The 433,178-nt window shown below is 59.6% G+C and carries 378 protein-coding genes, 3 tRNA genes, 2 rRNA genes, 1 other RNA gene, 4 pseudogenes and 1 riboswitch (2 of these 389 running past the window's edge); of the genes and pseudogenes, 218 read left to right on the top strand and 170 right to left on the bottom strand.

Features of this window, described 5'->3' with window-relative positions; translation table 11 throughout:
• The 5 genes from PSH90_RS22270 to PSH90_RS22250 all read left to right on the top strand — a co-directional run.
• A 23S ribosomal RNA gene (locus PSH90_RS22270) occupies positions 1 to 484 on the top strand; it begins 2,410 nt to the left of the window's first position.
• 153 nt (positions 485 to 637) lie between these two features.
• A 5S ribosomal RNA gene (gene rrf / locus PSH90_RS22265) occupies positions 638 to 753 on the top strand.
• Positions 754 to 899: 146 nt separating this feature from the next.
• Positions 900 to 1,559, top strand: a complete 660-nt coding sequence (locus PSH90_RS22260) for a paraquat-inducible protein A (protein ID WP_150741809.1) — start codon at positions 900 to 902, stop codon at positions 1,557 to 1,559.
• Complete coding sequence (locus PSH90_RS22255) at positions 1,546 to 2,169, top strand: paraquat-inducible protein A (protein WP_056790346.1); 624 nt, start codon at positions 1,546 to 1,548, stop codon at positions 2,167 to 2,169. Before PSH90_RS22260 ends, PSH90_RS22255 begins: the two co-directional genes overlap by 14 nt.
• Positions 2,162 to 4,465 (top strand): intermembrane transport protein PqiB, encoded by a 2,304-nt coding sequence (locus PSH90_RS22250; RefSeq protein WP_016773187.1) that lies wholly within the window; start codon positions 2,162 to 2,164, stop codon positions 4,463 to 4,465. The genes PSH90_RS22255 and PSH90_RS22250 overlap by 8 nt, the downstream gene beginning before the upstream one ends.
• Positions 4,466 to 4,641: 176 nt before the next feature.
• Here the strand turns inward: PSH90_RS22250 and mksF are convergent, their stop codons facing one another.
• The 3 genes from mksF to mksB are packed head-to-tail and all read right to left on the bottom strand — an operon-like array spanning position 4,642 to position 9,450.
• On the bottom strand, positions 4,642 to 7,482 hold the full coding sequence (gene mksF, locus PSH90_RS22245) for an Mks condensin complex protein MksF (RefSeq protein WP_041480021.1): 2,841 nt from the start codon (positions 7,480 to 7,482) through the stop codon (positions 4,642 to 4,644).
• A complete protein-coding gene (mksE, locus tag PSH90_RS22240) occupies positions 7,479 to 8,180 on the bottom strand; it encodes an Mks condensin complex protein MksE (RefSeq protein ID WP_016773189.1) in 702 nt (233 codons plus the stop codon). Before mksE ends, mksF begins: the two co-directional genes overlap by 4 nt.
• Positions 8,170 to 9,450 (bottom strand): Mks condensin complex protein MksB, encoded by a 1,281-nt coding sequence (gene mksB, locus PSH90_RS22235; RefSeq protein ID WP_160768349.1) that lies wholly within the window; start codon positions 9,448 to 9,450, stop codon positions 8,170 to 8,172. Before mksB ends, mksE begins: the two co-directional genes overlap by 11 nt.
• Positions 9,451 to 9,692: 242 nt before the next feature.
• On the opposite strand from mksB, the gene PSH90_RS22230 reads away from it, so the two are divergent.
• Together PSH90_RS22230 and rimI are read left to right on the top strand one after the other, a co-directional pair.
• Positions 9,693 to 10,439, top strand: a complete 747-nt coding sequence (locus PSH90_RS22230) for an energy transducer TonB (protein ID WP_305383145.1) — start codon at positions 9,693 to 9,695, stop codon at positions 10,437 to 10,439.
• Positions 10,432 to 10,884, top strand: a complete 453-nt coding sequence (rimI, locus tag PSH90_RS22225) for a ribosomal protein S18-alanine N-acetyltransferase (RefSeq protein ID WP_039761243.1) — start codon at positions 10,432 to 10,434, stop codon at positions 10,882 to 10,884. Before PSH90_RS22230 ends, rimI begins: the two co-directional genes overlap by 8 nt.
• A gap of 120 nt (positions 10,885 to 11,004) precedes the next feature.
• Here rimI and PSH90_RS22220 read toward each other — a convergent pair whose 3' ends face one another.
• Positions 11,005 to 11,409 (bottom strand): serine kinase/phosphatase, encoded by a 405-nt coding sequence (locus PSH90_RS22220; protein ID WP_236168889.1) that lies wholly within the window; start codon positions 11,407 to 11,409, stop codon positions 11,005 to 11,007.
• 139 nt (positions 11,410 to 11,548) lie between these two features.
• On the opposite strand from PSH90_RS22220, the gene can reads away from it, so the two are divergent.
• On the top strand, positions 11,549 to 12,193 hold the full coding sequence (can, locus tag PSH90_RS22215) for a carbonate dehydratase (protein WP_039761245.1): 645 nt from the start codon (positions 11,549 to 11,551) through the stop codon (positions 12,191 to 12,193).
• Between the two features lie 9 nt (positions 12,194 to 12,202).
• Here can and PSH90_RS22210 read toward each other — a convergent pair whose 3' ends face one another.
• Positions 12,203 to 12,727 carry an SET domain-containing protein-lysine N-methyltransferase gene (locus PSH90_RS22210; protein WP_095181644.1) on the bottom strand — a complete coding sequence of 175 codons (525 nt, stop codon included), beginning with the start codon at positions 12,725 to 12,727 and terminating at the stop codon, positions 12,203 to 12,205.
• A gap of 174 nt (positions 12,728 to 12,901) precedes the next feature.
• Positions 12,902 to 14,074, bottom strand: coding sequence for a hypothetical protein (locus PSH90_RS22205; RefSeq protein ID WP_236168890.1), 1,173 nt, complete (start codon positions 14,072 to 14,074; stop codon positions 12,902 to 12,904).
• 217 nt (positions 14,075 to 14,291) lie between these two features.
• Between PSH90_RS22205 and PSH90_RS22200 the strand changes: the two genes are divergently transcribed.
• The gene (locus PSH90_RS22200) at positions 14,292 to 14,582 is read left to right on the top strand and encodes a nucleotidyltransferase family protein (protein WP_042609686.1); all 291 of its coding nucleotides are present in this window, start codon (positions 14,292 to 14,294) and stop codon (positions 14,580 to 14,582) included.
• A 60-nt stretch (positions 14,583 to 14,642) separates the two neighbouring features.
• On the opposite strand, the gene PSH90_RS22195 is transcribed toward PSH90_RS22200, so the two are convergent.
• Positions 14,643 to 16,061, bottom strand: coding sequence for a short-chain fatty acid transporter (locus PSH90_RS22195; protein ID WP_016773194.1), 1,419 nt, complete (start codon positions 16,059 to 16,061; stop codon positions 14,643 to 14,645).
• Between the two features lie 342 nt (positions 16,062 to 16,403).
• Between PSH90_RS22195 and PSH90_RS22190 the strand changes: the two genes are divergently transcribed.
• The 4 genes and pseudogenes from PSH90_RS22190 to PSH90_RS22180 all read left to right on the top strand — a co-directional run bounded on the left by PSH90_RS22190 (position 16,404) and on the right by PSH90_RS22180 (position 19,964).
• On the top strand, positions 16,404 to 17,717 hold the full coding sequence (locus PSH90_RS22190) for an MFS transporter (RefSeq protein WP_150638758.1): 1,314 nt from the start codon (positions 16,404 to 16,406) through the stop codon (positions 17,715 to 17,717).
• Between the two features lie 114 nt (positions 17,718 to 17,831).
• A pseudogene (locus tag PSH90_RS27630) lies at positions 17,832 to 18,560 on the top strand (PAS domain-containing protein); the annotation flags it as partial.
• Positions 18,540 to 19,148 carry a methyl-accepting chemotaxis protein gene (locus PSH90_RS27625; RefSeq protein WP_370695150.1) on the top strand — a complete coding sequence of 203 codons (609 nt, stop codon included), beginning with the start codon at positions 18,540 to 18,542 and terminating at the stop codon, positions 19,146 to 19,148. The pseudogene PSH90_RS27630 and the gene PSH90_RS27625, both read left to right, overlap by 21 nt.
• A 216-nt stretch (positions 19,149 to 19,364) precedes the next feature.
• Positions 19,365 to 19,964 (top strand): flavin reductase family protein, encoded by a 600-nt coding sequence (locus PSH90_RS22180; RefSeq protein WP_256811397.1) that lies wholly within the window; start codon positions 19,365 to 19,367, stop codon positions 19,962 to 19,964.
• A gap of 54 nt (positions 19,965 to 20,018) precedes the next feature.
• On the opposite strand, the gene ggt is transcribed toward PSH90_RS22180, so the two are convergent.
• The 8 genes from ggt to PSH90_RS22140 form a co-directional block, all read right to left on the bottom strand.
• Positions 20,019 to 21,851 carry a gamma-glutamyltransferase gene (gene ggt, locus PSH90_RS22175; protein ID WP_305381532.1) on the bottom strand — a complete coding sequence of 611 codons (1,833 nt, stop codon included), beginning with the start codon at positions 21,849 to 21,851 and terminating at the stop codon, positions 20,019 to 20,021.
• A 216-nt stretch (positions 21,852 to 22,067) separates the two neighbouring features.
• A complete protein-coding gene (locus tag PSH90_RS22170) occupies positions 22,068 to 22,316 on the bottom strand; it encodes a bacteriocin immunity protein (RefSeq protein WP_150638764.1) in 249 nt (82 codons plus the stop codon).
• 51 nt (positions 22,317 to 22,367) lie between these two features.
• A complete protein-coding gene (locus tag PSH90_RS22165) occupies positions 22,368 to 22,637 on the bottom strand; it encodes a bacteriocin immunity protein (RefSeq protein ID WP_076564114.1) in 270 nt (89 codons plus the stop codon).
• Entirely contained in the window at positions 22,634 to 22,900 is a 267-nt protein-coding gene (locus PSH90_RS22160; protein WP_252876894.1) for a bacteriocin immunity protein, read from the bottom strand. The genes PSH90_RS22165 and PSH90_RS22160 overlap by 4 nt, the downstream gene beginning before the upstream one ends.
• Positions 22,901 to 22,997: 97 nt before the next feature.
• A complete protein-coding gene (locus tag PSH90_RS22155; protein ID WP_076564112.1) occupies positions 22,998 to 23,273 on the bottom strand; it encodes a bacteriocin immunity protein in 276 nt (91 codons plus the stop codon).
• Positions 23,274 to 23,279: 6 nt separating this feature from the next.
• Complete coding sequence (locus PSH90_RS22150; RefSeq protein WP_305381531.1) at positions 23,280 to 24,527, bottom strand: S-type pyocin domain-containing protein; 1,248 nt, start codon at positions 24,525 to 24,527, stop codon at positions 23,280 to 23,282.
• Between the two features lie 226 nt (positions 24,528 to 24,753).
• Positions 24,754 to 24,830: transfer RNA gene (locus PSH90_RS22145), tRNA-Met, on the bottom strand.
• Between the two features lie 115 nt (positions 24,831 to 24,945).
• Positions 24,946 to 27,003 carry a methyl-accepting chemotaxis protein gene (locus tag PSH90_RS22140; RefSeq protein WP_305381530.1) on the bottom strand — a complete coding sequence of 686 codons (2,058 nt, stop codon included), beginning with the start codon at positions 27,001 to 27,003 and terminating at the stop codon, positions 24,946 to 24,948.
• Positions 27,004 to 27,435: 432 nt separating this feature from the next.
• Here PSH90_RS22140 and PSH90_RS22135 point away from each other — a divergent pair, with 432 nt between their 5' ends.
• Positions 27,436 to 28,653: an MFS transporter gene (locus PSH90_RS22135; RefSeq protein ID WP_039761258.1), complete on the top strand. Its 1,218-nt coding sequence runs from the start codon at positions 27,436 to 27,438 to the stop codon at positions 28,651 to 28,653.
• Positions 28,654 to 28,797: 144 nt separating this feature from the next.
• Here PSH90_RS22135 and ychF read toward each other — a convergent pair whose 3' ends face one another.
• From ychF to PSH90_RS22095, 8 genes are all read right to left on the bottom strand, one after another.
• Complete coding sequence (gene ychF, locus PSH90_RS22130) at positions 28,798 to 29,898, bottom strand: redox-regulated ATPase YchF (RefSeq protein ID WP_016773202.1); 1,101 nt, start codon at positions 29,896 to 29,898, stop codon at positions 28,798 to 28,800.
• Positions 29,899 to 29,920: 22 nt separating this feature from the next.
• Positions 29,921 to 30,505, bottom strand: coding sequence for an aminoacyl-tRNA hydrolase (gene pth / locus PSH90_RS22125; protein ID WP_016773203.1), 585 nt, complete (start codon positions 30,503 to 30,505; stop codon positions 29,921 to 29,923).
• Positions 30,506 to 30,676: 171 nt separating this feature from the next.
• Positions 30,677 to 31,279 carry a 50S ribosomal protein L25/general stress protein Ctc gene (locus PSH90_RS22120; RefSeq protein ID WP_056790308.1) on the bottom strand — a complete coding sequence of 201 codons (603 nt, stop codon included), beginning with the start codon at positions 31,277 to 31,279 and terminating at the stop codon, positions 30,677 to 30,679.
• A gap of 141 nt (positions 31,280 to 31,420) precedes the next feature.
• Positions 31,421 to 32,362, bottom strand: a complete 942-nt coding sequence (locus PSH90_RS22115) for a ribose-phosphate pyrophosphokinase (protein ID WP_003171603.1) — start codon at positions 32,360 to 32,362, stop codon at positions 31,421 to 31,423.
• 45 nt (positions 32,363 to 32,407) lie between these two features.
• Positions 32,408 to 32,482 (bottom strand) — tRNA-Gln (locus tag PSH90_RS22110).
• 37 nt (positions 32,483 to 32,519) lie between these two features.
• On the bottom strand, positions 32,520 to 33,371 hold the full coding sequence (gene ispE / locus PSH90_RS22105) for a 4-(cytidine 5'-diphospho)-2-C-methyl-D-erythritol kinase (protein ID WP_041480006.1): 852 nt from the start codon (positions 33,369 to 33,371) through the stop codon (positions 32,520 to 32,522).
• Positions 33,372 to 33,374: 3 nt separating this feature from the next.
• Positions 33,375 to 33,992, bottom strand: a complete 618-nt coding sequence (lolB, locus tag PSH90_RS22100) for a lipoprotein insertase outer membrane protein LolB (RefSeq protein WP_016773207.1) — start codon at positions 33,990 to 33,992, stop codon at positions 33,375 to 33,377.
• Positions 33,993 to 33,995: 3 nt separating this feature from the next.
• Positions 33,996 to 35,720: a tetratricopeptide repeat protein gene (locus PSH90_RS22095; protein WP_305381529.1), complete on the bottom strand. Its 1,725-nt coding sequence runs from the start codon at positions 35,718 to 35,720 to the stop codon at positions 33,996 to 33,998.
• A 182-nt stretch (positions 35,721 to 35,902) separates the two neighbouring features.
• Here PSH90_RS22095 and hemA point away from each other — a divergent pair, with 182 nt between their 5' ends.
• The 6 genes from hemA (at position 35,903) to PSH90_RS22065 (ending at position 41,262) form a co-directional block, all read left to right on the top strand.
• A complete protein-coding gene (gene hemA, locus PSH90_RS22090; protein ID WP_016773209.1) occupies positions 35,903 to 37,189 on the top strand; it encodes a glutamyl-tRNA reductase in 1,287 nt (428 codons plus the stop codon).
• A complete protein-coding gene (gene prfA / locus PSH90_RS22085) occupies positions 37,186 to 38,268 on the top strand; it encodes a peptide chain release factor 1 (protein ID WP_150638770.1) in 1,083 nt (360 codons plus the stop codon). The genes hemA and prfA overlap by 4 nt, the downstream gene beginning before the upstream one ends.
• Positions 38,269 to 39,099 (top strand): peptide chain release factor N(5)-glutamine methyltransferase, encoded by an 831-nt coding sequence (gene prmC / locus PSH90_RS22080; RefSeq protein ID WP_252876891.1) that lies wholly within the window; start codon positions 38,269 to 38,271, stop codon positions 39,097 to 39,099.
• The gene (locus PSH90_RS22075; protein WP_024014293.1) at positions 39,093 to 39,848 is read left to right on the top strand and encodes a molybdopterin-synthase adenylyltransferase MoeB; all 756 of its coding nucleotides are present in this window, start codon (positions 39,093 to 39,095) and stop codon (positions 39,846 to 39,848) included. Before prmC ends, PSH90_RS22075 begins: the two co-directional genes overlap by 7 nt.
• Positions 39,841 to 40,632 carry a glutamate racemase gene (gene murI / locus PSH90_RS22070; RefSeq protein WP_305381528.1) on the top strand — a complete coding sequence of 264 codons (792 nt, stop codon included), beginning with the start codon at positions 39,841 to 39,843 and terminating at the stop codon, positions 40,630 to 40,632. Before PSH90_RS22075 ends, murI begins: the two co-directional genes overlap by 8 nt.
• A gap of 111 nt (positions 40,633 to 40,743) precedes the next feature.
• Entirely contained in the window at positions 40,744 to 41,262 is a 519-nt protein-coding gene (locus PSH90_RS22065) for an acyloxyacyl hydrolase (protein ID WP_041480001.1), read from the top strand.
• A gap of 133 nt (positions 41,263 to 41,395) precedes the next feature.
• Here the strand turns inward: PSH90_RS22065 and PSH90_RS22060 are convergent, their stop codons facing one another.
• From PSH90_RS22060 to PSH90_RS22005, 12 genes are all read right to left on the bottom strand, one after another.
• Positions 41,396 to 41,701 (bottom strand): YkgJ family cysteine cluster protein, encoded by a 306-nt coding sequence (locus PSH90_RS22060; protein WP_024014290.1) that lies wholly within the window; start codon positions 41,699 to 41,701, stop codon positions 41,396 to 41,398.
• A gap of 52 nt (positions 41,702 to 41,753) precedes the next feature.
• Entirely contained in the window at positions 41,754 to 42,245 is a 492-nt protein-coding gene (locus PSH90_RS22055) for a DUF2878 domain-containing protein (RefSeq protein ID WP_150741822.1), read from the bottom strand.
• On the bottom strand, positions 42,238 to 43,503 hold the full coding sequence (locus tag PSH90_RS22050) for a cyclopropane-fatty-acyl-phospholipid synthase family protein (RefSeq protein ID WP_095181656.1): 1,266 nt from the start codon (positions 43,501 to 43,503) through the stop codon (positions 42,238 to 42,240). Before PSH90_RS22050 ends, PSH90_RS22055 begins: the two co-directional genes overlap by 8 nt.
• Positions 43,490 to 44,305, bottom strand: a complete 816-nt coding sequence (locus tag PSH90_RS22045; RefSeq protein ID WP_305381526.1) for a DUF1365 domain-containing protein — start codon at positions 44,303 to 44,305, stop codon at positions 43,490 to 43,492. The genes PSH90_RS22050 and PSH90_RS22045 overlap by 14 nt, the downstream gene beginning before the upstream one ends.
• The gene (locus PSH90_RS22040; RefSeq protein WP_305381525.1) at positions 44,302 to 45,549 is read right to left on the bottom strand and encodes an NAD(P)/FAD-dependent oxidoreductase; all 1,248 of its coding nucleotides are present in this window, start codon (positions 45,547 to 45,549) and stop codon (positions 44,302 to 44,304) included. The genes PSH90_RS22045 and PSH90_RS22040 overlap by 4 nt, the downstream gene beginning before the upstream one ends.
• Positions 45,546 to 46,328, bottom strand: a complete 783-nt coding sequence (locus tag PSH90_RS22035) for an SDR family oxidoreductase (protein ID WP_056790280.1) — start codon at positions 46,326 to 46,328, stop codon at positions 45,546 to 45,548. The genes PSH90_RS22040 and PSH90_RS22035 overlap by 4 nt, the downstream gene beginning before the upstream one ends.
• A complete protein-coding gene (locus PSH90_RS22030) occupies positions 46,325 to 46,747 on the bottom strand; it encodes a nuclear transport factor 2 family protein (RefSeq protein ID WP_071173575.1) in 423 nt (140 codons plus the stop codon). The genes PSH90_RS22035 and PSH90_RS22030 overlap by 4 nt, the downstream gene beginning before the upstream one ends.
• The gene (gene phrB, locus PSH90_RS22025) at positions 46,740 to 48,185 is read right to left on the bottom strand and encodes a deoxyribodipyrimidine photo-lyase (protein WP_305381524.1); all 1,446 of its coding nucleotides are present in this window, start codon (positions 48,183 to 48,185) and stop codon (positions 46,740 to 46,742) included. The genes PSH90_RS22030 and phrB overlap by 8 nt, the downstream gene beginning before the upstream one ends.
• A 16-nt stretch (positions 48,186 to 48,201) precedes the next feature.
• Positions 48,202 to 49,143, bottom strand: coding sequence for a MerR family transcriptional regulator (locus PSH90_RS22020; RefSeq protein WP_016773222.1), 942 nt, complete (start codon positions 49,141 to 49,143; stop codon positions 48,202 to 48,204).
• Positions 49,143 to 50,105 (bottom strand): DUF523 and DUF1722 domain-containing protein, encoded by a 963-nt coding sequence (locus PSH90_RS22015; RefSeq protein ID WP_041479992.1) that lies wholly within the window; start codon positions 50,103 to 50,105, stop codon positions 49,143 to 49,145. Before PSH90_RS22015 ends, PSH90_RS22020 begins: the two co-directional genes overlap by 1 nt.
• Positions 50,106 to 50,319: 214 nt before the next feature.
• Entirely contained in the window at positions 50,320 to 50,535 is a 216-nt protein-coding gene (locus PSH90_RS22010; RefSeq protein ID WP_076564097.1) for a TIGR02450 family Trp-rich protein, read from the bottom strand.
• Positions 50,532 to 51,518: an NAD(P)/FAD-dependent oxidoreductase gene (locus PSH90_RS22005; protein WP_041479990.1), complete on the bottom strand. Its 987-nt coding sequence runs from the start codon at positions 51,516 to 51,518 to the stop codon at positions 50,532 to 50,534. Before PSH90_RS22005 ends, PSH90_RS22010 begins: the two co-directional genes overlap by 4 nt.
• Positions 51,519 to 51,715: 197 nt before the next feature.
• On the opposite strand from PSH90_RS22005, the gene PSH90_RS22000 reads away from it, so the two are divergent.
• Together PSH90_RS22000 and hemH are read left to right on the top strand one after the other, a co-directional pair.
• Positions 51,716 to 52,618: a TIGR01777 family oxidoreductase gene (locus PSH90_RS22000; protein ID WP_236168901.1), complete on the top strand. Its 903-nt coding sequence runs from the start codon at positions 51,716 to 51,718 to the stop codon at positions 52,616 to 52,618.
• A gap of 13 nt (positions 52,619 to 52,631) precedes the next feature.
• Positions 52,632 to 53,657, top strand: a complete 1,026-nt coding sequence (gene hemH / locus PSH90_RS21995; RefSeq protein WP_305381523.1) for a ferrochelatase — start codon at positions 52,632 to 52,634, stop codon at positions 53,655 to 53,657.
• A 104-nt stretch (positions 53,658 to 53,761) separates the two neighbouring features.
• Here the strand turns inward: hemH and PSH90_RS21990 are convergent, their stop codons facing one another.
• Positions 53,762 to 55,036: a uracil-xanthine permease family protein gene (locus PSH90_RS21990; protein ID WP_016773229.1), complete on the bottom strand. Its 1,275-nt coding sequence runs from the start codon at positions 55,034 to 55,036 to the stop codon at positions 53,762 to 53,764.
• Positions 55,037 to 55,038: 2 nt separating this feature from the next.
• A complete protein-coding gene (upp, locus tag PSH90_RS21985) occupies positions 55,039 to 55,677 on the bottom strand; it encodes a uracil phosphoribosyltransferase (RefSeq protein ID WP_024014279.1) in 639 nt (212 codons plus the stop codon).
• A gap of 164 nt (positions 55,678 to 55,841) precedes the next feature.
• Between upp and PSH90_RS21980 the strand changes: the two genes are divergently transcribed.
• From PSH90_RS21980 to PSH90_RS21965, 3 genes are all read left to right on the top strand, one after another.
• Complete coding sequence (locus PSH90_RS21980) at positions 55,842 to 56,399, top strand: hypoxanthine-guanine phosphoribosyltransferase (protein ID WP_016773231.1); 558 nt, start codon at positions 55,842 to 55,844, stop codon at positions 56,397 to 56,399.
• Positions 56,400 to 56,578: 179 nt separating this feature from the next.
• Positions 56,579 to 57,058, top strand: a complete 480-nt coding sequence (locus PSH90_RS21970; RefSeq protein WP_071173567.1) for a hypothetical protein — start codon at positions 56,579 to 56,581, stop codon at positions 57,056 to 57,058.
• Positions 57,059 to 57,121: 63 nt separating this feature from the next.
• Positions 57,122 to 57,409 (top strand): PA4642 family protein, encoded by a 288-nt coding sequence (locus tag PSH90_RS21965; protein ID WP_041479985.1) that lies wholly within the window; start codon positions 57,122 to 57,124, stop codon positions 57,407 to 57,409.
• A gap of 138 nt (positions 57,410 to 57,547) precedes the next feature.
• On the opposite strand, the gene mqo is transcribed toward PSH90_RS21965, so the two are convergent.
• Both mqo and PSH90_RS21955 read right to left on the bottom strand, forming a co-directional pair.
• Entirely contained in the window at positions 57,548 to 59,056 is a 1,509-nt protein-coding gene (mqo, locus tag PSH90_RS21960) for a malate dehydrogenase (quinone) (RefSeq protein ID WP_024014277.1), read from the bottom strand.
• A 704-nt stretch (positions 59,057 to 59,760) separates the two neighbouring features.
• A complete protein-coding gene (locus tag PSH90_RS21955; RefSeq protein ID WP_039761314.1) occupies positions 59,761 to 59,994 on the bottom strand; it encodes a hypothetical protein in 234 nt (77 codons plus the stop codon).
• 205 nt (positions 59,995 to 60,199) lie between these two features.
• Between PSH90_RS21955 and PSH90_RS21950 the strand changes: the two genes are divergently transcribed.
• Positions 60,200 to 60,784, top strand: a complete 585-nt coding sequence (locus tag PSH90_RS21950) for a YajG family lipoprotein (RefSeq protein WP_039761315.1) — start codon at positions 60,200 to 60,202, stop codon at positions 60,782 to 60,784.
• 247 nt (positions 60,785 to 61,031) lie between these two features.
• On the opposite strand, the gene PSH90_RS21945 is transcribed toward PSH90_RS21950, so the two are convergent.
• Positions 61,032 to 61,238, bottom strand: a complete 207-nt coding sequence (locus tag PSH90_RS21945) for a hypothetical protein (protein ID WP_095181665.1) — start codon at positions 61,236 to 61,238, stop codon at positions 61,032 to 61,034.
• Between the two features lie 193 nt (positions 61,239 to 61,431).
• Here PSH90_RS21945 and PSH90_RS21940 point away from each other — a divergent pair, with 193 nt between their 5' ends.
• Complete coding sequence (locus tag PSH90_RS21940) at positions 61,432 to 61,710, top strand: hypothetical protein (protein ID WP_016770663.1); 279 nt, start codon at positions 61,432 to 61,434, stop codon at positions 61,708 to 61,710.
• A 132-nt stretch (positions 61,711 to 61,842) separates the two neighbouring features.
• Here PSH90_RS21940 and PSH90_RS21935 read toward each other — a convergent pair whose 3' ends face one another.
• The gene (locus PSH90_RS21935; RefSeq protein WP_041479984.1) at positions 61,843 to 63,009 is read right to left on the bottom strand and encodes a 1-acyl-sn-glycerol-3-phosphate acyltransferase; all 1,167 of its coding nucleotides are present in this window, start codon (positions 63,007 to 63,009) and stop codon (positions 61,843 to 61,845) included.
• A 138-nt stretch (positions 63,010 to 63,147) separates the two neighbouring features.
• On the opposite strand from PSH90_RS21935, the gene PSH90_RS21930 reads away from it, so the two are divergent.
• Genes PSH90_RS21930 through PSH90_RS21920 form a run of 3 tightly spaced genes read left to right on the top strand, consistent with a single transcriptional unit; the run spans position 63,148 to position 64,259 of the window.
• Entirely contained in the window at positions 63,148 to 63,330 is a 183-nt protein-coding gene (locus PSH90_RS21930) for a CPXCG motif-containing cysteine-rich protein (protein ID WP_041479983.1), read from the top strand.
• A gap of 9 nt (positions 63,331 to 63,339) precedes the next feature.
• Positions 63,340 to 63,600 (top strand): putative signal transducing protein, encoded by a 261-nt coding sequence (locus tag PSH90_RS21925; protein ID WP_041479982.1) that lies wholly within the window; start codon positions 63,340 to 63,342, stop codon positions 63,598 to 63,600.
• 35 nt (positions 63,601 to 63,635) lie between these two features.
• Positions 63,636 to 64,259: an SOS response-associated peptidase gene (locus PSH90_RS21920; protein WP_256809611.1), complete on the top strand. Its 624-nt coding sequence runs from the start codon at positions 63,636 to 63,638 to the stop codon at positions 64,257 to 64,259.
• A gap of 206 nt (positions 64,260 to 64,465) precedes the next feature.
• Here PSH90_RS21920 and PSH90_RS27620 read toward each other — a convergent pair whose 3' ends face one another.
• Positions 64,466 to 65,170 carry a methyl-accepting chemotaxis protein gene (locus PSH90_RS27620; RefSeq protein ID WP_370695149.1) on the bottom strand — a complete coding sequence of 235 codons (705 nt, stop codon included), beginning with the start codon at positions 65,168 to 65,170 and terminating at the stop codon, positions 64,466 to 64,468.
• A 198-nt stretch (positions 65,171 to 65,368) separates the two neighbouring features.
• Positions 65,369 to 65,428, bottom strand: a pseudogene (locus tag PSH90_RS27615) (hypothetical protein); the annotation flags it as partial.
• 1,430 nt (positions 65,429 to 66,858) lie between these two features.
• Here PSH90_RS27615 and PSH90_RS21910 point away from each other — a divergent pair.
• On the top strand, positions 66,859 to 67,677 hold the full coding sequence (locus tag PSH90_RS21910) for a M48 family metallopeptidase (RefSeq protein ID WP_305381521.1): 819 nt from the start codon (positions 66,859 to 66,861) through the stop codon (positions 67,675 to 67,677).
• 157 nt (positions 67,678 to 67,834) lie between these two features.
• On the opposite strand, the gene PSH90_RS21905 is transcribed toward PSH90_RS21910, so the two are convergent.
• The 3 genes from PSH90_RS21905 to PSH90_RS21895 all read right to left on the bottom strand — a co-directional run bounded on the left by PSH90_RS21905 (position 67,835) and on the right by PSH90_RS21895 (position 70,668).
• Entirely contained in the window at positions 67,835 to 68,419 is a 585-nt protein-coding gene (locus tag PSH90_RS21905; protein WP_016773243.1) for a TMEM165/GDT1 family protein, read from the bottom strand.
• An 89-nt stretch (positions 68,420 to 68,508) separates the two neighbouring features.
• A riboswitch (yybP-ykoY riboswitch) is annotated at positions 68,509 to 68,631 on the bottom strand.
• Between the two features lie 40 nt (positions 68,632 to 68,671).
• Positions 68,672 to 69,670 (bottom strand): class I SAM-dependent methyltransferase, encoded by a 999-nt coding sequence (locus PSH90_RS21900; protein ID WP_305381520.1) that lies wholly within the window; start codon positions 69,668 to 69,670, stop codon positions 68,672 to 68,674.
• Between the two features lie 32 nt (positions 69,671 to 69,702).
• A complete protein-coding gene (locus PSH90_RS21895) occupies positions 69,703 to 70,668 on the bottom strand; it encodes a 2-hydroxyacid dehydrogenase (RefSeq protein WP_305381518.1) in 966 nt (321 codons plus the stop codon).
• A gap of 240 nt (positions 70,669 to 70,908) precedes the next feature.
• On the opposite strand from PSH90_RS21895, the gene PSH90_RS21890 reads away from it, so the two are divergent.
• The 7 genes from PSH90_RS21890 (at position 70,909) to PSH90_RS21860 (ending at position 81,657) form a co-directional block, all read left to right on the top strand.
• The gene (locus tag PSH90_RS21890; protein ID WP_056790244.1) at positions 70,909 to 71,538 is read left to right on the top strand and encodes a LysE family translocator; all 630 of its coding nucleotides are present in this window, start codon (positions 70,909 to 70,911) and stop codon (positions 71,536 to 71,538) included.
• A 268-nt stretch (positions 71,539 to 71,806) separates the two neighbouring features.
• Positions 71,807 to 73,489 (top strand): fatty acid--CoA ligase, encoded by a 1,683-nt coding sequence (locus PSH90_RS21885; RefSeq protein WP_305381517.1) that lies wholly within the window; start codon positions 71,807 to 71,809, stop codon positions 73,487 to 73,489.
• Positions 73,490 to 73,826: 337 nt separating this feature from the next.
• Positions 73,827 to 75,716: a DUF1302 domain-containing protein gene (locus PSH90_RS21880; RefSeq protein WP_056790239.1), complete on the top strand. Its 1,890-nt coding sequence runs from the start codon at positions 73,827 to 73,829 to the stop codon at positions 75,714 to 75,716.
• A gap of 27 nt (positions 75,717 to 75,743) precedes the next feature.
• On the top strand, positions 75,744 to 77,108 hold the full coding sequence (locus PSH90_RS21875) for a DUF1329 domain-containing protein (protein ID WP_024014265.1): 1,365 nt from the start codon (positions 75,744 to 75,746) through the stop codon (positions 77,106 to 77,108).
• A 253-nt stretch (positions 77,109 to 77,361) separates the two neighbouring features.
• Positions 77,362 to 80,097: a LuxR C-terminal-related transcriptional regulator gene (locus tag PSH90_RS21870; protein WP_056790235.1), complete on the top strand. Its 2,736-nt coding sequence runs from the start codon at positions 77,362 to 77,364 to the stop codon at positions 80,095 to 80,097.
• A 63-nt stretch (positions 80,098 to 80,160) separates the two neighbouring features.
• Entirely contained in the window at positions 80,161 to 80,802 is a 642-nt protein-coding gene (locus tag PSH90_RS21865) for an MBL fold metallo-hydrolase (RefSeq protein WP_162245422.1), read from the top strand.
• A gap of 120 nt (positions 80,803 to 80,922) precedes the next feature.
• The gene (locus PSH90_RS21860; protein ID WP_041479972.1) at positions 80,923 to 81,657 is read left to right on the top strand and encodes an OmpA family protein; all 735 of its coding nucleotides are present in this window, start codon (positions 80,923 to 80,925) and stop codon (positions 81,655 to 81,657) included.
• A gap of 255 nt (positions 81,658 to 81,912) precedes the next feature.
• On the opposite strand, the gene PSH90_RS21855 is transcribed toward PSH90_RS21860, so the two are convergent.
• On the bottom strand, positions 81,913 to 82,347 hold the full coding sequence (locus tag PSH90_RS21855; RefSeq protein ID WP_016773251.1) for a YhcB family protein: 435 nt from the start codon (positions 82,345 to 82,347) through the stop codon (positions 81,913 to 81,915).
• Positions 82,348 to 82,491: 144 nt separating this feature from the next.
• Here PSH90_RS21855 and PSH90_RS21850 point away from each other — a divergent pair, with 144 nt between their 5' ends.
• The 3 genes from PSH90_RS21850 to zapE all read left to right on the top strand — a co-directional run bounded on the left by PSH90_RS21850 (position 82,492) and on the right by zapE (position 85,686).
• Positions 82,492 to 83,121, top strand: coding sequence for an alpha/beta hydrolase (locus PSH90_RS21850; protein ID WP_051600784.1), 630 nt, complete (start codon positions 82,492 to 82,494; stop codon positions 83,119 to 83,121).
• A 24-nt stretch (positions 83,122 to 83,145) separates the two neighbouring features.
• The gene (locus tag PSH90_RS21845; protein WP_305381516.1) at positions 83,146 to 84,501 is read left to right on the top strand and encodes a tryptophan--tRNA ligase; all 1,356 of its coding nucleotides are present in this window, start codon (positions 83,146 to 83,148) and stop codon (positions 84,499 to 84,501) included.
• A 90-nt stretch (positions 84,502 to 84,591) separates the two neighbouring features.
• Positions 84,592 to 85,686 carry a cell division protein ZapE gene (zapE, locus tag PSH90_RS21840; protein ID WP_252868275.1) on the top strand — a complete coding sequence of 365 codons (1,095 nt, stop codon included), beginning with the start codon at positions 84,592 to 84,594 and terminating at the stop codon, positions 85,684 to 85,686.
• 173 nt (positions 85,687 to 85,859) lie between these two features.
• Here the strand turns inward: zapE and PSH90_RS21835 are convergent, their stop codons facing one another.
• Positions 85,860 to 86,756, bottom strand: a complete 897-nt coding sequence (locus PSH90_RS21835; protein ID WP_163012735.1) for a GlxA family transcriptional regulator — start codon at positions 86,754 to 86,756, stop codon at positions 85,860 to 85,862.
• Positions 86,757 to 87,006: 250 nt separating this feature from the next.
• Here PSH90_RS21835 and PSH90_RS21830 point away from each other — a divergent pair, with 250 nt between their 5' ends.
• A complete protein-coding gene (locus tag PSH90_RS21830; protein WP_252868274.1) occupies positions 87,007 to 88,143 on the top strand; it encodes an acyl-CoA dehydrogenase family protein in 1,137 nt (378 codons plus the stop codon).
• Positions 88,144 to 88,299: 156 nt separating this feature from the next.
• On the opposite strand, the gene PSH90_RS21825 is transcribed toward PSH90_RS21830, so the two are convergent.
• On the bottom strand, positions 88,300 to 89,340 hold the full coding sequence (locus PSH90_RS21825) for an NADP(H)-dependent aldo-keto reductase (protein WP_039761359.1): 1,041 nt from the start codon (positions 89,338 to 89,340) through the stop codon (positions 88,300 to 88,302).
• Between the two features lie 244 nt (positions 89,341 to 89,584).
• Between PSH90_RS21825 and rplM the strand changes: the two genes are divergently transcribed.
• The 7 genes from rplM (at position 89,585) to PSH90_RS21790 (ending at position 94,474) form a co-directional block, all read left to right on the top strand.
• Positions 89,585 to 90,013 carry a 50S ribosomal protein L13 gene (gene rplM, locus PSH90_RS21820; protein ID WP_003228062.1) on the top strand — a complete coding sequence of 143 codons (429 nt, stop codon included), beginning with the start codon at positions 89,585 to 89,587 and terminating at the stop codon, positions 90,011 to 90,013.
• A gap of 14 nt (positions 90,014 to 90,027) precedes the next feature.
• On the top strand, positions 90,028 to 90,420 hold the full coding sequence (rpsI, locus tag PSH90_RS21815) for a 30S ribosomal protein S9 (RefSeq protein ID WP_003228056.1): 393 nt from the start codon (positions 90,028 to 90,030) through the stop codon (positions 90,418 to 90,420).
• A 273-nt stretch (positions 90,421 to 90,693) separates the two neighbouring features.
• Complete coding sequence (gene petA, locus PSH90_RS21810; protein ID WP_007917031.1) at positions 90,694 to 91,287, top strand: ubiquinol-cytochrome c reductase iron-sulfur subunit; 594 nt, start codon at positions 90,694 to 90,696, stop codon at positions 91,285 to 91,287.
• Positions 91,287 to 92,498, top strand: a complete 1,212-nt coding sequence (locus PSH90_RS21805; protein ID WP_016773261.1) for a cytochrome bc complex cytochrome b subunit — start codon at positions 91,287 to 91,289, stop codon at positions 92,496 to 92,498. Before petA ends, PSH90_RS21805 begins: the two co-directional genes overlap by 1 nt.
• Positions 92,498 to 93,280, top strand: coding sequence for a cytochrome c1 (locus PSH90_RS21800; protein ID WP_305381514.1), 783 nt, complete (start codon positions 92,498 to 92,500; stop codon positions 93,278 to 93,280). Before PSH90_RS21805 ends, PSH90_RS21800 begins: the two co-directional genes overlap by 1 nt.
• A gap of 146 nt (positions 93,281 to 93,426) precedes the next feature.
• Positions 93,427 to 94,044, top strand: coding sequence for a glutathione S-transferase N-terminal domain-containing protein (locus PSH90_RS21795; RefSeq protein ID WP_007961620.1), 618 nt, complete (start codon positions 93,427 to 93,429; stop codon positions 94,042 to 94,044).
• A 16-nt stretch (positions 94,045 to 94,060) separates the two neighbouring features.
• Positions 94,061 to 94,474, top strand: coding sequence for a ClpXP protease specificity-enhancing factor (locus PSH90_RS21790; protein ID WP_016773263.1), 414 nt, complete (start codon positions 94,061 to 94,063; stop codon positions 94,472 to 94,474).
• 153 nt (positions 94,475 to 94,627) lie between these two features.
• Here PSH90_RS21790 and PSH90_RS21785 read toward each other — a convergent pair whose 3' ends face one another.
• The 4 genes from PSH90_RS21785 to PSH90_RS21770 all read right to left on the bottom strand — a co-directional run bounded on the left by PSH90_RS21785 (position 94,628) and on the right by PSH90_RS21770 (position 98,071).
• Entirely contained in the window at positions 94,628 to 95,206 is a 579-nt protein-coding gene (locus PSH90_RS21785; RefSeq protein ID WP_024014250.1) for a BON domain-containing protein, read from the bottom strand.
• Complete coding sequence (locus PSH90_RS21780; RefSeq protein ID WP_008082788.1) at positions 95,203 to 95,796, bottom strand: phosphoheptose isomerase; 594 nt, start codon at positions 95,794 to 95,796, stop codon at positions 95,203 to 95,205. The genes PSH90_RS21785 and PSH90_RS21780 overlap by 4 nt, the downstream gene beginning before the upstream one ends.
• A gap of 101 nt (positions 95,797 to 95,897) precedes the next feature.
• Positions 95,898 to 96,260: a YraN family protein gene (locus PSH90_RS21775; protein WP_016773265.1), complete on the bottom strand. Its 363-nt coding sequence runs from the start codon at positions 96,258 to 96,260 to the stop codon at positions 95,898 to 95,900.
• A complete protein-coding gene (locus PSH90_RS21770) occupies positions 96,260 to 98,071 on the bottom strand; it encodes a penicillin-binding protein activator (protein WP_073473468.1) in 1,812 nt (603 codons plus the stop codon). The genes PSH90_RS21775 and PSH90_RS21770 overlap by 1 nt, the downstream gene beginning before the upstream one ends.
• A gap of 177 nt (positions 98,072 to 98,248) precedes the next feature.
• Here PSH90_RS21770 and rsmI point away from each other — a divergent pair, with 177 nt between their 5' ends.
• The 18 genes from rsmI (at position 98,249) to lpxC (ending at position 117,802) form a co-directional block, all read left to right on the top strand.
• The gene (gene rsmI / locus PSH90_RS21765; protein ID WP_016773267.1) at positions 98,249 to 99,154 is read left to right on the top strand and encodes a 16S rRNA (cytidine(1402)-2'-O)-methyltransferase; all 906 of its coding nucleotides are present in this window, start codon (positions 98,249 to 98,251) and stop codon (positions 99,152 to 99,154) included.
• Between the two features lie 73 nt (positions 99,155 to 99,227).
• Positions 99,228 to 99,581: RNase P RNA component class A (rnpB, locus tag PSH90_RS21760), an RNA gene on the top strand.
• A gap of 402 nt (positions 99,582 to 99,983) precedes the next feature.
• The gene (mraZ, locus tag PSH90_RS21755; protein ID WP_007917012.1) at positions 99,984 to 100,439 is read left to right on the top strand and encodes a division/cell wall cluster transcriptional repressor MraZ; all 456 of its coding nucleotides are present in this window, start codon (positions 99,984 to 99,986) and stop codon (positions 100,437 to 100,439) included.
• A complete protein-coding gene (gene rsmH, locus PSH90_RS21750; RefSeq protein WP_024014247.1) occupies positions 100,436 to 101,383 on the top strand; it encodes a 16S rRNA (cytosine(1402)-N(4))-methyltransferase RsmH in 948 nt (315 codons plus the stop codon). Before mraZ ends, rsmH begins: the two co-directional genes overlap by 4 nt.
• On the top strand, positions 101,380 to 101,673 hold the full coding sequence (gene ftsL, locus PSH90_RS21745) for a cell division protein FtsL (protein ID WP_016773269.1): 294 nt from the start codon (positions 101,380 to 101,382) through the stop codon (positions 101,671 to 101,673). Before rsmH ends, ftsL begins: the two co-directional genes overlap by 4 nt.
• Positions 101,673 to 103,412: a penicillin-binding protein 2 gene (locus tag PSH90_RS21740; RefSeq protein WP_174823877.1), complete on the top strand. Its 1,740-nt coding sequence runs from the start codon at positions 101,673 to 101,675 to the stop codon at positions 103,410 to 103,412. The genes ftsL and PSH90_RS21740 overlap by 1 nt, the downstream gene beginning before the upstream one ends.
• Positions 103,412 to 104,875, top strand: a complete 1,464-nt coding sequence (locus PSH90_RS21735) for a UDP-N-acetylmuramoyl-L-alanyl-D-glutamate--2,6-diaminopimelate ligase (protein ID WP_236168911.1) — start codon at positions 103,412 to 103,414, stop codon at positions 104,873 to 104,875. The genes PSH90_RS21740 and PSH90_RS21735 overlap by 1 nt, the downstream gene beginning before the upstream one ends.
• Complete coding sequence (murF, locus tag PSH90_RS21730; RefSeq protein WP_150741843.1) at positions 104,868 to 106,235, top strand: UDP-N-acetylmuramoyl-tripeptide--D-alanyl-D-alanine ligase; 1,368 nt, start codon at positions 104,868 to 104,870, stop codon at positions 106,233 to 106,235. Before PSH90_RS21735 ends, murF begins: the two co-directional genes overlap by 8 nt.
• Positions 106,235 to 107,317: a phospho-N-acetylmuramoyl-pentapeptide-transferase gene (gene mraY, locus PSH90_RS21725; RefSeq protein WP_016773275.1), complete on the top strand. Its 1,083-nt coding sequence runs from the start codon at positions 106,235 to 106,237 to the stop codon at positions 107,315 to 107,317. The genes murF and mraY overlap by 1 nt, the downstream gene beginning before the upstream one ends.
• Positions 107,318 to 107,322: 5 nt before the next feature.
• The gene (gene murD / locus PSH90_RS21720) at positions 107,323 to 108,669 is read left to right on the top strand and encodes a UDP-N-acetylmuramoyl-L-alanine--D-glutamate ligase (RefSeq protein ID WP_236168913.1); all 1,347 of its coding nucleotides are present in this window, start codon (positions 107,323 to 107,325) and stop codon (positions 108,667 to 108,669) included.
• Positions 108,666 to 109,883, top strand: a complete 1,218-nt coding sequence (gene ftsW, locus PSH90_RS21715; RefSeq protein WP_016773276.1) for a putative lipid II flippase FtsW — start codon at positions 108,666 to 108,668, stop codon at positions 109,881 to 109,883. The genes murD and ftsW overlap by 4 nt, the downstream gene beginning before the upstream one ends.
• Positions 109,873 to 110,943 (top strand): undecaprenyldiphospho-muramoylpentapeptide beta-N-acetylglucosaminyltransferase, encoded by a 1,071-nt coding sequence (gene murG / locus PSH90_RS21710; protein ID WP_016773277.1) that lies wholly within the window; start codon positions 109,873 to 109,875, stop codon positions 110,941 to 110,943. Before ftsW ends, murG begins: the two co-directional genes overlap by 11 nt.
• A complete protein-coding gene (murC, locus tag PSH90_RS21705; protein WP_024014243.1) occupies positions 110,936 to 112,396 on the top strand; it encodes a UDP-N-acetylmuramate--L-alanine ligase in 1,461 nt (486 codons plus the stop codon). The genes murG and murC overlap by 8 nt, the downstream gene beginning before the upstream one ends.
• Entirely contained in the window at positions 112,393 to 113,367 is a 975-nt protein-coding gene (locus PSH90_RS21700) for a D-alanine--D-alanine ligase (protein ID WP_016773280.1), read from the top strand. The genes murC and PSH90_RS21700 overlap by 4 nt, the downstream gene beginning before the upstream one ends.
• Before the next feature lie 4 nt (positions 113,368 to 113,371).
• Positions 113,372 to 114,238 carry a cell division protein FtsQ/DivIB gene (locus PSH90_RS21695; RefSeq protein ID WP_073473459.1) on the top strand — a complete coding sequence of 289 codons (867 nt, stop codon included), beginning with the start codon at positions 113,372 to 113,374 and terminating at the stop codon, positions 114,236 to 114,238.
• 15 nt (positions 114,239 to 114,253) lie between these two features.
• Positions 114,254 to 115,513, top strand: a complete 1,260-nt coding sequence (gene ftsA / locus PSH90_RS21690; protein ID WP_016773282.1) for a cell division protein FtsA — start codon at positions 114,254 to 114,256, stop codon at positions 115,511 to 115,513.
• 68 nt (positions 115,514 to 115,581) lie between these two features.
• Positions 115,582 to 116,778, top strand: coding sequence for a cell division protein FtsZ (ftsZ, locus tag PSH90_RS21685; RefSeq protein ID WP_016773283.1), 1,197 nt, complete (start codon positions 115,582 to 115,584; stop codon positions 116,776 to 116,778).
• 112 nt (positions 116,779 to 116,890) lie between these two features.
• Complete coding sequence (gene lpxC, locus PSH90_RS21680; RefSeq protein WP_007916984.1) at positions 116,891 to 117,802, top strand: UDP-3-O-acyl-N-acetylglucosamine deacetylase; 912 nt, start codon at positions 116,891 to 116,893, stop codon at positions 117,800 to 117,802.
• Positions 117,803 to 117,951: 149 nt separating this feature from the next.
• Here the strand turns inward: lpxC and PSH90_RS21675 are convergent, their stop codons facing one another.
• The 7 genes from PSH90_RS21675 to PSH90_RS21640 form a co-directional block, all read right to left on the bottom strand.
• Positions 117,952 to 119,460 (bottom strand): sensor domain-containing diguanylate cyclase, encoded by a 1,509-nt coding sequence (locus tag PSH90_RS21675; RefSeq protein WP_305381512.1) that lies wholly within the window; start codon positions 119,458 to 119,460, stop codon positions 117,952 to 117,954.
• 185 nt (positions 119,461 to 119,645) lie between these two features.
• Positions 119,646 to 121,004 (bottom strand): OprD family porin, encoded by a 1,359-nt coding sequence (locus PSH90_RS21665; RefSeq protein ID WP_370695108.1) that lies wholly within the window; start codon positions 121,002 to 121,004, stop codon positions 119,646 to 119,648.
• Positions 121,005 to 121,156: 152 nt separating this feature from the next.
• On the bottom strand, positions 121,157 to 121,378 hold the full coding sequence (locus PSH90_RS21660) for a hypothetical protein (RefSeq protein WP_016773285.1): 222 nt from the start codon (positions 121,376 to 121,378) through the stop codon (positions 121,157 to 121,159).
• Positions 121,379 to 121,677: 299 nt separating this feature from the next.
• Complete coding sequence (locus tag PSH90_RS21655; protein WP_305381509.1) at positions 121,678 to 123,042, bottom strand: heavy metal sensor histidine kinase; 1,365 nt, start codon at positions 123,040 to 123,042, stop codon at positions 121,678 to 121,680.
• Positions 123,032 to 123,709, bottom strand: a complete 678-nt coding sequence (locus PSH90_RS21650; protein WP_305381508.1) for a heavy metal response regulator transcription factor — start codon at positions 123,707 to 123,709, stop codon at positions 123,032 to 123,034. The genes PSH90_RS21655 and PSH90_RS21650 overlap by 11 nt, the downstream gene beginning before the upstream one ends.
• Positions 123,710 to 123,716: 7 nt before the next feature.
• A complete protein-coding gene (locus PSH90_RS21645) occupies positions 123,717 to 126,830 on the bottom strand; it encodes a multidrug efflux RND transporter permease subunit (RefSeq protein WP_305381507.1) in 3,114 nt (1,037 codons plus the stop codon).
• The gene (locus PSH90_RS21640) at positions 126,827 to 127,987 is read right to left on the bottom strand and encodes an efflux RND transporter periplasmic adaptor subunit (protein WP_305381506.1); all 1,161 of its coding nucleotides are present in this window, start codon (positions 127,985 to 127,987) and stop codon (positions 126,827 to 126,829) included. The genes PSH90_RS21645 and PSH90_RS21640 overlap by 4 nt, the downstream gene beginning before the upstream one ends.
• Before the next feature lie 406 nt (positions 127,988 to 128,393).
• Here PSH90_RS21640 and PSH90_RS21635 point away from each other — a divergent pair, with 406 nt between their 5' ends.
• Positions 128,394 to 128,633 carry a hypothetical protein gene (locus PSH90_RS21635; protein ID WP_016773292.1) on the top strand — a complete coding sequence of 80 codons (240 nt, stop codon included), beginning with the start codon at positions 128,394 to 128,396 and terminating at the stop codon, positions 128,631 to 128,633.
• A 134-nt stretch (positions 128,634 to 128,767) separates the two neighbouring features.
• Here the strand turns inward: PSH90_RS21635 and PSH90_RS21630 are convergent, their stop codons facing one another.
• The 5 genes from PSH90_RS21630 to norR form a co-directional block, all read right to left on the bottom strand.
• Entirely contained in the window at positions 128,768 to 129,517 is a 750-nt protein-coding gene (locus tag PSH90_RS21630; protein ID WP_252886781.1) for a YkgJ family cysteine cluster protein, read from the bottom strand.
• Between the two features lie 83 nt (positions 129,518 to 129,600).
• Positions 129,601 to 129,927 carry a hypothetical protein gene (locus PSH90_RS21625; protein WP_056790191.1) on the bottom strand — a complete coding sequence of 109 codons (327 nt, stop codon included), beginning with the start codon at positions 129,925 to 129,927 and terminating at the stop codon, positions 129,601 to 129,603.
• 144 nt (positions 129,928 to 130,071) lie between these two features.
• On the bottom strand, positions 130,072 to 130,554 hold the full coding sequence (locus PSH90_RS21620; RefSeq protein WP_252886780.1) for a GNAT family N-acetyltransferase: 483 nt from the start codon (positions 130,552 to 130,554) through the stop codon (positions 130,072 to 130,074).
• A 3-nt stretch (positions 130,555 to 130,557) separates the two neighbouring features.
• A complete protein-coding gene (locus tag PSH90_RS21615) occupies positions 130,558 to 131,460 on the bottom strand; it encodes a chemotaxis protein CheV (protein WP_016773296.1) in 903 nt (300 codons plus the stop codon).
• 579 nt (positions 131,461 to 132,039) lie between these two features.
• Positions 132,040 to 133,602 carry a nitric oxide reductase transcriptional regulator NorR gene (norR, locus tag PSH90_RS21610; protein WP_252868264.1) on the bottom strand — a complete coding sequence of 521 codons (1,563 nt, stop codon included), beginning with the start codon at positions 133,600 to 133,602 and terminating at the stop codon, positions 132,040 to 132,042.
• A gap of 163 nt (positions 133,603 to 133,765) precedes the next feature.
• Between norR and hmpA the strand changes: the two genes are divergently transcribed.
• The 10 genes from hmpA (at position 133,766) to PSH90_RS21560 (ending at position 142,792) form a co-directional block, all read left to right on the top strand.
• Positions 133,766 to 134,947, top strand: coding sequence for an NO-inducible flavohemoprotein (gene hmpA, locus PSH90_RS21605; protein ID WP_305381505.1), 1,182 nt, complete (start codon positions 133,766 to 133,768; stop codon positions 134,945 to 134,947).
• 222 nt (positions 134,948 to 135,169) lie between these two features.
• Positions 135,170 to 135,679: a disulfide bond formation protein B gene (locus PSH90_RS21600; RefSeq protein WP_041479949.1), complete on the top strand. Its 510-nt coding sequence runs from the start codon at positions 135,170 to 135,172 to the stop codon at positions 135,677 to 135,679.
• Between the two features lie 827 nt (positions 135,680 to 136,506).
• Entirely contained in the window at positions 136,507 to 137,448 is a 942-nt protein-coding gene (gene cyoA / locus PSH90_RS21595) for a ubiquinol oxidase subunit II (RefSeq protein ID WP_024014231.1), read from the top strand.
• Positions 137,449 to 137,451: 3 nt separating this feature from the next.
• Positions 137,452 to 139,482 carry a cytochrome o ubiquinol oxidase subunit I gene (gene cyoB / locus PSH90_RS21590; RefSeq protein WP_041479948.1) on the top strand — a complete coding sequence of 677 codons (2,031 nt, stop codon included), beginning with the start codon at positions 137,452 to 137,454 and terminating at the stop codon, positions 139,480 to 139,482.
• A 3-nt stretch (positions 139,483 to 139,485) separates the two neighbouring features.
• A complete protein-coding gene (cyoC, locus tag PSH90_RS21585) occupies positions 139,486 to 140,109 on the top strand; it encodes a cytochrome o ubiquinol oxidase subunit III (RefSeq protein ID WP_024014230.1) in 624 nt (207 codons plus the stop codon).
• Positions 140,109 to 140,444, top strand: coding sequence for a cytochrome o ubiquinol oxidase subunit IV (cyoD, locus tag PSH90_RS21580; RefSeq protein WP_011335842.1), 336 nt, complete (start codon positions 140,109 to 140,111; stop codon positions 140,442 to 140,444). The genes cyoC and cyoD overlap by 1 nt, the downstream gene beginning before the upstream one ends.
• Before the next feature lie 10 nt (positions 140,445 to 140,454).
• Complete coding sequence (gene cyoE / locus PSH90_RS21575; RefSeq protein ID WP_016773305.1) at positions 140,455 to 141,342, top strand: heme o synthase; 888 nt, start codon at positions 140,455 to 140,457, stop codon at positions 141,340 to 141,342.
• Between the two features lie 115 nt (positions 141,343 to 141,457).
• Positions 141,458 to 141,802 carry a hypothetical protein gene (locus tag PSH90_RS21570; RefSeq protein WP_041479945.1) on the top strand — a complete coding sequence of 115 codons (345 nt, stop codon included), beginning with the start codon at positions 141,458 to 141,460 and terminating at the stop codon, positions 141,800 to 141,802.
• Entirely contained in the window at positions 141,799 to 142,113 is a 315-nt protein-coding gene (locus tag PSH90_RS21565) for a DNA-binding transcriptional regulator (RefSeq protein WP_041479944.1), read from the top strand. The genes PSH90_RS21570 and PSH90_RS21565 overlap by 4 nt, the downstream gene beginning before the upstream one ends.
• A 187-nt stretch (positions 142,114 to 142,300) precedes the next feature.
• Complete coding sequence (locus PSH90_RS21560) at positions 142,301 to 142,792, top strand: RidA family protein (protein WP_016773306.1); 492 nt, start codon at positions 142,301 to 142,303, stop codon at positions 142,790 to 142,792.
• Between the two features lie 360 nt (positions 142,793 to 143,152).
• On the opposite strand, the gene PSH90_RS21555 is transcribed toward PSH90_RS21560, so the two are convergent.
• Both PSH90_RS21555 and PSH90_RS21550 read right to left on the bottom strand, forming a co-directional pair.
• The gene (locus PSH90_RS21555) at positions 143,153 to 143,854 is read right to left on the bottom strand and encodes a hypothetical protein (RefSeq protein ID WP_016773307.1); all 702 of its coding nucleotides are present in this window, start codon (positions 143,852 to 143,854) and stop codon (positions 143,153 to 143,155) included.
• Positions 143,855 to 143,988: 134 nt separating this feature from the next.
• The gene (locus PSH90_RS21550) at positions 143,989 to 144,915 is read right to left on the bottom strand and encodes a LysR family transcriptional regulator (protein ID WP_305381504.1); all 927 of its coding nucleotides are present in this window, start codon (positions 144,913 to 144,915) and stop codon (positions 143,989 to 143,991) included.
• A gap of 102 nt (positions 144,916 to 145,017) precedes the next feature.
• On the opposite strand from PSH90_RS21550, the gene PSH90_RS21545 reads away from it, so the two are divergent.
• A complete protein-coding gene (locus PSH90_RS21545) occupies positions 145,018 to 146,190 on the top strand; it encodes an aspartate aminotransferase family protein (RefSeq protein WP_305381502.1) in 1,173 nt (390 codons plus the stop codon).
• A gap of 123 nt (positions 146,191 to 146,313) precedes the next feature.
• On the opposite strand, the gene PSH90_RS21540 is transcribed toward PSH90_RS21545, so the two are convergent.
• The 3 genes from PSH90_RS21540 to PSH90_RS21530 all read right to left on the bottom strand — a co-directional run bounded on the left by PSH90_RS21540 (position 146,314) and on the right by PSH90_RS21530 (position 149,505).
• On the bottom strand, positions 146,314 to 148,233 hold the full coding sequence (locus PSH90_RS21540; RefSeq protein WP_305381501.1) for an alkaline phosphatase D family protein: 1,920 nt from the start codon (positions 148,231 to 148,233) through the stop codon (positions 146,314 to 146,316).
• A gap of 71 nt (positions 148,234 to 148,304) precedes the next feature.
• Entirely contained in the window at positions 148,305 to 149,039 is a 735-nt protein-coding gene (locus tag PSH90_RS21535; RefSeq protein WP_305381500.1) for a hypothetical protein, read from the bottom strand.
• A 100-nt stretch (positions 149,040 to 149,139) separates the two neighbouring features.
• Positions 149,140 to 149,505, bottom strand: a complete 366-nt coding sequence (locus PSH90_RS21530) for a hypothetical protein (RefSeq protein ID WP_041479936.1) — start codon at positions 149,503 to 149,505, stop codon at positions 149,140 to 149,142.
• 115 nt (positions 149,506 to 149,620) lie between these two features.
• Between PSH90_RS21530 and PSH90_RS21525 the strand changes: the two genes are divergently transcribed.
• Positions 149,621 to 150,370, top strand: a complete 750-nt coding sequence (locus PSH90_RS21525; protein ID WP_252876865.1) for a hypothetical protein — start codon at positions 149,621 to 149,623, stop codon at positions 150,368 to 150,370.
• Positions 150,371 to 150,404: 34 nt separating this feature from the next.
• Here PSH90_RS21525 and PSH90_RS21520 read toward each other — a convergent pair whose 3' ends face one another.
• Positions 150,405 to 150,734, bottom strand: coding sequence for a hypothetical protein (locus PSH90_RS21520; RefSeq protein ID WP_016773313.1), 330 nt, complete (start codon positions 150,732 to 150,734; stop codon positions 150,405 to 150,407).
• Between the two features lie 220 nt (positions 150,735 to 150,954).
• On the opposite strand from PSH90_RS21520, the gene PSH90_RS21515 reads away from it, so the two are divergent.
• Together PSH90_RS21515 and PSH90_RS21510 are read left to right on the top strand one after the other, a co-directional pair.
• The gene (locus PSH90_RS21515) at positions 150,955 to 151,173 is read left to right on the top strand and encodes a DUF6429 family protein (protein ID WP_305381499.1); all 219 of its coding nucleotides are present in this window, start codon (positions 150,955 to 150,957) and stop codon (positions 151,171 to 151,173) included.
• A gap of 171 nt (positions 151,174 to 151,344) precedes the next feature.
• Entirely contained in the window at positions 151,345 to 151,701 is a 357-nt protein-coding gene (locus tag PSH90_RS21510; RefSeq protein WP_095181806.1) for a hypothetical protein, read from the top strand.
• Between the two features lie 182 nt (positions 151,702 to 151,883).
• Here PSH90_RS21510 and PSH90_RS21505 read toward each other — a convergent pair.
• Positions 151,884 to 151,968 (bottom strand) — tRNA-Leu (locus PSH90_RS21505).
• 108 nt (positions 151,969 to 152,076) lie between these two features.
• On the opposite strand from PSH90_RS21505, the gene queA reads away from it, so the two are divergent.
• The 6 genes from queA (at position 152,077) to PSH90_RS21475 (ending at position 158,181) form a co-directional block, all read left to right on the top strand.
• Positions 152,077 to 153,141, top strand: a complete 1,065-nt coding sequence (gene queA / locus PSH90_RS21500; RefSeq protein ID WP_095181702.1) for a tRNA preQ1(34) S-adenosylmethionine ribosyltransferase-isomerase QueA — start codon at positions 152,077 to 152,079, stop codon at positions 153,139 to 153,141.
• A gap of 14 nt (positions 153,142 to 153,155) precedes the next feature.
• On the top strand, positions 153,156 to 154,271 hold the full coding sequence (gene tgt / locus PSH90_RS21495; RefSeq protein ID WP_305383144.1) for a tRNA guanosine(34) transglycosylase Tgt: 1,116 nt from the start codon (positions 153,156 to 153,158) through the stop codon (positions 154,269 to 154,271).
• Between the two features lie 43 nt (positions 154,272 to 154,314).
• Positions 154,315 to 154,653 (top strand): preprotein translocase subunit YajC, encoded by a 339-nt coding sequence (yajC, locus tag PSH90_RS21490; protein ID WP_016773317.1) that lies wholly within the window; start codon positions 154,315 to 154,317, stop codon positions 154,651 to 154,653.
• A 65-nt stretch (positions 154,654 to 154,718) separates the two neighbouring features.
• Complete coding sequence (gene secD, locus PSH90_RS21485) at positions 154,719 to 156,587, top strand: protein translocase subunit SecD (protein ID WP_016773318.1); 1,869 nt, start codon at positions 154,719 to 154,721, stop codon at positions 156,585 to 156,587.
• Positions 156,588 to 156,596: 9 nt separating this feature from the next.
• Positions 156,597 to 157,511, top strand: coding sequence for a protein translocase subunit SecF (gene secF, locus PSH90_RS21480; RefSeq protein ID WP_041479932.1), 915 nt, complete (start codon positions 156,597 to 156,599; stop codon positions 157,509 to 157,511).
• A gap of 121 nt (positions 157,512 to 157,632) precedes the next feature.
• Positions 157,633 to 158,181 (top strand): glycine zipper 2TM domain-containing protein, encoded by a 549-nt coding sequence (locus PSH90_RS21475; RefSeq protein ID WP_039761427.1) that lies wholly within the window; start codon positions 157,633 to 157,635, stop codon positions 158,179 to 158,181.
• A 243-nt stretch (positions 158,182 to 158,424) separates the two neighbouring features.
• On the opposite strand, the gene suhB is transcribed toward PSH90_RS21475, so the two are convergent.
• Positions 158,425 to 159,243, bottom strand: coding sequence for an inositol-phosphate phosphatase (gene suhB / locus PSH90_RS21470; RefSeq protein WP_016773320.1), 819 nt, complete (start codon positions 159,241 to 159,243; stop codon positions 158,425 to 158,427).
• A gap of 145 nt (positions 159,244 to 159,388) precedes the next feature.
• Between suhB and trmJ the strand changes: the two genes are divergently transcribed.
• From trmJ to PSH90_RS21365, 21 genes are all read left to right on the top strand, one after another.
• Positions 159,389 to 160,159, top strand: coding sequence for a tRNA (cytosine(32)/uridine(32)-2'-O)-methyltransferase TrmJ (gene trmJ / locus PSH90_RS21465; protein WP_041479930.1), 771 nt, complete (start codon positions 159,389 to 159,391; stop codon positions 160,157 to 160,159).
• 3 nt (positions 160,160 to 160,162) lie between these two features.
• Positions 160,163 to 160,939, top strand: coding sequence for a serine O-acetyltransferase (gene cysE / locus PSH90_RS21460; RefSeq protein WP_024014221.1), 777 nt, complete (start codon positions 160,163 to 160,165; stop codon positions 160,937 to 160,939).
• 240 nt (positions 160,940 to 161,179) lie between these two features.
• Entirely contained in the window at positions 161,180 to 161,671 is a 492-nt protein-coding gene (iscR, locus tag PSH90_RS21455; protein ID WP_016773323.1) for a Fe-S cluster assembly transcriptional regulator IscR, read from the top strand.
• A gap of 50 nt (positions 161,672 to 161,721) precedes the next feature.
• Entirely contained in the window at positions 161,722 to 162,936 is a 1,215-nt protein-coding gene (locus PSH90_RS21450; protein ID WP_305381498.1) for an IscS subfamily cysteine desulfurase, read from the top strand.
• 100 nt (positions 162,937 to 163,036) lie between these two features.
• Positions 163,037 to 163,423 (top strand): Fe-S cluster assembly scaffold IscU, encoded by a 387-nt coding sequence (gene iscU, locus PSH90_RS21445; protein WP_003227907.1) that lies wholly within the window; start codon positions 163,037 to 163,039, stop codon positions 163,421 to 163,423.
• A 34-nt stretch (positions 163,424 to 163,457) separates the two neighbouring features.
• Positions 163,458 to 163,781 carry an iron-sulfur cluster assembly protein IscA gene (iscA, locus tag PSH90_RS21440; RefSeq protein WP_003227904.1) on the top strand — a complete coding sequence of 108 codons (324 nt, stop codon included), beginning with the start codon at positions 163,458 to 163,460 and terminating at the stop codon, positions 163,779 to 163,781.
• An 8-nt stretch (positions 163,782 to 163,789) separates the two neighbouring features.
• Entirely contained in the window at positions 163,790 to 164,311 is a 522-nt protein-coding gene (gene hscB / locus PSH90_RS21435; RefSeq protein WP_056790165.1) for a co-chaperone HscB, read from the top strand.
• A gap of 50 nt (positions 164,312 to 164,361) precedes the next feature.
• On the top strand, positions 164,362 to 166,227 hold the full coding sequence (hscA, locus tag PSH90_RS21430; protein WP_305381497.1) for a Fe-S protein assembly chaperone HscA: 1,866 nt from the start codon (positions 164,362 to 164,364) through the stop codon (positions 166,225 to 166,227).
• Entirely contained in the window at positions 166,227 to 166,568 is a 342-nt protein-coding gene (fdx, locus tag PSH90_RS21425) for an ISC system 2Fe-2S type ferredoxin (protein ID WP_016773327.1), read from the top strand. The genes hscA and fdx overlap by 1 nt, the downstream gene beginning before the upstream one ends.
• 14 nt (positions 166,569 to 166,582) lie before the next feature.
• Positions 166,583 to 166,783, top strand: a complete 201-nt coding sequence (gene iscX / locus PSH90_RS21420; protein WP_252876856.1) for a Fe-S cluster assembly protein IscX — start codon at positions 166,583 to 166,585, stop codon at positions 166,781 to 166,783.
• 88 nt (positions 166,784 to 166,871) lie between these two features.
• Positions 166,872 to 167,297 carry a nucleoside-diphosphate kinase gene (gene ndk / locus PSH90_RS21415; protein WP_024014216.1) on the top strand — a complete coding sequence of 142 codons (426 nt, stop codon included), beginning with the start codon at positions 166,872 to 166,874 and terminating at the stop codon, positions 167,295 to 167,297.
• 28 nt (positions 167,298 to 167,325) lie between these two features.
• On the top strand, positions 167,326 to 168,474 hold the full coding sequence (rlmN, locus tag PSH90_RS21410) for a 23S rRNA (adenine(2503)-C(2))-methyltransferase RlmN (protein ID WP_003227893.1): 1,149 nt from the start codon (positions 167,326 to 167,328) through the stop codon (positions 168,472 to 168,474).
• Positions 168,475 to 168,486: 12 nt separating this feature from the next.
• Positions 168,487 to 169,245: a type IV pilus biogenesis/stability protein PilW gene (pilW, locus tag PSH90_RS21405; protein WP_252876855.1), complete on the top strand. Its 759-nt coding sequence runs from the start codon at positions 168,487 to 168,489 to the stop codon at positions 169,243 to 169,245.
• Complete coding sequence (locus PSH90_RS21400) at positions 169,245 to 170,264, top strand: RodZ family helix-turn-helix domain-containing protein (RefSeq protein ID WP_236168945.1); 1,020 nt, start codon at positions 169,245 to 169,247, stop codon at positions 170,262 to 170,264. The genes pilW and PSH90_RS21400 overlap by 1 nt, the downstream gene beginning before the upstream one ends.
• 3 nt (positions 170,265 to 170,267) lie before the next feature.
• Positions 170,268 to 171,377: a flavodoxin-dependent (E)-4-hydroxy-3-methylbut-2-enyl-diphosphate synthase gene (gene ispG, locus PSH90_RS21395; protein WP_016773332.1), complete on the top strand. Its 1,110-nt coding sequence runs from the start codon at positions 170,268 to 170,270 to the stop codon at positions 171,375 to 171,377.
• A 22-nt stretch (positions 171,378 to 171,399) separates the two neighbouring features.
• Positions 171,400 to 172,689, top strand: coding sequence for a histidine--tRNA ligase (gene hisS, locus PSH90_RS21390; protein ID WP_252876854.1), 1,290 nt, complete (start codon positions 171,400 to 171,402; stop codon positions 172,687 to 172,689).
• A 41-nt stretch (positions 172,690 to 172,730) separates the two neighbouring features.
• Positions 172,731 to 173,372, top strand: a complete 642-nt coding sequence (locus PSH90_RS21385; protein WP_056790153.1) for a tetratricopeptide repeat protein — start codon at positions 172,731 to 172,733, stop codon at positions 173,370 to 173,372.
• The gene (gene bamB / locus PSH90_RS21380) at positions 173,365 to 174,516 is read left to right on the top strand and encodes an outer membrane protein assembly factor BamB (protein ID WP_252876853.1); all 1,152 of its coding nucleotides are present in this window, start codon (positions 173,365 to 173,367) and stop codon (positions 174,514 to 174,516) included. Before PSH90_RS21385 ends, bamB begins: the two co-directional genes overlap by 8 nt.
• A 135-nt stretch (positions 174,517 to 174,651) precedes the next feature.
• Positions 174,652 to 176,124 (top strand): ribosome biogenesis GTPase Der, encoded by a 1,473-nt coding sequence (gene der, locus PSH90_RS21375; protein ID WP_024014210.1) that lies wholly within the window; start codon positions 174,652 to 174,654, stop codon positions 176,122 to 176,124.
• A gap of 291 nt (positions 176,125 to 176,415) precedes the next feature.
• Positions 176,416 to 177,564 carry a pyridoxal phosphate-dependent aminotransferase gene (locus tag PSH90_RS21370; protein WP_252876852.1) on the top strand — a complete coding sequence of 383 codons (1,149 nt, stop codon included), beginning with the start codon at positions 176,416 to 176,418 and terminating at the stop codon, positions 177,562 to 177,564.
• Positions 177,552 to 178,343, top strand: coding sequence for an amidohydrolase (locus PSH90_RS21365; RefSeq protein ID WP_122507799.1), 792 nt, complete (start codon positions 177,552 to 177,554; stop codon positions 178,341 to 178,343). The genes PSH90_RS21370 and PSH90_RS21365 overlap by 13 nt, the downstream gene beginning before the upstream one ends.
• Positions 178,344 to 178,519: 176 nt before the next feature.
• Here the strand turns inward: PSH90_RS21365 and leuA are convergent, their stop codons facing one another.
• The 3 genes from leuA to xseA form a co-directional block, all read right to left on the bottom strand.
• Positions 178,520 to 180,199: a 2-isopropylmalate synthase gene (gene leuA / locus PSH90_RS21360; RefSeq protein ID WP_016773339.1), complete on the bottom strand. Its 1,680-nt coding sequence runs from the start codon at positions 180,197 to 180,199 to the stop codon at positions 178,520 to 178,522.
• Positions 180,200 to 180,594: 395 nt separating this feature from the next.
• Positions 180,595 to 181,416: a peptidoglycan DD-metalloendopeptidase family protein gene (locus PSH90_RS21355; protein ID WP_305381496.1), complete on the bottom strand. Its 822-nt coding sequence runs from the start codon at positions 181,414 to 181,416 to the stop codon at positions 180,595 to 180,597.
• A 3-nt stretch (positions 181,417 to 181,419) separates the two neighbouring features.
• Positions 181,420 to 182,799: an exodeoxyribonuclease VII large subunit gene (gene xseA, locus PSH90_RS21350; protein ID WP_024014206.1), complete on the bottom strand. Its 1,380-nt coding sequence runs from the start codon at positions 182,797 to 182,799 to the stop codon at positions 181,420 to 181,422.
• Positions 182,800 to 183,018: 219 nt separating this feature from the next.
• Here xseA and PSH90_RS21345 point away from each other — a divergent pair, with 219 nt between their 5' ends.
• The 5 genes and pseudogenes from PSH90_RS21345 to PSH90_RS21325 all read left to right on the top strand — a co-directional run bounded on the left by PSH90_RS21345 (position 183,019) and on the right by PSH90_RS21325 (position 189,251).
• Complete coding sequence (locus PSH90_RS21345; RefSeq protein WP_305381494.1) at positions 183,019 to 183,786, top strand: sulfite exporter TauE/SafE family protein; 768 nt, start codon at positions 183,019 to 183,021, stop codon at positions 183,784 to 183,786.
• Between the two features lie 163 nt (positions 183,787 to 183,949).
• Complete coding sequence (locus PSH90_RS21340) at positions 183,950 to 184,498, top strand: sugar ABC transporter ATPase (protein WP_041479923.1); 549 nt, start codon at positions 183,950 to 183,952, stop codon at positions 184,496 to 184,498.
• A 105-nt stretch (positions 184,499 to 184,603) separates the two neighbouring features.
• A pseudogene (gene guaB, locus PSH90_RS21335) lies at positions 184,604 to 186,074 on the top strand (IMP dehydrogenase).
• Positions 186,075 to 186,154: 80 nt separating this feature from the next.
• The gene (gene guaA / locus PSH90_RS21330; RefSeq protein WP_016773344.1) at positions 186,155 to 187,732 is read left to right on the top strand and encodes a glutamine-hydrolyzing GMP synthase; all 1,578 of its coding nucleotides are present in this window, start codon (positions 186,155 to 186,157) and stop codon (positions 187,730 to 187,732) included.
• A gap of 306 nt (positions 187,733 to 188,038) precedes the next feature.
• A pseudogene (locus PSH90_RS21325) lies at positions 188,039 to 189,251 on the top strand (tyrosine-type recombinase/integrase).
• A 251-nt stretch (positions 189,252 to 189,502) separates the two neighbouring features.
• Here PSH90_RS21325 and PSH90_RS21320 read toward each other — a convergent pair.
• The 3 genes from PSH90_RS21320 to PSH90_RS21310 all read right to left on the bottom strand — a co-directional run bounded on the left by PSH90_RS21320 (position 189,503) and on the right by PSH90_RS21310 (position 192,868).
• Positions 189,503 to 190,381 (bottom strand): hypothetical protein, encoded by an 879-nt coding sequence (locus tag PSH90_RS21320; RefSeq protein WP_305381493.1) that lies wholly within the window; start codon positions 190,379 to 190,381, stop codon positions 189,503 to 189,505.
• A gap of 652 nt (positions 190,382 to 191,033) precedes the next feature.
• A complete protein-coding gene (locus tag PSH90_RS21315) occupies positions 191,034 to 191,843 on the bottom strand; it encodes a restriction endonuclease (protein ID WP_258603526.1) in 810 nt (269 codons plus the stop codon).
• Between the two features lie 83 nt (positions 191,844 to 191,926).
• The gene (locus tag PSH90_RS21310) at positions 191,927 to 192,868 is read right to left on the bottom strand and encodes a LuxR family transcriptional regulator (protein WP_305381492.1); all 942 of its coding nucleotides are present in this window, start codon (positions 192,866 to 192,868) and stop codon (positions 191,927 to 191,929) included.
• Between the two features lie 91 nt (positions 192,869 to 192,959).
• Here PSH90_RS21310 and PSH90_RS21305 point away from each other — a divergent pair, with 91 nt between their 5' ends.
• The gene (locus PSH90_RS21305; RefSeq protein ID WP_258603523.1) at positions 192,960 to 193,178 is read left to right on the top strand and encodes an AlpA family transcriptional regulator; all 219 of its coding nucleotides are present in this window, start codon (positions 192,960 to 192,962) and stop codon (positions 193,176 to 193,178) included.
• A gap of 126 nt (positions 193,179 to 193,304) precedes the next feature.
• Complete coding sequence (locus PSH90_RS21300; RefSeq protein ID WP_305381491.1) at positions 193,305 to 194,651, top strand: replication protein; 1,347 nt, start codon at positions 193,305 to 193,307, stop codon at positions 194,649 to 194,651.
• Positions 194,652 to 194,937: 286 nt separating this feature from the next.
• On the opposite strand, the gene PSH90_RS21295 is transcribed toward PSH90_RS21300, so the two are convergent.
• The 4 genes from PSH90_RS21295 to PSH90_RS21280 all read right to left on the bottom strand — a co-directional run bounded on the left by PSH90_RS21295 (position 194,938) and on the right by PSH90_RS21280 (position 198,407).
• Positions 194,938 to 195,258 (bottom strand): hypothetical protein, encoded by a 321-nt coding sequence (locus PSH90_RS21295; RefSeq protein WP_305381490.1) that lies wholly within the window; start codon positions 195,256 to 195,258, stop codon positions 194,938 to 194,940.
• A 2-nt stretch (positions 195,259 to 195,260) separates the two neighbouring features.
• Positions 195,261 to 196,739 carry a P-type conjugative transfer protein TrbL gene (gene trbL, locus PSH90_RS21290; protein ID WP_305381489.1) on the bottom strand — a complete coding sequence of 493 codons (1,479 nt, stop codon included), beginning with the start codon at positions 196,737 to 196,739 and terminating at the stop codon, positions 195,261 to 195,263.
• A 193-nt stretch (positions 196,740 to 196,932) separates the two neighbouring features.
• Positions 196,933 to 197,772, bottom strand: a complete 840-nt coding sequence (gene trbJ / locus PSH90_RS21285) for a P-type conjugative transfer protein TrbJ (RefSeq protein ID WP_305381488.1) — start codon at positions 197,770 to 197,772, stop codon at positions 196,933 to 196,935.
• 272 nt (positions 197,773 to 198,044) lie between these two features.
• The gene (locus tag PSH90_RS21280; RefSeq protein ID WP_258603518.1) at positions 198,045 to 198,407 is read right to left on the bottom strand and encodes a TraK family protein; all 363 of its coding nucleotides are present in this window, start codon (positions 198,405 to 198,407) and stop codon (positions 198,045 to 198,047) included.
• A gap of 303 nt (positions 198,408 to 198,710) precedes the next feature.
• Between PSH90_RS21280 and PSH90_RS21275 the strand changes: the two genes are divergently transcribed.
• The 3 genes from PSH90_RS21275 (at position 198,711) to PSH90_RS21265 (ending at position 200,754) form a co-directional block, all read left to right on the top strand.
• Complete coding sequence (locus tag PSH90_RS21275) at positions 198,711 to 199,082, top strand: CopG family transcriptional regulator (protein WP_305381487.1); 372 nt, start codon at positions 198,711 to 198,713, stop codon at positions 199,080 to 199,082.
• 86 nt (positions 199,083 to 199,168) lie between these two features.
• The gene (locus tag PSH90_RS21270) at positions 199,169 to 200,269 is read left to right on the top strand and encodes a hypothetical protein (RefSeq protein ID WP_305381486.1); all 1,101 of its coding nucleotides are present in this window, start codon (positions 199,169 to 199,171) and stop codon (positions 200,267 to 200,269) included.
• A 242-nt stretch (positions 200,270 to 200,511) separates the two neighbouring features.
• Entirely contained in the window at positions 200,512 to 200,754 is a 243-nt protein-coding gene (locus tag PSH90_RS21265; RefSeq protein ID WP_305381485.1) for a hypothetical protein, read from the top strand.
• 81 nt (positions 200,755 to 200,835) lie between these two features.
• Here PSH90_RS21265 and PSH90_RS21260 read toward each other — a convergent pair whose 3' ends face one another.
• Complete coding sequence (locus tag PSH90_RS21260) at positions 200,836 to 202,311, bottom strand: hypothetical protein (RefSeq protein WP_258603513.1); 1,476 nt, start codon at positions 202,309 to 202,311, stop codon at positions 200,836 to 200,838.
• Positions 202,312 to 202,914: 603 nt separating this feature from the next.
• On the opposite strand from PSH90_RS21260, the gene PSH90_RS21255 reads away from it, so the two are divergent.
• From PSH90_RS21255 to PSH90_RS21235, 5 genes are all read left to right on the top strand, one after another.
• Entirely contained in the window at positions 202,915 to 204,993 is a 2,079-nt protein-coding gene (locus PSH90_RS21255) for an ATP-dependent endonuclease (RefSeq protein WP_258603512.1), read from the top strand.
• The gene (locus tag PSH90_RS21250; protein WP_258603511.1) at positions 204,986 to 206,740 is read left to right on the top strand and encodes a UvrD-helicase domain-containing protein; all 1,755 of its coding nucleotides are present in this window, start codon (positions 204,986 to 204,988) and stop codon (positions 206,738 to 206,740) included. The genes PSH90_RS21255 and PSH90_RS21250 overlap by 8 nt, the downstream gene beginning before the upstream one ends.
• Positions 206,741 to 207,085: 345 nt before the next feature.
• Entirely contained in the window at positions 207,086 to 207,262 is a 177-nt protein-coding gene (locus PSH90_RS21245; protein ID WP_305381484.1) for a hypothetical protein, read from the top strand.
• 113 nt (positions 207,263 to 207,375) lie between these two features.
• Positions 207,376 to 207,705 carry a hypothetical protein gene (locus tag PSH90_RS21240; RefSeq protein ID WP_122576269.1) on the top strand — a complete coding sequence of 110 codons (330 nt, stop codon included), beginning with the start codon at positions 207,376 to 207,378 and terminating at the stop codon, positions 207,703 to 207,705.
• Positions 207,705 to 209,219: a hypothetical protein gene (locus PSH90_RS21235; RefSeq protein ID WP_263273938.1), complete on the top strand. Its 1,515-nt coding sequence runs from the start codon at positions 207,705 to 207,707 to the stop codon at positions 209,217 to 209,219. Before PSH90_RS21240 ends, PSH90_RS21235 begins: the two co-directional genes overlap by 1 nt.
• Before the next feature lie 322 nt (positions 209,220 to 209,541).
• On the opposite strand, the gene PSH90_RS21230 is transcribed toward PSH90_RS21235, so the two are convergent.
• Entirely contained in the window at positions 209,542 to 212,670 is a 3,129-nt protein-coding gene (locus PSH90_RS21230) for a membrane-targeted effector domain-containing toxin (protein ID WP_305381483.1), read from the bottom strand.
• Between the two features lie 100 nt (positions 212,671 to 212,770).
• Positions 212,771 to 213,475 (bottom strand): trehalose operon repressor, encoded by a 705-nt coding sequence (gene treR, locus PSH90_RS21225; protein WP_041479920.1) that lies wholly within the window; start codon positions 213,473 to 213,475, stop codon positions 212,771 to 212,773.
• A 235-nt stretch (positions 213,476 to 213,710) separates the two neighbouring features.
• On the opposite strand from treR, the gene treP reads away from it, so the two are divergent.
• The 7 genes from treP (at position 213,711) to tadA (ending at position 223,139) form a co-directional block, all read left to right on the top strand.
• A complete protein-coding gene (gene treP, locus PSH90_RS21220) occupies positions 213,711 to 215,153 on the top strand; it encodes a PTS system trehalose-specific EIIBC component (protein ID WP_041479919.1) in 1,443 nt (480 codons plus the stop codon).
• 118 nt (positions 215,154 to 215,271) lie between these two features.
• Positions 215,272 to 216,918: an alpha,alpha-phosphotrehalase gene (gene treC, locus PSH90_RS21215; protein ID WP_252886756.1), complete on the top strand. Its 1,647-nt coding sequence runs from the start codon at positions 215,272 to 215,274 to the stop codon at positions 216,916 to 216,918.
• A gap of 107 nt (positions 216,919 to 217,025) precedes the next feature.
• The gene (locus PSH90_RS21210) at positions 217,026 to 218,249 is read left to right on the top strand and encodes a carbohydrate porin (protein ID WP_252884795.1); all 1,224 of its coding nucleotides are present in this window, start codon (positions 217,026 to 217,028) and stop codon (positions 218,247 to 218,249) included.
• A gap of 50 nt (positions 218,250 to 218,299) precedes the next feature.
• Positions 218,300 to 220,828, top strand: coding sequence for a phosphoenolpyruvate--protein phosphotransferase (gene ptsP, locus PSH90_RS21205; protein ID WP_305381481.1), 2,529 nt, complete (start codon positions 218,300 to 218,302; stop codon positions 220,826 to 220,828).
• A 2-nt stretch (positions 220,829 to 220,830) separates the two neighbouring features.
• Positions 220,831 to 221,121, top strand: coding sequence for a PTS transporter subunit EIIB (locus PSH90_RS21200; RefSeq protein WP_252884793.1), 291 nt, complete (start codon positions 220,831 to 220,833; stop codon positions 221,119 to 221,121).
• 117 nt (positions 221,122 to 221,238) lie between these two features.
• On the top strand, positions 221,239 to 222,615 hold the full coding sequence (locus PSH90_RS21195) for a multicopper oxidase family protein (RefSeq protein ID WP_065616645.1): 1,377 nt from the start codon (positions 221,239 to 221,241) through the stop codon (positions 222,613 to 222,615).
• Complete coding sequence (tadA, locus tag PSH90_RS21190) at positions 222,615 to 223,139, top strand: tRNA adenosine(34) deaminase TadA (protein ID WP_305381479.1); 525 nt, start codon at positions 222,615 to 222,617, stop codon at positions 223,137 to 223,139. The genes PSH90_RS21195 and tadA overlap by 1 nt, the downstream gene beginning before the upstream one ends.
• A 130-nt stretch (positions 223,140 to 223,269) precedes the next feature.
• Here the strand turns inward: tadA and cmoB are convergent, their stop codons facing one another.
• From cmoB to lon, 4 genes are all read right to left on the bottom strand, one after another.
• Complete coding sequence (cmoB, locus tag PSH90_RS21185) at positions 223,270 to 224,226, bottom strand: tRNA 5-methoxyuridine(34)/uridine 5-oxyacetic acid(34) synthase CmoB (RefSeq protein WP_056790120.1); 957 nt, start codon at positions 224,224 to 224,226, stop codon at positions 223,270 to 223,272.
• Positions 224,223 to 224,966, bottom strand: a complete 744-nt coding sequence (cmoA, locus tag PSH90_RS21180; protein WP_016773355.1) for a carboxy-S-adenosyl-L-methionine synthase CmoA — start codon at positions 224,964 to 224,966, stop codon at positions 224,223 to 224,225. The genes cmoB and cmoA overlap by 4 nt, the downstream gene beginning before the upstream one ends.
• Positions 224,967 to 225,161: 195 nt before the next feature.
• Positions 225,162 to 225,554 (bottom strand): protease inhibitor I42 family protein, encoded by a 393-nt coding sequence (locus PSH90_RS21175; protein WP_024014192.1) that lies wholly within the window; start codon positions 225,552 to 225,554, stop codon positions 225,162 to 225,164.
• Between the two features lie 216 nt (positions 225,555 to 225,770).
• A complete protein-coding gene (gene lon / locus PSH90_RS21170) occupies positions 225,771 to 228,185 on the bottom strand; it encodes an endopeptidase La (protein WP_252878839.1) in 2,415 nt (804 codons plus the stop codon).
• A gap of 396 nt (positions 228,186 to 228,581) precedes the next feature.
• On the opposite strand from lon, the gene PSH90_RS21165 reads away from it, so the two are divergent.
• A complete protein-coding gene (locus tag PSH90_RS21165; RefSeq protein WP_041479908.1) occupies positions 228,582 to 228,770 on the top strand; it encodes a hypothetical protein in 189 nt (62 codons plus the stop codon).
• 206 nt (positions 228,771 to 228,976) lie between these two features.
• On the opposite strand, the gene PSH90_RS21160 is transcribed toward PSH90_RS21165, so the two are convergent.
• Complete coding sequence (locus PSH90_RS21160) at positions 228,977 to 231,388, bottom strand: glucose/quinate/shikimate family membrane-bound PQQ-dependent dehydrogenase (protein WP_305381478.1); 2,412 nt, start codon at positions 231,386 to 231,388, stop codon at positions 228,977 to 228,979.
• Between the two features lie 217 nt (positions 231,389 to 231,605).
• Positions 231,606 to 232,967 (bottom strand): carbohydrate porin, encoded by a 1,362-nt coding sequence (locus PSH90_RS21155; protein ID WP_056790107.1) that lies wholly within the window; start codon positions 232,965 to 232,967, stop codon positions 231,606 to 231,608.
• Positions 232,968 to 233,265: 298 nt separating this feature from the next.
• On the opposite strand from PSH90_RS21155, the gene PSH90_RS21150 reads away from it, so the two are divergent.
• A complete protein-coding gene (locus tag PSH90_RS21150) occupies positions 233,266 to 233,496 on the top strand; it encodes a VF530 family DNA-binding protein (protein ID WP_016773359.1) in 231 nt (76 codons plus the stop codon).
• A gap of 1 nt (position 233,497) precedes the next feature.
• Positions 233,498 to 234,136, top strand: a complete 639-nt coding sequence (locus PSH90_RS21145) for a Pr6Pr family membrane protein (protein WP_095181724.1) — start codon at positions 233,498 to 233,500, stop codon at positions 234,134 to 234,136.
• A gap of 121 nt (positions 234,137 to 234,257) precedes the next feature.
• Here PSH90_RS21145 and PSH90_RS21140 read toward each other — a convergent pair whose 3' ends face one another.
• Together PSH90_RS21140 and PSH90_RS21135 are read right to left on the bottom strand one after the other, a co-directional pair.
• Positions 234,258 to 235,043, bottom strand: coding sequence for a siderophore-interacting protein (locus PSH90_RS21140; RefSeq protein ID WP_056790103.1), 786 nt, complete (start codon positions 235,041 to 235,043; stop codon positions 234,258 to 234,260).
• Positions 235,040 to 235,615, bottom strand: a complete 576-nt coding sequence (locus PSH90_RS21135; protein WP_016773362.1) for a PadR family transcriptional regulator — start codon at positions 235,613 to 235,615, stop codon at positions 235,040 to 235,042. Before PSH90_RS21135 ends, PSH90_RS21140 begins: the two co-directional genes overlap by 4 nt.
• A gap of 494 nt (positions 235,616 to 236,109) precedes the next feature.
• Between PSH90_RS21135 and PSH90_RS21130 the strand changes: the two genes are divergently transcribed.
• From PSH90_RS21130 to PSH90_RS21110, 5 genes are all read left to right on the top strand, one after another.
• The gene (locus PSH90_RS21130) at positions 236,110 to 236,598 is read left to right on the top strand and encodes a CS1 type fimbrial major subunit (RefSeq protein ID WP_041479903.1); all 489 of its coding nucleotides are present in this window, start codon (positions 236,110 to 236,112) and stop codon (positions 236,596 to 236,598) included.
• Positions 236,599 to 236,711: 113 nt separating this feature from the next.
• Positions 236,712 to 239,234, top strand: coding sequence for a TcfC E-set like domain-containing protein (locus PSH90_RS21125; RefSeq protein ID WP_305381477.1), 2,523 nt, complete (start codon positions 236,712 to 236,714; stop codon positions 239,232 to 239,234).
• A gap of 4 nt (positions 239,235 to 239,238) precedes the next feature.
• The gene (locus PSH90_RS21120; protein ID WP_305381476.1) at positions 239,239 to 240,456 is read left to right on the top strand and encodes a hypothetical protein; all 1,218 of its coding nucleotides are present in this window, start codon (positions 239,239 to 239,241) and stop codon (positions 240,454 to 240,456) included.
• 44 nt (positions 240,457 to 240,500) lie between these two features.
• On the top strand, positions 240,501 to 241,244 hold the full coding sequence (locus PSH90_RS21115) for a molecular chaperone (protein ID WP_150638601.1): 744 nt from the start codon (positions 240,501 to 240,503) through the stop codon (positions 241,242 to 241,244).
• A gap of 33 nt (positions 241,245 to 241,277) precedes the next feature.
• On the top strand, positions 241,278 to 241,793 hold the full coding sequence (locus PSH90_RS21110; protein WP_305381475.1) for a fimbrial assembly protein: 516 nt from the start codon (positions 241,278 to 241,280) through the stop codon (positions 241,791 to 241,793).
• A gap of 91 nt (positions 241,794 to 241,884) precedes the next feature.
• On the opposite strand, the gene PSH90_RS21105 is transcribed toward PSH90_RS21110, so the two are convergent.
• The 3 genes from PSH90_RS21105 to PSH90_RS21095 all read right to left on the bottom strand — a co-directional run bounded on the left by PSH90_RS21105 (position 241,885) and on the right by PSH90_RS21095 (position 251,673).
• Positions 241,885 to 246,876, bottom strand: a complete 4,992-nt coding sequence (locus PSH90_RS21105) for a dermonecrotic toxin domain-containing protein (protein ID WP_305381473.1) — start codon at positions 246,874 to 246,876, stop codon at positions 241,885 to 241,887.
• Positions 246,877 to 247,062: 186 nt separating this feature from the next.
• Positions 247,063 to 250,182 carry a transglycosylase domain-containing protein gene (locus PSH90_RS21100; RefSeq protein WP_305381472.1) on the bottom strand — a complete coding sequence of 1,040 codons (3,120 nt, stop codon included), beginning with the start codon at positions 250,180 to 250,182 and terminating at the stop codon, positions 247,063 to 247,065.
• A gap of 1,032 nt (positions 250,183 to 251,214) precedes the next feature.
• Positions 251,215 to 251,673: a transposase gene (locus PSH90_RS21095; RefSeq protein WP_056790088.1), complete on the bottom strand. Its 459-nt coding sequence runs from the start codon at positions 251,671 to 251,673 to the stop codon at positions 251,215 to 251,217.
• A gap of 474 nt (positions 251,674 to 252,147) precedes the next feature.
• Here PSH90_RS21095 and PSH90_RS21090 point away from each other — a divergent pair, with 474 nt between their 5' ends.
• From PSH90_RS21090 to PSH90_RS21060, 7 genes are all read left to right on the top strand, one after another.
• A complete protein-coding gene (locus PSH90_RS21090; RefSeq protein ID WP_056790085.1) occupies positions 252,148 to 253,569 on the top strand; it encodes an amino acid permease in 1,422 nt (473 codons plus the stop codon).
• A gap of 237 nt (positions 253,570 to 253,806) precedes the next feature.
• The gene (locus PSH90_RS21085; RefSeq protein WP_095181734.1) at positions 253,807 to 254,169 is read left to right on the top strand and encodes a GtrA family protein; all 363 of its coding nucleotides are present in this window, start codon (positions 253,807 to 253,809) and stop codon (positions 254,167 to 254,169) included.
• A gap of 26 nt (positions 254,170 to 254,195) precedes the next feature.
• Positions 254,196 to 255,635, top strand: a complete 1,440-nt coding sequence (locus tag PSH90_RS21080) for a UbiA family prenyltransferase (RefSeq protein WP_056790362.1) — start codon at positions 254,196 to 254,198, stop codon at positions 255,633 to 255,635.
• Entirely contained in the window at positions 255,632 to 256,948 is a 1,317-nt protein-coding gene (locus tag PSH90_RS21075) for an FAD-binding oxidoreductase (RefSeq protein ID WP_305381471.1), read from the top strand. Before PSH90_RS21080 ends, PSH90_RS21075 begins: the two co-directional genes overlap by 4 nt.
• Complete coding sequence (locus PSH90_RS21070; RefSeq protein ID WP_041479891.1) at positions 256,945 to 257,685, top strand: SDR family oxidoreductase; 741 nt, start codon at positions 256,945 to 256,947, stop codon at positions 257,683 to 257,685. Before PSH90_RS21075 ends, PSH90_RS21070 begins: the two co-directional genes overlap by 4 nt.
• On the top strand, positions 257,682 to 258,644 hold the full coding sequence (locus PSH90_RS21065; protein WP_305381469.1) for a lysylphosphatidylglycerol synthase transmembrane domain-containing protein: 963 nt from the start codon (positions 257,682 to 257,684) through the stop codon (positions 258,642 to 258,644). Before PSH90_RS21070 ends, PSH90_RS21065 begins: the two co-directional genes overlap by 4 nt.
• Positions 258,645 to 258,665: 21 nt before the next feature.
• Positions 258,666 to 260,084, top strand: a complete 1,419-nt coding sequence (locus PSH90_RS21060; RefSeq protein WP_305381467.1) for a glycosyltransferase family 39 protein — start codon at positions 258,666 to 258,668, stop codon at positions 260,082 to 260,084.
• A 46-nt stretch (positions 260,085 to 260,130) separates the two neighbouring features.
• Here PSH90_RS21060 and PSH90_RS21055 read toward each other — a convergent pair whose 3' ends face one another.
• Positions 260,131 to 261,750, bottom strand: coding sequence for an FMN-binding glutamate synthase family protein (locus PSH90_RS21055; RefSeq protein ID WP_305381465.1), 1,620 nt, complete (start codon positions 261,748 to 261,750; stop codon positions 260,131 to 260,133).
• A gap of 275 nt (positions 261,751 to 262,025) precedes the next feature.
• A complete protein-coding gene (locus PSH90_RS21050; protein ID WP_056790069.1) occupies positions 262,026 to 262,496 on the bottom strand; it encodes a DUF4234 domain-containing protein in 471 nt (156 codons plus the stop codon).
• A gap of 214 nt (positions 262,497 to 262,710) precedes the next feature.
• On the opposite strand from PSH90_RS21050, the gene PSH90_RS21045 reads away from it, so the two are divergent.
• Genes PSH90_RS21045 through PSH90_RS21035 form a run of 3 tightly spaced genes read left to right on the top strand, consistent with a single transcriptional unit; the run spans position 262,711 to position 264,306 of the window.
• Positions 262,711 to 263,145 (top strand): NUDIX domain-containing protein, encoded by a 435-nt coding sequence (locus PSH90_RS21045; protein WP_305381463.1) that lies wholly within the window; start codon positions 262,711 to 262,713, stop codon positions 263,143 to 263,145.
• A 23-nt stretch (positions 263,146 to 263,168) separates the two neighbouring features.
• Positions 263,169 to 263,807 (top strand): LysE family translocator, encoded by a 639-nt coding sequence (locus PSH90_RS21040; RefSeq protein ID WP_305381462.1) that lies wholly within the window; start codon positions 263,169 to 263,171, stop codon positions 263,805 to 263,807.
• Position 263,808: 1 nt separating this feature from the next.
• The gene (locus PSH90_RS21035; protein WP_150638626.1) at positions 263,809 to 264,306 is read left to right on the top strand and encodes a GNAT family N-acetyltransferase; all 498 of its coding nucleotides are present in this window, start codon (positions 263,809 to 263,811) and stop codon (positions 264,304 to 264,306) included.
• Between the two features lie 130 nt (positions 264,307 to 264,436).
• On the opposite strand, the gene metR is transcribed toward PSH90_RS21035, so the two are convergent.
• Positions 264,437 to 265,354, bottom strand: coding sequence for a transcriptional regulator MetR (metR, locus tag PSH90_RS21025; RefSeq protein WP_016773382.1), 918 nt, complete (start codon positions 265,352 to 265,354; stop codon positions 264,437 to 264,439).
• Between the two features lie 216 nt (positions 265,355 to 265,570).
• On the opposite strand from metR, the gene PSH90_RS21020 reads away from it, so the two are divergent.
• The 3 genes from PSH90_RS21020 to PSH90_RS21010 all read left to right on the top strand — a co-directional run bounded on the left by PSH90_RS21020 (position 265,571) and on the right by PSH90_RS21010 (position 268,313).
• The gene (locus PSH90_RS21020; protein ID WP_056790057.1) at positions 265,571 to 266,605 is read left to right on the top strand and encodes an alpha/beta fold hydrolase; all 1,035 of its coding nucleotides are present in this window, start codon (positions 265,571 to 265,573) and stop codon (positions 266,603 to 266,605) included.
• Positions 266,606 to 266,712: 107 nt separating this feature from the next.
• Entirely contained in the window at positions 266,713 to 267,408 is a 696-nt protein-coding gene (locus PSH90_RS21015) for a hypothetical protein (protein WP_024014168.1), read from the top strand.
• Positions 267,405 to 268,313, top strand: a complete 909-nt coding sequence (locus tag PSH90_RS21010; RefSeq protein ID WP_122507766.1) for a hypothetical protein — start codon at positions 267,405 to 267,407, stop codon at positions 268,311 to 268,313. The genes PSH90_RS21015 and PSH90_RS21010 overlap by 4 nt, the downstream gene beginning before the upstream one ends.
• An 18-nt stretch (positions 268,314 to 268,331) precedes the next feature.
• Here the strand turns inward: PSH90_RS21010 and PSH90_RS21005 are convergent, their stop codons facing one another.
• The 11 genes from PSH90_RS21005 to PSH90_RS20955 form a co-directional block, all read right to left on the bottom strand.
• Positions 268,332 to 268,661, bottom strand: a complete 330-nt coding sequence (locus tag PSH90_RS21005) for a GlpM family protein (RefSeq protein WP_177327026.1) — start codon at positions 268,659 to 268,661, stop codon at positions 268,332 to 268,334.
• An 8-nt stretch (positions 268,662 to 268,669) separates the two neighbouring features.
• Complete coding sequence (locus tag PSH90_RS21000; RefSeq protein ID WP_231507471.1) at positions 268,670 to 269,947, bottom strand: sigma-54 dependent transcriptional regulator; 1,278 nt, start codon at positions 269,945 to 269,947, stop codon at positions 268,670 to 268,672.
• 44 nt (positions 269,948 to 269,991) lie between these two features.
• Entirely contained in the window at positions 269,992 to 271,893 is a 1,902-nt protein-coding gene (locus PSH90_RS20995; RefSeq protein WP_056790048.1) for an ATP-binding protein, read from the bottom strand.
• A gap of 228 nt (positions 271,894 to 272,121) precedes the next feature.
• A complete protein-coding gene (locus PSH90_RS20990; RefSeq protein ID WP_016773390.1) occupies positions 272,122 to 272,856 on the bottom strand; it encodes an amino acid ABC transporter ATP-binding protein in 735 nt (244 codons plus the stop codon).
• Positions 272,853 to 273,524, bottom strand: coding sequence for an amino acid ABC transporter permease (locus PSH90_RS20985; RefSeq protein WP_016773391.1), 672 nt, complete (start codon positions 273,522 to 273,524; stop codon positions 272,853 to 272,855). Before PSH90_RS20985 ends, PSH90_RS20990 begins: the two co-directional genes overlap by 4 nt.
• Positions 273,524 to 274,270 carry an amino acid ABC transporter permease gene (locus PSH90_RS20980; RefSeq protein WP_056790046.1) on the bottom strand — a complete coding sequence of 249 codons (747 nt, stop codon included), beginning with the start codon at positions 274,268 to 274,270 and terminating at the stop codon, positions 273,524 to 273,526. The genes PSH90_RS20985 and PSH90_RS20980 overlap by 1 nt, the downstream gene beginning before the upstream one ends.
• A gap of 201 nt (positions 274,271 to 274,471) precedes the next feature.
• Positions 274,472 to 275,386, bottom strand: coding sequence for a glutamate/aspartate ABC transporter substrate-binding protein (locus PSH90_RS20975; protein WP_095181779.1), 915 nt, complete (start codon positions 275,384 to 275,386; stop codon positions 274,472 to 274,474).
• A gap of 525 nt (positions 275,387 to 275,911) precedes the next feature.
• Positions 275,912 to 277,447, bottom strand: coding sequence for a glycerol-3-phosphate dehydrogenase (gene glpD, locus PSH90_RS20970; RefSeq protein ID WP_305381460.1), 1,536 nt, complete (start codon positions 277,445 to 277,447; stop codon positions 275,912 to 275,914).
• Between the two features lie 290 nt (positions 277,448 to 277,737).
• Entirely contained in the window at positions 277,738 to 278,493 is a 756-nt protein-coding gene (locus PSH90_RS20965; protein WP_095181782.1) for a DeoR/GlpR family transcriptional regulator, read from the bottom strand.
• Positions 278,494 to 278,588: 95 nt separating this feature from the next.
• Positions 278,589 to 280,091 (bottom strand): glycerol kinase GlpK, encoded by a 1,503-nt coding sequence (gene glpK / locus PSH90_RS20960; RefSeq protein ID WP_024014162.1) that lies wholly within the window; start codon positions 280,089 to 280,091, stop codon positions 278,589 to 278,591.
• A gap of 77 nt (positions 280,092 to 280,168) precedes the next feature.
• Positions 280,169 to 281,020, bottom strand: a complete 852-nt coding sequence (locus PSH90_RS20955) for an MIP/aquaporin family protein (RefSeq protein WP_016773396.1) — start codon at positions 281,018 to 281,020, stop codon at positions 280,169 to 280,171.
• 351 nt (positions 281,021 to 281,371) lie between these two features.
• Between PSH90_RS20955 and ybaK the strand changes: the two genes are divergently transcribed.
• Together ybaK and PSH90_RS20945 are read left to right on the top strand one after the other, a co-directional pair.
• Entirely contained in the window at positions 281,372 to 281,842 is a 471-nt protein-coding gene (ybaK, locus tag PSH90_RS20950; RefSeq protein ID WP_095181783.1) for a Cys-tRNA(Pro) deacylase, read from the top strand.
• A 99-nt stretch (positions 281,843 to 281,941) separates the two neighbouring features.
• The gene (locus PSH90_RS20945) at positions 281,942 to 282,724 is read left to right on the top strand and encodes a PhzF family phenazine biosynthesis protein (protein WP_095181784.1); all 783 of its coding nucleotides are present in this window, start codon (positions 281,942 to 281,944) and stop codon (positions 282,722 to 282,724) included.
• A 120-nt stretch (positions 282,725 to 282,844) separates the two neighbouring features.
• Here the strand turns inward: PSH90_RS20945 and PSH90_RS20940 are convergent, their stop codons facing one another.
• Together PSH90_RS20940 and argF are read right to left on the bottom strand one after the other, a co-directional pair.
• Positions 282,845 to 283,954, bottom strand: a complete 1,110-nt coding sequence (locus PSH90_RS20940) for an ABC transporter ATP-binding protein (protein ID WP_071173438.1) — start codon at positions 283,952 to 283,954, stop codon at positions 282,845 to 282,847.
• Complete coding sequence (gene argF / locus PSH90_RS20935) at positions 283,951 to 284,871, bottom strand: ornithine carbamoyltransferase (RefSeq protein ID WP_024014160.1); 921 nt, start codon at positions 284,869 to 284,871, stop codon at positions 283,951 to 283,953. The genes PSH90_RS20940 and argF overlap by 4 nt, the downstream gene beginning before the upstream one ends.
• Positions 284,872 to 285,276: 405 nt before the next feature.
• On the opposite strand from argF, the gene PSH90_RS20930 reads away from it, so the two are divergent.
• From PSH90_RS20930 to grxD, 3 genes are all read left to right on the top strand, one after another.
• On the top strand, positions 285,277 to 285,567 hold the full coding sequence (locus PSH90_RS20930; protein ID WP_041479870.1) for a hypothetical protein: 291 nt from the start codon (positions 285,277 to 285,279) through the stop codon (positions 285,565 to 285,567).
• Positions 285,568 to 285,702: 135 nt separating this feature from the next.
• Positions 285,703 to 287,808 (top strand): molybdopterin oxidoreductase family protein, encoded by a 2,106-nt coding sequence (locus PSH90_RS20925; RefSeq protein ID WP_252868211.1) that lies wholly within the window; start codon positions 285,703 to 285,705, stop codon positions 287,806 to 287,808.
• A 97-nt stretch (positions 287,809 to 287,905) separates the two neighbouring features.
• Entirely contained in the window at positions 287,906 to 288,247 is a 342-nt protein-coding gene (grxD, locus tag PSH90_RS20920; protein WP_016773402.1) for a Grx4 family monothiol glutaredoxin, read from the top strand.
• Between the two features lie 201 nt (positions 288,248 to 288,448).
• On the opposite strand, the gene bfr is transcribed toward grxD, so the two are convergent.
• Positions 288,449 to 288,922, bottom strand: a complete 474-nt coding sequence (gene bfr, locus PSH90_RS20915) for a bacterioferritin (RefSeq protein ID WP_016773403.1) — start codon at positions 288,920 to 288,922, stop codon at positions 288,449 to 288,451.
• A 196-nt stretch (positions 288,923 to 289,118) separates the two neighbouring features.
• On the bottom strand, positions 289,119 to 289,337 hold the full coding sequence (locus PSH90_RS20910; protein ID WP_003227725.1) for a bacterioferritin-associated ferredoxin: 219 nt from the start codon (positions 289,335 to 289,337) through the stop codon (positions 289,119 to 289,121).
• A 312-nt stretch (positions 289,338 to 289,649) separates the two neighbouring features.
• Between PSH90_RS20910 and PSH90_RS20905 the strand changes: the two genes are divergently transcribed.
• On the top strand, positions 289,650 to 290,252 hold the full coding sequence (locus PSH90_RS20905) for a peroxiredoxin (protein WP_003227723.1): 603 nt from the start codon (positions 289,650 to 289,652) through the stop codon (positions 290,250 to 290,252).
• Between the two features lie 74 nt (positions 290,253 to 290,326).
• Here the strand turns inward: PSH90_RS20905 and rnt are convergent, their stop codons facing one another.
• Positions 290,327 to 291,004, bottom strand: a complete 678-nt coding sequence (gene rnt, locus PSH90_RS20900; RefSeq protein ID WP_252868210.1) for a ribonuclease T — start codon at positions 291,002 to 291,004, stop codon at positions 290,327 to 290,329.
• Positions 291,001 to 292,047, bottom strand: a complete 1,047-nt coding sequence (gene pyrC, locus PSH90_RS20895) for a dihydroorotase (RefSeq protein WP_252868209.1) — start codon at positions 292,045 to 292,047, stop codon at positions 291,001 to 291,003. Before pyrC ends, rnt begins: the two co-directional genes overlap by 4 nt.
• A 160-nt stretch (positions 292,048 to 292,207) precedes the next feature.
• Here pyrC and PSH90_RS20890 point away from each other — a divergent pair, with 160 nt between their 5' ends.
• A complete protein-coding gene (locus PSH90_RS20890) occupies positions 292,208 to 293,122 on the top strand; it encodes an OmpA family protein (protein ID WP_041479867.1) in 915 nt (304 codons plus the stop codon).
• Positions 293,123 to 293,251: 129 nt separating this feature from the next.
• Entirely contained in the window at positions 293,252 to 294,469 is a 1,218-nt protein-coding gene (locus PSH90_RS20885) for an argininosuccinate synthase (RefSeq protein ID WP_007953201.1), read from the top strand.
• Between the two features lie 115 nt (positions 294,470 to 294,584).
• Here the strand turns inward: PSH90_RS20885 and PSH90_RS20880 are convergent, their stop codons facing one another.
• Positions 294,585 to 295,286 (bottom strand): hypothetical protein, encoded by a 702-nt coding sequence (locus PSH90_RS20880; RefSeq protein ID WP_252868208.1) that lies wholly within the window; start codon positions 295,284 to 295,286, stop codon positions 294,585 to 294,587.
• A gap of 466 nt (positions 295,287 to 295,752) precedes the next feature.
• Here PSH90_RS20880 and PSH90_RS20875 point away from each other — a divergent pair, with 466 nt between their 5' ends.
• Entirely contained in the window at positions 295,753 to 296,379 is a 627-nt protein-coding gene (locus tag PSH90_RS20875) for a response regulator transcription factor (RefSeq protein WP_016773408.1), read from the top strand.
• 88 nt (positions 296,380 to 296,467) lie between these two features.
• On the opposite strand, the gene PSH90_RS20870 is transcribed toward PSH90_RS20875, so the two are convergent.
• The 8 genes from PSH90_RS20870 to metG all read right to left on the bottom strand — a co-directional run bounded on the left by PSH90_RS20870 (position 296,468) and on the right by metG (position 303,267).
• The gene (locus tag PSH90_RS20870; RefSeq protein ID WP_041479865.1) at positions 296,468 to 296,647 is read right to left on the bottom strand and encodes a PA3496 family putative envelope integrity protein; all 180 of its coding nucleotides are present in this window, start codon (positions 296,645 to 296,647) and stop codon (positions 296,468 to 296,470) included.
• 107 nt (positions 296,648 to 296,754) lie between these two features.
• Positions 296,755 to 297,393: an endonuclease III gene (nth, locus tag PSH90_RS20865; protein WP_150741898.1), complete on the bottom strand. Its 639-nt coding sequence runs from the start codon at positions 297,391 to 297,393 to the stop codon at positions 296,755 to 296,757.
• Entirely contained in the window at positions 297,390 to 297,962 is a 573-nt protein-coding gene (locus PSH90_RS20860; RefSeq protein ID WP_252876829.1) for an Rnf-Nqr domain containing protein, read from the bottom strand. Before PSH90_RS20860 ends, nth begins: the two co-directional genes overlap by 4 nt.
• The gene (locus tag PSH90_RS20855) at positions 297,959 to 298,564 is read right to left on the bottom strand and encodes an RnfABCDGE type electron transport complex subunit G (protein ID WP_305381459.1); all 606 of its coding nucleotides are present in this window, start codon (positions 298,562 to 298,564) and stop codon (positions 297,959 to 297,961) included. Before PSH90_RS20855 ends, PSH90_RS20860 begins: the two co-directional genes overlap by 4 nt.
• Positions 298,561 to 299,544 carry an RnfABCDGE type electron transport complex subunit D gene (locus PSH90_RS20850; RefSeq protein ID WP_252886735.1) on the bottom strand — a complete coding sequence of 328 codons (984 nt, stop codon included), beginning with the start codon at positions 299,542 to 299,544 and terminating at the stop codon, positions 298,561 to 298,563. The genes PSH90_RS20855 and PSH90_RS20850 overlap by 4 nt, the downstream gene beginning before the upstream one ends.
• The gene (gene rsxB / locus PSH90_RS20845; RefSeq protein WP_305381458.1) at positions 299,531 to 300,535 is read right to left on the bottom strand and encodes an electron transport complex subunit RsxB; all 1,005 of its coding nucleotides are present in this window, start codon (positions 300,533 to 300,535) and stop codon (positions 299,531 to 299,533) included. The genes PSH90_RS20850 and rsxB overlap by 14 nt, the downstream gene beginning before the upstream one ends.
• Positions 300,532 to 301,101, bottom strand: coding sequence for an Rnf-Nqr domain containing protein (locus PSH90_RS20840; RefSeq protein ID WP_305381456.1), 570 nt, complete (start codon positions 301,099 to 301,101; stop codon positions 300,532 to 300,534). Before PSH90_RS20840 ends, rsxB begins: the two co-directional genes overlap by 4 nt.
• Before the next feature lie 114 nt (positions 301,102 to 301,215).
• A complete protein-coding gene (gene metG / locus PSH90_RS20835) occupies positions 301,216 to 303,267 on the bottom strand; it encodes a methionine--tRNA ligase (protein WP_252868203.1) in 2,052 nt (683 codons plus the stop codon).
• Between the two features lie 319 nt (positions 303,268 to 303,586).
• On the opposite strand from metG, the gene apbC reads away from it, so the two are divergent.
• Positions 303,587 to 304,681, top strand: coding sequence for an iron-sulfur cluster carrier protein ApbC (gene apbC / locus PSH90_RS20830; RefSeq protein WP_024014150.1), 1,095 nt, complete (start codon positions 303,587 to 303,589; stop codon positions 304,679 to 304,681).
• 132 nt (positions 304,682 to 304,813) lie between these two features.
• Here the strand turns inward: apbC and PSH90_RS20825 are convergent, their stop codons facing one another.
• Positions 304,814 to 305,572, bottom strand: coding sequence for an SDR family oxidoreductase (locus tag PSH90_RS20825; protein WP_095181795.1), 759 nt, complete (start codon positions 305,570 to 305,572; stop codon positions 304,814 to 304,816).
• A 163-nt stretch (positions 305,573 to 305,735) separates the two neighbouring features.
• Here PSH90_RS20825 and PSH90_RS20820 point away from each other — a divergent pair, with 163 nt between their 5' ends.
• From PSH90_RS20820 to groL, 4 genes are all read left to right on the top strand, one after another.
• Complete coding sequence (locus PSH90_RS20820; protein WP_122880719.1) at positions 305,736 to 306,461, top strand: HugZ family protein; 726 nt, start codon at positions 305,736 to 305,738, stop codon at positions 306,459 to 306,461.
• A 71-nt stretch (positions 306,462 to 306,532) separates the two neighbouring features.
• A complete protein-coding gene (locus tag PSH90_RS20815) occupies positions 306,533 to 307,009 on the top strand; it encodes an FxsA family protein (protein WP_016773418.1) in 477 nt (158 codons plus the stop codon).
• A 259-nt stretch (positions 307,010 to 307,268) separates the two neighbouring features.
• Positions 307,269 to 307,562 (top strand): co-chaperone GroES, encoded by a 294-nt coding sequence (locus tag PSH90_RS20810; RefSeq protein ID WP_007916610.1) that lies wholly within the window; start codon positions 307,269 to 307,271, stop codon positions 307,560 to 307,562.
• A gap of 50 nt (positions 307,563 to 307,612) precedes the next feature.
• Entirely contained in the window at positions 307,613 to 309,259 is a 1,647-nt protein-coding gene (gene groL / locus PSH90_RS20805; RefSeq protein WP_016773419.1) for a chaperonin GroEL, read from the top strand.
• A 189-nt stretch (positions 309,260 to 309,448) separates the two neighbouring features.
• On the opposite strand, the gene PSH90_RS20800 is transcribed toward groL, so the two are convergent.
• A complete protein-coding gene (locus PSH90_RS20800) occupies positions 309,449 to 310,192 on the bottom strand; it encodes a phosphatase PAP2 family protein (protein WP_236168285.1) in 744 nt (247 codons plus the stop codon).
• 207 nt (positions 310,193 to 310,399) lie between these two features.
• Between PSH90_RS20800 and colR the strand changes: the two genes are divergently transcribed.
• From colR to PSH90_RS20775, 5 genes are all read left to right on the top strand, one after another.
• Entirely contained in the window at positions 310,400 to 311,083 is a 684-nt protein-coding gene (colR, locus tag PSH90_RS20795) for a two-component system response regulator ColR (protein WP_041479855.1), read from the top strand.
• A complete protein-coding gene (locus PSH90_RS20790) occupies positions 311,073 to 312,356 on the top strand; it encodes a HAMP domain-containing sensor histidine kinase (RefSeq protein WP_041479854.1) in 1,284 nt (427 codons plus the stop codon). The genes colR and PSH90_RS20790 overlap by 11 nt, the downstream gene beginning before the upstream one ends.
• Positions 312,357 to 312,505: 149 nt before the next feature.
• Positions 312,506 to 313,174, top strand: a complete 669-nt coding sequence (locus PSH90_RS20785) for a class I SAM-dependent methyltransferase (protein ID WP_041480029.1) — start codon at positions 312,506 to 312,508, stop codon at positions 313,172 to 313,174.
• A 3-nt stretch (positions 313,175 to 313,177) separates the two neighbouring features.
• Complete coding sequence (locus tag PSH90_RS20780) at positions 313,178 to 313,894, top strand: lipopolysaccharide kinase InaA family protein (protein ID WP_041479853.1); 717 nt, start codon at positions 313,178 to 313,180, stop codon at positions 313,892 to 313,894.
• A 2-nt stretch (positions 313,895 to 313,896) separates the two neighbouring features.
• Positions 313,897 to 314,124, top strand: a complete 228-nt coding sequence (locus tag PSH90_RS20775) for a hypothetical protein (protein WP_041479852.1) — start codon at positions 313,897 to 313,899, stop codon at positions 314,122 to 314,124.
• A 177-nt stretch (positions 314,125 to 314,301) separates the two neighbouring features.
• Here the strand turns inward: PSH90_RS20775 and PSH90_RS20770 are convergent, their stop codons facing one another.
• From PSH90_RS20770 to PSH90_RS20730, 9 genes are all read right to left on the bottom strand, one after another.
• Positions 314,302 to 317,328, bottom strand: a complete 3,027-nt coding sequence (locus tag PSH90_RS20770) for a multidrug efflux RND transporter permease subunit (RefSeq protein ID WP_305381454.1) — start codon at positions 317,326 to 317,328, stop codon at positions 314,302 to 314,304.
• A gap of 13 nt (positions 317,329 to 317,341) precedes the next feature.
• Positions 317,342 to 318,490, bottom strand: a complete 1,149-nt coding sequence (locus tag PSH90_RS20765) for an efflux RND transporter periplasmic adaptor subunit (RefSeq protein WP_305381452.1) — start codon at positions 318,488 to 318,490, stop codon at positions 317,342 to 317,344.
• A gap of 255 nt (positions 318,491 to 318,745) precedes the next feature.
• Positions 318,746 to 319,846, bottom strand: a complete 1,101-nt coding sequence (locus PSH90_RS20760; protein WP_305381451.1) for a DUF1513 domain-containing protein — start codon at positions 319,844 to 319,846, stop codon at positions 318,746 to 318,748.
• A 14-nt stretch (positions 319,847 to 319,860) separates the two neighbouring features.
• Positions 319,861 to 320,925, bottom strand: a complete 1,065-nt coding sequence (locus PSH90_RS20755; RefSeq protein ID WP_252876822.1) for an imelysin family protein — start codon at positions 320,923 to 320,925, stop codon at positions 319,861 to 319,863.
• A 27-nt stretch (positions 320,926 to 320,952) separates the two neighbouring features.
• Complete coding sequence (locus PSH90_RS20750) at positions 320,953 to 322,380, bottom strand: di-heme oxidoredictase family protein (protein WP_305381449.1); 1,428 nt, start codon at positions 322,378 to 322,380, stop codon at positions 320,953 to 320,955.
• A gap of 277 nt (positions 322,381 to 322,657) precedes the next feature.
• On the bottom strand, positions 322,658 to 324,010 hold the full coding sequence (locus PSH90_RS20745) for an imelysin family protein (RefSeq protein ID WP_252868195.1): 1,353 nt from the start codon (positions 324,008 to 324,010) through the stop codon (positions 322,658 to 322,660).
• Positions 324,011 to 324,221: 211 nt separating this feature from the next.
• Complete coding sequence (locus tag PSH90_RS20740; protein WP_016773430.1) at positions 324,222 to 326,273, bottom strand: bifunctional diguanylate cyclase/phosphodiesterase; 2,052 nt, start codon at positions 326,271 to 326,273, stop codon at positions 324,222 to 324,224.
• 329 nt (positions 326,274 to 326,602) lie between these two features.
• On the bottom strand, positions 326,603 to 327,199 hold the full coding sequence (locus tag PSH90_RS20735; RefSeq protein ID WP_016773431.1) for a superoxide dismutase: 597 nt from the start codon (positions 327,197 to 327,199) through the stop codon (positions 326,603 to 326,605).
• A 176-nt stretch (positions 327,200 to 327,375) separates the two neighbouring features.
• Complete coding sequence (locus tag PSH90_RS20730; RefSeq protein WP_150637403.1) at positions 327,376 to 327,978, bottom strand: LysE/ArgO family amino acid transporter; 603 nt, start codon at positions 327,976 to 327,978, stop codon at positions 327,376 to 327,378.
• A 96-nt stretch (positions 327,979 to 328,074) separates the two neighbouring features.
• Between PSH90_RS20730 and PSH90_RS20725 the strand changes: the two genes are divergently transcribed.
• The 4 genes from PSH90_RS20725 to PSH90_RS20710 all read left to right on the top strand — a co-directional run bounded on the left by PSH90_RS20725 (position 328,075) and on the right by PSH90_RS20710 (position 332,011).
• Positions 328,075 to 328,962, top strand: a complete 888-nt coding sequence (locus PSH90_RS20725) for a LysR family transcriptional regulator ArgP (protein WP_150637405.1) — start codon at positions 328,075 to 328,077, stop codon at positions 328,960 to 328,962.
• A 99-nt stretch (positions 328,963 to 329,061) separates the two neighbouring features.
• Positions 329,062 to 330,054 carry an NAD(P)-dependent oxidoreductase gene (locus tag PSH90_RS20720; protein WP_252868194.1) on the top strand — a complete coding sequence of 331 codons (993 nt, stop codon included), beginning with the start codon at positions 329,062 to 329,064 and terminating at the stop codon, positions 330,052 to 330,054.
• A gap of 116 nt (positions 330,055 to 330,170) precedes the next feature.
• Positions 330,171 to 331,028, top strand: a complete 858-nt coding sequence (locus PSH90_RS20715; RefSeq protein WP_252868193.1) for an ATPase — start codon at positions 330,171 to 330,173, stop codon at positions 331,026 to 331,028.
• A gap of 134 nt (positions 331,029 to 331,162) precedes the next feature.
• Complete coding sequence (locus PSH90_RS20710; protein ID WP_095181439.1) at positions 331,163 to 332,011, top strand: cache domain-containing protein; 849 nt, start codon at positions 331,163 to 331,165, stop codon at positions 332,009 to 332,011.
• A 123-nt stretch (positions 332,012 to 332,134) separates the two neighbouring features.
• Here PSH90_RS20710 and PSH90_RS20705 read toward each other — a convergent pair whose 3' ends face one another.
• Complete coding sequence (locus tag PSH90_RS20705; protein ID WP_305381448.1) at positions 332,135 to 333,652, bottom strand: MDR family MFS transporter; 1,518 nt, start codon at positions 333,650 to 333,652, stop codon at positions 332,135 to 332,137.
• 78 nt (positions 333,653 to 333,730) lie between these two features.
• The gene (gene pobA, locus PSH90_RS20700; RefSeq protein WP_305381447.1) at positions 333,731 to 334,924 is read right to left on the bottom strand and encodes a 4-hydroxybenzoate 3-monooxygenase; all 1,194 of its coding nucleotides are present in this window, start codon (positions 334,922 to 334,924) and stop codon (positions 333,731 to 333,733) included.
• 175 nt (positions 334,925 to 335,099) lie between these two features.
• Here pobA and PSH90_RS20695 point away from each other — a divergent pair, with 175 nt between their 5' ends.
• Positions 335,100 to 335,990, top strand: coding sequence for a helix-turn-helix domain-containing protein (locus PSH90_RS20695; RefSeq protein WP_024014136.1), 891 nt, complete (start codon positions 335,100 to 335,102; stop codon positions 335,988 to 335,990).
• A gap of 130 nt (positions 335,991 to 336,120) precedes the next feature.
• On the opposite strand, the gene PSH90_RS20690 is transcribed toward PSH90_RS20695, so the two are convergent.
• Positions 336,121 to 336,297, bottom strand: coding sequence for a hypothetical protein (locus tag PSH90_RS20690; protein WP_016773438.1), 177 nt, complete (start codon positions 336,295 to 336,297; stop codon positions 336,121 to 336,123).
• A 218-nt stretch (positions 336,298 to 336,515) separates the two neighbouring features.
• Positions 336,516 to 337,421, bottom strand: a complete 906-nt coding sequence (locus PSH90_RS20685) for a LysR family transcriptional regulator (RefSeq protein WP_305381446.1) — start codon at positions 337,419 to 337,421, stop codon at positions 336,516 to 336,518.
• Between the two features lie 113 nt (positions 337,422 to 337,534).
• Here PSH90_RS20685 and PSH90_RS20680 point away from each other — a divergent pair, with 113 nt between their 5' ends.
• Both PSH90_RS20680 and PSH90_RS20675 read left to right on the top strand, forming a co-directional pair.
• On the top strand, positions 337,535 to 338,413 hold the full coding sequence (locus PSH90_RS20680) for an MBL fold metallo-hydrolase (protein ID WP_071173407.1): 879 nt from the start codon (positions 337,535 to 337,537) through the stop codon (positions 338,411 to 338,413).
• 45 nt (positions 338,414 to 338,458) lie between these two features.
• Complete coding sequence (locus tag PSH90_RS20675; RefSeq protein ID WP_252876816.1) at positions 338,459 to 339,073, top strand: NAD(P)-dependent oxidoreductase; 615 nt, start codon at positions 338,459 to 338,461, stop codon at positions 339,071 to 339,073.
• Positions 339,074 to 339,396: 323 nt separating this feature from the next.
• Here PSH90_RS20675 and PSH90_RS20670 read toward each other — a convergent pair whose 3' ends face one another.
• Positions 339,397 to 340,278: a LysR substrate-binding domain-containing protein gene (locus tag PSH90_RS20670; protein ID WP_305381445.1), complete on the bottom strand. Its 882-nt coding sequence runs from the start codon at positions 340,276 to 340,278 to the stop codon at positions 339,397 to 339,399.
• A 218-nt stretch (positions 340,279 to 340,496) separates the two neighbouring features.
• Here PSH90_RS20670 and PSH90_RS20665 point away from each other — a divergent pair, with 218 nt between their 5' ends.
• Both PSH90_RS20665 and PSH90_RS20660 read left to right on the top strand, forming a co-directional pair.
• Positions 340,497 to 342,134 (top strand): 5-guanidino-2-oxopentanoate decarboxylase, encoded by a 1,638-nt coding sequence (locus PSH90_RS20665; protein ID WP_305381444.1) that lies wholly within the window; start codon positions 340,497 to 340,499, stop codon positions 342,132 to 342,134.
• A complete protein-coding gene (locus PSH90_RS20660; protein WP_305383143.1) occupies positions 342,134 to 343,582 on the top strand; it encodes an aldehyde dehydrogenase family protein in 1,449 nt (482 codons plus the stop codon). Before PSH90_RS20665 ends, PSH90_RS20660 begins: the two co-directional genes overlap by 1 nt.
• Positions 343,583 to 344,013: 431 nt before the next feature.
• Here the strand turns inward: PSH90_RS20660 and PSH90_RS20655 are convergent, their stop codons facing one another.
• Positions 344,014 to 344,943 carry an AraC family transcriptional regulator gene (locus PSH90_RS20655; RefSeq protein ID WP_016773445.1) on the bottom strand — a complete coding sequence of 310 codons (930 nt, stop codon included), beginning with the start codon at positions 344,941 to 344,943 and terminating at the stop codon, positions 344,014 to 344,016.
• 397 nt (positions 344,944 to 345,340) lie between these two features.
• Between PSH90_RS20655 and PSH90_RS20650 the strand changes: the two genes are divergently transcribed.
• Entirely contained in the window at positions 345,341 to 345,694 is a 354-nt protein-coding gene (locus PSH90_RS20650; RefSeq protein ID WP_041479832.1) for a putative quinol monooxygenase, read from the top strand.
• Between the two features lie 43 nt (positions 345,695 to 345,737).
• The gene (locus tag PSH90_RS20645; protein WP_041479831.1) at positions 345,738 to 345,980 is read left to right on the top strand and encodes a hypothetical protein; all 243 of its coding nucleotides are present in this window, start codon (positions 345,738 to 345,740) and stop codon (positions 345,978 to 345,980) included.
• Here the strand turns inward: PSH90_RS20645 and PSH90_RS20640 are convergent, their stop codons facing one another.
• The 8 genes from PSH90_RS20640 to PSH90_RS20605 all read right to left on the bottom strand — a co-directional run bounded on the left by PSH90_RS20640 (position 345,981) and on the right by PSH90_RS20605 (position 363,258).
• Entirely contained in the window at positions 345,981 to 346,610 is a 630-nt protein-coding gene (locus PSH90_RS20640; protein ID WP_252876813.1) for a flavin reductase family protein, read from the bottom strand.
• A gap of 135 nt (positions 346,611 to 346,745) precedes the next feature.
• Positions 346,746 to 348,065 (bottom strand): MFS transporter, encoded by a 1,320-nt coding sequence (locus tag PSH90_RS20635; RefSeq protein ID WP_024014128.1) that lies wholly within the window; start codon positions 348,063 to 348,065, stop codon positions 346,746 to 346,748.
• A gap of 378 nt (positions 348,066 to 348,443) precedes the next feature.
• Entirely contained in the window at positions 348,444 to 349,772 is a 1,329-nt protein-coding gene (locus PSH90_RS20630) for a sigma-54 dependent transcriptional regulator (protein WP_252868184.1), read from the bottom strand.
• A complete protein-coding gene (locus PSH90_RS20625; protein WP_305381443.1) occupies positions 349,772 to 351,532 on the bottom strand; it encodes an ATP-binding protein in 1,761 nt (586 codons plus the stop codon). Before PSH90_RS20625 ends, PSH90_RS20630 begins: the two co-directional genes overlap by 1 nt.
• 84 nt (positions 351,533 to 351,616) lie before the next feature.
• Positions 351,617 to 354,277 carry an RHS repeat domain-containing protein gene (locus tag PSH90_RS20620; protein ID WP_305381442.1) on the bottom strand — a complete coding sequence of 887 codons (2,661 nt, stop codon included), beginning with the start codon at positions 354,275 to 354,277 and terminating at the stop codon, positions 351,617 to 351,619.
• Positions 354,278 to 354,331: 54 nt separating this feature from the next.
• Positions 354,332 to 357,058, bottom strand: a complete 2,727-nt coding sequence (locus PSH90_RS20615) for an RHS repeat domain-containing protein (RefSeq protein WP_305381441.1) — start codon at positions 357,056 to 357,058, stop codon at positions 354,332 to 354,334.
• Positions 357,055 to 361,536, bottom strand: a complete 4,482-nt coding sequence (locus PSH90_RS20610; RefSeq protein WP_305381440.1) for a SpvB/TcaC N-terminal domain-containing protein — start codon at positions 361,534 to 361,536, stop codon at positions 357,055 to 357,057. Before PSH90_RS20610 ends, PSH90_RS20615 begins: the two co-directional genes overlap by 4 nt.
• Before the next feature lie 198 nt (positions 361,537 to 361,734).
• A complete protein-coding gene (locus PSH90_RS20605) occupies positions 361,735 to 363,258 on the bottom strand; it encodes a fumarate hydratase (RefSeq protein ID WP_016773454.1) in 1,524 nt (507 codons plus the stop codon).
• 570 nt (positions 363,259 to 363,828) lie between these two features.
• Between PSH90_RS20605 and PSH90_RS20600 the strand changes: the two genes are divergently transcribed.
• Genes PSH90_RS20600 through PSH90_RS20590 form a run of 3 tightly spaced genes read left to right on the top strand, consistent with a single transcriptional unit; the run spans position 363,829 to position 366,635 of the window.
• Positions 363,829 to 364,935: a diguanylate cyclase gene (locus tag PSH90_RS20600; protein WP_041479822.1), complete on the top strand. Its 1,107-nt coding sequence runs from the start codon at positions 363,829 to 363,831 to the stop codon at positions 364,933 to 364,935.
• The gene (locus PSH90_RS20595; RefSeq protein WP_305381438.1) at positions 364,928 to 365,863 is read left to right on the top strand and encodes an iron-sulfur-binding ferredoxin reductase; all 936 of its coding nucleotides are present in this window, start codon (positions 364,928 to 364,930) and stop codon (positions 365,861 to 365,863) included. The genes PSH90_RS20600 and PSH90_RS20595 overlap by 8 nt, the downstream gene beginning before the upstream one ends.
• Positions 365,864 to 365,891: 28 nt before the next feature.
• The gene (locus PSH90_RS20590) at positions 365,892 to 366,635 is read left to right on the top strand and encodes an enoyl-CoA hydratase-related protein (RefSeq protein WP_095181452.1); all 744 of its coding nucleotides are present in this window, start codon (positions 365,892 to 365,894) and stop codon (positions 366,633 to 366,635) included.
• A gap of 170 nt (positions 366,636 to 366,805) precedes the next feature.
• Here the strand turns inward: PSH90_RS20590 and pyk are convergent, their stop codons facing one another.
• Positions 366,806 to 368,257 (bottom strand): pyruvate kinase, encoded by a 1,452-nt coding sequence (gene pyk / locus PSH90_RS20585; RefSeq protein ID WP_024014116.1) that lies wholly within the window; start codon positions 368,255 to 368,257, stop codon positions 366,806 to 366,808.
• A 172-nt stretch (positions 368,258 to 368,429) separates the two neighbouring features.
• On the opposite strand from pyk, the gene PSH90_RS20580 reads away from it, so the two are divergent.
• Both PSH90_RS20580 and PSH90_RS20575 read left to right on the top strand, forming a co-directional pair.
• Positions 368,430 to 368,816 carry a tol-pal system YbgF family protein gene (locus PSH90_RS20580; protein WP_095181453.1) on the top strand — a complete coding sequence of 129 codons (387 nt, stop codon included), beginning with the start codon at positions 368,430 to 368,432 and terminating at the stop codon, positions 368,814 to 368,816.
• A gap of 230 nt (positions 368,817 to 369,046) precedes the next feature.
• Entirely contained in the window at positions 369,047 to 369,406 is a 360-nt protein-coding gene (locus tag PSH90_RS20575) for a PilZ domain-containing protein (protein WP_236168306.1), read from the top strand.
• Between the two features lie 93 nt (positions 369,407 to 369,499).
• On the opposite strand, the gene PSH90_RS20570 is transcribed toward PSH90_RS20575, so the two are convergent.
• The gene (locus PSH90_RS20570; protein ID WP_095181454.1) at positions 369,500 to 369,877 is read right to left on the bottom strand and encodes a DUF6124 family protein; all 378 of its coding nucleotides are present in this window, start codon (positions 369,875 to 369,877) and stop codon (positions 369,500 to 369,502) included.
• A gap of 457 nt (positions 369,878 to 370,334) precedes the next feature.
• Between PSH90_RS20570 and PSH90_RS20565 the strand changes: the two genes are divergently transcribed.
• The 5 genes from PSH90_RS20565 to PSH90_RS20545 all read left to right on the top strand — a co-directional run bounded on the left by PSH90_RS20565 (position 370,335) and on the right by PSH90_RS20545 (position 388,949).
• Positions 370,335 to 373,535 carry a hypothetical protein gene (locus tag PSH90_RS20565; RefSeq protein WP_305381436.1) on the top strand — a complete coding sequence of 1,067 codons (3,201 nt, stop codon included), beginning with the start codon at positions 370,335 to 370,337 and terminating at the stop codon, positions 373,533 to 373,535.
• Positions 373,536 to 373,727: 192 nt separating this feature from the next.
• Entirely contained in the window at positions 373,728 to 376,937 is a 3,210-nt protein-coding gene (locus PSH90_RS20560; RefSeq protein WP_305381434.1) for a hypothetical protein, read from the top strand.
• A 150-nt stretch (positions 376,938 to 377,087) separates the two neighbouring features.
• Positions 377,088 to 380,732 (top strand): Tc toxin subunit A, encoded by a 3,645-nt coding sequence (locus tag PSH90_RS20555; RefSeq protein WP_256809031.1) that lies wholly within the window; start codon positions 377,088 to 377,090, stop codon positions 380,730 to 380,732.
• A gap of 65 nt (positions 380,733 to 380,797) precedes the next feature.
• Entirely contained in the window at positions 380,798 to 384,895 is a 4,098-nt protein-coding gene (locus PSH90_RS20550; RefSeq protein ID WP_305381433.1) for a neuraminidase-like domain-containing protein, read from the top strand.
• Positions 384,888 to 388,949, top strand: a complete 4,062-nt coding sequence (locus PSH90_RS20545; RefSeq protein ID WP_305381432.1) for an Ig-like domain-containing protein — start codon at positions 384,888 to 384,890, stop codon at positions 388,947 to 388,949. The genes PSH90_RS20550 and PSH90_RS20545 overlap by 8 nt, the downstream gene beginning before the upstream one ends.
• Positions 388,950 to 388,958: 9 nt before the next feature.
• Here the strand turns inward: PSH90_RS20545 and PSH90_RS20540 are convergent, their stop codons facing one another.
• Genes PSH90_RS20540 through PSH90_RS20515 form a run of 6 tightly spaced genes read right to left on the bottom strand, consistent with a single transcriptional unit; the run spans position 388,959 to position 395,657 of the window.
• A complete protein-coding gene (locus tag PSH90_RS20540; RefSeq protein WP_305381431.1) occupies positions 388,959 to 390,287 on the bottom strand; it encodes a DUF58 domain-containing protein in 1,329 nt (442 codons plus the stop codon).
• Positions 390,284 to 391,285, bottom strand: a complete 1,002-nt coding sequence (locus PSH90_RS20535) for a MoxR family ATPase (protein WP_305381430.1) — start codon at positions 391,283 to 391,285, stop codon at positions 390,284 to 390,286. Before PSH90_RS20535 ends, PSH90_RS20540 begins: the two co-directional genes overlap by 4 nt.
• The gene (locus PSH90_RS20530; RefSeq protein WP_305381428.1) at positions 391,282 to 392,445 is read right to left on the bottom strand and encodes a DUF4350 domain-containing protein; all 1,164 of its coding nucleotides are present in this window, start codon (positions 392,443 to 392,445) and stop codon (positions 391,282 to 391,284) included. The genes PSH90_RS20535 and PSH90_RS20530 overlap by 4 nt, the downstream gene beginning before the upstream one ends.
• Positions 392,442 to 393,980 (bottom strand): DUF4129 domain-containing protein, encoded by a 1,539-nt coding sequence (locus tag PSH90_RS20525; protein WP_305381427.1) that lies wholly within the window; start codon positions 393,978 to 393,980, stop codon positions 392,442 to 392,444. Before PSH90_RS20525 ends, PSH90_RS20530 begins: the two co-directional genes overlap by 4 nt.
• Positions 393,967 to 394,944, bottom strand: a complete 978-nt coding sequence (locus PSH90_RS20520) for a stage II sporulation protein M (protein WP_305381425.1) — start codon at positions 394,942 to 394,944, stop codon at positions 393,967 to 393,969. Before PSH90_RS20520 ends, PSH90_RS20525 begins: the two co-directional genes overlap by 14 nt.
• Positions 394,941 to 395,657, bottom strand: a complete 717-nt coding sequence (locus tag PSH90_RS20515) for an RDD family protein (RefSeq protein WP_305381423.1) — start codon at positions 395,655 to 395,657, stop codon at positions 394,941 to 394,943. The genes PSH90_RS20520 and PSH90_RS20515 overlap by 4 nt, the downstream gene beginning before the upstream one ends.
• 267 nt (positions 395,658 to 395,924) lie before the next feature.
• On the opposite strand from PSH90_RS20515, the gene sbcB reads away from it, so the two are divergent.
• A complete protein-coding gene (gene sbcB / locus PSH90_RS20510) occupies positions 395,925 to 397,355 on the top strand; it encodes an exodeoxyribonuclease I (protein ID WP_305381422.1) in 1,431 nt (476 codons plus the stop codon).
• A gap of 98 nt (positions 397,356 to 397,453) precedes the next feature.
• On the opposite strand, the gene mvaT is transcribed toward sbcB, so the two are convergent.
• Positions 397,454 to 397,831, bottom strand: coding sequence for a histone-like nucleoid-structuring protein MvaT (mvaT, locus tag PSH90_RS20505; RefSeq protein WP_016773476.1), 378 nt, complete (start codon positions 397,829 to 397,831; stop codon positions 397,454 to 397,456).
• Between the two features lie 337 nt (positions 397,832 to 398,168).
• On the opposite strand from mvaT, the gene purU reads away from it, so the two are divergent.
• On the top strand, positions 398,169 to 399,017 hold the full coding sequence (gene purU / locus PSH90_RS20500; protein ID WP_041479808.1) for a formyltetrahydrofolate deformylase: 849 nt from the start codon (positions 398,169 to 398,171) through the stop codon (positions 399,015 to 399,017).
• Between the two features lie 81 nt (positions 399,018 to 399,098).
• Positions 399,099 to 399,275, top strand: a complete 177-nt coding sequence (locus PSH90_RS20495; protein ID WP_016773478.1) for a hypothetical protein — start codon at positions 399,099 to 399,101, stop codon at positions 399,273 to 399,275.
• Here the strand turns inward: PSH90_RS20495 and PSH90_RS20490 are convergent.
• The 4 genes from PSH90_RS20490 to PSH90_RS20475 all read right to left on the bottom strand — a co-directional run bounded on the left by PSH90_RS20490 (position 399,259) and on the right by PSH90_RS20475 (position 404,214).
• Entirely contained in the window at positions 399,259 to 400,257 is a 999-nt protein-coding gene (locus PSH90_RS20490) for a lysylphosphatidylglycerol synthase transmembrane domain-containing protein (protein WP_137214015.1), read from the bottom strand. The two genes, PSH90_RS20495 and PSH90_RS20490, sit on opposite strands and share 17 nt — an antisense overlap.
• Positions 400,254 to 401,024 carry a polysaccharide deacetylase family protein gene (locus PSH90_RS20485; protein WP_305381421.1) on the bottom strand — a complete coding sequence of 257 codons (771 nt, stop codon included), beginning with the start codon at positions 401,022 to 401,024 and terminating at the stop codon, positions 400,254 to 400,256. The genes PSH90_RS20490 and PSH90_RS20485 overlap by 4 nt, the downstream gene beginning before the upstream one ends.
• On the bottom strand, positions 401,017 to 402,108 hold the full coding sequence (locus PSH90_RS20480) for a glycosyltransferase family 1 protein (RefSeq protein WP_305383142.1): 1,092 nt from the start codon (positions 402,106 to 402,108) through the stop codon (positions 401,017 to 401,019). The genes PSH90_RS20485 and PSH90_RS20480 overlap by 8 nt, the downstream gene beginning before the upstream one ends.
• 216 nt (positions 402,109 to 402,324) lie before the next feature.
• Entirely contained in the window at positions 402,325 to 404,214 is a 1,890-nt protein-coding gene (locus tag PSH90_RS20475; protein ID WP_041479805.1) for a methyl-accepting chemotaxis protein, read from the bottom strand.
• A gap of 186 nt (positions 404,215 to 404,400) precedes the next feature.
• On the opposite strand from PSH90_RS20475, the gene PSH90_RS20470 reads away from it, so the two are divergent.
• Entirely contained in the window at positions 404,401 to 405,888 is a 1,488-nt protein-coding gene (locus PSH90_RS20470) for a helicase HerA-like domain-containing protein (RefSeq protein ID WP_095181632.1), read from the top strand.
• A gap of 90 nt (positions 405,889 to 405,978) precedes the next feature.
• Here PSH90_RS20470 and PSH90_RS20465 read toward each other — a convergent pair whose 3' ends face one another.
• Entirely contained in the window at positions 405,979 to 406,434 is a 456-nt protein-coding gene (locus tag PSH90_RS20465) for a DUF721 domain-containing protein (RefSeq protein WP_095181464.1), read from the bottom strand.
• 309 nt (positions 406,435 to 406,743) lie between these two features.
• Between PSH90_RS20465 and secA the strand changes: the two genes are divergently transcribed.
• The 4 genes from secA to PSH90_RS20445 all read left to right on the top strand — a co-directional run bounded on the left by secA (position 406,744) and on the right by PSH90_RS20445 (position 412,582).
• Entirely contained in the window at positions 406,744 to 409,485 is a 2,742-nt protein-coding gene (gene secA / locus PSH90_RS20460) for a preprotein translocase subunit SecA (protein WP_305381419.1), read from the top strand.
• Between the two features lie 122 nt (positions 409,486 to 409,607).
• Positions 409,608 to 410,825 carry a bifunctional glutamate N-acetyltransferase/amino-acid acetyltransferase ArgJ gene (gene argJ, locus PSH90_RS20455; RefSeq protein ID WP_305381417.1) on the top strand — a complete coding sequence of 406 codons (1,218 nt, stop codon included), beginning with the start codon at positions 409,608 to 409,610 and terminating at the stop codon, positions 410,823 to 410,825.
• A gap of 180 nt (positions 410,826 to 411,005) precedes the next feature.
• On the top strand, positions 411,006 to 411,638 hold the full coding sequence (locus PSH90_RS20450) for a glutathione S-transferase family protein (RefSeq protein WP_305381416.1): 633 nt from the start codon (positions 411,006 to 411,008) through the stop codon (positions 411,636 to 411,638).
• Positions 411,635 to 412,582, top strand: a complete 948-nt coding sequence (locus tag PSH90_RS20445) for a Nudix family hydrolase (protein ID WP_305381415.1) — start codon at positions 411,635 to 411,637, stop codon at positions 412,580 to 412,582. The genes PSH90_RS20450 and PSH90_RS20445 overlap by 4 nt, the downstream gene beginning before the upstream one ends.
• A gap of 113 nt (positions 412,583 to 412,695) precedes the next feature.
• Here PSH90_RS20445 and PSH90_RS20440 read toward each other — a convergent pair whose 3' ends face one another.
• Genes PSH90_RS20440 through PSH90_RS20430 form a run of 3 tightly spaced genes read right to left on the bottom strand, consistent with a single transcriptional unit; the run spans position 412,696 to position 416,283 of the window.
• On the bottom strand, positions 412,696 to 413,280 hold the full coding sequence (locus PSH90_RS20440) for a cob(I)yrinic acid a,c-diamide adenosyltransferase (protein ID WP_252868159.1): 585 nt from the start codon (positions 413,278 to 413,280) through the stop codon (positions 412,696 to 412,698).
• Between the two features lie 3 nt (positions 413,281 to 413,283).
• Complete coding sequence (locus PSH90_RS20435; protein ID WP_252868158.1) at positions 413,284 to 415,320, bottom strand: ATP-binding protein; 2,037 nt, start codon at positions 415,318 to 415,320, stop codon at positions 413,284 to 413,286.
• Between the two features lie 45 nt (positions 415,321 to 415,365).
• On the bottom strand, positions 415,366 to 416,283 hold the full coding sequence (locus PSH90_RS20430; protein WP_305381413.1) for a putative 2-dehydropantoate 2-reductase: 918 nt from the start codon (positions 416,281 to 416,283) through the stop codon (positions 415,366 to 415,368).
• 140 nt (positions 416,284 to 416,423) lie between these two features.
• Between PSH90_RS20430 and PSH90_RS20425 the strand changes: the two genes are divergently transcribed.
• Positions 416,424 to 416,909 carry a YajQ family cyclic di-GMP-binding protein gene (locus PSH90_RS20425; RefSeq protein WP_016773491.1) on the top strand — a complete coding sequence of 162 codons (486 nt, stop codon included), beginning with the start codon at positions 416,424 to 416,426 and terminating at the stop codon, positions 416,907 to 416,909.
• Positions 416,910 to 417,060: 151 nt separating this feature from the next.
• On the top strand, positions 417,061 to 417,903 hold the full coding sequence (locus PSH90_RS20420; RefSeq protein ID WP_305381412.1) for a mechanosensitive ion channel family protein: 843 nt from the start codon (positions 417,061 to 417,063) through the stop codon (positions 417,901 to 417,903).
• Between the two features lie 225 nt (positions 417,904 to 418,128).
• On the opposite strand, the gene PSH90_RS20415 is transcribed toward PSH90_RS20420, so the two are convergent.
• On the bottom strand, positions 418,129 to 419,466 hold the full coding sequence (locus PSH90_RS20415; protein WP_016773493.1) for an OprD family porin: 1,338 nt from the start codon (positions 419,464 to 419,466) through the stop codon (positions 418,129 to 418,131).
• Positions 419,467 to 420,358: 892 nt separating this feature from the next.
• Here PSH90_RS20415 and PSH90_RS20410 point away from each other — a divergent pair.
• Positions 420,359 to 420,784: an HIT domain-containing protein gene (locus PSH90_RS20410; protein WP_252886704.1), complete on the top strand. Its 426-nt coding sequence runs from the start codon at positions 420,359 to 420,361 to the stop codon at positions 420,782 to 420,784.
• 3 nt (positions 420,785 to 420,787) lie between these two features.
• Positions 420,788 to 420,994, top strand: a complete 207-nt coding sequence (locus tag PSH90_RS20405) for a SlyX family protein (protein ID WP_041479795.1) — start codon at positions 420,788 to 420,790, stop codon at positions 420,992 to 420,994.
• Positions 420,995 to 421,057: 63 nt separating this feature from the next.
• Here PSH90_RS20405 and PSH90_RS20400 read toward each other — a convergent pair whose 3' ends face one another.
• Positions 421,058 to 421,660 (bottom strand): cold-shock protein, encoded by a 603-nt coding sequence (locus tag PSH90_RS20400; protein WP_016773496.1) that lies wholly within the window; start codon positions 421,658 to 421,660, stop codon positions 421,058 to 421,060.
• 311 nt (positions 421,661 to 421,971) lie between these two features.
• Here PSH90_RS20400 and PSH90_RS20395 point away from each other — a divergent pair, with 311 nt between their 5' ends.
• The 14 genes from PSH90_RS20395 to pal all read left to right on the top strand — a co-directional run.
• Positions 421,972 to 422,442 carry a Dps family protein gene (locus PSH90_RS20395; protein ID WP_041479794.1) on the top strand — a complete coding sequence of 157 codons (471 nt, stop codon included), beginning with the start codon at positions 421,972 to 421,974 and terminating at the stop codon, positions 422,440 to 422,442.
• A gap of 181 nt (positions 422,443 to 422,623) precedes the next feature.
• Positions 422,624 to 422,962, top strand: coding sequence for a ribbon-helix-helix domain-containing protein (locus PSH90_RS20390; RefSeq protein ID WP_024014091.1), 339 nt, complete (start codon positions 422,624 to 422,626; stop codon positions 422,960 to 422,962).
• 129 nt (positions 422,963 to 423,091) lie between these two features.
• A complete protein-coding gene (locus PSH90_RS20385; RefSeq protein WP_016773499.1) occupies positions 423,092 to 423,313 on the top strand; it encodes an FmdB family zinc ribbon protein in 222 nt (73 codons plus the stop codon).
• Between the two features lie 98 nt (positions 423,314 to 423,411).
• Positions 423,412 to 425,187, top strand: coding sequence for an aspartate--tRNA ligase (gene aspS / locus PSH90_RS20380; protein WP_041479793.1), 1,776 nt, complete (start codon positions 423,412 to 423,414; stop codon positions 425,185 to 425,187).
• A gap of 119 nt (positions 425,188 to 425,306) precedes the next feature.
• On the top strand, positions 425,307 to 426,053 hold the full coding sequence (locus PSH90_RS20375; RefSeq protein WP_024014089.1) for a YebC/PmpR family DNA-binding transcriptional regulator: 747 nt from the start codon (positions 425,307 to 425,309) through the stop codon (positions 426,051 to 426,053).
• Positions 426,054 to 426,208: 155 nt separating this feature from the next.
• Positions 426,209 to 426,736 (top strand): crossover junction endodeoxyribonuclease RuvC, encoded by a 528-nt coding sequence (gene ruvC / locus PSH90_RS20370; RefSeq protein WP_016773501.1) that lies wholly within the window; start codon positions 426,209 to 426,211, stop codon positions 426,734 to 426,736.
• Positions 426,737 to 426,850: 114 nt separating this feature from the next.
• Positions 426,851 to 427,459 (top strand): Holliday junction branch migration protein RuvA, encoded by a 609-nt coding sequence (gene ruvA, locus PSH90_RS20365; protein ID WP_024014088.1) that lies wholly within the window; start codon positions 426,851 to 426,853, stop codon positions 427,457 to 427,459.
• On the top strand, positions 427,460 to 428,521 hold the full coding sequence (gene ruvB / locus PSH90_RS20360; protein WP_024014087.1) for a Holliday junction branch migration DNA helicase RuvB: 1,062 nt from the start codon (positions 427,460 to 427,462) through the stop codon (positions 428,519 to 428,521). It abuts the gene before it with no gap.
• A gap of 127 nt (positions 428,522 to 428,648) precedes the next feature.
• Complete coding sequence (ybgC, locus tag PSH90_RS20355) at positions 428,649 to 429,116, top strand: tol-pal system-associated acyl-CoA thioesterase (protein WP_252868155.1); 468 nt, start codon at positions 428,649 to 428,651, stop codon at positions 429,114 to 429,116.
• Positions 429,106 to 429,801 (top strand): protein TolQ, encoded by a 696-nt coding sequence (tolQ, locus tag PSH90_RS20350; protein WP_008080223.1) that lies wholly within the window; start codon positions 429,106 to 429,108, stop codon positions 429,799 to 429,801. The genes ybgC and tolQ overlap by 11 nt, the downstream gene beginning before the upstream one ends.
• A 23-nt stretch (positions 429,802 to 429,824) precedes the next feature.
• Positions 429,825 to 430,277, top strand: a complete 453-nt coding sequence (tolR, locus tag PSH90_RS20345) for a protein TolR (RefSeq protein WP_160767866.1) — start codon at positions 429,825 to 429,827, stop codon at positions 430,275 to 430,277.
• Positions 430,277 to 431,353 (top strand): cell envelope integrity protein TolA, encoded by a 1,077-nt coding sequence (gene tolA / locus PSH90_RS20340; protein ID WP_305381410.1) that lies wholly within the window; start codon positions 430,277 to 430,279, stop codon positions 431,351 to 431,353. Before tolR ends, tolA begins: the two co-directional genes overlap by 1 nt.
• A gap of 17 nt (positions 431,354 to 431,370) precedes the next feature.
• Positions 431,371 to 432,651, top strand: coding sequence for a Tol-Pal system beta propeller repeat protein TolB (gene tolB / locus PSH90_RS20335; protein WP_164488347.1), 1,281 nt, complete (start codon positions 431,371 to 431,373; stop codon positions 432,649 to 432,651).
• Positions 432,652 to 432,703: 52 nt separating this feature from the next.
• On the top strand, positions 432,704 to 433,178 hold the 5' portion of the coding sequence (pal, locus tag PSH90_RS20330) for a peptidoglycan-associated lipoprotein Pal (RefSeq protein WP_003178634.1). It continues 23 nt past the right edge of the window; the window shows 475 of its 498 coding nt (coding positions 1-475); the start codon lies at positions 432,704 to 432,706; its stop codon lies off the right edge, out of view.

The raw sequence follows: 433,178 nt of genomic DNA, 5'->3' as shown, positions 1-433,178 counted from the left end.
GCTCAACGGATAAAAGGTACTCCGGGGATAACAGGCTGATACCGCCCAAGAGTTCATATCGACGGCGGTGTTTGGCACCTCGATGTCGGCTCATCACATCCTGGGGCTGAAGCCGGTCCCAAGGGTATGGCTGTTCGCCATTTAAAGTGGTACGCGAGCTGGGTTTAGAACGTCGTGAGACAGTTCGGTCCCTATCTGCCGTGGACGTTTGAGATTTGAGAGGGGCTGCTCCTAGTACGAGAGGACCGGAGTGGACGAACCTCTGGTGTTCCGGTTGTCACGCCAGTGGCATTGCCGGGTAGCTATGTTCGGGAAAGATAACCGCTGAAAGCATCTAAGCGGGAAACTTGCCTCAAGATGAGATCTCACTGGAACCTTGAGTTCCCTGAAGGGCCGTCGAAGACTACGACGTTGATAGGTTGGGTGTGTAAGCGCTGTGAGGCGTTGAGCTAACCAATACTAATTGCCCGTGAGGCTTGACCATATAACACCCAAGCAATTTGCTGACCTGAAAAGGCACCAGATTGCGGTGTGTGAAGACGAAACGAACCGAAAGTTCGAAGTTCACAAACACCAGCTGTCACATACCCAATTTTCTGAAGCGAGGCCATCTGGTCCCGAGTCAGTACCCGAATTTCTTGACGACCATAGAGCGTTGGAACCACCTGATCCCATCCCGAACTCAGCAGTGAAACGATGCATCGCCGATGGTAGTGTGGGGTTTCCCCATGTGAGAGTAGGTCATCGTCAAGATTAAATTCCGAAACCCCAATTGCGAAAGCAGTTGGGGTTTTGTTTTGCCTGCGAGAAAGTTTCAGCGCTATGGCGAACAAAATTGCACAGTTATTTTCGAACCAGAACACTAGAATAGCCCCATCTTTATCGGAGCCAGAGCCTGTATGTCAGAATCGGTTGACGCCCCCGGGCTGTCAGATTTACCGCTGGAAGACTTGATAGCCTGCCACGAGTGCGACCTGCTGATGCGCAAGCCGACACTTGCCCATGGTGAGAAAGCACTCTGCCCGCGTTGTGGTTATGAGTTGTACGCCCATCGCCATAACGTGGTGCAGCGCAGCCTCGCCCTGGTGATTGCCGCGTTATTACTTTACGTGCCGGCAAACTTTTTACCCATCATGCAACTCAATATCCTCGGGCAATCCTCGCAGGATACGGTCTGGAGTGGCGTAGTTGGCCTGTTCAGCACCGACATGCAAGGTGTGTCGATCGTCGTCTTCCTTTGCAGCATGGCCATACCGTTACTGAAGTTGTTGTGCCAGCTGTTTGTCCTACTGACGATCCGCTTCAATGTCAGCCGTAGTTATGGCTTGTTGCTCTATCGTATTTACCACCACCTCAGAGACTGGGGCATGCTCGAGGTCTACCTCATGGGCGTGCTTGTCGCGATCGTGAAGCTGGCGGATATGGCAGCAATTACCGTCGGCCTCGGGCTGGCATGTTTCATTGGCTTGTTATTGGTGCAAGTCTGGCTGGAGGTGGTGATGTCACCGCATCAGATCTGGCAGGCATTATCAGGAGAGGATGCCCATGCGGGCGATTGATGCGGGCATTCTGGTGTGCACCGAATGCCACGAGCTGAACAAGCAGGAAGCTGACGTCGACGAGCAGAGCTGTACCCGCTGCGGCGCGCAGGTTCACGCTCGCCGCCCCAACAGCTTGACCCGCACCTGGGCGCTGTTGATCACGGCAGCCATTATCTATGTTCCGGCGAATGTCTTGCCGATCATGACGGTCAGTTCTCTGGGCCAGGGTGAACCGAGCACCATCATGTCCGGCGTGATTGAACTGGTTCAGCACGGCATGATCCCGATCGCCACCGTGGTGTTCATCGCCAGCATTCTGGTGCCCACGTTCAAACTGGTTGGCATCGCGCTGCTGCTGTTTTCCGTGCAGCGTCGGCAGCCATTGTCGGCCCGTCAGCGTATCTGGATGTACCGTTTCATCGAGTTCATTGGCCGCTGGTCGATGCTCGATATTTTCGTGATCGCCATTCTCGTGGCGGTCGTCAACTTCGGCCGGATAGCCAGTGTCGAAGCCAATTTGGGCGCCGTCGCCTTCGCCTCTGTGGTGATTCTGACGATGCTCGCCGCAGTTACTTTCGATCCCCGACTGATTTGGGATAACACGGAGTCGGACGACGACCATGACTGATTTGCCTGTAGCGAAAACCCGACCGGCTTCGAACTGGTCGGCCATTTGGGTGCTGCCTCTGATCGCGCTGATCATCGGCGGCTGGCTCGGCTGGCGTGCTTATTCCGAGACCGGTATCGAGATTCAGGTGCGCTTTGAAAGCGGCGAAGGCATCCAGGCCAACAAGACTGAAGTGGTCTACAAAGGCATGCCGGTCGGCAAGGTCAAGACGCTCAAGCTCGACGATGAGGGCAACTCGAAAGGGGTGATCGCCACCATCGAAATGAACAAGGACGTTGAGCAGTACCTGAAGACCAGCACGCGGTTCTGGCTGGTCAAACCGAGCGTGACCCTGGCCGGTATCACTGGTCTGGAGACATTGGTCTCGGGTAACTATGTCGCGATCAGTCCCGGTGAAGGCGAGCCCGTGCGCAAGTTCAAGGCACTCGCCGAAGAGCCGCCGCTGTCCGACGCCAAGCCCGGTCTGCACCTGACCATCAAGGCCGATCGCCTCGGCTCGCTGAATCGCGGCAGCCCGGTGTTCTACAAACAGATCAAGGTCGGTCAGGTCAAAAGCTACGTGCTGTCCGAGGATCAGAGCACCGTTGAACTTAAGGTGTTCATTGAGCCGACCTACGCCAAACTGGTGCGCAAACATACTCGTTTCTGGAACGCCAGCGGCATCAGCATCGACGCTAACCTGTCCGGCGTGAAAGTGCGCAGTGAATCCCTGGCTAGTATCGTCGCCGGTGGTATCGCGTTCGCGACGCCGGAGAATCGCAAGGACAGTCCGGCGACCGATCCGAGCCTGCCATTCCGTCTCTATGAAGACTTCGACGCCGCCGCTGCCGGAATTCGCGTGAAGGTCAAACTCAGCGATTTCGAGGGCCTGCAGGCCGGTCGCACGCCGGTGATGTACAAAGGTATTCAGGTCGGCAACCTGAAAGCGCTCAAAGTCGATCCGGACCTGAACAGCGCCACCGCCGAGCTGACTCTGGATCCGTTGGCCGAAGACTATCTGGTTGAGGGCACGCAGTTCTGGGTGGTCAAGCCTTCGATTTCCCTGGCGGGTATTACCGGCCTGGAAGCGCTGGTGAAAGGTAATTACATCGCCGTGCGTCCGGGCGACAAAGGCGCTGCGCCGAAACGCGAATTCGAGGCGCGACCGAAAGCACCACCGCTGGACCTGCGTTCGCCAGGCCTGCATCTGGTGCTGTTCACTGACTCGCTGGGCTCGATCGATGTCGGCAGTCCGATTCTGTACAAGCAGGTCAAGGTCGGTTCGGTGCAGAGCTACCAGTTCTCCCGAACCAAGAAGCAGCTGGTCATCGGCGTGCACATCGAGAAGGAATACGAAAACCTGGTCAACGCCTCGACGCGCTTCTGGAATGTCAGCGGCATTACCCTCACGGGTGGCTTGACCGGCGGCATTCAGGTCAAAAGTGAATCTTTGCAAACCCTGATGGCCGGTGGTATTGCCTTCGAAACCCCACAAGCCAATGCGCCGTTGAAGAAACGTATCCCGCGTTTCCGTCTGTTCGCCGATCACGATGAGGCGAACAAGAAAGGTGCCGTCGTTACCATCAAAGTCGATCGCGCCGACGGTTTGAGCAGCGGTACACCAGTGCGTTTCAAGGGGTTGGACGTAGGCAAGATTGAAAGCGTCGATCTGACCGACGACATGCAGTCGGTGATCCTCACCGCTCGCATCACTGAAGTGCCGGAGAAGATCGCGCGAGTCGGCAGTCAGTTCTGGGTGGTCAAGCCGGAGCTGGGCCTGATCAAGACGCAGAATCTGGAAACGCTGGTCACCGGTAAATACATCGAAGTCCAGCCGGCGGCGAAGAATCTCGGCCCGCAGAAGAACTTCGTTGCCTTGGCCGAGGCGCCGGAAGTCACCAAGCAAGAAGCGGGTCTGAGTCTGGTGTTGAGCGCCGCACGTCGTGGTTCGCTTAAGCCTGGCGTACCAGTGACTTACCGTGAGATCACCGTCGGAAAGGTGACCGGTTATGAATTGGGCCAGACAGCTGACCGTGTGTTGGTGCACATCCTGATCGAGCCGAAGTACGCGCCACTGGTGCGTAGCGGCAGCCGCTTCTGGAACACCAGCGGCGTGGGCTTCGATTATGGGTTGTTCAAGGGCGTGACGGTGCGCACCGAGTCGCTGGAGACACTGATTCAGGGCGGGATTGCCTTCGCCACCCCGGATGGCGAGCGCATGGGCAATCCGGCGCGAGCCGAGCAGACGTTCCCGTTGTTCGACAAGTTCGAGGATGAATGGCTGACCTGGGCGCCGAAGATTCAGCTGGGTAAGTAGTGGCGCCTATTGAATAGCCTTCGCGAGCAGGCTCGCTCCCACAGGGGAACGCATTCCAATTGTGGGAGCGAGCCTGCTCGCGAAGGGGCCAGCCACATCAACACAAAATCCAGACCATAAAAAAGGGCCGCGATCTCATCAGATCGCGGCCCTTTTTTTGCTTCAGCTACCGCCGATCAAACCGCATCCAGCTCCGGCTCATCCGCCTGCACATTCAGCGTGGCCTTGACCACATCATGGCGGCGGATGTACTTCCAGTCCGCTTCATCGATGTAGATCCCGGCCGGGCCGCTGCCGCCTTCCAGGTCGATTGCGACACTGGCGCAGACCTGCGGCTTCACACTTGCGAGAATCGGCACGAAGCCCAGTTGCAGACTGGTTTCCAGCAGCGCCGCCTGGTTCTTCTCATCGATGTCCGCCGCCTCGTCGAGGTAGTACGGCAGACGCACGCGGCCGGCCAGATCGCGATCCATCAAGTGCAGCAACAAGTACATGTTGGTCAGCGCCTTGATGGTCATGGTCGTACCGTTGGAGGCCGCGCCGTCGATGTCGGTGTGGATGACTGGTTGACCGTTGACCTTGGTGATCTCGAAGGCCAGTTCGAACAAGTCCTTGAGGCCGAGCTGGTTGTGGTTCGCTGCCACCAGCCGCGCCAGATATTCCTTGGCCTCTTCGTTCTTGTTGTCCTGCTCGGCGCTCTGGCTGAGGTCGAACACCGACAGGGTTTCGCCTTCCTCATATTGCCCGGCGCTGTGGATGATCTGGTCGATGTGCTTGAGCGCTTCCTTGTTCGGTGCGAGGACGATGCGGAAGCTCTGCAGGTTGGAAACCTGCCGCTTGTTGATCTCGCGGTTGAACAGCGCCAGTTGATGCTCGAGGCTGTCGTAATCGCTGCGGATGTTGCGCAGAGTGCGGGCGATGTCGGTGACCGCCGCGCGCCGCGCCTTGCCGAGGGTCAGGGCTTCATCGGTGCGGTGCGCGTAAGCGTTGATCAGCAGCGATAGACGCCGCTCCATATCATCTTCGCTGTCGAACTTGGCCACACCTTTCAGACGCACCTGCGCATACAGCGCTTCGATCTGGCCATCGGCACGCAGGAGGCCCTGCCAGCTGTCCTGATAATCGTTGAGCAGCGGCAGCAGGTTGTCCATCGAATCATCGACCGGATCCATGAACGGCGTGCCGAACGGCAGATCCGCTGGCAGCAACTGACGACGACGTAGCGCGTCGTCGAGGGTGCGTTGCTTGGCCTCCATATCGGCGATCTGCCGGCCGACCAGTTGCAGCTTGGCCGACAGTTGCTGGACGCGCTCGGTGAACGCATCGCTGGAGCGCTTGAGTTCGTCCTGCGCGGCTTCCATCTGCGCCAGTTGCTCAAGCTTGTCGCTTTCTTCGGCGCTCAGCGTCTGGGTGCGACGGAAATCTTCCAGCGCCTTCTGTGCGTCCAGCACCTGCTGGTACAGCGCTTCGGTCTGGGTCTTGCTCGCGGCGCGGTCGGCGGCCACGGCCTGCTGGGTTTTCAGTTGCTTGAGCTCTTTTTCCAGACGCTCTTTCTGATCGCGCAACGCGGCGCGGTCAGCCAGAGCCTGCAAGGCAGGCGGCTCAATGTGCGAGATGTCGATCGACAGGCCCGGCACTTCGAAGCGCTCGCCCTTGAAGCCATCAAGAATCAGCTCGACCGATTTGACCCACTCACCGTTCTCGTCGAGGGTGATGCCGTGTTCACCCAGCGGCAGGCTGAAGAGCGCGCTGTTGAACAGGCGCATCAGGCGCTCGACGTCCTGCTGCGAGAACTCTTCGCGCAGGCGGGCGTAGCTGTTGTTGTCGGCGTGATCGAGTTGTTGCTTCACCGACTTCAGGCGTTTTTCCAGATCGCGCAGACGCTCTTCCAGATCTTCGGCGCTGAACTGACGCGACTGCGCCAAGGCACCGGCCAGTTCGTCGTGTGCATCCTTGGCGGCGAGCAATTGTTGCTCTAGCACTTTGACGTCATCGACCAGGGCAAAGCGGTTCTTCAGCACCGACAACTCGCCGAGCCAGCGCTGGATGCCGGAAATTTCCCGCTCCAGACGCATCAGTTCCTGAGTACCACCGCGTTGATCGTTCTGCAGATCGTCCTGCTCGCGACGGTAGTGCTCGGCCTGGATGGTCAGCTCTTCCTTGCGCGCCGTGGCGTAGTCCGACCAGGTGCCGAGCAAGGAATCGAGCAGCGGCGACAGGCGATGCAGTTTGCCGCGCAGCACATCGCGCTGTTTCACGCCGTTGGCCAGCGCTTCAACCAACGGGCCGGCAGCGACCAGCGAGTTGTAGTCCTGCTCCATGCGCCGCACATCGCGGAAGGCTTCTTCGCACGCGGCGATGTAATCGACGCTGCCCGAACGCAGGCTGTGTTCGAAGGCATCGAGGAACAGTTGCTTGAGCTTGGCCGCGGTGATTTCGCGCATGTGCAGCAGGTTGATGAACAACGCGCGGAAGGTCTTCAGGCTTTGCTCGCTGGTGGAGCGCAGCGGGATCAGGGTCAGGTCGAGCGGGATTGACGTGTGGCCGCCAACCAGCAAGCGGCGCAGTTCATCCGGCTTGAGTTCGTAGGCTTTCAGGCCTTCTTTTTCGAGATTGCTGAACAGTTCTTTCTGGCGCAGGCAGGTGTCGTTTTTCTGGTAATGCGCCAGGTCGAGCTTGCCGGCGTAGGCGAAGAACTGGTGCCCGAAACCGCCGCCCGGGCCGCGACCGACCACGCCGATCACGTGCGGGCCGTGGGGCAGGTTGACTTCGACGAGGATGTAACTGGTGTCGGAGGCGAAGTAGAAGCGCCGCGATTGTTCGAGGCTGTACTTGCCGAAGCTCATGTCCGACATGCGCGCCAGAATCGGGAACTGCAAAGCGTTGATCGACGCCGACTTGCCGAGGTTGTTCGCGCCGTAAACCGACAGCGGTTCTTCCAGCGGAAACAGACCGAGGCTGTAACCGGCGGTGTTCAAAAGGGCAAAGCGGCGGATGCCGTAGCGTTCCTGGCTCATGCATCGGACTCCTGTTCTTCGGCAATGGCGCGGGCCAGTGCGTCTTCTTCGCTTTCTTCTTCAAATTCGGAAAGATCGAGCGGATCGTCGGTTTCGAGGAATTTCGCTTCGGCTTCTTCGTCGATCAGCACCGGTGCCGGCAGCGGCAGAACGCTGTGCACGCTGGCTGCAAGGTCGCGGTCCTGTTGTACCGACAGGCACACGTCGAGGAAACGGTGCATCGGCGGCAGGAAGCGGTAGACGCCGTTTTCTTCGCCGGCAAAACCGAGCTGGGTCATGCGGCGCATGATCTTTTCTTCGAGTTCTTCAACAGTCTGCACTTCGGCCTGGATGAACAGGTCGCGGTACTTGTCCAGCAGCGACGGCAACTCTTCGCGGCCGAGGCTGCCGCCGTCGAGCACGGCAATCGGGTCGCGGCCCTGATCGGCCAGGTGCTCGACGAGGATGAAGGTGAACAGCGCCAGACGCTGGGCGGTCTTGTTCACCGCTGCGGCGGCCATGTCCGGCACGAAATAGTAGAAACCACGGGTGTCGCAGACCAGTTCAAAGCCCAGCGCCTTGAACAGCGTGCGGTACTGATCCTGGAAGTTCGACAGTTGTGCGTACAGCTCAGGATCACGGCGGCTGACGTGGTAACCCTTGAACAACTCGCGGAAGATCGGCGCCAGTTGCGACAGTTCGGAAAGATCAAGATGCATTTGGGATGCTCGCAGAATCCTCGGCGGCGGTATCGCTGGCCGAGAGCAGGGCGAAGGAGCGCAGGCTGACCTGGTGCTCGTGAGTATGGTATTCGCGGCGTTCCAGACGCTCGCGCTTGAAGCGTTTTTCCCGCGACAGGCGCGAGAACCAGTAAAGCAATTCGTCGGTGGCGCCGTCCGGTTCCTGCTCCAGCAGCCAGGTCATCAGGTCCGGCATCGGCAGGGACTCTTCGCAACGATCGACCATCTCGCGCACGGTGCGCGGTGCACGTGGGGCGTCGCCAGCCTTCTGGGTTTTGTGCGCCTTGGGGAAGCGCGCCGGTTTCGGCTCGAAACGCGCCAGCGCGTAGACGTAGGCTTCGACCTGACTGGCGCTGCCCAGGAAGGTGCTTTGCGGGCGGGTGAACAGTGGCATCGCCGCTTGCGGCACGGCGTCGATGCCTTTACGCCGGATCGCCGCCAGCGCCAGTGCGGCGCCACGGGTCACGGCGTTATGCCGACGCGCTTCTTCACGCAATGGCAGCAGCAGTTCGCGGGCATGGCGCAGGGTCAGTTGCGCGCTGGTCTGCATTTCGAGGATGCGTGCGTGGGTGCGCAGGAGCATGTCGTCATCGACCAGATGGCCGAGGCGCTGCTGTTCGCTGAGCATCTTCAGCAGCACGGTTTCGACCTTGCGCACGCCTTGCTCGAAGGCACCGTCGGCGTTGACCAGATCTATCATCGGCTCGACGTATTCGTCCCACGTCGCCAGGACTTCGGCGTAACGCTGACGCAGTGGAATCTGCCGGTCGCTGGTTTTCGCGCGTTCGGCCACGGCCACCAGGGCCTGTTCATCGTTGTCGAGTTTCTTCAGTACGTCGCGCACACGCATGTCGAGCAAACGCAACTGGCGCGCCAGATCGTTGCCGTCACGGACGTCGAAAGCGTCCTGGATATAACCGGCCAGACGCTCAAGGTGACGCAGGTAGGCTTCGATTTCCAGGCACAGACCGAGGCGGTGTTCGCGGCGCAGGTAGGCGAGGAAGTCGTGGATCTGCGCGTTGAGCTCGAAACGGTTCGGGCTTTTCGCCACCGGAACCAGAATATCGAGGCGAATCCACACGTCGAGCAGGCTGGTGATGTCCTGTGGCGTGCTGTCGAGTTGTTGGGCGGCCAGTTGCGTGCGCAGTTCGTTGAGGCTCAGGGTGCCTTGGTCGAAGTGCTCGCACAGTGGCTCCAGAAGTGCCCAGTGTTCAGCGAGGGCGCGCAAGACGCGCTTGGGTTCGATCATCGGAATGGCCGGCTGGTTGGCGATTAAAAGCGGCGATTGTACTGCATCACAGGCGCGGCGATTCACTCTCGGGACGGGCTGTCGCATTCTTTGGCCAAAGGGCAGCGGCGCAGCGCAGCGCGGGGTATCGATCAACAGCGAGCGATCTTGTGCGAAGGGCGGTAGAATCAGCGCACTTTCCGTTATCCACAAGTGGCCGACCTTTGCTTATCGAGTCCCGCCGCCGCGCCTATTTGAACGCCATGCAGGTGGTCAACTGGCTGCCGCGCACCGAACTGCCTTTCGCCGCACCGTCGCGGCCCGAGCTGCTGGAGATGCCCGAGCCCGAGCTCGAGGTACCGGTTGCTCCGGCGCCTCAGGCCGAAGCACCGGCGCAGCCTGCCGCGCGTCAGGTCGAGCGGCCGAAAATCGAAGTGCCGCGTCCGTCGCTGGCCAGTACACGCAACGGCGCCAAACCTGTGGAAGAGGTCGACGAGACGCCGGTGGTGGTGAAGCCTGCGCCAGTGCCGCCACCGCGTTTTGCCCTGCAACTGCTGCGCGCCGGGCGTTGCTTGCTGCTGGTCGAGTTACCCACAGGCGAAGCGTTTCAAAGTCGCGATCCGGCCTACCTGCTGCTCAAGGATATGCTGCGCGCCGCCGGTTTGCCGGATGCGCCGCAAATCGTCGGTGAACCTGTGCGCTGGCCGTGGCTCAATCGCGGCACGCTGGATCAGGGGCCGGAAGCGGCGCGCGACTTCGTGCAGGGTTTCCTCTCGGTGCAGATGGAAGCAGCACCCTGCGCCTGTCTGTGGCTGATCGGCCTGCCAGCGCTGAAGTTTGCCGGGGAAGCGGACGCCGAAGCGTTCAATAGTGAATTGCAGATCGAAGGTCTGGGCCTGGCCTGGGCGATTCCCGGTCTGGAACTGTTAATGGAAGAGCCACAGCGCAAGGCCGCTGTGTGGCAAGCCATGCGTCGGCTGATGGCGCGCTGGAAACAATCCGATGAGTGAGGCTGTAACCTTTCGCCCGATGACCGAGGCGGATCTGGACGCTGTGTTGAAGATCGAATACGCCGCGTACAGCCATCCGTGGACCCGGGGGATTTTTCTCGATGGCCTGGGCAAATACCAGATCTGGCTGATGTTCGAAGGCCAGCAGCAGGTCGGCCACGGGGTGGTGCAGATCATTCTCGATGAGGCGCATCTGCTCAATATCACCGTCAAGCCGGAAAATCAGGGGCGCGGGTTGGGCCTGACGTTGCTTGAGCATCTGATGTCGCGAGCGTATGCGGCTGAAGCGCGGGAGTGCTTTCTTGAAGTGCGCGACAGCAACACGGCTGCGTTCAAGTTGTATGAGCGGTATGGCTTCAACGAGATCGGCCGGCGTCGCGATTATTATCCGGCGGTGGGTGGGCGTGAAGATGCGGTGGTGATGGCCTGTACCTTGGTGGATTAGGCTCTGTAGGAGCTGCCGAAGGCTGCGATCTTATGATCCTGTTTTTGTAAGATCCAAAGCAAAATCAAAAGATCGCAGCCTTCGGCAGCTCCTACAGGGGGCGAATTTCAAGTCAGCGGATCAGCGCTTGCCATTCAGCGGATCCAGGTCCGCCAGTTCCGCTTCATCCAGCCCGTCACCGCCGCCGATGTCGTTTTCACTGACCTCGCTCAAATCCCAATCCGCCGGATTGCCCTCGCCAAGTTCATCGGCATCGCGCGCGCCGTCCTCGCGAATCAACGTTTCCGGGCTCAGGTCATCGTCGGTCGGCTGATGATCATCCACCGAAGCCCCGGTCATACCCGCCTCACGCACTCGCTCAGCCGGCATCAATTGTTCGCGTTCACGCTCGGGCAGCTCATCGCCGATCTTCGCGCTGGGCTCTTCGTCGTCGAAATCCAGCTCGTGCACCGAGCCCATGCGGTCTTCGTTATCGTCGATGGGTTCCGGTTGCACCGCATCATAAGGGCGTCGTGAATCAGTCATGGCAATTCCTCATACTGTGGGCCTTACTGAGTGGACTCACCAGGCGCGCGAGAATTCCAACGAAAACACTTGCGCTGGCGGCGTGACTTCGACGGGTGGTCGTCTATCAAACCTGCGCATCTTTCTTGAGGCCTTATCCATGCACGATCTACAAGACCTGATTGATAACAACGAGCGTTGGGCTGACGCGATCACCAAGGAAGACCCGGACTTCTTCGCCAAACTGGCGCGCCAGCAGACCCCGGAATATCTATGGATCGGCTGCTCCGACGCGCGCGTACCGGCCAACGAAATCGTCGGCATGTTGCCGGGCGATCTGTTCGTACACCGCAACGTCGCCAACGTCGTGCTGCACACCGACCTCAACTGCCTCTCGGTGATCCAGTACGCGGTGGATGTGCTCAAGGTCAAACACATCCTCGTCACCGGCCACTACGGCTGCGGCGGCGTGCGCGCGTCGATGCAGGATCGCCAGTTCGGCCTGATCGACGGCTGGCTGCGCTCGATCCGCGACCTGTACTACGAGAAACGCGAGGAGCTGGCCAAGCTGGCGACCGAAGAAGAGCAGGTCGATCGCATGTGCGAACTCAACGTGATCCAGCAAGTGGCCAACGTCGCGCACACCAGCATCATCCAGAACGCTTGGCATCGCGGACAGCCGCTGTCGATCCACGGCTGCATCTACGGGATCAAGGATGGCCGCTGGAAAAGTCTCAATACCACCATCAGTGGTTTCGAACAGTTGCCGCCGCAATACCGCTTGCGTCCGGTCGGCGCCCCGTAACCGAGGCGTTCAGTTACGGCCTGGATGCCGCCAGCGCTGTAAAAAGCGCTGGCCTTCAGGCGTGGGTGGATCGTCGTAACCGGTGATCCACCCACGGCAGCGCGACGAGCCGCAATCGCAGGCGAACTGGCGTAGCAGTTTGTCTTCGGTCGATGCGTAATCGATGCTCAAATGTTCGCCGCTGTGGATATCTTTCAAGGCCCACAGCCACAACTCGCTCATGTCGAGAAATACATTCGGATCGCAGGCGTGCTCGAGCACACCGCAAAAGCGCGGATCGTAAACGTGGATGCCGGTTTGCAACTGACGGGTCTGTCGACAGCGATAGGGCAGCAATTGCCCGGAAACCCGGCACATTCGGCTAATGCGCAGAAACTCGCGGCGCGCTACCACCGCCGTGGCCATGCCACGTTCGTCGTGGATAATCTGAAAGTCCTGGCAGGATGGGAAGCCCAGCCGCACCGGAAGTCCGGCGAACGGATAGATGCCTTCTGTGTCGCGCGGCAGGTGCCGGCCCATGGCTTGATTGTTCATAACGATCCTTGTTGTTGAGTGTTGCCTCCGGGTTGTGCCCATGCCTCGCCAGGCGAGGCATGATTGGATCCAAGCGTCGCGCAATTGAAGGTAGCGGTCTACTGTCAAACCTGACAGGCGCGATCACCGCTGGCCCGCGTCAGCATTGGCTGACACGGGGGACTCCAGCAGCGATTACAGAGTTGGTGCGGGCACGGCGGCCGCAGGCAGTGGCGCTTTCAGCTGTCGCAGTTGTGTCTTGACCGATGGCGTGGCGCACTTGGCAACCGCTTGTTCAGCGCTGAGGTTGCGGATCGAGGTATAGAACAACTCGCAGGTTTTGACCTTTTGCGTCACCTGCCATGTTTGTGTGCAACTGTTCAGCGTGGCCTGTGCATCGCTGCCCGGTTTGCTGCCCATCCCGGCCTGCCAGCAAGCCGCGCTCAAATCCTGGCCCATGACTTTCAGGCCCGCCGCGTCAGCCTTCGCCTGGGCATCGTCGCCGGTATAGCTTTTCGGATCGGCGGCGTACCAGATATAGCTCGGATGATTCGAGCCGAGCACCGGCACATTCACTCCTTCGGCCGGACTGATGCTCGCCAGCCCCAGCACCCCCACGGTCGGCCCGTATTGTTCCTTGATCCAGTTGCGCACCGGCGCCCCGAACGCAACCATCGGCAGCGTCGTGCCGCTGGCGGTCTGGCTGAACTGCTTGACCAGCGTGGTCTGGTAATCCTTGAAGTAGTCGTAGACGTCCTCCAGATCCCCGCCGGCATTGGACGGCGCGGCGATCGGCGCGATGTCGATGATGGTCTGGTAAGCCGGCGTCTGCCCGGCGGGGATGCCGTTATCGGTCAGCAACGTCGCCCAGCGATCGGTGGTGTTCGAGCGCAGATAGTCCTGCGCCTGGGTCAGCGAGTAGTCAGGCGGGAAGTGCAGCAACTCGACGCTTTTGCGATTTTCCAGGGCCATGCCCAGCGGCAGGAACAGATACCAGCTGTAGGCCCACTTGCCATCGGCATTGAGCTTGCTGGCGCCGGCATAAGCCAGGTCGCCGGCGTCGAGCAACGCCGACAGCGGCTTGTCATAGCCGTCCGGCACTCCGGTGATCTCGGCGTAGAGCTGATCGTTGTCGGTTTTCACCAGCACCTTGGCATCGGCGTAACCATCGCGCTGTACGCTCTGGCTCAAGTAATGAGCGACGGTCTGCTCCAGCGTCCAATTGCGAAAGCAGATCACGCTGCAATTGTTGGGGTAGGCGAAGAGGCGGGTGACGCGCTCGGTGCTGCCCAGTTTTACGTCGACATCGGCGTGGACGGCGGCGCTTAGCGTCAGTGCAACGAGGGTAAGTCCTGCGAGTTTGAACATGCTCAGATCCTTTTCAGCGTGGGTTCCCCTCGATTTGGGGGCGCTTCATAGTGGATCAGTGGTGTTTGACAGAAAAGCGGTTGAGTGTGGATTCTTGCCTGAATGCGGTATTACCCAAGCAGCGCACATATTGTTACGGCTGTGCCAACAAGCACGCTGCCTGGTGCGCGTCCGCACTGCTAGACTGCAGCGACATCGAATTTTCCAAGGGTGAGTCATGAAGCCTTCTACTGCTCTCGACATGCAAAGGTCCGCCGTCCGCGAAGTGATCGGGCGCTTTCGCGTGGCCAACCCGCGTGTATTTGGTTCAGCATTGCTGGGGACGGATCTGGACGGTAGCGATCTCGATCTGCTGGTTGACCCGCTGCCCGGCACGACGCTTTTTGATCTGGGCGGACTTCAGGTTGAGCTTGAAGACCTGCTGGGTGTTGCGGTCGAGGTGCTGACCCCCGGCGACCTGCCAGTGAAATTTCGTCAGCAGGTGCTTGATCAGGCGCGACCCGTCTAAAGCAGCGATCAAACCAAGTTTTGAGAGCACCTGCCCTTGAGCAGGTGCGTTTTTATCGACTTACGGCATCACCGGCGGCGTATACGCCAATGTCGTCCCCAGCGCCCACAACAACAGCAGCACCAGCGGCGTGTGCACCAGCAGTTGCACGAACGAAAAGCCTATCAAGTCCCGCGCCTTCAACCCGAGCACGCCCAGCAGCGGCAGCATATAGAACGGATTGATCAGGTTCGGCAGGGCTTCGGCGGCGTTGTAGATCTGCACCGCCCAGCCGAGGTGGTACTGCAGGTCATTGGCGACTTGCATCACGTAGGGCGCTTCGATGATCCATTTACCGCCGCCGGACGGGATGAAGAAACCGAGAATCGCCGAATACACGCCCATCAGCAGCGCATAGGTGTCGTGGGAAGCGATGCTGACAAAGAAAGTCGAGATGTGATGCGCGAGGGTTTGCGCGTCGGCGCCTTTGACCGTGGTCATCAGCGCGGCGATCGAGCCGTACAGCGGAAACTGGATCAACACGCCAGTGGTGGTCGGCACCGCACGGGCCACGGCATCGAGGAAGCTGCGCGGGCGCCAGTGCAGCAGCGCGCCGAGCATGATGAACAGGAAGTTATAGGTGTTCAGGCCGGAAATCGCGGTAATCGCTGGTTTGGTCGAGAACTCGTGAAACAGCCATCCTGCTGCGAGCAGCACCAATACGATGATCAGCAACGGGCTGTGTTCCAGCCATTCGCCGGGGCGAGTGCGCGGTTGCAGCGGCGGCAGGTTGAACGCCGGATCGATGCCGCAGGCCTTGGCGTCGCGTGCCGAATTCGGCCCGGGCGCGGTGGCGTAGGCGATGATGATCGAGATCACGATCAGCGCCAGCAGCATGACCCCGGATTGCCAGAGAAAAATGGTTTCGGTGAACGGGATTACGCCAGTGATCGACAGGATCGACGGAGGCAGGCTGCCCGGGTTGGCCTGCAACTGTGCGGCTGACGATGACAAGCCCAGCGCCCACACCGCGCCGAGGCCCAGGTAAGCAGCGGCACCGGCGGCGCGGTAATCCATCTTCAGATCGGTGCGGCGGGCGAGGGCGCGTACCAGCAGCCCGCCAAATACCAGCGACAGACCCCAATTGAGCAGGGAAGCGACCATCGAAATCAACGCTACCCAGGCCACGGCGGAGCGGCCGTTTTTCGGGATGCGTGCCAGTTTGTCGATCAGTTTGACTGCGGGCGGAGAGCTGGCGACGACGTAGCCGCCGATCACCACGAAGGCCATCTGCATGGTGAACGGGATCAGGCTCCAGAAGCCGTCGCCGAAGGCCATCGCTGCAGCGGTGGGTTTGGCGCCCATGGCCAGAGTGGCCAGCGCAACGATGATCACGGCCAACGCGGCGAATACCCAGGAATCGGGAAACCAGCGTTCGGCAAAACTGGAACAGCGCAGGGCAAAGCGCGCGGAGCGGCTATCTTCGATATCAACGGCCACAGGAAGTACCTCGGATTTTTTATGGTTATTTTGATCCGTGGGAGCAGTCGCCCGGCTCGACAGCCACAGAGAACCCTGTGGGAGCGAGCCTGCTCGCGAAGACGTCGGCACATTCAGCATCAGGTTGTCTGAACTGACGCTTTCGCGAGCAGGCTCGCTCCCACATGGGCGGCTGGTCGGTGTTGGCGTGGTCCCTTGGACAGGCGCTAACAGTAAATCAAGCGCCGCCCTTTTGTTGAGCAGGTTTTCGCAAACCGAGACTATGGTCTGACGGGTTGTCGATCCGTGCTTTTGCGTAGACCATGGGCGCCTTGGTTTTTGCCGATGCCTGAGTTCTTTGTCATGACTGCCAATTCTCCAGCCCGACCGGCGCCGTTCAGCCGTGCCGACTACAAGACCCTCGGCCTTGCTGCGCTTGGCGGGGCGCTGGAAATCTACGATTTCATCATCTTCGTATTCTTCGCGCTGACCCTGAGTCAGTTGTTCTTCCCCCCGGAAATGCCCGAGTGGCTGCGTTTGCTGCAAAGCTTCGGCATCTTCGTCACCGGTTATCTGGCGCGGCCGTTGGGCGGGATTCTGATGGCGCATTTCGCCGACCGTCTGGGCCGCAAAAAGGTGTTCAGCCTGAGCATCCTGATGATGGCCCTGCCGTGCCTGCTGATCGGGATCATGCCGACCTACGCACAGATCGGCTATTTCGCGCCCTTGCTGTTGCTGGCGCTGCGCATCCTGCAAGGCGCAGCGGTGGGGGGGGAGGTGCCGAGTGCCTGGGTGTTCGTCGCCGAGCATGCGCCTGTCGGCCATCGTGGTTACGCCTTGGGATTTCTGCAGGCCGGCCTGACCTTCGGTTACTTGATCGGCGCACTCACGGCGACCTTCCTGGCGCAGGTTTTCACGCCTGCCGAAATTCTCGATTACGCCTGGCGCTATCCGTTTCTGCTCGGCGGCGTGTTCGGCGTGGTGGGCGTTTATCTGCGCCGCTGGCTCAGCGAAACCCCGGTGTTCATGGCCATGGAAGCGCAGCGCGAGGCGCGGGTCGAGCTGCCGCTGCGCACGGTGCTGCGTGAACATCGTCTGGCCATGCTGCCGGCCATGTTGCTCACCTGTGTGCTGACCTCGGCGGTGGTGGTGTTCGTGGTCATCACCCCGACGATGATGCAGAAAACCTTCGGCATGACCGCCAGCCACACCTTCGGCCTCAGTGCCTTGGGCATCGTTTTTCTGAATATCGGCTGCGTGATCGCCGGACTGCTGGTCGACCGCATCGGCGCTTGGCGCACGGTCATGCTGTACAGCCTGTTGCTGCCGCTGGGCATTGGCGTGTTGTATGGCTGCCTGATCATGGGCGGCCATTGGATCGGCATTGCCTATGCGGTCGCCGGCCTGGCTTGTGGGGTAGTGGGCGCGGTGCCTTCGGTGATGGTCGGGTTGTTTCCGGCGCGGATTCGCGTGTCGGGCATTTCTTTCACCTACAACATTGCCTACGCCGCCTGGGCAAGTATCACGCCGCTGTTGCTGATTGGTCTGATGCCGTGGAGCCCATGGATCTGCGTGATCTTCTGTGCAGTGATGGGCGCGGTGGGGGGTGTGACGGCGGCGTATTTCGGTGCGCGCATGCCACGTACCGGACCGTGTCAGGCGGCCGGCGCTGCCTGATCCGCAAGCGCCGGATTATTTTCGACTGACGGGTCTGGAGCTGGCTTCAGAAAAGCTGCGCAAGGCCGATGGCAAGGTTGTATCCGCTAACTACCCTGCCATCGGTGCTTTCCCATGTTCAATAAACGCTTGAAGCAAGAGCTGGCCGCTCTGCGCGAAGAACTCTCCAGCCTTGTACAAGTGAAGGAAAGCCTGGAAAGCGAAATGCTCGCGCTGACCCTTGAGCCCGACGGGCGGATTCGTTCGGTCAACCAGAATTTTCTCGATGAAATGTTCTACAAGAGCCAGGACCTGATCGGCCGGGCAATCGAAGACATCGTGCCGGCCCACGTCAAAACCGACGAATTCCATCAGCGCTTCAAGAACTCGATGAGCCGTGGCGAGCATTTTGCCGGCGCCGTGCGCCTGTTGCGCGGCAATGGCGACGAGGCGTGGCTGCGTTCCATCGTGCAACCGGTACGCTCGTCCGATGGCCGGATCAGACACATTTCCTTCTACGCCAGCGACCTGACCCGCACCATCGAGGCCTCCCGCGAGCATGAGAACCTGATCGGTGCGCTGGTGCGTTCCACCGCCGTGATTGAATTCGACCTCAACGGCAATGTGCTCAGCGCCAATGATCGCTTCCTCAACGGCATGGGTTACAGCCTGGCGCAGATCAAAGGCAAACATCACCGCACGTTCTGCGCCCCGGAGGAGTACAACAGCGCCGAGTACCAGAACTTCTGGCGGCGCTTGAACAGCGGTGAGTTCGTCGCTGGCCGCTTCAAACGTATCGACAGCCATGGTCGTACGGTGTGGCTGGAAGCGTCCTACAACCCGGTGGTCGATGCCAACGACAGACTGTACAAAGTGGTGAAGTTCGCCACGGTGATCACCGATCAGGTCAACCGCGAGCAGGCGGTTGCCGACGCAGCGAGCATCGCTTACAGCACCTCGCAACAAACCGACAGCACCGCGCAACGGGGCACCACGGTGGTCACTGAAGCGGTCAACGTGATGCGTGATTTGTCGCGGCACATGCAAGCCGCTGGCGAAGGTATAGAGGCGCTGAACGAGCAGTCGCTGGTGATCGGCACGATCGTCAAAACCATCAGCGGCATTGCCGAACAGACCAACCTGCTGGCGCTCAACGCCGCGATCGAAGCCGCCCGGGCCGGCGAGCAGGGCCGTGGTTTTGCCGTGGTCGCGGACGAGGTCCGGCAACTGGCCTCGCGCACCAGCCAAGCGACGGACGAAATCGTCGGCGTGGTACGGCAGAACCAGGAAATGGCCCGCAATGCCGTGGCGCTGATGACCGACGGCAAGCTTCAGGCCGAACAGGGCCTGGCGCTGGCGGCGGAGGCGGGCACGGTGATCGTCGAGATTCAGGACGGTGCGCAGAAAGTGGTGGATGCGGTGGGGCAGTTTGCCAATCAGCTCTCTCACTGACACCGCACTGATCCCTCCCACGCTCTGCGTGGGAATGCCGCCCGGGACGCTCCGCGTTCCTTCGCTGGCGTGACGCAGAGCGTCACAGGATGCATTCCCGCGCAGAGCGTGGGAACGATCACCGAGGGGCAGCGCCGCATCTGCTCACTCCCACAGGTTCTGTGATTCTCCAGTGACAGCGCTACAATCGGCTCCTTTTCCTCCGGAGCAGATCCCATGAGCGTTTCCCACCGCCGTCCGGTGCCTCTGAACAAAGCCTACCGCCTGCTCAACCACGGGCCGACCGTGCTGGTCAGCGCCGCTCACGACGGCCAGCGCAACATCATGGCCGCCGCCTGGGCCATGCCGCTGGATTTCGAACCGCCGAAAGTCGCCGTCGTCCTCGACAAATCCACCTGGACCCGCCAGTTGCTTGAAGCCTCCGGGACCTTTGTGCTGAACGTGCCTTGCGTCAATCAGGCCGATATCGTGCAAACCGTCGGCAATACGTCCGGTCTGGAAATCACCCGCAACCAGGGGCACGACAAATTTCAGGCGTACGGCCTGCACACCTTCGCTGGCGAACAGGTTGAAGCGCCGCTGCTCGAGGGTTGTGTTGCCTGGCTCGAATGCCGCCTGCTGCCGGAGCCGCGCAATCACGAGCAATACGACCTGTTCCTTGCCGAAGTCATCGCCGCCCAGGCCGACGAGTGTGTGTTCAGCGATGGGCGCTGGCATTTCGAAGGGCAGGATGGATTGCGCACGCTGCATCACGTTGCGGGCGGGCATTTCCTGAAGATTGGGGACGGGGTGGATGGCAAGACGTTGGCGGTCTGATTTATTCCTGGGAGAAGGCCTGCTGCTCGACAGGCCTTTTTTCAATGCAGTGTTTCAGTCCCCCAACGCTTCTCCCTCACGCCGAGGATCGGCCCCCCCCGTCAAGGTCGCTTTGCCCTGCGCATCCTTCACCCGCACGATCGCTTGGGTGCCGCTGGTCATGTCGATTTCACTGACCGTGTGCCCTTTGTCTTTCAACGCCTGAATCAGCACCGGGCTGAACTGTCCCTGTTCCAGTTCGGTGGGACCGTTGCGGCTGCCGAAGTTGGGCAGGTTGATTGCACTTTGTGCATCGAGGTTCCAGTCGAGCAGGCCGATGGTGGTTTTCGCCACGTATTCGATGATTTGCGAGCCGCCGGGCGAGCCGACCGTGGCGACAAATTCACCAGTGTTGCGATCAAAGATCAGCGTCGGCGCCATCGACGAACGTGGGCGTTTTCCGGGTTCGACGCGGTTGGCGACTTTCTGCCCGTTCTCTTCGGGGATGAACGAGAAGTCGGTCATCTGGTTGTTCAGCAGAAAACCCTGAACCATCAGGTGCGAGCCGAACGCGGCTTCGATGGTGGTGGTCATCGACACGGCGCCGCCGAGGTCATCCACCGCCACCACTTGCGAGGTCGAGATACGCAACGGCGAGCGGTCCGGTGCATAGGCAACCTGCACGCCCGGCGGTGTGCCCGGTTTGGCGCTGCCCATGCTGCGCTCGCCGATCAGGCTGGCGCGGCTGGCCAGGTAGGCCGGATCGAGCAGACCGTTGACCGGCACCGGGACGAAGTCGGTGTCGGCCACGTATTGCGCACGGTCGGCATAGGCCAGACGTTCAGCCTCGGCGATCAGGTGCACTGCTTGCGGCACCGGTTCGATGCCGGCCGGCTTATCGGTTTTCGTTGGTTTGAGCGGGGTCAGCGACAGGCGTGGGGCGCGAGTCTCCAGCGCCTGCAACGTGCCGAGAATCTGCGCCACGGCGATCCCGCCCGACGACGGTGGCGGCATGCCGCAGACCTGCCAACGCTTGTAGTCGGTACACAGCGGCGCGCGCTCCTTGGCCTGATAACGCTGCAAATCGTTCAGCGACAGGCTGCCGGGGTTGGCGTGCTGTTGAACCCTGGCGACGATCTCTTCGGCGATCGGACCTTTGTACAGCGCATCGGCACCTTCGCTGGCGATACGTTTGAACACGGCAGCCAATTTCGGGTTTTGCAGGCGTGTGCCGACAGCTTTGACGCTGCCATCGTCATTGAGGAAGTACGCGGCCATGTCTGGCGACTGGCGTATCAGTGGATCGGCAGTCAGCAGCGAATGCAGGCGCGGGGAAATCGCAAAGCCTTGCTCGGCCAGTTTGATCGCTGGCTCAAACAGCTTCGCCCAAGGCAAGCGACCGTGTTGTCGATGCGCCAGCTCCAGCGCCCGCAATACCCCGGGCGTACCGACCGAGCGCCCGCCGATCTGCGCTTGCGTAAAGGCCATCGGTTTACCGTCAGCCTTCAGGAACAGCTTCTCGGTGGCCCCGGCCGGCGCCGTTTCGCGGCCGTCATAGGTGCGCACCTGCTTGCCATCCCACAACACAATCATCGCCCCGCCACCGATCCCGGAAGACTGCGGCTCAACCAGCGTCAACACCGCCTGCATCGCAATCGCCGCATCAATCGCCGAACCACCCTGACGCAACATCTCCCGCCCGGCTTCGGCCGCGAGTGGATTGGCAGCAGCGGCCATGTGTTTATTGGCATGACGGGTTTGCAGATCAGTGCGGTAACCGGAAGCGGCTTCCGGTGCCAGCGGCAACGAAGAAGAGGGCGGGGCGTTGCATGCGGTGAGGGTCAGAGCGCTGACAAGCAGTGTCAGGGCTGGCAGGTGAAAGCGCTTCAAGGGCTGGGCTGGAAACACGCGGGCTCTCCGTCCGTGGGGTAGAAGTCTTCGGGGACTTTATCGAGTGGGCCGGCGGGGTGCAAACTGCGTGGGGATTACAGCCCTCCCGCTCAGCGGCCGCGCCAATCGATCGGCCGAAAACGATGCCCTTGTGGGAGCGAGCCTGCTCGCGAAAGCGGTAGCTCGGGTGGTGCGATCTTCTTGAGAGTGATGCAGGGTTAGTGAGTCAGAAACTCATTGCTTGAAGCCCGGCAGACCATGGGTAGAGCGCCACTTTTTCACGATTTCGGTAATGCTCTCGGCTGTTTGTTGTTTCATATCCTCGGGCCAATAGATAAGGTCAGTGCCCGCTGGGTGCTCACACAGACGTACAAATTCAAACAACAGCGGATCGAGAATCTCGTCTGGGCTTGTGTTGGCTGCAAGAACAGATTGCACAAATTTCAAGAATTCTGCTTCGGTGTAGTCGGATATGTTAGTCATGACACTCCCAAGTTGTAGTTCCACAGTTACAAATGAAAAGGGCGGCAGGATTCATGTCTTGAACCCAGGTAGTCGATTCGCTTCGCGCCATGCCATGACTGTACGAGCTATTCCGGCAGATGTTGTATCTGCTCCGGGCTCGGGGTAGAAGATCAGGTCTGTTCCAGCGGGGTGGCCGGTCAAAGCCCTGAATTCCGCCAGCAATCTGCCAAGCTCCTTGTCAGACCCACTTCTGTTGACTGCTCTTATATTTTTCACGAAACAGATGAATTCTGATTCTGTGTAGTCAGCTATGCTTTGCTTGGTGCGTTTTCTTATCATTGCTTGAAGCCCGACAGCCCATGGTCACTACGCCATTTCTTCAATGACTCAATGATTCCCTGTGCCGAGTCATCGGCGCCATCTTCAGGGTAAAAAATCAAATCGGATCCTGTTGGGTGTCCACAAATCAAATTGAAGTGAAGAACGAGCTTGCTTTCTTCTTCTTCGCTCCCCTCATTTCCGATAATGCCCTCAAGGATGTTGATGAATTCTTGCTCGGTGTAATCTGACAAATCGTCTTTAATAAGGAATTCCGTTGCCATTGCCTATCTCATGCACGAATCTTGGATGTGTTGAGACGCAATAAATCGTGACAGCCAAAGTTAACTCGACGGCTCGAACCCTCAACGACACGATTTATCAAGAGCCTTTGAACCCCGGCAATCCCTGTGCTTCTCGCCAGTCCCTGACACTTTGCATTACCCCCACAGGGGAGTTATCAGCACCAGGCTCCGGGTAGTAGATCAAGTCCGATCCTGCTGGATGCTCGCTGATTGTCTCGAAGTGCGCCAACAGTAAATCAGCACGATCATCGTTTTCAGCTTCTTCATCCTCTTTCGCGAGCTCTTGTAGTAGCGCGACGAATTCGGCCTCTGTGTATTCAGAAATGCTGGCTTTTAATAAGGTGTCTTTCATATTTGCCTATTCACGCCGGTGTATATCGATATGGTTCCGAGGAGTATTTACTCGAAGGTTATCTAGGTCATATACGCCACCACCCTTGGATATTTTTTCGAGATGGTGAATTTCATAAGACTTTCTACCGCCGACTCTATCGGCTTTACGCACACGTGGCGCCTTACCCTTACGCATGCGACCAACATTCTGTTCAATCAACTCCCCCCCCGATGTTGACTCTGCAACAGTTTTCCAAAAGGTTGCTCTGAATGAGTCGAAGTTTTTGAATTCTCGTCCTCGTAGAGAGTTGGCAACGTCTGTTGGAATCGGAACCCCCACGTCCGAATCAGCCCCCGCAAGCCATATCCCCGCCACATCCTCTCCCACCCCCGTAACGATCCCAGGCGTCTGCCTCGCCGGCCTCGAATAAACCACATATAACGACTTCAGCCCGGTGTCCGCCGGGAACACCAGAATACAATCCTCGGCCGTTACATCCTCGCCCGGCAGTCCCTCAATCTGGCTATCGGTGTTGTCCGGGATCGGGTGGACGAGGATCGGGCCGAGTGCCTCACCGTGGTCGGGATAAACCAGCGGAGGCATCGACCCCAACGGCCCGCGCTGCGGCGTCCAGAGAATGGTGATGCCGTTGAGCTTGGCCTCCATGGCGGTCTTGTCGGCGTTCCACTTGACGTTCACCGTGCGTACGGCGTCGTCGCCAGAGGCGCCGGAGTGGATGCCGTAGACCCGCAGAACACCTTCGGCATCACGACGAAACTGGAAACGCACGCGCGTGGTGGCGCGGCTCATGCGGCGTAGTTCTTCGTCGGTGTGAAGCGTGCCGTCGGCCATTTTGCTCGGCAGCATTCCCAGCACAAAGACGCTGGCCGGCCCGCCGGCGCCACGGATGGCCCAGTTCAGGCGCTGTTGCAAAATCCCGCCGCCGGCCAGACGCCCCAAAGCCAGGTCAGCACCTATCGCCGTCGCGACCGCGGTACTGGCGGAGGGCATGAGCATGGCGCCGGCGACCATGATCTTGCCGAAGTTGCTGGCTGGCTCCTCGGCAGTGCCAGCGTCCGTGCGACACCAGTTGTCCGGCGTGCAGGACTTGGCAAAGACCCTGTCTTCGCGTGGCTTGGGCGCAGGCCACTCATCCTTCTCGATGTACACCGGCTCCGGCGCTTTCGGTGGAAGCAAAGTAAACCAGGCCCTGCCACCGCTATACGGATTTAATAACCAGTCATCGTCGAGAAGGTATTTGTATTGAGGCATGCCAACTCCCTGTATGGCGCTGAGTCGAGCCAGGGGAGCTTGTCGGTATAGGAGCGATTCGGGGAGAGAGCGACAGGTGGCTGATGCTACGAAAGATCCGTTTCGTACCAGAGATCTACTTTTTTCTTACGGAGGCATCTGAATTGCATGCAGGGAGCGGGAGGAAAAGGACTTTTCTCGAGGCATAAAAAAACGGCCTACCTTTCGGTAAGCCGTTTTTAGTACTTGGTGGCTACACAGGGACTTGAACCCCGGACCCCAGCATTATGAATGCTATGCTCTAACCAACTGAGCTATGTAGCCAAGTGGCGCGCATTATTCCCCTGAAATGGCAAAGCGTCAAGCGTAAATCGAAAATATTTCTTCCTGTTTTCAACTGCTTATCCTCCAGCCCCGAAAATCGGGGCCGGGGAGGGCGTCAGCGCAGTTGGAATCTGGCGGTATTGGCGCTCAGTGCCTCGCTACCCTGGCTCAAGGTGTCCGCCGCGAAGTTTACGGCGCGTGCGCCTTCGAGCAAACGCACCGCCGCTTGATCGACCTGCTGGATATTGCCGCTGACTTCGTCGGCAGTGCTGGCCTGTTCTTCAACCGCTGTGGCGATTTGCGCCAGGGTGTCGGTGACACTCTGTACGGCGCTGGCGATTTCTCCCAGGCGTTCGCCGAGTCCGGTGACTGCTTCGGCATCCGATTGCGCCTGACCACAGGCGGCTTCCATCAGGCTTACCGCTTCGTTGACCGTGGCGCGCAGGCTGTCGACGGTGCCGGCGATCTGCGCGGTGGACGATTGCGTGCGCTGCGAGAGGCTGCGCACCTCGTCGGCGACCACGGCAAAGCCGCGACCCTGTTCGCCGGCGCGGGCGGCCTCGATGGCGGCGTTGAGCGCGAGCAGGTTGGTCTGCTCGGCGACGCCGCGAATGGTATCCACGACCAGTTGAATCTGCTGGCCTTGCTCGCTGACCCGGCCAAGCGCGGCGGCGGTATCGTTAAGGCGCTGATTGAGCTGCTGAATGCTCGCCGTGGTGCGTTGGCTGTCGCGGCTGCTGTCGGCGGCGATGCGCCGGGTTTGCTGGGCGCTGCCGGAGGCCTGTTCGCAACTCTGCGCGACGCCTTGCGAGGTGGCGGCCAATTGCGTGGCGGCAGCGGCGATCTGGCTGATCTGCAATTGCTGCGCTTCGACTTCGCTCAGGGCGCCGCTGGAGTGTTGGTTGAGGCTGCGCACCGCGTTGCTCAACTGCGAGGTCTCGTGGTCGACGCCGAGCATGCTGCTGCGCAATTGCACCACAGCGACGTTGAGCGCGGTGCTGATCGCTGCCAGCTCATCGCGCCCCACCACCGGCACTTGCAGGCTCAGGTTACCGTCGCGCAAGGCTTCGGCGAGCAAGGTGATGCCGCTGGCGCTACGGCGGATCGAGGCTTGCAGGCAAACGAACAGGTATAACGCGGCCAACAGCAGGCAACCGAAGATTGCGGCGACAACAATGAACTGGCGGATCGCCGAGCTGTAATACGCATCGAGCCGCTGATCCAGCGCGACCAGGGATTGCTGGCGCAGGGAAGCGAGGTCGGTGAGCAGCGCGTCGAGGCTGCGTTCGAAGTCCTCTGGCTTGAGGTTGATGCTGCCGCCAAACACACCGTCGTCGAGGACTTTCAGGCCGCTGTCGAGGTGTTTCAGGCTGTCGTGATACTGGCCGGCCCAAGCTTGCAGCTCGGCTGGCAGACGCGCCTCCAGCAGGCCGGCGGTTTTCACCAGTTGCTCGCGGGCGTCACCAATGCGGCTGCGCAGGTCGCGCAACTGCAGGCGGCTCTGCAGGGTGAACTGACCGGAGACGACCGAAGCCTGGCCGACTGCGGCGAGACGGCCGACCCGCTCGATCAGGTCCGGCGCGTGCTGCGTGGAAATCTGCGTCAGCAGGTAGGTTTCCAGCCACGGTGCAAGGGTCAGGCGATTGTCCATGACGATCTGCTCGCGCAAGGCTTGCAGCGCGCCCAGGGCATTGGTGAAGCGGTCATAACCGTCCGGCCACCAGCCGACACTGCTCAGGCTTTTCGAATCAAGGCCATTGAGTGCGGTTTGCAGCGCCTGAAAGCGTTCGAGGATTGCGCCGTCGGCGCCTTGCTGGTTCAGGGCATTGCCCAGCTCGGTGGTGGCTTGCAGCACCGCCGGTTGCACGCCGTCGAAGGCAGCCATGGCGGCGAGGGTGGCCGGTGTCGGCTGACGATTGGTCTCGGTGGCGCGCCAGCGGGCGGCGCGGTCGCGTTGCGCGGCGAGCAGGTTGTCCAGCGCATCCAGCGCGAGCAGCTGACGCACGCCGGCACGTTCGCCCGAGATCAGATTGAGCTTCTCGCGATAGTCATGGCCGATCATCAACAGGCTGCCGGCCAGCGGCAGAATGAACAGCAGAAACAATAATTGGAATTTACCTGCGAAGCCAAACCGCCCCAGCAAATTGATCCCCGGTGAAAGGAAAGCCTGCATGCCTCATGACTCCTCTGGACACCACGCACCATTGGCGTGCATCGCGAACCTTTCGGCTGCGACCTGTGCCCTCTAAAAGGCCTCGAAAGTTCACCCTCGCCCGCTCTGTAGGCCGGCTCTGTAGCGAAACTTCCCATTGTCGAGCGCCTTTGTAAGGCGATCGTGTTCAAGGGCAGAAGCAAGGCAAGATTCAGACCATGGCGTTGCGCTATCACCTTCGCCACCAACGATCCCCTGTAGGAGCTGCCGAAGGCTGCGATCTTTTGACTTTGATGCTTAGAAGCAAGATCAAAAGATCGCAGCCTTCGGCAGCTCCTACGCGAGATAGGAATGTTGGTTAGTTAGCTGGCTAAGGGGATAGCGCTGGCGCACCGAAAAATGGCACATTGACGCACCTGCCTGCGGGCACCCATCTGCTGTCCGGAATTTTCCATGGCTATCAGCAACGTCCAGACCGCCGCTGCCTCGGCGACCGCTGCTCCGCAAAGCAGCCCCTTGGTGATGCGCATCATCGGCGCGGTGGCGCTGGCGCATCTGATCAATGACCTGATCCAGTCGGTGCTGCCGTCGATCTACCCGATGCTCAAGGCCAACTATGGCCTGACGTTTACCCAGGTCGGCCTGATCACCTTGACCTTTCAGTTGACCGCGTCGCTGTTGCAGCCGTGGGTCGGGTATCACACTGATCGCCACCCCAAACCGTGGCTGTTACCGGCGGGCACGGTGTGTACCTTGATCGGCATTCTGATGATGTCGGTGGTCGGCAGCTTCCCATTGATTCTGCTGGCGGCGGCGCTGATTGGTATCGGCTCGTCGACCTTTCACCCGGAAGCCTCGCGTGTTGCGCGGCTGGCCTCGGGCGGCCGGTTTGGTCTGGCGCAATCGACCTTTCAGGTCGGCGGCAATGCCGGCTCCGCGTTCGGCCCATTGCTGGCGGCGGCGATCATCATTCCCTTCGGCCAGGGCAATGTGGCGTGGTTCGGTCTGTTCGCAGTGTTTGCGCTGTTCGTGCTGTACCGCATCAGCCGTTGGTACGCCAACCACCTGAACCTGTTCAAGCTCAAGGCCGGCCAAGCCGCGACGCACGGCTTATCGAAGGGCAGGGTGACCAGTGCCTTGGTGGTCCTGGGGCTGCTGGTGTTCTCCAAATATTTCTACATGGCCAGTTTCACCAGCTACTTCACCTTCTACCTGATCGAGAAGTTCGACCTGTCGGTGGCGAGTTCGCAATTGCACTTGTTCCTGTTTTTGGGCGCAGTGGCGGCGGGGACGTTCTTCGGCGGGCCTATCGGCGACAAGATCGGGCGCAAGGCAGTGATCTGGTTTTCCATCCTGGGGGTGGCGCCATTCACCCTGATCCTGCCGCATGTCGATCTGTTCTGGACCAGCATTCTCAGCGTGGTGATCGGTTTCATTCTGGCGTCGGCATTCTCGGCGATCGTGGTGTACGCGCAGGAACTGGTGCCAGGCAATGTCGGGATGATTGCCGGGATCTTCTTCGGACTGATGTTCGGTTTCGGCGGGATTGGCGCAGCGCTGCTCGGGCATCTGGCGGATGTGCACGGGATTGAGTACGTGTATTTCCTGTGCTCGTTCCTGCCGTTGTTTGGTGTGTTGGCGATTTTTTTGCCGCGTACTAAAAAAGCTTGAGATCAAAAGATCGCAGCCTTCGGCAGCTCCTGCAGGGGATAGATGTACATCTGTAGGAGCTGCCGAAGGCTGCGATCTTTTAACAATCTTTCGGGCACAAAAAAGCCGCGTATCAAACGCGGCTTTTTCTTGTGCGGCTGTTGCTTAGACGTTGAAGCGGAAGTGCATCACGTCGCCGTCCTTGACGATGTAATCCTTGCCTTCCAGGCGCCACTTGCCGGCTTCTTTGGCGCCGGCTTCGCCCTTGTACTGGATGAAGTCGTTGTAGGCGATGACTTCGGCACGGATGAAGCCTTTTTCGAAGTCGGTGTGGATCACGCCGGCGGCCTGTGGTGCGGTGGCACCGACCTTGACGGTCCAGGCGCGGACTTCTTCGACACCGGCGGTGAAGTAGGTCTGCAGGTGCAGCATTTCGTAACCGGCGCGGATCACGCGGTTCAGGCCAGGCTCTTCCAGGCCCAGGGCCTCGAGGAACATGTCCTTCTCTTCGCCATCATCGAGCTCGGCGATTTCCGCTTCGATCTTGTTGCACACCGGAACGACCATGGCGCCTTCTTCTTCGGCGATGGCCTTGACCACGTCCAGGTGCGGGTTGTTCTCGAAACCGTCTTCGGCAACGTTGGCGATGTACATGACCGGCTTGGTGGTCAGCAGGTGGAAGCCCTTGATCACGGCTTTCTCATCCGCGCTCATGTTCTTCATCAGGCTGCGTGCCGGTTTGGCTTCGGTGAAGTGCGCGATCAGTTGCTCGAGCAGAGCCTTCTGAACCACGGCGTCCTTGTCACCGCCCTTGGCGTTGCGCGCGACTTTCTGCAGTTGTTTCTCGCAGCTGTCGAGGTCGGCGAAGATCAGTTCAAGGTCGATGATTTCGATGTCGCGTTTCGGGTCGACGCTGTTGGACACGTGGATCACGTTGTCGTCTTCGAAGCAGCGCACCACGTGAGCGATAGCGTCGGTTTCGCGGATGTTGGCCAGGAACTTGTTGCCCAGGCCTTCACCTTTCGAGGCACCGGCGACGAGGCCGGCGATGTCGACGAATTCCATGGTGGTCGGCAGGATGCGCTTGGGATTGACGATGGCCGCCAGCGCTTCCAGGCGCGGATCCGGCATCGGCACGATGCCGCTGTTCGGCTCGATGGTGCAGAAGGGGAAGTTCTCCGCCGCGATACCGGATTTGGTCAGGGCGTTGAACAGGGTGGACTTGCCGACGTTAGGCAGGCCGACGATGCCGCAATTGAATCCCATGGTGTTTCCCCTCGGGTAAAAGTCAGGCCTTCTGGCTGTGCAGGTTTTTCATCGCGCGGTTCCATTCCCCGGCGAGGATATCCGGCAGCACGCCGAGGGCAAAGTCGATGCTGGCATCGAGTTTTTCCTGTTCGGCGCGTGGCGCACGACCCAGGACGAAATTTGAAACCATACTGGCAACGCCCGGGTGGCCGATGCCAAGCCGCAGACGGTAGAACGTATTCTGATTGCCCAGTTGCGCAATGATGTCGCGCAACCCGTTGTGACCGCCATGGCCGCCGCCCTGCTTGAGCTTGGCAACGCCCGGAGGCAAGTCGAGTTCGTCATGCGCCACGAGGATTTCTTCAGGCTTGATGCGGAAGAAACCGGCGAGTGCCGCCACGGCCTGGCCGCTGCGGTTCATGTAGGTGGTGGGAATCAGCAGACGAACATCCTGACCCTGATGCGAGTAGCGCCCGGTCAGGCCGAAATATTTGCGATCGGCCACAAGATTCACATTCTGTGCGTGGGCGATGCGCTCAACAAAAAGGGCCCCTGCGTTATGCCGGGTCTGTTCGTATTCAGCGCCTGGATTTCCCAGGCCAACGATCAGTTTGATGGCAGTCACGATAGGGGCCCTTCCTTGGAGTGGTGGATAACATCGCCGCGATCGGGGAAAGCGGCGAAAGTGGACGAAAAATGCTCATTTACCATGGATGTAAACTCCGCGTTCTCGCCCGCTTTCTCGCTACGTTCCAGTCCGCGATGTTACTTGCTCACTCCGGCATGACAGAGTGAATTACTCTGCTTCGCCTTCTTCGGCAGGTTCTGCAGCAACACGTGGAGCGTGGACGTTGGCAACAGCCTTGTCATCGCCGTGTGCCAGAGCAACGAACTCAACACCTTTAGGAGCTTTGAGGTCCGACAGGTGAATGATGGTGCCGATTTCTGCTTTCGACAGATCGACTTCGATGAACTCAGGCAGATCTTTTGGCAGGCAGGTCACTTCGATTTCAGCAACAACGTGCGAAACTTCGCCGCCTTTCTTCACTGGAGCTTCTTCGCCAACAAAGTGTACAGGCACGATGGCGGTCAGTTTCTGGCCGGCAACAACGCGTACGAAGTCAGCGTGCATCACGTGGCCTTTGGCCGGGTGACGCTGCAGCGCCTTGATGATGACGTTCTGCTTGGTGCCACCAACGTTCAGCTCGATGATGTGGCTGTAAGCCGCTTCGTTTTCGAGCAGTTTGGCAACTTCTTTGGCCAGCATGCTGATGGATTCAGGGGCTTTGTCGCCACCGTAAACAACAGCTGGAACCAGAGCGGCGAGACGACGCAGGCGGCGGCTCGCACCTTTCCCCAGGTCGGAACGCACTTCAGCATTCAGAGTAAAATCGTTCATTTTGTATCTCCAAAATAGCCATGACCGAGTGGCGTTTGCGACCAGCGCCGAACACGGTATGGGCAAAAAAGCCCCGCCCCGACAGGAATGCCGGGGCGGGGCGCTTTTCGTCAACGAGACATTTCGCGAAGGGCAGGGCCCTTAACGGAACATCGCGCTGATCGATTCTTCATTGCTGATGCGGCGAACCGCTTCGGCAACAACCGGTGCGATATCCAGTTGACGGATACGTGCACAGGCTTGTGCTGCAGCGGACAGCGGGATGGTGTTAGTGACCACCAGCTCGTCCAGCACGGAATTTTCGATATTCTCGATGGCCCGGCCCGACAGCACAGGGTGTGTGCAGTAGGCAAAGACCTTGGCTGCGCCATGCTCTTTCAGGGCCTTGGCCGCGTGGCACAGGGTGCCGGCGGTATCGACCATGTCATCGACCAGAATACAGGTACGCCCTTCGACATCACCGATGATATGCATCACTTCAGAGTGATTGGCTTTCTCACGGCGTTTGTCGATGATCCCGAGATCGACGCCCAGCGACTTGGCAACAGCCCGTGCACGCACGACGCCACCAATGTCCGGGGACACGATCATCAGGTTTTCGAAGCGCTGATCTTCGATGTCATCCACCAGAACCGGGGAGCCGTAGATGTTATCTACCGGAATATCGAAGAAGCCCTGAATCTGGTCAGCATGCAGATCAACCGTGAGAACACGGTCGATGCCGACTACGGTAAGCATGTCAGCAACGACTTTCGCGCTGATAGCCACACGTGCGGAACGCGGACGGCGATCCTGACGGGCATAACCAAAATAAGGAATAACAGCAGTGATACGAGTAGCTGAGGAGCGGCGGAAGGCATCAGCCATCACTACCAGTTCCATCAGGTTATCGTTGGTCGGAGCGCAGGTCGGCTGAATAATGAAGACGTCTTTACCGCGAACGTTTTCATTGATCTCGGCTGTGATTTCGCCGTCGGAAAACTTGCCGACAGAGATGTCACCGAGAGGGATATGCAGCTGACGTACGACACGCCGAGCCAGATCGGGGTTGGCATTCCCCGTAAAGACCATCATCTTGGACACGCGCAGTACCTAGAGGCTGAGGGTAACCTGGATGAGTAGAGAAAATGGCAGGGGCGGCTGGATTCGAACCAACGCATGGCAGGATCAAAACCTGCTGCCTTACCGCTTGGCGACGCCCCTGTATCTGTTGCTTTCAAGTGCCGGGCACTTGATTCCTTTAGAGCAGACTTTGCAGCTTGCGATGCAACATCGAAACGTTGCTTCCTTTCGCTACAAACCCTGTAAGGGTCTCTGTCAGAAGGGCCGAGACTTTATCAGCTTCAGCTTTGCTTGGGAAGCCCCCAAACACACAACTTCCAGTTCCGGTGAGCTTTGCTTCGGTAAATTTACCTAACAAATCCAATGCGTTACGTACCTCTGGATAACGCCTTGCGACCACCGGCAAGCAGTCATTTCGACTGTTTCCCTCGGGAACGGGGCGCACTTTAATGGGCGGTGTGTTACGTGTCAACAAAGGATCGGAAAAAATTTCTGCCGTACTAACAGCGACTTGCGGCACGAGCACCAGATACCACGGTTCTTCGGGGTCGACCGGGGTCAGTTTCTCGCCAACACCCTCGGCAAATGCCGCATGGCCACGGACGAACACCGGTACGTCGGCACCGAGTGACAGGCCCAGTTCCGCCAGACGATCTTCATCCCAGCCCAGTTGCCACAAATGGTTGAGCCCGAGCAGGGTCGTCGCCGCATTCGAGCTGCCGCCGCCAATGCCGCCGCCCATGGGCAGGACTTTGTCGATCCAGATGTCGATACCGAGCGCGCAGCCGGACTGTTGCTGCAACATCTTCGCCGCGCGCACGATCAGGTTGCTGTCGTGGGGCACGCCGGCGAACTCGGTGTGCAGCTGAATCACGCCGTCATCGCGCACGGCGAAAGTGATTTCATCGCCGTAATCGAGGAATTGAAACAGCGTCTGCAATTCGTGATAACCGTCTTCACGGCGACCGAGAATGTGCAGCATCAAGTTGAGTTTGGCCGGCGAGGGCAGGGTCAGGCGTGCAGCGGTCATGCTTTATTGCCCCAACTTGCGCGGTTGCCAGGTTTTGATCACCAGCGTCACGTCAAGGTCGGTGCCGTGCAGCTTGATGCGCTCGGGCAGCCAATAACCATTCTGTTCGGTGTAGGCGGTGTATTCGACTTTCCAGCCGTCCTGCTCAAGGCTGGCCAGACGGCTGTCGGCGTCCAGATTCAAGCGACTCTTGCTTTCCGGGGCTGGCAGGCCGCGAACCCACCAGGCCAGATTCGACACCGGCAGTTTCCAGCCCAGCTGTTCTTCGAGCAGGGCTTCAGGAGATTGCGATTCGTAGCGGCCCTGGTTGGCGACTTCCAGTGATACTTTGCCCGGACGCCCGGTCAGGCGCGCCGCGCCACGACCCAGCGGGCCGGACAGGCGAATGTCGTAGTAGTCCTGACGCTGCAGCCAGAACAGCGTGCCGCTGCCGGAATCTTTCGGCGCGCGGATGCCGATCTTGCCGTCGATCTGCCAGCCATCGAGGCCGGTCAGTTGCTGTTTATTCGCCGCCCACTGGGCCGGGCTGCCGTGGCCCTCGACCGATTCGCGAGTGCCGAAACCCGAGCAGCCGGCGAGGAGGGCGATGAAGCTGAAAACAATAACGTGGCGCAAAAGCATGGTTTAAAGATTCTCGGATCCGGTCAGGCGCTTGATGGTGCTGCGCAGAATGGTGCTGTCGGGCTGATCCTTGAGGAACTTGCCCCACACTTGTTTGGCTTCGCGCTGATTGCCCTTGGCCCAGAGGACTTCGCCCAGGTGCGCGGCGACTTCGTGGTCAGGGAAACGCTCGAGCGCCTGGCGCAGGTATTTCTCCGCGTCGTCCAGATTGCCCAGGCGATAGTTCACCCAGCCGAGGCTGTCGAGTACCGCCGGGTCTTCCGGATTGATCTGGTGCGCCTGCTCGATCAGCGTTTTTGCTTCAGCGTAGCGGGTGGTGCGATCGGACAAGGTGTAGCCCAGCGCATTCAGCGCCATGGCGTTGTCCGGGTCGCGCTTGATGATCAGGCGCAGGTCTTTCTCCATTTGCGCCAGATCATTGCGTTTTTCCGCGAGCATGGCGCGGGTGTAGAGCAGATTGAGATCGTCCGGGTATTTCTGCAGCGCTTGTTGCAGAACTTTCCAGGCCTTGTCGTCCTGTTTATTGGCCGACAGGGTTTCCGACTCGATCAGATACAGCTGGATCGCGTAATCCGGTTGCTCGTCACGCTCGGCCGCCAGCTTGCTCTGCGCTTCGACGGTTTTGCCGTTGCTCATCAGGATATCGGCCTGACGCAGCTGTGCCGGCAGATAGTCATTGCCCGGGCCGACCTGGGCGTATTCGATGAGCGCGCCTTGCGGGTCATTGCGTTCTTCGGCAATCCGGCCGAGATTCAGATGCGCTGAATCGACGTGGCTTTCGCGAGCGATCAGGTCTTCCAGATAGCCCTTGGCCTCATCCCACGCCTCGGCTTCCAGGCACACCAGTGCCAGCGAGTAACGCAGTTCATCGTCTTCCGGGTATTGCTGAACGAGGGTGGAGAATTCGGCCTTGGCGTCGTCCATGCGGTCCTGTTCGACCAGCATGCGCGCGTAGGTCAGGCGCAGGCGCTTGTCTTCCGGGTATTTTCTGATGCTTTTTTGCAACAGCGGCAGCGCCTCGTCGCCACGGTTGAGCAATTGAAGCAGGCGCGCACGCAGCAGGATCGGTGCGATCTCGCCATCTTCCGGCGGATTGTCTTCAAGCAGAGTCAGCGCACCTTGATTGTCGCCATCCTGCTGCAACAGCAGAGCCTTGCCGAAAATCAGCTGATTGTTGTTCGGGTGGCGCTCAAGCAAACGGTCGAAGCTTTTCATCAGGCCGTTGCGGGTTTCCTGATCGGTGTCGGCGGCCGACAGCGCGAGGAAATCGAAATGGGTGTCGCCCTTGCCCTGCAGGACTTTCTCCATGTAGACCATGGAGTCGTCGTAACGCCCGGCGCGGGCCAGTTGCACGGCGGCGGCGCGTTGCGCTTCGAGATCGTCCGGGGCATTGCGGGCCCAGATCAGCGCGGTGTCGAGGGCCGGTTGATCGGCGCCCAGATATTCGGCGATGCGGAACGCACGCTCGGAAACGCCCGGATCCTGGGTGTTGATGGCCTGGGTCACGTAATTGTCCAGGGCAATGTCGAAACGATTGCGCTGGCCAGCGAGTTCGGCGCTCAGCAGGCTGAACACGGTTTCCTCGCTGAACGAGCCGTAAACCTTGGGCTTTTCAGGTGCGGGCGTGGTGTCTTCGACCGGCGGGGTGCCATCCGGCGCAACGGGCGCCATGGCCTGGCAGCCGCTGAGGAAGACAAAAGCGAGGAGCAACGCGGAAGATCTATTCATATAGGAAGAGGACGACTAACCTGCGGTCGGATCATCATGACACAAGCCTTCGGCCAAACATAACCGAGACTCAATTGTGGCCATTATAGGGGCTGACGATTGGGACAATAGTCAGCGGTAGTTGTTCTGAATCTTTCGAAGTAGGACAATTGCCGGCTTCACGTCACCATCAGCGACCTTGAATGGCCTTCCTTGCACTCGGTATTAACCACAAGACTGCTTCAGTAGACGTCCGCGAGCGCGTGGCCTTTACCCCTGAGCAGCTGGTGGAGGCCTTGCAGCAGCTCTGCCGACTGACCGACAGCCGCGAAGCCGCGATCCTCTCCACCTGCAATCGCAGTGAGCTTTATATAGAACAGGATCAGCTGTCGGCCGATGTCGTGCTGCGCTGGCTGGCCGATTATCACCATCTGAGCCTCGACGAGCTGCGCGCCAGTGCTTATGTGCATGAAGACGATGCGGCTGTTCGTCACATGATGCGCGTCGCCTCCGGGCTCGACTCGCTGGTGCTGGGCGAACCGCAGATTCTCGGTCAGATGAAATCGGCCTACGCCGTGGCCCGCGAGGCCGGCACCATCGGTCCGCTGCTGGGGCGGTTGTTTCAGGCGACGTTCAATGCCGCCAAGCAGGTGCGTACCGATACTGCGATTGGCGAGAACCCGGTGTCGGTGGCGTTTGCTGCGGTGAGCCTGGCGAAACAGATTTTCAGCGATCTGCAACGCAGCCAGGCGCTGCTGATCGGTGCCGGCGAGACGATTACGCTGGTCGCGCGCCATTTGCATGAGCTGGGGGTCAAGCGCATCGTCGTCGCCAACCGCACGCTGGAGCGCGCCAGTCAGTTGGCCGAGCAGTTCGGCGCTCATGCGGTGCTGCTCTCGGACATTCCGGCGGAACTGGTGCGCAGCGACATCGTCATCAGTTCGACCGCCAGTCAGCTGCCGATCCTCGGCAAGGGCGCGGTGGAAAGTGCGCTGAAGCTGCGCAAGCACAAGCCGATCTTCATGGTCGACATTGCGGTACCGCGCGATATCGAGCCGGAAGTCGGCGAGCTCGACGACGTTTACCTGTACAGCGTCGACGATCTCCACGAAGTGGTCGCCGAGAACCTCAAGAGCCGTCAGGGCGCTGCGCAAGCGGCGGAGGAGATGGTCTCGGTCGGCGCCGACGATTTCATGGTGCGCCTGCGCGAACTGGCGGCAGTCGATGTGCTCAAGGCCTATCGTCAACAGAGCGAACGCTTGCGTGACGAGGAATTGCAGAAGGCCCTGCGTCTGCTGGCCAACGGCGGCAACGCCGAAGACGTGCTCGGGCAACTGGCCCGTGGCCTGACCAACAAACTCTTGCATGCGCCCAGCGTGCAGTTGAAAAAGCTGTCTGCCGAAGGCCGCCTCGATGCGCTGGCCATGGCCCAGGAACTCTTTGCCCTTGAGGGCTCACCGGATAGTTTTTCGGATAAAAAACCGCAATGAAAGCGTCACTGCTCAACAAGCTGGACATTCTCCAGGACCGTTTCGAGGAACTGACCGCGCTGCTCGGCGACGGTGAAGTCATTGCCGATCAGGCCAAATTCCGCGCCTATTCCAAGGAATACGCCGAACTCGAACCGGTAGTGGCCGCCTATAAAAAGCTGCTCGGCGTACAAAGCGATCTTGAAGGCGCGCAGGCGCTGCTCAAGGATAACGACCCGGACATGCGCGAAATGGCCGTGGAAGAAGTTCGCGAAGCCAAGGAGTTGCTGGTCAAGCTGGAATCCGATCTGCAGCGCATGCTGCTGCCTAAAGATCCGAATGACGGCCGCAACGTCTTCCTCGAAATCCGCGCCGGCACCGGTGGCGACGAGGCGGCGATCTTCTCCGGCGACCTGTTCCGCATGTACTCGCGTTATGCCGAGCGGCGTGGCTGGCGGGTAGAGATCCTCTCGGAAAACGAAGGCGAACACGGCGGCTATAAAGAAGTCATCGCGCGCATTGAAGGCGACAACGTTTACGGCAAGCTGAAATTCGAGTCCGGCGCGCACCGCGTTCAGCGCGTACCGGCTACCGAATCCCAGGGCCGGATCCACACGTCGGCGTGCACCGTGGCGGTGTTGCCTGAGCCGGATGAGCGCGAAGCCATCGAGATCAACCCGGCGGATCTGCGCGTCGACACTTACCGTTCCTCTGGGGCCGGTGGTCAGCACGTCAACACCACCGATTCGGCGATCCGCATTACCCACATCCCGACCGGCACTGTCGTCGAATGCCAGGAAGAGCGCTCCCAGCACAAGAACCGCGCGCGGGCGATGGCGTGGCTGTCGGCCAAGCTCAACGATCAGCAAAACGCTGCGGCGGCCAACGCGATTGCCAGTGAGCGCAAGTTGCTGGTCGGCTCCGGCGATCGATCCGAGCGTATCCGCACCTACAACTACGCTCAGGGCCGGGTCACCGACCATCGCGTCAACCTGACCCTGTATTCGCTGGATGAAATTCTCGCAGGTGGCGTTGAAGCCGTGATCGAGCCGTTGCTGGCCGAATATCAGGCTGACCAACTCGCAGCGATAGGTGAATAAATGACCATCATCGCCAGCCTGTTGCGCGCTGCCGAGTTGCCGGACTCGCCGACTGCGCGTCTGGACGCTGAATTGCTTCTCGCCGCCGCACTGGGCAAGTCGCGCAGCTTCCTGCACACCTGGCCCGAGCGCATCGTGCCAAGCGAGGCTGCGCTGACCTTTGCCGAGTATTTGCAACGGCGGCGTAGCGGTGAACCGGTGGCCTACATTCTCGGCCAGCAGGGCTTTTGGAAGCTGGATCTGGAAGTCGCGCCGCACACGCTGATCCCGCGTCCCGATACAGAACTTTTGGTAGAGGCAGCCCTTGAGCTGCTGCCGGCAACCCCGGCCAAGGTCCTCGACTTGGGCACCGGCAGTGGCGCGATTGCTTTGGCTTTGGCCAGCGAACGCCCGGCGTGGAAAGTCACCGCCGTGGATCGTGTGCTTGAAGCCGTGGCCCTGGCCGAACGCAATCGCCAGCGTCTGCACCTGAACAACGCTACGGTGCTGAACAGCCATTGGTTCAGCGCCCTCGAGGGCCAGCGCTTCCAACTGATCATCAGCAACCCGCCGTACATTGCCGCCGCCGATCCGCATCTGGTCGAGGGTGATGTGCGTTTCGAACCGGCCAGTGCGCTGGTCGCCGGTGAAGATGGCCTCGATGATCTGCGCCTGATTGTTGCGCAGGCGCCGGATCATCTTGAAACCGGCGGCTGGCTGATGCTCGAACACGGCTATGATCAGGCCGAAGCCGTGCGTGATCTGCTGCTCACTCGTGGCTTTGAAGAAGTCCACAGCCGCACCGATCTGGGCGGCCATCAACGCATCAGTCTGGGGCGCCTGCCGTGCTGAATGATCAGGAATTGCTGCGCTACAGCCGGCAGATTCTGCTGCAACACATCGACATCGACGGGCAGCTGAAGCTCAAGGCCAGCCGCGTGCTGATCGTCGGCCTTGGCGGCCTCGGCGCGCCGGTGGCGTTGTATCTGGCGGCAGCGGGCGTCGGCGAGTTGCATCTGGCGGATTTCGACACGGTCGATCTGACCAATCTGCAACGGCAGATCATTCACGACACCGACAGTGTCGGCATGTCCAAGGTCGACTCGGCGCTCAAGCGCCTGGGCGCGATCAATCCCGAGATTCAACTGGTCGCCCATCGTCAGGCGCTGGACGCCGATTCCCTCGCCGCAGTGGTGGCGGCGGTGGATCTGGTGCTCGATTGCTCGGACAACTTCTCTACCCGTGAGGCGGTCAACGCCGCCTGTGTTGCCGCGCGCAAGCCCTTGGTCAGCGGTGCGGCAATTCGTCTGGAAGGGCAGCTGTCGGTGTTCGATCCACGGCGTGCCGAGAGCCCTTGCTACCACTGCCTTTACGGGCACGGCAGCGAAGCCGAACTGACGTGCAGCGAGGCTGGCGTGGTCGGACCATTGGTCGGTCTGGTCGGCAGCTTGCAGGCGCTGGAAGCGTTGAAGGTGCTGGTCGGCTTTGGCGAACCGTTGGTGGGGCGGTTGTTGCTGATCGACGCTCTGGGTTCGCGCTTCCGTGAGCTGCGGGTCAAGCGTGATCCGGGCTGCAGCGTCTGTGGCGCCCGCCATGCGTGAAGCGCCGATCGGCGTGTTCGATTCCGGGGTCGGCGGCTTGTCGGTCCTCGGCGAAATCCAGCGCTTGCTGCCCAACGAATCGCTGCTTTATGTCGCCGATTGCGGGAACATTCCTTACGGCGAGAAAACCCCGGAATTCATCCGCGAGCGTTGCAGCGTGATGGCCGGGTTCTTTCGCGAGCAGGGGGCCAAAGCTTTGGTGCTAGCGTGCAATACCGCGACCGTAGCGGGGGTTGCCGATCTGCGTCGCGATTTCCTCGACTGGCCGATTGTCGGCATGGAACCGGCGGTCAAACCGGCCGCAGCGGCCACACGAAGCGGCGTGGTTGGCGTCCTGGCCACGACCGGCACGTTGCAGAGCGCGAAGTTTGCCGCGTTGCTCGATCGCTTCGCGGCCGACATTAAAGTCATCACCCAGCCCTGTCCGGGACTGGTCGAACTGATCGAAACGGGTGATCTGCACAGCGCCGAATTACGCACTTTATTGCAAGGTTACGTCGCTCCATTGCTGGCGCAAAACTGCGACACGATCATTCTTGGCTGCACCCATTATCCCTTCCTCAAGCCGCTACTCAGGTCGATGATCGCCGACGATGTCAGCCTGATCGATACCGGAGCTGCCGTGGCCCGGCAGTTGCAACGCTTGCTCGCCGAGCGTGATCTGCTGGCGCAACGTCCGAGCCAGCCGGTGAAGTTCTGGACCAGCGGCGATCCGCAATCTCTCAGAAAAATCCTACCGTTGCTGGGCCAAACTGCGTCGAATGTGCAAAACTTCGACTTGTAAAAAAAATGTGAAATAACTAAAAAAACGCTGAACTTCTGACCAAGCGCGGATTTCTATAGCGACAGCAGCAACTAAAAACCAAACGATCGTTCCGGAAAAGGAAGTTTCAAAGTGAAGCGACTATTCTGCTTGGCCGCGATTGCGGCCGCACTGATGGGGCAAAGCATTACTGCACAAGCCGCTGGCGTTGAATTCGCCGTCGGCGGTACCAGCGATTCGACAATGACGTATCGCTTAGGCATGAATTTCGACTGGGACAAGAGCTGGCTGCAGAGCGACGTGGGTCGCCTGACCGGCTACTGGAGCGGTGCCTACACGTACTGGGAAGGTGACAAGACTTCCAGCAACAACAGCCTGTCGTTCTCGCCTGTATTCGTTTACGAGTTTGCCGGTCAGTCGGTCAAGCCATACGTGGAAGCGGGTATCGGCGTGGCGTTCTTCTCCAACACCGAATACGAAAGCAACAACCTGGGCGGCTCCTTCCAGTTTGAAGACCGCATCGGTGTCGGCCTGCGTTTCAACGGCGGCCACGAAGTCGGCATCCGCGCCACGCACTACTCCAACGCCGGCCTGTCCAGCGACAACGATGGTGTAGAAAGCTACGCGCTGCATTACACAATGCCGCTGTAATCCGCCTACGCGGAACCAACGTGGGAGCGAGCCTGCTCGCGAAAGCAGAGTGTCAGCCAATTCAAATGGTGGCTGACACACCGCCTTCGCGAGCAGGCTCGCTCCCACAGTTGTTTCTGCGCCGTCAAAGAAATCAGCGGTAGGCTGTAGCAATTCCCCGGCGCTCTTCGATGCACTCCGGCGCGCCCATTTCAAACTCGCGGCAAATCAGCGGGCGTCGTTCATAGATCGTGCACATCATGCTGTCGCGATCCAGCGCCGCGCACCAGCCGTCGTCCAGACGCAGCATCACTTCGCCGCCCCATTCATCGGTATCGATAAAGCGATCAGGCACGCCGGTGTCGGTGATCAGCATCACTTCGAGCTGGCAGCAGCACGCCGCACAGGTCGAGCAGGTGACCGCCGGTTCGGCGATTTGTGTGTGAGGGATGGTTTTCATCGTGGCAGTGTAAGGCAGTGATCGCCGTGGGTGTGAAAGCGCTGACGGACGCTCACGGCGCCAGACGCCGCGCCATCAAATGCAACAGTGGGAACAAGCCTGCCCAGAGCAGCCCGATGACGATCAGCGTCGATACTTCGCCGTAAGGGAAATGCACGCCGGCCAGGCGTCCGCCACCGTAGTACGACAACGCCCCGCCCACCGCGCCAAGTCCGCTGGCCAGCCACCATGGCCGCGCGCTCCAGGCCAGGCAGTGGCGCAACGTGGTGGCGAGCAGTGCCCATAGCAGCATCAGCCACAGCGGAATCAGCGGCGAGGCGTCTGCAAAGCGGAACACGTCGAGGTAACGCAAGACGCTGTCCACCGCCGTGCCGACAATCACCACGCACAGAATCAAACGACCTTCTGCCGCCCAACTGCTGATCCAGCGCAGATGTATCACCAGCGCCGCCAGTGCCAGCAGCAGCCACAAACTGTTGCCGCCAAGTACGCAGGCCAGCCAGCCGAGCTGAAACAGCACGGCATTGGCGATTCGCTCACGCATCGAAGCGCCCGAGCAGCGGCGCGGTCATCGCCGCCGGTTTGGCCAGCAGCAATTGCGCGGTGCCGATGGTGCGTTCGAGGAATCCGCCCTCGCAGTAGCACAGATAGAACTCCCACAAACGCAGGAAATAATCGTCGTAACCCAGTTCGCTCAGGCGACCATGGGCGAGGCGAAAGTTCTCGTGCCACAGGCGCAGTGTCCTGGCGTAATGCAGGCCGAAATCTTCCATGTGCAGCAGGTTCATGTCGGTTTCGCGGCCGACCACATCGAGCATCTTGTGCACCGAGGGCAGGGCGCCGCCGGGGAAGATGTAGCGCTGGATGAAGTCGACGCTGCGCTTGGCCTGTTCGTAGCGTTGTTCGCGAATGGTGATCGCCTGGAGCAGCATCAGGCCGTTGCTCTTGAGCAACTGCGCGCATTGCTTGAAGTAGGTCGGCAGGAACCGATGGCCGACCGCCTCGATCATCTCGATCGATACCAGTTTGTCGTACTCGCCGCTGAGGTCGCGGTAGTCCTTGAGCAGCAGGGTGACGCGGTCCTGCAAGCCCAATTGTTCGATGCGTTTGGCAGTGAACGCGAACTGCTCTTTCGACAGCGTCGTAGTGGTCACGCGGCAACCGTAATGCTGCGCTGCGTAAAGGGCCATGCTGCCCCAACCGGTGCCGATTTCCAGCAGGTGGTCGCTGGGTTTGAGCGCGAGTTTCTGGCAGATGCGCTCGAGTTTGTTCAGTTGCGCCTGTTCCAGGGTGTCGCTCGGCGAAAGGAACTGGGCGGCGGAATACATCATGGTCGGGTCGAGAAACTGTTCGAACAGTTCATTGCCGAGGTCGTAGTGCGCGGCGATGTTTTTCTGCGAACCCTTGCGCGTGTTGCGATTGAGCCAGTGCAGGCCTTGCACGAAGGGCCGGCCCAGACGCGCCAGGCCACCTTCCATGGCATCGAGTACATCGAGATTGCTGACGAACACGCGCACCACAGCAGTCAGGTCCGGCGAACTCCAATAGCCGTGGATGAATGCTTCGCCGGCGCCGATCGAGCCGCTACTGGCGACCATGCCCCACAGGGCCGGATCGAGCACATGGACTTCGCCGAGCAGAGCACTGCCCGGGGTGCCGAAAAGCATTTGTTCGCCATCCTCGACGACCATCAATTGTCCGTGTTTGAGCTGGGCCAATTGGCGCAACACGCCACGGCGCAGCAGCGAGCCGGTCAAACCGTTGGTGCTGAAGCGACCGAGCGGCAGGCTAGAGGATTTCATGGTGCGGCTCCTTCGGAGGCACAGTGGCGGTTTTAAAGCTGCCGTCGGCAGCCTGGTGAGGGAAGATCGGCGCGCGCTTGAGCAGCAGTCGCAGTGCTTGCCAATAAATCGCCAGAGCGGTTTTTGCGGTCATCCACGGGAAGCGCCGCAGATAGCGATGCAGGCTGCGACGATCGAGCGGTTCGCGGCGCAGATTCAGTGTGGCGTCGAACAGTTTCTCGCTGCCCTGCCAATCGGCCATGTGCACACCCAGGCTTTGCGCGGCCGGGCTGAAGCTCATGCGGTATTCGAGGTCGCGGGGCAGAAACGGTGAAACGTGAAACGCCTTGGCTACAGCAAAATGTTGGTGGAAATCCACCAGACTGGTCGGCGTCTGCGCCGGCAACACGTAATGAAAACGCTCGCGCCATGGCGTATTGGTGACTTCACAAACGATCGCCGCCAGTTGTCCGTCGGCTTCATGGCAGTAGAAGAAGCTCACCGGATTGAACGACAGGCCCCAACTGCGCGGCTGAGTCAGCAGGCATACCGCGCCTTGTGGTTCATGACCGATGGCTGCACCGACCTGCTGACGCACGGCGTCGATCAGGCGCATGCCCTTGCCGGTGAAGGCTTTGAGGTAATCGGTTTCGCGAAACGAGAAGGGCGCGAAACGACTGCGCCCCGCCAGCGGCGACAAGGCCAGCACGGCGTCCTGTTCGCTCAGGTCGAGATAGAGCAGGCCAATGCGGTAGCGGAATTCGTGGCGGCGCGGCGAAAAACGTCGGTGGCCAATCATGCCGCTATACAGTGCGCTGTTCACAGGGTTTCACCGAACGCGGCGGCCACGCGCAAGCCGCTGACCACGCCATCTTCATGAAAGCCGTTGGCCCAGTAGGCGCCGCAATAATGCGTGTGCTGCTCGCCATCGAGTTCGCCCCAACGGTTTTGCGCGGCCGCTGCGGCGAGGGTGTATTGCGGGTGGGCGTAGGTATAGCGGGCCAGCACTTTATCCGGGCTGATGCCGGCAGTCTGGTTGAGGCTGACGCAGAACGTGGTGTCGCTTTCGATGCCCTGCAGGATGTTCATGTTGTAGGTGACCGCCGCGCGGGTATGGCCGGCGCCGCCGAGGCGATAGTTCCAGCTGGCCCAGGCCAGTTTGCGCGTCGGCAGCAGGCGCGTGTCGGTGTGCAGCACGACGTCGTTGTCGGCGTAGAGCAGGGCACCGAGAATCGAACGCTCGGCGTCGCTCGGGTTGGCCAACAGCCTCAGAGCCTGATCGCTGTGACAGGCGAACACCACCTTGTCGAAATGTTCGAGGCCGGCCGGGCTGTGGATAACCACACCATGCTGATTGCGCTCGACGCGGCTGACCGGGCAGGTCAGGCGAATCCTGTCGCTGAACGAAGCGGTCAGCGGCGCGACGTAGGCACTGGAACCGCCTTCGATGACCTGCCACTGCGGCCGATCACTGACCGACAACAGGCCATGATTCTTGAAAAAACGCAGGAAGAATTGCAGCGGGAAATTGAGCATTTCCGCCATTGGCATCGACCAGATCGCCGCGCCCATCGGCACGATGTAGTGCAGGATGAAGCGCTCGCCGTAGCCGCCGGCCTTGAGGTAATCATCGAGCGTGGTATCGGCGGCGATGCGCAGTTCCACCAGGTCGCGCTGCGCTTCTTTGTTGAAGCGCAGAATGTCGCGCAGCATGCCCCAGAACCCCGGCGACAACAGATTGCTGCGCTGGGCGAACAGGCTGTTGAGGTTGTTGCCGTTGTACTCCACGCCAGTGTCCGGGTCGGTTACCGAAAAGCTCATTTCGGTCGGCTTGAACGCCACGCCGAGCTGGTTGAGCAAGCGAATGAAGTTCGGGTAGGTCCAGTCGTTGAACACGATGAAACCGGTGTCGATGGCGAACGATTCCCCGGCCACGCTGACCGGTACGGTGTGGGTATGCCCGCCGACCCAGTCACTCGCTTCGAACACGGTGATGTCGTGGCGGCGGTTCAGCAGGTAGGCGCAGGTGAGCCCGGCGATACCGCTGCCAATTACGGCGATTTTCATATCGGGTCCCGCTGCGGAGGGTTCTTGCGCACCATGCGTTTGCCGATCGCCAATTGCGCGCGGGCGGGCAGTTTCGACAGCGGCCACAGCGCGGCCATGAACAGTCCCGGAAAGGCAATTTCCAGCGGACGGTCCTTGAGTTTGGCGAAGATGTGCCGCGCCGCTTTATCCGCAGGCCAGCTCAGCGGCATCGGGAAATCGTTCCTCTCGGTCAGCGGCGTTTCGACAAAACCAGGGCTGATGATGGTGACTTCAATACCTTCATCCGCCAGATCGATGCGCAGCGATTCGAACAGGTAACGCAGCCCGGCCTTCGATGCGCCATAGGCTTCGGCCCGTGGCAGCGGCAGGTAAGTCACCGAGCTGGCCATGCCGACCAGATGCGGCGCGGTGCCTTTGCGCAACAGCGGCAGGGCGGCTTCGATGCAATAGCTGCTGGCGAGCAGATTGGTGCGCACCACATGCTCGATGATCGACGAATCGAACTGGCGTGCGTCGACATATTCACAGGTGCCAGCGTTGAGAATCACGCTGTCCAGCGATCCCCAGGCGTCGGCGATCTGCTCACCGATTTCGCGCACGGTCTGACTGTTGGTCAGATCGCCGGGCACCACCAGCACCTGGCCCGGGTAGCGCTGGGACAAAACCTTGAGCGGCGCGGCCGAGCGCGAGCTGACCGCCAGGTGTGCGCCGCTTTTCAGAATGTCCTCACACAAGGCTGCACCGATGCCACTGCTGGCGCCGGTCAACCAATACCGCCGTGGAGGTGTACGACTCATCCCATTCTCCTTTTCAGCCAGGCAATCACCCGGCCCAATATTGGCAAGTGTTCATACAGCAGCGCCCCGGCATCGAAATAATCCCGATGGCGATAAACCTTGTCGCGCCAGAGCAGGTGCGAGCAGCCACCGACCCTGATTTCCCGACCGTTGGCCAGGCGCGGATGGCGATAACTCATGACCCAGCGCAGGTAACCCTCACCTTCGCGGATCTGGTCGAAACCATGAAAATCGAAACGCAGATCGCTGACGTTGGCGTACAGCTCACTGAAGTAATCCCGCAGTTGTGCCAGGCCCTGAACTTCGTGCAGCGGATCGGTGAAATGAATGTCGTCGCTGTACAGCTCGCCGAGGCGATGCAGGTTGTCTTTGTTCAACCCGCAAAACTCGCGGGCGAAGCTGCGCAGGAATTCACTCATCGCTGCCGCCCACAGGCTGGCGCGACGGCAGGCTCTTGAACGCCGTCAGCGCACGCTCGCGTGAAGTGCTGAGATTAACGATCGGCGCCGGATAACCGGACACGCCGAACAGTCCTCCGGCTGCCGCCGGATTGTGCACTTCCTTCTTGTTGAGCCCGGCCAGTTCCGGCAACCAGTGCTTGATGAACACGCCTTCGGCATCGAATTTTTCCGACTGGCTCAACGGGTTGAAGATACGGAAGTACGGCGCCGAGTCGGTGCCGGTCGATGAGCTCCACTGCCAGCCACCGTTGTTGGCCGCCAGGTCGCCGTCGATCAGGTGGCGCATGAAAAAGCGTTCGCCCTCGCGCCAGTCGATCAGCAGGTTTTTGGTCAGGAACATCGCTACGACCATGCGCAGGCGATTGTGCATCCAGCCGGTTTCCAGCAGTTGACGCATCGCCGCGTCGATGATCGGCAGCCCGGTGCGTGCCTCCTGCCAGGCCTTGAGTTCTTCCGGCGCATCGCGCCAGGCCAGCGCTTCGGTTTCCGGGCGGAAGGCGCGATGCCGGGAGACGCGTGGATAGCCGACCAGAATGTGTTTATAGAACTCGCGCCACAGCAGCTCGTTGATCCAGGTCACCGCGCCGACCTTGCCGCTTTCGAACTCGCCCTGATTGCTTTGCAGTGCAGCGTGCAGGCACTGGCGTGGCGAGATCACGCCGGCGGCGAGATACGCCGACAATTGGCTGGTGCCAGGTTTGGCCGGGAAGTCGCGTTCGCTGCGGTAGTAGTCGATCTGCGCGTCGGTGAAGGTATCGAGGCGGCGTCGCGCCTCTTGCTCGCCGGCCGGCCACAGGGCGCGCAGGGATTCGCTCGGTGTGGCGAAACCTTTTACCGCCTCCGGAATTGCATCGCTGGCGATATCCAGCGCGGCCTGCTTGCCGGGTGCCTTGACCAGTGCCGGCATCGAGCGATGCAGGCGTTCGTAGCAGACTTTGCGAAACTGACTGAACACCTGGAAGTAGGTGCCGGTCTTGGTCAGCACTGTGCCGGGTTTGAACAGCAACTGATCCAGGTAACTGTGGAATTCGATGCCTTCGGCTCGCAACGTTTCGGCCACGGCTTCATCACGGCGGCTTTCGTGAACGCCGTATTCCTCGTTGGCGTGCACCGCCTCGACCTTCAATTGCCGGCACAGCTTGAGCAATTCTGCCGGTGCCTGATCCCAGTGCGGTGCGCTGCGAATCAACAACGGGATGTTCAGCGCGCCGAGGCTCTGGCTCAGTTCGCGCAAATTGCGCAGCCAGAAATCCACTTTGCACGGCGCATCGTCGTGCGCCAGCCATTGCTGCGGACTCAACAGATACACCGCCACGGTCGGGCCGCGAGCTGCGGCGGCCGCGAGGGCTGTGTTGTCACGTTGGCGCAAGTCGCTGCGCAGCCAGATCAGTTGCATGTGATTAAACCCATCATCAAATCAATCCGCGCTCGAGCAGCGCCTGGTGTGCGGCAAGCGGATCTTCAGCCAGGAACAGGTCGGCAGTCTGGGCGGTGCGTGCGGACAATTCGGTGTGGTGAATGTGCACCGTGGGGCCAGCAATCAAGGTCGGGCAATTGACGTTCGCCAGCAGCTTGGGCAGCTGCGCCAGTTGCATGGCTTTGCTCGAATACAGCAGCACGCCACGGGCTTGCAGATGCTCGACGGTCAGCGCCAGCTCACCGGCCGGCAGTGGCCAGTCGAACACTTGCACCGGGCAATCGGCACTGCTGATCAGCCATGCGCACAGCCACAGATGCGGCTCCAGCGGCAGGTCGGAATGATTGATCAACAGCAGCGGCGCCGAATGCAGCTGACGGTTGTTATGGTAGATGCGTGCGCCGAATTTGCTGCGCAACCAGGAAAAGAAAAACGTCCGTTCCATCTGCGCGCCGAACTGGCCCTGCCAGCGCTGTTCGAGCTCGGCCAGCAGCGGCATCAGCAATTGCTCGCACAACGTCCGTGGCGGATACAAGGCGATGGCCTGATTGACGCTGTCATCCAGCGCGCGCTCATTGAGCGAGGTGACCGCCGACAGCAACGTCTGATGCAGACGCTGCCAATCGTTTTCCACGGTTTCCGTGAAGGCCTGCGGCGCGTCGAGGAGAGGCTTGACCTGACTGACCGCAACGCCACGGTTGAGCCAGGTAAGGATGGCCATGATCCGCTGCACATGTTCAGCGCTATACAGTCGATGGCCCTTGGGCGTGCGCTGGGGCACCACCAACCCATAGCGACGTTCCCACGCGCGCAGGGTGATGGCGTTGACGCCCGTCTGCCGCGCGACTTCGCGAATCGGCAACCAGCCCTCGTCGAGGGCTTTCTTGAAGTCGGCGCCGAGGTCTTCCCGGGCGCTGCTGTCGGTTTTATCGTTCATTAGATCGCGTTTCGCAGACTGAGGTTTTCCGGATGCGGCTGCAGGTAAACCTGCTGCGCGATGTACGGGTCCGGATGGAGTCGAAAGTGATGTTTGAGCAGCGTCAACGGCACCACGAGCGGCACGATGCCCTGGCGGTACTGGCCGATGATCTGCTGCATTTCCTGTTTGTCTTCGGCGCTCAGCGATTGTTTCAAATAACCGCTGAGGTGCAGCAGCACGTTGCAATGGGTGCCGCGAGTGGCGCATTTCTTCAGCGCGGCCATCAGCTCGCTGAAATAGCGCGGGCCGAGTTCGGCGGGATCGCTGTCGGCCATGTTGCCGAGCATCTTGCCGAGGTTTTTGTATTGCAGCGGGTTGTGCGCCATCAGCAGGTACTTGTAGCGCGAATGGAACTCGGTAAGGGCGCGGCGGCTCAGACCCTCGGCGAGCACTTGCTGCCAGGCGCTGTAGGCCAGGACGCGGGTGATGAAGTTTTCCCGCAGCACCGGATCGTTGAGGCGTCCGGCTTCTTCCACCGGCAGATCCGGATGCTGTGCACAGAATGCCTGCGCATAGATCCCGCGTCCGCCACCATTCACTGGCGCGCCGTTGTCGTGATAGACCTTGACCCGTTCCAGCCCGCAGGAGGGCGACTGCTGCATGAAGATGTAGCCGGAAAGGTCCTGCAGCTCGGCGGCCATTTTCTCGCCGTACTCGGCCAGCGGCCTGGTTACGTTGATGGTCCGGTCAACGGTGCCGACTGCCTCGGGTTGTTCAGGGTCGCCGACCAGCCGAATCGGCTCACGGGGAATGCCCATGCCGATAGCAACTTCCGGGCACAGCGGGACGAAATCGAAATATTCGGTAAGGGTGCGGCTGCACAGCCGCGATTCCTTGTGCCCACCGTTGTAGCGCACTTCTTCGCCCAACAGGCAGGCGCTGATGGCGATCTTCGGCTTGGACAGGGAAGCAGTAGACATGAGCACCTCGAATCTATACCTGTACAGAGAGTTATCTCTGTACAACTTTTCCTCAGCATAGATCGATGGATGTACAAGTCAAATGATTTGTATAAGATTTTTCTACAGCGCTGAATATGTGGGAGCGAGCCTGCTCGCGAAAGCGGTGGGTCAGTCAGTGATTTCGTATCCGATACAGCGCTTTCGCGAGCAGGCTCGCTCCCACAAGGGAAATCTATTTCCAGCCCAGTAACCAGTGCTCGCTGTCTTTCAGCACCTGCCAATCCAGTCGCTCGCTACGCTGGGTCAGCACCGCCTGCAATTCAACTTCCAGCACCGTACCTTCCTCGTCGCGGATCAGTTCGGTGACCAGAAAATGTTTTTCGCGATTTTGCGGGTGGGCTGCTGTCCACTTCGACAGCAGCAATTTGCGCGGATTGATGCGATTCATTGCAGGTGTTCGTGCAAGCGACGTGCAGCCTCCTGACCGCTCAGCCAAGCGCCTTCAACGCGGCCCGACAGGCACCAGTCGCCGCAGGCGTACAAGCCCAGGTCGGCGTCGGCCAGCGTGGTCCACTCGTGGCCGGTAGCGGGGCGGGCGTAGAGCCAGCGGTGGGCGAGGCTGAAGGTCGGCGCAGGCATGGCGCTGTGCAGCAATTCGGCGAACGCACCGTGCAGATGTTCGATTACTGCTTCCTTGGAGAGGTCGATGTGTTGCCGGCTCCAGGCGCTGGTTGCATGCAGCACCCACGTGTCGAGAGTGCTGTCGCGCCCGGGTTTGCTGCGGTTGCGCGCCAGCCAGTCGAGCGGGCTGTCCTGCACGAAGCAGCCTTCGATCGGCGTATCGAGCGGGGTTTCAAATGCGAGGGCGACGGCCCAGGTCGGCTCCATTTTCACCCCGGCAGCGACGCCGGCAAGTTTCGGTGCGGCGGCCAGCAGCGCGGTGGCTTGCGGTGCCGGTGTGGCGATCACCACATGGCTGAAGGGGCCGTGGGTGCAGCCGTCGGCGTCCTGCAGATGCCAGTGTTCTTCGCCGCGATAGACCTCGGTGATGCGGCAGGCAAACTGCACGTCCAGGCCATCGAGCAGGCCACGGGTGATGGCGCTCATGCGCGGCGTGCCGACCCAGCGGGTCTGCTCGTCCGGCGACATGTTCAGTTGGCCGCCCTGGAAGGTGTACAGCTGCGGCGTCCACTCAGCGGCCCAGCCCCGGCTCTGCCAGCGCTGCACTTCGGTGACGAAGCGCCGGTCGCGCGCGGTGAAGTATTGAGCGCCCAAGTCCAGCGAGCCGGCGTCGCTGCGCTTGCTCGACATGCGCCCCCCGCTGCCGCGGCTTTTATCGAACAGTTGAACGGTATGCCCGGTCTCTGTCAGAGCCTGAGCGGCGGAGAGCCCGGCGATGCCGGTGCCGATGATTGCGATAGGTACAGTCATAGGGGCCTCGTTTACCTTTCTGTACAGACTACGCCGTCGATGAAACCTGTACAATTCTGTTTTTTGGTATAACTTCTAGCGTTCTCGTTCTGACAGCTTGGCCTATTGTTAAACCATAGAGCCTGCCCGATCGAAAAGATCCCTGCCTATAAAAATAGACTAGTGATCCGGGTTAAACGCCACGCGAGGAAGATGTCATGCACATATTGCTGACCGGCGGTACTGGTTTGATCGGACGTCAGCTCTGCCGGCACTGGCTGGAGCAGGGCCATCGGCTGACGGTGTGGAGTCGCCGCGCGGAAAAAGTCGCGCAGATCTGCGGCGCGCAGGTGCGCGGGATTGCCCGTCTGGAGGACCTCGGCGAAGAGCCGCTGGATGCGATCGTCAATCTCGCCGGCGCGCCGATTGCCGACCGCCCCTGGACCCATCGTCGCAAGGCGTTGCTGTGGAGCAGCCGCATCACCCTGACGGAAACGCTGCTGGCGTGGCTGGAAACTCGCGCGCAGAAACCGTCGCTGCTGATTTCCGGCTCGGCGATCGGCTGGTACGGCGACGGTGGCGAACGCGAGTTGACTGAAGAATCACCGCCGGGCATCGACGACTTCGCCAGTCAGTTGTGCATCGCCTGGGAAGAAACCGCCCTGCGCGCCGAAAACCTCGGCATCCGCGTGGTACTGGTGCGAACCGGTCTGGTGCTGTCGGCTGAGGGCGGCTTTTTGTCGCGGCTGTTGCTGCCGTTCAAGCTCGGGCTGGGCGGGCCTTTGGGCAATGGTCGGCAGTGGATGCCGTGGATTCACATCGACGATCAAATCGCCCTGATTGATTTTCTTCTGCACCGGAATCAGGCGAGCGGTCCTTATAATGCCTGCGCGCCGAAACCTGTGCGCAACCGCGAATTTGCCAAGACCCTGGGCAGTGTGTTGCACCGCCCGGCGTTCATGCCGATGCCGACCCTGGCGCTGAAAGTCATGCTCGGCGAGCTGTCACTGTTATTGCTCGGCGGCCAGCGTGCGACGCCGGCACGCCTGGTGGAAGCGGGGTTCAGCTTCCGCTTTACGGATTTACGCGCGGCTCTGGATGATCTCTCCAGCCGCCTCTGAAATAGGACGTTGCATGACCGATCACGCTTTGCTTCTGGTCAACCTGGGCTCTCCGGCCTCCACCTCGGTGGCCGATGTGCGCAGCTACCTCAATCAATTTCTGATGGACCCCTACGTGATCGACCTGCCATGGCCGCTGCGGCGGCTGCTGGTGTCGCTGATCCTGATCAAGCGTCCCGAGCAATCGGCCCATGCCTATGCCTCGATCTGGTGGGAAGAGGGCTCGCCGCTGGTGGTGCTCAGCCGCCGTTTGCAAGAGCAGATGACCCGCACGTGGAAACACGGCCCGGTAGATCTGGCGATGCGTTATGGCGAGCCGTCGATCGAAACCTGTCTGCTGCGTTTGGTCAAAGCGGGACATAAGAAGATCACTTTGGCGCCGCTGTACCCACAGTTCGCCGACAGCACCACGACCACCGTGATCGAAGAAGCCCGGCGCGTGCTGCGCGAGAAGAAACTCGACGTGCAGTTGTCGATCCTGCAACCGTTCTACGATCAGCCGGAATACATCGAGGCACTGGCCGCCAGCGCTCGACCACATCTGCAGCAGGACTACGATCATCTGCTGCTGAGCTTTCACGGCTTGCCTGAGCGGCATCTGAGCAAACTCGACCCGACGGGCAATCACTGCCTCAAGGGCGCCGATTGCTGCCAGGCCGCCTCGCCGGAGGTATTGGCGACCTGTTATCGCGCGCAGTGTTTCCGCACCGCCGCCGCCTTCGCCAAAAGCATGGGGCTGGCGGACGGCAAATGGTCGGTGTCGTTTCAGTCGCGCCTGGGCCGGGCGAAATGGATCGAGCCGTATACCGAGGCGCGGCTGGATGAACTGGCCAAAAGCGGGGTGAAAAAGATTCTGGTGATGTGCCCGGCGTTCGTCGCCGATTGCATCGAGACGCTGGAAGAGATTGGTGATCGCGGTAGGGAACAGTTCCGCGAAGCGGGGGGCGACGAGTTGGTGCTGGTGCCGTGCCTGAACGACGACCCGCAATGGGCCAAGGCGCTGGCCACGCTCTGCGAACGAGCGCCGCTGGCCCTTTAAAAACTTCGCGAGCAGGCTCGCTCCCACAGGGGAAATACATTCCAACCTGTGGGAGCGAGCCTGCTCGCGAATGCTATCTGTCAGGCGATGAAGATCTGAAAGCCTTAGATCAGCGGCTCATCCGCCTTCTTCTGCTTCCAGCCATCATTGCCCGGCAGGATCAGGTTCAGCGCAATCGCCACCACCGCGCACAGCGCGATGCCTTTGAGGCCGAAGTCATCAGGACCGGTGCCGGTGCCGACCAGCACGCCGCCGATACCGAACACCAGCGTCACCGAAACAATCACCAGGTTGCGCGCTTCGCCCAGGTCGATCTTGTGGCGGATCAGGGTGTTCATGCCCACTGCCGCGATCGAACCGAACAACAGGCACAGAATCCCGCCCATTACCGGTACCGGAATGCTCTGCAGCAGCGCGCCGAACTTGCCGATGAACGCCAGGGTGATGGCGAAGATCGCCGCCCAGGTCATGATTTTCGGGTTGTAGTTCTTGGTCAGCATCACCGCGCCGGTCACTTCGGCGTAAGTGGTGTTGGGCGGGCCACCGAACAGGCCGGCGGCCGTGGTGGCGATGCCGTCACCGAGCAGGGTGCGATGCAGGCCTGGCTTTTTCAGGTAATCGCGACCGGTCACGCTACCGACGGCAATCACGCCGCCGATGTGTTCGATCGCCGGGGCCAGCGCCACTGGAACGATGAACAGAATCGCCTGCCAGTTGAACTCGGGCGCGGTGAAGTGCGGCAGAGCGAACCATGGCGCTGCAGCAATTTTCGCTGTGTCGACCACGCCGAAATAGAACGACATGGCAAAGCCCACCAGCACGCCGGAAATGATCGGCACCAGACGGAAGATGCCCTTGCCGAAGACCGCCACGATCAGCGTGGTCAGCAGCGCCGGCATGGAAATCATCATCGCCGTCTGATAGTGGATCAGCTCGGTGCCGTCGCCGGCCTTGCCCATCGCCATGTTCGCGGCAATCGGCGCCATGGCCAGGCCGATGGAAATGATCACCGGACCAATCACCACCGGTGGCAGCAGACGGTCAATGAAGCCCGTGCCTTTGATCTTCACGGCGAGGCCGAGGAAGGTGTAGACGAAACCGGCCGCCATCACCCCGCCCATGGTCGCGGCGAGGCCGAACTGGCCCTTGGCGAGAATGATCGGCGTGATGAAGGCGAAGCTCGACGCGAGGAACACCGGCACCTGACGCCCGGTGACGATCTGGAACAGAATCGTGCCCAGACCTGCGGTGAACAGTGCCACGTTGGGGTCGAGGCCGGTGATCAGCGGCATCAGCACCAAGGCGCCGAAAGCCACGAACAGCATCTGCGCGCCGGACAGCACCGTGCGCCAGAGCGGATCGTTGAACTCTTGCTGCATGGTCACGCGTCCTTCTGCTTGGTGCCGAAGATCTTGTCACCGGCGTCGCCAAGCCCAGGAATGATGTAGCCGTGCTCGTTCAAGCGTTCATCGATGGACGCGGTGTAGATGGTCACGTCCGGGTGCGCCTGTTCGACGGCAGCAATGCCTTCCGGCGCGGCCACCAGGACCATGGCGCGGATGTCGCGGCAACCGGCCTTTTTCAGCAGGTCGATGGTGGCAACCATGGAGCTGCCGGTGGCGAGCATCGGGTCGATGATCATCGCCAGGCGCTCGTCGATTTCCGGTACCAGTTTTTCCAGATAGGTGTGCGCTTGCAGGGTTTCTTCATTGCGGGCAACGCCCACAGCGGAGACCTTGGCGCCCGGGATCAGGCTGAGCACGCCTTCGAGCATGCCGATGCCGGCACGCAGGATCGGCACGACGGTGATCTTCTTGCCGGCGATCTTCTCCACCGACACGGTGCCGCACCAGCCGGCAATGTCGTAGGATTCGAGCGGCAGATCTTTTGTAGCTTCATAGGTCAACAGGGCGCCGACTTCCTGAGCGAGCTCGCGGAAATTCTTGGTGCTGATGTCAGCGCGGCGCATCAGGCCGAGTTTATGACGGATCAGCGGATGGCGGATCTCGAGGATGGGCATGGGAAAGGCTCCGGCGGCGGGCAAAAAAACCGGCCTAGATTAATCTATCCGAGGGTGATGTCCTATAGGACATTCTGTACGTTAGTCCATAAGAGCTTGATTCGACCTCGCGGGATGCGTACCTTTGCCCGCTTTTCCAATTCCGCCAACCCCTGGAGAGCGCCATGTCCGCTGATCTCGAGCATATCCGTCAAATCATGCGAGAGGCTGACTGCCTGTACACCGAATCTGAAGTCGAGGCGGCCATCGCCCGCGTCGGTGCACAAATCAACGAACAACTGGCTGACAGCAATCCGGTGGTGTTCTGCGTGATGAACGGCGGCCTGATCTTCTCCGGCAAACTGCTGACGCATCTGCAATTCCCGCTGGAAGCGTCCTACCTGCACGCGACCCGTTATCGCAACGAAACCAGCGGCGGCGACCTGTTCTGGAAAGCCAAACCGGAAGTCTCGTTCATCGACCGCGACGTGCTGATCATCGACGACATCCTCGACGAAGGTCATACCCTGGGCGCGATCATCGACTTCTGCAAACACGCCGGCGCACGCAAAGTGCACACCGCCGTGCTGATCGACAAGGACCACGACCGCAAGGCACGTCCTGACCTGAAAGCCGATTTCGTCGGCCTGCCGTGCATCGACCGCTACATCTTCGGTTATGGCATGGACTACAAAGGCTACTGGCGCAACGCCAACGGGATTTACGCCGTTAAAGGCATGTAAGAACCTGCATTGCCCCCTGTGGGAGCGAGCCTGCTCGCGAAGGCGTCGTGTCAGTCAGCATCATTGAAAACTGACACACCGCTTTCGCGAGCAGGCTCGCTCCCACAGTTGTTTTTGTGTGTGCTGATCCTTGCGCGACAGCCATGCTAGAGTGCTCGGCCCCGCCCCCCGGAGCTGTCATGCGCCTCTTGATCCGCAGTCTCGCCGCCCTGTTGCTGTCCCTCAGCCTGCCGTTGTCCGCTGCGCCGATGCACAGCCAGTTCCTGCCGCCGGACGATCTGACCCTGCGCGACGCTGAACCCGAGCAGCAGCAACTGCTGCAGGTCAGCGAGTATTCGGTGGTGGTCGGTGCGCAGCGCCAGTCCAATCAGCAGCCGATTCCGGTCACCTCATCCTTGTTGATCCGCCTCAAAGGCAAATCGCTGAACAAGGGCGCGAGCATTTCTCAGGTGTTGGTGAGTTTCGACGGCGAAAGCAAAAGCCTGAAAAAACCGGCCTACGACGACAAAAGCAAAACCCTGACGCTGTTCTATCCGCTCGCTCAGTACCGCGTGGTGATGGATCTGCTGCGCAACGACACGGTGTATGTGCAGTTCCTCAGTTATGCCAATGGCCATATCTGGGCCGATCTTCATACCGGGGCGATTCGTCCGCGTTGAGCCGGGCGGTCGGGCAGGGGTAAACTGCCCGCCCCGTGTCATGTCTGCGAGCTGGAGTCGGCAATGCGTAAAGATAAGAAACAAGTGATTGGTGACGAGATCGGCGATGAGCAGATCAAGCTGTTCCTCGATTTTGAGCCGGTCGACGCCACTTCGCCGTCGCTGCACAAACTGATCAAGGCCTATCGCGGTTTGCGCATCGATGATTTCGAGCGCTTTCTGGGCTTCTTCGTTGCGGCGGGTTATGACGTTGATGGCAAGGATGAGCAGGGCAAGACCTTTGTTGACCTGATCGCCGATCAGCGCAACGCCCCGGACTACATCGAGCTGATCGAAAAGTCCCGCTCTTAAGATCAAAAGATCGCAGCCTGCGGCAGCTCCTACAGGGTGTAAATCAATCCCGTGTAGGAGCTGCCGAAGGCTGCGATCTTTTGCTTTTCAAGGCCATGAAAAAACGCCCCGATCGGGGCGTTTTTTCATGCCGCAAGATCAAGCGAAGCTTGGCGTCTCGCTGCTTTCTTCAACCAGTTCCAGGGCGATGTTGTTCTGCGTGTTGATCTTGCGATACAGCGCAGCATCGGTTTCCAGAACCTTTTCACGGGCCGGGAAGATTTCCGCGAGTTTGCTTGCCCACTCGCCTGACGCCTTGGCCGGGAAGCACTTCTCGATCAGTTCGAGCATGATCGAAACGGTCACCGACGCGCCTGGCGATGCGCCGAGCAGCGCGGCGAGGGAGCCGTCTTTCGCCGCGACCAGTTCGGTACCGAACTGCAGGATGCCGCCCTTTTTCGGGTCCTTCTTGATGATCTGCACCCGTTGGCCGGCCACTTCCAGGCGCCAGTCTTCGGCTTTCGCCTGCGGGTAGAAACGCCGCAGCGATTCCAGGCGCTGTTCCATCGATTGCATCACTTCGCTGACCAGGTACTTGGTCAGGTCCATGTTGTTTTTCGCCACCGCCAGCATCGGCCCGATGTTGCCGGCGCGCACCGACATCGGCAGGTCCATGAAGGAGCCATGCTTGAGGAACTTGGTGGTGAAACCGGCGTATGGCCCGAACAGCAGGGATTTCTTGCCGTCGACGACGCGAGTGTCGAGGTGCGGCACCGACATCGGTGGCGAACCCACGGCCGCCTGGCTGTAAACCTTGGCCTGGTGGTGCTTGACCACTTCCGGGTTATCGCAACGCAGCCACTGGCCACTGATCGGGAAGCCGCCGAAGCCTTTGCTTTCTTCGATGCCCGAAGCCTGCAGCAACGGCAGGGCCGCGCCACCGGCACCGAGGAAGACAAACTTTGCGTCGACTTCGCGGGTGTTGCCGTTGTTGACGTCCTTGATGCTGACGGTCCAGCCGGCGCCGTTACGCTTGAGGCCGGTCACGCGCTTGCAGTATTTGACCTGAGTGTCCGGGGCGCTGCTCAGGTGCTTGAGCAACTGATTGGTCAGGGCGCCGAAGTTGACGTCGGTGCCGTTCATCACACGGGTGGCGGCGAGGACTTCGTCGGGCGAGCGGCCCGGCATCATCAGCGGCATCCACTCGGCCATCTTGCCTTTGTCTTCGGTGTACTCCATGTCGGCAAACGCGTGGTGCTTGCTCAGGACATTGAAGCGCTCCTTGAGGAACGACACACCGCTCTCGCCCTGAACGAAACTAAGGTGCGGTACCGGACTGATGAAGGATTTGCACGAGCCGAACGTGCCCTTTTTGGTCAGGTACGACCAGAACTGCTTCGACACCTCGAACTGGGTGTTGATGTGCACGGCTTTCTTGATGTCGACGCTGCCATCGGCAGCCTGCGGGGTGTAGTTCAGCTCGCACAGGCCGGCGTGACCGGTACCGGCGTTGTTCCACGGATTGGAACTCTCGGCGGCGCCGGAATCCATCAGCTCGACGACTTCCAGCTTGATCGCGGGGTCGAGCTCTTTGAGCAGTACGGCCAGGGTGGCACTCATGATGCCGGCCCCTACCAGAACTACGTCGACTGCTTCGTTATGCGCCATTTAACGCGTCTCCCAAATCTGCAGCACCAAATTGTCGGCATGGCTGCCAGGCGTTCCAGGGCAGGTCAGTGGGCCCGGGCTATCCGTGGTCAGGTGGGCCATGTCCGAATCTTCGCAATTTTTCGCAACTTCGACGGATGCGTGCGGCCTGGTTTCAAGCGTTCCATGAACGCATTTTCGCGCAGGGCTGGCAATTCGACTTATGGTCGAGTCATCCGTTTTCGTGCAACCAAATCCGTAGCGGACAGGCTTCAGGCTCCGATGTTCGAGGTATACCCGGTCCTGTGTCGTTGGGCTGTTTCAGACGCTAATGGTGCATGTTCAGACGCAAAACTATTCATTTGCTCGCCACACTCTTGTGAAGTTGTGAAAACCCGTTTTTTTCACGCTCTTTTGAAGACGTGAACCTCAAAAAAGGGCTGCCTTGGCCTGGCACCTGCCCGCTAGGGCAAAACAACGCGGTGGCCGAGCGAATGACAGCTCTGCAGATTCGCGAAAAGCGGGTTTTTGCCGGAAGAACAGGCAAGCGCGCCAACTTCACTCGATCTGTGTGGGCGGCTCTCTGTGGGCGATTTTGATGTCGATGCATGCGCATTGACGCTGTTGCGGGGCCCGATCAGGAGACGTCCTTATAATCGGGGGGAGATTGTAGCGAAGAAATGCGCGCAGTTGCTCGTGTTTAATGACTTTTATTAGGCATCCGGTCAGATGCTCAACTGCACCTGACCCCGTGCGCGCATTTGTCGCGGTACGACCCGGGCGCTGGCGGGCAGCGGCTGGTTCAGCCAGGTCAGGCGGATTTCTTCGATTTCCACCCAGCCGTCGCCCATCGGTTGCAGGCTGCACTGCTTGAAGGCCTGGCAATGACCGTTGCGGTCGAGCAGGGCAAAGCTGCGATGCAGCGGGCGTGGGGCGAACAGCGAGATCAGATAACGCATGGCAGAGTTCCTTGAAGGAGGACTGCTGTGAAGCTTGCCGGTGGGCCGTGACGTCGCGGTGTATGGACGGTGAAGAATGTGTGACAGGAACCGCTTTCGGCGGGGTTTGTCAGACATTTCAGTATTCACTGTGCGACGCTGGTTACGCGCAGTGGCCCACCGCTATACTGCCGGCCTGTTTGTGCCTGATTCTGGAGAGAAGAGCATGTTGCAACGCCTGTTGTTCGGTTTGATCACTGTCGCCGGTTTGACCCTCGCCGGCTGCGCCCACAGCCCGCAACAACTGAATCCGGAGCCAAAGCTGACCACGCAATTGCCAGCGGTCGGTCGCGGCCAGCCTGTCATCGTGCGTGTGGTCGACGGTCGTCCGTCGCCGACCCTCGGTACCCGTGGCGGTCTGTATCCGGAAACCAGCGCCATCACCGTGCAGCGCGAGCAGATCCTGCCGAAGCTGCAGGCCCAGGCCGAAGCTGCCGTACGTCTGCTCGGCTTCACCCCGACCACCAGCGCACCTAACGCGCCGCAGCTGACCGTGACCCTGGCCGAGCTGAAATACCAGTCGCCGAAAGAAGGCATGTACGTGACCGAAGCCACCATCGGTGCGACATTCCGCTCCGACGTGCAGAACGCCAACCGCCGTTACAGCGGCCGTTACGGTGCGTCGCTGGACCAGCGCTTCGGCATGGCGCCGAATCAGGAGACCAATACCAAACTGGTCAGCGATGTATTGAGTGACGCACTGACGCGTCTGTTCAAGGACCCGACCGTGGGTCAGGTGCTCGCTGAGTAAGCTTGCGGCGAATATGAAAAAGCCCGGGGCCAGTGATGGTTCCGGGCTTTTTTGTGGATCTGAGATTTGTGTCGTATGGGAAATCGATTCCCCTCACCCCAGCCCTCTCCCGAGGGAGAGGGAGCCGATCGCGTGTGCTTCAAAACCTGAATTCGGCGCGGTATCTCAAGTCGGCGTATCTACCGCAAACACCTCGGTCAGTCCCCTCCCCCTCTGGGAGAGGGCTAGGGTGAGGGTCTTTTGACGTTCAGGCAGCCTGAGAATAGAAATCAAGCACGCTCACGCCAGTCAACAAATCTGTCTCGGGCAGGTCCGCATGCTGATGCCCGCCCAGCGCGCAATACACCAGCCAGTGCCGATCCTGCACGTTGAAGGCAAGGCTGCCGATCAGGCTTTGCTGGTCGTCGTAAGGAGTGATGAGGTACAGGCGATCCTGGTTTTCCGCGTGCAGCATGTCGCATTCCATTCGGGTTTCGAGGCGCGCAGGGTGAAGCATCCACGTGACGATGCCATGACACAGGACAGCCATCGGTCGATTGTCAGGTTATTTGTCGCAAAGGCTGGGGCAGGGCGTCAGGGTTTGGGTAGAATCCGCGCCGCGGTCGTCGGTCTGGCGTCTGCCACACCGGTTAAGTTCGAGGTCTGTGATGTCGCTGCACTTGATGACGCTGTTTACCGCCCATCCCGCCAAGTTGATCAACCTGCTGGCCTTGCTGCTGGCCTTTCCCGGCAGCTGGCTGCTGCACGCGACCCGCCGCCGCGAGCAACGCGCCCAGGCCAGTCTGGCGGCACAGCGCCAGGCGCAGCCCAATGCCGAGCCGATGCTCGATTGGGCGACGTTGCGCATGAACCGGTTTTTCTATCGCTTCGGATTTGCTTGCCTGGGCCTGGCTTTGATCGTCTCCTGGATCAGCACGCGCTTCTGAAAGCAAAAGCAAACCCTGTGGCGAGGGGATTTATCCCCGCTGGACTGCGTAGCAGGCCCCGTTTTTCTCAGGTAAAAACTTGGGAGCGCTGCGCACTCCAACGGGGATACATCCCCTCGCCACAGCCGTTGCCTACAGCGGCAGTCCAGCCTTGACCCGATACTGATTACGCACCGGCGTCGCATATTGCAGCACCAGATACGGACGATGCTCAGCGGGGCACGCATCCAGTCGGCTTTGCCATTCATCCTGCGCCTTGGCCAGTTCGTCAGCCGGGAACACCTCGGCCGCCGTCGGCACATTCAGTTGCGGATCGGCATCCGCCCACTGCGCGTACGCCAGATAATGCACCGGGAACAACCGGTAGCCGCCGAGAATCTGCTTGTCCATCTCGATCGCCAATTGCTTGGTGTCCTCGAACACCTCAGTGATCGGCGCGGCAAAGTTCACGTGCACGCGACCCTTGTAACCGGTGATGCCCTTCGCGATGCTCACGTCATCCTCGCCCGGCGCCTTGGCGTAGGTGCCGGTGGTGGCGCGGATGTAGAGTTCGCGGGCCTTGGCCTGGTCGCAGGGGTCGTACTCATAGCTGATCGACACCGGCGTCACGTTGAGCGAGCGGATCACTTCGCCGAACGGCTCGTCCTTGCGGCTCATGTGGAACATCTTGAGGATCGCCGACTCGGTGCGGTCGTCGCCGTCCTTGGCCCGACCTTCAGCCTGAGCAATCCAGATCGAGGCGCAATCGTTGCGGATCGAGTGATTGATGTACGCCGACAGCAATTGATACGCCGCCATTTTTTCGCGACGGCCGGTGATCGAACGGTGGACGATGAAGCTCTTGTTCAAGCGCATCAGGTCACTGACAAACGGCTTCTGCAGCAGGTTGTCGCCAATCGCGATGCGCGGCGTCGGCAGGCCGGCGTGGTACACGGCGTAGTTGACGAAGGCCGGGTCCATGACGATATCGCGGTGGTTGGCGATGAACAGGTAGGCGCTGCCGGACTTGAACTGCTCGACACCGGTATAGGTCACGCCGTCGGTGGCGCGCTCGATGGTGTGGTCGACGTAGAACTCGACTTTGTCCTGTAAGGTAGCCACGGAATTCACGTCGGCAAACTCACGACGCAGCCGATGGGCTATAAGAGGTTTGAGCATCCAGCCGAAGGCACCGGCAAAACGCGGGAAGCGGAAGTGGGTGAGGATATCTAGAAACGCCTTGTCGCCGAGCAGCCTTGCCAGTACCGCAGGTACTTCGCTGTCGTCGTAAGGTCGGATGGCATCGAATTCGCCCATCATGCTCTCTTGTTGGAAACGGCTAGGGTAAGTAAAGGGTTTGATCGAAAACCCGCGGGGCACGGTCTGAAAAGTAGCCAGACAAAAATAGCCCTGCAAATAGACCGGCGATTATACGCACAAGTCACTTGGGAGACCGCGATGCTGGAAGATGCACGGTATGAATGTCCGTATTGCGGTGAGGAAGTCGAGACCACGCTGGATTTGTCCGGCGGCGATCAAACGTATATCGAGGATTGCCAGGTGTGCTGTCGTCCGATCACCTTTGTCCTGCAAGTCCATGAAGACGAGTGGCATCTGGAAGTCTTCAGCGAAAACGAGTGAGGGCCGCGTATGCAGCGCATCTACGAACCGGCGAACCTGATGGAAGGGGAGATGCTCAAGGGCATGCTCGCCAACGAAGGAATCGAGGCGCACCTGATCGGCTGTGATCTGGTGGGCGGTACGGGTGAACTGCCGATCTTCGGCCTGCTCGGGCTGTCGGTGGATAACGATCAGGCCGAATACGCCCGCGAGCTGATCAACTTGTACAATGCCGCGCTGCCGCTGCACGGCGACGAACCGGAGAGCTTCCCCGGGACGCTGGTCTGTTAGGCTGGCGCTGGTTTTATTCAGAGTTATGTTGCCCCATGTGTGGACGTTATGCCCTGTTTCGCTGGAACCGCGACTTTGCGGCCCTGCCAGGTTTTCCCGCCGATCAACAGGCGCAGTGGAACATTTCCCCCAATGATTCGGTGTTGATGCTGCGTGCCGACGAAGGCGGCCAGCGCACGTTGGCCCGTGCGCGCTGGGGCCTGACACCGCCGTGGCTGACCGATCTGTCGAAGACCCCGGCCCATGCTCGCGCCGAAACCGTGGCCGAGCAGCCGATGTTTCGTGAGGCGCTGCGTCTGCGGCGTTGCCTGCTGCCGGCCAACGGTTTCTACGAATGGCGCGGCACCCAGCGCAAGCGACCGTACTGGTTGACGCCGGGGGAGGGCTCATCGTTGTTTTTCGCCGCGATCTGGGAAGCGTATCCGGTGCAGGAACAGGTCTGGCTGAGCACGGCAGTGATCACTCAATCGGCGGCGAGTCAGCGGCGACCGTTGATTCTCGATGAAGCGGGGCAGGCTGCCTGGCTTGATCCCGAAACGCCGCTGCATGTGCTGCAGGGGTTGCTCGCCAGTGAGCCGGCGGCGCTGCGTGAGCGGGTGTTGGCGAATCTGGTGAATGATCCGAAGTTGAATGGGCCGGAGTGTTTGACCCCGGCTTGATTTGCGTGGATCAAAATCCCCTCACCCCAGCCCTCTCCCGGAGGGAGAGGGCGCCGAATGGGGGATGCTTGAGAGGTACACCGACCTGAACGATCTGTTGTGAATCCATAATCGACTGTTTTTTTCAGGTCGATGTATAGCGCAAGACATCGCGGTCGGTCCCCTCTCCCTCCGGGAGAGGGCTAGGGTGAGGGGCTCTTGATCTTTCAGACTTTGAACTGATTGATCAACCGCCGCTGCTGTTCCGCCAGTTTGGTCAACCCGGCGCTCGCCGAACTCGATTCATCCGCACCGCCCGCCACTTCATTCGCCACCTGACCGATGTTGATCACGTTGCGGTTGATGTCGTCGGCCACTGCGCTTTGCTCTTCTGCCGCACTGGCGATCTGCGTGTTCATGTCGTTGATCACCGACACGGCCTGGGTGATCGTCTCCAGCGCTTCGGCCGCTTTCGCCGCGTGCTGCACGCTTTCGTCGGTGCGGTTCTGGCTGTCTTCCATGACGCGCACCACATCGCGGGTGCCCTGTTGCAACTGCTGGATCATGCTCTGGATTTCTTCGGTGGCCTTCTGGGTTTTCTGCGCCAGATTGCGCACCTCGTCGGCGACCACGGCAAAACCGCGACCCTGCTCGCCGGCTCGCGCGGCTTCGATCGCCGCGTTCAGTGCCAGCAGATTGGTCTGTTCAGCGATGCCGCGAATGGCAGTGAGGATGGCGTTGATGTTTTCGCTGTCCTTGGCCAGCGTCTGCACCACCTCGACAGCCTTGCCGATTTCCACCGCCAGTACGCCAATCGAATTCGAGGTGTCGCGCACGATCTGCATGCCCTGGCTGGCGGCCTGATCGGCGTGGCTTGCCGCTTGTGCGGCCTGCGTGGCGTTGCGCGCCACGTCCTGGGCGGTGGCGGTCATTTCCTGCACCGCTGTCGCCACTTGATCGATTTCGGCCATTTGTTTCTGCACGCCGATGTTGGTGCGGATGGCGATGTCGGCGGTGTGTTCCGAGGAATCGCTGACGCTCTGCACCGAGGTCACCACCTGGGTAATCATCGCCTGCAACTTCGCGAGGAAAGTGTTGAAGCCTTTGGCAATCGAGCCCAATTCGTCGCTGCGGTCACTGCTCAAGCGACGGGTCAGATCGCCTTCGCCCTGAGCGATGTCATCAAGCATGGCGACCATTTGCTTGAGTGGCCGCGCGATGCCGTGACCCACCAGCCAGATCACCAGCAGGCCGATGCCGGCGATGATCAGGCCGACCATGGCCATGCCGAAGGTGTCGGACTTGCGCTGGGCATCAAGATCAGCCTGGAGGGTTTGCAGATCGGCCATGACCGCGTTGAGCGGCAATTGCAGCATCAGCGTCCAGCGTGCGTCGGTCTGGCCGATGCCGAACGGCAGGTACAGTTCGATGCGGCCCTTGGCCTGATTCACCGCATAGGTGACCTCGTCGCGCTTGAGGTTGGCGAGATTGCTGGCCTGTTCGGCGTCGAGGATGTCGCTGACTTTTTCACCAAATTTGCTCGAGTCCTTGGTGTAGGCAACGATCCGCCCGTTGCCGCCGACCAGCGCCATTTCACCGGCGCCGCTGTAAAGCTTATGGTTGGCGGCGAGGAGCATGTCCTGAATGAAGTTCACCGAGAGGTCGGCGCCGACGATGCCCTGGAACGCGCCGTTGACCATGATCGGTTCAATGAACGAGGCGAGCATGACGATCTTGTCGCCGACCTTGTACGGTGCCGGGTCGATCACGCAGGGTTTCTTCGTCTCTTTCGAGCACAGGTAGTACTCGCTGGCGCGCACCCCGGTGGACAAGGTTTTCTGATCGTCGACATCGGCCAGTTTGTCCACGCCCAGACTGCCGTCGGTATTGCGGAACCACCACGGCAGGAAACGTCCATTGGCTGGATCGATACCGACCACGGCGCTGCCGATGTAGGCCGCGTCATTGTGGTCCAGTGCGTTTTTTTCCCAGCCGATGTAGGTGCCGAGAATCTTCGGGTTCTTTTCGACGTTTTCCTTGATCAGGCTGATCAGTTGTTCGCGGCTGATGCTCAGGCGCGGCTGGCCATCGGTGCCGGTTGTGCCGAGCAGGGCGTTGACGCGCACCAGGCCGCCAGCAATCAGCAGCGGCGCTTCGAGTTCGCGCTGGATCTGGCTGACCTGGGTCTGCGCCAGCGAGGTCAGGCGCTGTTCGATGACTTGCTCGAACTGCGCCTGGGTGCGCTGTTGCACCATTTCTTGAGTGCGAGCGCCGGAGAACAGCGCGTACAGCACCAGCGCCGCGACCACGCTGAGAACGATGGCGCCGGCCAGAGCGGCGACGGAAAACTGGATCGACTTGAACTTCATGGGAGCTCCGCACGCAAGAGGACAATCTGCGAGGGATTTATCGGCGGGGTGGGCGCGGCCATGAGAGACGCTGGTCGGAATCGCCGCGCGATGTCGCTGATGGATCGGTGCACGGCGGATTCAATGCGCGTTGAGGAATTTCCAGCCAGTCTTGCGGCCTTAGGTGGATGTACGCGCAATGCGTCCGTTGTATCTGGCGCCAATACAATTAGCCGCCTAGGATACGCCTCAGGTTTTCAGGGAGCTTTTGAATGAACAAGACATTAGTGGTAAGTGCTTTGAGCGCAGCGCTGTTGCTGGCCGGTTGTCAGTCGGTCAACACCACCAGCGGCGGTGCCGTCGGCGTGGAGCGCAAGCAGTACATGTTCAGCATGCTGTCCTCGCAAGAGGTGGACCAGATGTACGCGCAGTCTTATCAGAAGACCGTCGGCGAGGCGTCGAGCAAAGGTGTGCTGGACAAGACCAGCCCGGAAGCCAAACGCGTGCAGACCATCGCCAACCGCTTGATCGCCCAGGCGCCAACCTTCCGCCCGGACGCGGCGCAGTGGCAATGGGAAGTCAATCTGATCAAGAGCGATGAGCTCAACGCCAACTGCGGGCCCGGCGGCAAGATCATTTTCTACACCGGATTGATCGACAGCCTGAAACTCACCGACGATGAAATCGCTGCGGTCATGGGCCATGAAATCGCCCACGCCCTGCGCGAGCACGGTCGTGAAGCGATGTCCAAGGCTTACGGTATGGAGATGGCCAAGCAGGGCGCCGGTGCCTTGTTCGGTCTGGGCCAGGACAGCCTGGCGCTGGCCGACACCGTAGCCAACTACGGCATGACCTTGCCCAACAGTCGCGCCAACGAAAACGAAGCCGACCTGATCGGCCTGGAACTGGCCGCCCGCGCCGGTTACAACCCGAACGCGGCGATCACCCTGTGGGACAAGATGAGCAAGGCTTCCGAAGAAGCGCCACCGGAATTCATGAGCACTCACCCGGCATCCAGCAGCCGCATTGCTGCGTTGCAGGCAGCGATTCCGAAAGTAATGCCGTTGTACGAAAAAGCCCCGAAGTCCTGAGCCAATGATCGTTCCCACGCTCTGCGTGGGAATGCAGCCCGGGACGCTCTGCGTCCCATTGGAACGCGGAGCGTCCCTTGAGGCATTCCCACGCAGAGCGTGGGAACGATCCTTCAAATCCCCTCACCACAGGTTTTGGGTAGTTCAGTAGACGGGGTTAAACCCAGCCGCTGCTCTGCATCGCTTTATAAACCGCAACAATCGCCAGAATCATGAACGCCGAAGCCGCGAGGCGGCGGATCAGGGTCAGCGGCAGTTTCTCTGCGGCAAAATTACCCGCCAGTACCACCGGCACGTTGGCAATCAGCATGCCCACGGTGGTGCCGATGATCACCAGCCACAGTTCCGGATATTGCGCGGCGAGCATCACCGTGGCGATCTGGGTCTTATCGCCGATTTCCGCCAGGAAGAATGCGATCAGTGTGGTCAGGAACGGCCCGAACTTGCGCGCCGTGCTGGCCTCGTCGTCATCCATCTTGTCCGGGACCAGCGTCCACAGCGCCGTGGCGGCGAAGCTGGCGGCGAGGATCCAGTGCAGAACGGCGTCGGAGAAGAAACTGCCGAACCAGGCACCTACCGCACCGGCTGCTGCGTGGTTGGCCAGGGTCGCGGCGACAATCCCGGCGATGATCGGCCAGGGTTTGCGGAAGCGAGCGGCGAGAATCAGCGCGAGCAGTTGCGTCTTGTCGCCGATTTCGGCCAAGGCAACGATTGCGGTGGGAACGAGTAACGAGTCCAGCATCAGGGATTTCCTAAGGGGCGGGTCGACACGGCTATGACACGTACAGCCTTCCCGCCCCGGGTAAGGTGTGCGTGTCATAGGTCTTGTCAAACCCTGCGATCCGTCTGGTGCGGACGCTTGGGTCGCATACGCCATGATCTGAGGATCAAGTATGTTGACGTATGCCGGACGAGCTTGGCGCTCGTGGGAGACTACTCCCCTAGGACGGAGCGGATTCTGCCTAGGCAAATCCGATTGGGCAAGAACAAATTTTCAACCGCGCTTGGCCCGGTAAATCCGGAAACCATTGCCTTCAGCCTTGATCGCACACACGCCCAGGTGCTCCTCGATCAACGGCTGATACTTGAGAAAGCTGTTCGCCACAAGGCGCAGTTCGCCGCCGTTTTTCAGATGTTTTGCCGCTTTTCGCAGCAGGTTCTCCGTAGCGAAATAATCGGTGTGCACGCCGACATGGAACGGCGGATTGCTCAGAATCGCGCTCAAACCCATCGGCGCGGCATCGATGCCGTCGCCGGTCAGCACTTCCGCCTCCAGGCCGTTGGCGGCCAGGGTCAGACGGCTGCTGGCGGCGGCGAACGCGTCGACATCCAGCAACGTCACCTGATTGTGCGGATAGCGACGTTTCACCGCAGCCCCGAGCACGCCGGCGCCGCAACCGAAATCGAGCAGATGGCCGCTCGGCAGTTTGTCCAGATGCTCCAGCAGCAGGGCGCTGCCGCGATCCAGTCGACCGTGGCTGAACACGCCCGGCAAACTGATGACTTTCAACGGCCCTTCGGCCAGGGGCAGTTCGTAGGTCTGCGCAAGACTTTCCAGGGATTTCGCTTCAGGCGCATTGGCCACGGTGACTTGCCAGAGTTGGCAGTGCCGGGCGCTGTCGAGTTTGCGTGGCTTGCCGAACGGATTGAGCTGTTTGGATGCGCCTTCGATGCCGCTGCGTTTTTCCCCGACCAGAAACACCTCACGCCCGGCCAGACGCGACGCCACGGCGTTGAGGATGTAATCGGTCAGGTCCTTGGATTTGGGCAGAAACACCACAGCGCTGTCGAACTCACGCTCGGGCACGTTCACGCCGAACTGGCTGCGGCCCTCGAAACGCGCGTCCAGTGCGGCTTGGTCGCCAGCGTGCCAGCACCAGCCGAGCGCATTCGGCAGACGCCCGAGCAAATCATCGGCGGGCAGGCCGGCCAACAGCAGCGAACCCTGGAATAACTCGGCCTGACGAAGCAGTACTTCACTGCGCGGATCCATAACTGCTCCTTGAAAAAAAGTGCCGCAGTTTATCAACTGACGACCCGCAGCGCCTCACCGCTGAAGAACGCCTGGGCGTTTTCGCTCAGTTGCCCGACGATACGCTGGCGCGCCTCGCGACTGCCCCAAGCGTTATGCGGGGTGACGATCAGGCGCGGGATATCGGCGGCGAGCAGCGTATTGCCCTGGGTCGGTGGCTCGACACTCAACACGTCGGTGGCCGCACCGCCGAGGTGACCGCTGCGCAAAGCGTCGGCCAGCGCCTGCTCATCGATCAGGCCGCCGCGGGCGGTATTGACCACAAATGCGCCAGGCTTCATCGAGGCCAGTTCGCGGGCGCCGATGAAATGCCGGGTGTGCTCGTTGAGCGGGCAGTGCAGGGTAAGGGCGTCGATCTGCGGCAGCAGTTCTTCCAGCGGCAAGCGATCCGGCCGAGCCGGGCGCCCGGGAATCTGTCCGAGCAACACACGCATGCCGAACGCTTCGGCCAATCGCGCCACGGCGCCACCGAGCTCGCCATGGCCGAGCAGGCCGAGGGTTTTGCCTTGCAGTTCGACGATCGGGTAGTCGAGCAGGCAGAACTGTTTCGCCTGCTGCCAGCGGCCTGCGCTCACAGCTTTCTGATAGTCGGCCAGGCGCGTGGCGAGGTTGAGCAACAGCATGATCGTGTGTTGCGCCACCGACGGCGTGCCGTAAGCCTGGCAATTGCACACGGTGATGCCGTGAGCGCGGGCGGCAGTGAGGTCGACATTGTTGGTGCCGGTGGCGCTGATCAGGATCAGTTTCAGTTGCGGGTTGGCAGCCATTGCAGCGGCGTCGATCACGACTTTGTTGGTGATCGCCACACTGGCGCCGTGCAGGCGTTCGCTGACCTGTTCCGGCAACGTCTGGGCGAACAGCTGCAAGTCGCTGAAGCATTCGCGCAACGGACCGAGGTCCAGATCGCCGAGATCCAGCGAAGGGTGATCAAGGAATACCGCGCGGCGCGTGTTCGTCATCAACTGTACCTTTTGTGCTGTGAGCGGAGGGCGTACTCTGCCGAGCCTACCAGATGAAACAATTGGTTACTCGACACCGAGATGCCTTGAACTCTTGTGGGAGCGAGCCTGCTCGCGAAAGCTCTGGCCCAGTCAACATCTCTGTTGGCTTACCCAGCGCTTTCGCGAGCAGGCTCGCTCCCACAGGGAAAGCATTCGGCAATGAGTCCAGTGTGAACATTCGAATCCTGAGGAGCCCCCATGTACTGGACCGAGTTCTTGACCGTTGCCCTGATCCATCTGCTCGCCGTGGCCAGCCCCGGACCGGACTTTGCAGTCGTCGTGCGCGAGAGCGTGACCCACGGGCGCCGCGCCGGCACCTGGACCGCGCTGGGCGTGGGCTCGGCGATTTTCCTGCATGTCGGCTATTCGTTGCTCGGCATCGGTCTGATCGTGTCGCAATCGATCGTGCTGTTCAACGCGCTGAAGTGGGCCGCCGCCGCGTATCTGCTTTACATCGGCTTCAAGGCCTTGCGCGCGCAACCGGCGAAAACCGTCACCGATGACTTGCACCGGGAAACCGGCGTACGCACCGCGCGGGGCGCGTTTACCTCGGGCTTCGTCACCAACGGCCTGAACCCGAAAGCCACGCTGTTTTTCCTCTCGCTGTTCACCGTGGTGATCAATCCGCACACGCCGCTGGCCGTGCAGGCCGGTTACGGCGTTTACCTGGCGGTGGCGACGGCGATCTGGTTCTGTCTGGTGGCGATGCTGTTCAGCCAACACCGCGTGCGCGCCGGCTTCGCGCGCATGGGCCACTGGTTCGACCGCACCATGGGCGCGGTGCTGATTGCTCTCGGCGTGAAAATCGCGTTCACCGAGATGCACTGACCGGGCCGCGTTGTTCTCTTGCAGGAGCTGACGAGTGCAACGAGGCTGCGATCTTTTGATCTTGTCTTTTCATAAGCAAATCAAAAGATCGCAGCCTTCGGCAGCTCCTACATGGGCCATATCCAATTTCCAGATACCTGGGGTGCTGGCGCAAAGCTAGCATTTGTACGGCTCTGCAAATCATTCCTTTGGCTGATTTGACTGTCATGCTGGCGCACTAGAGTACGAATCTCTCCGCCAACACCGTGCAGTCAGAAAAGGGATTCTTATGTTGCAGACTCGGGTCATTCCGCCGGCCGATGGGGCCTACCAGTATCCATTGCTGATCAAACGGCTGCTGATGTCCGGCGCCCGTTACGAGAAAACCCGCGAAATCATCTACCGCGACCAGTTGCGCTACAGCTATCCGACCCTGATCGAGCGGGTTGCGCGGCTGGCCAACGTGCTGACGGCTGCCGGCGTCAAGGCCGGTGACACCGTGGCGGTGATGGACTGGGACAGCCACCGTTACCTGGAATGCATGTTCGCCATTCCGATGATCGGCGCGGTGATCCACACCATCAACGTGCGCCTGTCGCCGGAGCAGATCCTCTACACCATGAACCACGCCGAGGACCGCTTCGTGCTGGTCAACAGCGAGTTCGTCGGGCTGTATCAGGCCATCGCGCCGCAGCTGACCACGGTGGAGAAAACCCTGCTGCTGACCGATCTCCCGGAGAAAACCGCAGCGCTGCCCAACCTCGTCGGCGAATACGAGCAACTGCTGGCCGCTGCGAGTGCGCAATACGATTTCCAGGACTTCGACGAAAACTCGGTCGCCACCACGTTCTACACCACCGGCACCACGGGCAATCCGAAAGGCGTGTATTTCACCCATCGGCAACTGGTGCTGCACACCATCGGCGTGGCGACGATCATGGGTTCGATCGACAGCGTACGGCTGCTCGGCACCAACGATGTGTACATGCCGATCACGCCGATGTTCCACGTCCACGCCTGGGGTTTGCCGTACGTGGCGACCATGCTCGGGCTCAAGCAGGTTTATCCGGGGCGCTACGATCCGGAGTATCTGGTGGAGTTGTGGCGCAAGGAGAAGGTCACCTTTTCCCATTGCGTGCCGACCATCCTGCAGATGCTGCTCAACGCCAAAGCCGCGCAGAGTGCCGACTTCGGCGGCTGGAAAATCGTCATCGGCGGCAGCGCGCTCAATCGCAGTCTTTATGAAAACGCCAAGGCCCGTGGCATTCAGCTGACAGCCGCTTACGGCATGTCGGAAACCGGGCCGCTGGTGTCTTGCGCGCACCTCAACGACGAACTGATGGCCGGCAGCGAAGACGAGCGCACCACTTATCGGATCAAGGCTGGCGTGCCGGGGCCGTTGGTCGAAGCGGCGATTGTCGACGGCGACGGCAACTTCCTTCCGGCCGACGGTGAAACCCAGGGCGAACTGGTGCTGCGCGCGCCGTGGCTGACCGAAGGCTATTTCAATGAACCGCAGAAGGGCGCCGAGCTCTGGGCCGGTGGCTGGTTGCACACCGGCGACGTCGCCACGCTCGACAGCATGGGCGTGATCGATATTCGTGATCGCATCAAGGACGTGATCAAGACCGGCGGCGAGTGGATCTCCTCCCTCGACCTCGAAGACCTCATCAGCCGGCATGCGGCGGTACGCGAAGTAGCAGTGGTGGGCATCGCCGATCCGCAGTGGGGCGAGCGCCCGTTTGCCTTGCTGGTGGTCCGCGAAGGGCAGGTGATCGGTGCACGGGAACTGAAGGAACACCTCAAGCCGTTCGTCGAGCTGGGACACTTGAGCAAGTGGGCGATCCCCAGTCAGATCGCCCTTGTTACCGAAATTCCCAAGACCAGCGTCGGCAAGCTCGACAAGAAGCGCATTCGCCTCGACATCACCGAGTGGCAAGCCAACAACAGCACCTTCCTTTCCACACTTTGAGTGCCTGATGGCGCGCCGAAACCGGCGCGCCAGACCCACCAAGCAAGCGCTTGGCTTGTGAAATCGAAAAAATCAGCCATCCTTGCCCTGCCGACGTGTGTCGGACTGGCGAAAGGACTGTTCCAGAGTGGTTGGCGGCTGCAAATCACACTTTAGAGGGATCAAGCACTACCACCCGCTGGATATAGTCCGCTCAAGGACTTTTTAGAAACGGAGCACACGCACTGATCGGGGCGAGCAACTCTGGAGTGATTTCGGGCAACCCTGGCGCCCGGTCCTCCACAGCGTTTTTAAAAGTACTCACTGCCATAACAATAATGCACATGGAGTAGCGTCGATGACCTCAGTAAACCAGTTCTGGCGCCGGGCGAAACTGCCTCTGGCGGTCAGTCTTGCCTCCTCGCTCGCCGGGCCTGCATTCGGCGTCAGTTTCAACGTCGGTGAAATCGAAGGCCAGTTCGACTCGTCCCTGTCGATCGGTGCCAGTTGGTCTACTCAGAGCCCGAACAAGAACCTTATCGGCGTCAACAACGGCGGCCGTGGCCTGTCGCAGACTTCCGATGACGGGCACGCCAACTTCAAGAGCGGCGAAACCTTTTCGAAGATCTTCAAGGGCATCCATGACCTTGAATTGAAATACGGCGACACCGGCGTGTTCGTCCGTGGCAAATACTGGTACGACTTCGAACTGAAGGACGAGAGCCGCGAATTCAAGGACATCAGCGACAGCAACCGCAAAGAGGGCGCCAAGTCCTCCGGCGGGCAGATCCTCGACGCCTTCGTCTACCACAACTACGCGATTGCCGATCAGCCGGGCTCCGTGCGTCTGGGCAAGCAGGTAGTGAGCTGGGGTGAAAGTACCTTCATCGGCGGCGGCATCAACTCGATCAACCCGATCGACGTCTCCGCGTTCCGTCGTCCGGGCGCCGAGATCAAGGAAGGCCTGATTCCGGTCAACATGTTCTACGTGTCGCAGAGCCTCACCGATAACCTCTCGGCCGAAGCGTTCTACCAACTGGAATGGGACCAGACCGTCGTCGACAACTGCGGCACCTTCTTCTCCCAGCCGGACATCGTTGCTGACGGTTGCGACAGCAATCTGCGCGTACTGAACAAGCGTTCGCAGATTCCGGCGATCGCTTTGGGGCCGTTGGCCGCCAACGGTGTGAACGTCGACCAAGAAGGCGTGCTGGTGCGCCGTGGGCCGGACCGTGACGCGCGCGACAGCGGTCAGTGGGGCGCGTCCCTCAAATACATGTTCGAGCCACTCGACACCGAGTTCGGCGCCTACTTCATGAACTACCACAGCCGTGCGCCGATCTTCAGTGCAACCGGCGCACCGCAGTCGGTCTACAACACTGCCGCCGCGCTGCCGGGGCCGTTCGCCGCACTCGCACCGCTGCTGGTCGCGGGCAATTCGAATTACTTCATCGAATACCCGGAAGACATTCGTCTCTACGGCCTGAGTTTCTCCACCACCCTGCCTACCGGTACGGCGTGGAGCGGTGAGATCAGCTACCGTCCGAACGCGCCGGTGCAACTGAACTCCACCGACATCCTGTTTGCCGGCGTGCGTCCACTGGGCGGCGCGCTGACCAACGCTTCGTTGCTCACTGGCGTGCCGGGTCAGGACCTGCATGGCTATGAGCGCAAGGAAATCACCCAGATCCAGACGACCTTCACGCACTTCTTCGATCAGGTCATGGGCGCCAGCCGTCTGACCCTCGTTGGTGAAGTCGGCGCGACCTACGTCGGTGGCCTGGAAAGCCGTTCCGACAAGCGTTATGGCCGCGATCCGGTCTACGGTCCGGGTGAGTTGCCGGCTACTGGCACAGTCGATACCTGCGCCAACATCCTCAACAACAGCACCATCAACGGCGCAGGTCCCGGTTCGCCGCAGAACAACCGCAGCCGCAATTGCGAAAACGACGGCTTCACCACGTCGATGTCGTGGGGCTACCGTGGTCGGGCGATCTGGGAATACAACGACGTGTTCGCTGGCGTGAACCTGAAGCCGAACGTGGCCTGGTCCCACGACGTGAGCGGTTACTCGCCAGGCCCTGGCGGCAACTTCGAGGAAGGTCGCAAAGCGGTCAGCCTGGGCGTCGACGCCGAATACCAGAACACCTACACCGCGAGCCTGGCTTACACCAATTTCTTCGACGGCAAGTACACCACCGTGGATGACCGCGACTTCGTGGCGCTCAGCTTCGGCGTGAACTTCTAAGCACTGCATTTCAGGACGAACGAATTTATGAAAATAACAAAGAGTCTGTTCCACGCCGGTGTTCTGGGCCTGTCGCTGCTGGCGACCAGTGTCATGGCGGCGGTGCCTGCTGCCGAAGCGGATAAACTGGGCAAGAGCCTGACGCCGATGGGCGCGGAAATGGCCGGTAATGCCGACGGTTCGATCCCGGCCTGGAAACCGCTGCCGAAAAATGCCGGCAGCGTCGACAGCAAGGGCTTCCTGTCCAACCCTTACGCCAGTGAGCAGCCGCTGTTCACCATCACCGCCAAGGATGTCGACAAGTACAAAGACAAGCTTGCGCCGGGCCAGTACGCGATGTTCAAGCGCTACCCGGAAACCTTCAAGATGCCGGTCTATCCGTCCCATCGCGGCGCCACCGTGCCGGATGACGTGTTCGCCGCGATCAAGAAGAACGCCACCAGCACCAACCTGGTGTCCGGCGGCAACGGTCTGGAAAACTTCGATACCGCCGTGCCGTTCCCGATCCCGAAAACCGGTGTAGAAGTGATCTGGAACCACATCACCCGTTATCGCGGCGGCAGCGTGACCCGTCTGGTGACCCAGGCCACGCCGCAACCGAACGGCTCGTACAGCCTGGTGTACTTCCAGGATCAGTTCGTGTTCCGCGACAAGATGAAGGATTACGATCCGGCGAACCCGGGCAACATCCTGTTCTACTTCAAGCAGAAAGTGACCGCGCCGGCGCGTCTGGCCGGTGGCGTACTGCTGGTGCACGAGACTCTCGATCAGGTCAAGGAGCCGCGTTCGGCGTGGGTCTACAACGCCGGGCAGCGTCGTGTGCGCCGTGCACCGCAAGTGTCGTATGACGGCCCGGGTACTGCCGCCGACGGCCTGCGTACCTCGGACAACCTCGACATGTACAACGGCGCGCCGGATCGTTACGACTGGAAGCTCGAAGGCAAGAAAGAGATGTACATCGCCTCCGACAGCTACAAGCTCGACGATCCGAAACTGAAGTACTCGGACATCATCAAGGCCGGTCACATCAACCAGGACCTGGCACGCTACGAGCTGCGCCGCGTCTGGCACGTGGTCGCGACCCTGAAGGAAGGCCAGCGCCACATCTACGCCAAGCGTGACTTCTACATCGACGAGGACACCTGGCAGGCAGCGGTCATCGACCACTATGACGGTCGCGGCCAACTGTGGCGTGTAGCCGAGGCGCATGCCGAGAACTACTACGACAAGCAAGTGCCGTGGTACGCCCTCGAAACCCTCTACGACCTGCAGTCCGGCCGCTATCTGGCACTGGGCATGAAGAACGAAGAGAAGCAGGCGTATGACTTCGGCTTCACCGCCACCACCAGCGACTTCACCCCGGCCGCTCTGCGTCAGGATGGTGTTCGCTAAACCTGCGTAAACCCGAGGCCGCATCCTCGTGAAAACGCCCCGACCGGTTCGGGGCGTTTTTTTGCGTGCGGTTTCACGCCGCAGCTCCTACACGGATTCATCGTGGTCGCGATTGGTCGGTGATGCCGGATTTTGGCGGCGCTGTGTAGGCTTTTTGTAGCCATTTGTAGCAGCGACCTTCATTACCTCTTCGTTTAAGGCTAGGCTGCGGACCTCTGCAACGCCGCCAATCGCCTTCGAACAAGAGCCGGCCATGACTGATCTGTCCCCACTTCCGGGTCCCGCAAGCATCACCGTCGCAGCACTGGACGGGCGTTTTTTTCGCCCGCCGCTGCCTGATGGCTATGTCTTGCGGCCGCGCCTTTGCCAGCGTCTGCAGGCCGGGCTCGGAGGTCGGTTGCTGCTGGTCAGCGCCCCGGCCGGGTTCGGCAAAAGCTCGCTGGCAGTGGAGTTCTGTCAGAGCCTGCCGGCGCATTGGCAAAGTCTCTGGCTGGGCTTGAGTCCGCGTGACAGCGATCCCGGACGCTTTCTTGAGCGCTTGCTCGAAGGTCTGCAGGACTACTTTCCGGCCTTGGGCGCTGGCGCTCTTGGTCTGCTGAAAATGCGTCAGCGTCATCAGCCATTCGCTTTTGAAGAATGGCTCGACGGTCTGCTCGATGAGCTGGCGCTGCACCTCGATCCTGCTGCACCGCTGCTGCTGGTGCTCGACGACTACCACCTCGCTCAGGGGCCGGTGCTGGATCGTTGCCTGCAATTCTTCCTCAATCATCTACCCGATGGCTTGCTGGTGATGGTCACCAGCCGTCAGCGCCCGGACTGGCATCTGGCGCGTCTGCGCCTGTCGCGGCAGTTGCTCGAGCTGCACGAACAGGACTTGCGCCTGACCCACGACGAAGCCCTGACCTTGCTCGACCGCCACAGCAGCTCACTGCGCGGCGAAGCACTGGAAAGCCTGATCCAGCGCAGCGAAGGCTGGGTCGCCGGCCTGCGCTTCTGGCTGCTGGCGGTGGCCGAGGCGGGCAACGATGCCGCGCTGCCGCAAGCATTGAACGGCGGGGAAGGGCTGATTCGCGACTATCTGCTCGAAGAAGTCATCGATTGCCTGCCCGCCGAAGTGCAATCCTTCCTCTACGAAACCGCTCCGCAGGAACGCTTTTGCAGCGAGCTGTGCGACGCCGTCCGCGAAGCCCACGACAGCGCCGAGATCCTGCGCTTTCTCCTCGCTCACCAAGTGTTTCTGGTGCCGCTGGACGAGCACGGTCACTGGTATCGCTATCACCATTTGTTTTCTGACTTGTTGCGCAGCCGGCCGATCGCCCAGGCGATGGTGCCCAACGCTACCCTGCATTTGCGCGCCTGCCGCTGGTTCAATGCGCAAGGCCTGCTCGACGAAGCGGTGGAGCAGGCGTTGCGTGCCGGGCATCTCGACGTCGCGGCGAATCTGGTACAGAACCTGTCCGAAGAACAGCTGCTCGCCGAGCAGAACGTCGGCATGCTGCTGCGCTGGAAAATGGACTTGCCCGACAGCCTGCTGATCAGCACGCCACGGCTGATCGTGCTCTACAGCTGGGCGCTGGGGCTGGCCTGTCAGCTCGACGCCGCTGAAGAGCTGGCCAGCCATTTGAGCCGTTTCCTGCCGGCGCCTTCGGCCACCGCGCAAAAATCCATGCTGGCGCAATGGCTGGCGCTGAGCGGGATCATCGCTCGCGGGCGCGGCCATCGCGATTTGACCCTGCGTTATTGCAGTGAAGCGCTGGAGAGCCTGCCGGCCAAGCGTTATGGCCAGCGGCTGATGTGCCTGTCGACCTTGTCCAATCTGGCGATCGCCGACGGTGATCTGTGGCGCGCCCGTGGCCTGAACCGTGAATCCCTCGAGCTGGCGCAACGGGTCGGCAATCCATTATTCGAAGCGTTGGCTCACTACGACAGAGCTCGAGTCTTGCAATCGAGGGGCGAGATTCTGCGTGCGCTCGATGAAGTGCATCAGGGCCTGGAACGCTTGCGCGGTCTGTCGCCGCAACGCCTGTACGCTGTACGCGCGCGGCTGACGTTGTACGAAGGTTTCCTGCTGGCGATGCGTTTGCAGCCGCAAGCCGCACGCGTGCGTCTGCTGGCCGGCATTGGCGAGGCGCGCGCCTGTCGCGACATCAGCGTGCTGATCGGCCACTGCGTGATTGCCCGCCTCGACGGCGCCAGCGGCGAGTTCGCCAAGGCCTTCGCCGAACTCGCCGAAGCCGAACGCCTGATGCACATCTGGGACGTGCCGCCGATCTACTATCTGGCGATGATCACCCTGGTCAAATGCGAGCTGTGGCTGGCCCAGGGCCGGATTGATCTCGCCGAGGCGTGGCTTGCACGATTGGGCCAGACCTACACCGGCGAAAACGCTGCGGCGCCACCGGAGTTTCATCCACAGCTGCCGCTGCATGTGGAACTTCAACAGGCGCTGCTCGATGTGATTCAGGGGCAGCCTATGCTCGCCGAAGGGCGGCTGAACGTGTTGCATGAAAACGGCCAGCGGACCGGACGCCAGTTGCTCAGTGTGATGGCGTTGACGCAGAAGGTGGCGCTGTTGCTGTCGAGTGGACGCGAGCCCGATGCGCGCAAGGTGTTGAGTCAGACGCTGGAAGCTGCGGCCGGCGGCGTTTACCAGCCTTTTGATGCGCTGCTGAAAAACCATGCCGACTGGTTGCGCGGACAATTGCAGGCGCTCACTTGCAACGCGGTCGGCCAGCAATTGCTCACGCATTTTCCAACAGCCGCGCCACGCCCGGCCGTGGAAAGCTCCGCTACCGAACAACTCAGCAGCCGCGAACTGGCGGTGCTGCGCCTGATCGCCCAAGGCTGTTCCAATCAGGAAATCAGCGAGCAGTTGTTCATTTCCCTGCACACGGTGAAAACCCACGCCAGCCATATCAACAGCAAGCTGGGGGTCGAGCGGCGTACGCAGGCAGTGGCGCGGGCGAAGGCGTTGGGGTTATTGCTCTAGCGACGGTAAAATTCGCCATCGGCCGTTGCCAACGGCGTTGACCCTGTCCAGGATTTTTCCATGATCACGCCCAGCCCTGCGCTTATCCGCGAAACCTTCCCCGTCGGCCCGCTCCAGTGCAACTGCACGATCATCGGCGACCCACTCACCAAAAAAGCCATCGTCGTCGATCCCGGCGGCAACCCGGACCTGATCATGGCGCGCCTCGATGCCCATGGCCTGAAAGTCGTCAGCATCATCCACACCCACGCGCATCTCGATCACTTTCTCGCTTCCGGGCAGATGAAGGAGAAAACCGGCGCGACCCTGCATCTGCATAAGGAAGACCAGTTCCTTTGGGACAACCTTGAAATGCAATGCCAGATGTTCGGCGTGCCTTACACCCCGGTGCCGTCGCCGGATCGCTGGTTGAGCGATGACGAAGAACTCGCCTGCGGTTGCGGTGTGGCACTGCACACGCCGGGACATACACCCGGGTCCATGAGCTTTTGGTTTTCCGAGGCTAAGCTGTTGATAGCCGGCGACACGCTGTTTCGTCGCGGGGTAGGGCGCACGGATTTGTGGGGTGGCGATCAGGCGACCATCGTGCGTTCGATCAAGCAGCGGCTGTATACGCTGGACGAGGACGCAACGGTTGTCACCGGGCACGGCCCGGACACGCGTCTGGGTGATGAGATGCGCGAGAACCCGTTTGTGCGTGCCTGAATTTTTTGTCACGGGCAGCGGGCGGAATTTTTAGGCATTGTCATGATCCAACGCCCGCGCAGGTCCATTGATTGATCAGTGGCCGCTGCACCACAGAATGCAGAAAACCAGGAGCTCTCCATGTTCACCACGCGTCGTTTGATTATTGTCGCTACTGCCGTGGCCGTGCTGTCCGGCTGCGCCTCGCCTAATCCGTATGACAATCAGGGTCAGGCCGACGGTGGCTCGCAAGGCATGAGCAAAACCGCCAAATACGGTGGCCTCGGCGCGCTGGCCGGCGCACTCGCCGGTGCCGCCATCGGTCACGACAACCGTGGCAAGGGCGCCTTGATCGGCGCTGCTGTCGTCGGTGCCTCCGCTGCCGGCTACGGCTACTACGCCGACCAGCAGGAAAAGAAACTGCGCGCGAGCATGGCCAACACTGGCGTTGAAGTGCAGCGGCAGGGCGATCAGATCAAGCTGATCATGCCGGGCAACATCACCTTCGCCACCGATTCGGCGAACATTGCCCCGAGTTTCTACCAGCCGTTGAACAACCTGGCCAACTCGCTGAAGGAATTCAACCAGAACCAGATCGAAATCGTCGGTTACACCGACAGCACCGGCAGCCGCCAGCACAACATGGACCTGTCCCAGCGTCGTGCGCAGAGCGTGGCGACCTACCTGACCTCGCAAGGTGTCAGCGGTGCCAACCTGTCGGCCCGTGGCGCCGGCCCGGATAACCCGATTGCCAGCAACGGCGACGTCAACGGCCGCGCGCAGAACCGCCGCGTTGAAGTCAACCTGAAGGCGATTCCGGGCCAGCAGTATGGTGGTCAGCAGCAACAGCCGGGTACGGTGCAGCAGTATCCATAAGCGATTGCCTGAATGAAGAAATGCCCGATCCTGTGATCGGGCATTTTTTTGTCTGGGCAGTGCCGGCCTCTTCGCGGGCAAGCCCGCTCCCACCGGTATTGGCGGTGGCCACAAAGTCTGTGTTCCACACCTGACCCCTGTGGGAGCGGGCTTGCCCGCGAAAAGGCCAGTGTTGTCACCGCAAAATCAGCCGATACAAAAAAGCCCCCGGACAACAGCATTGTCCGGGGGCTTTTTGTTGGGCGCGAAACTCGATTACTTCTTCAAACCATAATGCTCATCAAGCATGCCAGGGGAATTTGGCGATTTCGGTGCGTAGTCACGCGGTGGCTCCTGATCGCGCGGTGGCGTCAGGCGTTCGCGAGGTGCCTGCGCTGCGTCGGCGTGCAGGGCGGCGATCAGGCGCTGGCGGGTCTGCTCGTCCAGGGCCAGACGATTGGCGCCCTCGGCGAGGTGGTCCTGCACTTCCTGATAGCTCTGGGTCAGTTTCTTGACCAGCATCGCTGTGCTGTTGAAGTGGGTGACCACTTCGTTCTGATAACTGTCGAAACGCTCCTGGATATCATCCAGTTGACGCTGCGTGCGGCTCGGTGCGGCGTTCGGCGCAACGCGCGCGATCAGGAATCCAATGGCGACACCCACAACCAGGGCAAGAGTCGGTAACAACCAAACTAAGAGCGAGTGTTCCACGAGTCCTTCCTCTATAAACGGCTTTGCTTTACGTTAACGGCTCGAACCTGCGCTGTATACCGCGATTCACTCGCAATAGATTGGCACAGACAATTTGCTAGACGAGTCGACCCGATTCGAGGTCACGGAGTTCCTCCCTTGCTGATGCGTGAAACCCCTGTAGTGATTGACGGCCCTGTCGGCCAAATTGAGGCTTTGTATCTGGATAACGAGCAGCCACGCGGCATCGCGCTGATCTGCCATCCGAACCCGGTGCAGGGCGGCACCATGCTCAACAAGGTTGTCTCGACCCTGCAGCGCACCGCGCGCGACGCAGGCCTGATCACCTTGCGTTTCAACTATCGCGGCGTCGGCGCCAGCCAGGGCACGCACGACATGGGCACCGGTGAAGTCGACGACGCCCAGGCCGCCGCCACATGGCTGCGGGAAAAACACCCGGATCTGCCGCTGACCCTGTTCGGTTTCTCCTTCGGCGGATTTGTTGCAGCAAGTCTCGGCGGCCGTCTCGAAGCCCAAGGCGTCCAGCTTGCCCACCTGTTCATGGTTGCCCCGGCGGTGATGCGTCTGGGCGAGCAGGATCAACTGCCGCAGCACGGCGGGTTGACCGTGATCCAGCCGGAAACCGATGAAGTCATCGATCCGCAACTGGTCTACCAGTGGTCGGAACAACTCCAGCGCCCCCATGAGCTGCTGAAAGTGGCAGAATGCGGACACTTTTTTCACGGCAAGCTGACCGATCTCAAGGATCTGCTGCTGCCGCGTCTCTCGAATTGATTGCAGTCTGACAAGCGATTACCCATGACCAACCGTACCCGCATTCTCACCGGCATCACCACCACTGGCACGCCGCACTTGGGCAACTACGCTGGGGCCATTCGCCCGGCAATCCTCGCCAGCCGCGACAGCCAGGCCGATTCGTTCTATTTCCTGGCCGACTACCACGCCCTGATCAAATGCGATGACCCGCTGCGCATCCAGCGCTCGCGTCTGGAAATCGCCGCGACCTGGCTGGCCGGTGGCCTCGATGTCGACCGCGTGACGTTCTACCGCCAGTCCGACATCCCGGAAATCCCCGAGCTGACCTGGCTGCTGACTTGCGTCGCCGCCAAGGGCCTGCTCAACCGCGCGCACGCCTACAAGGCCTCGGTGGACAAGAACGTTGAGACGGGTGAAGACCCGGATGCCGGCATCACCATGGGCCTCTACAGCTATCCGGTGCTGATGGCGGCGGACATCCTGATGTTCAACGCGCACAAGGTGCCGGTCGGACGCGATCAGATTCAGCACGTGGAAATGGCCCGCGATATCGGTCAGCGTTTCAACCATCTGTTCGGCCAGGGCAAAGAGTTCTTCAACATGCCCGAAGCGCTGATCGAAGAAAGCGTGGCGACGTTGCCAGGCCTCGACGGTCGCAAAATGTCGAAGAGCTACGACAACACCATTCCGTTGTTCAGCAGCGCGAAAGAAATGAAGGACGCGATCTCGCGGATCGTCACCGACTCCAAGGCCCCGGGCGAAGCGAAAGATCCGGACAACTCGCACCTGTTCACTCTGTTCCAGGCCTTCGCCACTCCGGCGCAGGCTGACGAGTTCCGCAGCGAACTGCTCGGTGGTTTGGGCTGGGGCGAGGCGAAGAATCGCCTGTTCCAGTTGCTCGACAACGAGCTGGGCGAGGCGCGCGAGAAGTATCACCAGTTGATCGAGCGTCCGGCGGACCTGGAAGACATCCTGCAGATTGGTGCGAAGAAGGCCCGGGCGGTGGCCACTCCGTTCCTCAACGAATTGCGTGAAGCCGTTGGCCTGCGTTCTTTCGTCAATCAGGTTCAGGTGGCCGCGACTACCAAGAAGAAAGCCGCGAAAGCCGCACGTTTCGTCAGCTTCCGCGAGGACGACGGCAGCTTCCGTTTCCGTCTGCTGGCGGCCGATGGCGAGCAATTGTTGTTGTCGCGCAACTTCGCCGACGGCAAGACTGCCGGCCAGGTGACCAAACAGTTGCAGTCCGGCGAGTCGCTGGATGTGCGTACTGATGACCTGAGCTTCAGCGTCTGGCTGGCCGGTGAGTGCGTGGGCGACAGCCCGGCGTTTGCCAGCATCGGTGCGCGGGACGCCGCCATCGAGGCGTTGCGCGTCGCGCTGACTCCAGCTCAAGACTGATCGGCGGCACGACCCGACCAAGGGCCGATTGCCATTCCCACAGGCCGTCGCTACAGTGACGGCCCGTTTTTGTTGCCTTGCTAACGAATTATGACGCCCCTAGAACGATATCAAGCTGATCTGAAACGCCCGGACTTCTTCCATGACGCCGCGCAGGAAACTGCTGTGCGTCACTTGCAGCGTCTGTACGACGACTTGATCGCCGCTGACCAGAACAAGCCGGGCTTGCTCGGCAAGCTGTTTGGCAAAAAGGATCAGGCACCGGTCAAGGGCCTGTATTTCTGGGGCGGCGTCGGTCGTGGCAAGACTTACCTGGTCGACACCTTCTTCGAAGCGTTGCCGTTCAAGGAAAAGACCCGCACGCACTTTCACCGCTTCATGAAGCGTGTGCACGAAGAAATGAAAACCCTGGGCGGCGAGAAGAACCCGCTGACCATCATCGCCAAGCGCTTCGCGGCCGAGTCGCGGGTGATCTGCTTCGATGAATTCTTCGTCTCCGACATCACTGACGCGATGATCCTCGGCACGCTGATGGAAGAGCTGTTCAAGAACGGCGTGACCCTGGTCGCGACGTCGAACATCGTGCCGGACGGCCTGTACAAGGATGGCCTGCAACGCGCGCGCTTCCTGCCAGCCATCGCGTTGATCAAGCTGAACACCGAGATCGTCAACGTCGACAGCGGTGTTGACTATCGTCTGCGTCACCTCGAGCAAGCCGAGCTGTTCCACTATCCGCTCGACGAAGCCGCCCACGAAAGCCTGCGCAAGAGCTTCAAGGCACTGACGCCGGAGTGCACGGCGGCGGTGGAAAACGATGTGCTGATCATCGAGAACCGCGAAATCCGCGCTCTGCGCACCTGCGACGACGTGGCCTGGTTCGACTTCCGCGAACTGTGCGACGGCCCGCGCAGCCAGAACGACTACATCGAACTGGGCAAGATCTTCCACGCCGTGCTGCTCAGCGGCGTCGAGCAGATGAGCGTCACCACCGACGATATCGCTCGGCGCTTCATCAACATGGTCGACGAGTTCTACGATCGCAACGTCAAGCTGATCATTTCTGCTGAAGTCGAGTTGAAGGATCTGTACACCGGCGGACGCCTGACCTTCGAGTTCCAGCGCACCCTGAGCCGACTGCTGGAGATGCAATCTCACGAATTCCTGTCGCGGGCGCACAAGCCTTAAACGGAGTTTCGGCGACAAAAAAGGGCCTGCGATTGCAGGCCTTTTTTATGCGCTGAAGTTTTTCCCTGTGGGAGCGAGCCTGCTCGCGAAAGCGCAGTGTCAGCAACGTCAATGTTGCAGGTAAGTACGTATTCGCGAGCAGGCTCGCTCCCACATTGGATCGCGCAGTTGAGTTACGCAGCCTGCTGAAACTGTTGCCGATACTGGTTAGGCGACAGTTCGGTGTGCTGGCGGAACAGTCGCGCGAAGAAGCTAGCATCGTCGTAACCGACCTCATAACTGATGGTCTTGATGCTCTTGCGCGTGCCCGAAAGCAGGCCCTTGGCCGTCTCGATGCGCAGGCGTTGCAAGTAATGCAGCGGCTTGTCGCCGGTGGCGGTCTGGAAGCGGCGCATGAAGTTGCGGATGCTCATGCCGTGCTCGCGGGCGACGTCTTCGAAGCGGAACTTGTCGGCGAAATGCTCTTCGAGCCACTGCTGGATCTGCAGGATGATCACGTCCTGATGCAGCTTCTGCCCACCGAAACCGATACGTCCCGGCGAATAGCTGCGCTGCACTTCGTAGAGGATGTCGCGGGCCACGGCTTGCGCCACGTTCGCGCCGCAGAAGCGTTCGATCAGATAGATATAGAGATCGCATGCCGAGGTAGTACCGCCGGCGCAGTAGAGATTGTCGGCATCGGTCAGGTGCTTGTCCTGATTCAGATAGACCTTGGGGAAACGCTCGGCGAAGGCATTGAAGAAGCGCCAGTAGGTGGTCGCTTCCTTGCCGTTGAGCAGTCCGGCTTCGGCGAGCCAGAACACCCCGGTGGCTTCGCCACACAACACCGCGCCGCGCGCATGCTGTTCGCGCAGCCACGGCAGGATTTGCGGATAACGGCCGCACAGCGTATCGAAGTCGTCCCAGAACGCCGGGAGGATGATCACATCGGCGTTTTCCAGGCCACCGTCGACCGGCATGACCACGTCGCTGAAGCTTTTCACCGGTTTGCCATCCGGGCTGACCAGGCGCGTTTCAAACGCCGGTGTCAGGCCGTGGCCCAGTTGTTTGCCGTAACGCAGGCTGGCCACATGGAAAAAATCCTTGGCTTGCATGAGGGTGTAAGCGAAAACCCGATCGATGGCCAGGATGCTGACGCGCCGCAAGGGCGGGGAGACGTGCTTAGACATAATTCAACTTTTGTTTTGTTTTTATAAGGGAAAGTGGTCACCAGACGGCTGGATCGTCTTATTTTTTGTCGGATGTGTCCAGTGTCCCGTAGCGGAAGCGGGGCTTAGTCTCTGAGAGCCGAATCCCTCCAACAACAAAGAAAGGTGCCGCATGATCCCTAGAACCCTGTTCAGCCCCGAGCACGAATTGTTCCGCGACAGTGTGCGAACTTTCCTCGAGAAAGAGGCCGTGCCGTATCACGCGCAGTGGGAGAAGCAGGGGCACATCGATCGCGCACTGTGGAACAAGGCGGGGGAGGCGGGGATGCTTTGTTCGCACCTGCCGGAAGAGTACGGCGGGCTGGGCGCGGATTTCCTCTACAGCACCGTGGTCATTGAGGAAGTCGGGCGTCTGGGACTCACCGGCATCGGCTTTTCCCTGCACTCGGACATCGTCGCGCCGTACATCCTGCATTACGGCAGCGAGGCGTTGAAACACAAATACCTGCCGAAACTGGTCTCGGGCGAAATGGTTACGGCGATTGCCATGACCGAGCCTGGCGCCGGTTCCGACCTGCAAGGGGTGAAAACCACGGCGGTTCTGGACGGTGACGAATATGTGATCAACGGCTCGAAAACCTTTATCACCAACGGCTTTTTGGCTGATCTGGTCATCGTGGTGGCCAAGACCGACCCCAAGGCTGGGGCCAAGGGCACCAGTCTGTTTCTGGTGGAGGCGAATACGCCGGGCTTCGAGAAAGGCAAGCGCCTGGAGAAGGTCGGCATGAAAGCGCAGGACACCTCCGAATTGTTCTTCCAGGACGTGCGCGTGCCGAAGGAGAACCTTCTCGGCCAGGCGGGGGCCGGGTTTGCCTATCTGATGCAGGAGTTACCGCAAGAGCGCCTGACCGTGGCGATTGGCGGCCTGGCCTCGGCTGAAGCGGCGTTGCAATGGACGCTGGATTACACCCGTGATCGCAAGGCGTTCGGCAAGGCGATTGCCGATTTCCAGAACACTCGCTTCAAACTGGCCGAAATGGCCACCGAGATCCAGATCGGCCGGGTCTTCGTTGACCGCTGCCTGGAGCTGCATCTGCAAGGCGAACTCGATGTGCCGACGGCGGCGATGGCCAAATATTGGGGCACCGACCTGCAATGCAAAGTGCTCGACGAATGCGTGCAACTGCATGGCGGCTACGGCTTCATGTGGGAATACCCGGTGGCCCGGGCGTGGGCGGATGCGCGGGTGCAGCGGATTTATGCCGGCACCAATGAAATCATGAAGGAGATTATTGCGCGGTCGCTTTGATGATCGTTCCTACGCTCTGCGTGGGAATGCCGCCGGGGACGCTCCGCGTTCCGCTGTTGAGGTAATCCGACTGGCCTCTTCGCGAGCAGGCTCGCTCCCACAGGGGATCACCGTACCTGTGGGAGCGAGCCTGCTCGCGAAGCCTTTGGCGGTCAGTTACGGCGCGGGATTCGGATGATCCTTGTGAATCGCCTCGATCCCGGCCAGCACTTCATCGGACAGTTTCAGATCAAAACTGGCAATGTTGCTGTCCAGTTGCTCAAGCGTCGTTGCGCCAATGATGTTGCTGGTGACGAAGGGTTGCTGGGTCACGAAGGCCAGTGCCATTTGCGCCGGGTCCAGACCGTGTTCACGGGCCAATGCAACGTAACGGCTGCACGCCGCTTCGGATTGCGGGTTGAAATAGCGGCTGAAGCGGCTGTAGAGGCTCAGGCGTCCTTTCGGTGGTCGGGCGCCGCCTTCGTACTTGCCGGAGAGGAAGCCGAACGCCAGTGGCGAATAGGCGAGCAGGCCGCACTGTTCGCGGATGGCGATCTCGGCCAAGCCGACTTCGAAGCTGCGGTTGAGCAGGTTGTACGGGTTCTGGATCGACACTGCACGCGGCCAGCCACGGGCTTCGGCCAAAGCCAGAAAGCGCATGGTGCCCCACGGCGTCTCGTTGGACAGACCGATGTGGCGAATCTTGCCGGCCTTCACCTGTTCGTCGAGGGCTTCGAGGGTGTCTTCCAGCGGCGTCAGGTTGGCTTCGATCTTGTGCTTGTAGCCCAGCTGTCCGAAAAAGTTGGTGCTGCGTTCCGGCCAGTGCAGTTGGTACAGATCGATGTAATCGGTCTGCAGGCGCTTGAGACTGCCGTCCAGCGCCTCGGTGATGTGCTGGCGGTTGTGGCGCAGGTTCTTGTCGCGGATGTAGTCGATGGTGTTGCCGGGGCCGGCGATCTTGCTGGCGAGGATCCAGTCGGCACGGTCACCGCGACTCTTGAAGTAATTGCCGATGTAGCGCTCGGTGGTGGCGTAGGTTTCGGCTTTGGGCGGCACCGGATACATTTCGGCAGTGTCGAGGAAATTGATCCCGGCTTCCTTGGCCCTTTCGATCTGGGCGAAGGCTTCAGCTTCAGTGTTTTGCTCGCCCCAGGTCATGGTGCCGAGGCAGATTGCACTCACGTTCAGATCGGTACGGCCTAGCTGGCGATAGTCCATCGGGTGCTCCTTGGGCAAAACAATCATAAAAGCAGGTTGAAAAATTTTTCGCAATCTGCATAATTGCCGACCTCTTTCTGCAGTGGAAGTGATGCGCCGCCGCCGAAGAATCTTGCCGTTGAACGGACGCGCCGACCCGAGCCCCCGAAAGCGTCTGTATCCGGCTGCCTTTGACTTGTCAAAGTACGCACTATTCAGTAAGATCCGCCGTCTTATTTACAGGCGGCCCCTGAGGCTATAAAGAATGAAAACTTTTACTGCTAAACCGGAAACAGTAAAGCGCGACTGGTTTGTCGTCGACGCTGCTGGTCAGACCCTGGGTCGTCTGGCCACCGAAATCGCGAGCCGTCTGCGTGGCAAGCACAAGCCTGAGTACACTCCTCACGTTGACACCGGCGACTACATCGTCGTCATCAACGCCGAGCAGATCCGTGTTACCGGCGCTAAAACCACTGACAAAATGTACTACTCCCACTCCGGTTTCCCGGGCGGCATCAAGTCGATCAACTTTGAAAAGCTGATCGCCAAAGCCCCTGAGCGCGTGATCGAGACCGCGGTTAAAGGCATGCTGCCTAAAAACCCACTGGGTCGCGACATGTACCGTAAGCTGAAAGTCTATGCGGGCGCTGCACACCCTCATACTGCTCAGCAGCCCCAAGAACTGAAGATTTAACGGAATAGTTCATTATGTCGGCGACTCAAAATTACGGCACTGGCCGTCGCAAGACCGCAACCGCACGCGTTTTCCTGCGTCCGGGTACTGGTAACATCTCCATCAACAACCGTTCGCTGGATAACTTCTTCGGCCGCGAAACTGCCCGCATGGTAGTTCGTCAGCCGCTGGAGCTGACCGAGACTGTCGAGAAGTTCGACATCTACGTCACCGTGATCGGCGGTGGTGTAAGTGGTCAGGCTGGCGCAATCCGCCACGGCATCACCCGCGCTCTGATGGACTACGACGAAACCCTGCGTAGCGCTCTGCGCAAAGCTGGCTTCGTTACCCGCGACGCCCGTGAAGTTGAACGTAAGAAAGTTGGTCTGCGTAAAGCGCGTAAGCGTCCGCAGTACTCGAAGCGTTAATTCCGCTTCCACGTTCAAAAAAGAACGCCCGCCTCCTCACGGAAGCGGGCGTTTTTTTATGCGTGCGATTTATCAAAGAATTGCGTTGTGACAACTTGCCACAGCCGTAGACCCCCTATACTCCAAGGCTTGAGGGGTTGAGCCCCGGGGAATTAACCTTGTCAGAATTGGGGGTTTTCATTACCATTCGGGCAAAATTTTTATAAGTAACATTTGATTTATTTAGTAGACGCCTGATTTAACAGGCCAAAAAAGCTGATGGGAGAGGACTGAATGAGCAATGACGGCGTGAATGCAGGCCGGCGTCGCTTCCTGGTGGCAGCCACATCCGTGGTGGGTGCTGCAGGAGCGGTGGGGGCTGCGGTCCCGTTCGTGGGGTCATGGTTTCCCAGTGCCAAGGCGAAAGCTGCCGGTGCACCGGTGAAAGTGAATGTCAGCAAAATCGAGCCAGGCCAGCAGATGATTGCTGAATGGCGCGGCCAGCCGGTGTTCATTGTCCGCCGTACCGAGGAAATCCTGGGGAATCTCAAGAAGATCGAGGGTCAGCTCTCCGATCCGACCTCCAAAAACTCCACGCAACCCACTTATGTCGACCCGGAAGTACGCTCGATCAAGCCGGAGATTCTCCTGCTGATCGGGATCTGTACGCACCTGGGTTGCTCACCGACCTTCCGTCCCGAAGTGGCACCTGCGGATCTGGGCAAGGACTGGGTAGGCGGCTATTTCTGCCCGTGCCACGGCTCCCACTACGATCTGGCTGGCCGCGTCTACAAGTCGCAACCTGCGCCTTTGAACCTGCCAGTTCCCCCGCATTCCTATGAGACCGATGACCTGATTGTCATTGGCGTCGATACGGAGAAAGCGTGATGAGCAAGTTCATGGATTGGGTTGATGCGCGCTTTCCCGCGACCAAAATGTGGGAAGACCATCTCAGCAAATATTACGCACCAAAAAACTTCAACTTCTTCTATTTCTTCGGCTCACTGGCGCTGCTGGTGCTGGTCAACCAGATCGTTACCGGTGTCTGGCTGACGATGAGCTACACGCCGTCGGCAGAAGAGGCCTTCGCCTCCGTCGAATACATCATGCGCGACGTCGAGTACGGTTCGATCCTGCGTCTGCTGCACTCGACCGGCGCTTCGGCGTTTTTCATCGTCGTCTATCTGCACATGTTCCGCGGCCTGCTCTACGGCTCGTACCAGAAACCGCGCGAGCTGGTCTGGGTGTTCGGCATGCTGATCTACCTGGCACTGATGGCCGAAGCGTTCATGGGTTACCTGCTGCCGTGGGGCCAGATGTCGTACTGGGGCGCCCAGGTGATCATCTCGCTGTTCGGCGCGATTCCGCTGATCGGCGATGACCTGACCCAGTGGATTCGTGGTGACTACCTGATCTCCGGAATCACCCTGAACCGATTCTTCGCCTTGCACGTTGTCGCGCTGCCGATCGTGATTCTCGGTCTGGTGGTGTTGCACATTCTGGCGCTGCACGAAGTGGGCTCGAACAACCCTGACGGCGTCGATATCAAGAAGCACAAAGACGAAAACGGCATCCCGCTGGACGGCATCGCGTTCCACCCGTACTACACGGTGAAGGACATTGTCGGCGTCGTGGTGTTCCTGTTCATCTTCTGCTTTATTGTGTTCTTCTTCCCGGAAATGGGCGGCTACTTCCTCGAAAAACCAAACTTCGAGCCGGCTAACCCGTTCAAGACGCCTGAGCACATTGCCCCGGTCTGGTACTTCACTCCGTTCTACGCAATCCTGCGTGCGGTGCCGGACAAGCTCATGGGCGTTATCGCCATGGGTGCGGCGATTGCGGTGCTGTTCGTGCTGCCATGGCTGGATCGCAGTCCGGTGAGGTCGATGCGCTACAAGGGCTGGATGAGCAAAATCTGGCTGGTGGTGTTCTGCATTTCTTTCGTGATTCTCGGCATCCTCGGCGTTCTTGCGCCGACGCCGGGGCGCACGTTGCTGTCGCAGGTCTGCACCTTCCTGTATTTCGCCTACTTCATTCTGATGCCGTTCTACACCCGGCTCGAGAAGACCAAACCGGTTCCGGAAAGGGTGACTGGCTGATGAAAAAGTTATTTCTTGCTCTGATTTTTACTGCGCTGCCTTCCCTGGCTTTTGCTGCCGGGGGCCATGGTCCGGAACTGGAAAGTGTCGATATCGACGTCTCCGACAAAGCCGCCCTGCAGGATGGTGCACGGACCTTTGCCAACTATTGCATGGGTTGTCACAGTGCCAAGTTCCAGCGTTACGAGCGCGTCGCCGATGACCTTGGCATCCCGCACGAGCTGATGCTGGAGAAGCTGGTGTTCACCGGTGCCAAGATTGGCGACCACATGAACATCGGCATGCAGCCGGCCGACGCCAAGACCTGGTTCGGCGCAGCGCCGCCGGACCTGACTCTGGTAGCGCGGGTACGTGGCACCGACTGGCTCTACGGTTACCTGAAGTCGTTCTACGAAGATCCGGCGCGTCCATGGGGCGTGAACAACAAGGTCTTCCCGAACGTCGGCATGCCTAACGTGCTGGTCGGCCTGCAAGGTCGGCAGGTCGTCGGCTGCAAGCAGGTGCAGATCGTCGAGGACGGCAAGAAGCAATACGATCCGCTGACCGGCACGCCGCTGACTCATGAAGCGTGTGATCAGTTGACCATCGTGCCGAAGTCCGGTGCTCTGAACGAAGAGCAGTTCGATGAGAGGGTCAAGAATCTGGTAACCTTCCTGGCTTACTCGGCTAACCCGGTTAAGCTGCAACATCAGCGCATCGGTACTTATGTCTTGCTGTACCTGGCGTTCTTCTTTGTGTTCGCCTACCTGCTCAAGCGTGAATACTGGAAAGACGTGCACTGATACGCTTCAAGCATTGCTGTTAATCGCGCGCGCCCAAGGGCGCCTCCGCTAAAGCAGGATCTGCTCAGTCAGACCCTGCGGGAGGTGCCCTCTGGGCGCGCGCGTTTTTCCGGTTCCGACAAATTCAACAAGCGAGGAGGATCGCCATGGGCGTGACCAATCGGTTGGCCTGTTACTCCGACCCCGCCGACCACTATTCCCACCGAGTGCGCATCGTGCTTGCAGAGAAGGGTGTCAGCGCCGAAATCATCTACGTGGAAGCGGGCCGCCAGCCGCCTAAACTGATTGAGGTGAACCCTTACGGCAGTCTGCCGACGCTGGTCGATCGTGACCTGGCGTTGTGGGAGTCGACCGTGGTGATGGAGTATCTGGATGAGCGTTACCCGCACCCGCCGCTGATGCCGGTTTATCCGGTGGCGCGGGCCAACAGTCGTCTGCTGATCCACAGGATTCAGCGTGACTGGTGCGGGCTGGTGGATCTGATTCTGGATCCCAAGAGCAAAGAGGCCGCACGGGTCGTGGCGCGCAAGGAATTGCGCGAAAGCCTGACCGGCGTTTCGCCGCTGTTTGCCGACAAACCGTTCTTCCTCAGTGAGGAACAAAGTCTGGTGGATTGCTGCCTATTACCCATACTCTGGCGTTTGCCGATTCTGGGTATTGAACTGCCGCGGCCGGCCAAGCCGCTGCTTGATTATATGGAGCGTCAGTTTGCGCGTGAGGCTTTCCAGGCGAGTCTGTCTGGTGTCGAACGCGATATGCGCTAAGGCTTAAGGAGCCGCTATGAACTCCAGTCGACCTTATCTGGTCCGCGCGCTCTACGAGTGGATTGTGGATAACGATTGCACCCCGCACATGCTGGTCAACTCCGAGTACCCGGCGGTGCAGGTGCCACAGGGTTTTGCCAGTGACGGCCAGATCGTCCTGAACATCTCGCCGAGTGCCGTGCGTCATCTGCACATGGATAACGACGTGGTCACGTTCGAAGGCCGCTTCGGCGGTGTTCCGCACAGTCTCTACGTGCCGATCAGCGCGATCCTGGGCATCTACGCCCGGGAGAACGGCCAGGGCATGGTGTTTGACCTCGAGTTGCCGATGGACGACGAGGAAGACATCGATCCGGATGACGACTCGCCGCCACCGGGCAGCGAGCCGCCACGTCCGAGTGGCCGGCCAAGCTTGAAGGTTGTGAAATAAAAAAAGGCGATCCGGATGGATCGCCTTTTTTGTGCCTGCATTGGTCGTGTAGGAGCTGCCGGAGGCTGCGATCTTTTGATTTTTAAAAGCAAGATCAAAAGATCGCAGCCTCGTTGCACTTGTCAGCTCCTACACAACTCCTGCGTAATCAGGTCAGTCGATGTATTCGAACAGCTTCACGATCTTCTGCACACCGGACACACCCTGAACCAGATTGGTTGCCTGAGTGGCTTCCTGTTTGGTCAGCAGGCCCAGCAGATAGACGATGCCATTCTCGGTCACGACTTTGATGCGCGAGCCAGGAATGCTGGCGTCGGTGAGCATCTGGGTCTTGATCTTGGTGGTCAGCCACGCGTCGTTCTGGCGCGCGAGCAGGGAGGACGGTTGCAGCACTTGCAGTTCGTTATGCACCTTCTTCACGCGCTGGACGTTGGCGGCGGCCTGTTCGGCTTTGGCCTTGAGGTCTTCGCGTGGCGTCTGGCCGGCGAGCAATACCACGCCGTTGAAGCTGGTAATGACGATGTGCGAGTCGTTGTCCAGTGCCGGATCGGCCTTGGCGATGTTCACGCCTGCTTTGGTTTCGATCAGCGAGTCGTCGATCTTGCTGCCGAAGGTGCGCGTGCCACGGTCGTCTTCGATCGGCGCTTCACGGCTGGCATTTACCACCGAGGTGCAGCCGCTGATGCCGAGGCACAGGGTCAAGGCCAGAAGGCCAAGGCGATTAGGGGTCATTCTTCACTCCCGAACAGTTGGCTGTCGATCAGATCGCAGAGGCAATGGATCGCCAGCAAGTGGACTTCCTGAATACGTGCAGTGACGTTGGCCGGTACGCGAATCTCTACGTCCTCGGGCAACAGCAGCGACGCCATGCCGCCGCCATCGCGTCCGGTCAAAGCTACGACAATCATTTCGCGATCATGTGCGGCCTGGATCGCTTGAATAATGTTCGCCGAGTTGCCGCTGGTCGAAATCGCCAGCAATACATCGCCCGGCTGGCCGAGCGCGCGGATCTGCTTGGAGAACACTTCGTTGTAGCTGTAATCGTTGGCGATCGAGGTGATCGTCGAAGTGTCGGTGGTCAGCGCAATCGCCGGCAGGCTCGGACGCTCGCGCTCGAAGCGGTTGAGCAGCTCCGAAGAAAAATGCTGGGCATCGCCGGCCGAACCACCGTTGCCGCACGAGAGCATTTTGCCTTCGTTGAGCAGGGCGTTGACCATGATCTGGCTGGCTTGCTCGATGTGCGGTGCAAGTACGTCCATCGCCTGTTGCTTGGTGTCGATACTGGCCTGAAAAAGCTGGCGAATTCGGGATTGCATGTCCATCTGTGTGACCTTAAGTGGCGCGGCTGTTCGGCACGTGAATGTGCAGCCGGCAAAGCAAAGAGCAAAATGTGTCGGACGAAAACGGGGCAGGGTGCAGGCGATCAACTGTCGAAAGCATTCTGCAACCAGTTCAGCTGATTCGGGTGGCTGTCGATTGCCACCACATCGAAGCGGCAGGGGGAATTGGCCCAACGCGACTCGCGCTGAAGAAAATACTGTGCTGCAAAGATCAGTTTCTGCTGCTTGCGCTCGTCGATACTGGCGAGCGCGCCACCCCATTGAGTGTTTTTTCTGTAGCGAACTTCAACGAATACTACTGTATCGCCATCAAGCATGACCAGATCAAGCTCGCCGCGTTTGCATAACCAGTTCTGCGCCAACAGGCGCAGACCTTGTTGTTGCAGATGTTCGAGCGCCTGGCGCTCGGCATCCTTGCCGCTTTGCGAGCGTGACCTGTCGGGCATCAGCGCGGGGTGTCCGGCAGGCGCTGCACCTGACCGCTGACGAACTGTGCCCACGGCAACTGGCGCACAACGCGCTGGGTCTGGGTCATGCCGAGGCTGCCCGACTGACCTTCGATGCGGCTGTCCGGCAGGGCCTTGAGTTGGCCCAGGCGCGGTGCCAGGCGATAGGCGTCGGCGCCCATGGCGTACAGGCGACCGAGGCTGCCATTGGCTTGCGGCCATTGCGCAGCTACTTGCTGGCGCAGCGGATCGCTGGTTTCCAGCAGCCATGGGGTTTCGCAGAAGCGAATGCCGTTCATGTCGTTGTACTGATTGACGTCGCCGCTGGCGCTGTAGACGTGGGAGGTCGCGTAGACCGGGACGTCACCGGCGTACTGGAAATTCAGGGTCGGCTTGATCTGCTGGGCCTGTTGCGGCGTGGCGGCCAAGAAGATGAATTCGATGTCCTGACGACGCGAAGGCTGCGCGGCGACATTGGTGCCGGCAACATTCTGCAGGCTCTTGGCGCGGGCTTCGCTCTGGCGCAGCTGGAACATGTCGGCAATCTGCTGGGCCAGTTGCACCGGCTGATCGACACGCTCGGTGGCAACGATGCTGCCGCCATTGGCTTGCCAGTCCTGGCTGAAGGCACGCAGGACGCGATCGCCCCATTCGCCCTTCGGTACCATGATAGCGGCGCGATGCAGGCCGTCGGCACGAGCGCGACGGGAAACTTCGCGAGCTTCGTCTTCAGCCGCCAGGCCGAACTGGAACAACTGCGCCGGGCCTTGCTCGCCTTCGCTGTAGTTCAGCGCCAGGGTGGTGATTGGCAGTTGCGGGCGAGTGCTCAGTTGCTTGACCAGTGGTTTTTCCAGCGGGCCGACTACCAGTTGCACGCCGTCAGCCTGAGCCTTGCGATAGAACTCGTCCATCGAAGTCAGCTTCGAGCTGTCGTAGAACTCGATGGCAGGTGGGTTCTGGCCGGCCTGTTGCGCCTGATAATGCGCGGCCATGAAGCCTTCACGCAGCGCTTTGCCGACCGACGCCAACTGGCCGTCCTGTGGCAGCAGCAGGGCGATTTTGCTCAGTGGCTGGCTGGCCAGTTCCTTGAGCTTGGTCAGCGGCAGCGGCAGGTTGATCGCCGCCGGGTGCTTTGGATTCTGCGCACGCCAGTTGTCGATCGCGGCTTGTTGCTGTTCCAACGTGCCTGCGGTTTTCACCGCTTGCGCCAGAGCCATCCAACCCCCGAGATCGTCGGTGTTGTTCGGTTGCAATTGATCGGTTGGCAGCGAAGCGATCAGGGTCCAGATCGCTTCGTGGTTCTTGCTCGCCGCTTCGCCTTCCAGCATCGGTGCGATGAACACACGCTCACGGGCAGCGGCCAGTGTCTGGCCATCGGCTTCAAGGGCGCGGGCGTGAACAGTGCCAGTGCGCACTTGCTGCTCTTCCGGCATTTCCCCGAGCTTCTGGAAGCTCGGATGGCTCAGGGCGGTCAGCGCAGCTTTCGGCTGATTGCGCGTCATGGCCAGTTCGGCGGACAGCGTATTGGCGAAAATCTGCTGGCCTGGCTTGAGTTGCTCCACCGGCACTTGTTGCAGGATTTGCGCGGACTGGCCGGCATTGCCTTGGCGGTAAGCCTGGTCCGCCGCGCTCAGGCGCAGCAGGGCGGCTTGTTCCGGGGTTTTAGCCTGCGCAGCCTGTTCGAGCAGTTGCTCGATGCTGGCGTCCGGAGTCCGTGGAAGTTCGCCAAGGCTGGAGGAAGGGGAGCTGGCACACGCGGCCAACAAGGCAGCGAGGCAGAGGGCAGTGAACAGCCGCAGGCAAGCGATCATGTAAGTGTTCCTGATACTCGATCAAATTAGCGTGGAATTGTACCCAAGCACTGGCCGGGGCGCGATGTTACTGGCGTGAATCGGTCAATTTAGCTGGAGTAAATGTTGCGGCAGCGCACAACCGGGCGAAAAACCGCACTCGGCGGGAGCGCATCGCAAGCCTCATGACGCGCTACAATGGCCGCTTTTACCGATCACGAGGTGTGCGCTTTGACTGCTCCAGGTCCTTTGAATTCCGCTGCTGGCTCGCTTTATGTGGTGGCGACGCCCATCGGCAACCTGGACGACATCAGCGCCCGGGCCTTGAAAATCCTGCGTGAAGTGGCGCTGATTGCAGCGGAAGACACCCGGCATTCGGCGCGCCTGATGCAGCACTTCGGCATCGGTACGCCGCTGGCCGCATGTCACGAACACAACGAACGGGATGAGGGTAGCCGCTTTATTACCCGATTGCTGGCGGGCGACAACGTCGCGCTGATCTCCGATGCCGGCACGCCGCTTATCTCCGATCCGGGTTATCACCTGGTGCGTCAGGCCCGTGCCGCCGGCATCAACGTGGTGCCGGTGCCGGGTGCCTGCGCTTTGATCGCGGCGCTGTCGGCGGCGGGATTGCCGTCCGACCGTTTTATCTTCGAAGGTTTCCTGCCGGCCAAGTCGGTCGGACGCAAAGCGCGTCTGGAAGCGGTTAAAGAAGAACCGCGCACGCTGATTTTCTATGAAGCGCCGCATCGCATTCTCGAATGCCTGCAGGATATGGAAGCAGTGTTTGGCGGCGAGCGTCAGGCTCTGCTGGCGCGGGAAATCACCAAAACCTTCGAAACCCTCAAAGGCCTGCCGCTCAGCGAACTGCGTGCGTTCGTCGAGTCCGACAGCAATCAGCAGCGCGGCGAGTGCGTGGTTCTGGTGGCCGGCTGGACGGCGCCGGAGTCGGAGGACGCGGTCAGCAGCGAAGCCATGCGCATCCTCGATTTGCTGCTTGAGGAAATGCCGCTCAAGCGCGCCGCCGCACTGGCAGCGCAAATCACTGGCGAGCGCAAAAACGTGTTGTATCAGGTGGCGCTGGATAAACAGAAAGGCGTGTAAGCCGTCGCCCATGGCGTTCCTGAGGGTTTTAGCGCTTGTTCTTCCGGCGCTCTGCCGTTAACCTTCGCGGCGGAGAGTCGATCGGACAGTCGCTGCCCTCTATGAAAATTAGGGGGGGGAGGAAAGTCCGGGCTCCATAGGGCGAAGTGCCAGGTAATGCCTGGGAGGCGTGAGCCTACGGAAAGTGCCACAGAAAATAACCGCCTAAGCGCGCAAGCGCCGGTAAGGGTGAAAAGGTGCGGTAAGAGCGCACCGCACGTCTGGCAACAGTTCGTGGCTAGGTAAACCCCACTTGGAGCAAGACCAAATAGGGTCCCAAGGCGTGGCCCGCGCTGGGACCGGGTAGGTTGCTAAAGATGTCCAGTGATGGCCATCGTAGACGAATGACTGTTCAAGACAGAACCCGGCTTACAGATCGACTCTCCACCTTTTTCTTTCCCTGCTTGAAACAAAAAAGACGCGGCTGTGTAATATCAGCCGGCCTGGTCTGAAATTCCGGCAGCGGCAAACGCGGTAATAGCCTTTTCCCACCCTGCTTCAATCAACAGCCGAAGCGCCTTTGTAATACCGAAAAAATCTTACTCTTAACAAACTACTTTAACTTTCGAGCGCAGCTTTCAGTGCTGCATCAAGTTATTGACCAAAACTTCACGTCAGATTCTCGTTGAGCCTCCTTTTACGTCGCTAAATCTCCGTTCTGTAAGGCTTTTCCTTTAATCCGCGCCTTGACGGTGTGGTGGGCGCATTCCTATAGTGTGCGCAAGTGGCGGAAAGTGGCATGAAGTGGGTTTTTTGAGCTCAAAACGATAAAAATTGGAGAAACGCTGACGTGTTTCGCGGAGCTAACGCTATCAGTCTCGATGCAAAGGGCCGTCTCGCCATGCCGAGCCGGTACCGTGACGAGCTCGATTCGCGCAGTTCCGGCCAATTGATCGTGACCATTGATGCCGTTGATCCGTGCCTGTGTGTCTATCCGCTCGATGAGTGGGAAATTATTGAAACCAAGTTGCGCGCACTCCCTTCGCTTCGCGAAGAGAACCGTCGCCTGCAACGTTTATTGATTGGTAATGCCGTCGACCTCGAACTCGATGGCAGTGGTCGTTTCCTGGTTCCGCCGCGTTTGCGCGAATACGCCAAGCTCGATAAGCGCGCGATGCTGGTCGGCCAACTGAACAAGTTCCAATTGTGGGACGAGGATGCATGGAATGCGGTATCTGCCGCTGACCTTGCTGCTATTCAACAACCGGGCGCGATGCCTGATGAACTGCGTGATTTGATCCTGTGACTATTGATAGCGGCTTTAACCACATCACCGTACTGCTTGACGAAGCCGTCGAGGCTCTCGCCGTACGTCCTGATGGCTGCTATCTGGACGGCACGTTCGGGCGCGGCGGGCACAGTCGGCTGATCCTCAGCCAGCTCGGGCCGGACGGTCGACTCATCGGATTCGACAAGGATCCTCAAGCGATTGCCACCGGGCAAACGCTAGCGGCCGAAGACGGCCGCTTTGTCGTTGTGCAGCGCAGCTTTGCCGAGCTCGGTTCGGTGGTTGCCGAGCAAGGCCTGACCGGCAAGGTCAGCGGCATTCTGCTCGACCTCGGCGTGTCGTCGCCGCAGCTCGATGATGCCGAGCGCGGCTTCAGTTTCCTCAATGACGGTCCACTTGACATGCGCATGGACCCGTCCCGTGGCATCAGCGCTGCCGAATTCGTCAACACCGCGCCGGTGGAAGAAATCGCCCGGGTGTTCAAGGAATACGGCGAAGAACGTTTCTCCGGGCGTATGGCCCGTGCCGTCGCCGAGCGCCGTGACATCAAGCCGTTCGAGCGCACCGCCGATCTGGCCGAAGTGCTGAAAGTCGCCAACCCGGCGTGGGAAAAGGGCAAGAACCCAGCTACCCGCGCGTTCCAGGGTTTGCGCATTCACGTCAATAACGAACTCGGCGATCTGGAAGCCGGCCTCGACGCCGCGCTGGAAGCGCTGGAAGTTGGCGGCCGTCTGGTGGTCATCAGCTTCCACTCGCTGGAAGACCGCATCGTCAAACTGTTCATGCGCAAGCTGGTGAAAGGCGAGGCCGACAACCTGCCGCGCAACCTGCCGGTTCGCCACGTCGCCTTCGAACCGAAAATCAAAATCCACGGCAAAGCGCAGACGGCCTCCGACGCCGAACTCAAAGCCAACCCACGTTCCCGTAGCGCCGTCATGCGTGTCGCGGAGAAGTTGCGGTGAGCAAGCTTTTCGCCAAACCACTGCCCGGCGGCAGCTTTCTGATGCTGCTGCTGTTTATCGGCGTGCTGTTTTCGGCCATTGCCGTGTCGTACAGCGCGCACTGGAACCGGCAGTTGCTCAACACCCTTTATAACGAACTGAGCGTGCGCGACAAGGCGCAGGCCGAGTGGGGCCGCTTGATTCTCGAGCAGAGCACCTGGACTGCGCACAGCCGCATCGAAGTGCTGGCCACCGAACAACTGAAGATGCACATACCTGGCGCGGCTGACGTGAAGATGGTGGCGCCATGATGAAACTCGAAGGCGCGCTGTTCCCATGGCGCTTCCGCCTGATGGTGGCGCTGCTCGGTCTGATGGTCGCAGCGATCTGCTGGCGCATCATCGACCTGCAAGTGGTCGACCGTGACTTCCTCAAAGGGCAGGGCGATGCGCGCAGCCTGCGGCATATTCCGATTCCGGCGCACCGTGGCCTGATCACCGACCGTAACGGCGAGCCTCTGGCTGTCAGTACCCCAGTGACCACGCTGTGGGCCAACGCCAAGGAAATGCAGTCGGCCAAAGAGAAGTGGCCGGCACTCGCCGCCGCGCTGGGCCAGAACCCGAAAGCGCTGAGCGAACGCCTCGAAGCCCAGGCCAACAAAGAATTCATTTATCTGGTGCGCGGGCTGACCCCCGAGCAGGGTCAGGCTGTGCTCGATCTGAAAGTGCCGGGCGTCTACGGCATCGAAGAATTCCGCCGCTTCTACCCGGCCGGTGAAGTCACCGCGCACATGGTCGGCTTTACCGACATCGACGATCACGGTCGCGAAGGCGTCGAGCTGGCCTATGACGAATGGCTGGCCGGGGTGCCGGGCAAACGACAAGTCATCAAGGATCGCCGTGGCCGGTTGATCAAGGATGTTCAAGTCACCAAGAACGCCAAGGCCGGCAAGCCCTTGGCGTTGTCGATTGACCTGCGTCTGCAATACCTGGCCAACCGCGAGCTGCGCAACGCGATCATCGAAAACGGCGCCAAGGCCGGCAGTCTGGTGATCATGGACGTAAAGACCGGCGAGATCCTGGCCATGGTCAACCAGCCGACCTACAACCCGAACAACCGTCGCAACCTGCAACCGGCGATGATGCGCAACCGCGCCATGATCGACGTGTTCGAGCCGGGTTCGACCATGAAAGCCATTTCCATGAGCGCGGCAATCGAAACCGGCCGCTGGAAACCGAGCGACACCGTCGAGGTGTATCCGGGCTCGTTGCAGATCGGCAAATACACCATTAAAGACGTGTCGAAGACCGAAGGGCCAGTGCTCGATCTGACCGGCATCCTGATCAATTCCAGTAACGTCGGCATGAGTAAAGTCGCCTTCGATATCGGCGGCGAAACCATTTTCCGTCTCGCGCAGAAAGTCGGCCTCGGTCAGGACACCGGCCTGGGCTTCCCCGGCGAACGCGTCGGCAATCTGCCCAACTACCGCGAATGGCGCAAGGCTGAAACTGCAACCTTGTCTTACGGCTATGGTATTTCCGTGACCGCGATCCAGTTGGTGCACGCGTTCTCGGCACTGGCCAACAACGGTCGTCTCGCGCCGCTGACGCTGATCAAAACCGACAAGATGCCGCAGACCACCCAAGTGCTGCCGGAAGCCGTGGCGAAAACCATGCAGGGCATGTTGCAGCAGGTAATCGAAGCGCCGCGCGGCGTGTTCCGTGCGCAGGTGCCGGCTTATCACGTCGGCGGCAAGTCGGGTACCGCGCGCAAGACTTCGGTCGGCACCAAGGGCTACGCAGAAAACTCCTACCGTTCGCTGTTCGCCGGCTTCGGCCCGATGAGCGATCCGCGTTACGCCATTGTTGTGGTGATTGATGAGCCAACCAAGGCCGGTTACTTCGGTGGTCTGGTGTCGGCGCCAGTGTTCAGCCGTGTGATGTCCGGCACCCTGCGCCTGATGAACGTGACCCCGGACAACCTGCCGACCACCCAACAGGCCAACGCCACCCCGGTCGTTCCGCTGAAAGCCAATGGAGGGCGCGGCTGATGTCATTAAGTCTGAACAAGATATTTCCCCACGCCGGCCACGATCTGTTGATCCGTGAACTGGCGCTGGACAGCCGCAACGTGCGCGCCGGCGACTTGTTTCTTGCCGTGCCCGGCGGCCGTTTCGATGGCCGTGCGCATATCGCCGATGCCTTGCAACGCGGCGCGGCTGCCGTGGCTTATGAAGTCGAAGGCGCCACCGTGCTGCCGATCACTGACGTGCCGCTGATTCCGGTCAAGGGTCTGGCGGCGCAACTTTCGGACATTGCCGGGCGTTTTTACGGTGAGCCGAGTCATCACCTGAACCTGATCGGTGTCACCGGCACCAATGGCAAGACCAGCGTGACCCAATTGGTCGCGCAGGCGCTGGATCTGCTCGGCCAGCATTGCGGCATCGTCGGTACGCTGGGTTCCGGTTTCTACGGCGCGCTGGAAAGCGGCCTGCACACCACGCCGAATCCGATTGCCGTGCAAGCGACCCTGGGCGACCTGAAAAAGGCCGGCGCGAAAGCCGTGGCCATGGAAGTGTCGTCCCACGGTCTGGATCAGGGCCGGGTCACCGCGCTGGCCTTCGACGTGGCGGTGATGACCAACCTGTCCCGCGATCACCTGGATTATCACGGCACCATGCAGGCGTACGCCGAGGCCAAGGCCCGGCTGTTCGCCTGGAATGACCTGAAGTGCCGCGTGGTCAACCTCGACGACGATTTCGGCCGGCAACTGGCGGCGGAAAAACGCGTGTCGCGTTTGATCACCTACAGCCTGCTGGATAGCAGCGCCTACCTGTTTTGCCGCGAAGCGCAGTTCGACGATCATGGCGTGCGCGCCACGCTGGTCACGCCGCAGGGCGAGCATCACCTGCGCAGTACGCTGCTTGGTCGTTTCAACCTGAGTAACGTACTGGCCGCAGTCGGCGCCTTGCTTGGCCTGGATTACGCCCTCGACGAAATTCTCAAAGTGCTGCCGAAGCTCGAAGGCCCGGCCGGGCGCATGCAGCGTCTGGGTGGCGGCACGCAGCCGCTGGTGGTGGTCGATTACGCCCACACGCCCGATGCGCTGGAAAAGGTTCTCACTGCGCTGCGCCCGCACGTCAAAGGCCAACTGCTGTGCCTGTTCGGCTGCGGCGGTGATCGCGATCGCGGCAAACGTCCGTTGATGGCCGAAGTGGTCGAGCGTCTGGCTGACCAGGTGTTGGTCACCGACGACAACCCGCGCACTGAAGATCCGGCAGTGATCTTCGACGACATCCGCGCCGGTTTCACCGCTGTGGATAAAGTCACTTTCGTCGCCGGTCGCGGCCAGGCCATCGCGCAACTTATCGCCGGCGCGACCGCTGACGACGTGATTGTTCTCGCCGGCAAAGGTCACGAGGACTATCAGGAAATCAACGGCGTGCGCCATGCCTTTTCCGATCTGGTCGAGGCCGATCATGCCCTGACCGCGTGGGAGGTGGCCCATGCTTAAGGCCCTGACACTCAGTGAACTGACCAACGTCCTCGAAGCCCGTTTGATCGGCGCTGATGCGAGTTTCGACGGCGTCAGCATCGACAGCCGTGCGATCCAGCCTGGTCAGTTGTTCATCGCCCTGACCGGCCCGCGTTTCGACGGTCATGATTATCTGAACGACGTTGCCGGCAAAGGCGCCGTGGCGGCACTGGTCGAGCGCGAAGTCGCCGACAGCGCGTTGCCGCAATTGCTGGTCAAGGACACCCGTCAGGCGCTGGGCCAACTCGGCGCGTTGAACCGTGCTGCGTTCACCCAGCCAGTGGCGGCGGTGACCGGTTCCAGTGGCAAGACCACGGTCAAGGAAATGCTCGCGAGCATCCTGCGCACGCGCGGTCCGGTGCTGGCGACCCGTGGCAACCTGAACAACGACCTCGGCGTCCCGCTGACCCTGATCGAACTGGCGCCGGAACACACCTCCGCCGTGATCGAACTGGGCGCTTCGCGTCTCGGTGAAATCGCCTACACCGTCGGCCTGACCAAGCCGCACGTAGCGATTCTGAACAACGCCGGCACCGCTCACGTCGGTGAGTTCGGCGGTCCGGAAAAAATCGTCGAAGCCAAAGGTGAAATCATCGAGGGTCTGGCCGCCGATGGCATCGCCGTGCTCAACCTCGATGACAAGGCCTTCGGTATCTGGAGGACCCGCGCTGCCGGTCGTCAGGTGCTGACCTTCGCTCTCAGCAACAGCGAGGCGAATTTCCACGCCAGCGATCTGGCCACCGATGCCCGTGGTTGCCCGGCGTTCAATCTGCACACGCCTGAAGGTAGCGAGCGCGTGCAACTGAACCTGCTCGGTACTCATAACGTCGCCAATGCCCTGGCTGCCGCCGCTGCTGCTCACGCCTTGGGCGTGTCGCTGTTCGGCATCGCCACCGGCCTCGGTGCGGTGCAACCGGTCAAGGGGCGCACCGTCGCGCAACTGGCAAAAAACGGCATGCGCGTGATCGATGACACCTACAACGCAAACCCCACCTCGATGTGCGCGGCCGTTGATATACTCGCCGGCTTTTCCGGCCGCACCGTCCTGGTGCTCGGCGATATCGGCGAGTTGGGCGACTGGGCGGAGCAGGGGCACCGCGACGTGGGCGAGTACGCCCGAGGCAAGGTTTCTGCGCTTTACGCGGTCGGGCCGAACATGGTCCACGCGGTAAACGCTTTCGGTGAGCAGGCGCAGCACTTCGGCACCCAGGCCGAGCTGATCCAGGCCCTCGCCGCCGAGCAGGACACAAACACCACCATTTTGATCAAGGGTTCGCGCAGCGCAGCGATGGAAAACATCGTTGCGGCTCTGTGCGGGTCCAGTCTGGAGAAACATTAATGCTGCTGCTGCTAGCGGAGTATCTGCAACAGTTCTACAAAGGCTTCGCGGTCTTCCAGTACCTGACCCTGCGCGGGATTCTCGGTGTGCTGACCGCGCTGGTCTTGTCGCTGTGCTATGGCCCGTGGATGATCCGTACTCTGCAGAACCGTCAGATCGGCCAATCGGTGCGTAACGACGGTCCGCAATCGCACCTGTCCAAATCCGGTACGCCGACCATGGGTGGCGCGCTGATTCTGTCTTCGATCGGCGTCAGCACCTTGCTCTGGGCTGACCTGAGCAACCGCTACGTCTGGGTGGTGCTGCTGGTGACCCTGCTGTTCGGCGCCATCGGCTGGGTCGACGATTACCGCAAAGTCATCGAGAAGAACTCCCGTGGCCTGCCGAGCCGCTGGAAGTATTTCTGGCAGTCGGTGTTCGGCCTCGGCGCTGCGATCTTCCTTTATATGACTGCCGCGACGCCGGTGGAAACCACGCTGATTCTGCCGATGCTCAAGGACTACAGCATCCCGCTGGGCGCCGGTTTCATCGTGCTGACCTACTTCGTCATTGTCGGTTCGAGCAACGCGGTCAACCTGACTGACGGCCTCGACGGCCTGGCGATCATGCCGACGGTGATGGTCGGCGGCGGCCTGGGGATTTTCTGCTACCTGTCGGGCAACGTGAAGTTCGCCGAATACCTGCTGATTCCTTACGTGCCGGGCGCAGGCGAATTGATCGTGTTCTGCGGTGCACTGATCGGTGCCGGCCTCGGTTTCCTCTGGTTCAACACCTATCCAGCGCAGGTGTTCATGGGCGACGTCGGTGCCCTGGCACTCGGCGCGGCACTGGGCACCATCGCGGTGATCGTCCGTCAGGAAATCGTCCTGTTCATCATGGGCGGCGTGTTCGTGATGGAAACCCTGTCAGTGGTCATTCAGGTTGCCTCCTTTAAGCTGACCGGTCGCCGCGTGTTCCGCATGGCGCCGATTCACCACCACTTTGAACTCAAGGGCTGGCCCGAGCCGCGCGTGATCGTCCGTTTCTGGATCATCACCGTGATTCTCGTCCTGGTCGGCCTTGCCACCCTGAAGCTGAGGTAGAACGAGTGTCTCTGATCGCTTCTGACCACTTCCGCATCGTTGTCGGCCTCGGCAAGAGCGGCATGTCCCTGGTTCGCTTCCTGGCGAACCGGGGCACGTCGTTTGCTGTGGCCGACACGCGGGAAAATCCACCGGAACTGGCCACGCTCAAGCGTGACTATCCGCACGTGGAAGTGCGTTGTGGCGAGCTGGACGTCGAATTCCTCTGCCGTGCCGACGAGCTCTACGTAAGCCCCGGCTTGGCGCTGGCGACTCCGGCCCTGCAAGCCGCCGCTGCCCGTGGCGTGAAAATGTCTGGCGACATCGAGTTGTTCGCGCGTTACGCGCGGGCGCCGATCGTCGCGATCACCGGCTCCAACGCGAAAAGCACCGTGACCACGCTGGTCGGTGAGATGGCGGCTGCGGCCGGCAAGCGCGTCGCCGTTGGCGGCAACCTCGGCACGCCAGCGCTGGACCTGCTCAGCGATGACGTCGAGCTGTACGTCATGGAGTTGTCGAGTTTCCAGCTGGAAACCACCGACCAGCTCAACGCCGAAGTCGCCACCGTACTGAACATCAGCGAAGACCACATGGATCGCTACAGCGGTCTGCCGGCCTATCACCTGGCCAAGCACCGGATCTTCCGGGGCGCGAAGCAGTTTGTGGTCAACCGTCAGGATGCCCTGAGCCGTCCATTGATCGGTGAAGGTCAGCCATGCTGGACCTTTGGCCTGAGCAAACCGGATTTCAAAGCGTTCGGCATTCGCGAAGAAGACGGCGAGAAGTACCTCTCCTTCGAATTCCAGAACCTGATGCCCGTGCGTGAACTGAAGATTCGCGGTGCGCATAACCAGTCCAACGCGCTCGCCGCATTGGCACTGGGTCACGCTGTGGGTCTGCCGTTCGACGCCATGCTCGCGGCGCTGCGCACGTTTGCCGGGCTCGAACACCGCTGCCAGTGGGTGCGCGATCTCGATGGCGTGGCCTATTACAACGATTCCAAAGCCACCAACGTTGGCGCCGCTCTGGCGGCCATCGAAGGCCTCGGTGCGGACATCGACGGCAAGGTCATTCTGATCGCCGGCGGTGACGGCAAAGGCGCCGAATTCAACGATCTGCGCGATCCGGTGGCGGCCAACTGCCGCGCCGTGGTGCTGATGGGGCGTGACTCCGACAAGATCGGCGAGGCCATTGGCGATGCCGTGCCGCTGATCCGCGCGACCTCGCTGGTCGACGCCGTCGCGCAATGCCGCGCAGCTGCCCAGCCGGGTGACGTGGTGCTGCTGTCTCCGGCCTGCGCCAGTTTCGACATGTTCAAGAATTACGAAGACCGTGGTCACCAGTTCGTCCGCGCTGTGGAGGAACTGGCATGAACTTGAGAAACATCATCAAGCCGTACCCGTCGCCGCTGATCACCGGGCGTGGCATCGACCTCGACTTCCCGATGCTCGCCGGTTGCCTGGCGCTGCTCGGCCTGGGCCTGATCATGATCGCTTCGGCGTCCACCGAAGTGGCGGCGGCGCAGTCGGGCAGTCCGCTGTATTACATGATTCGCCACCTTATCTATGTGGTGCTGGGTCTGGGCGCGTGCATTGTCACCATGATGATCCCGATCGCCACTTGGCAGCGCCTCGGCTGGATGATGCTGATCGGTGCGTTCGGCCTGTTGGTGATGGTGATCATCCCCGGCATCGGCCGCGAAGTGAACGGTTCGATGCGCTGGATCGGTTTCAGCTTCTTCAACGTGCAGCCGTCGGAAATCGCCAAGGTGTTCGTGGTGATCTACCTCGCCGGTTATCTGGTGCGCCGGCAGAAAGAAGTGCGCGAGAGCTGGATGGGCTTCTTCAAGCCGTTCATCGTCCTGCTGCCGATGGCGGGTCTGTTGCTGATGGAACCGGACTTCGGTGCCACCGTAGTCATGATGGGCGCGGCGGCGGCGATGCTGTTCCTTGGCGGGGTCGGGCTGTTCCGCTTCTCGCTGATGGTGGTGCTGGCGGTTGGCGCGGTGGTTCTGCTGATTCAGATGCAGCCGTATCGAATGGCGCGTCTGACCAACTTCGCCGACCCGTGGGCCGACCAGTTCGGTGCCGGCTATCAGTTGTCGCAGGCCTTGATCGCTTTCGGTCGCGGCGAGTGGCTGGGCGTCGGCCTGGGCAACAGCGTGCAGAAACAGTTTTATCTGCCGGAAGCGCACACCGACTTCGTGTTCTCGGTACTTGCCGAAGAACTGGGCGCCGTGGGTTCGTTGTGCACCGTCGCGCTGTTCGTGTTCGTGTGTATTCGCGGCATGTACATCGGCCTGTGGGCGGAGAAGGCCAAGCAGTTCTTTGCCGCTTACGTGGCTTACGGCTTGTCGTTCCTGTGGATTGGTCAGTTCCTGATCAACATCGGTGTGAACGTCGGCCTGCTGCCAACCAAGGGTCTGACCTTGCCGTTCCTCAGTTACGGCGGCAGCTCGCTGGTGATCTGCTGCGCCTGTCTGGGCCTGTTGCTGCGCATCGAGTGGGAGAGTCGAACCCACCTGGGCAGCGAAGAGATGGAATTCCAGGAGAGCGACTTCGCCGAGGAGCCGACTCATGGGCGCTAACGTATTGATCATGGCCGGCGGTACCGGCGGCCACGTGTTCCCGGCGCTGGCCTGTGCCCGCGAGTTTCAGGCGCGCGGCTACACCGTGCACTGGCTCGGCACGCCACGGGGGATCGAAAACGAACTGGTCCCGGCGGCAGGGCTTGAACTGCACCGGATCAACGCCAGCGGTCTGCGTGGCAAGGGCAAGCTGTCGCTGCTCAAGGCGCCGCTGATGCTGCTGAAATCGGTGTGGCAGGCGCGGGCGATCATGCGCCGTCTGAAGCCGGTGTGCGTGGTTGGCTTCGGCGGTTATGTGACCGGCCCTGGTGGTCTTGCCGCGAAACTGGCTGGCGTGCCGGTGATCGTTCACGAGCAGAACGCTGTCGCCGGCACCGCCAATCGGTTGCTGGTGCCGTTCGCCGCCCGAGTGTGTGAAGCGTTCCCCGACACCTTTACTCTGTCGGACAGCCGCCGTACCACCGGTAATCCGGTGCGCAGCGAGCTGTTCCTCGACACATCGCGACCGGCGCTGGCCGGGCGCAAAGCGCGTTTGCTGATCCTTGGCGGCAGCCTGGGCGCAGAACCGTTGAACAAATTGCTGCCTGAAGCCCTGGCCCAAGTCGCTGCCGACCTGCGCCCGGAAGTGTTTCATCAGGCCGGCAAAAACCACGATGAAGTGACTGCCGAGCGTTACCGCGCCGTGGGTGTGGAAGCGCAGGTGCAGCCGTTCATCAAAGACATGGCCCAGGCCTATGGCTGGGCTGACCTGGTGGTGTGCCGCGCTGGCGCGTTGACCATCAGTGAGCTGGCGGCCGCCGGTCTGCCCTCGATGCTGGTGCCTTTGCCCCACGCGATCGACGATCACCAGACCCGCAACGCCGATTATTTGGCCCGCGAAGGCGCTGCCTTCCTGATGCCGCAAAGAACGACTGGTGCCGCGGATCTTGCCGCGCGCCTGACAGAGGTCTTGATGCAACCGCAACGACTCGAAGCAATGGCCCAAGCGGCCCGCCGACTGGCCAAACCCGATGCCACCCGTAGCGTGGTCGATACCTGTCTGGAGGTGGCCCATGGTTGAGAATCAGAAAGCCATGCCACAACCGGAAATGCGCCGCATCCGTCGCATCCACTTCGTCGGCATCGGCGGCGTGGGCATGTGCGGCATCGCTGAAGTGTTGTTGAACCTGGGCTATCAAGTCTCCGGTTCCGACCTGAAAGCCTCGCCGGTCACCGAGCGCCTGGAAACCTTCGGCGCGCAGATCTTCATCGGTCACCGTGCCGAGAACGCCGCTACCGCCGACGTGCTGGTGGTGTCGAGCGCAGTGAACACGTCCAACCCGGAAGTGGCGACTGCCCTTGAGCGCCGCATTCCAGTGGTGCCGCGTGCAGAAATGCTCGCCGAGCTGATGCGCTATCGCCACGGCATCGCCGTCGCCGGTACCCATGGCAAAACCACCACCACCAGCCTGATCGCTTCGGTGTTCGCGGCCGGTGGTCTGGACCCGACATTCGTGATCGGTGGTCGTCTGAACGCGGCGGGCACCAACGCCCAGCTCGGCACCAGCCGTTACCTGATCGCCGAAGCGGACGAAAGCGATGCGAGCTTCCTGCATCTGCAGCCGCTGGTGGCCGTGGTCACCAACATAGACGCCGACCACATGGCGACCTACGACGGTGACTTCAACAAACTGAAGAAAACCTTCGTCGAATTCCTGCACAACCTGCCGTTCTACGGTTTGGCGGTGATGTGCCTGGACGATCCGGTGGTGCGCGAAATCCTGCCGCTGGTCAAGCGTCCGACCGTTACCTACGGCTTCAGCGAAGACGCCGATGTGCGCGCGATCAATGTCCGTCAGCAGGGCATGCAGACCTTCTTCACCGTCCTGCGCCCGGATCGCGAGCCGCTGGACGTGTCGGTGAACATGCCCGGCAACCATAACGTGCTCAACTCGCTGGCGACCATCTGCATCGCCACCGACGAAGGCGTCAGCGATGAAGCCATCGTTCAGGGCCTGTCAGGCTTCCAGGGCGTCGGTCGACGCTTTCAGGTCTACGGCGAGCTGCCGGTGGACGGCGGCAACGTGATGCTGGTCGACGACTACGGTCACCACCCGACCGAAGTTGCTGCCGTGATCAAAGCCGTGCGCGGTGGCTGGCCGGAGCGTCGTCTGGTGATGGTCTACCAGCCGCACCGCTACAGCCGCACCCGTGATCTGTACGACGACTTCGTCAATGTACTGGCCGACGCCAACGTGCTGCTGCTGATGGAAGTCTATCCGGCCGGCGAAGAGCCGATCCCTGGCGCCGACAGCCGCAAGCTGTGCAACAGCATCCGTCAGCGCGGTCAGCTCGACCCGATCTACATCGAGCGTGGCGTTGACTTGGCGCCGTTGGTCAAGCCGCTGCTGCGCGCCGGCGACATTCTGTTGTGCCAGGGCGCTGGTGACATCGGCGGTCTCGCGCCGAAGCTGTTGAAAAGTGAATTGTTCGCCGGCGCCGTGGCGGCGCCGGTCGAGGGGAAGTTGAAATGACTGCTGCCTACGCCAAGCTGTTCTCCACCATCGCGCCGAAAGACTTCGGCCGCGTCGCCGTGCTCTTCGGCGGCCTGAGTGCCGAGCGTGAGGTTTCGCTGAAATCCGGCAACGCCGTGCTCGAGGCGCTGCAAAGCGCTGGCGTCGATGCGTTCGGCATCGATGTCGGTGAAGACTTCCTGCAGCGTCTGCTCAGCGAAAAGATCGACCGCGCGTTCATCATTCTCCACGGTCGCGGCGGTGAAGACGGCAGCATGCAGGGCCTGCTCGAGTGCGCGGGCATCCCGTACACCGGCAGCGGCATCCTCGCCTCGGCACTGGCGATGGACAAGCTGCGTACCAAGCAGGTCTGGCACAGCCTCGGGATTCCGACGCCGCGTCACGCCGTGCTGTGCAGCGAAGCCGATTGTATTTCCGCAGCGACGGAACTGGGCCTGCCTTTGATCGTCAAACCGGCGCATGAAGGTTCAAGTATCGGGATGGCCAAAGTGAATTCTGCGTCCGAGTTGATCGACGCATGGAAAGCGGCCAGTACCTACGATTCGCAAGTGTTGGTCGAGCAATGGATTCAAGGTCCGGAGTTCACCATCGCCACCCTGCGTGACCAGGTGTTGCCTCCAATCGCCCTGGGTACACCGCACACATTTTACGACTACGACGCCAAGTACATCGCCAACGATACCCAGTACCGCATTCCGTGCGGGCTGGACGCGGCCAAGGAACAGGAACTCATGGAACTCACGGCCAAGGCCTGTGAGGCGCTGGGTATCGCCGGTTGGGGCCGGGCGGACGTGATGCAGGACGCCGACGGGCAGTTCTGGTTCCTCGAAGTCAATACCGCACCGGGCATGACCGATCACAGCCTGGTGCCGATGGCGGCGCGGGCTGCCGGTCTGGATTTCCAGCAACTGGTTCTGGCCATTCTGGCCGCCAGCGTTGAAGACGCAGGCGCAACAGAGGCGCGAGGTTAAGACCATGCAAGGCGCTCATCTCAGACATCAGCCACCCGCACCCGGCCGCAAGCCGGTGCCGCGGGGTGCCAGCCGAATGGTGGCGAAAGAGCCGATGTCCGCGCGCCTGCCGAAAGCCAATTTCGGCTTTCTGAAAAGCCTGTTCTGGCCGGTGCTGCTGGTGGCGCTGGGCTTTGGTACCTACGAAGGCGCGCAGCGTCTGCTGCCGTACGCCGACCGGCCGATCAGCAAGATCGCGGTGCAGGGCGACCTCAGCTACATCAGCCAGCAGGCGGTGCAGCAGCGGATCGCGCCGTTCGTGGCGTCGAGCTTCTTCACCATCGACCTCGCCGGTATGCGTACCGAGCTCGAGCAGATGCCCTGGATCGCCCACGCCGAAGTGCGTCGGGTGTGGCCGGATCAGGTAGTGATCCGCCTCGAAGAGCAATTGCCGGTGGCGCGTTGGGGCGACGAGTCATTGCTCAACAACCAGGGCCAGGCGTTCACGCCCAAGGAACTGGCGAACTACGAACACCTGCCGCAGCTGTTCGGCCCACAACGGGCTCAGCAGCAGGTGATGCAGCAGTATCAGGTGCTGAGCCAGATGTTGCGCCCGTTGGGTTTTTCGATTGCACGCCTGGAATTGCGTGAACGCGGCAGCTGGTTCCTGACCACCGGTGCCGGCAGTTCCGGCCCCGGCATCGAGTTGCTGCTGGGACGCGGCAACCTGGTGGAAAAGATGCGCCGCTTTATCGCCATCTATGACAAGACGCTGAAAGAGCAGATTACGAACATTGCGCGCATCGATCTGCGCTACGCCAACGGCCTCGCTGTTGGCTGGCGGGAACCCGTAGCGCCGACGACAGCCCAACCCGCTGTCGCAAAGAATTAAGAAGAGGCAGGACCCATGGCAAACGTGCAAAGCGGCAAAATGATCGTCGGTCTGGATATCGGCACCTCCAAAGTGGTGGCGCTGGTAGGCGAGGTCGCGGACGACGGCCAGCTGGAAATCGTCGGGATCGGTACGCATCCGTCCCGCGGCCTGAAGAAGGGCGTGGTGGTCAACATCGAATCCACCGTGCAGTCGATCCAGCGCGCGATCGAAGAAGCCCAACTGATGGCTGGCTGCCGCATTCACTCGGCGTTCGTCGGCGTGGCCGGCAATCATATCCGCAGCCTGAACTCCCACGGCATCGTCGCGATCCGTGATCGCGAGGTCAGCTCGGCTGACCTTGAGCGTGTGCTTGACGCCGCTCAGGCCGTGGCGATCCCGGCTGACCAGCGCGTGCTGCACACCCTGCCGCAGGATTACGTGATCGATAACCAGGAAGGCGTGCGCGAGCCACTGGGCATGTCCGGCGTGCGTCTGGAAGCCAAGGTTCACGTGGTCACCTGCGCCGTCAACGCTGCACAGAACATTGAAAAATGCGTGCGTCGCTGCGGTCTGGAAATCGACGACATCATTCTCGAGCAACTGGCCTCGGCCTACTCGGTCCTCACCGACGACGAGAAAGAACTGGGCGTGTGCCTGGTCGACATCGGCGGCGGCACCACCGACATCGCGATCTTCACCGAAGGCGCGATCCGTCACACCGCCGTGATCCCGATTGCCGGTGATCAAGTGACCAACGACATCGCCATGGCGTTGCGCACCCCGACCCAGTACGCCGAAGAGATCAAGATCCGTTACGCCTGCGCCCTGGCCAAACTGGCCGGTGCCGGTGAAACCATCAAGGTGCCGAGCGTTGGCGACCGTCCACCGCGTGAGCTGTCGCGTCAGGCCTTGGCCGAAGTGGTCGAGCCGCGTTACGACGAACTGTTCACCCTGATCCAGGCCGAGCTGCGTCGCAGCGGCTACGAAGACCTGATCCCGGCGGGCATCGTGCTCACCGGCGGTACGTCGAAAATGGAAGGCGCCACTGAACTGGCCGAAGAAATCTTCCACATGCCGGTGCGCCTCGGTGTACCGCATGGCGTGAAAGGTCTGGATGACGTGGTGCGCAACCCGATTTATTCCACTGGCGTCGGCTTGTTGATGTACGGCCTGCAAAAGCAGTCCGATGGAGTTTCGTTCTCCGGCATCGGCAGCCGCGACAGCTACAGCAGCGAAGAGCCTCAGGCGCCGCTGCTGGACCGACTGAAAAAGTGGGTTCAGGGCAATTTTTAAAAGCTTTACCGCAACACCGCTACAAACAGCAGTAGGCGAAAAAACTAGAGAATGTAAGGAGAGGGAAAATGTTCGAACTCGTAGACAACATCCCCGCAAGCCCGGTAATCAAAGTTATCGGTGTCGGCGGTGGCGGCGGCAACGCTGTCAATCACATGGTCAAGAGCAACATCGAAGGCGTTGAGTTCATCTGCGCCAACACCGATGCTCAAGCGCTGAAAAACATCGGCGCGCGGACCATCCTGCAACTGGGCACCGGCGTGACCAAGGGCCTGGGTGCCGGCGCCAATCCTGAAGTCGGCCGTCAAGCCGCTCTGGAAGACCGTGAGCGCATCGCTGAAGTGCTAGCCGGCACCAACATGGTGTTCATCACCACCGGCATGGGCGGCGGTACCGGTACCGGTGCAGCGCCGATCATCGCCGAAGTGGCCAAGGAAATGGGCATCCTGACCGTTGCGGTCGTGACCCGTCCGTTCCCGTTCGAAGGCCGCAAGCGTATGCAGATCGCCGACGAAGGCATCCGCATGCTTTCGGAAAGCGTCGACTCGCTGATCACCATTCCGAACGAAAAACTGCTGACCATCCTCGGCAAAGACGCAAGCCTCTTGTCGGCTTTCGCCAAGGCTGACGATGTACTGGCCGGTGCCGTTCGCGGTATCTCCGACATCATCAAGCGTCCGGGCATGATCAACGTCGACTTCGCCGACGTGCGCACCGTGATGAGCGAAATGGGCATGGCGATGATGGGCACTGGCTGCGCCAGCGGTCCGAACCGTGCACGTGAAGCTACCGAAGCGGCAATCCGCAACCCGTTGCTGGAAGACGTCAACCTGCAAGGCGCGCGCGGCATTCTGGTTAACATCACCGCCGGTCCTGACCTGTCCCTGGGTGAGTACTCCGACGTGGGTTCGATCATCGAAGCCTTTGCTTCCGAGCACGCGATGGTCAAAGTCGGTACCGTTATCGATCCGGACATGCGCGACGAGCTGCACGTGACTGTGGTTGCCACCGGTCTGGGCGCGAAAATCGAGAAGCCTGTGAAGGTCATCGACAACACCGTTCACACCTCCATGGCCTCGGCGCAGGTGCAACAACCGGCTCCGGCCCGTCAGGAGCAGCCAGCGGTTAACTACCGTGATCTGGACCGTCCGACCGTCATGCGCAACCAGGCTCAGGCCGGTGCTGCGGCTGCCGCGAAGATGAATCCGCAGGATGACCTGGACTATCTGGACATTCCGGCATTCCTGCGTCGTCAGGCCGATTGATGGAATGTATCAGGGCTATGAAGGTGATTGGTGTTCAGCAAAGGCATGGTCTGCTATCATCGCCAGCCTTTGTTGATACCAGTTCGCAATTTGCGCTGAAGCGGCCCAAGCCATGATTAAACAACGCACACTGAAAAATATTATCCGTGCCACAGGTGTAGGCCTGCATTCCGGCGAGAAGGTCTATTTGACCCTCAAGCCTGCGCCTGTCGACACTGGCATTGTGTTTTGTCGCGCTGACCTCGACCCTGTGGTGCAGATTCCTGCCCGCGCGGAAAACGTCGGTGAAACCACTATGTCGACGACGCTGATCAATGGCGACGTCAAAGTGGACACGGTAGAGCACTTGCTCTCGGCCATGGCTGGCCTGGGCATCGATAACGCCTACGTCGAGCTCTCCGCGTCCGAAGTCCCGATCATGGATGGCAGCGCTGGACCCTTCGTATTCCTGATTCAATCGGCAGGCCTGGAAGAACAGGACGCCGCCAAGAAATTCATCCGCATCCTGCGTGAAGTGACAGTGGAAGACGGCGACAAGCGCGCCACTTTCGTCCCTTTCGAAGGCTTCAAGGTGAGCTTCGAGATCGATTTCGATCACCCGGTATTCCGGGACCGCACCCAGAGTGCAAGCGTGGATTTTTCCAGCACTTCGTTCGTAAAAGAAGTCAGCCGCGCCCGTACCTTTGGTTTCATGAGTGACATCGAGTACCTGCGCAAGCACAACCTCGCACTCGGCGGCAGCGTGGAAAACGCGATCGTGGTCGACGCTGATGGCGTGTTGAACGAAGACGGTCTTCGTTATGAAGACGAATTCGTCAAACACAAGATCCTCGATGCGATTGGCGACCTGTACCTGCTGGGCAACAGCCTGATTGGTGAGTTCAAAGGCTTCAAGTCCGGTCATGCACTGAACAACCAGCTGCTGCGCAAATTGATTGAGCAGACAGATGCTTGGGAAGTGGTGACGTTCGAAGACGCCAGCACCGCACCGATCTCTTACATGCGCCCTGTTGCGGCGGTGTAAGTAAAAAACCTCTCTAGTTTTTTGAAGGCCATCCTCGGATGGCCTTTTTTTATGCCCTTTAAAAGATCAAAAGATCGCAGCCTTCGGCAGCTCCTACAGGGGAACGCATTCCAGATGTAGGAGCTGCCGAAGGCTGCGATCTTTTGACTTTAAACTGACACTACAACGCGATTGCGCCCGCCTTCCTTGGCCTGATACAGCGCCTTGTCCGCTGCAAACAGCAGCTGCTCCAGGGTCATCTCGCTCGCCGATGTCCATGTCGAGATGCCGATACTCACGGTCATCGACCGCTCAGCGCCTTCGACCCAGGGCAAGTTTTCCACAGCCTGGCGAATCTGCTCGGCGATCTGCTGCGCCCCGGCGCTGTCGGTCTCGGCGAGAATCACCGAAAACTCCTCACCGCCATACCGCGCGACCAGATCCGCCGGGCGTCGCACGTTCGCGGTGATTACCCTGGCCAGTTCACGCAACACCTGATCCCCAGCCTGATGGCCATGGCGATCATTGAAGGCCTTGAAGTGGTCGGCATCGATCATCATCACCGACAGCGGCTGGCCCGAGCGCTGGGCGCGGAACCATTCGTGGCGCAGGGTCTGGTCGAGCATGCGTCGGTTGGCAACGCCGGTCAGATCATCGGTGGCAGCCAGTTGCGCCAGTTCGCGTTCGGCGCGATGGCGCAAACGCAGTTCCCGGGCGAGCAGCCAGGTCAGCCACAACAGCCCCAGGCACAACACGCCGGTGGCGCCGCTGATCAGAATCGCTGTGCGGCGCCAGGTGCCGAACACCTCCTCGCTGGACAGCGCGACCATCACCGTCAACGGCAGATTGCCGACCCGCGAGTAGGTATAGAGCCGGCGTTGTTTATCCATGCTCGAGGTACTGGTGAAACTGCCGCTGCCATCGCGATCGTTGAGAATCCGCACGACGTTGGGGCGGTTGCCGAAGCTTTTGCCGACTGAATCGCTTTGCAGATACGGCTTCTGCGCGAGCAGCACGCCATCGCTGTTGATGATGTTCAATGTGCTGTCGGTGCCGATGTCGAGGCTTTTGAACAGGTCGTCGAAGTAGTCGAGTTTCAGCGACGCCACCGCTACGCCGAGGAATTCACCGGTCTGCGAGGAGATGCGCCGGCTGAAGCTGATGCGCCACTGATCGGCTTCTTCACAATCGCAACGGGTCTTGAACGGGCGGCTGATGAACATGCCCATGTCACGGTTGAACGCATGGGCGAGGAAATAATCGCGGTCGGCGAAATTGCCCGGTTTCGGTTCGATGCGCGAGGAGTCGGCGATCACCTCGCCATGCTTGTCGAGCAGGAGGATGTCGCCCTTGAAACGCGTGGTGGCAGAGCGATCGAACAGTGCCAGATGACGGATCTGCGGCGAGACGTTCTGCAGGTCGTCACGCTGGGCGGCGGCGATCAGGCCTTGCAGCGTCAGGTCGTACAGCTCGACGGTGCGCAGCACATCGGCGTCGATCAATTGCGCAATGGTCGTGGCGCGGCGCGTGGCGACTTCCTGCGCACTGGCGTACTCGCGGATCAGCAGGAAGGTGACGATGCACACCATCGCAATCACGGTCAGCAGACTGCCGAGGATCAGCAGGCGCTCGGGGCGACCGGTAAGGCCTGTGATGGAAGGCGTGCGGCTGGCGATCATGATGGGGAGCCGGTTGAAGTGGTTTCATAAGCTTAGTTGGGCTGACGCCGGACGAACCTGTGGGAGCGAGCCTGCTCGCGAAAGCGGTGTGTCATTCAACACAGATGTTGACTGACAATCAGCTTTCGCGAGCAGGCTCGCTCCCACAGGGTAGATCACAGGATCTGAAAAACGCAGCGCCGATCTTAGAAGACGTTGACCGGGTAGTCGATGATCACGCGGTATTCATCTGTATCCGAATCAATCGCGCCGTAGCCGTTGCCGCCACGGTTGGTGGCCCATTGCAGGCGCACCGCGAGATCCTTGGCCTGACCGCTTTGCACGACGTACTGCAAATCGATGTCGCGTTCCCAATGCTTGGCGTTATGGCCGTCGGCGCTGTACCAGCTGGAATAGCCTGGGCTGTTCGGGTCGGCTTTGGTCAGATCCACCGTGCCGCGTGAATAGGACAGCGCCGAGGTCAATCCGGGCATGCCGAGGCCAGTGAAGTCGTAAGCGTACTTGAGCTTCCAAGAGCGTTCGTTCGGGCCGTTGAAGTCCGAATACTGCTGCGAGTTGTCGAGGTAAACGCTGTCGCCCTGGCTGATGTAGTCGAACGGCGTGTTGCCGTTGACCCGCTGATAGGCGGCAGTGACGCTGTGGCTGCCGATGCCGACGGTGAGATGCGCGCTCCAGGTGTTGTTGTCGATATCGCCGAGCAGCGCATCACCGGTGTCTTGCGTGTGATAGAAGTGCAGGCCCGGGTTGAGGCTGACCAGATCGTTCAGTTGCCAGGTGTAGTCGAGGTCGTAGTAGTACTGGTTCCAGATGTCCTTGAGCTCGGACGCGTAAAGGCTGCTGGTCAGGCCCTCAACGCCGCTCCAGGCCACACCGGCCCAGTTCAGGTGGCGGCTTTCGTCACCGTCGCTGAGGGTGCCGTACGACGTACCAATTCGCGTATGACCGCTCTGGTTATACGGCTTGGTGAAACTGGCCTGGCCACCTTCGATCAGCCAGCCGTCGAAGCTGCGGTTACTCAGGCTGATGCCACGAAAGGTCTGCGGCAGCATCCGCGTGTCGCCGCCGGCAATCACCGGGTTGGTGAGGAACAGGTCACCGGCCTTCAGTTCGGTATCGAATGCTCGCAGCTTCAGGGTCCCGCCGGCGGTTGAAAACGAGCCCGGCGCTTTGCCGTTGCCGTCGCTGATCGGCAGGATGCTCGAACCGTCGGTCCCGCCTCCGCCATCGAGTTTCAAGCCGAGCATGGCATGAGCATCGACGCCGAAGCCGACCGTGCCTTCGGTATAACCCGATTCGAAAACCCCGAGAAAACCTTGCCCCCATTCAATGTTGTCGTCCGCCTTCTGCAAGCGGTTGCGATTCATGTAGTAGTTGCGGGCATTGAGGCTGAGGCTTGAGCCTTCGACGAAACCTTGTTCAGCGGGCTCGTCGGCGTGGGCGGCGGGAGCAATCGTTGCGGCAATTGCAATGAACAGCGGGGTGAGGCGGGCAGGGTAAAACACGTGCGGTGGAGCTCCTTGGGTCAGCGGGCCGCTCTGGTTCATGAGCGGCTTGATGTTTCTTGTTTTTTCAGACGCGCCAGACGGCTTTCAGACCACAACGAAAAAAGGCCGCTGAATGGCAGCGGCCTGGAGTGACGACGGTTGAACGGGAAGAGCCAAACAACCGCGTCGAGGGAAACCTTTCGCGGTGAGACTCAGCTGTCTTTCTCGAGCGCTTGAGCCTGGGAAGTAGCGGCCTGCGGGGATTGCGTCGCGTCTTGAGCCTTGGCCATCACTTCGGCCTGATGCTGATCGAATGCCTGTGCGCGCGCGACGTTGTGCGCCACGAACGCTTGCGATTCTTCAGCCATCGCCATCGGCGACAGGATCAATGAGGACAAAACGAATGCGCTGGCAATACCCATACTGTTGGACATCTTGAAAACCTTCTCGCTTGGCGAGTGCTGTTTGGTGCGGGCAAAGATAAGGTTGCCGAGGGTTGGGAAACAGCGCGATTTTCATAAATGACTGTTACAGCAAAAGCAAAGATCGGCACGGGTAACAACCCGGTCTGTGCGTGATGGTGGCCTGTGGCGAGGGGATTTATCCCCGTTGGGCTGCGAAGCGGCCCCAAGAATTCCAGCCTCAAAGATTCTTAGAGCTTGTGCACAGGATTTGCGACTGCTGCGCAGCCGAGCGGGGATAAATCCCCTCGCCACAGGGCTTGGCTGAGCATTCAGACCGGGAGATGGATGCCAAAGGTGTTCATGCCCCGATCACTGCGCACAAACACATCCCCGCCATGCATCAGCGCAATCGCCTTGACGATCGCCAGCCCCAGCCCGTGGTTATTGCCGCTGTTGCTACGCGAGGCATCGACCCGATAAAACCGTTCGAACAACCTCGGCAGATGCTCACTGGCAATCGGCGTCCCGGGATTGGCCACGCCAATGCTCACCTGGTGTTCTTCAACCTCGATGCGCACCTCGATCACCTGGCCCGGATCGGTATGCTGCACCGCGTTGCTGAGTAAATTGATCAATGCCCGGCGCAGGTGCGCGACCTCGATCTGCACTTGCGCATCGCCGCTGACCTGCACTTCAACCTGCGCGTCTTCAAGGATGAAATCCAGATAGTCCAGTGTCGTCGCCACCTCATCAGCCAATGACGTCGAGGTCAGTTTGGTCGCTTTATTGCCTTGATCGGCGCTGGCCAGAAACAGCATGTCGTTGATGATCGAGCGCAGTCGCTCAAGCTCTTCGAGATTGGATTGCAGCACTTCGAAATAGTGTTCGGCGGAGCGCCCGCGAGTCAGTGCGACCTGGGTCTGGCCGATCAGGTTGGTCAGCGGCGAACGCAGTTCATGAGCGACGTCGGCGTTGAACGATTCCAGCCGCGAATAGGCCAGTTCAACCCGTTCCAGAGTTGAGTTGAACGATTCGACAAACTGCTCCAGTTCCGGCGGCAGCGGCGACAGGCGCAAGCGTCCGGCGCGCAGTGGTGGGGCCAGACGCTGGGCTTCCTGCGACAGCTTGATCAGCGGTTTCAGACCAATGCGCGCCACCCAATAGCCCAGCGCCGAGGCCAGCAGCACCCCGACAATCGCCAGACTGATCAGGGCGATGAGCAAGTGATGCTGGGTCTGATGCAGCGTCTCGGTGTCGATGCCGATCATGAAGCGCAGCGGCGGGCGCTGGTCCTTGGCCGGGAACTGACTGACCAGCACTTTCAGCGGGTAGGGCTGATCGGGCAGTTGCAGATCATGCATGCCCAACGGGCCGTTGGTGGCCGCGCGAATCTGCGGCGTAAGGTTGCCGTACTCGTAGCGCGGATCACCGCTGCTGATCCAGAAGCTGATGCGCTTGTCTTCCTCACCGAGCAGTTTGAGCTTGTTGTTGATCTTCACCCAATGCTCCGGCGTGCCGTAACGGCCAACGGTGGATTCGAGCACGCTGTACCGCGCATCCAGCTCGGCTTCGGGCAACAATCCCAAGCCCTTGTCCACCTGTTGATACAGCGCGCCACCAATCAACAGAAACACCACCAGCGCCACCAGCGTGAACATGCCGCTGAGGCGCAAGGCAATCGAGTTACTGGACACCACGGCTCTCCAGCACATAACCCATGCCGCGAATGGTGTGCAGCAGTTTTTCGTTGAACGGCCCGTCGAGCTTGGCGCGCAGGCGTTTGATCGCGACTTCGACGACGTTGGCGTCACTGTCAAAATTGATGTCCCAGACCATTTCGGCGATTGCGGTCTTCGAAAGGATTTCGCCCTGGCGACGGGCCAGCACGCTGAGCAGGGAGAACTCTTTCGCCGTCAGGTCCAGGCGCGTGCCGGCGCGGGTGGCCTTGCGGCTGATCAGGTCGATCCACAGGTCGGCGATGGTCACTTGCAACGGTTCGTGGCCGCCGCTGCGCCGGGTCAGCGCTTGCAGGCGGGCGACCAGTTCGAGAAAGGAAAACGGTTTGCCGAGGTAATCGTCGGCGCCGTCGCGCAGGCCCTTTATCCGATCTTCGACGCGCTCGCGGGCGGTGAGCATGATCACCGGGGTTTGCTTGCGCGCACGCAATGCGCGCAGTACGCCGAAGCCATCGAGCCCCGGCAACATGACGTCGAGGACGATCACGGCGTAATCGCATTCCAGCGCCAGATGCAGGCCTTCGACGCCGTCGCGGGCAAGGTCCACGGTGTAGCCCTGTTCGGTCAGGCCCCGGTGCAGATAGTCCGCGGTTTTTTCTTCGTCTTCGATAATCAGAACGCGCATGACCGCCTCAGTCTGTGGTCGCCAGTGCCGTTGCGGGCGTTGGGGCTGGTGGGTGTGAGTGCCGGTGAAACAGCCGCTCGAGCCATAAGTATATGACCGGCGTGGTGAACAGCGTCAGCATCTGGCTGACCAGCAAACCACCGACCACGGCAATGCCCAACGGCTGGCGCAGTTCGGCGCCGGTGCCGTAACCGAGCATCAGCGGCAACGCACCGAGCAGGGCGGCGAGGGTGGTCATGATGATTGGCCGGAACCGGGTGATGCACGCCTCGAAAATCGCCTCCTGCGGCGGCAGACCGCGCTGGCGCTGCGCTTCAAGCGCGAAGTCGATCATCAGGATGCCGTTCTTCTTGACGATACCGATCAGCAGCACCAGCCCGATCAACGCCATGATCGAAAAGTCCTGGCCGCAGATCCACAGCATGATCACCGCACCCAAACCTGCAGCCGGCAGCGTCGAGATGATCGTCAGAGGGTGGACGAAGCTTTCATAAAGCACGCCGAGAATGATGTACACCGCCACCAGCGCCGCGAGAATCAGCCACGGCTGGCTGGCCAGCGAACTCTGGAACGCCTGCGCCGCGCCCTGGAAATTGCCGCTGATCGCGGTGGGCATGCCGATCTCGGCCTTGGCCTGATTGAGCTGAATCACCGCATCGCCCAATGCCACGCCAGGGGCGAGGTTGAATGACATATTGGCGGCGGGGAACATACCGTCATGGGCAATCGACAGCGGGCCGATGGTTGGCGCGTCAAATCGGGCCAGCGCCGACAGCGGCACCATTTCCCCACTGAGCGGCGAGCGCAGATAGAAATAGTTGAGGCTTTCGGCCTTGCCGCGTTGTTTGGTATCCAGTTCCAGAATCACGTTGTACTGGTTGACCTGGGTCTGGAATTCATTGATCTGCCGTTGGCCGAATGCATCGTACAGCGCCTCGTCGACATCGCTGGCGGTCAGGCCGAAACGCGCGGCGGCGCTGCGGTCGATGCTGATATGGGTGATGCTGCCGCCCAGTTGCAGATCGTTGGAAATGTCGCGAAACGCCGGGTTGCTGCGCAGTTTCTCGGTCAGGCGCTGGGTCCAGGTGGCGAGGGTCGCGCCGTCATTGCTCTTGAGTACGTATTGATACTGCGCACGGCTAGGGCCGGAGCTGAGGTTGATGTCCTGCCCGGCGCGCAAATAAAGGACGATGCCGGGGACTTTCATCAGTTGCGGGCGGATGCGATCGATGAACTGGCTGGCGCTGACATCGCGATCGCCACGTTTTTTCAGGGCGATCCAGAAGCGCCCGTTGGCGATGGTCTGGTTGCTGCCGGAAACCCCGACCGAGTGCGAAAACGCCTGCACCGCCGGATCGGCTGCAACGATTTCGGCCATCGCCAAGTGTTTTTTCACCATGTCGCCGTAGGAGATATCCGCAGCGGCTTCGGTGGTGCCGAGGACAAATCCGGTGTCCTGCACCGGAAAGAAGCCCTTGGGAATAAAGATGTAACCGGCAACAGCCAGCGCCAAAGATAAGCCGAACACACCAATCATCAATTTCTGATGATCGAGGGCGCGGCGCAGGCCTTTTTCGTACCAGCCGAGCAAGCGCTCGCTGAAACCCGGTTTGGCGCTGGCGTGATGCACCGGTTTGCGCATGTACAGCGCAGCAAGGGTTGGCGCCAGCGTCAGCGAGACCACCACGGAAATCATGATGGTCGATGTCGCGGTCAGGGCGAATTCCTTGAAAAGGCGCCCGACCACACCGCCCATGAACAACAGCGGAATGAATGCCGCCACCAGCGAGAAACTGATCGAAACGACGGTGAAGCCAATCTCGCCGGCTCCCTTGATCGCCGCCTCGCGCATATCGTCACCGGCCTCGAGATGCCGATGAATGTTTTCCACCACCACGATCGCATCGTCCACAACGAAGCCGACCGCGACGACGATCGCCACCAGCGTCAGGTTGTTCAGGCTGAAACCGAGGACGTACATCAGGGCGAAACTGGCGATCAGCGAGACACCGAGTACCGCCGAGACAATCAGCGTCGCCGATAACTGGCGCAGGAACAGCGCCATGACCGCGACCACCAGCAGGATCGCGATCAGCAAAGTGATTTCCACTTCATGCAGCGAGGCGCGAATGGTCTGCGTGCGGTCGATCAGGGTTTTCACCTGCACCGAGGCCGGCAGCATCGCTTCGAGGCCGGGCAGGGCGGCTTGAATGCGGTCGACGGTTTCAACGATGTTGGCGCCGGGCTGGCGGAAAATCACCAGATTCACACCAGGTCGATCTCCGGCCCAAGCCTGCACGTAGGCATCTTCCGCACCGTTGACGACGTTGGCGACATCGCGCAGGTGAACCGGGGCGCCATCCTTGTAGGAAACGATGAGCTCGCTGTAGTCCTCGGGGTGGAACAACTGGTCGTTGGTCGACAACGTGGAAATGCTCGACTCGCCGTACAACGCACCTTTGGCCAGGTTGAGGCTGGTCTGCTGAATCGCCAGCCGAATGTCGGCCAGCGTCAGGCCAATCGCCGCGAGTTTGTCCGCCGAGGCCTGTACTCGGATCGCCGGGCGTTGCTGACCGGTGATGTTGATCTGGCCGACGCCGTCGATCTGGCTGATCTGACGCGAGAGCAGGGTTTCCACCAGGTCGCTGAGTTCGGTGCCGGGCATTTGCGTCGAGCTGACGCTGAGAATCAACACCGGGCTGTCGGCCGGGTTGACCTTCTTCCATGTTGGCAGCGTCGGCATGTCCTTGGGCAACTTGCCGGCGGCGGTATTGATCGCCGCCTGCACTTCCTGGGCGGCGGTGTCGATGCTTTTGTCGAGAGTGAACTGCAAGGTCAGCAGAGTTGAGCCCAGCGCACTGCTCGAGGTCATCTGGGTCATGCCGGGGATGGCGCTGAATTGCACTTCCAGCGGCGTGGCCACTGAGGAAGCCATGGTGTCGGGGCTGGCGCCGGGCAACTGTGCCGAGACCTGGATCGTAGGAAATTCCGCTTCCGGCAGTGGCGCAATCGGCAAACGCGGGAAGGCAATTACGCCGACCAGTACCAGAGCGAACGTCAGCAAAATCGTCGCCACCGGGTGATCGATGCACCAAGTCGAGATGCCCTTGTGCGAGTTCATGGCTTGGGCTCCGCCTGCACCACTTGCGGCGGCTCACTCATGACTTGCACGCTCGACCCCGGCTTGAGCCGCGACTGGCCGTCGGTCACCAGTACGTCACCGGCGTTGACGCCTTTGATGATGTCCTGACCGCTGCCCTGATAAACCATTTGCACCGGCACTGCCTCGACCTTGTCGTCCTTCACGCGGTAAACGAAGTGTTGTTCGAGGCCTCGCTGTACGACGGTGGGCGGAACCACCAGCGCGTCTTTATCCACAGCGGTCTGAATTTTCACCGTCACCAGCAAACCCGGCCAGAGCTTCTGGCTGGCATTGGCGAATTCGGCCTTGGCGCGGATGGTGCCGGTGTTAGCGTTGATCTGATTGTCGATCAGGGTCAGCTGACCTTCGCCGAGCAGATTGCCGGTTTCGCCATCGGTGTCGGCGCCGATGTAAGCCTTGACCGGTGCGCGTTGCGGATCGCTGATCAGGCTCTGCAGGGTCGGCAGCATCTGCTGCGGCAGGGAGAACTCGACGGCGATCGGGTCGATCTGCGTGACGGTGAACAGGCCCTGAGTGTCGGTCATGCGCAGGAAGTTGCCTTCATCGACCGTACGAATGCCGACGCGCCCGGTGACCGGGGAGCGAATCTGCGTGTAGGACAGTTGCACCTGCGCCGCATCGATCGAGGCCTGATTGCCTTGCGCGGTGGCTTTGAGCTGATTGACCAGCGCTTGCTGCTGGTCGAAGGTCTGCTTCGACACGCCGTCGTCGACGCTGAGCAGTTTGTAGCGCTTGAGATTGACCAGCGCGACCTGCAACTGCGCCTGACTCTCGCCCAACTGCGCCCGGGCCTGATCGAGGCTGGCGCGGATCGAGCGGTCGTCAATGGTCGCGAGCAGGTCGCCTGCTTTGACCAGCTGACCTTCCTTGACCAGAATCTTCGTCAGAATGCCGTCGATCTGCGGACGCACCACCACGCTGTGCAGCGAGAGCACGGAGCCGATGCCGCTGGTATAGCGCGGCACGTCTTTTGCGCTGACCGTCACCACCCGCACCGGGATGGCAGTCGGTTTAGCCAGTTTGGCCGGCGCCGGTTTCAGCGCGAACCACAGGCCGGCGGCTGCCAGCAGAATCAGGAGAGTGGCCAGCAGGATTTTGTTTTTCTGGATGGACATGCGCGGCGCCGAAGTCTGGAGTTTGGGCAGATTGACCAGTTATAAACCGCTCAGGCGGTCGGCAGGGTGACGGCTGGCTGTCAGGATTGTCAGTTTCGTTTGTATAGATGGGGAGTAGCAGTGTGCGGCGATGCTCTTGTGTTGGATTCGCCCCTCACCCCAGCCCTCTCCCCAAGGAGAGGGAGCCGATTTGTGGGCTTTTCGAACCTGAGTTCGACTCGGTATCCCATGTCGGCGAACCTCGAGTAAACACCTCACCCTAACCCTCCCCAGGGCGAGGGTTAGGGTGAGGGGAAAACCGTTCAGCGCACGGTGCAAATCTTCAGATGCCGAGCCAGAGCGCACAGGTATACTGCGCGCCTTTGCGGCTCACTGATCGGGCCGACTTTTTGTTCCCGGAGCTTTTATGACTTCCCCGACCCAACCGCCGGTTGACGACGCTGTGAGCGACGTCCCGGCTGAAGTGGCTGATGCCAGCGAAACCAAGGCCGAGATCCCGGCGTTCAAGTTCCCGTTCAAGCCGGGCGAGCTGGCTTCGGCGAAAGGCTCGAATCAGCCGTGGTACAAGAATGGCGCGAAGAATGGCCACACCAAAACCCCGGGCATGGCGCCGCCGGGGACGCGTCGGTCGATGGGTAAGCGCTGACATCGGAAAGTGATGGTGCTTGTGCTGGCCTCTTCGCGAGCAGGCTCGCTCCCACATTGGATTTGTGTAGAACCCAAACCTGTGGGAGCGAGCCTGCTCGCGAAAGCGACATACGCTACAGCACAAATGTCAGATCAAGCCGCGCGCAATGAAATAAACGCATAAGTCTGCGCCGGTTCAGTCACCACCAGCCCACCCGCAGCCAGCACCTGTCCGGCCACGTCATCGCCGGACAAATGAAACAGCCATTCACTGGTTTGCGCCGCCAGCGGTTGCGCGCTCACTTGGTCGATCACTGCCGCAAAGGCATCCATGTTCGGCAAGTACGCGGTGAACCCGTCGCCCTTGAGCGCCGTGGTGCGAATTCCCAGGGTTGCGCAGATCGCATCCTTGAGTTTGATCTCATCCCGATCCGCCTGACGCGAACGCTGAATCAACTCAACCAGTTCCCGATCAACCAACTCGCCCCCCACAATCAGCTCCGGTCCCTGTTCCCAGGACTCCGGTGGGCAATCCTTGGCAGCAGGATTGAGCGGGATGTGCGGATTGATTTCCGCCGGGTAAATCCGGCACACCAGCGGGCGACGCTCGTAGATCCGGCAGCGCTTTTCGTCGTCAAGATTCCGGCAGGGGCCGACGTTGTAGGCGGCAAAGGTGATCGCCACGTGAGCATCAGTAGTGCCACTGCGGACCACCGCCGAACGGCGCTCGGCATGTTCGCGCTGTTGCGCTGGCAGCCCCAGGCCATTGCCGAGAAACGCCTCGGCCAGCACGATCACCTGACCGCCATCCGCCGCCCACATGCGGGCTTCGGCGAGCGTCAGCGGGACATGGTGATCGGTGCAGCATTTGCCGCAACCTACGCAGGAAAACGTCGTATTCATTGAGCGATCTGTCTTCAATCAGGGTGTGAAACGGTGGCGGAAAACCACCGCACAGGGCCGGGTCGAAGCAAGTTGTGCGCCATTCACTGAGGTTTGGCGGTCGGGCGAATCGAATCCCACTCGGTGACGTACGCGGTTTTCGACTGTTTGTTGTACAGGCACAGCTCGCTGCCTTGCTGGCCTTTCATGTGTTTTTGCGGGTATTGGCCTTGCAGCAGAACGGCGGTGTAACCGACGCGGTCGTCGAATTGCGCCGGTGTGCCGACCGGTTTGACGTTTTTCAGGCCGCTGGCCTTGGTGCAGCTGGCGAGGACGGTCTTGTCATAGGCAGCCCAGGCGTCGGGGCTGGAGGCATGGGCCTGGGAGGCGAGGGCGATGAGGCTGAGCAGCGCCAGGGTGATGGCTTTCATGGTTGGGGCATCCTTGGTTATGGCCAAGGTTGGAGTCTGTCGGATAGCGGAAGTTGCCAGTGCTGCCCTTCGCGAGCAGGCTCGCTCCCACAGTTTGAAATGCAATCCACCTGTGGGAGCGAGCCTGCTCGCGAAAGCGGTAGATCAGTCGGGCACAGGCTCGCGCCGAACCACAACCATCCCGGCATTTTCATACAACCGCCGCGCCCGCAGGTTGTCCTCCAGAACCCTTAAATCGACAAATCCCTCGCGCCGCTGTTGAAAGACGCTGAAGGCATGCAGCAACAACGCGCGTCCAAGCCCCCGGCCCTGCATTCGCGGGTGCACCACCAGATTCTTGATATACGCACTGGTCCAGCACTGCGCCACGCCCACCACACCCTCGGCATCGCGGGCGACGAAACACAGCGCTGGATCGTATTCAGGGTCGCTGGCAAAGCGCCGCTGCCAATCGTCCAGTGACGGCACTCGACCGCCACCTTCCAGATGTCCGAGGTACATCAACTGATGCACCGCCGGCGCCAGTTCCTCGCGGTAGACGGACAGCTCAATCCCGTCCGGCCACTGAGCATCCGGCAGAGGTCCACTCAAGTCGCGGCGCAGCAGAAAGCAAAACGTTTCGGCCAAGACTCAGTGCCCGTTGGCCGCGACGTGCTTGGCGGCTTCGATCAGGCGTTGGGTCAGCTCCGGCGAGGAGAACTTGGTCAGCACCGCGTTGGCACCGGCCAGGCGAGCTTTTTCACTGTTCATCGCGCTGTCGAGCGAGGTATGCAGCAAGACGTACAAGTGAGCGAAATCCGGGGTTTCGCGCAGGGTACGGGTGAAGGCGTAGCCGTCCATTTCCGACATTTCGATGTCGGAGACGATCAGATTGATCTGCTGCGCGGTGCCTTGCAGGTCGAGCAGGCAGTCGATGGCTTCCTTGGCACTGCGCGCGGTGTGGCATTGCAGGCCGAGGTTGCGCAGGGTGTGCACCGATTGCTGCAGCGCCACCTGGCTGTCGTCGACCACCAGAATGCGCGCGTTGCCGAGCACTTCGGCGTCTTCCATGGTCAGGTCGGTCGGCGCCATTTCGATCTGCGCCGGGGCGATGCTGTGGATGACTTTTTCGATATCCAGCACCTGCACCAGCGTGCCGTCCACCGAGGTCACGCCGGTGATGTAGGCGCGCGAGCCGCCGGAGCCGAAAGGTGGTGGCTTGATGTCGGTGGTCAGGCAATGGACGATCTTGCTCACCGCCTGCACATGCAGACCCTGCTTGGAACGGCTGACATCGGTGACGATCAGGCAGCCACCGTTGGGATCCTCCAGCGGCCGTTCGCCGATCGCGCGGCTGAGGTCGATCACCGACAAAGAGGCACCGCGCAGGGAGGCGATGCCTTTGACGTGCGGGTGCGACTCCGGCAGCTTGGTCAGCGGCGGGCAGGGGATGATTTCACTGACTTTCAGCAGGTTGATCGCCATCAGCTTGCCGCTGCGCAAGGTAAACAGCAGAAGCGAAAGTGAATCTGCGCGGGCTTTGGTGGAGGACATAAGAACCTTCTGTGGGGCGAGAGTGGAAATCGCCAGAAACCTTTGATGCCGTGTTATCGGCGTTAAAGGGGTGGGCTTTAGGTTAGTTGTCGGCTAGTCGGCTTGAGTTGATCGCTGTTCTCTCTATCACTGCCCCTCACCCCCAGCCCTCTCCCAGAGGTAGAGGGGGCCGACGCAGGTGTCTGGCGTTTTACACCGACCTGAACGACCGAGTCGATTATGGATTCGGAAGAAATCTTTCACGTCAGTGGAATTCTTCAATATCCCCCGATCAGTCCCCTCTCCCAGAGGTAGAGGGGGCCGACGGAGGTGTCTGGCGTTTTACACCGACCTGAACGACCGAGTCGATTATGGATTCGGAAGAAATCTTTCACGTCAGTGGAATTCTTCAATATCCCCCGATCAGTCCCCTCTCCCAGAGGTAGAGGAGGCCGACGGAGGTGTCTGGCGTTTTACACCGACCTGAACGACCGAGTCGATTATGGATTCGGCAGAAATCTTTCACGTCAGTGGAATTCTTCAATATCCCCCGATCAGTCCCCTCTCCCTCTGGGTGAGGGCTAGGGTGAGGGTGTGCTTTTAGCTCTTCATGCCTAGTCGTTTGGCCATCCGCCCAAGATTCGCCCGATCCACCCCCAACTCCCGGGCCGCACTTGCCCAGTTATCCTGATGACGCTCCAGCGCTGCACCGATCAACCGCCGCTGAAACTCATCGGTGGCACTGCGCAAATCACCACCGATCATCGGCATCACGTTGACCAAGTCTGCATTGGCAGGCGCAACCACGTTATCCACAACCTCACGGGGCAATTCCAGATCCGCCGCGCTCAGACTCAGAATCTTCGGCCGCACTTTGCAGTTACCCAGCGCCTTCAGCGCACTGCGCCCGATCAAATGCTCCAGCTCCCGGACATTCCCCGGCCAGGTGTAGGCCAGCAGCGCTTCCTGAGCATCACTGTTCAAGCGCAGGCTGTTGAGGCCCATGCGCGAGCGGTTCTGCTCGAGAAAGAAACCACTGAGCAACAACACATCACGCCCACGATCACGCAGCGCCGGCACTCGCAGCGGATACACGCTCAAACGGTGGTAGAAGTCGGCACGGTAGCGACCGCTGCGCACTTCTTCGGCCAGATCGCGATTGGTTGCCGCAATCAGCCGCACATCGACCTGATGCTCCTTGTCCGAACCCAAGCGCTGCAACTGACCGCTCTGCAGCACGCGCAGCAACTTGGCCTGGACCGTCAGCGACAGCTCGCCGACTTCATCAAGAAACAGCGTGCCGCCATTGGCCAGTTCGAACTTGCCACGCCGATCGCTGGTGGCGCCGGTGAAGGCGCCGCGCACGTGGCCGAACAGTTCGCTTTCGACCAGCGTGTCGGGCAGGGCGGCGCAGTTGAGGCTGATGATCGGTTTGTCGGCGCGCGCGGAGGCGGCGTGGATGGCTTGGGCCACGAGCTCTTTGCCGACCCCGGTTTCGCCGGTGATAAGAACAGTCAGATCGCTGCCACCGACAAGATTGATTTCTTCCACCAGACGTTTGTGCGCCTTGCTCTGGCCGATCATTTCGCGGTGCTGCTGGCCGCTGGCCTGGCGGTAGACCTCGGCGCGCTGATGCTCGTCTTCGGCGCGGTTGGCCAGACGTTCGATGCGTTCGGCCGCATTGACCGTGGCCGAGGCTAGGCTGGCGAAGGCTTGCAGGGCGTCGAGTTCGATCGGCTCGAAACGCTCCGGGTCCAGCGCGTCGAGGGTGATCAGGCCCCAGAGTTTTTCATCGACGAATAAAGGACAGCCGAGGCAGTCGTGAACTTCAAGATGATCGTCGAGGCCATCGACCAAACCGTCATAAGGATCGGGCAGGTCGCTGTCGGCAGCGAAGCGCGTCGGCCCGGCGCCGGCCAGCAGGATTTCAAAACGCGGATGCTCGCTGACCTTGAAGCGGCGGCCGAGGGTATCCGTACTCAAACCATCCACCGCCAGCGGCACCAATGATTCGCCATCCAGACGCAACAACGCGGCGGCATCGCAAGGCAGCAAAGCGCGCATGGCTTCGAGCAGGCGCCGATAGCGCTCGCCCTCGGGCAGTTCGCGGGAGAGGTCAGCGACCAGAGGCAGCAGGGCGGTAAGCAGGGATTTAGCGGTCATGGTTACGTAGTCAAAGAGACAAGGTGTAGTCGCGATGACTATACGTTCATTTGTGTCGAAATGACTATGAAGGTTTCAAGCTATTGAATTTAATAGATTAATTAGTTGGCATGAAAGCTGATATCCCTAAAGCAATCTTTCCAGAAAGCCCAGGAGTCACCTTATGCTTAGCGTCCAGGATCGTGCCATCGTCAAATCCACCGTGCCTCTGCTGGAAAGCGGCGGCGAGGCGTTGATCACGCATTTCTACCGCATGATGCTCTCCGAATACCCGCAGGTGCGCCCGCTGTTCAACCAGGCGCATCAGGCCAGTGGCGATCAGCCGCGTGCCTTGGCCAACGGCGTGCTGATGTACGCCCGGCACATCGATCAGCTCGACCAGTTGGGCGATCTGGTGGCGAAGATCATCAACAAACACGTCGCCCTGCAGATTCTGCCGGAGCATTACCCGATCGTCGGCAGCTGCCTGCTGCGCGCCATCTCCGAGGTGCTCGGCGAAGAGATCGCCACGCCTGAGGTGATGAGTGCCTGGGGCGCTGCGTACGGGCAACTGGCCGACATCCTGATCGGCGCGGAAGCCGCGATCTATGACCAGAAGGAACAAGCTGTCGGCGGCTGGCGCGGTGCGCGGGAATTCATCGTGGCGGCGAAGGTGCAAGAGAGCGCCGAAATCACTTCGTTCTACTTCGAACCGGCAGACAAAGGGCCGATTCTTGCGGCTGAACCGGGTCAGTACATCGGCATGAAGCTGATGCTCGACGGCGAAGAAATCCGTCGCAACTATTCGCTGTCGGCACTGGCCAATAACGGTCAGTACCGCATCAGCGTCAAGCGTGAACCGAATGGTCGCGCGTCCAACTATCTGCATGATCAACTGCACGTCGGCTCAAGCATTCAGCTGTTCCCGCCGTCGGGCGAATTCACCCTGGCGGCCAGTGACAAGCCGCTGGTGCTGATCAGTGGCGGCGTCGGCATCACTCCGACTCTGGCGATGCTGGAAGCAGCGTTGGCAACCGAGCGTCCGGTGCACTTTATCCACTGCGCGCGCAACGGCAGCGTCCACGCGTTCCGCGACTGGGTCGATGGGCTGGCGGCGCGTCATCCGCAACTCAAACGCTTCTATTGCTACGCCGAAGAAGATGGCGTCAGCCCGGCGGCGGACAAGGTTGGCCTGCTCAGCGAAGAACTGCTCGGCCAGTGGCTGCCGGCACAGCGCGATGTCGATGCGTACTTCCTCGGGCCGAAAGGGTTCATGGGCGCGATCAAACGGCACCTGAAAGCGTTGGGCGTGCCGGAGAAGCAGAGCCGTTACGAGTTCTTCGGCCCGGCTGCTGCTCTGGAGTGATCCGAGACCGAGTTGTCTCGTTCGCGAGCAGGCTCGCTCCCACAGGATTTGTGTCCGACGCAGATCCATTGTGGGAGCGAGCCTGCTCGCGAATCTTCTGCGCGCCGCAAAGCCATGTTGGTTAATCATTCCTTAACCGCTCTATCGTTTATTGCTCCGGTGTAGACTTGCGACAATTTCAGCCGCCGGCCGGCTGGACCATGGACTTACAAAGGAAAGGCAATGAGCGAGGAAACGATGCGGTTGGGGCGTGAGCGGCGCTATCTGGTGTTGCTGGGGATCATCTGCCTGGCGTTGATCGGCGGCGCACTTTACATGCAGGTCGTGCTCGGCGAAGCACCTTGCCCACTGTGCATTCTGCAGCGCTATGCACTGTTGCTGATTGCAGTGTTCGCCTTCATCGGTGCGGGCATGCGCAGCCGTCGCAGCATCACCGTGTTCGAGACACTGGTAGTGATCTGTGCGATTGCCGGGGCCGGTGTGGCCGGGCATCACGTCTATACGCAGTTCTATCCGGCGGTGAGTTGTGGCGTCGATGTGCTGCAACCGATTGTCGATGATCTGCCGTTGGCGAAAATTTTCCCGCTGGGCTTCCAGGTCGACGGTTTCTGCTCGACGCCGTATCCGCCGATCCTCGGCCTGTCGCTGGCACAGTGGGCGCTGGTGGCGTTCGTGCTGGTGGTGATTCTGGTGCCGTTGCTAACCTCGCGTAATCGAAAAGCGCTGCGCTGAGTCAACTTCTCGGCAGAGCGGCCGATAAACAAAACGCCCCGATTTTCGTTGATGAAAATCGGGGCGTTTTGCATTTCAGAGCGTTTGTGAAAACACCGTGACGAACGGCAATGAAGCGTGCGGCAAATGTGCGACATGTTGTCACACAGGGGCTGTCGCAGGGACTCGGGATGCGGCGGATTGGCCGCCTGTTACATAAAAACATTGGCCAGTTTTAGTGTTTTCGGGCTTGAGCACGGACGTACCAGAGCAGGCAGTTTTAACAGGCGCCGGCAGATGGACGAAGCCCTTGGAACATCGGGCTTTGCGCCGCTCCAGCGTTTGTAGATCGGGTGCAGAGCTGTCTGATTTGAGGCCGTTACGCTGGCAGATTTTGCCGCTTTTATTGAGAAACGCTTTCGATAACTTGCGCAACTTTTGCAAAAATGGCGATGGATTGTTGCTCTGAGTGATAAAAATTATTTCGGGATAAGACATGGTGTATAGGGCGCTACCTATCTACAATCGCCCGCACTGAATTCCCGACGCTGTTCAGCCTTTATCAAGGAACTGATCAGGAGGTCGGGTGTCGAGCGAGCCGCGAGGCTTTCGAGACACCCTGGTGTCGGTGCCTTTCCAATTTTCCGCACCAAATGGAATTGGTCTGTAACAAGGCCTTTGACCACGAATTCGAATAAGAACTGAACGCTGTCCCAAGGTTTTGTCGAGCGTGAGACGCGCGACGGGCGGCCCTTATTCAATCCAAAGAAAATGCCAACCCTTGGCAGGGTGAAGTGTTGGCGATCAAAACCCAACTGCATTGCGCAAGCTGCTTTAGAGGTCGTGAGATGAGTAAAAACAGGTACCCCAGATTACTAGGCCTAGTGCCGCTGCTCGGCACGTTGCTGCTGGGAGGCTGCAACATGACCTTGCTCAATCCAACGGGCCAGGTCGGCCTGGAACAGCGCAACCTGATCATCACCGCCACGCTGCTGATGCTGTTGGTCGTCGTGCCGGTCATCGTCATGACCTTCCTGTTTGCCTGGAAGTACCGCGCTTCGAACAAGAACGCCGTCTACACGCCGAAGTGGTCGCACTCGACCAAGATCGAAGTGGCCGTATGGACCATCCCGGTGCTGATCATCATCGCCCTGGGCTACATCACTTACATCTCGACTCACGAGCTGGACCCGTATCGTCCGATCGAGTCTGACGTCAAGCCGGTGACCATCGAAGTCGTCGCGCTGGACTGGAAGTGGCTGTTCATCTACCCGGAACAAGGCATTGCCACGGTCAACAAGATCGTGTTCCCGGCGCACACGCCAATCAACTTCAAGATCACCTCCGACGCCGTGATGAACTCGTTCTTCATCCCGGGCCTGGGCGGCCAGATCTACGCGATGGCGGGCATGCAGACCAAGCTGCACCTGATCGCTGACCGCAACGCTGAAATGGACGGTATCTCCGCCAACTACAGCGGTGCCGGTTTCACCGGTATGAAATTCAAGGCTATCTCCACCACTCAGGAAGATTTCGACGCCTGGGTAAGTGAAGTCAAGAAGTCGCCTAAACAGCTTGATCAGGCTGAATACGCGGCCCTGGCCAAACCGAGCCAGAACAACCCAGTCGAACTCTACTCGTCGGTCACGCCGAACCAGTTCCAGATCATCGTCGACAAGTACGAAGGTATGAAGCCGGGCAAGCCGCTGAAGCACGAGAAGAAAGAGAAAGAAGTGGCGGCCACGGATATTGACGCGGGTTCGCATTCAGCTGCCGGGGCAGAGGAGTAAACGATGTTTGGTAAATTAAGTTGGGAAGCAGTCCCATTCCACGAGCCGATCGTGATGGTGACCATCGCCATGATCGCCCTCGGTGGTCTGGCGCTGTTCGCTGCGATCACTTACTTCAAGAAGTGGACGTACCTGTGGACCGAGTGGCTGACTTCGGTCGACCACAAGAAAATCGGCGTGATGTACATCATCGTCGCCATGGTCATGCTGCTGCGCGGCTTTGCCGACGCGATCATGATGCGTACCCAGCTGGCCATGGCCACCGAGGGTTCGCCTGGCTACCTGCCACCTGAACACTATGACCAGATCTTCACCGCTCACGGTGTGATCATGATCATCTTCATGGCGATGCCATTCTTCACCGGCCTGATGAACCTTGCAGTGCCGCTGCAGATCGGCGCGCGTGACGTTGCGTTCCCGTTCCTGAACTCCCTGAGCTTCTGGCTGCTGGTGTCCGGCGTTGTGCTGATCAACCTGTCCCTGGGCGTCGGCGAGTTCGCCAAGACCGGTTGGGTTGCGTATCCGCCGCTGTCGGGTCTGCAATACAGTCCTGGCGTGGGTATGGATTACTACATCTGGGCGCTACAGCTATCCGGATTGGGTACGACGTTAACCGGGGTCAACTTCCTCGCGACCGTACTGAAAATGCGTACCCCTGGCATGAAACTGATGGACATGCCGATCTTCACCTGGACCTGCACCTGGGCAAACGTTCTGATCGTGGCTTCGTTCCCGATCCTGACCGCTACCCTGGCACTGCTGACCCTTGACCGTTACATGGATTTCCACATTTTCACCAATGAACTTGGTGGCAATCCAATGATGTACGTCAACCTGTTCTGGGCCTGGGGCCACCCTGAGGTTTACATCCTGATCCTGCCGGCATTCGGCATCTTCTCGGAAGTGATCTCGGCGTTCACCGGCAAGAAACTGTTCGGCCACCACTCGATGATCTACGCCTCGGGCGCGATCTCGGTACTGGGCTTCATGGTCTGGCTGCACCACTTCTTCACCATGGGTTCGGGTGCGAGCGTCAACGCCTTCTTCGGTCTGGCGACGATGCTGATTTCCATCCCGACGGGTGTGAAGCTGTTCAACTGGCTGTTCACCATCTACCAGGGCCGTCTGCGCTTCACCAGCCAGGTAATGTGGACACTGGGCTTCATGGTGACCTTCGCCATCGGCGGCATGACCGGCGTACTGCTGGCCATCCCGGGTGCTGACTTCGTGCTGCACAACAGCCTGTTCGTGATCGCGCACTTCCACAACGTGATCATCGGCGGTGCGGTATTCGGTTACATCGCTGGCTTCGCGTTCTACTTCCCGAAAGCGTTCGGCTTCAAGCTGCACGAAGGTTGGGGTAAAGCAGCGTTCTGGTTCTGGATCTCGGGCTTCTTCGTCGCGTTCATGCCGCTCTATGCACTGGGCTTCATGGGCATGACCCGTCGTCTGAACGCCACCACCAACCCTGAGTGGGTACCGTACCTGTACGTTGCCATGTTCGGTGCGGTGATGATTGCTGTGGGTATCGCCTGCCAACTGATCCAGCTGTACGTCAGTGTGCGCGACCGCAACAAGCCAGAGAACGTTTGCGATCACGGTGACCCGTGGAATGCACACACCCTGGAATGGTCGACCTCGTCGCCACCACCGTTCTACAACTTCGCTGTGCTGCCTAAGGCTGACTGCATCGACCCGTTCACCGAAGCCAAGGAAAACGGTACTGCGTACCAGCGTCCGGCCAAGTACGAGCCGATCCACATGCCGAACAACACCGCCACTGGCGTGGTGATGGGCGCGCTGTTGACCGTCTTCGGTTTCGCGATGATCTGGCACATCTGGTGGCTGGCGATCGCGAGCCTGGTGGGCACCGTCGTTTACTTCGTGATCCACGCTGCACGTGACGACCAGGGCTATATGGTTCCGGTTGAAACGATCGAGCGTATCGAAGCCGAGCAGCACAAGCGTCTGGTCGCGGCAGGGAAAATCCCGGCCAATGCCACCCGTGTTGAAACCTCGTTGGAACAGGCTTAAACCATGTCGAACTTAGTGACCAATGTTGGACACGCCCATGGTGACCATGGGCACGATGACCATCACCACGACTCGGGCGAGATGACCGTATACGGTTTCTGGCTCTACCTGATGACCGACTGCATTCTGTTTGCGTCGATCTTCGCGGTGTACGCAGTACTGGTAAACAACGTTGCCGGTGGCCCGTCGGGCCACGAGATCTTCGAACTGCCATACGTGCTGGGCGAAACCGCTTTGCTGTTGTTCAGTTCGATCACCTACGGCTTCGCCATGCTGGCGTTGTACAAGGGCAAGAAGCAGGCGGTCCTGGGCTGGTTGTTCATGACCTTCCTGCTCGGCGCGGGCTTCATCGCCATGGAGATCAACGAGTTCCACCTGCTGATCTCCGAGGGCTTCGGTCCTAGCCGTTCGGGCTTCCTGTCGGCGTTCTTCACCCTGGTCGGTACCCACGGTCTGCACGTTTCGGCCGGTCTGATCTGGATGGGCATCATGATGTATCAGGTCAACAAGCATGGCCTGACGTCGACCAACAAGACCCGTCTGAGCTGCCTGAGCCTGTTCTGGCACTTCCTGGACGTGGTCTGGATTTGCGTCTTCACCGTTGTTTACCTGATGGGGACTCTGTAATGGCTAATGCACACTCCCATGACAGCCACGATGCTGGCCACGGCAGCGTCAAGTCGTACGCCATCGGCTTCATCCTGTCGGTAATCCTGACCGTCATTCCGTTCGGTCTGGTGATGTACCCGACCCTGCCGAAGTCGACGACGCTGGCAATCGTTCTACTGTTCGCAGTGATCCAGGTGATCGTTCACCTGTATTACTTCCTGCACCTGGACCGTTCCATTGCACAGCGTAACAACGTGATCGCGTTCGTCTTCACGGCGATTGTGATCGTGCTGCTGGTTGGCCTGTCGCTGTGGATCATGTTCAGCATCCACACGTACATGATGGCGAAGTGAGGTAGACCCGATGTCGCTCAAGCACTTTATCCAAATCACCAAACCGGGGATCATTTTCGGTAACGTGCTTTCTGTGGCAGGCGGGTTCTTCCTGGCCTCGAAAGGGCATGTCGATCTGGCGGTGTTTCTGGCCGCCATGATCGGTACTTCCCTGGTCGTGGCCTCCGGTTGCGTGTTCAACAACTGCATCGACCGCGACATCGACCTGAAGATGGAACGCACCAAGAACCGTGTGCTGGTCCAGGGCCTCATCTCCCTGAAACTGGCCCTGGTTTACGCGACCATTCTGGGTGTTCTCGGCGTTGCCTTGTTGTACAAGGTGGCCAACCCGTTGGCTGCCTTGTTCGCAGTAATCGGCTTCATCATCTACGTCGGCTTCTACAGCCTGTACCTCAAGCGCAAGTCGGTTCACGGCACGCTGGTGGGCAGTCTGTCGGGCGCCATGCCGCCAGTGATCGGTTACGTTGCCGTGACCAACAGCTTCGACATGGCCGCACTGACCCTGCTGGTGATGTTCAGCCTGTGGCAGATGCCGCATTCCTACGCCATCGCGATTTTCCGTTTCAATGATTACCTGGCCGCATCGATTCCGGTGCTGCCAGTGAAACGCGGCATCCAAGTGGCGAAGAAGCACATCCTGCTCTACATCCTGGCGTTCCTCGTGGCGACCTTGATGCTGACCTTCAGCGGCTACGCCGGCATGAGCTACCTCGCCGTCGCCGCCGCCATGGGCATGTACTGGCTGTACATGGCCTGGACCGGCTACAAGGCAGTCGATGACACCGTCTGGGCACGCAAGCTGTTCGTGTTCTCGATCTTCACCATCACTGCGTTGAGCGTCATGATGTCCCTGGACTTCAAGGTGCCGACAGAGCTGCTGCTGACGTACGCGCCGTAAGGTTTGCAAGCTTCAGGAAAAACCCCGCACGTTGAGAGATGTGCGGGGTTTTTTGTTTATTCGAGCAGCGATTTGTTGATAGGCTGTCTATAGTCAAGCTGCTTATAGTTTGGCTATGCGAACAATCTTTTTTGAAACAACGATATTTACCAAAAGCGTTGGTCGCTATCTGACGGACGACGAATATCGAACATTGCAGAACTACCTTCAGAGCAATCCGCTTGCGGGCGATGTAATGCCTCGAACGGGTGGCTTCCGTAAGCTGCGCTGGGCTGATTCTCGCCGTGGCAAGGGAAGACGAGGCGGCTTGCGGGTTCTCTACTATTGGCTTATGAATGATGGTCAGTTCTGGATGTTCGCCATTTACGACAAAGATGAGCTTGAGAAGCTGACTGCCGAGCAAGAGAGGGCACTCAGGACAGCCATTGATAAAGAGTTGAAAAAACGAGGTACCCCATGAAAAAACGCGACCTGTTTGCAGAGTTAATGCAGGGCGTTGATGAGATGGCGGCTCAACGCGAGGGCAAGATCACACTGCGCAATACAGTGCTTGAGGACAAGCCTGTACCTGAAGTGGGCGCACAGGAAATTGTGGCTCTTCGAGAAAAACTGCATATGTCTCAAGCTGTTTTTGCCAGTCGAATCAGGACAAGTCCAAACACCCTTCGAAATTGGGAGCAGGAAAAGTCGAAGCCCAATGCTCAAGCAGCCTTATTGATACGACTGGTTGAAAAATTTCCAGATATGGTTGAGCGCTTGAACACTGTTTGAGCGCCGCTGAAGACCAGCTTGTGGTCCGGGGCATCCGAAAGGTTTAGGGCCTTTTGTTCCATCTACGCTGGTTGCACAACTTAGGCAAACGCCATAGATTTGGATCCAACCCCGACAGTAGTAGCTCCAAGCCATCCCCCGGTGCTCGACTGTCTCAACCCGTGCATTGATCAAAAGGCTGGGCGCAATGACCGAACGGATGACCTGCGATGAGCGTTTTATCGCCTTGGCCGAAGAACTCAACTATGACATCTATGGCGAGAACACCGCCGGTGGCAATTACGCGCCGCTGATCCGTCATCACGACGAGCTCTACATCAGCGGCATGGTGCCGCGGGTCAATGGCAAGATTCTGTATCCCGGTCGCGTGGGGCTGGAATTGAACCTCAAGGATGCGCAAGCCGCGGCGAGCATCAGCGCCATGCGTTGCCTGGCGCTGATTGTCGATGCGGTGGGTTCGCTGGACAAGATTCGTGCGTTGTTGCGTGTCACGGTGTATGTGAAGTCGACTGCTGACTTTGTGGACCTGAGCGAAGTGGCCAACGGCGCTTCGGATGTGTTCAGCCATGTGCTGGGCGATGCCGGACGGCATACGCGCACGACCATCGGCGTGTATCAGTTGCCGAAGAATGCGGCGATTGAAGTGGACATGATTGCGGCGTTGCATCCTTCGGCTTGAGGGGGGGGGTAGCGGTTTGCCCTCACCCTAACCCTCTCCCGGAGGGAGAGGGGACTGACTGAGGGGCTTTCAAGATATACGCCGACCTGAAATACCGAGCCGAACTCAGGTTTGAAAATCACACAAGTCGGCTCCCTCTCCCTCGGGAGAAGGGACTGACTGAGGGGCTTTCAAGATATACGCCGACCTGAAATACCGAGCCGAACTCAGGTTTGAAAATCACACAAGTCGGCTCCCTCTCCCTCGGGAGAGGGCTGGGGTGAGGGGCGACGATTTTCGCCTCCTCACGAATCACAAGCCGGACAACAAAAAGCCCCGCCTGAATCTCAGCGCGGGGCTTTTTTGCAAGTGCTTGGCAGATTACTGCGCCGCGATGCTGTACCCGTCAAACGCCGTCTGCTGCTGCAGCGCGGTGATGATGTTCTTGCGGTTCACCGCCTGTTCGGTACCGGCGTTATCGACGAAGGTTTCGCTTTCCAGCTCGGCTTCATCGCCTTCACCCACGAAGGTGAAACCGAGGAATTCCAGTGCCTCACGATCTACGTTCAGACGCGAACGCGGGGTGCGCATTGGCAGGGTCACGCTGGCGCCGTCCTTGCTGATGGTGAAGATTTCCACTTCTTTCTTCTTCGCAGCTTTGCTCTTGCCGCCGCTCGGATTGCTGATCGCCTGATGGGTCTGATTCAGCACCTTCAGCGCCAGGCCATAGACGATTTCCTGGAATGCCGGATCGTCCTTGAAGCTGGACAGAATGCGTCCGATCGAGAACTTGCTGCTCAGGTCTTCCAGCGCGGCAATATCGGCTGCCTCAGCGTCTTTCAGGCGCTTGAGTTCGCCCATCAGCTCGTACGCCTTGTCGTCATCAAAACTGTCATGCGCCTGACGGATCGCCGCACGCAATTCGCGGATCTGGTCGCTTTCGCGGGTCGACTGGAACGCGTCGAGGACCATCTCGCTGATGATTTTGGCTTGAGGCAGGTGTTGTGAAAGATTGATGGAGTTTTCGTATTCCGCTTTGGACGACTGGGTGACTACGGATTCAGCGGTGTTGAAATCGGACATTGAAATTTCACTACTTTTTAACTTGAGTTGAGGCGAGAAAGCACGAGGTCTTTTTCAGGCCGACTAATTTAGGGGAGCGGGGCGGCGTTGTCACGGAGCAACGGTCTGGTGGTCGGGATTTTTCCCGGCGTGCGTTATTTTCCGGGCATGGCGTCAGCGGGTTTCCCCCACGTACGCATCGCAAACTCGACAAAGCGTCTCAGCTTCGGCAGTCGATAGCGATCCTGCGCATACAACAGATGCATCGGCCTGCTCGGCGGTTGGTAGTCCGTCATTACCCTGACCAGTTTGCCGTCGCGCAGATCCTGTTCCACCAGCGCGTCGGGCAGCATCATGATGCCCATGCCGTTGCGCGCTGCCTGGTGCAAACCGGCGGAGCTGTTGATCAACATCGGCCCGCTGACGTCGACGAGGACTTCACCTTCCGGGCCGCTCAGACGCCAGCGTTTTTCCACCGATTGCCAGTCATCCCCAGCCGGGTAGGCGAAGGACAGGCAATCGTGTTGCTGCAAATCCTGTGGCGTGTGCGGCATGCCGCGCCGCGCGATGTAATCAGGGGAGGCGCAGACCGTCAGGGTGTAGTCGATCAAGGGCCGGGCGATCAGGTGGGATTGGTCGAAATTGCCCAGGCGGAATGCGACATCGAGGCCGTTCTCCAGCAGATCCGGACGGCTGTTGGTCAGCACCACGTCGAGTTTCACTTGCGGATACAGCAAGGAATATTCGCTGAGAGCCGGGGTCAGTCGTTCGACGCCGAAGGTCAGCGGCGCGGTGATACGCAGCAAACCGCGCGGCTCGTCCGACGCTTGTTCGGCAAGGCGTTCGGAGTCGGCCACCAAGCCAAGCACTTCCAGGCAGCGTTGATAATAGATGCTGCCGAATTCGGTCAGGCGCTGGCGGCGCGTGGTGCGTTGCAGCAGTTGCACGCCGAGCCGTTGCTCCAGCGCGCGCAGATGATTGCCCACCATTGTCGTCGACATTTCGCACTTCGCCGCGGCGGCCGTCATGCTCCCGGTTTCGACCACTTTGACGTAGACGCTCATCGACTGAAACAAATCCATTATCAAGCTCGGCTTTTAAATGATTGAAGTTTTTCCGGGTTTATCCAGCTCAGGTGGCTAACCATACTGCAAAAACACCGACCTGCAATGGAGTTTCACGTCATGACCGCCGCCCTGATGAACACCTACCAACCACTGGCCCTGAGTTTCACCAAGGGCCTGGGCACGCGCCTGTGGGATCAGGCGGGGCGCGAGTATCTGGATGCCGTTGCTGGTGTGGCAGTGACCAACGTCGGCCACTCGCATCCGCGTATCGTCTCGGCGATCAGCGAGCAAGCGGGGCTGCTGCTGCACACCTCAAACCTGTACAGCATCGACTGGCAGCAACAACTGGCCAAACGGCTGGCGGTGTTGTCGGGCATGCAGCGCGCGTTCTTCAACAACTCCGGCGCCGAAGCGAACGAAACGGCGCTGAAACTGGCGCGTCTGTACGGCTGGCGTAAAGGCATCGAAGAGCCGCTGGTGGTGGTCATGGCCAACGCGTTTCATGGCCGCACCCTCGGCACGCTGTCCGCCAGCGATGGCCCGGCGGTGCGGCTTGGCTTCAACGAACTGCCGGGGGACTTCGTCAAAGTGCCGTTCGGCGATCTCGCCGCGCTGGAGCAAATACAGCGCAAACACGGCGCGCGCATCGTGGCGATTCTGGTCGAGCCGATTCAGGGCGAAAGCGGCGTACAAGTCGCACCGCCGGGTTATCTCAAGGCCCTGCGCGACCTGTGCAATCGCCACGCGTGGCTGCTGATGCTCGATGAAATCCAGACCGGCATCGGCCGCACCGGGCAGTGGTTCGCCTTTCAGCACGAAGGCATCGTGCCCGATGTCATGACCCTGGCCAAAGGCTTGGGCAATGGCGTGCCGATCGGCGCCTGCCTGGCCCGTGGCCGCGCGGCCGACCTGTTCACCCCGGGCAGCCATGGCAGCACTTTCGGCGGCAATCCACTGGCCTGCCGGGTCGGCTGCACGGTGCTGGACATCATCGAAGAACAAGGCCTGCTGGCGAATGCGCGGGTGCAGGGCGCACGGCTGCTGGAACGCTTGCGCGCCGAATTGGCAGACAACCCGAACGTGCTGGCAATCCGGGGGCAGGGCCTCATGATCGGTATCGAACTGAAACAACCGGTGCGCGACCTGACGCTGATCGCTGCGCGGGATCACGGCTTGTTGATCAACGTGACTCGTGGCAAGACCATCAGGTTGCTCCCGCCGCTGACGATTGATGAGCGCGAGGTGGGGATGATTGTCAGAGGGGTTGGGCGGGCTCTGGCCGCACATTGATTGGTCTGCGCAAAACCCTGTGGGAGCGAGCCTGCTCGCGAAAGCGGTCGACTATTCACAGTAGATGTCGACTGAAATTGCGCCTTCGCGAGCAGGCTCGCTCCCACAGATCAGCGCATGGCTTTAGTCCGGCACATCTTTAAACTCCGGCGCCAGCATCCTCGTCTTCTCCGCCCCATTCGAGTTGTGCTGAACAATCTCGCTCGGCTGCCCCTGTTCATTGAAAAACACCTGTCCGATCCCCGCCGAATTCCACAACCGTTCCCCGGCCTCGGCATGTTCCGGCGTATACGGGACGATGCGCATCAGGCGGCGTTTGGTGAACCAGTTCAATGGCGAGCGCGGTGAGTAGAGCCAGCGGTTGAGGCGGTCGAACCATTCCAGCAGCGTTGGTGGGAATTCGTTCTTGATGCCGCTGCTGGTGATCTGCCAGATCCGTGGGCCGGCCTTGCGGTGGCGGATCAGGACTTCGTAGACGAAGGAATAATGCACATCGCCGGACAGCACCACGTAGTTCCCCGGTGTGCGCGAGTGTCGGAAAATGTTCAGGATCACCTGCGCCGCGCCGCGATGGGCCATCCAGTTTTCCGCGTCGACCAGCAGCGGATAACCGCACCAGCTGAACACTTTCTGCACGGTTTCAATCAGCTTCACGCCAAAGATCGGCGCCGGCGACACGATGATTGCCGAAGGGTGATCGAGCAGTTCCTGTTGCAGTTCGCTCAAGGCTTCCCAGTCGAGCAGGCCCGACGGTTGCTTGAGGGCCATCTCGCTGCGCCAGCGCCGGGTGCGCGTATCTATCACCACCAGTGCCGGACTGCTCGGCAACACAAAATGCCACTGCTGAAAACGCAGCAACTGATCAATCAGATCGTCCTGCACCGGCATGTCCAGATAGCCGTCGTCACCGCTGGCGCTCAGTTGCGCGGTCTGCTCCAGCATTCCTTTGAAAGCGTCCGGATTGTTGCCCCAGCCCTGACACAACAGATAAGCAATCAGCGCGTTGCCGATGATGCGTTTGGAGAACGGATGGCCGTAGGCGGTTTCCTCCCACTGCGCAGAAAGATTCCAGTCATCGGTGATGTCGTGGTCATCGAAAATCATCAGGCTCGGCAGATGCGCCAGCACCCGCGCGACGTTGCCCAGGCCCGTCTTGAAGGCATCGATGCGCGTCTGCTCGAGGTGGTAGCGCTTGCGGCGTTCCGGCGTCAGCGTCGGCGCGTTCGGATTGATCAGCGACCACGGCGTCGGCGACCACACCAGCATGTACATGGCCATGACTTCGGCGAACGTCACCAGATGGTTGTCGGCACTGCTGCTGGTGAAAATCGGCTTACGCGCGCCACCGAAAAATCGCTCGCGCAAGGTCTCGTTGCTCTCTAGCGCCGGTAACAAATCCGCACGGTGGTAGTAGCTGGCCGGGTGTTGGTAGAGCTTGGCGCTGTCGCTGACCACGGCACCGTCAAGGTGCTCATCGAACAGACCCAGACGCTCGATCAAGCCATGAATCGCCCGCAGCATCGGCCCGGCAACATCGTCGGCATAGACCTGATCACCGCTCATCATCAGCAGCGCCGGGCGCCGTTGCGCATCGGTTTCGTCGGCCAGCAATTGATCGACGCAGAGCAAACCGTCGGTTGCCGGATGATGTGGCTTGCGGCAGGAACCGTGGAGCAATTGATCGATCCGCGAACGCACGACGAGGTTCGCGCAGCTGGCACCAGGGTAAAGCAGATGAGGCGCCCACTCAGCCATACCGATGGCGTCGTCGATCAGCAGGTCGTAAGCGATAAACGTGTCGCAGGGCAGGGCGCTTTCAAGTTGAACGTCTATCAGATGCACGAACGCATGACGGCCTACGGCAATGACCGTGCATTTCTCTGAGTCGAGCGGAATATCTCCTACACCTTGCAGGTGCAAGGTCAGCGACAGTTCACGCGAGCCCACCAGCCACAGCACCACGCGCGTCGGCTCCAGCCGCCGCAGCAGCGGGCCGGCTAGTACAGGAGGCAGCGAGGTGAGGTCATCAGGTGTTGAAAACATCGAGGGCAAGGTTCAAGGCGCACAGGCCGGCGATGATAGCGCAGCCGGCGCCTTGATCCCTTAAATGAGTCTTAAGAGTCGGCTTTTTGCAGTTTCAGCGCCAGCAAACGCCATTCCCCAGCCGTCGCATCAACCCGTGGCAATTCCTGCACGGAGCAATCGAAACGGTAGGTGATATCGTCGCCATTCATGTTGCGCGCAGTGACGCTGTTGCTGAAGCTGTAGACCTGATCCTTGTAGCGATGACTGACCAGCGCTTTGCTGTCAGCAAAACGCGCCGAAGCGGGATAACGCAGGGTGCTGGTGACAAACGGGCTGCACATGACATACGCGATCATCGACTTGTCGGCCTGTGCGTCGCCGCGCAACTTCTTGTTCAGCGCGGCGAGGGCCATGCGACCCTCGTAGTCGCTTTGATTCAGCACCGTCTGTACCGCCATTGATTTCGGTGCCCGGCTGACGTTATTCGGCAACAGTGCGGAGTCCGGGGGGGAAGGCTTGTCATCCGCTTCGATGGCAGCAAAAACCGGCGCATCTTTCAGTTCGGTGGCGGGCGTGACTGCCTCGGCTTCAGGCAGTACAGAGGTCGACTCGACGACTGGCGTGTTTTGCGCCTGCGCCTCGTGATCGAACGACGAAGGAAACAGCGAAAAGGTGATCGACAACATCACCAGCCCGACAATGAACCCACCCGCCGCGCCAACGATGTTGCCGTAGAAAATGTTCCAGCTGCCGCGGTTCTTCACCACCCAGCGCCACATGAAACCCCAGACAGCGACGAACGCCAGAAAACGCAAAAACTCCATTTGATCCTTTCCTTACCTTTCAACAATCCAAGCGCGGCGCGAGACGATCAGCGAGCCCCAACGATGCGCGGCAAGATAGCAAAATAGACGCGCCGTCCGGCTACGGTTGCGGAAAATAATTCGCCGCCAGAAAAATCAACGTGACCATGCCGGCGGCAACGCCACAGACGCCCGCGAGCAGTTGACGTGCAACCGGATGCGCCGGCTGTCGACGCTTGGCGATCCACAACCACACACCCGCCAGGACGCCCGCGCTGGTCATGAACACCACCAGGCTGTTATGCAGTCCCGGCGCTGCCATGGTGGTGCCGAACAGACCGTCATAAAGCAGTGTGAAGACAATGCCCGCCACCACAGCGCTGCCCGCTCCGGCGAGGTTTGCCAACAACAGATTCCAGTGCCCACGCTGTCGCACCACCCAGAACCACATTGCCGCCATGACCACTAAACACAACACAGCATCCATCGGATCTCTTTCCTTGCCACGAGACAGAGGCGACAACTTGTTCGCCTGTTGAGAGTGGACGGAACGATAGCAAAATAGTAGCGTCGCGCCATGCCTTCTCTGTAATGGACTACCCATGTTTTCCACAACCCGTTTGCTGCAACTGCTCGGCGCTCTCACCCTTGCCGTCTCCATTACCCCAGCCTTCTGCTTCGCGAAAGAACACCCGCAAGCCAGCTGGGATTACTACCTCGCCAATTGCCAGCGGATGCAGGAGACAATCGCCGACGTCCAGAGCGGTCGCGTCTCCGCTGCCTATGCACTAACGTCCGGCCTGCAAGACAGCCTCGCCTCCATGAACGAGCGCCGCCTTAACCTGCTACCGCAACACCTCGACTCCAGCGAGTATGCCCACTGCGAAAACGTCGCGGGCCATGCCGAGGCAACCCTGGCCCAAGGCAAAGCCGAGTTCGCCGCGCAAATGCAACGCGGTGTGGAGGAGGGCCGAATTGCGCACCAGAACTCCCCCGCCTATCAACGCGCCCGTTCCCTCGGCTACAGCGACGTCGGCGACATCTCCTTCCTGAAACTGCACGAAGACACCGACGGCGAAGCCCGTCTGAAAACCATGCTCATCACCGTCGACGAAATCTGCGGCCAATACTTCCGCGCCACGCAATACGTGAAGCCGTATGTGATCTACACAGTGCGACCGTCGGATGGCGGCTGTGGCGAAGTGAAGCGTGTTGCGATAGTTGGCGGAGGGCAGCCAGAGAAGGGCGACTACATTGATCCCAATGGCGAATTTCAATACATGGGCTGGAAAAAACTGGTGGGCGCTGACGGCTTCCCAACAGATATTCGAGTGCTGAAAGCACGTCGCTGACAGGAGAGATACTGGCGTGGCTGTAGCGCGGCATTCAAAGAATGTCGCGCAGATACCCCTTCAGTGCGAGCAGCGGCTGCCCCAGCTGCTCCACCGACCGCGCCTGAGCCAACTCCGCCGACAACTTGCGCAACTCCCGCCCCAACGGCTTCTCGACCCCACCCAAGGCATCCAGCGCCAGGTTCAGGCATTCGTTCATCTTGAACTGAATGGCCTCGACATCGCCGCGTTTCACCAGTAACTCGAAAACGTCTTTCTGATAATCGCCCATGACCATGTCATCGCGCAGGATCGGGCTCAGGCCTTCTTCTTCGTAGGCGAGTTTGAGGGAGAAAAGGGCGACGGTTTCCAGTGAGGTTTCCATGGGGATGTCTGTCAGTGGAGTGAAGGGCTTGAGCCCGATGCGCGAAGTACCAGCGGAAGTCTATTTTGCGGGCGCGATTATACGGGCGGTCATCGCATGCGAGGCAACCAGCAATCGGCCATCTAAACTCTCAAGCTCGCGCAGCATTGACATCCACTTTGATACGACGCTTTGATTACAAAAACTGAACATCAGCGGAGTGACCATCATGGAATACGACATGAAACTGATCGACGACGCCGTCCTTGCTCTCCTGGCTGCCTATAGCTCCGACGACGGCAATGCGTGGAAGGGCTATGACTTCGAAATCATGAACCGCTTGCACGAACAGGGTTTGATCAGTAATCCGGTGAACAGGAACAAGTCGATATGGTTGACGAAGGAAGGGATGGAGCGGGGGCGGGAGATTGCTGGGCTGATGTTTGGGGCTAAGGAATAGGTTGGGCAAGCGTCCGATTCTGGACTTGAGCTGTTGCTCGGCAAAATGACGTCAGTTTTGGCCATGGCTCGCCATAGCGATATGCATACGATTGTCGTCGGTGCGGTTACACGCAGATCTGCAGACGAAACGGTAGCGAGTTACTGGATAAGGAATCGGAGGATTTTTGCATTGGGACATCATCTGAATGAACCACAACTGACTAGGGTCAGAGATGCCTTATCGGAGCCTTTCAATCATTTCCCCACTGATTACGACTACGTCGTTCGTCAGCTCAAGGGCGTTGATCCAGCGGTGCTCTACAAGATTTTTTATTCAGAAGTAGCACCAGTGTGTTTCACAAACATTGCTGCAGTTCTGCCCACTGTATGGACTGGGTTCGACCCTGATTGGCTCAGATCCGAGATAGAGGAGAGGCTCGCGGCGCGACGGCGCAATTGGTTTCGCAGGCAGTACGACAGATTATTGGTGCGTTGGTTGGAGTACAACTATGACTACATGTGGAAGGAGATAGCCTCTAGGCTATGAGGACGGTTGCATGCGGTTTGGTATTCCTCGATGGTAAAAGCCACCTTTTGTTTCACCTATGCGGTGATTCAGGTCGCTTCAAGCTCAATCGTCGGGCGGGGCTTTAGTGGTCGGCATTGCACCAACCACTTTCCACCAGACGAAAAAAAGGCCCTGCTTTCGCAAGACCTTTTTCTCTGTGTTGGTGCCCCGAGGGAGACTCGAACTCCCACTCCTTTCGAAAACGGATTTTGAATCCGCCGCGTCTACCAATTCCGCCATCAGGGCTCAATGGCGGCGAAGTATAGAGAGGTGATTACCGTTGGTCAATCACGTTTCATGGTCAATTTTCGATATTTCCGCTAGACTTTCCGGCCCTGCTAGACGAACCCCATCATGCGCGTTGCTGACTTTACTTTCGAGCTTCCTGATTCGCTGATCGCCCGCCATCCGTTGGCCGAGCGTCGCGGTAGTCGCCTGCTGACCCTTGATGGGCCGAGCGGCGCCCTGGCACACCGTCAATTCACTGATTTGCTTGAGCATTTGCGCCCGGGCGATTTGATGGTGTTCAACAATACCCGGGTGATTCCGGCGCGGCTGTTCGGGCAGAAAGCGTCCGGCGGCAAGCTGGAAATTCTCATCGAGCGCGTGCTCGATGCGCACCGTGTGCTGGCCCATGTGCGCTCCAGCAAGTCGCCGAAACCGGGTTCGAAGATCCTTATCGACGGCGGTGGCGAAGCCGAGATGCTCGCGCGTCATGATGCGCTGTTCGAGCTGGGTTTTGCCGAGGAAGTCTTGCCGCTGCTCGACCGTGTCGGGCACATGCCGTTGCCTCCTTATATAGACCGCCCGGATGAAGGCTCGGATCGCGAGCGTTATCAGACCGTGTACGCCCAGCGTCTGGGTGCGGTCGCAGCGCCGACGGCGGGGCTGCATTTCGATGAGCTGTTGATGCAGGCGATTGCTGCCAAGGGCGTCGAGACTGCGTTCGTGACGTTGCACGTCGGCGCGGGGACGTTCCAGCCGGTGCGCGTCGAGAAGATCGAAGATCACCACATGCACAGCGAGTGGCTGGAAGTCGGCCAGGATGTGGTCGATGCGGTCGCTGCGTGCCGTGCGCGTGGCGGTCGGGTGATTGCGGTCGGCACCACCAGCGTGCGTTCGCTGGAAAGCGCGGCGCGCGATGGTGTGCTCAAGCCGTTCAGTGGCGACACCGACATCTTTATCTATCCGGGCCGGCCGTTTCATGTAGTCGATGCCCTGGTGACCAATTTCCATTTGCCGGAATCCACGCTGTTGATGCTGGTTTCCGCGTTTGCCGGTTATCCCGAAACCATGGCCGCCTACAAGGCCGCCGTGGAAAACGGCTACCGCTTTTTCAGTTACGGGGATGCGATGTTCATCACCCGCAATCCCGCTCCAACTGCCCCTGAACAGACAGGCCCAGAGGAAACAGAATGAGTCGCGAATGTCGAATGTCCTTTGAGCTGCTGGCCACCGATGGCAAGGCTCGTCGTGGTCGCCTGACCTTTCCCCGTGGCACCGTCGAGACCCCGGCGTTCATGCCGGTCGGCACCTACGGCACGGTCAAGGGCATGCTGCCGCGCGACATCGTCGCCACGGGCGCGGAAATCATTCTGGGCAACACTTTTCACCTGTGGCTGCGTCCCGGCACTCAAGTGATCAAGGAACATGGCGACCTGCACGATTTCATGCAGTGGAAAGGCCCGATCCTCACCGACTCCGGCGGCTTCCAGGTGTTCAGCCTCGGCGCGATGCGCAAGATCAAGGAGGAGGGCGTGACCTTCGCTTCTCCGGTCGACGGCGCCAAAGTGTTCATGGGACCGGAAGAGTCGATGCAGGTGCAGCGCGATCTCGGTTCCGACATTGTGATGATCTTCGACGAATGCACGCCGTATCCGGCTGACGAAGACGTCGCGCGGGTATCAATGGAGCTGTCGTTGCGTTGGGCGCAGCGTTCGAAGAATGCCCACGGTGACAACACCGCAGCGCTGTTCGGCATCGTCCAGGGCGGCATGCATGAAAACCTGCGCATGCGCTCGCTCGAAGGCCTCGACAAGATCGGCTTCGACGGCCTGGCCATCGGCGGTCTGTCGGTGGGCGAACCGAAGCACGAAATGATCAAGGTGCTGGATTATCTGCCGGGCCAGATGCCCGCTGACAAACCTCGTTACCTTATGGGCGTTGGCAAACCGGAAGATCTGGTTGAGGGTGTGCGCCGCGGGGTGGACATGTTCGATTGCGTGATGCCAACCCGTAATGCCCGCAATGGGCATCTGTTCATCGATACCGGTGTGCTGAAGATCCGTAACGCGTTCCATCGCCATGATGAATCGCCGCTGTATCCGACCTGCGATTGCTACACCTGCCAGAACTTCTCGCGCGCTTATCTGCATCACCTGGACAAGTGCGGCGAAATGCTCGGCAGCATGCTCAATACCATCCATAACTTGCGCCATTATCAGGTGCTCATGGCTGGTTTGCGCGAGGCTATTCAACAGGGTACATTGGCCGCCTTTGTCGATGCCTTCTACGCCAAACGCGGACTTCCCGTTCCGCCTTTGGACTGAGTTTTCTGACCCCAAGATTCAACATTTGCAACTGGAGTGCTAAATGAGCTTTTTTATCTCTAACGCCATGGCTGACGCAGCTGCACCGGCTGCTGCAAGCCCAATGGGCGGCGGCTTCGAGTGGATTTTCCTGGTCGGCTTCCTGGTCATCTTCTACCTGATGATCTGGCGTCCACAGGCCAAGCGCGCCAAAGAGCAGAAGAACCTGCTGAGCAGCCTGCAGAAGGGCGACGAAGTCGTGACCACTGGGGGCATCGCCGGCAAGATCACCAAGGTTGCCGATGACTTCGTGGTTCTGGAAGTTTCCGACACCGTGGAAATGAAGTTCCAGAAAGGCGCCATCGCCGCCACGCTGCCAAAAGGCACGCTGAAAGCGATCTAAGAGCAACAACTTCTACTCAATCGACGGGGCGCGCAAGGCGCCCCGCGTTCATAACGGGCGGCGTGATGCTGAACAAATACCCTCTGTGGAAATACATTCTGATCCTGGCGGTGCTGGCGATCGGTCTGATTTATTCCGCTCCCAATCTTTACCCTGATGACCCGGCGATTCAGATCAGCGGCGCCAGCACGGCTCTGCAGGTCAATGACGCCGATCTGGCTCGCGTCAGCACAGCGCTGAAAGAGTCCGGCATCAACGTCAAGGCGGCCACGCTGACGGCTGGCGGCAAGGGCGGTCTGATCCGTCTGAGCAAGGCTGAAGACCAGCTGCCGGCCAAGGACGTAGTACGCAAGGCATTGGGTGATGACTACGTCGTCGCGCTGAACCTGGCACAGACCACTCCGCAATGGCTGCGCAACCTCGGTGCGCACCCGATGAAGCTGGGTCTGGACTTGTCCGGTGGTGTGCACTTCCTGCTCGAAGTGGACATGGACAAAGCCCTCGATGCACGCCTGAAAGTCTACGAAGGCGACGTCAAGAGCCTGCTGCGCAAAGAGAAGCTGCGCTATCGCAGCCTGCCGCAATTGGGCGGTGCCATTCAGTTGGGCTTCAGCGATGAAGATTCCCGCGAACAGGCCCGTGCGCTGATCCGCAAGAACTTCAACGATTTCGACATTGTTCCGGCCGACCTCAACGGTCAACCGGTGCTGCGTCTGGCGATGACCCCGGCCAAGCTGGCGGAAATCCGTGAATACTCCATCAAGCAGAACCTGACCACGGTACGTAACCGCGTCAACGAGCTGGGTGTTGCCGAACCGATCGTGCAGCGTCAGGGCGCCAACCGCATCGTGGTTGAGCTGCCGGGCGTGCAGGACACTGCCGAAGCCAAGCGTATCCTCGGCAAGACGGCCAACCTCGAGTTCCGTCTGGCCGCCGAGCCGGGCGCTTCGAAAGCCACTTCCGAGTCGTTCGAATTCCGCGAAGGCAACCGTCCGCCAGCGCAGATCGAGCGTGGTCTGATCATCACTGGTGACCAGGTCACCGACGCCAAGGCCGGTTTCGGCGAGCACGGCACGCCTGAAGTGAACATCCGTCTGGATGGCCACGGTGGCGAGCTGATGAGCCGCGCGACCCGTTCCAACGTCGGTCGCAGCATGGCGGTGATCTTCATCGAACAGCGTCCGGTCACCACTTACACCAAGCAAGTGGTCGATGGCGTCGAGAAAGACGTCGCGGTGCAGACGTTCAAGGAAGAGAAGAAGATCATCAGCCTGGCGACCATTCAGTCGCCGCTGGGTGCGCAATTCCGCATCACTGGTCTGAACGGTCAGGGCGAGTCGTCCGAACTGGCGCTGCTGCTGCGTGCCGGTGGTCTGGCTGCACCGATGTACTTCGCTGAAGAGCGCACAATCGGTCCGAGCCTGGGTGCTGACAACATCACCAAAGGTATCGACGCTTCCCTGTGGGGCATGCTGTTCGTATCGCTGTTCATCATCGCCATCTACCGCTTCTTCGGCGTCATCGCCACCGTCGCGCTGGCGGTGAACATGGTGCTGCTGCTGGCATTGATGTCGCTGTTGGGCGCCACGCTGACCCTGCCGGGTATCGCCGGTATCGTCCTGACCATGGGTATGGCGGTCGACGCCAACGTACTGATCTTCTCGCGGATTCGTGAAGAGATCGCCGCCGGCATGACTGTGCAGCGGGCAATCAACGAAGGCTTCGGCCGGGCATTTACTGCGATTCTCGATGCCAACCTGACCACCTTGCTGGTCGGCGGCATTCTCTTCGCCATGGGCACCGGCCCGGTGAAGGGTTTCGCAGTGACCATGTCCCTCGGGATCTTTACCTCGATGTTCACGGCCATCATGGTGACCCGCGCAATGGTCAACCTGATCTTTGGCGGGCGTGACTTCAAGAAGTTGTGGATTTAAGGGGCTGCCATGTTACGTACAATCAACTTCATGGGCGTTCGCAACTTCGCGTTCGGCGTCACCGTGTTGCTTACCGTCATTGCCTTGTTCAGTGTCGCCACCAAGGGCATGAACTGGGGTCTGGACTTCACCGGCGGTACGCTCATCGAGCTGACCTACGAGCGTCCGGCCGATGTCACCAAGGTGCGCGAGCAACTGGCGACTTCCGGTTATCACGAAGCTGTGGTGCAGAACTTCGGCGCCACTACTGACTTGCTGGTGCGCATGCCGGGTGAAGACCCGCAGCTGGGCCATCAGGTCGCAGACGCATTGCAGAAAGTCGGCGGCGACAACCCGGCGACGGTCAAGCGCGTCGAGTTCGTCGGCCCGCAAGTCGGTGAAGAACTGCGCGACCAGGGCGGCCTCGGCATGCTGCTGGCGCTCGGCGGCATCCTGATCTACCTGGCGTTCCGCTTTCAGTGGAAGTTTGCGGTCGGCGCCATTGTCTCGCTGATCCACGACGTGATCGTGACCGTGGGTATCCTCTCGTACTTCCAGATCACCTTCGATCTGACGGTGCTGGCGGCGGTGCTGGCGATCATCGGTTACTCACTGAACGACACCATCGTGGTTTTCGACCGGGTACGTGAGAACTTCCGTGTGCTGCGCAAGGCGACGCTGATCGAGAACATCAACATCTCGACCACTCAGACCCTGCTGCGCACCATGGCGACCTCGATCTCCACTCTGCTGGCGATCGCGGCGCTGCTGTTCTTCGGCGGCGACAACCTGTTCGGCTTCTCCATCGCACTGTTCATCGGTGTACTGGCGGGTACCTACTCGTCGATCTACATCGCCAACGTGGTGCTGATCTGGCTGAACCTGACCACCGAGGATCTGATTCCTCCGGCTAACACCGATAAGGAAGTCGACGACCGTCCATAACGGCCAGCGATTTTCCGGCTGTCAGCCAACAAAAGGCGCGAGTTGAACTCGCGCCTTTTTTTGTGCTCCAAGGCTGGGAGAAGCGCGGGCGCGTCCCGCATGTGATGGTCAGGAGGTTCATGTGAACAAGTCGTTGCTGGTTGGTGCGGTATTGGGTGCTGTCGGTGTCACAGCCGGGGGTGCTGTTGCCACCTACAGCCTGGTTAAAAGCGGCCCTGAGTATGCGCAAGTATTAGCCGTTGAGCCGGTCAAGACACAGATCAAGACTCCACGTGAAGTATGCAAGGATGTAACCGTGACGCGGCAGGCGCCGGTCAAGGATCAACACCAGATTCTCGGCACGGCGATCGGTGCCGTAGCCGGTGGTTTGTTGGGTAATCAGGTGGGTGGCGGTACCGGCAAGAAGATTGCCACCGTGGCCGGTGCAGTTGGCGGCGGTTATGCCGGTAACAAGGTGCAGGAAGGTATGCAGAACCGCGACACCTACACCACCACGCAAACCCGTTGCAACACGGTCAATGACATCAGCGACAAGGTCGTCGGCTACGACGTGCGTTACTCGCTCGATGGCAAGGAAGGCAAGGTACGGATGGATCGTGATCCGGGTAACCAGATTCCGGTCGACAAGGAAGGCAAGCTGATCCTGTCGCAGAATGAGCCGGGACAGTAAGGCTCCACAGTTGTGAAAAGAAGCATCCTGCGGGGTGCTTTTTTTGTGCTCGCGATTCAGGGCAGCGCGCGATTCTCACCTGTGGGAGCGAGCCTGCTCGCGAATACGGTCTAACAGTGGATATTTTCTTTGCTGACACGCCCCATTCGCGAGCAGGCTCGCTCCCACAGGGAATTGTGCTGTTTGGAATTGCAGACATAAAAAAAGCACCCCGTAGGGTGCTTTTTTGGTTTCGCGGAAAGCTTAGCGCTTCAGCGAGGCCGGCAGGTGCGGCTGGATCGCCGTCAGCACTGCCTTGAAGCATTTGGTGTTGCCGGCAACGATGTGGCCTTTCTCAAGGAAGTCGTGACCACCGGTGAAGTCGCTCACCAGGCCGCCGGCTTCTTGAATCAGCAGGGCGCCTGCAGCCATGTCCCACTCGGACAGGCCCGATTCCCAGAACGCATCGAAACGACCGGCAGCTACGTAAGCCAGGTCCAGGCTCGCCGAACCGGCGCGGCGGATGCCGGCAGTCTGGCCAACCAGGGCGCGGAACATGCCCAGGTAGTTGTCGAGGTTGTCCATCTGATCGTCACGGAACGGGAAGCCAGTGCCGAGCAGGGCGCCGTCGAGGCTGGTACGACCGCTTACGCGCAGACGACGACCGTTCAGTTGAGCGCCGCGACCACGGCTGGCGGTGAATTCTTCCTGGCGAACCGGGTCCAGAACCACTGCGTGCTCCAGGCGGCCACGATATTTGCAGGCAATGCTCACTGCAAAGTGCGGAATGCCACGGAGGAAGTTGGTGGTGCCGTCCAGCGGATCGATGATCCACAGGTACTCTTCGCCTTCGATGCCGGTGCCGGCGTGCAGGCCGGTTTCTTCACCCTGGATCGAGTGATTCGGGTAAGCCTTGCGCAGGGCATCGATGATTTTCTGTTCAGCGGCGCGATCAACCTCGGATACGTAATCCTTGGCGTCTTTTTCGTCGACCTTGATGGTATCCAGGCGCTCGATGGAGCGGAAGATCAGTTCACTGGCGCTGCGGGCGGCGCGCAGCGCGATATTCAGCATGGGCTGCATGGATGTGTCACCTAAGGTTGTTAAAGAAAGCCGCGCATTCTATCAGAACTTTTCTTCAGGTGAAGGACGCTGTTCGCTTTCATAGCTTAACGGTAGGCTGTTCTGTAAGATTTGCCCCCCTTTCCTGTGTCCGAGAGCGCCTCCCTTGCTGCAGAACATTCGTGTCGTCCTGGTCAACACCAGCCACCCCGGCAACATCGGCGGGGCCGCGCGCGCCATGAAAAACATGGGTCTGTCGCGACTGGTGCTGGTCGATCCGCGGGTCTTCCCGCACCACGAGGCCGATGCCCGCGCCTCCGGTGCCGGTGACATCCTTGAAAACGCGCAAGTCGTCGCCACCTTGGAAGATGCTCTGGTCGGCTGCAATCTGGTGCTCGGCACCAGCGCCCGCGACCGGCGTATTCCCTGGCCGCTGCTGGATCCGCGCGAATGCGGTAACAAAGTGGTCGAGGAAGCCGGGCAGGGCGCCGAGATTGCTTTGGTGTTCGGCCGTGAAGATTCCGGCCTGACCAACGAAGAGCTGCAGCGATGTCACTTTCACGTACACATCCCTTCCGACCCGACGTTCAGTTCGCTGAACCTCGGGGCGGCGGTGCAGGTGTTGAGTTATGAAGTGCGCATGGCCTGGCTGGCCGCACAGGGTCAGCCGAGCAAGGTCGAGAAAGAAGAAGTGGCCTCGGTGAAAAGCGCCGAGCTGGCGACCATGGATGAGCTGGAGCGATTCTATGAGCACCTGGAGCAGACGCTGGTCGCCATCGAATTCCTCGATCCGGAAAAGCCACGGCACTTGATGGCGCGCCTGCGCCGGTTGTACGGACGCAGCTCGGTCAGCCGGGCGGAAATGAATATTTTGCGTGGCATCCTCACGGAAACCCAGAAAGCGGCCCGTGGCGAGCTTCTAAAGCGGAAGGATTGAATGATGTTTGAGCGTTTGCGTGAAGATATCCAGAGCGTATTCCATCGAGACCCGGCGGCACGTAACGCTTTTGAAGTCCTGACCTGCTACCCCGGCATGCATGCGATCTGGATTCATCGACTGGCCGGCATGCTCTGGCGCAACGAATTGAAGTGGCTGGCGCGGCTGGTGTCGAACTTCGGTCGCTGGCTGACCGGGATCGAGATTCATCCGGGCGCCAAGGTCGGTCGACGTTTCTTCATCGACCACGGCATGGGCATCGTCATTGGTGAAACCGCCGAGATCGGCGACGACGTGACTATCTATCAGGGTGTGACCCTCGGCGGCACCAGTTGGAACAAAGGCAAGCGTCACCCGACGCTGGGTGATGGCGTGGTGGTCGGCGCTGGCGCCAAGGTGCTTGGCCCGTTCACGGTGGGTGCCGGCGCCAAAGTCGGTTCCAATGCTGTGGTCACCAAAGAAGTGCCGCCGGGCGCCACGGTGGTGGGGATTCCGGGGCGGATCATCGTCAAGACCGATGAAGAGCAGGACGCCAAGCGCAAAGCCATGGCGGAAAAGATCGGTTTCGACGCCTACGGTGTCAGCGAAGACATGCCCGACCCGGTGGCCCGCGCCATCGGCCAGTTGCTCGACCATCTGCAAGCGGTTGACGGGCGTCTGGAAGGCATGTGCGGCGCGCTGAAGGATCTGGGCAGCAATTACTGTGCGAAAGATCTGCCTGAACTGCGTGAAGAAGACTTCGCTTGCGTCAAAGGCAAGGACGAATCGAAAGCCGGCTGAACCGCGGCGCTGCTTTTCGCGAGCAGGCTCGCTCCCACAAGAGCAATGCATTCCAATGTGGGAGCGAGCCTGCTCGCGAAGAACGATCACGCGGTTCCGCTGGCTGTCCGCAGCCCGTCTTTGCTATAGTGCGCGCGCTCTTTTGCGGGTAAACCCGACTAAAGCACTAGGTCTTATAGTTGACTTAAATGCTCGGGAATTGCATACTCCCGCCCATTCCGAACTCCGTGGTAACTGTCCATGCGACTGACTACAAAAGGCCGATACGCCGTGACCGCCATGCTTGACCTGGCGTTGCACGCGCAGCACGGGCCGGTGTCTCTGGCCGATATCTCCGAGCGCCAAGGCATCTCCCTGTCCTACCTCGAGCAGCTGTTTGCCAAGCTGCGCCGCAGCAACCTGGTTTCCAGCGTTCGCGGTCCGGGTGGTGGCTACCAGTTGTCCCGCGACATGCAGGGCATCCAGGTCGCCCAGGTGATCGATGCGGTGAACGAATCGGTCGATGCCACCAAGTGCCAGGGCCAGGGCGATTGCCATTCCGGTGATACCTGCCTGACCCATCATCTGTGGTGCGACTTGAGCCTGCAGATTCACGAATTTCTGAGCGGTATCAGCTTGGCCGACCTTGTCACTCGCCGTGAGGTACAAGAAGTGGCCCAGCGTCAGGACCAGCGCCGTTGCAGCAGCAAGGCGCCACGCCTGGACAAGATTGAAGCGTCCGCCGTCGAATGACAGCCGAAGAGCTACCCGCGGCACGCCAGCCCTGATTTAGGAGATAGTCCATGAAATTGCCGATTTACCTTGATTACTCTGCAACCACCCCGGTTGATCCGCGCGTTGCGCAGAAAATGAGTGAATGCCTGCTGGTCGACGGAAACTTCGGTAACCCGGCGTCCCGTTCCCACGTGTTCGGCTGGAAGGCTGAAGAGTCCGTCGAAAACGCTCGTCGTCAGGTGGCCGATCTGGTCAATGCCGACCCGCGCGAAATCGTCTGGACCTCCGGTGCCACCGAATCCGACAACCTGGCGATCAAGGGCGCGGCACATTTCTACGCCTCCAAGGGCAAGCACCTGATCACCAGCAAGATCGAGCACAAGGCAGTCCTCGACACCATGCGCCAGATGGAGCGTGAAGGCTTCGAAGTGACCTACCTCGAGCCGACCGAAGACGGTCTGATCACCCCGGCAATGATTGACGCCGCACTGCGCGAAGACACCATTCTGGTGTCGGTGATGCACGTCAACAACGAAATCGGCACCATCAACGACATCGCTGCCATCGGCGAGATGCTGCGCGCCAAAGGCGTGCTGTTCCATGTCGACGCGGCTCAGTCCACCGGCAAGGTCGAAATCGATCTGCAGAAGCTGAAAGTCGACATGATGTCGTTCTCCGCCCACAAGACTTATGGCCCTAAAGGCATCGGCGCGCTGTACGTCAGCCGCAAGCCGCGTGTGCGCATCGAAGCGACCATGCACGGCGGCGGTCACGAGCGCGGCATGCGTTCCGGCACTCTGGCGACCCACCAGATCGTCGGCATGGGCGAAGCGTTCCGTGTGGCCAAAGAAGACATGGCTGCCGAAAACGTCCGTATCAAAGCCTTGAGCGACCGTTTCTACAAGCAGGTCGAGCATCTGGAAGAGCTGTACGTCAACGGCAGCCTGACCGCCCGCGTACCGCACAACCTGAACCTGAGCTTCAACTACGTTGAAGGCGAGTCGCTGATCATGGCGCTCAAGGATCTGGCGGTATCGTCCGGTTCGGCCTGCACCTCGGCGTCGCTGGAGCCTTCGTACGTACTGCGCGCCCTGGGCCGCAACGACGAACTGGCACACAGCTCGATCCGCTTTACCTTCGGCCGTTTCACCACCGAAGAAGAAATCGACTACGCCGCGCAGAAAGTCTGCGAGGCCGTTACCAAGCTGCGCGCTCTGTCGCCGCTGTGGGACATGTACAAAGACGGCGTCGATATCTCGAAAATCGAGTGGGCGGCACACTAACTATAGAAGCCGCCGGATACAGATCCTGTAGCGACGCGGCGTTAACGCAGCGCAGTTGCAGGGTCTCAAGAGCGGCCCTGATGAGTGAGGATTGAGAATCATGGCTTACAGCGAAAAGGTCATCGACCACTACGAAAACCCGCGCAACGTCGGCAAGATGAACGCGGAAGATCCTGATGTCGGCACCGGCATGGTCGGCGCTCCGGCGTGCGGCGACGTGATGCGTCTGCAGATCAAGGTCAACGACCAGGGCGTTATCGAAGACGCCAAGTTCAAGACCTACGGTTGCGGTTCGGCAATCGCCTCCAGCTCCCTCGCTACCGAGTGGATGAAGGGCAAGACCCTGGACGAAGCCGAAACCATCAAGAACACTCAGCTGGCCGAAGAACTGGCCCTGCCGCCAGTGAAAATCCACTGCTCCGTGCTCGCTGAAGACGCTATCAAAGCGGCTGTTCGCGACTACAAGCAGAAGAAAGGCTTGATCTGAATTTCAAGATTCGGCGACGAGTAAGGAGTCAACGATGGCTATCAGCATGACAGAAGCGGCTGCTCGACACGTGCGGCGCTCCCTCGATGGGCGCGGCAAAGGTGAAGGGATTCGTCTGGGTGTTCGCACCACAGGCTGTTCCGGCCTTGCCTACGTGCTGGAGTTTGTCGACGAGGTAGTGGCGGAGGATCAGGTGTTCGAGAGTCACGGCGAAAAAGTGATCATCGACCCGAAAAGCCTGGCCTACCTGGACGGCACCGAGCTCGACTTCGTCAAGGAAGGGTTGAACGAGGGCTTCAAGTTCAACAACCCCAACGTGCGCGGTGAATGTGGCTGCGGCGAAAGCTTCAACATCTGAGGCTGGTCGTGGGTATTCCTTGTCATTTTGCTTTATTCGAGCTGCAACCGAGCTTTCGCCTGGACCTCGAGCAGTTGGCCACGCGCTACCGTGAGTTGGCGCGCGGCGTCCATCCTGACCGCTTTGCCGATGCTTCCGAGCGCGAGCAGCGCTCGGCACTCGAGCAATCGGCGCGGCTCAACGACGCCTACCAGACGCTCAAGAGCCCGGCCCAGCGCGCACGCTACCTGCTGAAAATCAGCGGGCATGAAGTGCCGATGGAAGTCACCGTCCACGATCCCGAGTTTCTTCTGCAGCAGATGCAATGGCGCGAAGAGCTCGAAGATCTGCAGGACAGCGCCGACCTCGACGGTGTCGCGGTATTCAAGCGTCGTTTGAAGACTGCTCAGGAACAGCTCAACGAAAGCTTCGCAGCCTGTTGGGATGATGCAGCGCAACGTGAACAGGCCGAACGCCTGATGCGGCGCATGCAGTTCCTCGACAAGCTCACCTACGAAGTGCGCCAGCTGGAAGAGCGCCTCGACGATTAACCCAGCGCTGCCCTGATTGCACGCTGACAGACAGACAAGACCTGATCACCATGGCTCTACTGCAGATCGCCGAACCCGGCCAAAGTCCTCAACCGCACCAGCGCCGTCTGGCTGTGGGCATCGACTTGGGTACTACCAATTCGCTGGTCGCTGCGCTGCGCAGTGGTCTTTCCGAACCGCTGGCCGACGCCAACGGGCAGGTCATCCTGCCGTCCGCCGTGCGTTATCACGCCGACCGCGTCGAAGTCGGTGAGTCCGCCAAGCTGGCGGCATCCTCCGATCCTCTTAACACCGTGCTTTCGGTCAAGCGCTTGATGGGTCGTGGTCTGTCCGACGTCAAGCAATTGGGCGAGCAACTGCCGTACCGCTTTGTCGGCGGCGAATCGCACATGCCGTTCATCGACACCGTGCAAGGACCGAAAAGCCCGGTTGAAGTCTCCGCCGATATCCTCAAGGTCCTGCGTCAGCGCGCTGAAGCGACCTTGGGTGGCGAACTGGTTGGCGCGGTAATCACCGTTCCTGCCTACTTCGACGATGCGCAGCGTCAGGCCACCAAAGATGCGGCCAAACTCGCCGGTCTGAACGTGTTGCGTCTGCTCAATGAGCCGACCGCTGCTGCTGTGGCGTATGGTCTGGATCAACATGCTGAAGGCCTGGTTGCAGTTTATGACCTTGGTGGCGGTACCTTCGATATTTCCATTCTGCGTCTGACTGGCGGCGTCTTTGAAGTTCTGGCCACTGGCGGCGACAGCGCGCTGGGCGGCGATGACTTCGATCATGCGATTGCCGGCTGGATCATCGAGAGTGCTGGCCTGTCCGCCGATCTCGACCCGGGCGCACAACGCAATCTGCTGCAAACCGCTTGCGCGGCCAAAGAGGCTTTGACCGATGCGGCCAGTGTGGAAGTGGCTTACGGCGACTGGAAAGCGCAACTGACCCGCGAAGCCTTCGATGCGCTGATCGAGCCAATGGTCGCGCGCAGTCTGAAAGCCTGCCGCCGCGCGGTTCGCGATTCCGGTATCGAGCTGGAAGACGTCCACGCCGTGGTCATGGTCGGCGGTTCGACCCGCGTGCCGCGCGTGCGTGAAGCCGTTGCCGAAGCCTTCGGTCGTCAGCCATTGACGGAAATCGACCCGGATCAAGTGGTTGCCATCGGGGCCGCGATCCAGGCCGACACCCTGGCTGGCAACAAGCGCGATGGCGGCGAACTGCTGCTGCTCGACGTGATTCCGCTGTCCCTGGGGCTGGAAACCATGGGCGGGCTGATGGAGAAGGTTATTCCGCGCAACACCACCATCCCCGTCGCGCGCGCTCAGGATTTCACCACGTATAAAGACGGCCAGTCGGCCATGGCGATCCACGTGTTGCAGGGTGAGCGCGAGCTGATCAGCGACTGCCGCTCTCTGGCACGGTTCGAATTGCGCGGCATTCCGGCGATGGTGGCCGGTGCGGCGAAAATTCGCGTGACCTTCCAGGTCGACGCCGACGGTCTGCTCAGCGTGTCTGCCCGTGAATTGGGCTCGGGCGTTGAGGCGAGCATTCAGGTCAAACCTTCCTATGGTCTGACCGATGGCGAAATCGCCAAGATGCTCAAGGATTCGTTCCAGCACGCCAATGACGACAAGGTCGCCCGTGTTCTGCGTGAGCAGCAAGTCGATGCCCAGCGCCTGCTCGAAGCGGTGCAGGGCGCGCTGGATGCCGATGGCGAGCGTTTGCTCGACGCCGAAGAGCGCATGGTCATCGAACTGCAAATGCAGGAACTGGCCGAACTGATGAAAGGTACCGATGGCTACGCCATCGAGCAGCAGACCAAGCGTCTGTCGCAAGTGACCGATGCTTTTGCTGCCCGCCGCATGGATCTGACGGTGAAAGCCGCTCTGTCGGGGCGCAACCTGAATGAAATCGAGGATATCTGATGCCGCAGGTCATTTTTCTGCCCCACGAGAAGTTCTGCCCTGAAGGCATGGTGGTCGAGGCTGCGCCCGGCACATCGATTCTCGAACTGGCCCACGAACACCATATCGAGATGGAAAGCGCGTGCGGCGGCGTCTGCGCCTGCACCACGTGCCATTGCATCATCCGCGAGGGTTTCGACTCGCTGGAAGAGGCCGACGAGCTGGAAGAAGACTTCCTCGACCGTGCCTGGGGCCTGGAAGCGCAATCGCGTCTGGCATGTCAGGCCATCGTCGGTGAGGAAGACCTCACCGTCGAGATTCCGAAATATTCGCTTAACCATGCGGCCGAAGCGCCGCACTGACTGGTAAGACTGTCATGAGCTACGGTTGGAATGATGTTCAACGCATTGCAGAAGAATTGGCGGAAGCCAAGCCGGATGTAGATCCGGTTTATGTCAATTTCGTCGACTTGCAGCGATGGATCATGGAACTGCCTGACTTCGACAACACCTCCGGCTGTGTCGGCGAGAAGGTGTTGGAAGCGGTTCAGGCGCTCTGGATCGAAGAAGTCGACTGATCGTCCTCGCAGGTTAGGCAATACCAAAGAACCCGCGTATAATTCGCGGGTTTAATTTTTCGCAAATTACCGTTTCTGGAGTTACACCATGGCTGTTCAACGTACTTTCTCCATCATCAAGCCTGACGCCGTTGCTAAAAACGTGATCGGCAAGATCACCACTCGCTTCGAAGACGCTGGCCTGCGCGTTGTAGCTTCGAAACTGAAGCAACTGTCCAAAGCCGAAGCCGAAGGCTTCTACGCTGAGCACAGCGAGCGCGGTTTCTTCGGTGACCTGGTTGCTTTCATGACTTCCGGTCCGGTTGTCGTTCAGGTTCTGGAAGGTGAAAACGCTATCGCTCGCAACCGTGAGCTGATGGGCGCTACCAACCCTAAAGAAGCTGCTGCCGGCACCATCCGTGCTGACTTCGCTGAATCGATCGACGCCAACGCCGTTCACGGTTCGGACTCCGAAGCTGCTGCCGCTCGCGAAATCGCTTACTTCTTCGCAGCTACTGAAGTAACCACTCGCTAAGCATTGCTTGCAGAGTGAAGGTGAATCCATGACTACATCGACTGTTAAAACAAACCTGCTGGGTCTGACCCAGCCGGAAATGGAAAAATTCTTCGACTCAATCGGGGAGAAGCGTTTCCGTGCCGGTCAGGTAATGAAATGGATTCACCACTTTGGCGTCGATGATTTCGACGCCATGACGAACGTCAGCAAAGCCTTGCGCGACAAGCTCAAGGCCATTGCTGAAGTGCGTGGTCCGGAAGTGGTCAGCGAGGACATCTCCAGCGACGGCACCCGTAAATGGGTGGTGCGCGTGGCGTCCGGCAGCTGCGTCGAGACCGTGTACATTCCCCAGGGCAAACGCGGCACCTTGTGCGTTTCGTCCCAGGCAGGCTGTGCCCTGGATTGCAGTTTCTGCTCCACCGGCAAGCAAGGCTTCAACAGCAACCTCACCGCCGCCGAAGTCATCGGTCAGGTGTGGATTGCCAACAAATCTTTCGGCAGCGTCCCGGCTACCATCGACCGCGCCATCACCAACGTGGTGATGATGGGCATGGGCGAGCCGTTGCTCAACTTCGACAACGTCGTCGCCGCCATGCATCTGATGATGGATGACCTCGGCTACGGGATCTCCAAGCGCCGCGTGACCCTGTCCACCTCGGGTGTGGTGCCGATGATCGATGAGCTGGCCAAGCACATCGACGTGTCCCTGGCGTTGTCCCTGCACGCACCGAACGACGCATTGCGTAACCAATTGGTGCCGATCAACAAGAAATATCCGCTTAAGATGCTGCTCGAGTCGTGCCAGCGCTACATGTCCGCCCTTGGTGAGAAACGTGTGCTGACCATCGAGTACACCTTGCTCAAGGACGTCAACGACAAGCTTGAGCACGCAGTGGAAATGATCGAGCTGCTTAAAGACATCCCGTGCAAGATCAACCTGATCCCGTTCAACCCGTTCCCGCACTCCGGGTACGAGCGGCCGAGCAACAATGCCATCCGCCGCTTCCAGGATCAGTTGCATCAGGCCGGTTTCAACGTCACCGTGCGCACCACCCGTGGTGAAGACATCGACGCCGCATGTGGTCAATTGGTAGGGCAGGTGCTGGATCGCACCCGTCGCAGCGAACGTTACATCGCCGTGCGCGAGTTGAGCGCCGACAGCGATCTGGCACAGAACGCCGCGAACACTAACTAAGAGAGGATCTCTATGTCCCTGCGCTTTGCGCTGCTGTTGCTGTTGGCCAGCCTGTGCGCTGGCTGTGTCCTGTCGGGTGACTACAACCCGATGAAGACCAGCAAGGGCCGCGATGAAGCGCGGGCTGCCTACGTGCAGCTGGGGCTGGGCTATCTGCAGCAAGGCATGACCGAGCGCGCCAAGGTGCCATTGAAGAAAGCGCTGGAGCTGGACAGTTCCGACCCCGACGCCAATGCGGCCCTCGGTCTGGTGTTCCAAGCTGAAATGGAACCGGCACTTGCCGACGAGCACTTTCGCAAGGCCCTGTCCTCACGTCCCGCCGATGCGCGCATCCTCAACAACTACGGCAGTTTTCTCTACGAAGAACAGCGCTACAAGGAAGCCTACGAGCGTTTTGAACAAGCGGCCGCCGATACCCTGTATCCTGAGCGCTCGCGGGTCTTCGAAAATCTCGGCATGACCGCCGCCAAGCTCGGCCAGCGTGATCTGGCCCAGCAACAGCTGGAAAAAGCCCTGCGCCTGAATCGCCAACAACCGCGCGCATTGCTGGAAATGGCTGAGTTGTCCTTCGAAGACAGGCATTATGTGCCCGCGCGTGACTATTACGACCGTTTCAGCCAGCTCACCGAACAAAATGCACGTAGTCTATTGCTCGGCGTTCGGCTGGCAAAAGTGTTTGAAGATCGCGACAAGGCAGCCAGTTACGGTCTGCAATTAAAACGACTCTATCCCGGTACGCCGGAATATCAGCAATACCTGTCGGAGCAATGATGAAAGCGGCGCATCCCGAAGTTGTAGCAGCGAATCGCGTAAATCCCGGTGAGACCCTGCGCCAGGCCCGCGAAAGCAATGGCTGGTCGCTGGCCGAAGTGGCCCTCAAGCTCAACCTCACCGTGACGTCCCTGAGCAATCTTGAAGCCGGCGCTTTCGACAAGCTGCCGGGGCATACCTTCGCTCGCGGTTACATTCGCGCCTATGCCAAATTGCTCGGCATGGACCAGACCGTTCTGGTTCAGCAATTCGACCAGTCCACCGGCACCGATTCCCAGGGCAGCAACGTTCATGCCCTCGGTCGTATCGAAGAGCCGGTGCGCGTTTCCCACACCATTTTGCGTATCGTCAGCCTGTTGCTGCTGATCGCGGTCATCGGTGGCGGTTTCGTCTGGTGGCAGGATCAGACCTCGCAGCGCACCCGCGATCTGACCAGCCTGGCGCCTGAACACGTCGAAGTCGAAGGCGCGGACGGCACCACGCAGATCCACCCGATCGACGAGCCGGAAGATCAGGCTGTCGCCGAAAATCAGGCTGACAATTCGACATCGCTGGCCTTGCCGCAGTCGGAAACCAGTGCTGAATCCACCGGTGCCGAGTCCGCAGCGCCAGCAACCGAGCCGGCTGCCCCGGCAGTTGCGCCAAGCGCTCCGGCACCGACGCCTGCGCCAGTGGTGGCGGCTCCGGCCACTCCAGCGCCGAATGTCCCAGCGACACCTGCCCCGACCGCGCCGGTTGCTCAAGCGCCAAGCGCTGAAGCAGCTGCGCCGGTCGCCGGCGAAGGCCAGGTGCAGTTGCAGTTCACCGGCGATTGCTGGGCACAGGTGACCGATGGCCGTGGCAAAGTGATTTTCAGCGGCCTGAAGCATAAAGGCGACAGCGTGAGTGTTTCCGGCAAGCCGCCGCTCGCCGTACGTCTGGGCGTTGCCCGCGCGGCACAGGTCAGCTACAACGGCCAACCGGTCGATATCGCTCCGTTCACCAGTGGCGAGACTGCTCGCCTGAAGTTGGGTCAATAAGTCATGCACGGCGAATCTCCAATCAAACGTCGCGAATCGCGCAAGATCTGGGTCGGCAACGTACCGGTGGGCGGCGACGCGCCGATCGCTGTGCAGAGCATGACCAACAGCGATACCAATGATGTCGCTGCGACCGTGGCGCAGATCAATCGTCTGGAAGCCGCCGGCGTCGACATCGTTCGCGTCTCGGTGCCGGACATGGACGCCGCCGAGGCGTTCGGCAAGATCAAGCAACTGGTCAAAGTGCCGTTGGTGGCTGACATCCACTTCGACTACAAAATCGCCTTGCGCGTGGCCGAACTGGGTGTGGATTGCCTGCGTATCAACCCGGGCAACATCGGTCGCGAAGACCGCGTGCGTGCCGTGGTCGATGCGGCGCGTGATCGCGGCATTCCGATCCGCATCGGCGTCAACGCCGGTTCCCTGGAAAAAGACCTGCAGAAGAAATACGGCGAGCCGACCCCGGCCGCATTGGTCGAATCCGCGCTGCGCCACGTTGAACACCTCGAACGCCTGAATTTCCAGGACTTCAAGGTCAGCGTGAAAGCCTCCGACGTGTTCATGGCCGTCGAAGCCTACCGTTTGCTGGCGAAAGAAATTGTCCAGCCGCTGCACCTCGGCATCACTGAAGCCGGCGGTTTGCGATCGGGCACGGTGAAATCCGCCGTGGGCCTAGGTATGCTGCTCGCCGAAGGGATTGGCGATACTATCCGCATCTCGCTGGCGGCCGACCCGGTCGAGGAAGTGAAGGTCGGTTACGACATTCTCAAGTCTTTGCATCTGCGTTCCCGTGGCATCAACTTCATCGCCTGCCCGAGCTGCTCGCGGCAGAACTTCGATGTGGTGAAAACCATGAACGAGCTGGAAGGGCGCCTTGAAGACCTGCTGGTGCCGCTGGATGTCGCGGTCATCGGTTGCGTGGTCAACGGCCCCGGCGAAGCCAAGGAAGCCCATATCGGCTTGACCGGCGGCACGCCAAACCTGATTTACATCGACGGCAAGCCGTCGCAGAAGCTGACGAATGACAATCTGGTGGACGAGCTGGAAAAGCTGATCCGCCAGAAAGCGGCCGAAAAGGTCGAAGCTGACGCTGCCGTTATCGCGCGCGGCTGATCGAACGAATTAAGGAAATTTTGTGAGCAAGTCTCTGCAAGCCATTCGTGGCATGAACGACATCCTGCCCGAACAGACCCCGCTGTGGCGTTATTTCGAAGGCACTGTGGCGCGTCTGCTGGATAACTACGGTTACAAGCAGATCCGCATGCCGATCGTCGAGTTCACCGAGCTGTTCAAGCGCTCGATCGGCGAAGTCACCGATATCGTCGAAAAAGAGATGTACACCTTCGAAGACCGCAACGGTGATTCCCTGACCCTGCGTCCGGAAGGCACTGCGGCCTGCGTGCGCGCCGTGCTTGAGCACGGCATCACCGGCGGTGGTCAGGTGCAGAAACTCTGGTACATCGGCCCGATGTTCCGCCACGAGCGTCCGCAGAAAGGCCGTTATCGTCAGTTTCACCAGATCGGTCTGGAGGTGTTCAACCTCGACGGTCCGGACATCGACGCCGAGCTGATCATCATGACCTGGCGCCTGTGGGGCGAGCTGGGCATTCGTGATGCGGTCAAGCTCGAACTCAACAGCCTCGGCACCAGCGAATCCCGTGGTCGCTATCGTGAAGCCCTGGTCGAGTACCTCTCGGCGCACCACGACAAGCTCGACGAAGACAGCCAGCGTCGCCTGAAAACCAACCCGCTGCGCGTGCTCGACACGAAAAATGCCGACACCCAGGCCGTGCTGGTCGATGCGCCGAAAATGGCCGATTACCTCGACGACGAGTCCCGCGCTCACTTCGAAGGCCTGAAGGCGCGTCTGGATGCCGTCGGCATTCCTTACGTGCTCAACCCGAAACTGGTGCGTGGCCTCGATTACTACAGCAAAACCGTTTTCGAATGGGTCACCGACAAGCTCGGCGCCCAGGGCACCGTGTGCGCGGGCGGCCGTTACGACGGCCTGGTCGAGCAGATGGGCGGCAAGACAACCCCGGGCGTCGGTTTCGCCATGGGCATCGAGCGTCTGGTGTTGATGCTCGAAACCCTTGAGCAGATTCCGCAGGAAATTTCCCGTCAGGTCGACGTCTACCTCTGCGCCTTCGGTGAAGAGGCCGAGCTGGCCGGTCTGGCCCTGGCCGAACGGGTTCGCGATGAACTTCCAAACCTGCGCCTGCAAGTCAATGCCGGCGCCGGCAGCTTCAAAAGCCAGTTCAAGAAGGCCGACAAGAGCGGTGCGCTGTACGCATTGATCCTCGGTGACGACGAAATGGCCCAGCAAGTGGTAGGTTTCAAACCCCTGCGTGGCCAGGGCGAACAACAAAGCATTGCCTGGGATGCGCTTGCCGCTCACCTGGCCACCTGCGTCGTGCAGGGTTGAAGCTGTCTTAACAGCCGATTTAGCGATTAAGGAGTATTGGGGTGTCGAGTACCGAAGACGAACAGTTGGCGGATTTGAAGGACTGGTGGACACGCAACGGCAAACCTCTGGTCACCGGCGGCCTGTTGGCGCTGGTCATCGTGTTCGGCTGGCAGGCCTGGCACAAATACCAGAGCAACCAGTCGCAAGGCGCCTCGGTGCTCTATCAGCAATTGCTGGAAACCACGCTGACGCCTGACGGCAAGCCTGATGCCGCCCGCGTTGCGGATCTGGCCGGCAAGCTCAACAGCGAGTACGGCGGTTCTGCCTATGCGCAATACGGCAGCCTGTTCGTCGCCAAAGTGGCGGTCGACAGCGGCAAGCTGGACGACGCGGCAACCGAACTCAAAGCCATCGTCGACAAACCGGCCAACCCGGCGCTGGGCGAAATCGCCCGTCAGCGTCTGGCGCAGGTGCTGGGCGCGCAGGACAAGGCCGAAGACGCCCTGAAACTGCTCGACGGCGATGCCGACAAAGCGTTCCTGGCCACTCGCGAAGAACTCAAGGGCGACCTGCTGGTGCGCTTGGGCCGTACCGATGACGCGAACAAGGCGTATCAAAAAGCCAAGGCGGCACTGTCGGATGAAGCGGCGGTCGGTGGCCTTCAAATCAAGCTCGACGACCTGGCCAAAGGGGATGCGTGACGTGATCCGTTGGAAGCATGCAGCATTGCTGGCTCTGGCCCTTCTGGCCGCGGGTTGCAGCAGCAACAGCAAGAAAGAATTGCCACCGGCCGAACTGACCGACTTCAAAGAAGAAGTCGTTCTGCAGAAGCAGTGGAGCCGCTCGATCGGTGACGGTCAGGGCGAAACCTACAACATGCTGGTGCCGGCGATCGACGGTGACACCATCTACGCCGCCGATGTGACTGGTGTGGTGATGGCGCTGGATCGCAGCAACGGCGACGTGAAGTGGGACCAGGATCTGGAACTGCCTGTCTCCGGCGCCGTCGGCGTGGGTTATGGTCTGGTACTGATCGGTACGCTGCGTGGCGAAGTCGTCGCTCTGGACACCAGCAACGGTGAAGAGAAGTGGCGTGCCCGCGTCAACAGTGAAGTGCTCGCGCCGCCGGCCAACAATGGCGACGTGGTGGTGGTGCAGACCCAGGACGATCGTCTGATCGGTCTGGACGCTGCCACCGGCAACCAGCGCTGGGTGTATGACAGCACCCCGGCGGTCCTGACCCTGCGTGGCACCAGTGCTCCGCTGGCGACCAACCGTCTGGCCGTAGCTGGCCTGTCGACCGGTAAAGTGGTCGCGCTGGACATCTCCAACGGCGTGCCGGTGTGGGAACAACGCATCGCCATTCCACAGGGTCGTTCGGAGCTGGAGCGCGTCGTCGACATCGACGGCGGTCTGCTGCTGTCGGGCGGCACGCTGTACGTGGCCAGCTATCAGGGTCGCGTTGCGGCACTGGACCTGGAAAGCGGTCGTCAACTGTGGCAGCGCGATGCGTCGAGCTACGCCGGTATCGCTCAAGGTTTCGGCAGCGTCTACGTGAGCCTGTCCTCGGGCACCGTTGAAGGCGTCGATGAGCGTTCCACCACCGCACTGTGGAGCAACGACTCGCTGGCTCGCCGTCAACTGTCGGCTCCGGAAGTGTTCTCCAGCTACGTAGCTGTGGGTGACCTGGAAGGTTATCTGCATCTGCTGAGTCAGGTCGACGGTCGTTTCGTCGGCCGTGAGCGCATCGACAGCGACGGCCTGCGTGCCCGTCCGCTGGTGGTGGGCGACACGATTTATGTGTATGGCAACAGCGGCAAACTGGAAGCCCTGACCATCAAGTAACAACTATGCTTGGGGTTCATCCCCAAGCGGCCCTGCATCAGCAGGGTTTGCAGCGCCCCCGGGTGTTGCCCCGAGCACCAGCCGCTGCCTCGCAGCGGCTTTTGTATTTTCTGAAATAACGAAGTGGAGAGCCGCATGGTTCCCGTAATCGCCCTGGTGGGCCGACCGAACGTCGGCAAGTCCACCTTGTTCAACCGCCTGACCAGGACTCGTGACGCCATCGTCGGCGACCTGTCCGGTCTGACCCGTGATCGCCAGTACGGTGAGGCCAAGTGGCAAGGGCGTTCCTACATTCTGATCGACACCGGCGGTATCTCCGGTGACGAACATGGTATGGACGAAAAAATGGCCGAGCAGTCGCTGCTGGCCATCGAAGAAGCCGATGTGGTGCTGTTTCTGGTAGATGCCAAGGCCGGTTTTACCGCTGCCGACCAGATGATCGCCGAGCATTTGCGCAAACGTAACAAGCGTTCCCACGTGGTGGCCAACAAGGTCGACAACATCGACCCGGAAATGGCCCGCGCCGAATTCGCCCCGCTGGGCATGGGCCACGCGATCCCGATCGCCGGCGCCCACGGCCGTGGTATCACGCAACTGCTGGAAGCCGCCCTGAGCGAATTCCCGCGCGATGATGACGAGCCGGCTGAAGGTGAAGAGGAAGAAGTCGTTGCCGAAGGCGAGGAAGCCAAGCGCATTCCTGGTCCGAGCGAAAAAGACGGGATCAAGATCGCCATCATCGGTCGTCCGAACGTCGGCAAGTCGACCCTGGTCAACCGCATGCTTGGTGAAGACCGGGTCATCGTGTACGACCAGCCGGGCACCACCCGCGACAGCATCTACATTCCGTTCGAGCGCAATGAAGAGAAGTACACGCTGATCGACACCGCCGGTGTGCGCAAGCGCGGCAAGATCCACGAAGAAGTCGAAAAGTTCTCCGTGGTCAAAACCCTGCAGGCGATCAAAGACGCCAACGTGGTGATCTTCGTGATGGACGCCCGCGAGGGTGTGGTCGATCACGACCTGAACCTGCTGGGCTTCGCGATCGAATCCGGTCGTGCGCTGGTCATCGCGATCAACAAGTGGGATGGCATGACGCCGAGCGAGCGCGACTTCGTGAAAGTCGAGCTGCAACGTCGGCTGTTCTTCGTCGACTACGCCGACATTCACTTCATCTCGGCGTTGCACGGCACGGGCGTGGGCAACCTCTACGCTTCGGTGCAGAACTCGTTCAAGTCCGCTGTTACCCGCTGGCCGACCAACCGTCTGACCCAGATTCTCGAAGATGCGGTGGGCGAGCACGCGCCGCCGATGGTCAACAACCGTCGGATCAAGCTGCGTTACGCTCACCTCGGTGGTGCGAACCCGCCGATCATCGTGATCCACGGTAACCAGATCGAGAAAGTGCCGAAGTCGTACGTGCGCTATCTGGAGAACACTTACCGTCGTGTACTCAAGCTGGTCGGTACGCCGATCCGCATCGAGTTCAAGGGCGGCGAGAACCCGTACGAAGGCAACAAGAACACGCTGACCGACCGCCAGGTCAACAAGAAGCGTCGCTTGATGTCGCACAACAAGAAAGCCAGCAAGAAGCGCCGCGACAAGAAGTGATCCGAGGCCCTGCACAATTTTGTGTGGGGCTTTTGTGGCGAGGGGATTTATCCCCGATGGGCTGCGCAGCAGCCCCAAAACCTGTGTCCGCGGTGTATCAGTCAAACCGCATTCAACGGGTTTGCGACTGCTTCGCAGCCGGAACGGGGATAAATCCCCTCGCCACAGGATTGGGTTTGTTCAATGAGAGAAGGGCGCCGTTTGGCGCCCTTTTTTTATGGGCGCCGGATGGGCTATCCTCGGGCTCTCCCGCGCCGTCGTCAGAGCCGGGTGTTGAGCAGAGAACCCTCGATGATCACCAGCAAGCTGCCGAATGTCGGCATCACTATTTTCACGCAGATGTCTCAGCTCGCGGCGCAGACCGGCGCGATCAACCTGTCCCAGGGTTTCCCGGATTTCGACGGCCCGCAGTCGTTGCGTGATGCGGTCGGGCGGCATATCGCCAGTGGCCATAACCAGTATTCGCCGATGACCGGTTTGCCGGCGTTGCGTCAGCAGATCGCGGCCAAGATCGCGCGCAGCTACGGCGTGACTGTCGATGCCGATCATGAAGTGACGGTAACGCCCGGTGCGACTCAGGCAATCTTCTGCGCGATTCAGGCAGTGATTCACAGCGGCGATGAAGTCATCGTCTTCGATCCGTGCTACGACAGCTACGCACCGGCAACGGAGCTGGCGGGTGGCCGTTGCGTGCATGTGCAACTGAACCCGGACGATTTCACCATCGATTTCGACCAGCTCGCCGCGGCCCTGAGCCCGCGCACGAAAATGATCGTCATCAACACCCCGCACAACCCCAGCGGCGCATTGATCAGCCGCGCCGAGCTCGATCAACTGGCGGCGTTGATCCGTGATCGCGACATCTATCTGATCAGCGACGAAGTCTACGAACACCTGGTCTTCGACGGCGTGCCGCATGTCAGCGTGCTGGCCCATGAAGAGCTGTATCAGCGCGCCTTCGTGGTCAGCTCGTTCGGCAAGACGTACCACGTCACCGGCTGGAAAACCGGCTATGTCGTCGCCCCGCCAGCCCTGACAGCCGAACTGCGCAAGGTGCATCAGTACGTGAGCTTCTGTGGCGTCACACCGCTGCAATACGCGCTGGCCGATTACATGGCCGAGCACCCGGAGCACGTTGAAGAGCTGCCGGGTTTCTATCAGGCCAAGCGCGATCTGTTCTGCGATCTGCTCGCGCCGTCGCGCTTCAGTTTTACCCGAGTCACCGGCACCTATTTCCAATTGGTCGATTATTCGCAGATCCGCCCGGATCTCAATGATGTCGACATGGCCATGTGGATGACTCGCGAGCACGGTGTCGCGAGCATTCCGGTGTCGGTGTTCTACCAGAATCCACCGCAAGGCCAGCGCCTGATACGCCTGTGCTTTGCCAAACGCGAGGAGACGCTGCGTGAAGCGGCGGCGAAACTATGCGTGATCTGAGTGCATTGCCAGACCTGACTCTGGCGTTGATCCAGACCAGCCTGGCCTGGCACGACCGCCAGGCCAACCTCGAGCATTTCGAGCTGCTGCTGGAGCAGGCCCGGGGCGCCGATCTGATCATCCTGCCGGAGATGTTCACCACCGGATTCTCGATGGAATCGGAAACCCTCGCCGAAGCCGAAAACGGCCCGACCAGCAAATGGCTGCGGGCGCAGGCGGCCAAGTTCGATGCGGTCATCACTGGCAGCGTGATCATCCAGGCGGCTGACGGCAGCCATCGCAACCGCCTGCTCTGGGCGCGGCCGGACGGCGAAGTGCTGCATTACGACAAACGTCACCTGTTTCGTATGGCTGGCGAGCACAACCATTACACGCCGGGCGAGCGTCAGGTGCAGTTCGAGCTCAAGGGCTGGCGGATTCGTCCGCTGATCTGCTACGACCTGCGTTTCCCGGTGTGGAGCCGCGACGCGCAGGACACCGATCTGCTGCTGTACACCGCCAATTGGCCGGGCGCACGGCGTCTGCACTGGAACCGCCTGCTGCCGGCACGAGCGATTGAAAATCTCTGCTACGTGGCAGCGGTAAATCGGGTGGGCAGCGATGGCAAAGGCTTCGCGTATACCGGCGACAGTCAGGTGCTGGATTTCCAGGGCGAGACGTTGCTGGCGGCGGGGGAGGCGGATGGCGTGTTCAAGGTGATTGTGGAAGCGGCGCCGTTGGCGGCGTATCGCGAGCGCTTTCCGGCGAACCTGGATGCCGACACTTTCGAGTTCACCTGATACTCCCAGCGCCTGTCAGGACGCCTTCGCGAGCAGGCTCGCTCCCACAGGGAAATGCATTCCAAATGTGGGAGCGAGCCTGCTCGCGAAGGGGCCATAAAAGTCAGCCAGAAACCTGTAGGCAAAGAAAGGCCCCGGAGTTTGCACTCCGGGGCCTTTCGCATTTCAGCGGTCGATTACGCCGCTTTCGCCTCTGGCTGGCTCAGCGAGCGGTTCAGCGCGCTGAACAATGCCTTGAAACTCGCCGTGGTGATGTTTTCATCGATACCCACGCCGTGCACTGCACGTTCACCGTTCACCCGCAATTCGATATAGGCCGCCGCTTTGGCATTGGTGCCCGCGCCGATCGCGTGTTCGTTGTAGTCCATGATTTCCACCGGAATCGGCAGGCCGGCGACCAGAGCTTCCAGCGCGCCGTTGCCCTTGCCGCGCCAGTGCAGGTTGGTTTCGCCCTGACCTTTGCTGGCTACTTCGACTTCTACGGCGCTGTTGCCGTTTTCTTCCTGCAAACGATGGCTGACCAGCGCATACGGAGTGTTGGCCTGCAGGTATTCGCTGATCAACAGCGAGTGAATCTGCTTGGCGGTCATCTCCAGGCCCAGGCGATCGGTTTCACGCTGCACAACCTGGCTGAACTCGATCTGCATGCGGCGTGGCAGGCTGATGCCGTATTCCTGCTCCAGCAAGTAAGCGATGCCGCCCTTGCCCGACTGGCTGTTGACGCGGATCACCGCCTCGTAGCTGCGACCGATGTCGGCCGGATCGATCGGCAGGTACGGCACTTCCCACAGGGTGTCCGGTTTCTGCTGGGCGAAGCCCTTGCGGATTGCGTCCTGGTGCGAGCCAGAGAAAGCGGTATGCACCAGATCGCCAACGTATGGGTGACGCGGGTGCACCTGGATCTGGTTGCACTCTTCGACGACCTTGCGCACGCCGTCGATGTCGGAGAAGTCCAGCTCAGGGTCGACGCCCTGGGTGTACATGTTCAGCGCGACGGTGACGAGGTCGACGTTGCCGGTGCGCTCGCCGTTGCCGAACAGGCAGCCTTCGACGCGATCGGCGCCGGCCATCAGGCCCAGCTCGGTGGCCGCGACGCCGGTGCCCCGGTCGTTGTGGGTGTGCAGGCTGATGATCACGCTGTCACGACGGTTGATGTTGCGACCAAACCATTCGATCTGGTCGGCGTAGACGTTCGGCGTCGCGCATTCAACCGTGGCCGGCAGGTTGAGAATCATCTTGTGCTCAGGCGTCGGGTTCCACACCTCGATCACGGCGTCGCAGACTTCCTTGGCGAATTCCAGCTCGGTAGCGCTGAAGGTTTCCGGCGAGTATTCGAAGGTCCACTCGGTCTCCGGCTGCATGGCCGCGTATTTGACGAACAGCTTGGCAGCGTTGACGGCGATGGCCTTGATACCGTCCTTGTCCTGGTTGAAGACGATGCGACGGAAAGAAGGCGAGGTGGCGTTGTACAGGTGAACGATGGCTTTCTTCGCCCCGCGCAGGGATTCGAAGGTGCGCTCGATCAGGTCTTCACGGCCCTGGGTGAGCACCTGAATGGTGGTGTCGTCCGGGATGTGGCCTTCTTCGATCAGCGTACGCACGAAGTCGAAGTCGGTTTGCGACGCGGCCGGGAACGACGCTTCGATCTCCTTCACGCCGACCTGCACCAGGGTTTTCCAGAAGCGCAGCTTCTTCGCCGCGTCCATTGGTTCGATCAGCGACTGGTTGCCGTCACGCAGGTCGGAGCTGCACCAGATCGGCGCGGCGTCGATGGTCTTCGACGGCCAGGTACGATCCGGCAGGTTGATGACGGGAAACGCGCGGTATTTCGAAGACGGGTCTTTGAGCATGCTCATCGGGAAATTCCTTGTTGTCTGGGCCGAAAAGAGGCGGCCTGCCGGTTGAACGAATGTTCTTGGAAAAGCGTGGGACGAGGCGCAGCGATTCAGCCTGGCAGTCGTGCGCTGACGAGGCACAGGCTGCGGTGCTGGCGAAGCTGAATGAGGGTGTGAGAGGTTTTCATGGCTTCAACCCTAACCGCGAGGGGAAAGGATGGCAAGCAGTCGGAAAAAATTGAGAGGAATACCCGAAAAGCGGGGTTTTGCAGGAATTTATTGCGCTTTAGGCGGTGGAAGTTGTTGATGTTTGCGTAAGGCTAGATTGGGGCGCAATTGAGTTTTAGGAGATTCATTGAGTATGGCGGTGTTTTATAGGGCGCCTTCGCGAGCAGGCCGGTCGCCTCAACCCATATTCAAGGTTGGAAAGCCCCAATGAAAATCGCCGGATCCACCCGCGCGTCATTCAGGCTGACGTTCCAGTGCATATGCGGCCCGGTCGCGCGGCCGGTCGCGCCGACCTTGCCCACCACCGCGCCACGGGCCAGTTGCTGGCCGTTTTTCACGTCGATCTTCGACATGTGGCAGAACATGCTGATAAAGCCTTGGCCGTGGTCAACGAACACCGTGTTGCCGTTGAAGAAGTAATTGCCGATCAGAATCACCTTGCCCGCCGCCGGGGTCTTGATTGGCGTGCCCGCCGGCACTGCGAAATCGAGGCCGGCGTGAGGATTGCGCTCTTCGCCGTTGAAGAAACGACGCACACCGAACTTGCTCGACAGCGGCCCGTTGACCGGTTTGTCCAGCAGCAGATTGCTCGGCGTGTTCGGGCTGAAACTGCGGTAAGCCGCGATCTGTTCCGCCAGTTCGCCTTCAATGCGCTTGAGGTTGTCGGCGTTCGGATTGACCTGCTGTTTGTTCTTCAGGGTGATGTGCTGTTCCGGGTATTTCTTGCTGCCCACGGTAAACGGCAGGTTACGCCCGCCACTGCTGATCTGCTGCGCGCCAGGCTTGACCGTCAGCGGCACGCCAACGATCGCCAACCAGTTGTTCTGCTCTTTGACCACCAATACCGGTTTGCCTTGATAAGTGGCTTTCGGCACCTGCGCTGCGGTGCCCAGATCCACCACGGCGACGCCGCCCGGCACTGGTTTGTTCAGCAGCCGAGTGATGTAGCTGTCGGCGTGGGCGTTGAAGGTCAGGCAGAGCAACAGCAGCGGAGCAAGAAAACGCGGCATGGATCAGTCCAGTAAAGAGAGGGTGACGGGCGTCAGGTGATTGTCCTCGACGCGCACTTGCAGTTCGCCTTCGCCGAGCTTGGCTTTCAGGCGCTGGCCGGTGTGGGTCTGCGCGGCGTTGCGGATCGCGTGGCCACGCTCGTCGAGCAGAATGCTGTAACCCCGGCCGAGAGTCGCCAACGGGCTGACCACGTGCAGGGTCTGCATCTGACTGTGCAATTGCTGCCGACGCTGTTTCAGAGCATCGCGCATGGCCCGGGGCAAACGTTCGGCGAGGCTGTCGAGGCGCTGACGAAGCATCGCCAATTGGCGTCCCGGATGTTGCCCGGCGAGACGCGTTTCCAGACGGATCAGGCGCTCTCGACGCGTATTGAGGCTGCGCTCGAATGCGCGGCGCATGCGCATGTCCAGATCATCCAGACGCTGAGCCTGCTGGCGCAGACGTTCGCCGGGATGGCGCAAGCGACGGGCCATGCCTTCGAGGCGCAGACGATCACGCATCAAGCGGTCACGCATGCGCATCACCAGACGCCGGTGCAGGCTCTCGACCTGACGGATCAGATGGCTGGAATCCGGAGCGAGCAGTTCGGCGGCGGCCGAGGGCGTCGGTGCGCGGACGTCGGCGACAAAATCGCTGATCGAAACATCGGTTTCATGGCCGACGGCGCTGACGATCGGTGTGACACAGGCATCGACCGCGCGCGCCACCGCTTCCTCGTTGAAGCACCAGAGGTCTTCCAGCGAGCCGCCGCCACGGGCGAGGATCAGCGCGTCGAAGCCACGGGCATCGGCCATTTTCAGCGCGCGGACAATCTGCGCGGTGGCCTCGCGGCCCTGCACAGCGGTTGGAATCAGGGTCAGTTGCACCTGCGGCGCACGGCGGCGGAATACGCTGATGATGTCGCGAATCACCGCGCCGGTCGGCGAACTGATGATGCCGATGCGCTGCGGATGCGCGGGCAGCGGCACTTTGCGTTCGGCACTGAACAGGCCTTCGGCGCTGAGCTTTTCCTTCAGCGCATCGAAGGCCAGACGCAGCGCGCCGTCACCGGCCGGCTCCACGGTGTCGAGGATCAGCTGATAGTCGCCACGGCCTTCGAACAGCGAAACCTTGCCGCGCACCTTGACCGCCAGACCATCCTTCAACGCCTGACGCACCCGCGCGGCGTTCTGCCGGAACAGCGCGCAACGCACCTGCGCGCCGCTGTCCTTGAGGGTGAAATAGACGTGGCCGGACGCCGGGCGCGCGAGGTTGGAGATTTCGCCCTCGACCCAGATGTTGCTGAACACGTCTTCAAGCAACACCCGCGCGCGGCCGTTGAGCTGGCTGACGGTCAGGACTTCACGGTCCAGGCCAAGTCTTGCAAAGGGATCTTTAATCATGGGGCGCAGTTTAAAGGCATTTGCCCGCCAATCACCATGACGCCGCACAAAACCCTGTGGGAGCGAGCCTGCTCGCGAAAGCATTGTGTCAGCGGACAACAACGGGAATGACACTCCGCCTTCGCGAGCAGGCTCGCTCCCACATGGGATCAATTTGATATCTGGTCGTGCTGCCCGCTACTGGCTACAGTCAGCGCGGTCTTATAAAGGATGCGGACGATGAGCATGATGGAGCTGTTGGTGGCGTGGTCGTGGGGCGCTGGCGGTTGGGCGGTCATCGGGTTGGCCATTGCCTTGGCCTACATCGTCTTCGGCATCGCCGGTTTCGGCACGGCGCTGGTCGCGGGGCCGATGCTGATTCTGTTCATGCCGCTATCGAAAATCGTGCCGCTGCTGGTGCTGCTGGATTTCGTCGCGGCATTCGGCAATCTGCTGCCCTCGCGGCGCGACGTCGCCAAGCCGGAATTGCTCAGGCTGCTGCCGTGCATGGCGATCGGCTGCACGTTGGGGGTGATCTTCCTGCTGAATCTGAAATCCGATCTGTTGCTGTTGTTGATGGGGCTGTTTATCAGCGCCTATGCGGTCTACAGCCTGTGGGTCAAAGCGCGGCCGGCGCAGTTGTCAGCGGCGTGGGCGGTGCCGATGGGCACGGTGGGTGGGTTGTTCGGCGCGTTGTTTGGCAGTGGCGGCTTTCTTTACGCGATCTATCTGAACAGCCGCCTGCCCAAGGACGCGGCGCGGGCCACGCAAAGTGCCTTGATCAGTTGCAGCACCGTGGTGCGCTTGAGTCTGTTTGTCATCGCCGGTGTGTATGCCGAGCTACCCTTGTTGATGCTGGCGCTGTGTCTGTTGCCGGCCATGGCGCTGGGCTTGTGGATCGGCCGGCGGCTGACCATGAGGTTGTCGCGCGAGGCGTTTGTGCGACTGGTGACTTGGCTGGTGCTGGCCAGCGGGATCGCGTTGATGGTGCGCTATTTCAGCACTTGACCGGATTTCTTCAGGGATTAAGCTGCCGGCCGCAGTTCCTTGTGGGAGCGAGCCTGCTCGCGAATGCGGTGGGTCAGCAACAAAAATGCAGCCTGACACTGCGCTTTCGCGAGCAGGCTCGCTCCCACATTGGAAATCTTAAATACTGGCAGCAGGCTCCACCATGAACTCGCAAAGCATTATCGTCCCGAAAATCTCCACCCTGCCGGTGCACGAGCCCCGGGCGCGGGCGATCGTGCGCTGGCTGGTGCGCAAGAATATCATCGAAGAACAGCTGACTACCTGCGGCCGCACCGGCAACCGTATGGCCCACGCCATCGCTGATGGTGCTCGCGCCGTGGTGCTGCACCCGCAAGCGCTGCCGTTCGGCGAGCCGGTCAATGGCCTGGAGATCGTCACCAAACGCTGCATCTACACCCCGGCCAAGGGCTTTCTCGAAGAGGCCGGTTGCGCCGAGTGCCGTCGCGAAGTGGGCGAGGCGCTGTTCGAGAGTCTTGAAGACTGGTTTCCAGGCCGCACCGACAATTTCACCTGCCCGGAATGCGGACATGAGGACGACATCAACGGCTTCCTGTTTCTGCAGGAATGCGCGTTTTCCAACCTCGGCTTCATTTTCAACAATTGGCTGGAGGCGGGGTTCAAGCAGAGCTTTATCGACGAGTTCGCCGATTGGCTCGATCAACCTGTCTCTTGGGTCAAGGTGGAGCTGTAGGGCCGGGCTTTTCCATCTATCAATTAGGCTGAGTTTTACATTGAACAGCAGGGGGTGTCTGACTATAATGGCGCGCTTCCATTTTCCCGCTCGGGAGCCCCCGCGATGCTGCGTATCAGCCAAGAAGCTCTGACATTCGACGACATTCTCCTAGTGCCCGGTTATTCCGAGGTACTTCCCAACGAAGTCAGTCTCAAGACCCGTCTTACCCGTGGCATCGAACTGAATATTCCTCTGGTTTCTGCCGCCATGGACACCGTTACTGAAGCCCGTCTGGCAATCGCCATGGCTCAGGAAGGTGGCATCGGCATTATCCACAAGAACATGACCATCGAGCAGCAAGCTGCCGAAGTGCGCAAGGTCAAGAAGTTCGAAGCCGGTGTGGTCAAGGATCCCATCACCATCGAGGCCGATGCCACGGTGCGTGATCTGTTCGAACTGACCCGTCTGCACAATATCTCCGGCGTTCCGGTCCTGCACGATGGCGACCTGGTCGGCATCGTCACCTCCCGCGACGTACGTTTCGAAAACCGTCTGGAAGCCACTGTCCGCGAAGTGATGACGCCTAAAGAGCGTCTGGTCACGGTCAAGGAAGGCGCCGACAAGAACGACGTACGCGAACTGCTGCACAAGCACCGCATCGAGCGCGTGCTGATCGTCGACGACAAATTCGCCCTCAAAGGCATGATGACCGTCAACGACATCGAAAAAGCCAAAGCCTACCCGCTGGCCAGCAAGGACGATCAAGGTCGTCTGCGCGTTGGCGCTGCGGTCGGCACCGGTAAGGACACCGGTGATCGCGTTACCGCACTGGTCAACGCGCGGCGTGGACGTGGTGGTGGTCGACACCGCACACGGTCACTCCAAAGGCGTGATCGACCGCGTACGCTGGGTCAAAGAGAACTTCCCTGAAGTGCAGGTGATCGGCGGCAACATCGCCACCGGCGCTGCCGCCAAGGCCCTGGCCGAAGCGGGCGCCGACGCAGTCAAGGTCGGTATCGGCCCTGGCTCGATCTGCACCACCCGTATCGTCGCTGGTGTCGGCGTACCGCAAATCAGTGCCATCGCCAACGTCGCCGCTGCCCTTGAAGGCACTGGCGTACCGTTGATCGCCGACGGCGGTATCCGTTTCTCCGGTGACCTGTCCAAGGCCATCGTGGCCGGTGCGTCCTGCGTGATGATGGGCTCGATGTTCGCCGGTACCGAAGAGGCCCCGGGCGAGATCGAACTGTTCCAGGGCCGTTCGTACAAGGCTTATCGCGGCATGGGTTCGCTGGGCGCCATGTCCCAGGCTCAGGGCTCGTCCGACCGTTACTTCCAGGACTCCTCGGCAGGCGCCGAGAAACTGGTCCCGGAAGGCATCGAAGGCCGTGTGCCGTACAAAGGCACCCTGAGCGCGATCATTCACCAGTTGATGGGCGGTCTGCGTTCTTCGATGGGTTACACCGGCAGCGCCAACATCGAAGAAATGCGTACCAAGCCCGAGTTCGTGCGGATCACCGGTGCCGGCATGGCCGAGTCCCACGTTCACGACGTGCAGATCACCAAGGAAGCGCCGAACTACCGCGTAGGTTGAGGCTTCCAGCAAAACGTTAAATCACCGGGGCTGTTCATTCAGCCCCGAGTTGTTTCTGATTCACTACATGAGAATGAGTCATGGCCCTCGACATTCACGCTCACCGCATCCTGATCCTCGACTTCGGTTCGCAATACACCCAGCTGATTGCCCGCCGCGTGCGCGAGATCGGCGTGTACTGCGAACTGCACCCGTTCGACATGGACGAAGATGCGATCCGCGAATTCGCTCCTAAAGGCGTCATCCTCGCCGGCGGCCCCGAGTCCGTGCACGAAGCCAACAGCCCGCGCTGCCCGCAGGCAGTGTTCGACCTCGGCGTCCCGGTATTCGGCATCTGCTACGGCATGCAGACCATGGCCGAGCAACTGGGCGGCAAGGTTGAAGGTTCCGAACTGCGTGAGTTCGGTTACGCCCGCGTTGACGTGGTCGGCAAGAGCCGCCTGCTCGACGGCATCGAAGACCACATCGACGCCGACGGCCTGTTCGGCCTCGACGTGTGGATGAGCCACGGTGACAAAGTCACCAAGATGCCGGAAGACTTCCACATCCTCGCCAGCACCCCGAGCTGCCCGATCGCCGGTATGTTCAACGACGACCGCGCCTACTACGGCGTGCAGTTCCACCCGGAAGTGACCCACACCAAGCAGGGCGGGCGCATCCTCTCGCGCTTCGTCCTCGACATCTGCGGTTGTGAAGCCCTGTGGACGCCGTCGAAGATCGCTGAAGACGCCATCGCCAACATCCGCGCTCAGGTCGGCACCGACAACGTGCTGCTGGGTCTGTCCGGCGGCGTTGACTCCTCGGTGGTTGCCGCGCTGCTGCACAAAGCCATCGGCGATCAACTGACCTGCGTCTTCGTCGACAACGGCCTGCTGCGTCTGCACGAAGGCGAGCAAGTGATGGCCATGTTCGCCGAGAACATGGGCGTCAAGGTGATCCGCGCCAACGCTGAGGAGCAGTTCCTCAACAACCTGGCCGGCGAAGCCGACCCGGAAAAGAAGCGCAAGATCATCGGCCGTACCTTCATCGACGTGTTCGATGCCGAATCCTGCAAGCTGGACAACATCAAGTACCTGGCTCAGGGCACCATCTACCCGGACGTGATCGAGTCGGCTGGCGCGAAAAGCGGCAAGGCCCACGTGATCAAGTCGCACCACAACGTGGGCGGCCTGCCGGAAGAGATGAACCTGAAACTGGTCGAGCCACTGCGCGAACTGTTCAAGGATGAAGTGCGTCGTCTGGGCCTGGAACTGGGCCTGCCGTACGACATGGTCTACCGTCACCCGTTCCCGGGCCCGGGCCTGGGTGTGCGCATCCTCGGTGAAGTGAAAAAGGAATACGCCGACCTGCTGCGTCGTGCCGACCACATCTTCATCGAAGAACTGCGCAAAGCCGACTGGTACCACAAGGTCAGCCAGGCGTTCGTAGTATTCCAGCCAGTCAAATCGGTCGGCGTGGTCGGCGACGGCCGTCGTTACGCCTGGGTCGTTGCCCTGCGTGCCGTAGAAACCATCGACTTCATGACCGCACGTTGGGCGCACCTGCCTTACGAACTGCTGGAAACTGTCAGCGGCCGCATCATCAATGAAATCGAAGGCATTTCGCGCGTCACTTACGACGTGTCGAGCAAGCCGCCGGCGACGATTGAGTGGGAATGATCCCGCGTCCGGCACTGCCCGGCACGATCTAGCAAAAAATACCCTGAAGCCCGCGTAATTGCGGGCTTTTGGCTTTTCGGGTCTGGCAAGTTCAGGTAGCGTTCTGCATCGCCAAGCATGGTGTTTATGTGGCATGGTACGGGGTACTGACTGCATCTAATGCCATGCATGACGCTCAATACCATGCCCCTTGTCCCAAAGCTGACATGGTATCGAGTCAACCTAAAGGCCCGGTTTTACTGGGGATAGACCCATGTTTCCGCGCTTTTCTGGGCATGGTATTTTTTCATGGAAATAGTGGAAGCCATGCTCACCGATACCAAGCTTCGAAATCTCAAACCCCAGGACAAGCTCTACAAGGTGATTGACCGTGACGGCTTGTACGTGGCCGTCACCCCGGCCGGCTCAATCTCCTTTCGCTACAACTACTCCATCAACGGTCGGCAAGAGACCATCACCTTCGGTCGTTACGGCTTAGGGGGAATAACTCTGGCAGAGGCTCGCGAGCTGCTAGGGGAGGCGAAGAAGATGGTCGTCGCTGGTAAGTCTCCGGCAAAGGAGAAAGCGCGTGCGAAGGCGCGGACGAAGGGGGCTGAGACTTTTGACGCTTGGGCTGAAAAATGGCTGCGCGGTTACCAGATGGCGGACTCGACGCGAGACATGCGTCGATCAGTCTATGAGCGTGAGTTGAAGCCGAAGTTTGGCAATCAGAAACTGGTCGAAATCACCCACGAGGATCTGCGAGCGCTGACGGATGCGATAGTGGAGCGGGGTGCCCCTGCAACCCGCCGTCCACTCACGGGAGATCGTGCTGCAAGTCTTCCGTTGGGCCATTGAGCGTGGCCAAAAGGTTGAAAACCCGGCCGATCTGGTACGGCCTGCCAGCATCGCGAAATTCGAGCCACGCGACCGTGCGTTGACGCCTGATGAAATCGCGCTGGTGTACCAGTACATGGACAGAATCGGTACCGCGACCTCGGTTCGCGCAGCGGCCAAACTCCTCCTGCTGACGATGGTGCGCAAGAGCGAGCTGACCAATGCAACGTGGAGTGAAATCAATTTCAGCGAGGCGCTATGGACGATCCCCAAAGAGCGGATGAAGCGTCGTAACCCTCATTTGGTGTTTTTGTCCCGACAGGCATTGGATTTCTTCATAGCGTTGAAAACCTTGGCTGGAGGTTCAGATTACGTTCTGCCGTCACGCTACGACTCTGATTTGCCAATGAGTGCGGCCACGATCAACCAAGTACTAACTCTCACCTATCGTTTGGCCCAAAAGGAGGGGGGGCCGCTAGGCAAGTTCGGCCCTCACGACCTGCGACGGACTGCCAGCACGCTGCTGCATGAGGCTGGCTACAACTCCGACTGGATCGAGAAGTGCCTCGCGCACGAGCAGAAAGGCGTGCGCGCCGTTTACAACAAGGCCGAGTACCGTGATCAGCGCCGAGCGATGCTCCAAGACTGGGCGGATATGATCGACGAGTGGACGCTTAAGAAACCTCGGAAGATAAATGGGTAGATTGCATGATCACCCCCTCATTTTAGCTAATCGCGTGATGGGAAATTGCCCAGCACTTTGCGATCGGTTTTCATCAATGCTGATCAGCTATTTGGATTCGCACCAAGCGCACGCATGGCTAAGGGGCGGAAGCAGCTATGTACGACCGGCAGCAACCGGCCAGAGGTCGCCCTATAATCCCTCTGGGAGATCAAGGCCGATTTAGGTAAATCGCTTAAGCGGTCCAGGCCCTCCCTATGTCCTCTATCCATTCAACCCGTCGGTTTGGTAGCGTTTATTTCGCCTTCGAGCTTCCCCACGATGCAGTGTTCTACTTTTTCATATATTCGCAAAAGTTTTTTTGCAGCATAAATAAGCGCATTCCTATCACTTGTGAATGAAGCAGACTTCGCACCCAGACTAATTTCGATTCCTTTGATTGTCGTAGAATCTGCCTCTCCTTCATTTATCCCTAAGTTGTGCACCGTATTTCGTTGCTTGCGATAGAAATTTAAAAAATTTCTTGTTTCTACAATATCTAAATCATTGTCACGGCACTTGGATAGTACGTACTCGATTTTTTCCGCACCAGATAGATAAAAATTTATATTTTTTATTTTCTTTAGAATGGACGATTTTTTTGATTCGTCCGTGCAAGAGGAATAAATGCATATATATTTAACAAGCTCTTTCTCTTTTCTCTCAAGTCTATCTTTAGGGGCGACTATGTCATAAAGCAGACCAATATGTTTTTCAAAAGCCGAGTATGTTCCAACCTTGAAGTCTAAAAAGGCAGAGCCAATGATGAAATCTGTTTTGCTGGAGAAGAGATCCGGCAAGTCTGCTTTGGCAAACTCTAACCTTTTAAAATGCCTTTCCTCGTAGTTGTCTTCAATCGCTTGGTCCAGAATGCTAGTGAGCGGGCCTCTATTGGGGAGAGATGCAGAGATTTCTTCATTGATAAAATATGTTAGTATTGAGTCTACTTGATCCGACATCGCAGTGTAAAAGTTGCTGTAGTTATCCCCGTGGGCGGCTCCTTTACGTAGCTCGGAAAAATGACCTTTAATAAGGCATTCACCCTTCAATATTAAGAGATTATAGATTCTTTTGTTGCTATTCCTATCGGGGCCGAAAATCTGCGCGCTCATTTTAGTCCTTTATGTTCAAGGGGTAGTGGAAAGGTAGTTTGTACTTGTATGTGGCTGCCCTAGCCGCCATTCTCCGTCGCACTCAAGTAGGGTTGGGTGAAAGTCGTAGCGAGATTGAATACTTGGTCTGGATTGCGCTCGAACGGCTTTTTCCCGCAAGAGTAAGTTCCTTTAGCTTCGTTCTTATACTGCCGAACAGAATTCGAAGACATTCGATATACTAAGAAGTCATCTGTATACATGCTCGAACGAAGCAAGCTGGTCTTGCCCAGCACAACAAGCACATGGTCGTACATGTCCGGGTTTCCTAGGTCTATATTTGTGCGTGTGCAAGATCCGTGGTACTTAACTTGAACAAAACCATCGCGATCGATTCCATCGTGTCCGACTTGGCGACCACTTGATGCAAGTTCTATCTCATAAAAGTGAGTGCAGATGTACTCAGCCAGATCTCCGAGGTACTTGTCAGACCTGATAACTCCTAACTTTCGGAGTTCGCTTGCTGCATCAAAAAATGCTGAAATAGCTTTCGGTATTGCTGCGTCCAAGTGGCACCTGTAAATGGAAATTTTCTGAGTTTGTCAGCCTGCTTCGCTTTCTCTTGGGTCTGGCGGAGTAAGTCGTGTGGTCTAAAACGTAAGGTGGAAGTTGATTAATCCGAACCTTCAAGAAGCATATCAGATAGAGAGGTAGTTGGTGACCAAACTCCCTCCATACTCTCAAGATAGTTCTGGCAGAGTGAGACGATTTTGTTACGACCAGCAATTCTGACGGTGTGCTGCTCGATCTCCGTACGTCCGTTGAGGATGTCCCTAGTAAAGCCCGATGAAGATAGCAGTATTCCCTTAGTTTTGCCGCCCACTTTTGCGACCACATCAATCAAGCTAGATAGGGCGTTGCTTCCTGGCTTTTTCCCGCTGGCAAGCCAATGCTTTATCTCGACTAGAAAGACATGTGTTTCACCATGCTCCTTGCTTTCGAGGCGGATATCAAATCCACCATCTTTTCCGGGGCGTGTCAATTCGGTTGTGAATCCAAGCAGCTCAAAAACCTCTCGCATGACTCGTTCCAGATCTCGCCACTCAATGTCTCGAAGACAACGTGGGTTTTTGGCGATCTCGGATGCAATTGCCTTCATTGCCGTTCGAACAATTACATCAAGCTGAGACGATGCCGTGGTGTCCTCTATTACATTAGTATTAGACTCGACCTCGCTCAAATATCGCTTCAGTACTGGCCGTCCACTGGAGGATATGGCAATACGCCCCTCCGCCTCTAAAATTGCTGCGCGTTCACGTGAATAGCGCCATGACCGACCCTGAGGAGGATACTGACCAAACCATTCGTATTGAAAGCTTGGCCGCTCAAAAGGCGACGTAACAGCTGAAAAAAGGTACGGCCCTCTAGGATCATCGTCCGGATTCTTATAACGGCCATCAATTGCGGAGCTTCTCGAATTCATTGGGCTACACTGCAAAAAATAGGTGGGTAAAGAACTACAATTAAGTAAACCAACTTCGTTTTATTTGTGAGGCTTTGAGGCACTCACGCTGTCGACAGTCGAAAAAAATCCGGGATTGAGTGAATGGCTTTGGATACTGCTTGGCGCTCGATCTCCAGTCTGCGAGCAATTTCTGACTGGTTGAAGCCGAATTTTTGTAGTACGAGGATTTGCTTTCTTCGGTCTGTCAGCTTCATGTCCACCATTAGTCGAGCGAGATTTCTTAGCTCCGCTTCGTCCGCTAGGTGTAGGGTTTGGCTAAGCATGTATCGAAAGATATACGCGTCGACGAGCTCGTCACCTGACTTTGCCTTAGGCTCTGCTCGTATCGCGCATTGTCTGCTCAATCTGGCCAGCTCTAGGTCGAACTGCGCTACAGATCTCATTGCTTGCCTGTATGCCGGGTTCCAGCGTCCATCTGGTGTCTTTGGGCGGTGGGTGGTGCAGTACAGGTTGCTCAGGCGTAGGTGTTCATCGAGGTCACGCTGACCTTCACCGTCTGCGAACAGTGCTAGCTCTGCTCGTGCGCCGCAGAATCTACAAAACCCCTTCAAGCGTTGACCGTTCAAACCGCCCATATCCTTGTTAGACGGCTGCTTGCGTTTACATGCCAGCACCAGTTCTATCAGCGTCTCAAGCGTCGCAATGAAGCAGCGATCATCCCCCGACTGCTTGTCGTGGGTCAGAACAAAGGCTCGTAGCAGTTGACGCTGTAGGCGGACCATAGCGGCAATGCCAACCAGCTGCATAATCGCGCTGAACGCCACATTCGTTCCTGCTCCGGGTATATGGCCCTGATAACCCGATGGAAGCGTTTCGGCATATGACGCCACGGCAGGGTCGATAAGCTCTTCGACCAGACGAATGATCGGATAGCGTTTAGATGCTGTGGAGTAAGGCTCCCAGCGATCAAGGAATCGGTGAAGGGCCTCTGCGACGGAGGCATCACACCCCTCCCAAATAGCTATGGTCGTTTGTTTTTTCATGTCAACCATTCTAGCCAATCATTCTGTCGAAGCAATAGGCACCTAAAGGCACGATCAGGCACACATTCGCTGTGACTGATAGGGCCTAGCTATGCATTCATCGAGCAAAAAACTCATCGACAAAAAGACACTCTTGGCGATGATCCCGCTGTGTGAGCGCACGATTTATAACTTTGAAATGAAGGGTAAATTTCCACGTCGAATTGCGGTGAGTAGCCGCAAGGTCGTGTGGGATTTAGCCGAGGTAGAGGAGTGGATTGATACATGCAGGGAGTCCGGCCCCCCTCCTAGGCCAGGAATGGCAGTCTGAGCGGTGGGGGTCAGGCCTGAGACAAGGTCGATATGGCGTCCTCACTCAGACACTGCAAACGGCTTGGTAGAGCTGAATAGCGCAAGTTTACAGCTTGCGCTTTTCAGTTCTCAGGACGAAGCGCAGATGTACCACGATAGGACGAGAGCCGGTTTTTTTTCGTTGCTCGTCGACTCCCGAGGTGAAAAGCGCCAGTCTTCTCATCGTTTGGCTGATATGCCAAAAGTGCTCAGTTTGTTGGACAAAAAACGTGACACGTGGATGTCCCAAGCAGAGTTCATCCGACCCAATCGGCGAGTCGTTAATCTTCTGCGGCTTGGTCTGCTGTTCACCGACCTCGATACCTACCGCATCCCTGCACTGGCTGGCCGCGACCCTGAAAAATTGGCCGCCTCAGTGTTGTATTTTTGTGCCAAAGAAGGCGTGCCCGCGCCGTCCATGCTGATCTACAGCGGCCGGGGGATACAGGCCAAGTGGCTGCTAGAGGGCACGATTCCGCGCCAAGCCCTGCCCCGCTGGAACGCCTGCCAGCGGTATCTAGTGGATCGCCTCGCGCATATCGGGGCCGACCCGATGGCCAAGGATGCAAGCCGGGTATTGCGCACCGTTGAGACGGTCAACAGCAAGAGCGGTGAAGTCTGCCGCGTGGTGCATGTCACGAACGGCATTGATGGCCAGCCGATCCGGTACAACTTCGAGTACATGTCCGAGGCATTGCTACCCACTGCCCGGTGGACTATCGAGCAGCAGCGGCAGGAACAGGGCCAGCGGCGCGCCACGAAAAAGCCTTTCCTCTTGGTGCCCGGCGGCAAGGCCGACAATCTGCGCGGTTTCTCGGGCCGCCAACTCGCTTGGGATCGCCTCGAAGACCTGCGCAAGCTCGCCGAGCTGCGCGGCGGCGTCGTGGAAGGCCAGCGGATGCAACACCTGTTCTGGCGGTTGAACTTCCTGTTGCTTTCCGGTGCAACCAACAGCAAGCAGATGTACCACGAAGCGGCCGCACTGGCCCGCGAGCTTGATCCGCAGTGGAACAGCCGCTCGAAAGAGCTTATGACCCTGTTCAGCAAGGCCAAAGCCTACGAGGCCGGGGAGAAAGTCAGCTTTGGCGGCAAGGACTACGCGCCGCTGTACACGCCGAAGAACGACACCCTTATCAACCTGTTCGGGATCACTGCCGACGAACAACACCAGCTCAAGACCATTGTCAGTCGGGTCGAGGCTGCAGAGCGGGATAGGAGGCGCCACGAGCTTCGTAGGCGAGCTGCCGGTTCAGTAGACCGACAAACCTACCTTGATACCGCTAAAGCCAAGCAAACACAGGCACAGGCTCTAAGGCGCGAGGGGTTGAGCGTACGGGCTATCGCTAAGCTAATGGGTGTATCAGTTATGGCAGTGTCCAGGTACATAAAAACGTCGGAGATTCAGTGTACCAAGTCCGTCCGTATTACTAATGGCGAAGCCCCCGCGCTTTGACGGCGGCCCGTCCAGTCTGATGGTCCAAGTGTTCAAAGTCCGTGCGTATTACTAATGGCAGAGCCTTCCGCGCGTTGGATCAAGGCTGTCTGGGGTCGTCGTTGTGATGGAGTGCCAGTAGGGTGCTGGTCCGAAGTAATAAGGCGGCTCGGATTTTGAACTTAGGGGGAGATTACGGTTACGTGCGGGTGGTCTGAAAGGGTGAGCTGAGACAAGTCCGTGCGTACTACTTGGATATGGTGGCCCCGTGAAACAAACCCCCGCACTCTGGCGGGGGATTGTAGGGTCAGCGGTTGACGGAGGAGTCGAGCCTTTGGGCTTCCTGCGCCGCTCGGATCGCCGTCAGAATTTGCTGGGCTTGAGCAGCATTGCTCTTGCTACCAAGTAGAGGGATGCGATTCAGATGTTGCACTCCAGAAAACATGTGAAAGGAAGCCGAAAGGGCCAGCGGGCTAACTCGAAGCTGCAACGCGGTGCATTGTCGATCCAGTCTATCGAGCAATGGCCCGTAGCCTTTGCTTCGCAGCCAACGGCCGAACGCCCACATGCCAATGGCTAAGGTGGAGGCGAGCACTACGAATCCAGCGAACATTAGAATGCTATTCATGATTATTTCTCCGGGTGGTCGTTGCTTGAGGTTATGCTCGAAATGTCGAGGCGGCCGGAATTCGAGCAGGTGTTCGTGTCTGGTCGAATGACGTTGGATTCCATGCCTGCGGCTTCCCCAGTTGGCTCTGCGGACGTGGGCGAACTGGAGTCAATGGGAGCTGGCTGTAGAAGATCAGCGCCAAGCGACGTTGAGTGGGCATTCTCCATGCCCGGCACTGTCAGCGAGGCAATTACGCCAAGCGCTTTTGCACCACCATTGGCCGCTTGGGACAGTGCGCTGCCGGAACTAACAGCTCCCCCTTTCGATGTTGCTTTCTGATCATTGTCACCGCCGCTCTGTGCGGCCTTCCCGGCCTGCTTAGCGGTCTGCTGGACGATGTCGCTGGACGTAGCCGATGGGGTAGCTGCACCACCGCCAATCTTCGCACCTGCGGAGCTCGCCGCCTTGGCCGCTGCGCCGCCGCCAGTGCTAGACCCTACGCCGGGGGATGTAGCTCCACCTACTGGCGAGGCAGCACCAGCGGAGCTTGCACCGGTAAAACTGGAGTTGATCGCCCCTGCCAGACCGCCGCCGTTGATGCCTCCGGCACCCGCTGCACCGGCGGCCGCCATACCACCGATGGCTGACCCGCCACCCATCGACGTGCCGCTAATCATGCCGCCGATCAGGTCGGGAATAGTCTTTGTCAGATAGCAGCACACCAAGGCCAGACCGACCATCGTCATCAACGACGCTTCGTCATTGGTGTAGGCGGCCAACCACTGCTTGGCCGACTGGACGATCAAGCCGACGATTAGCGTTAAGACGAACAGCTTGGCTCCTATTGCGACGGTGAAGCGCATTGGGGCGATCGCAAAATCACGCGTCCATTGTGAGCCGCCAAAGCCAAAGAACAGCACCGAAGCATTGATGATGACGTAAGACTCTACGAGCGTTACGAACATGAATGCAGCGATGAAGGCGAAACACGCCAATACAAGGATTGCGCATACTGCGATCAGAAGTCCTTTGGCCGGAGAAAACACTGATATGCCCTTTACCATAGTGCGGCCAAAATCCAGTGCAACTGCCAGCATATCGCCGGGTTCTAATGCGCGCCCGAGGCCGCTCGCAGATGCCGCCGCTTCGCGGAAACTATCGACTATGGTAGATGACCATTCCACCGAGTACTTCATTACAGCGAGGAAGAAACCGACTACCAGGACGAAGCGCAGCAGCTCGCCGACAATCTCGCCGAAGTCGGCTTGCTTCATGACCAAAGGTATGAACGTCCAGACGAACTGAATCGAGGCTAATAGCCAGAATAATCTGATCGCATAGTCATACAGCTTTCCTGACCACTGATGCGACTGCTGCAAAACGAGGTCGAGTAGGCCCTGCACCGATGTGTCGGCATGGGAAAGGTCGGTCGCGGCCATAGCATCTCCGCTCACAAATGCACTCGCCAAGGCGAGGAACAACAGTAGGCGAGTATCCATAGCTAGTACCCCTTAACGCCGCCGCGAGTATTCGGGCGTGCTTCAAACGAAGTATCAGCGTCACTCTGTCGCCGTTGGTGCTCAGTCACCGAGGTACATTCGCTGTTGCTTTGAACTGCCAGGGTGACCATAAAAGCGGTTAGTACTGAGCCGGAGCAGATCAACGTGATGAGCCATTTCGAAATAGTCATTCTCAGTACCCCTTCACGCCACCGCGTGTGTTTTCACGTGCTTCAAACTGCTGTTCCGTTGCCTCGCCCGCAGCCTTTCGATCAACCTGCTGAGCCATGTAGTTGCCCTGCAAGTTGATTTGTGTGGCCAGTAGGTCGCGCAGCTTCTGCAACTGCTGGACATTTTGTGAGGCGATTTCGTTGCCTGCCTGAACGGCCTGCATTCGGCCCACGGCTGACTGTGAACGTGAAACCATGCGTGCAAGCTGAGCGTCTTCAGACTCGAAGGCGGCAGTATTCAAATCCGCTGCTTTCATTGCCGTTTTCACGTTGTCACGACCCTGCACGGACCACTTTTCATAGCGATCACGGTTCGGAACCTCTGCCGAGTTTGCAGCTTGATTCAGGTAAGACTCGAAGCCTGGGAAGGCCGTGTTGAATTTCGAATCCATGTCCTGGATTTGTCGCCCTATGGCTTGCGAGCGGTTGTAGATGTTGGCCACATTTTTCAGATCGGCCGCGATGCTGCCAAACATCGAATTCGGCAAGCTCGTTCCTTGCGAAACCATGTTTTGATACTGATGAATCTGCGTTTGCAGTTGCTCGGCGGTATTCAGTGCCGTGTGGACCTGCTCGACGTATTCGAACATCTGCTGATAGAACGTCGAGCAATTCGAGCAATAGATCGCGTAAGCCGGGGTAGGAGCGATGTATACGGCCATCCCTACAAAAGCGGCTCCGACTATCTTCACACTGTAGGAAGCTTGGCGAAGGATTTTCCGGAGCGTAGAGGAAGTTGTTTTGCGCGAGATATTTTCTGACAGCGTATTGTCTTTGATGGGCCTTGGGATTTTAAGATGCATAGGTCGACCTCGATCAGTCACTATTATTCGTGCTTGATCGTGCCCCTATATACCGGTTGTATCGATGGAATGATTGGCTAATTAGGTTGACATGGAGGATATCGACTGGCGGCGAATGCCGATCAGGTTTCCCAAAAAAACTCTCAAAGAGCCGACGGAATTTGATTTTCAGTCAGTCAGCGTCGCATGTAGGGGGCAAATCTTTGCGCCCTAATGGCCGTATACGGCCTGAAAGACGGGAAGTAGCTGAAAGGCTCAAATATCCACCAACGTTAGATCAGATCGTCACGATTGTTGCCGCTACTAGGATCATGCTTGAACCCAGGTTGACGTTTCGACATGGTGCTTGGCTCCGTTGAGACGCCAGATTGCTTTTGTTCTACCAGTGGCGTCGTTGGAGATGGCATCTCGTCTGTAATCCTTGGTCGCTGGTCTCCGCGCTTGGTCGGCTTGCGGATGTATTTTCCGACATATCGGGCGAACTGGCTGTAGCTCAGACCAGTGTTCTTTCCACCGTGGTTCTCGTACACGACCGTCACCGGCCACCCGGCCTGGATCAGGCTACGAAATTCCTCAAGATGCGCTAAAAATGCTACCCGGCCTGCGCCTGTAGGCCCTTCTTTTGGTGTTTTCATCATCGCAGGCTCCGCCTAAGCATGGTTGCGCAAGTATGCGCATAAAATTGCATATCTGCGATGCGTAATCTAGCGTATACATGCGCAAGTATGCGTATGACCGCTTTTTCTGAGCTGTTTGAATAGATACGCATATGTTTGCGTCTAGCTGGACGGCAAGATGTGTGTTGTACGGGTACGGGCAAGCCCATACCCATCCACCACTTGCCCCTTATTCGCCTTCGGCTCAACGGATCTTGCTCTGCGAGGCGCACAGCCGCTGCCGCGTCTAAGAGCTAAAACACAGAAAAATCAGGAGCGCCCATGACAGGCGGCACCGAAGAAAAGGCCCCAGCTCGTCGACGTGGCAAGCCAATCGAGGTTTGGGTTACCGATGAGGAGAAAGCGGCGATCACAGAGCGGGCTGAAGAGGCTGGCATGTCCCGGTCTGGCTACCTTCGTGCCCTTGGGTTGAACACACCGATCAGGTCGGTTGTTGACCTGACCGCCGTGGCCGACTTGGCCAAGGTGAATGGCGACCTTGGGCGGGTCGCTGGACTGCTGAAACTTTGGCTTGCGGAGAAGTACGGTCGAGGTGCAGAACCTGTAGACATTGAGAGCTTGATGGTGAGTTTTCGAGTTCTTCAAGCACAGGTTCGGGATTTAATGAGCCGAATAGTATATGAGCGGAAATAATAGGCATTAGAGTCGTAGTGCTGCCTAACAGCTAAATTCGCCCCGAACGAAAAAATCAAAAAGTTATTTATTTTAGAGAAAAGGTAATGAATCTAGAGGAAATTATTAAACAAAGCAAACTGCTTAAGCCTAAAAGCCAAAAAAAGATGGGCGAAAATTTGCTTCATTTGATCGATCAAATAGAAAGCTCCGTAATATTAGAGGGGCCTTACCGCTTGGTTTTAGACTCTAATATAATTATGCGATTAGAATCTTATCGCCAAGGGGTTATCTCCGAAGGGCTACTTTCGATTCTATTGGCGTTTATGCTTATTAGACGATTCCCATACCGTTTCGATATGGTGGTAAGGCCAACGGTTTTCTATGAATATCTCAGGCAAAAAAAACTGACAAGCAGCCATGAGCACTGGCGTAAGTTCAAAGAATTAAAAGATCTAGTCGAGGAGGAGCTAGGTGCTAAGCTATTTTTTGATGGGATTGAGACATATCAAGGCACCGAGCATTATCTAAAGTTGATACAGAGTGACTCAGATAAAATCGCTAAAGCCCTAAGGTTGTATCAAGAAAAAAACTGGAGGTTCAATTTCATTCAGCAGGCAGGCCGTGGTTTTGCAGGCATGCTGTTATCTGATCCAAGGTTCATATTAGTCCCGCCGGCGTTCGCTGCTGAAGCCTTATACTCCCCCTTAGGCTTGGAGTATTTCGATGAGCTAAAAGCTAGTCGTTTCTTTATCGAATATATTGAAAAAAATCTCATTGAGTGTGAGCATAATGACAAGGGGGTTATTGAAAGATATAGCGATAATAAGGATTTTTTGTTCACGAAAATTCTGAGGCTTACCCCCAAAGGGAACTTGGTGGGGTTAGCAGATCTAGATATTTACACGACATGCAATGTTCAAAATCAATTTTCGGATCAGAGCCACTCTCGTTATGCACCAGCATCGGCAGGCCTCACAATCGATACAAATCTAGCTCTAGCATTGAGGGGGGCGACCTCCCACCACATCACGTCGGGAGAAATCAACTGCGGACCTGATAATGAAAACGACATTGATGCAAAAATGGACGCGTTCCAGGAGGAACATAAGCGCATGCGGGAAAGCGAAAAACGTCACCGTTTAGCGTGGGAAACAAGTAAGGCGTTTATGGAAGATATTTTGGCAAACGGCGCTTTTAAATCGTAGAGTTTTTAATTTCATATTGGTAAATAGGATTGCACTGTTAGTGCAAGTGTTATGAGTCTGTGTTTGTGCAGTGAGAAGTTCAATCATGCAGGCCTGTTCTTATATTAAGAATAGGAGCGTTGAAGTTGTTGCGTGCATCTTATATTGATGCTTGCTTGGAGAGTTGAAGGTAGTGGGTTATTTTGACCTGGGAGGCACTTGGTTCTATAATTAAAGAACGAGGGCAGATTTAAATTGACAAAATGAAAGAAAAATCCATTAAAGATCAATGCCATGATGAATCTATGGCGCAGAAATTTAGCTCTGACCCGAATTACCTCGCTAGCCTTGTTGAGGCAGTGCTGCTTGATGGTGCTGAGGGTGAGGTTGAAATTTTGCGTCGCCAAGTCGAAATTGCACTGGGAGTATGTGATACAAAAGGGGGCGAAAGCGAATCCGCTAAGAAGAAGCTTATCCAAAGCAGCTTGCTCCTTTGGAGGAAGTAGCTCAGTTTTTTTGGGTGGGATACAGGCACTTAAGCAGGTTCGAATCGCAAAAGTGCCGTCATTTTTAAAAACGCTTGGGTGTCAGTCAATGTCAGCCTTTGACGCCGACTCTTTTGGCATAGCGTTGATAAGTACGATGTGTTTCGTGTCGGATAAACCATTTTTTGTCATAATTCGCTGTACTTTGTCTCGCTCGCTGAAATTAAAGTACAGAATAGCCATAATTGGCGGGTTGTTTGCTCTGGCAGCGTCGCTGTATATTTTAGCCTGGTTGCGCAAGTTTTTTTCCATATGCGAGTTTTTGGCTAATTTGAATTCAATTATTGATTTGTCTTGACTGCCATAAGATACTAGGAAGTCAGCTGGTCCCCGGCCATTGTTCACCTCTGCATCAGCGCTAAACTTAGAAGCAAACCACGTAAGTTTAAACATGATTTGCAAATCGCTTTCGCGTGAAATTGGGACGCCTTTGATGTAAAAAAGGCGGTAGCCGTCCTGTTTTTCAATGACATGCTTGAGGAACTGGACTCGTTGCATTCCCGCTTCGTAGCTATTGGGCTCAGCATCATAGAACTTAGTTTTGTCTAGTAACGCTACTAATCTCAGCAAGTTTTCTTCAAATAGTTTCTGGGCCAAAGAGACTTTTTCGAAACTGGACGAACTTGCAGCATCCTTGTTGGCCTCCTGTAGACTCACGTAAACATCCATCAGCTGAGGGTATTGCAAAATAGTTTTTTCGAAAGCGATAGCCCTTTCATCTTTCGTAGGGTCTGCCGGCATAACCTTAGTCAAATATAAGTTTATTTGATCGCGCAGCTGGTCGTTGGGTACGCTGCCAACTACTTGGCTGAAGTCTTCGATAAATCCTTTGTGAGATATCCACGCCTCGTCTTTAGTCAAAATATCCACTGGAGTTAGCAATACATGTTCACCCCCGAATTTTGGTAGCACATACTGTTTGGACTTCCACGATTCAGTCGCGTAATTGAACTCCGCTTTTTTTATGGTGAATTTTTGAAGCTTGGTCGGATCAATGTATTCCTTTGCGAATTTTTCTGTGTATTCAGCCAAGAATCCATGAATTAAATTGCAGGTAAAGTCGCTAATTTGGTCTTTTCCAACTCCGTGTTTGACTAGTGTGAGCTTGCCTATATGAGTTGCCCCGTTTGTTTCATTGCCAAAATCAGAGAACACACCTTTGAAATTAACTTGCAGAGATTTAGCGAAAGATGGGCCGAGTCCGCGCCCGCTGTTTCCCGACTTGCTAAAACCAAACCAATTTTGCTTGACTTCAGGGAATAGATACCAGCTCTTTATTAGGCCGGAAGGTAACGCTAAAGAAGATTTACTTTTTAAGAAAAGCATATATTGAATTATTTTTTTATGCAGTTCCTGATATATTGGGTTGTCACTATTAAAGAGCAAAAAAGGATCCACAAACAAGGGTAGATCATTGATCAGGGAAATATTGAATGCTCCATAAGATTCAATCTTTTCCCGGTTTACATCGAAAAAATCTGAAAAATAAATTCGAATTTTCCGTTTGGTCGCATCCATACTTTAACCCTTAAATGATCTGCCAATAGGTTTGAGCGCTTCAGCAACGCCTGGTCAGTAGGCGGATGATGGTGTACTCAATTCCTTGCGAGGTCCTAATCTTAAGATCTCATAATGCCATCATAGAGAGCTTATCTCGATAGCTTCAGAGTTTTTTTCGCTTAATCAGCTAGGCGAGCCAAGCGTTCGAGCCTGCGCATTGGGGCCTTTGTGTTATCGGTTTTCCCGCCGCCATGCTTTGCGGCTTGTGTAATCACGCACGGGGCGAGTCAGAAAGTGGATGTTCCAATCCACTGCTTGACGCGGGCAAAGCCGTTCTATTGGATGTTGCCGGACTTCTCCTCCACGCAGGTCAAGCTGTACCGCGTCAGGTGAATCGGAGCCAGCTAAGTTCCAGGCAGGAGTTTGCGCCGGGGTTAGTGGCCGACTACTGCCTTTGGTATCCGGCAGCTAACGGCCAATTCCTGCCATTTGTGAAGGGCCGCTCACCATCCAAACCTGCCGGTCGCATACAGCGGGTGCTTTTAGGGGAATTGTCCCTGTATTGACTACTTCAATTCAGCATCTACAGTGATGGCCATACGATTTCACGGTAGGAACATCATGCGGATCGAGCGCGTTAAGATTCAAAATTTCAGACTGCTTCAGAACGTCAGTCTTGGCCTAGAAGACGGCACAACACTGATCGTCGGGCGCAACAATTGCGGAAAAACCTCCATAGCTGAGGTGTTCCGCCGGCTCCTTTCAGACCGGACTCCCTCTTTCAGGCTTGAAGATTTCTCCCTGGGGAGTCACGAAGGGTTTTGGACGGCATTCAATGCGTTTCACGGCGAAATAGCCCGCTCCGACGTTGCTGCCATGCTTCCCGTTGTCAGGGTCACATTGGACATATCCTATGACGTGGATGCCCCAGACCTGGGGCAGCTCAGCGAATGCATAGTAGACCTAGATCCAGATTGCTCTTGCGCACGCATCGTCTTGACGTATGGACCGCGGGCGACAGGCCTTGAGACGCTTTTCGCAGAAACGAATGCCCCCGACACTGTGCAGGAGGATCAACGTCCTAGCTTCTTCAGCCTGATAAAGAAGCGTTTGGCGGGGGCCTACGAGCCCCGTTTGGAAGCGGTTGACCCCAATGATCCTACGAACCGCAAGGACCTCGACCTAAAATCACTCACCACGTTGATCCGCGGCGGATTCATCAATGCGCAACGGGGCCTGGATGACGATACACACCGAGAGCGCGATGTCCTTGGGAAGGTGGTGGAGGTGCTGTTCCAATCGGCATTGACTGACCCCACAGATCCCGAGAAACGAACTACGGCGGAGCAGCTCCATGGAGCGGTGGAGAAAATTCAAAAGGAGCTGCATGACGGTTTCAACGCTGGACTGACTTCGCTGCTCCCTACGTTCGAGCTTTTCGGCTACCCAGGGCTAGAAGACCCAGGCCTCACCACTGTGACGACCTTCGATGTCGAGCGCCTGCTTAAAGACCACACGCAGGTCAGATACAGGGGGGTAAACGGCCTGACACTCCCGGAAAGCTACAACGGACTCGGCGTCCGTAACCTGGTGTACATCCTTCTGCAATTACTGAAATTCTTCAGAGAGTTTCAAGCTACGCCGGCAGCCGCAAGCGTACACCTCATCTTCATCGAAGAGCCTGAAGCCCACTTGCATCCGCAAATGCAGGAGGTCTTCATCCGACAATTGCACATGATCAAGGGCGCGTTCGAGCAGCAGCTGAATGGCAGCCGTCCGTGGCCAGTGCAGTTTGTAATTTCCACCCACTCTCCACACATGGCCAACGAAGCGCGCTTCGAAACCATGCGTTACTTTCTCTCTGTAAGCGGTGAAAACGGGATTCGGCAGTCCAAGATCAAAGACCTGAGGCAGGGCATGGGCCAGGCTCCTGCACCGGACAGAGATTTTCTCTATCAGTACCTGACGCTCACTCGATGCGACCTGTTCTTTGCAGATAAAGCCATCTTGATCGAGGGGACTTCAGAGCGATTGCTGCTACCAACCATGATCGCCAAAACTGACGCGGCTGCGGTGGGTGAACCTCAGTTGGCTAGTCAGTACTTGACGATTATGGAGGTTGGCGGCGCGTATGCACACCGGTTTCATGATCTACTCACCTTCTTGGAACTGCGCACGCTGATCGTTACCGACATCGACTCCGTCAAACCGAATGCAGAAAGAAAGCGGAAAGCTTGTCTCGTTTCAGAGGGTCTGTTTACGAGCAATGCGTGCCTCAAAGACTGGTTTGAGGCCGAAGTCACTCCTGCCCAACTGCTGGCGAAAACGCCAGCAGAGAAGACCATAGGGTTGAGGCGCATCGCTTACCAAATTCCGGAGGGGAACGAACCCGGGCCTTCAGGCAGAAGCTTTGAGGACGCGTTCATCCTGGCGAACCTTGATCGATTTCAGCTTGGGCAGGGCGATGTCGCATCCCAAGCTTACGAGCATGCGGCGGACCAGAAAAAATCAGCTTTTGCGTTGAAGTACGCGATCGATGATACGAACTGGAACGTGCCTAGATATATTGCTGAAGGATTGCGTTGGCTAGCAGTTGGGGCGCCGGTCGTTGATGCCCAAATGGCTGCTCGGGCCATGGCCGCAGTTGTAGAGGTTGTTGGTGAGGCAGTGGCTGCTGAAGGAGAGCAAGGCGATGCCTGACAATCACGAAAGTCCCGCGGACAGAGCAGGGCGAGAAGCGCTGGAACGCATGTTCGCTTGTTTGGATGAAGGTCTAAGCTTTCGCCTGGAAGCAGGTGCTGGGGCTGGTAAGACCTATTCGCTAGAGAAGGCGCTCAGTCGATTGATTGAACACCGAGGTCCTGCGTTGATCCGGGAGCGTCAGCAAGTCGCTTGTATCACTTACACCAATGTGGCGAAAGACGAGATCATCTCTCGCTTCCAAGCGCATCCTGCAATCCGAGCCGAGACCGTCCATGGCTTTTGCTGGTCGTTGCTCAGAGATTTTCAAACATCACTGAGAGGATTTCTTGGCGCTGAAGCTTTTTGGCGAGAGCGTTTTGAGCCGGTGGGTGGCGTAGGTAACAGGCGCATCCATTACGAAATGGGTATTCCACGCGTATCGGAGGACGAGGTCTCGATTCGGCACGAAGATGTCCTGACATTGATGGTTCAGGCGCTTCCGTCTCCGAAGTTCAGGGCCGTATTGACTTCCCGATACCCGATCCTGTTTGTCGACGAATATCAGGACACGGATGAACATTTTGTCGGTGCACTGAAGTCGTGGTTTCTAGATCGCGGTGAGGGACCGATGGTTGGCCTATTTGGTGACCATTGGCAAAAAATCTACGACGGGGGCTGCGGCCTAGTCGTGCATGACGCCCTTCAGCCGATCGAAAAAAATGCGAATTTCCGCTCAGCATCGCGGATTGTCGATGTGCTGAATGAGATGCGGCCAGGCCTGCACCAGGAAGTGAGCGATCCTGACTTGATCGGTGAAGCCCGAGTGTTCCACACCAACCTCTGGCCTGGAGAGCGACGGACAGGAAGCGGGGGAGGACACTGGACTGGCGACACCAGTCCTGAGGCTGCTAGTGCCTACTTCGAATACTTGAAAGCTCAGCTCAGCGTGGAAGGATGGGATTTCTCTCCGAAAACGACCAAAATCCTCATCCTGAATCACAAAGGCATTGCTCGTGAGCAGGGGTACTCCTCGATCCGTGAAATTTATGGGCAGTACAATGATCCGTGGCTGAAGAAGGAAGATCCTCACATCAAGTATTTGGCAGATCAGCTTGAGCCAGCGTGTGTCGCATACCAACAGCGCCGATACGGTGCGATGTTCGGGCACCTGGCAAGCGATCGGCCAACGATTCGAAGGCACAGCGATAAAGTCGCTTGGGCTGAGGCAATGGATGCACTCCTCGAACTGAGGTTGACCGGTACCATCGGCGAGGTGATTGACTACATCATAGCCGTGCCGCAGATGCAGCTCCCCAATGCTGTGCTACGGAATGAGCAAGGGTTACAGGCCGCCGGTGTTGAACCAGGTGAGGACGAGCCACGCAGGATTACCCAGCTTCGAAAGCTCAGGGCAGTATCTTACACAGAGCTGATCGCGCTAGACCAATTCATTGATGGGCATACGCCGTTTGCCACAAAACACGGGGTCAAGGGAGCCGAATTCGAAAACGTGATCGTTGTGTTGGGGCGCGGCTGGAACCAATATAATTTCGCTGAAATGCTCGAGTGGTTTCAGCCGGGGCCACCGGCGAACAGGCGTGAAAAATTCGAAAGCAATCGGAATCTCTTCTACGTTGCGTGCTCTCGACCAAAGGTCCGTTTGGCTCTGCTTTTCACTCAACTGCTGAGCCAGGCAGCGCTTGCTCAGATCACCGCGTGGTTCGGCGCTGAGCATGTATTCGAGTTGCCTGCTAACCCTGGTTGAGAATTCTCGTGCAGCGCTAATTGTGTAGGTTAGTCGGCGCATGTCACATCCGACTAGCTGACTAGACAGGTGGATAAACCGCGATGGTTACTATCCGCCTGGAGAGGCCTGCACTCTGATGCCTCATTCCCGACCAACCTCACAAGCGTAATTCCAAGCACCGAAGCTGCCGACACGCGCAGTAAGCTTATTAGCTCGCTGCCGCCATGAAGCCTTCGGCTATCAACACTATGGCTCCCGTAGTGCCATCGATCCGCCTGCGGCGATTGCTGCTCAACCCGCCTTCGCCGACTTGGCCAAGCGCGATTGAAATTGACGCGTAAACGATGGTGTAAAGGACGATGAATGCTGCGGATACCCTATCGACTGGAGAGAACAACTGGCGTTCGCAAGCTTGTAGGGTACGTTCAGGCCGCTACTAATATCATGGAAATCGCAGTGCGCCGGGGCGGCGACTGGGACCAGGACGGCAAGTCGAAAGATGAGCGATTCCTCGATCTGGTCCACTTTGAGCTTTGCTGACGTAACCTGACTTGCTATTCCTCGGATTTGCCCGGATTTTATGAGGTAGTCGTTGCCAGGTGGCACTTTGATGTCTAGATTCCTCTAGCTGGAATTCGAATTGAGGGAGCATCATGTCAAAGGTCGTTCAAGTCATCGGAGGCGTCGTAATCGCGGGACTCTCGATGGCAGCAGGATGGGTCGCCAAGAGCTGGGCTGACAGGCCTGTAAAACAGAAAATGAAGGATGATGTCGAGAAGGCCAATGCCGACTTCATGGCTCTGCTAAAGACCTTCGAGATGACGACGGAAAAAATGGAGTTCATCGTGGCCAGAGCCTCAGATGAAAGCATAACCAACGCTGAAGAGCTTCGCGAATTCCTCAAGGCATACGGCCTGAACGACATACAGGCAAACAGAGTGGTGCAGCTACGCTTTCCCGGCGAACAGCAAAGGGCAGCCTGATGGACGCCGAGATCAAAAAGCGTCTGGCAACATTGGGTGGTGATGACCTGATCAACACCTACGAAAGCGTGAAGTCATCGCAGCAGGTTATGCGACTGCCATCCTCCGAAACTGACAGCCTGAGCATCGGGTATGCCGTTATCATTGGCACTTTTGCTGCCATCGTTGATGTCATCATGGACAGCATGTTCCGCGAGGAAATGGAGAAGAAACACCGCGAGCGAACGCCTGAGGAGCAGGCTGTTCTTGAGGCTGAAGCCAAAAAAGCCATGGAGGAGGCCGGTGTAGAACCTGGAGGAGAGGACGGCGATCCCGACTCAGCCATGGATTGGTACAGAACCCTCAATGAAGAGATGGAACTGAGACAAGGCCACAAGCTCAGGCCCAAAAACCACCGCATCCTTAATCATATGAATGAAGAGGCCGTCATTCAGATGCTGATGAAGGGCGAGGTTGGATTCGGCAAATTCAAAATCAAGCTCTATCCAGAAATGAGCTATGAAGCGGCCAAGAAAATCTACGACGCTCACATCAGGGCAGACCGGGGCACCAAGCAAAGCCTTCCCCTTGAAATAATGTCGTGGCTTTGGGAGCAGGGCGTAAAAGCAGGTAATCCCGAGAAATTCGGTGAGGCCAATCCGCTCTATAAACTGCTCAATGCATATATGCCAAACATTGATTGGGCCAAGCTGCTCAACAAGGTTTTCCACAAGGAAGGGGTGAAAAACCCAATTCCAGAGGGCTCATCGCTTGGCGAAGCTATGCTCAAGCTTTACGAGACCGGCACTCTGAATGAACGCGTTTTCTGGACAAGCGATTTCGGGGCGGCTTTCGGCGGCGCTAAACGACGGATTTTCATCACCGCGCTCCTTGAAGTTGGCGTTGAGATCTATGCCTTCGCCGAAGGCATATCCCTAGGATTCATCAACCTCAAAGACGGGATTGGCTCATTGGTCACAAAGGCCAAAGAGTGGAGAGCACAGCCGAAATACATGGACATGCGCATAGCAGCGCAGTGCGTATTTTGCGCTGGCAGCTCGTTCAAGGCTCTTGTCAAAGGCGACCCATGGAACCTCAACTACTTCGCCTTTGCCGCTGCTATGAGGCATCTCTGGGTTTACCCAAGGGTCCAAAGAGAGCATTACGACAGGCTCATCAACCTTTCTCAAACCTACAGATCCAGCAACTTAGCTGAATTTACTGCACGCACAGGAATCAGAATCAGACCCACGCTGACCGTTATTGAAGGAGGCAAACTTATGCCAAAATCACTTGATGATCGCCTGCACAACGCAGGGTGCCAGTCCACACGCGTTCGAGTTCTGGCGTCGAGATACCCCGATAAGCTTGAGCCCCTCATCAATATCTATGAAGAGCTTGCCCTCAGGGCTGAAGAGGATGAGGACTTCATGCCCAAGTTCGACGCACTCTGCGAAGCTTGGTACCTGGGCAAGGTCGAAGATGACTACGAGGCTATCAAAAAGCTTGAGAAAGACCTCAAGGCTGTTCGCTGAACGAAGCTGTAGACCAGCTTCGCTAAATGTCGCCAGGGGATTGATGGTTGTTAGCACCCTGTAAGCCAAATCTCCTCTGGCCCATTGAATCGCCCCTGGTCTCCTAGACATTTTCCAAGCGGGACAGGCTCACAAAGGTGATTTTGATCCTCTATGGTATTTCTCATGGTTTTAAAGTTTTTCGTGCCTTATCGACTTTGGATTTACTGGTCTATGCGGGGCTATTGATAATTGAGTGGGAATGATCCTGCTGCGGTTCGAATAACGAAAAACCCTTGGCGTGAAGCCAAGGGTTTTTTCGTTTCAGAGCCCTGATAACTGATCAGGCGGGTAAACGACTTTGCAGGGTCATGCCGAGCTCGATCAGGCGCTCGGCTACTGCGGCGATGTCGCGGAAGACCATGCCGGTGATGCGACGCATCGACTGGTCCCAGATATAAAACCGGCCATCTGCGGTGCAATGCACCCTTGTTTGCACGATGTTGCTGGCGCTGTTGCGCCGCACGAGTGTGTATGTGCTTGGTTCTGTTTTCCGTATCACGAACATGCCATTGCGAGGCAGAAGCTTTTCCAGCGTTGCATCATTCCATGGCGGCACGGGGGCCTTGACCTGCAATCGCAGGTCAGCGAACAGAGGGTCGAAGGCGCTGTTTGTCGTCGCCCCGTTGTAAAACGGGCCGCGAGCGACTTCCACTCCCGGGTCGATCCTGAGGTCGGCCACCTCGTCGGGCCAGACTTCTTCGATGCGCAAACCGATGCCGCCGCGGAGTTCGCTTATGCCTGCCAGATCTCTGAAGGTATTGGTATTCGTGGCATCGACCAGAGCCACCCACTTGCCGGGTCTGTTGAGCAGCTTGTCACGCTCCATGATCTGCGTTGCGAGGCGCGCCTTGATCATCTGCTCTTCGATCGACGTGAGCGGGACTTTCAGCGTGCAGGTTTCTGCTGCATCCAGTCCATGAACCCGGACGCCATTGGCTTGGGCAGCCCGGATCAATTCGAGCATGTTGAACCGGTTCTCAGGGTCAGTGCCCAGGCTGGACAAATAGGTACTGAGGTCTTCTGACATGTCCCCCGACAGGTAGAAATGGTTGAGGTCATCCTGGGCGAAATCACTCAGCAACCCACGCACGTAGAGGGTTTTGATATGCCGCGCGAACTTGGGCATGTTCTCGATCATGAAACGCGTGCTGGCGATGCGATCGAGGGTTTCACCGACGGCCAGTCCATCAGTATTGGCAAAGATGAGATCAATCAACTCATCAATCTTCATCTGCGGACTGACGGGCGGAATGACCGGGCGCTGGGGCAGGTTGATCCATTTCAACTCCCGATAGAATGCTTCGGCGTCGTTCAGCAGAGCCGTGCGTTGTTCGCCGAAATGGGCCACGTAGCGGTCCGTCGCCAGCAGATAGCGGCGTCCGGCGCTTGTGGTCTCGGCGGAGGCGTTGGGCAAGTTCATTGCCCATCTTCTCATTCCGGGTATTTCCGTCTCTGAGATACCCTTGAGCTTCGTAACCGGGCGTAGCGGACACGGAACGCCTGGAAGCGGTTCGACGCGTGGCAGGTCCACCGACGGTGTTGCCTCGGTTGAGCTCACATCAGTCTCCGGCAAACATGCCTTGCCCACGCATTGACCGCCTCCGCGCAGCCGCAGCGCTGGCATGCGCTCCCACTTGCCGGCGCTTCCCAGGCGGACCGGCAACGAATAAGCGAACTGATTGGGACGCTCGGGATTGATGATTGCCCAGTTGCCACCGTCGTGCGAGTCGGCGAAGTAGCGCACGTAATAGGCGGCGCCATCCATTTCGATGGCATGACCGGGTTCTTTGTCGAGGCGGTAGATGCCTTCGTATTTCCCCGGCGTCGCCTCTACAGCGTGTTGCGCAAGTAACTCGTTGCATCGATAGCTGGCCGGTACTTGCGCAAAAGTCGAACCTTGCCGCGGAGCAGGCGTAATCGATGGCTCAGTGACGTCGACGAATGTCGATTCGCCGGGGATTTCGTTTGCCAATTCGCTGGCAGTTTCGTTGGACGACCTGACGGGCGGGGGATCCAGAGGCGGCAATAACCGTGAGTCAGCCGAAGTAAGTTCGATCAGCCCGCGCATCTCTTCAGCCTCGGCATACTCGACCTGTGGCCCAACTTCCAACTGCGCGCCAGTGCCAATCAGGAACGGAATATTGAATACGGTTTCGATCGCGCTGAGCACCGCACCGATAACCCCGGCTCTACGCTCGGTCGCCGTAATGCCGTTGATCGCCTGATCGATGTTCAGCCCCGTGTTGACGACGCCCGCCCCAATCAACGGCAAAGCTGCAGGCCAGCCCACGGCCGCCATCGGGCCGAACACTTTCAGCCCGGCGCTCAGATAGCCGGTCCAGAGTTTCTTGCGCAGGTCACTGTTGGACGTGAGCACCAGATGCGCCTCGGCAACCATGCCCGTGCGGGTCGACTCGCTTAACCACGTGAAGGCGTCACCGCTGATCGCAACGTTGCTGCGGTTGATCATTCGATGATCGCTGTGGCCCCAGGTGCTCACCAAACGGTTCATCAGATCAGTGAGGTTCTCGGTGATGTGATTGCTGTCAGCCAGCGAGAAGTGCTTGAGAAACAAAGAGCGTTTCTGCTCTGAATTCATCTGCTCAAGCAGCCACCAGTGCAGATCCGCGGCAGTGTCCATCAGCCGAAAGGCCTGGGCCTGTCCCGGCAGGTAAAGGGTCTGCCGGCCACTGTCTTCGACCAGACGCAGCACGTTGGTGGCGACGTGACCGTCCAGATCCAGCGTGCGCACTTGCGCGCCGACCGGGTACGTCGATCGGAGCATTTGCAGGGTTACCGGCCAGCTTACGGGGCCGATCAGCGAGGTGACGATGCGTTGAAAATCATTGCCGTCAACGTCCCCCTGTTGCAGCGCCTGCACCGCCTGACTGAGGAAGTTGCACTTGGCCAGGGCGCGGAAATCGTCCGACGAGGTTTGCCAGAATTTGGTCAATTGACCGCTGTAACGCGTGCTGAAATCAACGGCCCAGAATGCCTTCAGCACATCGCTGCCAAGCAGTCGCACTTCGTTGCTCTGATTGAAATTCTCCGCGCCCGGGCCATCCGAGTAGAAGCCGCAGTAAAGGCCCAGCAAATCTGCGTTGTCTTGGTCGGTGGCGCGAAATCGATGGACGACCAGTTGCGTGAGGGTGAGCGTTTCATAAGGCTTTTCCAGCAAGTGCTCCCAACCGGTAAAGGTCAGCGTGCTGCTTTGCGCTGTTTTGAAACGATGGAAATAAACCTGGTCGGGATCAAGGCCAGATAGGCCCTTGGCGGTCAGCAGTTCGATCGCGACTAGCCGGGCCTCATCCAGCAGGCTTGGGCAGTTCTGCACAATGGTAGTGGCGATGGCTTTGAGGGCGGTTTTGTCCGCTGCGTTTGGCAGCAGACGACGTTCGGCAGTGGTCATTCGGGTGTTCATCCTTGAGACACAAAGGCAGAAGATGGCTTATGTGCTCAAGGGGAGGGTGTTACTCGGCTATTGCGTGTTGCGTATCGAAAGATATGCCTCAGCGCCGCGCCACATCCGAAAAATAGAACTTATCCAGCGTATGCCGCGATTCGGTGTACTCGAACTGGCGGCCGTCCTGCAGGAAGGTCTGGTTGCTGACCACGATGACATGGCTCTGGCCGTCGAGGTCCAGATGGTGGTGGTCGTCCTTGCTGCACGGCACGGCTTCGATGGTGCGCTGGGCGTAGGCGATCTGCAGTTGCAGGGTCTGTTCGATGTGGGCGTAGATCGAATGTTCGGCGATGTCTGCAGACAGGTCGGGAATCACCTCGCTGACGAAGTGGTTGATGTCGAGGATGACGCGTTTGCCGTCGATGCGCCGCACCCGCTTGATCCGGGTGATCGGGCTGCCGGGCTCGGCATTGATATGTTCAAGCAATGCACCTTCCAGCGGCACCTGACACATCTCGACCACTTCGGTGCTGACGTCGTTGCCCAGTCGCGGGTGGGTCTCCTGGAAACTGACGATGCCGCCGAGCTGGAATTCGATCGGGTTGGTCGCCAGCACGAACGCGCCTTTGCCGTGAATCTTCTGAGCGAAACCGCGTTCCTGCAACTGGTCGATGGCCTTGCGTACCGTGCCACGGCTGGCCTGATAGGTGTCCATCAGCTCGGTTTCGGAAGGCAGCCGGGCGCCGCGCTCCAGGCGCTGCGTGGTGATGCTGGCAAGCAAATCGCTGTAGATCTGGTTGTATTTGCTCATGGCTGGACTCTGTGCCGACGGTGCTCAAAACCCCGAACCTTAAGGGCAGGGTAGGGGTTTGTCCATGCGGACGAAGGAAAACATCTTAGGTCGGAGTAGGAAGAATCCGCATTTTTCTGACGTTCATCCACGGACGCAAACTCGTACAGACGAGTTGTTGCATTAACTCGTACAGACGAGTATTTTTCCTCTCGGCGTGCTGCCAATAACAACAATCCACGACGGAAGAACAAGCATGAGCCATGACTACCCGAACATCGCCAAGGAGCTGCTGGAAAGCCTCGGTGGCCGCGACAACATCGAGCAGGCGGCGCATTGCGTGACGCGTTTGCGCCTGGCGCTGAAGAACCCCGCGCTGGTGAATGTGGCCGCGCTCAATGGCGTCGATCTGGTCAAGGGTTCGTTCTTCACCGGCGGCTTGTATCAAGTGGTCATCGGCCCGGGTGATGTTGAAAAGGTTTATGCCGAACTGCGCCAGCAGACGGGCCTGGCGGCATCGACCATCGCCGACGTTAAACAGAAAAGCGCCGAGAAGATAAACGCCATGCAGCGGCTGGTGCGGGTGTTTTCCGATGTGTTCATGCCGATCCTGCCGGCGCTGATCATTGCCGGCCTGTTGATGGGCATCAACAACCTGCTCGGTGCCAAGGGCATGTTCATCGAGGGCCAGACCCTGCTGGATGCCTATCCCAACCTCGACGGGTTGTGGAGCCTGATCAATCTGATGGCCAACACCTCGTTCGTGTTCCTGCCGGCGCTGGTCGGCTGGTCGGCGGCCAAGCGTTTCGGCGGCAGCGAAATTCTCGGCATTGTCCTCGGTCTGATGCTGGTACACCCGGACCTGCTCAACGCCTGGAATTACGGCAAGGCCGTGGCCGGGCTGGATGGGCAGCAACTGCCGTACTTCGACATCCTCGGCCTGTTCCAGGTGGAAAAGGTCGGCTACCAGGGGCAGATCCTGCCGATCCTGCTGGCGGCGTACGTGATGAGCGTCATCGAAAAATGGCTGCGCGCGCGAGTGCCCAACGCCGTGCAATTACTTGTGGTGCCGATCACCACCATCGTTGTCACTGGCGTGCTGGCGCTGGCGATCATTGGCCCGGTGACCCGGCATATCGGCATCTACATCACCGAAGGGCTGGTGATGCTGTTCGATCTGGCGCCGTTGGTGGGCGGTCTGATTTTCGGTTTGCTGTATGCGCCGCTGGTAATCACCGGCATGCACCACATGTTCCTCGCCGTGGATCTGCAACTGATCTCGAGCCAGGGCGGCACCTTCATCTGGCCGATGATCGTCATGTCCAATCTGGCGCAGGGCAGTGCGGCCCTGGCGGTGTTCTGGATGACGCGCAATGCGCGAGACAAGAGCATGGCCTCGACCTCGGCGATTTCTGCGTATTTCGGCATCACCGAGCCGGCGATGTTCGGCGTCAATCTGCGCTACAAGTTTCCGTTCTACGCCGCGCTGGCCGGTTCGGCGCTGGGTTGCATGTTCCTCTCGCTGAACAAGATCCAGGCCTCGGCCATCGGCGTCGGTGGCCTGCCCGGTTTCATCTCGATCATTCCGCAGTTCATCCCGATGTTCGTCATCGGGATGCTGATTGCCATGCTCGTGCCGTTTGCCCTGACCTGCGTGCTGAGCATGAAGATCGTCCGCCCGGGTTACCGGGTTGCCTGAAATTGAACTGTAGGAGCTGCCGGAGGCTGCGATCTTTTGATCTTGCCTTTCAAAATCGAAAGATCGCAGCCTCCGGCAGCTCCTACAGAGATCGTAAAATTCAAGAGGGAAATCCGCCATGCAAGACTGGCAACGTTCGGTGATCTACCAGATCTACCCGAAGAGCTTTCACAGCCATGCCGGCAACGCCACCGGCGATCTGCTCGGCATCGTCGCCAAGCTCGATTACCTGCAATGGCTGGGGGTCGATTACCTGTGGATCACGCCGTTCCTGCGCTCGCCGCAGCGCGATAACGGCTACGACATCAGCGACTACTACGCGGTCGATCCGAGCTACGGCAGCATGGCCGACTGTGAACTGCTGATCGCCGAAGCGGGCAAACGCGGAATCAAGTTGATGCTCGACATCGTGGTCAACCACACCTCGATCGAGCATGTGTGGTTTCAGCAGGCGCGCAGCAGCCTCGACAACCCTTACCGCGACTTCTATATCTGGCGCGACCAGCCGAACAACTGGGAATCCAAGTTCGGCGGTTCGGCCTGGGAGTACGAAGCGCAGACCGGCCAGTATTACCTGCACCTGTTCGACCACACCCAGGCGGATCTCAATTGGGACAACCCCAAGGTCCGCGACGAAGTGTTCAAGATGATGCGCTTCTGGCGCGACAAGGGTGTGGGTGGTTTTCGTCTGGACGTGATCAACCTGATCTCGAAACCGGCGGACTTTCCCGAAGACGACAGCGATGGTCGGCGCTTCTACACCGACGGGCCGAACGTGCACACCTACTTGCAGCAGATGCACCGCGAAGTCTTCGAAGGGCATGAGCTGATCAACGTCGGCGAGATGTCTTCGACACGTCTGGAACACTGCATTCGTTACTCCAATCCGCAGTCGAAAGAACTGTCGATGACCTTCAACTTTCATCACCTGAAGGTCGATTACCCGAATCTGCAGAAGTGGGTGCGCGCCGATTTCGATTTCCTCCAGCTCAAGCAGATTCTCTCCGACTGGCAGACCGGCATGCAGGCGGGTGGCGGCTGGAATGCGCTGTTCTGGTGTAACCACGATCAGCCACGCGTGGTCTCGCGGTTCGGCAATGACGGCGAATACCGCGAGTTGTCGGCGAAGATGCTTGGTACCGCGCTGCACTTTCTGCAGGGCACGCCTTTCGTCTATCAGGGCGAAGAACTGGGCATGACCAATCCGGGGTTCGAGAGCATCGAGCAATACCGTGACGTCGAGACCCTGAATATCTTTCGCCTCAAGCGTGAAGCCGGGGCAAGCGACCTCGACAACATGGCGGCGATCATGCAGAAGTCCCGCGATAACGGGCGCACGCCGATGCACTGGCACGCCGGGCACAACGCCGGCTTCACTCGCAGCGAACCATGGATCGGTGTGCCGGCCAATGCCGCACAGATCAACGTCGCGCATCAACTGCACGACCCGGAATCGGTGCTGCATCACTATCGGCGCCTGATCGCTTTGCGCCGCACTGAAGCGTTGATCTCCGATGGCGTCTATCGCCAACTACTGCCGGAGCATCCACAGGTCTGGGCGTACCTGCGCGAGGGGACGGGAGAACGCTTGTTAGTGGTGAACAACTTCTATGGCACTGCCTGTGAGGTCGAGCTACCGGCGCTGATCGGCGAAGCCCAGGAGCAGCGCCTGCTGATCAGCAACTACCCGGACTGCCCGCAACGCACGAGTTTGCTGCAGTTGCGACGTTACGAATCCTTCGTGCTGCACCTGACCGACCCCTGATTTTTTAACTGAATAACAACCTTTGAAAAAACACGCAGAACGCTGCGCGGGGGATTTGTGCGCGCTGAATTCCTGCAACCACACAATAAAAACAACGGGTGGCATATATGAGAGCAACCATAAATTACAGCCTGGCAGTCGCGGGGATTTGTCTGGCAATGCCCACGTCCTCACAGGCGCTGGAGTTCGGCGGCTATCTGCGCAGCGGTGTCGGAACCTCGGTAAACAGCAGCAGCCAGTCGTGTTTCCAGTTGCCCGGCGCGCAGACCAAATATCGCCTCGGTAACGAGTGCGAGCAGTACGGTGAGCTCGAGCTGCGCCAGGATCTGTACACCCTCGAAGACGGCTCGGTGCTGAGCGTCGACGGCATGGCATCGCTGTACAACCGTTACGACCGTAGCCTGACGTTCAAGGAAGACAACGGCTCGATTCGTTTGCCGCAGGCTTACGCGCAATGGTCGGCGATGCCCGCGCTCAACGGCGGCTCGCTGTGGGCCGGTCGGCGCTACTACAAACGTAACGACATCCATATTTCCGATTTCTATTACTGGAACCAGAGCGCCACCGGTGCAGGCATTGAAGACGTGTTGCTCGGTGGCTTGAAATACAGCTACGCCTTTTCACGCAAGGACAACCTTTATCAGAAGGATTACATCAACCGCCACGACTTCAATGTCGGCGGTTTCAACAGCAACCGCGGCGGAGAACTGGAGTTCGGCCTCAGCTACATCGACAAGCCCGACAGCCGCGACGCCCACCGTGGCTGGGCGATTACCACTCAGCACGTGCAGCAGGACTTTCTCGGCGGCAAGAACAAACTGGCGCTGCAATACGGCGAAGGACCGGGCACCGGATTGGGCTATACCGGTAACGTCAGGCTTGATGACCGCAACAAGAGTTATCGGATCGTCGAGTTCTTCGACTGGCAACTGACGCCACGTTTTGGCGGACAATTCCAGGCGGTGTATCAGAAAGATATTCGTCAGGGCGACGCCGACCAGAACTGGCTGTCACTCGGTGTGCGCCCGGCCTATGCACTGAGCGAGCAGTTCAAACTGGTGACCGAACTGGGTCACGATCAGGTCGAGGCGGCGGACGGCACGCGCAAGCTGAGCAAGTTCACCTTTGCACCGACCTGGTCACCGAAAGGCCCGGAATTCTGGGCGCGGCCCGAGGTGCGTCTGTATTACACCTATGCCAGCTGGAACCAGGCAGCCAAGCGTGCCGCCAACCTGTTGGCCAAAGGTTCGGCGCTGTCCGACACGGGCGCCTTCGGCAACGCGCGGCACGGGGCCAATGTCGGCTTGCAGGTTGAATACTGGTGGAAATAAGCAAAGCGGCTGCGACCGCTCATTCAATCAATACACGCTCAGGTGATGTCATGGCCACACCCCAACAATTGCAGCTGCTGGCTCCTTTATCCGGCGTGCTGATGGCGCTGGACCAGGTGCCCGACCCGGTGTTTGCCGGGCGGATCATCGGCGACGGTTTGTGCATCGACCCGACTTCGTCAACGCTCTGCGCACCGCTTGCAGGTGTGGTCAGCGACGTGCAGGCCAGCGGGCATGCGCTCACCATCACCAGTGATGCGGGTGTTCAGGTGTTGATGCATATCGGCCTGGACACGGTGAATCTCGCCGGCGAAGGATTCACCCGCCGCGTTGACGCGGGGCAGCGGGTCGAAGCGGGGCAGGCGCTGATCGACTTCGATGCTGACTACATTGCCCTGCACGCGCGCAGTTTGTTGACCTTGATGCTGGTGGTCAGCGGCGAGCCGTTCGATTCACTCGTTGGCTCAACCGGGTTGGTCGAGGTGGGCCAGCCAGTGCTTGACGTCGTGGTCGGCGCAGCCGTTGGCGAACATCCTGCGCCGGTGCCGGGCGACGCGGTGTTCTCGCAGCCGATCCATCTGCCCAATCCCAATGGCCTGCACGCGCGGCCGGCGGCAGTATTCGCCCAAGCGGCCAAAGCATTTTCAGCGACCATCCATCTGCACAAGCTGCAAGCTCAAGCCAACGGCAAATCCCTGGTGGCGATCATGGCGTTGCAAACGGCTCATGGCGACAGTGTGCAGGTCAGCGCCGAAGGCGAAGATGCCGTAGCCGCCGTCGATGCGCTGACACGCTTGCTGAGCGAAGGCTGCGGTGAAGCGGTCACAGCGCCCGCGCCGGTCGAAGTCGATGCAGCAGAAATGCCGAACATCCTGCGCGGTGTCTGCGCCTCGCCCGGTTCGGCGTTGGGGCAAGTCATGCAGATTGTCGAAGCGTCGCTCATGGTCAACGAGTTCGGCGCCGAGCCGCCAGTTGAACTGGAGGCGTTGAGCCAAGCACTGATCGAAGCCGACATGGCCCTGCAACATCTGCGCGACACCGCCAGCGGCCAGGCGCAGGCGGAGATCTTCAAGGCGCATCAGGAACTGCTCGCCGACCCGAGCCTGCTGGATCAGGCCAGGGCGCTGATCGACGCGGGCAACAGCGCGGCGTTTGCCTGGAAGACCAGCACCGACGCAACGGCGGCGATGTTTCGCTCGCTGGGCAATGCCTTACTGGCTGAGCGCGCGGCGGATCTGGATGATGTCGGCCAGCGCGTGCTGAAGCTGATCCTCGGTGTTCACGAGCAGACGCTGGAGTTGCCGGACGACACCATTCTGATCGCCGATCAGCTGACCCCGTCCCAGACCGCCGGGCTCGATACGCGCAAGGTGCTCGGGTTTGCCACCGTCGGCGGTGGCGCCACCAGCCATGTCGCGATCCTCGCGCGAGCCTGCGGTTTACCGGCGATCTGCGGCATGCCGGCGCAAATGCTCGGGCTCGGCAACGGCACGCGGGTGCTGCTCGATGCCGACAAAGGCGAATTGCAGTTGCACCCGGACGCCGAGTCCATTGACCAATTGCGCACGCGGCATGAGCGCCAGCGCCAGCGTCATCAGCAGGAACTGGCGCAGGCCAGCGAGGCGGCCTGCACCCGTGACGGTCAGCACATCGAAGTCACCGCCAACGTTGCCTCGCAGGAAGAAACCGCCCAGGCCATGGAGCTGGGCGCGAATGGCGTGGGGCTGCTGCGTTCGGAGTTTCTCTACCTGGGCCGTCAGCAATCGCCGAGCCATGACGAACAGGTGGCCACTTACAGCGCCATCGCCCGCACCATCGGGCCGGCACACAATCTGGTGGTGCGCACCCTCGATGTCGGTGGCGACAAACCGCTGGCTTATGTGCCGATGGACAGCGAAACCAATCCTTTCCTCGGTTTGCGTGGCATTCGTCTGTGCCTTGAGCGACCGCAACTGTTGCGCGAGCAGTTCCGTGCAATCCTCGCCTGCTGTGAACTGACGCGTCTGCACATCATGTTGCCGATGGTCACGAATTTGGCCGAACTGCGTCTGGCGCGGCAGATTCTCGAGCAAGAAGCGCGGGTGCTGGGCCTGGCGCACCTGCCAAAGCTGGGAATCATGATCGAAGTGCCTGCCGCTGCGCTGATGGCCGATGTGCTGGCGCCGCACGTGGATTTTTTCTCCATCGGCACCAACGACCTCACCCAATACACCCTGGCCATGGACCGCGATCATCCGCGTCTGGCCAGTCAGGCGGACAGCTTTCACCCTTCGGTGCTGCGCCTGATCGCGATGACGGTGAAGGCTGCGCATGCCCACGGCAAATGGGTCGGCGTCTGCGGTGCGATGGCGTCTGAACGCCTTGCCGTGCCGCTGCTGCTGGGGCTGGGTGTGGATGAGCTGTCGGTGAGCGTGCCGTTGATTCCGGCGATCAAGTCGGCGGTCCGCGAAGTGGATCTGGCCGACTGTCGAATCATCGCCGAACAGGTTTCGAATCTGGAAAGCGTCGGTGACGTGCGCGAAGCCTTGCAGCGGTTTCATGAGGCGAAAGTCGATGCCTCGCCGGTAATGGAGAATTGAACATGTTCGACAAATTGCAGCAGGCATTCTGGAAAGCACTGACACCGGATCTGGTCCCGGATGAGGTGAAAGCCATCGCTGAACCGGTTGCCGGCCTGAGCGCCGAGATTGTTGCGGCGCTGGGCGGTGTGGATAACCTCAAGTCGCAGCAACCGGTGGCGCTGACTCGGGTGCGCGTGGCGCTGCACGACGAGGCCCGGGTCGACCGTCAGGCGTTGAATATGGCCGGTGTGTCGGGCGTCATGTGCCTTGAGGGCGGCGTGCTGCACCTGATTACCGGGCTGCGCGCATAAGGCCGACAAGACGTGCGGCCGCAGGTCGCCCTTACTGTTTCTCAACTGCGGGTGTATCGTATTCGCCTTTTGCGGATCCCTCGGGGTCTGTCGCTGATACGTGAGGTAGTTGAGTTCATGTCCTTTACCCGTCGCCAAATCCTCGGTGGCCTGGCCGGTCTTGTTGTCGTTGGCGTGGGCGCGGGAGGCGCGTCGCGTTACTGGCTGGGCAAGATGGCCGACGCCGAGGCCGGCCACGACTATGAACTGATCGCCGCGCCGCTGGATGTCGAGCTGGTGCCGGGCCACAAGACCGAAGCCTGGGCGTTCGGCCCGTCGGCGCCGGGCACCGAGTTGCGTGTGCGTCAGGGTGAATGGCTGCGGGTGCGCTTCATCAATCACTTGCCGGTGGCGACTACCATTCACTGGCACGGTATCCGCCTGCCGCTGGAAATGGACGGCGTGCCTTACGTGTCGCAACTGCCGGTGCTGCCGGGCGAATACTTCGACTACAAATTCCGTGTGCCGGACGCCGGCAGCTATTGGTATCACCCGCATGTCAGCAGCAGCGAAGAACTCGGACGTGGTCTGGTCGGGCCGCTGATCATCGAGGAACGCGAGCCGACCGGTTTCAAGTACGAGAAAACCCTGAGCCTGAAGAACTGGCATGTCGACGAGCAAGGTCAGTTCGTCGAATTCAGCATCCCCCGCGAAGCGGCCCGTGGCGGTACCGCCGGGCGCTTGTCGACGATCAATGGTGTGCCGCTGCCGGTGATTGATCTGCCGGCCGGGCAGATCACCCGGGTGCGTTTGCTCAACCTCGACAATACCCTGACCTATCGCATCAACATCCCCGGTGTCGAAGCGAAGATCTACGCGCTGGATGGCAACCCGGTCGAGCCGCGCCCGTTGGGCAAGGAATACTGGCTCGGCCCCGGCATGCGCATTTGCCTGGCGATCAAGGCGCCGGCGGCCGGTGAAGAGTTGTCGCTGCGCAACGGCCCGGTGCGTCTGGGTACGCTGCGTTCAGTCGCCAACACCGATGCGCCGACGGACTGGCCGAAGGCCCTGCCGGCCAACCCGGTGGCCGAGCCGGATCTGGCCAATGCCGAGAAACTCAACTTCAATTTCGAATGGGTCGGCTCGGTCTCGGTGAACACCGAAAACGGCAAGCCGCCGAGCCTCTGGCAGATCAACGGCAAGGCCTGGGACATCACCGACAAGACCTGTGCCGACCGACCGATTGCCAGCCTGAAACTGGGCCAGAGCTATATTTTCGAATTGAAGAACATGACCCAGTACCAGCACCCGATCCACCTGCACGGCATGAGCTTCAAGGTGATCGCGTCGAACCGGCACAAAGTCGTGCCGTATTTCACCGACACCTATCTGCTGGGCAAGAACGAGCGTGCGCAAGTGGCGCTGGTGGCGGATAACCCGGGGGTGTGGATGTTCCACTGCCATGTCATCGACCACATGGAAACCGGCCTGATGGCCGCGATCGAGGTGAAGTGATGCGCCAGATCCGCCCGGCGGCGATCATCGACCGCAGCCGCGACCGCGACTTCATGCGCGAAGCCTTGATCCTCGCCGCACAGGGCGCCGCCCTCGGTGAGGTGCCGGTGGGCGCGGTGCTGGTGCACGATGGCGTGATCATCGGTCGCGGCTTCAATTGCCCGATCAGCACCAGCGACCCGAGTGCCCACGCCGAAATGGTCGCGATCCGCGCCGCCGCGCAGGCAGTGGATAACTATCGCCTGCCGGGCAGCACGCTGTATGTGACGCTGGAGCCTTGCAGCATGTGCGCCGGGCTGATCGTGCATTCGCGGGTGGCGCGGGTGGTGTACGGCGCGCTGGAACCCAAGGCCGGGATTGTGCAGAGTCAGGGACAGTTTTTTACCCAGGGCTTTTTGAATCACCGGGTGTTGTATGAGGGCGGGGTGTTGGCTGAAGAATGTGGTGCGGTGCTGACCGAGTTTTTCCGCGCCAGACGCACTAAAAACCCCTCTCCCAGAGGGAGAGGGGACCGACCGAGTTGAATGGACCAAGTCCGCCGACCTGAAATACCGAGTCGGACTCAAGTTTTGAAAAGCTCAACAATCAGCTCCCTCTCCCTGGGGAGAGGGCTGGGGTGAGGGGGAGGCCCACCGCGGTCATGGGAAAATACGCTTACTTCCTGGCGACGATAACTGCCCGCATCGGCGCCGGCAGCCCTTCAATGGTTTTGCTGTGGTCTTCAGGATCCAGAAAATCGCTCAGCGACTGATACTTCATCCACTCGGTCCCGCGTTGTTCTTCCACCGTCGTGGTACTGACATCCACACAACGAATATCGGTGAACCCGGCGCGCCGCAGCCACAATTCCAGCGCCGGCACCGACGGCAGAAACCACACGTTGCGCATCTGCGCGTAGCGATCTTCCGGCACCAGCACCTGATGCTTGTCGCCTTCGACCACGAGGGTTTCCAGCACCAGTTCGCCGCCCTTGACCAGGCAATCCTTCAGCGCCAGCAAATGCTCGATCGGCGAGCGACGGTGGTAGAACACGCCCATGGAAAACACCGTGTCGAAGCCTTCCAGATTCGGCGGCAGGTCTTCAAACGGGAACGGCAGGTGCCAGGCATTCGGCTCGGACAAGTAACGCTGCACCGCCTGGAACTGGCAGAAGAACAACCAGTTCGGGTCGACACCGATCACGCTGTCGGCGCCGGCGCCGAGCATGCGCCACATGTAGTAGCCGTTGCCGCAGCCGACATCGAGGATGCGTTTGCCCTTCAGGTCGAGGTGCGGGGAGACCCGCGACCACTTCCAGTCCGAACGCCATTCGGTGTCCACATGCACACCGAACAGGTCGAACGGCCCTTTGCGCCACGGCGAGAGGCCCATCAGCGCGGTGCGCATCTGTGCGCGGGTGTCGTCGTCGCAATCGGTGTCGAGTTTCAGGCCGTTGAGCAGGTCGACTTCGCTTGGCTGGATCTTCGGCAAGGCGTCCAGCGCACTTTGCCAGCGCTCCAGATCGCCGTGGCCTTTGTCCATTTTCTTGTCGAGTTGCGCTTGCAGGGTGTTGGCCCATTCGGCCAGCGGAGTACCGGCCAGACGCCGGGCGAGGGGGGACAGATCAATCATGGCAAGGCAATCAACGAGGCAAAGTTAAGACACTGGAACCACGGCACGACTTTCGAGAACCCGGCGGCCAGCAGGCGTTCGCGGTGTTCTTCGAGGCTGTCGGGCTTCATGACGTTTTCGATGGCGCTGCGTTTCTGGGCGATTTCCAGTTCGCTGTAGCCGTTGGCGCGTTTGAACGCCACGTGCAGATCGGTGAGCAGCGCATGCTCTTCGGCATCGTTGAAGCGCAGCTTCTCCGAGAGAATCAGCGCGCCGCCGGGCAACAACGATTGGCGAATGCGCGAGAGCAACGCGGTGCGCTGGTCCGGGGCGATGAATTGCAGGGTGAAGTTCAGCGCCACCACCGACGCGGGTTGAAACTCCAGCGCGAGGATATCGCCCTCGATGACTTCGACCGGCAGCAGTTCCTGAAACATCGAATCCTGACCATTGAGATACTCGCGGCAACGCTCGACCATCGCCGCCGAGTTATCCACAGCGATCACCCGGCAGCCGTCGGTGCGCACATGACGGCGCAGGGCTTGAGTCACTGCGCCGAGCGACGAGCCGAGGTCGTAGAGCACGCTGTTCGGCTGGGCGAATTGCGCCGCGAGCACGCCGAGGTTTTCGACGATGGTCGGGTAACCCGGCACCGAGCGCTTGATCATGTCCGGGAACACCCGCACCACGTCTTCATTGAAGGCGAAGTCAGGCACCTGGGCCAAAGGCTGGGCGAATAGGCGATCGGGTTCTTTGCTCACGGCGGCGTCCGGCGGTGTCGGTGGAAAAGGCCGGCATTTTAGCCAAAGTGGCGCGGGGATGCTTGGGTTGTCTGATAAAGCACCGAACCGGGTGTAATTCTCGCCGTCCGGGATATGGCTTTCGCGAGCAGGCTCGCTCCCACAGGGGGCGCGCGGTGATCTGTCGGAGCGAGCCTGCTCGCGAAGAAGCTGCAGTCAGTTCACCGAAATGGCGCAGTCGAAGGTCTCAACAGGCAGCACTTCCGGTGCCCACGGTTGTTGCGAGGTCAGGCGCAAACGCCCGGTGCCTGCTGCGAAGGCCTGGAAGCGCCAGGTCGAAACCCCCGCTGCGCCAACCACGCCGGCATCTTCCGGATTGCTGTAAACCTCGGGGCTGAGGGCGCGCAACACGCCGCCAGCTGAATCCTGAATCGCCCAGCGGTAGCCGGTGGTCGGGTTGCTTGGCAGGCTGATGATCAGGTTTTGCCCGACGTTGAGCCGCACGGGACATTCGCTTTGTTTTTCCACGGTCACGTTGTGTTTCGGTTGCGTGGCGCAGGCCGCCAGCAAGGAAAGGGCGAGGGGGAGAAACAGGCGAGTGGGGGACATGAGATCAGCAGCTCCGGCGGTTACGACGAACGGCGAGCATAACTGAAGATGGGACAAAGTGTGACGGTCAGGGAGTTCCGTGTTGGCAGCACTGAAGCCATCGCTGGCAAGCCAGCTCCCACAGGTTTCTCGGTTGACCACAAGATTTGTGGGCACATTGAACATTGTGGGAGCTGGCTTGCCAGCGATAGCGGTACATCAGGCACTACATGATTGTCAGAAGAGCACCTTCGCCACGTCCGCAAACCGCTTGGCAAAGTGCACGGTTATCCCTTCCTTCAGATAATCCGGCAACTCGTCGAAATTACCCCGGTTCGGCTCCGGCAGAATCAATTCGAAAATCTTCTGCCGGCGCGCTGCGATGACCTTTTCGCGCACGCCGCCGATCGGCAATACATGCCCGGTCAGGGTCAGTTCGCCAGTCATCGCCACGCCTTTTTTCGGCGGCTGATTACGTGCAAGCGAGAGCAGGGCGCTGGCCATGGTCACGCCAGCGCTCGGACCGTCCTTCGGCGTTGCGCCTTCCGGTACATGCAGGTGGACGAAGGCTTCGTCGAAGAACTTCGCATCACCACCGAATTGCTTGAGGTGCGAGCTGACGTAGCTGTAGGCGATCTCCGCCGATTCCTTCATCACATCGCCCAATTGCCCGGTGAGCTTGAAGCCCCGGTTGAGCGTATGAATCCGCGTGGCCTCGATCGGCAAGGTCGCGCCGCCCATGCTGGTCCAGGCCAGACCGGTAATCACGCCGGTGCCGGACAGCACTTGTTCGTTGCGGAACACCGGATGGCCCAGCGAGGCTTCGAGGTCTTTCGGCCCGAGTTTGATCACCGCTTTCGGATCGTCGATCAGCTTCATCACCGCTTTGCGCACCAGTTTGCCCATCTGCTTTTCCAGCTGCCGCACGCCGGCTTCGCGGGCATAGCCATCGATCAGTGCTTTGAGCGCGCTGTCGCTGATGCTCAGGCTGCCTTTTGATACGCCAGCCTTTTCCAGCAGTTTCGGCCACAAGTGACGCTTGGCGATGGCGACTTTTTCTTCGGTGATGTAGCCGGACAGGCGAATCACTTCCATCCGGTCCAGCAACGGGCCGGGGATCGAATCGAGGGTGTTGGCGGTGCAGACGAACAGCACTTTCGACAGATCCATACGCAGGTCGAGGTAGTGGTCGAGGAATTCAACGTTCTGCTCAGGATCGAGAGTTTCCAGCAGCGCCGAGGCCGGGTCGCCCTGGTAGCTCTGGCCCATCTTGTCGATTTCGTCGAGCATGATCACCGGGTTCATCACTTCGACGTCTTTCAACGCCTGCACCAGTTTGCCCGGTTGGGCGCCGATGTAGGTGCGGCGGTGGCCCTTGATTTCGGCCTCGTCGCGCATGCCGCCGACGCTGAAGCGGTAGAACGGCCGCCCGAGGGATTCGGCGATGGATTTGCCGACGCTGGTTTTACCCACGCCCGGTGGGCCGACCAGCAACACGATCGAGCCGCTGATCTCGCCTTTGTACGCACCGACGGCGAGGAATTCGAGGATGCGATCCTTGATGTCGTCCAGACCCGCATGGTGCTTGTCGAGGATTTTGCGTGCGTGCTTGAGGTCGAGTTTGTCCTCGCCGTACACGCCCCACGGCACTGATGTTGCCCAGTCCAGATAATTGCGCGTGACGGCGTATTCCGGCGAACCGGTTTCGAGGATCGACAGTTTGTGGGTTTCTTCCTCGAGGCGCTTCTGCACTTGCGCCGGCAGGGTTTTGCCTTCGAGGCGCTGCTGGAACTGTTCGAGGTCGGCGCTGCGGTCGTCCTTGGTCAGGCCGAGTTCCTGCTGGATGACCTTGAGTTGCTCCTTGAGGAAGAACTCACGCTGATGCTCGCCGATCTTGCGGTTGACTTCGGCGGAAATTTCTTTCTGCAGGCGCGCGACTTCGACTTCCTTGCGCAGCATCGGCAGGACTTTTTCCATGCGCTTGAGCATCGGCACGCAGTCGAGCACTTCTTGCAGTTCGGGGCCGGTGGCGGAGGTCAGGGCGGCGGCGAAGTCGGTCAGCGGCGACGGGTCGTTGGGGCTGAAGCGGTTGAGGTAGTTCTTCAGCTCTTCGCTGTACAGCGGGTTGAGCGGCAACAATTCCTTGATCGCATTGATCAGCGCCATGCCATAGGCCTTGACCTCGTCGGTCGGCTCGGTGGGCTGGTGCGGGTATTCGACTTCGACCAGGTACGGCGGGCGATGGTGCTTGAGCCAGGTCTTGATGCGCACGCGGCTCAGGCCCTGGGCGACGAATTGCAGTTTGCCGTTTTCGCGGCTGGCGTGGTGCACCTTGACCAGCGTGCCGTATTCGGGAAGGGCGCCGGTGTCGAAGTGGCGCGGGTCTTCCTGGGGCGTGTCCATGAAGAACAGGGCCAGGGAGTGGTGTTCGGATTTGCTGACCAGTTCGAGGGTTTCGGCCCACGGTTCTTCGTTGACGATGACCGGCAGGACCTGGGCCGGGAAGAACGGACGGTTGTGGATCGGAATGATGTAGACCTTGTCCGGCAGGTTTTGCCCGGGCAGCGCCAGGCCGGTGCCGGAGGAGGTGTGTTCGATGTGGTCGTTTTCGTAATCGTCGTGGTTGTCCGGGCGATCTTGCTGGTCGGTCATGGGGCACCTGCGCAATGGGGTATGGGGTGTTAGATGGGGCAGGGGTGGGGTGGTTTCAATGGGGCGGGTGTGTTTCTGCGTGTGTGTTCAGGTTTGCAAAGTTTTTGACCTTGTTAACCTTGGCGGCCGTTGGGCCGGTGGCAAGATCCTTCAGGTCGGCACGGATGCCTAGTGGAATCTAACAATGTCTGTGCATAACTAGCGAAAAACGCGAGTGTTGGTTAGCTTTAACTATTAAATGGAGTTTTGATGGGTTCCGTTCGGCTTATTTCGAACTGGCCTTGAGTCCCTGTAATTTCTGACAGTAGACAACTGACTCAATCGGCCGAAGATTGCGGTTCAATCTCGAACGACAGAGAGGTGTTCGAGAATTTACCAACGTCAAGGAATCGAACCATGAGTCATACCGATACGAAATACAGGGATTTCATCATTCGCGAATATTCTTCCGACACGCCGGGTTTGCGTTTCCAGGTGATCTACAGCGAAACGGATAAGAGTTTGTTGCTGGAGACCCGCAAGCATGCCGAGCAACTGATCATCGATCGATTGCAACGGATGGCAAATGGAGGAAAAGCCTTTTGATTCTGTCCGGTCACGCTGACGACAAGCGTTCGAAGGTTGCGATCTTTTGATTTTTTCTTGAAAGCACCGAATTGCCCAAGGCGAAGTGGACAGACTTCATTGATGCCATACACCTTGGTGCGAATGGAGCATGTTGGGCACGCCTCCATGCAAAAAGGCGCCACCCCTCACCAGGGTGGCGCCTTCTTTTTTACCGCCGCTACCGCTTATTCCGGCAGTTTGTACGCAATGATGTAGTCACCCATCTTGGTGCCCAGCGAGCCGTGACCGCCAACAACGAGCAGCACGTATTGCTTGCCGTCCTTGCCGGTGTAGGTCATCGGAGTCGCTTGGCCGCCTGCTGGCAGGCGCGATTTCCACAGTTCTTTACCGGTATTCACGTTATAAGCACGCAGGTACTGGTCAAGGGTGCCGCTGAGGAAGCCGACGCCGCCGGCGGTGACCATCGAACCGCCCATGCTCGGTACGCCGAGGGTGAAGCCGATCGGGATTGGCGAGCTGTCGCGGCTGGTGCCGTTCTTGCGTTTCCACACGACTTTGCCGGTGGTCAGGTCGATACCGGCGACGTAGCCCCAGGCCGGGGCCTGGCACGGTACGCCCAGTGGCGACATGAACGGGTGCATGATCACCGCGTATGGCGCACCAGTGTTTGGCTGCACGCCCGAGGTTTCGCTCTCGCGCTTGCTGCCGGCTTCGACTTGCTCGCGTGGCACCATTTTCGAGACGAAGGCCATGTAGTTCGGGCTGGTGAACAGCAGTTGGCGAACCGGGTCGACCGAGACGCCGCCCCAGTTGAACACGCCGACGTTACCCGGATAGATCAGGCTGCCCTGTTCCGATGGCGGGGTGTACTGACCTTCGTAACGCAGTTCCTTGAACTGGATGCGGCACAGCATTTGGTCGAACGGGCTGGCGCCCCACATGGCTTTTTCGGTCAGTTCCGGGGCCAGCAGGTTGAGGTCCGAACGGGCCTGGGTCGGTGCGGTGTGGTCGCCTTTCACGGCGCCCTGCGGAACCGGGATTTCCTTGATCGGAATGATCGGCGTGCCGTCACGACGGTCGAGGACGTACAGGCTGCCCTGTTTGGTCGGGGCGATCAGCGCAGGTTTCACGCCGTCAGCGGTTTTCATGTCGAGCAGGGTTGGCTGGCTGCCCACGTCCATGTCCCACAGGTCGTGGTGGGTGAACTGGTAGTTCCAGCGCACTTTACCGGTAGCCAGGTCCAACGCGACGAGGCCGGCGCTGAATTTCTCGGCGCCGGGGGTGCGATTGCCGCCCCATTGGTCAGGGGTCTGGTTGCCCAGTGGCAGGTAGACCATGCCGAGTTTTTCATCGACGCTGGCCAGCGACCACATGTTCGCCGAGTTGCGGCTGTAGGTTTCGCCCGGGGCCAATGGCTCGGTGGCGTCCGGCTTGTCGCTGTCCCAGTTCCATACCAGGTGCCCATCGCGCACGTCGAAGGCGCGGATCACGCCCGATGGCTCGTTGGTCGACTCGTTGTCGGTGACGTGACCGCCCATGATCACCAGATCACGGGTAATCGCTGCTGGCGAGGTGGAGTAGTAGCCGCCGGCGGTGAACGGGCCGATGCCTTGGGTCAGGTCGACCACGCCGTTGGTGCCGAAGCCTTCGCAGATCTTGCCGGTGTCGGCGTTCAGTGCGATCAGGCGGGCATCGGCGGTTGGCAGGTACAGGCGACGCGGGCAGGCCTGAGCAACGGCCTGGCCGGCTTCAGAGATGACAGCGGAACCGGCATTTTCAGACTTGGCATAGGCGGCTTCGTCGTAGTACGACACGCCACGGCAGGTCATGTGGGCGAAGCCCTTGAAGCCGACCGGGCTCTTGATCTGTGGATCGAAGCGCCAGATTTCCTTGCCGGTGTCCGGGTCCAGTGCCAGCACTTTGCTGTGCGCGGTGCAGGCGTAGACCATGCCGTTGGCTTTGAGCGGGGTGTTTTCGTTGGTCAGCTCGACCGGGTCATCCGCAGTTGGCAGGTCGCCGGTCTGGATGCGCCAGGCTTCTTGCAGCTTGCCGACGTTTTCCGGGGTGATCTGCTTGAGCGGCGAGTAGCGGTCACCGAACTCGGTGCGACCGTACGCCTGCCAGTCGCCATCCGGCATGGCCGGTGCGGTGCTGGTCATGTCCGCGCTGTCGCGGCCCAGTTCACCGAAGGTTTCGCCCGGGTGGGTGAAGAGGCTGGCCAGGGCGGTAACGCCGGCCAGGATCACCGCCACGGTCAGACCGCCAGTGCCGATTTTCGCCGGGCCGTTGAGCAGCAGCGGACGACGGAACCACGGCAGCAGCATCACGAAACCGAGGACAAACCACAGCGCCAGACGCGGCACCAGTTGCCACCAGTCCAGACCGACTTCCCACAATGCCCATACCGTGCTGGCAAACAGCACGATGGCGTACAGGCCCAGTGCCGCGCGGCGGCGCATCAGCAGCAGAATGCCGCTCAGCGCGATGCCGATACCGGCCAGCAGATAGTAAAGCGAGCCGCCGAGCATGCTCAGCTTGACTCCCCCGGCCAGCATGGCCAGGCCCATCAGTAGAAGCAGGATGCCGAGCAGGCCCGGTAGCAGACGGCCCCGACTCGAAGCACTTTCGGTGCTCATAGTGTGATTCTCCGTGACGTTTATGTAGTCCCGCGCTGTAGTCACTTTAGATGACGATTTGGCGCAGGCATGGTTCAGATAAAAACTTGTTCGGCTAACGAAATGCATTCCTGTGGGAGCGAGCCTGCTCGCGAAAGCGGTGTATCAGGCAACACTGCAGCGACTGACAGGCCGCATTCGCGAGCAGGCTCGCTCCCACAGGGGCTAACTGTGATCTTTAGAACGACGACTGGATCTTGATCCCGCCGATCAGGGCGTCGTCGACGTCGTTCACGCCACCGGGGTGGCGGATGTATTGCAGGTTGGGGCGCACGGTCAGCCAGTTGGTCACGTGCACGCCGTAATACAGCTCGGCGCTGTATTCGGTGTCCTGCGGTGGCAGGAACGCCGGATTGTCGTAGTCGTAGACGGCGTTGGCGCGGTTGCTCGCCTCGGCGTTCTTGCGATAGGCCGGGTTGACGTGCACACGAGCCAGGGCGAAACCGATGTCGTCCTTGGCGCGGGCATCGAACGGGCCTTTGTAGGTCAGGCCGGCCTGCACGTAGTTGTCGATGGCATTGGTTTTCTTGTCATGCATCGTCGCGTTGGCGAACAGACTCAAACCACGGGAGTGGTCGCTGGCGATACTGGTGACCTGCTGCTGAATGCCCAGCCATACGCCGTGCTTGCTCGAGGCACTGCGATAGGCTTCGCCGCTCAGCGCTGCCGGTTGGTCATTGCGGTCTTTATAGACGTCAGAGGCCTTGGCATTGCTGTAGTAATAACCGGCGCGGTATTCGCCCGGCAGACCGTTGAGCTTCGGCGTCCACACCAGTTCGACCGGCAGGATCGCGCCTTGCGTGCCGCTGCCGCTGAGTTTGAAGCCGTTGCCGCGATCGAGGTTCGACGGGTTCTGCTCGTAGGCGCCGACCTGCGCATACAGCTCGGGCGTCAGGTGATATTTGACCCGCAGCGCCCATTGGCTGACCGGCCAGTTGTACCAGATGCCGCCGACCCAGTTGCCGACCTGCGAGCCGCAGAAGGCCAGGTTCTGGAAGTCGCAAGGGAAGCTGTTGAAGTCTTCGCCTTCGCCGAAACGGCCGACCTTGATATCGAGCTTCTGATCGAAGAATTTCTGCTGATACCACATCTGCGTCAGGCGAGTGGTCTGGCCACGACCCCAGACTTCCTGGGCGGAAGTGAATCCGCCAACGCGCGGGTCGTTGATGCGGTCGTTGCTGATGTTGTTGCCACTGCGCTTGGTGATGGTCAGCTGAAATTCAGCGTCGTTCCAACCGAGGATCTTTTGCAGATCCAGATGGGTGCCGAGGCCGAACTGGTCGCTGTAGCGGGCAGTGCGGTCGTGGTCATAGCCGCCGTGCAGGTTGCTGCCCATTTCGCCGGTGTAATCGAGTTTGAAGTCGTAGCCTTTTTCCGCGAGTTCTGTGCGCGTGCCGTTCCAGTCACCGAGCATATACGGTGATTCACTGTCGAAGGCCGGCGCCGCGTGGGCGCAAGTGGCAAGGCCGAGGGCGGTGCAGCCGCCAAGGGTGCGCAGGGCAGAGATAGCGCTGTCTCGGGAGAAGGAAAAGTCAGGCATGAAGAAGTCTTTTTTTGATGTTTTCAGGTGCAGGCCGAACGCTTCAGATTGTCGCAGGCAGTGAAGCGTTTCAGCGGAAGGGCGGCAGGATAATGATCTGTAACAAATTGAGAAAGCGCTTTTGCAGACATGCAGCATTTCGGATTTGGTAACAGTGCGGCAAACGGGCGCATTGTGAGTCGGGCCACAGCCTGCGATCTTCCCGGGTTGGCCTACATTTGCAGGAAGGCCTTCCACCTGCTCTGCCCCTCGGCTAAGGTGCGCGGCTTCTGCATATCACTTCGCCCAAAGGCCCGGCATGAACGAACAATCCCCCGATCCGCTGCACGGCGTGACCCTTGAACAGATCCTCAATGCACTCGTGACTCACTACGAGTGGTCGGGGCTGGCCGAGCGTATCGACATCCGTTGCTTCAAAAGCGATCCGAGCATCAAGTCGAGCCTGACCTTCCTGCGTAAAACCCCGTGGGCGCGGGAAAAGGTCGAACGCCTGTACGTGAAACTGATGCGCACCAAGCGACCGCTCTGAGATGGACAGCGCGAGGCGCCGACGCCTGATCACCGGCCTGGCCGTGTTGGGCTGGGCCGGATTGACGATTCAGCTGTACCTGATCTTCTTCGCACGATTGAGCATCGGCGCCAGCCTGCTGGGCGGGCTGGTGAGTTTCTTCAGCTACTTCACCATATTGACCAACACCTTGGTGGCGACGGTGTTGACCTGCGCGGTCACCGAGCGCGAATCCGCCGCACGGCGCTGGTTTCTGCAACCGTGGGTCAGCAGTGGAATCGCGGTGAGTATCGCCGTCGTCGGTCTGGCCTACAGCATTCTGTTACGGCATTTGTGGCACCCCGAAGGCTGGCAGTTTGTTGCCGATGAGTTGCTCCACGACGTCATGCCATTGCTGTTTCTCGGCTATTGGTGGCGCTGCGTCCCCAAAGGCACGTTGCGCCTGTGGCATCTGCCGCTGTGGCTGATCTATCCGCTGGTGTACTTCATCTATGCCTTGCTGCGCGGGCATCTGCTCGGCGCTTATGCGTACCCGTTCATTGATGTGGCGGTGTTGGGTTATCCACAGGTGCTGGCGAATGCCGGGGGGATATTGGTGGGGTTTGTGTTGGTGGGGGTGCTGATTATCGGCCTCGACCGCAAATTGTCCGCACGAAGTTGAGATCCAGTGTGGGAGCGAGCCTGCTCGCGAATGCGGTGCGTCAGCCAGCAAATCTTTCGACTGTGCCGATGCCTTCGCGAGCAGGCTCGCTCCCACAAGGGTGATATGGGTCAGGAAGAGATCACTCTTCCTCAGAGCCCTCGGCGCGCCAGTAGCCGACCGCCTTGATGAACTGTTCATCGAGCCCATGCTCATCGATCAGGACCCGGCGGATCTGCCGTGAGACCTTGGTTTCGGTCGCCACCCATGCGTACAGATTGCCCTTGGGCACCTGCAATTGCTTGACGGTAGCCAGCAGGTTGTCCTTGCCGCCTTCGCGCAGGACCCAGATCACATTGAACGGCGCTGCGCTTTCCAGCACTTGCTGCTCAGCGCCGTTTTCCACTTCGATCACCACCAGCGCCTTGCGATTCGCCGCGAGGTGTTCGAGGCGGCGGGCGATGGCGGGGAGGGCGGTTTCGTCGCCGATCAGCAGATAGCTGTCGAAGATGTCCGGCACGATCATCGACCCGCGTGGCCCGCCGATGTGCAGGAACTGCCCCGGTTGTGCCTGCTCGGCCCATGTCGAGGCGGGGCCGTCGCCGTGCAGGACGAAATCGATGTCCAGCTCCATTTTTTCCAGGTCGTAACGACGTGGGGTGTAGTCGCGCATCTCGGGCATCGGCCCGTTGTCCTTGCCGGCGCCCAGTTGCATCGTCTCCAGCGCCGCCGCTTGTTCGGCGTTCTGCGGGAACAGCAGTTTGACGTGATCGTCCGTGCCCAGGCTGATGAACCCGGCCAGTTCCGGCCCGCCGAGGGTGATGCGGCGCATGCGTGGGGTCAGGTCGGTGACGCGCAGCACTTCAAGCTTGCGCCGTTTGATTTCGTGCATCACGCGGTGAATGGTTTGAGTATCGACTGCAGTCATTCGGCTTTCTCCGTGGCAGGTTGAACGGCAGGGCCGTCGACGATGGCTTTGGCGGTGTCGTTGAGCAGGTCGCGCACGCGCAGGATTTCCTCGGCGCTCCAGCGCCCGTGGTGCAGCTGCAAGGCATGGCGCAGGTTGTGCACCGCTTCGTGGATTTCCGGCGGACGATCATGGCCGCGCAGCGAGCGCTTGCTGACGTCAATGCGCATGCGTACGCCGTCGAGCGCCACCGCTTGTTCACTTAAAGACAAACGACCGGCGTCGGTGACGCTGTAACGCTTTTTGCCGGCCTCGGCATCACCGGCAATCAAATCGCTCTCTTCCAGAAAGGTCAGGGTCGGGTAGATCACCCCGGGGCTCGGGCTGTAAGCGCCATCGAACATGCCTTCGATCTGGCGGATCAGGTCGTAGCCGTGGCAGGGCTGCTCGGCGATCAGCGCCAGCAACAGCAATTTCAAGTCGCCGGGGGCAAAAACGCGCGGGCCGCGACCGCCGCGTTCGCGACCGGGGCGTTTCTCGAAGCCGTCGCGGCCATCGCCGTGCTCGCGATGGGGGGAATGATGGTCTCTCATTTCGCTTCTCTCTCGTCGTATTTAGATACAACTTAAGATATATCTTAAGGGTTGCGCAAGACGTTTTTGGCCTTGTCCTGAGCTTGACGGACGAGTGGTAAAAGCGAAAAAGAGCCGGAAAAAGTTTTTTGATCAATAAAACACAGCGGTGACCTTGAAGTTAAAGTTATCGCTCTAGTTGTACTTGAGTATATGTTCTAATTCCTCGCAAGTTACCGCGTTAAAGCGGCTAAGTTGCTGTATGGTTTTTTGCCTGTAACTGTGTGTAGGGCGCAACTTACAGCGAATGTTGCAAGTATCTGTTTTTTGTTCTTTTTTCTGGCGGGGTGTGAGGTTGTTTAACTACGAGTTTGTCGGAAGTTGCCTGCTTACATTCCAGAGGCAACAGCCGATGATGCCCGCCATTGAAGGTTCAAGTTGCTCCGGCGGTCGATGAGCAAATGGTTTGTGAACTTTCAATGACACCCCTATATAAAGCAAACAGGTACTGAACGATGTTCAAGAAAATCGCAATCGCTGCTCCACTGGCTCTTCTGGCAATGTCCTCCACTGCCTTCGCTGCGGGCGAAGCGTCGCACTCCATTAGCCTGATCGCTCATGTGCCAACCAACGGTTTCTATGTGGTGCCGACTGATCCGGATCTGGTCAACAAAGACCAGGACATGAGCTATCAGCCGACCACCGGCAAGATGGCCGACGTCAACGGTTTCTTCGATGTGCGCAATAACAACGGTTCGGTTCACGCCAGCCTGGAAAGCCTGCCGAAACTGGTTGCCGGCAATACCTCGATCGACCTGCAGGTCATGCTCAACAACAAGGAACTGACCCTGACCCCGCAAATGGTCGTCGGTGAATCCGAGTCGGATGTGAACTACCGCGCCCCGCTGAAAATCTCCGCCAAAGGCAGCAACTTCCAGCCGGGTGACTACACCGGTTCCGTGGCGATGATCTTCGACGCCGTGCCACCGGTTGGCGGCAACTGATCGACTGATCAGGTCCAAAACGCTCGCTTTTCAGCAGTGGCGTCAACCGACGGGGCAGGCAGTGATGTTTGCCCCGACGGACTTTCATTGTCAGTCAATCAGAGTACGAGTTCATGTTCCCGATGACACCCATCGCGGCTGCGCTTGCGCTGTTGTTTTGTGCCAGCGCAGCCGTCGCATCCAACGCCGCCGGTACGACGCCACGCAGTTTGCTGGCGCAGGCCAAAGGCTTGCCAGCGGATTTCGAGGAGCATTTCTTTGATGTGCCTCTGGCGGTGCGGGTCGAAGTCGACCAACAGCCGTTGGGTGAGGCCATGGTGGTGTTGTCCCGCGATGATCGCATCACCCTTCTCGAATTCACCGACACCAGCGAAAACCGCTTCGGCCCCGCTGAACGGGAAAAATGGGCAAGCTACCTCAAACCCGGCGTGCCATTAGGTGCGTGCAGCGGTTCCTGCCCCGACCAGTTTCTCGCGGTGCATTACAACCTGGAAAGTTCGCTGGTATCGATCGTCACCGAAAACGCCGAACGCGACCTTCAAGCCAAGCGTTATTACGAGCAACCGAGCGGCGGTAGCAGCGGCCTGATGGTGCGCAACCAGCTCAACCTGAACGGTGGCCAGGATCAGGACCTCGGCGGACGCTTCGGCCTGGAAGCCAGTTCAAGCCTGGGCAACTGGAGCCAGACGCTGAATCTGCAATTGGCCCGGCTTGGTGGCCCCGACGACAAGCTCTACCACGCCGTGCACGAGCTGCACACCCAGCGCGAACTGCAAGGTAGCTTCTTGCGCCTGGGCTATTTCACCCCCAATTCCGAAGGGCTGACGCGCCAGCCGCGCACGTTTGGCACCAGCCCCGATACGGCGGTCGGCCTCATGTACGGCAGCTCCGACAGCCTCGCGATCAACAGCCCGATGCCCAGCGTTTACCCGATCTACGTGACAGCCAACCGGCAGGGTTCGGTGGAGATCTGGCGCGACGGTCTGTTGATCAATACCCAATCGGTGCCGGCCGGTTTGCAGACCCTCGACACCCGGCCGCTGCCCGGCGGTATTTATGAAGTGGAAGTGCGCCTGATCGAAGACGGCCAGATCACCTCCACCACCCAGGAGTTGGTGTACAAGCCCAGCAACTGGCGCAACCTTGACGAACGCTGGCGCTACAACGTGTTTGCCGGTGAAGAAAGCAAACTGCTGAGCAACTGGGACACGCAATCGAGCGGCAGTCCCACCGCCGGTGCGGCGGTCAATTACCTGCTGCACCCACGGGTGATTGTCGGCGCGTCGGCGCGGCAGATCCGCGAAAAACTGCAATACGGTACTTCCATCGACTGGACCCTGGCCAACCACGTCAGCCTGTATGCCAATGTCTACAAGACCGAGGATTACGGCACCGGTCTGGACCTGCAAAGCCTTTACAACTATGGCGCGGGCAGTCTGGTGATCAGCCACAACCGCAGCTGGCTCGACACCACCAACACCTACGACACGCTGCCGGACGGCACGCGCGTTCGTCCACGTAACGTGTTCGTCGGCCAGACCAGCAATTCGTCACTGGCGCTCAACCATCGGCTGAGCAGCAAGAGTTCGGTCAATGCCCGGGTCTCGCACAGCGAAGGCAATGTCGAAGGCGTGGGCGTGGATCTGGGCTGGACCCAGCGCGCCGTATTGCTGGGCAGTGATGCCAGTTGGCGCCTGTCGGTCTTTGATCGCCCGGGCAGTTTCAGCAGTGGCGATGCGCGCAATCGCGGCGTCGATCTGAGCATCAACCTGGCGTTGGGCGCTCCCGGTCAGCAGCTCACCGGCAGCATCGGTTCACGCACGGCCCGCGACGGCAAACGCGACAACAATGCTTCGCTCGGCTGGCGCAAGGATTTCAAGGATCACGTGCTGCAAAGCGTCTCGGTGACGGCGCTTACCGACACTTACGGCCTGGGCATGTCGAGCCTGACCAATTTCCGCACCGACGCGGTAAACGGCGACGCCTTCGTCCAGCGCTCTTCCTACAACGGCAACTTCACCGGCGGGCTCAACCTCGACAGCACACTGGTGGTCGGCGGCGAAAAGATGCTGCTGACCAGCCAGAGCGACGTGCGCGGTGCGGGAATGATCGTCGACGTCGAGTCGGATATCGACAACATCGTCCTGCGCGCCGACGACTACAGCGGCGGCGGTGCGGCGCTGAAGCCGGGGCGCAATTTCATTCCGATCACCGCTTATCAGAACAGCTCGGTGAGCTTCGACTTCGAAGGCAACACCGTACCGGCCGCCACCATCGAACCGGCGCGAACCCGCTATCACCTGAACAAGGGCGGCATCGAGTATCGCAAGGTTCGCGTGATGAAAACCCTCACCGTGCTCGGTCGCCTGGTCGATGCAAGCGGGCGGCCGCTCAAGGGCCACCACGTGATCAACCACGCCAGCCGTGGCGTGACCGAAGTCGACGGTTTCTTCTCGATGGAAATGAACGCCGGTTCACCCACCCTGGAAGTGCGCCAGGGCAACCAGTTGCTGTGTCAGTTCCGCTTGAACGAGGCCGACCACCGCAGCGAAAACGACGTGTTGATGATCGGCGATCTGCGTTGCACCCCAGACACTCTCGCCGACGTCACTACCACCGAAATGAAGGCAGGCTGAGCATATGAAAATCTTCCAGGCAGGCTGCGCGCTGACGCTGGCGTTGGCCATGTCCACCGCCCATGGGTTCAATCAGGAAATCCGTGCGACGTTTCAGCCTGACCCGACGCAGCCAGGCAAGAATCTGTTCGTGAACAAAACCCCCAACACCGGCTACTGCGCAAGCTACCCGGCGCAATGCGCCGACCACAACATTTTCAGCATCGAGATGCCTGTACGGTTCGACTCCACACGCTTCATCTCACGCGGTGAACCGATGCTGGTGAAAGCCCCGGCCGACTGGCGACAATTGACAGTTACCAATATGCAAACGCAGGAAACCGAAACCGTCGAAGTGCGCATCATCGGTATCGGCTCCACGTACATTCTGGGCGATACCGCGACCAACATCACCGGCGTGTCAGACGACGCTCAAGCGCATGACAAATTATGGGACTCCAGCGGTTGGGTGTATGTGCCGGAACCCTGCCGTTACAGCGGTGTGGCGTCCTATGGTCCTGACAGTTATCGCTTCTTCTGGAAGACCCCGGTACAAGCTGGCTGCTCCAAAAACGCCGCTTACCGTCTCCCGTCAATAGCTTTCGACAAGATGGATTTTGCTTATGAATTAAGGACTCCCAATCCGTTGGGCATGTCTACCGGGCAATATACCGGCTCGGTTACTTACACCTTGGGAGGCGGCCGCGATTTTGTTCTGGGCGGCCTCTTGCTGCAGCCCGACGACCCCACGCTGACCCTGGATTTCGTCCTCGACGTGCAACACACCCTCAAGGTCGACCTGCCCCCCGGCGGCACTCGGGTCACGCTCGAGCCCGTGGGTGGCTGGGAGCCATGGATCAACAGTGGACGCAAACCCACGCGGATATTTGCCGACCAGGTCTTCTACATTTCGGCCTCATCGCGTTTCAAGGTCATGATGTTGTGCAATTCCTACGGCGGAAACGTCTGCAACCTGGGTAGCCCGAAGGGCGATACGGCCCCGGTTCAGGTCTCGATGAGTTTGCCGTCGGGCATCAGCGGCCCCGGCGGCGGTCCGGTTAACCGGATTTCCCTGAATTTCAATCGCTGGTCAGCGCCGTTTCAGCCTGGCGTGTATGTCGAGCGCAAGCCTGGCTATCTGCATTTTGATATGGCATCGAAAGACATCGACTTCCTGCTCAGGCCGGGCAAGAACGACCGTTTGCGCGGCAACGTCACCATTATCTGGGATTCGGAAGTATGAGCGTCCTGGTCCGCTTTCACTCAACGTTCATGGAGTTCAACACGATGAACCGTGGTCTTTTGCTGGGCCTGCTCAGCGTTTTTTGCCTGACGGCGCAGGCCGGGCCGCAGATCAATGTCGGCACCGTTTACGACTATCTGGAAGCCGACAAGAGCACCTATCTCAAACGGGTTTTCAACAGCGGCGACGCCACCGCATTCGTCAAGATCAATGTGCTCGAAATCGTTTACGACGACGCCGGCACGCCCAAGGAAATTGCTGTCGAGAACGCCGCCGATGGCGCCTCGCGCAACGGCCTGATGGCCAGCCCGGCGCGGCTGATCGTCCCGGCGCAAGGCATGCAGGGCACACGCTTGCTGTACATGGGCGAACGGGATCGAGAACGCTATTTCCGCGTGCGCTTCGTGCCCGTGGTGCCGGAAAAGGAAGACGATTTTGTCGTCACCGGTGAAGAGCGGGAGGATTACAAAAAGTCGTTGTCGGCCGGCGTCAACGTCATGACCGGGTTCGGCACGATCTTCTTTGTCCGCCCAAGAGACGCGCGTTACGCCACGGCGATCAACGAAACCGAGAGTCGCTACGAACTGCGCAACAACGGCAATACCGTGGTGATCGTCGATGAGTTCAAGAGCTGTTCGCTCAGCAAGGAAAGCGATTGCGGGGCGACCACCAAACACCATGTGCTGGCGGGCAAATCCTTTGCCTTCAACAAGGAAAAGGGCCGTGAGTACCGCTTCTTTCTGATCGAAGGCAGCGACAAGAAAACCATGAAAGTCGCCAGCCGCTAGGCCGGTTTTCCATTCACGCATCAGGTAGCCAACATGATCAAGCAATGCACCGCCGCCCTGCTGGCGGTCGCCGCCACGTTGACCGCGGCTGTGACGTGGGCCGCCCGGGAGGAGCACACCTTCGAAGTGTCGCTGACCATTCCCAGCCGACCCTTTTACATCGTCCCGGCACAACCGGACTGGATTCACCGTCCGCAGGTGCTGGCCTGGCAACACGCCACGGACAGCCTGGGCAATCTGGAAAAATCTTTCGACATGCGGCATGACAGCAGCGCCATCGAGGCGCGTCTGGCCACCGAGCCATTCCTTGATACCGGCACAACGGGTGAAGTGATTGAGCTGCGGGTGACGTTCCATGACGTCGTGCTGAGTTCGCACATCATTCCGCAACAAGTGCTTTCGGAAGAAGAGGCGGCTGTCGGTAAACGTGTGCTGCTGAAAATCGAACCCATCAAACCGCCGGGTGGCTACCGCCCCGGTCATTACAGCGGCAACGTCGTGCTGTTGTTCAGCGCCAGCGCGCCAAACGGCAATGACGCTGATGCCTGAATGTCTTACGCGGTGGGTATCGCAAGCACGACCAGGGTCCGTCGGCAGATTCGGCCAGCCTGAAACGCTCGCCGAATGCCGTGTGATGGTTTCAGAGTCCGGCCCTGTCGAGGGCTTCGCGACTCAAGGCGCGGGATAGCTCGTTGCGCTCGTAGCTGATTTTGTCGGCCAGCTTCCTGTACTCCCGGTCGCTGCTGAACACCTGGCTGTCGAGCTGACGGAATTTTTCTTCGTACAGGCGCAGGTTCTCCTGATAACGGTCAGGATAGGTATTGCGCAGGTAATCCTCCCAGAAAGGATCGGTATAGAGATCGATCATGCCGTTGACCAGGCCATCCCCCTGTTCGCGCTGGATGATTCTCTGGTAAGCCGCGTTGAGCTTTTCCTCGCTTACCCCGGCCCGAGGCTGCACAGGCATGCCCTCCGCTTGCCAGGGCAAATCCAGACGCTCGCCCAGGCCCGCTTCGAACGCCCGATGAATCTGGATTTCGTCCGGCGCCGGCAGGCGCGGATCGATCAGGTGTTGCTGCTGCTGACGACTGACCTCCATGGCGGCCTCATCGCTGACCCGATCAAGGCGAGCCGCGCTGCGCGCCAGACGCACGAGTCTGTCTTCCAGCTGCGAGGCCGATGCCGTTTCGTTGTAGGCCTTGGATACCAGGACTTTGAGCCCCAGTGAATTGAACAGCTGCTGGCCCAGATCAGCGCAGTCCTGTGCAGACACGTTCTGCTCGAAGAGCTTTTTGCGCAGATGTTCGTCGAGCGCCGCCGCATCGACCATGTCCCAGACCCGTGCGGTCAAATTCCGCCGCCCCGCGTCAGTCCCGTAATCGGCGGATTCGCGTTGCTTGCGGATCACGCTGAAAAAGCCGGCGGAATCAGGCTCGGCCATCAGGTCATGCCAGGACTGCTCGCGGTATCGGCTGAAGGCTGCCGAAGGGTGGGACGGATCCGCATTGGCGGGCATCAACTTCCAGTAATCAAGCTCATCGGCGGCGGCGGATGAATAACCGGGCACGACGCTCAACCCTACCGACTGGCGATACTCGCCAAGACGCCGCAACTGGTCACTGTCGAATTCGGCAACACTGATCCGTGCGCGAGCCAGCAGGCGCGCCTGATCGCTACCGGGTTCGACCCGGGGCAGGGTGTCCAGCGGATTGTCTCGCATGTCCAGGTAGAAGCCTTTCGGGCGCTGCCGTATCAGTCCATCGACTTCAAGCCATCCTGCCGGCCAATCGCGAATGCGCGTATTGACCAGGTTCAGTTCGACCAGTTGCTCCATGCGCCCGATATCCGGCGGCACACGCAGGTTGTTGCCATTGAGATTCAGGCTGTGCAGGCGGGTGAGATTGCTCAGGCGCGTGCTTGAGTCATAGGTCAGTTCAATGCTGTTGTGCGACAGGTCCAGCGTCTGCAATTGATGCATTTTCCCTAGGGCAGCCGGCACCTCCTTGAAACCGCAGCGCTGGGCGCTCAATTGCCGCAGATTCGGGAAACTCGCCAGCAGGCTGTCCGGCGTGGTTGAAAGCGCAATGTTGGCGATGTTCAGTCCGGTAATCCGGTCGAAGTATTGCTGCATCCCGGGACGCCGTCGCAAGTCGCGCCACCATGACTCAAGGTTCGGTAGCGGCAGTTCGGCTGAAAGGTCCAGCGTATAGCCGTGTTCCGGATGGGGATTGCGTGCGCCGGGCCGTTCGTTCTCGCGTTTGAAGCACTTCCTCAACTGCTGCTCGATGTACAAGCCGCCCTCGCGGACGAAATCCGTTGGCAGCGCGATCAGTTCCCCGTTGTCTTCAATGACGGGGGTGTAACTGCTGCGCCAGCTGTCGAGGGCGTTGTCGAGCACTTCGCGTTCGCGCTCAAGGTCGGCGATGGCGCGTTCGCTGTTGCCCTTTTTTTCCAGCGTCATGAGGAAACCTGCGACCTCTCTGTCGTTGAGTTTCGGGTACAACTGTCTGAGCCGCTGTTCCGGGGTTTTTGCCGCCCAGGGCCAGCCGCGTAGAAGAATCTCCGTCTCGCGGGGGGCGACCGTTCGGATCGGCGGTTGCGCCAGAGCAATACGGCGTTCGGCTGGCGGGGCGCACTGTTTCATGATCCACAGTTTCAAGGCGCGGCCCTGACCGCGCTGATAACCGGTACTCGCCAGCGTTTCGAGCGGTACGGCGCGCAGGATGGCTTCGTGGAAATCGCTACTGTCATGCAGCAACTGACCCTTGGCGTCGCGCACTTCATAACGGCCTTCGCCACGCCTCAGCAGCTGCCTTACAGTACTGGCGTCCTGCGGCCCGACACTGCAGCGCAACGGACCGTGCGGGCTGCCGTCGAACACTTCGATGCGCAGGTCGGCAAAGGTGTCGGTGTGGATTTTCAGCGTATTGAGCGCCAGGCGTTCGGTCTGTTCAGTCATCAGATCGTCCCGGTAAAAACCGTCGTAAGCGCGACTGGCCGACGCCTCGAAATCCAGCTCCCGGGCCTGATTCTTCAGGCGTAGCGGCAAGTGCTGTTCGTCGCTGATGCGTTGCCGTTCGGCGACGCGAGCCTGGCTCAGAACCGTCTCGGCCAAGGGCAACGGCAGGTCCGGAAACGACTGTCTGATCACGGCAATGTCGGCGTGGCCGTTGCGCTGCCCGGCCTGGTACAGATGGCGGGCGACGGCGCTGCGCTGCTCATTGAGCGCGTCGGCCAGTTGACCGCGCAGGACCTCGACCCGTTGCTCGGCAGTGACCATCGGGCCGAGCAGATGATTGAACTCATCGTCGCGCAGGAACCCGGCGACCCGCTCGGGCAAGTGTCCGGCGTTGAGATCAGCCTGGCTGATGCGCAACGTGTCGGCTTCGGACGCCAGCGGGTTGCCGTATTTATGCGAGTAGCCGGTCAGGTCCTGACGCGCGAAAACCTCCAGCGCGCGTCGCGGCGGCCAGCCCGGCAGGCTGGTCAGCATCGGCTCCAGCCATACCGCATCGGCATCGATCGGTTTGCCGTTACGCAGGTTCTGCGCAGCCTCGATGACATCCTCGTATGCACTGACGCGCCTGACCGTGTCGGCCAGCAGCGGCGGTGGCGGGCTGTTGTCGCTGTGCATGCGACGCAGTTCATCGTGGCTGGTGCCGCTGCTGCGCCGGATGTCCTCCAGTTGCGCAGGCGTAAAGCGCTCGACGCTGTGGCCCAGGCGAGGCATCAGCCGGGCGTCGGGCCAGTCGCCTGGCGATTCTGCTTCATGCAGCCAGGCGCCGTGACCGTTGTGTTCGATCCTTGGCTGGTAGGCATTTTCTCGATTCGGATGTTTGATCCGGTGAGTTTTGCTGGTGGCATCGGCGGAGGCTTTTTCCACCACGTAGAGCTTGCCTTCCAGCGGCAGGACGCTGGCGCTGGCATGTTGATGCAGGCCGTGACGATCGGGCTTCGATTGCGCTGCCAGGCTCAGCTCGTCACGTGCATAGGGGCTGAGGTCGCGATGCCACAGGCTTGGTTTGCCGTCGGGCAATTTGACCTGTTGCATGGCATCGACCTGCGGTGAAAGTTTTATCCGCAACGTTTCGCCAATCTGCGCGCCGGCGCCGAACGCCGCCAGTTGAATGACATCGGTCACCACACTGATGACATGTCCGGCAGCTTCCTCCCAGACGCCTTCGGCCAGATCGACGATGCCTTCAATTACATCGCTGGTCAGTTGATAGGCGGTATAGGCCATCATCACCTCGCCCAGACCAGGCACAAAGGGCGTGGCAATCAGCAGGGCGACGTTGAAGATGTCCGAGACGATCCGCTTGAAGTTGTCCCACCATGCCCAGCGTGCGTTGCTATCGGCATCGGCGGTCGAGACAGCGATTTGCCGCGCATCATTGATGACCTTGTTGAGTTTCTGCTGATAGACGTGCCGCCAGTAATCGCCCTGCAACGGCAAGCGCGTGAACTGCAACCTGGGCTTTTCCACCGGGTCCTTGCGCCACACCGGGCGCTGGTCGGTGCTCTGCTCGCGTTCGTGATGGCGGACGACGAACAACCGCTGTTCGAGTTCGGCAAAAAAATGCCCACGTTGCTGCTGATCGACGAACTGGCTGAAGAATTGCCGGTACGTATGCCCGGTCGAGGCGCTCAGGCGGTCCTCGCGCAACTGGCGGGTCAGTTCGTCACGAAACGCCGCCAGCGACTCGTACTCCTTGAGTGGATGATCCGGATCGTGCGGCACGTAGACGATCAGGCGTCGAACCCCACGACTGTCGGGGTGGCCGTGCATCAGCAACAGAATGCCGGTCAGGCGGGTACCGAGCATGGACAGGTCATTGCAGCGAATCGAACGGTTGTTGAGACGCAAGCGCGGGTTTTCCTCTGTGCTGAAGCTGAGCACCATCCTGAAGGTGTCGTACTGGATCTCTGCCTTGAGCAAGGCGATGTGCGCCGCGACGGCGAGGGCGTCTTTGAGGCTGGTGCCGATCTTGTATTGCAGAAGGCTCTCGGCCAGCGCTTCGCCGGGCAGCAAGTAGCCCTGCAAGTGCCTGGCATATTGCCCGCCCAGGTCGAGGTCGCGACACAGTTTCTGGAACTGGCTGATGGGCATTTGGTTTTTGAGCGGCAAGACGTCGAAGTGGCCGCGCGCATCAGGCTGGCTGATGTAGTCCGAGCCTGCGCCGACTGTCTCGTTGGCGGCAAAGTTGTGCAGAGCGGCATCGAGCAGTGAGACCGTACGGGTCGTCGAACCGTCGACCACGTCGATTGCATACCAGGGACTGCTGGCGGGGATATACAGGCGCAGCCAGGTCTTCCTGACGTCCGGCTCGATGCCATGGCATTGCTTGATCCTTGCTTTGAGCAGCGGCTCGGCGAAGGCGTACAGGTCGGTTCTGGCCAGCAGATGATCGACCTTGTTCTGCGAGTCCCAGGCCTTGAGATTGGCGGCGGCGAGTCGGCTCGCATACGTACCGGGTGCGCTGTACCAGGGTTCGCGCTTCAGTGGCGTGGCGGCGAGTGCCAGGCTGCGGCTGAGCGTTGCAGTTTTGAACGGCGCGCTGACAGCCGATTCGATGAACGCGTAATGCCGGCCTTTGTCGGCGGCAGCGGCAGGCTGAGGGAAGTCAGACATGGCCAATCATCCTTGATTGTTTGAGGAATGATCAGCGTACCGGCGGCAGGGCAAAACAAAAGTTCAAAGATCGGGAGCCAAACGTGTGATCGGCTCAGCGATGCGACAAGAATTCGAATCGGAACAATGCACGAATACCACCTTTTGCGCAGATGGCCTTCGGCGCGACGTGCAGGCCACGTTCGGTCAGTGCAGCGTCGATGCCACCACGGGCGCCTGTGGCGGTTGGCACTGTGAGTCGCTGCCCGGTTGCAGATACGGCGTGAGAATCGGCGCCATGCCTTTGAGTACCTGCGTAGGCAGGGCCGAGGTGAACTTGAAGTTCTCCGCCGAGCGCCCCGGGACGAACGCGGTGAGGGTGCCGAAATGGTGGTCGCCGATGTAGAACACAAAGGTCGCCGTGCGGTTGATCGACTTCGAACTGATGATCCGCCCGCCAGACCCGATCGCCGCAATGCGGTTGTCGCCGGTGCCGGTCTTGCCGCCCATGGCCAGCGGTGTGCCGTCGGGCAGTTTGAAACTGCCGGACAGCCGTTTGGCGGTACCGGCGTCGACCACTTGCGACAGCGCCTCGCGCATGGCTCGGGCCACTTCCACCGGCATCACCCGTTTGCCCACGTGCGGGTCGTTGATCAGCCTGGTTTCATACGGCGTATCGGCAGCAAAGTGCAGGCTGTCGATGCGCAGCGTCGGCATGCGCACGCCGTCATTGAGAATGGTGCCGATCAGCTCGGCGAGCGCGGCGGGACGGTCGCCGGAACTGCCGATGGCCGTGGCCAGTGACGGCACCAGGTGATCGAACGGGTAGCCGACTTTCTGCCAGCGCTGATGAATGTCGAGGAACGCTTCGATCTCGAGCATGGTGCGAATACGACTGTCTCGCGCACCCTTGTGCCGGCTCTTGAACAGCCAGCTGTAAACTTCCTGGCGCTCGAAATGGCTGGCCTTGACGATCTCGCTGAAGGTCGCTTCCGGGTGATGCAGCAGGTAACCCATCATCCACAGGTCCAGCGGATGCACCTTGGCGATGAAGCCTTGGTCAGGCAAATCGTAACTGCCGGGGCCATAGGAATCGTAGAGGCGGATCAGACGGTCGTCGGTGAGTTTTTCGTTGAGCTTGGTGCCCTTGAGGTGCGAGCGCACGAAACGGTTGAAGTCTTCCTGACTGGCCTCCGGCAGCAGGTAGCGATGCACCGCCGCCATGCGGATCGGCGTCGGGCGGATGCTGTCGAGGAAGGTTTCCAGGCGCGCCTGGGTGTCCTTGTTCTTGTACTTTTTCCAGAATTTGAGCAGGAACGAGGTGCCTTCGCGGTCGGCGAAACTGGCCAGGTATTCCTGACGGCGCGGGTCGCGATCATCCTTGAGCAATTCGCCGTTGGGGCCTGAGTAGGTGGTGTAGCGGACGATGTCGCGCATCAGGCGAATGAACGGCAGGTTGATCGACTCGCGCAGCGAATCGCGCAGGGTCGGCAGGCGACCGTTGTCCTCTTTGCGGAAGTTGTTGAATCTGTGCAGCCCACCGCCGGTAAAAAACGCCTCGCCGGGGCTGGCCGAGTATTTGCGATCCAGCGCGGCGCCGAGCAGCTTCGACAGGTCGTGATCCTTGTTCTGGATCAGGTAGTCGATGACCCAGCGGCTGAGGCGGTCCTGATCGGGCACTTCGACTTTTTTCAATTCTGCCACGCCCATCGCGCCGTATTTGTCGTGCAGCTCGGCGACGATTTGCAAGTACGTGGTCAGCACACGCATTTTCGCCGTCGAGCCGAGTTCAAGCTTGCTGCCTTCGTTGATGTCGAACGGCTGATCAGTGCTGTCGGTCTGCACGCGCACCCGCGAGCCGTCCGGGGTCAGTTCAAACAGGGTGAAGCTGTAACGCACTTGCGTGGTGCTGGTCGGCGTCAGCAAGCGTTCGCCGAGCAGACCGATTTCCGCGGCATAGGCCGGGTCGGCAAGTTTCTTCAGATAAGCCGTGGCCTGCGTTTGCAGGTCGCCCTGCAGGGTGCTGGTGGCCGACAGGTCGAGGCGATCGAGGTCGTACAGCGGGCGATTGAGCATGCTCGCCAAGCGGCTGCGGGCAACACTGATGCCCTTGTTGGTTTCAATCGGCTGCATCGTTGGCTGGGTCTGCCAGTCGCGATACGACACGGTGCTCGCCAGCGCAGCGTCAGCGAGGGCGCTGTCGATCACGCCGTTCTGCTTGAGCAGGCGCAGGTGGCTGTCGGTGAGGCTGGCCAATTCGTCGCGACCCTTGGTCAGGTAATGCGAAGGGCGGCGCTGGGCGATCATCAGCGAGAGCATTTCACGCAAGGCCAGGCCTTTGGCGGCCATGGTCTGCGGGTCAGTCTTCGGGCTGTTCAGTTGCTCGTTGGCCTTGTTGAAATCACTGCCGTACCAGACCCGCAAACCTTCGGCCATGCCGTGCACTTCACCGTGGCCGGGCACCGCCGAGAGCGGCACGCTGTTGAGGTAGTCGCGCACGATGTTCTGCCGCGAACCGAGAGTCTGCGGGCCATCCTGATAGGCGCGCACGCTGGCGGAAATCATCTGGCGGATCTTCTCCGCGCCCGACACGGTGAGGCCGTCGGGCGAGTGGCGATACTTCTCCAGTTGCGTTGCCAGGGTGCTGCCGCCGGCCGATTGCCCGGGCAGGTGCAGCAACTTCGCCACTTGCGACCACGCGGCCATGCCGAAACGCGGCCAGTCCACCGCCGGGTTGGCCAGCGGCTGTTTCGGGTCGAGGAGAAAGCGGTTTTCGATGAACAGCAGGCTGCTGACCACCACCGGCGGAATCGCCGCGAAGTCGGCATACAGTTGCTGCGGATAGTTGTATCGATACAGCGGCGCGCCTCGGCAGTCGGTGATCGACAACCCCGCCTGGATCTTTTCCGAATACGGCACGAACAGGCCTTTGTCGGTGTAACCGAGCAGGGCGGGGGAGAAGCGCGTCTGCTCGGTGATCACGTAATTGCGCTTGAGCAGGCGCGGGAGGAATTCGTCCAGAGAGCTGTAACCCAGGCGCAGATCGAAAGGGCCGTTGCCCGGATAACGAATCGCTTCGCTGGGACCGGGTTCCAGTTTGTAGGTCAGCGAAGCGGCGTACTGGCTCAGCTCCCGCGCCTGAAAGCGCGAAGTGCGCATTTCCTTGGACGCGGCGAGTCCCACCACCACCGCAATGATCAAAAACAGCAACCAGAAAGCCTTCCACCCGTGCCGCTGACGACGGGGTTTTTCAGGGACAGGCGCTTCATTCACACGTTCAGTCTGAACCACGGTTTTACTCGAATCGGTTTGCCACAAAGCGCCCATAGTCGACTGATCCATTCACGCAGATTGATCGGACTTGTCTGAAGCTTAGACGGTGGTTGGAGCCGGTGAAGAAAATGTGCAGAGCGGAGGAGACGGCTTGTCTGAATAACTGGAACACACACTGTGGCGAGGGGATTTATCCCCGTTGGGCTGCGAAGCAGCCCCAAAACCTGCCAGCACGGTTTTTACAGGCACACGGCATGTGAGCAAGTTGCGCCTGCTACGCAGCCGAGCGGGGATAAATCCCCTCGCCACAAAAAGGCTGTTCACATGCCGGGATGTTGTCAGTGTGAGGGATTCAGGCGGCTAGCCGATTTATCAGTCATGCGGGGATTCCCTGTGGCGAGGGGATTCATCCCCGTTGGGCTGCAAAGCAGCCCCAAAACCTGCCAGCACGGTTTCTACAGGCGCACCGCATGTGAGCAAGTTGCGACTGCTGCGCAGCCGAGCGGGGATAAATCCCCTCGCCACAAAGAGGCTGTTCACATGCCGGGATGTTGTCAGTGTGAGGGATTCAGGCGGCTAGCCGATTTATCAGTCATGCGGGGACTCCCTGTGGCGAGGGGATTCATCCCCGTTGGGCTGCAAAGCAGCCCCAAAACCTGCCACCACGGTTTCTACAGGCACACCGCATGTGAGCCAGTTGCGCCTGCTACGCAGCCGAGCGGGGATAAATCCCCTCGCCACAAAGAGGCTGTTCACATGCCGGATGTTGTCAGTGTGAGGGATTCAGGCGGCTAGCCGATTTATCAGTCATGCGGGGACTCCCTGTGGCGAGGGGATTTATCCCCGCTGGGCCGCGAAGCAGCCCCAAAACCTGCCAGCACGGTTTCTACAGGCACACCGAGTCTGAGGAAGTTGCGACTGCTGCGCAGCCGAGCGGGGATAAATCCCCTCGCCACAAGGATGCTGTTCACATCCTCATGATGTGTCTGTGCGAGCAGTGGATTCCTTGGCCACAGCGATGCTGTCACATCCCGGGAGGTTGTCTGTGTGAGGAATGAATTCACTTACTCCAGAGAGCTGTTGCGCTCAGAGCCAGCAGGTATCCCAAAGCGGGTAATCACCGAGGTTATCGACCAGCCCGGCTCGCAAGGGATTATTGATGATATAGCGGGCGATGGGCTCCAGGTCCTCGCCGTCACGGATCGCTCGGTCATGGTAGCCGGTTTGCCACAGCGGTCCGTGACGTCCGGTTTTTCTGTTAACCGCATGCGTACAGCGAGCCTTTACACCGCCAATGACTTCACCAAGTGAGCCGCGTTGCAATTGCATCAGCCAATGAAAGTGGTCAGGCATGACAACCCAGGCGATGGACTGCGCGACTCCTTGCTCATGAGCCCGGCGCAGTTCTGCAACCAGTAATCGGCCTGTCCGCCAATCTGCAAATACAGGCTGGCGTTCGTGGATGACAGAGGTGATGAAGTAGGCACGACCGTTTTCCGAGAAACGACCTTGGCGCAAACGGTGGGAATTGGGACGAACTGGCATGTGAGCTTCCTTGCATATGCTCCTGACTTTTTCAAAGGTTAGTGGTTGGCCGCCCCGGTCGGCGCTGCAACTGTTGAGCGAAATTTCTGAATCCGCCGGGCGATTTATCCGTGATCAAGCGCGAGGGGAGACATCGCGCGGTGAATCAAATGCACCGGGGCTGGAACATGACGCTGCACCATGTCTGTGCAATACTTCGCGGCTTTTTCAGTGGCGACTTTTCCTACGTAATGCAGTTAATGCCTCTCCGCAGAACCCACTATTGCCGAGAGTTGTCGCTGAATGTTGTGACTTTTAGAGTGAAAAATCCTGCCCTGAGCTTTTTATACTGCACGCCCCGCTGATCTTTCAGGCCTGCCCTGCAAGACGCGTCTGCCCACGAAGCCGACGCGGTTTCCTGCCCAGCCAAGGCCTATCGGCCGATGCTTCGAAACCCGGTGGTCATATCCAATAACAAGACGAGGTTGTACCCCTATGCCAGTTGGCAATCCTCTGCCGCACGGCGACACCGCTTCGGGCGGTCCGCTCAAACGTGAACTCGGCGAACGGCATATCCGCCTGATGGCGCTCGGTGCCTGTATCGGCGTCGGTCTGTTTCTCGGTTCGGCCAAAGCCATCCAGATGGCCGGGCCGGCGATCATGCTCTCTTACATCCTTGGCGGTCTGGCGATCCTGGTGATCATGCGCGCCCTCGGTGAAATGGCCGTGCATAACCCGGTGGCCGGTTCGTTCAGCCGCTACGCGCAGGATTATCTCGGTCCGCTGGCCGGCTTTCTCACCGGCTGGAACTACTGGTTTCTGTGGCTGGTGACCTGCGTCGCGGAAATCACCGCCGTGGCCGTGTACATGGGCATCTGGTTCCCCGATGTGCCGCGCTGGATCTGGGCCTTGGCAGCGCTGGTCAGCATGGGCTCGATCAACCTGATCGCAGTCAAAGCCTTCGGCGAATTCGAATTCTGGTTCGCCCTGATCAAGATCGTCACCATCATCGCCATGGTCATTGGCGGCGTCGGCATCATCGCCTTCGGTTTCGGTAACGATGGCGTGGCGTTGGGCATTTCCAACCTGTGGGCGCATGGCGGTTTCATGCCCAACGGTGTGACCGGTGTGCTGATGTCGCTGCAGATGGTCATGTTCGCCTATCTCGGCGTCGAGATGATCGGCCTGACTGCCGGTGAGGCGAAGAACCCACAGAAGACCATTCCTGACGCAATCGGCTCGGTGTTCTGGCGGATCCTGCTGTTCTACGTCGGCGCGCTGTTCGTCATCCTGTCGATCTACCCGTGGAATGAAATCGGCACCCAGGGCAGCCCGTTCGTGATGACCTTCGAGCGTCTGGGCATCAAGACCGCCGCCGGCATCATCAATTTCGTGGTGATTACTGCGGCGCTGTCGTCATGCAACGGCGGCATCTTCAGCACCGGGCGCATGCTCTACAGCCTGGCGCAGAACGGTCAGGCCCCGGCGGGCTTCGCCAAGACCTCGAACAACGGTGTGCCACGCCGGGCACTGCTGCTGTCGATCGCGGTGTTGCTGCTGGGCGTAATGCTCAACTATCTGGTACCGGAAAAAGTCTTCGTCTGGGTCACCTCGATCGCCACCTTCGGTGCGATCTGGACCTGGGTGATGATCCTCCTCGCCCAGCTGAAATTCCGCAAAGGCCTGAGCGCCAGCGAACGTGCCGGGCTCAAGTACAAGATGTGGCTGTACCCGGTCAGCTCGTACTTCGCGCTGGCGTTCCTGGTACTGGTGGTCGGCCTGATGGCGTACTTCCCGGATACCCGCGTGGCGCTGTATGTGGGACCGGCGTTTCTTGTGCTGCTGACGGTGTTGTTTTACGTGTTCAAGTTGCAGCCGACGCAAGTGACGCAAGGTTCGGTGCGTTCGGTTTCTTGAACCTTAAGTGCGTAAACAACGAAGCCCTGATCGAGAGATCGGGGCTTTTGGGTTTTATGGGCAAGGCGATTAACGGTCAACGCCTTAAAATCGCACGGGAAGAGCTATTGACACGTGAGTACGACAAGATGACCGCTGGTCGGATAAAGCCCTCGACCTGTAATTTCTGACAGTAGACCGTCTTCAAGCTCTGGCCTAGTTTGGAGGTCCGTCCTCTGGCAGCGGCTGGCCCTCACCATGAAAGGATTCTCTGCAACCACCGCCATCGGAGTGGCCGATGCGCTCATCCATTGGCAAATATTTTTCGTGCTCTGTCAGGCGGCCGCCCTGAGTCAGGCGGCCAGCAACTTTGCGGCGTTCTGCGTAGCTGCTGCGCTCTCTTTCTATCTGAACATGCTTTATATCTTTGAAAGGGAAACGCCGGTATTTCCCTATCTGATGTTCATCGGCCTGATGGGCGGCGTCAGTTTTGGCGTGGGTGTCATCGGGGACGTCTGGCGCTTGTCGGGGCTTGTGACGGTCGCTTCGTTTTCGCTGGTGAATATTGTTTTAGGGTACTGCGTTTTCCGCTTTGTCCTTTTTCCAGGGCGACGGGCATGAACGTCTCTCCGCCTGACGTACTGCCGATGTCAGCGTCCTGCGCTGCTTCAATGCCCTTCGTAGTTGATCTGGACGGTACCCTCGTCAAATCTGATCTGCTGTTCGAATGCGTGATGTCCTTTGTCCGCAGCAAACCATTGCACTGCCTGAAACTCTTTCCCTGGCTCTGGCACGGCAAGGCGTATCTGAAAGATCGACTGGCAATGACATCGGACGTCGATCTCGCGACTTTGCCCTATGATCCCGACGTACTCCGGATGATCGAGGAACAGCGCAACGCCGGTCGGAAAATTGTTCTCGCCACAGCCAGTCATTACACATTGGCAGTGCGGATCGCCGAGCATCTGCAGGTGTTTGATGACGTTCTGGGTTCAACCCTCGAGCAGAACCTTTCGGGAACGAACAAACGTGATGCGCTGGTGGCGTTATATGGGGAGAAAAGTTTCGATTACATCGGCAATTCGCTGGACGATCTGCCGATCTGGCGGTCGGCCAGGCAAGCTTATATCGTCAATCCGCTAGCGGGCGTCCAACGTGCCGCCCGGCATCTGGATAACGTAGCCCAGGTGGTTCACTCTCGCGTTACGTATTTCAGAAGTTTGTACAAAGCCTTGCGCATTCATCAATGGATGAAGAATGTGCTGATTTTCGTTCCCCTGCTTGCAGCGCATCAAGTGGCCAACCCGCTGCTATTGGGGCGCGGCTTGCTGGCCTTCATGCTTTTCGGCTTGTGTGCATCCAGCGTCTATCTTCTGAACGACTTGCTCGACCTGAACGATGATCGCAGGCACCCGAGCAAACGCAATCGACCCTTCGCCAATGGTTCGTTATCCATCCAGTCCGGTCTGCTGATTTTCCCCCTGCTGTTGTCAGTGTCGTTCATCGGCGCGTGGTTGTGGCTGCCTCACCCATTCATTGCCGTGCTGGCCTGCTATTACGGCCTGACGCTGGTGTATTCGCTGGTGCTCAAGAGGTTGATGGCGCTGGATGTCATCGCTTTGGCGCTGCTTTACACCTTGCGCATCATTGCCGGTGGCGCCGCTTTCGGGCTCGACCTGACGGGGTGGATGCTGGCTTTTTCCATGTTCATGTTTTTGAGCCTCGCGCTGGTCAAGCGCTATGCCGAGCTGTTGCTGGCGCTGCACGGCGGCATCACCGGTAAGACCGGCGGCCGCGACTACTTTCCTGCGGACCTGGCAATGCTCTCCTCTTTGGGGGCCGCATCCGGTTATCTCGCTGTCCTGGTGCTGGCGCTTTACATCCATGACAGCGCAACTACCGAGTTGTATGCATATCCCCGATGGCTCTGGTTTGCCTGCCCATTGATGCTGTTCTGGATCACTCGTATCTGGCTGCTGACGCATCGCGGCCGCATGAATGAGGATCCGGTGGTTTTCGCACTGCGTGATCGCTTGAGTCTGGTGATGGGAACAGTGTTCTGTCTGATTTTCTGGGTGGCGGCATGACGGCCTCGCTGGCTTCCTGGGGAAACTATCCCCATGCCCCGCAGAGCGGTCGTCCCTGTCACTGGCAAGCGGATATCGGACCGCAGTGGCAGCAGTTGATCGAATCACACGGGACAACTTTGCCGTTTGGCAATGGCCGCAGCTATGGCGATAGCTGCATGGCCGCAAGCGATCATGTGCTGCAATTACGTCCCCTGAACCGCTTCATCGAAGCCGACTGGGAAAAGGGTGAGATCTGCGCTGAGGCCGGCGTGACACTGGGCGAGATTTTACAACTCGCCATTCCCCGTGGCTGGTTTTTGCCCGTCACACCCGGTACGCGGCATGTAACGCTGGGTGGGGCGGTGGCCAATGACGTCCACGGGAAAAATCACCATCGCTGCGGCACGTTTGCCCATTCGCTGGTGTGTTTCGGGCTGCACCGTTCCATGCAATCGCCGATGGTGTGCTCGGCGACGCTAAACCCACAGTGGTTTGCCGCCACCATCGGCGGGCTCGGCCTGACGGGCGTGATTACCTGGGTGCGCATTCGTCTGCGCAAGATCCAGTCCAGCCTGATCGACAGCACACGGGTGCGTTTTGACTGTCTGGATGACTTTTTTGCCCTGTCGGCCGACATGGATGCGCGGCATGAATACAGCGTCGCGTGGATCGATTGCCTGGCCAAGGGCAATGCGCTAGGGCGCGGATGCTACACGGCTGGGGATCATTGCGAGGCGGGGCCCCTTGAGGTCGCTGCACCACGTTCTCTGTCTGTCCCGATCCGCCCTCCGGTATCGCTAATCAATTCGCTCACCTTGAAACTGTTCAACTATCACTACTGGAAACGGCAGCCAACGAACGGACAACATCAAAAGGTTGCCTACAGCTCGTTCTTCTATCCGTTGGACCGTATCGAAAACTGGAATCGCATCTACGGACGCAGAGGTTTCCAGCAATTTCAGTGCGTATTGCCGGCCTCGGTTGCAGCCGTGGCACTGGCCGAATTACTGAAGTCGATTGCGCGTAGCGGCAGTGGCTCCTTCCTCGCGGTGCTCAAGCGTTGTGGCGACATTCCTTCGCCGGGATGGCTTTCCTTTCCTATGCCCGGTACTTCATTGGCGCTGGACTTTCCACAGAACAATGAACTGACGAGAAAACTTCTGTCGCGTCTCGATGCCATCGTCCGTGAAGCCGGGGGGCGCTTGTATCCGGCCAAGGACGCTCACATGAGCGGCAGCGATTTTCGCCAGGCCTATCCCGCCTGGGAGCAGTTGGAAGCGATGCGCGATCCGACCCTGATGTCCCGTTTCTGGCAGCGAGTCACTCGATGAAAAAAATACTGATTGTGGGCGCCACCTCGGCGATTGCCTGCGCTTGCGCACGATTGTGGGCGGCTGATCGCAGCGAATTGTTCCTGGTCGGCAGGGATGCGCAAAAACTCCAGCAAACCAGCGTCGATCTTCAGGTTCGAGGTGCCAGAGCCGTGACCACGTACGTCATGGACGCCAGTGATATCGCGGCACATCCGGTCATGTACGAGAAATGCCTGGCGACGTTGCAGACGGTGGATATCTGTCTGATTGCCTATGGCTCGCTGCCAGATCAGTACGCGTGCGAACAACACGTTGAACAGGCTATGGAGCAGTTCGCCAATAACGGCAGTTCAATGATCGCGCTGTTGACGCTGTTGGCAAATCGCATGGTTGTCCAGCAGCACGGCACGCTGGCGGTCATTTCCTCGGTTGCCGGGGATCGAGGACGACCTTCCAATTACCTGTACGGCGCGGCAAAGGCGGCCGTTTCCACGTTCTGCGAAGGCTTGCGGGTACGCTTGTTCAAAGCGGGTGTGCATGTGATCACGATAAAGCCTGGGTTAGTCGACACGCCCATGACGCGAGGGTTGGCGCTGCCCTCCGTGCTTGTAGCGCAACCGGATACGGTTGCCCGGCGAATAGTCAGAGGGATCAATCGACAGGTGGCGGTGCTGTATGTGCCCGGCTTTTGGGCGGTGATCATGTGGCTGATTCGGGTGATGCCGCAGCCGCTGTTCAAGAGGCTGAACCTGTGAATCAGACACTGATGTTATCCGGGTGGCGTTACCGCGTTTTGATCGGCTCGGTGATCTGCTCCGCCCTCGCTTATCTCGCTGTTTCCCTGTGGGGTGGGTGGTCGGCGGTGAGCGCGGCGGTCAGTCGAGTGGGTTGGTGGCAGTGCGGGCAAATCGTCTGCGTGGTTTTGCTTGGATACGGTCTGCGTTTTTTGCGTTGGCAGGGTTATCTGTCTGCCTTGGGTCACCGGTTGCCTTGGCGGGCGAGCTTGAACATCTACCTGGCCGGATTCGCCCTGACGACGACTCCCGGCAAGGCCGGGGAGGCGTTGCGCGGTGTTTTGCTCAAACGTTTGGAGGTGCCTTACGCACAGAGCTTTGCCGCGCTGTTCAGTGAGCGGCTTGCGGACCTGCTGGCGATGGTGGGCCTGGCATTGTTCGGCTTGAGCGCGCATCCGCAATGGTTGTCGATGGTCGTTGCCAGTTTCGTCCTCTTGGTATGCGGTACATCGATGATGTTTTCGCCAAGCCTTGTCAGCGCGATTGATCGTCGCACTGAGCAACGGCACGACAGATTCTCGCGGTTGCTGGGGCATGCCGTTCAGGTATTGCGTCAGTCGCGCCGCTGTCATTCCCCTCGTCGCTTCATGGGCGCAACGCTATTGAGCCTGCTGGCCTGGGGGCTTGAAGCATTGGCGTTTTACTGGATTTTGCAGGCGATGGGCGCGGACGTGGGCCTAACGTTGGCGATCTTTATTTATGCGGTGGCCATGTTGGCGGGGGCTCTGAGTTTCATGCCGGGCGGTTTGGGCAGTGCCGAAGCAGCGATGCTAGCGCTGCTGGTTTCAGGCGGAGTCGGGTTGGCAGATGCGATCGCGGCGACGGTTTTGTTACGGCTGGTAACGTTGTGGTTGGCGGTCGGGGTGGGAATGCTTGCACTTTTATGGAAGAGGTCGGTAGCCGGTTTTGATCATGGCTGAGTAACTACTGAGGAGATGACAATGGACACTGCGTCGCGAAAGTACAAATTGGCAATGTACCTGTGTCTGATTGGCGCAATTGGATTTGGCCTGTATGTAAGGTTGCGCAACATCGATGCTACTGGCCTGTGGCTGGATGAGGCCTTCAGTGTATCGGTAAGCGATCCGCAAAATGGATTCTTTGACGTGTATCGAACTACATTGAGTGACGTTCATCCTCCCTTTTATCAGATTTTACTGTGGACTTATTATCAGGCTGTCGGGTTTGGCGAACACACAGGGCGGTATCTCTCTGCGGTAATCGGCGTGCTGTTGATTCCCTCTGTATTCCTCCTCGGGCGCAAATTGTTTGATGAACAAGTAGGGCTCATCGTTGCGTGGTTGGCAGCGGTCAATAGTTTCTTGGTTCAGTATTCGCAAGAGACTCGCTCTTATGCGCTTCTGTCGTTGCTTACCGTTTTGTCTTTTGTGATCTTCTTGCGCTGCTTAAGTCGAGGCAGAGGGCAGGATTTTTTTTGCTATTGGCTGACTTCCGCGGCGCTGATAAATACTCATTACTTCGGTTATCTGCCGGTCTTTGCTCAAGTGCTTGTGTTGCTTCACATGATCTTGCGCAGCGAGGTCCACAGCCAAGTTATATACAGGTTCATTTGCGCCGGATTTTTTGCCGCATTAACCGTAATTCCTGGTTTATCGTACGCTGAGAGTAGCTTTTCACGGGATTTCTGGATTCAACCACCCGAAACTGTTTTTTTCTTCAAGGTTTTCCTGTTGTATTTCGGAGATACGTTTCTGGCCGCTTTGCTCGCTGTAATTTTAATTTCAGGGCTGGCGTCGATGGCTCAAAATCCTGAAAGCGCAATTGCTTGCAGGCTGATTGTGTTCTGGGGGGTAGTAGGAATTGTGGTGCCCTATGTCTGTTCTGTTTACTTACGCCCGGTGACAACTCAACGCAATTTTATTTTTCTTCTGCCCGCCGTATTGCTGGTGGCTGCGTACGCAGTTGGCAATATAAGAGATGTGCCAGTAAAAGTGTTAATGCTGGTGGTATTGATGACATTTTCTGCTACGCCTTTATTCAGGGATATCAGTTATCTGAGGGATCCTGAAAATCCGTACTCACGCGAGACGCACATGAGAGATATCGTCATCTCTGTAATGAATAAGTCAAGCGTGTTGCCAATCTATTCGCTTGATGCGATTCAGTTTGGTGTCTATTTCAAGTTGCTGGGATCTCCGCTGCTTGTTAGTAATTTAGAGAAGCTGAAAACTGATTTGTCGTTGCCCAGTCACCCGAAAGAATTTTATGTTCTGGAGACGAACTATGGTCCTGGTTTTGCTCAGGGATTCAAAAATCTAGAAAGGTACGAAGCAAAAATTATCGATAAGGAAGAAATAGGTCATGTGCGATTATTCAAGATCCGTACATTTGAACCATGATCGGTAGCGGTGGGCATTCCGAATAGAAATGCACACCTTTGAGCAGTTACGCAGCGACGACCTCGCTCGGCTCAAAACTGTCCGCCCGCGCCATCTGCCACATCCGCGAATAGAACTCGCCATTCACTTCGCCGGTAAGCAATTCCCCCGGTTTCAGAAATACATGCAGCTGAGAGAACAGTTTGATCTCGGTCGCCGACATGCGTCGTACCAGATGCTTGGCCGACAGTTGCGAGGGATGCTCAAGGCCCGCTGCAGCGAGCATTTCCGCCAGTGCTTTGAGCGTGCTGCGATGGAAGTTGTAGACGCGCTGGGCTTTGTCCGGTACCACCAGAGCGCGTTGGCGCAAGGCGTCCTGGGTGGCAACGCCGGTCGGGCATTTGTTGGTGTGGCACGACTGCGACTGAATGCAGCCGATGGCGAACATGAAGCCGCGCGCCGAGTTGGCCCAGTCAGCGCCGATGGCCAGCACGCTGGCGATGTCGAAGGCGCTGACGATCTTGCCGCTGGCGCCGAGTTTGATCTTGTCGCGCAGGTTCAGGCCGACCAGCGTGTTGTGCACGAACAGCAGACCTTCGCGCATCGGCACGCCGATGTGGTCGGTGAACTCGACAGGGGCGGCGCCAGTGCCGCCTTCCTTGCCATCGACGACGATGAAATCGGGAAGGATGCCGGTTTCCAGCATGGCCTTGGCAATGCCCATGAACTCCCACGGATGGCCGAGGCAGAATTTGAAGCCCACCGGTTTGCCACCGGACAATTCGCGCAGTTGCTGGATGAACTGCATCATCTCGATCGGCGTTGAAAACGCACTGTGGCGCGACGGCGAGACGCAGTCCTCGCCCATCAGGATGCCGCGTGTTTCCGCAATCTCCCTGGTGACCTTATGCTTGGGCAAGATCCCGCCATGGCCGGGTTTGGCGCCCTGGCTCATCTTGATTTCGATCATGCGCACTTGCGGATTCTGCGCCTGCACGGCGAAGCGCTCAGGGTCGAAACGGCCGTCGCTGGTGCGGCAGCCGAAGTAGCCGCTGCCCAGCTCCCAGGTCAGATCACCACCGTGTTCGCGGTGATACGGGCTGATGCTGCCTTCGCCTGTGTCGTGGGCGAAGTTGCCGAGTTTCGCCCCCTGATTCAGCGCCCTGATCGCGTTCGCGCTGAGCGAGCCGAAGCTCATCGCCGAAATATTGAAGATCGACGCCGAGTACGGCTGCGTGCATTGCGGACCCCCGACAGTGACGCGGAAACCGTTCGGGTCACTCAACGGCGCCGGGCGCATCGAGTGGCCGATGAATTCGAAGCCGGACTGGTAAACGTCGATCAGCGTGCCGAACGGTTTGTCGGCAGTTTCGTTTTTCGCTCGCGAGTACACCAGCGAACGCTGCGCGCGGGAGAAGGGCAGGGCATCGCTGTCGGACTCGAGCAGATACTGGCGAATCTCCGGGCGGATGCCTTCGACCAAATAACGGATGTTGCCCAGAATCGGATAATTGCGGCGCACTGCATGGCGCGTCTGCAACAGGTCGAACACGCCGAGCAGGCTCAGCACAGCGGTGGCGGCGGTGATCGGCCACAGCCAGTCATGTTCGAGAAAGGGCAGGCTGGCGAGGGTGAACATCACACAGACGGCAAAGAAGGCGTAGCGGCTCAGCAGCGACAGGCTCATACGGTTTCCTTGGTTCGGATTGTTTGTGGCTGGCAGGCATATTGCGCCAACGACGGAACCGTGAACAGGCAGACTTCCCTCTCCTCGCCTACATCGGAGCCGTCTCGCTTACGATGCCAGTTGACTTGGCTGTTGAACGCGAGAAGCAGCCATGCAGCAATACTGGTGGGCAAACTTGTGGCATTGACGAACGCCTTCGCGAGCAAGCTCGCACAAGGAATTGCAGTGAAAGGTGGAAGCTAACTTGCACGCGAAATCGACGATTACCTTTTTGTTTATGCCGCGACTGATTCCTGAGGCGTTTGCCGTTTCTGGTCATGTTTGTGCTTGGCCCTGGCCATATCGTTGATGCAGTAATTGATGTGATAGAAGGTGAACAGGACTGAATACAAGCGGTTCATTCGCGGTTCGAAGTTGTGTTTGGTCAGCGTGTAGGCGCGCAAGGCTCTGCGAACTCGAAAGCACCAAGCAATGGCGATGAGCTGGGCAATGACCGTCATCGCATACCCCGTGGCTATGAACCGCGGATCAGATACGGTGAAAAAGATCCCTCCGATACCACAGAGCGCCAGATAAACGACCAGACCGGTCTGGCTCAGTGTCTTGATTTGAGTGACCTCCTCAACCACGGTTGTTGTTTTGTGCAGCCATACAACCGAGTAGAGACCCATGGTGACTACGGTCAGGAGAATGAAATGGAGCGTCTTGAGATTGTTCTTTTCCTTGAGCGTCGAAATGTCAGACATGCAGCGTTTTCCCTCTTAGGCGATGTAGCGAATGGCTGCCGGGCAGCGATGAATAACGCTACCAAATTCGCGAGTGGGAAATTTCCGAGCCTTTGGGCGGACTTGTCGTCAGAGTCAGGCTGATCACTGATGCTCCTTGTAGGGATCTTCTGATGACGCAGGCGCGTCGGGCGTGGGATCCTGCGATCTTTTCGCACAAGGCATTTTTCGACTCATGACGCCGACATCCGCCGTTTCGCCCTGCATCATCCATATCGCCGCCGCGCTGTTGCTCAACGCCCAAGGCCAGACTCTGCTGGTGCGCAAGCGCGGCACCACGGCCTTCATGCAACCGGGTGGCAAGATTGAGGCCCACGAGTTGCCAGTACACGCATTGGCCCGTGAGCTGGAAGAAGAACTCGGGCTGCAGATCGACCCGGCGCAAGCGATTTTCCTCAACAGTTTTTCCGCCCCCGCCGCCAACGAGCCGGGCTTCATCGTCCATGCGGAAATCTTTCAACTGACCGTCGATAGCGACGTCTGCCCGGCGGCGGAAATCGAAGAGGTGATCTGGGTCGATCCGGCCACTGATCCGGCGCTCGAGCTGGCGCCATTGACACGCGAACACATCCTGCCGTTTTATCGCCGTTCACTGACTGCACTCGCCTGATCATTCCCGCAAAGGACGTTGCCATGATCCCGTTGCAAGACCTGCTGATCTTCGCCGCCGCCGCGCTGCTGATGGTGCTGACGCCGGGGCCGAACATGATCTATCTGATCTCGCGTTCGATCTGTCAGGGACGCCGCGCGGGGGTGACTTCGTTGCTCGGCGTGGTCGGCGGGTTCTTCGTGCATATGTTCGCTGCGGCGGTCGGTTTGACGGCAGTGTTTCTTGCCGTGCCGATGGCTTATGAAGTGTTGAAATGGGCCGGTGCGCTGTACCTGCTGTGGCTGGCCTGGCAAGCAGTGAAACCCGGCGCGCGTTCGCCCTTCCAAGCGCAGCAATTGCCGCCGGACTCGACGCGCAAGCTGATCACCATGGGTTTTCTCACCAGCGCACTGAACCCGAAAATCGCCGTGTTCTATCTGTCGGTGTTCCCGCAATTCATCAGCCCTGAGCACGGCTCGGTGTTCACCCAAAGCATCGTCCTCGGCCTGACGCAGATCAGCGTCAGCTTCAGCGTCAATCTGTTGATCGCGCTGTTCGCCGCAGGCATCGCCTCATGGTTTGTGCGCAACCCGACGTGGCTGGCGATGCAGCGCTATTTCATGGGCATGGTGCTCGGCGGCCTCGCCGTACGGCTGATGCTCGAACAACGGCGGACTGCCTGACATGTGGATCGAACGGCTGGACGCCAGCCACGCCTTGGCTTACCGCGAACTGATGCTGCAAGCCTACGACCGTCATCCGCAGGCGTTCACCTCCAGCGTGCGCGAGCGCGCGGTGATGCCATTGAGTTGGTGGGAAGGGCGCCTGACCAGCAAGCTCGATGTGGTGCTGGGGGCATTCGATGCCGGGACGTTGGCCGGGATTGTCGGCCTGGCCTTTGAACCGCGCGAGAAGGCACGACACAAGGCCACGCTGTTCGGCATGTATGTCTCGGCGGATTTTCGTCGCAAGGGGCTGGGCTTTGATCTGGTGCAGGCGGCACTGGTCGAAGCGCAAAAGCATCCGGCGCTGAAGCTGCTGCAGCTCACTGTCACCGCCGGCAATGACGCGGCTTTTCAGTTGTACCAGCGTTGCGGCTTCATTCAGTTCGGCCTCGAGCCACTCGCCGTGCGGGTGGGCGAAGACTACTTCGACAAGATCCACATGTGGCGCCAGCTCTGACCCACCACGACAATCCTTGTGGGAGCGAGCCTGCTCGCGAAGGCGTCCGTCCAGCCGACATCATCGCTGAATCATCCACCGCTTTCGCGAGCAGGCTCGCTCCCACAGGGGGAACTCTTGCTCGGAAAAATCAGCGTACGGCACTGACCCCATCGAGGGTCGAGAACGAGGTGTCCTTGGCAGTCAGCAGGAAATCGCGCATGTACGGCGCGTCGAGCATGTCCGTGCGAATCGCCGCGTACAGCGTCGCGAACAAGCCTTTCTCACCCAACCGTTTGCCCTTCACATAGCCGCGCGAGCTGTATTCATGCAGCGCCCAGTGCGGCATCCCGCAGACGCCACGGCCGCTGGCGACCAGTTGCATCATCATCACCGTCAGTTCCGAAGTGCGCACCTGCGCAGGTTCGATGTCGGCCGGTTCGAGGAAGCGGGTGAAGATGTCCAGACGATCACGCTCGACCGGGTAGGTGATCAGCGTTTCCGTCAACAAATCTTCGGGAACGATGTACGGCTTGCTCGCCAGCGCATGCTGATTGGCCACCGCGAGCATGGCTTCGTAAGTGAACAGCGGCACGTAAGTGATGCCGGCAATTTCCAGCGGATCGGAGGTCACCACCAGATCCAGATCGCCGCGCGCCAGTGCCGGCAGTGGGGCGAAAGCGAAACCCGAAGCCAGGTCCAGCTCGACCTCCGGCCAGGCATCGCGGAACTGGTCGATGGTCGGCATCAGCCACTGGAAGCAGCTGTGGCATTCGATCGCCATGTGCAGACGCCCGGCGGTGCCACCGGCCAGCCGACCGATGTCCCGTTCAGCGGCGCGCAACAGCGGCAGGGTGGCGTCGGCCAGTTGCAGCAGGCGCAAACCGGCGCTGGTGAAGCGCACCGGTTTGGTCTTGCGCACGAACAACTGCATGCCCATGCGCTCTTCCAGCTCTTTGAATTGATGCGATAGAGCGGATTGCGTCAGATGCAGGCGATCAGCGGCATCCACCAGGCTGTCGGCTTCGCGCAGGGCGTGCAGGGTTTTCAGATGTCGGATTTCAAGCACCGGCGGGGCTCCATGAAGAAAACTTGTGACGAATGCGGGGAAGGTGAGTTTGTCTCATGAGGCACGCTTTGTCGATCTGTCGGCGAGGATCCGGCGGGCATTCGACAGACGACCGCTCGGCACTCTTCATCAAACTGTCATGCAACTGTGGCAGCGCGCTCGCACGAACTTCATCAGACTCGCGCTCTACTGGGGTGCTGCGTTTTGGTGTTTTTCATGTTCAAGAGAGTTTTTTCAGTCGCGGCCGCGTTGGCCGCGCTTTTGTTCGGGGCCGGCTCGTTTGCAGCCGGGCGCTGTGATGTCAACGTGCCGACCGAGCACGCCGAGCTGGCGCAGGTCAGTCTTGCCTATCAAAGTATCGGCCGTGCATCAGACCCGGCGCTGTTGCTGGTCATGGGCCTGGGTGGGCAGTTGATCCACTGGCCGGACGAAGTCGTGGTCGCGCTGTGTCAGCAGGGTTTCCGGGTGATCCGCTATGACAACCGCGACGTCGGATTGTCGACCTGGCGGCAAGCGCCGATCGAGGCCAACCTGACCTTCGAAGTGCTGCGTTACAAACTCGGTTTGCCGGTTTCGGCGCCCTACAGCCTGACTGACATGGCCGACGATGCGCTGGGTTTGATGACGGCGCTGAAGGTTGAGCAATTCCACGTGCTCGGCGCGAGCATGGGCGGGATGATCGCCCAGCACATGGCGGCAATGGCGCCGCAGCGGGTGGAAAGCCTGACCCTGATCATGACCACTTCCGGCGCTGAAGGCCTGCCGGCACCGAGTGCGGCGCTCGTGCAGTTGCTCTCGCGCCGAGGTGCGCCGAACCGCGAGGTAGCGCTGGAGCAACAGGCCGATCTGCTCGCGGCACTCGGTAGCCCGGCGGTGACGGATGATCGACAGGCCTTGCTGCAACAGGCGGCGGCATCCTACGACCGCGCGTTCAACCCCGAAGGCGTCAAGCGCCAGATCATGGCAATCCTTGCCGAACCGAGCCGGGTGGCATTGCTCAATCAGCTGCGCGTGCCGACCCTGGTGGTGCACGGCACGGCAGATCCGCTGCTGCCGGTGATGCACGGCGTGCATCTGGCGGCGCACATTCAGGGCAGTCAGTTGAAACTGATTCCGGGACTGGCGCATCGCTTTCAGGAGGCGTTCAAGGAGCCGTTGCTGGCGGCGGTGCTGCCGTATTTGCAGGCGCATCGCGAGGACACTTCGCATTGGGCTCGGGTCGATCCGCCGGCGCCGAACAATCTGCTGTAAGAGTGCGCCAGCATCCTGTCGCCAAAAAAATATCAATGTGCCACTATTGTTTGCCGCGTTGTTGCCGATAAGGCGCAGGAACGTTTTCAGACATAGGGACTTGATCCATGATTTTTCGCGCTACACGTCAATGGGCCGCGCTGGCTCTGCTCGCCGTACTGACTCTCACCGGCTGCGCCCATGTGCAACCGCCCGTGGCCCTGGACAAACAGTTCTGGGATGCCAAAGAGCCGACCATCGGTGTGGCCATTACCGTCGTACCGTCGCCGGTGCTGGCGCTGACCGGCAATCAGGGCATCCTCGATTACGCCATCAATGCCGGCGTCAACAGCAAGCTCAGCGCCAACGTCGAGACCTGGCAGGTGCGCGACCTGGAAACCCTGCCCGACGCCATCGTCGCCAAGCTGCAAGCCAAGGGCTACAAGGCCAAGCGCATTGATGAAAAGGTCGATCTGAAGACCTTCAAGGAAGTCGATTTCCGCGAGGGCTACATGACCAAGGACCTGTCGCCGATGAAAGCTGCCCACGGCATCGACCGTCTGTTGCTGGTGTCGATCTATGCCACCGGTGCCACCCGCAGCTACTACAGCATCGTGCCCACCAGCGTGCCGATGGCCCAGGTCGGCGGCCAGGGCATGGTGATCGATCTGTCGGACAACAAACTCTTGTGGTACCAGCCATTCGCCGCTGTGCAAGCCGCGCAAGGTGAGTGGGACGAGCCGTCTTACACCAACCTGTCCAACGCGTTTTATCAAGCGATGGATAACAGCCGTCAGCAAATGATCGCCCCGTTCGCACAATGAAACGTCTGGCGCTGACCCTCGCGGCGATCTCGCTGCTGGCGTTGCCTGGCTGTGCGCAGAAACCGGCACCTGAGGCCGGTTTCAAGGATCAGGCGGCCATGAGCTATGTGCAGGCACACGGACTGAAGGTCGACGTGCAACTGCCGGCGGAGTTTGTCGGCGCCAGCACGGTGATCGACAGCAAGGCGGCGGTGAACGCGGCCAATTCCAGTTACACGCTGGTGTCGAGCTCCGGCGCGGGCGCCGGTCTGGCGGGGATTCTGGTGGCCAGTCTGATCAACACGCAAATGGGTTCCGGTACGTTACAGCGCGATGCCGAAAAAGCCGCGCTGAACGAATCGCGGCCGCTGGCCGACCTGCTCGCCGGCGTGCCGTTGCAGGAGCGCTTGCAACAGCGTTTTCAGGCGGCGTCGCAAGTCTCCGGATTCAAGCAGGGGGCAGGTGCGGTGACGGCACGGTTGCTGATCGAACCGAAGCTGATGCTGACGCCCGATCGCGGCAGTTTCGTGCTGGTCAATCAGGTGCAATTACAGGATATCGCCGGCTCGCCGCTGTACCGCATGCGCATCGAAGTGGCCAGTCAGCCGATTCGTCGTTGCGGCAAGCAATGCATTGATGACGGCGCCCTTGACCTGGCCAAGGTCACCGCCGTGCTGGATGAATGCATTGATGAATCCATGCGCGTATTGAGCGCCGACCTGATGCAACCGACGCCACCGCCCGCCGCGCAGGAAACCCTGCGTTACGTGCTCGACGGCCAGCGTGTGGTCGAGCGCGGTTATCAACTGGCGCAGAACGGCAACTACTGGCGCTACCGCAATCTCTACGGTGCGGTGAAGTCAGTGCCAGTGCCGTTCGAGGATGCCTTGTCGTCCGCGCAACTGGCCCGAGTCTACGGTCGCTAAAGGCTGATGCGCGTGGGTTCAGGCATGCAGCCGGACCCACACGCTCACCAATACCGTCGCCGCCATCAGCCACGCCACCGCCGCCACGGCCAGCGACGCTTCCAGGCGCATGCGGTCGACCATCACGTACAGCGTCGCCAGATAGATAAAGTAGGGAATGATCGACCACATCCCAAACACGATCGTGGTTTTCAGATCGTCGACCGAGCGGCCCTTGCCGACGATGTAGTGCGCAATCAGGGCAAAGGTCGGGAACAGCGGCACCAGACCGGCGATGTAGTAGTTTCTGGTCTTGGACAGTGCCGCGAGGATCAGCACCACTGCGGCGCCGATCGCGGCTTTGAGAATCAGATCCATCAGTGGCTCAGCCCGTACTTTTTGACTTTATCGAACAGCGTGGTCTTGGCCATGCCCAATTCCTGGCTGGCCTGGGTCAGGTTGCCGCCGCTGCGTTGCAAGGCGTCGACCAGCAGATTGCGCTCGAACGCTTCCACCGCTTCGGCAAACGCCAGACCCTGGCCGGCGCTGGCTCCGGATTTCTTGAAGGCCGGCAGGCCGAGGGCGAAGCGTTCGGCGACGTTGCGCAGTTCGCGCACGTTGCCCGGCCAGTCGTGGCTCATCAGGTTCGACAGGGTCTGGTTGTCCAGCTCCGGCAGCGCGCGGTCGAAGCGCAGCGCCGATTGCTGGGTGAAATGCTCGAACAGTTGCAGGATGTCTTCGCGGCGTTCGCGCAGCGGTGGCAATTCCAGGGTCACGACGTTGAGGCGGTAGTACAAGTCGCTGCGAAATTCCCCGGCCTTGCTCGACTCATCGAGGTCGGATTTGGTCGCCGCGATCACCCGGCAATCCACCGCCACGCTCTGGTTTGAGCCGAGGCGTTCAAGGGTGCGTTCCTGCAGTACGCGCAGCAACTTGATCTGCAACGGCAGCGGCATGCTTTCCACTTCATCGAGGAACAGCGTGCCGCCGTCGGCGTGCTCGATCTTGCCGATGCGCCGTTTGCCGGCGCCGGTGAAGGCATTGGCTTCGTGGCCGAAGATCTCGCTTTCAAAAAGGTTTTCCGGCAGGCCGCCGCAGTTCAGCGCGACGAACTGTTTGCTGTGGCGCCGACTGAAATCGTGCAGGCAACGAGCGACCAGTTCCTTGCCGGTGCCGGTCTCGCCTTCGATCAAGACGTTGGCCGAGGTGTCGGCGACGTTGGCGATCAGCTCGCGCAGGTTCTGCATCGCCGGTGAGCGGCCGATAATCCGCCCTTCCAGCGAATCGCGTTCGGCCAGTTGCCGACGTAGCGATGACACTTCACGGGCGAGGCTGCGTTGCTCCAGCGCCCGCCGCGCGACATCGACCAGGCGTTCCGGCGAGAACGGTTTTTCCATGAAGTCGTAGGCGCCTTTCTGCATCGCGCCGACGGCCATGGAAATGTCGCCGTGGCCGGTGATCAGCACCACCGGCAGGCTGCGATCACGCTGCTTGAGGCGGGTGAGCAATTCCAGGCCATCAATGCCCGGCAGGCGGATGTCGCTGATGACGATGCCGGCAAAGTTGTCGCCGACCTGCGCCAGCGCCTCTTCGGCACTGCCGACGCCGATGCACGGAATGTCTTCGAGGGTCAGCGCCTGTTGGCAGCCGAGCAGCACATGGGGGTCGTCTTCGACAATCAGCACACTGAGTTCAGGGTTCATATTGGCTCGGCAGAAAGAGGGCTTACCAACGGTAAACTGAGGACGAAAGTGGTGCCACCGCCGGCCGGGTGTTCGACACCCAGGTGCCCGCCGGTGGCGGCGGCGAGGCTGGCGGACAGGGTCAGGCCCAGTCCCAGGCCTTGCTCGCCGGGTTTGGTGGTGAAGAACGGTTCGAACAGATGCTTGCGCGCTTCGGCGTCGATGCCGTGGCCGTTGTCACGCACCCGCAAGCGGTACTTGCCGTTGAATTCTTCACCCTCCAGCCACAGCTGCGGCTGCGGTTGCGCGTGCATGGCGTCGAGGGCGTTGCCGATCAGGTTGACGAGGATCTGTTCGAGACGGGTCTGATCGATCAGCAATTGCACATCGGCAAACTGCCGGTGAATCTGCAGCGCGGTGTTTTCCACGCGCGCGCCGAGCACTTGCAACGCGGCGTCGACGGCTTTGCCGAGACTGGCCTGACCCTTGTTGTCGCCGCGCCGGGCGAACGAACGCAGGCTGGCGGTGATCCGGCCCATGCGGTCGATCAGGTCGTTGATGGTCTTGAGGTTGGTGCTGGCGACGTCGAGCTGGCCGCGCTCGAGAAAGCGCACGGTGTTGCCCGACAGCGTGCGCATGGCCGCCAGCGGCTGGTTCAATTCATGGGCGATGCTGGTCGACATCTGGCCGATGGCCGCGAGTTTGCCCGCCTGAACCAGTTCATCCTGGGCGCGGCGCAAAGTCTCCTCGGCCTGACGACGCTCGCGGATCTGACTCTTCAGGCGTTCGTTGCTGGCGCGCAGATCGGCGGTGCGTTCGGTAATCCGACGCTCCAGTTGGCTGTTGGCTTCCTGCAGCGCTTCGCGGGCGGCGAGGCGGGTGGCGAGGACTTTGCGCCGCTCGTTCCAGGCAATCAGCAGGAAGGCGAACAGGGCAAACGCAACGGCCACCAGAATGCCTTGGTTGATGGCTTCGCGGCGCAGGTCCTGCAATGGCGTGAGCAGGGTGAAATTCCACGGCGTGTCGCTCAGCAGTCGGGTTTGCGCCAGATAACTGATGTCGTCTTCGTCGGGCTGCAATTCGCTGTTGGCCGGGAAGGTCAGTTTCTCCACGCCTTCGGCCAGCGTCTCGCGGGCCAGTGGTTGCAGTTCGTTGAGCGGGAACCAGTAATACTGCAGGCTGCGAGCGAGTTTTTCCTTGACCTCATCGCTGAGCGGGATCACCGATTTCAGCCGCCTGGCCGGATCGCTGGAGAGAATGATGATGCCGTTCTCATCGCTGACGAACGCTTCCAGTCGCGCCCGCTGCCAGCGTTCTTCCATGGCTTCCAGACGCACCTTGACCACCGCGACACCGATGATCTTGCCGTGCTCTTCGAGGCCGTGGGCGAGGTAGTAACCGGGTTCGCCATTGGTGCTGCCGATGCCGTAGAAGCGCCCGGGCTGGCCGCGTACGGCGTCTTTGAAATAGGCGCGGAAGGACAGGTCTTCACCCAGATAACTGTCGACATCGCGCCAGTTGCTGGTGGCCATGACCCGGCCGGTGGTGTCCATGACGTAGATGGCCCGGCTGCGGCTGCGGCGGTTCAGACCCTCGAGGTAGTCGTTGACCGTCTGCCGGTGCTCCGGGGTCGGATCGGCCAGCAACTGCGGCACACTCGTTTCGAGTTCCAGCAGGCTGGGCAGGTAGGTGTATTTGCTGATCTCGCTTTCGACCGCGCGGGCGTGCAGTTCCAGCTGACGCTGGCCGTTTTCGCCGAGGCTGCGGATGCCGAAGTGTTCACTGGTCCAGAAGCCGATGAAACCCAGGCCGACCATCAGGGCGATGATCAGTGGCGGCAGGAACAGATGACGAATCAGACGGGGCTTCACGGCAAGTGATGGCTCGGCAGCGCGATAAAGAGTGGGGTCGCATTTCATCACAGATGCCTTGGGTCAACCACAACACTTGTTTGTGCCTGTGGCGAGGGGATTTATCCCCGTTGGGCCGCGAAGCGGCCCCAAAACCATCACTGCGGTTTAACTGAAAGACCGCATGCACAGGGTTTACGACTGCTGCGCAGCCGGACGGGGATAAATCCCCTCGCCACAGGGGATCTCATTGTCAGGCTGCCCGCACCCCACAGACAGGGTGCGGGTGTGTTGCTTTTAGTGCTGCAGGATTTTCTCGAGGAAGTGCTGCGCGCGTTCGGAGCGGGCGCTGATGTCGCCGAAGAATTCCTCTTTCGGGCAGTCCTCGATGATCTTGCCCTGATCCATGAAGATCACCCGGTCGGCCACTTTACGGGCGAAGCCCATTTCGTGGGTCACGCACATCATGGTCATGCCTTCGTGAGCCAGTTGCACCATCACGTCGAGCACTTCGTTGACCATTTCCGGATCGAGCGCCGAGGTCGGTTCGTCGAACAGCATGACGATCGGGTCCATCGCCAGCGCACGGGCAATCGCCACACGCTGTTGCTGCCCGCCGGACAGTTGCCCCGGGTGCTTGTGGGCGTGCGCCGACAGGCCGACGCGCTCAAGCAACTGCAGACCCTTTTTGGTCGCCTCTTCCTTGCTGCGGCCGAGCACCTTGATCTGCGCGATGGTCAGGTTTTCGGTGATGGTCAGGTGCGGGAACAGCTCGAAATGCTGGAACACCATGCCCACGCGCGAACGCAGTTTCGGCAGGTTGGTTTTCGGGTCGGCGATCGACGTGCCGTCAACCACGACATCACCTTTCTGGAACGGCTCCAGGGCGTTGACGCATTTGATCAGCGTCGACTTGCCGGAACCCGACGGGCCGCAGACCACGATCACTTCGCCTTTCTTGACCTCGGTGCTGCAATCAGTCAGCACCTGGAAGTCCCCATACCACTTGTTGATGTTTTTGATAGAGATCATACGGCGAACCTTTTTTGCAGACGCTTGACCAACCGCGAGGCGGCGAAGCTGATGATGAAGTACACGAGACCGGCGAAAATCAGGAACTCATTGGAGCGGCCGATGATGTCGCCGCTGGCACGCGAGGCGTTGAGGAAATCCACCAGGCCCACGGTGTAGACCAGCGAGGTGTCCTGGAACAGGATGATGCTCTGCTGCAGCAGCAGCGGGGTCATCTTGCGGAACGCCTGCGGCAGGATGATCAGGCGCATCATCTGCCCGTAGTTCATGCCCAGTGCCTGAGCAGCACCCATCTGGCCCTTGGAAATCGACTGCACACCGGCCCGGACGATTTCGCAGAAGTACGCCGCTTCGAACATCATGAACGCCACGACGCACGAGGTGAACGCGCCTATCGGCGTGTCTTCGCCGGTGATCCAGCGCAGCACGAACGGCACCGCCAGGTAGAACCAGGTGATCACCAGCAGCAGCGGGATCGAGCGGAAATAGTTGACGTAGGCGCCAGCGATGCTCGACAGCAGCTTGTTGTGCGACAGACGGCACAGCGCGAGGATCGTGCCGAGAATCATCCCGCCGATCACGCCCATGGCCATCAGCTTGAGGGTCATCACCATGCCGTTCCACAAACCGGGAATGGCCGGGACGATGCCACTGAAATCGAATTCCATTATTTACCCCCCACGGAGATCAGGCCGGGCACCGCGACTTTCTTCTCGACCAGGCGCATCAGCAGCATCAGGCTCATGTTGAGGGTGAAATAGATCAGCGTTGCCAGGGTGAACGCTTCGAACAGGTTGGCCGAGAACTCGGCGGTCTGTTTGGTCTGCGCCAGCAATTCCATCAAACCGATCAGGGACGCCACGGAGGAGTTCTTGAACACGTTGAGGAATTCCGAGGTGAGCGGCGGAATGATGATCCGGTAGGCCTGGGGCAGCAGCACGTTCCAGTAGATCTGCGGCAGTTTGAAACCCATCGCGCGGGCGGCGGATTCCTGGCCACGGGGCAGCGCCTGGATACCGGTGCGCACTTGCTCGCAGACACGGGCGGCGGTGAACAGACCGAGGCAGACGACAACGCTCAGGTAGGCCGAGGTGGTCGGATTGAGGTCCTGCTTGTACCACTCCTGCAGATCCGGCGGCAGCAGATCGGGTACCAGGAAGTACCAGATGAACAGCTGCACCAGCAGCGGCACGTTACGGAACAGCTCGACGTAGCAGGTCGCGATGCCCGATACGATGCGGTTCGGCACAGTGCGCATGATGCCCAGCAGCGAGCCGAGCAGCAGGGCGATGATCCACGCCACGACGGCGATGGCGATGGTCCAGCCCAGACCGGAGATGAACCAGTCGAGATAGGTCTCGCTGCCCACGCCGGTGGACTTGAAGAACACGCCCCAGTCCCAGTTGTAATTCATTAGGGTCTCCCCTCGATTCGATCGATGTACAAGTGCCCGCCTGGGGAACTCCGTTCCCTCCCCAGTCTTTTTTTCAAAGACCGGGCACACGCGATCGGCTCGACAGCCACCGGTTCGAGTGTTTCCAGAAAAATGCCAGCAGGGAGTGACCATCCCCTGAAAAGGCAGGCGCCTCCTCAGGGGATAAGGTTAGTCAGAAAATCAGGACTTCTTGTCGTCAGCCGCTTTGTCGGTCGGATTGGCGATCAGGGTCTTGAGCTCGTCGCTCATCGGGAAGTTCAGGTTCAGGCCTTTTGGCGGAATCGGCTGCATGAACCACTTCTCGTAGATCTTGTTGATTTCGCCCGAAGCGTAAGTGGCCTTGATCGCGTCATCCACAGCCTTTTTGAACGGCTCGTCGCCTTTGCGCATCATGCAGCCGTAGATTTCGTACGACTGTGGCGTGCCGGTCACTTCCCAATCGGCGGCTTTCTTGGCCTTGGCGGCTTCGCCGGCCAGCAGTGCGTCATCCATCATGAAGGCAACGGCACGGCCCGATTCCAGCATCTGGAAGGACTCGCCGTGGTCTTTGGCGGAGATGACGTTCATGCCCATCTGCTTGTCGGCGTTCATCGCCTTGAGGATGCGCTCGGAGGTGGTGCCGGCGGTGGTTACGACGTTCTTGCCTTTCAGATCGTCGAAATCCTTGTACTTGGAGTCTTTCTTGGACAGCAGACGGGTACCGATTTCGAAGATGCCGACGGAGAAGTCGACCTGCTGCTGACGCTCGACGTTGTTGGTGGTCGAACCGCACTCGACGTCCACGGTGCCGTTCTGCACCAGCGGGATACGGGTCTGCGAGGTGACGAGGTTGTATTTGACTTGCAGGTTCGGCAGGTCGAGGTCTTTCTTGATCGCTTCGACGATCTTCAGCTGGATATCGTGCGAGTAGCCGACCGGCTTGCCGGACGCATCAGCGATATAGGAGAACGGAATGGAGGCGTCACGGTGGCCCAGGGTGATGACACCGGACTCTTTGATCTTCTTCAGGGTGCCGGTGAGTTCGGCGGCGAAAACTGGCGTGCTGATCAGAGCGGCAGCAATGGCTGCGCCCAGGATATGGGGAACGATGCGCATCAAATTTTCCTCGACATTGTTTTTTTTATGGAGCCAGTTTGTCGGCCCTTTTTGTGCTTCGAATGCCTGACGGCTCCTGAAGTGTTGGCACAGCAGGCATTCGTCGAGAGAGTGTAGAGCATGACTCGTGCCAGAGCAGTCGAAGTCCGTTAAGCGATTGTTTTATAACGTTATTAAAATTTTATGGCGGTAATTTTATGAAGGCGTGATCCGGTTAACCGAATCGACTGTGGAGTCGCGTTCGGAAAACCGAACGATCAAAAGCCCCTCACCCTAACCCTCTCCCGGAGGGAGAGGGGACTGACTGCGGTGGATGGTCGAGTTACGGCGACGTGAGATACCGAGTCGACCTCGGACTTTGGAACCCACAGAGATCGGCTCCCTTTCCCCTCTACCCCTGGGGGAGAGGGCTGGGGTGAGGGGGAAAAGATCCAACTGCCCCAATCAGGTTCAACAAAGTCCACATAACAAAAAGCCCCTGAATCTCACAATTCAGGGGCTTTCGTTCAAGCGATGGGGCGAAGATCAAGCCGCCTCGATCTTCCGGTTCTGCTCAACCTTGCCCAGATACGTCGACAGCGTCTGCTGTTCCTCCGGTGTGGTGAACAAGCCTAGCTTGGTGCGGCGCCACAGGATGTCGTGCGCCGTAGTGGCCCACTCTTCGCTGCACAGGTAATCGACTTCGCGGGTGTAGAGCCCGCCGCCGATGTGCTCGCCCATATCGGCCAGCGTTTGCACGCCTTCAAGCATGCGCCAGGTGCGGCTGCCGTAGGTGACGGCCCAGCGCCGGGCGATTTCGGTCGGGACGAAATCGAACTTGTCGCGAATCCGCGCGCTCAGGGCCTCTGGCGTGGTCATGTCTTCGCCGCCGGGCAGGGTGGCGGTCGCGGTCCAGCTCGGGCGCATCTGGGTGAAGAACGGCATCAACTGCGCCATCGCCGACTCGGCGAGCTTGCGGTAAGTGGTCAGCTTGCCGCCGAACACCGATAGCAGCGGCGCTTCCTCGGCGTTGCCCGACAGCGCCAGGGTGTAATCGCGAGTGACCGCAGACGGGTTGTCGGATTCGTCGTTGCACAGCGGCCGAACGCCCGAGTAGCTGTGCAGGATGTCTTCGCGGCTGAGCTGCTTCTTGAAGTGGGCGTTGACCACTTTCAGCACGTAATCGGTTTCGCCTTCGGTGATCGCTACTTTCGCCGGGTCGCCGGTGTATTCGCGGTCGGTAGTGCCGATCAGAGTGAAGTGGTTCAGGTACGGAATAGTGAAAACGATGCGCTGATCTTCGTTTTGCAGAATATGCGCATGTTCGCCTTCGTACAGTTTCGGCACGATGATGTGGCTGCCCTGGATCAGACGGATGCCGTAAGGCGATTCCATCTTCAGGTCGTCACGGATGAACTTGGCAACCCATGGGCCGGCGGCGTTGACCAGTGCTTTGGCGGTGATCGAAAACAAACTGCCGTCGGCGCGCTCCAGATGCAGATGCCACAGACCTTTGGTGCGGCGGGCACTGACACAGCGGGTCTGGGTATGCACATGCGCGCCTTTTTCACGGGCGGCCATGGCGTTCAGGACCACGAGGCGGGCGTCATCGACCCAGCAATCGGAGTATTCGAAGCCTTTCTTGATTTCGCTTTTCAGCGCGCTGTCGGCGCCGAACTTCAGGCTTTTCGAACCTGGCAGCTTTTCGCGTTTGCCAAGGTTGTCGTAGAGGAACAGGCCGGCACGAATCATCCACGCCGGACGCAGGTGCGGGCGGTGTGGCAGAACGAAACGCATCGGTTTGACGATGTGCGGCGCCTTGGCCAGCAGCACTTCGCGCTCGGCGAGCGCTTCACGCACCAGACGGAATTCGTAATGTTCCAGATAGCGCAGGCCACCGTGGATCAGCTTGCTGCTGGCCGACGAGGTGTGGCTGGCCAAGTCGTCTTTTTCGCAAAGGAACACCGAAAGACCGCGACCGGCGGCATCCGCTGCGATCCCGACGCCGTTGATCCCGCCGCCAATCACGGCAACGTCATAGATCTCGGAGAGAGGGGGCGTACGCAAGGTAGAGGTGGACATCGGCTGGCCTCGGTTCTTTTGATTTAGTCTTGGAAATCGAACATAAATGTTCATTTGCGAAAATGGTAGCCCATAAACACGCGCGCAGCCAGTCGCGTTCGATTGAAAAAACTCATCGAAGGGCGATTAAAAGAAAATTTTCGAACATGAACGCGCGCAAGGGCGCAGAAGATGTGTTGTGTGATCGATTGTTTTCGCGAGCAGGCTCGCTCCCACATTTTGCAATACATTCCAAGAGTGGGAGCGAGCCTGCTCGCGAAGGCGTCGGTTCGGTCAGCGAGGGAGAGGGTTCAGACGACTTCCAGACGAATCTTGTGCTGACTCAACAACTGCGTCAGCGCCGGTACCGGCTGCTGATCGGTGACCAGACAATCGATCAGGCTGATCGGCCCCAGTCGAATCATCGCATTACGCCCGAACTTGCTCGAATCCGCTGCCAGAATCACCTGTCGCGCGTTGGCGATGATCGCCTGGCTGACCCGGACCTCCTGATAGTCGAAGTCGAGCAGGCTGCCGTCCTCATCGATCCCGCTGATCCCGACCAAGGCGAAATCGACCTTGAACTGATTGATGAAGTCCACACTCGCCTGACCGACCACACCACCGTCGCGGCGCACGTTGCCGCCGGTCAGCAGCACATCGAAATCATCCTTGGCGCTGAGCATCGAGGCGACGTGCAGGTTGTTGGTGATGATCTTCAGGTGACTGTGATTGAGCAGGGCGCGAGCGATCGATTCGGTGGTGGTACCGATATTGATGAACAGCGAGGCGTGATCGGGGATCTGCGCGGCAATGGCTTCACCGATGCGTTGCTTTTCATCACGCATCTGATCGGCACGCATGGCATACGCGGTGTTTTCGACACTGGAATCGTAAGCGGCGCCACCGTGGTAGCGACGCAGCAGATTGGCTTCCGCGAGCTGGTTGATGTCGCGGCGGATTGTTTGCGGGGTGACAACGAACAGCGTGGCCATTTCCTCGATGCTCACATAGCCGCGTTCGCGGACCAGCTCGAGGATTTGCTGCTGACGGGGAGGCAGATTCATGGGGCTTCCTTTGGGCTGCCGTGCAAAATTTGCCCATGATGCCGCAGGAATCCGCTCCCGACCAGTTAGATACCTATGTGTAACTCAAGGCTGGCTTATTCAGCGTCCTCACGCGCCCAGTCACGGGTGCGGCTGACGGCTTTTTTCCAGCCTTTGTAGAGTTTCTCTTTCTCGGTTTCGTCAAGGCTCGGTTCGAACTCGCGCTCGATCACTGCCTTGCCGCGCAGTTCTTCCAGGCTGCCCCAGAAACCGCAGGCCAGGCCGGCCAGATAAGCCGCGCCGAGTGCGGTGGTTTCGCGCATTTGCGGGCGTTCGACCTGGGTGCCGAGGATGTCGGCCTGGAACTGCATGAGGAAGTTGTTCGCCACCGCACCGCCGTCCACGCGCAGGGCTTTGAGGCGTTCGCCGGAATCCTGTTGCATGGCGTCGAGTACGTCGCGGGTCTGGTAGGCGATCGACTCCAGCGCGGCGCGGATGATGTGATCCACGCGGACGCCGCGCGTCAGGCCGAACAGTGCGCCACGGGCATACGGGTCCCAGTACGGCGCGCCGAGACCGGTAAACGCCGGCACCAGATACACACCGTTGCTGTCCTTGACCTTGTTGGCAAAGTATTCGGTGTCGTGGGCGTCGTTGACGATTTTCAGTTCATCACGCAGCCACTGCACGGTCGAACCGCCGTTGAACACGGCACCCTCCAGTGCGTAGGCAACTTCGCCGCGCGGGCCGCAGGCGATAGTGGTGAGCATTCCATGCTGGGATTTCACTGCTTTGTCGCCGGTGTTCATCAGCAGGAAGCAACCGGTGCCGTAGGTGTTTTTCGCCTGGCCCGGCTCGACGCACATCTGCCCGAACAGTGCCGCTTGCTGGTCGCCGGCGATACCGCCGATGGCGATGCCGCTCTTGGTGCGACCGTAGATTTCCGAGGACGCTTTGACTTCCGGGAGCATCTCGCGCGGGATGTCGAGGATCTCCAGCATCTTCGAGTCCCACTCCAGCGAGTGAATGTTGAAGAGCATGGTGCGCGAGGCGTTGGTGTAGTCGGTGACGTGCACCTTGCCGCCGGTGAATTTCCAGATCAGCCAGCTATCGACGGTGCCGAACAGCAGCTCGCCGTTGCGCGCACGCTCGCGGCTGCCTTCGACGTTATCGAGGATCCACTTCAGTTTGGTGCCGGAGAAGTACGGGTCGGTGACCAGGCCGGTGGTGTCGCGGATGTAGTCTTCGTGGCCATCGCGCTTGAGCTGCTGGCAGATCTCGGTGCTGCGGCGGCACTGCCAGACGATCGCGTTATACACGGGGCGGCCGGTGGTCTTGTCCCAGACCACGGTGGTTTCACGCTGGTTGGTGATACCGATCGCGGCAACCTGGTCATGGTGCAGGCCGGCCTGGGCCAGCGCTTCAACCATCACCGCGCTCTGGGTGGCGAAGATTTCCATCGGGTCGTGCTCGACCCAACCGGCCTGCGGGTAATGCTGAACGAATTCGCGCTGCGCGGTGCAGACTACGTTCGCGTCGCGGTCGAAGATGATCGCGCGCGAACTGGTCGTACCCTGATCAAGGGCAATGATGTAGTTCTTGTTCTGAATGTCGGTCATGTCGATTGCCTTGGACGAAAAAAACGAGAGTGGGCCGTGGCGCCGGCTCGGATGGGCAGGAGCCGGCGCCGACTGTTTCAAGAAGTTCTTGGTTTGCCGTCAATGGCCGGTTCTGCATCCTTTGTAGCAGGTGTGGCGCCGGTCAGGTGACGGGCGATGAGCCCGCGATACCCGGCAGCGCCGAGGCAGGCACCGACAATCGGTGCAAAAATCGGAATCAGGAAATACGGAATATCACGACCACCGGTGAAGGAAATTTCACCCCAACCGGTAAAGAAAGTCATCAGTTTCGGACCGAAGTCACGCGCAGGGTTCATCGCGAAACCGGTCAGCGGACCCATCGCACTGCCGATCACGGCAATCAGCAGACCGATCAGCAGCGGCGCCATGGGGCCTCGTGGCAGGCCGTTGTTGTCATCGGTCAGGGCCATGATCACGCCCATCAGGATCGCGGTGATGATCATCTCGACCAGAAAGGCCTGGGCCGTCGACAGCACCGGGTTCGGGTAGGTGGAGAACACCGAGGCCAATTCCAGGCTGGCAGCCGAGCCACGAACCATCTGGTGGGTTTGTTCGTAATCGAAGAACAGATTGCTGTAGAGCGTGTAGACCAGCAATGCGCCGCAGAAGGCGCCGGCAATCTGCGAAAGGATGTAGAACGGCAGTTTGCGCTTTTCGAAGTCAGCGAAGATTGCCAGAGCAATGCTCACGGCCGGGTTCAGGTGCGCGCCGGAAACCCCGGCGGTGAGGTAGATCGCCATGCTCACGCCGACGCCCCAGATGATGCTGATCTCCCACAGGCCGAAGCTGGCACCTGCGACTTTGAGCGCGGCGACACAACCGGTGCCGAAGAAGATCAGAAGGGCGGTGCCCAGAAACTCGGCCATGCATTGGCCGGAAAGCGATGGTTGCGGTAAAGCAGCTGTCATTGAAAACCTCGGTTCTTTTTCTTGTGTGGCGCCTTGCCAACGGAGCAGGGCGCGATCTTCACCGGGTCGGAATCCCCATTCGGTTCCCGGGTTACTGCTGGGTACTGCGTTAAGCATGATTCTTACATTATTCAGATTCGAAAAAATATAGACAAGAAACAAACCTGTCAAAGGTCGAAAGTGAACCGCCGGTCACAATAAAACTATTCGCCGTGTGAATGATCAGCGCGGCGATCAGCTTGAATGCAGCGCGAAGCCACGGGATTCGCGGCTTGGAATAGAGCCTTTTGCCCAACGATGACCTAGAATCTGCCGCAGGTTTTTTCAAAGATTGCCGAACCCGGAGCTGCCATGACCCCAGCGTTGGACTTGTTGAAAAAAGTTCGTGCCGAACATCGCGTGCACAGTTACGAACATGATCCGAAAGCCGCGTCCTATGGGCTGGAGGCGGCGGAGAAGCTCGGGCTCGCACCGGCGCAAGTGTTCAAAACCTTGCTGGCCGCCAGTGAAAAAGGCGAACTGCTGGTAGCTGTGGTGCCGGTCGTCGGAACGCTCGACCTCAAGGGCCTGGCCCATGCCGCTGGAGTGAAGAAAGCCGAAATGGCTGACCCGGCTGCCGCGCAACGTTCAACCGGCTACCTGTTGGGCGGCATCAGCCCGCTCGGGCAGAAGAAACGCCTGCGCACCTTCATCGACAATTCCGCTCAGGGGTTCGCGACTATCTATGTGAGTGCCGGGCGGCGAGGACTGGAAGTGGAATTGGCACCGGCGGTGCTGGCCGAGCACACTCAGGCGCAGTTCGCCGATATCGGCCGGGCTTAAAATGCGCGCCAGCTGTATGAAGAAAAAATTGCGCTTCTGTCACTGGCACTGATCCGGGCCGCCGTTGCATGCTCGGTCGACCAATTCAGGGAGAAAATCATGCAGCTTGCGTTTCATCAGGTCGACGCGTTCAGTGATCGGCCGTTCAGTGGCAACCCGGCGATGGTCTATCGGCTCGACAGCTGGCTGGCCGATGACTTGATGCAGAAAATCGCCGCCGAACACAACCTGGCGGAGACTGCGTTTCTGGTGCGCGAAGGGCAGGCCTGGCATATCCGCTGGTTCACTCCGACTACTGAAGTGCCGCTGTGCGGGCATGCGACCCTGGCCAGCGCGTTTGTACTGTTCGAAATCTATAAGGAAAGTGCCGAGCGCATCGACTTCATCTGCAAGTCCGGGCCGCTGAGTGTCAGCCGCGAAGGCGACCGGCTGTGGCTGGATTTCCCGACCATCGTGCCTTCGGAAATCGGCGTGACGCTGGATGTCGAGCGGGCGCTGGGTGTCGAGGCTGTTGATGTGCTCGGCTCCAACGAACTGTTCGTGGTGCTGGAATCGGAGCAGGCCGTGCTCGACTGCAAACCGGACATGGCGGCGCTGGCGAAACTGCCATGGCTGGGTGCAATCGTCACCGCGCGTGGCAACCAGCATGATTTCGTCTCGCGCTATTTCGCCCCGGCGATCGGTATCAATGAAGATCCGGTGACCGGTTCGACGCATTGCAGCCTGATTCCGTACTGGTCCAAGCGTCTGGGCAAAACGAATCTGACCGCGTGCCAGCGCTCGGCGCGGGGCGGCGAGTTGTTCTGTCGGCTGGAAGGTGAGCGGGTGAAGATTGGCGGCAATGCGACGCTGGTGGCCAGCGGCACCCTGTTTTTAGGCTGAGGCAATACCAACTGTGGGAGCGAGCCTGCTCGCGAAAGCGCTCTTTCAGTCAACATCTTCGGCGACTGAAACACCGCATTCGCGAGCAGGCTCGCTCCCACAATTTTTATCCAGTGCGGATCAAAGGCTGGTGCTGAACCGACGGACGCCGTTTTCCACCGCCGGAATCTGCGCCGCCGTGCTGCCGGATGCCTGGAACAGCACCAGGTGATCCGCCGCTACGCGAATCCCGACCTGCGCGCCAACCAGATGATCGGCGTGGCTGGGGAAGATCGATTCCAGCTGCGCGCCGGTCGGCAGTTGCAGGCGATACAAGGTCGCCGCGCCGAGGAATGTCTTGCCGACAATCTGCGCCTGCAATGGGCTGTCCGGCGCGTAAACAATGTCATCCGGACGCAACAGCACATCCACCGCACCGCCAATCGGCCAGGTGTAAGCACGGTTGCCACGCAGTTCACCGAGTTCGGTCTGCACTGATTCCGGGGTGACGAGCTGGCCGCGAATGAAATAGCCCTGACCGATGAAACTGGCGACATACGGCGTCGCCGGTTCGTGATAGAGGTTGTAGGGCGTATCCCACTGTTCCAGCCGACCTTCCTTGAACACGCCAACGTGATCGCTGACGGCGAACGCTTCTTCCTGATCGTGGGTGACCAGAATCGCACTGGTGCCACGAGCCTTGAGAATGTCGCGCACCTCATGGCTGAGCTTGCGGCGCAGTTCGCCATCGAGATTGGAGAACGGCTCGTCGAGCAGCAGCAACTGCGGCTCCGGCGCCAGGGCGCGGGCGAGGGCGACGCGCTGTTGCTGACCGCCGGACAATTCGTGGGGGAAGCGCTTGCCGAGGTTTTTCAGGTTGACCAGTTCCAGCAGCTCTTCGACCACGCGCGCCTTGTTCGGGTGCTTACGAATGCCGAAAGCGATGTTGTCGGCCACGCTCAGGTGCGGGAACAGCGCGTAGTCCTGAAACACCATGCCGATCCGGCGTTTCTCCGGCGCCAGGGTGAAACCGGCACTGGACAGGGTTTCGCCACCGAGGGTGATTTCGCCTTCATGCACCGGTTCGAAACCGGCGATTGCGCGCAGGGTGGTGGTCTTGCCGCAGCCAGACGAGCCGAGCAGGCAGCCGATGTCGCCGGCGTTGAGGTGCAGATTGAGGTTCTGCACCACGCGTTGATCTTGGTAGCCGCAAGCGAGGTTGCGCAGGTTCAGCAGTAATTCATGGCTCATGCGTGGTGATATGCCGGTTCGACGAGGAACTCGAGCAGGGCCTTCTGTGCGTGGAGACGGTTTTCTGCCTGATCCCAGGCGACGGAGCGCGGGTCATCGAGCAGGTCGAGACTGATTTCTTCGCCACGGTGCGCCGGCAGGCAGTGCATGAACAGCACGTCCTCGGCAGCGAGGTCGAGCAAGGCACGGTTGACCTGAAACGGCGCGAACAGCTTGAGGCGCTTGGCAGTTTCCTCTTCCTGACCCATCGAAGTCCAGACGTCGGTGCTGACCAGATGCGCGCCACGCACGGCGTCCTGCGGATCGCGGACGATGGTCACGCGATCACCAGCCTGGGCGACGAATTCCGGGTTCGGCTCGTAGCCTTCCGGGCAGGCAACGCGCAGCTGGAAGTCGAACTGGATCGCCGCTTCTATATAGCTGTTGCACATGTTGTTGCCGTCACCAATCCAGGCCACGGTCTTGCCCTGGATCGAGCCACGGTGTTCGAGGAAGGTCTGCATGTCGGCGAGCAACTGGCACGGGTGCAGATCATCGGACAGGCCGTTGATTACCGGCACCCGCGAGTTGGCGGCGAATTCGGTGAGGGTGCTGTGGGCGAAGGTGCGGATCATCACCGCATCGAGCATGCTCGACATGACGATGGCGCAATCGCTGATCGGCTCGCCACGGCCCAGTTGGGTGTCGCGCGGGGACAGGAAGATTGCCTGGCCGCCGAGCTGGATCATGCCGGCCTCGAAGGAGATCCGGGTGCGGGTCGAGGATTTTTCGAAGATCATCCCCAGCACGCGGTTTTTCAGAGGCTCGAACAGTACGCCGCGGTTACGCAGGTCCTTGAGCTCAACGCCTCGACGGATCACGCTGACCAGCTCTTCGGGCGTGCAATCCATCAGGGAGAGAAAGTGCCTTGCGCTCATCATTGACTACCTTTTTGCTACAGACCGCAGATGCTCAAAGCCTTGTTTAACGGAACAACGGGCGAGACCTGCGGCGTAAGCCGCACGGGGCGACGAAATAGGGGGAGGCGCGATATTGACACTAAATGTCGCGTTTTTCCAATAGGGTACTTTTTCAGCGGGATTCGGAGCGCGGACCGAGCATTTCGATCACGCATGTTGAAGCCGGATTCAGTACAGCGGTGAGCCTCTTTGTACACTGGCGCCGCCGCGCTTGGCAATGCGCCGCGACGGCAACGCAGCGGTCCTGGTCGGTTTGCGAACGCTGCGCCACCGATTCGCTTGGTCGGATGTTCAGACTGAAACATTTGCTAAAGCAAAGTGCTGGGTTATAAATAAGTTTCGAGCGACGCAGGGAGCCTCCGCATGGAATCGAAAGAACAACTGTTAATGGAGCTGCTGGGCCACACGGCTCGCTCTCTGACCCATCTCACCGCGTCAGTCACCTCGATGTCTTTCGAGTTGCTGCGCAGTGACGACGAAGTGGTCAAATCCGCCGGCCGACACATGATCGATCGCATGGCCACCATCAGCGCCGGGCTCGATGAGCACTGGCGGTTGATCGGCGAGCTCACCGGCGTCCACGTCGCCCACGAGCAGATCGAAACCATCCAGGAAATCCAGCTGGCCGCACCGCCGCAGTTGCCTTCGAACTGATCGCGACGGTTTATCGGCTGCCCTGATAACCGTCGATTCACGAGACGAACGTCGCTGGCGCCTGCTCCGCGCACGGGCCATAGTTTTGTTCCCGCGGGCGTGATTGCCTGCCCCCGAACAAGACAGAGACTGGCCATGACCAAGACTCTTCACCACCGTGCGTGCCACCTGTGCGAAGCCATTTGCGGGCTGACCATCGAAACTACGGAAACCGATGGCGATGTCGCGATCACCTCGATCAAGGGCGATGCCCTCGACACCTTCAGCCGCGGCCATATCTGCCCGAAAGCCGTGGCCCTGCAAGATATTCAGAGCGATCCCGACCGCCTGCGGCAGCCAATGCGCCGCGTCGGCAGTGAATGGCTGCCGATCGAATGGGACGAGGCGTTTGCGCTGGTGGCCGAGAAACTCGCGGCGATTCAGGAACGTCACGGCCAAAACGCCGTTGCGGTGTATCAGGGCAATCCGAGCGTGCACAACTACGGCCTGATGACCCACAGCAATTACTTCCTGGGGTTGCTGAAAACCCGCAATCGCTACTCGGCAACGTCGGTCGATCAACTGCCGCACCACCTCAGCAGCTATCTGATGTACGGCCACGGCTTGCTGTTGCCAATTCCGGACATCGATCACACCGATTTCATGCTGATTCTCGGCGGCAATCCGCTGGCGTCCAACGGCAGCATCATGACCGTGCCGGATGTCGAGAAACGCCTGAAGGCTATTCAGGCACGTGGCGGCAAAGTGGTGGTGGTCGATCCGCGGCGCAGCGAAACCGCAGCGATGGCCGATCAACATGTATTCGTTCGCCCGGGCGGCGATGCGGCGCTGTTGTTCGGCATGCTCAATACGCTGTTCAGCGAAGGCCTGACCCGCGACAGCCATTTGCCGGTCGATGGCCTCGACGAAGTGCGAAACGCCGTGGCTGAATTCAGCGCCGAAGCGATGAGCCCGCTTTGCGCAGTGCCTGCCGAACAGATCCGCCAACTGGCGCGCGACTTCGCTGCCGCGCCAAGCGCCGTCTGCTATGGACGCATGGGCGTTTCGACCCAGGCCTTCGGTACCTTGTGTCATTGGGTGGTGCAGTTGATCAACCTGGTCACCGGCAACCTCGACCGCGTTGGTGGTGCACTGTGCACCGAACCCGCTGTGGATCTGGTGGCGTCGACCTCGGGCGGGCATTTCAACAAATGGCAGAGCCGGGTTTCCGGTCGTCCTGAATACGGCGGCGAGTTGCCGGTCTCGGCGCTGGCCGAAGAAATGCTCACGGAGGGTGAGGGGCAGATCCGCGCGCTGATCACCGTGGCCGGCAACCCGGTGTTGTCGACACCCAACGGCCGGCAACTGGAGCAGGCGCTGGATGGCCTCGACTTCATGCTCTGCATCGACCTGTACATCAACGAAACCACGCGCTATGCCGATCTGATCCTGCCGTCGACCTCGGCGCTGGAAAACGATCACTACGACACCACTTTCAACCTGTTTGCGGTGCGTAACGTGACCCGCTTCAATCGCGCGATCCTCGCCAAGCCCGAGGGTGCGCTGCACGACTGGGAGATCTTCGTCGGTTTGGCCAAGGCTTTCGCCGAGAAAACCGGTAAAGAACTGAAACCGACGATGCCGCCGGCGAAGATGATCGACATGGGCCTGCGTATGGGCCGCTACGGCGATGCGTCCGAGCACAAGTTGTCGTTGGCGACGCTGTTCGATCATCCGCATGGCGTGGATCTGGGTGCGCTGAAACCGAATCTGGCATCACGTCTGAAAACGCCGAATCAGCGTATCCAGGCCGCACCGCCGGAAATTCTCGCTGACCTCGCTCGCTTTGCCGCGTTGCAGGCGCCGGCTGCCGATGAGTTGTTGATGATCGGCCGCCGCCATGTGCGCAGCAACAATTCGTGGATGCACAACTTCCATCGACTGGTGAAGGGCAAGCCGCGGCATCAGTTGCTGATGCACCCGGATGATCTGGCCAGCCGTGGCCTGGCTGATGGGCAACGGGTTCGGGTGAGTTCGCGGGTCGGGCAGATCGAGGTGGAAGTGCTCGCCAGTCTCGACATGATGAAAGGCGTGGTCAGCCTGCCCCACGGTTGGGGCCACGCGCGCCCGGGCGTGCAGATGGCGATCGCCAGCGGCCAGCCGGGGTCGAGCGCCAACGACCTGACCGACGAGTGCCAGCTTGACGAACTGTCGGGCAACGCGGCGTTGAACGGTGTGCCGGTGACAGTGGCGGCGGCTTGAGCGGGTCTGTCGGGGAGACCGAGCATGGCGCTCGGGATTCCGTTACAATGCGCCACCGTGCCGACCTCTGAGTCGGAAAGTTCAGCCGAGGTGCTCCATGGATATCATCGAAACGATTAAAGAGCAGATTGCCAACAACACCATTCTGCTTTACATGAAAGGCTCGCCGAATGCCCCGCAGTGCGGCTTCTCCGCAAAAGCTGCGCAAGCCGTGATGGCCTGTGGTGAAAAGTTCGCGTACGTGGACATCCTGCAGAACCCGGAAATCCGCGCCAACCTGCCAAAGTACGCCAACTGGCCGACTTTCCCGCAACTGTGGGTCGGCGGTGAGCTGGTCGGCGGCAGCGACATCATGACCGAGATGGCTGCAGACGGTTCGCTGCAAAGCACCATCAAGGCGGCTGTCGAAGCGGCAGCGGCGAACAAGTCCGAAGCCTGATTCTACGTTCATAGAGTTTCGCTCGACGACGCGTCTCCCGTAGAAGCTGTCGAGTGAAACGAGGCTGCGATCTTTTGATCTTCGGCCAGCAAAAAGCCCCGCACCTCGAAAGAGGGCGGGGCTTTTTGTTGGTTATATGAGTTGACTGAGTATCAAGGCTGAAATCGATAAAGATCGCAGCCTCGTTTCACTCGACAGCGCCTACTCTTCGCCCATCTGCGACTGCAGATAGTTTTCCAGACCGATCTTGTCGATCAGGCCGAGCTGGGTTTCCAGCCAGTCGATGTGTTCTTCTTCCGACTCGAGAATGTCTTCGAGCAGTTCACGGCTGCCGAAGTCGCCAACGGTTTCGCAATGGGCGATGGCGGCTTTCAGGTCAGCGTGGCCGGTCTTTTCGATGCGCAGGTCGCATTCGAGCATTTCGCGGGTGTGTTCGCCGATGTGCAGCTTGCCCAGGTCCTGCACATTCGGCAGGCCTTCAAGGAACAGGATGCGCTTGATCAGCTTGTCCGCGTGCTTCATCTCGTCGATGGATTCGTGGTATTCGTGCTTGCCGAGCTTGTTCAGACCCCAATCTTCATACATGCGCGCATGCAGGAAGTACTGATTGATCGCGACCAGCTCATTGGCGAGGATCTTGTTGAGATGCTGGATGACTGTAATGTCGCCTTTCATGATCGGAGTCCTGCCCTGTATTAACATAAGGCGGAGTTTGAGCTTGGTGTTTATAAGTGTCAAACCTAAGTTATTGAATAATAAATGAAAATTAATCGGAATAAGAATGTTTGTGTTCCGCGTCTGGACGCTAAGCAATTGATTTTCAGGCATAAAAAAACCGGACGCGAAGTCCGGTTCTTTGAAATGGGGGCATTTACGCAGCAGTAAATTCTACAGGGTAAGGGATCGCGGCCTGGGCGGTTTGCAGCTTGGTCAGAGTTTCGCGGACCACTTCCTTGGCAAGGCAGGCGCATTTGCCGCACTGGCTGGCGACGCCGGTGGCCTGGCGAACTTCTTTGTAGCTGCAGCAACCTTCATAGATCGCTTCGCGGATCTGTCCGTCGGTGACGCCAGTGCAGAGGCAAACATACATAAGTAAGAACCGTCGCTGGTTGTGACTCAATTGCGATGGATCTTAATGTTAACGAGAATGATTGTCAAAGTGCTTTCGGAACGCTTCCCAGCCAATTTGCCGGCGACTGACGAACGGTATTTGCCAGGCGCTCCCTTGACCCAATGAATACGCAGTGGATAACCGAACAGGGAAAATCCGTTACGGACAGGCCAAACACGCAGTGTATGATGGTCGTCCCTTGCGAAGAGGGTTCGTGTCACAGGGCTGTCGCCTGAGGGTGACAGGCTGGCCCGGACCCTGAACTTCAAGTTTCTACACCAGGAGATATCAATGAGCGTACTCGTAGGCAAACAAGCCCCAGACTTCACCGTCCCGGCCGTACTCGGCAATGGCGAGATCGTTGACAGCTTCACCCTGTCCTCGGCCATCAAAGGCAAATACGGCCTGGTGTTCTTCTACCCGCTGGACTTCACCTTCGTCTGCCCGTCCGAGCTGATCGCTCTGGACAACCGCATGGCTGACTTCAAGGCGCGCAACGTTGAAGTGATCGCTGTGTCGATCGACTCGCACTTCACCCACAACGCCTGGCGCAACACTCCAGTGAACAATGGCGGCATCGGCCAGGTGAAATACACCATGGCTGCCGACATGAAGCACGACATCGCCAAGGCTTACGACGTTGAATCCGAAGGCGGCGTGGCTTTCCGTGGCGCGTTCCTGATCGACGACAAAGGCGTGGTTCGCTCGCAGATCATCAACGACCTGCCGCTGGGCCGTAACATGGAAGAGCTGATCCGTCTGGTCGACGCGCTGCAATTCCACGAAGAGCACGGCGAAGTCTGCCCGGCCAACTGGAAGAAAGGCGACAAAGGCATGAACGCTTCGCCAGAAGGCGTTGCGGCTTACCTGACCGAAAACGCTGCTGCCCTGTAAGGCGCAACGTCGAGGTACAAAAAAACCGGCCCATGTGGCCGGTTTTTTTATGCGCGGGATTTGTTCGCCGAGGATCAGTCGTCGAAGTCTTCCCAGCCGCCCATCTGTTTCCAGCGATTGACGATGCCGCAGAACAGCTCAGCGGTCTTTTCGGTGTCGTAGCGCGCCGAGTGCGCCTCACGACCGTCGAAATCGATGCCGGCGGCCTGACAGGCTTTCGCTAGCACTGTCTGACCGTACGCCAGACCCGCCAGAGTCGCCGTGTCGAAACTGGAGAACGGGTGGAACGGGTTGCGCTTCATGTCCAGGCGCGCAACTGCTGCGTTGAGAAAGCCCAGATCGAAGCTGCTGTTGTGCCCGACCAGAATCGCCCGCTTGCAGCCGTTGGCTTTCAGGGCCTTGCGGATGCCACGGAAAATATCGGTCAGCGCGGTTTCTTCACTGACGGCCATGCGCAGCGGATGATCAAGCTTGATCCCGGTGAATTCCAGCGCTGCCGCTTCAACGTTCGCACCTTCGAATGGCTCGACGCGGAAGAAGTAGGTGTGATCCGGGTAGACGAAACCCTTTTCATCCATGGCGATGGTGGTCGCGGCAATCTCCAGCAGGGCATCGGTGGCTGCGTTGAAGCCACCGGTTTCTACGTCGACGACAACCGGCAGGTAGCCGCGAAAACGCGCTGCCATCGGGTGACGGGAACCGCCGCCACCACCTTGACCGTCCAGCTCATCGTCGAAATGCTCTTCACTCACGCGTGTTCCTCCAGCAGGCGCCAGCGCAGTTTTTCACCGGCGCGCAGCGGGATAACGGTCAGCTCGCCAAATGGCAGGCTGGTTGGGGCGGTCCATTCTTCGCGAACCAGGGTGATGCGATCGGTGTTTGCCGGCAGGCCGTAGAAACGCGGGCCGTTGAGGCTGGCGAAGGCTTCGAGCTTGTCCAGCGCATTACGCTGTTCAAACGATTCGGCATACATCTCGATGGCGGCGTAGGCGGTGTAGCAACCGGCGCAACCGCAGGCGGCTTCCTTGGCGTGCTGGGCGTGGGGCGCCGAGTCGGTGCCGAGGAAGAACTTGGCGCTGCCGCTGGTGGCGGCATCGAGCAAGGCTTCCTGATGGGTGTTGCGCTTGAGGATCGGCAAGCAATAGAAGTGTGGCCGAATCCCGCCCACCAGCATGTGGTTACGGTTGTACAACAGGTGGTGCGCGGTGATGGTCGCGCCGACGTTGGCCGAAGCCTCGTTGACGAATTGCACGGCGTCACCGGTGGTGATGTGCTCGAACACCACTTTCAGCGTCGGGAAACGCTCGACCACGCGGCGCATGTGCTCGTCGATGAAAATCTTTTCGCGGTCGAATACATCGACGTCGCCACGGGTGACTTCACCGTGGATCAACAGCGGCATGCCGACTTCGGCCATGGCTTCCAGCGCCGGGAAGATCTTGTCGATGCTGGTCACGCCGGAATCGGAATTGGTGGTCGCGCCGGCCGGGTAAAGCTTGGCGGCGTAGACGAAACCGCTGGCCTTGGCCTGACGAATTTCTTCCGGTTGGGTGCGGTCGGTGAGGTACAGCACCATCAACGGCTCGAACTGACTGCCGGCCGGGCGGGCAGCGAGAATGCGCTGACGATAGCCGTCGGCTTCAGCGGCGTTGCGCACCGGCGGTACCAGGTTCGGCATGATGATCGCGCGCCCGAAGGTGCGGGCCACATCGGCAACGGTATTGGTCAACACGGCACCATCGCGAAGATGAATGTGCCAGTCGTCGGGACGCAGCAGGGTCAGGCGGTCGGACATGAGGGGATTCCAGGCGGGTCAAACTGAGGCGAATGCTACCGGAAAAGACTCTTGCAGGCACCCGCTATCAAGTTTTGCCACAAGCGTCCGATATCCCGAAGGTATGCCGTAAACATTGTGTGAATCGGTGTTTGTGTTTCACAAGCCAATGGAGCCTCCCGTGCGCCAGCGTTATTTAGCCCTGCTCAGTGTGTTTGCCAGCCTTCCCGCGATGGCGCTGACTTACCAGACCCGTCTGGAGAACATTGAGTGGACGGTCGCCGGCGACCAGTTCGAATGCCGCCTGACGCAACCGATCACTGATTTCGGCTCGGGCGAGTTCGTGCGCAAGGCCGGTGAGCAGGCGATCTTTCGCCTGAATGCCTACAACGCCATGCTTGGTGGCGGCTCGGCGACGTTGCTCGCTGCCGCTGCACCGTGGCAGCCGGGGCGCGGCGATATCAATCTGGGCTCGGTACGGCTGGGCAGTGGCAATGTGTTGTTCAACAGCTCGCAATCCCAGGCCGGTGGGCTGATCAGCGGTCTGCTGGACGGCCGTAGCCCGGTAGTTCGCCGTGCGTCTGGCGATGGCCGGGTGTCGGAAGTGCGTTTGCTGCCGGTGAAATTCAGCAAGGCGTTCAACGACTATCAAGGCTGCGTGGCGAAATTGCTGCCGCAGAATTTCGACCAGATCAAGCAGTCGCAGATAGGCTTTCCCGGCGAAGGCGTTGAGCTGGACCCGGCTGCCAAGGCCAAGCTGCAAGTGATGCTCGAATACATGAAGGCCGACCCGACGGTGAACCACATTGACCTCGACGGCCATTCCGACAACAGCGGCAATCGTCTGACCAACCGCGAATTGTCGCGCCGCCGCGCGCTGGCGGTAGTCGATTTCTTCAAGGCCAACGGCATTCAGGAATCGCAGATCACCGTGCGTTTCCACGGCGAGCAGTATCCGATCGTGCCGAACACCAGCAAGGCCAATCGTGCGAAGAATCGCCGGGTCAACGTGAAACTGTCGCGTGTGGCACCGACCACAGCCCCTGCGCCAGCGCCGCAAGCGAGTACGCCAGCCACCGCCGCAGCGACTTCCTGACTCGCCGGTCATCGTCGCGCTCTCGACAGATTCTGTCGCTTTGTCGTCTTAAGCTGTCGCGCCTCTGTAAATTATCGCGTTTGAGCGGTAGACTCCCCGGCTTTCCGTAGAACCCCGTGGAGTGATGGCATGGCGGACGTAAACAAGGTCGTTCTGGCGTATTCCGGCGGCCTGGACACTTCGGTGATCCTCAAGTGGCTGCAGGATACTTATAACTGTGAAGTGGTGACTTTCACCGCCGATCTCGGTCAAGGCGAAGAGGTCGAGCCGGCCCGCGCCAAGGCTCAGGCCATGGGCGTCAAAGAAATCTACATCGACGATCTGCGCGAAGAGTTCGTGCGTGATTTCGTGTTCCCGATGTTCCGCGCCAACACCGTTTACGAAGGCGAGTACCTGCTGGGTACCTCCATCGCCCGTCCGCTGATCGCCAAGCGCCTGATCGAAATCGCCAACGAAACCGGCGCCGACGCCATTTCCCATGGCGCCACCGGCAAGGGCAACGACCAGGTGCGCTTCGAACTGGGCGCTTACGCGCTCAAGCCAGGCGTGAAAGTCATCGCCCCTTGGCGCGAGTGGGACCTGCTGTCGCGCGAGAAGCTGATGGACTACGCCGAGAAGCACGCGATCCCGATCGAACGCCACGGCAAGAAAAAATCTCCGTACTCGATGGACGCCAACCTGCTGCACATCTCCTATGAAGGCGGCGTGCTGGAAGACACCTGGACCGAGCACGAAGAAGACATGTGGCGCTGGACCGTCTCCCCGGAGAAGGCTCCCGACACCCCGCAATACCTGGAACTGACTTACCGCAACGGCGACATCGTCGCGCTGGACGGCGTCGAAATGACCCCGGCCACCGTACTGGCGACGCTGAACAAGATCGGCGGCGAGCACGGCATCGGTCGTCTCGACATCGTCGAAAACCGTTATGTCGGCATGAAGTCCCGTGGCTGCTACGAGACCCCGGGTGGCACCATCATGCTGCGCGCTCACCGCGCCATCGAATCGATCACTCTGGACCGCGAAGTCGCTCACCTCAAAGACGAGCTGATGCCCAAGTACGCCAGCCTGATCTACACCGGCTACTGGTGGAGCCCTGAGCGTCTGATGCTGCAACAGATGATCGACGCTTCGCAGGTCAACGTGAACGGCGTAGTGCGCCTGAAGCTGTACAAGGGCAACGTCATCGTCACCGGCCGCAAGTCCGACGATTCGCTGTTCGACGCCAACATCGCCACCTTCGAAGAAGATGGCGGTGCTTACAATCAGGCGGATGCGGCGGGCTTCATCAAGCTCAACGCGCTGCGCATGCGCATTGCTGCCAACAAGGGCCGCAAGTTGTTCTGAGTGGCTCAGAACGACGCGCAATAAAAAAGGCGGCCTGTTGAGGGCCGCCTTTTTTTATCTTTTTTTTCTGGTTCATCAGGCTCCCTCGTGTATCTGCGCGCAGTCTTGACCCGGTTCAACTGGTTCGTCCCAGTAATGTCACCGTCTGCGAACACAGGTTATATACGATGCACAGTGTGGCTCCTGAGCCTTTCTTGGCCTGCCTGATCTGTTGCAATGCGGAGTGGGCAAGCGCGTCCGACGCATGATTACAAAGAAATACGAGAACCCGCGCGTGCTTTTTATCGACGTCTTTTAGCGTTTCGAAGATGGCATCGAATCCCTTCGCTGCATCAACTTCTCTTGCGTCAATGATGTTCAGTTCACTTACCCAGGGTGACAGCTTGATATTCTGCATAACCGGATGGGATGGGTCGCGTGGACCGAGCGGTGGGTCCGGCGCGTTGTGAACTCTGCAGGGAATCGGCACTCGGCCTGGCCCGGTTTTACCCGGCACGATGCAACTGGTCAGCTCAAAAGCACAACGCTCGCCTGCTTCGCGAAAAGATTCGTCCCTCTGGTTATTTTGAGTAGTTTTCAAAAAGCTTTTGTCTTTGCCGAAGTCTGAAGGCGAGTAAAGCGAGCGATGATTGAAGTTAAGGGTGATAAAGAACAGGAATAACAAGTAAAAGGGGAAGCTGATCAGAAACCAGACGTAAATTTCCCGGTCCTTGTTATCGAGAAATGGTAACGATACCGCTGCCGAGGTTTCCGAAAGAATTGCAAATATGGCGATGACTGTCATGGGGTTGGTGATTTTGTTTTTTATCTTTAGCATTGTTTTGCTTCTACATGGTTTGTCTAGTTTAAGTTGGTTATTTCAGCGATAGCAAAGGCGCTTGTGTAAGTGCGCGGCTGTTAACTAAAGTTTTATAGAATCAACGATGTTGTGTCGAACAGGTGGTTGTGTCGGTTCGTTACGTCGTATGTCCCAGTGCTTGCCCAAGGCCAATTTGACAGGTAAATCATCGTGTATGAAGGTTCGTAATTGCGCCTGTTGAAGTTTTCCAACGACCCACCACGGCGTAGGACTCGGCTGCATGAAGATCAAACTCCGCCGGTGTATGAAAGATCGGAAGGCGGTTGCAATGGGGCAAGGGCAGCGAATTTGTGGGAATTATCCTCAATGCCTGTAGGGAATGTCTCTGGATGCAAATGCGTGTAAAAGTTGCCATGCCTTGAAGCAAGTGACTGGGATATCGTGCGTGTTCTAAAAATTCGAACAGCGAAAACTGGACTTGCCCATGAATAAAGTGCTGATCGTGGATGACCACCCCGTCATTCGACTTGCGGTACGTATGCTGATGGAACGGCATGGCTACGAAGTCATTGCAGAAACGGATAATGGCGTTGATGCACTACAAATTGCTCGTGAACAAATACCCGATCTTGTCATCCTGGATATTGGAATACCCAAACTCGACGGACTGGAAGTTATTGCGCGCCTGACCTCCACTGCCATGCCGGTGAAAGTGCTGGTGCTGACTTCCCAGGCTCCCGGCCATTTTTCAATGCGTTGCATGCAATCGGGCGCAGCGGGTTACGTGTGCAAACAGCAGGATCTGACCGAATTGCTCAGTGCGATCAAGGCAGTACTGTCCGGCTACAGTTATTTTCCCAATCAGGCGCTGCACACTGTGCGCACCAGTCTGGGCAATGCGAGTGAAGCGGACATGGTTGATCGTCTGTCCGGGCGGGAAATGATGGTGTTGCAGCAGTTGGCGCGCGGCAAGACCAACAAGGAAATCGCCGATGGCATGTTTTTAAGCAACAAGACTGTGAGTACCTACAAGACTCGCCTGTTGCTGAAACTCAATGCGCGTTCTCTGGTTGATCTGATCGAGCTGGCGCAGCGTAACGGCCTGGTTTGAACGATTCGACAGCTGAGAACGTCATGGGCCGATCAAGCTCGGTTGTCGCAAAAAATGAAAAGCCTCCGTCTAGGGAGGCCTTCAGATATCACAGATCATAATCGTAGTCGGCCAATTGCCTTTGCAGTCGGCGCTCCTCAAGCAGGTTGTCGATTGTGCGACGCTTGCTAAGGTTGGTCTTGGCCACTTCAACCACCGGTTCGACCTCATCGGCGTCGGTGGCAATAAGATCCTCTTCTACATCCAGTTGCTCTGTGTCGGTACTCATGAAGTCAACTCCCGGCTAAGACTGCCTTTGGCGCTCCTTATATCGACATTACTGCGGCGGGTAAAAAAGATTTTTTCAATCGATGGATGCGAAAAACCGATGACCGCTCAATCGTCAGAAGTTTTATGTTTGTATTCGCATAGATCTTCGATGCGGCAGCTGCCGCAGCGCGGTTTACGCGCCAGGCAAACATAACGACCGTGCAAAATCAGCCAGTGATGGGAGTCGAGCAAAAATTCTTTTGGTACAAACTTCATCAACTTCATTTCAACTTCCACCACATTTTTCCCCGGCGCGATGCCGGTGCGATTGCTGACGCGGAAAATGTGCGTGTCGACCGCCATGGTCAATTGACGGAAAGCGGTGTTGAGCACCACGTTGGCGGTCTTGCGCCCGACGCCCGGCAGGGCTTCCAGTTCTTCCCGGGTTTGCGGGACTTCACCGCCATGATGCTCAACCAGCAAACGGCAGGTTTCAATGACGTTTTTCGCCTTGCTGTTGTAGAGGCCGATGGTCTTGATGTACTCGGACAGCCCCTCGACACCCAGCGCATGAATCGCGGCGGGTGTATTGGCGACGGGAAAGAGTTTGGCAGTCGCCTTGTTGACGCCGACATCGGTGGACTGCGCCGAAAGAATCACCGCAATCAGCAGCTCGAACGGCGAAGAGTAGGCCAGTTCGGTTTTCGGCTCGGGATTGTCTTCGTGCAGTCGGCGAAATATCTCAAGACGTTTTGCAGCATTCATGGGCGATGCGTTTCCTTGATGACAGAGTTGCGGCGTGTCCACGCCTGACGGGCGGCGAGAAGCAGGCCCAGTAAAACGAAAGCGCCGGGAACCAGCGTAATCAGACGCAGCCCTTCGGGGAATAAAACCAGACCTGGCCAATGCCCCGAAAGGCCTCGGCCAAGGCTGCCACAACCGATGATCTCGCGCAGCCCGCCGACTACCAGCATGAGCGCGCCGAACATTGCGCAGCGTTTGAAGCTGACAGCGACGGGCTCGCGGAAGGCACCGTGGTATTCAAACACGACGCAGTGCAAGGCGATCAGCCCTATGTAGAGCTCAGACGTCTGCTGCCATGGCAAAAACCAGCGTTGCGCCACAATATCCGCGCAACTGGTCAACGTCGCGGCGATTATCAGGCTGGCGAGCAATGCACGGGTGCCCGTGAGGCGCTCGCGCAGCGGCGACATGCAGACGGCAAATACACCGAGTACCGCGCTGAGCATCAACGTTATCCCCAGTGCAGCGCTGAATGTTGGTGTGGCGCCCAGTAGGGGCACCAGCATCAATAAATTCACCGTGCGCTTCATGGCCCAGTCCCCAACAGCAGCGCCCGATGCTCATCGAAATAACGCAGTGCGTCATGAATTGCGTCAATGGCGGCACGGGAGGTAATGGTCGCGCCAGCTATTTGATCGAACTGCCCCTGATCCTTTTTCAGCGCCCAACCGGCGTCTGTCGGCTCAGTACGGGATTTGCCGATGAAGGCCTGAAGCCAGGCATTCGGCCATGCACCGATGTGACCACCCAAGCCTGGCGTTTCGCGCTGCTCAAGGGTTTTCACGCCTAAAAGTTTGCCATTAGCATCAATGGCAATCAGCAGTTCCAGAGTACCTGCGTAACCTTCACTGCGACTGCGCAACAGCACCGCGACTGTTTGACCGGAGCGGGTCGCTCGATAGCCGCCTGACAGCGTGCTATGGCGCAAAGCAGGCTCGGCGAGCGTCAGCGGTTGCTCCAGCGGCTGATTGTCGTAGAGCGCGGCAGGCATGACATCGAGCAATTTGCGGCTGTCGAGCAAGCGCTGCTCGCTGGCAATCTGCGGCGCATTGCTGCGCTGCAGCACATATGTCGTACTCATGCCAACGAGTGCCAGCAGCACCACCGTCGCGACACTCGCTGAGCGATTCACGCGTTCACCTTCGACTGGCGGCTGAGGGCGAAGCGTTCGAGTGCCGGCACCAGAAGATTCATCAGCAATACCGCAAACGCGACGCCGTCCGGGTAACCACCCCACGTGCGAATCAGATAAGTCAGCAGGCCGACGCCAACACCGAACAGCAGGCGGGCAAGGGCGCTTTTCGCGCCGGACACCGGCTCGGTCACAATAAAAAATGCACCGAGCATGGTCGCGCCGCTGAGCAGGTGAAACAGCGGCGAACCATGGGAATCCGACCCCGAGCCGTTCCAGCACAACAGGCTGATGACGAACAGACTGGCGAGCATGCCCACCGGTGCGTGCCAGGAAAAGATCCGCCGCTGCAACAGCCACAGGCCGCCGAGCAGAAACGCCAGATTCACCCATTCCACACCGCGCCCGCCGAAACGGCCGAAGGCCGGGTTGCTGGCGAACAGCTCCTGCATGGTCAGGCTTTTATTGATGCGCAGACTGTCCAGTGCCGTGGCTTGCACCCAAGCGTCCGGCGCCTGCGCTGGACTGAAAACCTGTTGCAGCGCCGCAAGAAAATCCAGGCCATGAGCGGGCCAATGGGTCATCGCTTGCGGGAACAGCACCATGCTCAGGACAAAGCCAAGCATCGCCGGGTTGAACGGGTTTTTGCCGACGCCGCCATACAGATGTTTGCCGAACAACAGACCTGAAGCGGTCGCAATGACCGTCAGCCACCAAGGGCAATAAGCCGGCAGCGCGGCGGCCAGCAACATCGCACTGACCAGCGCGCTGCCATCACGCATTGCCGCTTGCACCGCTTGCCGACGCAGACAGGCGACGCCCGCTTCGACGAGCAAAGCACTGACAACCGCCAGGGAAAGGTTGATCAACACGCCCCAGCCATACAGCCAGAATAAAGCGAGCAGACCCGGCGCAGCGGCCAGCAGCACGGTGTTCATCGCCTGTTGCAGGCGATCGTCCACTGGCTCAAGGGGCGGCATGGTTTTGCACCCGGCGCTCGGCGTCACTCACGGCTTGCTCCAGTGCTGCGATCTGCTCCGGCGCAGCCTCCGCTGCCTGAGCCTTTTTCAACTCGGCGCGGCGCATGGCCAACTGGATCTTGGCTCGCTTCAGTTCGGCGTCGTTGGTCGGTGCGGGAACGGCGGGAATTGCCGGTTGGCTGCTTTCCAGATTCGCCAGCGCCTGCTCGGCGGCTTCGAATTGTTGCTGCAGGACGATCAATTGCGACTGCTGCTCGAACGTCGGCGGGTGACCGAAGGCTTTCAGCGATTTGTGCAGTTGCGCTCGACTCATCGCCACATCGACCTTGGCCTTCTTCAGCGCCGCATCAGCGTTCGCGGCTTTTTGCGCACGCACCCGCTCCAGCGCAGCCTGCACCGGGTCGGCGGTCGATACTTGCGGTTGTGCCGCACGCGCGGCTCGCGCTTCACGTTCAGCCTGCTTTTGCTGTTCTTCATGCAGCAAGCGCTGGTTGCGGCGCTCGAAACGCTGGCGCGCATGGTCACGCTTTTCAGCGCGGGCGAGCTGTTCTTCGAGATCGAATGCGAGACCGCCAACCACTGGGATCGTGTTCGCAGGCAAAGGATGCATTTCGATGCAGTCGACCGGGCACGGCGCAACGCACAGATCACAACCGGTGCACTCGTCGATCAGCACCGTGTGCATGAGTTTTGCCGCGCCGACGATGGCGTCGACCGGGCAGGCCTGAATGCATTTGGTGCAGCCGATGCATTCGGCCTCGCGGATGAAGGCGATTTGCGGCGGTGCCGGGCCACGGCTGATGTCCAGTTCCAGGACCGGTATTTTCAACAGCTCGGCCAGGGCGGCGATAGTCTCCTCGCCGCCCGGCGGGCACTTGTTGATCGGCTCACCGTCAACAATGCCTTGCGCATACGGTTTGCATCCGGGATGGCCGCACTTGCCGCATTGGGTCTGCGGCAGCAGGGCATCGATGCGTTGAATCAGACTCATGTTTTGATCAATCCACTGAATCCGAGAAAAATCACTGCGACCAGTCCGGCGCTGATCAGATCGATCGGCAGGCCGCGAAAGGGCAGGGGAATATCGTTGTCGACCGTGCGCTCGCGCAGGTCGCAGAACACACTCAGCACCAGCCAGAAACCCAGCCCTGCACCCAGACTCAAAGCTGTCGCGTGCAGCAGGCCATGATCGTTTTGCGCATTGATCAAGGCCAGCCCGAGTACCCCGGCATTGCCCAGCAGCAGCGGCCACAATCCAGCGAACGGCCAATCGGGCAGGCCGCGCGCCAGCAGTTTCAGCAGCGGCGCGATCAACAACACACTCAATGGCAGAAACACGAACAGGCGCAGCGCTTCAAGCTGCAACGGCACCAATATCCACTGCCAGATCGCCTGACCGATAACGCCGACCACCACCATCAGGCACAACGTCGCCAACCCCAGCGCATGGACCTGGCGTCGGCTGCCCGCCAGCATCGGAGCGACGCCCAGCGGCCAGTGCAACACGAAGTTGTTGAGCAGCGCAGCACTGATCAGCGTTAACACGAGTTCGGTCATGGTTCTGCCAGCGAAACGGGCGGGTGTCTCTTAAGGGTAGGCACTATCGGGCCAGATATGAAAAATCCCACCGGCATGCAGAGCACGTCGGTGGGATCGTTTTGCGGCAACGTCTTACTTGATGCGCTGACCTGGCTTGGCGCCGCTGTCCGGGCTCAGCAGGTAGATCTCTTCACCGCCGGGGCCGGCTGCCATCACCATGCCTTCGGAAATACCGAACTTCATTTTCCGTGGCTTGAGGTTGGCGATCATCATGGTCAGGCGACCGTCGAGCTTGGACGGATCCGGATACGCGCTCTTGATCCCGGAGAACACGTTGCGTTGCTCGTCACCGATGTCGAGGGTCAGACGCAGCAGCTTGTCCGCGCCTTCGACGTGTTCGGCCTTGACGATCAAAGCGACGCGCAAATCGATGGCGGCAAAGGCATCGAAATCGATTTCCGGCGACAGCGGATCCTTGGCCAGTTCGCCGTTGCCCGCAGGGGCGGCTGCGCCAGTGTCGGTCTGGCTGGCGGTCAGGTCTTCCTTGGAGGCGTCGGTCATGGCTTGCACTTTTACCGGGTCGATGCGGGTCATCAACGGCTTGAATTCGTTGAGCTGGTGATTGGCCAGCAGGGTGGTGTGGTCATTCCAGGTCAGCGGCGCAACGTTGAGGAACGCCTCGGCATCTGCGGCCAGCAGCGGCAGTACCGGTTTGAGGAAGATCACCAACTGGCGGAACAGGTTGATGCCGGTGGCGCAGATCGCCTGGACTTCATCCTGCTTGCCTTCCTGCTTGTTCAGCGACCACGGCGCCTTGTCGGCGATCCACGCATTGGCACGGTCAGCCAGGGCCATGGTTTCACGCATGGCGCGGGCGAAGTCGCGGGCCTCGTAGGCGTCGGCAATGCTCGGCGCGGCGGCGAGGAAAGCCTCGGTCAGCTCCGGCGCGGCATTGTTGCCGACCAGCAGGCCGCCGTTGCCCTTGTGGATAAACCCGGCGCAACGGCTGGCGATGTTGACCACTTTGCCGACCAGGTCGGAGTTGACCTTCTGCACGAAGTCTTCGAGGTTCAGGTCGAGGTCGTCGACGCCACGGCCAAGCTTGGCCGCGTAGTAGTAGCGCAGGTATTCCGGCGACAGATGATCCAGATAAGTGCGGGCCTTGATGAAGGTGCCGCGCGACTTGGACATTTTCTGGCCGTTGACGGTCAGGTAGCCGTGCACGTTGATGCCGGTCGGCTTGCGGTAGCCGGCGCCTTCGAGCATGGCTGGCCAGAACAGCGCGTGGAAATTGACGATGTCCTTGCCGATGAAGTGATACAGCTCGGCGGTCGAGTCCTTGCCCCAGAACGCGTCGAAGTCCAGCTCCGGCGTACGGTTGCAGAGGTTCTTGAAGCTGGCCATGTAACCGATCGGCGCATCCAGCCAGACGTAGAAATACTTGCCCGGCTCGCCCGGAATCTCGAAGCCGAAGTACGGCGCATCGCGCGAGATGTCCCACTGCTGCAGGCCGGCGTCCAGCCATTCGGCGATCTTGTTGGCCACGGCGTCCTGCAGGGTGCCGCTGCGGGTCCAGGTCTGCAGCATTTGCTGGAAGTCTGGCAGTTTGAAGAAGAAGTGCTGGGAATCCTTGAGCACCGGGGTGGCGCCGGAGATCGCCGACTTCGGATCCTTCAGGTCGGTCGGTGCGTAGGTCGCGCCGCATTTTTCGCAGTTGTCGCCGTACTGGTCTTCGGTGCCGCATTTCGGGCAGGTGCCCTTGATGAAGCGGTCGGCCAGGAACATTTTCTTTTCCGGGTCGAAATACTGGGTGATCGAGCGCTGGGCGATGTGCCCGGCGTCGCGCAGCTTGAGGTAGATCTGGCTCGACAGCTCACGGTTTTCTTCGGCGTGAGTGGAGTGGAAATTGTCGAAATCGACAAGGAAGTCGGCAAAGTCGGCGCTGTGTTCAGCCTGCACGTTGGCGATCAGTTGTTCCGGGGTGATGCCTTCCTTTTCTGCGCGCAGCATGATCGCCGAACCGTGGGCGTCGTCGGCGCAGACATAAATGCATTGGTTGCCGCGATGCTTCTGGAAGCGCACCCACATATCGGTCTGGATGTATTCCAGCATGTGGCCAAGGTGAATCGAACCATTGGCGTAGGGCAGGGCGCTGGTGACGAGGATCTTGCGTGGCTCGGACATGGGGCTTCGCTACTTGATGAAACGGAGGTCGGCCACTATAAAGCGCCGGCGCATATTTTTCACCCCTGCGCCACTGGGTACTTTGAGTGTTCTTGTGGCGAGGGGATTTATCCCCGCTGGGTGGCGAAGCCGCCCCAAAACCACAAACTTCGATGCATCAGACAGTCCGAGTGCAATGGCTTTACGAGTGCTGCGCAGCCCAACGGGGATAAATCCCCTCACCACGGTGGCTTTTCAGCGCAAGTAATCTGTTCGCCTCAAATCGGTGTCCAGCGTACGATAGCCGCCATTCTTTCCAGTCTTGTTATCGGAGTTGCCCATGAGCGCCGTCACTCGCGCAGCGGTGGAAGCCGTCCTCAGCCAATACACCGACCCTTACCTCAACCAGGACCCGGTCAGCGCCGGTTGCGTGAAAAACATCGAGATCATCGGTGACCGCGTCAATGTGCAGCTGGAAATCGGCTACGCCGCCGGACTGTTCAAGAGCGGTTGGGCGCAATTGCTGCAACTGGCCATCGAAAACCTCGACGGCGTGGTCATCGCTCGCGTCGAGGTCACCAGCGTGATCGCCGCGCACAAGGCCCAGGCACAGATTCCCGGGCTGGCCAACGTCAAGAACGTCGTCGCCGTCGCTTCCGGCAAGGGCGGCGTGGGCAAATCCACTACGGCTGCCAACCTCGCGCTGGCGCTGGCCCGGGAAGGTGCCAAGGTCGGCATCCTCGACGCCGATATCTACGGCCCGAGCCAGGGCATCATGTTCGGCATTCCCGAGCGCACCCGTCCTGAGGTCAAGGATCAGAAGTGGTTTGTGCCGCTCAAGGCCCACGGCGTGGAAGTCATGTCGATGGCCTTCCTGACCGACGACAACACGCCGATGGTCTGGCGCGGGCCGATGGTTTCCGGGGCGCTGCTGCAGTTGGTTACGCAAACCGCGTGGGGCGATCTGGATTATCTGGTCATCGACATGCCGCCAGGCACCGGCGACATTCAGCTGACCCTGGCGCAGAAAGTCCCGGTGGCGGGTGCGGTGATCGTCACCACGCCGCAGGATCTGGCACTGCTCGACGCACGCAAAGGCGTGGAAATGTTCCGCAAGGTCAACATTCCGGTGCTGGGCGTGGTGGAAAACATGGCGGTGCACATCTGCTCGAACTGCGGGCATGCCGAGCATCTGTTCGGTGAAGGTGGTGGCGAGAAACTGGCGACCCAGTACGGCGTCGAATTGCTGGCCTCGCTGCCGCTGTCGATGCTGATCCGCGAACAGGCCGATGGCGGCAAGCCAACCGTAATCGCCGAGCCGGACAGCCAGATCGCCATGGTCTATCAGGAACTGGCCCGCCACGTCGGCGCGCGGATCGTGTTGCAGGAAGCGGCGACACCGGCGATGCCGAACATCACCATCAGCGACGATTGATCCATCGGCAGCGCTGAAAAACCTGTGGGAGCGAGCCTGCTCGCGAAAGCGGTGTGTCATCCAACTCATCAGTTGCCTGATACGACGCCTTCGCGAGCAGGCTCGCTCCCACATTGGCTTGTGTAATGGGACTTAGATACGCAACCCGCCATCCATCTCCAGAATCCGCCCGGTGTAGTAGTCGTTCTCGAAGATATACGCCGCCGAATGGGCGATCTCTTCGGGCTTGCCCATGCGCTTGAGCGGAATCCCCGACGTCATCTTCTCCAGCGCTTCCGGTTTCATGCCCAAAGTCATTTCGGTTTCGATGAAGCCCGGTGCGATGCCCGCGACGCGAATGCCGTAACGCGCCAGCTCCTTCGCCCAGGTCACGGTCGCCGCTGCGACGCCGGCCTTGGCTGCGGAATAGTTGGTCTGGCCGACATTGCCTGCGCGGGAGATCGACGAAATATTGATGATCGCGCCGCTGTTCTTCAGCTCGACCATCTTCGCTGCGACTTCACGGGTGCAGAGAAACACGCCGGTCAGGTTGACGTCGATCACCGCCTGCCACTGCGCCAGGCTCATCTTGGTCATCTCGCCGTCCTTGACCTTCAACAGCAGACCATCGCGCAGAATCCCGGCGTTGTTGATCAGGCCGTGGATGGCGCCGAAGTCTGCGGCCACTTGCGCGACCATGTGCTCGACCTGTTCTTCATTGGCGACGTTGCACAGGTAGCTGCGCGCTTCGACACCTTTGGCTTTGCAGGCGGCCACGGCGGCGTCGAGTTTTTCCTGATTCAGATCGACCAGGGCCAGCTTCGCGCCCTTGCCGGCGAAATACTCGGCCATGGAACGGCCCAAACCCTGGCAACCGCCGGTGATAATGATTACTTTGTCGTTGAGTTGCATTCGCATGTCCCGCTGGCAGGTCTGAGTTGTTTTTGTTGTCGGCAACGCTCGATCGGCACCGGTCAGGCCTGGTAGCACACGAACATTTGCCCGATGCGCGCCGGTTACTTTTCGCTGCGCGCCTGTCCGTTTTCTAGACGGAACCTAATTAAGGAGTCACAAATTGAGCGCTGAAGTGGCGAAGAATGCCCGAGAATTGCTTCTCAAGGAATACCGAGGAGTGCTGTCGACCCACTCCAAATCGATGCCGGGTTTTCCCTTTGGCTCGGTTGTGCCGTATTGCCTGGACGAGCAGGGCCGGCCGCTGATCCTGATCAGCCGCATCGCCCAGCACACGCATAACCTGCAGAAAGATCCGAAGTGTTCGATGCTGGTGGGCGAGCGCGAGGCCGACGATGTGCAGGCGGTCGGGCGGCTGACTTATCTGGCCGAAGCGCAGAAGCTCGCAGAACCGGCAGCGATTGAGGCTGCCGCCGAACGCTACTACCGCTATTTCCCCGACTCGCAGAATTATCACCAGGCCCACGACTTCGACTTCTGGGTGCTCGATCCGGTGCGCCATCGCTACATCGGCGGCTTTGGTGCGATCCACTGGATCGACGATCTGACCTTGGCCAACCCGTTCGCCGGCAAGGCTGAAATCAGCATGGTCGAGCACATGAACAGCGATCATGCCAAGGCCATCGCCCATTACGTCGAGCTGGCCGGGCTGCCGAACAGTGTGCCGGCGCAACTGGCCGGCATCGACAGCGAGGGCATGCACCTGCGCATCGGTCAGGCCGTCTACTGGTTGCCCTTCGCGGCGCCATGTAATACGCCGACACAAGTGCGCGAGGCCTTGGTTTCTCTGGCTCACGCCCAGTCCTGGCCGAAAAAAGCGCAAAGTTAAGCTTGAATTCACGCAAGGGCGACGTCATCTAGGGCTTACTGCAAGGCATTTCTTGCGTTGAGGAAACTTTGATGCGCCCTTTTCTGTTGCTCTTTCTGCTGTTTCCAGTGCTGGAGCTGTTCGTATTCGTCAAAGTGGCAGGCTCTATCGGGTTCTTCCCGGCCCTGCTGCTGATCATTCTCGGCTCGATGTTCGGTGTGTTCGTGCTGCGCGTCGCCGGTCTGGCCACCGCATTGCGTGCCCGGGAAAGCCTGAATCGCGGCGAGTTGCCCGCGCAGACCATGCTCGAAGGCCTGATGCTGGCACTGGCCGGTGGCCTGTTGATCATTCCCGGCTTCATCAGTGACGTCGTCGGTCTGGTGATGCTGTTGCCGGTCACCCGTCGTCTGCTGGCGAACAAGATGCGCCAGCGCGCCGAAGATCAGGCCATGCGTCAGCGCGCCTTCGCCGACGACCTGCAACCCCGTGGCGGCCCGGCCCCGCGCGAGCCGCTCGGTCGAGAGCCGAATGTGATCGAAGGCGAGTTCGAACACCGCGACAACAAGTGATATCAGCATCGACACGGCACCCTCGGGTGCCGTGCTCGTTTATGGCGCTTTTTTACTGGGTGGCGATGAAAAATTTTTTCCGCCAGCCCTTGTAATCGGCTTGTACGCCCCTATGTATCGGTCACCGAAAGGTTTCCGGTATTCAAACCGGACAGACTTGCGCGGTTCGCTCGACGGACCGCAACCGGCGCAGGCCGGATTCGTTAAACCCGCCGGGACTACACCGGCCGATGAAAACCACAATTAGGAGAGATCGACAATGAAGCTTCGTCCTCTGCATGACCGCGTCGTCATCCGTCGCAGCGAAGAAGAAAAGAAAACCGCTGGCGGTATCGTCCTGCCAGGTTCGGCTGCTGAAAAAGCCAACCACGGTGTGATTCTCGCTGTAGGCCCGGGCAAAGCTCTGGAAAACGGTGAAGTGCGTGCACTGTCCGTGAAGGAAGGCGACAAGGTTGTGTTCGGTCCTTACTCCGGCAGCAACACTGTGAAAGTCGATGGCGAAGACCTGCTGGTAATGAGCGAGAACGAAATTCTCGCGGTTATCGAAGGCTGATACTCCCGTTCATTTTCCCGTTACTACAAAGTATTTAAGGAATATCGATCATGGCTGCTAAAGAAGTTAAGTTCGGCGATGCCGCCCGCACCAAGATGCTCAAAGGCGTCAACGTTCTGGCTGACGCGGTAAAAGCGACCCTGGGCCCGAAAGGCCGTAACGTGGTTATCGAGAAGAGCTTCGGCGCTCCGACCATCACCAAGGACGGCGTTTCCGTCGCCAAAGAAATCGAACTGGATGACCGCTTCGAAAACATGGGCGCGCAGCTGGTCAAAGACGTTGCCTCCCGTGCCAACGATGACGCTGGTGACGGTACTACCACCGCTACCGTTCTGGCTCAGTCGATCGTCAACGAAGGCCTGAAAGCCGTCGCTGCCGGCATGAACCCGATGGACCTGAAGCGCGGCATCGACAAGGCGACCATCGCCATTGTCAAAGAGCTCAAAGCCCTGTCCAAGCCATGCGCTGACTTCAAAGCCATCGCTCAGGTCGGCACCATCTCGGCCAACTCCGACAACTCCATCGGCGACATCATTGCCGAAGCCATGGAAAAAGTCGGTAAAGAAGGCGTGATCACCGTCGAAGAAGGCTCGGGCCTGGAAAACGAACTGTCGGTTGTAGAAGGCATGCAGTTCGACCGTGGCTACCTGTCGCCATACTTCGTCAACAAGCCGGACACCATGGTTGCCGAGCTCGACGGCCCGCTGATCCTGCTGGTCGACAAGAAGATCTCGAACATCCGCGAAATGCTGCCAGTGCTGGAAGCCGTTGCCAAAGCCGGCCGTCCATTGCTGATCGTGGCCGAAGACGTTGAAGGCGAAGCCCTGGCGACTCTGGTTGTGAACAACATGCGTGGCATCGTCAAAGTCGCTGCCGTCAAGGCACCGGGCTTCGGCGACCGTCGCAAGGCCATGCTGCAGGACATCGCTGTTCTGACCGGCGGTACCGTTATCTCCGAAGAGATCGGTCTGAGCCTGGAAAGCACCACCCTGGAGCACCTGGGTAACGCCAAGCGCGTAACCCTGTCCAAGGAAAACACCATCATCGTTGACGGTGCTGGCGTGCAGGCAGACATCGAAGGCCGTATCGCCCAGATCCGCGCCCAGGTTGCCGAAACATCCTCGGACTACGACCGTGAAAAACTGCAAGAGCGTCTGGCCAAGCTGTCCGGCGGCGTTGCAGTGATCAAGGTTGGCGCTGGTTCCGAAGTTGAAATGAAAGAGAAGAAAGCCCGCGTTGAAGACGCCCTGCACGCAACCCGCGCAGCCGTTGAAGAAGGCGTGGTACCTGGCGGTGGCGTGGCGCTGATCCGTGCTCTGGAAGCACTGACCGAGCTGACCGGCGACAACGCTGACCAGAACGTCGGTATCGCTGTGCTGCGTCGCGCTGTTGAAGCGCCGCTGCGTCAGATCGCTGCCAACTCCGGTGACGAGCCAAGCGTAGTCGTCAACGAAGTGAAGAACGGCAAAGGTAACTTCGGTTACAACGCTGCTTCCGGCGAATACGGCGACATGATCGAAATGGGCATCCTGGACCCAACCAAGGTAACCCGTTCGGCTCTGCAAGCTGCAGCCTCGATCGGCGGTCTGATCCTGACCACCGAAGCAGCGGTTGCCGACGCACCGAAGAAAGAAGGTGCAGCTGGCGGCGGTATGCCAGACATGGGCGGCATGGGTGGCATGGGCGGCATGATGTAAGCCAGCCCTGGCCCTGTAATGCAAAACCCCGCTGGCGAAAGTCAGCGGGGTTTTTTATTACCCGGATTTCGAAGCTCACTGGTAGCCCCTGTGGGAGCGAGCCTGCTCGCGAAAGCGGTCTGTCATCCGACATGCAATCCAGTTGAGCCGACAATTCGCGAGCAGGCTCGCTCCCACAGGTGCTTTATTTCAGGCATTGATCGGCTGTGTGTTCATCGCCGTCGAAGTCTTGCCAGCCGGGCGATACAGCACCCAGTAATAAGCCCCCAGGCAAATCAGCCAGCAGAAAATCGCCGTCCACACGTTGTGCGAGAAGAAGTGCGCGCCCTGCATCATGCGGCTGATCGAGAACACCGAGCCCAGTGCAAAGGCGAACACAAACGCCTGCCGCGCCAGTCGCGGGCGGCGGTCGCGCAGCACGAAGAACAGTGCAAACAGGGTGAACCCGGTCGCCGCATGGCCACCCGGCCAGCAACGTCCCGGCTTGTCCGTGGCGGGGCGATGTTCCATGAGTTTGCTGTAGGTCTCGTGGCCGCCGAATTGCTCCAGGCTCCATGGGCACTGCACAGCGGTGACGGCTTTGACCGGAGTGACAAATGAAGTCGCCAGCCCCAGCGACAGCACCAGGCAGCCCAGTTCGCGCTTGAACGGTTTCAGCCTCGAAATAAAAAACGCGCCGATGAAACCCAGAATGGCAAACACCGAGAAGCCGATCACCAGCTGTTTTGCCCGGTCATGCAGGATGTCTTCAAGCACATAGCTGTGCCGCCCGATGAAATCCCCCGCGACCGGGTCGTAGAACATTTGCGCCAGAACCATGTCCAGATCGGTCAGTTCGAGCAACAGCAGAATGATCGCCGCCGCTGCGGGAATGCCCAGACACAACCACCAGTTCAGCGGTCTTGAAGCGGGAAGGGCAGAGGTCGACACCATGGCAGGTTCCTTGGTCGATGAACGGAGGAGAGAGCGTAATCGCGCGGAGTCTGCGCGCGCTGGCGTCGGCGATTTGTTAACCGAAAGTGAAAAAAACGTCGCAGCGCGCAGCGCAGGTTTATCGAAAAACGCCCCTAGCCCTCAGCCGCTCTTGGCCGTAAGCTGCGCGGGCCAAGACGGCCGTTACCCCGTTCGGAGGAGATGTCCATGCGAATTCTGCTGGTCGAAGACAACCGTGACATCCTGGCCAATCTGGCCGATTACCTGGGCCTCAAGGGCTATACCGTCGATTGCGCACAAGACGGCTTGTCCGGTCTGCATCTGGCGGCGACCGAGCATTACGATCTGATCGTGCTTGACATCATGCTGCCTGGCATCGACGGCTACACCTTGTGCAAACGCCTGCGCGAAGACGCCCGGCGTGACACGCCGGTGATCATGCTCACCGCCCGCGATCAACTCGACGACCGGCTGCAAGGCTTCAAGTCCGGCGCCGACGATTACCTGATCAAACCGTTTGCGCTGTCTGAGCTAGCGGCCCGCGTCGAAGCGGTCATGCGCCGTGCTCAGGGCGGCGGTCGCCGGGCGTTGCAGGTCGGTGACCTGAGCTACGACCTCGACACCCTGGAAGTGACCCGCGAAGGCAAGCTGCTCAAGCTCAACCCGGTCGGCCTCAAGCTGCTCGCGGTGTTGATGCAGAAGAGCCCGCACGTGCTGCGTCGGGAGATTCTTGAAGAAGCGCTGTGGGGCGATGACTGCCCGGACAGCGACAGCCTGCGCAGCCATGTCCACCAATTGCGCCAGGTGATCGACAAGCCATTCGCCAAGCCACTGCTGCACACCGTGCACGGTGTCGGTTATCGCTTGGCCGAGGGGCGAGATGGAGTTTAAGCAGAGTCTTTCCCAGCGGATCATCATCGCCTTTGCGCTGATGAGCGCACTGGTCGCCGGCGCTTTCGCCATGGGCATCGTTGCGACGGTGCACCTGGTGGAAGAGAAACTGATTTCCGCAGGGCTGGGCGGCGACCTGCAACGTTTGCTGCTGATGGACAATGTCTCCGACTGGAGCCATCGGCCCGAGCCGGATCAGTTGTTCTACTTCAGTGGCGGGCCGGGGGATTTTGACCTGCCCAAGGATCTGCGTCACCTCGATGCCGGTTTCCATGAGGTCTTTCGCGAGCAGCTGTCCTATCACGCCATGGTCGAAGTGGTGGATGGTCGGCGTTATGTCTTGCTGCAGGACCAGAGCGATTTCGAAGAGCGCGAGCGCGTGCTGTTTGCGGTGGTGCTGGTGGGCTTCGTGCTCAGTCTGGCGCTGGCGGTGTTTCTTGGCTGGGTGCTCGCGCGCAAGGTGATGGCGCCGGTGGTGCGCCTGGCGCGGCAGGTCCGTCATCGCGACCAGCTGCTCGGGCTGGCGCCACCCTTGGCGCCGGACTACGCGGCGGATGAAGTCGGTGAACTGGCGGTGGCGTTCGATGCCACCCTGGGGCGCTTGCGTCAGGCACTGACCCGCGAGCGTCTGTTCACCAGCGACGTCAGCCATGAATTGCGCACGCCGCTGATGGTCCTGGCCAGTTCCTGCGAACTGCTGCTGGAAAACCCCGGAATCGATCAGCGCGGTCGTGCCCAGGTCGAGCGCATTGCCCGGGCCAGCGAGGAGATGCGCGAACTGGTACAGACCTTCCTGATGCTGGCGCGCACGCAGAACGAAGAGGCCGCAGCGGCGCCCCAGCAGAACCTCACACAAGTGGCCGAGAGCCTGCTGTGCCTGTGGCGTGAGCCGATCGAGCGCAAGGGGCTGACACTGATATTCGAGCCGGGCACACCAGCGGATACTCGCTACAACGCGACCTTGCTGAACGCGGTGATGGGTAACCTTTTGCGTAACGCACTGCATTACACCGAACAGGGCTTCATTCGCCTGACGCTCACCGCCAACGGTTTCGTCGTTGAGGATTCGGGCGTGGGCATTCCCGAGGAAAAACGCGAGGCGATGTTCGAGCCCTTTGTGCGCGGCAGCGAGAAGCGTGGCGAAGGCCTGGGCCTGGGTTTGTCGCTGGTGCAGCGTATCTGCGAAAACCAGGGCTGGACGGTCAGCTTGAGCACGATGGACCCCAATGGCTGCCGATTCGAGGTAGATCTTGGCGTGAATGCCAGCAAATAGTGGCTCGAGGCTACTCCCGTACACCTGTCTGAATCCTGTATAACGTTGTAATAATTTACGGATTTACCTGACAGATTTTTCACAATTGGATGACCTGACGCTGACACGCCGCTGTTTAAGGTGGCGTCATCAGAACAGGAGTCCAGATGATGGCCGGCCCGATCAAGCTCGATTTTTCCGAAAAGTACGACGACCAACACGCACAACGATATCTGCGCAAGCACCAGCAAAGCCTCGGTCGCCGCCTGTCGCACTTGCGCGATGAGCAAGTCGGTCGCAAGGCCTTGGCGCTGGCGGGAGATCCCGGGCTGGTGCTGGATCTGCCCTGCGGTGCCGGGCGTTTCTGGCCAATGCTCGCGGAGAAGCCCAACCGGGTGATCATCGGCGCGGACAATTCCGAATCGATGATCAAGACCGCGATGCAGGGACAACCGGCCGAGGTGGTCAAGCGTGTACAACCGCTGCACACCTCGGCATTCGATATCGCTCTGCCGGATAACTCGGTCGACAGCATCTTTTGCATGCGTCTGTTGCACCACATCGGCGAGGCCGAGCACCGTCGGGTGATCCTGCGCGAGTTCGAGCGGGTGACCCGCGACAGCGTGATTGTTTCGTTGTGGGTCGACGGCAATTTCAAGGCCTGGAAGCGCAAGCGTGCCGAGCGGGATCGGCCAAGTCATGATTACCAGAATCGGTTTCTGATTCCGGCGGCGACGATCGAGAAAGAATTTGAACAGGCGGGTTTCCGCATTCAGGAACAACTGGACTTCATACCGCTCTATGCGATGTGGCGAGTTTACGTATTACGCAAGAGGTAGAGGATGGCAGTGCAAGCAGCGGTTGAAGCGGATGTCGCTCCCCAGGATCGTTTCGATTATTACTGGAACCAGCGCGGCGAATGGGTTGAAGAGCCCAATGTGCGCCGTGGTGGCGAAAGCGGGGTGCAGCGCATCGTCGACCGTGACGGGCAGCTTTTGTACGCCAAGCGCCAGACCGGGCACATCTATCGCAGTTGGTTGCACCCCTTCGGTCGCCCGACCGTATTGCGTGAACTCGACGCCCTGACTGGCGTTAGCAAACTCGGCGTGCGCGTACCGCAGATCGTCTTTTGCGGCGCCCAGCCGGATCCGCAGTACAAATGGCGCGCGCTGCTTGTCACCAAATCGCTCGATGGTTTCCAGGAACTGGAACACTGGCTGGCCGCTGCCGGTGGTCGCGATCAGTGTGGCGACGTGGTTTACGAGAAAGTCCTCAAGGACCTCGCCGAAAACTTGGCGCGCATGCACAAGGGCCGCTGGCAGCACAGCTGCATTTACATCAAGCACGTTTTCGTTCGGGTCACCGGCGAGGGCGAAGCGGCGAAGGTTGAAGTGGCGTTGATCGATCTGGAGAAGTGCCGCCAGCGTCTGACCCCCTATCGCGCCGCGCAGCATGACATGAAGCAACTGCGTCGCCATTCGTCGTTCCGCGATGCCGACTGGAAGAAACTCGTCTACTTTTATGAGACGGCGTTTGGCAGCGCTATCAAAGGTTTATAGCGATGAAACTCGAAATTGCACGAGGTTTGTTCCTGATCGGGGCCTTGGCAGTTGCTTCACTGGCGGTGGCTGCCTGGGAGCAGCCGCGCATGCAGGTCATAGGGGCGTCCGGGAACGACGCTCATTGTTCGGTTCCACGGGTGGCGAAAGCCTCTGTGGCAACCCAGCCCGATCATGATCTGCTGTTGTTCATGTTCGGACTGTCTCAAGGGATGAGGCCAGCCAGTTGAAACGATTCAAGCCCAAATAAAAGGCCTCGCAATTGCGAGGCCTTTTTTATTCCACAACTTTCAAGATACATATCGTCCTCTGTGGGAGCGAGCCTGCTCGCGAAGGTGTGTCAGTCGACATCAATGCAACTGAAATACCGCATTCGCGAGCAGGCTCGCTCCCACAGGGAAATGTGCTTATCTGGCATCTGGCTTAGCAAGGAAGGTATAAACACACGGCAGCACGAACAGCGTAAACAGCGTGCCAATCGACATCCCCGTGGCAATCACCATGCCGATATCAAAGCGGCTCACGGCGCCCGCCCCGGTGGCCAGAATCAGCGGCACCATGCCGAACACCATTGCCGCCGTCGTCATCAGCACCGGGCGCAAGCGAATCGCCGCTGCTTCCTCCACCGCTTCACGGGCGCTCAGGCCCTTGTCCTTGCGCAACTGGTTGGCGAATTCGACGATCAGGATGCCGTGCTTGCTGATCAGGCCGATCAGCGTCACCAGCCCGACCTGGGTGTAGATGTTCATGCTCGACCAGCCGAGGAACAGCGGAATCAGCGCGCCGCAGATCGACAGCGGTACGGTGATCAGAATCACCAACGGATCGCGGAAGCTTTCGAACTGTGCGGCCAGCACCAGAAAGATGATCGCCAGCGCCAGAGCGAATGTGACCCACAATGCGCTGCCTTCCTGCACGTACTGGCGCGAGGCACCACCGTAATCGAAGGCAAACCCGGCCGGTGCTTCTTCGCGGGCAATCTGCAGCACGGTATCGATGGCTTCGCCCATGCTCACCAGCGGGAAACCGGAAATCTTCGCCGCGTTGAGCTGCTGGAACTGATTGAGCTGGCGCGGCCGTGCGCGGTCGCTGACCTTGATCAAGGTCGACAGCGGCAGCAATTCGCCCTGGGTGTTTTTCACGTAGTAATTGTTCAGCCAGTCCGGGTTGTCGCGGTAGGCCCGTTCGACCTGGGCGATGACCTTGTAGCTGCGCCCGTCGATGGTGAAGCGGTTGATCTCCGCCTCGCCGAGCAAGGTCGCCAGCGTGCTGCCGAGGTCGAGCATCGACACGCCCATCTGCGCAGCCTTGTCGCGGTCGATATCGACCACTACTTCCGGCTTGTCGAACGCCAGATCGAGGTCGACGAAGGCGAACTTGCCCGACTCCATGGCGCGTTTCTCGATGCGCTCGGCGACTTGCAGCAGCAGCTCGTAGTCATTGGCGGTGTTGATCACGAATTCGAAGGGCAGGCCTTCACCGGTGCCGGGCAGGGAGGGCAGGTTGAAACCGAAGATCTGCAGGCCGGGAATGCTCTCCAGTTTGCTCTGCACCTCGGGGAGGATTTCCATCTGCGTGCGGCTACGCTCATTCCATGGCTTGAGCAGGAAGCCGCCGATACCGGCCTGCACGCCGCTATAGCCGTTGATCTGGAACGAGGAGTAGTACTCGGGAAACTCCTTGAAGATGGTGATGAATTCGTCGGTGTAGGTGCTCAGGTAGTCGAGGTTGGTCGGCTGCGGCGCGCTGGCCATCATGAAAATGATGCCCTGGTCCTCGTCGGGGGCCAGTTCCGACTTGGTGAACTTGAGAAACACCGGAATCAGGCACAGCACGATCACCGCAAACACCAGCACCACCGGCCGAGTATTCAGCGTGCCATGCAGCATGCTTTGATAACGGCGCTTGAGGCCTTCAAAGACTCGGTCGAGACGATGGGCCAGGCCGCTGGGATTCTCTTCGTGGCGCAGCAGAAACGCGCACATCATCGGCGACAGCGTCAGGGCGACGACGCCGGAGATCACCACCGCACCGGCCAGGGTCAGGGCGAACTCCTTGAACAGCGCTCCGGTCAGCCCGGTGAGGAAACCGATCGGCGCATACACCGCCGCCAGGGTGATGGTCATCGACACCACCGGCATCGCAATTTCCCGGGCGCCTTCCAGGGCTGCATCGAACGGCGTCTTGCCTTCCTCGATGTGCCGGTGGATGTTTTCCACCACGACGATCGCGTCGTCCACCACCAGACCGATGGCCAGCACCATCGCCAGCAGCGTCAGCAGGTTCATCGAGTAACCCATCATCTGCATGAAGAACATCACGCCGATCATCGACAGCGGAATGGTCACCACCGGGATCACCACCGAGCGCAACGCGCCGAGGAACAGGAACACCACGACGATGACGATCAGTACCGCTTCGAACAAGGTCTTCACCACCTCATCGATCGAGGCCTGAATGAACAGCGTGGCGTCGTAGGCGATCTCGCTTTTCAGATTCGGCGGCAGCTGCGCTTCCAGCTCGGGCATCAGCTTGCGCACTTCCTTGATCACGTCCAGCGGGTTGGCGCCGGGAGTGGCCTTGATGCCGATATACACCGACGGCGTGCCGCCGAACGAGCTGATCGAATCGTAGTTTTCCGCGCCCATTTCCACCCGCGCGACATCACGCAGCAACACGCGGCTGTCGCCATCGACCTTGAGCGGAATCGCCGAAAAGGCCTCGGCGGATTTCAGCTCGGTGTTGGCGTTGATGCTGGTGACGGTGTACTCGCCTTTCACTTCGCCGGCGGCGGAGAGGAAGTTGTACTGGCGCACCGCCGCAGTCACGTCGGCGGCGCTGAGGCCGAAGCCGGCGAGTTTCACCGGGTCGAGCCACAGGCGCATGGCGAACACCTGGTTGCCGAGAATTTCCGCTTCGGCCATGCCCGGCAGCGTCGCCAGTTTCGGCTGGATGACCCGCGACAGGTAATCGGTGATCTGCGGGTTGCTCAGGTCCTCGCTGAAGAAACTGATGTACATCAGCGCCGAGGCATCGGCGGACTCCTTGCTCAGCACCGGGTCTTCGGCGTCCTGCGGCAGCTTGTTCTTCACCTCGTTGGCCTTGGCCAGCAGTTCGGTGAACAAGCGGTCGGTGTTGGCACCGATGCGCGCGTAGATCGAAATCACCGAGAAGTTCTGCCGGCTCACCGAAGTCATGTAATCGATGCCTTCGGCGCTGGCCAGGCTCTGTTGCATCGGCTGGGTGATGTAGCCCTGAATGGTTTCGGCGTTGGCCCCGGGATAAGCGGTGGTCACCGTGATCAGGGCGTTTTCCATTTGCGGGTACTGGCGCAGCGGCAGCTTGCTCCAGGCCTGAAAGCCCAGCAGCACAATCAGCAGGCTGACCACGGTGGCGAGCACCGGGCGGCGGATGAACGGATCGGTAAAAGCCATGGGGATTCCTTGATCAGTCGGCGCGAGGCGGACTGTTCTGCTCGCCGAGGGTCTTGTCGTCGCTGATTGCGATAGGGGCACCGTTGTCCAGTTTGATCTGGCCAGCCGTCACCACTTGTTCGCCGCTCTGCACGCCCTTGTTGATCATCACCAGGCCATCGCGGCGTTCGCCGGTCTCGACGAAGCGCCGCTCGGCAATCAGCAGCGGTTGGCCGTTGTCATCCTTGGCGACGCTGCCGTCCTCGGCCTTCTTCTGCCCGACCACATAAACCGAGTTGCCGTACAGGGTGTAGGTGATCGCGCTTTCCGGCACGACGATGTGCTTCTGCGGATTTGGCAGCAGCACTTCAAGGCTGGCGAACATCCCCGGCAGCAGCTTGCCGTCGGGGTTGGCCAGGGTGGCGCGGACGAGGATGTTGCGCGTGGTGCTTTCGACGATCGGATTGATCGCGCTGATCTTGCCGACGAAGTTCTGCCCCGGATAAGCCGCCACGGTGAACTGTACGGGCTGGCCGATAGCGAGTTTCGGCACCGATTGCTCGGGCACGTAGAAGTCGGCGTAGAGGCTGCTCAAGTCCTGCAACGTGGCGATTTTGGTGCCACTGGCGAGGTAGTCGCCGACGTCGACCTGACGGATGCCGATAGTGCCGCTGAACGGCGCGAGGATGCGCTTTTTCGCCAGCGATGCGTTGAGCTGATTGACCGTGGCCTTGTTCTTTTGCAGCACGGCGGAGAGGCGGTCGTACTCGCCTTTGGAGATCGCGCGGCTGTCGACCAGTTGCGCGCCACGGCCGAAGTCCAGTTGCGCCAGGCCGAGGTCGGCGCGGGCAGTTTCCAGCAGGGCGGATTCGACGGCGCTGTCGAGTTGCAGCAGCGGTTGGCCGGCCTTGACCTTCTGCCCGGATTCGAATTTGAGTTCAGTGACGGTGCCGGCGACTTCCAGACTCAAGTCGACACCTTGCAGGGCCTTGAGCGTGCCGACGGTGGGCAGGCGCATCTGCCACGGCTGTTCGCCGGCAGTGGCCACGGCGACGCTGATCGGCGGCTTGGGCTTGGAAAAGCCCTGGATCATCGTGTAGATCGAAAAGGCTTTGTATCCGCCCAGTACCAGGACGATCAGCAAAACAACACCCAACATGATCAGCATGCGGCGACGCAGCATATTTCCATTTCCTTGGATAAATCATGAGACAGGCGGGCACATTACTCCGAGTCAGGTGGGGATTCCAACTGGCAGTTATTACGTGAAGGCCGGATATGAACCCTGTGGCGAGGGGATTTATCCCCGTTGGGCTGCGAAGCGGCCCCCTGAATCCTTCAGTCATACCGCAATTGCAGTTTTAAGGGCGGCTGCGCCACCCAACGGGGATAAATCCCCTCGCCACAGGATGGGGGGCCGTCTCAAAAATGGGGGGTATCAGGCCATCAGATGAAGATGGTTGTCCCAGAGCCCCGCCGGCAATTCCAGCGGCTTGGCCAGCAGTTGTTCCTGGCGGCAATCGTAGTAACGGCAACGGCCCTGCCCCGAGGTCACGACAAAGCCATCCTTTACCGCACCGACGCCAGCACAATCAGGCAAAGGCGCATCGAGGCGCAGTTCGCCGCTGTCCAGATCCCAGATAAAGAAACGATTGCCGCGCGGCGCCGTCAACGCGACCAGACGCAGATCGCTGTGCACCGCGACGCTGGCGGTGTAGTGCCCCATCGCCTGCAACTGCTGCTCGGCCACCGGGAACGCCACGAACGCTTGTCCCGGTCGCTTGATCGCCAACAGCTCCGAACGCTCGTGGGACGGCCCCATGAATTGCTGACCGGCGACGATGGTGCCGTCACTGGCGATGCCCAGGTGGCGGACGCTGTTCATCTGCTGGGCGAGGGTTTCCTTGCTCAGCAACGTGCCGTCGCGCTGCATCAGCACCAGGCTCGGTTCCATGGCGTTAAGGTTCATGTCGACGCGGCTTTCCGCCTCGGTGCGAATCCCGCCGTTGGCCACTACCAGCGTCTCGCCGTCGGGCATCCACGACACCTGATGCGGGCCGAGGCCATGGGTGGAAATCTCGCCCGTGTGCACCAGCCGCTCGCCTTCGAACTTATACACACCGAGCAAACCGCGACCAGGATCGGTCGTATCGTTTTCGGTGGCGTACAGGTATTCGCCGTCCTTGTGCACCACGGCGTGGCCGTAGAAGTGCCGGTCCGGCTGCGAGGTCACGGTCTGCAGCAGCTTGCCGTCGCGCAGGTCGATCAGGTAACTCTCGGTTCCCGGACGCCGCGCGACGAACAGCGCCAGCGGCTGCGTCGGATGATTGATGATGTCGTGACAACGCTGGCCGACGTGGGTGGCGAACACCCGCGTACCGTCGAGCCGATAGCCGACGGCGTAATGCTTGCCGTCAGTATCGTCGCGCGCCGACAGCAACAGCGGGCTCTGATCCTTGCGTTTGAACAGCGTCCAGCCGCCCAGCGTCACTGCTCCCAGCAGTGCACTACCTAAAGTCAGAACCTGACGTCGCAGCATGGCACTCGCCCTCATCAGTCACCGTCGTTGGCGTTGAAGCCCAGTTGGATGCCCAGCGCCTTGGCCAGCTCGCCTTCATGCAGGCGATGGACGACGTTGAGGCTGTCGTAGATATCGTTGAGTTGCTGGCGCCCGGCGTCGTCTTCGAGCATTTCGCCGAGCGAACGCTGGGTGCTGTCGAACAGCTTCAGCGAAGCGGCATAAGCGGCATCGATCTTGTCCGCCAACGGTTTCTGCTCGGCCGGCAGCAGACCGCGCAGGCCTTTGTTGTCGACGCCTTCCCAGACGGTTTTGGCTGCGGCAAGGCTGGCTTCCAACGCCGACAGCGACGACTGGCTGCGCCACGCATCCGCCTGGAATGGCTGCGGCACGCCTTTGCTTTGCCGGCCCATCGGCGTGCCGAGTTTTTTCTTCAGGGTATCCAGTGCCGTCACTTGTACGCGCAGCAGATCGGCGATCGCTTCGTGGGAGTCGGCGTAGCGCTGGTTAGGGAACTTGCTCATCTGCGCGAGCATGCCGTCGGTGTTGTTCCAGCCCTGCAGGATTTCTTCCGCCAGTTGCTTCTGGCGTTCGCCGATGGCGATCAGCAGCGGGCAGTATTTGGCTTTTTGCGCGTCGTTGGCGACGTCAGGCTTGGCGTCGAAGAGGATGTATTCGTAAGCCGACAGGCCCTGCACCACGACGCTGGATTTGGCCAGTGCGGCGGCATCGATCTGCGGCTGGGCGACGACCAGTTGCTCGACCTGACGGCCAACCAGGTTTTTCTTGTCCGGCCAGAACTGCACTTGCCACGAACGATTGCCCTCGGCCAGCGGGCCGATCAGCAGCGGTTGCAACTCGGCCCAGGCTTTCTGCGCGTGAAGGAAGTCGGCACGGGCGGTTTCCAGGGTCTCTTTGCCCTGGCAGTAGGCGAGGGCGCTGACCGCCAGTTGCCGGTCGGCTTCGACCCAGCGAGTGTAGGTCGGCAGGATCACCGATTTGGCGATCGCCGCCGAAGTGACCGCTTGCGGGTCCTGCGGCGAGCAGGCGCCGAGGGCGAGCGCGGCAAGGCTGGTGAACAGTAACTTGGGACGGAACATGTCGGGCTCCCGATGCTTTTTCAGTATTTAAAGTGAGTTCAGAAACGCCAGCAACGCAGCGCGCTGCTCGGCATTGAAAGACAAAACCTGTTGCTGCGCCGCCGTCGCCTCGCCGCCATGCCAGAGCACCGCTTCGAGCAGGTTGCGTGCGCGACCGTCATGCAAAAACTGGGTGTGACCGCTGACCGCTTGCGTCAGACCAATCCCCCACAACGGCGGCGTGCGCCAGTCGCGGCCGGAGGCCTTGAATTCCGTGCGGTTGTCCGCCAGGCCTTCGCCCATGTCATGCAGCAGCAAGTCGCTGTATGGACGAATCACCTGATTGGCCAATTCCGGTTCGGCGGCATCGGCGGCCGTGGTGTATTTCGGCGTGTGGCACGACTGGCAACCGGCCTGGAAAAACAGATTCTTGCCGGCCAGCACCTGTGGATCGTTGACGCCACGGCGCGCCGGCACTGCGAGATTGCGGCTGTAGAACAGCACCAGCCGCAGAATGTTGTCGCTCACCTCCGGTTCACCGTCCGGGCCATTGCCGTTCGGCGCCTGTTTGCAGGCAGTCTGCGCCTCGGTGCAATCGTCGAACGGCCGCAGGCTGGTGGTCAGGCCCATGTCACCGGAGAACGCGTGAACATTCTGTTGATTGAGATTCGGTTGCCCGGCTTTCCAGCCGAACCGGCCGATGACGGTTTTCTGCAACTGGTCATCCCAGACCTGGTTGGGTCGGCCATTGATGCCGTTGCTCTCTTTCGCCTGGGCGGCGGCGTTGGCGAGGATCGCCTCTTCAGGGATCGCTTCGAGCAGGCCCAGACCAATCATCGGCGGCGCCACCCGCGCGGAAAAACGCGTGTCCGGGTGCATCGGCCCGTAACCGAGTTGAGTGATCTGCAAGGTCGGTTTGCGCAGCTCGACTTCAGTGCCGTCCTTGAAGCGTACGGGCACCGGCGTGTAGTCCACCCGCACCTTGCCTTCCGGGGGAACGCCGGGCACGGCCATATCCTGGAACTGCCCGCCATATACCGGCTCCGGCACCACGCCGAGCTGTTGGATGACTTTGGCGTATTGCGGCGCGTCGGGAATCGACAGGCGCACCAGCATCGACACCGCATTGGATGCGTCAGGTGCCGGCGGATGCCCGCGACCGTCCTTGATGTGGCAATTCTGGCAGGCGTTGGTATTGAACAACGGGCCGAGGCCATCGCGGGCCGTGGTGGTCGACGGCGCGATCACCCACGGGCTGCGAAAGAAACTGTTGCCGACACTGAAGTCCACCCGCCGCGAGGGCGGCAAGTTGGCCGATGGCAGGGAGAAGGCGTTCTGATCGCTCTTGCGCACAGTCGCCGCACCGCCCGAACGCGCTTCCCCCGGCTCGGCCTTGGTGAAACGCGGGGCGTCATCGCAGGCACTCAGGCCCAGGGCCAGCAACAGTGCGGACAAGCGAAGAGGCAGCGAGGGCATCAGACATCCTGCGGACGGGCAAAAATGAAGGCGCAAAGTCTAACAGGGCGGGGGAGTTTGAATAAGAGGAATTATCGTTTGCTTGATATCGCGCAAGCTTTGAAGCGCATGCCAACACTGTGGGAGCGAGCCTGCTCGCGAAAGCGATGCCCGACGCGCTGAAAATGCTGCGCCGGATAAAGCCTTCGCGAGCAGGCTCGCTCCCACAGGGATAGTGGTGTGCCAATAATGAAAAAGGCGACCCGAAGGTCGCCTCTTTTTGACGCGGACGCTGCGATCAGAATTCGTGATCGGCGCTGTCCGGGTTCAGGTCGCTGATGCCCAGTTTGCCCGCAGCGGCTTCGATCGAGCCGGTCTGCTTGACCAGCGCGGCGATGGCGTCGCGAACGACCTGGTTGCCAGCGGTGTTGCCGGCAGCGATCAACTGGTCGTAGTGCTCACCCTTGTTGGCGTGATCGACCATGACCTGGATCTTCGCTTCGGTCGCGGCCAGATCGGCTTTCAGCGCGGTGTCGGCAGCCGGATCGGCCTTGGCCACCAGCGACGACAGGCTGGCGCCGGTCATCTTGGTGCCGTCAACACGGGTGTACTCGCCCAGGTAAACGTTACGCACGCCTTTGGCGTCGTAGAAGTGCGAGTAGTGGGTGTTGTCGCTGAAGCAATCCTGCTCGTCTTCAGGGGAGTTGGCTTCCAGGGAAACCTTCATGCGCTCGCCCGCCAGTTCACCCAGGGACAGGCTGCCCATGCCGAAGAGCATTTTGCGCATGCCGGTTTCGCCTGGCTCGGCTTCCAGCGTGGCGCGGTAGTTGTCGGCCACGTTCGGCTTCCAGTTGGCGACCATTTCTTCCAGATCGCTGACCAGCAGTTGGGTCACGGCTTTCAGGTAGGCGCGACGACGCTCGTTGTGACCACCGGTGGCACCGGCGCCTTCCAGGTAGTCCGAGGCCGGACGGTTGCCAGCGCCAGGGCCGGTGCCGTTCAGATCCTGGCCCCAGAGCAGGAATTCGATCGCGTGGTAGCCGGTGGCGACGTTGGCTTCGGAACCGCCCAGCTCGTTGAGGCTGGCGAGTTTTTCCGGGGTGATTTCTTTCACGTCGACTTTGTCTTCGCCGACCTGCACTTCGGTGTTGGCAATGATATTGGCGCTGGCGCCCGGGTTACCCAGTGCGTGCTCGTAGGATTTGTCGACGTAGTCGATCAGGCCTTCGTCCAGCGGCCAGGCGTTAACCTGACCTTCCCAATCGTCAATGATGGTGTTGCCGAAGCGGAACACTTCGCTCTGCAGGTACGGCACGCGCGCGGCGACCCAGGCAGCCTTGGCGGCTTTGAGGGTGTCGGCATTCGGCTTGGCGAGGAACGCGTCGACCGCAGTTTGCAGGGTTTTCGCAGTGGATTCGGCATCGCTGTAAACGGCGAAGACCATGTCGGCATAGTGCGCGACCACAGCCTTGGCGGCAGCATCGTCAACTTTACCGGCAGCAGGAGCCGGTGCAGCGGCAGGGGCTGGAGCAGCGCTGCTGGAAGCCGGAGTCATTTCGGAGGCTTTTTCTTTGTCCTTGCCTTCGCCGCAACCGGCGAGGGAAATAGCGATGGCCAGCAGACTGGCGGTAGCCAGAGGCATACGAATCATGGCGAACATCCTGCTTCGGTAGTTGAATGGACTGGCGCCGGGGGCGCGCAAAACTGCGACATAATGCAAATCTTTCGCATTATGTGTAAAGGCGTGCTTGGAAATATTTCTTATTTGCGCATGAAGATCAAAAGATCGCAGCCTCGTTGCACTCGTCAGCTCCTACAGAAGGAACGCATTTCAAATGTAGGAGCTGCCGAAGGCTGCGATCTTATAAAATAGCCGCGTTGCTGCGTTGCGCCTGCTTGAGGTAAATACCCAGCTCCCGCGCTGGCAGCGGTTTGCTGTAGTGGTAGCCCTGACCTTCGTGGCAACCCTCGGAAATGATGTAGGTTTCCTGCTCGGCGGTCTCCACGCCCTCGGCAATCACCTGCATGCCCAGGCTCTTGCCCAGCTGGATGATCGCGCGAACGATGGTCGCGTCATCGTCGTCATCGAGCAGGTCCTGCACGAAGCTCTTGTCGATCTTGATCTTGTCCAGCGGCAGGCTTTTCAGATAACTGAGGGACGAGTAGCCGGTGCCGAAGTCGTCGATCGCGATCAGCGCACCGGAGCGGCGCAGGCTCAGCAAATGCTGGGCGGCGGTGGTGATGTCTTCCATCAGGCCGGTTTCGGTGACTTCCAGTTCCAGACTGCGCGGCGGCAGGCGGTACATCTGCAACAGGTTGTTGACCACCCGTGGCAGCTCGGCGTGGTGCAGTTGCACGGTGGACAGATTCACCGCCATGCGCAAATCGACAAAACCTTGATCGTGCCATTCGCGCAATTGCTTGCAGGCCTGATCGAGCACCCACTCGCCGATGGCGATGATCGTGCCGTTCTGTTCGGCCAGCGGAATGAACAGGTCCGGCGGCACCAGCCCGTGTTCCGGATGTTGCCAGCGAATCAGCGCTTCGACGCCAACCACGCGGTGATCGCGATAGCTGATCTGCGGCTGATAGACGAGGTAGAACTGGTCGCGGATCAGCGCATCGCGCAAATCTTTTTCCAGCTCGCGACGACGGCGCATCTCGCTGTCGACGCTGGCGATATAGAACTGATAGCGATTGCGCGAGCGGGTCTTGGCCAGGGTCATGGTCTGCTCGGCTTTCTGCAACAACTTCTCGGTGCTGTCGCCGTCCTCCGGAAACAGGGTGATGCCGATGGTCGCGCGCAGGCGGATTTCCTGATCGTCGAGGGCGAAGGGCGCCTCAAGATCATCGAGAATGCTCTGCGCCAGTTCTGCTGCTTCGTAAGGCTGTTCAATGTCGGCCTGCACCAGCGCGAACTGATCGCCGCCCAGGCGAGCGAGGGCGCCCAGGCGACCGCTGTGGGCACGTAAACGATCGGCCAGGGCCAGCAGCAATTGGTCGCCGGTCTGGTAGCTGAATTGCTCGTTGATGCCCTTGAAGTCATCCAGGCCGACGCACAACACCGCGACGCGGCGCTGCAGCTTGCCGGCATCCACCAGAATCTTGTCCAGTTGCTGCTGCAATTGCTGGCGGTTCGGCAGGCCGGTGAGGAAGTCGTACTGGGCCATGCGCAGCAGGCTGTTTTCCGCTTCGTGGCGCAGGTGGGTGTTGCGTTCGATGGACTCGAGCAACTGGTTGGCAGTGTTGATCCACAGGCCCAGTTCGTTCTTTTCGTGGCCCTTGATCTGCGGAATCTTGTGCTCGCTGGGACGATCGGGGTTGATTTCGGTGAGGTGCTCGATGATTCGTGACAGCGGTTTGGTCAGCAGCCAGTGATAGACCAGATACAGCACCAGCCCCAACGCCAGTGCGCGCAACACCCCGGAAATGAAAATGATCACCGAGCTGACGATGAAACCTTCGCCATAAGTGGCGGTGTCGAGGGTGATGCTCAGGTCGCCGTAGTATTCGCTGTAAGGGCCACGGCCGACCAATTGCGTGGTAAAGGTGCGTTCCTGGCCGAGAATCAGGTCGGTCAGCCAACGGCTATTGGAATGCTGCAGTTCGCGGGATTTTTGCGCCAGCATGGCTTCGTTGGGGTGGCCGATGGAGGCCTGACGCACGGCGTCGTCCTGGAACAGCCCTTCGATCACCTGCATGCCCATTTCCCGGTCCAGGCTGTACACGGCCTGGGTCGATGGATCGCGGAACATGTCGAGGATGCGCTCGGCGTCGCCGGCAACCGCCTGACGGGTCTTGTAGGCATCGAAGACAATCTGCGCGCAGCTCAAGACTACGCCTACGATCAATGCCGACAGGAGCACGACCCGGAGCAACTTCACCGACAAGCTGTTCTTGAGTTCCAGCTTCAAAGGGTTATTCCTTGTTCCGTGCGGGTAGCGTCAAGTTGCCATGAGTATTGGCAATCCCGGGTTGGCAGTCAAAGGGACAATCGGGCACGGGAAAAGTCGCCGTGATCCTGGCCGCAATGTCGTCATTTGAGTAATAGCTCTGAATTAACTGTGTCGGTTGCAATTGCCTTCAACTTGAGCACTGGGCCAAAGATTTTTTCCTGTCTGTGATGGTAGACGGCTGGGGGCTGGCGGCAAACGGCGCGAAGCTGCTTTTACCGTGCGAGAAACGCCATGCGCCGGGCATAAAAAAACCCGGCAGAAGCCGGGTTTTTCATCTGGCGCGCAGCTTAAGCGGTGAAGGTTTTGCCTTCGAACTGCTCGGCCACGAACTTCCAGTTGACCAGGTTCCAGAACGCTTCAACGTACTTCGGACGCAGGTTGCGGTAGTCGATGTAGTAAGCGTGTTCCCAGACGTCGCAGGTCAGCAGCGGGGTGTCGCCGCTGGTCAGCGGGTTGCCGGCGCCGATGGTGCTGGCCAGGGCCAGGGAACCGTCAGCCTTTTTCACCAGCCAGCCCCAGCCGGAACCGAAGGTGCCGATCGAGGTTTTGCTGAATTCTTCCTTGAACTTGTCGAACGAACCGAACGCTGCGTTGATGGCATCTGCCAGTGCGCCGGTTGGTTGACCGCCGGCGTTTGGCGCCAGGCAGTTCCAGTAGAAAGTGTGGTTCCAGACCTGAGCGGCGTTGTTGAAGATGCCGCCCGAAGAAGTCTTGACGATTTCTTCCAGGGTCTTGCCTTCAAACTCGGTGCCTGGCACCAGGTTGTTCAGGTTCACGACGTAGGTGTTGTGGTGCTTGTCGTGGTGGAACTCCAGGGTTTCCTTGGAGATGTGCGGCTGCAGGGCATCGTGTGCGTAAGGCAGCGGCGGCAATTCGAAAGCCATGATGATTCTCCTAATCAGGTCTGTTGCGGTGAGCGCAAGGCCGATCACGGGCGGCCGGAAATGCACCGGCGAGTTTTTACTCTTTGCGGCGCAGGGTTCGGATCATAGCACCGGGGTCGCGCCTTAACCACGCAACAACTGTGTGGGATAGAGGTTCCAGAGCCTTTGCGAATAAATCATCCGGCGATGATCAACTGCGCGGCGACGGTGAACATCATTAACGCCACCACCAGATCGAGAATGCGCCACGTGCTCGGGCGGGCCAGCCACGGTGCCAGCCACGCCGCGCCGAGGGCCAGGGTGAAAAACCACAGCAACGATGCACTCGCCGCGCCGACCACATAAGCGCCCGGCACCGATTGCTGCGCGCCCAGCGAGCCGATCAGCAATACCGTATCGAGATAAACGTGGGGGTTGAGCAAGGTCACCGCCAGCGCGCTGAGCATCACTGCGCGCAGCGAACGCACGCTCTGGTTTTCGCCTTGCTCAAGGCTCTGTTTCGAGCAGGCCCGGCGCAGTGCCTGGCTGCCGTACCAGATCAGAAACGTCGCACCGCCCCAACGGGCGATCGCCAGCAGGGTCGGGTTCTGCGCGAGGATCGTCGCCAGGCCGAACACCCCGGCCGCGACCAGAATTGCGTCACACACCACGCACAATGCCGCCACCGGCAAATGGTGTTCACGGCGCAGGCTTTGCGCCAAGACGAAAGCGTTCTGCGTGCCGATCGCCATGATCAGGCCGAACGCCACCAACAGGCCGTTTACGTAGCTTTGCCACATGGGAGAGATCCTTGAAAGAGAGTGCTTGCTGGCTATTCTCCGGTGTGACGCTGTATAAGAAAAACCAATAGTGCTGATCGCCCATTAGGAAAACTGATGTTCGACTATAAGTTGCTTTCCGCGCTCGCCGCTGTGGTCGAGCAGGCCGGATTCGATCGCGCCGCACAGGTGCTCGGCCTGTCGCAGTCGGCGATCTCCCAGCGCATCAAATTGCTTGAAGCGCGGGTCGGCCAGCCAGTGCTGGTGCGCGAAACACCGCCATCGCCGACCGAGATCGGCCGACGCTTGCTCAACCATGTGCAGCAGGTGCGTCTGCTCGAGCGCGACTTGCAATCAGTGGTGCCGGCGCTGGACGAAGAAGGCCTGCCCGATCGCCTGCGCATCGCCCTCAACGCCGACAGCCTCGCCACTTGGTGGGCCGAGGCCGTCGGCGATTTCTGCGCCGAGCAGCATTTGTTGCTCGACCTGATCGTCGAAGACCAGACCGTCGGTCTCAAGCGCATGCGTGCGGGTGAAGTGGCCGCATGCCTGTGTGCCAGCGAGCGGCCGGTGGCGGGAGCCCGCAGCGTGTTGCTCGGCGCCATGCGTTATCGGGCGCTGGCCAGTCCAGCCTTCCTTGCTCGGCATTTTCCCGAAGGCGTGCGCGCCGAACAGCTGCCGCGCACCCCGGCGCTGGTGTTCGGTCCGGACGATTTCCTTCAGCATCGCTATCTGGCGCTGTTGGGCGTCGACGGCGCGTTCGAGCACCATTTATGCCCGTCCTCCGAAGGCTTCATCCGCCTGACCGAAGCCGGTCTGGGCTGGGGCCTGGTGCCGGAACTGCAGGTGCACGAGCAATTGCAACGCGGGGTGCTGCGCGAATTGCTGCCAGATAAACCGATCGACGTGCCGCTGTACTGGCATCATTGGCGCAATGGCGGCCAGTTGCTCAATCTACTGACCGAACAACTGCTGCGCTCCTCAAAGCAATGGCTAGTGGCTTGAACGCAGCAACAAGCGTCAAGCTGCAAGCGGCAAGAATACGTACCGTTTCAACTTGCAGCTGAAAGCTCGAAGCTTGCAGCTGCTTCCCTGGAGTTTTTGATGAAGATTTTGGTTACCGGCGCCAGTGGCTTTATTGGCGGGCGCTTTGCGCGTTTCGCCCTGGAGCAGGGCCTTGAAGTGCGGGTCAACGGTCGCCGGGCCGAGAGCGTCGAACATCTGGTGCGCCGGGGCGCGGAGTTCGTGCCGGGCGATCTGACCGACGCCGATCTGGTGCGGGATCTGTGCAGCGATGTCGAGGCCGTGGTGCATTGCGCCGGTGCTGTCGGTGTGTGGGGGCGTTATCAGGACTTTCATCAGGGCAACGTCGAAGTCACCGAAAACGTCGTCGAAGCCTGCCTCAAGCAGCGGGTGCGGCGGCTGGTGCATCTGTCGTCGCCATCGATCTATTTCGATGGCCGCGACCATGTAGGCCTGACCGAAGAGCAAGTGCCCAAACGCTTCAAGCATCCCTACGCCGCGACCAAGTATCTGGCCGAGCAGAAAGTCTTCGGTGCCCAGGAATTCGGTCTGGAAACCATCGCCCTGCGCCCGCGTTTCGTCACCGGTGCCGGTGACATGAGCATCTTCCCGCGCCTGCTGAAGATGCAGCGCAAGGGCCGGCTGGCGATCATCGGCGACGGCTTGAACAAGGTCGATTTCACCAGCGTGCAAAATCTCAACGAAGCCATGCTTAGCAGCCTGTTGGCGCAAGGTTCGGCGCTGGGCAAGGCCTACAACATCAGCAACGGTACGCCGGTGCCGCTGTGGGACGTGGTCAATTACGTGATGCGCCGGATGGACGTCAATCAGGTGCGCAAATATCGCTCCTACGGTCTCGCGTACAGCGTCGCGGCGCTCAATGAAGGCGCGTGCATGCTCTGGCCGGGACGCCCGGAGCCGACCCTGTCGCGTCTGGGCATGCAGGTCATGAAAAAAAATTTCACCCTCGACATCAGCCGCGCCCGGCATTATCTCGACTACGATCCGAAAGTCAGCCTCTGGGCTGCCCTCGATGAGTTCTGTGCGTGGTGGAAAGCCCAGGACATCCGTTGAAACGATTCGGCCGGGCGGCAATGAACCGCCTTGCGGGTTGAGGGTCAATGCCTGCGGCTGCGGCGGTTATACTTCGCAGCATTTAGCCATCACCGCGTTTGCCAAAGGTTGCCTCAATGTCCATGCGAAACGATGCCCACGACGACGATTTCGATAACGTGCCAAGCCTGCGCGCTGACCCGTTCGACGACGATGACATCGCGCCCAGCCCCCGCACTTCCGTGCATTCGCGCACGGCGCCAGTGGTCAAGGTCAGGGCCGCCAGCACCGGGCCGCTGTGGGCGCTGGTCGGTGCGTTGTTTTTCGCCTTCATCGGTCTGGCCTGGTGGAGCTTCCAGCAGATCTCGCTGATGGAACAGCAACTGGTCGCCACCCAGGAAAGCTTCGCCCGCATCAGCGAAGAAGCGGCGGGGCGCCTGCAGGATATTTCCGGCAAGGTCGTCGCCAGCCAGAGCAACGTCAACAGTGACAGCGAAGCGCTGAAGCTGCAGATCAAACAACTCGAAGGCAAGCTGCTCGACCAGAGCAAGCAGCAGCAAGGCGTGGCCGGGCAGACCAGCGAGCTGGACAAGCGGCTGGCGCAAATGACCGCGCAGACCACCGAACAGCAGAACGCCAATACGCAGTTGCAGGCTCAGGTCAAAGCCTTGAGCGCCGAGCTGGCGACCATCAAAAGCACCCCGGCCGATACCAGCAAGGTCGATGCGCAGTTGAAAGCCTTCGACGCCCAGTTCAAAAGCCTCGGTGCCGATATCGCCGCGCTGAAGAAACAGGGCAACCCGAGCGCGGCGATCGATCGTCTGGAGCAGGACATCGTGGTGCTGAAAAGTCAGCAGGACAATCGCCCGGCAGCGCCACAGGGTGGCGGTAATACTGCCGAGTTCGATGCGTTCCGCGCGCAGATGACCCGCAACCTCAATACCTTGCAGGCGCAGATCCAGAATCTCCAGCAGCAGATCAATTCCCGCCCGTAGCGACTGATCTGTCGCCCGGAGGGCTTTGTCCCCTCACCACAGGGGCCTGTAATCCCCTGCATCATTCTGAATACTCGTACATCAGCCCAAGCCGTCTACGCTCTTGAGACACCAAAAAGAACGAGGGATGCGCTATGGGGTTTTTGCATAAAGTGGCCTGGCTCGGCCTGATTCTGCTGGCCGGTTTCGGCCAGGCCAGCGCCGCCACCGCCGCCAAGGATGACAGTCAGGCGGCCATCGCCCTGCTGGAAAAAGCCTTGGCCTACTACCACGACAATGGCGACAAGGCCTTCGCCGCCTTCAGCCGCCAGGGTGAGTTCGTCGACAAGGATCGCTACGTGTTCGTCCTCGACACCAAAGGCGTCATGCTTGCCAGTGGCGGGCCGTCATCGGCGCTGATCGGCCGTGATGTCAGCGAAGTGCTCGGGCCGGATCTGCAGAAGGCGTTCAAGGATGCGCTGAAAGTGCCGGAAGGCAACGGCATCCAGCAGGCCGAATACCGCTGGCAGAATTGGGCCGACGGCAAGGTCGAGCGCAAGCATGTGTTTTATCAGCGCGTCGGGCAGCGCATTCTCGCGGTGGGTTACTACTTGCCACGGGCTTCGGCTGAGCAGGCCAAGGCCTTGCTGGACAAAGCCGCGACGGATCTGGGCAAGGACGAGAAGGGCACGCTGGTTGCGATCAACTCGCTCAAGGGCGGATATCTGCAGGATGACCTGTATGTCTTCGTGGTCGATCTGAACAACCAGCGTTATGTCGCCCACGGCACCAATCTGCGCTTGATCAACACTGATTTTGGCAAGGTCAAGGACCCGGAAGGCAAGCCAGTGGGCGAGCCGATTCTGGCGCTGATCGGCAAGCAGGATGAAGGCGAATACGAATACCGCTGGAAAAACCCGGTGACCGGCAAGATCGAGGACAAGCATGCGTACCTGAAAAAGGTCGGGCATTTCCTCGTCGCGGTGGGCTACTACAGCCCTTGAGAGAACACCGTTCCCTTGTGGGAGCGAGCCTGCTCGCGAAGCGGTGTGTCATTCAGCTATGTGTCGGCTGACACCGCGCATTCGCGAGCAGGCTCGCTCCCACAGTGGTATTTGTTGCGGCAATTATTTCGCGCCGTGCTCCCGTCCGCGCAGCAGGTTGTTCGGCATGGCAATCGCCGCTGCCAGCCCCAGCAACGACACTGCCGTGCTGACCCAGAGCAAGTGGCGGAAGGTCACCAGCAGCTCCGCGCGCAAAGCGTTCTGCGCTTCGCCGGGTGCGGCGTTCAGGCCATCGAGCAGGACGTTGCCCGAATGCCCTTCGCTGATCAGCGAACTGTTCGTCAGGTGGGCGAAACTGGAGTCGTGCAGCAACGCCAGCAGCAGCGCCGACATCAACGCCACGCCCACCGCGCCGCCCAGTGAGCGGAACAGGTTGGTGGTGCTGGTGGCGACGCCGATGTCGCGTTGTTCCACCGAGTTTTGCGTGCCGACCAGCGAGGTCGGGAACTGCATGCCGCTGGCGATGCCGCTGAGCAGCATGAACAGACCGCTGAGCAGCGTTGCTTGTGGCGGACTGAAGGCCATGCCGAGAATCGAGATCGGCATGAGGATCGCCCCGGTGAGAATCTGCGGTTTGTAGCGTCCGGTAATCGAGGTGCGGCGGCCGGCGAAATAGGCACCGATCGGCAAGCCCATCGCCAATGGCAGCAAGTGCAGCGCTGCGCTGTCGGCGCCAGCGCCGGTGACGCTTTGGAAACGCAATGGCATCAGCACGATCAGCGAGATGGCCTGGAAACTGGTGAAGAAGATCGTGCACCAGCACAGCAGCGCGCTGCGATTGGTGAACAAGTGCATCGGCAGCAATGGCTCACGTGCACGGCGTTCATGCCAGACGAACAGCGCCAGCACCACCACGGCGCAGGCGAACAGGCCGAGCACTTCGCCGCTGCGCCATGAATGACCCTGGCCGACTTCGGTGATGCCGAGCAGCAACGCCGTGAGACCAATGATCATCAGCACCGTGCCGAGGTAATCGATCACCGGTTTGCGCTGCGGAATCGGCAAGCCGCGCAGGTTGCGCCGTGCCACCCACCACGCGCCAAGCCCCAGCGGCAGGTTGATCAGAAACACCCAGCGCCACGACAGGTATTCGGTCATGTAGCCGCCGAGCACCGGGCCGGCGACGCTGGCCACGGCGTACATGCTGCTGAAGTAACCCTGATAGCGCCCGCGTTCACGTGGCGGGACGATGTCGCCGATGATCGCCTGACTCACCGAGATCATGCCGCCGGCGCCGATGCCCTGAAGGATCCGCGCCAGCACCAGTTGCTCCATGCTCTGCGCCATGCCGCAGAACAGCGAGGCGAGGGTGAACAGGCCCATGCCGAACAACATCAGTTTGCGCCGCCCGTACAGGTCGCCGAGTTTGCCGTAGATCGGCACCGCCACGGTCATCGCCACCATGTAACCGGAAATCACCCAGGCCAGCAGGCTGACGTCCTTGAATTGCGCGGAGATCGCCGGCATCGATACGGCGACGATGGTCTGGTCCAGCGCACCGAGGAAGATCGCCATCATCAAGGCGACCAGCACGCTGCGAATGGCCGGTTTGGGCGTTTCAGGTTGATTGAGAGTGGTCACGGGCGAGCCTGCGGGCATTGATGGACCCGCGCGGCCATCGCGCGCGGGTGGATGCTCGCAGTGTAAGTCGGTAGGAAGCTATTCGATAGCCTCGTACGGAAGCCCGACGTAATTTTCTGCAATGGTTTTTTGCCCGGCTTGCGAGCTGACAAAATAGTCCAGTTCCGAAGCGCTGATGCGCTGGCTGAACTCATCGTGATCGTCGAAGCGATGCAGCATCGAAGTCATCCACCAGGAAAACCGCTCGGCTTTCCACACCCGGCGCAGGCAGATTTCCGAGTATTTTTCCAGCAGATCAGTGCGGCCTTCGCGATAGACCTTCAGCAGAATATTGAACAACGTGCTGACATCACTGGCGGCCAGGTTCAAGCCCTTGGCGCCGGTGGGCGGGACGATATGGGCAGCGTCGCCGACCAGGAACATCCGGCCGTATTGCATCGGTTCGACGACAAAACTGCGCAGCGGCGCGATGCTTTTTTCGATCGAAGGGCCAGTCACCAGTTTTTTCGCGAGGGCATCCGGCAGGCGTTTTTTCAGCTCATCCCAGAAACGCTGATCACTCCAGTCATCGACGTTTTCATCTGCCGGGACTTGCAGGTAATAGCGGGTGCGGGTGGCCGAACGCATGCTGCACAAAGCGAAGCCACGCTCGTGGCGGGCGTAGACCAATTCGTCGTGGACCGGCGGTGTGTCGGCGAGAATGCCCAGCCAGCCGAACGGGTAGACCCGCTCGAAGATCTTCAGGCAATCGGCCGGAATCGACTGCCGCGCGACGCCGTGGAAACCATCGCAACCGGCGATGTAATCACAATCGACGCGCCAGCTTTCACCGTCCTTTTCGAAGGTGACGAAAGCTTCGTCGCTTTTCATGCCGTGGGGAACGACATTGCTCGCCTGATAAATTGTCGGCGCCCCCGCGTCCCGACGAGCGGCCATCAGGTCGCGGGTGACCTCGGTCTGACCGTAGACCATTACTGTTTTACCGCCGGTCAGAGCGTGCAGATCGATGTGCACCTGACGCCCGTCCAGCGCCAGATCAAAGCCGCCATGAACCAGGCCTTCGGCATCCATTCGCTGACCGATGCCGGCCTCACGCAGCAGCTCTACCATGCCTTGTTCAAGCACACCGGCACGGATGCGCCCAAGAATGTAATCAGGCGTCTGGCGTTCGAGGATCAGGGTTTCGATGCCAGCGTTGTGCAGCAACTGGCCGAGGAGCAGTCCGGAAGGACCGGCGCCGATAATGGCGACTTGGGTTTTCAGGGTTTTCATTGTTTTTATGACTCGCAAGCTTCACGCAGCAACAGCCGGTGAATGATTTTATGGATCGAGTGCTTGCATTTTTCCCTTGCGGGTCTGTCAATTGAAGGTGAAAACTGAGCCGATACCTGTACATTCTGCCAATCGGTGCGATTATCGCCCAAAAACCAGAGGCCTGGATTGAAGTATGAACAAGCCTGCCCTGCCTTCTATTCCGGTGTTCAAGCTCTACGGTGAAAGCCTGGACTGGCCGACCCCGGACTTGCTGCACTGTGAAACCATTTCCTCGCGCAGTCGCGAACATCAATGGGAAATCAAACCTCACCGCCACGCGGATCTGTGCCAGCTGCTGTTCGTTTTCAAAGGTCAGGCAGAGCTTGAAATCGAAGGCCAGCGCACGCAACTCGAGACGCCAGCGATTCAGGTGCTGCCACCGTTATCGGTGCACGGGTTTCGTTTTTCCGAGGATGTTGAAGGCTTCATCGTCACCTTGGCCACACCGCTGATCAATCATTTGCAGGCGCAATTGGGTGATTCGGTACACGCCTTGGCTCGGGCGGAAAACTACCCGGCGGGCAAGGATGGCGATTATCTCAACAGCCTGTTTTCAGCCTTGCAGGCCGAGTACAACGGCCATCAACCGGCGCGGGAAATGCTCATGCATTCGCTGGTCAGTGTGATCATGGTCTGGGTCAGCCGTCAGGCGATCGTCCGCCACAAGGCCAGCCAACGGCCGCAACGCCAGCGCGAATACCTCAACGGTTTCATTCAGTTGGTGGAAGAGACTTACCGCCAGCACGTCAAGGTCGAAGACCTCGCCCATCGCCTGGGCATCTCCGTGTCGCATCTCAACGGCACCTGCCGTGAACTGGCCGGGCAACCGGCGTTGCAGATCATGCACGAGCGTCAGTTGCTGGAAGCCAAGCGCCTGCTGACCTACACCAGCATGACGATTTACGAGATGTCGGAGCTGTTGGGGTTTTCCGATCCGACCAACTTCACGCGCCTGTTCCGTCGCCGGGTGGGGATTTCGCCAAAGGCATTCCGCGACCGCTTGAAGGCCGAGCAACAATCCTGATGCGCTGATGAGCCCTGTGGGAGCGAGCCTGCTCGCGAATACGGTCGTTCATTCAGCAACTAGGCTGGCTGACACAGCGCATTCGCGAGCAGGCTCGCTCCCACAGCAGTTGCATTCCAGCGCAGGTCTATCAGCGCAATGCGTTCAGCGTGGCATTGTGCGGAATACACCGCTCATAGTTGCAGCTCGCATACTCACGCGGCAGCTGGCGCAACTGCTCGACCCGCCAGGCAGCGGTGCCGTACAGCGCCAGCGTGGCGGCGCAGGTGATGAAGATGGCGGCGTATCTTTTTGTTTTGATGTTCATGGTGTTCGACCTCTGAACGTCTACCTTGCGGTATTACTTTGAGCATAGGTCAGCGGCGCGTACTTGCCAGCGAGTGCGCTTGAGGATTTAGCCGGCCATTCAGCGAATTGATGCCTATGTGGGAGCGAGCCTGCTCGCGAAGGCGGTGGTCCAAGCGACATCAATGTTGAATGTACTGGCCTCTTCGCGAGCAGGCTCGCTCCCACAAGGGATCGGGTTTACAGGCCGTCATCCCAGGCCGGGGCCTCGGGAAAGCGCTGCACAAGAAAGTCGAGCATGCTGCGCAGTGCCGCCGGCATGTGTTTGCGTGAGGCGTACACCGCGTAGATATTCATCTGGCGCGGTTCGACATGTGGCAGCAAGCGCAGCAGTTCGCCGCTGTGAATATGCACGCCAGCCTGGTAGGTCGGCAGCATCGCCACGCCCGCGCCGGCCAGGGTTGCGCGCAGGAGGGTGCTGGCCTCGTTGGCGCTGATATTGCCCTGCACCGGCACCGAAACCGGTTCGCCATCCTCCTCGAAATGCCACAGGCTCTTGCCGAAATAGGAATGGGTCAGGCAGTTGTGTCGGCTCAGTTCCTCCACCCGCAACGGCGCCGGATGCTCAAGCAGATACGCCGGTGCTGCGCAGACCACCGAACGGCACACGGTCAAGCGTCTGGCGATCAGATTCGGATCAAGATCGTTGCTGGTGCGAATCGCCAGATCGATGCGCTCATCGACCAGATTCACCGTGCGGTCGAGCATCTGCAGATCGATGCTCACGCCGGGGTAAAGCTTGACGTATGCCGCCATCGCATCGGCCAGTTGCGCTTGGCCAAACGAGGTGCTGACGCTGATCCGCAGCAATCCGCGCGGCGCGTCATGGGGTTCACTGACGGCGGCCTGCATGTCGTGCGACAGGTCGATCATCTGCCGGCAGCGCGGGAGGATTTCGCTGCCGGCGGCGGTCAGGCTCAATTTGCGCGTGGTGCGGTGCATAAGCCGCGCGCCGACCCAGTCTTCCAGCTCCGCCAGATAGCGCGACACCACCGGCCGCGACAGGTCGAGGTGGTCGGCCGCCGCCGACTGGCTGCCCAGGTCCACGACCGTGACGAATACCCGCATTGCTTGAAGCCGATCCATGATTTGCCCGCTTTCAGAAACAAACTATGTCCAAGCATCGCATTTTTTGTACTGAGTCTGGCAACTAAGCTCTGTTGCATCGCCAGACTGGCATTCGCAATCCGGAGCAACACATGATCGGCTTTACCCCCTTCAAACGCGTTCTGCTCGCCGCAGCATTTTTCGGCTTTGCCGCCCATGCATCCGCCGCCGAGCTGAGCCTCGATGTCTACAACCCGGGCACCCAGGCGATTTTCCCGGTCAGCTCGGTGCTGGTCAGCGGTGAGAAAGAAGCGATTCTGGTCGACGCGCAATTCGGCAAATCCCAGGCTGAGCAGGTCGTGGAAAAGATCCGCGCCAGCGGCAAGCAATTGACCACCATCTACATCAGCCATGGCGACCCGGATTACTACTTTGGCCTCGACACCCTGACCAAGGCATTCCCGCAGGCGAAAGTGCTGGCTTCGCAGCCGACTGTCGATCACATCAAGCACACCGTCGACGGCAAACTGGCCTACTGGGGGCCGAAAATGGGCGCCGACGTGCCGGCGAAAACCATCGTCCCGGACGTGCTCAAGGGCGACAGCCTGACCCTCGAAGGCAAGCAATTGCAGGTGATCGGCCTCGACGGCAAGCAACCGGATCGCAGCTTCGTATGGATCCCGTCGCTCAAAGCAGTGGTCGGTGGCGTAGTGGTCGCCGAGAACATTCATGTGTGGATGGCCGACACCCAGACCGCGCAATCCCACGCCGACTGGCTGCACACCCTGCACACCATCGAAAGCCTGAAACCGCAAACCGTGGTGCCCGGTCATTTCCTGGGTGACAGCAGCCGCTCGCTGGCCAGCGTGAAATTCACCGCTGATTACATCAAGGCCTTCGATGCCGAAACCGCCAAGGCCAAAGACTCCGCTGCACTGATCGCAGCGATGAAAAAACGCTACCCGCAGCTGGGCGAGGAAAGCTCGCTGGAACTCAGCGCGAAAGTCGCCAAGGGCGAGATGCAGTGGTAAGCCGAACCTGAACACGCAGCCTTTTCAAGCCAACTGGAGAATGTCATGAGCAAGATCGCAATCATTGGCGCCACCGGCCGTGCCGGTAGCCAACTGCTGGAAGAAGCCCTGCGTCGCGGCCACAGCGTCACCGCCATTGCCCGCGATACCTCGAAGATCGGCAGCCGTGCCGGTGTCGTCAGCAAGAGCCTCGACGTGCTGGATTCGGCGGCGCTGCAAGCGGCGGTGGCCGGTCACGACGCAGTGATCAGCGCAGCGCATTTCGCCACCGTCCCGGCCTCGGCGATTGTCGGACCGGTAAAACAGGCGGGCGTGAAGCGCTTGCTGGTGGTCGGCGGCGCCGGTTCGCTGTTGCTGCCGGATGACACGCGAGTGATCGACAGTGCCGGTTTCCCGGCCGAATACAAAGCCGAGGCGAGCGCAGGTGCTGAGTTTCTTGATGCGTTGCGTCACGAGCAGGAACTGGACTGGACCTTTTTGTCGCCGTCGGCGGAGTTCGTCGAGGGTGAGCGCAGTGGCACATTCCGCGTCGGCAAGGATCATCTGTTGGTCAGTGCCGAAGGACGCAGCTGGATCACCTTTGCCGATTACGCGATTGCGCTGATTGACGAAGTGGAAACGCCGAAGCATTCGCGCCAGCGTTATACCGTCGGGTATTGAGTCAAGCCTTTTCCCCTCACCCCAGCCCTCTCCCGGGGGAGAGGGAGCCGACCGAGTTGTCTTGGGTCACGCATTGACCTGAACGACCGTGTCGATTATGGATTCGGCGTGGCTGTGTCAGGTCGATGAATTTCTTGAGTATCCCCAATCAGTTCCCTCTCCCTGGGGAGAGGGAGCCGACCGAGTTGTCTTGGGTCACGCATTGACCTGAACGGCCGTGTCGATTATGGATTCGGCGTGGCTGTGTCAGGTCGATGAATTTCTTGAGTGTCCCCAATCAGTTCCCTCTCCCTGGGGAGAGGGCTAGGGTGAGGGGAGAGGCTTCAGCGCAAATGAGCCTGCTCAACCAGCCAGAGCATCAGTTCCTCAAGTTGCGGCGAGGGTTCGGCTCCAGCAGGCACCACCACGTAATACGCCAACCCCGTCTTCACCTTCAACGCAAACGGCATCACCAGTCGTCCAGCGTCCAGATCATCACCAATCAGCGACCAGTCCCCGATCGCCACCCCCGTGCCGTGCGAGGCCATCGACATCGCCTGATCCAGCGTTTCGAAATGCTGCCCGCTGCCAAGGTTGCCCAATCGCAATCCCGCTGCATCGAGCCACACCGACCAGTCCTGAATGTCGTGGGTCGGGTGCAATAACAAGTGTTCCTGCAGGTCCTTTGGTGAATTCAGCGCCGGCGAGCCTTTGAGCAGTTGCGGCGAGCAGACCGGTGTCAGTTGCTCGTCGAACAGATGCAGTGCGCCTGGCGAATTGTCCGGCGGCGGACCGTAGATCACCGCGGCGTCGAATTGCTCGCGCTGGAAATCCACACCGTGTTGCAGCGAGGCCGTCAATTTCACCGGCACGTCCGGGCGTTCCTTCTGCCATTGCAGCAGGCGCGGCAGCAGCCAGCGCATCACGCAGCTTGGGGCCTTGAGTTGCAACGTCTGGTGTTTGAGCCCGATCTGCTCGGTCGCTTCACTGATCAGCCCGAAAACCTTCTCCACTTGTGGCAGCCATTCGCGGCCTTCGGCCGTCAGCGCCAGACCTCGGGCCAGACGGATGAACAGCGGATAACCGAGCTGTTCTTCCAGCCCGGCGATCTGCCGGCTCACCGCGCCCTGAGTGATGTGCAACTGCTCGGCGGCGCGAGTGAAATTGCAGCATTGCGCGGTGATCCAGAACGTATGCAGAGCGGGCAGGGGTGGCAGGCGTTTCATGGCGATCCGAGGTATGACGTGGGGACATGGCTAGTATGACTTTTAATCGATTGTTGCTGCCAGTTGCGCACCGTTCCAATGGGCACTCCACGGACCCTGTGGGAGCGAGCCTGCTCGCGAAGACGGTTCAAGGTTCGACACGGATGTTGGCTGGACCGCTTATTCGCGAGCAGGCTCGCTCCCACAGGGAGTGTTCAGTGAATGAAAGGGCAATCAACATGGCAACGTGCGGCGAAGTATTGGTCAGGCTGTTGGAAAATTACGGGGTCGAGCAGGTGTTCGGCATTCCCGGTGTGCACACCGTCGAGCTGTACCGAGGCCTCGCGCGTTCAAGCATCAACCACGTCACGCCTCGCCACGAACAGGGCGCCGGGTTCATGGCTGACGGCTATGCGCGTACCAGCGGCAAACCCGGTGTGTGTTTCATCATCACCGGCCCGGGCATGACCAATATCACCACGGCCATGGGCCAGGCTTACGCCGATTCGATTCCGATGCTGGTGATCTCCAGCGTGCAGTCGCGCAGTCAGTTGGGCGGTGGGCGCGGCAAGTTGCATGAGCTGCCGAACCAGAGCGCACTGGTCGGCGGCGTCGCAGCGTTCTCGCACACGCTGATGTCCGCTGCCGAATTGCCGGTGGTGCTGGCCCGTGCGTTTGCCTTGTTTCAGGCCGGACGACCACGACCGGTGCACATCGAAATTCCGTTGGACGTGCTGGTGGAAGAGGCCGATGAGTTGCTCGCCAGCCTGCCGGTGAATATCGACCGTGCCGGCGCCGCACCGGCTGCCGTGAGCCGCATGAGCGAAATGCTGGCCAGCGCGCAACGTCCACTGATTCTTGCTGGCGGCGGTGCTATCGACGCGGCGCCGGAGCTGACCCGACTCGCCGAACTGCTCGACGCTCCAGTGGCGCTGACCATCAACGCCAAAGGCATGCTGCCGACCAGCCATCCGTTGTTGATCGGTTCGACGCAAAGCCTGGTCGCCACTCGCGCACTGGTCGCTGAAGCCGACGTGGTGCTGGCGATCGGCACGGAGCTGGCCGAGACCGATTACGACGTCACTTTCGCCGGCGGCTTCGAGATTCCCGGCAAGCTGCTGCGCATCGACATCGATGCCGATCAGACCGTGCGCAACTACCCGCCGCACGTCGCACTGGTCGCTGATTCGCGCAACGCCGCGCAAGCCTTGCTCAGCGCCTTGTCGCACCAACCTCTGGCCGAGCGCCGCAATGATTGGGGCCAAGTCCGCGCCACGCGCCTGCGTAATGAATTGGCGGCGAGCTGGGATGCGCCGACGCTGGCGCAGACGCGTTTCCTCGAAACCGTGCTGCACGAACTGCCTGATGCGGTGTTCGTCGGCGATTCCACGCAACCGGTATACACCGGCAACCTCACTTTCAACCCCCAGCGTCCGCGTCGCTGGTTCAACGCATCCACCGGTTACGGCACCCTCGGCTATGCGTTGCCGGCGGCGATTGGCGCGTGGCTCGGTGGGCAACTCGATAACGGCGCGCGCCCGCCAGTAGTGTGCCTGATCGGCGACGGCGGCTTGCAGTTCACCCTGCCGGAACTGGCCAGCGCCGTTGAAGCACGGGTGCCGGTGATCGTGCTGCTGTGGAATAACCAGGGTTACGAAGAGATCAAAAAGTACATGGTCAACCGCGCCATCGAACCGGTTGGCGTGGACATCTACACCCCGGACTTCGTCGCCGTGGCCAAGGGCCTCGGTTGCGCCGCGCAAGCCATCAGCCGCATCGACGAATTGCGCGCAGCGCTGCGTAAAGCGACGGACCGGCAAGGCCCGACGCTGATTGAAATCGACCAGAACCAGTGGATGCAGGCGGTGGCCCAATGATCAGCTTTCCAACCACACTCGACGGCCTCTACATCAATGGCCAATGGTCGTCAGGCCGCGAACATCTGCGGGTGATCAACCCCGCTACCGAAGCGCTGCTGACCACCGTCAATGGCGGCGACGAACAGGCCGTCGACCAGGCGATCAGCGCGGCGACCGAGGCGTTCAAACACTGGTCGACAACCACCGGCGCCGAACGCGCTGCGATCCTGCGCAACATTGCCAACGGCGTGCGCAACGGTCGCGATCACTTGATGAACCTGCAGTCGAGTAATACCGGTAAACCGCAGTTCGAAGCGGCCATCGATGTCGATGACGTGATCGCCACTTTTGACTATTACGCCGAACTCGCCGAAGGCCTCGATGCCGGTCAGGACAGCAACGTGCCGTTGCCCAGCGATGATTTCAGTGCGCGCCTGCGGCGCGAGCCGTGCGGAGTGGTCGGGCTGATCGTGCCGTGGAATTTCCCCATGGTCACCACCGCGTGGAAACTGGCGCCAGCGCTCGCCGCCGGTTGCTGCGTGGTGCTGAAACCTTCTGAAGTGACGCCGTTGCCGGAGCTGGAACTGGCCGCGATCATCGCTGCATCCGGCTTGCCCGACGGCGTGTTCAATCTGGTCTGCGGCACTGGTCTGGCGGTAGGCGCGCCGTTGTCGGCCGATCCTCGCATCGCCAAGATCTCCTTTACCGGCAGCAACGCGGTTGGTGTGCAGGTAATGCAACGCGCTGCTGAAACCGTGAAGGGTGTGAGTCTGGAGCTGGGTGGCAAATCATCGTTGCTGGTGCTGGCGGATGCCGATCTGCAGCTGGCGGTGGAACTGGCTTGTGGTGGAGCGTTCTTCAACGCCGGGCAGATGTGCTCGGCCACCAGTCGGGTGCTGGTTGCCGAGGAATTGATGGATGAATTTCTTCAGCGCCTGCAAAAGCGCGCAGAGGCGATTCGAGTGGCCGATCCGTTCGATCCGGACGTGGAGATGGGCGCGCTGGTCAATCAGGCGCAGTACCAACGGGTGCTTGGGCATATTGATCGCGGTTTGAGCCCCGGGGCGAGGTTGGTGTGCGGCGGTAATCGTCCGGCGCATTTGCCGCGCGGTTATTTCCTGCAACCGACGGTGTTCACCGACGTGCCGCTGGACAGCGCCTTATGGCGTGAAGAGATTTTCGGCCCGGTGGTGTGTGTGCGCAGTTTCGGCAGCGAGGCTGAAGCGATTGCCTTGGCCAACGACAGCCAGTTCGGCCTGGTCGCGAGCGTAGTGACACGCGATGCCACCGCAGCAGATCGTGTGGCCAATGCCTTGCAGGCAGGGCTGGTGTGGATCAATGCTCCGCAGGTGATCTTCCCGCAGACGGCTTGGGGTGGGTACAAGCAGAGCAGTGTCGGCCGCGAACTGGGGCCTTGGGGGTTGGCGGCGTTTTTGGAGATCAAGCACGTCGTGCGCGCGGTGTAGAAGCCTGCCCTCACCCCAGCCCTCTCCCGGGGGGAGAGGGAGCTGACCGAGGTGTCTTGCGTTCTCCGTCGACCTGAAAAACCGAGTCGATTATGGATTTGAAGGTCATCAATCCAACGGCGGGTTGGCCTGGCTTGGCTGATTCCGGATTCAGCACCGATATCGCAAGTCGATGAACCTCTCCAATATCCCACAATCGGTTCCCTCTCCCTCTGGGGAGAGGGAGCTGACCGAGGTGTCTTGCGTTCTCCGTCGACCTGAAAAACCGAGTCGATTATGGATTTGAAGGTCATCAACCCAACGCCGGGTTGGCCTGGCTTGGCTGATTCCGGATTCAGCACCGATATCGCAAGTCGCTGAACCTCTCCAATATCCCCCAATCGGTTCCCTCTCCCTCTGGGAGAGGGCTAGGGTGAGGGGCTTCTATGGAGTTACACCGACAGCCGCAACCGCGCCAGGTCCCGCAACGGTGGCGCACCAAACAGTCGGCTGTACTCACGGCTGAACTGTGACGGACTTTCATAGCCCACCCGATACCCCGCCGCCGACGCTTCCAGCCCTTCGGTCAACATCAGCCGACGCGCCTCTTGCAGGCGCAACTGTTTTTGATACTGCAACGGACTCATCGCAGTCATCGCCTTGAAGCGATGATGCAACGTCGACACGCTGAGGTTCACTTCCCGCGCCAGATCATCGATGCGCAGCGGTTGCTCGAAATTGCCGTTGAGCCATTTGATGGCCTGGCTGATGCGATGGCTCTGGCTATTGGCAATCGCAATCTCATACAAACGATGACCCTGCGGACTACGCAGCAGGCGATAGAGAATCTCCCGGCGAATCAGTGGCGCGAGCATGGCGATGTCTTTCGGCGCGTCGAGCAGCCGCGCCAGCCGCAGCACTGCGTCGAGCATGGCGCTGTCGATTTTTTCCACGTACAGACCGCGTCCGGTCGGCCGCGTCGGTACGCCCATCGGGCCGGCGTCGGCGATCAGCGCGGTGATTTCGGTCGGATCAATGTCGAGGCGCACGGCGAGGATCGGTTCTTCCGGCGAGACATTGACCACGCGCCCGCTGAGCGGCATCGAGACCGACACCACCAGATAATTCAGCGGGTCGTAGTTGAAGAACTCGTCGGCCAGGCGCACCTCTTTGCGCCCCTGCGCCATGATGCACAGCGCCGGCTGCGCGAGCACCGGGGCAAAGTCATGGGACTGGGTGTGGCGCGACATCACCAGCGAACCGATCGCGGTCTGGTAGCTGCCATCGTCGCTGGTGTTGCGGCGGATGATCGCCGCCAGCTCCGCGCGCTGCTTTTCCATGTCGGCGCTGGGTTCGGCTTGAAAACGATCGAATGACGTCATGCACGGCATCCTCGGCAAGTGAGGGGGGAATGCAGCAGAGCATATGTTTGTGCAAGCGGCGGCGGTAGACACATTCTGCCAAATGCTTGCCTGATTCTGCCCGCAGGTGCGCACAGGTCTCCCGCCATACGATTCTGTAGGAGCTGCCGAAGGCTGCGATCCGTTGATCTTCGAAGCAAAAGCACAAGATCGCAGCCTTCGGCAGCTCCTACACAAAACGCGTATGACAGACGTGTTGCGCGGGTTTACAGGTTGTTACAGGTCGTCTGCGCAGTCTCGCAGGATTGTGCAACGCGAAGGCAGGAATCGACTAACGGCGCAGCCGCCCCGGCCCTTAACCTTTGCTTCAGTCGCAGCCCGTCCCCCGGCTGCCACGCGATTTCATGGAGGGTTGATCATGTCCAAGCAGATGCCTGTCAGTCATATGGCCTTCGTTCGTGCCCAGCCCGGGCGCTCGGCGGAACTCGGTGTGCGCCTGAGCGCATTGATCGAAGTCTCGCGCGCGGCGCCCGGCTGCCTGAGTTTTTCCTTGCAACAATCGCAGTGCGACGCCGACCTGTGGCTGGTCAGCGGCTACTGGAGCAGTCAGCAAATGATGACGGCGTATTTCAACAGTCCGTCGATGGAAGTCTTCGCTGAGCTGGTGCAGGACCTGGTGGTCAACAGCCTCGACTTCCACACGTTCAGGGACGTTTCCGCCGCGCAGGCCCTCGGTCAATGCGCGGCGCCGATACACAAACTCGCCGGTTGAGGGTTTAATGTCCGGCTTATTTGATTGAGCCAGGATCCGCGACATGGCACGTAAAGAGTTTGAACGCTTCGAAGCAGTCTCCGCAGTCGTCCCCGTCGAGCTGGGCGGCAATAAGGGTTATTACGCGGCGATCGCGGTCAAAGCCCTAGTCGATGGCGGCGCACCACGCTTTCACAAATTGCTCAATGAGCAGGTGTTTCCTGGCGCCATTGCTGCCGATGATGCAGCCATCAACGAACTGGACAAGCTCAAGGGCGTCACCGATGACGCCGAGCTGATCTGGTAATTACTTCTGCGCCCCCGGGCGCCACATTTTGAACAGCGCCTCAGGCCCCAGCTGGAAATAATCCGCCGGCCCGCCGCCGCGCAGAATCGGTTGTGCGGCGGCGGTGTCGTAGATGCCGTCTTTCAGCAGCCATTTGGCGATGTGCACCGCGACCACCTCGCCGAGGATCAGCCAGCTCGGCACGGTTTCGCCATCGGCGCGTTGCAGCTGGATGATCTGCGTGACCTTGCACTCGAAGGACACTGGACTCTCGGCGACCCGGGGGACCGAAATCACCTTTGACGCCACGGTCGTCAGCCCCGCCAGTTCAAACTCGTTGACCTCAGGCGCGACCATCGCGCAGCTCTGGTTCATCTGCTCGGCCAACGGGCGGGTGGCGAGGTTCCAGACGAACTCACCGGTCTGCTCGATGTTGTTCAGACTGTCTTTGCGCCCGACACTGGAAAAACCAATGATCGGCGGCACGTAGTTGAAGGCGTTGAAGAAACTGTACGGCGCGAGATTGAGTCGGCCTTCGGCATCCTGCGAGGAAATCCAGCCGATGGGGCGCGGGCCGACGATGGCGTTGAACGGATCGTGAGACAGGCCGTGGCCGTTGGCGGGTTCGTAGAAGTGGATGTCATCGGGCATGGGGAGCGGATTCCTGAGCTGCATTCGGATGCAGCCATAGTGCAAGGACCCAGCGCATATTTCCAGCCAGACGCGAGACCCCGTAGGGTTCGTGGCAGGACACAGATTTTGTGGCCTGCCAGCGATGCGGTGCGATCAGTCAGTGACGATCCGCGAGTGCTTCTGGGTATCTTTCATGGTGATGTACACCAGCAGCGACACGGCAATGCACGCGGTGACGTACCAGTAGTAACCGGTTTCCATGCCGATGCTTTTGAACCACAGCGCGATGTATTCGGCAGTGCCGCCGAAGATCGACACGGTCAGTGCGTACGGCAGGCCGACGCCCAGGGCGCGGATTTCGGTCGGGAACAATTCGGCTTTGACCACCGCGTTGATCGAGGTGTAGCCGCTGACGATGATCAACGCCGCCATGATCAGGAAGAACGCGCCCCACCAGGTCTGGATGGTGTGCAGGGTCATCAGGATCGGCACGGTGAAAATCGTACCGAGCACGCCGAACGCGATCAGGATCGGGCGACGACCGATCTTGTCCGACAGGCCGCCGATGATCGGTTGCAGGCACATGAACAGGAACAGCGTGGCGGCGGAAATGGTGGTCGAGTCGGAGATGCTCATGCCGACCGTGTTCACCAGGTATTTCTGCATGTAGGTGGTGTAGGTGTAGAACGCCAGGGTGCCGCCCATGGTCAGGCCGACCACGGTCAACAGCTCTTTCGGGTGGCGCATCAAGGTGCGCATTGCGCTTTCCTTGGATTTCTCTTTTTTGGTGAACGACTCGGTTTCTTCCATGCCGCGACGCAGGTACAGCGCCACGACCGCACACAGCGCACCGATGGCGAACGGGATACGCCAGCCCCACGCGTAGAGCTGTTCAGTGGTCAGCATGTTTTGCAGCACGATCAAGACGCCGAGGGCGATGAGCTGCCCGGAGATCAGGGTCACGTACTGGAAGCTGGAGAAGAAGCCGCGACGTTCCTTGGTCGCCATCTCGGACAGATAAGTCGCCGAGGTGCCGTACTCGCCGCCGACCGACAGGCCTTGCAGCAGGCGGGCGAACACCAGCAGGATCGGCGCGCCGATGCCGATGGTTTCATAATTCGGGCTCAGGGCGATCAGCAGCGAGCCGAAGCACATCAGGTACACCGAGGCCATCAGCGCTTTCTTGCGCCCGACCTTGTCGGCGTACATGCCCATCAGCCAGCCACCGATCGGACGCATCAGGAAACCCACGGCGAAGATCGCTGCGGTGTTCATCAGTTGCGCAGTGGTGGAGCCGGCGGGGAAAAAGGTTTTCGCGAAGTACAGGGAGAAGGCGGCATACACATACCAGTCGTACCACTCGACCATGTTGCCGACAGAGCCGCTGAAGATCGATTTGATCCGGCTGGCGGTGGTTCTCGGTTTGGCCGGCACGGCAGCCGACCCAAGGGGCAGGGCGTTGGAGTTATCCATTGAAGGATCCTTCGTTTAATTGTTTTTGTGGAGCGCGTCGGAACGCAGCCTGCCAGGGCTATAGCAGGAGGTGTGCCAAGGGGTGAGGGGCCGGTTTAGAGGGGGTAGCGGGGAGGAGTGAGCGGATTTGTGCCGACTGATTGGGCTGAGTGAGCGGATTTCCGCTTACCGCGTGAAGATCAAAAGCCCCTCACCCTAGCCCTCTCCCAGAGGAAGAGGGGACTGACCGAGGTGTTCTTGTGGGTTAGATCGACCTGCAATATCGAGTCGAATACAGATTCGGGAGAGCATGGAGATCGGCTCCCTTCCCCCTCGCCCCCCTGGGGGAGAGGGCTGGGGTGAGGGGGATGGATTTCAGCTACACCACAAATCTCTGCCTCACTCCGCCAGAAACATCTCCCGACTCAACCCATGCCGCTGCATCTTTTCATTGAACGTGCGGCGCGGCAGTTGCAGTTCTTCGAGCACGGCTTTCACATCACCTTTGTGCCGGGTCAACGCCGCGCGCAGACATTGCGCTTCGAACGCTTCCTGCTGCGCCGCCAGCGATTGCCCCGGATCGATTCCGGCGACCGGTTCATCCAGCCCCAATACCTGACGTTCCGCGACGTTGGCCAGTTCGCGCACATTGCCCGGCCAGTCATGGCTGAGCAGATGGCTCAACTGCGCGCCTGTCAGCGGCGGAAATGTTCTGCCCAGACGTTGGGCCGCATTGTGGGCGAAGGTTTCAAACAGCAACGGAATGTCTTCGCGGCGATCGCGCAGCGGCGGCAGGCGCAGTTCGGCGACGTTCAGGCGATACGCCAGGTCCTCACGAAAACGCCCGGCGCGAGCTTCGTCGAGCAGGTCCGGTTTGGTCGCCGCGACAATCCGCAAATCAACGCGAATGCTCTGGTTCGACCCCAGCCGCTCAAGCTTTTGCTCCTGCAAGACTCGCAGCAATTTCACCTGCTGGGCCAGCGGCATGCTTTCGATCTCATCGAGAAACAGCGTGCCGCCATCGGCGTATTCCAGCTTGCCGATGCGCTTGCCCGAGGCGCCGGTAAACGCGCCGCTCTCATGGCCGAACAGCTCGGCCTCGAACAGTTGCTCCGGGATCGCCGCGCAGTTCAGCGCCACGAACGGTTTGCCGGCGCGCGGGCCGAAATCATGCAGGCAACGCGCGACCAGTTCCTTGCCGCTGCCGGTTTCGCCCCGGATCAGCACATTGACCGGCAACGTCGCCAGATCCAGCACTTGCCGACGCAATGTCTGCAAGCCACGGGACACGCCGAGCAATGTTGCATCGAGCTTCGCGCGATTGTCGGCCAGTTCGTGCAGGGCGCGGTTTTCCAGGACCAGGCGGCGTTTGTCCAGCGCCCGGCGCAGGCTGCCGAGCAGGGTTTCCGGGCTGAACGGTTTTTCCAGAAAGTCGTAGGCGCCATCGCGCATGGCTTCGACCGCCATCGGCACATCGCCATGGCCGGTGAGCAGAATCACCGGCAGATCGCTGTCGCGCTTTTGCACTTCGGCGAGCAGTTGCAAACCGTCCATGCCGGGCATGCGCACGTCGCTGAGGATCACCCCGGCAAAATGTTCCGGGAGCGCGGCGAGGCATTCTTCGGCACGGCTGAACAATTGCACCTGAAACCCCGACAGGCTCAGCCACTGTTCAACGGCGTCGCGAATGCTGCTTTCATCGTCGACCACCATCACCGAATTGAGCATCAGATATGTGCCTCCAGATCGATTGGCAGGGTCAGGCTGAACACCGCGCCGTGGTCGCCGTTCTCGGCGCTCAGGCGCCCGCCGGATTCATGCACGATGGCGAAGGATACTGCCAGCCCCAGGCCCAGACCGTCACCCACCGGTTTGGTGGTAAAGAACGGATCGAACACCTGGCCGAGATGTTCCTCGGCAATGCCGCCGCCGTTGTCGCTGACGCTCAGCCGCCACAATTGTTCATCAGCCTCCAGACGGATTTCCAGACGCTTGCAGGCTTTGCCGTGCATCGCATCCAGCGCATTGCGCAGCAGGTTGATCAGCACCTGTTCCAGACGAATCGCATCACCGCGTACCCACGCCGGGCGGGTCAGATGCAGCACCAGACTGACCTGTTCGTCACGCAGTCGCGCATCGAGAAGTTGCAGCGATTGATCGACCACCGTCGCCAGATCCAGACGTTCGCGCAAGCCGCTCGGGCTTTTGCGGGCGAAGGTCTTGAGGTGGCCGGTGAGGGCGGCCATGCGCGTGAGCATGTCGTCCACCGGTTTCAGCGCCTTGTAGGCGTCATCGACGCGGCCATGTTCGAGCAGCAGGCGCAGGGTTGCCAGTTGCATGCGCTGGGCGGTCAGCGGTTGATTGATTTCGTGAGCCAGCGCCGCAGACATCTGCCCCAGCGCGGCGAGTTTGGCCGACTGCACCAGACCTTCCTGCGCGGTGCGCAAGTCGCGGGTGCGCTCCTCGACCAGGCGCTCGAGTTCTTCACGATTGCGCTGACGGACCTTGGCCAGCCGCCAGCGCTGATTGAGGAACAACAACAGGAACACCAGCGCCAGCCACACGCCAGCGGCGGCCAGTGCGGCGTTGCGCAAATCCTCGAAGGCCACTTGCGGACGGCGCAGCAGGTGCAGGGTCCAGCCTTCGGTCGCCAGCGGCAGCGATTCCCACAGATAATCCGCCGTGCCCTGCGGACCTTCGACCCGGCGCAGATCGCTGTTGTCATCGAAGCGCCGCAGCGGCAAATGGGTCAGCGGCAGCAGCGATTGCTTGTCGTACTGGCGGGTGGTTTTGATCTCGGCCAGATCATCAGCGCTCAATGCTCGCAAGGCGCGATAACGCCAGCCCGGCTGATTGGCGATAAAGATGATCCCGCGTGCATCGCTGACCAGCAGCGTGTCGCTGCCCTGGCTCCATTCGCGCTCCAGTTCGGGAAACTCCAGCTTGACCACCATCGCGCCGAGAAACTCGTCGTTGTCGCCAAGTACGGCGCTGGAAAGGAAATACCCGGGAATGCCGCTGGTCACGCCTACCGCGTAAAAACGCCCGGTGCCTTGGGTGCGGGTCTGGCTGAAATAGGGGCGGAAGCCGTAATTGTGGCCAACGTAACTGCTGGGCAAGCGCCAGTTGCTGGCGGCCACGGCCAGGCCGGTGCGATCGAGCAGTTCAAGGGTCGAGGATTGCGCGGCGCCATTGATCTTTTCCAGCTTCACATTCAATGCCGCTTGCTGCGCAGCATCGACCGGGCCGGCCAGGGCCGAACGCAATTGCGGATCCAGCGCCAGTACGGCGGGCAGGGCGCGATAGCGGTCGATCAGGGTGTGCAAGGAGTTGGCGTACAACCCCAGTTGCTGATTGGCGCGGGCGGCGTCTTCTTCCAGCGCCTGACGTTCCGCGTGGCGCATCGCGAGCGTCGCGGCAATGACCGTGCCGGCGATGATCAGCAGGGAATACAACGACAGACGCAGGGTACGGGAAGTCGGCAGCATGCTGGATGAAAGGTCGGCAGGACGGGCGGGCACGATAGCATGGGCCGAGGTGGCCGGGCGCGCTGTTCGCGCCGGCCGTGTCTGCTAGACAGCTGTCTCCTGCACCTGACGTCGATGCACAAGATTCAACCTCGGCTTCGGCACCGGTCTTGCCTGAGGTTCGGCAGCGAGCGAGCGCTCCAGTTGCTGCAGGCGTTCAGTCACGCCTTGCGCCTCGCTTGGCGCTTCGATAGTCGCCTGGGCGGTTTGCATGACCTTGTCGATGGCTTCGAACGGGTCTACACCATTCCTGGACAGCTTCATGACCTGACGCTGTTTTTCTGCATCCAGTGCGTCCAGTTGGGCGTAGAACATCTTCTGGATGTGCTCGGAGTAGCTGTTGAGGTTATCCGTGAAAGTCTTGATGCTGTCGATAAGCGCAGCACCTCCATCGAGAAGAGCCCCCGCGCCGTCGACGGCTTTTGCAGCACCGTCGCCCAGCGTTTTCAGCCCGTCCTTGAGCTCTTGGGTGTGCAGTGTCTGCGCTGCTTTCAAACCCTTCTTGAAAAAGTGGTAACGCAATACCGGGAACACAATCGCCCCCGCGATTGCTCCTGCGCCGGAACCGATGGCGTTGCCGATTCCGGGTACCACGGTGCCGATGACACTGCCGATGGCGATGCCTTTGCCGATACCGTAAAAGACCGATTTGATGCCGGCCCGGGAGGTGATGAATTTGCCGAACGTCATGCTTTTGCGCACCTCCTCGATGTTCTGGCCTTCAGGAATCAGGCCATCGAACTCGGTGGTCAGGTTGTGCAATTGCTCCGCCGCAGTTTGCGCTTGATCAAAAATACCGACCGCTTTTCTGACCAGGTCAAACACCACTTTGAAGGCACCGGTCTGGTCGACATGGACGATCGGGTTGTTACCGACAAAACCATACAGATTCAAACCGTCCACATCCCCCGCCGGATCCGCACTGACCCAGCGCTGCAACCACGGCGCGTAATAACGGGCGCCGTAGTAGTACAAACCGCTGACGTCCATTTCCTTGCCGGAATAACGGATAAAGCGGTATTCGATTTCCGATTCCGGCGCCATCCATGCGGTTTCGCCGAACGGGTAATAGCCTTCTGCGCTGGTGACCACAGCGTCTTCATTGAGCTCCATCACGCAAGAGCCGAGGTGGTCTTCGAGGGTGTAACGCATCTGGTCGTCCATCGGTGCTGAACGTTGCGCCCAATGCAGGCAGCGCGCGTTACCGAGGCTGATGATGTGCAGCACTTCGCCGTTGTCCTTGCTGCGGATTTCCAGCCCTGGCAGGTAACGCACCTGGTGGAAGTGGCGGACCTTGTCGGTGAACCATTCATGACATTTGAGGACCCGCTGGCCCGCGCTGTACTGGTAATACTCGGCATCGTTATCGCTGTCCTGACGGATAACCAGATCCACGCGCTCCAGCTCATTACGGCTGTTCCAGTGCAATGACGGACCGTGGCGCAGCTTGCGTTGATTGCCGTGCGGGTCGAACCAGATGTCGAAGTCCGGCGGCTCGTCACCTGTTTGCCAACGCACCCCGCGATTGCTTTTCTGGTCGATGCGCATCGTGCGGGTACGACTGTTGCCGTCGCGCTGATGACGCAACTCGGTCAGATTGCCGCCATCGTCGTAGCTATACGTCTGGGTGTAATTGAGGCGGTTTCGCTCGTCGGACGGTCGCGGCAGACCGGGAATGTCCGGGGGCAGGGCGTCGTCATGACCGGTCGCGCGGATCAGGCGATACAGGGAGTCGTAGCTGAATTCACGGTGGCCGTCGACCCGTTGATTGGCGAACCAGGTTGGCTCGAAGGCATGGTCTTCGATGCGGATGATATTGCCGACGCGATCGTAGAAATATTGCAGATCCTGCAATCTGGGGTGAGCGGTTTTCTGACTGGTGCGCGTATGCAGGCGTCCATCGGCCGGGTCATACGTCCACTGACTCAGGACACCGTTACCGGCCAGTTGCGAGATGATCTGATTGTTGGCGTTGTACTGCGCATCCAGCAAGACCTGCGTGACTTTCGTCTCGACTTGCAGCTCCATTTGCCTGAGTTGCCCGGCAAGCCCATAGCGCGATGCTCTGCGATGGCCGCCGGCATCGGTTTGCTCCAGCACCGTGCCCAGCGGGCTGAACACCTGATGGCTGGTGAAAGCCTGTGTGTCCTGGAAAGTTCGGGTTTCCTGCATCGGCTGGCCGGCGAGGGAATAGCTGGATATCGCCAGAACACCAGACGCATCGGTTTGCTTGATCAACCGTCCGCGCAGGTTGTGGTTGGTGGTGTCGGCGCCACCGGCGTAGAGGAAGGTTTCGACCTCTTCCTCTTCCTCCTCATCCTTTCTGGTGACCTGGAGTCTGACGACACGCAGCTGGTCGTCAAAGGTCGATCGCCAGACATGGCCGCGCTCGTCCCAACGTTGCCGAGGCTCACCGGCCAGTCCCGGCAGTACCAAACGCCAGCCGGCATCGACGCTGTCGATTTTCAACACGGTGCCGTTGAGCGAGTAGTGAGTAGTGAGGTTGGGTGCAGATAAGCGCGGATCCCGTTTTTCTAGCAGGCGCCCGGCAGGGTTGTGAGTCTGGCAGGTGATCAGGGGCTTGATTTCTCCATGCGTCGTTGCACACAGATAGGCAATATGCCTGACAACCAAAGCCCGAGGATCCTTGACCTGCACGCTTGGCGTATGGATATGCGTTGATCTATTCAAGGGCCAGGTGCTCATGATTTATCCAGGCGCAGAACCACGGCAAAACTGCCTGAAGGTAGGCGAACTTGTTTACGCCGTCTTTTGACCGCTGTATTGGCGATACCTGCCAATCAACTCAATACCGCGCCTTGCTTCAGCCATGCGCACGGAAATTTCTTTCTTGATCCGATCCCGGCTGATTGAGCTGGAGTTCTGGGTTCCGACGCTACCTTTTGCAAGGTCCAGCGCAAAACCGAATGAGCCCACCAGGCCTTGGTCATAAAATTCGTTGACTCCGATTTCACTGAAAGCCGCATTGATGTCGCTTTGGTCCTGTTCAAGCATGTCGATAATCAAACCCAACGCTGTCTCGAGGTCATCAATTTCGATATCCCTTAAACCGGCCAGCGCTGTGGCTGTGTCCTTCCCCGCGTAAGCAATGGCCATCATGTCACTCGCAGCGGGTACCTGCGCAAACTTGCTGAGCGTTTTCTCGGCTACTGTTCCGATCAGCTTATTTGCTCCCTCGGAAGTCCGAGGATCATAAGATCTGGCTATTTTTTTTGCGTATCTCAGAGGGGTTAAAATGCTTGTTGTGGCATTGCTGTGAATGCTCTCGGGGTTCAGTTTTTTGGCATCGGGCAGGACGGGAGTGGAAACAGTTGTAATTTCGCCGAGTTTGTCGATTGCCGCGCCGGAGATTTTTGAGGCGACGATCCCTCCGATAAATGTCCCGACTCCGGGCAATATCAGCGTCCCAAGTGCTTCGCCGCCTTTCCCTGCTGTCGTGGTGGCAACTCCCTTGCCAATGTTGAAGCCGGTGTTTATGGCCATGCGTTTGGAAATGTCCGTAGCGCTGAACAGTCCGTTCAATTGCCGATTGTACGTTTGCAGCTCATTGCCCAGGTTATCCAAGACTTTTGCGTAGGTCGCGATGTCCTGCCTGACGTCAGACGGCAAGTCTTTTTTGTTACCGTCGTTATCGATGAACAGAATCGGGTTGTTACCGACAAAACCATACAGGTTCAACCCATCCACATCCCCCGCCGGATCCGCACTGACCCAGCGCTGCAACCACGGCGCGTAATAACGGGCGCCGTAGTAGTACAAACCGCTGACATCCATTTCCTTGCCGGAATAACGGATAAAGCGGTATTCGATTTCCGATTCCGGCGCCATCCACGCGGTTTCGCCGAACGGGTAATAGCCTTCTGCGCTGGTGACCACAGCGTCTTCATTGAGCTCCATCACGCAAGAGCCTAGGTGGTCTTCGAGGGTGTAGCGCATCTGGTCGTCTATCGGCGCTGAACGTTGCGCCCAATGCAGGCAACGCGCGTTACCGAGGCTGATGATGTGCAGCTCTTCGCCGTTGTCCTTGCTGCGAATTTCCAGCCCCGGCAGGTAACGCACCTGGTGGAAGTGGCGGACCTTGTCGGTAAACCATTCATGACATTTGAGGACCCGCTGGCCCGCGCTGTACTGGTAATACTCGGCATCGTTATCGCTGTCCTGACGGATAACCAGATCCACGCGCTCCAGCTCGTCACGGCTGTTCCAGTGCAATGACGGACCGTGGCGCAGCTTGCGTTGATTGCCGTGCGGGTCGAACCAGATGTCGAAGTCCGGCGGCTCGTCACCTGTTTGCCAACGCACCCCGCGATTGCTTTTGTCGTCGATGCGCATCGTGCGGGTGCGACTGTTGCCGTCGCGCTGATGACGCAACTCGGTCAGATTGCCGCCATCGTCGTAGCTATACGTCTGGGTGTAATTGAGGCGGTTTCGCTCGTCGGGCGGTCGCGGCAGGCCGGGAATGTCCGGGGGCAGGGCGTCGTCATGACCGGTCGCACGGATCAGGCGATACAGGGAGTCGTAGCTGAATTCACGGTGGCCGTCGACCCGTTGATTGGCGAACCAGGTGGGCTCGAAGGCGTGGTCTTCGATGCGGATGATATTGCCGACGCGATCGTAGAAATATTGCAGATCCTGCAATGCGGGTTGGCCGGGCTTATGACTGATCCGCGTGCGCAAGCGTCCGTCGGCTGGATCGTAGGTCCATTCGTTGAGCACACCGTTGCCGTCCTGTTGCTCGATGAGCTGGCCATTGGCGTTGTAGTGCGCATCCTCCAGGACTTGAGTGATGTTCGCCTTCACTTGCAAGTGCATTTGCCTGAGTTGCCCGGCAAGCCCATAGCGCGAGGTTCTGCGATGGCCGCCGGCGTCGGTCTGTTCAAGCACGGCGCCAAGCGGACTGAACACCTGATGGCTGGTGAACGCTTGGTGATCATCAAATGTGCGCTTTTCCACCAGTGCCTGTCCGGTGAGGGCATAGCTGGTGATATCCAGCGAGCCTGACGGATCTGTCTGCTGGATCAACCGGCCGCGCAGGTTGGAGTCTGCTCCGGCAGAGCCCGGAGCGTAAGTGAAGGTATCGAGCTGATTTTCGCCGTTTCCCGACACTTCGAGCTGCACCACGCGCAATTGCCCGTCAAAGGTCGATTGCCAGACATGGCCGCGCGCGTCCCATTGCTGCCGAGGCTCCCCGGCCGGCCCCGGCAGCAGCAAACGCCAGCCGCTATCGACACTGTCGGTGAACACCGCATCGCCATTGATGGAATAAACAGTGGTGGTGTTTGCAATGGGCAGGCGCGGATCCTGTTGCGCGACCGGACGTCCGGCCACATCGTGTTCCTGAAACGTCACAACAGCGCTGACCGCGTCCTCTGCCACGGTACGCAAATAAGCGACCTGACGGACTGGCAGGCCACGTCCGTCGCTGACGGTCAGCGAAGGCGTGCGCCAATGTGTGGAGGCGCTCATGCGCCTGACCCACGCGTAGACACCACCTCTTCAGCGGTGTCGTTGAAGTCTTCGCTGGTGTGATACCAGGGATGATACGTCTCGCGGGAAAAGTCGCCCTTGGCGTTGATCAGCTTGATCGGACGTCCCGTTGCGTCATAGAACAGCTGATCGAACAACCCGAGTTGGCGCAGCGATTGATCATTGACGTAGCGGTGCGTGTTAGCGAAAAACGGCCGGTATTGGCGCTGTGCGAGACCCTTGTTGTTGTATTCGACGCGTTCGCTGATACGCCAGCGTGTCTGCGTCGGTTGCTCACCTTCTTCGATCAGCAATTGACCATCCTCACCCACCACATAAGCCAGCCCGGGGTCGACCTTCTGCTGGGTTTGCAGTACCCGACCAAAGCCATCGACGCAGGTTTTGACAATCTGGATCTGTGCCTTGACGGTGTCATAGGGATAGCGGTCGGCACTGAGCACCACGGTGTGTACCGGCTCTCGGTACGCCAGTTCAATTGCCTCGAGCAATTGCTGGTCTTCAGGCGTCAGGACGTGATTTTGCGCAAGCCGGCGTCTTGCGCTGGCGCGGATCTGCCCGCCGGGCAACAGATCGTCCTGCTTGATTGACAGGGTTTGAAGCGTGGAGGCGGGTATCAGGCCCATCCAGCTGAACAGGTTTTTGTGCAGGGTGCTGGCTGCGTTTTTTACAGTGTCCTCCGGATACTGGATGGCCTGTTCCGGACTGGGGGCCGGCAAGGTCCAGTCATCGGTCAGCTTGTCGAATCCGGCAGGTTTGCCATTCTCGGTACCGTGAAAGCTGATGACCAGCGGCTGACCGGAAGGCTCATGGATGACTTCTTCAGTGTTGTCGTTGGCGTCGGTGATTCGCTTGGGTTTCAGGGCGTGGTAATCGAATTCCGCGACCTGCACGGCACAACCGTCGGGCAACTCCATGCGCATGACCGTCAGCCAGTGTTGATCGTATTCGGCTTTGGTCACGCCATGGCTTGGCGTTTCGTTGAAATCGAGCACTTTATAAAACGCTTGCAAGTCGCCGTACCGAGCCAGATTGAACCGCGATGACCAAAGGTTTTGTTCCTCGCTCGGCGGCGTTTCGAACAGCATCGGCATGGGCGAGTAACCAATTGCCTTGAGGGCCTCGCGAATGTTCAGATCCGGCACAATGCTGTAAGCGTCCAGCGCGGTCTTGTCCAGCAGGGCAAGCTCCAGAGAATGCGACAGGGCTTCGAATCCGGCGACTCCGTCTTCCAGTTCAATACCCTCTACGTCCACATAGTGCTGTATGGATTGGGAAGTCAGTACCCGTTCGATGGCCCATTCTTGCGAATCCTGCAGCGTTCTCAACGATTCGAAAGATATCTGTGCCGGGTTCAGCTCGCCGGGTAGCGTACCTTTGGCCAATTTCAGCGCGTCGCCCCGTTCCTGATAGGGCAAGCCCAGTCGCCATTGCTGCGGCTCTGGCAGATTGATCAGACGCGCACGGGTTTCACTGATGTAAAAGTATTGCTGCGCCTCGTCGTGAGCGTCGGACCACCATTGATTCAGGTGGTCCTCGGTGAAGGGTGGCGGGCTCTGGGCGGTCAACCTGCGCGCATAGCTCACCGTCAGTGCATGGGTCGCGGCGCCATAAGCGTCCCAGCGCAGGCTGACATCGTGGCGGCACAGCGGGTCATTGATAAAGCCGTCGTACTGATAACTGATTGCTTCAACCTGAAGGGGCAGCAGAACGGCTGCGGCATATGGCCCCTGGGGCCGCACCTCGCGCACCAGATAACGCTTTTCCTCTACCGAGTACAGCTTGGCAGCGCCAGGTACCTGCGAATCTTCCTGGTAGGCAAGGGTCTCCGTTCGGGCGACCGAGCCGACCAGTGCCTGCGCAATCCGGTAGCGACTGTCGGCATCTTCCGGGGTGACAGGCTCATCGATTTCACCTTTGGGGTGATAACGACTGAACAGGGTTTCGCCCAACGGGCAGGCGTCCACGTCCGCGTTGAAATAATCCTCGCGGGAACGATTCATTTCCTGCCCGTTGTGAAACCAGGTGCATGTTTGCACCGGCTCGTTGAAGCCAGGCTCTGAAGGATCGGCTCCAATCTCGCAGTCAAGTTGCTGCAAATAGCCGAACCCGCGAAATTCCCGTTCCCTGCCGTCGTAGAACCCTTCGCGCCAGGTGAATGACTGGGTCAACCGGTTGTCGGTGATCTCGTCGTGTTGCTCCTGTTTCTTCACCACGGCCAGCGGAAACGGCAGATGACATACCGGTGCACGCGCAAGTGCCAGCAGCCGCTCCTTTTCATCCAGCCATTCCTGAGCCGAACTGCGATAAGTCACGCTGCTGGAGTAACCCATGTTGTTGTTGCTGTTGACCAGCAGATAGGGCTTGGCTGCAACAAAATCGTAGCGCCAATGCCGAGGCTGGATATGCGGCACCGTCAGAATCAGGCTGGCGCAACCGAGGCCTTGCAGGTCGGCGAAACTGACCTGGCACAAGCGGTCATAGCGCACTTCTTCGGGCCACGGCACGCTGACGGGAATCTGCTCCAGACCGTTGCCGCCCCGGTTCAGGTAAATGTCGAACCCTTCGGATCGCAGATAGATCAGCGCGGGCGCGCCGGAGCCATCGAGGTCGGCCAGGCGCACTCGTGCGGCGTCGAATTCGTCGTAGGTGAAGGGCAGGGCACTGATCTTGCGACCTTGACCGAATTTGCCATGACCAAGATTCGGCCAGCAGCGGACTTCGTCATGGCGGATGCGACACAGTTCGGGCATGTCGCTGCCGAGCAGATTGCCCAGAAGCACCAGTTCGGTTCGCGAGTTACTGAACACCGGCAGACGGTCGTCTTCGTATGCATGGGGGATTTCCTGTGCGGCGGCGAAGCCTTTTTCGCGCAGGCTGGCATAGAGCCGCACACGCTCGTGGCTGATGCTGGCCGCTGACATCAGGCCGTCGCCGCTGAAATCCCCCATGGTCAAAGTCAGATCCTGGTGTTCCCGGGGAAACGTGTCGAACGCGCTGAACAATTCGAATTGTCGCTGCGCATTCAGCGCATGGAACCCGCAGTAACCCAACCGGGCGATGATCAGGTCCAGGCGCCCATCGCCGGTCAGATCCAGCAGTTGCGCCACGGCGCGGTTACGATCTGCCACCGGGATCTTGTCCAGCAGAGCCCATGGGCCGTAACCGATCAGTTCGGTACCAGGCGCCGCGCGCAGCGGCTCGCGGTAGTACCAGGCGTTGTCATAGCGGCAGAGAAAACCCGGCACGCCCTCGCCATACAGATCGACACATTGGTAGAACCCGCCGTCTTCGATGCCCGGTTGAGTTTCGTTTTCCAACAGGCGTGCAGGTGTCTTGTTGATCTCGAAGGGCGAGTATTCGAACTCTAGCGGCGGTGAATGCTCGACATTGCCTTGCGCATCGAAGGCCTGATAGTGCGCCGCGCTGATCTGGCTGTAGGCCCACGGCGTAGAGTTCTGGATAGGTCGATATTCCAGCAGCAGGCGACGGGCAAGTTTCGCCTCTGTCGCCAGGCCCTCGGGGAAGTGATGAAACATCAACACCTGCTGGCACAGCCTGCGGGTGCTCAGCTCAAAACCCTGGCCATAGGTGGAAAACGGATCCGGTCGCAGCCGCCAGCGGTTCACTTCTTCGTAGCTCGGGGTCTCCGTCAGCGAACTGCTGCGTTCGCCGTAATCGAACACCAGTTGAAAATGCCAAGGCAAATCCGTCGGCCGGTCGGTGTCCCAGCTATAGAGACGGTCGCTCGCCGTGGCATTGCCATAACACACCCGGCGCAGATAACGCTGGGCGCGGTAGTCGTGAATCGGGTCGTGCTCGTCAGGCTGATCGTCGGGCTTGTACTCGTAGCAGATGTGTTCGCCATGGGCGTTCATGCTTTCACACAGCAGCCAGCTACTGATGCGCGATTCGTCGTCGGGGTCGGCACGGCGTGAGGCGCTGGTTTTGCCGTAGACATGCAACGTGCCGTCGGCACCGTGGACCAGCCAGAAGGGGGCTCCACCGTCAGCCGGATGCCAGCATTCGCGCAGGGAAAAATCGCTTTCGATCCGCGTCCGGTAAGACACGACGTTGTGTTCGGGAATGGGGCGGTCTCTGTAGCTGTGTTCCGTGCGTGACTTCAAGTCTCCGGCATCATCGAGCTCCGGCATCCACACCTCGCCGTCATGCCCGATGATTTCATCGTGCTCGGTATACCGTGGAACACCTTTGTTGGTGCGGCGACTGATCTGGCTCAGGCCCAGGTGGCAACCAAGGCCAAACGGACCGTTACCGCTCTGGCTGTTGATTGACAGGGGTATTTGCGGGCCGTAGCCACGACCGCTCGATAGCGGGAGCAGCAATTCGCATCCAGCCGAGGCGGTCGGCCCGACGGCGCTCCAGCTCTTGCCGATGGTGGCGATCGATGAGCTCTTGGCGATGGAGGGAGCTGTGATGCTGAGGTCTTGATCGGCCATGGTCGAATCCGTTCGCGCTACATAGGGCGTATGGACAGACGCTAACAGGAGTGGGCCAGAGATGGACCTGTCAGATCTGACAGGTGCGCAAGATCATTTTCTGTGCATGGGAAATTCTGTTATCGCGATTGGTTTGAACAAGCAAAAACGGCCGGGGCATCTTTGCGGATGCGCCGGCCGTTTTCATACGCCTGAGGCTTACTGCACTTCTACCGCCAGGCTCTCGCTGATCTTCTGTTGCCAGATCGCCGGGCCAGTGATGTGTACCGACTCACCTTTGCTGTCCACCGCTACGGTGACCGGCATGTCCTTGACCTCGAACTCGTAGATCGCTTCCATGCCCAGCTCGGCAAATGCCAGCACCTTGGACTTCTTGATCGCTTGCGCAACCAGGTACGCAGCGCCGCCGACTGCCATCAGGTACACGGCTTTGTTGTCCTTGATCGCGTCGATCGCAGTCGGGCCGCGCTCGGACTTGCCGATCATGCCCAGCAGGCCGGTCTGCTCGAGGATCTGGCGGGTGAACTTGTCCATCCGCGTTGCGGTGGTAGGACCCGCCGGGCCAACCACTTCGTCACCGACCGGATCAACCGGGCCGACGTAATAGATGAAGCGACCCTTGAGGTCGACCGGCAGGGTTTCACCCTTGTTGAGCATCTCGACCATGCGCTTGTGCGCGGCGTCGCGACCGGTGAGCATCTTGCCGTTGAGCAGCACGGTTTCGCCCGGCTTCCAGCTCTGCACGTCTTCCGGGGTCAGGGTGTCGAGGTTGACACGACGCGCCGACGGGCCGGCTTCCCAGACTATTTCCGGGTAGGCGTCCAGCGGTGGCGCTTCCAGCGAGGCCGGGCCGGAACCGTCGAGCACAAAGTGTGCGTGACGGGTGGCGGCGCAGTTGGGGATCATGCACACCGGCAAGGATGCGGCGTGGGTCGGGTAGTCCATGATCTTCACGTCGAGCACGGTGGTCAGGCCGCCGAGGCCCTGGGCGCCGATGCCCAACTGGTTGACCTTCTCGAACAGCTCCAGACGCATTTCTTCGATGCGATTCTGCGGGCCACGGGCCTTGAGCTCGTGAATGTCGATGGATTCCATCAACACTTCCTTGGCCATCACCGCGGCTTTCTCGGCGGTGCCGCCGATGCCGATACCCAGCATGCCCGGCGGACACCAGCCGGCGCCCATGGTCGGCACGGTTTTCAATACCCAGTCGACGATCGAGTCGGACGGGTTGAGCATGGCCATTTTCGACTTGTTCTCGGAACCGCCGCCCTTGGCCGCCACGTCCACTTCCACGGTGTTGCCCGGGACGATGGAGTAGTGAATTACGGCCGGGGTGTTGTCCTTGGTGTTCTTGCGAGCGCCTGCCGGGTCGGCAAGGATCGAGGCACGCAGGACGTTTTCCGGCAGGTTGTAGGCGCGACGCACGCCTTCGTTGATCATGTCGTCCAGGCCCATGGTGGCGCCATCCCAGCGCACATCCATGCCGACACGGACGAACACGGTGACGATACCGGTGTCCTGGCAGATCGGGCGATGGCCGGTGGCGCACATGCGCGAGTTGATCAGGATCTGCGCCATCGAATCACGGGCCGCTGGCGATTCTTCGCGCAGGTAGGCTTCGTGCATCGCCTGGATGAAATCCACGGGGTGGTAATAGGAAATGAACTGCAGGGCGTCGGCAACGCTCTGAATCAGGTCATCTTGCTTGATCACGGTCATGAGTCGCGCTCCTCTGAAACACGGGAACATTCTATGGGGCAGCTTGAGGCTTTCGGCTCACAGCTGATCCTCTGGCACGCCGGGGCTGCTGGCGCGACGCTAAAAAGGCGCGGCAGTATACCGCGCCTCGGTGGGGCGTACACGCGCCGGCAGTCATTCGTTGGTCGCATGGGTGGGCGAATATCGGACAGCGGGTTTGCACTTCAGGATCGCCCCCCTCACCCCAGCCCTCTCCCCCAGATGGGGCGAGGGGGAAAGGGAGCCGATCTTCATCTTGTTCAAAAACTAAGTCCGGCTCAGGAAAATGAAGCTGTTTTGTGCCGTTTCCAGACTCGAGTTCGGCGCGATGTTTGAAGTCGGTGTAACTCGGATAAACAACCCGGTCAGTCCCCTCTCCCTCTGGGAGAGGGCTAGGGTGAGGGGCTTTTGGCGGTGTCAGTAGGCCACACTTTTGACGTCAATTTTCGAGCCCGAAAATCGGTGGTCATTTAGCGACCGGCCCTCTAAAGTGGCATCCGGTCTGTAGAGTAGGACACTCGGTCAGCCTCCTATCGCACGGTGAGTCAACGATTGACCCATAACGCCATTCAACGCCTTTTGCTCAAACGCTTCGCCCTCGCTGCGGCCACCTACGGATTGGCTCTGCTGCTGCTGTGGCTGGCGTTTTTCACCGGGCATTACCAGCAATCGCTCAGTGGCGTGGCCATCGGCAGCGCGCTGGTAGTGATCAGTCAGGCGAGCCTTTTCGCCATGTTCTGGAGCGGGCGCAACCAGCGCTTCGCCGACCCCAGCCTGACCGAAGCGCAAGTGCTGATGGGCCTGGGCTGGCAGACGTGGCTGATCGCCCATGTCGACGAAGCGCGCGGCGCGTTTCTGGTGTTTTACGTGCTGATCCTGCTGTTCGGCCTGTTCCATCTCACCCGACGAGTATTCATCCGCTGCGCGTTGTTGGTGTTCTTCAGTTTTTCCGCGATTACCCTGTGGGACGCCTACCACTTCCGCTTGGCCGAGCCTGCGCTCGCAGCGTTGCAGGTGTGCATTCTGGCGATGGTCTTGGCGTGGCTGGTGCTTTACGCACGTTTTGTCCAGGTTTCCCGACAACGTCAGCGCCAGCGTCGGTTTGCCTTGCAGGCGCATCAGGACACCCTGCGCGGGATGATGCGCCAGCTTGAAGATCTGGTCGCCACCGACGAACTGACCGGGCTGTTCAATCGCCGGCATTTCCTGCGCATCGCCTCGCGCGAGCTGAACGCGCTGGACAGCGACGTGATGCATGGGCTGGCGCTGATCGATCTGGACCACTTCAAGCGCATCAACGACCTGCATGGCCACGCCGCCGGCGATCAGGTATTGCAGGCGTTTGCCGGGGTGGCGCAAGCCTGTCTGCGCGACGGTGACGTGCTGGCGCGTTATGGTGGCGAGGAATTCGTCGTGCTGGTGCCCGACTGTGATGCCGAACGCCTGACCGCGTGTTGCGAACGTTTGCGCATCGCCTTCAGTGAGGTGGAATTAATGGGCCTGCAAGTGCGCAACCTGAGCCTGTCGGCGGGCATGACCCTGCTGTCCGTTGGCGATGATCTGGATGAGGCGTTGCAGCGTGCCGATCAGGCGCTGTATCGGGCCAAGCGTGACGGGCGCAATCGTTGTGCCGCCGCGTGGGAGAACATTGATGCCTGAATTGCGCGTCGGTGATCGGCAGTGGACGGTTGAGGCGGGCAGCAACCTGCTCGACAGTCTCAATCAGAACGGCGTTGCCGTGCCCTACAGCTGTCGCGCCGGCAGTTGCCATGCCTGTCTGGTGCAATGCATCCAGGGCCTGCCCGCCGACAATCGTCCGGATGCCTTGAGTGCCGAGCAACGTCAGGACGGTTGGCGCCTGGCTTGTCAGTGTCAGGTGGTCGAAGACTTGCAGGTACACACTTTCGACCCGATCAGCGACGGCCGCCCGGCCGTGGTCGAAGCGCTGGACTGGCTCAGCGACAGCGTTCTGCGCCTGCGCCTGACCCCGCAGCGGCCATTGCGCTACAGCGCCGGCCAGCATCTGGTGCTGTGGATCGGCCACATCGCCCGCCCTTACTCGCTGGCGAGCCTGCCGCAAGAAGACCGCTTTCTCGAGTTTCACCTGGATTGCCGCCAGCCCGGCGAATTCATCGATGCCGCACGCAAGCTGCAGATCGGCGACTCGATCCGCCTCGGCGAGCTGCGCGGTGGTGCTTTGCACTATGACCCGGACTGGCACACGCGCCCGCTGTGGCTGCTGGCCGCCGGTACCGGTTTAGGCCCGTTGTTCGGTGTGCTGCGCGAAGCCTTGCGTCAGGATCACCAAGGCGCCATCCGCGTCATTCACCTGGCCCATGACGAACGCGAGCACTATCTGGCCAAACCCCTTGCCGCACTGGCCGCGCAGCGGGAGAACCTCAGCGTCGAGCTGTGGACTGCGGCCGAGTCGGCCGCCGCTTTGGCGCAACTGCGCCTTGTTTCCCGGCAGACCCTGGCCTTAGTCTGCGGCTCGACGGCCAGTGTCGACGCCTTCGCCAAGCGTCTGTACCTGGCCGGATTGCCGCGCAATCAACTGCTGGCCGACGTGTTTGTGAGCCGTGGTTGAGCGCTGATTTTCAGACGCGAGACACGCCATGACCGAAGCCATCCTGCTGGAACGCGAACGCGGTTTGCTGACCCTGCGCCTCAACCGCCCGGACAAGAAAAACGCCCTGACGCGCGCCATGTACAGCCGCCTCGCCGAAGCACTGACACAGGCCGACAGCGACCCCGAAATCAATGCCGTACTGATCAGCGGCAGCGCCGAGTGCTTCACCGCCGGCAATGACATCGCCGACTTCATCGAACAACCGCCGAGCGACCTCGACAGCCCGGTGTTTCACTTCATGCTCAATCTGCTCGAATGCCGCAAACCGGTGATCGCCGCCGTGGCCGGTGCTGCGGTGGGTATCGGCACGACCCTGCTGCTGCATTGCGATCTGGTCTATGTCAGCCGCGACGCCCGGCTGCGCATGCCGTTCGTCAACCTCGGATTGTGCCCGGAATTCGGCTCCAGCCTGATCCTGCCGCGTTTGCTCGGGCAAGCGAAAGCGGCTGAGTTGTTATTGCTCGGCGAAGGCTTTAGCGGCGCACAGGCTGCGCAATGGGGAATTGCCACAGACGCGCTGGACAGTGGCGCGGCTGCGTTGAGCAAGGCCCGGGAAATGGCGCTGCGGTTTGATGAGCTGCCGGCCGAAGCGGTGCACATCAGCAAGCAACTGATGCGAGCGCCCGATCGCGAGCTGCTGCGCAAAGTGATCGAGGAGGAGGGCGCATTGTTTACCCAGCGGCTGCGTTCGCCAGAGGCGGTGGCGGCGTTGAGCGGGTTCTTTCGCTGAGTGTCAAGACGCCTTCGCGAGCAGGCTCGCTCCTACAGGAGATTGCATTTCAAGTGTGAGAGCGAGCCTGCTCGCGAAAGGGCCTTACCAGACAAAATATCTGTTGAATCATAAGCAAAAAAGCCCCGCCATTCACATGGCGGGGCTTTTGCGTTTCAGCTGCCGGTCACTCAGACCTGCGGATCACCGACATGCAGGATCTTCATGCCATTGGTGCCGCCAGTGGTGTGGTAGCTGTCGCCCTTGGTCAGGATGACCCAGTCGCCTTTTTCCACGACGCCGCGCTTGGTCAGTTCGTCGATGGCTTTCTGGCTGACTTCGTGCGGTTCCAGCGAGGCCGGGTCGAACGGGATGGTGTAGACGCCACGGAACATTGCTGCGCGGGCCTGGGCTTCGCGGTGCGGGGTGAACGCGTAGATCGGCACCGAGGAGCGGATACGCGACATGATCAGCGGGGTGAAGCCGCTTTCAGTCAACGCGATGATCGCTTTGACGCCCGGGAAGTGGTTGGCGGTGTACATGGTCGCCAGCGCGATGCTCTCGTCGCAGCGGCTGAATTCCTTGCCGATGCGGTGGCTGGAGGTCTTGCCGGTCGGGTGTTTCTCGGCGCCGACGCAGATGCGCGCCATCGCCTGCACGGCTTCCAGCGGGTAGAGACCAGCGGCGGATTCGGCCGAGAGCATCACGGCGTCGGTGTAATCGAGCACGGCGTTGGCCACGTCGGACACTTCGGCGCGGGTCGGCATCGGGTTCTGGATCATCGACTCCATCATCTGCGTCGCGACGATCACGGCCTTGTTGTGGCGACGTGCGTGCAGAATGATTTTCTTCTGAATGCCCACCAGTTCGGCATCGCCGATTTCCACACCGAGGTCGCCACGGGCAACCATCACCGCGTCGGAGGCCTTGATCAGGCCGTCGAGGGTTTCGTCGTCGGCCACGGCTTCGGCGCGTTCGATCTTCGCCACCAGCCAGGCAGTGCCGCCGGCCTCGTCACGCAGTTGACGGGCGTATTCCATGTCGGCGGCGTCGCGCGGGAAGGATACGGCGAGGTAGTCGACTTCCATTTCGGCGGCGAGCTTGATGTCGGCCTTGTCTTTTTCAGTCAGGGCCGGGGCAGTCAGGCCACCACCGCGACGGTTGATGCCTTTGTGGTCGGACAGCGGGCCACCGATGGTCACCACGCAATGCAGTTCAGTGGCGGTGGCGGTTTCAACGCGCATCACCACACGGCCGTCGTCGAGCAGCAGCTCGTCGCCCACGCCGCAGTCCTTGACCAGATCCGGGTAGTCGATGCCGACCACCTGCTGGTTGCCTTCGGTCAACGGATGGCTGGTGGAGAAGGTGAACTTGTCACCGATCTTCAGCTCGATCTTTTTGTTGGCGAATTTGGCGATACGGATTTTCGGGCCTTGCAGGTCACCGAGCAGGGCGACAAAGCGGCCGTGCTTGGCAGCGAGGTCACGCACCAGCTTCGCGCGAGCCTTGTGCTCGTCGGGGGTGCCGTGGGAGAAGTTCAGACGGGCGACGTCCAGACCAGCCAGAATCAGCTGTTCGAGAACTTCCGGCGAGTTACTGGCCGGGCCAAGGGTAGCGACGATTTTGGTACGACGGACGGACATGCAAAGACTCCTGAGTTCAAGCGCAGGCAGAGGCTACTATGCTCGAAGGGTGTAGTCATTGTTCGAATGCACTACTTATCGTTTTCTTTATTGAACGCGGCAACTTTGCGACCAGCGCGTCTGAAGTTTTCCGACCTGGGGTCGATACAGAGCACAAGACAGGAGAACCCCCATGCGATTGTTGCCCATTGCCGCCCTTGCCCTCAGCGCCCTCGCCGCGACGGGCTGCACCCGTTGGTCGATGAACCACCATTTGAACAACGCCTACAGCGCCTATGAACGCGGCAACTGCGAGCAGGTCATGCTCGAACTGTCCAAGGTCGAACGCGCCAGCCGCGCCCGCCCGTACGTGTGGCCGGAAGTGTCGATGATGCGCGGTCAGTGCCTGGAACGGCAGAAGCTCTACATCGACGCGGTGCAGACCTACCAGTTCATTATCGCTTCGTACCCCAACAGCGAATACGCCTACCGCGCCCGCGCGCGTCTGGAAACGTTGCAGAGCCTGGGCCATTACCCGACACGCAGCGCCGCTGCGGTGGTTCGGCCGACGCGCTTCTGACGCGCTTTTCGTACAAAATCTGGCCGTCTGTACAAGCTCCGCTATAGTCAAGGAAACCGTTTCGAGCCGTGTCTCGATAACGGCGCAACACCTGCGACTGGCAGTTACAAGGTGACGGCGATTGTCGCGACCGTCACACCGGAAGCGGGGAGAGCGGGCCTGTCGCACAGGTTCGTTCCGAAGCACAGGTGCGGCTCCGTGACGGAGCCCTGCATGGCGAACAGCACATCATGTTTACCGACCGCCGGATCGAACGGCATCAATTGCCGTATTACCTCAGAGTGTTCAACAGCGTCACCGACAAACCCGTCGGCTTTCTCGGCAATGTGTCTGCGGACGGGCTGATGCTGATCAGCCAGTTGCCGATGATGATCGGGGTGGATTTTCAGTTACGCCTCAAGGTCCCCGCCCGCGATGGCAGCCAGCAAGTCATCGATTTCAGCGCCTGTTGCGTGTGGTGCCATGAAGACGCCACGCCGCTGCATTACGACGCCGGTTTCATCCTGCGCCGCGCTCCCCCGGAGTTCGGCCAACTGGTGCTGGCGCTGAAGCAGTATTTCAGTTTTCAGCCGTTGCCCGCTTCTGCCTGAACAGCAAAAGATCGCAGCCTTCGGCAGCTCCTACAGGGGGAACGCATTCCAAATGTAGGAGCTGCCGAAGGCTGCGATCTTTTGATTTTTACGTCACGCCACAGCGATCGCCCGCTCCTGATCCAGCGCCTTTTCCGCCAGCAATAGGCCCATCTCGCTCAACTGATAGATCGCCATCGCCAGATGTCGCGGCTTGTCCTCGAGGCTGTCCGCCAGGTCGAGCAGCAGAATGCTGACCGAAGAAAAGGTTTCGTAGGTTTGAATGGCCATCGCTTCGGGGTTGATGTCGGGCGCGACCATGAACATCTGCATGCCGCGATCGACGGAATTGCACGACGGCGCAGCGGCGGGTTTTTTCAGGTAGTGATCGAGGGCTTTTTCAGCGGCCTCGTGGAGTCTGGTGGAATCGGGGGAAGCGTAGGGGGAGGTCGAGTCTTCGATTTCGGGGGGATTGGGTGTTGGTTTGATCATGGTGATAACCCTTGGTTGGGGCCTTCACCCCTCGCGACTAAACGAAAGGGTGGCGGCTGGACGCAGGTTAGTCGACCGGGGGTATCACCAAAAACCGGCGCGCCGAAGCGCCCTGCGTACAGCCACCATCGAGTGCGGGGATAGGGATTACCCGACTGGATGACGCTTATACACCTTGATGACAAACCCCCGGGCGACTAAACCCGACCACTGATTGGCAGCGGCACGGATCACGTTACGGGGCAGCTTCAAAGCGCACAAGCCGGCGGATTCTGAGTGATGTGTAGGCAACGGCGCAAGCCGATGTAGCCGCGTGTTAATGACTGAAGGACGTCTGCATGTTGCAGCGTGGGAATAGTTACCGCTGATCGGGACTGTCAGGTTTTACAGGTGTCATTTCGTGCTTACGGTTCTTCAATGAGGCACCCAGGTACCGACGGTATAAGGAAGCTCGATCATGTCCGACCATGAGAACCCAGGCTCCAATCCTCCAGAAGATGGCCCGTTTCCTGAGGACCATCGCCCTTCCCAAAAATCCGATGATCCGATTTCCGAAGAGCCGGGAATCCTGGTCGCGGATTTGGAGTATGAGGCCGGCTCCGAGTCACTGTTAGTAGATACCACGATGGACTTCAAGTTTCGTATACCGGTAAACGATGGCCGTTATCACAACGTTCATCTGGATTTTCACGGAGCCGATAATTACTACCGACGTATCACTGAAAGTGCATGGTTGGGGGGCGTCTGGCACAGTATTCGAGTCGAAGACCTTCCCGAGAGTGACCTGCAAGTCAGAGTTGATGGAAGATGGGATTACATTGATCAATGGTCAAGGTGGACACCGCGGACTTTGCTGGTCAGAAAGGCTGCTCGCATTGCCAGCAATCGTACTGTGACTACAACGGTTCCAGGCCTCGCCGGTAAAGGCAGCAAAATCACGCTTGTGCGTCCCAATTCAGGCACTGTACTGAGCACAACGGCCATTACCAATGGCTACGGAAATTGGACTGTCACGCTCCTTGATAATGTCCCTCAGGGTTTACAGGATTTCATTATCCGTGAGGAGTATGGAAATACGCAGGGGCGCTACGCGGGGAAAGCGTCACTGACCGTACTCAAGCCTGTAACGCTCAGTCCGTTGCCGCAGGTTATAAGTACACAAACGCCGCAATTTGCGGGTACAGGCGGTCTGCACCAAGAGTTGACAAGAGTGGATGTTTACATCAAAGACACATCGATCAAAGTATTGGCCTACGCAAAGATCGAAATTGATGGGTCATGGGGTGGTACCAGCACTTATAAGTTTGCGTTCGGCAAAAATTATTCTCTAGTCGCCAGTCAAAGATACGATGGCGCAACATCTGTGCCGTCAGTCCAACGAAATTTTTATGTCATTGACCCCCCCCGAATAACGTCTCCTGGATTGACGCAGACGGTGGACATGACATCGACGTTCACAGGCACTGTCGTCGCCGGGATCTCCAGTGCTGTTGCTGTGCGTTCGGAAAACACCCAAGCTCAAATCAGCACCCCAACCGATGCCGCCACAGGCGCATGGTCTGCATCTTTCACGCTGACACCTGGTCCGCATTCAATTGTCGGCACGCATACCTATTTGGGAACGACATCACTGACCAGCCAACCCTTCGGCATACGAGTACGCACGGGCAAGCCGACGGTCACATATACGCAAGCCAATGAAACGATCACATTTTCCGGCACCGGACATTTCGACGAGAAGCTCAGAACCGAAATCGAGTTCACTATCCTCGAAAGTCCAGCCGACCCAATGCCGGTCGCGCCTCCAAATGCACAAGTACAGCGCAACGGCACTTGGAGCACCACCGTAACGGGCTGGAAATTTGGCACCTATAAAATCAACGCCGTCCAGAAGATCAGAGACAACGCCAGCGGCTGGATCGACTCGCTGCCGCTGACCTTCGAAGTAAAGAATGTCCTCCCCGATGTCAGTGATGTGCAATTCACCAACGACTACCAACCGACCTTCAGCGGCAAAGGCTTCAACAGAGCCTTGGTTCAGCCACGCAGGCCCAATAGCCCATATCTTGAAGCGCCTGAAGTGGAGGTCGTCGGCGGGCGGTGGTCCACCCAGGCTTCGAGCGTTTGGGGACCCTCGTTCGAACGTGAAGTACACATAAAGCAATTTCTCGACGGGCACCAGTCGCCAAACTGGTTTGTCCTCAAAGTCACCATCCCGCCGCAGGCCCCTGGCTTGAACGAGCCTGAAGATGACGGACTTTCGCCCAGGTTCAGCGGCACGTGCTGGCCGGGTGCAACCGTGAACATTGAGTACAGCGACGAAACCGGCATTGTGCACAAGGGCATCGTCAGTGCTGGCACGTGGCAGTTCAGGCGCGACAAAGAATTTGCCCTGGATATCACACATACCGTCACGGTGACCCAGGTCGCCGCGCAGCAAACTTCGCAGCCGACGTCCACGACATTCATTGTCAGGAGAGCGATGGTCACGCCAGTGATTACCCAGCCGCCGAACGGCTCGGAAGTCGGTCGTGCTGTAACGGTCGAGGGCACGATGGGTATGGTGGGCGCCACTTTGCAACTGCGCGACAAGCAGTTTGATCGTCCCTTGGGCGATCCGAAAATATTGAGCCAGGATGGCGACTGGTCGATTGACCTGAGTCTCGAGCAATTCAGGCTCTACACCTTTGACGCCCAGCAGACACTGGACGGTCGACCGTCGCTACACAGTGACGAGCATGAATTGACGGTGGTGCTGCTGCCGCCAGAATTTCTCCAGCCGATACAACACGGCAAGTTGCCACGAACCGCGTTGCTCAAGGGTACGGGCATGAGGGGCGGGGTTGTCGAAGTCTGTCTGCAAGGGCTTGCCGAACCTCTGCTCAGTGATGTCATTGTGGATTGGGCGGGCAATTGGCAAGCCGAAGTGACGTTGCCGGTGGGCAGCAAAACGATCTGGGCCCGGCAAAGTTTCATGGATGAAAGCGGCAAACTACAAGAGTCGAAAGACAGCGAGCCGCTGCACTTTGACATTGTGCCAGCGGCACCCTTCATTGAAACCCCGATCGAGGGCGATGCCATCGGGCAGCAGGTGGTGGTGTGCGGTTTTGGCGTGCCGGGCGATACGGTTACGGTGACGCTGGTCGGTGCCGCGCGTTCCGAGCCGGCAAGCGCCGTCGTGCAGGAAAATCGCACCTGGTCAGTGATGCTCGATGCAAGTCTGCTCGGCGGGGGGCTTTACCGGCTCGAGGCAGTCGCATCTCTGGACGGGTTCGAATCATTTGAAACCCTGCGCTCGGTCATTCTGGGTACTTTCCGACCTGTGCTCGACGGGCCTGCAGCCGGACGCTGGGTCAGTCATCCAGTGCAGTTCAGCGGCAAGGGCCGTCCGGGCGTGGGCGCCATCGCGAGTTGGTACAACCCGGATGTTCAGTGGCTGGCTCAGGTACCCGTGGTCGATGAGCACTGGCGCGGGGCGGCGACAAGGGCACTGCCTCTGGCGGGCAACTGGTACCGATTCCGGCAGACGCTGACTGACGCGGCGGATGACGCAACGATGTCCGATTGGGCCGACAGTGCGCGTTTTGAAGTCGAAGCCGCGCGACTTATCAGCCATGCCGGGCGGCGTTATTCAGGTGTACAAGCTGGTGGACTCTGAGTGATGTGTGGCAACGACGCAAGCTGATGCAGTCGCGTTTAATGGCTGAAGGACGCAAGGATACTAAGGCGTGGAATAGTTACCGCTGGTCGGGACTGTCAGGTTTTACAGGTGTAGCGATGTGAGGCACCGGTATTCAATGAACTTACCTGTTGCATCAATCAGCCACCTTGCCCTTTCTGAGATCAGGCCATGGAACAAGATGATGGTATTAAAGATCCTTCCGACAGCTTGCCCCCGAAACAAGAGGTAGTCTGCGCTGAGGAGATCGGAACGGATGTGACATTTGTAACCCATGAGCTTCACGCGGAAGAAGACGGTAGGTGGGCGCAGCTTCGAGTGAGCTATGCCTACTCCTACGATGGTTCGACATTTACTTGCATCGTGTCAGCGTACAGAGCAAAAGAGAATCGACGTTATGAAGGGAATGTAAAATTCTATCTTTCTTTGGTTAGCGGTGAAGGTGATGTAAGAGAACTGACGGGCAGTGCTCGCCAGACCGGTGAGTGGATTGATCTTGATGAACCCTATCGAGAAACGATTATCGCCAATCAAAGAAACGTAACAGTGGGGTTTGATTATATTTATGATGTGGGTAACGCAAGTGATCCGGTTCTGAAAACCTACAAGGTTGCCAATTATCGGATGCCCATTCCAACCATCAGTGCAATCCGAAACTTCACATCTTCAACTTTCTCTGTCAAGGGCACGGGAGCAATATACCGTTATACTGTTGTCTTGGATGATGGGCGCGGTACGATTGGGGCAGAAGAGGCTTTCTACGATCCTTGGTCAGTGCCCGTCACCGTGGCAGAAAACAAGAATTCTCTAAGTTTTCAAGCATATCAAATGTATGCCGGTAAGGTTTCCGAGCGGACGGCTTATGTAACAGTCTACCGCGCTCGAATTACTTTCCCGGCAGCTAATGCTTTGGTGTTGGCAAAGGATCTGGTTTGTTTCAGAGGTATGGCTGCGCCGGGTACTGTTATCAGAGTGGTTGGGCATTTGGATCATTATGAAAACTGGAGTGAGGTTATTACTGTCGGAAAGTCCGATACGACTTGGGAGGCTCCGGCAATAAAGGTCTCTGGCAGCGGGACGTTCTCGGTTGTCGCCCAACTTAAATCACCCAATATCAATCATTTTTATACCGATGCCATAACTTTCAGAGTCATGGGGCTGCCGTTAATATCCAAGCCACCTGCGGGAACAGTTTATGAACAAGACTTCCTTCTGACAGGAAGCAACGGCTTGGCTGGGGCGCGATTGAGAGCATTTTTTGATCTGACGAATGATCCTGTTCGTGATTGGGAAGTCGTTAGCAATGCAGACGGGGCGTGGGAGGGGATGATCAACGTGCCGCCAGGGCCGATCAGCCTGGTCGTCGAACAGGATCTGGATGACGTGTCATCCGGACGCAGTGCACCACAAGCCTTCAGGATTCGCCCCCCCACTCTGAAACAGCCCAACGTCACCATCTCCGGCACCACGGTGACCTTTGCCGGTAACGGTTATTACGATCGCGATCTCAAATCTGAAATCCAGTTCACCGTCAGCGGGGGCGCGGTGCAAGTTCCCGCGCCTGCAAATGCTGAAGTGATGCCGGGAGGCATCTGGGAAACCGCAGCGCAGTGGCCTTTGGGTACCTACAACGTCTCTGTCATTCAAAAAATTGCCGACAACGCCAGCGGCTGGATCGACTCGCTGCCGCTGACCTTCGAAGTAAAAAATATTCTCCCCGATGTCAGTGATGTGCAATTCACCAACGACTACCAACCGACCTTCAGCGGCAAAGGTTTCAGCAGAGCCTTGGTTCAGCCACGCAGGCCCAATAGCCCATATCTTGAAGCGCCTGAAGTGGAGGTCGTCGGCGGGCGGTGGTCCACCCAGGCTTCGAGCGTTTGGGGACCCTCGTTCGAACGTGAAGTACACATAAAGCAATTTCTCGACGGGCACCAGTCGCCAAACTGGTTTGTCCTCAAAGTCACCATCCCGCCGCAGGCCCCTGGCTTGAACGAGCCTGAAGATGACGGACTTTCGCCCAGGTTCAGCGGCACGTGCTGGCCGGGTGCAACCGTGAACATTGAGTACAGCGACGAAACCGGCATTGTGCACAAGGGCATCGTCAGTGCTGGCACATGGCAGTTCAGGCGCGACAAAGAATTTGCCCTGGATATCACACATACCGTCACGGTGACCCAAGTCGCCGCGCAGCAAACTTCGCAGCCGACGTCCACGACCTTCATAGTCAGGAGAGCGATGGTCACGCCAGTGATTACCCAGCCGCCGGACGGCTCGGAAGTCGGTCGTGCTGTAACGGTCGAGGGCACGATGGGTATGGTGGGCGCCACTTTGCAACTGCGCGACAAGCAGTTTGATCGTCCCCTGGGCGATCCGAAAATATTGAGCCAGGATGGCGACTGGTCGATTGACCTGAGCCTCGAGCAATTCAGGCTCTACACCTTTGACGCCCAGCAGACACTGGACGGTCGACCGTCGCTACACAGTGACGAGCATGAATTGACGGTGGTGCTGCTACCGCCAGAATTTCTCCAGCCGATACAACACGGCAAGTTGCCACGAACCGCGTTGCTCAAGGGTACGGGCATGAGGGGCGGGGTTGTCGACGTCTGTCTGCAAGGGCTTGCCGAACCTCTGCTCAGTGATGTCATTGTGGATTGGGCGGGCAATTGGCAAGCCGAAGTGACGTTGCCGGTGGGCAGCAAAACGATCTGGGCCCGGCAAAGTTTCATGGATGAAAGCGGCAAACTACAAGAGTCGAAAGACAGCGAGCCGCTGCACTTTGACATTGTGCCAGCGGCACCCTTCATTGAAACCCCGATCGAGGGCGATGCCATCGGGCAGCAGGTGGTGGTGTGCGGTTTTGGCGTGCCGGGCGATACGGTTACGGTGACGCTGGTCGGTGCCGCGCGTTCCGAGCCGGCAAGCGCCGTCGTGCAGGAAAATCGCACCTGGTCAGTGATGCTCGATGCAAGTCTGCTCGGCGGGGGGCTTTACCGGCTCGAGGCAGTCGCATCTCTGGACGAGTTCGAATCATTTGAAACCCTGCGCTCGGTCTTTCTGGGTACTTTCCGACCTGTGCTCGACGGGCCTGCAGCCGGACGCTGGGTCAGTCATCCAGTGCAGTTCAGCGGCAAGGGCCGTCCGGGCGTGGGCGCCATCGTGAGTTGGTACAACCCGGATGTTCAGTGGCTGGCTCAGGTACCCGTGGTCGATGAGCACTGGCGCGGGGCGGCGACAAGGGCACTGCCTCTGGCGGGCAACTGGTACCGATTCCGGCAGACGCTGACTGACGCGGCGGATGACGCAACTATGTCCGATTGGGCCGATAGCGCGCGTTTTGAAGTCGAAGCTGCGCGCTTGCCCCACGCCGACTCCTGAAATCCGGCTTCCGACGAACGGCTATCAAAACTGTCAGAACTGACAGTGGACTTGACGGCGTTCGAAGCGCTCAATCGTACTCACTGAATGTGCAGCCTGACGAAGGACGTCAGGTTGCGCGGGCCAGTTGTCGCCTAAAGGAATCTGATCATGGTTGATTCGCGCCGTCCCGCCCTGCAACTGTTCGATGAGTTGTTCAGCGAGGAACAACGAGCACAGAACGTCGGACTGCAGAACCTCGAGACATACCTGCAAAACGGTGGATCAATTTATCCACTGGTTGAAAGGGGTGTTCAATGCATGGTCCAAGAGCATCAGCTCAGCGTTGAGCAAGCGCAACAATATTGGCGCGGCGCCAATAGCATAGCCACCTCTCAGCGGCGCCAATTTATCGAGCAGACGCTGCGGGGCACCAGGCCCGCGCCAAAGCGCAGCTCCAGCGGTTTGTTATCGATCGTGGACGGTCCCAATTATCACGCTCTGATCGGTACCGATTTTTCCGCGTTGTGCCCGCCAGATGCACTGGAGTCCATCTGGTCGCCAGTGGCGTATCTGATCGACTTGTTGCGCTGGGTTCGTGACCGTCTGGAGGGTATCAGAGAGGAAGACGATTTCTCGCTGCATAACCGGCGCACAGATCTCTTGGCACTGAAGGTCGACTTCAATGCGGTTTATCAATCGATCTCTTCTGTGGACATCATCGTTGAGGTGCTGGAGAAATTCATCGCGGCGCAAACGGATATCGAATCCATCGAAGACGCGCTGATCGCAGCCCGCTACCCCAATGGTCTGCCTTATTACCAGCATTGGGTCACAATTGATGGTATCGCGCAGTTTCATGACTTGTCGGTGGGCGACTTCGAGCACCGGGTCGACCTGGCTTATCCCTATTTTCTGCAAGCCAATGCTCGAGGTGCCAATACTGCACAGGGTTTCGCCCATGCCTCGCGGCTTGGCCCTTATCAGCGCCAGTTGCTGACCGAACCGCGTGCGGATTTCGCCCTTCGCGAAGATTTTTTTGCGCACAACTTTGGTACCTATACCGAGATGTATTCGAATCTCAATCAGGTGGAGTTTTTCGGTCAGCGCACCAAGCTCGACAGCCGACAGATCGAGGCTCTTCTGTCGATTGGCGACTTTGCTCCCGTGCGCTCGGCCAATGTGACCTACCCGGATGAAACGCCCAAGCAGCCTGAAAGCGAGCGCTCGGGTTCGGTTTACATCAATGACGGTACTGCGCCGGCGGTGGGTTTCGATCCTGCAACCATGCCTCGCATTCGAATGACGGCAATCCCCGACGAACTCATCGGGTTCAACCGCTATACCCGGATGAATCAGATGGTGCGTCTGGCCAACTGGACAGGATTGCCGTTCGAACAGCTGGACGCAGTGTTGACATCGGTCATCCGGGCAACAGGGCGCGGCAATTCAACGAAAGGTCACAGCAACGAGATGGACATCTCCAGTGGCGCGGTTCATGCGCTTGGGTTGTTCCAGACGTTGCGCGAGCGCTACGAATGCACCGCCGCGGACTTTGCAGTGTTTGTGGGTGAGCTGTCGGTTTATGGCCGCGGTGAAGCGCTCTCGCAATTCGATCAGGTGTTCAATTTTCAAACCGGTTATCGCGAGCCTTTCAAGCTCGACAACGATGAGTTTGCGGTGGCGCCGATACCGGGCGTGGTGGATCTGACGATCAGCCAGCTCTGCAGTGGTCTGGCGATTGATCCGCAGACTTATTACGTGCTGGCGAACGCTGTGGCCAAGGCTCATGGCTTGACCGACAAATTGAAGCGCAACGCAGCGATCATCTCGAGCTTCTACCGTTTGGTGAGGCTGGCCCGGCTGTTGAACATCACTCCGGTTGAAGGCGTGCTGATGCTATCGATCCTGGGCGGCGATGACTGGGTCAATGGCTTGGCCGGTACTCCTGTCATCCACGATGTACCGGACGGTTCACCGGATGCGCTGGAACTGATCGAGGCTATGCAAAGTTGCGTGCAGTGGTGCGCGCAAAACAATCTGCCGGTGTTGTGGGTGTTGCAGCATGCGGTCGCTGCGCCAGCGGCTCAGGATCCATCCGAACAGGATGAGCAGTTTTTCGAGCAGGTTCGCAATTTGCTGCCGACTGCACAGTTGTCCAATAGTACGTTTCTCATGGCAGGCGTTCCGGCAGCCGGGGCCGCGGACTGGATCGAATTTCTCGCGACATCCGCCGACAGCCTGGGGCCGATAACCGACGGGCATGGTTTGATCCTGCCTCCGGAGGGAAGCGCTGAGATGTATCTGGCCTCCGTCCATAAAAAAATCGCCTGGGCGGTCGACAGCGCCTTGGGTGAGATCGAGCCAGCGTTGCGGCAGAGCATCATCGACAGCATGGTCAGCGCGTTTTTACAGATGCGCGATGCGCAGACTTCGCTGGTCAAGGAGACGCTGGCGGCATACGCCGGCGTTGGCGTGGATCAGGCATTGCCGGTCCTGAACTGGGCAGACGTCACGGTGCATCAGTTACTGCTGCATGTGCTGGAGCAAGCGGATGCGGGGAGCGAAGGGGGCGGCCGAACTCGCCCCCGAGTTGCCGACACATCATTCGATCTACTGGCTGAAGTTCGCCGGCGCAGTGAGGTGGTGTCGACCCTGGGGTTAAGCGCGGCGCTGTTGCAGGATTATCTGGATAGCGGCTACAAGGACTGGCTGGTTCAGGACGACAAGCATGCGTTGACGGTGCGCACGCTTTATTACCTGACCATGCTCACTCGCGCTTTTGCCCTCGCCTCAGCCTCGAGCGGCCAACCGCCACAGAAGCTGTTGGACTACCTGCGCCAGGTCAACGCATTGCCGGATGTCACCGGAGATGCGAGATGGCTGGCACAACAGGCGGCGGCGATCAAACTGGCCGATTTTTTTGGCTGGAGCGTTCAGGAAGTGCGCGAATGTGTGAGCCGCATCGATCCCGACCTGAAGGTGTTGAAAAACCTTCCCCAGCTCGATTTGTTGATGCGCGTGCTGGCGCTGTCCACCGAGAGCGGCATGGATGCGTTAACGATTTTTCTCATTGGTAATCTGCCCGAAACCGTCGACAAAAAATCCTATGCCGATGCCGCCGAACATGCCCTGCTCGGCGAGTCCGATACTCGTGCCCCGATCGTGCATGTTCCAGGCGACGTCAAAGGGCTGGTCACAATCACGTGCGAAGTGGTGGATGACAGCACCGTCGTGGCTAACAAGCCAGACGAAAAAGTCACTTATAAAGTGACCCTCAAAGACGCCAATGGAAAGTCGCTGAGTGGCGTCAATGTTTATTGGCGCGCCACATTGGGCACCATTGAATACAAGGCGACGGGAACGGACGGGACACTTTTGGCCGAGTTTATCCCCGGCAAGGTCATGGGCCGCGACACGCCAATGCTTTGGTTGGACTTGTTCGAGCCGCAATACGCCCCTCCCATAGAAATAACTGCCGACTTCACTACGTTGTCGTTCCCTATTGCAGAACTTTCACCTACGCCTTTGGAAACAGTGAAATACGGTCATGAAGTAGAACTGTATGCGGTGCTGGAGGACGACTACGGAAACCGCGGACAAAACTCGCTCGTGGAGTGGTTCGGCAAGAGCGTTCCGCCCGCGAAGATGGATGCCGTCACTATTCGGCCGGCTCAGGGGTTCACTGATCAGCAGGGGCTTACCCGGGTTTTTGTCTCAAGCAAGACGGGCGGCACATTCGTGTTCAGCGTTCGCTCTCAGTCTGGGGAAAGCGAAAGAATATTCCCCCATGCCATTACCTTTGCCAGGGAGTAGCGGCAGGGCGTTGCATACCGCCTGGCGAACGTTTTTCCCCGGGCCATATTCCAAGGAGCAAGATCATGGCACTGAGTAATATTGGCGGGCTGCTGGAAAAACGTCGCTCGGCACTTCTTGAATACTGCATCGGTCAAGTGGCCAATGATAAATACCCTTTTCTGAAAACACCTGAAGACTTGTTTGAATTGCTGCGCATGGATCCTCTGGATACTTATCAGGTCAAGAGTTCCAGAGTTGCCGAAGCGATAAGTTGTGTGCAGCAGTACATCCATGCGGTGTATCGAAAGCTGGAACCAGGATTCCGGGATCACGAGTTCGACAAGCGTCATCTGCGCGAATGGGAGATTTTCAGCAATTATCCCGACTGGACCGTGCCCCACCAGATTTCATGCTATGCGGAAAACTTCATCGTTCCATCGGTGCGATTGCGCAAAACCAGTCTGTTCAAGAATCTGGAAAACAACCTGAACCAGGCCCGTCTGGACAAAGATACCGTGCAGGCGGCGCTGCAGGATTATTTGCAGGCATTCGAACAAGTCTGCGATCTCGATGTGATCAGCTGTTTCATGGACGGCGTGACACCGGCCAAAGCTGATTACTACTTTCTGGGGCGGCAGCGGGTGCAGCCGTTTCAGTATTTCTGGCGCAAGGCCGAGATCGAACTGGGCGCAACCAGCGTTTCGGTCAATCCGGCGGTCTGGAGTGAATGGCAGGCCGTGGAAATCCCGACCGCCGATCAGGTGCTGGATATCCGCCCGGTGTTCTGGAATGGCCGGTTGTGTGTGGTCTGGGCCGAATGGCGCGACGCGGTAGTCGCGAGCGCAGCGGAGTCGCTCAGCCCGAGCAAACTGGTGATCAATCTGGCATTCATGAAGCAGAACGGGCAGTGGTCTGCGCCGTTGTGTGTGCACAGTTCAGAACACAAGGACGAGGGTTTGGCGAGCTCCAGACTGATTGCGACGGTGCAGGTCGATTATCTGAATCCGAAGGGCAAGTTGGGGATTTTACTGACGGGCAACCTATCTTCGCCATCCGGCAGTCTGCGGGTGCATGGTGTCTACGACGTTCTGATGCGCCCCCTTCTGGACGGTGGCGCATGGCTGGATCTGGCGCTTGAGGAGCGATTTGTCAGCAACGATACGGTTCAGCACCCACTGAACAGTCAGGTGACTGTTGTCACTCGCATACAGACCCATGGTTCCCTGACGCCCTATCTCGACCTGCACGTTATGGCAACGCGCGCGGATGACAAAGATGTGCTGACGGTGCAGGGTTTTTGCAGCCCCACGGGCCTGGACAGCGCTCGGTTGAAAATGGAGCTGCAAATTGCAGGTCTGCCTTCTGATAGTGACCCGCCGCCGATCCTCGAAGAACAGGATGCAGGCGGGGGCTGGGTAACTCAGTCGTGGACTTCCTCGCGGACGAAAGGCACCTGGCCCACGCCAGTCATTTTTTCATTCGCCTCTCCCACTTCCCCGACAGGACAGAAAGAGTTCGACCTGACGATTGTCGATCTCATGGATTTCGTCCCGCCAGCTCTGCACAAGAACAGTACCGACGGGGCACAGTTTCTTTCATTCAATCAAACTGGACTGGCGTTGAAATTCATTCGGCTCAATTCCTTGTTTGGCTCGGAACTGGTGAGATGCTCGAATATTTCCGTGGACGCCGTGCTGGACTGGTCCAACCAGTTCATTCGCGAACCGTCGCCGATCGGCGCAGAGTTCGTTGAACCACCCAATGGTGCCTTCGACGGTGCCAATGGTCTGAACTTCTGGGAGCTGTTTTTTCACCTGCCGCATTTGATCGCCACCCGGTTGCGCGACGAAGAACGCTTTCAGGAAGCGCAGAGCTGGCTGCATTACGTATTCGATCCACAGGCCACCGCAGATCCGGCCAATCCGCCGGTTCCGATCGCGAACCCGAAACCGGCGTATTGGCGTTGCCGGCCTCTGGATATCGCAACAGCGCCGGGCAATCCAGGGTGGGAAATCCAGAATCCCCTCGATCCGGATGCCATTGGCTATGCCGCACCCGCACATTTTCAGATCCTGATGTTCACCGACTACGTAGAAAACCTGATGGCGTGGGGCGATTGGTATTACCGACAATTGACCCGTGACAGTCTGGTGGCCGCCAAGCTTTGCTATGTCCAGGCCGGGTTTCTGATGGGCAAGGCGCCCACCGCCGACACAGCGACTCGTTGGCAGACCGACACCGTGGAAAACCTCTTGGACAATTGCGAATCGCGACCCCTGCTTGAAGCGCTTGAACAAACGCTGGATTTCAACCTGGCAGATTACCCGATCGCTTCCGACACCCCGCCGATCCTGGGTTTGTTGGCCTGCGAACCTTTCAGAATTCCGATCAATCAATCGCTGCTCGACCTGTTCGCAAAGCCGCAGCAACGCCTTGATAACCTGCGCAACAATCTCACGATCGATGGCAAGCCGCTGGACGTGTTGCTGTTCAGCCCGATGACCGATCCCAGGCAATTGCTCCGCGATCTGGCCGCTGGTAGCGCGGCCGGGCCCAGACCGATGGGCGGGCGCCTGGTGGTCAATGCGTATCGCTGGCGGGTCACGTTCGAAGTCGCGTTGCGCGGGGTACAGAGCCTGCGGGATTTCGGCAGTCTGGTGCTGCGTCTGCTCGAGCAACGCGACCGTGCCGAGCAGGAAGAATCGCAGCAGAACCATTTGCTCGAGCTGGGTCGCTATGCCGAAACGGTACAGGAACAATCCATCGCCCAATTGGAGGCGAATGTCACAGCGCTGAAGCAGAGTCGGGCAATGGCGCAGGACCGGGCCGACGCCTATGCAATGCGTTACAGCGAAAACGTTTCGCCGATCGAGTATCAGGTCATGGCCAGTCTGCAGCAGTCGAAGACATCAGCACTGCAGGCCAAAGTTGTCAGGGTGGCAGGGGGCGTCATCGCGGCGTTGCCAAAAATCTATGGTACTTCCAACGGTGGCTTCAAACCCGAACACACTTTCGATGCGGTGGCTTTCGGCCTGGAGGTTTCTTCGTCACTGCTGCAAATCGACGCCGATCGACAGGCCACCACTGAAGGTTATCGCCGTCGCCGCAGTGAGTGGGCGCTGCAACGCGATCAGGCGCTGGCGGAGGTGGGCGCAATCGATGCGCAGATCGAAGCGCAAAGCCATGCGGTCAGCGCGGCGAGGTCCAGCCTTGAACAGACGCTCAGGGCTAACAGCCAAGCGTTGACCATGTACAACTTCCTTAAAAAACGCGCGAGCAATGCCGAGCTGTTCGGCTGGATGCTTGGCCAGCTCAAGGCTCTGCACTATCAGGCGTACGACGCAGTCGTCAGCCTGTGCCTCAGTGCTCAGGCTTCACTGGCTGCCGAAACCGGGGATTATGATGCCCCCGTCCCTTTGCCTCAGGCCTGGCTCGATCACCGTTATGGTCTGGGCTCGGGTGAACAACTGCATATGTACCTGCTGGACCAGGAGCGCAGGCGCTTGCAAAGCTACGAGCGGCGGCCGGAACTGATCAAAACCATTTCCTTGCAGCAGTTGTACGACGACAGAATCGAGCCTCAAGAGGGCATAGCCAGCTGGGCAGATGCACACGCGCAATTGATGGCAACAGGTGTGTTGGAGTTCAGACTGACCCAGTTGTTGTTCGACCGTGATCATCCTGGCCATTTCTGCCGGCAGATCAGTTCGGTGGAAGTCGATCTGCCTGTGCTGGCCGGTCCCTACGAGGATGTGCGGGCAACGTTGCAGCAGATCAGTAGCGTGACCGCGACCCGACCGACCACACAGTCTGTGCAGTATTTGCATAACCCCACCGCAATCGCACCTGGCGATCTGCTGTTCAACCTGCGTAGCGGTCAGCAGATCGTTTTGTCGGTCGGGCTTGGCGATAATGGCCAGACCCACCAGAAACCCGACGAAGGATTGCTCAACCCGTTTGAATACACGGGTGCCGTTTCCCATTGGCGGCTGAGTTTTCCTCGCCCGCTTAATCAGCCGCAAGCTGCAATGCTCAAATCCTTGACCAATATCATTCTTCGCGTGCGGTACTCCATCAAGGCCGGCGAGCCGACGTACGTCCAAAAGGTCACAGACCTGGTGACCGAGGCTGAAAACACCTATCTGGCGCGCCAACGCAACGGAGCCAGCGATCATGAATGAGCCCGTCGTGCAAAAAAATGAAAGCCTGCTGCTCAATGGTGACTTCAATGATCGACTCAAAGAGTGGCGTACCAGCGGTAGGGTTGGCCTGGCGAGCGAGTTTTATGATGGCGAGTTAGTCAATTTCATGGAGGTCGGTGTCGGGGCTTCGGCCACACAGGAAGTCAAAGCTCCCAAAACCCCCGGTGCACAAGCCGGTTACGAACTGACGTTTCTATGTGAACTGCGGCCCGGCGTTTCATGGTCGGGCGAATCGGGCTGGTTGCACATCCGCAAGCGCGGTGAAGTGTTGATGAGCATCGAGCTCACGGCGCAAGAAGGTCGGAATCCGGAGCTCGAAAACGCCCGACGGCTGGCGGGACAGCCGCTTGAATTCAAGCCGCGCGCGTATCAACGGTCGCTGGATCAATTGGAATTCGTGAGCGATGACGCATTGAGCTTCGAGGTCAGCGGTGTCCCTGACAACACGGGCGACAATCGTTCGGCAATCTGCATCACTCGAATCGACCTGCAACTGAAGCTTGAACCGCTGCAACTGCAGACGGTGCGACTGGATAGCGAAGATCTGCCACCAGGCCAGACGTTATACCTTTGCCTGGGCGCTTCCCTTGGCGATGACCCGAATGACTCTCTGTTCATTCCCCACGGCCTGTCTTTTATTCCGGCAGACGGCAGCGCCTGGCTGGATACGAATATCGCATTGATCATTCACGGCAACCCGATGGAGTCCGTCAAGGCGACCCCCGACTGGGGCGCCTATCAACCGCTATTGTCGCAGTGGTCGCTCGATTGCCCGGATATGCAGGAGGAAAAGGCTCATGACTTCACGATAAGTCTGGTGAACCAGTACAACGCCGAGCCTTACACGATTGACGTATCGTTGGGGCATCATCGATTAGCGCTTCGCGAAGTACAGTGCGCGGCTTATTACCCGGTCCTGGAGTATGCGCAAAGCGTCCGTTTGGGTGTGCAGGTTCTCTCTTACTACACCAGTCAGGCGCTTGATGGCCGGGAAGTCAGGTGGACGACTGCCGGGCAAGGTGTGCTGGGCACCAGCATCACTGATGAACAAGGCTTGGTCTACTTCGATTTCGTTCCTGAGCAAGCAGGCGATTTCGTCCTCACAGCTTCGGTCGACAGTCCTTATTACCCTAGTGGCGAGGTGACTCTCGAGTTTTCGGTCACGGTGCTGGCGACCGATCCCTGGATGGACTTGCGTTGCGTTGTCGAATCGCAGGTAACCCTGTGGAGCGCGACCGGTTATCCCAATCGTGGCACTGATTACCCCTTCATTGTGCGCTTGCCCGCCGACAGCCCTTTGCTGGCGACTGATCTATCGCTGCACTGGAGCGGCGTCGGGCATGAAGAGCTGAAGGTCACGGTCAACCCGCCACTCCAGCAACCGGTCGCTTTCGATGGGGACGATAGTCTCTGGACGCTGGCCTGCGAGGACTGGCTGGACGGTCGCTTCGAACTGTCATTGGTCTGCTCGAAGCTGTTACTGCCATCGCCGCGTAAACCCATGTCGCTGGCGCGCAACAGGGTCAGAATCGCTGACACGCGCGGCCCGAATATTTCACCGGTTGTCGAGGACTCCGAAAAGACGTTGATGCGGGTGCAGGTGGTGCATGTCACTGACAAAGGTGCCGGTGAGCCAGTGATTGATGCGATCGTCGACTGGCAAACCCCCGAGGGCATTGTCGAGTCTCGTACCGGCAGTGGGGGCTGGGCCAGCCTGTATTACCGACCGTTGACGGCTTTGAGCAACGAGACGATTACCGCCAGTGTGAGTGCCTACGAAGGCGGACCGGCAGATGAACACTCATTTTCGGTCACGGCGTTTGCACGAGACGAATGGAAGGACAAGGTCAGCATCACGTTTGATGCCGTTCCGATTGCCCATGACGGAATCGCATGCAAGCGCGGCCAGAGGCATATCCTGACGGTCCGGGCATTAGCGGGCAGCCCGTTGATTGGCGAGGCAATTACGCTCGGATGGCGGAACGAAAATCCAGAGAACGGTCTGGCGGTGAGCGACCTTGACGTACCGAGAATATTGCGCGAAGGGGAAGATTTGAGTTGGTTGTTCAGCTCTGATCGTATCGAAAGTACCAGCAGTATTTTCGAGGTGAGTTTGCGCACCGACATTCTCACGAACAAGGATTTTTCTTGCCGACTGTTATCACCTGACCTCCATGAAGAAATGACCGTGGTCCTGGATCAGATGACCGATCTCAGGGGCCAGCCACTCTTTCCGTGTATCGGCGCTGTACATCGCTATATCTTCCGCACCAATGCGCTAAGCCCTTTAGTGGGTATTGCCATGGATCTGGTATGGAGTGGAAGCCCGGCGGCAGAGCTCGGAATCGAATTGAGTCCACCCCGCGGAAGCGAAAATTTTGTGGATGACAGCGGGTTTATCTGGACGCTGGACTGTTCAAAAAGTACCAAACCCGGTGTCTTCGCACTTCGGTTCGTTATCGATACCCATGGTTTCAGCGACATCAATACGATGACCCTGGGCCACAATAAAATCACTATCGAAGACGCCCGTGCATCTGCGGTGGATCCGGTCATTGGGCAGGATCCTGCGTGGATGTGGCTGAAGGTACGCTCCCCTTATCGTCCCGACCTCGCTCTGGATCAAGTGCCTGTTCAATGGACAGGCGACGGCAGCACCGAAGAGCACAGGACGGCTGCCGACGGCTGGAGTGGTTTTCCCTTTGCGCCATCCACCGCAGGTGAGCATGTGGTGACAGCGGCGGTTATCAGCCCTTATGACCGTTTTGAAGAGCGCCGAACCATGAAGGTTCTAGCGCTGGAAGGGGATCCCTGGGCCGGATTTGAATACAGTTTCGACTCCCAACCGTTTCAGCCACTGGGTCAAAGCGCTGAGTTCCCTCGGCGCAAGGGGCAGCACCAATTGCGCGTGAGTGCCCCGGCGGGCAGCGCGTTGTTTGACCAGCACCTGACACTGGGCATGACCGGCACCGGGCCGGCGGAATTGGGCATGCGCTTCGAGGAGCCACGTCTGGGTGACCCCAGGCTTTTCTCGAGCGCTGGAATGACCTATCGGTTCAACGCGGGCGACCTCAAGGACGGGCGTTTCGGCCTGCGCTTTTCCTCGGCGCGGTTGGCCAGGCTTTCTCCGGTTATTGCAATGTCGCTGGGGCAAGGCGCGCAGGTGGTAAAAATTGCGGATCGTTCGCGCAGCAGTCAGACGCTGTTTTGGGGCGAGGCTGTATCTGAGCAGATCACCATTGTGTCGGGCATCAGTGGCAGACCAATGGTGGGGATGAAGGTTGTCTGGTGCAGTCCGGACCTTGGTGAGGTGACCACCACTACCAACTTCTACGGTGAAGCGCGGATACGGTTTGTGCCGACAACACCGGGTGCGGCGCAACTGACCGCTACGGTGGGCGATGCGCTGTATTCGGAATCGATTTCTTTACCGTTTTTGCTGCACGAGCCCCGGGAGATCAAGGAACTGATCAGCGCTGATCCGAGCGGGTATCCGGGGCAGGTGATGACCGCGCAAGTCCTGGTCGTTTCAGCCAGTACCGCGCAACCCTTGGCCAATGTCGAAGTGATGTGGGAGTACGACCGCACCTCGCTGCCGACAACCCTGACGGATGCCGAAGGCAAGGCAACGGCGCGCATTGTCTTGGGAGGAGCAGGCGAGGCTGCATTGCGGGCGTCGGTAAAGGGTGGTTTGGCTGGCTGGGTGGTAAAAACGCTCTGGTTGACCGTCACTGAGTGTCCAGCAGCGGTGGAATCCGTTGTTGCGTCGCCTAATCCGGTTCCCTTGCAGACCTACGTCTCCATGACCGCGCTGATTGTGGCCAAGGAGGGGCGAGAGCCCATGCCCAGACGGAAAATCCTTGTTTCCACTAATGGAGCACCGTTCACTGAGTCGTTTACCGATCACAAAGGGCGATACCAGGCTCACTGGCGGCCGATGAACCTTACGGAGCAGATTTCGCTGGTCGTCAAAGTAGAAAACAGCGACGGCACTTCGGACAGCGGCGCTGTGTATGTTGCAGTCACCAACTGATCGAAGCTGTCAGATCGCAGCGGTCTTTTTCCAGCTCATGTAACTTGTCACCAGTCCGGCCCCCAACTCGGCGGGCCGAACATCCATCACTGCAACGCCATGAGCAGTCAGCCGCTCATGGAGTTGCGAGCGGGCATTGAGAAAATCGATGGTGCCGCAGTAGGCGAGTGCCTCGGGCAACGTTTGCACCGTGGTCTGGCGCAATGTATCCAACGCCTGTTCACGCAGGCTCGCCACCAGCACCCGATGTTGTGCGCTCAGGCGTTTGACTGCGGCCAGCAGTTGCTCGTCTTCATCGCGCAAATTGGTTACCAGCACTACCAGCGCCCGACGCTTTTGGCGGGCCAATAGCTGGTTGGCGGCAGCCTGATAATCGGCGGGGCGCTGAGTGCTCCCAAGGTCATAAACAGCGTTGAGCAAGACATTCAGTTGGCCGCTGCCTTTGACCGGCGCGACATGGCGCGGCTTATCACCGGCAAAGGTACTCATGCCCACCGCATCCCCTTGGCGCAACGCCACATAACTGAGTAACAGGCAGGCATTGAGCGCGTGATCGAAGTGCGACAGCTCACCGTCCTGGCTGCGCATCTGCCGGCCGCAGTCGAGCATGAAAATGATCTGCTGATCTCTTTCGTCTTCGTACTCGCGGGCAATCGGTGTGCGCTGACGGGCGGTGGCTTTCCAGTCGATCTGGCGCAGGCTGTCGCCCTCGCGAAATTCGCGCAACTGATGGAATTCCTGACCCTGACCGCGACGTTGTCGCTGGCGCACGCCGAGCTGGCTGAGCCAGTTGTCGACGGCGCGCAACTCGCCGCCGTAAAGCCGGGCGAAGTCCGGGAAGACGCGGGTCTCGTCGCGGACGCTGAGCAGGCGTTTGCCGGACCATAATCCCAAAGGGCTGGGCAGGTTGACTTCGCACTGTTCGAAGCTGAAATGCCCGCGTTCGAGAGGGCGCAGACGGTAGCTGATCTGGCTGACATGGCCGGGTTGAAGCTCGACAAGCATCGGCAGATGTTCAAACGCCAGGCCGTCGGGAACGTGGTCGAAGAGTCCAATGGCCAGTGGCTCGGCAAATTCATGGGCCACCTCCAGCTTCACCTCCGCCCAGCGCCCCAATGCCAGGCTGCCGGGCATCTGTCGCTTGATGCGCGGCGAGGGCAGGCGTCTGAGGCGCACAGCGTCGATCACCGCCAAGGCCAGCAGCGCCAGGAGCAAACCCCAGTTGATCGAAATCAGGCTGGACGGGAGGTCGATCTGCAACGCCTGCAACGCGCCGAGCACGATACTGACAACCACCAGCAGGGCCAGCCAGATCAGCAGCAGCCGAGACGGTTTCACAGGCGCGGCGCCGGCACTTGATCGAGCAATTGCGTGAGCACCTGATCGACCTGCAGGCCTTCGATATCCAGCTCCGGCGCGATGCGCACGCGATGACGCAACACCGCCAGCGCGCAGCCTTTGATGTCATCCGGGATTACAAACTCGCCGCCGCGCAACAACGCCCGGGCACGGGCACAGCGAACCAATGCAATCGAGGCGCGTGGCCCGGCGCCGAGGGTCAGCCCCGGCCAGGATCGCGTGCTGCGCGCCAGGCGCACGGCGTAATCGAGGACCTGATCGTCCAGCGGCAAGTCACTGGCGATGCGCTGCAAGGCTTGAACATCCTTGGCTTGCAACACCGTGCGCAGCGGTTGCACATCGAGCATGTCGGCGCGGGTCGAGCGACAGACCTGACGGACCATGTTCAGCTCCTGATCGGCGTCGGGGTAATCCATGCGCACCTTGAGCATGAAGCGGTCAAGCTCGGCTTCCGGCAGTGGATAGGTGCCTTCCTGTTCGATCGGATTCTGCGTCGCCAGCACCATGAACGGTTGCGCGATGGGCAGGGCGCGACCTTCGAGTGTCACCTGGCGCTCCTGCATGGCTTCGAGCAACGCCGCCTGGGTTTTCGCCGGGGCGCGGTTGATCTCGTCGGCCAGCAGCAGGTTGGTGAACAGCGGTCCTTTGCGCAGCTTGAACTGCTCGGTCTGCAAGTCATACACGGCGTGACCGGTGACGTCGCTGGGCATCAGGTCCGGGGTGAACTGGATGCGCGCGAACTCGCCGCCGAAGCAACGAGCCAAGGCCCTCACCAGCAAGGTCTTGCCCAGGCCGGGCACGCCTTCGAGCAGCACGTGGCCGCCGGCAATCAGCGCGGTCAGGACAGCGTCGACCACCGCATCCTGGCCAATCAGCGCCTTGTTCAATTCGTTGCGCACCGCTTGCGCCAACTGGCTGGCACGCTGGCGCTGCTGGGCGGCGTGCGTCGCGCTGCCGGGCTCGATCTGTTCAGTCATAACGCGTTCCTCAAGGTTTGCAGATGAGCGACCTGACGGCTGAATTCGGCGCTGGACAAACGCTGCTTCGGTCGTGGGCTCAGGGCCTGGCTGATGGCGCGGGTGGGTTGCCGGGTCAGGCGCGATAACGCCAGCCATTGTTCGGCCACATTCAATTGATCGAAACCGGGATGGCGGCGGCGCGCGCGGCGCAGGATGTCTTGTTGCAAGGCTTGGAGCAGCGCCTGCTGGCCGTTGTGGCGCAGGAGGAAATCGGCGCTGGCGCGCAGATGCTCCAGCAGTTGACGGCGACCCGCTGGCGCGGGCATTTGCACCGGCCCGTGGCGCACGCTCGCCTGCCACAACCACAGACCGATCAAGGCGAGCAGGGCGACAATGGCCTGCGCAAAGTAGCGCCAGAGCAACGTCCACAGACCATCGTGTGCGGTGTTGTAAATCAGCGTGACGTCGGTGTCGGCGCTCAGATACCAGAGCAGCCAGGCGTTGTCGTATTTGCCGATAGCCGGGGTTTTCCACAGCTCGGCATCGGTGACCACGGTGACCGTGCCGAGGCCGTACACCCGTTGCATCATGTGCGTGGCCTTGGCGCTGTTGGCCCAGGCTTGCGCGACATTATTCGGGTCGTCGAGGTGGAAGTCGGTGTCGAAACCGGCGTAGGCCGGCGCGTCTTCATCTTCCAGATACAGTTTGGTCAGTTTCGGGAAGCGGTCCTTTTCCCCGTCCTCGGGAGGATCTTTCAAGTCCTTGCTCAGCGATTGGTGCAGTTGCACCTTGTCGAGCAGCAGATCATTGCTTTGCCCGGTTTGCGCATCCCACAACGATTCGGCGACGAACACCAGACGTCCTCCGGCGCGAGTCCAGTTCAGCACCTGATCGACTTCACGCGGCGTCATCCGTGCGCGCTCGCCGAACAACAACAAGGTGTGGCTGTGCGGATCAATCTGCGGCAGCACCGTCAAGGTCTCGGCGTGGCTGACCGCGAGGCCGCGCTCGCTCAGGAACATTTCTGCCGCAAGATAAGGATTGGCTTGCGCGGCAGGCGAGGGGCCGTGATCGATGACTTCCTGATAAGGGCGGGCTTTGAGGTAGAGGAACAGACTCAAGCCGCCAAGCAGCAAAAACGCCAGCGCAGCCAACGACCCGCCAATGCGCCGGTTCAATGCCCGGACCCTTTGCTGAACAATTCACGCCAGCCGTTACACAGCTCTGCTTGCAGGTGCGCGGCTGGAAGTCGGTGCCCGTAGGCCATGTTCTGCCAGTGAACAGTGAGGTTGCGGCTGTAGGCGAGCAGGTCCGGGCGTTGCAATTGCTCGATGCGGTTGAGGATCTGGCTCTCGGTGTCGGCGGCTTTGAGCGTCAGGTTGAAATCATGCAGCAGATGGCTGAGCAGGCCGCGATAGAGCAGGCCCAGCGCGGCGCGAGGTTCGCTCAGCCACAATTGTTCGGCACTGGCGGCGATGTCATCGGGAAGGGTTTCACGGTTCAGATCCAGCCCGAAGACGTGTGGCGGCGCCGGTGGTTTGCTGCGCGAGGGCAGGTTCGGGCGACGACTGACGAAGGCCCGGAGAAATTCGCGATAACGCCAGACCAGCCAGCCCAGCGCGGCAATCAGCGCGCCCCACAACAGCACTTCAATCACGTTCGCCAAGGCATCAAGGTGTCGACCGTCGAGCCAACCGAGAAGGGTTTTCAGCCACTGCGGAGCCTCACCCGGTTGCGCGTCCTTGGCCGGGCTTGCCGGGTCGTCTCCGAAACGATAGCGGGTGACGCTTTCCTTGTTCTTGAACGGCGGTTGTTCGAGCAGCGACTGGATGCTGTCGCGCGATGCCTGACTGGTCAGCGGCTGATTGAGCAACCGTGGAGCATCCGGCGTATCGCTGGCCCATACCGGTTGCAGGTTCGGCAGCAGCAGACACGCCGCCAGCAACACACCGAGCACGCTGCTGTTCAAACGCTGGCGCAAACGGCGGAAAACCAGCTCGATGTCCCAGGCTTCCAGTTGCGTGCGACGGTTCAGGTACAGGCTGAAGCCGCAGGCGACATACACCGGTCCCCAGGCCACCAGGATCAGCGCATAAAAAACGTTGGTCAGGTGCTCCAGCCAGCGCCAGTCCTGATCGGCGGCGAGCAGCAGCGACTGCCAGTCCCAGTCGGTTTCGATCTGCTGCGGCAAGAGCATGTAGAACAGCAGCATCAAGCCGATCCACAGTGCGGTTTCCAGATGCACGCCGATAATCGTCAGCCATTGCGCGGCGCCACCGTTGCGTTGCAGCAGCACCTGCAGACGTTGTTGTCTGGCCTCGCCATTCAGGCCTTCGAGTTGCGTCACCGGCAGCACAAAGCTGCGACTCAGACTCAGCCGTCGCCAGGTCAGACTGGCCAGCAGTTGCGGCTTGAGCAGGCGCGGCCACTCGCGCAAGGCTTGTCTGAGGGTTGGCGTTTCACCGAACAGCGCTTTGGAGAGGATGTACAGCGGCAGGCGTTCGTAGGCCGGTTTCAGCCACCAGAAAATGAACACCGCCAGTGATGGCCAATCCCACAGCAACAGGCTGAGCAGGGCGAACAGCGGCAGGGTGACGATCGCCCAACTGGTCATCAACAACCGGCGATGCTGCTGGCTCATCAACACGCCCAGGTCCATGGCTTCCCAGGTCGTGCGCGGGCGGATCACTACGCTGGCGTCACTCAGGCGCATGACGAATCCTTCCGGCAAATAGCAGATACACCGCGACGGTCAGCCACAGCGCGGCGCCGACGGCGTATTTGGTCAGCGGCGTGACACTGGTTTTCGACGACCAATAAGCCTCGATGAATGCTGCGATCAACAGGAACAACATCGCCCCACACACCAGCAACACGCTTTTGCGTGCGGCCAGACGCAGCGCCTCGCCCCATGTCAGACGTCCGGGGGCGATCAGCGCCCAGCCCAGCTTGAGGCCCGCCGCGCCGGCGAGGGCAATGGCGCTCAGTTCGAACGCACCGTGACCGATCACGAACGACCAGAAGGTCTGGCCGAAACCGATCTCGCTGAGATGCCCGGCCACCGCGCCGATGATCATGCCGTTGTAAAGCAGGAAAAAACCGCTGCCCACGCCCATCAGCAAACCGCTGGCGAACGTCTGAAAGGCGATGCCCGTGTTGTGCATCACGTAATAGCCGAACATTACCCAGTCTTCGCTGGCCGCACGTTCCGCCGAGCGGCCGAGGTGGCCGGCAACGGGGTCGTACATGCCTTGCATCTCGCGCACCTGCTCGGCCGGGATCAGGTTGTAGATCAGTTCCGGGAACAGATAAACCAGCACGCCAAAACCGATCAGGCTGCCGAAGAACAACAGGCTGGCGGCCGCAACGAAACGCCACTGTTCGCGCACCAGTCGCGGGAAGTCGGCGAGGATAAAGCTGATGATTTGCGCCCCGAGCCGACTGCGATGCCGATAGAGCTGTTGATGGCCGCGCAGTACTTGTTGTTGCAACGTATCGATCAGAAAGCTGCTGTAGCCGCGCGCCTGGGCCAGAGCCAGATGTTGGCAGAGACGCCGATAGGCCTTGGGAAAATCGCTGACTTGCGCTGTCTCCTTGCCTTTTTCCAGGCGTTCGAGCGCCACGGCGAAGCGCTCCCATTCGGCCTTGTGGCGACTTTCGAACAGGCTCTGCTTCATGCGCTCGGCCCCAACAGGCCGCGCGCGATGCCGTTGAGTTCAGACACGGCTTTGGGCGCAGAGATGTGCAACGGCTGCGCCAGCAATGCCGCCAGCTCGTTGACCCGTGCGGGAGAGAGCTCGGCCTGACGCTCGGCGAAACCGAGTACCGCGCGTTGTTCGCTCAAGGTCAGCGGAACGGGGCTGCGGCGAGGTTCAGCGTCAGGCAGTTGCGGGCGGCTCAGCGGGCGTTCGCTGTAAACCACGAAGGTGCCGGCGGCAATGTCGCCGAGGCGTTTGAAGGTCGGGTGTTGCAGGCAACTGAGCGCACCGAGGAAATAGCCGAAGGGCAGTAGATCGACAAAGCGCAGCAGGTTGCGCAATAGCGAGGCCGGCCAGCCGATCGGCGTGCCGTCATCGTGCACCACGCGCAAACCCAGCCATTGCTTACCCGGCGAACGGCCCTGACGCAGCACCTCGAACAGCACCATGTACCACCAGCTGATGGCAAACAGCAGCAAGGAACCGAGGCCCATGCCGAGCTTGCCGAGAAACGCCAGTGCGATAAACAGCACACCGAGGATCAAGCCGCGAATGCCCAGATCAATGGCAAACGCCACGGCGCGCACCATCAGCCCGGCGGGGCGCAGTGGCAGGTCGATGCCTTCCGGCGTTTCGACCTGATGGCGCGTATCCAGCGGTGCTTTCCTTCGCGGTGCTGTGGGCTCGAGCATGGGCTACCTGATGTTCGCCTGTTCGGGGGGCAAGTGCGCCTGATGCTAGCAGCCTCTCGGGTGTGGGAGCGAGCCTGCACGCGAATGTGGTGGATCAGTCAGCCTATGTGCAACTGACGGAAAGCCTTCGCGAGCAGGCTCGCTCCCACAAGGGCAATGCATTCCAGTTGTAGGAATCTGGAGAAATTGCTGTTCGAGGGCGACCAGGCTGGCCGTGGCAACCCTGAAACGCCTAGACTTCGCCGATCTTCTGTTCAGGATTCGCCCGTGACTTCAATCTTCTGGTACGACTACGAAACCACTGGCATCAATCCGCGCAACGATCGACCGCTGCAGGTGGCCGGGATTCGCACTGACCACGCGCTCAACGAAATCGACGAGCCGGTCAATCTCTATTGCCAGCCCAGCGAGGACATCCTGCCGCACCCGGCGGCGTGCGCGATCACCGGCATCACCCCGGGCCAGCTCGCTGAAAAAGGCCTGAGCGAAGCCGACTTCATGACTCGCGTACATGCGCAACTGGCCGCACCGGGGACCTGTGGCGCCGGTTACAACACCTTGCGTTTCGACGACGAAATGACCCGCTACAGCCTGTATCGCAATTTCTTCGACCCCTATGCCCGTGAATGGCAGGGTGGCAACAGTCGCTGGGATCTGATTGATGTGGTGCGCGCCGCTTACGCATTGCGCCCCGATGGTCTGGTCTGGCCGACCGATGATGAAGGCCGCGTGACCCTCAAGCTCGAACGCCTGACGGCGGCCAACAATATCGATCACGGGCACGCTCACGAGGCGCTATCGGATGTGCGCGCCACCATCGCGTTGGCGCGGCTGATTCGCGAGAAACAACCCAAGCTCTACGAGTGGCTGTTCCAGTTGCGCAGCAAACAGGAGGTGATGGATCAGATCCGCCTGTTGCAGCCACTGGTGCATGTGTCCGGGCGTTTCTCGGCGGCACGCAGTTATGTCGGCGTGGTGTTGCCGCTGGCCTGGCACCCGAAAAATCGCAACGCCTTGATCGTCTGTGATCTGCATCTTGATCCGCAGGGGTTGCTGGACCTCGATGCGCAAGCCTTGCGTCAGCGTCTTTATACCCGTCGCGATGAGTTGGCCGAAGGTGAGTTGCCGGTGCCGCTCAAACTGATTCATATCAATCGCTGCCCGGTTGTAGCGCCGCTGGCGGTATTGCGCGCACAAGACCAGCAGCGCCTTGGGCTGGACATGGCGCTTTATCATGAGCGGGCAGTGCGACTAACTGACGCACAACAAGTCTGGAAAGATAAAGTCGCGGCGATTTATGCCAGCGAAGATTTCACTCCCAGCGAAGATCCCGAGCAGCAGTTGTACGATGGATTTATCGGTGATCGTGATCGTCGTTTATGCGAACAAGTTCGAACGGCGGATCCTGCGCAGTTGGCGCAAGAGCAGTGGCCTTTCGATGATGAACGTTTGCCTGAATTACTTTTTCGATATCGAGCACGCAACTTTCCGGACACCCTGGACGTGGCCGAGCAAGAGCGCTGGAAATTATTTTGTCAGCAGCGCCTTACGCAACCTGAGGCAGGTGCGCCGAATACCGTGCAGTCATTTATCGAGGCGGCAGAGCAATGGTCGGTTAGTGCGTCACCGATGCAGCGAGAGGTGCTCAATGACTGGCAGAATTATGTCCAGGCATTACGCAAACGTTTGAATCTGTGAAATCGAACATGCCCGGACAATAAACTACGGGCATAAAAAAACGCCAGCGCTAGCTGGCGTTCTTTTGTTCGCGGATCGCTCTGCGAAGGCGTTGCGGCTTAGCCCAGCAGGGTCGCCCAGCCTTCAACCACGTCGCCGCCCCACTTGGCTTTCCACTCTTTCAGAGTCTTGTGGTTGCCACCTTTGGTTTCGATGACTTCACCGTTGTGCGGGTTTTTGTATTGCTTAACTTTGCGTGCACGCTTGGTGCCGGTAGTTTTCACTGCGCCGCCGCGTGGAGCCTTGGATTTGGCTTCTGGATCCAGCAGCGCGATGATGTCACGCAGGGACTTGGAGTATTCACCCATCAGCGTGCGCAGTTTTCCTTCAAATTCCAGTTCGGCTTGCAGTTTGTCGTCTTCGGACAGGTTCTTCAGACGGGCTTGCAGCTCTTTGATGGCTTCTTCGGTGGCGCGATATTCGTTGATCAAGGACATGAGTACTACCTTTTGTAGAATGCTGAATGACAGGGGACAGTGCCGCAATAATAGTCAGGCTGTTTCATCAAGTAAACATTTAGATCGGCTTTTTATTTAAATGAGTTACAGGAATTAGCTGCGCTTTGAATGTTCCGTTAAATAATGTGATGCAGTCAGCACAGATATTTACAGTTGTCTGACAAAAGCCTCGCTAAAGCGTCACGGTCTTGACGTAAGACCTGCGCCAGAAAGCCGTTTGTCCATGCTTTGTCCCATCCGGCGCGTATGCGTACTGCAGTTTTCCTGCGCAGTCGCTAGAATGGCGGCCTTTGTGAAGTTCTGGAGTTTCCCCCTCATGCGCACTTTTCGGCTGGTGATCTCTTGCCCGGACCGCGTTGGCATCGTTGCCAAAGTCAGTAATTTTCTGGCCTCTCATAATGGCTGGATCACCGAAGCGAGCCACCACTCTGACAATCAAGTGGGCTGGTTCTTCATGCGTCACGAAATCCGTGCCGATTCCCTGCCGTTCGGTATTGAAGAGTTGCGCGAGAAGTTCGCGCCGATCGCTGAAGAGTTCTCGATGGACTGGCGCATCACCGACACCGAACAGAAAAAACGCGTGGTGCTGATGGCCAGCCGCGAATCCCACTGTCTGGCCGACCTGCTGCACCGCTGGCACAGCGATGAACTGGATTGCGAAATCGCCTGCGTGATCTCCAACCATGACGACCTGCGCAGCATGGTCGAGTGGCACGGCATCCCTTACTACCACGTGCCGGTCAATCCGCAGGACAAGCAACCAGCATTCGACGAAGTATCGCGGCTGGTCAAACAGCACGACGCCGAAGTGGTGGTGCTGGCGCGCTACATGCAGATCCTGCCGCCGGACATGTGCCGCGAGTACGCGCACAAAGTCATCAACATTCACCACAGCTTCCTGCCATCGTTCGTCGGCGCCAAGCCGTATCACCAAGCGTCCCTGCGCGGCGTCAAGCTGATCGGCGCAACCTGCCACTACGTCACTGAAGAGCTGGACGCCGGCCCGATCATCGAGCAGGACGTGGTGCGTGTCAGCCACAGCGACAGCATCGAAGACATGGTGCGTTTCGGCCGTGACGTCGAGAAGATGGTGCTGGCCCGTGGTCTGCGTTATCACCTGGAAGACCGCGTGCTGGTGCACGGCAACAAGACGGTCGTGTTCTGATCGAGCACGCCACGCTTGAAAAACCAGGGGCCTGGGCGTTGAATCGCTCAGGCCCTTGTCATTTGAGCCCGAGGAAAAGTCATGAGCGATCCGCTGGACAAAGCCACTTCCAAAGCCCCCGCCACTCTTGGTGAAGGTTGCCTCAGCCGCTACGATCCGGATGACATGAGCCCGGACGACGGCACCGAATTCCCCGGTGCCGCCGAGCTTTGGGAGCAGCTCCAACAAGAGCAGGACGAACCTAAGAAGCCTGCCTGACGTTCATCAACTTCTTCAGCAACGGCTTGCCCAGCATCAACACGAACACCGGGCCGCCAACCAGCAGATAGAAGTAATACGTCACCACGCGCCAGATCAGGATCGCCGCCGCTGCGGTGGATTTGCCCACCATCGGCGCGAGCAGCGCAGCCGAGGTCAGCTCTGCCGCACCGGCACCGCCGGGTAACAGACTGAACTGGCCGGCGCCCAGCGAGAGCATCTGCACCAGAAAGCTCCACGCCCACTGCAAATCCGCGCCGAGCCCGCGCAGCGCCAGATACAGCACGCTGTAGCGCAGCAGCCAGTGCACGCAGGTCAGGGCGAACACCTGAACCAGCGTCTGCCAGGGCAACTTCAAGGTATCGGTAAATGCCGCGAGAAAGTGCAGCAACTTGCGCGCCCAGCGTCGACGAGTGCGTGCCGTCACGTTCATTCCTGCCAACAGCCGCCCGCTCAGGCGAATCAACGCTCGGTGATAACGCGCGATCAACACGCAACTGAACAACCCCCCAAACAACGAAACGGCGCTGACGGTCAGCAGCCACTCGAGGCGATCGCTCAGGTGCTGGAACAGCGCATAGATCAGAATCCCGCTGAGTGCGCAGAGAAAGAACAGCAGATCGCTGAGCTGATCCATGGCAAACACCGCGCTGCCCCGCGCCGGACGCACGCCGCACCGGGCGAGCAATGCCATGATCGTCAGCGGCCCGCCGCTGCCGCCGGGCGTGGCGCAATACGCAAACTCGGCCGCCATCACCACGCCGAGGCTTTTCAAGGGCGCGACTTTTTCTCGCTGGTCGCCGAGCAACAAACGCAAGCGCAGCGTATTGATCCCCCAGCAGAGCAGAATCATGCCGAACATGATCAACAGCCAGTTCAGCGGAAAACTGCGCAGGCGCGACCAGGTCTCGCCGCCGCCGAGCAGTACCGGAATCAGCACCGCCGCCAGCAGGCCGATCAGCAACAACAGGCTGCGCTTCATGCTGCGCGTTCCAGTTGTCCGCGCTGTCGGGCCAGCCAGTCGATCTTGGTCAGCGGCACGCGTCCCTCCGCCAGCAGGCGTTGCAGCGTGTGCAACCAGTAATCGCGAGAAAAGCGGTGACGCATGTCCACCGGATGCAGCCCCAGACGAATCACCGATGCCTCGCGCCAGCGCTGTTCACGCTGGTCGCTGACGATTTTCGACAAGCCACGACGCCAGGCACTGCGCGCACTCCACACCAGCCCCGGTGCATCTATGGCGCTGAAGTCGGGCAAGCGATAAAGATGCTGCGGATCGCTGGTGTAGCTGAGCGGTAATTCGCGCAAGGCCTGGCGGGTGCCGTCGCTCATCAGCCAGGCCGGGGCGACGAAACCCTGCACCGGCCAGTCGTAGCGCTGAAACATGTCCAGACCTGCGTGCAGGCGGGCAAGGGCAGCTTCGCGGGACAGGCGGTAAAACTCGCCTTCATGGGTGTAGATCCGGCGCATGAACCAGTCGCGCGGGGTGTTTGGCATGGGTTCCTGATCGTCGTGGTAGTAGCCGTGCAGCGCCAGTTCATCGCCTCGGGCGACCCTGGCATCGAGCACTCGGCGAAACGCCGGGTTGGCGTCAAGCGCATCGTGGCGATGGAAATCCGGCACCACCAGCCAAGTCATTGGTACATCGCCCAAGGCATCGACAGCCTCGACGAAGGGCTGGTAATCCGCCCACGTCGAGGGCGCCACATCATGCAACACCAGACATACGGCTTTCATGTGTTCAACCATTGGCCACCCGTGGCAGCGTATGGCCGAGCACGGCGTGGTAGTGGCTGAGCAGGCTGTCGACCACGGTGTCCCAGGCATAATGACGTTCGACGTGCTGGCGCGCCTGTTGACCGAGGCGGGCGCAGCCGCGACTGAACAGCTCGCGCACGGCATTGGCCATGGCCTGCGGATTATTCGGTGCACAGAGCAGGCCGCAGGAATCTATGACGATCTCTTCAAACGCCCCGGCCGCCACCGCCACCACGGGAATGCCGCAGGCCATGGCTTCGAGGATGACCAGTCCGAAGGTTTCCTGGTCGCCGGCATGCAGCAGCGCATCGGCGCTGGCCATCAGCCGCGCGACTTTTGGCGCCGGGCAGAATTCGTCGATGACGCTGACGTTGTCCGGCACCGCCGCAGGCATCGACGAGCCGACCAACAACAAGTGATAGCGCGGACCGAGGCGTTGCATGCACTTGAGCAGCACCGGCAGGTTTTTCTCCTTGGAACCGCGCCCGGCAAAGATCAGCAGGCGCGTGTCTTCGGCAATGCCCAGCTCAGCCCGCAGGCCAGGGTCGCGGGCGTCGGGATGGAAAGTGTGCAGATCCACGCCCAGCGGTTGCACATGAACATTGCGCACCCCGAGCCCGATGAGCTTGTCGGCCATGACCTGGCTTGGGGCAAGGACGCGATCAAAATTGCCATAGAGACGGGTGACATAGGCCTCGACATTCGGTGTGACCCAATGGCCCATGCGATTGCCCGCCAGCAGCGGCAGATCCGAGTGATAAAAGCCGATCACCGGAACGTCCAGCTGCCGCCGCGCATCCAGCGCTGCCCATGCGGTGAGGTAGGGATCGCCGACTTCGATCAGATCCGGCTGCAGATCCTGCAGGACGTTTCGCCATGGCGCCAGCCGCAGCGGGAAGCGATAGCCTTTGCCAAAGGGCAGGGCGGGCGCTGGAACCGTATAAATGCCGTCATGTTCACCCAGTCTCGCGCCGGGGATCAGCAGGCTGTGGCGAATGGCGTTGCGCTCGCCAAGGCGACGGTGTTTGGCATCCAGATAAGTCCGCACGCCACCGCTGGCCGGGGCGTAGAACATGGTGATGTCGGCGATATGCACGGTGAGCAACCCTCCGCTGTGTTGTTCTCCCTTGATTGACCTTTATCCAGAATAGATGTTCGGTCGGGATTGCGCGGTGGGGTGTCACTCGGGTTTTGTTGAAAGGTAGATATTCGCGAGCAGGCTCGCTCCCACAATGGAATGCATTTTCCCTGTGGGAGCGAGCCTGCTCGCGAAGCGGCCACTCGTCGCAGCTTAAATCCTGAAGCTGCCAACCAACTGCTTGAGACGCGAAGCCTGCTGCTCCAGATCCGAACAAGCGCGCAACGTCGCTTGCAGGTTCTCCACGCCTTCCTGGTTCAGCGTGTTGATCTCGGTGATATCGACATTGATCGACTCGACCACTGCGGTTTGTTCTTCGGTCGCGGTCGCCACCGACTGGTTCATCCCGTCGATCTCGCCAATGCGCAGGGTCACGCTGTTCAGGCGTTCGCCGGCGAGGTTGGCGATCTCGACGCTGTCCTGGCTGTGGCGCTGGCTGTCGCTCATGGTGCTCACCGATTCCCGGGCGCCGACTTGCAGCTCCTCGATCATGGTCTGCACCTGTTGGGCCGATTCCTGAGTGCGGTGCGCGAGGTTGCGCACTTCGTCGGCCACCACGGCAAAACCACGACCGGCCTCACCGGCGCGTGCCGCTTCGATCGCCGCGTTCAGCGCCAACAGGTTGGTCTGCTGGGAAATGCTGGTGATCACTTCGAGAATCTGGCCGATGTTGACGGTCTTGCTGTTCAGCGACTCGATGTTGGTGCTCGACGCGCTGAGCATGCTCGACAGCTGGTTCATCGCTTTGATGCTGCGCTCCACCACTTGCTGGCCATCTTCGGCCAGACCCCTGGCATCGCTGGCCTGATTCGACGCTTGCGCGGCGTTGCGGGCGATTTCCTGGGCGGCGGCGCCGAGCTGATTGATCGCGGCAGCAACGCTGCTGGTGCGCGAAGCTTGCTGGTCAGAGTTGTACATCGACGAGTTCGACGCCGCGACCACGCGCAGGGCGACCTCGTTGACCTGGCCGGTGGCCGAGGACACTTCGCGGATCGAGCCGTGAATGCGCTCGACGAAGCGGTTGAATGCGGTGCCGAGGATGCCGAATTCATCGTTATTGATGATGTTCAGGCGTTTGGTCAGGTCGCCTTCGCCGTCGGCGATGTCTTCCATGGCGCGGGTCATCACGTGCAGCGGCTGGATCAGCAGGCGGATGAGCATGCCGAGCAGGGCAATGATGATTACCACGGCAATGATGGTTGCGATTACCGCTGAGGTGCGGAATTCGCTGAGCATCGCGTAGGCCTGGTCTTTATCGATCGACAGACCGATGTACCAGTTCACCGACGGCAGGCCTTTGATCGGAGCGAAGGTGACGATGCGGGTTTTGCCATCAACTGTCACTTCGCTGAAATCGCTGCTGATGCGCGGCGTGTCTTGTGGGTAGGCTTCTTTGAGCGACTTCATTACCAGGGCCTTGTCCGGGTGGACGAGGATCTTGCCGTCAGCGCTGATCAGAAACGCATAGCCCATGCCGTCGAAATCCCGCGCGGCGAGGGTGTCGATCAGCGATTGCAGGCTGAGGTCGCCGCCGACCACGCCGACGCTCTGCCCGGCCTTTTTCGACGCGGTGGCGATGGAGATGATCAACTGGCCGGTGGCCGCATCGATGTAGGGTTCGGTCAGGGTCGAGGTGCTGCTGCTTTCGGCACCTTTATACCAAGGGCGTACGCGCGGATCGAAACCGTCCGGCATCTTCACGTCCGGGCGGATGGTGAAGTGGCCAGTGGCATCGCCCAGGTAGGTGGCCATGAACGTCGAGGTCAGGCTTTTCTGTTCCAGCAGGCTGGCGACCGTGGCAGGTTCCGGGTTGATGGCGATGTTCTGCGCGGCGTTCTCGATCAGCAGAATGCGCCCGCTGAGCCAGGTCTGGATGTTGCCGGCGGTGACCTCGCCCATTTCATTGAGGTAGTTGTTCAGATCATCGCGGATCGCATTGCGCTGCAGCCAGTCGTTGTACAACGTGAACGAGGCAAAAGCGGCAATGACGATGAGAGCGGCGGCAAGCAAAATCTTATGGCTGAAGCGCAGGTTTTTGTTCATGGCTTGGGGTTCCGCTAAGGTCTTAATGTCCTGGGCGTGCTTTGATAGAGACGCGCACTATGGGCAAGGTTGAAAAATTGATATTTCCGGCTCTCCTTAGGGAAATGTCCGACCCGGTTTTCTGGCGGGTCTGTCCAATTTATGTATCGGCCATGTGTCATCAAAGATTAACCATTGGGTGAGAAAATGCCTGACTCCTCGCAACTCGTTATCGGCGCTGATCCGGCCGCGCAACCCATCGCTCAGGCCATGCGCCTGGCCAACCGCCACGGCCTGATCGCCGGCGCCACCGGCACCGGTAAAACCGTGACGTTGCAGCGCCTGGCCGAAGCGTTCAGCGACGCCGGTGTGGCAGTGTTCGCTGCCGACATCAAGGGCGACCTGTGCGGCCTCGGTGCTGCCGGCAACCCGCAGGGCAAAGTGGCCGAGCGCATCGCCGGCATGCCCTGGCTTGGTCACACGCCGCAGGCTTATCCCGTCACGCTGTGGGACATCCACGGTGAATCCGGACATCCGTTGCGCACCACGCTGAGCGAAATGGGTCCGCTACTGATCGGCAGCCTGCTCGAGCTGACCGACAGTCAGCAGTCGGCGCTGTACGCGGCCTTCAAGGTGGCGGATCGCGAAGGGCTGTTGCTGCTGGATCTCAAGGATCTGAAAGCGCTGCTCAATCACCTCAAGGACAATCCACAGTTGCTCGGCGAAGACGCCGCGCTGATGACCACCGGTTCCAGCCAGGCACTGTTGCGCCGGTTGGCGACGCTAGAACAGCAGGGCGCCGAAGCCCTGTTCGGCGAGCCGGCGCTGCAACTCGAAGACATTCTGCAACCGGGCGCCGATGGCCGTGGACGTATCCATCTGCTCGACGCCAGCCGTCTGGTGCACGAGGCGCCGAAGGTTTACGCAACGTTCCTGCTGTGGCTGCTGGCCGAGTTGTTCGAGCAACTGCCCGAGCGCGGCGACGCCGACAAACCGCTGCTGGCGCTGTTTTTCGACGAGGCGCACTTACTGTTCGGCGACACGCCCAAAGCTCTGCAGGAACGGCTTGAGCAAGTGGTGCGCTTGATTCGTTCCAAAGGCGTTGGCGTGTATTTCGTCACCCAGTCGCCAGCGGACCTGCCGGATGACGTGCTGGCGCAGTTGGGCTTGCGCATTCAACACGGCATGCGTGCGTTCACCGCCAAAGAGCAGAAATCCCTGCGTGCGGTTGCGGATGGCTTTCGGCCGAATCCGGCGTTCGACAGTCTGTCGGTACTGACTGAACTGGGAATCGGCGAGGCGCTGGTGGGAACGCTGACCGAGAAGGGCACGCCGGAAATGGTCCAGCGCGTGCTGGTGGCACCGCCGCAATCGCGGATCGGCCCGCTGACTGAAACCGAGCGCACCGTGCTGATCGCCGGCTCGCCGTTCAAGGGCCGTTATGACAAGCCGATCGATCGCGAGTCGGCCTATGAAATCCTGATGGGACGCAAAGGGCTGGCGCCCGAGGCTGAAACACCAGCGGGCAAAGCTGCGGCCGAAGAGCCGAGCCTGGCTGACCGCGCTGGCGAATTCCTCGGCACGGCGGCAGGGCAGGCGCTGAAATCGGCGATGCGCCAGGCGGCCAATAATCTCGGCAAGCAGTTGGTGCGCGGGTTGATGGGGTCGCTGCTCGGCGGCAGCAAGCGCCGCTAAAAGCAAAGATCGCAGCCTTCGGCAGCTCCTACAGTTGAAATGCATTCATTCTGTAGGAGCTGCCGAAGGCTGCGATCTTTTGATTTTGCTTCAGGCTTTCCCCTTGGCATGCGCCGCCAGCCGCTCCAGCGCCGCGCGCAATCCCGGATCGCTGATCCCGTCGGCCGTCGACTGAATCGTCTCTGCCGCACTGCTGGACAGATCCATCGAGTGCCCAACTGCCCGATGCTGCACGATCGGCGGGCGCACGCTGAATTTGATCCGCGTCAAGTTGGCGAACTCTTCGAACAGTTGCAGTTGCCGTTGCAGGCGTTTCTGTTGATAGCGCAGGCGCGTCGCCCAGTGACCGTCAGTGACCACCAGCGACAGCTCGCCTTCGCGCCATTTGGCCACCCGGCAATGCTCGCGGGCGGCCGGTTGCAGCTGGCTTTCGAGCAGGCGCTGCAAATGCTCCAGGCGCTGGGCATGGCCGAGGATGGCTTTGAGCGGTTTGGCTTCACGTAACAGAACGGCGGGTGCTCTGGCCGTGAGAGGGCGAAACGCCATGATCGAACACCTGAAAGTCACAGAGGCGCCATGGTAGCAGAAAGCTGCGGAACCTCTGGGCCATTGCTTTTGTCCCTGATTTGCTCATTAAATCAACGCCTGACTTCTTTCCCCCGACGGGTTGAAGTTGAGCAAAACGCCCCTATTTTAAGTGAGCCCCGTCAAAGCGCAGTGCCAGCATCGTGGAACATCGCCACTTTCCTCACCACCGTTTCCGGGTAGAATGCTCGTTCGCATGCGGCCATGAGGGCTGCACGGGCGACTCACGGGGCCGCCCTCCATCCCTTTAGTGTGGAAGATCCTGCCGATATGTTTGCGCCTTTGTTAAAGAAACTTTTTGGAAGCAAGAACGAGCGTGAAGTCAAACGCATGCTCAAGACGGTGCAGCTCGTCAATGCCTTCGAAGAGCAAATGGTGGCCCTTTCGGACGATCAATTGCGCGCCAAGACCGCCGAGTTCAAGGCCCGTATCGCCAAAGGGGAAACCCTCGACAAGCTGTTGCCGGAAGCCTTTGCCGTAGCCCGCGAGGCCGGCAAGCGTGTGATGGGCATGCGCCACTTCGACGTGCAACTCGTCGGCGGCATGACCTTGCACGAAGGCAAGATCGCCGAAATGCGCACCGGTGAGGGCAAGACCCTCGTGGCCACCCTGGGTGTTTACCTCAACGCACTGTCCGGCAAGGGCGTGCACGTTGTGACCGTGAACGACTACCTGGCCCGCCGTGACGCCAACTGGATGCGTCCGCTGTATGAATTCCTCGGCCTGACTGTCGGCGTCGTGACGCCGTTCCAGCCGCCGGAAGAAAAGCGTGCCGCCTACGCTGCCGACATCACCTACGGCACCAACAACGAATTCGGTTTCGACTACCTGCGCGACAACATGGCGTTCAGCATGGATGAAAAATTCCAGCGCGAACTCAACTTTGCCGTGATCGACGAAGTCGACTCCATCCTCATCGACGAAGCGCGTACCCCGCTGATCATTTCCGGTCAGGCCGAGGACAGCTCCAAGCTGTACATGGAGATCAACAAACTGATCCCGCAGCTGGAACTGCACGTCGAGGAAGTTGAAGGCCAGGTCACCAAGGCCGGCCACTACACCGTTGACGAAAAGACCCGCCAGGTCGAACTCAACGAAGCCGGTCACCAGTTCATCGAAGAAATGCTCACCCGCGTCGGCCTGCTGGCCGAAGGCGAAAGCCTGTACTCGGCGCACAACCTTGGCCTGCTGACCCACGTCTACGCCGGTCTGCGTGCGCACAAGCTGTTCAATCGCAACATTGAATACATCGTGCAGGACGGTCAGGTCGTACTGGTCGACGAACACACCGGTCGTACCATGCCGGGTCGTCGTCTGTCCGAAGGCCTGCACCAGGCTATCGAAGCCAAGGAAGGTCTGAACATCCAGGCCGAGAGCCAGACCCTCGCCTCGACCACTTTCCAGAACTACTTCCGTCTGTACACCAAGCTGTCCGGCATGACCGGTACCGCCGACACCGAAGCGTTCGAATTCCACCAGATCTATGGTCTGGAAGTCATGGTCATTCCGCCGAACAAACCGTTGGCGCGTAAAGACTACAACGACCTGGTGTTCCTCACCGCCGAAGAGAAATACGCTGCGATCGTCGCGGACATCAAGGAAAGCATGGCCGCCGGTCGTCCGGTGCTGGTGGGTACCGCGACCATCGAGACGTCCGAGCACATGTCCGAATTGCTCGTCAAAGAAGGCATCGAACACAAGGTTCTCAACGCCAAGTTCCACGAAAAAGAAGCTGAGATCATCGCTCAGGCCGGTCGTCCGGGTGCGCTGACCATCGCCACCAACATGGCCGGTCGTGGTACCGACATCCTGTTGGGCGGCAACTGGGAAGTGGAAGTCGCTTCGCTGGAGAACCCGACTCGTGAGCAGATCGCGCAGATCAAGGCCGACTGGCAGAAGCGTCACCAGCAAGTGCTGGAGTCCGGCGGCTTGCAGGTAATTGCTTCCGAGCGTCACGAATCGCGCCGTATCGACAACCAGCTGCGTGGCCGTGCCGGTCGTCAGGGCGATGCCGGTTCGAGCCGCTTCTACCTGTCGCTGGAAGACAGCCTGATGCGCATCTTCGCCTCCGACCGCGTGAAGAACTTCATGAAAGCCCTGGGCATGCAGCCGGGCGAAGCGATCGAGCACCGTATGGTGACCAACGCGATCGAGAAGGCGCAGCGCAAGGTTGAAGGCCGCAACTTCGACATCCGTAAGCAACTGCTCGAGTTCGACGACGTCAACAACGAACAGCGTAAAGTGATCTATCACATGCGTAACACGTTGCTGGCCGCTGACAACATCGGTGAGACCATCGCCGACTTCCGTCAGGACGTGCTCAACGCTACCGTCAGCGCGCACATTCCGCCGCAATCGCTGCCAGAGCAGTGGGACGTGGCCGGCCTGGAAGCGTCGATCGAAAGCGATTTCGGCGTGAAACTACCGATCCAGCAATGGCTCGACGAAGACGATCACCTGTACGAAGAAACCCTGCGCGAGAAGCTCATGACCGAGCTGATGGCGGCGTACAACGAGAAGGAAGATCAGGCCGGTGCCGAGGCGCTGCGCTCGTTCGAGAAGCAGATTGTCCTGCGCGTACTCGACGACCTGTGGAAAGACCACTTGTCGACCATGGATCACCTGCGTCACGGCATTCACCTGCGCGGCTATGCGCAGAAGAACCCGAAGCAGGAATACAAGCGCGAATCCTTCACACTGTTCTCCGAGCTCCTCGATTCGATCAAGCGCGACTCGATCCGCGTGCTCTCGCATGTTCAGGTGCGTCGCGAAGATCCGGAAGCCGAAGAGCAACGCCTGCGTCAGGAAGCCGAAGCACTGGCGGCGCGCATGCAGTTCGAACACGCCGAAGCGCCTGGCCTGGATCAGCCGGAAGCGCTGGGTGAGGAGGTCGATGTGGCACTGGCCACCGCCGCTGCCCCGGTTCGCAACGAGCAGAAGCTGGGCCGCAACGAACTGTGCTACTGCGGTTCGGGCAAGAAATACAAGCATTGCCACGGGCAGATCCAGTAAAACCCGTTTCAATCGCTGAACACCCCGCGCCGCGACCGGCTCCTGCCGTCGCGGCGTTTTGCCATTTATCCCACCGTCCTTTCCCGTGGCGGTGCTGACATCATTGAGTAAGGAGCGCATTCATGGCTGTTGGTCTTGGTCCTTTGCCAACGTTGCACCCGGTTGCCGGTTTTGAACTCGGTATCGCCTCGGCCGGCATCAAGCGCCCGGGGCGCAAGGATGTAGTGGTGATGCGCTGTGCTGAAGGTTCCACCGTGGCTGGCGTGTTCACCCTGAACGCGTTCTGCGCCGCGCCGGTGATCCTGGCGAAAAAGCGCGTGCACAATGCCGTGCGTTACTTGCTGACCAACACGGGCAATGCCAACGCCGGCACCGGCGAACCGGGCCTGGCCGCCGCCGAGCGCACCACCGCTAAACTGGCTGAGCTGACCGGCGTCGATGCCAGCCAGATTCTGCCGTACTCCACCGGCGTGATCGGCGAGCCGCTGCCGGTCGAGAAGATCGAAGGCGCACTGCAAGCCGCGCTGGATGATCTGTCGGAGAATAACTGGGAAGCCGCCGCCACCGGCATCATGACCACCGACACGCTGCCCAAGGGCGCCAGCCGCCAGTTCGAGCATGACGGCGTGACCATCACTGTCACCGGCATCAGCAAAGGCGCCGGCATGATTCGCCCGAACATGGCGACCATGCTGGGTTACATCGCCACCGACGCCAAAGTCTCCCGCGAGGTGCTGCACAACCTGATGCTCGACGGCGCCAATAAGTCGTTCAACCGCATCACCATCGACGGCGACACCTCGACCAACGATTGCTGCATGCTGATCGCCACTGGCAAGGCCACTCTGCCTGAGATCACCCGCGCTGAAGGCGAGCTGTTCGCCAAGCTGAAACAAGCGGTGTTCGAAGTGTGCATGGACGTCGCCCAGGCCATCGTGCGTGACGGCGAAGGCGCGACCAAATTCGTTACCGTTGAAGTGAATGGCGGCGGCAATCATCAGGAATGCCTGGACGTCGGTTACACCGTGGCCCACTCGCCGCTGATCAAGACCGCGCTGTTCGCCTCTGACCCGAACTGGGGCCGTATCCTCGCTGCCGTGGGTCGTGCCGGCGTGCCGGATCTGGACGTGAGCAAGATCGACGTGTTCCTCGGCGACGTGTGCATCGCCAGCCGTGGCGCTCGCGCAGCGACCTACACTGAAGCCCAGGGCTCGGCCGTGATGCAGCAGGAAGAAATCACCATCCGCATCGAACTGGGCCGCGGTGATTGCAGCGAAACCATCTGGACCACCGACCTGTCGCATGAGTACGTGAAGATCAACGCTGAATACCGTACTTGATTCAAGGTGTGGGAGTGGGCTGCCGGCCTCTTCGCGGGCAAGCCCGCTCCCACAGTGATTGCGGTCGTTCACAAATGCCGTGTACACCACCAAAACCTGTGGGAGCGGGCTTGCCCGCGATGACGGACGACCAGACGCCAGACATTCTGGATTGTTTCCCTGACGAAAAGGCGCCACACCATGTCCCTGCACCTGATCATCGGCGACAAACTGCTTTCCTCCTGGTCCCTGCGTGCGGCACTGGCGCTGGACCTGACCGGCGCACCCTACAGCGAAGAGCTGATCAAGCTCGGCAAACCCGACACCCGCGAGCGCCTGCTCAAGCACTCGCCGACCGGCAAGGTGCCGCTGCTGCATACCACCCGTGGCACCATCGCCGATTCGCTGGCCATTGCTGAGTACCTCGCTGAGCAGTTTCCGTCCGAGCAACTCTGGCCGAGCCATACCTTTGCCCGCGCGCAGGCCCGCTCGGCCTGCGCACAAATGCACAGCGGCTTCTTCGCCATGCGTAACCACATGCCGTTCAACCTGAGCCAGGACGCACCGCTGAACCCGGTGCCGCCAGAAGTGAAGGTCGATATCGAACGCATGCTCGCGCTGTGGGCCGAATGCCGCGCGGCAGCGACGGAAGAGGGGCCGTACCTGTTCGGTCGTGTCAGCCTTGCCGATGCCTTTTTCGCGCCGATCGCCGTGCGCTTGCGCACCTATCAGGTGAAGCTGCCGGCGGTCGACGAAGCCTATGTTGAAACCATCTACCAATGGCCCGCCTTCAAAGCGTGGCAAAAGGCTGGACTGGAGGAATTGAACCCGTGAAACGCGTCCACGTCGCCGCTGCCGTCATTCGTGACGGCGCCGGCAAAATTCTGATCGCCCGCCGTGCCGACACTCAACACCAGGGCGGCTTGTGGGAATTTCCCGGTGGCAAGGTCGAGGCTGACGAATCGGTCGAGTCGGCACTGGCTCGCGAGCTGCACGAAGAGCTGTGCATCGTCGTTGATGCTGCGCGGCCGCTGATCAAGGTTCGCCACGATTACCCGGACAAACAGGTCTTGCTGGATGTCTGGGAAGTCTCGGCGTTCAGTGGCGAACCCCACGGCGCTGAAGGCCAGCCACTGGCCTGGGTCACTGCCAGGGAATTGATCAACTACGAGTTCCCGGCGGCCAATCAGCCGATCGTCGCGGCGGCGCGCTTGCCTGCCGAATACTTGATCACTCCCGAAGATCTGGAAGGCCCGGCCTTGTTGCGCGGCATCCAGAAAGCGATTGCCGGCGGAATCAAATTGATCCAGCTGCGCGCACCCAACGGCTACGACCCGAAATACCGTGATCTGGCGGTCGACGCGGTGGGCCTGTGCGCCGGCAAGGCGCAGTTGATGATCAAAGGGCCGTTCGAATGGCTGGGCGATTTCCCGTCTGCCGGATGGCACATCACCGCTGCCCAACTGCGTAAATACGCAGCGGCAGGACGTCCGTTGCCGGCCGAGCGCTGGCTCGCGGCGTCCTGCCATGACGCCGAAGAACTGGCGCTGGCCGAGCAGATGGGCATTGATTTCGTCACTCTGTCGCCGGTGCAGCCGACGCTGACGCACCCGGATGCGCAGCCGTTGGGGTGGGAGCGAGCACAGGCGTTGATTGACGGTTTCAGTAAACCGGTGTTTCTGCTCGGTGGAGTAGGGCCGGCGGAGCGCGAGAAGGCTTGGGGTACTGGGGCTCAGGGTGTCGCGGGGATTCGGGCGTTCTGGCCTGATCCAGTGTAAGGGCTACCGACCTCTTCGCGAGCAGGCTCGCTCCCACAGTGGATTGCATTTCTCCAGTCAGAATGCAGTCAAATGTGGGAGCGAGCCTGCTCGCGAAGGCGCCCTGACAGGCGCTACTTTCCTTCAGGTTTCGCCGCCGGCTGCCACAAAATCTCCGCCACCCCCTGCCGCCGCGCAATCAACCGCGCCACAACAAACAGCAAATCCGACAACCGATTGATATACGCCAGGCCAACCCCGGCCAACGGCTCGATCGCGTTCAAATGCTGACAACGCCGCTCCGCACTGCGCGCCAGACTGCGGCAGACATGCGCCTGCGCAATCATCATCGAACCACCCGGCAAGATGAAGTTTTCCAGCGGCCCCAGCTCTTCATTCCACACATCGATCGCCGCTTCCAAACGCTCGATTTCAGCCTCGTTCAGTGCCTGATATTCAGGCATCGCCAGTTCGCCACCGAGGTCGAACAGGCGGTGCTGACACGGCGCCAGCACTTCGATGATTTCATTCAGTCCCGGATGCACTTCGCGCTCGGTGAGCAAACCGGCGAGCAGCACACCGACCTGACTGTTCAGCGTATCGACCTCGCCGATCGCCTCGATGCGCGGGTGATCCTTGGGGACGCGACGGCCGTCACCGAGGCCTGTTTCGCCTTTGTCGCCGGTGCGGGTGTAGATCTTCGACAAGCGAAAGCCCATGGGTTACCTCGGTAGTGAATTGGTTTCGGTGGTCAATGGCGCAGGCTGCACCAGCGGCAGACGCAGCGTGAAACAGGTGCCCTGGCCGGGCGCCGACTGCACTTCCATCTGGCCTTTGTGATTGTTGGTGATGATGAAGTACGACACCGACAGACCAAGCCCCGTGCCCTGGCCGATTTCCTTGGTGGTGAAGAACGGCTCGAAAGTGCGCTTGCGCACGTTCTCGCTCATGCCGATGCCGTTGTCCTCGACCTGAATCTCGGCCCACGGCGGATTGAGTCTGGTGCGCAAAATGATCCGGCCCGGCTCGCTGTCGTCTTCGCGCTGATGAATCGCCTGCGCGGCATTTTTCAACAGATTGAGCAGCACCTGTTCCAGTTCGTTGGCGGTGCCCGGCACTGGACCCAGGGCCGGGTCGAACTGGCGGATGATCGCCTGGCCCTTGAAGTCGAAACCGATGGCCAGATCGAAATCGTTGCCGGCGATCTCAACGGCTTGATCGATCAGCGCCGGCAGATCGCACGGCGCCATTTGCCGGGTGCTGCGGCGGCTGAAGCTGAGCATGTGCGTGACGATTTTCGCCGCGCGGGCGCCGGCCTGTTGAATGCCGTCGAGCAGTTGCGGGACTTCGCGGCCTTGCAGGTAGCGGTTCACAGTGTCCAGTTCGATGCCCAGTTGTTCGGCAGTCTCGATGTTCTTCGGCAGATCCGCCGACAGACGCCGACGAATGTTCTGCACGTTGTGCAGGATCGCGCCGAGCGGGTTGTTGATTTCGTGGGCCATGCCGGCCGCGAGGCCACCGACCGAGAGCATCTTCTCCGACTGCACCATCATTTCTTCCAGCGACAGACGCTGGGTGATGTCATCGATACGGATCACCACGCCACGCCCGGCACCGCCCATCAGCGGATAAAACGTCAGCGCATAATGCTTGGGTTCATCGTCCTTGAACCAGGTCACCCGGTCGACTTTGGCCACGGTGTGCTGTTCGACGGTGGCCTTGAGCTGCGGCAAGAATGGCTTGAGCGGTTCGAAGGCGAGGAAGATCGGCTGGTTCAGCGCCTCGTCCAGGCGCGTGCCGGAGAGCGCGCTGGCCTCTTGGTTCCATTGAGTGACGTAGAGCTGCTCGTCGAGGGCGATCAGCGCCGACGGCATCGAGTCGATGATGCTGTTGAGGTAATTCTGGAAGCCGGTGAGTTTCTTTTCGATCTTGCTGCGCACCTGGACTTCCAGCTCCAGCTTGCGGTTGGTGTGGCGAGTTTCCTCGGCCAGGCCTTGCGCCTGATCGTATGCGGCCTGCGAGTCGTCGCGGGCGCGTTTGAGCTGCTGCTCGCGGGCTTCGATGCGCGAAAGCATGGTGTTGAACGCCTCGGCCAGACTGCCGATTTCGTCGTGGTTGCCGCGCGCGGCGCGCAGGGCGTAGTTCTCTTCGCGGGTGACCTGCCGGGACAATTCCTCAAGCTGGTGAATCGGTCGGGTAATCAGACGTTTGATCTGCCGGGCGATGACCAGCCACAGCAGTACGCTGAAGATCAGGATGCCGAGGCTTGCGGTCAGAGTGCCGGTGTAGAACGCCATCGGCAGTTCGCTGCTGGCCACCAGCAACAGATGCCCCGGTGCGGCACCGGGGCGGGGCAGGGTGATCAGTTGATTGCTGCGAAACTCGGTGAGTTGCCAGGCTTCGACATGGCGGTAGCGCTCGGGGAGGCTGAGTTTTTCGCCGCGCTGCACTTGCGCCAGGCGTTCGCCCTTGTCGTCGTACAGGGCGGCGGCGCGCAGCGGTGAATAACTGTCGAGCTCCTTGAGCAGGCGCTCGGCGCTGCGCGGCGACTCCAGCGCATCGCTGACCAGACTCGGATTGGCGATCAGCCGGCCGATGGTCTGCAGGGCCTGTGGTGCCATGCTTTCCTGGGAAATGTAGTAGGCGGCGCTGATAAAGGTCAGGTTGGCGACCAGCAGAACCGTGGTCAACAACACCAGCAGGGCGGCCAGCAGTTTCTGGCCGACCGGCAGGTTTTCAAGGCGCTGGCGCAATGGCATCAGGTTTATCGCAGCAGGGGAACAAGTCGTCAGCCTAGCGGCTGCTCAGTCACTGGGCAATCCACGCTTGCGCAGATGCGCCACCAAACGTTGCTGCAACTGGTGCAGATGCGGCAGATACAACTGATGGCGCTCGGCGACTTTGCAGGCGTGGCCCAATAGATAGCTGATTTCGGTGCGGCGCTGGTTGGCGACGTCCTGATACATCGAAGAGTAATTGGCGGCGGTGGCGTGGATCACGCGTTCGACTTCCGCTTGCAGATTGTCCGCCGCAGCGGGTTGGCCGCAGCGTTCGAGCAGTTCGGTCAATTCGGCACAGAGTGTGGCAACTTCGCAGTGATGCTCGCTCAGCCCGCCGTTGCGGCAGTCGTGGAGCACGGTCAGCGGGTTGATCGCGCAGTTCAGCGCCAGTTTGCGCCACAGTCGAGTGAGGATGTCAGCGCTCCATTCATGGGGAATGTTCGCCGCTTGCAGGTCGTCTAGCCAGACCGGCGCCAGCGGATTTGCACCATCGCCCAGCCAGTTGAACCCGTGACCGGCGAACACCACGCGCCAATCGCCATCACGGAACGCGCCCTCGGTGCTGGAGGCGCTGATGCAGCGCGCCTGTGGCACCCGCGCGGCCACGGCGTCCTGACTGCCAAGGCCGTTTTGCAGGAGAATCAGTTCGACATCCGGAGCGAGGCGTGAAGCGAGGCGGGCGACGGCCTCTTCGGCGTCATAGGCCTTGCACGCGACCAGTAAACGGCGAATTGGCTCGGGGCTGTCCGGGGTTTCGCCGGGAACTGCATAGGTATGAGCTTGTCCGTTTTCTACCAGGGTCAAGCCGCCCACTGCCTCGTAGCTGTGCAAGCGCGCCGCATCGCGCAGGATCAGTTGCACAGGCAAGCCGGCGCGAGCCAGACGTGTCGCCCAGAGTGTGCCGAGGCTGCCGGCGCCAAGTACGTGCCAGGTGGTCGACATCAGTTTTTTGCTCGATTGCTTGCAGGCATGTGCGGCTCGCCGTATCGGTAGGAAAAGACCCGTTATAATGAGCCCGATTTTAACCGCAAGCCAAGCGCGCTCCATCCACATCGAGCGCGCCTTTTTATTGGAGAGATTACATGCCGTCGTTCGACGTGGTATCCGAACTGGACAAACACGAACTCACCAACGCGGTCGAGAACGCCGTGAAGGAACTCGATCGTCGTTATGACCTGAAAGGCAAGGGCAGCTTCGAGTTCAAGGAAAAAGACCTGACCGTCAGCCTCACCGCCGAAGCTGCTTTCCAGCTCGAAGCGATGATCGAAATCCTCAAGCTGGCGCTGACCAAGCGCAAGATCGACGTGCAGTGCCTCGAGGTCAAGGATGCTTACGCGTCCGGCAAGCTGATGAAGCAGGACGCCATCCTCAAGGAAGGCATCGACAAGGAGCTGGCAAAGAAAATCGTCGGCCACATCAAGGAAGCCAAGCTCAAGGTCCAGGCCGCCATTCAGGGCGAGCAGGTGCGTGTCACTGGCAAGAAGCGCGACGATTTGCAGGAAGCCATCGCGGCCCTGCGTGCCAAGGAATTCGGCATGCCGCTGCAGTTCAACAACTTCCGCGACTAAGCTTGTCTTGTGACTGTGTGGGAGCGAGCCTGCTCGCGAATGCAATGTGTCAGTCAATTTATTGCTGAATGACACAGCGCTTTCGCGAGCAGGCTCGCTCCCACAGTTGTTTTGAATACACCCCGGGAAGCCGGAAATCAGGAGATAGAACATGGATTTGAATGCGGAAGTGGACCACCTGGTCAAGGCGTCCCAGGCGTGGATCCCGATGATCATGGAATACGGCAGCCGCGTACTGCTGGCAGTGATTACCTTGGCCATCGGCTGGTGGCTGATCAACAAGGTCACGCAAAAACTCGGCGGTCTGCTCGCTCTGCGCAATGCCGATCTGGCGCTGCAAGGCTTTATCAGCAGCCTGGCCAACATCATTCTCAAGGTGCTGCTGATTGTCAGCGTCGCGTCGATGATCGGCGTCGAAACCACCTCGTTCGTCGCGGCCATCGGTGCTGCGGGTCTGGCGATTGGCTTGGCCTTGCAGGGCAGCCTGGCGAACTTCGCTGGCGGCGTGCTGATTCTGCTGTTCCGTCCGTTCCGTATCGGTGACTGGATCGAAGCCCAAGGTGTAGCGGGTACCGTCGACAGCATTCAGATTTTCCACACCGTGCTGCGTACCGGCGACAACAAGACCATCATCCTGCCCAACGGCAACCTGTCGAACGGCATCATCACCAACACCAACCGTCAGCCAACCCGCAAAGTCGTGTTTGATGTCGGCGTGGATTACGAAGCGGATCTGCAGAAGGCCCGTCAGGTATTGCTGGATCTGGCCAAGGATCCCCGCGTCATGCAAGACCCGGAACCACAGGCGGTGATTTCGACATTGGGTGATAGCTCGATCACGGTTTCCCTGCGTGTCTGGGTTAAAACTGCGGATTATTGGGATGTGATGTTCATGTTCAATGAACAGGCGCGGGATCGTTTGAAGGCTGCCGGGATTGATATTCCGTTTCCGCAGCGGGTTATACGCGTAGTGCAGGAATCCTCCACGCAGTAAGCGTCTTTGAAATTGGCTTGGCAGTCAGCAACTAATATAAACCCGAGCAGTGTGCACACTCTCGGGTTTTTTATCGGCGAGATAAAACTATGCTGGCTAATAAGTAGTTGGCTAATGTTTTTCTGTTTGATCAGTTATTCATCCATAAAAAAACCGCCCTCCTGATTCAGGAGGGCGGTTTTTTATTAGAGCAGAGCTCTACAGTACTTCAGCTTCGCATCCTTATTAGAGGATGTTCAGTGGGTACTCGATGATCAGACGGGTGTCGTTGTTATCAGACGAGTAACCGCTGTAGGCACCGTTGGAGCGGTACATGGCGTAACGCAGACGGAACGACAGGTCTTTGGCCGGACCTTCCTGAACCACGTACTTGGACTCGGCGTTCCACTCGTTCTCTTTACCTTCACCCAGACCGTTGGTGGTGATGTGGTCACCCATTACGTAACGGGTCATGAAGCTCAGGCCAGGTACGCCGTAAGTTTTCATGTTCAGGTCGTAGCGAGCTTGCCAAGAGCGCTCGTCGCGGCCCACGAAGTCGGAGATCTGAATGGAGTTGGCGACGAAAATGGTGCTGTTGCCGTCAACGCCGTAGTAGTAAGCGTTGTCACCGCTGGAACGCTGGTGAGCGAGGGTGAATTTGTGAGCACCGATGCTGTACGCAGCAGCCAGGGACCACAGGTTGTTGTCTACACCGGTGGTGCCATCGCCAATTGCGTCAACCAGATCACCGCGGCTGTCGCCTTTGGTGTGGTAGCCGTTGAAGTCGAAGTTCAGCGACTGCTCGTCGTTGATCGGCAAGGTGTAGTTGAGGTTGACGTAGTACTTCTTGAAGTAGTCGTCAGCGTCGGAAGCCGCCAGTGCACCGGTGAAATTGTCGGTGAACGAGTAGCTGGCGCCAAAAATGTTGATGCTGGTCAGGCCTTTGCCGCCATTGCCATCTTCATCCGGCAGACCACCGATGCTGTCGCGGCCCATGCCGGTTTGCTTGCTGAGGGCGGTGAAGCGACCTGCGCTCAGTTCCAGACCTTTGATCTCTTTGGAAGTGATCAGGGTACCGGTGGCGACTTCTGGCAGCAGACGGCTGTCGTCAGTGGCGAAAACCGGGCTGGCAACGAATTGCTGACCGTATTTCAGAACGGTGTCGGATACACGGAATTTGACTGCGCCGCCGACCTTGCCCTGGGATTTCTCAGGGTTGCCATCGCTGTCGTTGGCGAACAAACCGTTACCACGACGACCCGAACCGCCGTCCAGTTTTACCGAACCCATGGCCATGGCGTCGAGACCGAAGCCTACGGTGCCTTGAGTGAAGCCCGACTCGTAAGTCAGCAGTTGGCTGAGACCGCTATCCTGGCGATAGCCACTTTTGAAAGTGCCGTCACCGTTGGAAACGTTGCCCGCGCCATTTTTGTAGTCGCGGTTCATGTATTCGAAACGAGTCTTCAGTTTCAGGCTCTGATCTTCCAGGAAACCTTTGGCTTCATCTTGAGAAGACGCCATTGCGAACTGCGAGGTGCCTGCTGCAACAGCCAGGGCGATCATGCTCCACTTCATCACGCGCATCGTGATTTGCTCCTTTGGTTTTTAGAAGAGTACTGCCGTCCCACCTGTTTTATTATCTGGGCGGCTCTTTCTTTTTGTGTCGGCGCAAACTTATATCACGCCGACATTGTTGGCGATACTTGCGAAATCAACCTTTCAGCTTCTTTACGGCGTTGTCGCAAAAGGAGCGCTGGATGTCGCAAATTCACAGTACCGATGCAGCCGGACTGACAACTTTATCGCTGTTTCCGGGCCTTTTTTGCATCGCTAAAAAAGAGTCCCTGGCAAAACACTTGAATCTCCATCGGGCAACCCTGCCACTGTTTTTATTGGCTTCAAGCGACCACTTCCAGTGGTGCGCTTATAGTCCATACGGTTACTAATGCAACAAGCGTGCACAAACCGCGAAAACGCTGCGGTTATTTTTCTGTGGGCCGCTCGCAGATGTGAAAACCGTGTGAAAACGGGGCTCCGGAGCCTTTTTTGCTGCGGGCTTGACGAGGTTCTCCCAATGGTGTTGCAGCGCACCCAGGGTGCGCAGGACAGCAAAAAACGTTACCGGTTCACCCCTTACTGAGTATTTAGCGGATGCCCGACCCAGTGAGCGTAGTCGTGTTGTGCAGTTTTGGTGCAAAAAAATCATGAATCCAGCCTTGGCCAATCTGGCGGCGACTGACCTGAGGTACGGCAGATCAAGGATTTTCGTGCAGCTCTTCACGTCAAGGCTCATATCGGGGCCTGTGTTGGTGCGCGGCCGGGATAAATGTTTCATGTCGGAGCGCCTGGCGATTTACTGCCGGCAGCGGCGTGAAGCTCGCTGCATTCGCAGGTATGCTGCCGTTCTGTCGCTTGGCGCGCTGCTTCGAATGGGCCGCCGCTAAGCTGAGTTAGAGGATCAGCGGGAGTGCTCACAGTGTTTGCTTTGGATTCACGACTTCAACAGGACGCCCTGGTCATCGGCGACTTTCCGTTGTGCCGGCTGTTGCTGTCCAACGACAGCAATTACCCTTGGTTCATACTGGTACCTCGTCGCGAGGATATAAGCGAGTTGTTTCAGTTGGATGTCGCCGATCAGCAACAGCTATGGCGAGAAACCACCACCCTTGCCGAGTTACTCAAGGATTCGTTCGACGCCGACAAGCTGAACGTGGCAACCCTGGGTAACGTTGTCAGCCAGTTACATATGCATGTGATCGTGCGTAAGCGTGACGATGTCGCCTGGCCGGCTCCGGTCTGGGGCAGGCACCCGGCCAAGCCGTACAGCGCGGAACAGGTAGCAGCCATTCGCGAGCGCTTGCGTCTGGTGCTGACCGATGAATTCACTTTTTTGGAGGGCTGAGTCATGAGCCTTGAGGGACGCGTAACCGATCTGGAAAGCCGTCTGGCCTTTCAGGATGACACCATTCAGGCTTTGAACGATGTGCTGGTGGCCCAGCAGAAAGTCATCGAGCGCCTGCAATTGCAGATGGAAGCGCTGATCAAGCGTCACGAAGAAATGGTCGGGCAGTTCGGTGCTTTTGAGGAAGATGCACCGCCGCCGCATTATTGAGCCATTCGGCAGGCATAAAAAAACCGCGAACAGTCAGGCTGCTCGCGGTTTTTTTGCTTTGGATCAGCGACGCGGCAGGGCGGCGATCACGTCCTCGGCTTGCAGGCCCTTGTCGCGGTTCATTACCGAGAACTCGACGCGCTGGCCTTCGACCAGGACGCGGTGGCCTTCGCCACGAATGGCGCGAAAGTGCACGAAAATATCATCGCCGGAGTCCCGGGAGATAAACCCGAAACCCTTGGAAGTGTTGAACCACTTCACGGTGCCGGTATCGCGATTGCTCATGTCATAGGTGGTCGGCGCAGCGGCCGGTGACGATTTGTAGAAGCTCACGGCCAGATGCAGCAGCACGGCAACCAGGGCGATCACCAGACTGAACAACACCGCCGGCTGGCCAGCGATGACCGGCATTGGTGCGATCAGCGTCAGGGTTTGCAGGACGACAGTCAGCACCAGCAGGGCGCTGACCAGATTTTGCAGATGCTGGCGCGGGCCTTTGTTCCAGTACGGAATCACTGGAGCGATGACCAGGTTCAGCAGGCCGAAAAAGGCCAGGTAAAGTGCATCGGGCTGTTGCAGGTAAGGAACGGCTTCGGCTTTCAGGCTGGGTATGAACGACAGCAGCAAGGCTGCTGCGCCCATTAGCAGGTGGACGATTTTCAACATTTTGATTGGCTCACGTTATGACGGCTCACAAGGAAGAGCTGAAGGCGCACGGTTCGCTTCAGGACAAAATAAGAGGCGGTGGACACGTACACGGCATCAGCCTATGCGCAACACCCCGGAAAATAGGGCATGGCGACACACTGCCTATTTAACAGCAAAGCCTGCGGCTACTCAAATCAGCCCGGCCAGCGGCAGAAAAACGGTCGATTTGTCGCAGTCTGACCACGGATTCATAGCTGCGAGCCGGCTCTTGCCTTGCTACAGTGGGACCGAACCTGCTGGATGAATTCAATCACTGTTAGGGGGCAAGCATGGCAATTGATATCGGTATCAGTGAAGAAGACCGCAAATCCATCGTCGAAGGGCTGTCGCGACTGCTGTCGGACACCTACGTGCTGTATCTGAAAACCCATAACTTCCACTGGAACGTCACTGGCCCGATGTTTCGCACGTTGCACCTGATGTTCGAAGAGCAATACAACGAGCTGGCGCTGGCCGTCGATTTGATCGCCGAGCGTATCCGTGCGTTGGGCTTCCCGGCGCCGGGTGCCTACGCGACCTACGCGCGTCTTTCTTCTATTAAAGAAGAAGTCGGTGTGCCGAGCGCCGAAGACATGATCAAGCAATTGGTCGAAGGTCAGGAAGCGGTGACCCGTACCGCGCGCGGCATTTTCCCGCTGCTGGACAAGGTCAGCGACGAGCCGACCGCTGACCTGCTGACCCAACGCATGCAGGTGCACGAGAAAACTGCGTGGATGCTGCGCGCGCTGCTCGAGGAATGACCCGGCCGCTGCGGACGGCCTGAGGTCGTCCGCATGCTCTCCAGACTCTTACCGTTGTCGTTGGCTTATCCTACGAGGCTGGTCAACAAGTCGTATGGCGCTAACTTTGTCACTGGGTTTTTATGAAGGCGCAGGATGTTGCCTTATAAATCAGCAGTCATGGCAAAGGAGTGTCAACGCTATGGTAGAAGGAGACAGGCGAAGCGACAGGATGTCGGCTTCGCGGCATGTAATAAAGGTCGATCCGTTCGTCAGCGAGTTCGACATGAATCTGATCCGGCCGCTGTCGCGGTCGATTCGCCTCAATGGTTTTGCGACCTGCCTGCGACTCGAGCAGGTCTACTGGAACATCCTCGGCGGCATGGCCGAGGACAATCATTGCTCGATCAGCACACTACTATCCCACGTTGATCGTGAGGTGCATCTGCGTTACGGCGGAGTGAAGAATTTCAGTGCGCTGGTGCGGGTGGTTTGCGTCATGAACGGGATCAAAGATCTCGCACCCGCAGTTTCGCGCTGAACGGCGGGTGCAACGAGGTTGCGGGCTGTGCAGCGTTACGGCTGCACAGCCCGCATTTAATCGATATAATCCCGCGCTTTCGCCGCAAAGCCCTTCGCGCGGCAGCAATCTGATCGCCGAGACACCTCCATGCCAATGTACGATTACCAATGTGCTTCCTGTGGTCATCAGTTGGAAGCCATTCAGAAGATCAGCGACGCACCGTTGGTCGATTGCCCTGCCTGCCAGGCGCCCGAACTGAAGAAGCAGCTGTCCATGCCGGGTTTTCGCCTCAGCGGCAACGGTTGGTACGAGACCGACTTCAAGACCGGAGCCAAGAAGAATCTGGCCGGTGGCGACAAAGCTGACTAGGGTTCAAACCCTGAACGAACGACACGCGTGAGTTTCCGCCCTGCTTGATGGCGGCGGGATCTCCACCGAATTTCGAATTACGAGAAGCGAACCACACCATGATGCGCAGCCACTATTGCGGCCAACTGAACGAAAGCCTGGAAGGCCAGGAAATTACCCTTTGCGGATGGGTTCACCGTCGCCGCGACCACGGCGGGGTGATTTTCCTCGATATCCGTGATCGTGATGGTCTGGCTCAGGTGGTGTTCGATCCGGATCGCGCCGAGAGCTTCGCCGCCGCCGACCGCGTGCGCAGCGAATACGTCGTGAAGATCACCGGCAAGGTGCGTCTGCGTCCGGCCGGCGCGACCAACGCCAACATGGCCTCGGGCATGATCGAAGTGCTCGGTTACGAACTCGAAGTGCTGAACGAGTCGGAAACCCCGCCGTTCCCGCTCAACGAGTTTTCCGACGTTGGCGAGGAAACCCGCCTGCGCTATCGCTTCCTCGACCTGCGTCGTCCGGAAATGGCCGAGAAGCTGCGTCTGCGTTCGCGCATGACCACCAGCATCCGTCGCTTCCTCGACGAGAACGGCTTCCTCGACGTCGAAACGCCGATCCTGACCCGGGCCACTCCGGAAGGTGCGCGTGACTATCTGGTGCCGAGCCGTACCCACGCCGGTTCGTTCTTCGCCCTCCCGCAATCGCCGCAGCTGTTCAAGCAACTGCTGATGGTGGCCGGCTTCGACCGTTACTACCAGATCGCCAAGTGCTTCCGTGACGAAGACCTGCGTGCCGACCGTCAGCCGGAATTCACCCAGATCGACATCGAGACCAGCTTCCTCGATGAAAAAGAGATCATGGGCCTGACCGAGCAGATGATCCGCAACCTGTTCAAGGAAGTGCTGAACCTGGAGTTCGGCGAATTCCCGCACATGACCTTCGAAGAAGCCATGCGCCGCTACGGTTCGGACAAGCCGGACCTGCGTATTCCGCTGGAACTGGTTGACGTTGCCGACCAGTTGAAAGAGGTCGACTTCAAGGTGTTCAGCGGCCCGGCCAACGATCCGAAGTGCCGCATCGCCGCACTGCGTGTTCCAGGCGGGGCGAGCATGCCGCGCAAGCAGATCGACGACTACACCAAGTTCGTCGGCATCTACGGTGCCAAGGGCCTGGCGTACATCAAGGTCAACGAGCGTGCCGCCGGTGTTGAAGGTCTGCAATCGCCGATCGTGAAGAACATCCCGGAAGACAAGCTCAACGTGATCCTCGATCGCGTTGGCGCAGTCGATGGCGATATCGTGTTCTTCGGTGCCGACAAGGCCAAGATCGTCAGCGAAGCCCTGGGCGCGCTGCGTATCAAACTCGGTCACGACCTGAAGCTGCTGACCTGCGAGTGGGCGCCAATGTGGGTCGTCGACTTCCCGATGTTCGAAGAGAACGACGACGGCAGCTTCTCGGCGCTGCACCACCCGTTCACTGCACCGAAGTGCACCCCGCAGGAGCTCGAAGCCAACCCGGCCGGCGCACTGTCCCGTGCGTACGACATGGTCTTGAACGGCACCGAGCTGGGCGGCGGTTCGATCCGTATCCATCGCAAGGAAATGCAGCAAGCGGTATTCCGCCTGCTGGGCATCAACGAAGCGGAACAGGAAGAGAAGTTCGGCTTCCTGCTCGACGCGCTGAAGTACGGCGCACCGCCGCACGGTGGTCTGGCCTTCGGTCTGGACCGTCTGGTGATGCTGATGACCGGCGCCCAGTCGATCCGTGAAGTGATCGCCTTCCCGAAAACCCAGAGTGCTGCCGACGTGATGACGCAGGCTCCGGGCGTAGTGGATGCCAAGGCATTGCGCGAGCTGCACATTCGCCTGCGCGAAACGCCAAAGGCTGAGTAAGACGGGCCTGAAGGCGCATCTTCGGATGCGCCTTTTTTCTTTCTCAGGTCGAATTTTTCAATTGCCGGCCGCTGCCTCGGCGGGGCGGGCAAGGTTTCAAAGAGCATTCGGAGCAAGTTATGGCAGGTCATTCCAAGTGGGCAAACATCAAGCACCGCAAAGAACGTCAGGATGCCAAGAGGGGCAAGATCTTCACCAAGTGGATCCGTGAACTGACCGTTGCGGCCCGTCAGGGTGGCGGTGATCCGGGTTCCAACCCGCGTCTGCGTCTGGCTCTGGACAAGGCGTTGAGCGCCAACATGAGCCGCGACATCATCGACCGTGCCGTTGCGCGCGGTGCCGGCGCCACTGAAGCGGACAACGTTGAAGAACTGACCTACGAAGGTTACGGCCCGGGCGGTGTGGCGGTGATGGTCGAGTGCATGACCGACAATCGCAACCGCACTGCGGCGGCTGTGCGTCACGCGTTCAGCAAGTGTGGCGGCAACCTCGGCACCGATGGTTCGGTGGCGTATCTATTCGAGCGCAAGGGCCAGATCAGTTTCGCCCCGGGTGTCGATGAAGACGCACTGACCGAAGCGGCGCTGGAAGCCGATGCCGATGACGTGGTCACCCACGAAGACGGTTCGATCGACGTGTTCACCTCGTTCACCGGTTTCTATGCGGTGCGCAACGCGCTGGAAGCGGCCGGGTTCAAGGGCGACGACGCGGAAATCGTCATGCAGCCGACCACGAGCGCCGAGCTGGATCTGGAAGGTGCGGAGAAGGTGCTCAAGCTGATCGATATGCTTGAGGACCTGGATGACGTGCAGAACGTCTACTCCAACGCGGACATCCCGGAAGACGTCGCCGCTCAGCTTGGCTGATAAGCGACTAGTCTTCCTTGTGGGAGCGAGCCTGCTCGCGAAAGCGGTGTGTCATTCAGCACCTGTATCTGCTGACATACCGCCTTCGCGAGCAGGCTCGCTCCCACATTTGCTATTGGCTGTCAGGTAAATCGTTTTATGAATCTGCAGGCGTTATGACTTTAATCCTTGGTATCGACCCCGGTTCGCGCATCACCGGTTACGGGATCGTTCGCGATACCGGGCGGGGTGGCTGCATCTATGTGGCCTCGGGCTGCATTCGCACCGGCTCCGGCGAGCTGCATGAGCGTCTGCAGATCGTCTATCGCGGTGTGCGCGAAATCATCAAGACCTACGGCCCGGTGACCATGGGCATCGAAAAGGTGTTCATGGCGAAAAACGCCGACTCGGCGCTGAAGCTTGGGCAGGCGCGCGGGGCTGCGATTGTCGCCGGCGCCGAAGAGTGTCTGGAAATCGCCGAGTACACCGCCACGCAAGTCAAACAGGCGGTGGTCGGCACCGGTGCGGCCAACAAGGAGCAGGTGCAGATGATGGTCATGCACATGCTCAAGTTGACCAGCAAGCCGCAGATCGACGCCTCCGACGCCCTCGCGATTGCCATTTGCCATGCGCACACGCGCTCAAGCCTGCTGCCGCACGGGCTGGGAACCGCACGCAGTCGTGGCGGGCGCCTGCGTCTCTGATAGCATCAGCATCAATTTTCTCGAAAGTGACTTCGCGGTGCCTGTGTTGCCGGCGCGCAAGCCACCTTCAATCGTCGCCAGCCCACGGCTGGCCAGCGCTCAAGGATTCAAAACGTGATTGGACGCTTGCGCGGCACCCTGGCTGAGAAACAGCCGCCGCACCTGATTCTCGATGTCAATGGCCTTGGCTATGAGGTGGAAGTGCCCATGACCACCCTTTATCGTCTGCCGTCGGTCGGCGAACCGCTGACCCTGCACACCCATTTGGTCGTACGCGAAGATGCGCAATTGCTCTATGGTTTTGCCGGCAAGCGTGAGCGAGACTTCTTTCGCGAGCTGATCCGTCTCAACGGCGTCGGACCGAAACTGGCGCTGGCGTTGATGTCGAGCCTGGAAGTCGACGAGCTGGTGCGCTGCGTGCAGTCTCAGGACACTTCGGCGCTGACCAAGGTGCCGGGGGTTGGCAAGAAAACCGCCGAGCGTTTGCTGGTGGAATTGAAAGATCGCTTCAAGGCCTGGGAAACTTCGCCGGCGATGTTCGCGCTGGTGCCGAATCAGCCGGACGGCCCGGCGCCGGTCAACAGTGCCGAGACCGATGCGGTCAGCGCGTTGATCTCGCTGGGCTACAAGCCGCAGGAAGCGAGCAAGGCGATTTCCGCGATCAAAGACAAGAACCTGAGCAGCGAAGACCTGATCCGCCGCGCTCTGAAGGGAATGATTTAAGTGATTGAAGCTGATCGTCTGATCGCCGCCGCGCACAGCCCGCGCGAGCGCGAAGAAGTCCAGGATCGGGCCATCCGCCCGGTCAGCCTGGCCGACTACATTGGCCAGCCGACCGTGCGCGAGCAGATGGAGCTGTTCATCCAGGCTGCCCGTGGCCGCAGCGAGTCCCTCGATCACACCCTGATCTTCGGCCCGCCGGGGCTGGGCAAGACCACGCTGGCGAACATCATTGCCCAGGAAATGGGCGTGTCGATCAAGAGCACCTCCGGGCCAGTGCTGGAACGCCCGGGTGATCTGGCCGCGTTGCTGACCAATCTTGAGCCGCACGATGTGTTGTTCATCGACGAAATCCATCGTCTATCGCCGATCGTTGAAGAAGTGCTGTATCCGGCGATGGAAGATTTCCAGCTCGATATCATGATTGGCGAGGGGCCGGCGGCGCGCTCGATCAAACTGGACCTGCCGCCTTTCACTCTGGTCGGCGCCACCACCCGCGCCGGCATGCTGACCAATCCGTTGCGTGATCGCTTCGGTATCGTCCAGCGCCTGGAGTTCTACAGCACGGCGGATCTGGCAACGATCGTCAGTCGTTCGGCGGCCATTCTCGGTCTGCCGCTGGATCCGGAAGGTTCGTTCGAGATCGCCCGTCGCGCCCGTGGCACACCGCGAATCGCCAACCGTCTGCTGCGGCGGGTGCGCGATTTCGCCGAAGTACGCGCCAAGGGTCACATCACCAAAGCGGTGGCGGATCTGGCGCTGAATCTGCTGGACGTCGACGAACACGGTTTCGATCACCAGGACCGGCGTCTGCTGCTGACCATGATCGAGAAGTTCGACGGCGGCCCGGTCGGTATCGACAGTCTGGCGGCGGCGATCAGTGAAGAACGCCACACCATTGAAGACGTGCTCGAACCGTATCTGATCCAGCAGGGCTACATCATGCGCACGCCACGGGGCAGGGTAGTGACGCGGCATGCCTATCTGCATTTCGGTTTGAATGTTCCGTCACGCATGGGCGAGATGCCCGTGGCAGACGAGTTTCTCGACGCCGTCGACGATTGATACACATTTGCTGGTGATTTATTCAGGGTTTGTACTGTCAGACGACGGTACTTTTGCGTTAAAGCTTTGAAACCACGAAAAACAGTTGTCTGGCCGGATTGGCAACCTGAGGAGTAAGCACTAGAGTATGCGCGCGCAAAACGGGCTTGAGCCGTTCGCACATCGTTGTCGCGTTTATTACGAGGACACCGATGCGGGCGGCATCGTGTATTACGTTAATTACCTCAAGTTTATGGAACGGGCTCGAACCGAGCGGCTACGGGAACTGGGTTTTGCCCAATCTGTGCTTGCCGGAGAGGACCTGTTGTTCGTCGTGCATTCCAGCGAAGCGCGCTACTACGCGCCGGCGCGACTGGATGACGAACTGCTGGTAAGCGCTGATGTAATCGAATTGAACCGTGCCAGCCTGCGCTTCCGACAGCAGGTCAGGCGGGCCACGGATAATGTGCTGCTCTGCGAAGGGCAGTTTTTGGTGGCCTGCGTGCGCACCGACAGTTTGAAACCCCGGGCCCTTCCCGAAGACCTGCGTGCGGCCTTCGCCGACGCGGTCGGCCCGGGTACACACTCAAAGCAGGAGATAAAGCGTGGAAGCTAACGTCGTCGACCATTCCTCCATGTGGAGCCTGGTCAGCAATGCCAGCATCGTGGTGCAGTTGGTAATGTTGACCCTGGTGGCCGCATCGGTGACCTCATGGATCATGATCTTTCAGCGCAGCAATTTGCTGCGTGCCGGTCGACGTGCCCTGGAGAGCTTCGAAGAGCGCTTCTGGTCGGGTATCGACCTGTCCAAACTGTACCGTCAGGCTGGCAGCAACCCTGATCCGGATTCGGGCGTGGAGCAGATCTTCCGTGCCGGCTTCAAGGAATTCTCCCGTCTGCGTCAGCAGCCAGGTGTCGATCCTGAAGCCGTGATGGAAGGTGTCGCCCGTGCCATGCGCGTGGCCATCTCGCGCGAAGAAGAGAAACTCGAGCAGAGCCTGCCGTTCCTCGCCACCGTCGGTTCGGTCAGCCCGTACATCGGTCTGTTCGGCACCGTGTGGGGGATCATGAACTCCTTCCGTGGTCTGGCCAGCGCCCAGCAAGCGACGCTCGCCACCGTTGCCCCGGGTATCGCCGAAGCCCTCATCGCCACCGCGATCGGCCTGTTCGCTGCGATCCCGGCGGTCATCGCTTACAACCGTTTTGCTGCGCGCAGCGAAACCTTGCTGGGCCGCTACTACACCTTCGCCGATGAATTCCAGGCGATCCTGCACCGCAAAGTGCACACCAGCGAAGAATAAGCAGGTATTTCCCGATGGCTTTAATCGCTCGAGCTCGCAAAAAGCGCAAGCCGGTCGCCGAGATGAACGTGGTGCCCTACATCGACGTGATGTTGGTGCTGCTGGTCATCTTCATGGTGACCGCGCCGATGCTCAATCAGGGCGTGAAAGTTGATCTGCCCAAGGTTTCCAGCGAAGCCTTGCCGCAGGACAACAACACTCAGGTCCTGACCATTTCGATCAAGGCTGACAAGACCTACTACTGGAACCTTGGCAGCGAAGTCGACACCGAGAAGCAACAGGACAGGGCCATGACCCTGCCACAGATGACGGACGCGGTGACCAAGATCATCCGCGCCGGCACCGAGGGCGGCAAACGCACCCAGGTGTTCATTCGTGGTGACAAAACTGTCGACTACGGCGCCGTCATGGGTGCCATGGGCGGGTTGCAGAAAGCCGGGGTCGGTAACGTTGGTCTGATTACCGAGGCCCCCTGATGCAGCAACAGCGAGAGCCGTCCGCCTCGGAAAGCTACTTCTGGCCTAGTGTTCTGGCAATCGTCCTGCACGTGCTGGTGTTCGGCATGCTGTTCGTCAGTTTTGCCTTCACGCCCGAACTGCCGCCGGCCAAGCCGATCGTCCAGGCGACTCTGTACCAGCTGAAATCGAAAAGTCAGGCGACCACCCAGACCAATCAGAAGATTGCGGGTGAGGCGAAGAAATCCGCCGCGCGCCAGACCGAAGTCGAACAGATGGAACAGAAAAAGATCGAGCAGGAAGCGGTGAAGGCGGCGGAACAAAAGAAAGAGGAAGCGGCTCAAAAGGCCGAGGAAGCCAAGAAGGCCGACGAGGCGAAAAAAGCCGACGAGGCGAAAAAGGCTGATGAAGCCAAGAAAGCCGACGACGCGAAGAAAGCCGAAGCGAAAAAGGCCGAAGAGAAACAATTGGCTGATATAGCCAAGAAGAAGGCCGAAGACGAAGCGAAAAAGGCTGCTGAGGAAGAGGCGAAGAAGGCCGCTGCCGAAGAAGCCAAGAAGAAGATCGTCGAAGACGCGAAGAAGAAAGCCGCAGAAGACGCCAAGAGGAAAGCTGAAGCTGAAGAGGCGAAGAAGAAAGTCGCCGAAGACGCGAAGAAGAAAGCTGCTGCCGATGCTGCGAAGAAGAAAGCGCAGGAAGCGGCACGCAAATCCGCCGAAGACAAAAAGGCCCAGGCCCTGGCAGATCTGCTTTCCGACACGCCGCAGCGTCAGCAGGCCCTGGCAGATGAGCAGGGTGACGAAGTTGCCGGCAGTTTCGATGACCTGATTCGCGCTCGTGCAGCGGAAGGCTGGGCTCGTCCTCCTTCGGCGCGCAAAGGCATGACGGTCGTGCTGCAAATCGGCATGTTGCCGGACGGCACGGTGACTTCGGTCAGCGTCGCCAAGTCCAGTGGTGACGGTCCGTTCGATGCTTCGGCAGTCGCGGCAGTGAAGAATATTGGACGTTTGACAGAAATGCAGGGAATGAAGCCGAGCGATTTCGCTCCGTATCGTTCATTCAAGATGACATTCACACCTGAGGATCTAGCCTTGTGAGAAACCTTCTTCGAGGAATGCTGGTCGTGATCTGCTGCATGGCAGGGATCGCGACGGCAGATGAAAAGAACATTCTGGTCACCAGCGGCAGCGATCGGGCCACCCCGATCGCCGTCGTACCGTTCGGCATGCAGGGCGGCGCCGTGCTGCCTGATGACATGGCTGAAATCATTGGCAACGATTTGCGCAACTCGGGCTATTACTCGCCGATTCCGAAAGCCAACATGATCAGCCAGCCAAGCCAGCCGAGCGAAATCATCTTCCGTGACTGGAAGGCGGTGGGTGCTCAGTACATGATGGTCGGCAGCATCGCTCCAGCGGGCGGTCGCCTGCAGGTGCAGTGGGCACTGTTCAACGTCGCCACCGAGCAGAAAGTGGCGGACGGCAGTGTTTCCGGTACGACCGACCAGATCCGTGACATGGCGCACTTCATTTCCGATCAGTCGTTCCAGAAGCTGACCGGCATTGAAGGTGCCTTCTCGACACGTTTGCTTTACGTAACGGCCGAGCGTTTTTCCGAGAAGAACACTCGTTACACCCTGCAACGCTCCGACTATGACGGCGCACGCGCAGTGACTCTGCTGCAATCGCGCGAGCCGATCCTGTCGCCGCGTTTTGCACCGGACGGCAAGCGTATCGCCTACGTGTCGTTCGAGCAGAAGCGTCCGCGTATCTTCATGCAGAACATCGACACCGGTCGCCGTGAGCAGATCACCAACTTCGAAGGCCTCAACGGCGCGCCAGCCTGGTCGCCGGATGGCAATCGCCTGGCGTTCGTGCTGTCGAAAGACGGCAACCCGGACATCTACGTGATGAACCTCGGTTCGCGTCAGATCAGCCGCGTAACCAACGGCCAGGGCATCAATACCGAACCGTTCTGGGGCAAGGATGGCTCGACCATCTATTTCACCTCGGACCGTGGCGGCAAGCCGCAAATCTATAAAACCAGCGTCGGTGGCGGTGGTGCCGAGCGTGTGACGTTCGTGGGCAACTACAACGCCAACCCGAAACTTTCGGCTGATGAAAAGACTTTGGTGATGATTCATCGTCAGGATGGCTTCACCAATTTCAAGGTGGCAGCTCAGGATCTGCAGCGGGGTAGTGTAAAGATCCTCACTGATAGCACTCTGGACGAGTCACCTACTGTTGCGCCCAACGGCACCATGGTAATCTACGCCACCCGCCAACAGGGCCGGGGAGTCTTGATGCTCGTGTCCATTAATGGACGCGTGAGGCTCCCGCTTCCTACCGCTCAAGGCGAAGTCAGAGAACCGTCCTGGTCCCCTTACCTGAAGTGAGCGGGCGCTACACGTTTTACTTAACACACTGGGGTTCATTAGGAGTTTCACGATGGAAATGCTGAAGTTTGGTAAATTTGCTGCGCTGGCTCTGGCCATGGCTGTAGCTGTAGGTTGCTCGTCCAAAGGCGGCGACAACGCCGGTGAAGGCGCTGTTGATCCAAACGCTGGTTACGGCGCAAACACCGGTGCCGTTGACGGTTCCCTGAGCGAAGAAGCTGCTCTGCGCGCAATCACCACCTTCTACTTCGAATACGACAGCTCGGACCTGAAGCCAGAAGCCATGCGCGCTCTGGACGTTCACGCCAAAGACCTGAAAGCAAACGGCGCTCGCGTTGTTCTGGAAGGCAACACCGACGAACGTGGTACTCGTGAGTACAACATGGCACTGGGCGAGCGTCGTGCGAAAGCCGTTCAGCGCTACCTGGTACTGCAAGGTGTTTCCCCAGCTCAGCTGGAACTGGTTTCCTACGGCGAAGAGCGTCCAGTTGCTACCGGCAACGACGAGCAGTCCTGGGCCCAGAACC

This window comes from Pseudomonas sp. FP1762, assembly GCF_030687105.1.
Classification (GTDB): domain Bacteria; phylum Pseudomonadota; class Gammaproteobacteria; order Pseudomonadales; family Pseudomonadaceae; genus Aquipseudomonas; species Aquipseudomonas siliginis.
The sequence above is the reverse complement of the archived record's forward strand: the minus strand, read 5'-3'. Positions and strand labels throughout refer to the sequence as shown.

What these genes read in the sequence shown, in the direction of transcription:
- PSH90_RS20425 (WP_016773491.1), top strand. Translation starts at nt 416,424, where the DNA reads ATGCCGTCGTTCGACGTGGTATCCGAACTGGACAAACACGAACTCACC.
- PSH90_RS20790 (WP_041479854.1), top strand. Translation starts at nt 311,073, where the DNA reads ATGGAGTTTAAGCAGAGTCTTTCCCAGCGGATCATCATCGCCTTTGCG.
- PSH90_RS21165 (WP_041479908.1), top strand. Translation starts at nt 228,582, where the DNA reads ATGAGTCATACCGATACGAAATACAGGGATTTCATCATTCGCGAATAT.
- PSH90_RS22200 (WP_042609686.1), top strand. Translation starts at nt 14,292, where the DNA reads ATGAAGCCTTCTACTGCTCTCGACATGCAAAGGTCCGCCGTCCGCGAA.
- PSH90_RS21775 (WP_016773265.1), bottom strand. Translation starts at nt 96,260, where the DNA reads ATGCCCGACAGGTCACGCTCGCAAAGCGGCAAGGATGCCGAGCGCCAG.
- PSH90_RS20465 (WP_095181464.1), bottom strand. Translation starts at nt 406,434, where the DNA reads ATGGCGTTTCGCCCTCTCACGGCCAGAGCACCCGCCGTTCTGTTACGT.
- PSH90_RS21260 (WP_258603513.1), bottom strand. Translation starts at nt 202,311, where the DNA reads ATGGATGCGACCAAACGGAAAATTCGAATTTATTTTTCAGATTTTTTC.
- PSH90_RS22180 (WP_256811397.1), top strand. Translation starts at nt 19,365, where the DNA reads ATGAGCGTTTCCCACCGCCGTCCGGTGCCTCTGAACAAAGCCTACCGC.
- PSH90_RS21805 (WP_016773261.1), top strand. Translation starts at nt 91,287, where the DNA reads ATGAGCAAGTTCATGGATTGGGTTGATGCGCGCTTTCCCGCGACCAAA.
- PSH90_RS22135 (WP_039761258.1), top strand. Translation starts at nt 27,436, where the DNA reads ATGGCTATCAGCAACGTCCAGACCGCCGCTGCCTCGGCGACCGCTGCT.
- ychF (WP_016773202.1), bottom strand. Translation starts at nt 29,898, where the DNA reads ATGGGATTCAATTGCGGCATCGTCGGCCTGCCTAACGTCGGCAAGTCC.
- PSH90_RS20580 (WP_095181453.1), top strand. Translation starts at nt 368,430, where the DNA reads ATGCGATTGTTGCCCATTGCCGCCCTTGCCCTCAGCGCCCTCGCCGCG.
- prfA (WP_150638770.1), top strand. Translation starts at nt 37,186, where the DNA reads ATGAAAGCGTCACTGCTCAACAAGCTGGACATTCTCCAGGACCGTTTC.
- PSH90_RS21650 (WP_305381508.1), bottom strand. Translation starts at nt 123,709, where the DNA reads ATGCGCGTTCTGATTATCGAAGACGAAGAAAAAACCGCGGACTATCTG.
- PSH90_RS20980 (WP_056790046.1), bottom strand. Translation starts at nt 274,270, where the DNA reads ATGAATTACAACTGGGACTGGGGCGTGTTCTTCAAGTCCACCGGCGTG.
- metG (WP_252868203.1), bottom strand. Translation starts at nt 303,267, where the DNA reads ATGTCCGAGCCACGCAAGATCCTCGTCACCAGCGCCCTGCCCTACGCC.
- PSH90_RS20695 (WP_024014136.1), top strand. Translation starts at nt 335,100, where the DNA reads ATGAACAAGCCTGCCCTGCCTTCTATTCCGGTGTTCAAGCTCTACGGT.
- hmpA (WP_305381505.1), top strand. Translation starts at nt 133,766, where the DNA reads ATGCTTAGCGTCCAGGATCGTGCCATCGTCAAATCCACCGTGCCTCTG.
- PSH90_RS21920 (WP_256809611.1), top strand. Translation starts at nt 63,636, where the DNA reads ATGTGTGGACGTTATGCCCTGTTTCGCTGGAACCGCGACTTTGCGGCC.
- PSH90_RS21400 (WP_236168945.1), top strand. Translation starts at nt 169,245, where the DNA reads ATGAAAGCGGCGCATCCCGAAGTTGTAGCAGCGAATCGCGTAAATCCC.
- PSH90_RS21040 (WP_305381462.1), top strand. Translation starts at nt 263,169, where the DNA reads ATGATCCCGTTGCAAGACCTGCTGATCTTCGCCGCCGCCGCGCTGCTG.
- cyoE (WP_016773305.1), top strand. Translation starts at nt 140,455, where the DNA reads ATGTCGCTCAAGCACTTTATCCAAATCACCAAACCGGGGATCATTTTC.
- PSH90_RS20665 (WP_305381444.1), top strand. Translation starts at nt 340,497, where the DNA reads ATGGCAACGTGCGGCGAAGTATTGGTCAGGCTGTTGGAAAATTACGGG.
- PSH90_RS20880 (WP_252868208.1), bottom strand. Translation starts at nt 295,286, where the DNA reads ATGCTAAAGATAAAAAACAAAATCACCAACCCCATGACAGTCATCGCC.
- PSH90_RS21270 (WP_305381486.1), top strand. Translation starts at nt 199,169, where the DNA reads ATGAATCTAGAGGAAATTATTAAACAAAGCAAACTGCTTAAGCCTAAA.
- argF (WP_024014160.1), bottom strand. Translation starts at nt 284,871, where the DNA reads ATGAGCGCAAGGCACTTTCTCTCCCTGATGGATTGCACGCCCGAAGAG.
- PSH90_RS21055 (WP_305381465.1), bottom strand. Translation starts at nt 261,750, where the DNA reads ATGAGCCTGTCGCTGCTGAGCCGCTACGCCTTCTTTGCCGTCTGTGTG.
- PSH90_RS21305 (WP_258603523.1), top strand. Translation starts at nt 192,960, where the DNA reads ATGCATTCATCGAGCAAAAAACTCATCGACAAAAAGACACTCTTGGCG.
- PSH90_RS21050 (WP_056790069.1), bottom strand. Translation starts at nt 262,496, where the DNA reads ATGTCTGACATTTCGACGCTCAAGGAAAAGAACAATCTCAAGACGCTC.
- hemH (WP_305381523.1), top strand. Translation starts at nt 52,632, where the DNA reads ATGACCGATCACGCTTTGCTTCTGGTCAACCTGGGCTCTCCGGCCTCC.
- PSH90_RS20390 (WP_024014091.1), top strand. Translation starts at nt 422,624, where the DNA reads ATGGTAGAAGGAGACAGGCGAAGCGACAGGATGTCGGCTTCGCGGCAT.
- PSH90_RS20735 (WP_016773431.1), bottom strand. Translation starts at nt 327,199, where the DNA reads ATGGCTTTCGAATTGCCGCCGCTGCCTTACGCACACGATGCCCTGCAG.
- cysE (WP_024014221.1), top strand. Translation starts at nt 160,163, where the DNA reads ATGTTTGAGCGTTTGCGTGAAGATATCCAGAGCGTATTCCATCGAGAC.
- trbL (WP_305381489.1), bottom strand. Translation starts at nt 196,739, where the DNA reads ATGGATACTCGCCTACTGTTGTTCCTCGCCTTGGCGAGTGCATTTGTG.
- PSH90_RS21300 (WP_305381491.1), top strand. Translation starts at nt 193,305, where the DNA reads ATGTACCACGATAGGACGAGAGCCGGTTTTTTTTCGTTGCTCGTCGAC.
- tolB (WP_164488347.1), top strand. Translation starts at nt 431,371, where the DNA reads ATGCTGGTCGTGATCTGCTGCATGGCAGGGATCGCGACGGCAGATGAA.
- cmoB (WP_056790120.1), bottom strand. Translation starts at nt 224,226, where the DNA reads ATGATTGATCTGTCCCCCCTCGCCCGGCGTCTGGCCGGTACTCCGCTG.
- PSH90_RS20780 (WP_041479853.1), top strand. Translation starts at nt 313,178, where the DNA reads ATGGCAGTGCAAGCAGCGGTTGAAGCGGATGTCGCTCCCCAGGATCGT.
- ptsP (WP_305381481.1), top strand. Translation starts at nt 218,300, where the DNA reads ATGGCCACACCCCAACAATTGCAGCTGCTGGCTCCTTTATCCGGCGTG.
- lon (WP_252878839.1), bottom strand. Translation starts at nt 228,185, where the DNA reads ATGACCGACCAGCAAGATCGCCCGGACAACCACGACGATTACGAAAAC.
- PSH90_RS20925 (WP_252868211.1), top strand. Translation starts at nt 285,703, where the DNA reads ATGACCAAGACTCTTCACCACCGTGCGTGCCACCTGTGCGAAGCCATT.
- PSH90_RS21240 (WP_122576269.1), top strand. Translation starts at nt 207,376, where the DNA reads ATGTCAAAGGTCGTTCAAGTCATCGGAGGCGTCGTAATCGCGGGACTC.
- PSH90_RS20640 (WP_252876813.1), bottom strand. Translation starts at nt 346,610, where the DNA reads ATGCCCGATGACATCCACTTCTACGAACCCGCCAACGGCCACGGCCTG.
- PSH90_RS20490 (WP_137214015.1), bottom strand. Translation starts at nt 400,257, where the DNA reads ATGAAGCGCAGCCTGTTGTTGCTGATCGGCCTGCTGGCGGCGGTGCTG.
- PSH90_RS21870 (WP_056790235.1), top strand. Translation starts at nt 77,362, where the DNA reads ATGACTGATCTGTCCCCACTTCCGGGTCCCGCAAGCATCACCGTCGCA.
- PSH90_RS20615 (WP_305381441.1), bottom strand. Translation starts at nt 357,058, where the DNA reads ATGAGCGCCTCCACACATTGGCGCACGCCTTCGCTGACCGTCAGCGAC.
- PSH90_RS20810 (WP_007916610.1), top strand. Translation starts at nt 307,269, where the DNA reads ATGAAGCTTCGTCCTCTGCATGACCGCGTCGTCATCCGTCGCAGCGAA.
- PSH90_RS21545 (WP_305381502.1), top strand. Translation starts at nt 145,018, where the DNA reads ATGACCGCCGCCCTGATGAACACCTACCAACCACTGGCCCTGAGTTTC.
- PSH90_RS20545 (WP_305381432.1), top strand. Translation starts at nt 384,888, where the DNA reads ATGAATGAGCCCGTCGTGCAAAAAAATGAAAGCCTGCTGCTCAATGGT.
- PSH90_RS22120 (WP_056790308.1), bottom strand. Translation starts at nt 31,279, where the DNA reads ATGAACGATTTTACTCTGAATGCTGAAGTGCGTTCCGACCTGGGGAAA.
- ftsZ (WP_016773283.1), top strand. Translation starts at nt 115,582, where the DNA reads ATGTTCGAACTCGTAGACAACATCCCCGCAAGCCCGGTAATCAAAGTT.
- glpK (WP_024014162.1), bottom strand. Translation starts at nt 280,091, where the DNA reads ATGACCGACATTCAGAACAAGAACTACATCATTGCCCTTGATCAGGGT.
- PSH90_RS22055 (WP_150741822.1), bottom strand. Translation starts at nt 42,245, where the DNA reads ATGCGTGAGCGAATCGCCAATGCCGTGCTGTTTCAGCTCGGCTGGCTG.
- PSH90_RS20675 (WP_252876816.1), top strand. Translation starts at nt 338,459, where the DNA reads ATGAGCAAGATCGCAATCATTGGCGCCACCGGCCGTGCCGGTAGCCAA.
- PSH90_RS21365 (WP_122507799.1), top strand. Translation starts at nt 177,552, where the DNA reads ATGCGTGATCTGAGTGCATTGCCAGACCTGACTCTGGCGTTGATCCAG.
- PSH90_RS20750 (WP_305381449.1), bottom strand. Translation starts at nt 322,380, where the DNA reads ATGCCCTCGCTGCCTCTTCGCTTGTCCGCACTGTTGCTGGCCCTGGGC.
- PSH90_RS21665 (WP_370695108.1), bottom strand. Translation starts at nt 121,004, where the DNA reads ATGAACCAGAGCGGCCCGCTGACCCAAGGAGCTCCACCGCACGTGTTT.
- PSH90_RS20775 (WP_041479852.1), top strand. Translation starts at nt 313,897, where the DNA reads ATGAAACTCGAAATTGCACGAGGTTTGTTCCTGATCGGGGCCTTGGCA.
- treR (WP_041479920.1), bottom strand. Translation starts at nt 213,475, where the DNA reads ATGAGCAAATACAACCAGATCTACAGCGATTTGCTTGCCAGCATCACC.
- lpxC (WP_007916984.1), top strand. Translation starts at nt 116,891, where the DNA reads ATGATTAAACAACGCACACTGAAAAATATTATCCGTGCCACAGGTGTA.
- PSH90_RS20400 (WP_016773496.1), bottom strand. Translation starts at nt 421,660, where the DNA reads ATGTTGAAAATCGTCCACCTGCTAATGGGCGCAGCAGCCTTGCTGCTG.
- PSH90_RS21910 (WP_305381521.1), top strand. Translation starts at nt 66,859, where the DNA reads ATGAACAAGACATTAGTGGTAAGTGCTTTGAGCGCAGCGCTGTTGCTG.
- mksE (WP_016773189.1), bottom strand. Translation starts at nt 8,180, where the DNA reads ATGCATCTTGATCTTTCCGAACTGTCGCAACTGGCGCCGATCTTCCGC.
- PSH90_RS21735 (WP_236168911.1), top strand. Translation starts at nt 103,412, where the DNA reads ATGTCATTAAGTCTGAACAAGATATTTCCCCACGCCGGCCACGATCTG.
- PSH90_RS21110 (WP_305381475.1), top strand. Translation starts at nt 241,278, where the DNA reads ATGATCAAGCAATGCACCGCCGCCCTGCTGGCGGTCGCCGCCACGTTG.
- PSH90_RS21885 (WP_305381517.1), top strand. Translation starts at nt 71,807, where the DNA reads ATGTTGCAGACTCGGGTCATTCCGCCGGCCGATGGGGCCTACCAGTAT.
- PSH90_RS20685 (WP_305381446.1), bottom strand. Translation starts at nt 337,421, where the DNA reads ATGGATCGGCTTCAAGCAATGCGGGTATTCGTCACGGTCGTGGACCTG.
- ndk (WP_024014216.1), top strand. Translation starts at nt 166,872, where the DNA reads ATGGCTGTTCAACGTACTTTCTCCATCATCAAGCCTGACGCCGTTGCT.
- iscA (WP_003227904.1), top strand. Translation starts at nt 163,458, where the DNA reads ATGGCTATCAGCATGACAGAAGCGGCTGCTCGACACGTGCGGCGCTCC.
- murI (WP_305381528.1), top strand. Translation starts at nt 39,841, where the DNA reads ATGCGTGAAGCGCCGATCGGCGTGTTCGATTCCGGGGTCGGCGGCTTG.
- secA (WP_305381419.1), top strand. Translation starts at nt 406,744, where the DNA reads ATGTTTGCGCCTTTGTTAAAGAAACTTTTTGGAAGCAAGAACGAGCGT.
- ruvC (WP_016773501.1), top strand. Translation starts at nt 426,209, where the DNA reads ATGACTTTAATCCTTGGTATCGACCCCGGTTCGCGCATCACCGGTTAC.
- PSH90_RS21090 (WP_056790085.1), top strand. Translation starts at nt 252,148, where the DNA reads ATGCCAGTTGGCAATCCTCTGCCGCACGGCGACACCGCTTCGGGCGGT.
- PSH90_RS22030 (WP_071173575.1), bottom strand. Translation starts at nt 46,747, where the DNA reads ATGAGTGAATTCCTGCGCAGCTTCGCCCGCGAGTTTTGCGGGTTGAAC.
- PSH90_RS21015 (WP_024014168.1), top strand. Translation starts at nt 266,713, where the DNA reads ATGATTTTTCGCGCTACACGTCAATGGGCCGCGCTGGCTCTGCTCGCC.
- PSH90_RS22155 (WP_076564112.1), bottom strand. Translation starts at nt 23,273, where the DNA reads ATGAAAGACACCTTATTAAAAGCCAGCATTTCTGAATACACAGAGGCC.
- PSH90_RS22020 (WP_016773222.1), bottom strand. Translation starts at nt 49,143, where the DNA reads ATGAACGATAAAACCGACAGCAGCGCCCGGGAAGACCTCGGCGCCGAC.
- PSH90_RS22060 (WP_024014290.1), bottom strand. Translation starts at nt 41,701, where the DNA reads ATGAAAACCATCCCTCACACACAAATCGCCGAACCGGCGGTCACCTGC.
- PSH90_RS21895 (WP_305381518.1), bottom strand. Translation starts at nt 70,668, where the DNA reads ATGACGAACACGCGCCGCGCGGTATTCCTTGATCACCCTTCGCTGGAT.
- PSH90_RS20860 (WP_252876829.1), bottom strand. Translation starts at nt 297,962, where the DNA reads ATGAAGCGCACGGTGAATTTATTGATGCTGGTGCCCCTACTGGGCGCC.
- PSH90_RS22260 (WP_150741809.1), top strand. Translation starts at nt 900, where the DNA reads ATGTCAGAATCGGTTGACGCCCCCGGGCTGTCAGATTTACCGCTGGAA.
- PSH90_RS20535 (WP_305381430.1), bottom strand. Translation starts at nt 391,285, where the DNA reads ATGACTGAACAGATCGAGCCCGGCAGCGCGACGCACGCCGCCCAGCAG.
- mksB (WP_160768349.1), bottom strand. Translation starts at nt 9,450, where the DNA reads ATGATCGAACCCAAGCGCGTCTTGCGCGCCCTCGCTGAACACTGGGCA.
- PSH90_RS21310 (WP_305381492.1), bottom strand. Translation starts at nt 192,868, where the DNA reads ATGAAAAAACAAACGACCATAGCTATTTGGGAGGGGTGTGATGCCTCC.
- PSH90_RS21880 (WP_056790239.1), top strand. Translation starts at nt 73,827, where the DNA reads ATGACCTCAGTAAACCAGTTCTGGCGCCGGGCGAAACTGCCTCTGGCG.
- PSH90_RS22255 (WP_056790346.1), top strand. Translation starts at nt 1,546, where the DNA reads ATGCGGGCGATTGATGCGGGCATTCTGGTGTGCACCGAATGCCACGAG.
- PSH90_RS20965 (WP_095181782.1), bottom strand. Translation starts at nt 278,493, where the DNA reads ATGAATCTGCCTCCCCGTCAGCAGCAAATCCTCGAGCTGGTCCGCGAA.
- pobA (WP_305381447.1), bottom strand. Translation starts at nt 334,924, where the DNA reads ATGAAAACCCTGAAAACCCAAGTCGCCATTATCGGCGCCGGTCCTTCC.
- PSH90_RS21530 (WP_041479936.1), bottom strand. Translation starts at nt 149,505, where the DNA reads ATGGATGCTGTGTTGTGTTTAGTGGTCATGGCGGCAATGTGGTTCTGG.
- PSH90_RS20650 (WP_041479832.1), top strand. Translation starts at nt 345,341, where the DNA reads ATGTCCAAGCAGATGCCTGTCAGTCATATGGCCTTCGTTCGTGCCCAG.
- ispG (WP_016773332.1), top strand. Translation starts at nt 170,268, where the DNA reads ATGCACGGCGAATCTCCAATCAAACGTCGCGAATCGCGCAAGATCTGG.
- PSH90_RS20395 (WP_041479794.1), top strand. Translation starts at nt 421,972, where the DNA reads ATGGCAATTGATATCGGTATCAGTGAAGAAGACCGCAAATCCATCGTC.
- PSH90_RS21560 (WP_016773306.1), top strand. Translation starts at nt 142,301, where the DNA reads ATGACCGAACGGATGACCTGCGATGAGCGTTTTATCGCCTTGGCCGAA.
- PSH90_RS20450 (WP_305381416.1), top strand. Translation starts at nt 411,006, where the DNA reads ATGTCCCTGCACCTGATCATCGGCGACAAACTGCTTTCCTCCTGGTCC.
- PSH90_RS21130 (WP_041479903.1), top strand. Translation starts at nt 236,110, where the DNA reads ATGTTCAAGAAAATCGCAATCGCTGCTCCACTGGCTCTTCTGGCAATG.
- PSH90_RS22170 (WP_150638764.1), bottom strand. Translation starts at nt 22,316, where the DNA reads ATGACTAACATATCCGACTACACCGAAGCAGAATTCTTGAAATTTGTG.
- PSH90_RS21930 (WP_041479983.1), top strand. Translation starts at nt 63,148, where the DNA reads ATGCTGGAAGATGCACGGTATGAATGTCCGTATTGCGGTGAGGAAGTC.
- PSH90_RS20595 (WP_305381438.1), top strand. Translation starts at nt 364,928, where the DNA reads ATGCCTGAATTGCGCGTCGGTGATCGGCAGTGGACGGTTGAGGCGGGC.
- PSH90_RS21275 (WP_305381487.1), top strand. Translation starts at nt 198,711, where the DNA reads ATGACAGGCGGCACCGAAGAAAAGGCCCCAGCTCGTCGACGTGGCAAG.
- PSH90_RS21830 (WP_252868274.1), top strand. Translation starts at nt 87,007, where the DNA reads ATGATCCCTAGAACCCTGTTCAGCCCCGAGCACGAATTGTTCCGCGAC.
- colR (WP_041479855.1), top strand. Translation starts at nt 310,400, where the DNA reads ATGCGAATTCTGCTGGTCGAAGACAACCGTGACATCCTGGCCAATCTG.
- tadA (WP_305381479.1), top strand. Translation starts at nt 222,615, where the DNA reads ATGCGCCAGATCCGCCCGGCGGCGATCATCGACCGCAGCCGCGACCGC.
- PSH90_RS21925 (WP_041479982.1), top strand. Translation starts at nt 63,340, where the DNA reads ATGCAGCGCATCTACGAACCGGCGAACCTGATGGAAGGGGAGATGCTC.
- PSH90_RS21570 (WP_041479945.1), top strand. Translation starts at nt 141,458, where the DNA reads ATGCGAACAATCTTTTTTGAAACAACGATATTTACCAAAAGCGTTGGT.
- PSH90_RS20520 (WP_305381425.1), bottom strand. Translation starts at nt 394,944, where the DNA reads ATGAAGCAGAGCCTGTTCGAAAGTCGCCACAAGGCCGAATGGGAGCGC.
- PSH90_RS21080 (WP_056790362.1), top strand. Translation starts at nt 254,196, where the DNA reads ATGTCAGCGTCCTGCGCTGCTTCAATGCCCTTCGTAGTTGATCTGGAC.
- PSH90_RS20905 (WP_003227723.1), top strand. Translation starts at nt 289,650, where the DNA reads ATGAGCGTACTCGTAGGCAAACAAGCCCCAGACTTCACCGTCCCGGCC.
- PSH90_RS21100 (WP_305381472.1), bottom strand. Translation starts at nt 250,182, where the DNA reads ATGGGCGCTTTGTGGCAAACCGATTCGAGTAAAACCGTGGTTCAGACT.
- petA (WP_007917031.1), top strand. Translation starts at nt 90,694, where the DNA reads ATGAGCAATGACGGCGTGAATGCAGGCCGGCGTCGCTTCCTGGTGGCA.
- PSH90_RS20555 (WP_256809031.1), top strand. Translation starts at nt 377,088, where the DNA reads ATGGTTGATTCGCGCCGTCCCGCCCTGCAACTGTTCGATGAGTTGTTC.
- grxD (WP_016773402.1), top strand. Translation starts at nt 287,906, where the DNA reads ATGGATATCATCGAAACGATTAAAGAGCAGATTGCCAACAACACCATT.
- PSH90_RS20785 (WP_041480029.1), top strand. Translation starts at nt 312,506, where the DNA reads ATGGCCGGCCCGATCAAGCTCGATTTTTCCGAAAAGTACGACGACCAA.
- cyoD (WP_011335842.1), top strand. Translation starts at nt 140,109, where the DNA reads ATGGCTAATGCACACTCCCATGACAGCCACGATGCTGGCCACGGCAGC.
- aspS (WP_041479793.1), top strand. Translation starts at nt 423,412, where the DNA reads ATGATGCGCAGCCACTATTGCGGCCAACTGAACGAAAGCCTGGAAGGC.
- treC (WP_252886756.1), top strand. Translation starts at nt 215,272, where the DNA reads ATGCAAGACTGGCAACGTTCGGTGATCTACCAGATCTACCCGAAGAGC.
- PSH90_RS21105 (WP_305381473.1), bottom strand. Translation starts at nt 246,876, where the DNA reads ATGTCTGACTTCCCTCAGCCTGCCGCTGCCGCCGACAAAGGCCGGCAT.
- PSH90_RS21945 (WP_095181665.1), bottom strand. Translation starts at nt 61,238, where the DNA reads ATGCTGCACGCGGAAAACCAGGATCGCCTGTACCTCATCACTCCTTAC.
- ybgC (WP_252868155.1), top strand. Translation starts at nt 428,649, where the DNA reads ATGCGCGCGCAAAACGGGCTTGAGCCGTTCGCACATCGTTGTCGCGTT.
- PSH90_RS21075 (WP_305381471.1), top strand. Translation starts at nt 255,632, where the DNA reads ATGACGGCCTCGCTGGCTTCCTGGGGAAACTATCCCCATGCCCCGCAG.
- rlmN (WP_003227893.1), top strand. Translation starts at nt 167,326, where the DNA reads ATGACTACATCGACTGTTAAAACAAACCTGCTGGGTCTGACCCAGCCG.
- PSH90_RS21195 (WP_065616645.1), top strand. Translation starts at nt 221,239, where the DNA reads ATGTCCTTTACCCGTCGCCAAATCCTCGGTGGCCTGGCCGGTCTTGTT.
- PSH90_RS20480 (WP_305383142.1), bottom strand. Translation starts at nt 402,108, where the DNA reads ATGTTCTACGCCCCGGCCAGCGGTGGCGTGCGGACTTATCTGGATGCC.
- pilW (WP_252876855.1), top strand. Translation starts at nt 168,487, where the DNA reads ATGTCCCTGCGCTTTGCGCTGCTGTTGCTGTTGGCCAGCCTGTGCGCT.
- PSH90_RS21120 (WP_305381476.1), top strand. Translation starts at nt 239,239, where the DNA reads ATGAAAATCTTCCAGGCAGGCTGCGCGCTGACGCTGGCGTTGGCCATG.
- PSH90_RS21250 (WP_258603511.1), top strand. Translation starts at nt 204,986, where the DNA reads ATGCCTGACAATCACGAAAGTCCCGCGGACAGAGCAGGGCGAGAAGCG.
- PSH90_RS21615 (WP_016773296.1), bottom strand. Translation starts at nt 131,460, where the DNA reads ATGTCCTCCACCAAAGCCCGCGCAGATTCACTTTCGCTTCTGCTGTTT.
- PSH90_RS21125 (WP_305381477.1), top strand. Translation starts at nt 236,712, where the DNA reads ATGTTCCCGATGACACCCATCGCGGCTGCGCTTGCGCTGTTGTTTTGT.
- PSH90_RS22230 (WP_305383145.1), top strand. Translation starts at nt 9,693, where the DNA reads ATGCAGGTGGTCAACTGGCTGCCGCGCACCGAACTGCCTTTCGCCGCA.
- PSH90_RS20975 (WP_095181779.1), bottom strand. Translation starts at nt 275,386, where the DNA reads ATGCGCATCGTTCCCCATATCCTGGGCGCAGCCATTGCTGCCGCTCTG.
- PSH90_RS20405 (WP_041479795.1), top strand. Translation starts at nt 420,788, where the DNA reads ATGAGCCTTGAGGGACGCGTAACCGATCTGGAAAGCCGTCTGGCCTTT.
- guaA (WP_016773344.1), top strand. Translation starts at nt 186,155, where the DNA reads ATGGCCCTCGACATTCACGCTCACCGCATCCTGATCCTCGACTTCGGT.
- PSH90_RS20375 (WP_024014089.1), top strand. Translation starts at nt 425,307, where the DNA reads ATGGCAGGTCATTCCAAGTGGGCAAACATCAAGCACCGCAAAGAACGT.
- PSH90_RS21450 (WP_305381498.1), top strand. Translation starts at nt 161,722, where the DNA reads ATGAAATTGCCGATTTACCTTGATTACTCTGCAACCACCCCGGTTGAT.
- cyoB (WP_041479948.1), top strand. Translation starts at nt 137,452, where the DNA reads ATGTTTGGTAAATTAAGTTGGGAAGCAGTCCCATTCCACGAGCCGATC.
- PSH90_RS21070 (WP_041479891.1), top strand. Translation starts at nt 256,945, where the DNA reads ATGAAAAAAATACTGATTGTGGGCGCCACCTCGGCGATTGCCTGCGCT.
- mvaT (WP_016773476.1), bottom strand. Translation starts at nt 397,831, where the DNA reads ATGTCCTTGATCAACGAATATCGCGCCACCGAAGAAGCCATCAAAGAG.
- PSH90_RS20515 (WP_305381423.1), bottom strand. Translation starts at nt 395,657, where the DNA reads ATGCTCGAGCCCACAGCACCGCGAAGGAAAGCACCGCTGGATACGCGC.
- PSH90_RS20990 (WP_016773390.1), bottom strand. Translation starts at nt 272,856, where the DNA reads ATGATCTCTATCAAAAACATCAACAAGTGGTATGGGGACTTCCAGGTG.
- prmC (WP_252876891.1), top strand. Translation starts at nt 38,269, where the DNA reads ATGACCATCATCGCCAGCCTGTTGCGCGCTGCCGAGTTGCCGGACTCG.
- PSH90_RS20875 (WP_016773408.1), top strand. Translation starts at nt 295,753, where the DNA reads ATGAATAAAGTGCTGATCGTGGATGACCACCCCGTCATTCGACTTGCG.
- PSH90_RS21210 (WP_252884795.1), top strand. Translation starts at nt 217,026, where the DNA reads ATGAGAGCAACCATAAATTACAGCCTGGCAGTCGCGGGGATTTGTCTG.
- ftsW (WP_016773276.1), top strand. Translation starts at nt 108,666, where the DNA reads ATGAACTTGAGAAACATCATCAAGCCGTACCCGTCGCCGCTGATCACC.
- PSH90_RS21800 (WP_305381514.1), top strand. Translation starts at nt 92,498, where the DNA reads ATGAAAAAGTTATTTCTTGCTCTGATTTTTACTGCGCTGCCTTCCCTG.
- iscU (WP_003227907.1), top strand. Translation starts at nt 163,037, where the DNA reads ATGGCTTACAGCGAAAAGGTCATCGACCACTACGAAAACCCGCGCAAC.
- PSH90_RS21140 (WP_056790103.1), bottom strand. Translation starts at nt 235,043, where the DNA reads ATGACTGCAGTCGATACTCAAACCATTCACCGCGTGATGCACGAAATC.
- PSH90_RS21020 (WP_056790057.1), top strand. Translation starts at nt 265,571, where the DNA reads ATGTTCAAGAGAGTTTTTTCAGTCGCGGCCGCGTTGGCCGCGCTTTTG.
- PSH90_RS20690 (WP_016773438.1), bottom strand. Translation starts at nt 336,297, where the DNA reads ATGAACATCAAAACAAAAAGATACGCCGCCATCTTCATCACCTGCGCC.
- PSH90_RS20630 (WP_252868184.1), bottom strand. Translation starts at nt 349,772, where the DNA reads ATGCTCAATTCGGTGATGGTGGTCGACGATGAAAGCAGCATTCGCGAC.
- PSH90_RS20720 (WP_252868194.1), top strand. Translation starts at nt 329,062, where the DNA reads ATGAAGATTTTGGTTACCGGCGCCAGTGGCTTTATTGGCGGGCGCTTT.
- PSH90_RS21370 (WP_252876852.1), top strand. Translation starts at nt 176,416, where the DNA reads ATGATCACCAGCAAGCTGCCGAATGTCGGCATCACTATTTTCACGCAG.
- ftsA (WP_016773282.1), top strand. Translation starts at nt 114,254, where the DNA reads ATGGCAAACGTGCAAAGCGGCAAAATGATCGTCGGTCTGGATATCGGC.
- PSH90_RS20440 (WP_252868159.1), bottom strand. Translation starts at nt 413,280, where the DNA reads ATGGGCTTTCGCTTGTCGAAGATCTACACCCGCACCGGCGACAAAGGC.
- PSH90_RS20415 (WP_016773493.1), bottom strand. Translation starts at nt 419,466, where the DNA reads ATGCGCGTGATGAAGTGGAGCATGATCGCCCTGGCTGTTGCAGCAGGC.
- PSH90_RS21085 (WP_095181734.1), top strand. Translation starts at nt 253,807, where the DNA reads ATGAAAGGATTCTCTGCAACCACCGCCATCGGAGTGGCCGATGCGCTC.
- PSH90_RS21010 (WP_122507766.1), top strand. Translation starts at nt 267,405, where the DNA reads ATGAAACGTCTGGCGCTGACCCTCGCGGCGATCTCGCTGCTGGCGTTG.
- tolA (WP_305381410.1), top strand. Translation starts at nt 430,277, where the DNA reads ATGCAGCAACAGCGAGAGCCGTCCGCCTCGGAAAGCTACTTCTGGCCT.
- PSH90_RS21795 (WP_007961620.1), top strand. Translation starts at nt 93,427, where the DNA reads ATGGGCGTGACCAATCGGTTGGCCTGTTACTCCGACCCCGCCGACCAC.
- pyk (WP_024014116.1), bottom strand. Translation starts at nt 368,257, where the DNA reads ATGTCCGTCCGTCGTACCAAAATCGTCGCTACCCTTGGCCCGGCCAGT.
- PSH90_RS21890 (WP_056790244.1), top strand. Translation starts at nt 70,909, where the DNA reads ATGTACTGGACCGAGTTCTTGACCGTTGCCCTGATCCATCTGCTCGCC.
- PSH90_RS22160 (WP_252876894.1), bottom strand. Translation starts at nt 22,900, where the DNA reads ATGGCAACGGAATTCCTTATTAAAGACGATTTGTCAGATTACACCGAG.
- PSH90_RS21940 (WP_016770663.1), top strand. Translation starts at nt 61,432, where the DNA reads ATGTCGCTGCACTTGATGACGCTGTTTACCGCCCATCCCGCCAAGTTG.
- PSH90_RS22000 (WP_236168901.1), top strand. Translation starts at nt 51,716, where the DNA reads ATGCACATATTGCTGACCGGCGGTACTGGTTTGATCGGACGTCAGCTC.
- PSH90_RS21905 (WP_016773243.1), bottom strand. Translation starts at nt 68,419, where the DNA reads ATGCTGGACTCGTTACTCGTTCCCACCGCAATCGTTGCCTTGGCCGAA.
- PSH90_RS22205 (WP_236168890.1), bottom strand. Translation starts at nt 14,074, where the DNA reads ATGTTCAAACTCGCAGGACTTACCCTCGTTGCACTGACGCTAAGCGCC.
- apbC (WP_024014150.1), top strand. Translation starts at nt 303,587, where the DNA reads ATGAGCGCCGTCACTCGCGCAGCGGTGGAAGCCGTCCTCAGCCAATAC.
- glpD (WP_305381460.1), bottom strand. Translation starts at nt 277,447, where the DNA reads ATGTCCACCTCTACCTTGCGTACGCCCCCTCTCTCCGAGATCTATGAC.
- upp (WP_024014279.1), bottom strand. Translation starts at nt 55,677, where the DNA reads ATGCCCATCCTCGAGATCCGCCATCCGCTGATCCGTCATAAACTCGGC.
- PSH90_RS21035 (WP_150638626.1), top strand. Translation starts at nt 263,809, where the DNA reads ATGTGGATCGAACGGCTGGACGCCAGCCACGCCTTGGCTTACCGCGAA.
- PSH90_RS20910 (WP_003227725.1), bottom strand. Translation starts at nt 289,337, where the DNA reads ATGTATGTTTGCCTCTGCACTGGCGTCACCGACGGACAGATCCGCGAA.
- PSH90_RS20765 (WP_305381452.1), bottom strand. Translation starts at nt 318,490, where the DNA reads ATGCTGCGTCGCCGCATGCTGATCATGTTGGGTGTTGTTTTGCTGATC.
- PSH90_RS20495 (WP_016773478.1), top strand. Translation starts at nt 399,099, where the DNA reads ATGAGCGATCCGCTGGACAAAGCCACTTCCAAAGCCCCCGCCACTCTT.
- rpsI (WP_003228056.1), top strand. Translation starts at nt 90,028, where the DNA reads ATGTCGGCGACTCAAAATTACGGCACTGGCCGTCGCAAGACCGCAACC.
- PSH90_RS21345 (WP_305381494.1), top strand. Translation starts at nt 183,019, where the DNA reads ATGAGCATGATGGAGCTGTTGGTGGCGTGGTCGTGGGGCGCTGGCGGT.
- PSH90_RS20930 (WP_041479870.1), top strand. Translation starts at nt 285,277, where the DNA reads ATGGAATCGAAAGAACAACTGTTAATGGAGCTGCTGGGCCACACGGCT.
- leuA (WP_016773339.1), bottom strand. Translation starts at nt 180,199, where the DNA reads ATGAGCATGCTCAAAGACCCGTCTTCGAAATACCGCGCGTTTCCCGTC.
- PSH90_RS21565 (WP_041479944.1), top strand. Translation starts at nt 141,799, where the DNA reads ATGAAAAAACGCGACCTGTTTGCAGAGTTAATGCAGGGCGTTGATGAG.
- PSH90_RS20715 (WP_252868193.1), top strand. Translation starts at nt 330,171, where the DNA reads ATGTCCATGCGAAACGATGCCCACGACGACGATTTCGATAACGTGCCA.
- PSH90_RS21980 (WP_016773231.1), top strand. Translation starts at nt 55,842, where the DNA reads ATGTCCGCTGATCTCGAGCATATCCGTCAAATCATGCGAGAGGCTGAC.
- hemA (WP_016773209.1), top strand. Translation starts at nt 35,903, where the DNA reads ATGGCCTTCCTTGCACTCGGTATTAACCACAAGACTGCTTCAGTAGAC.
- PSH90_RS21790 (WP_016773263.1), top strand. Translation starts at nt 94,061, where the DNA reads ATGAACTCCAGTCGACCTTATCTGGTCCGCGCGCTCTACGAGTGGATT.
- PSH90_RS21045 (WP_305381463.1), top strand. Translation starts at nt 262,711, where the DNA reads ATGACGCCGACATCCGCCGTTTCGCCCTGCATCATCCATATCGCCGCC.
- argJ (WP_305381417.1), top strand. Translation starts at nt 409,608, where the DNA reads ATGGCTGTTGGTCTTGGTCCTTTGCCAACGTTGCACCCGGTTGCCGGT.
- phrB (WP_305381524.1), bottom strand. Translation starts at nt 48,185, where the DNA reads ATGCAACTGATCTGGCTGCGCAGCGACTTGCGCCAACGTGACAACACA.
- suhB (WP_016773320.1), bottom strand. Translation starts at nt 159,243, where the DNA reads ATGCAGCCCATGCTGAATATCGCGCTGCGCGCCGCCCGCAGCGCCAGT.
- PSH90_RS22210 (WP_095181644.1), bottom strand. Translation starts at nt 12,727, where the DNA reads ATGAACAATCAAGCCATGGGCCGGCACCTGCCGCGCGACACAGAAGGC.
- PSH90_RS21645 (WP_305381507.1), bottom strand. Translation starts at nt 126,830, where the DNA reads ATGAACTCGCACAAGGGCATCTCGACTTGGTGCATCGATCACCCGGTG.
- PSH90_RS21355 (WP_305381496.1), bottom strand. Translation starts at nt 181,416, where the DNA reads ATGCCGCGTTTTCTTGCTCCGCTGCTGTTGCTCTGCCTGACCTTCAAC.
- rplM (WP_003228062.1), top strand. Translation starts at nt 89,585, where the DNA reads ATGAAAACTTTTACTGCTAAACCGGAAACAGTAAAGCGCGACTGGTTT.
- PSH90_RS20800 (WP_236168285.1), bottom strand. Translation starts at nt 310,192, where the DNA reads ATGGTGTCGACCTCTGCCCTTCCCGCTTCAAGACCGCTGAACTGGTGG.
- PSH90_RS22015 (WP_041479992.1), bottom strand. Translation starts at nt 50,105, where the DNA reads ATGTCTACTGCTTCCCTGTCCAAGCCGAAGATCGCCATCAGCGCCTGC.
- PSH90_RS21230 (WP_305381483.1), bottom strand. Translation starts at nt 212,670, where the DNA reads ATGACCACTGCCGAACGTCGTCTGCTGCCAAACGCAGCGGACAAAACC.
- PSH90_RS21860 (WP_041479972.1), top strand. Translation starts at nt 80,923, where the DNA reads ATGTTCACCACGCGTCGTTTGATTATTGTCGCTACTGCCGTGGCCGTG.
- PSH90_RS22050 (WP_095181656.1), bottom strand. Translation starts at nt 43,503, where the DNA reads ATGAAATCCTCTAGCCTGCCGCTCGGTCGCTTCAGCACCAACGGTTTG.
- PSH90_RS20610 (WP_305381440.1), bottom strand. Translation starts at nt 361,536, where the DNA reads ATGGCCGATCAAGACCTCAGCATCACAGCTCCCTCCATCGCCAAGAGC.
- iscR (WP_016773323.1), top strand. Translation starts at nt 161,180, where the DNA reads ATGCGACTGACTACAAAAGGCCGATACGCCGTGACCGCCATGCTTGAC.
- zapE (WP_252868275.1), top strand. Translation starts at nt 84,592, where the DNA reads ATGACGCCCCTAGAACGATATCAAGCTGATCTGAAACGCCCGGACTTC.
- cyoC (WP_024014230.1), top strand. Translation starts at nt 139,486, where the DNA reads ATGTCGAACTTAGTGACCAATGTTGGACACGCCCATGGTGACCATGGG.
- PSH90_RS21630 (WP_252886781.1), bottom strand. Translation starts at nt 129,517, where the DNA reads ATGAATACGACGTTTTCCTGCGTAGGTTGCGGCAAATGCTGCACCGAT.
- PSH90_RS21245 (WP_305381484.1), top strand. Translation starts at nt 207,086, where the DNA reads ATGCTGCGGATACCCTATCGACTGGAGAGAACAACTGGCGTTCGCAAG.
- PSH90_RS20435 (WP_252868158.1), bottom strand. Translation starts at nt 415,320, where the DNA reads ATGCCATTGCGCCAGCGCCTTGAAAACCTGCCGGTCGGCCAGAAACTG.
- PSH90_RS20745 (WP_252868195.1), bottom strand. Translation starts at nt 324,010, where the DNA reads ATGATTCGTATGCCTCTGGCTACCGCCAGTCTGCTGGCCATCGCTATT.
- PSH90_RS20850 (WP_252886735.1), bottom strand. Translation starts at nt 299,544, where the DNA reads ATGCCGCCCCTTGAGCCAGTGGACGATCGCCTGCAACAGGCGATGAAC.
- PSH90_RS20385 (WP_016773499.1), top strand. Translation starts at nt 423,092, where the DNA reads ATGCCAATGTACGATTACCAATGTGCTTCCTGTGGTCATCAGTTGGAA.
- PSH90_RS20625 (WP_305381443.1), bottom strand. Translation starts at nt 351,532, where the DNA reads ATGCTGCCGACTTCCCGTACCCTGCGTCTGTCGTTGTATTCCCTGCTG.
- PSH90_RS22150 (WP_305381531.1), bottom strand. Translation starts at nt 24,527, where the DNA reads ATGCCTCAATACAAATACCTTCTCGACGATGACTGGTTATTAAATCCG.
- PSH90_RS22190 (WP_150638758.1), top strand. Translation starts at nt 16,404, where the DNA reads ATGACTGCCAATTCTCCAGCCCGACCGGCGCCGTTCAGCCGTGCCGAC.
- iscX (WP_252876856.1), top strand. Translation starts at nt 166,583, where the DNA reads ATGAGCTACGGTTGGAATGATGTTCAACGCATTGCAGAAGAATTGGCG.
- mksF (WP_041480021.1), bottom strand. Translation starts at nt 7,482, where the DNA reads ATGAGCCAGGAACGCTACGGCATCCGCCGCTTTGCCCTTTTGAACACC.
- queA (WP_095181702.1), top strand. Translation starts at nt 152,077, where the DNA reads ATGCGCGTTGCTGACTTTACTTTCGAGCTTCCTGATTCGCTGATCGCC.
- PSH90_RS21850 (WP_051600784.1), top strand. Translation starts at nt 82,492, where the DNA reads ATGCGTGAAACCCCTGTAGTGATTGACGGCCCTGTCGGCCAAATTGAG.
- PSH90_RS21875 (WP_024014265.1), top strand. Translation starts at nt 75,744, where the DNA reads ATGAAAATAACAAAGAGTCTGTTCCACGCCGGTGTTCTGGGCCTGTCG.
- PSH90_RS21965 (WP_041479985.1), top strand. Translation starts at nt 57,122, where the DNA reads ATGCGTAAAGATAAGAAACAAGTGATTGGTGACGAGATCGGCGATGAG.
- treP (WP_041479919.1), top strand. Translation starts at nt 213,711, where the DNA reads ATGAGCCATGACTACCCGAACATCGCCAAGGAGCTGCTGGAAAGCCTC.
- PSH90_RS21315 (WP_258603526.1), bottom strand. Translation starts at nt 191,843, where the DNA reads ATGAATTCGAGAAGCTCCGCAATTGATGGCCGTTATAAGAATCCGGAC.
- der (WP_024014210.1), top strand. Translation starts at nt 174,652, where the DNA reads ATGGTTCCCGTAATCGCCCTGGTGGGCCGACCGAACGTCGGCAAGTCC.
- PSH90_RS22010 (WP_076564097.1), bottom strand. Translation starts at nt 50,535, where the DNA reads ATGAATCGCATCAATCCGCGCAAATTGCTGCTGTCGAAGTGGACAGCA.
- PSH90_RS21935 (WP_041479984.1), bottom strand. Translation starts at nt 63,009, where the DNA reads ATGATGGGCGAATTCGATGCCATCCGACCTTACGACGACAGCGAAGTA.
- PSH90_RS20680 (WP_071173407.1), top strand. Translation starts at nt 337,535, where the DNA reads ATGATCGGCTTTACCCCCTTCAAACGCGTTCTGCTCGCCGCAGCATTT.
- PSH90_RS21145 (WP_095181724.1), top strand. Translation starts at nt 233,498, where the DNA reads ATGGACAGCGCGAGGCGCCGACGCCTGATCACCGGCCTGGCCGTGTTG.
- PSH90_RS21675 (WP_305381512.1), bottom strand. Translation starts at nt 119,460, where the DNA reads ATGATCGCCAGCCGCACGCCTTCCATCACAGGCCTTACCGGTCGCCCC.
- trbJ (WP_305381488.1), bottom strand. Translation starts at nt 197,772, where the DNA reads ATGCATCTTAAAATCCCAAGGCCCATCAAAGACAATACGCTGTCAGAA.
- PSH90_RS21660 (WP_016773285.1), bottom strand. Translation starts at nt 121,378, where the DNA reads ATGTCCAACAGTATGGGTATTGCCAGCGCATTCGTTTTGTCCTCATTG.
- PSH90_RS20760 (WP_305381451.1), bottom strand. Translation starts at nt 319,846, where the DNA reads ATGCTGCGACGTCAGGTTCTGACTTTAGGTAGTGCACTGCTGGGAGCA.
- PSH90_RS20570 (WP_095181454.1), bottom strand. Translation starts at nt 369,877, where the DNA reads ATGATCAAACCAACACCCAATCCCCCCGAAATCGAAGACTCGACCTCC.
- bfr (WP_016773403.1), bottom strand. Translation starts at nt 288,922, where the DNA reads ATGAAAGGCGACATTACAGTCATCCAGCATCTCAACAAGATCCTCGCC.
- murF (WP_150741843.1), top strand. Translation starts at nt 104,868, where the DNA reads ATGCTTAAGGCCCTGACACTCAGTGAACTGACCAACGTCCTCGAAGCC.
- fdx (WP_016773327.1), top strand. Translation starts at nt 166,227, where the DNA reads ATGCCGCAGGTCATTTTTCTGCCCCACGAGAAGTTCTGCCCTGAAGGC.
- PSH90_RS21770 (WP_073473468.1), bottom strand. Translation starts at nt 98,071, where the DNA reads ATGATCGCTTGCCTGCGGCTGTTCACTGCCCTCTGCCTCGCTGCCTTG.
- PSH90_RS21280 (WP_258603518.1), bottom strand. Translation starts at nt 198,407, where the DNA reads ATGAAAACACCAAAAGAAGGGCCTACAGGCGCAGGCCGGGTAGCATTT.
- PSH90_RS20730 (WP_150637403.1), bottom strand. Translation starts at nt 327,978, where the DNA reads ATGTGGCAAAGCTACGTAAACGGCCTGTTGGTGGCGTTCGGCCTGATC.
- rimI (WP_039761243.1), top strand. Translation starts at nt 10,432, where the DNA reads ATGAGTGAGGCTGTAACCTTTCGCCCGATGACCGAGGCGGATCTGGAC.
- PSH90_RS22035 (WP_056790280.1), bottom strand. Translation starts at nt 46,328, where the DNA reads ATGAGTCGTACACCTCCACGGCGGTATTGGTTGACCGGCGCCAGCAGT.
- PSH90_RS21635 (WP_016773292.1), top strand. Translation starts at nt 128,394, where the DNA reads ATGACTTCCCCGACCCAACCGCCGGTTGACGACGCTGTGAGCGACGTC.
- PSH90_RS21990 (WP_016773229.1), bottom strand. Translation starts at nt 55,036, where the DNA reads ATGCAGCAAGAGTTCAACGATCCGCTCTGGCGCACGGTGCTGTCCGGC.
- PSH90_RS21135 (WP_016773362.1), bottom strand. Translation starts at nt 235,615, where the DNA reads ATGAGAGACCATCATTCCCCCCATCGCGAGCACGGCGATGGCCGCGAC.
- PSH90_RS20995 (WP_056790048.1), bottom strand. Translation starts at nt 271,893, where the DNA reads ATGAAATGCGACCCCACTCTTTATCGCGCTGCCGAGCCATCACTTGCC.
- PSH90_RS20470 (WP_095181632.1), top strand. Translation starts at nt 404,401, where the DNA reads ATGCCTGACTCCTCGCAACTCGTTATCGGCGCTGATCCGGCCGCGCAA.
- can (WP_039761245.1), top strand. Translation starts at nt 11,549, where the DNA reads ATGCACGATCTACAAGACCTGATTGATAACAACGAGCGTTGGGCTGAC.
- PSH90_RS21625 (WP_056790191.1), bottom strand. Translation starts at nt 129,927, where the DNA reads ATGAAAGCCATCACCCTGGCGCTGCTCAGCCTCATCGCCCTCGCCTCC.
- PSH90_RS20940 (WP_071173438.1), bottom strand. Translation starts at nt 283,954, where the DNA reads ATGAGCCATGAATTACTGCTGAACCTGCGCAACCTCGCTTGCGGCTAC.
- PSH90_RS21540 (WP_305381501.1), bottom strand. Translation starts at nt 148,233, where the DNA reads ATGTTTTCAACACCTGATGACCTCACCTCGCTGCCTCCTGTACTAGCC.
- PSH90_RS21600 (WP_041479949.1), top strand. Translation starts at nt 135,170, where the DNA reads ATGAGCGAGGAAACGATGCGGTTGGGGCGTGAGCGGCGCTATCTGGTG.
- ispE (WP_041480006.1), bottom strand. Translation starts at nt 33,371, where the DNA reads ATGACCGCTGCACGCCTGACCCTGCCCTCGCCGGCCAAACTCAACTTG.
- PSH90_RS21695 (WP_073473459.1), top strand. Translation starts at nt 113,372, where the DNA reads ATGCAAGGCGCTCATCTCAGACATCAGCCACCCGCACCCGGCCGCAAG.
- hscA (WP_305381497.1), top strand. Translation starts at nt 164,362, where the DNA reads ATGGCTCTACTGCAGATCGCCGAACCCGGCCAAAGTCCTCAACCGCAC.
- rsmI (WP_016773267.1), top strand. Translation starts at nt 98,249, where the DNA reads ATGGCCGCTTTTACCGATCACGAGGTGTGCGCTTTGACTGCTCCAGGT.
- PSH90_RS20525 (WP_305381427.1), bottom strand. Translation starts at nt 393,980, where the DNA reads ATGCGCCTGAGTGACGCCAGCGTAGTGATCCGCCCGCGCACGACCTGG.
- nth (WP_150741898.1), bottom strand. Translation starts at nt 297,393, where the DNA reads ATGAATGCTGCAAAACGTCTTGAGATATTTCGCCGACTGCACGAAGAC.
- PSH90_RS20550 (WP_305381433.1), top strand. Translation starts at nt 380,798, where the DNA reads ATGGCACTGAGTAATATTGGCGGGCTGCTGGAAAAACGTCGCTCGGCA.
- PSH90_RS20870 (WP_041479865.1), bottom strand. Translation starts at nt 296,647, where the DNA reads ATGAGTACCGACACAGAGCAACTGGATGTAGAAGAGGATCTTATTGCC.
- PSH90_RS27620 (WP_370695149.1), bottom strand. Translation starts at nt 65,170, where the DNA reads ATGACCGCCACCGCCCAGGACGTGGCGCGCAACGCCACGCAGGCCGCA.
- PSH90_RS20755 (WP_252876822.1), bottom strand. Translation starts at nt 320,925, where the DNA reads ATGTTCCGTCCCAAGTTACTGTTCACCAGCCTTGCCGCGCTCGCCCTC.
- PSH90_RS20985 (WP_016773391.1), bottom strand. Translation starts at nt 273,524, where the DNA reads ATGGAATTCGATTTCAGTGGCATCGTCCCGGCCATTCCCGGTTTGTGG.
- PSH90_RS20710 (WP_095181439.1), top strand. Translation starts at nt 331,163, where the DNA reads ATGGGGTTTTTGCATAAAGTGGCCTGGCTCGGCCTGATTCTGCTGGCC.
- mqo (WP_024014277.1), bottom strand. Translation starts at nt 59,056, where the DNA reads ATGGCGCATAACGAAGCAGTCGACGTAGTTCTGGTAGGGGCCGGCATC.
- PSH90_RS20655 (WP_016773445.1), bottom strand. Translation starts at nt 344,943, where the DNA reads ATGACGTCATTCGATCGTTTTCAAGCCGAACCCAGCGCCGACATGGAA.
- yajC (WP_016773317.1), top strand. Translation starts at nt 154,315, where the DNA reads ATGAGCTTTTTTATCTCTAACGCCATGGCTGACGCAGCTGCACCGGCT.
- PSH90_RS21295 (WP_305381490.1), bottom strand. Translation starts at nt 195,258, where the DNA reads ATGAATAGCATTCTAATGTTCGCTGGATTCGTAGTGCTCGCCTCCACC.
- PSH90_RS21535 (WP_305381500.1), bottom strand. Translation starts at nt 149,039, where the DNA reads ATGGAGTTTTTGCGTTTTCTGGCGTTCGTCGCTGTCTGGGGTTTCATG.
- pyrC (WP_252868209.1), bottom strand. Translation starts at nt 292,047, where the DNA reads ATGTCCGACCGCCTGACCCTGCTGCGTCCCGACGACTGGCACATTCAT.
- PSH90_RS21320 (WP_305381493.1), bottom strand. Translation starts at nt 190,381, where the DNA reads ATGAGCGCGCAGATTTTCGGCCCCGATAGGAATAGCAACAAAAGAATC.
- norR (WP_252868264.1), bottom strand. Translation starts at nt 133,602, where the DNA reads ATGACCGCTAAATCCCTGCTTACCGCCCTGCTGCCTCTGGTCGCTGAC.
- PSH90_RS20420 (WP_305381412.1), top strand. Translation starts at nt 417,061, where the DNA reads ATGGATTTGAATGCGGAAGTGGACCACCTGGTCAAGGCGTCCCAGGCG.
- PSH90_RS20770 (WP_305381454.1), bottom strand. Translation starts at nt 317,328, where the DNA reads ATGGCTTTTACCGATCCGTTCATCCGCCGCCCGGTGCTCGCCACCGTG.
- ybaK (WP_095181783.1), top strand. Translation starts at nt 281,372, where the DNA reads ATGACCCCAGCGTTGGACTTGTTGAAAAAAGTTCGTGCCGAACATCGC.
- PSH90_RS21740 (WP_174823877.1), top strand. Translation starts at nt 101,673, where the DNA reads ATGAAACTCGAAGGCGCGCTGTTCCCATGGCGCTTCCGCCTGATGGTG.
- PSH90_RS21525 (WP_252876865.1), top strand. Translation starts at nt 149,621, where the DNA reads ATGTTTTCCACAACCCGTTTGCTGCAACTGCTCGGCGCTCTCACCCTT.
- murC (WP_024014243.1), top strand. Translation starts at nt 110,936, where the DNA reads ATGGTTGAGAATCAGAAAGCCATGCCACAACCGGAAATGCGCCGCATC.
- PSH90_RS20590 (WP_095181452.1), top strand. Translation starts at nt 365,892, where the DNA reads ATGACCGAAGCCATCCTGCTGGAACGCGAACGCGGTTTGCTGACCCTG.
- PSH90_RS20475 (WP_041479805.1), bottom strand. Translation starts at nt 404,214, where the DNA reads ATGAACAAAAACCTGCGCTTCAGCCATAAGATTTTGCTTGCCGCCGCT.
- PSH90_RS21950 (WP_039761315.1), top strand. Translation starts at nt 60,200, where the DNA reads ATGTTGCAACGCCTGTTGTTCGGTTTGATCACTGTCGCCGGTTTGACC.
- PSH90_RS21160 (WP_305381478.1), bottom strand. Translation starts at nt 231,388, where the DNA reads ATGAGCACCGAAAGTGCTTCGAGTCGGGGCCGTCTGCTACCGGGCCTG.
- PSH90_RS22095 (WP_305381529.1), bottom strand. Translation starts at nt 35,720, where the DNA reads ATGAATAGATCTTCCGCGTTGCTCCTCGCTTTTGTCTTCCTCAGCGGC.
- groL (WP_016773419.1), top strand. Translation starts at nt 307,613, where the DNA reads ATGGCTGCTAAAGAAGTTAAGTTCGGCGATGCCGCCCGCACCAAGATG.
- PSH90_RS21640 (WP_305381506.1), bottom strand. Translation starts at nt 127,987, where the DNA reads ATGTCCATCCAGAAAAACAAAATCCTGCTGGCCACTCTCCTGATTCTG.
- PSH90_RS21825 (WP_039761359.1), bottom strand. Translation starts at nt 89,340, where the DNA reads ATGGACTATCGCCAGCTAGGCCGTACCGATCTGAACGTGAGTGCAATC.
- secF (WP_041479932.1), top strand. Translation starts at nt 156,597, where the DNA reads ATGTTACGTACAATCAACTTCATGGGCGTTCGCAACTTCGCGTTCGGC.
- PSH90_RS20885 (WP_007953201.1), top strand. Translation starts at nt 293,252, where the DNA reads ATGGCGGACGTAAACAAGGTCGTTCTGGCGTATTCCGGCGGCCTGGAC.
- PSH90_RS21265 (WP_305381485.1), top strand. Translation starts at nt 200,512, where the DNA reads ATGAAAGAAAAATCCATTAAAGATCAATGCCATGATGAATCTATGGCG.
- PSH90_RS21340 (WP_041479923.1), top strand. Translation starts at nt 183,950, where the DNA reads ATGAACTCGCAAAGCATTATCGTCCCGAAAATCTCCACCCTGCCGGTG.
- PSH90_RS21780 (WP_008082788.1), bottom strand. Translation starts at nt 95,796, where the DNA reads ATGGACATGCAATCCCGAATTCGCCAGCTTTTTCAGGCCAGTATCGAC.
- PSH90_RS20955 (WP_016773396.1), bottom strand. Translation starts at nt 281,020, where the DNA reads ATGACAGCTGCTTTACCGCAACCATCGCTTTCCGGCCAATGCATGGCC.
- PSH90_RS21550 (WP_305381504.1), bottom strand. Translation starts at nt 144,915, where the DNA reads ATGGATTTGTTTCAGTCGATGAGCGTCTACGTCAAAGTGGTCGAAACC.
- PSH90_RS20575 (WP_236168306.1), top strand. Translation starts at nt 369,047, where the DNA reads ATGTTTACCGACCGCCGGATCGAACGGCATCAATTGCCGTATTACCTC.
- PSH90_RS21515 (WP_305381499.1), top strand. Translation starts at nt 150,955, where the DNA reads ATGAAACTGATCGACGACGCCGTCCTTGCTCTCCTGGCTGCCTATAGC.
- rsxB (WP_305381458.1), bottom strand. Translation starts at nt 300,535, where the DNA reads ATGAGTCTGATTCAACGCATCGATGCCCTGCTGCCGCAGACCCAATGC.
- PSH90_RS21255 (WP_258603512.1), top strand. Translation starts at nt 202,915, where the DNA reads ATGCGGATCGAGCGCGTTAAGATTCAAAATTTCAGACTGCTTCAGAAC.
- PSH90_RS21700 (WP_016773280.1), top strand. Translation starts at nt 112,393, where the DNA reads ATGACTGCTGCCTACGCCAAGCTGTTCTCCACCATCGCGCCGAAAGAC.
- PSH90_RS22005 (WP_041479990.1), bottom strand. Translation starts at nt 51,518, where the DNA reads ATGACTGTACCTATCGCAATCATCGGCACCGGCATCGCCGGGCTCTCC.
- PSH90_RS22220 (WP_236168889.1), bottom strand. Translation starts at nt 11,409, where the DNA reads ATGACTGATTCACGACGCCCTTATGATGCGGTGCAACCGGAACCCATC.
- PSH90_RS22040 (WP_305381525.1), bottom strand. Translation starts at nt 45,549, where the DNA reads ATGAAAATCGCCGTAATTGGCAGCGGTATCGCCGGGCTCACCTGCGCC.
- PSH90_RS22140 (WP_305381530.1), bottom strand. Translation starts at nt 27,003, where the DNA reads ATGCAGGCTTTCCTTTCACCGGGGATCAATTTGCTGGGGCGGTTTGGC.
- bamB (WP_252876853.1), top strand. Translation starts at nt 173,365, where the DNA reads ATGCGTGACGTGATCCGTTGGAAGCATGCAGCATTGCTGGCTCTGGCC.
- cyoA (WP_024014231.1), top strand. Translation starts at nt 136,507, where the DNA reads ATGAGTAAAAACAGGTACCCCAGATTACTAGGCCTAGTGCCGCTGCTC.
- PSH90_RS20840 (WP_305381456.1), bottom strand. Translation starts at nt 301,101, where the DNA reads ATGACCGAACTCGTGTTAACGCTGATCAGTGCTGCGCTGCTCAACAAC.
- PSH90_RS21115 (WP_150638601.1), top strand. Translation starts at nt 240,501, where the DNA reads ATGAACCGTGGTCTTTTGCTGGGCCTGCTCAGCGTTTTTTGCCTGACG.
- secD (WP_016773318.1), top strand. Translation starts at nt 154,719, where the DNA reads ATGCTGAACAAATACCCTCTGTGGAAATACATTCTGATCCTGGCGGTG.
- PSH90_RS20725 (WP_150637405.1), top strand. Translation starts at nt 328,075, where the DNA reads ATGTTCGACTATAAGTTGCTTTCCGCGCTCGCCGCTGTGGTCGAGCAG.
- purU (WP_041479808.1), top strand. Translation starts at nt 398,169, where the DNA reads ATGCGCACTTTTCGGCTGGTGATCTCTTGCCCGGACCGCGTTGGCATC.
- PSH90_RS20605 (WP_016773454.1), bottom strand. Translation starts at nt 363,258, where the DNA reads ATGACCGTGATCAAGCAAGATGACCTGATTCAGAGCGTTGCCGACGCC.
- mraY (WP_016773275.1), top strand. Translation starts at nt 106,235, where the DNA reads ATGCTGCTGCTGCTAGCGGAGTATCTGCAACAGTTCTACAAAGGCTTC.
- PSH90_RS21200 (WP_252884793.1), top strand. Translation starts at nt 220,831, where the DNA reads ATGTTCGACAAATTGCAGCAGGCATTCTGGAAAGCACTGACACCGGAT.
- PSH90_RS20645 (WP_041479831.1), top strand. Translation starts at nt 345,738, where the DNA reads ATGGCACGTAAAGAGTTTGAACGCTTCGAAGCAGTCTCCGCAGTCGTC.
- PSH90_RS21955 (WP_039761314.1), bottom strand. Translation starts at nt 59,994, where the DNA reads ATGCGTTATCTGATCTCGCTGTTCGCCCCACGCCCGCTGCATCGCAGC.
- PSH90_RS20560 (WP_305381434.1), top strand. Translation starts at nt 373,728, where the DNA reads ATGGAACAAGATGATGGTATTAAAGATCCTTCCGACAGCTTGCCCCCG.
- PSH90_RS22250 (WP_016773187.1), top strand. Translation starts at nt 2,162, where the DNA reads ATGACTGATTTGCCTGTAGCGAAAACCCGACCGGCTTCGAACTGGTCG.
- murG (WP_016773277.1), top strand. Translation starts at nt 109,873, where the DNA reads ATGGGCGCTAACGTATTGATCATGGCCGGCGGTACCGGCGGCCACGTG.
- PSH90_RS20565 (WP_305381436.1), top strand. Translation starts at nt 370,335, where the DNA reads ATGTCCGACCATGAGAACCCAGGCTCCAATCCTCCAGAAGATGGCCCG.
- PSH90_RS21095 (WP_056790088.1), bottom strand. Translation starts at nt 251,673, where the DNA reads ATGCCAGTTCGTCCCAATTCCCACCGTTTGCGCCAAGGTCGTTTCTCG.
- PSH90_RS21970 (WP_071173567.1), top strand. Translation starts at nt 56,579, where the DNA reads ATGCGCCTCTTGATCCGCAGTCTCGCCGCCCTGTTGCTGTCCCTCAGC.
- PSH90_RS20945 (WP_095181784.1), top strand. Translation starts at nt 281,942, where the DNA reads ATGCAGCTTGCGTTTCATCAGGTCGACGCGTTCAGTGATCGGCCGTTC.
- PSH90_RS20485 (WP_305381421.1), bottom strand. Translation starts at nt 401,024, where the DNA reads ATGGTTGAACACATGAAAGCCGTATGTCTGGTGTTGCATGATGTGGCG.
- PSH90_RS21175 (WP_024014192.1), bottom strand. Translation starts at nt 225,554, where the DNA reads ATGTCCCCCACTCGCCTGTTTCTCCCCCTCGCCCTTTCCTTGCTGGCG.
- PSH90_RS22165 (WP_076564114.1), bottom strand. Translation starts at nt 22,637, where the DNA reads ATGATAAGAAAACGCACCAAGCAAAGCATAGCTGACTACACAGAATCA.
- PSH90_RS21520 (WP_016773313.1), bottom strand. Translation starts at nt 150,734, where the DNA reads ATGGAAACCTCACTGGAAACCGTCGCCCTTTTCTCCCTCAAACTCGCC.
- PSH90_RS20815 (WP_016773418.1), top strand. Translation starts at nt 306,533, where the DNA reads ATGCGCCCTTTTCTGTTGCTCTTTCTGCTGTTTCCAGTGCTGGAGCTG.
- tgt (WP_305383144.1), top strand. Translation starts at nt 153,156, where the DNA reads ATGTCCTTTGAGCTGCTGGCCACCGATGGCAAGGCTCGTCGTGGTCGC.
- PSH90_RS21785 (WP_024014250.1), bottom strand. Translation starts at nt 95,206, where the DNA reads ATGACCCCTAATCGCCTTGGCCTTCTGGCCTTGACCCTGTGCCTCGGC.
- PSH90_RS21845 (WP_305381516.1), top strand. Translation starts at nt 83,146, where the DNA reads ATGACCAACCGTACCCGCATTCTCACCGGCATCACCACCACTGGCACG.
- PSH90_RS21060 (WP_305381467.1), top strand. Translation starts at nt 258,666, where the DNA reads ATGGACACTGCGTCGCGAAAGTACAAATTGGCAATGTACCTGTGTCTG.
- PSH90_RS21900 (WP_305381520.1), bottom strand. Translation starts at nt 69,670, where the DNA reads ATGGATCCGCGCAGTGAAGTACTGCTTCGTCAGGCCGAGTTATTCCAG.
- lolB (WP_016773207.1), bottom strand. Translation starts at nt 33,992, where the DNA reads ATGCTTTTGCGCCACGTTATTGTTTTCAGCTTCATCGCCCTCCTCGCC.
- PSH90_RS20635 (WP_024014128.1), bottom strand. Translation starts at nt 348,065, where the DNA reads ATGGATAACTCCAACGCCCTGCCCCTTGGGTCGGCTGCCGTGCCGGCC.
- PSH90_RS21555 (WP_016773307.1), bottom strand. Translation starts at nt 143,854, where the DNA reads ATGTCCGATTTCAACACCGCTGAATCCGTAGTCACCCAGTCGTCCAAA.
- PSH90_RS20825 (WP_095181795.1), bottom strand. Translation starts at nt 305,572, where the DNA reads ATGCAACTCAACGACAAAGTAATCATTATCACCGGCGGTTGCCAGGGT.
- PSH90_RS21155 (WP_056790107.1), bottom strand. Translation starts at nt 232,967, where the DNA reads ATGCCTGACTTTTCCTTCTCCCGAGACAGCGCTATCTCTGCCCTGCGC.
- PSH90_RS20620 (WP_305381442.1), bottom strand. Translation starts at nt 354,277, where the DNA reads ATGAGCACCTGGCCCTTGAATAGATCAACGCATATCCATACGCCAAGC.
- xseA (WP_024014206.1), bottom strand. Translation starts at nt 182,799, where the DNA reads ATGATTAAAGATCCCTTTGCAAGACTTGGCCTGGACCGTGAAGTCCTG.
- PSH90_RS21150 (WP_016773359.1), top strand. Translation starts at nt 233,266, where the DNA reads ATGAACGAACAATCCCCCGATCCGCTGCACGGCGTGACCCTTGAACAG.
- PSH90_RS20670 (WP_305381445.1), bottom strand. Translation starts at nt 340,278, where the DNA reads ATGAAACGCCTGCCACCCCTGCCCGCTCTGCATACGTTCTGGATCACC.
- PSH90_RS20430 (WP_305381413.1), bottom strand. Translation starts at nt 416,283, where the DNA reads ATGTCGACCACCTGGCACGTACTTGGCGCCGGCAGCCTCGGCACACTC.
- PSH90_RS21235 (WP_263273938.1), top strand. Translation starts at nt 207,705, where the DNA reads ATGGACGCCGAGATCAAAAAGCGTCTGGCAACATTGGGTGGTGATGAC.